The 461373-nt window shown below is 44.9% G+C and carries 374 protein-coding genes, 4 pseudogenes and 1 riboswitch (2 of these 379 only partly in view); of the genes and pseudogenes, 186 read left to right on the forward strand and 192 right to left on the reverse strand.

What is annotated here, in order from left to right; genetic code table 11:
- On the reverse strand, positions 1-628 hold the 5' portion of the coding sequence (gene phhA, locus C1S73_RS25005) for a phenylalanine 4-monooxygenase (protein WP_038869634.1). The gene continues 167 nt to the left of window position 1, outside the view; 628 of the gene's 795 nt are visible here — the first part of the coding sequence; the start codon lies at positions 626-628; its stop codon lies off the left edge, out of view.
- A 221-nt stretch (positions 629-849) separates the two neighbouring features.
- Here phhA and C1S73_RS25015 point away from each other — a divergent pair, with 221 nt between their 5' ends.
- Positions 850-2820, forward strand: coding sequence for an acetoacetate--CoA ligase (locus C1S73_RS25015; protein ID WP_038869632.1), 1971 nt, complete (start codon positions 850-852; stop codon positions 2818-2820).
- Between the two features lie 63 nt (positions 2821-2883).
- On the opposite strand, the gene C1S73_RS25020 is transcribed toward C1S73_RS25015, so the two are convergent.
- Positions 2884-3459, reverse strand: coding sequence for a class I SAM-dependent DNA methyltransferase (locus tag C1S73_RS25020; RefSeq protein WP_038869631.1), 576 nt, complete (start codon positions 3457-3459; stop codon positions 2884-2886).
- Between the two features lie 173 nt (positions 3460-3632).
- On the opposite strand from C1S73_RS25020, the gene C1S73_RS25025 reads away from it, so the two are divergent.
- Positions 3633-4511: a LysR family transcriptional regulator gene (locus C1S73_RS25025; protein WP_038869630.1), complete on the forward strand. Its 879-nt coding sequence runs from the start codon at positions 3633-3635 to the stop codon at positions 4509-4511.
- A gap of 175 nt (positions 4512-4686) precedes the next feature.
- A complete protein-coding gene (locus C1S73_RS25030; protein WP_038869629.1) occupies positions 4687-5580 on the forward strand; it encodes a cation diffusion facilitator family transporter in 894 nt (297 codons plus the stop codon).
- Between the two features lie 1627 nt (positions 5581-7207).
- Here the strand turns inward: C1S73_RS25030 and yddG are convergent.
- The gene (gene yddG / locus C1S73_RS25035) at positions 7208-8110 is read right to left on the reverse strand and encodes an aromatic amino acid DMT transporter YddG (RefSeq protein ID WP_038867475.1); all 903 of its coding nucleotides are present in this window, start codon (positions 8108-8110) and stop codon (positions 7208-7210) included.
- Positions 8111-8239: 129 nt separating this feature from the next.
- Between yddG and C1S73_RS27955 the strand changes: the two genes are divergently transcribed.
- From C1S73_RS27955 to C1S73_RS25050, 4 genes are all read left to right on the forward strand, one after another.
- Positions 8240-8386 carry a hypothetical protein gene (locus C1S73_RS27955; RefSeq protein ID WP_005453721.1) on the forward strand — a complete coding sequence of 49 codons (147 nt, stop codon included), beginning with the start codon at positions 8240-8242 and terminating at the stop codon, positions 8384-8386.
- Between the two features lie 12 nt (positions 8387-8398).
- Entirely contained in the window at positions 8399-9049 is a 651-nt protein-coding gene (gene elbB, locus C1S73_RS25040; RefSeq protein WP_038867473.1) for an isoprenoid biosynthesis glyoxalase ElbB, read from the forward strand.
- 334 nt (positions 9050-9383) lie between these two features.
- On the forward strand, positions 9384-10532 hold the full coding sequence (yiaY, locus tag C1S73_RS25045) for an L-threonine dehydrogenase (protein ID WP_005442614.1): 1149 nt from the start codon (positions 9384-9386) through the stop codon (positions 10530-10532).
- Between the two features lie 149 nt (positions 10533-10681).
- Entirely contained in the window at positions 10682-11758 is a 1077-nt protein-coding gene (locus tag C1S73_RS25050; RefSeq protein WP_038867471.1) for a PQQ-dependent sugar dehydrogenase, read from the forward strand.
- A 7-nt stretch (positions 11759-11765) separates the two neighbouring features.
- On the opposite strand, the gene C1S73_RS25055 is transcribed toward C1S73_RS25050, so the two are convergent.
- Entirely contained in the window at positions 11766-12782 is a 1017-nt protein-coding gene (locus C1S73_RS25055) for a S66 family peptidase (protein ID WP_038867469.1), read from the reverse strand.
- 124 nt (positions 12783-12906) lie between these two features.
- Between C1S73_RS25055 and C1S73_RS25060 the strand changes: the two genes are divergently transcribed.
- Entirely contained in the window at positions 12907-13521 is a 615-nt protein-coding gene (locus tag C1S73_RS25060; RefSeq protein ID WP_005388252.1) for an HAD family hydrolase, read from the forward strand.
- A gap of 109 nt (positions 13522-13630) precedes the next feature.
- Here the strand turns inward: C1S73_RS25060 and C1S73_RS25065 are convergent, their stop codons facing one another.
- The 4 genes from C1S73_RS25065 to C1S73_RS25080 form a co-directional block, all read right to left on the reverse strand.
- On the reverse strand, positions 13631-14110 hold the full coding sequence (locus C1S73_RS25065) for a Dps family protein (protein ID WP_005388254.1): 480 nt from the start codon (positions 14108-14110) through the stop codon (positions 13631-13633).
- Between the two features lie 292 nt (positions 14111-14402).
- Positions 14403-16403, reverse strand: coding sequence for a HAMP domain-containing methyl-accepting chemotaxis protein (locus C1S73_RS25070; RefSeq protein ID WP_038867467.1), 2001 nt, complete (start codon positions 16401-16403; stop codon positions 14403-14405).
- A 121-nt stretch (positions 16404-16524) separates the two neighbouring features.
- The gene (locus C1S73_RS25075; RefSeq protein ID WP_038867464.1) at positions 16525-16878 is read right to left on the reverse strand and encodes a hypothetical protein; all 354 of its coding nucleotides are present in this window, start codon (positions 16876-16878) and stop codon (positions 16525-16527) included.
- Positions 16879-17309: 431 nt separating this feature from the next.
- Positions 17310-36005 (reverse strand): tandem-95 repeat protein, encoded by an 18696-nt coding sequence (locus tag C1S73_RS25080; RefSeq protein ID WP_038867462.1) that lies wholly within the window; start codon positions 36003-36005, stop codon positions 17310-17312.
- Between the two features lie 200 nt (positions 36006-36205).
- Here C1S73_RS25080 and C1S73_RS25085 point away from each other — a divergent pair, with 200 nt between their 5' ends.
- From C1S73_RS25085 to C1S73_RS25115, 7 genes are all read left to right on the forward strand, one after another.
- Positions 36206-36559: a hypothetical protein gene (locus C1S73_RS25085; protein WP_009704724.1), complete on the forward strand. Its 354-nt coding sequence runs from the start codon at positions 36206-36208 to the stop codon at positions 36557-36559.
- Positions 36560-36571: 12 nt separating this feature from the next.
- Positions 36572-37921 carry an HlyD family type I secretion periplasmic adaptor subunit gene (locus C1S73_RS25090; protein WP_038867460.1) on the forward strand — a complete coding sequence of 450 codons (1350 nt, stop codon included), beginning with the start codon at positions 36572-36574 and terminating at the stop codon, positions 37919-37921.
- Between the two features lie 3 nt (positions 37922-37924).
- Entirely contained in the window at positions 37925-40156 is a 2232-nt protein-coding gene (locus C1S73_RS25095; protein WP_038867458.1) for an ATP-binding response regulator, read from the forward strand.
- Positions 40131-41555 carry a TolC family protein gene (locus tag C1S73_RS25100; RefSeq protein ID WP_038867457.1) on the forward strand — a complete coding sequence of 475 codons (1425 nt, stop codon included), beginning with the start codon at positions 40131-40133 and terminating at the stop codon, positions 41553-41555. The genes C1S73_RS25095 and C1S73_RS25100 overlap by 26 nt, the downstream gene beginning before the upstream one ends.
- Complete coding sequence (locus C1S73_RS25105; protein WP_038867454.1) at positions 41545-43131, forward strand: ATP-binding cassette domain-containing protein; 1587 nt, start codon at positions 41545-41547, stop codon at positions 43129-43131. Before C1S73_RS25100 ends, C1S73_RS25105 begins: the two co-directional genes overlap by 11 nt.
- Positions 43128-45266, forward strand: coding sequence for an ATP-binding cassette domain-containing protein (locus C1S73_RS25110; protein WP_038867451.1), 2139 nt, complete (start codon positions 43128-43130; stop codon positions 45264-45266). Before C1S73_RS25105 ends, C1S73_RS25110 begins: the two co-directional genes overlap by 4 nt.
- Positions 45267-45373: 107 nt before the next feature.
- Positions 45374-45730, forward strand: coding sequence for a hypothetical protein (locus C1S73_RS25115; RefSeq protein WP_038867489.1), 357 nt, complete (start codon positions 45374-45376; stop codon positions 45728-45730).
- A 56-nt stretch (positions 45731-45786) separates the two neighbouring features.
- Here C1S73_RS25115 and C1S73_RS25120 read toward each other — a convergent pair whose 3' ends face one another.
- From C1S73_RS25120 to C1S73_RS25150, 7 genes are all read right to left on the reverse strand, one after another.
- A complete protein-coding gene (locus C1S73_RS25120) occupies positions 45787-46677 on the reverse strand; it encodes a sigma-70 family RNA polymerase sigma factor (RefSeq protein ID WP_038867449.1) in 891 nt (296 codons plus the stop codon).
- A 291-nt stretch (positions 46678-46968) separates the two neighbouring features.
- A complete protein-coding gene (locus C1S73_RS25125; RefSeq protein WP_038867447.1) occupies positions 46969-48228 on the reverse strand; it encodes a hypothetical protein in 1260 nt (419 codons plus the stop codon).
- The gene (locus tag C1S73_RS25130; RefSeq protein WP_009704729.1) at positions 48221-48934 is read right to left on the reverse strand and encodes an ABC transporter ATP-binding protein; all 714 of its coding nucleotides are present in this window, start codon (positions 48932-48934) and stop codon (positions 48221-48223) included. The genes C1S73_RS25125 and C1S73_RS25130 overlap by 8 nt, the downstream gene beginning before the upstream one ends.
- On the reverse strand, positions 48934-50169 hold the full coding sequence (locus tag C1S73_RS25135) for an ABC transporter permease (RefSeq protein ID WP_038867444.1): 1236 nt from the start codon (positions 50167-50169) through the stop codon (positions 48934-48936). The genes C1S73_RS25130 and C1S73_RS25135 overlap by 1 nt, the downstream gene beginning before the upstream one ends.
- Complete coding sequence (locus C1S73_RS25140) at positions 50159-51388, reverse strand: ABC transporter permease (protein WP_038867442.1); 1230 nt, start codon at positions 51386-51388, stop codon at positions 50159-50161. The genes C1S73_RS25135 and C1S73_RS25140 overlap by 11 nt, the downstream gene beginning before the upstream one ends.
- 40 nt (positions 51389-51428) lie before the next feature.
- Positions 51429-52175, reverse strand: a complete 747-nt coding sequence (locus tag C1S73_RS25145; RefSeq protein ID WP_038867441.1) for an outer membrane lipoprotein-sorting protein — start codon at positions 52173-52175, stop codon at positions 51429-51431.
- Positions 52176-52291: 116 nt separating this feature from the next.
- Complete coding sequence (locus tag C1S73_RS25150; RefSeq protein WP_038867440.1) at positions 52292-53734, reverse strand: transporter substrate-binding domain-containing diguanylate cyclase; 1443 nt, start codon at positions 53732-53734, stop codon at positions 52292-52294.
- A gap of 363 nt (positions 53735-54097) precedes the next feature.
- Here C1S73_RS25150 and C1S73_RS25155 point away from each other — a divergent pair, with 363 nt between their 5' ends.
- Complete coding sequence (locus C1S73_RS25155; RefSeq protein WP_038867439.1) at positions 54098-55261, forward strand: threonine/serine exporter family protein; 1164 nt, start codon at positions 54098-54100, stop codon at positions 55259-55261.
- Here C1S73_RS25155 and C1S73_RS25160 read toward each other — a convergent pair.
- Positions 55233-55517 (reverse strand): alternative ribosome-rescue factor A, encoded by a 285-nt coding sequence (locus C1S73_RS25160; RefSeq protein WP_038867438.1) that lies wholly within the window; start codon positions 55515-55517, stop codon positions 55233-55235. The genes C1S73_RS25155 and C1S73_RS25160 overlap by 29 nt on opposite strands.
- Positions 55518-55885: 368 nt before the next feature.
- Between C1S73_RS25160 and C1S73_RS25165 the strand changes: the two genes are divergently transcribed.
- The 4 genes from C1S73_RS25165 (at position 55886) to C1S73_RS25180 (ending at position 57731) form a co-directional block, all read left to right on the forward strand.
- Positions 55886-56095 (forward strand): cold-shock protein, encoded by a 210-nt coding sequence (locus C1S73_RS25165; RefSeq protein WP_005433440.1) that lies wholly within the window; start codon positions 55886-55888, stop codon positions 56093-56095.
- Between the two features lie 73 nt (positions 56096-56168).
- Positions 56169-56714, forward strand: coding sequence for a YaeQ family protein (locus tag C1S73_RS25170; protein WP_038867436.1), 546 nt, complete (start codon positions 56169-56171; stop codon positions 56712-56714).
- On the forward strand, positions 56701-57243 hold the full coding sequence (locus C1S73_RS25175; protein WP_038867435.1) for a hypothetical protein: 543 nt from the start codon (positions 56701-56703) through the stop codon (positions 57241-57243). The genes C1S73_RS25170 and C1S73_RS25175 overlap by 14 nt, the downstream gene beginning before the upstream one ends.
- A gap of 128 nt (positions 57244-57371) precedes the next feature.
- Positions 57372-57731 (forward strand): glutaredoxin family protein, encoded by a 360-nt coding sequence (locus C1S73_RS25180; RefSeq protein WP_038867434.1) that lies wholly within the window; start codon positions 57372-57374, stop codon positions 57729-57731.
- A gap of 79 nt (positions 57732-57810) precedes the next feature.
- On the opposite strand, the gene C1S73_RS25185 is transcribed toward C1S73_RS25180, so the two are convergent.
- The gene (locus C1S73_RS25185; RefSeq protein WP_038867433.1) at positions 57811-58437 is read right to left on the reverse strand and encodes an OmpA family protein; all 627 of its coding nucleotides are present in this window, start codon (positions 58435-58437) and stop codon (positions 57811-57813) included.
- A 370-nt stretch (positions 58438-58807) separates the two neighbouring features.
- On the opposite strand from C1S73_RS25185, the gene C1S73_RS25190 reads away from it, so the two are divergent.
- Together C1S73_RS25190 and bamJ are read left to right on the forward strand one after the other, a co-directional pair.
- Positions 58808-59440 carry a thiol:disulfide interchange protein DsbA/DsbL gene (locus tag C1S73_RS25190; protein ID WP_038867431.1) on the forward strand — a complete coding sequence of 211 codons (633 nt, stop codon included), beginning with the start codon at positions 58808-58810 and terminating at the stop codon, positions 59438-59440.
- A gap of 14 nt (positions 59441-59454) precedes the next feature.
- Positions 59455-59928 (forward strand): BamJ family beta-barrel-assembly machinery protein, encoded by a 474-nt coding sequence (gene bamJ, locus C1S73_RS25195; RefSeq protein WP_038867429.1) that lies wholly within the window; start codon positions 59455-59457, stop codon positions 59926-59928.
- A 92-nt stretch (positions 59929-60020) separates the two neighbouring features.
- On the opposite strand, the gene C1S73_RS25200 is transcribed toward bamJ, so the two are convergent.
- Positions 60021-60623, reverse strand: coding sequence for a beta-phosphoglucomutase family hydrolase (locus C1S73_RS25200; RefSeq protein WP_038867426.1), 603 nt, complete (start codon positions 60621-60623; stop codon positions 60021-60023).
- 76 nt (positions 60624-60699) lie between these two features.
- Here C1S73_RS25200 and arfB point away from each other — a divergent pair, with 76 nt between their 5' ends.
- Both arfB and C1S73_RS25210 read left to right on the forward strand, forming a co-directional pair.
- Positions 60700-61113: an alternative ribosome rescue aminoacyl-tRNA hydrolase ArfB gene (arfB, locus tag C1S73_RS25205; RefSeq protein WP_038867424.1), complete on the forward strand. Its 414-nt coding sequence runs from the start codon at positions 60700-60702 to the stop codon at positions 61111-61113.
- 70 nt (positions 61114-61183) lie between these two features.
- The gene (locus C1S73_RS25210; protein WP_038867422.1) at positions 61184-62953 is read left to right on the forward strand and encodes a methyl-accepting chemotaxis protein; all 1770 of its coding nucleotides are present in this window, start codon (positions 61184-61186) and stop codon (positions 62951-62953) included.
- Between the two features lie 253 nt (positions 62954-63206).
- On the opposite strand, the gene vmeZ is transcribed toward C1S73_RS25210, so the two are convergent.
- Together vmeZ and vmeY are read right to left on the reverse strand one after the other, a co-directional pair.
- A complete protein-coding gene (vmeZ, locus tag C1S73_RS25215; protein ID WP_038867419.1) occupies positions 63207-66359 on the reverse strand; it encodes a multidrug efflux RND transporter permease subunit VmeZ in 3153 nt (1050 codons plus the stop codon).
- A gap of 8 nt (positions 66360-66367) precedes the next feature.
- A complete protein-coding gene (vmeY, locus tag C1S73_RS25220; protein WP_038867417.1) occupies positions 66368-67495 on the reverse strand; it encodes a multidrug efflux RND transporter periplasmic adaptor subunit VmeY in 1128 nt (375 codons plus the stop codon).
- Positions 67496-67842: 347 nt separating this feature from the next.
- Between vmeY and C1S73_RS25225 the strand changes: the two genes are divergently transcribed.
- Complete coding sequence (locus C1S73_RS25225; RefSeq protein WP_038867415.1) at positions 67843-68301, forward strand: dCMP deaminase family protein; 459 nt, start codon at positions 67843-67845, stop codon at positions 68299-68301.
- Between the two features lie 69 nt (positions 68302-68370).
- Here the strand turns inward: C1S73_RS25225 and pepT are convergent, their stop codons facing one another.
- Together pepT and C1S73_RS25235 are read right to left on the reverse strand one after the other, a co-directional pair.
- A complete protein-coding gene (gene pepT, locus C1S73_RS25230) occupies positions 68371-69600 on the reverse strand; it encodes a peptidase T (RefSeq protein WP_038867412.1) in 1230 nt (409 codons plus the stop codon).
- Positions 69601-69789: 189 nt separating this feature from the next.
- The gene (locus C1S73_RS25235; protein ID WP_038867411.1) at positions 69790-70650 is read right to left on the reverse strand and encodes a DUF6279 family lipoprotein; all 861 of its coding nucleotides are present in this window, start codon (positions 70648-70650) and stop codon (positions 69790-69792) included.
- Positions 70651-70913: 263 nt separating this feature from the next.
- Between C1S73_RS25235 and C1S73_RS25240 the strand changes: the two genes are divergently transcribed.
- Entirely contained in the window at positions 70914-71087 is a 174-nt protein-coding gene (locus tag C1S73_RS25240; RefSeq protein ID WP_038867409.1) for a hypothetical protein, read from the forward strand.
- A gap of 51 nt (positions 71088-71138) precedes the next feature.
- On the opposite strand, the gene C1S73_RS25245 is transcribed toward C1S73_RS25240, so the two are convergent.
- Positions 71139-71771 (reverse strand): response regulator, encoded by a 633-nt coding sequence (locus tag C1S73_RS25245; protein WP_227740525.1) that lies wholly within the window; start codon positions 71769-71771, stop codon positions 71139-71141.
- On the reverse strand, positions 71758-73494 hold the full coding sequence (gene narQ, locus C1S73_RS25250; RefSeq protein WP_038867405.1) for a nitrate/nitrite two-component system sensor histidine kinase NarQ: 1737 nt from the start codon (positions 73492-73494) through the stop codon (positions 71758-71760). The genes C1S73_RS25245 and narQ overlap by 14 nt, the downstream gene beginning before the upstream one ends.
- Before the next feature lie 246 nt (positions 73495-73740).
- Here narQ and napF point away from each other — a divergent pair, with 246 nt between their 5' ends.
- The 6 genes from napF (at position 73741) to C1S73_RS25280 (ending at position 78354) form a co-directional block, all read left to right on the forward strand.
- Entirely contained in the window at positions 73741-74226 is a 486-nt protein-coding gene (gene napF / locus C1S73_RS25255; protein WP_081634754.1) for a ferredoxin-type protein NapF, read from the forward strand.
- 42 nt (positions 74227-74268) lie between these two features.
- On the forward strand, positions 74269-74577 hold the full coding sequence (locus tag C1S73_RS25260; protein ID WP_038867403.1) for a chaperone NapD: 309 nt from the start codon (positions 74269-74271) through the stop codon (positions 74575-74577).
- Entirely contained in the window at positions 74574-77063 is a 2490-nt protein-coding gene (gene napA / locus C1S73_RS25265; protein ID WP_038867401.1) for a periplasmic nitrate reductase subunit alpha, read from the forward strand. The genes C1S73_RS25260 and napA overlap by 4 nt, the downstream gene beginning before the upstream one ends.
- A gap of 78 nt (positions 77064-77141) precedes the next feature.
- Positions 77142-77597 carry a nitrate reductase cytochrome c-type subunit gene (locus tag C1S73_RS25270; RefSeq protein ID WP_038867487.1) on the forward strand — a complete coding sequence of 152 codons (456 nt, stop codon included), beginning with the start codon at positions 77142-77144 and terminating at the stop codon, positions 77595-77597.
- 28 nt (positions 77598-77625) lie between these two features.
- On the forward strand, positions 77626-78204 hold the full coding sequence (locus C1S73_RS25275) for a NapC/NirT family cytochrome c (protein WP_038867399.1): 579 nt from the start codon (positions 77626-77628) through the stop codon (positions 78202-78204).
- A 15-nt stretch (positions 78205-78219) separates the two neighbouring features.
- Positions 78220-78354, forward strand: coding sequence for a TIGR02808 family protein (locus tag C1S73_RS25280; protein WP_009704753.1), 135 nt, complete (start codon positions 78220-78222; stop codon positions 78352-78354).
- A 266-nt stretch (positions 78355-78620) separates the two neighbouring features.
- Here the strand turns inward: C1S73_RS25280 and phaC are convergent, their stop codons facing one another.
- From phaC to C1S73_RS25300, 4 genes are all read right to left on the reverse strand, one after another.
- Positions 78621-80396, reverse strand: a complete 1776-nt coding sequence (phaC, locus tag C1S73_RS25285; protein ID WP_038867396.1) for a class I poly(R)-hydroxyalkanoic acid synthase — start codon at positions 80394-80396, stop codon at positions 78621-78623.
- Between the two features lie 66 nt (positions 80397-80462).
- A complete protein-coding gene (locus tag C1S73_RS25290; protein ID WP_038867394.1) occupies positions 80463-80810 on the reverse strand; it encodes a phasin family protein in 348 nt (115 codons plus the stop codon).
- A gap of 43 nt (positions 80811-80853) precedes the next feature.
- Entirely contained in the window at positions 80854-82062 is a 1209-nt protein-coding gene (locus C1S73_RS25295) for an acetyl-CoA C-acetyltransferase (RefSeq protein WP_038867390.1), read from the reverse strand.
- Between the two features lie 10 nt (positions 82063-82072).
- Entirely contained in the window at positions 82073-82813 is a 741-nt protein-coding gene (locus C1S73_RS25300; protein ID WP_038867388.1) for an SDR family oxidoreductase, read from the reverse strand.
- Positions 82814-83563: 750 nt separating this feature from the next.
- Between C1S73_RS25300 and C1S73_RS25305 the strand changes: the two genes are divergently transcribed.
- Together C1S73_RS25305 and C1S73_RS25310 are read left to right on the forward strand one after the other, a co-directional pair.
- Positions 83564-84184 (forward strand): LysE family translocator, encoded by a 621-nt coding sequence (locus tag C1S73_RS25305; RefSeq protein ID WP_038867386.1) that lies wholly within the window; start codon positions 83564-83566, stop codon positions 84182-84184.
- 11 nt (positions 84185-84195) lie between these two features.
- Entirely contained in the window at positions 84196-84462 is a 267-nt protein-coding gene (locus C1S73_RS25310) for a hypothetical protein (RefSeq protein WP_038867485.1), read from the forward strand.
- A 166-nt stretch (positions 84463-84628) separates the two neighbouring features.
- Here the strand turns inward: C1S73_RS25310 and secF are convergent, their stop codons facing one another.
- The 4 genes from secF to C1S73_RS25330 all read right to left on the reverse strand — a co-directional run bounded on the left by secF (position 84629) and on the right by C1S73_RS25330 (position 88832).
- Positions 84629-85531 (reverse strand): protein translocase subunit SecF, encoded by a 903-nt coding sequence (secF, locus tag C1S73_RS25315; RefSeq protein ID WP_038867383.1) that lies wholly within the window; start codon positions 85529-85531, stop codon positions 84629-84631.
- Positions 85532-85534: 3 nt separating this feature from the next.
- A complete protein-coding gene (gene secD, locus C1S73_RS25320; RefSeq protein ID WP_038867483.1) occupies positions 85535-87373 on the reverse strand; it encodes a protein translocase subunit SecD in 1839 nt (612 codons plus the stop codon).
- Between the two features lie 166 nt (positions 87374-87539).
- Positions 87540-88019, reverse strand: coding sequence for a hypothetical protein (locus C1S73_RS25325; protein WP_038867380.1), 480 nt, complete (start codon positions 88017-88019; stop codon positions 87540-87542).
- 144 nt (positions 88020-88163) lie between these two features.
- On the reverse strand, positions 88164-88832 hold the full coding sequence (locus C1S73_RS25330; protein ID WP_038867378.1) for an SH3 domain-containing protein: 669 nt from the start codon (positions 88830-88832) through the stop codon (positions 88164-88166).
- Positions 88833-88914: 82 nt separating this feature from the next.
- Between C1S73_RS25330 and C1S73_RS25335 the strand changes: the two genes are divergently transcribed.
- Entirely contained in the window at positions 88915-89457 is a 543-nt protein-coding gene (locus tag C1S73_RS25335; RefSeq protein ID WP_038867376.1) for a hypothetical protein, read from the forward strand.
- 478 nt (positions 89458-89935) lie between these two features.
- Here C1S73_RS25335 and C1S73_RS25345 read toward each other — a convergent pair whose 3' ends face one another.
- Both C1S73_RS25345 and C1S73_RS25350 read right to left on the reverse strand, forming a co-directional pair.
- Complete coding sequence (locus C1S73_RS25345; RefSeq protein WP_038867373.1) at positions 89936-90544, reverse strand: class I SAM-dependent methyltransferase; 609 nt, start codon at positions 90542-90544, stop codon at positions 89936-89938.
- Between the two features lie 42 nt (positions 90545-90586).
- Positions 90587-91048 carry an Lrp/AsnC family transcriptional regulator gene (locus tag C1S73_RS25350; RefSeq protein WP_038867482.1) on the reverse strand — a complete coding sequence of 154 codons (462 nt, stop codon included), beginning with the start codon at positions 91046-91048 and terminating at the stop codon, positions 90587-90589.
- Between the two features lie 148 nt (positions 91049-91196).
- Here C1S73_RS25350 and C1S73_RS25355 point away from each other — a divergent pair.
- Positions 91197-92124: pseudogene (locus tag C1S73_RS25355) on the forward strand (DMT family transporter).
- Between the two features lie 94 nt (positions 92125-92218).
- A complete protein-coding gene (locus C1S73_RS25360; RefSeq protein WP_038867372.1) occupies positions 92219-92881 on the forward strand; it encodes a flagellar brake protein in 663 nt (220 codons plus the stop codon).
- Between the two features lie 58 nt (positions 92882-92939).
- On the opposite strand, the gene luxQ is transcribed toward C1S73_RS25360, so the two are convergent.
- The 5 genes from luxQ to C1S73_RS25385 all read right to left on the reverse strand — a co-directional run bounded on the left by luxQ (position 92940) and on the right by C1S73_RS25385 (position 98261).
- Entirely contained in the window at positions 92940-95516 is a 2577-nt protein-coding gene (luxQ, locus tag C1S73_RS25365; RefSeq protein ID WP_038867370.1) for a quorum-sensing autoinducer 2 sensor kinase/phosphatase LuxQ, read from the reverse strand.
- The gene (locus tag C1S73_RS25370) at positions 95516-96613 is read right to left on the reverse strand and encodes an autoinducer 2-binding periplasmic protein LuxP (RefSeq protein WP_038867368.1); all 1098 of its coding nucleotides are present in this window, start codon (positions 96611-96613) and stop codon (positions 95516-95518) included. The genes luxQ and C1S73_RS25370 overlap by 1 nt, the downstream gene beginning before the upstream one ends.
- A 377-nt stretch (positions 96614-96990) precedes the next feature.
- The gene (locus C1S73_RS25375; RefSeq protein ID WP_038867367.1) at positions 96991-97302 is read right to left on the reverse strand and encodes a GIY-YIG nuclease family protein; all 312 of its coding nucleotides are present in this window, start codon (positions 97300-97302) and stop codon (positions 96991-96993) included.
- A complete protein-coding gene (locus C1S73_RS25380; RefSeq protein ID WP_038867365.1) occupies positions 97299-97952 on the reverse strand; it encodes a YceH family protein in 654 nt (217 codons plus the stop codon). Before C1S73_RS25380 ends, C1S73_RS25375 begins: the two co-directional genes overlap by 4 nt.
- A gap of 93 nt (positions 97953-98045) precedes the next feature.
- Positions 98046-98261 carry a hypothetical protein gene (locus C1S73_RS25385; RefSeq protein WP_042604483.1) on the reverse strand — a complete coding sequence of 72 codons (216 nt, stop codon included), beginning with the start codon at positions 98259-98261 and terminating at the stop codon, positions 98046-98048.
- Positions 98262-98489: 228 nt separating this feature from the next.
- Here C1S73_RS25385 and C1S73_RS25390 point away from each other — a divergent pair, with 228 nt between their 5' ends.
- Together C1S73_RS25390 and C1S73_RS25395 are read left to right on the forward strand one after the other, a co-directional pair.
- On the forward strand, positions 98490-98804 hold the full coding sequence (locus C1S73_RS25390; RefSeq protein ID WP_005373603.1) for a DUF496 family protein: 315 nt from the start codon (positions 98490-98492) through the stop codon (positions 98802-98804).
- A gap of 123 nt (positions 98805-98927) precedes the next feature.
- Positions 98928-100265 carry an MATE family efflux transporter gene (locus tag C1S73_RS25395; protein WP_038867363.1) on the forward strand — a complete coding sequence of 446 codons (1338 nt, stop codon included), beginning with the start codon at positions 98928-98930 and terminating at the stop codon, positions 100263-100265.
- Between the two features lie 91 nt (positions 100266-100356).
- Here the strand turns inward: C1S73_RS25395 and C1S73_RS25400 are convergent, their stop codons facing one another.
- Together C1S73_RS25400 and C1S73_RS25405 are read right to left on the reverse strand one after the other, a co-directional pair.
- The gene (locus C1S73_RS25400; RefSeq protein WP_038867360.1) at positions 100357-101349 is read right to left on the reverse strand and encodes a Gfo/Idh/MocA family protein; all 993 of its coding nucleotides are present in this window, start codon (positions 101347-101349) and stop codon (positions 100357-100359) included.
- Positions 101350-101400: 51 nt separating this feature from the next.
- Positions 101401-104037, reverse strand: a complete 2637-nt coding sequence (locus C1S73_RS25405; protein WP_038867358.1) for a hybrid sensor histidine kinase/response regulator — start codon at positions 104035-104037, stop codon at positions 101401-101403.
- Between the two features lie 631 nt (positions 104038-104668).
- Between C1S73_RS25405 and C1S73_RS25410 the strand changes: the two genes are divergently transcribed.
- Together C1S73_RS25410 and C1S73_RS25415 are read left to right on the forward strand one after the other, a co-directional pair.
- Positions 104669-106102, forward strand: coding sequence for a glyceraldehyde-3-phosphate dehydrogenase (locus C1S73_RS25410; protein ID WP_038867356.1), 1434 nt, complete (start codon positions 104669-104671; stop codon positions 106100-106102).
- A gap of 257 nt (positions 106103-106359) precedes the next feature.
- On the forward strand, positions 106360-106581 hold the full coding sequence (locus tag C1S73_RS25415; protein ID WP_038867478.1) for a hypothetical protein: 222 nt from the start codon (positions 106360-106362) through the stop codon (positions 106579-106581).
- A gap of 157 nt (positions 106582-106738) precedes the next feature.
- On the opposite strand, the gene C1S73_RS25420 is transcribed toward C1S73_RS25415, so the two are convergent.
- From C1S73_RS25420 to C1S73_RS25435, 4 genes are all read right to left on the reverse strand, one after another.
- Positions 106739-107353 (reverse strand): LysE family translocator, encoded by a 615-nt coding sequence (locus C1S73_RS25420; RefSeq protein ID WP_005433441.1) that lies wholly within the window; start codon positions 107351-107353, stop codon positions 106739-106741.
- A gap of 108 nt (positions 107354-107461) precedes the next feature.
- Positions 107462-108376 (reverse strand): LysR family transcriptional regulator, encoded by a 915-nt coding sequence (locus tag C1S73_RS25425; protein ID WP_038867354.1) that lies wholly within the window; start codon positions 108374-108376, stop codon positions 107462-107464.
- Positions 108366-108743 carry a nuclear transport factor 2 family protein gene (locus C1S73_RS25430; protein ID WP_038867352.1) on the reverse strand — a complete coding sequence of 126 codons (378 nt, stop codon included), beginning with the start codon at positions 108741-108743 and terminating at the stop codon, positions 108366-108368. The genes C1S73_RS25425 and C1S73_RS25430 overlap by 11 nt, the downstream gene beginning before the upstream one ends.
- The gene (locus C1S73_RS25435; protein WP_038867351.1) at positions 108740-109195 is read right to left on the reverse strand and encodes an Lrp/AsnC family transcriptional regulator; all 456 of its coding nucleotides are present in this window, start codon (positions 109193-109195) and stop codon (positions 108740-108742) included. The genes C1S73_RS25430 and C1S73_RS25435 overlap by 4 nt, the downstream gene beginning before the upstream one ends.
- A 176-nt stretch (positions 109196-109371) precedes the next feature.
- On the opposite strand from C1S73_RS25435, the gene yjeH reads away from it, so the two are divergent.
- Positions 109372-110634 (forward strand): L-methionine/branched-chain amino acid transporter, encoded by a 1263-nt coding sequence (gene yjeH / locus C1S73_RS25440; protein ID WP_038867348.1) that lies wholly within the window; start codon positions 109372-109374, stop codon positions 110632-110634.
- Between the two features lie 11 nt (positions 110635-110645).
- On the opposite strand, the gene pdxR is transcribed toward yjeH, so the two are convergent.
- The gene (gene pdxR, locus C1S73_RS25445; protein ID WP_038867346.1) at positions 110646-112079 is read right to left on the reverse strand and encodes a MocR-like pyridoxine biosynthesis transcription factor PdxR; all 1434 of its coding nucleotides are present in this window, start codon (positions 112077-112079) and stop codon (positions 110646-110648) included.
- Positions 112080-112159: 80 nt separating this feature from the next.
- Here pdxR and C1S73_RS25450 point away from each other — a divergent pair, with 80 nt between their 5' ends.
- Entirely contained in the window at positions 112160-112816 is a 657-nt protein-coding gene (locus tag C1S73_RS25450; protein WP_038867344.1) for a pyridoxamine 5'-phosphate oxidase family protein, read from the forward strand.
- On the opposite strand, the gene C1S73_RS25455 is transcribed toward C1S73_RS25450, so the two are convergent.
- Positions 112797-114119 carry an ATP-binding protein gene (locus C1S73_RS25455; RefSeq protein ID WP_038867341.1) on the reverse strand — a complete coding sequence of 441 codons (1323 nt, stop codon included), beginning with the start codon at positions 114117-114119 and terminating at the stop codon, positions 112797-112799. The two genes, C1S73_RS25450 and C1S73_RS25455, sit on opposite strands and share 20 nt — an antisense overlap.
- Positions 114120-114121: 2 nt before the next feature.
- Positions 114122-114814 (reverse strand): response regulator transcription factor, encoded by a 693-nt coding sequence (locus tag C1S73_RS25460; protein ID WP_038867340.1) that lies wholly within the window; start codon positions 114812-114814, stop codon positions 114122-114124.
- Between the two features lie 371 nt (positions 114815-115185).
- Here C1S73_RS25460 and C1S73_RS25465 point away from each other — a divergent pair.
- Positions 115186-116721: pseudogene (locus tag C1S73_RS25465) on the forward strand (hypothetical protein).
- A gap of 12 nt (positions 116722-116733) precedes the next feature.
- Entirely contained in the window at positions 116734-117423 is a 690-nt protein-coding gene (locus C1S73_RS25470; RefSeq protein WP_038867476.1) for a VV20781 family protein, read from the forward strand.
- Between the two features lie 70 nt (positions 117424-117493).
- On the opposite strand, the gene C1S73_RS25475 is transcribed toward C1S73_RS25470, so the two are convergent.
- Positions 117494-118495, reverse strand: coding sequence for an AraC family transcriptional regulator (locus C1S73_RS25475; RefSeq protein WP_038867338.1), 1002 nt, complete (start codon positions 118493-118495; stop codon positions 117494-117496).
- A gap of 107 nt (positions 118496-118602) precedes the next feature.
- On the opposite strand from C1S73_RS25475, the gene C1S73_RS25480 reads away from it, so the two are divergent.
- The 6 genes from C1S73_RS25480 to C1S73_RS25505 all read left to right on the forward strand — a co-directional run bounded on the left by C1S73_RS25480 (position 118603) and on the right by C1S73_RS25505 (position 126463).
- Positions 118603-118929, forward strand: coding sequence for an MFS transporter (locus C1S73_RS25480; RefSeq protein ID WP_005433326.1), 327 nt, complete (start codon positions 118603-118605; stop codon positions 118927-118929).
- A complete protein-coding gene (locus tag C1S73_RS25485; RefSeq protein WP_038867336.1) occupies positions 118929-120152 on the forward strand; it encodes an HlyD family secretion protein in 1224 nt (407 codons plus the stop codon). The genes C1S73_RS25480 and C1S73_RS25485 overlap by 1 nt, the downstream gene beginning before the upstream one ends.
- A gap of 101 nt (positions 120153-120253) precedes the next feature.
- Positions 120254-121576 (forward strand): ABC1 kinase family protein, encoded by a 1323-nt coding sequence (locus C1S73_RS25490; RefSeq protein ID WP_038867333.1) that lies wholly within the window; start codon positions 120254-120256, stop codon positions 121574-121576.
- Positions 121577-121650: 74 nt separating this feature from the next.
- Positions 121651-122997 (forward strand): magnesium transporter, encoded by a 1347-nt coding sequence (locus C1S73_RS25495; protein WP_038867331.1) that lies wholly within the window; start codon positions 121651-121653, stop codon positions 122995-122997.
- A gap of 940 nt (positions 122998-123937) precedes the next feature.
- A complete protein-coding gene (gene codB / locus C1S73_RS25500; RefSeq protein WP_038867329.1) occupies positions 123938-125176 on the forward strand; it encodes a cytosine permease in 1239 nt (412 codons plus the stop codon).
- A gap of 9 nt (positions 125177-125185) precedes the next feature.
- Positions 125186-126463 (forward strand): cytosine deaminase, encoded by a 1278-nt coding sequence (locus tag C1S73_RS25505; RefSeq protein ID WP_038867327.1) that lies wholly within the window; start codon positions 125186-125188, stop codon positions 126461-126463.
- Positions 126464-126514: 51 nt separating this feature from the next.
- Here C1S73_RS25505 and C1S73_RS25510 read toward each other — a convergent pair whose 3' ends face one another.
- Positions 126515-126697: a hypothetical protein gene (locus C1S73_RS25510; RefSeq protein WP_009704791.1), complete on the reverse strand. Its 183-nt coding sequence runs from the start codon at positions 126695-126697 to the stop codon at positions 126515-126517.
- Positions 126698-127232: 535 nt separating this feature from the next.
- Between C1S73_RS25510 and C1S73_RS25515 the strand changes: the two genes are divergently transcribed.
- From C1S73_RS25515 to C1S73_RS25560, 10 genes are all read left to right on the forward strand, one after another.
- Complete coding sequence (locus C1S73_RS25515; protein ID WP_038867326.1) at positions 127233-128003, forward strand: hypothetical protein; 771 nt, start codon at positions 127233-127235, stop codon at positions 128001-128003.
- A 106-nt stretch (positions 128004-128109) separates the two neighbouring features.
- On the forward strand, positions 128110-128763 hold the full coding sequence (locus tag C1S73_RS25520; protein ID WP_038867324.1) for an HD domain-containing protein: 654 nt from the start codon (positions 128110-128112) through the stop codon (positions 128761-128763).
- 1 nt (position 128764) lies between these two features.
- The gene (locus C1S73_RS25525) at positions 128765-129502 is read left to right on the forward strand and encodes a helix-turn-helix domain-containing protein (RefSeq protein ID WP_038867323.1); all 738 of its coding nucleotides are present in this window, start codon (positions 128765-128767) and stop codon (positions 129500-129502) included.
- Between the two features lie 10 nt (positions 129503-129512).
- The gene (locus tag C1S73_RS25530) at positions 129513-129872 is read left to right on the forward strand and encodes a hypothetical protein (RefSeq protein WP_038867321.1); all 360 of its coding nucleotides are present in this window, start codon (positions 129513-129515) and stop codon (positions 129870-129872) included.
- Between the two features lie 182 nt (positions 129873-130054).
- Complete coding sequence (locus tag C1S73_RS25535) at positions 130055-131911, forward strand: MFS transporter (protein WP_038867320.1); 1857 nt, start codon at positions 130055-130057, stop codon at positions 131909-131911.
- A 59-nt stretch (positions 131912-131970) separates the two neighbouring features.
- Positions 131971-132588, forward strand: a complete 618-nt coding sequence (locus tag C1S73_RS25540; protein ID WP_038867319.1) for a PGAP1-like alpha/beta domain-containing protein — start codon at positions 131971-131973, stop codon at positions 132586-132588.
- A 122-nt stretch (positions 132589-132710) separates the two neighbouring features.
- A riboswitch (FMN riboswitch) is annotated at positions 132711-132851 on the forward strand.
- Between the two features lie 174 nt (positions 132852-133025).
- Positions 133026-133682, forward strand: coding sequence for a 3,4-dihydroxy-2-butanone-4-phosphate synthase (gene ribB, locus C1S73_RS25545; protein WP_005433496.1), 657 nt, complete (start codon positions 133026-133028; stop codon positions 133680-133682).
- 110 nt (positions 133683-133792) lie between these two features.
- Entirely contained in the window at positions 133793-134338 is a 546-nt protein-coding gene (locus C1S73_RS25550; RefSeq protein WP_038867318.1) for a glutathione peroxidase, read from the forward strand.
- Positions 134339-134349: 11 nt separating this feature from the next.
- Complete coding sequence (locus C1S73_RS25555; RefSeq protein ID WP_038867317.1) at positions 134350-134796, forward strand: DUF3429 domain-containing protein; 447 nt, start codon at positions 134350-134352, stop codon at positions 134794-134796.
- 154 nt (positions 134797-134950) lie between these two features.
- Positions 134951-135196 (forward strand): hypothetical protein, encoded by a 246-nt coding sequence (locus C1S73_RS25560; RefSeq protein WP_005433479.1) that lies wholly within the window; start codon positions 134951-134953, stop codon positions 135194-135196.
- A 60-nt stretch (positions 135197-135256) separates the two neighbouring features.
- Here C1S73_RS25560 and C1S73_RS25565 read toward each other — a convergent pair whose 3' ends face one another.
- Positions 135257-135856 (reverse strand): thiol:disulfide interchange protein DsbA/DsbL, encoded by a 600-nt coding sequence (locus C1S73_RS25565; protein WP_038867316.1) that lies wholly within the window; start codon positions 135854-135856, stop codon positions 135257-135259.
- Between the two features lie 82 nt (positions 135857-135938).
- On the reverse strand, positions 135939-136316 hold the full coding sequence (locus tag C1S73_RS25570; protein WP_038867315.1) for a hypothetical protein: 378 nt from the start codon (positions 136314-136316) through the stop codon (positions 135939-135941).
- A gap of 193 nt (positions 136317-136509) precedes the next feature.
- Here C1S73_RS25570 and C1S73_RS25575 point away from each other — a divergent pair, with 193 nt between their 5' ends.
- Both C1S73_RS25575 and C1S73_RS25580 read left to right on the forward strand, forming a co-directional pair.
- Positions 136510-136815 carry an isoamylase early set domain-containing protein gene (locus C1S73_RS25575; RefSeq protein ID WP_038867314.1) on the forward strand — a complete coding sequence of 102 codons (306 nt, stop codon included), beginning with the start codon at positions 136510-136512 and terminating at the stop codon, positions 136813-136815.
- 224 nt (positions 136816-137039) lie between these two features.
- The gene (locus tag C1S73_RS25580) at positions 137040-137759 is read left to right on the forward strand and encodes an SDR family oxidoreductase (protein ID WP_005442483.1); all 720 of its coding nucleotides are present in this window, start codon (positions 137040-137042) and stop codon (positions 137757-137759) included.
- A gap of 81 nt (positions 137760-137840) precedes the next feature.
- Here the strand turns inward: C1S73_RS25580 and C1S73_RS25585 are convergent, their stop codons facing one another.
- Positions 137841-139643, reverse strand: coding sequence for a nucleotidyl transferase family protein (locus C1S73_RS25585; RefSeq protein ID WP_038867312.1), 1803 nt, complete (start codon positions 139641-139643; stop codon positions 137841-137843).
- 566 nt (positions 139644-140209) lie between these two features.
- Here C1S73_RS25585 and C1S73_RS25590 point away from each other — a divergent pair.
- The 7 genes from C1S73_RS25590 to C1S73_RS25620 all read left to right on the forward strand — a co-directional run bounded on the left by C1S73_RS25590 (position 140210) and on the right by C1S73_RS25620 (position 146851).
- Positions 140210-140923 (forward strand): response regulator, encoded by a 714-nt coding sequence (locus C1S73_RS25590; RefSeq protein ID WP_038867310.1) that lies wholly within the window; start codon positions 140210-140212, stop codon positions 140921-140923.
- Positions 140923-142209, forward strand: coding sequence for an ATP-binding protein (locus tag C1S73_RS25595; RefSeq protein WP_038867308.1), 1287 nt, complete (start codon positions 140923-140925; stop codon positions 142207-142209). Before C1S73_RS25590 ends, C1S73_RS25595 begins: the two co-directional genes overlap by 1 nt.
- Before the next feature lie 133 nt (positions 142210-142342).
- The gene (locus C1S73_RS25600; RefSeq protein ID WP_038867307.1) at positions 142343-142735 is read left to right on the forward strand and encodes a glycine zipper family protein; all 393 of its coding nucleotides are present in this window, start codon (positions 142343-142345) and stop codon (positions 142733-142735) included.
- A 170-nt stretch (positions 142736-142905) separates the two neighbouring features.
- Entirely contained in the window at positions 142906-143262 is a 357-nt protein-coding gene (locus C1S73_RS25605; protein WP_038867306.1) for a diacylglycerol kinase, read from the forward strand.
- A gap of 21 nt (positions 143263-143283) precedes the next feature.
- Positions 143284-144936: a phosphoethanolamine transferase gene (locus C1S73_RS25610; RefSeq protein ID WP_038867305.1), complete on the forward strand. Its 1653-nt coding sequence runs from the start codon at positions 143284-143286 to the stop codon at positions 144934-144936.
- Positions 144937-145054: 118 nt separating this feature from the next.
- Positions 145055-145771 carry a hypothetical protein gene (locus C1S73_RS25615; RefSeq protein WP_038867303.1) on the forward strand — a complete coding sequence of 239 codons (717 nt, stop codon included), beginning with the start codon at positions 145055-145057 and terminating at the stop codon, positions 145769-145771.
- Positions 145772-145918: 147 nt separating this feature from the next.
- Entirely contained in the window at positions 145919-146851 is a 933-nt protein-coding gene (locus C1S73_RS25620; protein ID WP_038867301.1) for a Gfo/Idh/MocA family protein, read from the forward strand.
- Here C1S73_RS25620 and C1S73_RS25625 read toward each other — a convergent pair.
- Positions 146852-147759, reverse strand: a pseudogene (locus C1S73_RS25625) (GlxA family transcriptional regulator). It abuts the gene before it with no gap.
- Between the two features lie 120 nt (positions 147760-147879).
- On the opposite strand from C1S73_RS25625, the gene C1S73_RS25630 reads away from it, so the two are divergent.
- From C1S73_RS25630 to C1S73_RS25650, 5 genes are all read left to right on the forward strand, one after another.
- Positions 147880-148398, forward strand: a complete 519-nt coding sequence (locus C1S73_RS25630; protein WP_038867299.1) for a cysteine hydrolase family protein — start codon at positions 147880-147882, stop codon at positions 148396-148398.
- Between the two features lie 106 nt (positions 148399-148504).
- Positions 148505-149227: a hypothetical protein gene (locus tag C1S73_RS25635; protein ID WP_038867297.1), complete on the forward strand. Its 723-nt coding sequence runs from the start codon at positions 148505-148507 to the stop codon at positions 149225-149227.
- Positions 149228-149399: 172 nt separating this feature from the next.
- Complete coding sequence (locus tag C1S73_RS25640; protein ID WP_005535284.1) at positions 149400-149552, forward strand: hypothetical protein; 153 nt, start codon at positions 149400-149402, stop codon at positions 149550-149552.
- 12 nt (positions 149553-149564) lie between these two features.
- Positions 149565-150779 (forward strand): MFS transporter, encoded by a 1215-nt coding sequence (locus C1S73_RS25645; protein ID WP_038867296.1) that lies wholly within the window; start codon positions 149565-149567, stop codon positions 150777-150779.
- A 193-nt stretch (positions 150780-150972) separates the two neighbouring features.
- Entirely contained in the window at positions 150973-151404 is a 432-nt protein-coding gene (locus C1S73_RS25650) for a YccF domain-containing protein (protein WP_009704819.1), read from the forward strand.
- Positions 151405-151517: 113 nt separating this feature from the next.
- Here C1S73_RS25650 and C1S73_RS25655 read toward each other — a convergent pair whose 3' ends face one another.
- The 3 genes from C1S73_RS25655 to C1S73_RS25665 form a co-directional block, all read right to left on the reverse strand.
- Entirely contained in the window at positions 151518-152168 is a 651-nt protein-coding gene (locus C1S73_RS25655; protein WP_038867293.1) for a hypothetical protein, read from the reverse strand.
- 87 nt (positions 152169-152255) lie between these two features.
- Positions 152256-152921, reverse strand: a complete 666-nt coding sequence (locus C1S73_RS25660; RefSeq protein ID WP_038867291.1) for a zona pellucida protein alpha — start codon at positions 152919-152921, stop codon at positions 152256-152258.
- Between the two features lie 179 nt (positions 152922-153100).
- Positions 153101-154042 (reverse strand): LysR family transcriptional regulator, encoded by a 942-nt coding sequence (locus tag C1S73_RS25665; protein WP_032802248.1) that lies wholly within the window; start codon positions 154040-154042, stop codon positions 153101-153103.
- 661 nt (positions 154043-154703) lie between these two features.
- Here C1S73_RS25665 and C1S73_RS25670 point away from each other — a divergent pair.
- Together C1S73_RS25670 and C1S73_RS25675 are read left to right on the forward strand one after the other, a co-directional pair.
- Positions 154704-155321, forward strand: coding sequence for an NAD(P)H-dependent oxidoreductase (locus tag C1S73_RS25670; RefSeq protein ID WP_009704823.1), 618 nt, complete (start codon positions 154704-154706; stop codon positions 155319-155321).
- Positions 155318-157276: a monovalent cation:proton antiporter-2 (CPA2) family protein gene (locus C1S73_RS25675; protein ID WP_038867288.1), complete on the forward strand. Its 1959-nt coding sequence runs from the start codon at positions 155318-155320 to the stop codon at positions 157274-157276. The genes C1S73_RS25670 and C1S73_RS25675 overlap by 4 nt, the downstream gene beginning before the upstream one ends.
- Positions 157277-157327: 51 nt before the next feature.
- Here the strand turns inward: C1S73_RS25675 and C1S73_RS25680 are convergent, their stop codons facing one another.
- Positions 157328-157621 carry a hypothetical protein gene (locus C1S73_RS25680; protein ID WP_005442525.1) on the reverse strand — a complete coding sequence of 98 codons (294 nt, stop codon included), beginning with the start codon at positions 157619-157621 and terminating at the stop codon, positions 157328-157330.
- Positions 157622-157773: 152 nt separating this feature from the next.
- Entirely contained in the window at positions 157774-158640 is an 867-nt protein-coding gene (locus C1S73_RS25685; RefSeq protein WP_038867285.1) for a LysR family transcriptional regulator, read from the reverse strand.
- A 117-nt stretch (positions 158641-158757) separates the two neighbouring features.
- Between C1S73_RS25685 and C1S73_RS25690 the strand changes: the two genes are divergently transcribed.
- A complete protein-coding gene (locus C1S73_RS25690) occupies positions 158758-159129 on the forward strand; it encodes a YybH family protein (protein ID WP_009704826.1) in 372 nt (123 codons plus the stop codon).
- A 76-nt stretch (positions 159130-159205) separates the two neighbouring features.
- Here C1S73_RS25690 and C1S73_RS25695 read toward each other — a convergent pair whose 3' ends face one another.
- On the reverse strand, positions 159206-160342 hold the full coding sequence (locus C1S73_RS25695) for a permease (RefSeq protein ID WP_038867283.1): 1137 nt from the start codon (positions 160340-160342) through the stop codon (positions 159206-159208).
- A gap of 251 nt (positions 160343-160593) precedes the next feature.
- Here C1S73_RS25695 and C1S73_RS25700 point away from each other — a divergent pair, with 251 nt between their 5' ends.
- The 3 genes from C1S73_RS25700 to C1S73_RS25710 all read left to right on the forward strand — a co-directional run bounded on the left by C1S73_RS25700 (position 160594) and on the right by C1S73_RS25710 (position 162053).
- Complete coding sequence (locus C1S73_RS25700; protein ID WP_005433559.1) at positions 160594-160887, forward strand: ArsR/SmtB family transcription factor; 294 nt, start codon at positions 160594-160596, stop codon at positions 160885-160887.
- Entirely contained in the window at positions 160874-161434 is a 561-nt protein-coding gene (gene sigZ / locus C1S73_RS25705) for an RNA polymerase sigma factor SigZ (protein WP_038867281.1), read from the forward strand. Before C1S73_RS25700 ends, sigZ begins: the two co-directional genes overlap by 14 nt.
- Positions 161435-161609: 175 nt before the next feature.
- Positions 161610-162053, forward strand: coding sequence for a GNAT family N-acetyltransferase (locus tag C1S73_RS25710; RefSeq protein ID WP_038867279.1), 444 nt, complete (start codon positions 161610-161612; stop codon positions 162051-162053).
- Between the two features lie 34 nt (positions 162054-162087).
- Here the strand turns inward: C1S73_RS25710 and C1S73_RS25715 are convergent, their stop codons facing one another.
- Positions 162088-162981 (reverse strand): LysR family transcriptional regulator, encoded by an 894-nt coding sequence (locus tag C1S73_RS25715; protein ID WP_038867278.1) that lies wholly within the window; start codon positions 162979-162981, stop codon positions 162088-162090.
- An 85-nt stretch (positions 162982-163066) separates the two neighbouring features.
- Here C1S73_RS25715 and C1S73_RS25720 point away from each other — a divergent pair, with 85 nt between their 5' ends.
- Both C1S73_RS25720 and C1S73_RS25725 read left to right on the forward strand, forming a co-directional pair.
- The gene (locus C1S73_RS25720; protein WP_038867275.1) at positions 163067-164182 is read left to right on the forward strand and encodes a linear amide C-N hydrolase; all 1116 of its coding nucleotides are present in this window, start codon (positions 163067-163069) and stop codon (positions 164180-164182) included.
- A gap of 261 nt (positions 164183-164443) precedes the next feature.
- The gene (locus C1S73_RS25725; RefSeq protein WP_038867273.1) at positions 164444-165433 is read left to right on the forward strand and encodes a zinc-binding dehydrogenase; all 990 of its coding nucleotides are present in this window, start codon (positions 164444-164446) and stop codon (positions 165431-165433) included.
- 66 nt (positions 165434-165499) lie between these two features.
- Here the strand turns inward: C1S73_RS25725 and C1S73_RS25730 are convergent, their stop codons facing one another.
- A complete protein-coding gene (locus C1S73_RS25730; RefSeq protein WP_038867271.1) occupies positions 165500-166849 on the reverse strand; it encodes an alpha-amylase family protein in 1350 nt (449 codons plus the stop codon).
- Between the two features lie 487 nt (positions 166850-167336).
- A complete protein-coding gene (gene ppiC, locus C1S73_RS25735) occupies positions 167337-167615 on the reverse strand; it encodes a peptidylprolyl isomerase PpiC (RefSeq protein WP_005433507.1) in 279 nt (92 codons plus the stop codon).
- A 268-nt stretch (positions 167616-167883) separates the two neighbouring features.
- Here ppiC and C1S73_RS25740 point away from each other — a divergent pair, with 268 nt between their 5' ends.
- Complete coding sequence (locus C1S73_RS25740; RefSeq protein ID WP_038867269.1) at positions 167884-168798, forward strand: chemotaxis protein; 915 nt, start codon at positions 167884-167886, stop codon at positions 168796-168798.
- A gap of 6 nt (positions 168799-168804) precedes the next feature.
- On the opposite strand, the gene C1S73_RS25745 is transcribed toward C1S73_RS25740, so the two are convergent.
- From C1S73_RS25745 to hutW, 5 genes are all read right to left on the reverse strand, one after another.
- Positions 168805-169215 carry a hypothetical protein gene (locus C1S73_RS25745; protein WP_038867267.1) on the reverse strand — a complete coding sequence of 137 codons (411 nt, stop codon included), beginning with the start codon at positions 169213-169215 and terminating at the stop codon, positions 168805-168807.
- A 141-nt stretch (positions 169216-169356) separates the two neighbouring features.
- On the reverse strand, positions 169357-169893 hold the full coding sequence (locus tag C1S73_RS25750) for an ATP:cob(I)alamin adenosyltransferase (RefSeq protein ID WP_038867265.1): 537 nt from the start codon (positions 169891-169893) through the stop codon (positions 169357-169359).
- A 104-nt stretch (positions 169894-169997) separates the two neighbouring features.
- Positions 169998-170528, reverse strand: a complete 531-nt coding sequence (gene hutZ / locus C1S73_RS25755) for a heme utilization protein HutZ (RefSeq protein ID WP_005441121.1) — start codon at positions 170526-170528, stop codon at positions 169998-170000.
- 106 nt (positions 170529-170634) lie between these two features.
- A complete protein-coding gene (gene hutX / locus C1S73_RS25760) occupies positions 170635-171138 on the reverse strand; it encodes a heme utilization cystosolic carrier protein HutX (protein ID WP_038867262.1) in 504 nt (167 codons plus the stop codon).
- Between the two features lie 22 nt (positions 171139-171160).
- The gene (gene hutW / locus C1S73_RS25765) at positions 171161-172531 is read right to left on the reverse strand and encodes a heme anaerobic degradation radical SAM methyltransferase ChuW/HutW (RefSeq protein WP_038867260.1); all 1371 of its coding nucleotides are present in this window, start codon (positions 172529-172531) and stop codon (positions 171161-171163) included.
- A 168-nt stretch (positions 172532-172699) separates the two neighbouring features.
- Here hutW and C1S73_RS25770 point away from each other — a divergent pair, with 168 nt between their 5' ends.
- Genes C1S73_RS25770 through C1S73_RS25795 form a run of 6 tightly spaced genes read left to right on the forward strand, consistent with a single transcriptional unit; the run spans position 172700 to position 177286 of the window.
- Positions 172700-173452 carry an energy transducer TonB gene (locus C1S73_RS25770; protein WP_038867259.1) on the forward strand — a complete coding sequence of 251 codons (753 nt, stop codon included), beginning with the start codon at positions 172700-172702 and terminating at the stop codon, positions 173450-173452.
- Positions 173452-174150 carry a MotA/TolQ/ExbB proton channel family protein gene (locus C1S73_RS25775; RefSeq protein WP_038867258.1) on the forward strand — a complete coding sequence of 233 codons (699 nt, stop codon included), beginning with the start codon at positions 173452-173454 and terminating at the stop codon, positions 174148-174150. The genes C1S73_RS25770 and C1S73_RS25775 overlap by 1 nt, the downstream gene beginning before the upstream one ends.
- Positions 174147-174560, forward strand: coding sequence for an ExbD/TolR family protein (locus C1S73_RS25780; RefSeq protein WP_038867257.1), 414 nt, complete (start codon positions 174147-174149; stop codon positions 174558-174560). Before C1S73_RS25775 ends, C1S73_RS25780 begins: the two co-directional genes overlap by 4 nt.
- A 27-nt stretch (positions 174561-174587) precedes the next feature.
- Positions 174588-175457: a heme/hemin ABC transporter substrate-binding protein gene (locus tag C1S73_RS25785; protein WP_038867255.1), complete on the forward strand. Its 870-nt coding sequence runs from the start codon at positions 174588-174590 to the stop codon at positions 175455-175457.
- Positions 175458-175466: 9 nt separating this feature from the next.
- Positions 175467-176504 carry a FecCD family ABC transporter permease gene (locus C1S73_RS25790; protein ID WP_038867253.1) on the forward strand — a complete coding sequence of 346 codons (1038 nt, stop codon included), beginning with the start codon at positions 175467-175469 and terminating at the stop codon, positions 176502-176504.
- Positions 176504-177286 (forward strand): heme ABC transporter ATP-binding protein, encoded by a 783-nt coding sequence (locus C1S73_RS25795; protein WP_038867251.1) that lies wholly within the window; start codon positions 176504-176506, stop codon positions 177284-177286. The genes C1S73_RS25790 and C1S73_RS25795 overlap by 1 nt, the downstream gene beginning before the upstream one ends.
- 87 nt (positions 177287-177373) lie before the next feature.
- Here C1S73_RS25795 and C1S73_RS25800 read toward each other — a convergent pair whose 3' ends face one another.
- Complete coding sequence (locus C1S73_RS25800) at positions 177374-177835, reverse strand: TetR/AcrR family transcriptional regulator (protein WP_038867249.1); 462 nt, start codon at positions 177833-177835, stop codon at positions 177374-177376.
- Between the two features lie 528 nt (positions 177836-178363).
- Between C1S73_RS25800 and C1S73_RS25805 the strand changes: the two genes are divergently transcribed.
- The gene (locus C1S73_RS25805) at positions 178364-178663 is read left to right on the forward strand and encodes a YfcZ/YiiS family protein (protein ID WP_038867248.1); all 300 of its coding nucleotides are present in this window, start codon (positions 178364-178366) and stop codon (positions 178661-178663) included.
- Between the two features lie 76 nt (positions 178664-178739).
- Here C1S73_RS25805 and C1S73_RS25810 read toward each other — a convergent pair whose 3' ends face one another.
- Complete coding sequence (locus C1S73_RS25810) at positions 178740-179012, reverse strand: YnjH family protein (RefSeq protein ID WP_038867247.1); 273 nt, start codon at positions 179010-179012, stop codon at positions 178740-178742.
- Positions 179013-179158: 146 nt separating this feature from the next.
- On the opposite strand from C1S73_RS25810, the gene C1S73_RS25815 reads away from it, so the two are divergent.
- A complete protein-coding gene (locus C1S73_RS25815; protein ID WP_038867245.1) occupies positions 179159-179758 on the forward strand; it encodes a hypothetical protein in 600 nt (199 codons plus the stop codon).
- A 104-nt stretch (positions 179759-179862) separates the two neighbouring features.
- Here the strand turns inward: C1S73_RS25815 and C1S73_RS25820 are convergent, their stop codons facing one another.
- Positions 179863-180969 (reverse strand): 1-acyl-sn-glycerol-3-phosphate acyltransferase, encoded by a 1107-nt coding sequence (locus C1S73_RS25820; RefSeq protein ID WP_038867244.1) that lies wholly within the window; start codon positions 180967-180969, stop codon positions 179863-179865.
- Between the two features lie 192 nt (positions 180970-181161).
- Between C1S73_RS25820 and C1S73_RS25825 the strand changes: the two genes are divergently transcribed.
- Positions 181162-181770 (forward strand): cupin domain-containing protein, encoded by a 609-nt coding sequence (locus tag C1S73_RS25825; RefSeq protein WP_038867243.1) that lies wholly within the window; start codon positions 181162-181164, stop codon positions 181768-181770.
- A 67-nt stretch (positions 181771-181837) separates the two neighbouring features.
- Here C1S73_RS25825 and C1S73_RS25830 read toward each other — a convergent pair whose 3' ends face one another.
- Together C1S73_RS25830 and C1S73_RS25835 are read right to left on the reverse strand one after the other, a co-directional pair.
- Positions 181838-182323, reverse strand: a complete 486-nt coding sequence (locus tag C1S73_RS25830; protein ID WP_038867242.1) for a hypothetical protein — start codon at positions 182321-182323, stop codon at positions 181838-181840.
- A gap of 14 nt (positions 182324-182337) precedes the next feature.
- Complete coding sequence (locus C1S73_RS25835; protein ID WP_102778990.1) at positions 182338-182862, reverse strand: nicotinate-nicotinamide nucleotide adenylyltransferase; 525 nt, start codon at positions 182860-182862, stop codon at positions 182338-182340.
- Positions 182863-183082: 220 nt separating this feature from the next.
- Here C1S73_RS25835 and nadE point away from each other — a divergent pair, with 220 nt between their 5' ends.
- Positions 183083-183913, forward strand: coding sequence for an ammonia-dependent NAD(+) synthetase (gene nadE, locus C1S73_RS25840; protein ID WP_038867235.1), 831 nt, complete (start codon positions 183083-183085; stop codon positions 183911-183913).
- A 110-nt stretch (positions 183914-184023) separates the two neighbouring features.
- On the opposite strand, the gene C1S73_RS25845 is transcribed toward nadE, so the two are convergent.
- Positions 184024-185841, reverse strand: a complete 1818-nt coding sequence (locus C1S73_RS25845) for a hybrid-cluster NAD(P)-dependent oxidoreductase (RefSeq protein ID WP_038867233.1) — start codon at positions 185839-185841, stop codon at positions 184024-184026.
- 272 nt (positions 185842-186113) lie between these two features.
- On the opposite strand from C1S73_RS25845, the gene C1S73_RS25850 reads away from it, so the two are divergent.
- Positions 186114-186278 (forward strand): YqaE/Pmp3 family membrane protein, encoded by a 165-nt coding sequence (locus tag C1S73_RS25850; protein ID WP_005453437.1) that lies wholly within the window; start codon positions 186114-186116, stop codon positions 186276-186278.
- Positions 186279-186433: 155 nt separating this feature from the next.
- A complete protein-coding gene (gene pyrC, locus C1S73_RS25860) occupies positions 186434-187462 on the forward strand; it encodes a dihydroorotase (protein WP_038867231.1) in 1029 nt (342 codons plus the stop codon).
- Between the two features lie 103 nt (positions 187463-187565).
- On the opposite strand, the gene C1S73_RS25865 is transcribed toward pyrC, so the two are convergent.
- Positions 187566-188474, reverse strand: a complete 909-nt coding sequence (locus C1S73_RS25865) for a DUF808 domain-containing protein (RefSeq protein WP_038867229.1) — start codon at positions 188472-188474, stop codon at positions 187566-187568.
- A gap of 173 nt (positions 188475-188647) precedes the next feature.
- Between C1S73_RS25865 and C1S73_RS25870 the strand changes: the two genes are divergently transcribed.
- Positions 188648-189565: a M14 family metallopeptidase gene (locus tag C1S73_RS25870; protein WP_038867227.1), complete on the forward strand. Its 918-nt coding sequence runs from the start codon at positions 188648-188650 to the stop codon at positions 189563-189565.
- Here the strand turns inward: C1S73_RS25870 and C1S73_RS25875 are convergent.
- On the reverse strand, positions 189560-190348 hold the full coding sequence (locus C1S73_RS25875; protein ID WP_038867225.1) for an AraC family transcriptional regulator: 789 nt from the start codon (positions 190346-190348) through the stop codon (positions 189560-189562). The genes C1S73_RS25870 and C1S73_RS25875 overlap by 6 nt on opposite strands.
- A 98-nt stretch (positions 190349-190446) precedes the next feature.
- On the opposite strand from C1S73_RS25875, the gene C1S73_RS25880 reads away from it, so the two are divergent.
- From C1S73_RS25880 to C1S73_RS25890, 3 genes are all read left to right on the forward strand, one after another.
- Entirely contained in the window at positions 190447-191352 is a 906-nt protein-coding gene (locus C1S73_RS25880) for a DMT family transporter (RefSeq protein ID WP_038867223.1), read from the forward strand.
- A 165-nt stretch (positions 191353-191517) separates the two neighbouring features.
- Complete coding sequence (locus tag C1S73_RS25885; protein ID WP_038867221.1) at positions 191518-192003, forward strand: acyl-CoA thioesterase; 486 nt, start codon at positions 191518-191520, stop codon at positions 192001-192003.
- A 159-nt stretch (positions 192004-192162) separates the two neighbouring features.
- Entirely contained in the window at positions 192163-192408 is a 246-nt protein-coding gene (locus C1S73_RS25890; protein ID WP_038867219.1) for a hypothetical protein, read from the forward strand.
- A gap of 374 nt (positions 192409-192782) precedes the next feature.
- Here the strand turns inward: C1S73_RS25890 and malG are convergent, their stop codons facing one another.
- The 3 genes from malG to malE all read right to left on the reverse strand — a co-directional run bounded on the left by malG (position 192783) and on the right by malE (position 196519).
- Entirely contained in the window at positions 192783-193673 is an 891-nt protein-coding gene (malG, locus tag C1S73_RS25895; protein ID WP_020194055.1) for a maltose ABC transporter permease MalG, read from the reverse strand.
- Positions 193674-193685: 12 nt separating this feature from the next.
- The gene (gene malF, locus C1S73_RS25900; RefSeq protein ID WP_038867214.1) at positions 193686-195260 is read right to left on the reverse strand and encodes a maltose ABC transporter permease MalF; all 1575 of its coding nucleotides are present in this window, start codon (positions 195258-195260) and stop codon (positions 193686-193688) included.
- Between the two features lie 80 nt (positions 195261-195340).
- Positions 195341-196519, reverse strand: a complete 1179-nt coding sequence (malE, locus tag C1S73_RS25905) for a maltose/maltodextrin ABC transporter substrate-binding protein MalE (protein WP_038867208.1) — start codon at positions 196517-196519, stop codon at positions 195341-195343.
- Between the two features lie 670 nt (positions 196520-197189).
- Between malE and malK the strand changes: the two genes are divergently transcribed.
- The 18 genes from malK (at position 197190) to katE2 (ending at position 216798) form a co-directional block, all read left to right on the forward strand.
- Positions 197190-198308, forward strand: a complete 1119-nt coding sequence (malK, locus tag C1S73_RS25915) for a maltose/maltodextrin ABC transporter ATP-binding protein MalK (RefSeq protein WP_038867207.1) — start codon at positions 197190-197192, stop codon at positions 198306-198308.
- A 396-nt stretch (positions 198309-198704) separates the two neighbouring features.
- On the forward strand, positions 198705-200105 hold the full coding sequence (locus C1S73_RS25920) for an undecaprenyl-phosphate glucose phosphotransferase (RefSeq protein ID WP_038867206.1): 1401 nt from the start codon (positions 198705-198707) through the stop codon (positions 200103-200105).
- Positions 200095-201321: an outer membrane beta-barrel protein gene (locus tag C1S73_RS25925; protein WP_038867204.1), complete on the forward strand. Its 1227-nt coding sequence runs from the start codon at positions 200095-200097 to the stop codon at positions 201319-201321. The genes C1S73_RS25920 and C1S73_RS25925 overlap by 11 nt, the downstream gene beginning before the upstream one ends.
- Before the next feature lie 12 nt (positions 201322-201333).
- A complete protein-coding gene (locus C1S73_RS25930) occupies positions 201334-201867 on the forward strand; it encodes a polysaccharide biosynthesis/export family protein (protein ID WP_038867203.1) in 534 nt (177 codons plus the stop codon).
- Positions 201868-204063 carry a GumC family protein gene (locus C1S73_RS25935; RefSeq protein ID WP_038867201.1) on the forward strand — a complete coding sequence of 732 codons (2196 nt, stop codon included), beginning with the start codon at positions 201868-201870 and terminating at the stop codon, positions 204061-204063.
- Positions 204041-204850: a putative capsular polysaccharide synthesis family protein gene (locus C1S73_RS25940; RefSeq protein ID WP_038867200.1), complete on the forward strand. Its 810-nt coding sequence runs from the start codon at positions 204041-204043 to the stop codon at positions 204848-204850. The genes C1S73_RS25935 and C1S73_RS25940 overlap by 23 nt, the downstream gene beginning before the upstream one ends.
- Before the next feature lie 2 nt (positions 204851-204852).
- Complete coding sequence (locus C1S73_RS25945; RefSeq protein ID WP_038867199.1) at positions 204853-205905, forward strand: glycosyltransferase; 1053 nt, start codon at positions 204853-204855, stop codon at positions 205903-205905.
- On the forward strand, positions 205871-207130 hold the full coding sequence (locus tag C1S73_RS25950) for an O-antigen ligase family protein (RefSeq protein WP_038867198.1): 1260 nt from the start codon (positions 205871-205873) through the stop codon (positions 207128-207130). Before C1S73_RS25945 ends, C1S73_RS25950 begins: the two co-directional genes overlap by 35 nt.
- Positions 207131-207175: 45 nt before the next feature.
- Positions 207176-208006 carry a putative capsular polysaccharide synthesis family protein gene (locus tag C1S73_RS25955; protein ID WP_038867197.1) on the forward strand — a complete coding sequence of 277 codons (831 nt, stop codon included), beginning with the start codon at positions 207176-207178 and terminating at the stop codon, positions 208004-208006.
- Positions 208006-209037: a glycosyltransferase gene (locus C1S73_RS25960; protein ID WP_038867196.1), complete on the forward strand. Its 1032-nt coding sequence runs from the start codon at positions 208006-208008 to the stop codon at positions 209035-209037. The genes C1S73_RS25955 and C1S73_RS25960 overlap by 1 nt, the downstream gene beginning before the upstream one ends.
- Before the next feature lie 8 nt (positions 209038-209045).
- Positions 209046-210353 carry an oligosaccharide flippase family protein gene (locus C1S73_RS25965; protein WP_038867194.1) on the forward strand — a complete coding sequence of 436 codons (1308 nt, stop codon included), beginning with the start codon at positions 209046-209048 and terminating at the stop codon, positions 210351-210353.
- Between the two features lie 2 nt (positions 210354-210355).
- The gene (locus C1S73_RS25970) at positions 210356-210745 is read left to right on the forward strand and encodes a VanZ family protein (RefSeq protein ID WP_038867193.1); all 390 of its coding nucleotides are present in this window, start codon (positions 210356-210358) and stop codon (positions 210743-210745) included.
- 98 nt (positions 210746-210843) lie between these two features.
- On the forward strand, positions 210844-212244 hold the full coding sequence (locus tag C1S73_RS25975; RefSeq protein WP_038867191.1) for a serine hydrolase domain-containing protein: 1401 nt from the start codon (positions 210844-210846) through the stop codon (positions 212242-212244).
- A 98-nt stretch (positions 212245-212342) separates the two neighbouring features.
- Positions 212343-212663, forward strand: a complete 321-nt coding sequence (gene yqfB, locus C1S73_RS25980) for a N(4)-acetylcytidine aminohydrolase (RefSeq protein WP_038867188.1) — start codon at positions 212343-212345, stop codon at positions 212661-212663.
- 50 nt (positions 212664-212713) lie between these two features.
- Complete coding sequence (locus tag C1S73_RS25985) at positions 212714-213301, forward strand: TetR/AcrR family transcriptional regulator (protein WP_038867186.1); 588 nt, start codon at positions 212714-212716, stop codon at positions 213299-213301.
- A gap of 102 nt (positions 213302-213403) precedes the next feature.
- Positions 213404-214435, forward strand: a complete 1032-nt coding sequence (locus C1S73_RS25990) for an NADP-dependent oxidoreductase (protein WP_038867184.1) — start codon at positions 213404-213406, stop codon at positions 214433-214435.
- A gap of 14 nt (positions 214436-214449) precedes the next feature.
- Positions 214450-215067 (forward strand): glutathione S-transferase family protein, encoded by a 618-nt coding sequence (locus tag C1S73_RS25995; RefSeq protein ID WP_038867181.1) that lies wholly within the window; start codon positions 214450-214452, stop codon positions 215065-215067.
- A 294-nt stretch (positions 215068-215361) separates the two neighbouring features.
- Positions 215362-216798 carry a catalase KatE2 gene (gene katE2, locus C1S73_RS26000; protein ID WP_038870422.1) on the forward strand — a complete coding sequence of 479 codons (1437 nt, stop codon included), beginning with the start codon at positions 215362-215364 and terminating at the stop codon, positions 216796-216798.
- Between the two features lie 195 nt (positions 216799-216993).
- On the opposite strand, the gene C1S73_RS26005 is transcribed toward katE2, so the two are convergent.
- Together C1S73_RS26005 and C1S73_RS26010 are read right to left on the reverse strand one after the other, a co-directional pair.
- On the reverse strand, positions 216994-217872 hold the full coding sequence (locus C1S73_RS26005) for an NAD(P)-dependent oxidoreductase (protein WP_038870421.1): 879 nt from the start codon (positions 217870-217872) through the stop codon (positions 216994-216996).
- Between the two features lie 116 nt (positions 217873-217988).
- Positions 217989-218357, reverse strand: a complete 369-nt coding sequence (locus tag C1S73_RS26010; protein WP_038870419.1) for a DoxX family protein — start codon at positions 218355-218357, stop codon at positions 217989-217991.
- Between the two features lie 101 nt (positions 218358-218458).
- Between C1S73_RS26010 and C1S73_RS26015 the strand changes: the two genes are divergently transcribed.
- Positions 218459-219346 (forward strand): LysR family transcriptional regulator, encoded by an 888-nt coding sequence (locus C1S73_RS26015; RefSeq protein ID WP_038870417.1) that lies wholly within the window; start codon positions 218459-218461, stop codon positions 219344-219346.
- Between the two features lie 325 nt (positions 219347-219671).
- Here C1S73_RS26015 and C1S73_RS26025 read toward each other — a convergent pair whose 3' ends face one another.
- A complete protein-coding gene (locus tag C1S73_RS26025; protein WP_038870415.1) occupies positions 219672-221543 on the reverse strand; it encodes a fructose-specific PTS transporter subunit EIIC in 1872 nt (623 codons plus the stop codon).
- A 233-nt stretch (positions 221544-221776) separates the two neighbouring features.
- Between C1S73_RS26025 and C1S73_RS26030 the strand changes: the two genes are divergently transcribed.
- Together C1S73_RS26030 and C1S73_RS26035 are read left to right on the forward strand one after the other, a co-directional pair.
- Positions 221777-222076: a PTS fructose transporter subunit IIB gene (locus tag C1S73_RS26030; RefSeq protein ID WP_005441202.1), complete on the forward strand. Its 300-nt coding sequence runs from the start codon at positions 221777-221779 to the stop codon at positions 222074-222076.
- 12 nt (positions 222077-222088) lie between these two features.
- Complete coding sequence (locus C1S73_RS26035; RefSeq protein ID WP_017819357.1) at positions 222089-222865, forward strand: PTS sugar transporter subunit IIA; 777 nt, start codon at positions 222089-222091, stop codon at positions 222863-222865.
- Between the two features lie 8 nt (positions 222866-222873).
- On the opposite strand, the gene C1S73_RS26040 is transcribed toward C1S73_RS26035, so the two are convergent.
- On the reverse strand, positions 222874-223716 hold the full coding sequence (locus C1S73_RS26040; protein ID WP_005451367.1) for a helix-turn-helix transcriptional regulator: 843 nt from the start codon (positions 223714-223716) through the stop codon (positions 222874-222876).
- Between the two features lie 382 nt (positions 223717-224098).
- Here C1S73_RS26040 and C1S73_RS26045 point away from each other — a divergent pair, with 382 nt between their 5' ends.
- The 3 genes from C1S73_RS26045 (at position 224099) to C1S73_RS26055 (ending at position 228437) form a co-directional block, all read left to right on the forward strand.
- Positions 224099-226006: a PTS fructose transporter subunit IIABC gene (locus C1S73_RS26045; RefSeq protein ID WP_038870412.1), complete on the forward strand. Its 1908-nt coding sequence runs from the start codon at positions 224099-224101 to the stop codon at positions 226004-226006.
- A gap of 76 nt (positions 226007-226082) precedes the next feature.
- Positions 226083-227315, forward strand: coding sequence for a mannose-6-phosphate isomerase, class I (manA, locus tag C1S73_RS26050; RefSeq protein ID WP_038870410.1), 1233 nt, complete (start codon positions 226083-226085; stop codon positions 227313-227315).
- A 186-nt stretch (positions 227316-227501) separates the two neighbouring features.
- Positions 227502-228437, forward strand: a complete 936-nt coding sequence (locus C1S73_RS26055) for an ADP-ribosylglycohydrolase family protein (protein ID WP_038870408.1) — start codon at positions 227502-227504, stop codon at positions 228435-228437.
- Between the two features lie 62 nt (positions 228438-228499).
- On the opposite strand, the gene C1S73_RS26060 is transcribed toward C1S73_RS26055, so the two are convergent.
- Complete coding sequence (locus C1S73_RS26060) at positions 228500-229411, reverse strand: DMT family transporter (protein WP_038870406.1); 912 nt, start codon at positions 229409-229411, stop codon at positions 228500-228502.
- 548 nt (positions 229412-229959) lie between these two features.
- Positions 229960-230616 carry a hypothetical protein gene (locus tag C1S73_RS26065; protein WP_038870404.1) on the reverse strand — a complete coding sequence of 219 codons (657 nt, stop codon included), beginning with the start codon at positions 230614-230616 and terminating at the stop codon, positions 229960-229962.
- Between the two features lie 286 nt (positions 230617-230902).
- Here C1S73_RS26065 and C1S73_RS26070 point away from each other — a divergent pair, with 286 nt between their 5' ends.
- Positions 230903-231808 carry a LysR family transcriptional regulator gene (locus tag C1S73_RS26070; RefSeq protein ID WP_038870402.1) on the forward strand — a complete coding sequence of 302 codons (906 nt, stop codon included), beginning with the start codon at positions 230903-230905 and terminating at the stop codon, positions 231806-231808.
- 47 nt (positions 231809-231855) lie between these two features.
- On the opposite strand, the gene C1S73_RS26075 is transcribed toward C1S73_RS26070, so the two are convergent.
- The 5 genes and pseudogenes from C1S73_RS26075 to norV form a co-directional block, all read right to left on the reverse strand.
- Positions 231856-232851, reverse strand: coding sequence for an HlyD family secretion protein (locus C1S73_RS26075; protein ID WP_038870400.1), 996 nt, complete (start codon positions 232849-232851; stop codon positions 231856-231858).
- A pseudogene (locus tag C1S73_RS26080) lies at positions 232851-233175 on the reverse strand (DUF3302 domain-containing protein). Before C1S73_RS26080 ends, C1S73_RS26075 begins: the two are co-directional and overlap by 1 nt.
- A gap of 663 nt (positions 233176-233838) precedes the next feature.
- Positions 233839-234177, reverse strand: a complete 339-nt coding sequence (locus C1S73_RS26085; RefSeq protein WP_038870398.1) for a TehB family protein — start codon at positions 234175-234177, stop codon at positions 233839-233841.
- A gap of 42 nt (positions 234178-234219) precedes the next feature.
- Positions 234220-235368: an NADH:flavorubredoxin reductase NorW gene (gene norW, locus C1S73_RS26090; RefSeq protein WP_038870396.1), complete on the reverse strand. Its 1149-nt coding sequence runs from the start codon at positions 235366-235368 to the stop codon at positions 234220-234222.
- 8 nt (positions 235369-235376) lie between these two features.
- On the reverse strand, positions 235377-236879 hold the full coding sequence (gene norV, locus C1S73_RS26095) for an anaerobic nitric oxide reductase flavorubredoxin (RefSeq protein ID WP_038870394.1): 1503 nt from the start codon (positions 236877-236879) through the stop codon (positions 235377-235379).
- 190 nt (positions 236880-237069) lie between these two features.
- Here norV and norR point away from each other — a divergent pair, with 190 nt between their 5' ends.
- From norR to C1S73_RS26110, 3 genes are all read left to right on the forward strand, one after another.
- Positions 237070-238602: a nitric oxide reductase transcriptional regulator NorR gene (norR, locus tag C1S73_RS26100; protein WP_038870393.1), complete on the forward strand. Its 1533-nt coding sequence runs from the start codon at positions 237070-237072 to the stop codon at positions 238600-238602.
- A 97-nt stretch (positions 238603-238699) separates the two neighbouring features.
- Entirely contained in the window at positions 238700-239347 is a 648-nt protein-coding gene (locus C1S73_RS26105) for an HAD family hydrolase (protein WP_038870391.1), read from the forward strand.
- Positions 239348-239503: 156 nt separating this feature from the next.
- On the forward strand, positions 239504-240037 hold the full coding sequence (locus tag C1S73_RS26110) for a cytochrome b (RefSeq protein ID WP_038870389.1): 534 nt from the start codon (positions 239504-239506) through the stop codon (positions 240035-240037).
- Positions 240038-240088: 51 nt separating this feature from the next.
- On the opposite strand, the gene C1S73_RS26115 is transcribed toward C1S73_RS26110, so the two are convergent.
- From C1S73_RS26115 to C1S73_RS26125, 3 genes are all read right to left on the reverse strand, one after another.
- Positions 240089-241396 (reverse strand): dicarboxylate/amino acid:cation symporter, encoded by a 1308-nt coding sequence (locus C1S73_RS26115; RefSeq protein WP_038870387.1) that lies wholly within the window; start codon positions 241394-241396, stop codon positions 240089-240091.
- A gap of 83 nt (positions 241397-241479) precedes the next feature.
- On the reverse strand, positions 241480-242709 hold the full coding sequence (locus C1S73_RS26120; protein ID WP_038870385.1) for an NAD(P)/FAD-dependent oxidoreductase: 1230 nt from the start codon (positions 242707-242709) through the stop codon (positions 241480-241482).
- Between the two features lie 218 nt (positions 242710-242927).
- Positions 242928-246551, reverse strand: a complete 3624-nt coding sequence (locus C1S73_RS26125) for an Ig-like domain-containing protein (protein WP_038870383.1) — start codon at positions 246549-246551, stop codon at positions 242928-242930.
- Between the two features lie 612 nt (positions 246552-247163).
- Here C1S73_RS26125 and azu point away from each other — a divergent pair.
- A complete protein-coding gene (gene azu, locus C1S73_RS26130; RefSeq protein ID WP_038870381.1) occupies positions 247164-247616 on the forward strand; it encodes an azurin in 453 nt (150 codons plus the stop codon).
- Between the two features lie 69 nt (positions 247617-247685).
- Here azu and C1S73_RS26135 read toward each other — a convergent pair whose 3' ends face one another.
- The 15 genes from C1S73_RS26135 to pstS form a co-directional block, all read right to left on the reverse strand.
- Entirely contained in the window at positions 247686-249752 is a 2067-nt protein-coding gene (locus tag C1S73_RS26135; RefSeq protein ID WP_038870437.1) for an EAL domain-containing protein, read from the reverse strand.
- A gap of 386 nt (positions 249753-250138) precedes the next feature.
- Positions 250139-252181 carry an EAL domain-containing protein gene (locus tag C1S73_RS26140; RefSeq protein WP_038870379.1) on the reverse strand — a complete coding sequence of 681 codons (2043 nt, stop codon included), beginning with the start codon at positions 252179-252181 and terminating at the stop codon, positions 250139-250141.
- Positions 252182-252452: 271 nt separating this feature from the next.
- Positions 252453-253301, reverse strand: a complete 849-nt coding sequence (locus C1S73_RS26145; protein ID WP_038870377.1) for a mechanosensitive ion channel family protein — start codon at positions 253299-253301, stop codon at positions 252453-252455.
- Positions 253302-253397: 96 nt separating this feature from the next.
- Positions 253398-254303, reverse strand: coding sequence for an OmpA family protein (locus tag C1S73_RS26150; protein ID WP_038870376.1), 906 nt, complete (start codon positions 254301-254303; stop codon positions 253398-253400).
- A gap of 9 nt (positions 254304-254312) precedes the next feature.
- On the reverse strand, positions 254313-257828 hold the full coding sequence (locus C1S73_RS26155) for a hypothetical protein (protein WP_038870375.1): 3516 nt from the start codon (positions 257826-257828) through the stop codon (positions 254313-254315).
- Between the two features lie 68 nt (positions 257829-257896).
- Positions 257897-269215: a hypothetical protein gene (locus tag C1S73_RS26160; protein WP_373863213.1), complete on the reverse strand. Its 11319-nt coding sequence runs from the start codon at positions 269213-269215 to the stop codon at positions 257897-257899.
- A gap of 142 nt (positions 269216-269357) precedes the next feature.
- Positions 269358-269849: a DM13 domain-containing protein gene (locus tag C1S73_RS26165; protein ID WP_038870374.1), complete on the reverse strand. Its 492-nt coding sequence runs from the start codon at positions 269847-269849 to the stop codon at positions 269358-269360.
- 359 nt (positions 269850-270208) lie between these two features.
- The gene (locus tag C1S73_RS26170; RefSeq protein ID WP_038870373.1) at positions 270209-271126 is read right to left on the reverse strand and encodes an OmpA family protein; all 918 of its coding nucleotides are present in this window, start codon (positions 271124-271126) and stop codon (positions 270209-270211) included.
- Between the two features lie 29 nt (positions 271127-271155).
- The gene (locus tag C1S73_RS26175) at positions 271156-274671 is read right to left on the reverse strand and encodes a TonB-dependent receptor (protein WP_038870372.1); all 3516 of its coding nucleotides are present in this window, start codon (positions 274669-274671) and stop codon (positions 271156-271158) included.
- A gap of 30 nt (positions 274672-274701) precedes the next feature.
- Positions 274702-285177 carry a DUF11 domain-containing protein gene (locus C1S73_RS26180; protein ID WP_050566716.1) on the reverse strand — a complete coding sequence of 3492 codons (10476 nt, stop codon included), beginning with the start codon at positions 285175-285177 and terminating at the stop codon, positions 274702-274704.
- Positions 285178-285617: 440 nt separating this feature from the next.
- Positions 285618-286343, reverse strand: a complete 726-nt coding sequence (locus C1S73_RS26185; RefSeq protein WP_038870371.1) for an SDR family NAD(P)-dependent oxidoreductase — start codon at positions 286341-286343, stop codon at positions 285618-285620.
- Positions 286344-286468: 125 nt separating this feature from the next.
- A complete protein-coding gene (gene pstB, locus C1S73_RS26190; protein WP_173399958.1) occupies positions 286469-287329 on the reverse strand; it encodes a phosphate ABC transporter ATP-binding protein PstB in 861 nt (286 codons plus the stop codon).
- On the reverse strand, positions 287326-288162 hold the full coding sequence (gene pstA, locus C1S73_RS26195) for a phosphate ABC transporter permease PstA (protein ID WP_038870370.1): 837 nt from the start codon (positions 288160-288162) through the stop codon (positions 287326-287328). The genes pstB (C1S73_RS26190) and pstA (C1S73_RS26195) overlap by 4 nt, the downstream gene beginning before the upstream one ends.
- Positions 288159-289088, reverse strand: coding sequence for a phosphate ABC transporter permease subunit PstC (gene pstC, locus C1S73_RS26200; RefSeq protein WP_038870369.1), 930 nt, complete (start codon positions 289086-289088; stop codon positions 288159-288161). Before pstC (C1S73_RS26200) ends, pstA (C1S73_RS26195) begins: the two co-directional genes overlap by 4 nt.
- Before the next feature lie 51 nt (positions 289089-289139).
- Positions 289140-290174 carry a phosphate ABC transporter substrate-binding protein PstS gene (gene pstS / locus C1S73_RS26205; protein WP_038870429.1) on the reverse strand — a complete coding sequence of 345 codons (1035 nt, stop codon included), beginning with the start codon at positions 290172-290174 and terminating at the stop codon, positions 289140-289142.
- Positions 290175-290544: 370 nt separating this feature from the next.
- Between pstS and C1S73_RS26210 the strand changes: the two genes are divergently transcribed.
- Both C1S73_RS26210 and C1S73_RS26215 read left to right on the forward strand, forming a co-directional pair.
- Complete coding sequence (locus tag C1S73_RS26210) at positions 290545-291939, forward strand: sensor histidine kinase (protein ID WP_038870368.1); 1395 nt, start codon at positions 290545-290547, stop codon at positions 291937-291939.
- Positions 291936-292565 carry a response regulator gene (locus tag C1S73_RS26215; RefSeq protein WP_038870366.1) on the forward strand — a complete coding sequence of 210 codons (630 nt, stop codon included), beginning with the start codon at positions 291936-291938 and terminating at the stop codon, positions 292563-292565. The genes C1S73_RS26210 and C1S73_RS26215 overlap by 4 nt, the downstream gene beginning before the upstream one ends.
- A gap of 88 nt (positions 292566-292653) precedes the next feature.
- Here C1S73_RS26215 and C1S73_RS26220 read toward each other — a convergent pair whose 3' ends face one another.
- The 9 genes from C1S73_RS26220 to C1S73_RS26260 form a co-directional block, all read right to left on the reverse strand.
- Positions 292654-293214 (reverse strand): sugar O-acetyltransferase, encoded by a 561-nt coding sequence (locus tag C1S73_RS26220; RefSeq protein WP_038870365.1) that lies wholly within the window; start codon positions 293212-293214, stop codon positions 292654-292656.
- Between the two features lie 135 nt (positions 293215-293349).
- Positions 293350-294690, reverse strand: coding sequence for an HlyD family type I secretion periplasmic adaptor subunit (locus C1S73_RS26225; protein ID WP_038870363.1), 1341 nt, complete (start codon positions 294688-294690; stop codon positions 293350-293352).
- Entirely contained in the window at positions 294665-296383 is a 1719-nt protein-coding gene (locus C1S73_RS26230; RefSeq protein WP_038870362.1) for a type I secretion system permease/ATPase, read from the reverse strand. Before C1S73_RS26230 ends, C1S73_RS26225 begins: the two co-directional genes overlap by 26 nt.
- 64 nt (positions 296384-296447) lie before the next feature.
- Entirely contained in the window at positions 296448-297032 is a 585-nt protein-coding gene (locus C1S73_RS26235; RefSeq protein WP_038870360.1) for a calcium-binding protein, read from the reverse strand.
- A gap of 201 nt (positions 297033-297233) precedes the next feature.
- Positions 297234-297890: a LuxR C-terminal-related transcriptional regulator gene (locus tag C1S73_RS26240; protein ID WP_038870359.1), complete on the reverse strand. Its 657-nt coding sequence runs from the start codon at positions 297888-297890 to the stop codon at positions 297234-297236.
- Between the two features lie 230 nt (positions 297891-298120).
- The gene (locus C1S73_RS26245) at positions 298121-298789 is read right to left on the reverse strand and encodes a LuxR C-terminal-related transcriptional regulator (RefSeq protein ID WP_038870357.1); all 669 of its coding nucleotides are present in this window, start codon (positions 298787-298789) and stop codon (positions 298121-298123) included.
- A gap of 178 nt (positions 298790-298967) precedes the next feature.
- Positions 298968-299168 (reverse strand): restriction endonuclease subunit S, encoded by a 201-nt coding sequence (locus C1S73_RS26250; protein WP_038870355.1) that lies wholly within the window; start codon positions 299166-299168, stop codon positions 298968-298970.
- A gap of 58 nt (positions 299169-299226) precedes the next feature.
- Positions 299227-301143 (reverse strand): methyl-accepting chemotaxis protein, encoded by a 1917-nt coding sequence (locus tag C1S73_RS26255; protein WP_038870353.1) that lies wholly within the window; start codon positions 301141-301143, stop codon positions 299227-299229.
- Between the two features lie 188 nt (positions 301144-301331).
- The gene (locus C1S73_RS26260) at positions 301332-302075 is read right to left on the reverse strand and encodes a Crp/Fnr family transcriptional regulator (RefSeq protein ID WP_080774284.1); all 744 of its coding nucleotides are present in this window, start codon (positions 302073-302075) and stop codon (positions 301332-301334) included.
- A gap of 111 nt (positions 302076-302186) precedes the next feature.
- Between C1S73_RS26260 and C1S73_RS26265 the strand changes: the two genes are divergently transcribed.
- The 8 genes from C1S73_RS26265 (at position 302187) to C1S73_RS26300 (ending at position 311458) form a co-directional block, all read left to right on the forward strand.
- Positions 302187-303563 carry a hypothetical protein gene (locus tag C1S73_RS26265; protein WP_038870352.1) on the forward strand — a complete coding sequence of 459 codons (1377 nt, stop codon included), beginning with the start codon at positions 302187-302189 and terminating at the stop codon, positions 303561-303563.
- A gap of 19 nt (positions 303564-303582) precedes the next feature.
- Positions 303583-304308, forward strand: coding sequence for a hypothetical protein (locus C1S73_RS26270; RefSeq protein WP_227740555.1), 726 nt, complete (start codon positions 303583-303585; stop codon positions 304306-304308).
- A 178-nt stretch (positions 304309-304486) separates the two neighbouring features.
- Complete coding sequence (locus tag C1S73_RS26275; RefSeq protein WP_038870350.1) at positions 304487-305443, forward strand: AAA family ATPase; 957 nt, start codon at positions 304487-304489, stop codon at positions 305441-305443.
- Positions 305444-305457: 14 nt separating this feature from the next.
- Complete coding sequence (locus C1S73_RS26280) at positions 305458-306384, forward strand: DUF58 domain-containing protein (RefSeq protein WP_038870349.1); 927 nt, start codon at positions 305458-305460, stop codon at positions 306382-306384.
- Positions 306385-306424: 40 nt separating this feature from the next.
- Positions 306425-306901 (forward strand): DUF4381 domain-containing protein, encoded by a 477-nt coding sequence (locus C1S73_RS26285; protein ID WP_038870347.1) that lies wholly within the window; start codon positions 306425-306427, stop codon positions 306899-306901.
- Positions 306894-307898, forward strand: a complete 1005-nt coding sequence (locus C1S73_RS26290; protein WP_038870345.1) for a vWA domain-containing protein — start codon at positions 306894-306896, stop codon at positions 307896-307898. The genes C1S73_RS26285 and C1S73_RS26290 overlap by 8 nt, the downstream gene beginning before the upstream one ends.
- Positions 307891-309804: a vWA domain-containing protein gene (locus C1S73_RS26295; RefSeq protein WP_102778993.1), complete on the forward strand. Its 1914-nt coding sequence runs from the start codon at positions 307891-307893 to the stop codon at positions 309802-309804. Before C1S73_RS26290 ends, C1S73_RS26295 begins: the two co-directional genes overlap by 8 nt.
- 4 nt (positions 309805-309808) lie before the next feature.
- Positions 309809-311458: a BatD family protein gene (locus C1S73_RS26300; protein WP_038873318.1), complete on the forward strand. Its 1650-nt coding sequence runs from the start codon at positions 309809-309811 to the stop codon at positions 311456-311458.
- Positions 311459-311522: 64 nt separating this feature from the next.
- Here the strand turns inward: C1S73_RS26300 and C1S73_RS26305 are convergent, their stop codons facing one another.
- From C1S73_RS26305 to C1S73_RS26325, 5 genes are all read right to left on the reverse strand, one after another.
- Positions 311523-313589, reverse strand: coding sequence for a sensor domain-containing diguanylate cyclase (locus C1S73_RS26305; RefSeq protein ID WP_038873316.1), 2067 nt, complete (start codon positions 313587-313589; stop codon positions 311523-311525).
- Between the two features lie 374 nt (positions 313590-313963).
- A complete protein-coding gene (gene pstB / locus C1S73_RS26310; RefSeq protein WP_038873314.1) occupies positions 313964-314713 on the reverse strand; it encodes a phosphate ABC transporter ATP-binding protein PstB in 750 nt (249 codons plus the stop codon).
- A gap of 60 nt (positions 314714-314773) precedes the next feature.
- A complete protein-coding gene (gene pstA, locus C1S73_RS26315; protein ID WP_038873313.1) occupies positions 314774-315637 on the reverse strand; it encodes a phosphate ABC transporter permease PstA in 864 nt (287 codons plus the stop codon).
- A 22-nt stretch (positions 315638-315659) separates the two neighbouring features.
- Entirely contained in the window at positions 315660-316592 is a 933-nt protein-coding gene (gene pstC / locus C1S73_RS26320; protein ID WP_038873310.1) for a phosphate ABC transporter permease subunit PstC, read from the reverse strand.
- Between the two features lie 98 nt (positions 316593-316690).
- Positions 316691-317512 (reverse strand): phosphate ABC transporter substrate-binding protein, encoded by an 822-nt coding sequence (locus tag C1S73_RS26325; RefSeq protein ID WP_038873307.1) that lies wholly within the window; start codon positions 317510-317512, stop codon positions 316691-316693.
- Between the two features lie 333 nt (positions 317513-317845).
- Between C1S73_RS26325 and C1S73_RS26330 the strand changes: the two genes are divergently transcribed.
- Complete coding sequence (locus tag C1S73_RS26330; protein WP_038873305.1) at positions 317846-319489, forward strand: methyl-accepting chemotaxis protein; 1644 nt, start codon at positions 317846-317848, stop codon at positions 319487-319489.
- Between the two features lie 81 nt (positions 319490-319570).
- Here the strand turns inward: C1S73_RS26330 and C1S73_RS26335 are convergent, their stop codons facing one another.
- The 9 genes from C1S73_RS26335 to C1S73_RS26370 form a co-directional block, all read right to left on the reverse strand.
- Entirely contained in the window at positions 319571-320227 is a 657-nt protein-coding gene (locus C1S73_RS26335; RefSeq protein ID WP_038873301.1) for a hypothetical protein, read from the reverse strand.
- Positions 320211-322622, reverse strand: coding sequence for a DUF2235 domain-containing protein (locus tag C1S73_RS26340; RefSeq protein ID WP_038873298.1), 2412 nt, complete (start codon positions 322620-322622; stop codon positions 320211-320213). Before C1S73_RS26340 ends, C1S73_RS26335 begins: the two co-directional genes overlap by 17 nt.
- Positions 322623-322810: 188 nt before the next feature.
- Entirely contained in the window at positions 322811-323383 is a 573-nt protein-coding gene (locus tag C1S73_RS26345) for an Lcl C-terminal domain-containing protein (RefSeq protein ID WP_038873295.1), read from the reverse strand.
- 1 nt (position 323384) lies between these two features.
- The gene (locus C1S73_RS26350; protein ID WP_038873293.1) at positions 323385-324836 is read right to left on the reverse strand and encodes an Lcl domain-containing protein; all 1452 of its coding nucleotides are present in this window, start codon (positions 324834-324836) and stop codon (positions 323385-323387) included.
- Between the two features lie 25 nt (positions 324837-324861).
- Positions 324862-327114, reverse strand: coding sequence for a proprotein convertase P-domain-containing protein (locus C1S73_RS26355; protein WP_038873290.1), 2253 nt, complete (start codon positions 327112-327114; stop codon positions 324862-324864).
- Between the two features lie 9 nt (positions 327115-327123).
- Positions 327124-329265: a TonB-dependent hemoglobin/transferrin/lactoferrin family receptor gene (locus tag C1S73_RS26360; protein WP_095760020.1), complete on the reverse strand. Its 2142-nt coding sequence runs from the start codon at positions 329263-329265 to the stop codon at positions 327124-327126.
- Positions 329266-331278: a prolyl oligopeptidase family serine peptidase gene (locus C1S73_RS26365; RefSeq protein ID WP_038868482.1), complete on the reverse strand. Its 2013-nt coding sequence runs from the start codon at positions 331276-331278 to the stop codon at positions 329266-329268.
- A 385-nt stretch (positions 331279-331663) separates the two neighbouring features.
- Entirely contained in the window at positions 331664-331837 is a 174-nt protein-coding gene (locus tag C1S73_RS27965; protein ID WP_167391669.1) for a hypothetical protein, read from the reverse strand.
- 172 nt (positions 331838-332009) lie between these two features.
- Positions 332010-333353 (reverse strand): DEAD/DEAH box helicase, encoded by a 1344-nt coding sequence (locus tag C1S73_RS26370; protein ID WP_038868480.1) that lies wholly within the window; start codon positions 333351-333353, stop codon positions 332010-332012.
- A gap of 422 nt (positions 333354-333775) precedes the next feature.
- On the opposite strand from C1S73_RS26370, the gene C1S73_RS26375 reads away from it, so the two are divergent.
- Positions 333776-334024: an Lpp/OprI family alanine-zipper lipoprotein gene (locus C1S73_RS26375; protein WP_038868479.1), complete on the forward strand. Its 249-nt coding sequence runs from the start codon at positions 333776-333778 to the stop codon at positions 334022-334024.
- Positions 334025-334050: 26 nt separating this feature from the next.
- Here the strand turns inward: C1S73_RS26375 and C1S73_RS26380 are convergent, their stop codons facing one another.
- From C1S73_RS26380 to C1S73_RS26395, 4 genes are read right to left on the reverse strand one after another with little or no spacing between them, the layout of a single operon-like run.
- Positions 334051-334977, reverse strand: coding sequence for a L,D-transpeptidase family protein (locus C1S73_RS26380; RefSeq protein WP_081634764.1), 927 nt, complete (start codon positions 334975-334977; stop codon positions 334051-334053).
- A gap of 6 nt (positions 334978-334983) precedes the next feature.
- On the reverse strand, positions 334984-336399 hold the full coding sequence (gene phrB, locus C1S73_RS26385) for a deoxyribodipyrimidine photo-lyase (protein ID WP_038868478.1): 1416 nt from the start codon (positions 336397-336399) through the stop codon (positions 334984-334986).
- A gap of 22 nt (positions 336400-336421) precedes the next feature.
- On the reverse strand, positions 336422-337225 hold the full coding sequence (locus C1S73_RS26390) for a MerR family transcriptional regulator (RefSeq protein WP_038868477.1): 804 nt from the start codon (positions 337223-337225) through the stop codon (positions 336422-336424).
- On the reverse strand, positions 337215-338165 hold the full coding sequence (locus tag C1S73_RS26395) for a YbgA family protein (protein WP_038868476.1): 951 nt from the start codon (positions 338163-338165) through the stop codon (positions 337215-337217). The genes C1S73_RS26390 and C1S73_RS26395 overlap by 11 nt, the downstream gene beginning before the upstream one ends.
- A gap of 395 nt (positions 338166-338560) precedes the next feature.
- On the opposite strand from C1S73_RS26395, the gene deoD reads away from it, so the two are divergent.
- The 4 genes from deoD to C1S73_RS26420 all read left to right on the forward strand — a co-directional run bounded on the left by deoD (position 338561) and on the right by C1S73_RS26420 (position 344033).
- Positions 338561-339271, forward strand: coding sequence for a purine-nucleoside phosphorylase (gene deoD, locus C1S73_RS26405; protein ID WP_005441106.1), 711 nt, complete (start codon positions 338561-338563; stop codon positions 339269-339271).
- A gap of 68 nt (positions 339272-339339) precedes the next feature.
- Positions 339340-340809 (forward strand): lactate dehydrogenase, encoded by a 1470-nt coding sequence (locus C1S73_RS26410; protein ID WP_038868474.1) that lies wholly within the window; start codon positions 339340-339342, stop codon positions 340807-340809.
- 172 nt (positions 340810-340981) lie between these two features.
- Positions 340982-342466 (forward strand): hypothetical protein, encoded by a 1485-nt coding sequence (locus C1S73_RS26415; protein WP_038868473.1) that lies wholly within the window; start codon positions 340982-340984, stop codon positions 342464-342466.
- Positions 342450-344033, forward strand: coding sequence for a GGDEF domain-containing protein (locus tag C1S73_RS26420; RefSeq protein ID WP_038868471.1), 1584 nt, complete (start codon positions 342450-342452; stop codon positions 344031-344033). The genes C1S73_RS26415 and C1S73_RS26420 overlap by 17 nt, the downstream gene beginning before the upstream one ends.
- A 63-nt stretch (positions 344034-344096) precedes the next feature.
- On the opposite strand, the gene C1S73_RS26425 is transcribed toward C1S73_RS26420, so the two are convergent.
- Entirely contained in the window at positions 344097-344987 is an 891-nt protein-coding gene (locus tag C1S73_RS26425) for a DMT family transporter (RefSeq protein WP_038868470.1), read from the reverse strand.
- 146 nt (positions 344988-345133) lie between these two features.
- Between C1S73_RS26425 and C1S73_RS26430 the strand changes: the two genes are divergently transcribed.
- From C1S73_RS26430 to C1S73_RS26450, 5 genes are all read left to right on the forward strand, one after another.
- Entirely contained in the window at positions 345134-345520 is a 387-nt protein-coding gene (locus C1S73_RS26430; protein ID WP_038868469.1) for a DUF3302 domain-containing protein, read from the forward strand.
- Positions 345520-346650, forward strand: a complete 1131-nt coding sequence (locus C1S73_RS26435; RefSeq protein ID WP_038868468.1) for an HlyD family secretion protein — start codon at positions 345520-345522, stop codon at positions 346648-346650. Before C1S73_RS26430 ends, C1S73_RS26435 begins: the two co-directional genes overlap by 1 nt.
- Positions 346651-346962: 312 nt before the next feature.
- Complete coding sequence (locus C1S73_RS26440; RefSeq protein WP_038868496.1) at positions 346963-347511, forward strand: ECF-type riboflavin transporter substrate-binding protein; 549 nt, start codon at positions 346963-346965, stop codon at positions 347509-347511.
- A 6-nt stretch (positions 347512-347517) separates the two neighbouring features.
- Entirely contained in the window at positions 347518-349299 is a 1782-nt protein-coding gene (locus tag C1S73_RS26445) for an ABC transporter ATP-binding protein (RefSeq protein WP_038868467.1), read from the forward strand.
- Positions 349296-350135 (forward strand): energy-coupling factor transporter transmembrane component T family protein, encoded by an 840-nt coding sequence (locus C1S73_RS26450; protein WP_038868466.1) that lies wholly within the window; start codon positions 349296-349298, stop codon positions 350133-350135. Before C1S73_RS26445 ends, C1S73_RS26450 begins: the two co-directional genes overlap by 4 nt.
- A 104-nt stretch (positions 350136-350239) precedes the next feature.
- On the opposite strand, the gene C1S73_RS26455 is transcribed toward C1S73_RS26450, so the two are convergent.
- Positions 350240-351421 (reverse strand): MFS transporter, encoded by a 1182-nt coding sequence (locus tag C1S73_RS26455; RefSeq protein ID WP_038868465.1) that lies wholly within the window; start codon positions 351419-351421, stop codon positions 350240-350242.
- 331 nt (positions 351422-351752) lie between these two features.
- Here C1S73_RS26455 and C1S73_RS26460 point away from each other — a divergent pair, with 331 nt between their 5' ends.
- The gene (locus C1S73_RS26460; protein WP_038868495.1) at positions 351753-352499 is read left to right on the forward strand and encodes a metalloregulator ArsR/SmtB family transcription factor; all 747 of its coding nucleotides are present in this window, start codon (positions 351753-351755) and stop codon (positions 352497-352499) included.
- An 836-nt stretch (positions 352500-353335) separates the two neighbouring features.
- A complete protein-coding gene (locus C1S73_RS26465; RefSeq protein ID WP_005439002.1) occupies positions 353336-353581 on the forward strand; it encodes a hypothetical protein in 246 nt (81 codons plus the stop codon).
- Positions 353582-353617: 36 nt separating this feature from the next.
- Here C1S73_RS26465 and C1S73_RS26470 read toward each other — a convergent pair whose 3' ends face one another.
- The 3 genes from C1S73_RS26470 to napG all read right to left on the reverse strand — a co-directional run bounded on the left by C1S73_RS26470 (position 353618) and on the right by napG (position 355698).
- A complete protein-coding gene (locus tag C1S73_RS26470) occupies positions 353618-353869 on the reverse strand; it encodes a hypothetical protein (RefSeq protein WP_038868494.1) in 252 nt (83 codons plus the stop codon).
- A gap of 204 nt (positions 353870-354073) precedes the next feature.
- Positions 354074-354928, reverse strand: a complete 855-nt coding sequence (gene napH, locus C1S73_RS26475) for a quinol dehydrogenase ferredoxin subunit NapH (RefSeq protein WP_038868464.1) — start codon at positions 354926-354928, stop codon at positions 354074-354076.
- Positions 354928-355698 carry a ferredoxin-type protein NapG gene (gene napG / locus C1S73_RS26480; protein WP_005439014.1) on the reverse strand — a complete coding sequence of 257 codons (771 nt, stop codon included), beginning with the start codon at positions 355696-355698 and terminating at the stop codon, positions 354928-354930. Before napG ends, napH begins: the two co-directional genes overlap by 1 nt.
- Before the next feature lie 405 nt (positions 355699-356103).
- Between napG and C1S73_RS26485 the strand changes: the two genes are divergently transcribed.
- Positions 356104-356604, forward strand: coding sequence for a GNAT family N-acetyltransferase (locus tag C1S73_RS26485; RefSeq protein ID WP_038868463.1), 501 nt, complete (start codon positions 356104-356106; stop codon positions 356602-356604).
- Positions 356605-356700: 96 nt separating this feature from the next.
- On the opposite strand, the gene C1S73_RS26490 is transcribed toward C1S73_RS26485, so the two are convergent.
- Together C1S73_RS26490 and C1S73_RS26495 are read right to left on the reverse strand one after the other, a co-directional pair.
- Complete coding sequence (locus C1S73_RS26490; protein ID WP_038868462.1) at positions 356701-357675, reverse strand: phosphotransferase; 975 nt, start codon at positions 357673-357675, stop codon at positions 356701-356703.
- Positions 357675-357950, reverse strand: coding sequence for a GNAT family N-acetyltransferase (locus tag C1S73_RS26495; RefSeq protein WP_038868460.1), 276 nt, complete (start codon positions 357948-357950; stop codon positions 357675-357677). The genes C1S73_RS26490 and C1S73_RS26495 overlap by 1 nt, the downstream gene beginning before the upstream one ends.
- A 150-nt stretch (positions 357951-358100) precedes the next feature.
- Between C1S73_RS26495 and C1S73_RS26500 the strand changes: the two genes are divergently transcribed.
- Complete coding sequence (locus C1S73_RS26500) at positions 358101-358838, forward strand: flagellar brake protein (protein WP_227740533.1); 738 nt, start codon at positions 358101-358103, stop codon at positions 358836-358838.
- 111 nt (positions 358839-358949) lie between these two features.
- Here the strand turns inward: C1S73_RS26500 and C1S73_RS26505 are convergent, their stop codons facing one another.
- From C1S73_RS26505 to C1S73_RS26515, 3 genes are all read right to left on the reverse strand, one after another.
- A complete protein-coding gene (locus tag C1S73_RS26505) occupies positions 358950-359936 on the reverse strand; it encodes a porin (protein ID WP_038868458.1) in 987 nt (328 codons plus the stop codon).
- A gap of 406 nt (positions 359937-360342) precedes the next feature.
- A complete protein-coding gene (locus tag C1S73_RS26510) occupies positions 360343-361971 on the reverse strand; it encodes a methyl-accepting chemotaxis protein (protein WP_038868457.1) in 1629 nt (542 codons plus the stop codon).
- 226 nt (positions 361972-362197) lie between these two features.
- Positions 362198-364558, reverse strand: coding sequence for a Lon protease family protein (locus C1S73_RS26515; RefSeq protein ID WP_038868456.1), 2361 nt, complete (start codon positions 364556-364558; stop codon positions 362198-362200).
- Positions 364559-364755: 197 nt separating this feature from the next.
- Between C1S73_RS26515 and C1S73_RS26520 the strand changes: the two genes are divergently transcribed.
- Together C1S73_RS26520 and C1S73_RS26525 are read left to right on the forward strand one after the other, a co-directional pair.
- On the forward strand, positions 364756-365253 hold the full coding sequence (locus C1S73_RS26520; protein ID WP_038868455.1) for a hypothetical protein: 498 nt from the start codon (positions 364756-364758) through the stop codon (positions 365251-365253).
- An 80-nt stretch (positions 365254-365333) separates the two neighbouring features.
- Complete coding sequence (locus tag C1S73_RS26525; protein WP_038868454.1) at positions 365334-366965, forward strand: ABC transporter ATP-binding protein; 1632 nt, start codon at positions 365334-365336, stop codon at positions 366963-366965.
- A 221-nt stretch (positions 366966-367186) separates the two neighbouring features.
- Here C1S73_RS26525 and C1S73_RS26530 read toward each other — a convergent pair whose 3' ends face one another.
- Together C1S73_RS26530 and C1S73_RS26535 are read right to left on the reverse strand one after the other, a co-directional pair.
- On the reverse strand, positions 367187-369226 hold the full coding sequence (locus tag C1S73_RS26530; protein ID WP_038868453.1) for a prolyl oligopeptidase family serine peptidase: 2040 nt from the start codon (positions 369224-369226) through the stop codon (positions 367187-367189).
- A gap of 137 nt (positions 369227-369363) precedes the next feature.
- Positions 369364-370263 carry a LysR family transcriptional regulator gene (locus C1S73_RS26535; RefSeq protein WP_038868452.1) on the reverse strand — a complete coding sequence of 300 codons (900 nt, stop codon included), beginning with the start codon at positions 370261-370263 and terminating at the stop codon, positions 369364-369366.
- Between the two features lie 156 nt (positions 370264-370419).
- On the opposite strand from C1S73_RS26535, the gene C1S73_RS26540 reads away from it, so the two are divergent.
- Both C1S73_RS26540 and lldD read left to right on the forward strand, forming a co-directional pair.
- Complete coding sequence (locus C1S73_RS26540; RefSeq protein WP_038868450.1) at positions 370420-372111, forward strand: L-lactate permease; 1692 nt, start codon at positions 370420-370422, stop codon at positions 372109-372111.
- Positions 372112-372401: 290 nt separating this feature from the next.
- Positions 372402-373541: an FMN-dependent L-lactate dehydrogenase LldD gene (gene lldD / locus C1S73_RS26545; protein WP_038868449.1), complete on the forward strand. Its 1140-nt coding sequence runs from the start codon at positions 372402-372404 to the stop codon at positions 373539-373541.
- Positions 373542-373615: 74 nt separating this feature from the next.
- On the opposite strand, the gene C1S73_RS26550 is transcribed toward lldD, so the two are convergent.
- Both C1S73_RS26550 and C1S73_RS26555 read right to left on the reverse strand, forming a co-directional pair.
- Positions 373616-374671: a glycosyltransferase family 9 protein gene (locus C1S73_RS26550; protein ID WP_038868448.1), complete on the reverse strand. Its 1056-nt coding sequence runs from the start codon at positions 374669-374671 to the stop codon at positions 373616-373618.
- A gap of 91 nt (positions 374672-374762) precedes the next feature.
- Positions 374763-375110, reverse strand: coding sequence for a helix-turn-helix domain-containing protein (locus C1S73_RS26555; protein ID WP_005439037.1), 348 nt, complete (start codon positions 375108-375110; stop codon positions 374763-374765).
- A 351-nt stretch (positions 375111-375461) separates the two neighbouring features.
- On the opposite strand from C1S73_RS26555, the gene C1S73_RS26560 reads away from it, so the two are divergent.
- Positions 375462-376559, forward strand: a complete 1098-nt coding sequence (locus C1S73_RS26560) for a mechanosensitive ion channel family protein (RefSeq protein ID WP_038868446.1) — start codon at positions 375462-375464, stop codon at positions 376557-376559.
- A gap of 72 nt (positions 376560-376631) precedes the next feature.
- Here C1S73_RS26560 and C1S73_RS26565 read toward each other — a convergent pair whose 3' ends face one another.
- Entirely contained in the window at positions 376632-377351 is a 720-nt protein-coding gene (locus tag C1S73_RS26565) for a carbonic anhydrase (protein ID WP_038868445.1), read from the reverse strand.
- Between the two features lie 575 nt (positions 377352-377926).
- Between C1S73_RS26565 and C1S73_RS26570 the strand changes: the two genes are divergently transcribed.
- On the forward strand, positions 377927-378907 hold the full coding sequence (locus C1S73_RS26570) for a hypothetical protein (RefSeq protein ID WP_038868444.1): 981 nt from the start codon (positions 377927-377929) through the stop codon (positions 378905-378907).
- 453 nt (positions 378908-379360) lie between these two features.
- On the opposite strand, the gene csm6 is transcribed toward C1S73_RS26570, so the two are convergent.
- From csm6 to C1S73_RS26675, 21 genes are all read right to left on the reverse strand, one after another.
- Positions 379361-380479 (reverse strand): CRISPR-associated ring nuclease Csm6, encoded by a 1119-nt coding sequence (csm6, locus tag C1S73_RS26575; RefSeq protein WP_038868443.1) that lies wholly within the window; start codon positions 380477-380479, stop codon positions 379361-379363.
- 81 nt (positions 380480-380560) lie between these two features.
- Positions 380561-383242 (reverse strand): DEAD/DEAH box helicase, encoded by a 2682-nt coding sequence (locus C1S73_RS26580; RefSeq protein ID WP_038868441.1) that lies wholly within the window; start codon positions 383240-383242, stop codon positions 380561-380563.
- On the reverse strand, positions 383235-390767 hold the full coding sequence (locus tag C1S73_RS26585; protein ID WP_038868440.1) for a sacsin N-terminal ATP-binding-like domain-containing protein: 7533 nt from the start codon (positions 390765-390767) through the stop codon (positions 383235-383237). The genes C1S73_RS26580 and C1S73_RS26585 overlap by 8 nt, the downstream gene beginning before the upstream one ends.
- A 396-nt stretch (positions 390768-391163) precedes the next feature.
- Positions 391164-392294 (reverse strand): PcfJ domain-containing protein, encoded by a 1131-nt coding sequence (locus C1S73_RS26590; RefSeq protein ID WP_158654993.1) that lies wholly within the window; start codon positions 392292-392294, stop codon positions 391164-391166.
- 121 nt (positions 392295-392415) lie between these two features.
- Positions 392416-396414 (reverse strand): DNA polymerase, encoded by a 3999-nt coding sequence (locus C1S73_RS26595; protein WP_081634762.1) that lies wholly within the window; start codon positions 396412-396414, stop codon positions 392416-392418.
- Between the two features lie 294 nt (positions 396415-396708).
- Positions 396709-397890, reverse strand: a complete 1182-nt coding sequence (locus tag C1S73_RS26600; RefSeq protein WP_038868437.1) for a restriction endonuclease subunit S — start codon at positions 397888-397890, stop codon at positions 396709-396711.
- Positions 397887-399425 carry a type I restriction-modification system subunit M gene (locus C1S73_RS26605; RefSeq protein ID WP_038868436.1) on the reverse strand — a complete coding sequence of 513 codons (1539 nt, stop codon included), beginning with the start codon at positions 399423-399425 and terminating at the stop codon, positions 397887-397889. Before C1S73_RS26605 ends, C1S73_RS26600 begins: the two co-directional genes overlap by 4 nt.
- 266 nt (positions 399426-399691) lie before the next feature.
- Complete coding sequence (locus C1S73_RS26610) at positions 399692-403051, reverse strand: DEAD/DEAH box helicase family protein (RefSeq protein WP_038868435.1); 3360 nt, start codon at positions 403049-403051, stop codon at positions 399692-399694.
- 273 nt (positions 403052-403324) lie between these two features.
- Complete coding sequence (locus C1S73_RS26615; RefSeq protein WP_038868433.1) at positions 403325-403747, reverse strand: hypothetical protein; 423 nt, start codon at positions 403745-403747, stop codon at positions 403325-403327.
- 12 nt (positions 403748-403759) lie between these two features.
- The gene (locus C1S73_RS26620) at positions 403760-404032 is read right to left on the reverse strand and encodes a hypothetical protein (protein WP_038868432.1); all 273 of its coding nucleotides are present in this window, start codon (positions 404030-404032) and stop codon (positions 403760-403762) included.
- A gap of 8 nt (positions 404033-404040) precedes the next feature.
- Positions 404041-404295, reverse strand: coding sequence for a hypothetical protein (locus C1S73_RS26625; RefSeq protein ID WP_038868430.1), 255 nt, complete (start codon positions 404293-404295; stop codon positions 404041-404043).
- 226 nt (positions 404296-404521) lie between these two features.
- On the reverse strand, positions 404522-405481 hold the full coding sequence (locus C1S73_RS26630) for a hypothetical protein (protein WP_038868428.1): 960 nt from the start codon (positions 405479-405481) through the stop codon (positions 404522-404524).
- A gap of 282 nt (positions 405482-405763) precedes the next feature.
- On the reverse strand, positions 405764-406795 hold the full coding sequence (gene tdh / locus C1S73_RS26635; protein WP_005383983.1) for an L-threonine 3-dehydrogenase: 1032 nt from the start codon (positions 406793-406795) through the stop codon (positions 405764-405766).
- Positions 406796-406998: 203 nt separating this feature from the next.
- Positions 406999-408192, reverse strand: coding sequence for a glycine C-acetyltransferase (locus C1S73_RS26640; protein WP_038868427.1), 1194 nt, complete (start codon positions 408190-408192; stop codon positions 406999-407001).
- Between the two features lie 212 nt (positions 408193-408404).
- Positions 408405-410732, reverse strand: a complete 2328-nt coding sequence (locus C1S73_RS26645; RefSeq protein WP_038868426.1) for a putative bifunctional diguanylate cyclase/phosphodiesterase — start codon at positions 410730-410732, stop codon at positions 408405-408407.
- Positions 410729-411661 carry a transporter substrate-binding domain-containing protein gene (locus C1S73_RS26650; RefSeq protein WP_038868423.1) on the reverse strand — a complete coding sequence of 311 codons (933 nt, stop codon included), beginning with the start codon at positions 411659-411661 and terminating at the stop codon, positions 410729-410731. The genes C1S73_RS26645 and C1S73_RS26650 overlap by 4 nt, the downstream gene beginning before the upstream one ends.
- A gap of 63 nt (positions 411662-411724) precedes the next feature.
- Positions 411725-413131: an aminotransferase class V-fold PLP-dependent enzyme gene (locus C1S73_RS26655; RefSeq protein ID WP_038868422.1), complete on the reverse strand. Its 1407-nt coding sequence runs from the start codon at positions 413129-413131 to the stop codon at positions 411725-411727.
- Positions 413132-413622: 491 nt separating this feature from the next.
- Positions 413623-415017: a sensor histidine kinase gene (locus C1S73_RS26660; protein ID WP_038868421.1), complete on the reverse strand. Its 1395-nt coding sequence runs from the start codon at positions 415015-415017 to the stop codon at positions 413623-413625.
- 43 nt (positions 415018-415060) lie between these two features.
- Complete coding sequence (locus tag C1S73_RS26665; protein ID WP_038868420.1) at positions 415061-415792, reverse strand: response regulator transcription factor; 732 nt, start codon at positions 415790-415792, stop codon at positions 415061-415063.
- A 146-nt stretch (positions 415793-415938) separates the two neighbouring features.
- The gene (locus tag C1S73_RS26670) at positions 415939-416634 is read right to left on the reverse strand and encodes a spondin domain-containing protein (RefSeq protein WP_038868418.1); all 696 of its coding nucleotides are present in this window, start codon (positions 416632-416634) and stop codon (positions 415939-415941) included.
- A gap of 9 nt (positions 416635-416643) precedes the next feature.
- Positions 416644-417327, reverse strand: a complete 684-nt coding sequence (locus C1S73_RS26675; RefSeq protein WP_038868416.1) for a spondin domain-containing protein — start codon at positions 417325-417327, stop codon at positions 416644-416646.
- A gap of 288 nt (positions 417328-417615) precedes the next feature.
- Between C1S73_RS26675 and C1S73_RS26680 the strand changes: the two genes are divergently transcribed.
- From C1S73_RS26680 to gloA2, 3 genes are all read left to right on the forward strand, one after another.
- Entirely contained in the window at positions 417616-418089 is a 474-nt protein-coding gene (locus C1S73_RS26680; protein WP_038868415.1) for a hypothetical protein, read from the forward strand.
- Between the two features lie 77 nt (positions 418090-418166).
- The gene (locus C1S73_RS26685) at positions 418167-419096 is read left to right on the forward strand and encodes a LysR family transcriptional regulator (protein WP_038868413.1); all 930 of its coding nucleotides are present in this window, start codon (positions 418167-418169) and stop codon (positions 419094-419096) included.
- A 30-nt stretch (positions 419097-419126) separates the two neighbouring features.
- Positions 419127-419510 (forward strand): SMU1112c/YaeR family gloxylase I-like metalloprotein, encoded by a 384-nt coding sequence (gloA2, locus tag C1S73_RS26690; protein ID WP_038868411.1) that lies wholly within the window; start codon positions 419127-419129, stop codon positions 419508-419510.
- Between the two features lie 51 nt (positions 419511-419561).
- Here gloA2 and C1S73_RS26695 read toward each other — a convergent pair whose 3' ends face one another.
- The 5 genes from C1S73_RS26695 to C1S73_RS26715 all read right to left on the reverse strand — a co-directional run bounded on the left by C1S73_RS26695 (position 419562) and on the right by C1S73_RS26715 (position 423456).
- A complete protein-coding gene (locus C1S73_RS26695; protein ID WP_038868410.1) occupies positions 419562-421001 on the reverse strand; it encodes a PepSY-associated TM helix domain-containing protein in 1440 nt (479 codons plus the stop codon).
- A 151-nt stretch (positions 421002-421152) separates the two neighbouring features.
- Positions 421153-421512 carry a hypothetical protein gene (locus C1S73_RS26700; RefSeq protein WP_063344780.1) on the reverse strand — a complete coding sequence of 120 codons (360 nt, stop codon included), beginning with the start codon at positions 421510-421512 and terminating at the stop codon, positions 421153-421155.
- Positions 421513-421685: 173 nt separating this feature from the next.
- The gene (locus C1S73_RS26705; RefSeq protein ID WP_005436021.1) at positions 421686-422075 is read right to left on the reverse strand and encodes a cytochrome b562; all 390 of its coding nucleotides are present in this window, start codon (positions 422073-422075) and stop codon (positions 421686-421688) included.
- 100 nt (positions 422076-422175) lie between these two features.
- On the reverse strand, positions 422176-422928 hold the full coding sequence (locus tag C1S73_RS26710) for a phosphatase (RefSeq protein WP_038868408.1): 753 nt from the start codon (positions 422926-422928) through the stop codon (positions 422176-422178).
- 87 nt (positions 422929-423015) lie between these two features.
- Positions 423016-423456, reverse strand: coding sequence for an SRPBCC family protein (locus C1S73_RS26715; RefSeq protein WP_038868406.1), 441 nt, complete (start codon positions 423454-423456; stop codon positions 423016-423018).
- 256 nt (positions 423457-423712) lie between these two features.
- Here C1S73_RS26715 and C1S73_RS26725 point away from each other — a divergent pair, with 256 nt between their 5' ends.
- A complete protein-coding gene (locus C1S73_RS26725) occupies positions 423713-423901 on the forward strand; it encodes a hypothetical protein (protein ID WP_038868404.1) in 189 nt (62 codons plus the stop codon).
- 3 nt (positions 423902-423904) lie between these two features.
- Positions 423905-424612: an EAL domain-containing protein gene (locus C1S73_RS26730; RefSeq protein WP_038868403.1), complete on the forward strand. Its 708-nt coding sequence runs from the start codon at positions 423905-423907 to the stop codon at positions 424610-424612.
- A gap of 2 nt (positions 424613-424614) precedes the next feature.
- Here C1S73_RS26730 and C1S73_RS26735 read toward each other — a convergent pair whose 3' ends face one another.
- From C1S73_RS26735 to C1S73_RS26765, 7 genes are all read right to left on the reverse strand, one after another.
- Entirely contained in the window at positions 424615-425586 is a 972-nt protein-coding gene (locus tag C1S73_RS26735) for a hypothetical protein (protein WP_038868402.1), read from the reverse strand.
- 18 nt (positions 425587-425604) lie between these two features.
- The gene (locus C1S73_RS26740) at positions 425605-426336 is read right to left on the reverse strand and encodes a fimbria/pilus periplasmic chaperone (RefSeq protein WP_038868401.1); all 732 of its coding nucleotides are present in this window, start codon (positions 426334-426336) and stop codon (positions 425605-425607) included.
- Positions 426302-427651 (reverse strand): fimbrial usher protein StbD, encoded by a 1350-nt coding sequence (stbD, locus tag C1S73_RS26745; RefSeq protein WP_038868400.1) that lies wholly within the window; start codon positions 427649-427651, stop codon positions 426302-426304. Before stbD ends, C1S73_RS26740 begins: the two co-directional genes overlap by 35 nt.
- A gap of 2 nt (positions 427652-427653) precedes the next feature.
- Positions 427654-430113: a fimbria/pilus outer membrane usher protein gene (locus C1S73_RS26750; RefSeq protein ID WP_038868399.1), complete on the reverse strand. Its 2460-nt coding sequence runs from the start codon at positions 430111-430113 to the stop codon at positions 427654-427656.
- Between the two features lie 26 nt (positions 430114-430139).
- Positions 430140-430880, reverse strand: a complete 741-nt coding sequence (locus C1S73_RS26755) for a fimbrial biogenesis chaperone (RefSeq protein ID WP_038868398.1) — start codon at positions 430878-430880, stop codon at positions 430140-430142.
- 58 nt (positions 430881-430938) lie between these two features.
- Positions 430939-431472 carry a fimbrial protein gene (locus tag C1S73_RS26760; RefSeq protein WP_038868397.1) on the reverse strand — a complete coding sequence of 178 codons (534 nt, stop codon included), beginning with the start codon at positions 431470-431472 and terminating at the stop codon, positions 430939-430941.
- Between the two features lie 483 nt (positions 431473-431955).
- A complete protein-coding gene (locus C1S73_RS26765) occupies positions 431956-432891 on the reverse strand; it encodes a DMT family transporter (RefSeq protein ID WP_038868396.1) in 936 nt (311 codons plus the stop codon).
- A gap of 143 nt (positions 432892-433034) precedes the next feature.
- On the opposite strand from C1S73_RS26765, the gene C1S73_RS26770 reads away from it, so the two are divergent.
- From C1S73_RS26770 to C1S73_RS26780, 3 genes are all read left to right on the forward strand, one after another.
- A complete protein-coding gene (locus tag C1S73_RS26770; protein ID WP_038868395.1) occupies positions 433035-433925 on the forward strand; it encodes a LysR substrate-binding domain-containing protein in 891 nt (296 codons plus the stop codon).
- A 127-nt stretch (positions 433926-434052) separates the two neighbouring features.
- Positions 434053-435093 (forward strand): S1 family peptidase, encoded by a 1041-nt coding sequence (locus C1S73_RS26775; protein ID WP_050566688.1) that lies wholly within the window; start codon positions 434053-434055, stop codon positions 435091-435093.
- 123 nt (positions 435094-435216) lie between these two features.
- Positions 435217-437442, forward strand: coding sequence for an EAL domain-containing protein (locus C1S73_RS26780; protein ID WP_038868394.1), 2226 nt, complete (start codon positions 435217-435219; stop codon positions 437440-437442).
- Between the two features lie 23 nt (positions 437443-437465).
- Here C1S73_RS26780 and fliJ read toward each other — a convergent pair whose 3' ends face one another.
- The 8 genes from fliJ to C1S73_RS26820 are packed head-to-tail and all read right to left on the reverse strand — an operon-like array spanning position 437466 to position 445496.
- The gene (gene fliJ / locus C1S73_RS26785) at positions 437466-437906 is read right to left on the reverse strand and encodes a flagellar export protein FliJ (RefSeq protein ID WP_038868393.1); all 441 of its coding nucleotides are present in this window, start codon (positions 437904-437906) and stop codon (positions 437466-437468) included.
- 8 nt (positions 437907-437914) lie between these two features.
- Complete coding sequence (gene fliI / locus C1S73_RS26790) at positions 437915-439267, reverse strand: flagellar protein export ATPase FliI (RefSeq protein WP_038868392.1); 1353 nt, start codon at positions 439265-439267, stop codon at positions 437915-437917.
- Entirely contained in the window at positions 439260-440015 is a 756-nt protein-coding gene (gene fliH / locus C1S73_RS26795) for a flagellar assembly protein FliH (RefSeq protein WP_038868391.1), read from the reverse strand. Before fliH ends, fliI begins: the two co-directional genes overlap by 8 nt.
- A 4-nt stretch (positions 440016-440019) precedes the next feature.
- A complete protein-coding gene (locus C1S73_RS26800; RefSeq protein WP_038868389.1) occupies positions 440020-441039 on the reverse strand; it encodes a flagellar motor switch protein FliG in 1020 nt (339 codons plus the stop codon).
- A complete protein-coding gene (fliF, locus tag C1S73_RS26805; RefSeq protein WP_038868387.1) occupies positions 441002-442753 on the reverse strand; it encodes a flagellar basal-body MS-ring/collar protein FliF in 1752 nt (583 codons plus the stop codon). Before fliF ends, C1S73_RS26800 begins: the two co-directional genes overlap by 38 nt.
- A 3-nt stretch (positions 442754-442756) precedes the next feature.
- A complete protein-coding gene (gene fliE, locus C1S73_RS26810) occupies positions 442757-443113 on the reverse strand; it encodes a flagellar hook-basal body complex protein FliE (RefSeq protein ID WP_038868386.1) in 357 nt (118 codons plus the stop codon).
- Positions 443114-443127: 14 nt separating this feature from the next.
- Positions 443128-444459 carry a sigma-54-dependent transcriptional regulator gene (locus C1S73_RS26815; RefSeq protein WP_038868489.1) on the reverse strand — a complete coding sequence of 444 codons (1332 nt, stop codon included), beginning with the start codon at positions 444457-444459 and terminating at the stop codon, positions 443128-443130.
- On the reverse strand, positions 444459-445496 hold the full coding sequence (locus C1S73_RS26820; protein WP_038868383.1) for a MotY family protein: 1038 nt from the start codon (positions 445494-445496) through the stop codon (positions 444459-444461). The genes C1S73_RS26815 and C1S73_RS26820 overlap by 1 nt, the downstream gene beginning before the upstream one ends.
- A 385-nt stretch (positions 445497-445881) precedes the next feature.
- Between C1S73_RS26820 and C1S73_RS26825 the strand changes: the two genes are divergently transcribed.
- The 9 genes from C1S73_RS26825 (at position 445882) to lafA (ending at position 454050) form a co-directional block, all read left to right on the forward strand.
- Positions 445882-446700, forward strand: coding sequence for a FliM/FliN family flagellar motor switch protein (locus C1S73_RS26825; protein WP_038868380.1), 819 nt, complete (start codon positions 445882-445884; stop codon positions 446698-446700).
- Positions 446697-447065, forward strand: coding sequence for a flagellar motor switch protein FliN (gene fliN / locus C1S73_RS26830; RefSeq protein ID WP_038868377.1), 369 nt, complete (start codon positions 446697-446699; stop codon positions 447063-447065). The genes C1S73_RS26825 and fliN overlap by 4 nt, the downstream gene beginning before the upstream one ends.
- Before the next feature lie 18 nt (positions 447066-447083).
- The gene (gene fliP / locus C1S73_RS26835) at positions 447084-447851 is read left to right on the forward strand and encodes a flagellar type III secretion system pore protein FliP (protein WP_038868375.1); all 768 of its coding nucleotides are present in this window, start codon (positions 447084-447086) and stop codon (positions 447849-447851) included.
- A gap of 11 nt (positions 447852-447862) precedes the next feature.
- Positions 447863-448132, forward strand: a complete 270-nt coding sequence (gene fliQ, locus C1S73_RS26840) for a flagellar biosynthesis protein FliQ (protein WP_038868373.1) — start codon at positions 447863-447865, stop codon at positions 448130-448132.
- The gene (gene fliR, locus C1S73_RS26845; protein ID WP_038868371.1) at positions 448132-448908 is read left to right on the forward strand and encodes a flagellar biosynthetic protein FliR; all 777 of its coding nucleotides are present in this window, start codon (positions 448132-448134) and stop codon (positions 448906-448908) included. The genes fliQ and fliR overlap by 1 nt, the downstream gene beginning before the upstream one ends.
- Positions 448905-450032 (forward strand): flagellar biosynthesis protein FlhB, encoded by a 1128-nt coding sequence (gene flhB, locus C1S73_RS26850; RefSeq protein WP_038868370.1) that lies wholly within the window; start codon positions 448905-448907, stop codon positions 450030-450032. Before fliR ends, flhB begins: the two co-directional genes overlap by 4 nt.
- A gap of 31 nt (positions 450033-450063) precedes the next feature.
- Positions 450064-452154: a flagellar biosynthesis protein FlhA gene (gene flhA / locus C1S73_RS26855; protein ID WP_038868367.1), complete on the forward strand. Its 2091-nt coding sequence runs from the start codon at positions 450064-450066 to the stop codon at positions 452152-452154.
- Positions 452155-452173: 19 nt separating this feature from the next.
- Positions 452174-452944 carry an EAL domain-containing protein gene (locus tag C1S73_RS26860; RefSeq protein WP_038868364.1) on the forward strand — a complete coding sequence of 257 codons (771 nt, stop codon included), beginning with the start codon at positions 452174-452176 and terminating at the stop codon, positions 452942-452944.
- 236 nt (positions 452945-453180) lie between these two features.
- Positions 453181-454050: a lateral flagellin LafA gene (gene lafA, locus C1S73_RS26865; protein ID WP_038868362.1), complete on the forward strand. Its 870-nt coding sequence runs from the start codon at positions 453181-453183 to the stop codon at positions 454048-454050.
- 109 nt (positions 454051-454159) lie between these two features.
- Here lafA and C1S73_RS26870 read toward each other — a convergent pair whose 3' ends face one another.
- Positions 454160-454450, reverse strand: coding sequence for a hypothetical protein (locus tag C1S73_RS26870; protein WP_038868358.1), 291 nt, complete (start codon positions 454448-454450; stop codon positions 454160-454162).
- A gap of 414 nt (positions 454451-454864) precedes the next feature.
- Between C1S73_RS26870 and fliD the strand changes: the two genes are divergently transcribed.
- The 9 genes from fliD to C1S73_RS26915 form a co-directional block, all read left to right on the forward strand.
- Positions 454865-456202: a flagellar filament capping protein FliD gene (gene fliD, locus C1S73_RS26875; protein ID WP_038868355.1), complete on the forward strand. Its 1338-nt coding sequence runs from the start codon at positions 454865-454867 to the stop codon at positions 456200-456202.
- A gap of 19 nt (positions 456203-456221) precedes the next feature.
- A complete protein-coding gene (gene fliS, locus C1S73_RS26880) occupies positions 456222-456608 on the forward strand; it encodes a flagellar export chaperone FliS (protein ID WP_038868353.1) in 387 nt (128 codons plus the stop codon).
- The gene (locus C1S73_RS26885; RefSeq protein WP_038868351.1) at positions 456592-456912 is read left to right on the forward strand and encodes a hypothetical protein; all 321 of its coding nucleotides are present in this window, start codon (positions 456592-456594) and stop codon (positions 456910-456912) included. Before fliS ends, C1S73_RS26885 begins: the two co-directional genes overlap by 17 nt.
- On the forward strand, positions 456909-458045 hold the full coding sequence (locus C1S73_RS26890) for a flagellar hook-length control protein FliK (RefSeq protein WP_038868349.1): 1137 nt from the start codon (positions 456909-456911) through the stop codon (positions 458043-458045). Before C1S73_RS26885 ends, C1S73_RS26890 begins: the two co-directional genes overlap by 4 nt.
- 22 nt (positions 458046-458067) lie before the next feature.
- Positions 458068-458577 (forward strand): flagellar basal body-associated FliL family protein, encoded by a 510-nt coding sequence (locus C1S73_RS26895; protein ID WP_038868346.1) that lies wholly within the window; start codon positions 458068-458070, stop codon positions 458575-458577.
- A gap of 12 nt (positions 458578-458589) precedes the next feature.
- Entirely contained in the window at positions 458590-459318 is a 729-nt protein-coding gene (locus tag C1S73_RS26900; protein ID WP_038868344.1) for a FliA/WhiG family RNA polymerase sigma factor, read from the forward strand.
- Positions 459319-459327: 9 nt separating this feature from the next.
- Positions 459328-460185, forward strand: a complete 858-nt coding sequence (motA, locus tag C1S73_RS26905) for a flagellar motor stator protein MotA (protein WP_038868342.1) — start codon at positions 459328-459330, stop codon at positions 460183-460185.
- The gene (locus C1S73_RS26910) at positions 460185-461177 is read left to right on the forward strand and encodes a flagellar motor protein MotB (RefSeq protein WP_038868340.1); all 993 of its coding nucleotides are present in this window, start codon (positions 460185-460187) and stop codon (positions 461175-461177) included. The genes motA and C1S73_RS26910 overlap by 1 nt, the downstream gene beginning before the upstream one ends.
- A 100-nt stretch (positions 461178-461277) precedes the next feature.
- Positions 461278-461373, forward strand: partial view of a hypothetical protein gene (locus C1S73_RS26915; protein ID WP_038868338.1) — the beginning only. Its footprint extends 192 nt past the window's final position; only the first 96 of its 288 coding nucleotides appear in the window; it begins with the start codon at positions 461278-461280; the stop codon falls past the right edge of the window.

Below are 461373 nucleotides of genomic sequence, written 5' to 3' on the forward strand. Positions count from 1 at the left end.
TTCTTAGCACAGTTTGCAGGTCAAACTCGTCTCTAATCGCGATGTCGCTTTCCAATGAATAGATGGTTTCTCCCGGAGATGAAAGGATACCGCCACCGTAGATTTTGGTTTTATTACCCTCTTGAACCAAGCCAAACTCGACTGTAAACCAATATAGACGCGCAAGGTACCCTCGCTGCTTTGGTGTCGCGGCTTGTCCAAGCTGTCCGTAGTGCTCGGTAAAGGCGGCAAAATCAGGGTTGGTGAGCATGGCACAATGACCAAAAATCTCATGGAAGAAATCTGGCTCTTGTAGGTAATCAAACTCTTCTCGCGTTCTCAAGAATGTCGCTACAGGGAAGCGTTTATTGCCAAGCAAATTGAAGAAACGATCAAAGTCGATCAATGCAGGTACTGGCTCCACTTGCCAGCCCGTTGTTTCCATCAAAACACGATTGATTTCGGGCAGTTGTGGCACGCGGTCATGAGGTAAATCGAGTAGCTTGAGTCCATGCAGATACGCGTTGCATGCACGGTCTTGAATCACGCTCATTTGTCTTGTTACCAAGTCGCGCCAAATGGCATTCTCTTCATGGCTCCATTCTACCCTTCCATCCTGATCGACGGGTTTTGAATGATACTGAGTCATTGCACATCTCCGTTAACAAATCCTTTACATTAAGCCTATCTACACTCTTTTGTCCTTCCAATCCCCTGACCATTTTCCACTCAAAATTCAGGTGTAACATTTTCTTTACATTAACACCTAACACATTGATATACATAAGGAGCTAGTTTCTCCAACGAGTTTGACTTTATTTCTGGTTCACCTCAGACTGAAAACGTTAAAACTTTGTTATAGAGGGAGCTATGCGCGAGAGCAACAAAGTCTGGCAGCCGACGGAAGAACGAATCGAGCAAGCCAATATCACGCAGTTTATCGAGCACATTAATCGGCAGGGGTTCGAGCTCAAAAACTACTCTGATTTGCACCAATGGTCTTTGGCGTATAACGAGCATTTCTGGAAAGAGGTTTGGAAATTTTGCGACCTAATTGGCACGCAAGGCGATACCGTAAAAGCACAAGGTGAAAGCCGTTGGCAATCACCAATGCAAAATCGAGATGCTGTGTGGTTCCCTCAAGCTCAAGTTAACTATGCGGAGAACCTGCTAAGTTTGGCAGAGCAGCAAGCCGATGAGCTGGCGATTTGGTTTGAAAACGAACGCGGCGACAAACATACTTACACATGGAAGCAGCTTTGTGATGAGGTCTCGAGCGTTCAGCAGTGGTTAGTCGAATGTGGCATTAAGCAAGGCGATGTGGTTGCAGGTTATTTACCACATATGCCACAAACCGTCATTGCAATGCTAGCCACCACCAGCTTAGGAGCAACTTGGACGTCTACCTCCCCTGATTTTGGGGTAGAAAGCGTTATTGAGCGCTTCGGGCAAGTGAAGCCAAAGGTTCTCTTTACCTGCGATGGTTATACCTTTAATGGAAAAACCTTCGAGATGTCGGAGAAGAACCATCACATCGCGGATCATCTTGATGGACTGAAACAAGTGTGCCAGATCGGTTACCTCAAACCGCATGTATTCGAATGCGATGTTTGTACTCACGATTGGCAAAACATCATTAATCAATATTCCCCTGCTCCGTTGCATTACACTCGCGTGGAATTCAATAGCCCGCTGTTTGTGCTTTATTCCTCCGGCACAACTGGCAAGCCTAAGTGCATCGTGCATTCTGTTGGTGGTACGATTCTCAATCACCTTAAAGAGCATCAACTTCATTCAGATATTCAGCCTAAAGATCGTGTCTTTTATTACACAACCTGTGGTTGGATGATGTGGAACTGGCACGTATCTGCTCTAGCGAGTGGCGCATGCTTGGTGATTTTTGACGGGAGCCCAGTTTACCCAGCACCTCACGTATTATGGGATTTAGCCCAGCGAGCAGAAGTAAGTCTCTTTGGTACTGCCGCCAAGTATCTAGAGGCGATAGAAAAAGCCGGATTGTCACCTATCAAAGATTACTCACTCCCAGCTTTGAGAACCCTGTGCTCCACGGGCTCAGTGCTTTATCCAGAGCAGTTTGACTACGTGTATCAACGAATCAAGCAAGATTTGCACTTGGCTTCTATTTCAGGCGGAACAGACATTTGTGGCTGCTTTGTATTAGGTAACCCTATCTCGCCTGTTTATCGTGGTGAATGTCAGTACGCTGGCTTGGGGATTGATGTTCAAGTGTTCGACTCACAAGGTCAAAGCGTCAATGAACAACGTGGTGAGCTAGTTTGTACCAACTCCATGCCCAACTTCCCTGTCGGCTTTTGGAACGATACAGGGGAACGCTACCACAACACTTACTGGGACAAGTTCGATGATATCTGGCATCACGGTGATGATGTCGAACGCAGCGCCAAAGGTGGGTTTGTTTTCTACGGTCGTAGCGATTCATTGTTGAATCCTGGCGGTGTGCGCATCGGCACAGCGGAGATTTATCAGCAGGTAAACGCCATTGACGGTATCGTCGATTCCATTGCCGTAGGTAAAGAGGTCGATCGCAATGAACAAATCTGGCTGTTTGTGCAGACCGCTTCGGGTGTCACTTTAGATGACAGGTTAGTAGCAGAGATTAAGTCGCGCCTCAAAACGTCCTGCTCGCCAAGACACGTGCCAAGCCAAACCTTCGCCATTAGCGACATTCCTAAAACACGCTCAGGGAAGTTGGTGGAACTTGCAGTCAAACAAGTCATAAATGGCAAGGAAGTCGAGAACTTAGGTGCGATTGCGAATCCAGACGTTTTAGAAGAAATTCGACAACTCACTTTTGTCTAGCGAATCGAAGGAAACAAAAAAGCGAGCTAAATAGCTCGCTTTTCTTATGTTCTTTATCGGAGATTAACGGCGACCTACGCCCATTAATACTGACATTGTGTGCCCGTCTGATGTGATTTCGAAGACCTTCTTCGTTTCTACCTCAGCAAAGCCTGCTTTGATAAGTGCATTCTCTGATTTCGCTAGAGTGAAGCCCTCTTTCGCTGAATTTGCAACCCAATCGAAGTGAACAAAATAGCCACCTTTATTGAGTAATGAATGCGAAATCTTTAATGCGGTTTCAAAATCATCAATGAATGCAAGCACAGAAGATGCCACTACAAGATCAAACTGATTACGAAACGCTGGATGTTGAGCAACCAAACCACGGGTTAACACATCCACTACCGGTTCAACGTTTACAAGTTCTTTCTTATCGAGCTCTTCGATCATAGCTTCGGACGCGTCCAATGCCACAATGTCTTTAGCGGATGGTGACAACAGCTGGCTTAACTGCCCAGTCCCACATCCAAAATCCAATACTTTAATGCCATCAAGCTGAGTAAGCTGTTGTAACTGTGCAAACACCGACTGAGCAAATTGTTCTGTTGCTGGGTTTGATTCCCAATTCTTTGCTAAGCCGTCCCAATCTTGTGCCATCGTGGCCTCCATGTTCACTTCTTGTAACCCCCATAGATTACCGCAAAAACGTTAAAACACCATAGACTTATCTGGCGAATCCGTGTTTTTTTTCGATAATCTTTCTTACCATTAGAAAGTCAATTCCAACGTACTGCGCGTTATTACCATTTCACTTTAGGTCTCGTCTAATCATGAACTTAGCTCAAGTTGAAGCTTTTTGTACCATTGCCGAGTGCGGTTCCGTCTCAGAGGCGGCACGCCAATTAGACTGCAATCGAACCAAACTCAGCATGTCGATTAAGGCGCTTGAAAAAGACTTAGATGTTGAGTTGTTCCTTCGCACGGGCAATCAACTCATGCTCTCTGAAGCAGGAAAGGCGATTTATAAAGATTGCGAAAACCTGCTTGTTACAGCTCAACGTATCAAGAAAACCTGCGCTCTAGTGTCTGATGGGTTCAACGCAGAAGTTTGGGTCGCACGTGATGACTCCCTTCCTGATGAATTATGGCAAGAGCTATCTCACACACTCAATAATCGCTTCCCCTCAACCACCTTCAACTTGATATTGGCTTCCAGTGGCGACCTTTCAAATTTAGTCAGTACACAACAAGTCGATTTTGCTTTTGGTGTAGACTACGAACGTGTTGACGACCCGCATATTGTCTACAATCCATTAGGCAAAATTCGAATGATGTCGGTCTGTGGCTTTGATCACCAACTGAGTAAAATGCGCCGCGTAACCGATGAAGACCTGCGTAACCAGATGCAAGCGTTGATGGTGTACTTGAATGAAAAAGACAACCCGGAACTCCACCCCTTTTCTACTCGATACATTGGTTTTTCCAGTTTTGACTACATGCTAAACACCATTTTGGAAGAAGACGCATGGGGTGTATTGCCAGAGCCTTTGATCCGACATTATTTGAGACATCAGAAACTTGCAGTGATCAAACACACCTATGGTTTGACGCAAGAGGACTACTGTATGTTTGTGCCAAACGGGCAAACAGAGCACCCTGCAATGAGTTGGCTGGCTGATAAATTAAGCGAGTATTTATTCGACTTCTAAACACATTTCACTGAGCGTCAAATATATTGACAGAAAGAAGTAAGCATAAGTCACTGAATAATAAGAAAACCACCAAAGAACCATCTCACATCGATTAAATGTCACGCAGTTTTAATTTGCTTAAATTTGCCCAGAAGAGAACAATGTAAGGGTGTAGAAATAAAAGGCATATTTTATGTGTGACAGGACAAGCAAAAACGAAAACCGAATCTTAACCTTCTCAGCCCTTTTAGCTTCTGGGTTTGCAGTCGGTGGGATGGTACTTGGCTTGCTTGTTGGGTCGATCGTCATCGTATTTGACGGTGTTTATTCTCTGGTTAGCCTGCTGTTAACTTTATTGTCACTGGCAGCTTCTTACTACATCAGCAAGCCATCAAAATCTATTTTTCCTTTCGGCAAGGCTGTACTTGAACCTATCGTTATCGCTATCAAAGCAGCGGTTATTCTAATTGTGGTTGCTTTCTCGTTGTTCTCAGCGGTAACCGCGCTGATGTCAGGCGGCCGAGAGGTTGATGCTTCTATTGCAACTATCTTCGGTGTCGTTAATGTGGTTGGTTGTGGTTACGCTTGGTGGTTTATGGCGAAGAAAAGCCGTCGCTTCTCGTCAGGTTTAATCGAAGCTGAGAAAAAACAATGGCAAATGGATACGCTTTTAAGTGTTGCTGTTACAGCAGGTTTTATCGCTGCTTGGTTAGTATCATTAACACCATACGCCCACTACGCCGTCTATGCAGACCCAATGATGATGCTATTGATGGGCTTCTATTTCCTTAAAGTACCATTTGAGATGCTAGTTGGTGCCCTACGCGAACTGTTAATGATGACACCAAGTAAAGAGTTGTGTCAGAGCGTTGGTAAAGACGTTTCAGACATCGAAAAAGTGACTGAGCACCAATTGAAACTGGCTGGCGTTACTAAAGTTGGTCAAGAGCTACGAGTAAATGTGGACGTGCATGTGGATGACGACACACTAGAGCTTGATACGCTAGAGCACACTCGTAAGCAGCTTACTAAGCGACTATCGAAGCACAGATTCAAGCTTCAATTACAATTGAACGTCGCGTATTAGAGCACCACCAGAAATCATTAGAACTCAAAAGAAAAGCTCCCAATCTCGGGAGCTTTTTTATTTCTTCGATTGATGCACTTACAACCCCCTCCAACTCCCCCTTTATCGACTTGAGTTGCTTCGCATTTGAATACAGCGATAAAGGAGGAGAGTTATTCTTTGCTAACTTAAGATCGCCACTCCTCTACTGACCCTGCGAATGCTAATAGTGCACAATGGACTAACCTCGGATGTAGAACGAGTCCCTCCCCTTTGAATCGGGGTGTTGAGAGCGTAGATGCCAAATACAAGGGGAGGTTAGGAGGGGTTGGTACATTGAACTGTGGCTTGTGAACTTGCCCCCACCAGCTCTCCCTTTTATTGACTGAAATTGCTTCGTGTTTGGATGCGGCGTTCAAGGAGAAGAGCTATTCTTTGCTAACTTAAGCTCGCCACTCCTCTACTGACCCTGCGAATACTAATAGTGCGCAATGGACTAACCTCAGATGTAGGACGCCTTTGACTCGGAGTGTTGAGAGCTTAGACGCCAAATACAAGGGGAGGTTAGGAGGGGTTGGTACATTGAACTGTGGCTTGTGAACTTGCCCCCACCAGCTCTCCCTTTTATTGACTGAAATTGCTTCGTGTTTGGATGCGGCGTTCAAGGAGAAGAGCTATTCTTTGCTAACTTAAGCTCGCCACTCTTATAGTGACCCTGCGAATGCTAATAGTGCGCAATGGACTAACCTCAGATGTAGGACGAGTCCCTCCCCTTTAACTCGGGGTGTTGAGAGCTCAGGTGCCAAATACAAGGGGAGGTTAGGAGGGGTTGGTACATTGAACTGTGGCTTGTGACCTTACACTCCCCACCAGCTCTCCCTTTTATTGACTGAAATTGCTTCGCGTTTGGACGCAGCGTTCATGGAGGAGAGCTATTCTTTGCTAACTTAAGCTCGCCGCTTTTCGACTGACCCTGCGAATGCTAACAATGAGCGATGGATTGATCTTGGATGCGAGACCAGTCCCTCTCCTTTGACTCGGGGTATTGAGAGCTTAAATGCACAATACAAGGGAAGGTTAGGAGGGGTTGGAACATTGAACTATGGCTTGTGAACTTGCCCCCACCAGCTCTCCCTTTTATTGACTGAAATTGCTTCGTGTTTGGATGCGGCGTTCAAGGAGAAGAGCTATTCTTTGCTAACTTAAGCTCGCCACTCCTCTACTGACCCTGTGAATGCTAATAGTGCACAATGGACTAACCTCGGATGTAGAACTAGTCCCTCCCCTTTGACTCGGGGTGTTGAGAGCTTAGATGCCAAATACAAGGGGAGGTTAGGAGGGGTTGGTACATTGAACTGAGGCTTGTGAACTTGCAACCCCCTCCAACTCCCCCTTTATCGACTTGAGTTGCTTCGCATTTGAATACAGCGATAAAGGAGGAGAGTTATTCTTTGCTAACTTAAGATCACCACTCCTCTACTGCTCCCGCGAATGCTCATAGTGCGCAATAGACTAACCTCAGATGTAGGGCGAGTCCCTCCCCTTTGACTCGGGGTGTTGAGAGCTTAAATGCACAATATAAGGGGAAGTTAGGAGGGGTTGGTGCTTTGAACTTTGACTTATGCACTCGCCCTCTTCTACAGAAAACTTACCCAGCCGCTTCGCGCTTCTCTTTGGTGACTAACCAACACATCCACGAACCAACCGTTACCATTACGACTCCTTGCCAAAAGCTGTGACTTAGAGTGACACCCAGAATAATAGAAGAAAACAGAGCAGAGAAAATCGGCGTAAAGTAAGACAAGGTTGCGAGAAACACCATATTGCCGCCAACAATCGCGATATTCCATAATCCGTAACCACCCGCCATTAAAGCTGCAGAAGCCACTAAGTACCCCATCGCTTCCCAACTGAATGCCATTGGCGGCTCATCAGTAAAGGCGTATTTGATCCACAAAGAGATGGCTGTCGCGATAAAGAACAAAGTAATCGCGTTGTGCTTCGATTGTTGTCTTTGAGTCAGATTGCAATACACAGCCCAGATGACTGCGCCTGCAAATGCCATGAAGTAAACAATCGGATTGCTGCTGATGTTCGCCAATAACTGCGTTGGTGATAAACCGCTATCACCACTGACCGTCCAAGCGACACCAATGAATGCCAACATAACTGCCGGGTACAGTAACCAGTTCGGCTTTTTGTTACTGCCCAATACCGCAAACAAAACGGTTAGTGCCGGCCATAGATAATTGACGATCGAAACTTCAATCGCCTGAGAACGAGAATTGGAGTAGCCCAACGCCAGCGCAAGGAAGATCTCGTAGCAGACAAACATCGCCCCACCGAGAACTAAATACTTGGGTGAGAAATACGACAGTTTTGGGATGCCAACCACAATCAACAGAAAAATGGAGCTCAGTGAATACAGCATGGCTGATCCGCCCACGGGCCCTAAACTTTCTGTCACCAATCTAGCGATGCCTAGCAAACAGCTCCAAGAGAGAATGGCGATACAACCATAAAGGGTGAAACGAAACTGATAGGATTGCATGTTATCTATGTGACCTACTGCTCATGAATGCCAAAGGAAACTGCAGCTTAACTCAAAAATGATCCGCTTCAACGTACTCTTTTCCCAAAATCCGTATAAAAACTACTCTATTAAGCGGTTGGAGTCGATATGAAACATTTTCTGCCTTCGAGTGTCATGCTGACACCTTTTGTTGTGCGCTACTATGAGGAAGACGACGAAAGTGAAAACGTTGAAACACATTCGGAAACGCATGGTCTAGATAGTGAAGAACAATCTAAGGAACGTTCAGAGTAAAGGAATCCAATCATGAAAAAAGTCGCAGTCATTTTAAGTGGTTCAGGCGTTTACGACGGCTCTGAGATCCACGAAGCCGTATTGGCGCTCTACGCCATCGAGAGAGCAGGTGCAACTTGGCACTGCTTTGCACCTAACATTGACCAACTCCACGTCATCAATCACCTAACCGGTGACGAAATGGATGAAACACGCAACGTCTTGATCGAATCAGCTCGTATCGCTCGCGGTAACATTGACGATGTCGCCAAATTTAACGTTGATGAATACGATGCCCTACTGCTTCCAGGTGGATTTGGTGCCGCGAAAAACTTAACCGACTTCGCCGTCTCAGGCGCAGAGTGTTCGATTAATACTCACGTCGCCCAAGCGTGTCGTGCGTTCGCTCAAGCGGGCAAACCTGCAGGGTATCTATGCATCGCACCAACTATTATCCCGATGATTTATGATCAAGGTGTAAAAGGCACCATTGGTAATGATGAAGCCACTGCAGCAGCATTCGGTCATATGGGGGGGGAGCACGTCAATTGTCAGGTGGATGAAATTCATTTTGATGAAAAACACAACGTGCTTTCAACACCAGCTTATATGTTAGCGGAGAATATCTCCCAAGCCGCGTCAGGCATTGAAAAACTAGTAGATAAGTTAGTTAAAATCGCCTAAATCGAAAACGTTTGCTTAAAACACACCATACGAACCCCCATTGATAGACTACATATTAATGGGGATTTTTTATACTTTAGTCGAATTGAGAGATAAACCGTACGAATCTTGTTATTTTTGCCAATCGTTTGCGTGATAAATGAGATATTTCAACTACGTTAAGTAGGTGTTGCACCATCTCACTGTGCAACAAGACTGACATCACACTTTCAGCCCTCAAGATACCCCTAAGGGGTTAAACTTGTCCTAGATCAATCTAAATCAAGAACGGGGTATGCAAGAGTAAATGACAGATTAAGAAAGATTATTAAAAATAACGACGGAGCAATCCAATATGACAAGTGCATTTTTTATCCCTACCGTAAACCTAATGGGCGCTGGTTGTCTGAAAGACGCAGCAGACAGCATCCAATCTCAAGGCTTTAAAAAAGGTTTGATTGTTACGGATAAGATTCTTAACCAAATCGGTGTAGTAAAGCAGGTTCAAGATCTACTAACAGAACGCGACGTAGCAACTGTTGTGTTCGATGGCACTCAACCAAACCCTACTATCAGCAACGTTAACGACGGCTTAGCACTTCTTACTGATAACGAATGTGACTTCGTTATCTCTCTAGGCGGTGGTTCACCACACGACTGTGCAAAAGGTATCGCGCTTGTTGCCTCTAACGGCGGCAAAATCGCAGATTACGAAGGCGTAGACCAATCTGCAAAACCAATGATGCCACTTATCGCAATCAACACGACTGCGGGTACAGCATCTGAAATGACGCGTTTCTGCATCATCACTGACGAAGAGCGTCACATCAAGATGGCTATCGTTGATAAGCATACAACACCGCTTATCTCTGTAAACGATCCAGAGCTAATGCTAGCTAAACCTGCTTCGCTAACTGCGGCAACAGGTATGGATGCCCTAACTCACGCGATTGAAGCTTACGTGTCTATCGCGGCAACACCAATCACTGATGCGGTAGCAATCAAAGCGATTGAGCTTATCCAAGCTTACCTACGCACAGCAGTGAAAAACGGTGAAGATCTAGAAGCTCGTGAACAAATGGCATACGCACAGTTCATGGCGGGTATGGCGTTCAACAACGCGTCTCTAGGTTACGTACACGCAATGGCACACCAGCTAGGTGGTTTCTACGACCTTCCACACGGTGTTTGTAACGCGATTCTTCTACCTCACGTACAGCGTTACAACGCACAAGTATGTCCTGAGCGTCTACGTGATGTAGCGAAAGCAATGGGCGTAAACGTAGAAGGCATGTCTGCTGAAGCAGGTGCAGCGGCAGCAATCGACGCTATCGTTACTCTAGCGAAAGATGTGGGTATCCCAGCAGGTATTAAAGAGCTTGGTGCGAAACTAGAAGACATCCCAACACTAGCAGACAATGCACTGAAAGACGCTTGTGGTTTCACTAACCCTAAACAAGCAACTCACGAAGAAATCTCTAAGATCTTCGAAGAAGCGATGTAATCTCGCTACATAAACAATTCTCTAGCCTTAATTCAATCCCCGATCTCGTATCGGGGATTTTTTACATTCTTATACAATCCATGCTCTGCAAAACGTTCTCTTTTAGTGTTAGCTTTTAAGCAATAATACGATTCATATTGGAAGGAACCATGAGAACGATTGCTGCTGCCCTACTCGCTTGTTTATCCTTTTCTGCCAACGCTGCCGAATACCGCGCTAACGAAGTGGCGAATGGATTTCAGATCCCTTGGGGGATCGAGTTCTTAGATAACCAACGCGTTATCGTCAATGAAAAGAACGGTACGGTTTCGTTGCTAGATATCACCACAGGCAAACCTCAAAAGCTGTTTAACGTCCCCGATGTGAACACCAGTGGACAAGCTGGCTTATTGGATGTCGCGCTCGCACCGAATGCCGATACGCAAAACCCGCAACTCTTCTTTACCTACAGCAAGCGCACGAGCAAAGGCAATACGGTGGCGTTAGCGACGGCGCAATTGCAAAACAATCAGCTTGTGGGCTGGAAAGATCTCTTTGTTGCTGATGCCATCACCGACACAGGGCGTCACTACGGCAGTCGACTTTCATTTGTTGACGACAAAGTTTACTTCTCAATCGGTGACCGTGGCGAACGTGATAATGGGCAAGACACTCAAACCCATGCTGGCAGTATTCTGCGCCTTAACCTTGATGGTTCGGTTCCACAAGACAACCCATTCAAACCTTCCGAAGCTCGTCCTGAGATATGGAGTTACGGGCACCGCAACCCACAAGGTATGTTTTACGACGAAGCAACAAAACAGCTGTGGTCGATTGAACATGGACCACGCGGCGGCGATGAAATTAACCTAATCAAGAAAGGCGCGAACTACGGCTGGGCTAAAGTCTCTCATGGTAAAGAATATTGGGGTCCGTTGGACGTCGGGGAAGCTAAGTCGTTACCGGGAATGGAAGATCCAAAGTTGGTATACATCCCTTCTATCGCACCAAGTAACATGATTTTGTACCGTGGCGATAAGTACCCTGAGTTGGACGGAAAAATCCTCGCCGGAGCATTGAAACTGGCGCACATCAACGTGGTTTCTATTGAGAATGGCAAGCTCACCGAATCAAAAAGATTGATGGAGAATCTTGGTGAGCGAGTAAGAGATATAACCATCAGCCCCGATGGTTATATCTACTTTTCTACCGACAGCGGCAAAATCTTTCGTCTCGAGGAGAAATAGCTTTCGCTTAAGAGCTAGTCAGACAAAGCTCGCTCTTTAAACTCACTGCCACCGTTTCATTGTCAAAATCGAGCGTCATGGTCGAGCCCAATGGAACGGTGAGCATTGGGTGAGTATGGCAGCTATCAAAGTCATACAAAATCGGCAGTGGTTGACCGTTAAGCACTTCTAGCAACACGTCTATAGGTGCTCGTCCTGTGCCTTTATCGTTGAACTTTTCATGCTTGCCGAGCACAACCGCACCAACTTTATCAAACACACCAGAGAGCTTGAGCAGCGCAAAAGAACGTTCGACCGTTTCAATACCTTGCAAACAATCTTCCACTAGCAAAATATCGCCTTGTTCGATGCTCGGCGTAAACTCACTTGCCCAGATGCCCGTCATGGTATTGAGGTTGCCGCCAATCAAACGTCCAGTGATCTTGCCTTCACCTTTGAAGTGCCACTGGTTTTGCAAGGTTTGCTTTGCGCGGTTTTGTTCGCCCCACTCTATCCATTCATCTGTCCACCCTTGAGGCATTGTGTATTGATGCGCCAAGCTATCTAACGTATTCACAATCGATTCGAACGAAGCGAAGGTCTCGTCCACCAGTGGCGGGAATTCACCCAGAGATGCCACCAAAGCTGGACCATAGAAAGTGACGATGCCGGTTTGTGCGTAAATGCCCATAAGCAAAGCTGTCACATCCGAATAGCCAACAATGATTTTAGGATCTTTCTTAAGCGCTTCGTAGTCGACGTAAGGCAGCAAAGAGTTACTGTTGTAACCGCCAATGGTCGACATAATACAGCGCACTTCAGGATCACGAATCAGCGCATTCAATTCTTCTACTCGCTCTTGAACCGAACCCGAGCGATATTGGTCAGTTTTGCCCGTTAAGCTGCCTGCTTTTAACTGGTAACCATGAGATTCCACGTACGCTTTAGCGCGCTCAAAACGCGCTGGTGCAAATACCGTGGCTGGGGAGGATGGCGAGAAAAAGCCGATGGTGTCGCCTTTTTGTAATGGTTTAGGAATAATCATGCGCGTCCTTGTTTTGTGATACATGGTTGATTTATTTTCGTACAATCTAAGCAGAAGAATCTAAACTTAACAATAACCTTTTGTTTTTTAAAACGATAGTTCGGTTAAGTTGTACGAGGTCATTATGATTCCATTCCCTTTACAGCTCGATAAAATTAAAGCCGTGGTGTTTGATTTAGACAACACCTTGGTGAGTTCTGATATGAACTTCGGCGAATTGCGACAACAGCTAGGTTGTCCGCAGAGTGAAGATCTATTGGATTTTGTCGACGCACTTGAGCATCCTCACCATAGAGAGCACGCTCATAACGTGATATTTGATTACGAGATTTCTGATGCTGAGCAGTCTGCTCCAATGATTGGCTGCCATGAGTTGCTCGCCCACTTGCATCAAAATGAAATCAAAACCGCTATCGTGACGCGCAACTGTCAAATCGCCACGCAGCGCAAACTAGAACACAACCAAATCTCAGTGGAACGAGTCATCACTCGTGAATGCTTCCCGCCCAAGCCAGACCCATTGTCTTTGCAGGTGTTGGCGAAAGAGTGGCGTTTGATGCCTGATGAAGTGCTTTATGTCGGCGATTACCTTTACGACTTACAGGCAGCGTATAACGCTCAGATGCCCTCTTGTCTTGTGCATCATGGTAATCAAGAAACTTTCAATGACTCAGCCTCGTTGGCGCTTAATGAACTCAGTGATTTATTGAGCCGTTTCGAATCCTTACCACGCAAATAAAGCACACACATAAAACACGCACACAAAAAAAAGGGGCACCAACGTGCCCCTTATGACTTATTCCCGATTGTTTCATGCGTTCCCAAAGATTGCTTGGGTGATGCGCTGCTTAGCCTTGTAGGTAAGCGTTAAGCATCCACATTAATTTTTCTTGCTCACGGATGTAGTCACCCATCAATGCTGCTGTACCTTCGTCATCTGCTTCACCCGCGTTTTGTAGAATCTCACGCTGTTTTAGAAGTAGAACGCTAAAGCCTTGAACCAGACCTTGTACACACTCCTCACCAGAAGTCGCGTTTTGATGTTCTTTAATTTCACTTGCTTCCAAGTAGTTGCTGAATGCGTGCGCTGGCGTATGACCCAAAGTTAGAATACGCTCTGCAAGCTCATCGATTTTTGTTTGTAGATCCGTGTAGATCTCTTCAAATTTTACGTGCAGTTCGAAGAATTGCGCACCTTTAATGTTCCAGTGGTAACCGCGAGAGTTCATGTACAACACTTGGTAATGCGCTAGCAGTTGATTTAGCTGTTGAGCTAGTTGTGCTGATTGTTCGCTGTCTAGACCAATTAGGCTTACTTGTTTGTTCATAATCTTGCTCCTAGAAGGATGATACCAATCGTAGTAACGAACGATTCTCTTACCGGGATTGGTATAAAGTTTAAAAATTCTTTTGCAGTATTTGCTGCCGATGGAGTCATATTACGACTCCGGCTCGGTGAAGAAAATTTGGTTTTAGCTATGATTTAAATAGCCAAATCCAATGAGCAAGTAGACGAATATCGGCGTATCATCCAACAAAAAGCCCCAACCCTTTTTGTGTAAAAAGGATTGGGGCTTTTTTACTATTTGGTTAACGAGCAAAAAAAGATGTAAACCTTATCTATGCCGTCTTGAAAGTCGCCATCTGTTGATTCAGCTCGGTAACTTGCTCTTTTACTTGCAATGATGTCTCTGATGCACGTTGGCTGTTATTCGAAACCTCATCCACTGATTGAGTAATACCGGACATCAATCCAGTGATCGAATTGGTCGCATGAGATTGCTGCTCTGCCGCTGCCGCAAGTTCTGCCATTTGTTCATTCAAAGAACCAATTTGTTCAGTCGTGACAAGCAAACGAGTTACCGCTTTTTCAATGTGCTCAGCGCCCTGCTCCGCCAGTGATTGACTGTGTTCAATCTCCTCAACCACCGAATTGGTCGAGCGTTGAATCGCATTAATGATGCCGTTGATTTCTGTCGTCGATTGAGTAGTGCGAGTTGCTAACATACGTACTTCGTCCGCCACAACCGCAAAGCCTCGTCCTTGGTCGCCCGCTCGCGCTGCTTCTATCGCGGCATTCAATGCCAGTAAGTTAGTTTGCTCTGCCAAGCCTTCAATCACTTCCGTAACTCGGCCAATGGCTTCGCTCTCTTTGCTTAACTGCGTCACTTGCGTGCTCGCGGTTTCAATGCTGCCGTGCAAGCTTTCCATGGTGACTTTGTTTTGCTCTAGTGCATCGCGACCTTGTTCAATCTCGCCTTTTGAATCAGAAAGCTTCTGCACCGATTGATTGGCTTGATCTAGGGTGTTACGCGCGGCTAAAGCGATTTCATCCAATTGGCTTCCCATTTCAACAATGCTGGTCTGTTGCTGTTCAACATTCGATGAGGTGACTTGCGCCGATTCCAACAAAGCCCCCATACTGGTATCCACTTGGTGCGCTTTTTCACTCACCCCTGCCACAATGCTCGCTAACGATTGGTTCATGCGGTTAATCGAATCGGTAAGGTCTGCCAATTCATCTTTCCCAACAACACTTAACGGAGGCTGAGAAACATCTCCTGAAGCGATCGTCTTTGCACGCTCCGATAAGTTTTGCACTCGGCGACCAATGGTGTTGCCCATGTATTTTGAAATCGCTACTGCGGCAAACAAAACCAATGCCGCTGCAATCAGCATGGTGGTGAGTACGTTTTTGATCGACTGATTAATGCCCTGTCCGCTTTGATCTGCACGACTTTGTTGAGCCAATACGATCGTCTCTAAGCTTTGGTCTAGTGCATCCGCTGCTGGTAACAGTTCGTTCGCCATCAGCAAGTTTGATTCGTTCCACTCTGGCGATTGACGCAATGCAATTACCTGCTCTGCCAAAGGAAAGTACAGTTGCTGCATTTCTTTAAACAGTGACCACAGTGATTGGTCGTTATCGGTAAGTCTGTCGAGTTTGCTGTCGATTTCCGCCACAGACTGATTATGGTACTTAATCAAGTCGTGGTATTTGTCTAGATGATCTTGCTGCCCGTACAACAGGAAATCTCGCAGAGCAGACAGTGCATTGGCGAGCGAGGTATAACTGTCGGCGTAGACTTTAAACAGACGCTTTCTGTCTCCACCAAATGGGTTTCCTGACTCTTCATTGATTAAGCTTTGAAGCTGATCAAGTGCCACTTCTGCAATGGGTGCCGCTTCGTTAATAAAGAGGTTATGCGCGGGTAAGTTCTCATCACTGTGACTGAGCTCAATCAACTTGTTTAGAGAGACTTTTACCGCATCCCATTGACTTTGAATCGCTTGAAAATCCTGTTCAGAGATCAAAGCCTGCAACGTTGGAAGCGACTCGTCTGTTGACGCCATGATATTGCGTACGTCCTCACTCAGACGTGCGCTCGCCTCTTCATCGCCACCTAGCAACATGTAGGCTCGAATAGAAGACAGCGACGCTTGAACGGACTGTTGGATACCGCGGCTGGTGTCGACGGTCGGTAAATCGGATTTAAGTAATGAAGAGGCGTATTGCTCTACGGTGGTGACGTTGCGATACGTGAATACCGCTGATGCCATAAAAAGTACGGCTAGCAGCACAAAACTGAGCTGCAACTTCCCTGATATCGTGAGGTTCATCCATAAACTCCTGAGAACGATGAGCCTTAAATATAACGATGTTTACAAAAATGTTAAATACAGGTATCAAAAGTTACTAAGAAAACCATGTAAACCACTATTTCAAGCCAAGAAATGGGACTTATTCGAAGTATGGTATGCGCTCACTACGTAAAATCAGATAATTAACGTAAGTCGTTTCTAAGCAGTCTTGCTCCCACAGCGAAAGAATCCGCTTGGTGGCAAAGTAGTAATCTTTATTACGCAGTAGCACGCCCACCGTACGACTGAGCTGCTCAAAGCGCTGTTGCTCATTAGCAGAGATGTAATTGTCTTTATTTTGAATGATGGGCGCCAATCCATCGGCAAACCAGTTGTTCAGAATTTCACGCATCTCAAGTTCCGACTCCGGCACATCGATACTCGACAACTCACGATGCTGTGGTGGTGGCACTATGTACTTCGATGCTTTTGGCGAACTGACATAACGGTACATGTCGCTCCTCCTTGTAAATGACTCTTATACCCAAGTGACTTCAAGATGCAGGATTCAGAGCGTTGTCATTGATTCGGGGTCAAGGAAAACAACGCAGCGTAATAGTCAGCTCTTTCCAAGTTGTTTGACACAGAAACCGAGTCAATGACACGCTCCCGAAGGGCGAGCTGTCTTGGTTTGTATACTTTGTTGTCGATTCTTGATTTAGACCCACTAGACCTTTAAATCGCCGCCGCGTCTACAAACCAAGCCATTCTCGCTGAACCTAACATCTCGAGGTTACTTGGGTATAAACTAACTAAGAATACTTTTTTCAATTTCCAAGTTTTTTCTACAGCTCATAGAAAGAAATCCGACAAAAAAGCCATGCAAAGTTGGCTCTGCATGGCTTTGGTTTGGGCAGCAATGACACTGCCCTCGTCTATGGTTGGTTACATTGAGCTTTGATCGAAATCGTTGCCTTGGTCAGTACCCGTTTGAGTATCCGAGTCGAAGCTGCCAGAGTCATCCGTGAAGTCAACACCTTGATCTTGACCACCTGCACTTGTCCAGTCGCTGCCGCCAGATTCCATACCCGCCATGTCTGGTTGCTGATCTTGAGCAGAACCTTGCATGGTGTATTGATCATCGACTTCAACTTCAACTGTGCCACTCGCACCTTCTACTGCGCTACCCAATTCGTCGTAACCTTGGAATTGGATTTCGCTCGTACCTTCGTAACCTTCAGGTAGGTCAACCGATACTGGTTGGTTCAGGTTGCCACTTAATGTGAAGCTGCCATCGCCATTATCCAGTGCGTTGCTTACCGATGCACCATCAGGTAGACCGGACATTTCTGCATAATCCACCGATTCGTTACCACTGACCTCATCTGGAACCGAGATAGAAATGGTATCGCCTGGTGCTGCAGTCACATCGGCTGCGCTCTCCTCTTCACTGTCTGCACCGTTTGCTGCTTGCTCTTCAGGTTGTTGCGCTTCGCCAACTTGCTGCTCTGCTGATGCTTGAGCAGTTTGGATTTGTGGCTCGTCGCTTTGCGCTGAATCGTCCGCAACTTGGATGCTCAGATTCTGAGTCGATACTTCACCGTTATCGTTGACCTGAACATCCATAGCCAAATTGCCATCGAAGTCATCGTTCGGCCAGTATGTCCACTCTTCATCACCTGATTTCGCGAAGAAACCTGCATCGTTTGCATCGGCGACATCCAACACTTCTGCTGAAGGGCTAATGCCAAGCTCATCAATCAACTGTGCTTCCGTTAGTGTTAGTGAACCATCATCAGCGAGTGCGTAGCCTTCGCTGGTAGTAGTTTCACCTTCACCTTGGATGTCGACATTAAAGAAGCTCTCAATGCGGTTTTCACCGTCAGTTGCAATAAAGCCAACTTGAACATCTCCGGTGTAGCCTTCTGCTGGTGTGAATTGGTAGTTACCTTGGTTATCGGTCTCTATCACACCTTGACCTTCCATTAGGCTCACTGACTCAATGCTCAAGCTGTCGCCTTCTGCATCGCTCAAGGTCGATAGCATGTCATCATTGGTGAACGACAAGGTGCCATCCGCTGCCATTTCTGTGGTAGAAATGCTGTCGATTTCTGGAGAAGCATTCTCTTGTGGTGCGTCTTCTTTCACGACCACACCTGTTTGCTCATCATGAAGCACACCGTCTTTATCAATCACGTAAGCGATATCCGCTTCACCAGTAAAGCCTGGTGCTGGATTGAATGTCCATGTGCCATCACCGTTATCGACAATCTCACCTTGGCTGCGATCAGCTAGGTGAACGAATTTCACTTCATCACCCGCGTCAGCGTCTACGTTTTCTGCCAATCCGATTAGGTCATCAGCGGTTAGGATAACTGCTTCACCCGCTAGGGTTTCGAAGTCACCTGAATCGATACCATCTTCGAACTCTTCTGGCTCATCACCATAATCCACCGTTGTTGCGGTCACGGTTACGAAGAACTCGCCATTAAAGTCAGCCGGAGGCGTCATTTGCAGGTCTGAGATATCCCACTCGTTCAAGTCGATGTATTGACCCGGCTCCGTAATGGTAATGGTGTTCACACCATCCGTAACTTCGAAGCCAACAGGGAAACCAGTCATCACTAGGTTACTTAGCGTTTCTGAATCGTCGATTAGACCGACATTCAAGCCTAGGTGACCTGTTTCGTCCTCACCGAAGACTAACGGACCATCATGGTCGGTTGTGATGACTGCGCCATCCGCAACAGGGCGAACAAACACTGGTACATCAAGTACCGTCTCAAACTCACCGTCACTTACCACAACTTGCAAGTCAGAAACACCTGCAAAATCGCCTGTCGGTGTGAATGTCCAAGTACCGTCACCGTTGTCTGTTACCTCACCACCATCTTCACCTTCTGCGGTGATAATGCGTGATACGACTAGGTTTTCAGTATCGATATCGCCGAACAAGTTCATCAGGTCGCCAGCGTCGAAGGTGAATGCGCCATCTTCGTCGGTTGCCATAAACGCATTACCCACATTGAATGGAGCATCATTGACTGGAATAACATCCACATTCAACGAGCCTTCAACCACTTCTTCACCATCCGTCGCGGTGTAGCCCAGTTCCACCAAACCATTGAAGTCTTGAGTGGTCACCAAGTGGTACATACCATCTGGTTGCTGGGTTAATGTCGCGTTTGCAGGAGCACGAACCGTGATGCTTTCTACGCTGATTTCGTCACCATCAAGATCCGTAACTTGATCAGCGATGTAAGCTGGGTCAATCACCATGACCACATCTTCTTCGCCTTGCATCTGGATGGTTGGCGCTTCTGGTGCATCGTTAACCGCTTCGACGTTTAGATTGCCTTCAACCGGCGTCACTAAATCACCATCGCTGACGCCGAACGACATTGGCACATCACCATTGAAGTTCTCAGCCGGACTGAATGACCAAGTGCCATCACCGTTGTCTAGCAAGTCACCGTATTGCTCATCAATCACTAGGTCGACAGCAGACAGTTCGTCGTAGGTGTTGTCGATGTCTGTCGCGTTAGCAAGCAACATGTCCTGCGTGATAAGAATGGTGGTATCTTCGGTGCCAGCAATATTCACTGGTGTTGATTGCGGCGCATCGTTAATTGGGTTCACCGTTAGATCAACGCCCACTTCCACGCTCGCACCATCGTTATCAATCAAGTCGAAACTTAGGTCGATATCGCCATTGAAGTTCGCATCTGGCGTAATCGTGAAGCTACCATCTTGGTTCTCAACAACGGTTGCATTGGCTACCGCGGTTAAGTTCACCGCTTCTAGATTATCGCTGTCGACGTCACCCGCTTGAGCCAGTAACTGCTCTTGACTCAATGTGATTGAACCGTCTTCATCGACGCTGTAAGCCAAGTCGCCAGATACCGGAGCATCGTTGACTGGCAATACATCGATGTTCGCGTTGGTTGTCGCAGTTGCACCGTCTTCATCAGCGACTACTACGTCTAGGCTTACGCCACCATTGAAGTTTTCATTTGGCGCGAAGCTGTAAGTACCATCGTCATTCGCCGTTAGAATACCGTCGCTACCACTGTAAGAGACGCTTTCTAGGCTCACGTCACCTTCCACATCGCTTGATTGCGCTAGCAGTTGCTCTTCCGTGAAGATAATGACTTCGTCTTCATTGACAGAGTAACTTGTCACACCTGCGATTGGTGGATCGTTCACCTCAAGAACGGTAATACCCGCAGTGGTTGAGTCTGTCGCCCCCTCTTCATCGACAACTACAACGTCTAGGCTCACCTCGCCATTGAAGTTCTCGTTTGGAGAGAAGGTGTACGTACCATCGCCATTGTCTTGGAAGACGCCATCGTTGCCACTGTAAGTCACACTACTGATGTCTACGTCGCCTTCAATATCCGACGAATTAGCCAGTAGTTGCTCGTCACTAATGGTGATCGAGTTGTCTTCATGTACGGTGTAAGACGTGCTGCCTGCAACTGGCGGATCGTTCTCTGGCGTCACACTCACATCAATGTTGGCAGAGGTTGTATCCGTACCGTCTGACACATCGAACGTAAAGTTCACATCGCCATTGAAGTTCTCATTCGGTGCGAAGCTGTACGTGCCATCGCCATTGTCAGTTAGGACACCATCGGCACCTGTGTAAGTCACGCCTTCAACTGTTAGGTTGTCACCTTCTACATCCGTCGCGCCTGTTAACAAGTCTGCGTCTGTGAAGGTAAGAAGACCGTCCTCACCCACGGTGAACGCTTGATCTTGTGGCTCTGGAGCGTCATTGACTGGTGTTACTGTTAAGTCGAGACCAGCCGCAACCACTTCTTCGCCATCCGTGACATCGTAACTAAACTCAATATCGCCGTAGAAGTTCTCGCTTGGAGTAATGGTGAAGCTGCCATCCTCGTTCATTTCAACCGTTGCATTTTCATCATTGGTGCTCAGGTTGATTGCACTTAGGTCATCACCATCGATATCAACAGCGTGTTCAAGTAACTGCTCTTGAGTCAGCGTAATGCTGTTGTCTTCGGCGGTTACCGCAGTGATATCACCCGTCACTTCTGGTGCATCATTGGTTGGCGAGATATGAATCGTCACATCTTGCGTCGCTGTCGCTGTTGTACCTGTATCCACATCCGTAGACGTAGCGTTCACAGTTAACGTCACATCGCCATTGAAGTCCGCAGAAGGGATAAACTCTAATCCTTCTAGCTCGCCTGGTTGTAGTGACCAAGTACCATCACCATTATCAACACCCGCTGATAGCGAGCTACCTTCTGGCACATCTTCAATCAAGATAGCGAGGTTTTCTGAACCATCGGTATCGGTTAACGCTGCATCGATATCAAGCGGCACTGGTGTATCTTCGGTACCAATAATTTGATAATCCGCGTCCGCTACCGTGATTTCGATGTTGTCGATACCAAATGATTCATCCCAAACGTCTTGATTCAAGGTTGAACCGAAGCCGAGTTGTAGTTCGCCATCCTCGACAGGAACCGTCAGATTGATTTGGTGAGCTTGGTCATTCCAGCCACTGAAGCCTTCACGTTGAGAGGCTCCGTGGATCACTTCACCCACTTCGTTACCGTCTGAGTCGTAAAGCGTTGTCGTGCCATCTTGAGTACGGAACGCTGAGTTCTCTAACGTCGTTAGCTGTTCGCCGCCGACAAAGATTTGGAACGACTCGCCATCCCAAGAATCGATTTCGTAGAAGCTAAACGAGATGTTCACTTCGTTGACATCGCTTGGGATCTCGTAGGTTTTGCTAACCGCTTCATCACCACCAGTGCCACCAATACGACCCAGCATGTCGCCCGTTTCGAAGCCTTGTGAACTTTCGGTGTTCGCGTTCCAACCGTTCGAGCCAGACTCGAAGTTATCAGACTCAATCACCAAGTCTGAAGCAATCGACAGCTCTGGCATATCGACCACAGATTGAACATCGATGTTCGCTTCTGCTGGTACGGTTGCGGTGCCATCGTTGACATCAAACGTCACGTTCACGTTGCCATCGAAGTTTTCATTCGGTGCGAAGGTGTACGTGCCGTCACCGTTATCAACCAAAGTACCGCTGTCAGAAGCAACGTTTTCAACCGTTAGGTTATCACCATCGATATCACCTGCATTTTGCAGCAATTGCTCTTCGGTGAAGGTGAAGCTGGTGTCTTCTTGCGTAACAAACTGTGGCTGACCAACCGTTGGTAGGTCGTTTACTGGGTTCACAGTCAGATCGGCAGTCGCTTGAATGGTTGCATCACCGTCCGTAATGTCGAAGCTCAGATCAATGTCGCCATTGAAGTTCGCATCCGGCGTGATAGTGAAGCTGCCATCGTCGTTCGCAACAACGGTCGCATTGCCATCAACTGTCAGGTTGGATGCGGTTAGGTCGTCGCCATCCACGTCGCCGGCTTGAGCAAGAAGTTGCTCTTGGCTGAGAGTGATAGAACCATCTTCATCCACGCTGTAAGCCAAATCACCTGATACTGGCGCATCGTTGACTGGCAATACATCAATGTTTGCATTGGTTGCTACCGTTGCGCCATCTTCATCGGTCACGACAACATCTAGGCTGACATCACCGTTGAAGTTTTCGTTTGGTGCGAAACTGAATGTGCCATCGCCGTTATCGGTAAAGATACCGTCGGAGCCACTGTAGCTGACGCTATCAATCGCGACGTCACCTTCAACGTCAGAAGCATTCGCCAACAGCTGCTCAGAGCTAATGGTGATGACTTCGTCTTCGTTCACTGAGTAGCTAGTTGCACCGGCAATTGGCGGATCATTCACCTCAAGAACAGTAATGCCAGCGGTGGTTGAGTCCGTCGCACCGTCTTCATCTACCACGACAACATCTAGGCTGACTTCACCATTGAAGTTCTCGTTTGGCGAGAAGGTGTAAGTACCATCACCATTGTCTTGGAACACGCCATCTGCGCCACTGTAGCTCACGCTATCAACCGAAACATCGCCTTCAATATCTGACGAGTTCGCTAGTAATTGCTCATCGCTGATGGTGATCGAGTTGTCTTCGTGTACGGTGTAAGACGTGCTACCTGCCACCGGTGGATCGTTCTCTGGCGTAACACTTACATCGATATTCGCGGTCACGGTATCCGTGCCGTCAGAAACATCGAAGGTAAAGTTCACATCGCCATTGAAGTTCTCGTTTGGCGCGAAGCTGTAAGTGCCGTCACCATTGTCGGTTAGGACACCATCTGCGCCTGTGTAGCTCACGCCTTCAACCGATAGGTCATCGCCATCGATATCTGTTGCGCCATCAAGCAGATCTTCATCAGTGAACAACAAGACGCCATCTTCACCAATGGTGAACGCTTGATCTTCTGGTTGTGGTAGGTCGTTAACTGGATTAACCGTTAGATCTGCTGTTGCGACCAAGGTGTCAGAACCATCACTGATATCAAACGTGATATCAATGTCACCATTGAAGTTCGCATCAGGCGTGATGGTGAAGCTGCCATCGTCGTTAGCAGTCACTGTCGCATTACCATCCACAAGCAAGTTTTCAGCAACAAGGTCATCGCCGTCCACATCGCTCGCTTGAGACAACAATTGCTCTTGGCTCAATGTAATGGTGTTATCTTCATCTACGTTGTAAGCCAAGTTACCCGATACTGGTGCGTCGTTGATTGGCAATACATCCACAGTGATATAGGTGTCGACTTCTGCGCCATCTTCATCACGAATAGTCACGTCCAGCGATACTTGACCATTGAAGTTCTCATTCGGTGCAAAGCTACAAGTGCCATCGCCATTTACTGAGAAGATGCCATCTGGACCGTCGTAGCTGATACTTACAAGCTCAACATCCCCTTCGACATCCGAAGCATTCAGAAGCACTTGTGATTCACTGAACGTTAGAACTTGGTCTTCATCGATGGTGTACGCAGTTGGACCTGCGATTGGCGGATCGTTCACCTCAAGTACCGTGATACCTGCGGTAGTTGAATCCGTCGCACCATCTTCATCGACCACGACAACATCTAGGCTCACTTCGCCATTGAAGTTCTCGTTTGGCGAGAAGGTGTACGTGCCATCACCGTTGATTTCCAGCACACCATCGTTACCGCTGTAGCTCACGCTATCAATCGATACATCACCTTCAATATCCGATGAGTTCGCTAGTAGCTGTTCATCACTGATGGTGATCGAGTTATCTTCATGCACTGTGTAAGACGTGCTGCCTGCCACCGGTGGATCGTTCTCTGGCGTCACACTCACATCGATATTCGCGGTCACGGTGTCCGTGCCATCGGAAACATCGAAGGTAAAGTTTACGTCGCCATTGAAATTTTCGTTCGGTGCGAAGCTATACGTGCCATCGCCATTGTCAGTTAGGACACCGTCCGCGCCAGTGTATGTGACACCTTCTACCGATAGGTCATCGCCATCGATATCGGTTGCACCATCAAGCAGGTCTTGATCAGTGAAGGTCAACACGCCATCTTCACCAATGGTGAACGCTTGATCTTCTGGCTGCGGCAAGTCATTAACTGGGTTAACCGTTAGGTCCGCCGTTGCAACGATAGTATCGCTGCCATCGTTGATATCGAACGTGATATCAATGTCGCCATTGAAGTTCGCGTCAGGCGTAATGGTAAAGCTACCATCGTCATTAGCCGTAACCGTCGCATCACCGTCAACCACTAGGTTAGAAGCGGTTAGTGCATCACCTTCTACATCCGTTGCTTGTGCCAACAATTGTTCTTGGCTTAGCGTGATTGAGTTGTCTTCGTCGACACTGTAAGCCAAGTCACCCGATACTGGAGCATCATTGATTGGCAGAACATCAATGTTTGCCGTCGTCGAAGCGGTCGCACCATCTTCGTCCACGACTACAACATCAAGATTCACTTCACCATTGAAATTTTGGTTTGGTGCAAAACTGAACGTACCATCACCATTGTCGGTAAAGATACCTTCGCTGCCACTGTAGCTCACGCTATCTAGTGCTACCTCACCTTCAATATCGGAAGAGTTTGCCAACAACTGTTCTGCACTGATGGTAATGACTTCATCTTCATCAATGGTGTAACTGGTTGTTCCTGCGATTGGTGGATCGTTCACCTCAAGAACGGTAATACCCGCTGTTGTTGTATCAACCGCGCCGTCCTCGTCAACCACGACAACATCTAGGCTAACATCGCCATTGAAGTTTTCGTTTGGTGAGAAGGTGTAAGTACCATCGCCATTAATTTCTAGCACACCGTCGTTACCGCTGTAGCTCACGCTGCTGATTGCAACATCACCTTCGATATCAGACGAATTAGCCAGTAGTTGCTCATCACTAATGGTGATCGAGTTGTCTTCATGCACTGTGTAAGACGTGCTGCCTGCCACCGGTGGATCGTTCTCTGGTGTGACTGTCACATCGATATTCGCGGTCACGGTATCCGTGCCATCAGAAACATCGAAGGTAAAGTTCACGTCGCCATTGAAGTTCTCGTTTGGAGCAAAGCTGTAGGTACCATCACCGTTATCGGTTAGGACACCGTCCGCACCAGTGTAAGTGACACCTTCAACCGATAGGTCATCGCCATCGATGTCCGTTGCACCATCCAATAGGTCTTGATCAGTGAAGGTCAACACGCCATCTTCACCAATGGTGAACGCTTGATCTTCTGGCTGCGGCAAGTCATTGACTGGGTTAACGGTTAGGTCCGCCGTTGCAACAATAGTGTCGCTGCCGTCGTTGATATCGAACGTGATATCAATGTCGCCATTGAAGTTCGCATCTGGCGTGATAGTGAAGCTACCATCGTCGTTTGCCGTAACCGTTGCATCGCCATCAACCACTAGATTAGAAGCGGTTAATGCGTCACCTTCTACATCCGATGCTTGAGCAAGTAGCTGCTCTTGGCTCAACGTGATTGAGTTGTCTTCGTCGACGCTGTACGCCAAGTTACCCGACACAGGGGCGTCATTGATTGGTAAGACATCGACCGTGAGGTAAGTATCGACCTCTGCGCCATCTTCATCACGAATGGTCACATCCAACTGCACTTGGCCGTTAAAGTTTTCATTCGGTGCAAAGCTACAAGTACCATCGCCGTTTACTGAGAAGATACCATCTGGACCGTCGTAGCTGATGCCTACTAGCTCAACATCGCCTTCAACATCCGAAGCATTCAGTAGCACTTGCGATTCACTAAACGTTAAAACTTGGTCTTCATCGATGGTGTACGCAGTTGGACCTGCGATTGGTGGATCGTTCACCTCAAGTACCGTTATACCTGCGGTGGTTGAATCCGTCGCGCCATCTTCGTCGACGACAACAACATCTAGGCTCACCTCGCCGCTGAAGTTCTCGTTTGGTGAGAAGGTATACGTACCATCACCGTTGATTTCTAACACACCGTCGTTGCCGCTATAACTGACGCTGTCGATCGCCACTTCACCTTCAATATCAGACGAGTTCGCTAATAGTTGTTCGTTGCTAATGGTGATCGAGTTGTCTTCATGCACTGTGTAAGCCGTGCTACCTGCAACTGGTGGGTCGTTCTCTGGCGTCACGCTCACATCGATATTTGCGGTCACAGTGTCCGTGCCATCGGAAACATCGAAAGTGAAGTTCACATCGCCATTGAAGTTCTCGTTTGGAGCGAAGCTATACGTGCCATCACCATTGTCAGTTAGGACACCGTCCGCGCCTGTGTAAGTGACGCCCTCAACAGATAGATCATCCCCTTCAATATCGGTAGCACCTGTTAGCAGGTCTGCATCGGTAAAGGTCAGTACACCATCTTCGCCAACAGTAAACGCTTGATCTTGTGGTTCTGGTGCATCATTGACAGGCGAAACCGTTAGCTCTAAGTTGGTTGAGACAACATCATCACCATCAGACACATCGAACGTAAAGGTAATATTACCATTAAAGTCCGCATCTGGCGTTAAGGTGTAAGTACCGTCGCCATTATCGGTGATGGTGATGTTTTCATCATCTGTTGCCAAATTCAGCGCTGTCAGTTGATCACCATCCTGATCACTAGCATTCGCAAGTAAATCTTCTTGCGAGATAAGGATAGAACCATCTTCTTCAACCAGTGCTGATACTGGCAATGCTTCTGGCGCATGTTCAATAACAGCGCCTGTGGCATTGATATAAATAGTTTGAGAAACCGTCTCAGCATCACCGTTAGACAACTCAGTGGCTGTAGCCGTTATGTTTACCTCTAGCTGTTGATTGAAGTCTTCTGGAAGCTGAATCTGTAACTCTTGATCAATAGCAGTGGTCGGCAGTGTTACAGAGCCATCAGGCCCAACCGTCACTTCGCCACTGTAGATCTGGCTATTTACTTCACCAACATCAATGGTGAAGTTGAAATCGGAATAATCAGCATCACCACCACCGTAAAGATCCTCAAAGCCGTAGACCAACTCACCGTCTTCGTTCACAGTAGTTCGGGTATGTTCAATGCCATCTTGGTTGAGCTCTGAGCTCGAACCACCATGGAAGATCGCATCTCCAAACTGGCTTTGAATCACCGTTTCTGAACCGTCAACACCAACAAACACCAGTTGTGGGTCGACGGTATCCATATTGGCCGGCGAACCATCCGTTGCACGGAATTCATATTGACCATCTGGCAGAGCGTCGAAGTTATTGTGGGCATGACCATTTGGAATTAAGAACAGATTGAAACTTTCCCCTTCCGAAATTTGGAAGCTAAATTGGTCTTGTCCCGGAACGAGGTCACCACCACCGCCAACTTGAGAAGCGTTTTCGTACACCACTTCAACGCCAGTGATATTGCCGTCTTCATCAACTTTGTAATAACCAGCCGCGTTTTGGTAACCCGCCGTCTCACCTTCAAACGTAACCGTGATTTCAGTATCGTTGAAACTGGTGATACCGTTATCTTGATCGTTAAGTACACCTTCGTTGTCGTAACTGATGACGGAGCCTTCTGGCACGCCATCAACGGTCACAGTCAGCGTTTCAGAAAGGTCTTGGTCTACGAGCGCAGCCGCAATATTCAGCTCAACAATGCCGCCTGGATCAACCAAAATAGCGTTATCATCGATCACAGCACCATCACCATCTGTAATGGCAAGATCAGGTGCATCCGCAACCGCTTCAATGTGGACATTGATGTCTTGTTCTACTTCATCCGTGCCGTCAGAAACCGTAAAGCTGAACTGTAAATCACCACTAAAGTGTTCTTCTGGAACAAAGCTAAACGTACCATCACCGTTGTCGGTGACCGTACCTTCATCACCTGAATAATTAATACTGGTAACGGTTAGGTCATCACCTTCAATATCGATAGCGCCATTGAGCAAGTCCCCCTGAGTAAACAGGATACTGCCATCTTCTTCGATGCTATACATGGCTGGTGCGACAATTGGGATATCGTTGACGGGATTAACCGTCAGCGTCATTTCGGTTGATGTGCTTAGCTCGCCGTCGTTCACTTCATAGGTAAACGCAATTTCACCGTTAAAGTTCTCAGATGGCGTCACGGTATAGGTACCGTCACCATTATCAACAATGCTTGCATTTGGATCGTTAGTCTCAAGCGCGGTCGCGTATAGATCATCACCGTCTTGGTCGCTTGCATTCTCAAGCAACATATCTTGTGTCACGAGGATAGAACCGTCCTCGTCCACATTTGCAATAGTTGGCGCTGCTTCTGGCGTGTCGTTGACAAATTCCACTTTCAAATCGATATTCGCCGCCACCACATCGGTGCCATCGCTCACATCAAACGTGAGGTCAACATTACCAAAGAACCCCTGCTCTGGCGTTAACGTGTAAGTGCCATCACCATTGTCTGTTACTTGAACCGTATCGCTCAAGCTCGTCACGTTCACAACAGATAAGTCATCGCCTTCGATGTCCGTCGCTTGAGCCAGCAACTCTGCTTCAGTAATCGTGATGGCTTCGCCGTCTTCTGTGGTGAAGGACAAATCAGGCACATCTGGCAGGTCGTTCACTGGGTTAACGGTGAGGTTTAGATCCGCAGCGACGGTTTCAATCGCGTCAGTTACGTCATAAGTAAATTCGATTTCACCAAAGAAGTTTTCGCTCGGTGTAATCGTGAAGCTACCATCAGCGTTCTCAACGATGGTTGCATTAGGATCGTTGGTCGACAGGTTCACCGCTTCAAGATTGTCACCATCCACGTCCGTCGCGTTCGCTAACAAGTCTTCTTGAGTGATGGTAATCGAGCCATCTTCGTCCACGACTGCATCAATAGGACCGCTGACTTCCGGTGCTTCATTGACGATCTCGACATCAATTGAGGCGGTACTTGGTGCACTTGCTTGACCATCACTGATATCGAAAGTCAGATTTACGTCACCATAGAAGTTCGCTGTCGGCTCGAAGGTAAAGGTGTTGTCGCCGTTGTCTGTCAACGTACCTTGTGACTGGTCAACAAGCAGTAGATTCTCGATATGCAAAATGTCGCCATCCACATCGGTCGCACCTGATAACAGGTCTTTTGCTTCGATGATGATGGTGCCGTTTTCTAGCATTTGAGTATGCAGCGGTGCACCAGGAACTGGCACATCGTTGACCGGAATAACGGTCAGATCTAGATGAGTATCGACTTCATCGGTGCCATCGAAGACTTTGTAATCGATGTCGACTTCACCATTGAAGTTTTCATTCGGCATAAAGGTGTAAGTGCCGTCGCCATTGTCGACAAGCTCACCGTTATCACCGCTGTAAGAGATATCAGAGATAGACAGCGCATCGCCTTCCACATCACTTGCATTGGCAAGCAGATCGTCCGCGCTAAACGTAATGCCCACATCCTCATCTGTCAACAACACAATCGGACCAGAAACGATTGGCGCATCGTTTACTGCTTCGAAGTTGATGTTGATGATGTTGTCGTCAGTGAGTTCACCATCTGTAACTTGGTAACCAAGCTCAATCTCACCGTAAAAGTTCTCAGCAGGTGTGACTGTCCATGTACCATCACCGTTGTCGGTTAACGTAGCGTGCTCCGCATTATCCCCCACCAGCTCTAGGTTTTGAATATCAAGAACATCGCTATCGATATCACTCGCTTGTGCTAAAAGCTGTTCTTCTGTGATAACCACAGAGGCAAACTGCGTAGAACCTTCGGTATCGATGGTCACATTTGGCAGATCAGCGGTCAGTTCGATTTCACTGTCACCTTCACGGATATTCAGTTCGACCGTTTCAGTGATTTCCGTGCCGTCCACACCAATAGATGTAAATACTGCTTCATCATGACAAGTTTGCGAAACCGTCATGTTTTGAACCACATAAGTACCGTTACCTTGAATCGTTCCTAACTCAAAGTAAGACACTGGCTCGTTCACCGTTAGAGTGTAATCCGTCTCATAGCTACCACGATCTTCTTTGTGGTAAGTCATTGAGTCGATCAAGTCACCCTCAGAGTTGAATGCTCGAATTTCGACTTCTGTAAAGTGGCGAGACTCTTCCATAAACCAGCCGCCTAGGCCATCTAGGTGGAAGCTGATTTCGTTGATGTCTTGACCTTCAACGGTTACAGTCAGTTTTTCGTCGCCACTCAAACCTTGGCGGTCAGTATCGCCAATACCATGCCCAATGTGCGTGTTACCATTCCAAGCACCAAGAGGGTCGTCGTTACTCTGAACGGTAACCGTCAAATCACCATCAGTGAATTGACGCGTATAAGGGTCAACTTCATCCCCCCAATCATCCACACTCGCGTTGTCATCAAACGTACCGATTTGTGTCGTATGAGTACCGTTGGCTAATGCCTCATCGTCTGGGATAAAGCGCACTTCCGTATCTGCAGGCACCTCTTGCCCGACTTCTAGCTGTATCCATTCATCATTTAGATTCGCTTCAATGATGCCGTTTTCAGGGGCTTGGTCGAGACGTAACGCAGGCTCTTCACGCAGAGAAACACCTACTGTTTGGTCTTCTTCCGCTTGAATAAAGATCTCGTCGCCCGCGTCTGGCGCATCGTTGACAGGGTTAACGGTCAGATCCAGCGTGGTCAGAACATCATTTTCGCCATCGCTGATGTTGTAAGTGAAGTCCAACTCACCGTTAAAGTTTTCCGTATGCGTAATAGTGAATGAACCATCGTCATTGGCTACGATCGTCGCATCTGGGTCATTGGTTTGTAGATTGCTGGCAACAAGGTCATCACCTTCAATGTCTGTCGCATTCGCAAGCAACTGTTCTTGTGTGATGGTGATGGCGTTATCTTCATCAACTTCCGCTTGAATGCCTGACGTTTCAGGTGCGTCGTTCACCGCGATAACATCGATGCCTGCGGTTGTCGTATCCGTTGCACCATCTTGGTCGATAACCGTAACGTCGAGCGAAATGTTACCGTCAAAGTTCTCATTTGGCGTAAAGGTATATGTGCCGTCGCCATTGTCCACGAAGCTACCGTCGTTACCAGAGTAGCTAACATTCGCCAAGGCTACGTCGCCTTCCACATCAGAAGAGTTGGCTAACAACTGCTCGTCACTAATGGTGATTTGACCGTCTTCTTGAACCGTGTAAGACGTAGAACCTGCCACCGGCGGATCGTTCACTGGTGTCACGCTGACATCAATGAATGCTGGTGTTGAACCTGTGCCGTCAGACACATCGAATGTGAACTGAACATCACCGTTGAAGTTCTCATTCGGCGCAAAGCTGTAAGTGCCATCGCCATTATCGGTAAGCACGCCATCCGCACCTGTGTAGAGAACGTTTTCGATAGACAGATCATCGCCATCAATATCCGATGCGCCTTCCAATAGGTCGGCATCCGTGAACAGCAAGGTGCCATCTTCTTCTACCGTGAACTGTTGATCTTGCGCTTGTGGCAAGTCATTCACAGGATTAACCGTAATATCCAGACCAACTTGTACCGAGCCACCATCGTTATCAATGATATCGAAGGTCAGATCTAGGTCGCCGTTGTAGTTTTCATCCGGTGTGATGGTGTAACTGCCATCATCGTTGTATTGAATTGTCGCGTTGTCATCTGTCGATAGATTGATGGCTTCAAGGTTCTCGCTATCAATATCGCCCGCTTTGGCAAGCAGCTGCTCTTGGCTTAGCGTGATTGAGCTGTCTTCGTTGATGGTGTAAGCCAAATCACCCGATACTGGTGGATCGTTGATTGGCAACACATCGACATTGATGTGCGTATCAACGGTTGCCCCATTCTCATCTTGAATGGTCACATCCAACTGAACTTGGCCATTGAAGTTCTCGTTTGGTGCAAAGCTGCAAGAACCATCACCATTGACGGTAAAGATACCATCCGAGCCTTCATAGCTGATGCCAACAAGCTCTACATCGCCCTCGATATCAGACGCGTTGGCAAGAATTTGTGACTCACTGAATGTCAGTACTGAATCTTCATCAATCGTGTAAGACGTTGGACCGGCAACTGGAGGGTCATTCACTTCAATGACCGTAATACCTGCTGTCGTTTCGTCAATCGCACCTTGCTCATCCGCCACAATCACATCAAGGCTGATATCACCGCTGAAGTTCTCATTCGGCATGAAGGTATAAGTGCCGTCACCGTTGTCTTGGAATACGCCATCCGTGCCTGAATAGGTCACGCTATCGATGGACACTGCGCCTTCCACATCCGAAGAGTTAGCCAGAAGCTGCTCGTCGGAAATCGTAATCGCATTATCTTCATCAACCGTGTAAGACGTTGAACCCGCAACCGGAGGATCGTTCACTGGAGTGACGCTCACGTCCACATTGGCAGGTACGGTCTCAGTGCCGTCAGAAACACCAAAGCTAAAGCTGACATCACCGTTGAAGTTTTCGTTTGGTGCAAAGGTGTAAGTACCATCACCGTGGTCAGTCAGCACACCATCGCTGCCTGTGTAGCTAATGCCATCAACCGTTAAGTTATCGCCATCGATGTCGGTCGCGCCAGCAAGCAAGTCTGCATCGGTAAACTGAAGCGTACCGTCTTCTTCAACACTGAACTGCTGGTCTTGAGGAATAGGAAGATCGTTAACCGGATTAACCGTTAGATCCGCCGTTGCTTGGATAGTGTCTGTGCCATCCGTAATGTTGAATTGGATATCAATGTCACCATTAAAGTCCGCATCTGGTGTAATCGTGAAGCTGCCATCGTCGTTCGCAGTAACGGTTGCGTTTCCATCCACCGTCAAATCACTAGCAGTCAGGTCATCGCCCTCAATGTCAGATGCTTGAGAAAGAAGCTGCTCTTGGCTGAGTGTAATCGCGCCGTCTTCATCAACGCTGTAAGCCAAATCACCCGATACTGGCACATCATTGATTGGCAATACATTCACATTGATGACGGTATCAACTTCAGCTCCATCTTCATCTCGAATGGTCACATCAAGTTGAACTTGCCCGTTAAAGTTCTCGTTTGGCGCGAAGCTGCACGTGCCATCATCGTTAACGCTGAAAATGCCATCCGGACCATCGTAACTAATGCCAACAAGCTCTACATCGCCTTCCACATCCGAGGCATTCAACAGCACTTGCGACTCACTGAAGGTCAGAACAGAATCTTCATCAATGGTGTAAGACGTTGGTCCTGCGACTGGTGGATCGTTCACTTCCAGCACCGTAATGCCAGCAGTGGTGGCATCCGTTACGCCTTCTTCATCAGCGACGACAACATCAAGCGTCACTTCACCATTAAAGTTTTCATTTGGAGAGAAGGTGTACGTACCGTCACCATTGATTTGCAACACACCATCGCTGCCAGAGTAGCTCACGCTATCAATCGAGACATCCCCTTCTAAATCCGAAGAGTTTGCCAACAGCTGCGCGTCAGAAATGGTAATAGAGTTGTCCTCGTGAACCGTGTAAGACGTTGAGCCAGTCACCGGAGGATCATTCACCGGCGTAACGCTCACATCCACATTCGCTGAAACCGTATCTGTGCCGTCGAAAACATCAAAGCTAAAGTTCACATCGCCATTGAAGTTCTCATTTGGCGCAAAGCTATATGTGCCATCGCCATTGTCAGTTAGAACGCCGTCGGTTCCTTCGTAGCTGATTCCCGTTACAGAAAGGTCATCGCCTTCAATGTCGGTAGCACCAGTAAGCAGATCCGCGTCAGTAAATTGCAGCGTGCCGTCCTCTTCCACACTGAATTGTTGGTCTTGAGGAACAGGCAGATCGTTGATTGGGTTAACGGTTAGGTCAGCGGTTGCTTGAACGGTATTCGTGCCATCTGAGATATCGAAGCTGATGTCGATATCACCATTGAAATCTGCGTCCGGTGTGATGGTGAAGCTGCCATCGTCATTTTGAGTCACCGTCGCATTGCCATCTACCGAAAGGTTAGACGCCGTTAGTGCATCGCCTTCCACGTCAGAAGCTTGCAACAACAACTGCTCTTGGCTCAAACGAATCGAGCCATCTTCATCCACCGAGTAAGCAAGATTGCCTGATACTGGCGCATCGTCGACTGGTGTGACGCTTACATCAATGTTGGCAGAAACCGTATCTGTACCGTCGGACACATCAAAGCTGAAGTTCACATCGCCGTTGAAGTTTTCATTTGGCGCAAAAGTGTATGTTCCATTGCCGTTGTCGGTCAGGATGCCGTCGCCACCATCGTAGCTCACACCTTCAACGGTTAGGTTATCGCCTTCAATATCCGTTGCGCCAGTAAGCAGGTCTGCATCGGTGAAGATCAGCGTGCCGTCCTCTTCCACCTCAAAGGTTTTATCTTCAGGCGCTGGTGCGTCATTGATTGGACGAACGGTTAAATCGATAGAACTTGAAACGGTTTCTTGACCATCACTGATATCAAACGTTAAGTCGAGTTCACCATTGAAATCAGCGTCCGGAACCACAGTGAACGTGCCGTCACCATTGTCTTGAACCGATGCATTCGCACCCACTTGGACGTTAGACGCAACAAGGTCGTCGCCATCAACATCACTTGCGTATTCGAGTAACTGTTCTTGCGTGAAGGTAATGGTGCCATCTTCATCCATGATGTAAGCCAGATCTTGTTCTACCTCTGGCGCGTCGTTTTCACCTTCGACTTTAATTTGGAACGTTTCGCTCGTGGTTTCTGAGTCGAAATCATCTTCTACTTGCGTTGTAGTCTCTTCGCTAGAGTCTTGAACATCCACCGCAAAGGTTTCTTCTGTGGTTTCGGAATCTAGGTTATCACCACCTTGTGAACCTTCAGAATCGGATGAAGAGGCACTTGGCGCAGCCGAAGTTTGTACAGCTTGTCCTTGTGCTTCATTGCCTTCTGCGTCCGAACCACCTTCGGAGCCAGAGGCATCACCGCCACCAACAGCTTGCGCACCCGCACCTGAAGCCGCACCGCCGCTGCCCGCAGCTTCTTCACCAGAACCACCGTCTGATGCCACGCTGTCTACCACGTTCGATTGAGCGGCATCCGAACCACCACTACTCTCTGGCGCGTCTTCTTGTACCGCACCACCGGACGCCGAGGCTTCTTCCTCAGTACCGGCACCACTTGGGTTGTCTTCCATCGCCTGATTGGCTTCGTCTGCTGCATCGGTATTTTCAGCACCCGTCGCTACGGTCGAAGCAATCGTATTCTGTTGATTTTGCTGATTCTGCTGCTGGGAGGGGGTACCCGCGTCATTGGTTTCCGTTTGTTCTACCGCGTCATTTAGGTCTTTGTTTTGGTTATTTTGATTGTTGTCACCTGCCATTACAGCCTCCGTTGCCATTAGCTAACTGATCGTGTTTAGAGGCAGTAAAGGACACCATTCTGGAAAACCAACTTTTTTATCCAACTTTTTTCATACTCCTGTTGCTTAACCAGAAAGAGGTAAAAAAAATTTGAAAACGCAATTTAAAGATCCTTAGTTATTGTCATTAAAGCAATTAGGGCGGTGGAACAATGATAAACATGACGAATCTGTTGCGCTCAGTCGACAACAGCCACAAAGGGCTGCAATTGCTATTGGGAGATTTTTACAAGGATTTCAGCAGCGCGGCGATCAACATCGAAATGCTGCATAAACAAAACCGTTTTGAAGAACTGAGTGGCTACTCAAAAAAGCTGAAAACCATTCTGGTATTGCTTTGTGATGATGATTTACCACCCAAGATGGCAAAGCTAGAGCATTTAAGTAAGCACCACTTTCCCGCACCTAATGAATTGATTGAGGACATCAAAACTGAGCTCAACAACGTGAACAAACAAATAAGCCAGCTGTTAGATATCGAGAACTCTATCGATGACAGCACTGATGATGAATAACCGGGGTGGATCATGAGTAACAAGCAGATCGAGCACCACCTCAGAAAAGCACTCGTTTCCAACAACGAGTCTTCGAAGGTGACCGCAGACGATACGATCGTGCTAGCCAGTGCGATGACCAGCGTACACAAAACATTGCTGGTTATCTTTTTGCTTTCAATGGTGGCGATCGCCGTAGCGTCTCAAGCTCGTATTGACATTGTGGTGTCAGTGCGCGGTGAGCTATTGCTGGAATCTGACGTAGAAAAAGTGCAACACCTTGAAGGCGGTATTCTCGAAGAAATGTTAGTGCGCAAAGGCGAAGTGGTTTACGAAGGTCAACCCATTGCGCGCATTCGCTCTTTGGATAGAAACACTCAACTCGATACGGTGAACACAGAAATCATTCAGCTTGAGTTAGACAAACTCCGTTATGAAAGTCTGCGCGATATGGTAGAGCCCGATTTCTCTGCCTACATCGAAAAATACCCAGAACTCGTTCAGGTAAATATGAATACCTGGCAGCAAGAGTTTTCCAAAAACCGCTCTAATGAAGAGTTGATCACTCACGACATCAACCACAAGAACTCGTTGATTGATTCTATGCTTAAGCGCCGCAAAAGCTCCGAGAACCAGCTTTCTTTGATTCGTAAGCAGCTCAATATCAAGAACACCTTGTACAAAGAAGAAATGGCGTCTTATGTCGATGTTCTGAATATGCAGGTTCAAGAGTCAAACATGGTGCGTGAGATTGAAAACCTCGATGAGTCGGTCATGAATGAGCGATTTCAACTGGACAAACTAGAGAAGCAGTACCGAGACTTGGTGGAAAACCGCAACTCCGAATACCAAGCACAAATTATTCAAGCGAAGAAAGACCTCAAGCTAAAACGCATTCTTCGTCCTCAACACTCAGACAAAGTGGATCGCCTCGTAGTCTACGCCCCTATTGACGGCGTGGTCGATAAAGTGCACTTCAACTTCCGCTCTGCCGTAATACCTCCGGGTGAAAGTATCGCGGACATTGCGCCGATCAATAACTCCCTTCATGGTGAAGCGAAGATTCCACGTAAAGACATGGGCTTTGTTGAAATCGGACAGGCAGTCAAAGTGAAGATGGACACCTACAACTTTGCCAAATACGGATTTTTGGAAGGTCGAATCGCCTCGATCAGCCGATCGTCCTATGAAGAAGAGGACGCTGAATTCTACCTCGCTGAAATACAGATCAGCCAAAACTATCTAGAGCGCGGAGGCACACAATTCAAGCTGTCCCCTTACATGGAATTCACCGCCGATGTGAAAACAGGGTCACGTCGGGTTATCGAATACGCAGCGAAGCCAGTTATGTCGGCTATCGAAGACGCGTTCGATGAGAGGTAATGGATGAGTAACAAGCCTTCCTACAATATTTCCGTTCCTGTTATGCGCCTAAGCATTGCTTTCAGCTTGGTGCTGGCTGCCCTCGCCTTTTATTTGTATTTGTCTTGGGAAAAAGTGGATTCAGTGGAGCAAGTGCAAAACGCGCCTCTATTGGTTCAAGCTCAACAACTCAACCAAACCATCGAGCTGGATATCCAAACGCTTCAACGCTGTTTATCGGCACGTTATTGCAGTACAACAGAGCTTGATTTTAAGGTTCTGAAAAATGAAATTGATCAGTTTAAGTCTCTCGCATCACTCAACAAAACCGAGTTTAGCTTGGTGGGCGCGACCGAATATACGCAGCTTGAACTGGCGATTAATCGCTTCTCGGACAGCTCAAAAACACGTGACGATGTGTTGGCACTGTATCTCTCGCTCACCAACAACTACCTACAAATGGACGACAACTATCGCACTATGTTTAACAACCATGCGAGCGACCTAATGATGGAGAAAAACGAGTTCTTTATTTGGTTGCTTATGGTCGTTGTTGTGTTGATTGGTATCGCCGTCCTATCGAATTTGGTGGCAATCCTAAAACTGAAAAAATCCAATTCGAATGAGCGCGACATTGACCAAGAATTCGATGGGCTTTATCAAGAGCTCAAACAACTGGATTTACAAAGGTTGGAAGAGTTGCTGAATGAAGTGAGCATCAATCCGAAGCAGCGTCAGATCTACTCTCACTTAAAACTGATTTTCAGCAAACTCGAAGAGCAAAAACGCAATAACGATCTCTACAAGCAGCTCTATGCTCTGATTGGTTACGAGATTCGTGGCATCACCAACACCATTAACGGCGGCGTGCAATATCTCGTTCAAGAGACCGATGAGAGCGGCGTGTTGATGGCGCAAGATATAACCTCGGCTGCCAATACCCTGTCTGAATTGGCAGAGAACTACAACCGACTCATTTCACAAGGGACCGAGAGCAAATCGAAAGAGTTTTCACTGCTTAATGTGTTGTCTGAATTGATGATTCACATCAGTTCCAAAGTGCAGCGAAATGAAGGTGAGCTAGACTGTTTTATCTCGGATAACTTGCCAAACCGTGTTGAAGGGCAATCCACCAGCTTATTCTGGGTGTTGTTCCTACAGCTATCGAATGCCATCCAACTCAAAGCCGACAAAAAACTGTTTGTCACCATTGAATCGGGCGCAGCGTCAGACATCGAAAACACCCGCTTAACCATCAATCTAAACTTCTTAACCACACTGGATGTGCCGCTTGCCAAGCTCAATACCCTACACTGGAGCGACCATAAACAGCACACTGCAACCAAAGACGATCTGGCGAAAAGCGTGTTGAAAGATTATGGCTATTACGAGAGCCATTGGTATCAATCGGGCAATCAGGAACGTTTTCAAATTCAGCTCGATTTGAAAGCCAAAAGCTTCCACACCGAGAAAACTCGCTTCGACAATAAACGTTTGTTGCTATGTGCCAACTCTCAGCTGCGCATTGATGTAATGAACAAAATGTTGGTCAACTTAGGATTAGAGATCACACCAATTCGCACCCCGAACGAGCTCTTCTCTGCTGCAAAAACCTTTGGCGAATACGATGCCATTATGCTGACCGACACGTTCGAGCCAAACAAACTGCCCTCACTGAGCAAAACGGTGAAATCGCAACTGCGCAATCACCCGAACACGAAGTTGCTGCTTTCGGTCACTAGCACTCAGCAAGCGCAAGAGAGCCATACCTTTGTCGACAAGATTCTGAACTCGCCTGCAATTCCGTATGAGTTCATCCCCAATCTGTTAGCAATCATGGAAGCGGAAGCCTCAGAAGATCAGATGGAGAACAGCTCATTCCTGATTGTTGAGGATGACCGTGTTCAACAGATTCTACTCAAACGTATTTTGAGCAAGCAAGAATACGAAGCCGATACCGTTGGCGATGGCGCAGACGCTGTTCAGCACTTCATGAATCAGCGCTCGGATATCATTTTTATGGACTGCATCATGCCGGGCATGGGCGGTATTGAAGCAACCAAACGCATTCGACAATACGAACAAGAAAGCGGACAGAACCCTTGCACCATTATAGGTGCGACAGCATTGACCAGCAGTAATGAACACCAAGCTTGTATCGAAGCTGGAATGGATTACGTGATCAGCAAACCTTATAAAAACGACGAAATCATCAAGGTGATCAACAAGTATGTGGCGGTACAGAAACTTAACTAGCTGCGTATTGGCAGCGCTTACATTGAGCAATGCTCCTTCGGCAATGGCGACCACCTTGCTTGAGGCGGTCAAACTCGGCTTGGAAAACAATTTATCTCTGCGCGCTAGTGACAAAGGCGTGGAAGAAAACGAATACAACATCGACATTAGCCGCTCTAAGTTCCTGCCCTCTTTAAACGGTGCTGCTGATACCACATGGAATGAAAACGAGACCATATTAACGGGAACACCGGATACGCGTTCAAGCTATAATTCAAACAGCTACAGCGTGTCTTTGTCCCAATCGGTGTTTAACCTTGGCGACATCTTCAAATACGGCACCGCAAAGCTGGATTTCAACATTGAAGAAATCAAGCACGAGAACAAAATCCAGGGCACCATTTCTGAAATCGCGACGCAATATTTCGAGTACCTGAAAAACAACGCGCAAATCAAAGCCACCAAAGTCGAGCTTAAATCGTCTGAAACGCGTGAACGCCAAATGCGCCGCAACGTGGAGCTTGGCAACACTGCGGCGAGCGAGTTGTATGAGGTGATTGCTCAGAAAGAAGGCATTGCCAACCGCTTAAGAACCTTAGAAAAAGACCGACGTGTGATTTTGAACGGTTTAGAGATTCAAGTTCAATACCCAGTCACCCCATCGCAGGACATCTACGAAAGCGTGCCCTTGGCGGAAATCAGCGAATCCGAACAACGCGCGATTCTTGAACAAGCTTTGAAGCTCAATAACGACTTATTAGTCGCGAAGAAAACCGTAGAACGCAGCCGAAGAGGCTTGAAAGAAAGCGGTTCAAACTTTGTGCCTACCGTATCGCTCTCTGCCAGTTACCGTTACGACGATGCAAACAACTATGACCGAACCGACCCAACCGCAACAGGAGACAGTAACTCCACCAGCGTCGGTTTGAACTTGAATGTGCCGATTTTCTCCGGCGGTTCGGATTACTACGGTTATCAAAAATCGTCGACTGCTATTGAGCGAACGGAGCTACTGTACCAAGATTCGTTGTTCACGACTCGCAATAGCGTTAACACCTCTGTGCTCAACATTAATGACTTCTCCCGCGCCATTAGCAGTTACGAGAACATCATCCGTGCAAACTACGCCTCGTACAAAGGCATTCAACGCGCTTACCAACTTGGTACGCGAACCATTACCGACTTACTGGCCGCGGAAAGTAAACTGTTTAGCGCGCTACGTGATTACGAGAGCGCGCGCTATGACTACATCATTGAATCAATCAATCTTGAGCAAATCAAAGGCATGCTGTCGGTGCAATCCATCGAAAGCATCATGCAATTGATGAGCGATATCGAAGGCAGAAGCAATCAAGACTTAGTTCCAAAACACCTTCTCTCCAAACCATCGATTAAGAAAGGAGGTCGCAATGCAAACTGAGCATTTTTCCCAAAAGATTAACTTTGCAGACAAGTGTTACCTGACTTTCTCGACGGTCATCTCGACGCTGTTTGGCTTAGTACTGCCCTTTTCGATACTGATTATTTTTGACCGAGTTTTACCTAACCAAGCCAAAGACACGCTGTTTCTTCTGTTTGCCATTATCTTGATCACCATCTTCCTCGACTATCACTTAAAGAATCAGGAAGAGAAGATTTCGTCTGTGATCATGAAGCAATTCGAAACCAACTTAACCAACAAGGTGTTTCAATCCATCTGTTTGGCTGAGATATCGAAGTTTCGTCGCCTAGAACCCGGTGAATACTTAGAGCGTATTGCCACCATTCCAGAGATTAAATCCTTCTTTGGCGGAGAATCTGTACGGGCACTGATCAACCTTGCCGTCAGCATACTGACCATTCTGATTATCGGTCTGATCAACATCTGGGCAGGGGTGACTATCTTGCTCGCCTCCATCGTTTTGGCGATGTTCGCACTCAGTCTTTCCAAGCAAAAAATCAACAGCCTAGAAAACAAATCCGACATCGAAGGCTTAACTACCTCTAAAATCATCGAGATCATCTCTAGCCCACTCGATATCAAAGCGCGCAATATGGAATATCGCGTTGAGAGCTTGATGACACAAATGGTGAAAGAGCGTGAAGTCGAGAACATCAAATACGAGCAAATCGAATCAAACTTCAGCCTTATCTTGTCGCTCATACAACAGCTCTCCATTGCTTGTGTGGTGGTAGTTTTGGCAACGGCAGTTATCAACATGCAATCGAGCCAAGGCATCATGGCAGCCATCATCATGCTTACCAACCGCTACTTCGCCCCATACCAGCAAGTGATGCGCACGGTGAGCCGCTGGGAGTTGAACAAACTTCATATTCAACGAATCGCCGAGTTGCTTGAGCTTGCGGCATCTGTAGAACAACAAAATGACACGACAGAAGTCGAGCGCATCTCGGTGAAGTATTCGGAAAAGCAACGCATCGAGTTTGAGCGTGGTCAGGCTTACTTGCTAACGGGGAAAAGCGGCGCAGGCAAAACCCACCTCGCCAATTGCATTACGCGGCAAAACACCGACAGCAAGCTCGATATCCAAATCAACGAGACACGACTGGATGACGTCAACTACAACGTCTGGCGTAATAGCGTGCTCATGGTCGACAAAACCAGTTCGTTCGTCGAAGGGACCATCATCGACAACCTGACTTGTTTCCGCCCGAGCTTAAACAACACCGCATTTGCGCTTTGCGAAACCATGAACATCAAAGCACAAATCGATGCCCTTCCCGCGGGTTTTTACACCGAGCTTAAAGGACATTTACGCAACCCATTCTCACGCCAAGTCGCTTATGCCTTGTTGTTAGTACGTGCCTTACTCGCGAACAAACGTGTGTTGATCTTCGACGACATCGACTGTGTTTATGATGACGACTTTGCTCGATTGGTTTTGACCAGTACCGCCTATCGTGCCAACGACAAAATCCTCATCATCGTCAGCAATAAGATGGACAAACTCAATCATCGCCTCAAACGCGTCAAACTTACCGGAGGTGACCAATGAGTATTTTGGTTGATTTTAATAATGTCCCTCAGCGCTTGTTGGACTTTGAGGCTCGCAGTTATGACGAGCGATACAATCAGTCGCCTTTGATTCGTGGTTTAGCTTACACCCTCATTGCACTTGAATGGGAAGGCACACCTTCTATCCTCAGCGACGCTTTTATCCCTAAGCCAAAAGACAGCGACAGTTTTATTGCCACGATTGAACGCCTTGGTTACCGTTGTGACGTCACCAAATTAAAAACATTGGAACACATCGAGGGGCACCCTCATCCTTGTTTTATCGAGATAGAAAACCTAACAGCGATTTTCTTGGGCACCAAAGACGGCAAACTGATCCTGTTTGATTACACCAATAACAACACCATTGAATACCCGCTCTGCAAAAAGCCATGTTTGTTGGTCTCGATCAGCGAATACTCCCGCTTATTCCGAGAGCCACCACCAGAATCTCAAGACCGCAGTAACTGGATTAAATACGCGTTTTATCGCTACAACAATGAACTCAAAAGCCTGATTATTCTTAGCTTTGTCATCAGTATCTTGGGCGCGCTCCAACCCTTCTTTATCATGAGTGTGTACAACTTCGCCTTGACGTCTAGCTCGCAAGCCACGCTCTATTGGCTCACGTTGTTTGCCGTGATTGTTGGATTCTCGGAATACTTTTTTAAGAAAATGCGGGTCAACATCATTGCCACGTCAGGTAAGGATTTGGCGGTGCACATTTCTCAAGCGGTTATATCCAAGCTGCTATGGCTCCCGTATGCGATGACATCCACCGCCGGTGTGTCCTCTCAGTTGGCGCGTTTAAAAGACATCGACACATTCCGCCGATTGGTAACGGCAGAGTCGACCTTGAGCTACTTCGATATGCCGTTTGTTATCGTGTTCATTGTCGCGATTGCCATCATGTCAGGAACCGCTGCGTTGGTCGTCATGGCGGGTTTGATTCTGATGTTGGTGTTCTGTGTTTATTCTCGTTACATCTACTCACAAGCCACGTCGAAGAGCTCTCGCGCCAACGCCATGGTTTCTTACCAATGGAATGAGATTCTTCGCGGCATCAAAACCATCCAAGGCTTGCCACTGCTGCGCGTTATTCAATCTCGCTTCAGCGCTTCACACATGCAAAGCACCAACGATGCAGAAAACGTTGCGGTAACCAACAGCAAGGTTCAAGCCGCAGGTGGTAGCTTGATTCAAGTGATAGGTACCGCAAGTATCGTGACCGCGGTTATCGGCGTGATGGATGGCACATCTGATGCCGGCGCCATGCTTGCAACCGTAATTTTAGTCTGGAAGGCGTTAGGTCCGATAATGGGTATCTACAACTCCATATCCAAATTCCAATCCATTAAGGCGTCTTCTGCGCAAATTAACAACCTTATGGCGATGAATGACGACAAGCTAACGTTGGAGAAAAGCCCCCCTATTCGCCTCTTCCAAGGCAGCATTGTCGGCAGCGGTGTAAGTCATCGCTACACTGGCGCAGCAACGGGCTTAACCAATCTCGGGTTTAAAATTGCCCCAGGCGCGAAGGTGGTGATTTGTGGGCCAACAGGTTGCGGTAAAACCACGCTAATTTCCATTCTTGCGGGTTTAGAAGATAGATACCAAGGCGCAGTGTCGGTAGACGGCTACAACATCAAACAGTTCAACAGTTATCGCTATCGAACCTCGATTAACTACATCCCGTTTAATTTGCATATTTTTGAAGGCTCTCTGGAGACTAACTTCATCTTGCATAATGGACTCATCCCTAAAGAAAAGATGCAAGAGATGGTGAGCTTTTTCGAACTCGATGCGTGGTTGCCAGAAGGATTGAACACTCAGCTAAGCGTAGATAAATGCAAGAATTTACCTAACGGTATTCAACAGAAATTGCGCCTCGCGCTGGGGCTTGGAAGTTGCGAACAATCGCTGATCATCATTGACGAACCCTTTAACGGTGCCGAGCAAGAGAACGCTCAATACTTCAACCGTTTGTTCACCGACAAACTGCTTAACAAAACAGTGATTTTCTCCACTAATGATCCTGGATTAATTGCCACATCAAATATGAGTTTAGTGTTGGAGCCGGATGGGAACTTGAAGTATTTTGGCTTAACAGACAAATACTTAAACAGCTTAAGTTAAGACTGTGGCGCTTATTCACAAATCCAGCATTACTTAATGAATGCAATTGACAAACATATAGACCAAAGAGATGATTCGCATGAACAAGACGTATGATAAGGGATGAAATGTACACATTCGTTGCTGACAAACTCGATGCCGTTTATTTATCAGCGATTCCAGACAGCCATGATTTTCAGGATTGTGATATTCCGGAGGAGGAACTCGAGATCCGAGAGATTATTGACGTTTGGTATGAAAGTGCTTTCTTGCCTGATTTCAATCTTCAACGTATTGAAATTGAAAACAAAGCGCAGCTCGTTGAAACCCAAAGTCATGTCATGAGCAAAGACACAGCCACCTTGGCTTTTTTGCTTAAAAATAGAGTTTATCGAGCAGCCCTTAAAAGAGTATTAAGTGTATGGACTCGAGAACAAACCGCTAAAACGCAATTACAACTGCTGTTGCTGTCCACTGAACAATGAAAAAAGCCAGCTAACTCGCTGGCCTACGTACCGTTCTTCTGAGATTAGCAATCTCACTACACCCACCCATCAAATTTCAAACGCTTCTGAATACGCTCAACCGCTTCTATTTGCATTTGGCGCACTCGTTCGTTCGAGATATTTAGCAAACCACCCACTTCAGAAAGAGTCTTAACGCTGTGTTCAAACAAACCGAAACGATGGATTAAGACTTGTTGTAACTTTATCGGCAATGTATTGACCACGTGCTCTAACGCTTGAGTAAAACACTCATCTTCACAGTCTTGCTCAGGGTCTGGCGTATATTTACTTTCACAATGGTCAAGAACGAATGGCGCATGTTGCAAATCAACCGTGGTAGAAACATCAATAAAGCCACTCAAAGCAACCAACTCATCAACTCGCTCGACTTTAACCCCAGAACAGTTAGATAGCTCTGCAATGGAGATGTCTTTACTCATGCTTTTACTCGCGTCGTGTTTTTTGGATGCTAAGCTGTTTATCTCTTTGCAAACATGAACAGGGAGTCGAACCGTACGGCCATTATTCATCAATGCCGCTTCGATATTTTCGCGAATCCACCAAACAGCATAGGTCGAAAAGCGGAAGCCTGGTTCTGGATCAAACTTATCGATGGCTTTGATCAAGCCGATGTTGCCCTCTTCAATTAGGTCAAGCAACGTGAAATTGTTACCAGTACGTTTTAAGTAGCTTTTTGCAATTTTCACCACCAAACGTAAGTTAGACTCAATCATGACCTCGCGCGCTTCTTTATCACCCGCACGATTAAGCTTGGCGTAATGCAGTTCATCTTCTCGAGAGAGTAAATCAATCCCCACGATGTCTTTTAGATAATGCGCGTAAGGATCTTTACCTGCAGAAAGCGTTTCTTTCATTGGCATCTCATCCGTGACACCTCGGGACCTAGCAAAACACTCGTTGTTCATTTCCCCGTCCTTATCAAGCCAACTTTATTTGTGTAACTCTTTGGCTACTTTCCTCCGTGGCTCAATTAATATGCCACCCAACGAATAACATTCGTTTTACGTTGAGTGTAGACAAGGCTTTTTAGCTTTACCAAGAAATTGCATTTAATTTCATATCAACCCTGCACTCAACTGTCAAAACGTGAGCGGGCTGGTATTTATGGAGCAGCATTCAGTATCGTATTTACATCAGAGTTGATAGAAGAGTTTCACTTACTAACAGTTAAATAAATTCACTTTTAAAACATATATTTAAAAACTGTATTTAATATTAGCAAACAACAAAGTCGCAGGTACTTCGCCAAACAAACTGCCACTGCTACCGTTAAAGTTTTGGACTACCGTGAGCAACTGCCAGTCATTAGCGAGAGAGTAGTTACTCGATATCCCAAGGAAATAGGAATGATCGTCGTAGTAACTGGTTGAGAGCGTGACGCGGTTTAAAGGCGTTAAGTCAAAGCTCACTTCGGCATACCATGTATTTCGTGTAAAGCTCAACGTTTTTGCATCGAGAGGAAGGTTCAAATACGCCAATGCGCTTGATGCATCTTGCGGCTCAGAGATAAATAACCACGCCGCACGCCCCATCCAGCTGCGTTTGCCGCCAAAGCTGTAATCCGATTCAATACTGGCAACTGTGGTTTTTCTGGTCGGTTCACCCTCAAATTCTGGATCAATGGGATCAAACCACGTGAGCTCTCCACGAAAACCCGCATCAAACACATCCGTTGCAAAACCAGCACCGAGTAAGTAATCCATCCGAGCTCGCCCTGCAATAAACTGATAATCCCATCCCGATTGATTGGCGAAATAACGCAGTGAGGCACTGTCTTGCCCTGACTGACGAGCTGGTGAAAACACCAAATCTACGCCGTCGGCAAAGCTCAGCTTTCTGCTCAGCATGACCGCATCCGTGCCTGCCCGCTCTTCATAGTCAAAATCGTAAATCGAATACGCATTGTAGATATCGTTTGGACTCCATATCGTATTCATCGACCAATTGATACGAAAGCGCCCTAGTTGCGCTCCCCAGTCATCTTGCTGCCAAGTGAGATATAGACGATCAAGCTGACTGTTAATGACCACATCATCTTCATGCCAGTTTTTGCTTAAATCCATGTAACCAGAATCCAACGCGACCAAATCGGCATAGCCAGGAAAGTCGGTAGAATCGCCCCAAAGTGCTCGATTTCGTAGCCCAACATTCACACGCCAGCTAGAGGAAAAACGGTATTCAAAGTTAAGTCGATTGTGTATCAAGTTATCGAACGTATTATCAGTGCCATCAGGAATACTGTAGGTTGCCATGTATTTGATGTAACCATCCAAATCCCATGACTTTTGAGGCTCTAACCCGGGAACAGCAGACAAGGCAGGACCAGCCTGAAAACTAAGCAATGAAAGACTTAACGCCTTAATAAACACTGCATTTACTTTTGTTCTGGGCAAGTAAGTATTCAATCGGATAGCTTTAGTGCAAGTCGCAGACAAATGGGAAACAGCTCTATGCATGCGACCTCTCTGCGCGATTATCAATATTGCTGAAATCACGCGCCAAACGACCGTCTTCAAACACGATAATTCGGTGAGCACGTTTTATCACTCGCGGATCGTGGGTCGAGAAGATAAACGTCGTTCCCTCTTGTTCGCTAAGTTGCTCCATAATGTCGAGCAGCTCCGCGGTGCTTTTGGCGTCTAGATTGGCAGTAGGTTCGTCCGCCATGACAAAACGAGGCTTCGGCGCTAAAGCACGAGCAACCGCAACACGTTGTTGCTGCCCACCAGACATTTTACCAGGCACCTTATTCATCTGTTCCGCCAATCCCACTTGTTCAAGTAAAGACGTCGCACGTTCACGACACTCTCGCTCGGTTTTGCCTTGCAGCTGCATGACGAATTCCACATTCTCTAGCGCGGTTAACACAGGTAACAAACTGTAGTCTTGGAAGATGAAGCCTATATTATCGCGCCGATAGGCAATCAGTTCTTTTTCTGACATCGATGAAATCATGCAACCGTCGATTTCCACCTTGCCAGAGCTTGGGGCATCAATACCGCCAATCATGTTCAGCAACGTCGTTTTACCCGAACCGGATGGTCCCATGATCGCAACAAATTCACCCTGCTTAATCTCTAAGTCTACCGACTGCACTGCGTGCACAGGGTAATCACCATCGGCGTTGTAAATCTTAGTTAGGTTTTCTAGTTTGATGGTCATTAGCTTTTCTCCGCCATGGCATCCACAGGTCGATGCTTCAAAATTTGTCGTGCGGGATACAGGGCTGCGATAAGGCTGGCAACAAAAATCGCGATAATGATCATTTGATATTCCGCTATTGATACCCGTGGATAAAGCAAGGTATCCACGCCATAAGCCCCTAGCCCTTCCGCCATACCAGCCAGCGACAATCCGGTAACACTTAGTACCTTAAGCATAATTGCACTCCCGAGTAACCCAAGCGCACAACCGCTTAATCCGAGGAACAAGGTTTCGAAAACGATCAACAAGCGTATCTTGTGTTTTTGCATCCCGACAGCCATTAACACACCGAACTCTCGCGTGCGTTCAAACACCGACATCAGCATAATATTGATGATGCCAAGGGTCATCGCCAGCACAAACACCACCAGCATCACTTGGTTAGAAATATCCATCGTGCTCATCATGGTTGAGAGCAAAGGTTGGATCTCCTGCCAAGGTCTCACACTGAGCAAGTCTTTACTTTCCGGCGGCAAAATAGAGTGAGTGAACGCCAGTAACTGCTTGAGCTCAGTGTAGTTATTAGAAGTAAGGAGTATCGCGATTTCGTGCGTGCCACTCAGCCCCGCTACCTTTTCAAGATCCGCTTTTCGGACGTAAACATTCCCGTCATCAAATCCTGTCGATGGTGTTTTGAATATACCTCGAACACGAAATGCCGCGCCTGCGACCTCCCCGTTCACATCAGACAAAGTGAGTACGACTTTGGAGCCAACGCGTAGCTTCAATCGTTCGGCTATCTTGCTCGAAACCAAAATCGAATTTCTGCCTTCTTCACTCAGCCACTCCCCGTCGACAATATGTTTCGAGAGTGGCGTGATGTTTTGCTCTTGCTCGATATTAACGCCGTTGATGCGAATACCACGTGTACTGCGCGCCGACGCTATCATGCCATCTGCTAGAAATCGCTCAGAGATGGCTTTCACTTCTCGGTTACTGGCCAACACTTTGCTTATCTTATCCGCATCGGGAATCACATCTTTTAGCTCAGGATTAACCAAGTAGGACTTTTGCTGGATCTGCAAATGACTGGTTTGCCAAGAGATGGCGTTCTTGATCATGCTATCGACCAAGCCATTCATGAACCCCATCATGGCAACCACGCCCATCAGGCCAAATACCATGGCTCCGAGCATAATTAAGGTTCTCAACTTGTTGCGCCACAAGTTACGCCAAGCCAACTTAACCAGCATGAGCACCTCCTTTTAGCCCTGCCGCAATGGGCATTCGAAACATGCGAGCCATTGGGTAAAGCAGACATAACAAAAGAATGAACAGCACGACGGCGATTTGATTGAGCAGTAAGTATGGGGCGAGCGAAACGGGCACAATAGGTTCAAAACCACTTTCGCGCATGAGCTTGGCAGCATCGCCGGTAATTTCGATTGGATTAAAGTAGAAATACCCCAACACAGGGGCACTCACGATAAGCCCAATAATGATGCCAATGACGGACATAAACAGAGACTCTATCGTGAGCAGAAGGACGAGCTTGGAGCGCAACATTCCGGTTGCCAGCATGACGGCGAACTCGCGCTGGCGTTCCAATGTCGTCATCAAGATTGTCGCGAACAAGCCAAAACCAACAATACCGTAGAGAATGTAAATCAAGAAAATACCGCCCGCTTTATCTAAGGCGATTTGCTGTGCCATTTCTGGCGACAACTCTTTCCAATCCTTCACGGCGACATTTTTGCCATACTCGGCTTTAAGTTGTTCAACGGTATCAGGTAAGTCTCTTAGACTCTCAGTATTCAAAAACCATGCGGTGACTTGGCCATCCAATGAATACAGGTTTTGCGCAGTATCGAGCGGCATGTACACCAACTGAGAATCAAGCTGCTGCAAAGGAAAATGAAGAATGCCCGAAATTTGATACAAACCTGCCGCGGTCTGTCCTCGATAACCGGCACCATATAGCACCAGTTCATCGCCAACCTTGAGTTGCAAATAATTCGCCAAACCACCACCAACTAGCACTGATTTTTGCCTTGATTGGATGTAGCTTCCCTCAATCAACTTGTCGCTGATATTGGAGTACCGGTCTTCAGCTTCAGGCTCAACGCCTAGTACCATCACGCCTTTTGAACGTTCGTCTTTTGCGGCTAAAGCAAAAGACTCTACCCGAGGCAATACCACATCAATATTAGGATTGCTTTTCGCCGCTGAAATGAAGGTGCTGGTTTGCGGCAATACATCATCAATACTTGAGGAATCACTAAACTTTGGGTTCTGTAACTGAATGAGCCCTGTGTAGAATTTGGCCGCGTTTTTAATATTGGCGCTATAACTGCCCTCTTGGAAAGCACGAGTAATGAGAGAAAGGAACAAAACCAAAGCCAATGCAGAAGCAGTCAATAACGTTCTGCGTTTTTGTCGCCATAAGTTTCGCCACGCCAGTTTCACCAACATTTGTCTATATCCTCACAAGGATCTTAACCATCAAATGAGTCTAATCACGTAAAGACTTCATTTGCTGCTGAGAGAAAAAACTGTCATCGATATCAAAATCAAACTGCGCTTGGTGAGTAATGAGTACGGTTTTGTTTTCTGGCTTATCAAGCGGCTGCATTTCCATTCTGGTCGCCAATTTTCTCCCGCCGAGCTCTTTCACATCATAAGTCGTCATCACGTTCACTCTCTCATCAAACTCATCGTAGAATTCCACTTTGCGCTGCAGATAGGTCGATTTGGAAATCCACAACGTTACTTTGCTCCAAACCACGGGAGCATCGGGCTTAGCAACCGCATCTATCACCCAAACCTTGTCGCCATCAAATGTATCCTCGCCTTTCAATTGATGCTGATAATCGACCACAACGGAAGACTGGTTGATCAAGTCATCGTTGGTGAAGTCTGAGCCCATCCACGACTGGCTCAACATAGATGGCGCAATTTTGATGACGCGTTCAATACTCGGCACCCAATTCCACATTTCGCGCTGGCGTTTCAACGAGGCACTTCCTTTGTCCTTGGCCGGTGCTGTCACTAATACGAGCGATAAATCCGTTCCTTTAGTCCAACTTTTCATTGTCATTGAACGTGTCCAATCAGGCCGAACAATCTCCATTGTTGATTCGCTGTAGCTCGAGTCGCCTCGCATTGCTTGATCTGACTTTTTAACAATGTCGGAGGCACTTTCAGCATGCAAAGAACATGAAGCAGTAACACACAGTAGAGATAATAAGGCTTTATACATGACATACCTCAATGTTAGAAAAACAATGATTTACTAAAAAAATAACAATGAAAACAGTAGGTTCAAATCAGTATAGCAAGCAAGATGGAGGGGGTAGCGAGAGGTGGTTCAAAGTTTTACTGAACCTTACGAAGTAACGGCTCAACGTTAGTTCTATTAATGATCTGAAAAACAGCGCGGTTCTTACCATTGGCCTTACCGCAATACATAAGTTGATCTGCGTCTTGTAAACTTAATTTTGCATCGAATGTTGGATAGAAAGCGCATCCTAGGCTGACACTAACGTGCATAGTTTTTCCATCTAGCAATATGGGAAAATCGTTTATCCGAGCACAAATTTCCCTAGCAAGCACTTCTGCTTCTTCCGCGGAGAGTGCTGCTGTCACCAAAGCGAATTCTTCACCACCAATACGAGCAAGCGTCATGCGCTCATCAATAACGGATTGAGCGGTATTCGCAACCGCGACGATCGCTTTGTCCCCAACTAGGTGACCAAACTGGTCGTTAATCGACTTAAAGTCATCGATATCAAACACCATCACAGTCAAGTTGCTGCGAATGGCGCTCAGCGTAGAAAGTTGCTCTATCAAATGACGGCGGTTGTAGAGCTTTGTCAAAGGATCAGTCAGGGTCAACTCGAATAATTGTTGGTTGGCGAGCGTTAACTGCCGAGTCCGTAGCTCGACAGTTCGTTTTAATGAAAAGATATGAAACATTGCAGCGATGATAAGAGCAAAAACGGCAACGGGGACAAGGTAAGTGGGGTATACGGTTTTCACATGTATCCAGCGGCTTAAGATGCGATCTTTATCCGTTTCTAGCACTCGTTCAAAGGCATGTGAAATTTTTGCAATGGACATAGGGCTGCCAACACCTGCTGCAATTCTTAAGTCTTTACTATAAAGATGCAACGCAGGAACGAATGTCAGGCCCTCCGGCACGGTTGCCATGTAAAAATTAGTGACTTGCATATCAGCTACGAATAGGAAAATTTTCTTCTCTGCCGCGGCACGCAGCATCGCATCATTATTTGCATAAAGGGTGAGTGTTGCTTTCGGGTATCTTTGCCGTACAAAGAACTCTTCGTAGCCACCTTTTACGATGCCCACTTCCATTGCCGAGTCGCCCTTAAGCACCGCATTGATTTCAAGGCCCAGTATGTCCTTGTTGATATACAGTTGGGTATCAATTGGCATGATCACCGAGCCAAAGTCTAAATAGGTATCCCTCTCTCGTGAATAAATCAACCCGGCATGAATATCAGCCTTGCCCTCTTTCACAGCTTGTAAAGATGCTTCCCAGTCTAAGAGTAGAAATTCTACGTGTAGATGATTTCGAGCTGCAAATTCTTTCCAAAAGTCGATAAGAATGCCTTGAGGTTCACCATCTGGCGTTAGGTAAGAAAAAGGTTTCCACGCTTTAGAATTGGCGACAACAAGTGTATCTTGCTGCGAATCATGGCTATAACAAGCAGCACTGTACAACACCGTCATCACCAGCGTTAAAAAGAGCAGCTTTGTGCTTTTCCAACCATAAGAACTATAACGTATGAGGTACATACAAACTTTCGCCAACCTTAGGTTCATCTCGTCTAAGACTTCAATCGAACCTAAGATATAGCAGAGACTTATCAAACTGGTAGAACACCTTATTGATATGAATCTAAATTAATACATATTTTCTCAAAAATGATACTTTTTAACTATTCGTTACTGCCAATTGATAAGCCCTTATGATGAATTTTATATCGAGAATAGTATGGTAGAACTCAAACGTTTGCTTAGAATTTTTATGCAGCAGCGAAAACACCTGACATAGCCCACAAAAAAACATAAAAAATGTAATGATTATTCGCTCGATAACTGTGGTTTTTGTTAACTTACGCGCAATTTTTTTTGTGACCCGAATTTTTCGCTTTCGCTATGCCTTCTCAATATAGAATTAACAAAATCGTCGAAATTGGCGATACATTGCACCGCAGTGGTTGCGCACCATACAAGGTAGAGAAGTACACTCAACACTATGCTCAAAAGCATGGCGTCGATGTGATGATCCAAGCGACACCGACTGCGATCAACTATCAATTTCCCGATGACAACAACGCTGTGGTTCTTAAGCGCCTAAAACCTGCCTCTATTAATCTAAGCTTGTTAGCGAACACCATTATTCGGATCAACCAACCGAGTAGCGACCCTGTTCCTGAACCTGCGGGCTATCCGCCTTGGGTCATTGCGCTTGCGAACATGGGCATACCGCCAGCGTATTTAATGTTAGTTGGTAGCACATTAGAAGCGGTTGGTTTTGCATTTTTACTCGGTTTTATGGTGTGGGGCTGTCAGCAGGTCTGTCGGGCTCGACGAGCAATAGCCGTCGAGTTCATCGCCGCCCTATTTACAGGCATCATCGTTGCCTATCTTTCCAGCACAGGTTTACCTATACCCGTTTGGGCATTGTGCATCGCGACTATTGTCTTATTTGTACCGGGACTATCTATCGCCAACTCACTTGAATGTTTAGCATTTAATGATTTGGTTTCCGGAACGAGTTTACTCGGACAATGTGCACTCACATTGATCAAACTGTTTGTCGGCATCACTATGGGTCTCAATATTGGCGAGGCGATTTGGGGGCAAGCCCAGTCCATCGCGTATACCAACGAGATCCCGATTTGGATGCACATCAGCGGCTTATTTTTAATCTCTGCTTGTTTGGGTGTGATTTTTAATGCCCGTCTGATCGATATTCTACTGGGCTTACCCGTTGCTATGCTCGGGATGTGGGGACCTTTCTACCTTGGATTTGAAAGTGGTTGGGTGGTAGGCACATGGGTAACAACCGTGTTGATCACGTTATACGGTACATGGATAGCGAAAAAGATGGAGTTAACGGGGTCCATTTACATTGTCCAAGGCATCATCATTTTGGTTCCGGGCAGTCGCGTGTTGGTTAGCGCAAGTCAATCTGTGTTTGAACAATCAATTCTACCAATACCAAGTATTGGTCTTTCTGCCCTGTTTATGTTCTCGGCCATCGTTGCTGGACAAATCACCGCTTACTCTATCTACTCGCCAAAAATTGAACGCTAGCCAACATCGATTCTTCAGCCATGAAAAAAGCCCTATTCAAAATCCACTGTAGTGAAAACTTTGAATAGGGCTCTTTGCCTCTATGTTTCGCTTTTCTGTTAAAACTGCCTTTCCCTTTCTTTGCTTTTACTACTCGAGTTTTGAATAGTTGGCTGGTTACTACTGCTTTTAGTGCGTTATCTTTGATTTCGCCTCGGCCGAATTCGGTATCTTGATGACATTCATTCAGCTGAGGAGTCGGTTTTTTCGTTGCCATAAGTCCTCCGCAATGGTCGAACCAGATTGGACAATAATTTTCGAAAATAGTCAAATTTGTAGAATTAAATTCATTTTATTCTTCAAAAACTTCACAACAACGTCATTTATTTGAAATTTCATCAAAAATACAGTGGTTAAAAAGTGACTAAATACAAATATTTGCCCTATAAGCACCAATATATGTTGACTCTGCCTGTATTTAACCTAGACTCTCTCACGGCTAGAAAGAAAGTTCTTTGTTTTCACATTTCGTTGGATTACTCGTAATTCCCCCGTCCTGTGGTACGCAATAGCAATTTATTTTTCCACGCTATAAGCGCCGTATTAGGCGAAGATTTACATAAATTAGATATTTAGGAAATAGACATGTCTAACAAAGCTACTGGTACAGTTAAGTGGTTCAACGAAACTAAAGGCTTCGGCTTCATCCAACAAGAAAACGGTCCTGACGTTTTCGCTCACTTCTCTGCAATCCAAGGTGACGGCTTCCGTACTCTTGTTGAAGGCCAGAAAGTAGAATTCGAAATCACTCAAGGTCAAAAAGGTCCACAAGCTGAGAAAATCACTCTAGTTTAATCCTTTAAGATTTTGATATGGTAGCCAGCTCTAAGCTGGCTATTTTTTTGCCCTTAATTTATTGATACCCCTTATGGCTTTAAAACCGACAATTTACAAGTTTCGTATCGCAATCTCCGATATGAACAACGACCACTACGACTCTAAGAACCTAACCATCGCCCTTCATCCTTCAGAGAAACCACAACGCATGCTCGCGCGTATTTTGGCTTTCTGTCTTAATGCAAAAGATGATTTAGAGTTCACGAAAGGTCTTTCAACAACTGAAGAACCGGATTTGTGGCGGGTGGAAGACGATCAGAGCATCACGCACTGGATCGAAATTGGTGAGCCAGAACCGGACCGCATCAAGAAAGCAACCCGCTTAGCAAAACGTGTAAAAGTGTATACCTACAACACAAAAGCATCCGTTTGGTGGGACAAGATGGCAGGCAAGTTTGGCATGCTTCCTGTTGATGTGGCAAGTTTGGATTACGACGCTATCGACTTGATTTCACAACACCTTGACCGCGGCACTAGCCTTTCTGTTATGATTACCGGCACCTCAATTTTCGTTGATATAAACGAACAACACGTCGAAGTGACGGTGAAGGAATTACAAAGTAATGACGCCTCTTAATGAACTGATCCAAGAAATGGGGTTCAAAAACATCCCTTTCGTTAACGAGCATAAAGCCGCGAGACGACGTTGGACCAAAGAACAAGCCCCATTGTTCATTAGAGTATGTGAAAACAAGCCTGAAACGGCGCCTGCCCTGCATTTACTTGGACTTTTGACCAAGTCTCATATTGAAGCCAGCGCACTGTACGAGCAGCATTCCACGTCTTCTCAACATATGCAGAAAGCGCTGAGTGATACCTTAGGCGATGAGCATGCAGACAAGTTTACTAATCAGTCCGCAGAAGACTTAATACTCATCACTCACCTATGGCTGTATACGCAAGGCTACTTAAACATGGATTTTAGTCTTGCTCATGATCATGCAGAACAAACTCAAGAAAGCCTTCAGCACGAACTCGTAATTAAACGTATGGATCTCGATGCTTTCCGTACCGACTTAATGCAGAGCTTCTACCTTGGTAAAGAAGCAACCCCAGCCAAATCGAATGGATTATTTGGTTGGTTAAGGCAACTCTTTTCCTCATAAAAAACATGGTTTTGTCAAAACCCGACACCTGCTAGACTACGCCCTACATACATGCAACGATTTCTTAACTATTGAGCTCATTGCATGCTCGTAAAGGACACTCATCCATTGAACATCAAGGGATCATTATGACGTTTATCCGTTGGATTTTGGGAAAAATCATTTTACTTCTCAATGCTGTATTCTCTCCTCGCGGCGTTAAGCGTAGCGAAGAAGCTCAAAAAAGTGTTGACGAAAAAGCCACACATTACGCGCTATACCAATTTGAAGCCTGTCCTTTTTGCGTAAAAGTTCGTCGAGCGATGAAACGCCAGTCAGTAAACATCGAATTGCGTGACGCAAAAAATGACTCAGTACATCGTGAAGCACTGGAGCAAGGTGGCGGTCGCGTTAAAGTACCGTGTCTTCGTATTGAAAAAGATGGCGAAACACAATGGCTTTACGAATCTTCAGACATCGTGACATACATTGAAAAAGAATTTGCCTAGTTCCCCCTAAGAACATTGGCGGATGTAGAAGAGGCACCTATTGGTGCCTCTTTTCTTTGATGCGAAAACATTATTCTGTTTACTGATCCACAATCAACATTAGTTCTACTCGACGGTTACAAGCTTTACCAGTTGACGTCGCGTTGCTGCATTGTGGAACGTATTCTCCAAAGCCACGAGAAAACACGCGCTGGCGCGGTAAACTCGTCGCCAACAATTGCTTCTCTACTTCACGAGCTCGCTTTTCTGACAAACTGTCGTTGAAACTTGCAGCACCTGTACTGTCCGCATGACCATCAATCACGACATCGACATCCGCTCTGCCTGATAAATAATGACCTAGGTTACGAATCCAATCTTGAGATTGCGAAGAGAGCTTCGCTGAGCCAGTTTGGAAATGAACCTGCTCTTTCAACCGAATCATAAGATGCTCGCCACTGATGGTTTCGTGGGCGATTTGATGTCTATTTAAAAACATCTCCAGTGACATCACGCCCTGTGACTTTTTTCCCATCGAGCTCGTCGCTTGTGTAGCCTGTCTCGGTGCAGAAACATAAGAAGTAGGTGTGTAACCCCACTCAGGATGTCTTAGCTCTGAATTTGTTCGAGGGGCGGTATCAAGAATGTTCCCCCCTGGGACCATGTTAGGATCCATGCTGGTGCATCCGGCCAACATACCACATGCAACTAAAAACCAATGCTTCATACTGTTACCAACGTAGAATGAATTCCTGCTCACTGTGTCGGCTCAAAATGTCCAAACTTTAGTGCTTTCGTTTTTCTAATCTATTTTCCAAGCACCTATCGTGCCAATATTTTCTTTTACTCGACAATTTATCGGTGTTCCCAAAGGTTTAACCGCCTATCCCATCATATGCACATCACTAAGTTGCGACCAAATTTTATGAGCTAACATCCGCTAACACGATTTAGGGCAACAAACCACGCGCCATAACTATGTTTTGACTAAACTTTCTTCGATTGTCTCACTTTAGTGTAACAAGCCGTTTTAATGGTTTTCGTTGATAACGTTAACCGATAAACTATCGATAACTTTACAATCTAGAGCGTCACCCATGTTTAAAACCATTTCTAAAGGCGTTGTCCTTTTTGCCGCAGTAGCGGCACTTGCGGCTTGTGATAACGGCAATTCTCAGCCACAACAAGGTAAACAATACGAAGTACTGCCAACATCATTGACGGAATATGACCTAGCCCCACTGACGGAAGTCTTCTCTCTCAACTGTGGTCACTGCCGTACAATGGAAACCTTTGTTCCTCAAATCGAATCACTCACTGAACAGAAAGTGCAAAAAATGCATGTGACGTTCAATGAAAGCGCGCAAATCAGTGCCATCATCTTCTACACAGCGGTTATGCAATTAGATGGCACACCAGACAAAGCATTCATGGAAGAATTGTTTGCAGCAGTCCAAATGGGGTCAGAAGCGACGACTGATGAGCGTCAAGCAGCAGTAGAGAAAGTATTTGAATCTCGTAATTTAATTAGCCCATACCAATTGGACGAAGCTCAACAAGCTGAGCTGTTTAAGTTCATTGCAAAGGCAGAAGAAATCACAACTCGTGGTCAGATTAACTCAGTACCTGCCTTTATCGTAAACGGCAAATACCAAGTGATCACTGGTGGTCATGAAACCGTTGAAGCAATGGCTGACACCATCAACTATCTGCTAAAACAACCAAAATAAGACAAGGAGCAATTGTGTCTAAATTTCTGTTTCCTCTTATCATTTTCATCCTAGCTGGCTTTTTTATTTACCGCACTTGGACAAACCATAAAGTCGCAGATGAAAACTTTGCAAAAGGCCAAGCGTTCTTGCTAGAAAACAGCAAAGCTGAAGGCGTCATTGCAACAGAAAGTGGCCTACAGTACTTAGTACTAGAAAAAGGCACTGGTGAAGTCCACCCAACAGCGAACAGCAAAGTAAAAGTACACTATCACGGTACACTTATCGACGGTACGGTATTCGATAGCTCAGTAAATCGTGGCGAGCCGATCTCATTTGGTCTTAACCAAGTGATCAAGGGTTGGCAAGAAGGTTTACAGTACATGGTTGTTGGCGAAAAAATCCGCCTGTTCGTGCCAAGTACACTAGGTTACGGGAAAAGTGGCTCAGGCCCAATCCCACCAGCGAGCGTCTTGATTTTCGACGTGGAGCTATTGGATATCCAATAACCTCTCCATAAACTAAAAAACGCTGCGATAATCGCGGCGTTTTTTCTATCCGATAAAGTTATACCCAAGTAATCTGAAAGTGATTAGCTGTATTAAGCTTTCGGGTAAAATACTAGTTTATCCCCTTCCACCATGACGCAATCCATGTCCGCGGCATGAGCGGCTTTTTTGCCAAGCTCGGTATCTTCAAATACCACACACTCTTTCGCGTTTAAGCCAAGCTGTTTTGCTGCCATCAGAAAAGTGTCTGGGAAAGGTTTGTGATTTTCTACGTCAGTATCCGTCACGACTGCGTTTAGCTTCTTCAAGATACCCGCTTTCGTCAGTAATCGCAGCGCACTGTCACGTTGACTGCCAGTCCCAACCGCGATCTTCTTTTCGCCAAAGTATTGGTCAAGAACCGTATTGGTGCAGGAAATGATTTCGCCATGCAGTTCCATCTCTGCAAAGGTTTCCATCTTGAAACGAGAGACAGTTTCAGGATCGAGAGACAAACCATGCTCACGGTTCACTTCACCTACAATTTTGAAGCTTGGCATTCCACCTAAGCTGTGTAACCAGTCTTGATGAAATGGGAAGTCAAATCGATCGGCTGTTGCTTGCCAAGCGGCCAAGTGCGCTGGCATGGTATCAATCAATGTGCCATCCATATCGAAAATCAGACCTTTGTAGGGGCTTAAATCTATCGTGTTCATGTCAATTCTTCTATTTATACATCTCTAGTGGTAATTTATCAGCCATTGCAACAAACCATATTGGCATTTAGTAAACATGCTCAAAATTTCGAACTCCGTCACAATTCAAGACTGGGAAATCCAATTATCCCCCATCCGCGCTCAAGGAAATGGTGGGCAAAACGTTAATAAGGTATCGTCCGCGATACATTTGCGCTTTGATGTACGTCATTCCACATTGCCGGATTTCTATAAAGAGCGGTTACTTGCGTTGTCAGATAGCCGGATCACCAAAGAGGGAGTGATCATCATCAAAGCACAACAATTTCGGACGCAAGAGCAGAACAAAGAAGACGCATTAAACCGATTACAAGCGTTAATCCAATCTGCTAGCCGGACGGATAAGAAGCGTATTAAAACCAAACCAACACGCGCTTCGCAACGTCGCAGACTTGATAGTAAAAACAAGCAAGCGACAAAAAAACAGCAACGCCAAAGAGTGCTGTACTAAAAACGTCAGAGCTAACCATTGGGAACCTTTTTGGGCTCCTTACTTTAGTCAACTATTCAGGACAAGCTTTATGACTATCAGGCACAAGCTCTACTCCCTAGGAGTGATCGCCATTTTGGGTATCGTCACCCTGTTGGCCACCTCGTCACACTTCGCTAACCAAAGCCAAGAGCTCAACCACGCGATTAAACTCGTCGGAGATTTGGAAATCCGATTGCTCAACCTTCGCCGTAACGAAAAGGACTTTTTATTACGCGGCAACAACAAATACCTTGGTAAGTTTGACGGAAACGTTGATAAGTTCCTTAGTACCGAACAAGAATTGGCAGGCATTCTTAACCGTTATGACCTCCCTTCTAGCCACCAATTCAAACAAGACCTATTATCTTATCAAGCTGGCTTTCAAAAACTTGTAGCGGCCTATGAACGTTTCGGATTGGATAACCAAAGTGGGTTGCTTGCACCGTTTCAGCAAGCGCTGTCTGAAGCCAAGATAACCGCTAATCACGAACAAGTGATCGCTTTGACTCAATTCGATGAACTCGTAGAAGCAGGCGAAGTTAATGAGAGCCTATTACAAGGCTTATATGTACCAGCATTGATTGAGAGTGCGCATCAGCTTTCCGCTCAGAAACGAACCATAGGCGTTGCTTACAATAAAGGTTTATTGGGCGAGACTCGTGCCCTCTCTCATACTGTGGAAGAACAATTTAAGACTTTCTCTTCAGCACTGACCAATGCGGCTCAAGAACGCGATACTCAGAATGCTATCGTGAAGCAAAGCATCACTGTGCTGGTTTTGGTGGTGATATTTGCCCTTATTATGCAGATATCTCGGTCTATTAACTTACGAGTCAGCAGCTTATTAGCCACGATAAAAAACATCAGTGAAAGCAACAATATGGGTTTACGTTCTGAGCTAAAAGGCAAAGATGAACTGGTAGACATTAGTCACCACTTAAATGATCTATTAGATAAACTAGAACACTTAATCCATGGCACCCAAGAAAAGTCCGCACAGTTATCTGCTAGCACAGACAATATGCACCGCGAACTTGAAGGTGTGATGGAGCAATTCCACGCACAAGCTGACCACACCTCTTCTATGGCAACCGCTGTACAGCAAATGGTGGCGACAATTGGAGAGATTTCAGAAAGCACATCCGTCGCTGTAGAGGGCGTCCATCAAGCCGCAAGCAACGCAGAACAAGGTCGTACTGTCGTCGAGACTACAGTAACGAATGTCGGCCAGTTAACGGGCATTCTGTCTAATAGCCAACAATCGATTGGTTCTTTGAACGAACACGTTGCGAAAATTGGTGGTGCAGTCAACATCATCCAAGACATTGCAGAACAAACTAATCTACTTGCTCTCAACGCAGCAATTGAAGCGGCGCGTGCTGGCGAACAAGGACGCGGTTTTGCGGTCGTTGCAGATGAGGTTCGTGCATTGGCAAGCCGCACACATCAATCGACAGAGGAGATTACTCGCGTGGTGTCAGACATTCAATCGCAAATGTCGATGGTGGTTTCAGATATTGATCAATGTAATGACCAAGGGCAACAAACCCTATCGGCATCAGGACAATTGGATTCAAGCTTACAACAAATCATTGCCGACATGAACGCGATTCAAGGCAACTCGGAGCGCATCGCATCAGCTATTGAAGAGCAAGGCATTGTGATGAACCAAGTCAGTGATTCGATCACCGAACTGAATGTAATTTCCGAAAATAACATGCAGTCAGCCCAAGAATGTTTGCACGAGGTGAACTCGGTTTCTGCACAAGCTCATGATATGGACGATGCCGTCGCTAAATTTAAGACACGCGACGTATAGACAGCAACAATCACTAAGCATTCTGTGAATACGCCAGTTTCGCTCTACCTTCATCCTAGTGAGAGTATAGGGATGTTTAAAGTGCTCAATAACTTCGACCTAGCGTCACAAGATTTGAGCCCATATGAAAACGTCGAAGGTTGGAGCAAGCGCCAAGAGCTTGGCAACTGATGCCTTTTCACTATCAACATCAACAAAAAGCCCGAGGCACTCACATGCATCGGGCTTTTTATTTTCAGAGTGAACTCAGCGTTTATTCATCATCAAGAGGAACAAGCTTGGTACTTCCGCCATGAATTTTCTCACGCTTTCTCTGTACCAATGCGTAGAAGCCTGGTATCAAGAAAGTACCTGCTAGCAGCACGCAGAGTAGCCCCCCTATCAACGAGATACCCAACGAGTTCTGACTCACGTGACCTGCACCCGCCGCAAAGATCAGCGGGAAGATACCCAAGATGAACGACCAAGAAGTCATGTTCACCGCACGGAAACGCAGTTTACCACCTTGAACAGCCGCACTATCGATATCCACATCTTTCTCTTCACGCTCTTGCTTGGCGAATTCCACAATAAGGATTGCATTCTTCGCCGCGAGCGCTATGAGTAGGACGAGACCTATCTGCGCGTACAAGTTGAGAGGTGTGCCTGTTAGGTTCAATGCGAGGAAGGACCCCAACGTCGCTACTGGCACTACTAGGATAATTGCAAGTGGAATCGTCCAACTTTCGTATTGCGCTACCATGAACAAATAAATGAAGATCAACGCCAACGCAAACGCATAAATCGCTTGGTTACCCGCTAGCACCTCTTGGTAGGCCATGCCCGTCCATTCGTAAGTGTAACCTTGTGGCAGAACTTCTGCCGCAACGCGTTCCATTGCAGCAATGGCATCACCACTTGAGTAACCCGGAGCTGGCTGACCTTGGATAATGGCACTGCGGTACATGTTGTATCGCCATGCTACATCCGGTTCAAACACTTGCTCATAACTCACTAGCGTACTCAACGGCACCATATCACCACCAGAAGAACGAACGTGGAAACGCTCTAAATCTTCCATGCTGCTACGGTGTTCACTGTCTGCCTGCATGGTTACGCGGAAGTTCTTACCGAACATGGTAAAGTCATTCACGTAAAGTGAACCAAGGTTACCTTGTAGAGTTTGGAAAATAGACGACAGTGGGATGCCTAACTGTTGGGCTTTTTCACGGTCAATGTCGACGTAGTAATGCGGAACGTTGGCACGGAACGTACTGAAAGTGTAAGCAATTTCAGGCGCTTGGTTAGCTGCCTGAATCATCTCGCCCATAACCATTGATAGGTCTGTACGGCTACGGCCTAGCGTATCTTCAAGTACGAATTCAAAACCAGATGCCGCACCCATACCCGGAACCGCAGGTGGTCCCATGGCAAAGACGATAGCTTGAGGAAGCTCCATTGCAGCTCGACCGTTAATACGGTTCGCAATCGCATTGGCAGAGTGCTCTCCATCTAAACCATTTCGCGTATCCCAATCATGCAGTTTGATAAACAGAGACGCACCGTTTGATGCTGCGGCACCTGTCATGAATGAGTAACCATTCGCAACGGTAACACCATCCACGCCCGGTTCCTGTTCCACCATCTTCATCAGATCATTTGTCACTTCCTCAGTACGAGAAAGCGAAGCGGAATCTGGAAGTTGCACGTTAACCAGCAAGATGCCCTTATCTTCTTGGGGTACAAACGCCGTTGACGTCGTTTTCGCAAAGAAGGTTACTGCAGCAACCGCAACAAAGAAGAAGGAGATCAGTAGGATCGACTTCTTCACTAAGAAGCCCGCAATTTGACCATAGCGCGCAGTCACTCGCTCAAGACCACGGTTAAACGCTTGGAACCAGTTTGCCGTGTTGCCACCACCCTGTTTCAATACCAACGAACATAACGCTGGAGACAGTGTTAGTGCGTTAATCGAGGAAATAACAACTGAAATACAGATGGTCAGTGCAAACTGACGATACATGATGCCAGTGATACCCGGAAGCATGGCAACTGGAAGGAATACTGCTAATAGAACCAAAGTCGACGTAACAATTGGACCCGTCACCTCTTTCATTGCGATCAAGGTTGCTTTACGCGGTGAAATACTCGGGTCTTTCGCCATCGTGGTATCCACGTTTTCGATAACCAGAATCGCATCATCTACAACGATACCGATAGCGAGAATCAAACCAAACAGCGTTACTGTGTTTATGGTGAAGCCTGTGGCCTGCATGATGGCAAAGGTACCAATAAGCGACACCGGAATGGCCACCACTGGAATTAAGGTTGCACGCGCACTCCCCAAGAACAGATAAGTCACTGCGATTACCAGCAAGATTGCTTCAATCAGCGTTTTGACAACGCCCTTAATCGATTCGGCAACAAATACGGTTGTATCGTAACTGGTTTCGTAAGCCATACCTTCAGGGAAGTTCGTACTTAGGCGATCCAGCAAATCCATGACCGCCTTACCACTTTCTAGTGCATTCGCATCCGATTGCAAAGACAGCGCCACGATAGAAGCGTCTTGACCACGGAACTTACCGTTACCGTCGTAGAACTTTTTACCAAGTTCAACACGAGCAACGTCTTTCAGGTACACCGTTGAACCGTCTGAATTAGCACGAAGAACCACGTCTTCGAACTCACTCACGCTTTCCAAACGACCTTTGGTCACTAGGTTAAACTGAACTTCTTGCGGATTATTGTAAGGCGCAGCGCCAACACGTCCCGCAGCAACTTGAACGTTTTGTTCAGCTAACGCCGCGTATACGTCGCTCGTGGTTAGGTTGAGGTTGGCCATCTTCTCTGGATCCAACCAAACACGCATTGCGTATTCACCGCCACCGATAACGTTAACTTCACTGATGCCTTTAACACGCGCTAACTGGTCTTTCACGTTCAGGTTGATGTAGTTGATAAGGAACTTGTCATCATACTTACCATCTGGCGAGTAGAAGTTCAGAACCATCAACAGGTCCGGAGAACGCTTTTTCACCGTGACACCAACCATACGCACTTCTTGAGGCAACTTGGACTCAATCTGTGACACTCGGTTTTGCACGTTAACCTGAGCCATGTCTGGGTCTGTGCCTACATCAAAGGTGACATTTAGGCTGTACGAACCGTCATTCGCGCTTTTCGAAGACATGTAAATCATGTTTTCTACGCCATTGACGGAGGTCTCTATGGGGTCGGCTATCGCCTGTTCAACCACTTCGGCACTCGCGCCAGTGTAAAACGCCGTCACGCTCACCGATGGCGGGCTGATTTTAGGATATTCAGCAACGGGTAGGATCGCTAAAGAGATGGCACCTGCCAACGTCAAAATGATCGAAATTACCAGTGCAAACTTTGGTCTTTGTATAAAGAAACGACTTAACATTCCGCCTCCTACTGCTTGTCTTCAGCAGGTGCTTGAATGCGCACTTCTACGCCGTTACGCACACGTTGCAGACCTTGTGTAATGACCGTATCGTCCTGTTCTAGACCTTCATTAATGATGATGCCCTGCTCGACTTGTGGACCAAGCTTCACATTGCGACGTTCAGCAACATTACCTTCTGCCGTCACCATAACGAAGTCACCTTCGAGGTCAGTTTGAACCGCACGACGTGGTACAACGATCACGTCTTTCGCGTTTTTATCACGCAAGTTCACTTTAATATGCTGACCAGGAAGTAATTTCTGTTCTGGGTTTGGCACCAAAGCACGCATAGCAATCGTACCCGTCTGAGTATTGATACGGTTACCCAAGAAATCCAACTGACCGAGATGCTCGAAGTACTCGCCGTTTTCAAGTTCAAGTTGAACCTCTACCCCACTCGACTCAGCACTCCCATCACCTTTGATACGATCCATTCCAAGCGTTAAACGCTCACGTTCGCTCACGCTGAATGAAGTATGTACTGGGTCTAAGCTAACCAGTGTCGTTAGGATGCCAGAAGATGGAGAAAGTAGATCACCCGTACTTACTTTACTGTCGCTGATGCGACCGCTAAATGGCGCTCGGATTTGCGTATAAGAAAGGTTAACTTCCGCCAGTTTAAGCTGTGCATTTGCGGCTTCCAATTCAGCACGAGCACCAAGTAACGTTGCCGTTAATGCATCAAACTCGGATTGCGAAATACTGCCACGAGGAAGCAAGTTTTTACCGCGTTGGTGATCAAGCTCCGCTTTTTTCAATGCTGCTTTCGCTTGAGCTAGTGCCGCTTTAGCACTCGCCACTTGAGCTTCGAAAGAAGAAGGCTCTATGGAGTACAACAGCGCCCCTTTTTCGACCATTTGACCTTCGTCAAAATGGCGAGCTTCGAGGTAGCCGGAGACTTGTGCCGTAATATTCGTATCTTCTACTGCTTCAATGCGGCCGATGTAAGATTTACTCGGCTGGTAGTCGATAATTGTGACATCCTGAGTCACAACAAGAGGAGCTTGGCTCCCCTTCTGGGCATTGTTTGCTTCTCCGCATCCCGCGAGGATAGCTGTTGCCGCCATTAATGCGACGAGTGGTTTCTTTTGCATGTATATACCGTCTTTATAGAACAGGATTCAATTGACAATACCCTAACCTTACAGGGAGCTTTGTCCGAAAACTTCAAGAGAAATAAGGGAATGTGTTTCAAAGTGTAAGCTGATGAAACGACTCGCAAACATAGTAATAATGGCGCTAAAAATGTTGCGATCATGTTCGTGGTTTAACATGAAAATCATTTTGGTAACTCACTTCATCATTGCCATTTTTTTACGCAATCATTGTTATATGAGTTAATAAAGTGAAAACTTCGTTGAGAGGAAGCATGATTTGACTATTTTTTTAAACAGAATGGGTTATCATGCAATTAATTCAAAGCTTTCGACCGAGGATGAGTATGATTTCTAAATGGGAGAAACGTTTTTACCAAATGGCTGAGTTAGTGGCGTCTTGGAGTAAAGACCCATCTACACAGGTCGGTGCGGTAATCACTAAACAGAACCGCATTGTTTCGGTAGGCTTCAACGGCTACCCACATGGCGTGTCTGACAGCGTTGATACAGATGAACGTGAGCTAAAGTACCTCAAAACACTACACGCAGAAGAGAATGCGATTCTGTTCTCTAAACGCGATTTAGACGGTTGTGATATTTGGGTAACCCACTTCCCTTGTCCAAACTGCGCAGCAAAGATCATCCAAACCGGGATCGCTCGAGTAAGCTGTCCAGAACAATCAGAAGACTTTTTGTCTCGATGGGGTGACAAGATTCAAGTGAGCCAAGATATGTTTGACCAAGCAGGCGTTGAAGTAAACTGGTTACCAATAAGCGACATTGAAGAAAAAGATGTTCGCTAATTCTGATTAAGACGCCAAAAAATAAGAAAGCCCAGACACTGTCTGGGCTTTTTGTATCTAGCGTGACACTTAGCTATGCTTCTTCGCGGTAAGTTCAGCAATTTTCACAATGACTTGTACTGATTTCTCCATCATTTCTACCGAGATAAATTCATGAATGCCATGGAAGTTATAACCGCCGGTAAAGATGTTCGGACAAGGTAAGCCCATAAATGATAGGCGCGCACCGTCTGTACCACCGCGTATCGGTTTAATAAGTGGCTCTACATCGCACTCTTCCATCGCTAATTTAGCGAGTTCGATAATGTGAGGGTAAGGCTCTACCATCTCTCGCATGTTGTAATAGCTGTCAGTTAACTTCAACTCAACCGAACCGTGTTTCAAGCCTGCGTTCATGTCATCGACTAGCTTCTGCATAAAGGCTTTACGGCTTTCAAGTCCTTCACGATCGAAATCACGGATGATGTAACCTAGCTCACTGCGGGCGACACCAAGTTCACCAGATTTAAGATGAAAGAAACCTTCGTAGCCTTCTGTCGTTTCTGGCGTTTGATCTTCTGGCATCTGCACTTGGAATTTCGCAGCCAAGTTCATCGCGTTAACCAGTTTACCTTTAGCAGTGCCTGGATGAACACTTACGCCATGGAAAATAACGTCTGCACTGGTTGCGTTGAAGTTTTCGTATTCCAATTCTCCTTGAGGGCCACCGTCGATAGTGTATGCCCATTGCGCGCCAAACTTTTCTACATCGAACAAATCAGCACCGCGACCAATCTCTTCATCGGGAGTAAAGCCGATACAAATATCACCGTGTGGGATTTCTGGGTTTTCGATCAACATGGCAACAGCAGATAGAATCTCTGCAATACCCGCTTTGTTGTCAGCGCCAAGCAACGTTGTGCCGTCAGTGGTAATTAGGTTGTGGCCATGAAGTTCATGCAGATCTGGATACTGCACCGGAGAAAGCACTTCATCACCTAGACCAAGAGCGATATCACCGCCTTGGTAATCTTCAATAAACTGGGGGTTTACATTTTTGCCTGAAGCATCAGGCGCGGTATCCATGTGAGCAATAAAACCGATAGCAGGCACAGCGTAATCAACATTCGACGGTAATTTTGCCATTAGGTAACCGTTATCACTTAAGGTTACGTTGCTCAATCCGAGTTCCTGCATCTCTTTCTTTAAATGCTGAGCAAAAACCAACTGACCGCCAGTACTTGGGCAGGCGCTCTCGTGGGGATTTGATTGAGTATCGAACGTGACGTAGCGAAGAAATCTTTCAACTAAATGCTTCATAATTATTCTCATTGTTTTGGTGAAGGCCCGCACAAGGGATACATGGGAGTGCGAGGATCCTATCCAACATGGTTCGACAAGCCATGTTACGCTCATGCCACAATAAGAATTTGCTTTGAATCAGTTTTTCATCAGAAAGTGCTGGTATGCCCTACCAGCACTCACACTAACAGGTTGTTTTATCGAGTATTAATTCAGTAGTTCTTCAGCGAGCTCACGCCATTCACGAATTTTGCCATGAAAATGTCGCCATTGTTTGTCACTCATCGATTGGGATATATCTAGAGTGAATTGATCCGTCAGTTCGATATTACGATCAATATTGTCCCTCAATTGATCACTATAATAACTTTCCGGCTCGAATAAGAGCTTCATGAATACCTGCTGGTAAACAACAGTGTTGGTTTTATTTTCGAAAAGGTACTCTAACTCCTGAATTATTGACGAGCGGTAATCTCGCCATAACGGACTATTTATAATCACCTTTTTAGAAAGTTGTTTCGCGCGCACTTTTTGCTGGTTAGATAATTTACCAAGCCACTCTTCCATCCACTCTTCTGTATTCTCTAAGACAATTTCTCGCAGCTCTTGTTCCGTTTTCCCTGCGTATTTTTCATCTCTTTCTTTGTAACGCTCTTTTACACTGTCGACAAACTCCGATTCTTGCTTAGTGTTTAACTGCATACTCAGCGAGAAGAGGTCCGGCGCGGCTTTCGAGACAAGACGTTGGTAGTGGTCTCGCATTTGATCTCGGTTCGCTTGCAATGACTCTAGCGTCACGTTGTCTTTATTCAGTGACTCTAATTGTTTTAAGTGATCGATATATAAAGGTAATTCTTCCTCTTTATGCCAATCGGCCAGTAATAAAATACGCTCTTCAAGCAACGACTCTTGCTCTCCATCAAGAGAAACGTAATCGTCTAAATATTCAATCACAACCCAGTCTATATTGCTGTATAAAAACTTTTTTGCACATCCGGCTAACAACACAATAGATATCAATACAAATCCATATCGAACCGCTTTATTGGATAAACTTTTAAATTTCATCACCGATCCATATTCCCTTTTTTATTGATTAAGTTCTATACTCACCCTAAATCACTTAGTATTGCGGCAAACTTTCGTCAGTATGGCAAAGTCTTTTTGCCACCCTCGTAGTATATAGAGTTTGAAATTAACTTTTTTATCACAACTATCCGCAAAAAAGTGAGTTAGTGCGCAATTATCGGCCAAAATATGAACGAGACGGCGTTCCTTAAATGGCATATAAATTGCATCAATAACAACAGGATAGTTTATGGAGGCGTAGCATGGCTGCTGCTGAGCAACTTGATACGATTGTAGAGTACGAAATTCGTTACTTTGAACAGGGGAAAATACACAGTATGAGAGTGGTCGCGGAAGATAAAAAAGCGGCACATCATTACTATTTAGAGTGCGGTAAATACAACAGCGATTTGTACTCTATTCGCCCAGACAAATAAAAAAACCGCCTAAATTTGGGCGGTTTTTGCATCTAAAGCACTCAGAGTAAGTTACTTAATTTCACCAAAGCGCTCTAGGTAAAGCACGGTTGCTGCAGTACGTGAAGGTACTTTCAGCTTTTTGAGTAGACTCTTCATGTGTACTTTTACCGTCGACTCAGAGATAAACAGGCGATCTGCGATCTGTTTATTACGGAAGCCACGTGCTACCTCTTGCAGGATCTGCGTCTCGCGATCGGTCAGCGAGTCAAACACATCCTCTTGTCCTGAACGCTCGTTCAAGTATTTCGCAACCGCTTGGCTGTAGGCCTTGTCACCTTCATGTGCTTGTTTTAGTAGCTCAACTAATTCATCTGGCTCGGTATCTTTTAGTAAGTATCCGTCTGCTCCGCTACGCACAATCGCTTCAATATCCGCAGGGCTATCAGAAACCGTCAGGATTACAATGCGAGCTTCACAACCATCGGCACGAAGTGCTTTAAGCGTGTCCAACCCGGACATGCCTTTCATATTAAGATCCAGAAGCACCAAATCCAGCTCAAGTTCGTGAGCTTTTGCGACCGCATCCGCACCACTACTGGCTTCTGCAATAACTTCAAAGTCTGACTCAAAACTTAGCAACTGATGAATACCACGTCTCATGAGTGGGTGATCATCCACCAGCATTACTTTACACACTGTCAATGTTTACTTCCTTACTATGTTGGAATTCTAGTCTCACGATACAACCATCGTTCTTTGCCGCCTCTACACTGAGGTCTGCGTGCAATCTTGCTGCACGTTCTTGCATGATGCTCATACCGTAATGATTTAATTTTTCGTCTTGTTGCTCAAAGCCTATACCATCATCAGCTACAGTCACTGTGACTTTCCCATCAGAATCAAGACATTGGATCTTAATATTCTTAGCTTGAGCGTGTTTTATCGCATTTATTGTCGCTTCTCTGATCAACTGTAGTAGATGCACCTGTTGATGCGCGTCTAATTCCGTTGATGAAAGCTTATTATTCAAAGAAATTTCCGCTGCTGTTTGTTCGTCTAACGTCGCCACCATTTCTTGAAGCGCTTGACCAAAACTGCCCTCTTTAATCGTAAGACGGAAGGTGGTCAAAAGCTCACGTAATTGGGTATAGGCAGCTGACAAGCCAGTATCGAGCTCAGCGATCACTTGATTCGTTTGAGAGATCGCTTTTTCATCTGGAATATTTTTCACACTGCGTTTGAGCAGCGATACTTGTATTTTTAGATAAGACAAAGCCTGAGCCAAAGAGTCATGTAACTCACGAGCAATAGTTGCACGCTCTTCCATCAATAACAGCTGCTCGGCTTGTCGTTGCGCACGGTTGTAATATACCGCACGTGATAAGATTTGAACAAAGTTGTCGATCAGTGTTTCATTCGGGCACGGTAAACCAGCTTTCCAATGTAAGTAACCGAGGTGCTCACCATCCAACGTTAATGTCTCACTGTGGCAATCGGTATCACAACCGTGTCGACACTCTTCTCCTTCGGTCAGTATCCAATTTGGCTCGCCAATTTGATCAATTTCGAGCTTAACTGCACGAATTCCTTCCAAACTTGCAATATGTTGTAAAATAGCCTGAAAATTTTCTTGATGGATACGAGAAGCCGTCAGCTCTTTAGACGAATCGTACAGCACTTGAAGCGATTGATTTGCGTGCTGTAGCTTACGAGTTTTTTCGTCAACCGCTTGCTCTAACCCTCGATATAACTTACCCAAATCCATCGCCATCCGATTGAATGTTCGGGTTAAAATTCCCATCTCATTGTCGCTTGAGATGTTAAGCGATACATCAAATGAGCGGTTTTTAATTTGCTCACTTGCCGCAACCAAAGCGCGTAACGGCCTTACCACTTCTAACCGAATAAAATGCACAACAAACATGCTTGCACACAGAATCCCGCCAAGCCCCAGCCCGCCAATCCATGCTAGGTTGATGAGTTTTTGCTCAGAATAGTTTTGCAGCTTAAAAACAAAGGCATCAATTTGTTGAACAAAACCAGCGACTAAAACCAAGTATTGAGTCCGATCTTGGCTCTTTAATACCGATTTAAGTTCGTGCCAACGCAGAATCAACCGGTAATAGTCTTTTGTGATGTCTTCGGGCACCGTCCAATGTTGAAGCGCTCTCATAGAATGTGAATAGATTGACGCTTCAAATAAATCAATGTGTGAAGAATAATCAACAGATTCACTTTGAATATCATGAGCTAACCGATAACTCTGCATTCGCATTGAACCAGCAACGTTGACTGCCTCCGCATCGTTCAAGCTTGATGCTAAAGTGAAAATAGCAAAGCCAGTAGTCGCTACAGAAAGAAGTAAAATCAACATCATGGCAGATGCAATTGTACGTGTTACTGACTTTTTCACATTTTTAAACAACTCTGAACTCCGCTCATTTGATAACCATGTTTGCCTTTCTACAACACGTATTATCTTTCAACTTTATCAATATGTGATCACCTGCGTCGGAATTTATTGATCCAAAACAATATTGCATTCGAATTACCCCCTAAGAGGTATTTATAGATATATGTCAAAAACTACAATTTCGTGTACTTAAATGACAGTTTATTAATGAAATTGTGGACTATGCTTAGTTTGGGTTTCAAATTTTGAGGTGACTAAGTGGTAGACCTTTCTCGAAGAAGACTTTTTGCTAGAAAAACGCAGTTGGATAATTCCTTACGTCTTCCTTGGATAGCGAAGCCAACGCAGTTTACAGACGACTGCACTCGTTGCGGTAAATGCGTCGAGGCATGTGAAACCAAAATTATAATCAAAAGCGACGGTGGATTTCCTGCGGTCAACTTTTCTATCGATGAATGCACTTTTTGTTATCAATGCGCCAATGTTTGTCCTGAACCCTTGTTCTTATCAGAAACAGAACAGCCATGGCAGGCAAAAGCGAGCATCACCGATAGTTGTTTAGCTAAGCAAAATGTCGAGTGCCGAAGCTGCGGGGACATGTGTGACCCAATGGCAATCCGGTTCAAATTGGAACTGGGCAAGGTGGCACAACCAAATTTAGACCTTGATGAGTGTAACGGCTGCGGCGCATGCGTTTCAGTGTGCCCTACTTCATCCATCAATGTGAGCAATATAACAGCCTGAACCGTCAGTGGTCGGTGAAAGGCAATAAAACGAGAGAGACATATGTCACTAAACGAAGTGCATATTTCAAGTCTGGTAGTGCATGTTCTGCCTGAACATTTAGCAGAGACGAAAACCCAGATCGAAACATATGAAAATGCGGAAATCTACGGCGACAGTCCTGAAGGCAAAATCATCGTTGTGCTTGAAACAGAGAACCAAGGTTTCATCACAGACACTATCGATGCGATTAATAATTTACCGAATGTCTTGAGCACGGTTTTGGTTTATCACCAAATCGAAACTGGGCTAGAAGAAACGGAAGAAAAAGACACTGGAACACAACATTCCCAAATTGAGGGTGAAGTATGAAAATGACAAGACGTGCGTTTGTGAAAGCAAACGCGGCTGCATCAGCTGCTGCTGTCGCAGGTATTACACTACCAGCTTCTGCAACTAACCTGATTGCAAGCTCTGATCAAACCAAAATCACATGGGACAAAGCGCCTTGTCGTTTCTGTGGTACAGGCTGTTCTGTTCTTGTTGGTACTCAAAACGGTAAAGTAGTAGCAACACAGGGTGACCCTGAAGCGCCGGTAAACAAAGGCCTGAACTGTATCAAAGGTTACTTCCTTTCAAAAATCATGTACGGCCAAGATCGTCTGACTACGCCAATGCTGCGTATGAAAGATGGTAAATACGATAAGAACGGTGATTTCGCACCGATCTCTTGGGACGCTGCTTTCGACATCATGGCAGAGAAATGGAAAGCATCTCTAGAGAAAAAAGGCCCAACCAGCGTGGGGATGTTCGGTTCTGGCCAATGGACAGTAATGGAAGGTTACGCTGCTGCAAAAATGATGAAAGCAGGTTTCCGCTCTAACAATATCGACCCTAACGCGCGTCACTGTATGGCATCTGCTGTAGTTGGCTTCATGCGTGCATTTGGTATCGATGAGCCAATGGGTTGTTACGATGACTTCGAGAACGCAGACGCATTCGTTCTTTGGGGTTCAAACATGGCAGAAATGCACCCTGTACTTTGGACTCGTATTACTGACCGTCGCCTAAGCCACCCTCACGTTAAAGTGAACGTGCTTTCTACTTACTACCACCGTTCATTTGAGTTGGCAGATCACGGCTACATTTTCAATCCTCAGTCTGACCTAGCGATTGCTAACTTCATCGCAAACTACATCATCGAAAATGATGCAGTGAACTGGGATTTTGTAAACAAGCATACTAACTTCACCCAAGCTGACACTGATATTGGTTACGGTCTACGTGACGACGACCCACTACAAAAGGCAGCGAAGAATCCGAACTCTGGCAAGCTAACTTCTATCTCATTCGAAGAATACAAAAAGTCTGTAGCACCATATACGGTTGAGAAAGCGTCAGAGATCTCTGGCGTTGAAAAAGAAAAACTGATTGAGCTTGCAAAGCAATACGCGGATCCAAACACAAAAGTGATGTCTCTATGGACGATGGGTATGAACCAACATACTCGCGGCGTATGGATGAACAACTTGGTTTACAACATCCACCTACTAACCGGCAAGATTGCGACTCCGGGTAACAGCCCATTCTCACTAACAGGTCAACCATCAGCGTGTGGTACGGCTCGTGAAGTTGGTACATTTGCTCACCGCTTACCAGCAGATATGGTCGTTGCTAACCCTAAACACCGTAAGATTGCAGAAAATATCTGGAAGCTACCGGAAGGCACTATCCCACCGAAACCGGGGTTCCACGCAGTACTGCAAGACCGTATGTTGCATGACGGCGTTCTAAACTGTTACTGGGTTCAATGTAACAACAACATGCAAGCTGGTCCGAACATCAACGCTGAGCGTCTTCCTGGTTACCGTAACCCAGAAAACTTCATCGTCGTATCTGACCCATACCCAACCGCAACCGCGCAAGCTGGAGACCTTATCCTTCCTACCGCGATGTGGATTGAGAAAGAAGGCGCATACGGTAATGCTGAGCGTCGTACTCAAGCATGGTACCAACAAGTTGGTACGATTGGTGATGCGAAGTCTGACCTATGGCAAGTAATGGAATTCTCGAAACGCTTCAAGATGGAAGAAGTGTGGCCAGAAGAGTTACTTGCTAAAGCACCGGAATACCGTGGCAAAACCATGTACGACATGCTGTTCAAGAATGGTCAAGTGGACAAGTTCCCTATCGAAGAAGCGCGTGAGATGAACGATGACGCTCACCACTTCGGTTACTACGTACAGAAAGGTCTGTTCGAAGAGTACGCGACGTTTGGTCGTGGTCACGGTCACGACTTAGCACCGTATGATGTTTACCACACAGTACGCGGTCTACGCTGGCCGGTTGTTGATGGCAAAGAAACACAATGGCGCTTTAAAGAAGGCTCTGACCCGTATGCGAAAGCAGGTTCAGGTTGGGACTTCTACGGCAATGCAGATGGCAAAGCGAAGATCATCTCTGCACCATACGAAGCGCCACCAGAAGTGCCTAACGAAGAGTTCGATATGTGGCTATGTACAGGCCGAGTTCTTGAACATTGGCATACAGGTACAATGACGCGCCGTGTTCCAGAGCTATACAAAGCGGTTCCAGATGCGGTGTGTTACATGCACCCTGACGACGCTAAAGCTCGCAACGTTCGCCGCGGGGAAGAAGTTCTGATGGCAAACAAACGTGGTGAAGTACGCGTTCGTGTAGAAACTCGCGGCCGTAACCGTCCGCCAAAAGGCTTGGTATTCGTACCGTTCTTTGATGCTCGTATTTTGATCAACAAGCTGATCCTTGATGCGACGGACCCATTGTCTAAACAGACAGACTTTAAAAAGTGTCCAGTCAAAATCACTAAGATTGCTTAACCGTCAAATAACGAATGCACAGGCCGCCAGCGCGGCGGCCTAGAAAAGAATTTTAGCCTTAAAGGCGGAGATGAAATGATGAAAAAATTACTTGTCGCACTTTTATCTGTAGGTGCTTTGTTGACAGGCGTTGCGCAAGCTGAATTGGACAACCCTGGCGGCACAGGCGGTCTAGACTCGCTACGCGGCACTGCACAGCTTGAAGACACACGTCCTGCGGATGACTTTAAAGATTTTCCAAAAGATCAAATCGTTGAAGACAGCTTTGTTTATCAGCCACCGCTGATCCCACATAGCATTCGTAACTACGAGGTGTCTTTGAACGCAAACAAATGTCTAGCATGTCACAGCTGGAAAAACGCTAAAGACGCAGGCGCTACCAAAATCAGTGTAACGCACTACGTTAACCGAGAAGACGCGGTATTGGCAGACATGTCTCCACGTCGCTACTTCTGTTTGCAATGTCACGTTCCACAAACCAGTGCTACTCCGCTAGTGGAAAACGAGTTTAAGGCAGTCGATTCGCTTCAGTAATTGAAACGCGAGTACTAAGAGGTTACTTATGAAAATACTTAAAGCGTTTTGGAAGAGGCTATCACGCCCAAGTAAAGCTGCCGCTGGTGTTGTTTTATTTCTTGGCTTTGCCGGTGGTCTTCTCTTTTGGGGGGCATTCAACACAGGTATGGAAGCAACCAACACAGAGGAATTCTGTTCTGGCTGTCACGCACCAATCGTTGCTGAAATCCAAGAGACAATCCACTATTCTAACCGCTCTGGCGTTCGAGCTATCTGTTCAGACTGTCACGTACCACATGAATGGACAGATAAGATCGTCCGTAAAGTTCAAGCGTCAAAAGAGTTGTTTGCTCACTACGTGACGAAGACCATCGATACACCAGAGAAATTCCAAGCCCGTCGCGAGCACTTAGCAGAACGTGAATGGGCACGAATGAAGAAGAACGACTCTCTTGAGTGTCGTAACTGTCATGAGTTCGATTTCATGGACTACTCACAACAGGGTAAACGTGCAGCAGAACAACACTCAACTGCGCTTGCTTCAGGCGAAAAAACGTGTGTAGATTGCCACAAAGGTATCGCACACAAACTGCCTGACATGCACGGTGTTGAAGGCTGGCAATAAGGAGAAACACAGACAATGAGCAATCTAGAATCCTTTATCTGGCATTTCCTTGGATATAGCGCAATGCCCGTGATTATTCTTTCCGGCTTTGTGGGGGTAGCAGCAGTCTCTCTATGGCTACTTTCACTAGGTAAGGATAAAGAGGTGTAATTTACCTCTAGTCAGTCAACATTTTTGCCTATTTTGTTGACGGAAAACGCCAAGCATTTACTTGGCGTTTTTTCTTTGTAGTTCTGACAATTCAATAGCACTGGCAAAGCTCGAAGAAGTTTTTTCTACCCACAACCGACTCAAACTCTGATTACCACGACTCACGCTTTATAGCTTCACTAAGCCTCCCAAGTTCCCTTAAGGTACGCCAGAAACAAAAAAGGCGACCCTATAGGCCGCCAAATAATACTGCTGTGAGGAGCAGTTTAGGACTCTTTAATAGGCAGAACTTGTCGAACGTATTGACCTGGTGCTTCATCAATAGCCGGATTTTGCTCAGAGCCAACTGGGAACGGTTCGACCTGCTCTTCTGGGTTGAACTGCATTAACCATTGATGCCAGTGTGTCCACCAAGAACCCTCCTGATGGTTAGCATTGTTAAACCATTCATCAGCAGAATCATCAAGGTTGTCGTTTAACCAGTAGCCATACTTATTTTTAGCAGGATGGTTAACGATCCCCGCGATATGACCAGACTCACCCAACACAAAGGTCTTATTGCCGCCAGTATTGAGTGCACCACGATAGGTTCCTTGCCACAATGCGATATGGTCTTCTTTGGTCGATACAAAGTAGCTCGGGATCTTAATCTTATTCAGATCGATCCAGACGCCACCGATCTTCACGCCCTTGTCTTGAACAAGCTTGTTCTCTAGATAGAGTTCACGCAATAAGAAGTTGTGGGAAGCAGCGCTCACATTGGTGCTGTCGCTGTTCCAGTACAGAAGATCGAAGTCTACAGGGCTGTTGCCTTTGAGGTAATTGTCCACATAGTAGTTCCAGTACAGACTGTTCTCGCGTAATAGGCTGAAGGTAACACTGAGTGAGCGGCCATCCATGTAACCTTTCGCGTTGTTTTGCGTCTCAATTGCACTGATGATGGTATCGTTGATGTACGCCCCTACTTCGCCCGGCTGAGAGAAGTCCAGTAGAGTGGTAAAGAAGCTTGCAGATTTAATGCGTTTCTTCATACGTTTCGCAGCATAGTACGCCACGGTACTGGCCAAGACCGTACCACCAATACAGTAACCAGCCGCATTTATCTGCTCTTGGCCCGTTACGTCTTCGATGGCCGTAACTGCTTTGGCGACGCCTTCCGTCACGTAGTCACCAAACTCAACTTGAGCTTGCTCTTTACCTGGGTTGCGCCACGACATCATAAACACGCTATGACCTTGCTCTAACAACCAACGAACCATTGAGTTCTTCGCGGTTAGATCAAGGATGTAGTATTTGTTGATAAACGGCGGGACGATAAGCAGTGGCGTTGCATTGATTTTTTCTGTCAAAGGACGGTATTGAATGAGCTCAAACAACTCATTTTGAAACACAACATCGCCTGCGGTTGTCGCCACATCATCACCAACACGGAAAGCATTGTTGTTTGTCATTCGTACTTTCAGAATGTCCGCGCTTGACTCTACGTCCTCTTTCAGCTTTTCCAAACCCGTTAGAAGGTTCTCACCATTTTGCTCTAACGTCAGTTTAAGCAGCTCTGGGTTAGTCGCGATAAAGTTTGAAGGAGAGAGTGCATTGATGGCTTGGCGAGAGAAGAAGGTAATACGTTCTTTCGTCTTCTCATCCAACCCTTCTATAGAATCCAGAGTGTCGAGATAAGTCTTACTAAACAATAGGTAGGATTGTTTGATGAAGCTGTACATCGCTTCGTTTTGCCAAGCTTCGTTAGAGAAACGCTTATCGCCCTTCTCTGCTTCGATGATTTGTGCCTGATTACCAGCTAACGCCACGTTCTGCCATATTTGCAGTTGTTGCTCCCACCACTCTGCTTGGAGTTTTAAAATCGCAGCTGGTTGATTGGCGGCTTGTTCGAACAGTTTAGCCGTATCTTCGAAGTTCACTTCTTGCATGGCCTTATTCAAAGGAGAATTCACGACTGCCTTGTTGACTTCGAAATCATGCCACCACTGATGATTGGTTTCTTGAAGCTTAACAAGATAGTCCGAAAAGAAGTGCTGAAACATAGTCTTACTCCTATATTCGGAAAGAAAAACGCCGCCCAAGAACTCGGGCGGCGAAAAGTGGACGTATTACGCAGGAGTAACAGTCTTTAGATTTTCCGAAGTCATTTGTTCAACGTCTTCTTTGAATTCTTTTGCGATAGATTGCAACTTGTTGCTGTCATCCATCATTTGTTGAGAAAGCTTTGTAAGCACGCTTAGTTGCTGGCTGTTAAACGCCGTTAAAGAAGTGACGTCTTTGATTTCTGACGCTGCTTTCATTTGGTTTAGGCCAACTTCGCTATATGTGCGGATTGCATTCAGTTGAAGCTCTGTAAGCACTTCTACATTCTTGGTCACTAGCTTGTTGAACTTCAAGTATGGTTCAAGGTTCTTTTCAGTTTGATCGCTAAAAGTTTTGAAGAAATCAGTGTACATGGTTTATCTCCTAGAGAAAGAATTAAAATATCCGTTTAAATAACTACTTAACTGCTTTTACAACCACAGCCGTGCCCATACCGCCGCCTACACAAAGTGAAGCAACACCGTACTGACCGTCTTGTTTGTGAAGTTCGTGTACTAACGTAACCAAAATGCGGTTACCTGATGCACCTAGAGGGTGGCCCAATGCGATTGCACCACCATTAAAGTTGGCTTTGTCTTGAATTGAGCTCACGGGAACTTGGTTGGTTTCTGCCAATTTATGAATCACACCCAAAGCTTGTGCAGCAAAGGCTTCATTCAACTCATAAACGTCAATATCGCTGGTTTTCAGGTCAGCTTTGTTCAACGCTTTGTTTACCGATTCAACCGGACCAAGACCCATAATTTTTGGATCCAGACCAGACTGCGCATAACTTACGATTTCAGCGATTGGCGTTAAGCCGAGTTCCTGAACTGCACTCTCAGAAGCAAGGATAATGGCACTAGCACCGTCATTAATGCCGGAAGCGTTGCCTGCTGTTACCGTACCTTCACGGTCAAAAGCTGGGCGCAGTTTACTCAAGCCTTCCAGTGTTGCGTTTGCTTTAGGGTATTCATCCGTATCAAACACGACGGTTTCACGACGTTGTTTAACTTCGACCGGCACAATTTCGTCTTTGAACTTACCCGCTTCAATCGCAGCGACAGCCTTTTGTTGGCTCGCTAGCGCATATTCGTCTTGCTGTTGGCGCGTCAAACCAACCTCTTTCGCAACATTTTCGGCGGTAACACCCATGTGGTATTGGTTGTAAACGTCCGTCAAACCGTCAGCAATGAGGAGATCTTTCAACTCCATGTTGCCCATCTTATTGCCATCACGTACAACGCTAGGCACGATGAATGGGATTTGTGACATTACCTCGACACCTGCAGCCACAACCACTTGTGCATCGCCACTGCGAATATGAGAAACGCCATCCATGACAGTTTTCATACCACTGCCGCAAACCATGTTCACGCCATAAGCTGGCACAGACTCGGGAATACCGGCAAACATCGCGGCTTGACGACCAACGCCCATACCTTGCCCTGCTGCGATAACGTTACCAACGATCACTTCATCAACTTTATCGCCCGTTAGTGATGCCGCCTCAAGCGCACCTTTAATTGCAACCGCCGCTAGATTGCCCGCTGACGTGTTTTTTAAGCTTCCGCCAAACGCGCCAATCGGTGTACGTTTCGCTGCAATAACAAATACTTTTTCCATCATCTTCTCCTTAGCTCATGTATAGGCCGCCGTTCACCGACAGTGTTTCACCGGTGATGTAAGCGCCGGCATCACTCACTAAGAAGCTTACGGATGATGCAATTTCTTCAGGCGTTGCTAAACGCTTCATTGGGATCTGGTTGGTGATAGACTCCAGCACTTCCGGTTTCATTTGTTCAACCATTGGTGTCCCTGTGTAACCCGGAGCAATAACGTTTACCGTTACGCCTGAGCGAGCCCCCTCATATGCCAATGCTTTAGAAAAACCAATCATGCCAGCCTTAGCCGCTGAATAGTTTGCTTGACCAAACTGGCCTTTCAGACCATTAACAGAAGAGATGTTAATAATACGACCACCGCCTTTTTCGCACATGGTTGCAAAAAGCGGCTGTGTCACGTTGAACAAGCTATTTAGGTTGGTATTAATGACGTCGTTCCAAGCCTGTGCAGTCATCTTTTTAAACACGCCATCGCGTGTGATTCCTGCATTATTGACGACGACATCAACGGTTCCTTCTTCCTCAAGTAAAAGTGCTAGTTTTTCAGCACATTGAGCGGTGTTAGTTACATCTAGTTCAAAAAGACGTACCTGATCTTTATTGAACCCTTTTTCATTAAACCATTCCAACGCACACTCATAGTTACCAGTAAAGTAAGTAGCAATTACTCGGTAACCATCATTAACTAATTGAGAGGAAATAGCAGAACCAATTCCGCCTTTTGATCCAGTGATCAAAGCGACTTTCTTCATTGAAGACTCCATTCTTAACGGCATTAAAAAGCGAATTAAGACACTGGCGAAATATTTCGCCAACTGACATATAAATTTATTCTTGTGGCAACAAATCCTCTGCTGCCTTTTATTTTAAGTTAACCTAGAAATATTACATTTCAAATAAAAAACTCATTCATTTGCATAAGATTGATTTAGATCTCACTAGCAATGAAATGTTATAGAAAGGTTAAATACGCTTAAGGGATTGATTTAAAAAGACTTAAACTATAGACAACTTAATCAACAATGATTAAAACCATCTTTATTTCAGTCACTTATACGAATTTTTATGTTTATTGCATTTACAAAGAGTGAAAGATCATCTTTGGTTTCTAAACTAATAATTCTTAATTAAATCATTGGAGTAATAGTTCCAATAGATGACCTTACAAATATTAAATATATCATTTATTTAGATATCACCTTGCATTAAAATTTTAATTATCATCAAACCTTTAATGACAATTAAATCAACGTAAAATAAATAAAAACCCAGAAATATTTTCCTTAATATAGGCTTATTTAAAAACCGACTTTTTATAAATGTCACCATTTGGTGCATGCAAGCACTAATATGTCGCAATCATTTAATTACTATTTTATTTTTATTAAATAGTTGAAAGGTAGATGGATGTCCAAGAAGGTAACGACTTTTATCTATGGCATCGAAGAGCACTTTGCACTATCTTTGTTGCCTGACTAGCTAATAATACAATAATCACTAATATGAATACCGCTTTGCTGACCATGTTTATCCCCACCTTTTTCTTTGTTTCTATCACGCCTGGTATGTGTATGACACTCGCGCTCACGCTAGGCATGAGCATCGGCTACCGAAGAACCCTGTGGATGATGGCAGGAGAATTAGTTGGGGTGGCACTGGTTTCTGTCTCAGCAGTACTTGGTATTGCCGCAATCATGCTCAACTACCCATGGCTGTTTACTGCGCTCAAACTGATTGGCGCTAGCTACCTGCTCTATCTGGGAATTGAAATGTGGCGTTCACGAGGTAAGCTCGCAATCAATGTTGATAGTATTGATGTACCGACTAGTGGTAACTGGGATTTGGTACTTCAAGGGTTTATTACAGCCATCGCAAACCCGAAGGGGTGGGCGTTCATGATTTCACTTCTCCCTCCGTTTATCGATCAAAGCGCAGCACTCACGCCTCAACTTGTTGTTCTCGTCTCTATTATTTTGTTATTTGAGTTCATCTGTATGTCTCTTTACGCTACTGGTGGCAAAGGACTTAAACGTTTACTAGGCCAATCAAAAAACGTGCGCTTGATGAACCGAATTGCAGGCACTTTGATGATGGGTGTCGGTGTTTGGTTGTTATTGAGCTAATTCAGCAAGCAATGACACACATCTTAGATAAGTTCAAACAGACCATTCGTGAGGCACTCGATTTTCAGGCTCGCGTGTGGGTAGTAAACGTCTATACGGGAGAGCACAAAGGCGAGTCTTATATGGTGAATGAGGACAGCTTTTCGGAACCATTACAGTGGATGAAGAAGAAAGGTTATCAAGATGCCATGCTCACCAAAGTTGAATCGATGACGCGTTCCCAAATCATAGAGTTCGATCTTGGTTCAGTGAAGCATCGCCTAATGCGCGTTAAGTAACACCTTCTTTTATTTTATTTTATTTCTCGTTTCTCGTTTCTCGTTTCTCGTTTCTCGTTTCTCGTTTCTCGTTTCTCGTTTCTCGTTTCTCGTTTCTCGTTTCTCTAGATAAAAAAGCGCCACTCAAGTTGAGTGGCGCAAGCACTTTTACCTTAAACACCAAACATTATGGTGCAGTGTCGATCTCTACTGGTAGGTAGTGTTTTGGTTCTAGCTTCAACCATTCCGGAAGCACCGTACCAATCGAGATAGATGACCACGTACCCGATAGTACGCCGATAAACATTGCTGTTGAGAAACCAGCAAGAGCTGAGCCCCCCATGATCCATAGTGCTCCAACAGTGATAAGCGTTGTACCAGACGTCACCATAGTACGGGAGAACGTCGCCAGTACCGCTTCATCGTTAATTTGTTCCGTTTTCCAACTTTGCTTAGCAACCAGTAACTCACGAATTCGGTCTGCAATGATAATCGAGTCATTCAACGAGTAACCGAGAATAGCGAGAATCGCTGCGAACACCGTTAAATTGAATTCCATTTGGGTAATAGCAAAGAAACCCAGAACGAGAATAACGTCGTGCGCGAGAGCGAACAATGAACCACTTGCTAAACGCCACTCAAAGCGGAAACACAAGTAACCAAGAATTGTCAGTACTGAAACCAGTAGCGCTAAACCACCTTGATCGAACAAATCCTGACCTACTTGAGCCCCTACGATACTGTTACTTACAACTTTCACTTCATGTGAGATCGGCTTAAGCGTCTCTGCCACACTTGGTAAAGTTTGACCCTCTGTTGGTGCTGAATAGCGAATCACCCAACGACCATCCTCACCCGAACGAGTTACTGATGTCGAGTCACCCAACTTAGGTTGCAGTGCATTCAATAAATCGTGGTTCGTTAGTTGTTTATCGACTTTCACTTCGGTAACCATACCACCAGTGAAATCAAGACCTAAGTTTAGTCCCTTCATACCAAGGGCGACCAGCGCAATGACCGTTAGAACAACAGAGACAAACGTTGTGAAGTAACGAATCTTACGGATATTTTGTTTTAGCATTTCAACCATGATTTAAACCCTTACATCACGACGGCCATCACGGCCCCAAATTAAATTAATCATTGCACGAGAAGCGAATACGCCAGTAAACATACTGGTCATCAGACCCAAGCCTAGTGTTAAAGCAAAGCCCTGAATTGGACCGTTACCGATCGCGTATAGAATCACTGCTGTGATCATGGTGGTGATGTTGGCATCAAGGATGGTTGCAAATGCACTATCAAAACCGAGGTCAATCGCTTGAGCGAAGCTGCGACCCTCTCGCATTTTGTCCTTAATACGTTCAAAGATAATTACGTTGGTATCCACTGCCATACCTACGGTCAATACCAAACCGGCAATACCAGGCAATGTAAGTACCGCACCTGGAAGCAGCGCGATTAAGCCAAGCAAGCAAAGCATGTTTGCACAAAGTGCTACGTTTGCAACCCAACCTAAACGACGGTACCAAAGCGCCATAAAGGTGAGCGTTAAGCCCATACCTAGCGCAAGCGCAGCAAAGCCGTTTTGAATGTTTTCTGCACCAAGAGAAGCACCAATTGTGCGCTCTTCAACAATCGTTACTGGGGCAGTTAGAGAGCCTGCACGCAGAAGCAAAGCTAGTTGTTGCGCTTCATCCATGCTGCCAGCACCTGTGATGCGGAATTGGCTACCAAGTTGAGATTGAATCGTTGCAACACTGATGACGCGTTCACTGCGCTCTGTCATGCCGCGTTCATTTGTCTTGTACTCACGGTACACGGTCGCCATAGGCTTACCAATGTGAGTCGCGGAGAAGTCACTCATCTTCTTACCACCCGCGTGGTCTAGAGAGATGTTTACTTCTGACATGCCCATTTTATCCACACCAGCGCGTGCGTTTACAATGTGCTCACCAGTAAGGACAGGACGTTTAGCAAGAATAACGGTACGGCCGTCGTTGTCTTTTAGAACAAGATCTTGGCTGCTTCGTGCTTGGCTTGCATCTTTCACTTCATAGAAAGCAAGACTCGCTGTTGCACCGATAACGTTTTTCGCTTGGGCAGGATCTTGAACACCAGGAAGTTCGATACGAATACTCTCTTTACCTTGACGTTGAACCATCGCCTCGGTAATACCGAGTTCTTCTATACGACCGCGCATGATCTTCAAGTTTTGTTGCAACGTAGTCGTTTGGAACTCTTGGATGTTTTGTTCACTTGGTTGAAGTTCAAAGCCTCGGTCTGTGCTTGTCATCGTCCAGCCAGGGTAGTTTTGGCGAAGGAATTGGCTTGCTGCTTTCAAGCCTTCCTCGTTTTCACTGTTTACCGCAATGTGGTTGCCCGCTTCGGCGCGAACCTGAACACCACGAACACGCTCTTCACGAAGGCTTGCTTTGATCTCGTCTACTAATGCGTCACGTTGTTCTTCGAATGCTTTATTTACATCTACGTTCAGTAGGAATTGCACACCACCACGTAAATCCAAACCTAGCTTGATTGGGCTAAAGCCCATTTCATTTAGCCACTCTGGTGCAACCGATACGTAAGAGAACGTAATGCTGTCGTCTTTGTTTAATTGTTCGTTTAACAGAGCACGCGCTTTACTTTGTGCATCTTCGCCATCGAAAACGATTGTGGTTTGGCCGTCTTTCTCAATGATCTTCGACGCAGGAATGTGATGCGACTTTAATAGCTGATCCAATTGAACCACTGACATCGCACTGTTGTTTTGGTCAGCAAACGTAACCTGAATAGACGGCTGCTCGCCAAACCAAGTTGGGATTGCGCTCAAAGTTAAGATGATAACGGTCGTAATTAATACGACATATTTCCATGCTGAGTAATGGTTCAGCACTTTTCTGGTTTTTTGTGGTTTCGGTGTTTTCTTCATGTAAACATCATCCATTCACTAATCAGTGAATATTCAAATAGTTAAATTCAAGACACGACAAAACGATTACCCAACTAAAAGCAGGTATGGAATGCACAGAACGATCACTCGCCCTGTAAAAATGTTGTCGTGTTAAGAATGCACAAGATGTGCAGAGTGATGGTGTTTAAGCTGAAAACTGACTATTGAGAGCGACGTACATGGCATTGGTGTCTTTCCAACCAGCAATGCGATGGTCACTAACAAAATAGTGAAAGGTAGATTGGTTTTGACGCCAACTGATGTCCATTAGGCTATAAGCATAACCAGCATCGGCGTAAAAAGGACTGGTTAGATCGCCAACGAAATCAACATGTTCGTCGTCGATATTCTCACGTAGGTGCGATGTCCAACGCTGAGAGTTAAAAATAGCGAATGAATCTTGGCTGGCATGTCCCTCTGAAACAGGAGACTGAGTAGACTCTTCTGTCAGCTCGGAGATATCAACCGGAGAGTTCGTTGCGGAGTTAGCAACCGTAAAAGGTTGTAACTTAGAGAAGTGAGGTAAGTGCGATTTATGTTCTAACTGCGCAGCAGACGCTTGCATTGGCGATAGCACCATTGCAAGTAGCAGCAAAAACAGTTTTCTAACGTAAATCCAAGGCATGATAGCTCACTTAAAACAAAACGAGCCGAGTTCTTCAACTCAGCTCGCAGATAGTATTCCTATTGCTTATAGTTAACAACTAAAAAGTTATAAATCTCTGTTTCCAACCTTGGAAAACAACATCCACCAGCGTTCAACAGACATTCATCGATAAAATATTTCACCTTTATCGACATCTAAATAGATTTTGTTTTCTTGTTCTAGCCCGCCGCAATATATGAAATACACATTGCGCTTTTTATACGTCACAGAGCGAACCCATCCACCAAGCTCTTCGAAGTCACTAGGCGCACACGTTTCGTCATCAAGCAATTGCTGCGTTTTATTACGGAATATATCTAAGTGTACTTTCAAATCATCGGACTTTTGTAAGTAGTTGTCCAATATTTCCAAGCGCTCTTGTTCTTTAATCACCGGTTGTGAATCCGATAGCCCTTTCGCATCGACCCATTCTGCCGTTTCTTCCCCGCCCTCTTCATAAACAATGTAATCCGAGAGGCGAAACCAACCATCAGCTTTCTCCAGCACCGATACTTTCTCACCCTTATATAGGGCATCAACAATCAATGATTGGTTATCGGGTTTGTTATACACGTTGATGCGGCGTTCTGTGACATAGTATTCGGTGACCTCTGGAGCAGGCACTTCTAAATCCATGATAGGTTTTGGTTCCTCTTTTGGACCCACCTCTTTTTCAGGCTTAAACGGCGCTTCAGCGACAGGCTCGTCTTTTTGCATAAAGAAGAAGTAGTACCCTGCCCCAGCGCCTCCAAGCAGCAATAAAATGACCAGTGCAATCAGTGCTTTCTTCATGTCCTATTCCTTTTCTTCTTTGTATCAACGGCGCCCATACAGCATCTATACTGATAGCAGATGCATAACTTACGTGACAACAATGATGAACAAGCTCAAATGGATATTGCTCCTAGTTCCACTTCCAGCATTCGCCAATATTCAATGTGACCACGCTTCGTGGAATGACAATCTTACCCAATTCAGTCGTTTAGAGTCCAATTACAATGAACATGCTCGCTTGTTTAATGAGAGCCTAAAAGAATACAACGATAGTCAGATGTACTCACAAACATTTTCAACGGATGAGTTAAGCAAACTTTGGCGTACGCCTTCCAATAAAAACCGCTTGAAAAAGCAATTGTTGGAGTCAGAGGAACAACGAGAGGATTTCATCGAAATGTCACGCGCTATAAACGCCCTGATGCATCGCTCTCAAACCATCGCTGAAAATTGGAAACGCATTGTCTTTTATTGCCAGAAGGAAGGCGCTAAGTCGAACGAGATCACGGCGAACTGGTATCTGACCAATACATTAGAAATGCAAAATGACTTCCGAATTTTGGCAGGAAAGTACCTCACACTTGCCAATCAATATGGCATGGAAATCGACGCTATTAATTATGCACGAAACAGCTCTGAATGATTCTGTTCATATTGGGATTGTTCCCCCTTTCAAATTGAGCAATTAATAATCAAACAGGTCAATTTATAGAGACATCTGTCACAATAACGCTTTACTTACGACCAGTTTTTGGGTAATTTACCCATTAACAAAATTTAATATAAAGTCACATTTGGCTGGAGATGATGCTACAAAAATGGTTATCAATCGATTAAGTAACAGGGATTGTCCTAATGCTACCAAAGCCAAGTTTTTGTCAGTAGTTAGGCACGTTAAACAGTTCGGTTCAATCAGTGACTTGGACCTTTGTAAAATCTTCGGAGAGACAATTTGGAGCGATGGGAGGGAGTACCATTCAGCCGCGTTCTCATTTAAGGTTGATAGACACACAGGTAACTGTGAGATCTCAAAATACAAATACCAATAAGGCTTAAAAGAATCACCAAGCGGAGTCAGGCAACTGACTCCGTTTTTTATTGCTCGCTAAACGAAAGGCGATTTAATGTTTTGGCATCACAATAGTGAAATCGTGCTCGGAATACCCTTCAACCAAATAACTGTCCTTACATAACAGTCGGCAATAACGCAGTATTCCCTCTTTGTTGTGCGATTCAAGCATCTGCATACTCGGTAACTTTGCCTCATCCAATAAGTTAAACGCACAGGCTATCTTCGCCGCCCGATACATCTTCTCAATCATCTCGACAGTATGATTTGGATTAGCTGATTGATAATTCAAAGAGCCAGAAGCCAAGACATAGTCCGCACTCGGCAGCACAAGTTTGGAAAAGTCTCCTCGTATGTAATCCGCGTGTGTTTTGAAGACTCTTTGCCTAGCCACAGAAATGAACTGCTTCTGCTGGTCAATTCCGATATAGCCAGATAAGCAGATATCTTTTTGCTCTAAATATTCAAGTAAATCAGCATAACCACACCCGATATCTAGAAGGCTCGTACCATTGAGCGGTAAATCATGACACAAGGCTTCAAAGCGACTTACTTGGCTAAACTTGTCCTGCCAACCTAATGTTTTTGCCTTGTCGTCACCAAATTGCTTATATCGTTTACGGTGATAATGAGCGATACGCAGCCTATCTAACCACTTCATGTGTACTTACCTTTCGAAATCATTTTATGATTTAGTATCAACTTAAGTCTGAGTATAAATAGGAAGATTACCATTACCCTTCACTTGTCGAATGGCTAAGTGCGTGTGGATGTCTTTTACATTTTCCAATCGCTGTAATTTTCGAGTAAACGACTCATAACCCATCAGATCTTTGCTTACTACTTCGAGCAGATAGTCGTATGCCCCAGAAACAACATGACAAGAGATGACCTCTTCCATATCACCGATGGCTTGTTCAAAGTCATCAATAGAGGTTGCTTGGTGATTATTCAAACTGACCTCAACAAACACCGTCATCGCGATGCCCGCTTTATCACGTGAAATCATTGCCCTATAACCGCTAATGACCCCCTCCTGCTCTAGCCGTTTGATCCTTCTTGCACAAGGTGAAGCAGAGAGTCCGACTTTATCTGCAAGCTCACTCGTCGTCATCGTCGCGTCTTGTTGAATCAAATGAAGTAATTGGCGATCTATTTTATCCATTTCATCATCCATGCCAAATTTCACTAACAAAAGCTTTCATTTAGATTAAAATCATCAATATCGAGCGATATAGCGCTATAGTTTGCCACCATTAATCGTCACTTTCATCCGATAATTAACACATTATTCACAAAGTATTGGACACATGATGGCTTTAGGATACGCCGCGATGCTCACCACCCTTTTTCTTTGGGCTGGTTTTTTTCTGTCCCTCAAAGGCGGGACGATTTCTAATCTTGAGCCAGCAGACATTGCTCTCACCCGATTTCTCGTCCCGGCCTTAGTCTTATTTCCATTCGTCATCAAATCGATGGATCACGTGCGCGCGGTCCCCCACAAATACCTCCTCGGTATCCTTCTTGGCAGTGGCTTGCCTTACTTGTTGATTGTTGGCACTGCAATGCAGTTTGCCCCTGTCGCGCATGGCAGTGCTCTCGTCCCAGGAACCTTGCCTTTATTTGTATCTGCTATCGCGGTAATTTGCTTTCAACAACCACTCAGCCGGCATCGAATTATTGGTCTGTCGGCGGTGTTGTTTGGTATAGCTGTTTTTTTTATTGTCCAACTTGGGAAGTGAATACAATTGGCCCCAACTTAAAGGGCATTTTTTGTTTTTGCTGGGTAGTTTGATGTGGGCCACGTTTACTATCAGTGCTCGTGTAGCAAATTTGAGTGCACAGGTTTGCGCTGGGTTTGTATCGATCATCTCGTTTGCGATGCTTATCGTCGCCATCGGTTTTGGTTGGACAGACAGTTACCTCGCCATCACTCCCTTAAACAAATGGCCATGGAGTGAACTCTTTGGACATATCTTGCTGCAAGGTGTTGGCGCTGGGTTAGTTGCCTCTTTCACCTTCCTCTATGCCGTAAAAAACATTGGGGCAGAAGCGAGTGCAGCCTTTGGTTCCTTAACCCCAGTGCTCGCAACCTTGCTGGCGATACCGGTTTTCAATGAAAGACCAGATATCTTAACTTGGTGCGCACTCTTTTTGGTTACGTGTGGCAGCATCGTGGCAAGCAATGTTTTAATGAAACAAGACCCTGGCCAAAAATATCAGCCCCCCGTTCACAGATAAGAATAAAATTGCACGACTTTTGTCTCCGACTATTGAAAGCCAAAACGGCGTTTTGATAACCTGTTGGGCATAATAAATTACAACGTCAGATGTTATGCCTTCAACTCACAGCAAAGACGAATTACATCGATTTTTAAAAACAGGAATGCGCCTCTGGGTTAACTTCGAGTTCAGCTCGGAAGAAAAATACACTTACGCTGCGACTTATATTGGATTGAAAGAAAACGCTTATATCATTCTCGATATTCCAACACGACTACTGGAAGAACAAGCACTCCGTAAGCTCAACAATGTCGATGTGGTCATCCGAGGCGTTTCAGATACGGATTTGGGACACGTGATTGCTTTTAAAACCAGCGTTCTGATGAATGTTCTACGTCCATCTCCATTGTTATTTATTCGTATTCCCGCCACTTTCGCGACCAAGCCCGTGCGAGAACATGAACGCTACAAGCTACAGCTGGGTTGCGCTATCGACCATATGAACAATAAATACGAAGGCTGCTTGATTGATTTCTCGTTATCCGGTTGCGGGATCTCAACCATGATAGAACCAGAGTTCTTAGTGGGTGATAGGATCACGATAGACTCACCTCTAAGTGGTTATATTGATGATGATAATCGCTGCTCCGTTGCAAACATTAAGAAACTTGCCAAGGGTTGGATTATTGGAGTGCAATTTGCGGAGCCTTTGAATATGACGGAAGAACTCAAAACAGAGTTGCTTGAACAATCCTTTTCTGCAGCGACAATATAACGAATCAGTAGTGTCAACGATAAGAGAGGCCACTACGCCCCTCCGTTTCGGTTTTTAATTACGTTCTTTCTACTAAGAATCGCTGCTTGAAATCGACAAATGCCTCGTGCAATGCGTTCTCTTTGATCGGTTTGAGCAGCACATAGTTCGCCCCTGCTGCCATAAATGCGTCACTGGTTTCTTTTGCAGTATCTGCAGTACAAGCGTAAATAGGCGTGCCCAGCCGTAAATTCTGGCGTATCTCGTGCGTCGTTTCGATACCACCAAGGTGCGGCAGTTGATTATCCATCAATATCAGATCGTAATTATTGTCAGACAGATATTCCATTGCCTCTAAACCGTCTTTCGACCAATCCACCTGCATTTTGTATTTCTTACAAAATGCTTGAAGGATAAAGGCATTGGTATGATTGTCTTCCACCAGCAAGACTTTTAAGCTTTCATCAAACAAGGCTTCTGGTTTCACACGCTGACTGGCATCCAAAGGACGAAGTACACGCGCTCGGTCTTTCACAGGTAGCGTGACGACAAATGTGGTGCCATGTCCTTTACTACTACGAACTTGAACGTCACCTTCTAGCATGTCGACAAGGTTCTTCACGATGGTCAAACCTAGGCCACTGCCGCCGTATTCGCGAGTGGTTGTTGCCTCTTCTTGCACGAAAGGTTCGAACATTTGGTCAAGCTTATCCGATTCAATACCAATCCCTGTATCGATGATCTCAACAACCAAGACACTGTTCTCTGCGCCATAAAATTGCTCTAACTCTGCTTTTAGATGAACGCTTCCGGATGGCGTGAACTTCACCGCATTGCTGACTAAGTTAAACAAAATCTGATTGAGTCGAACTTGATCAGTAAAGATTTCGACATCTTGATCGAGCTTGTTCTCAATGATGAGTTCAACGCTCTTGTTATTACAAATTGGACGATAGATGTTGTCTAGCGTGCGAATGGTGTCATTAAACGAAAACGGGTGCTTTTGAATATTGAACTTACCTTGCTCAATCTTGGAAAAGTCTAAGATATCATTCAAAACTGCCAATAAATGCTCACCACTATGGCAAAGCACATCGATTTGATTCTTCTGTTCTTCGGTTTCCACCGTATCTTTTAATAACTGTGCGACACCCAAAATACCGTTAATTGGCGTTCGAATTTCATGGCTCATCTTTGCGAGAAAATCAGCACGAGCTTGCGCGGACTTTTCTGCCTCACGCCGTGCAATGTTACTCTGCTTTTCGGCTTCGATGAGGGTCGTGATATCTTGACCCTGAACGATAATACCGCTGATATCACCATCAACACGAATTGGCGATAAATTCCAACGGTATATCTTGTTGCCAATAGGTACGTTAACCCCTGTCAATGTCGCTCCTTGAGCAGCCATTTTCAGGTGTGGGGTCAGTTTCTCTTTGAAACCTTGGAAGACCGGATGCATGGTTTCATGATCGTCATCTATCACCAACTCTTTGCGTGCTGCTGGGTTCATCTGAATCAAGATACTTTCTTCCGACCAAACCATGATTGGCGATAACGCAAAATTAAACAGATCTCGGAAAGACTTCTTCTGCGCTTCTAGCTCTTCAAAGGTGCTTTCCAGCGTTGATCCTATATGATCAAACTCTTCAATATTTGAACCGTTAAATCGTTCAAACCCTTTTTCCTCACGCGCGGAACGCGTGTAAGACATCAATGATTCCAGTTGAGCCGAGACTTTACTCTCAATCCATTCCTTGGTCAGCAACGCAATCATAATCATGCCAACAATCGAAGCCAGCATGGCTAAAAGGTGCTGGATTTGCAGCGTCACGACACTGTGATTATCTTGCACCGTGAGCAAACACAATTCTGTCGTCACCGCATTAACTTCAATCGGAGTTTCTATGACGAGCAGCTTATCGAGTTTCTTTTGTGATCCTTTACGCTGCAATACGTCTGCAACACTGTATGCTTCATCCCCTATGAGAGAGTTTGCTAGCGGGACATTGTTGGCAACCATTACGACATTATCCACGTTACTCTCGCTTTTGAGTTTTTCCATTAGTGCGAAATTGTTATCTAACACAACAACATTAAAGGAGAAACCCAAGACCTCTCCGGTCGGCGGGGCTATTACAGGTACACGGCGAAGCAACATATGTCGAGAACCAATCGAGGTCATCACATTAACGTAATACCAGTTATTACTGAACGTGACGCGATTGGCGAGACTATCAAGGATAAGATCGTTCACGCCATAAAAGTGTGCGTTGCCATCATCCCAAATGATGCCTCTATGGTCAGTCAGAAAACGAAATTCTGGTGTATGAGCAGGATCGCTTTGGTCAATACTGAGGAAGAAGTAATTCAACGCATCTGTATTTCTGTCAACGTAAAAATTACGAATCACTTCACTTTTTGTATTGCTATCGTGATGGATTTGAATCGCCGCGAAATGGCTATCGAAAATGTTGTGTATCAGAGCAGAAGTTTGTTGCTTGGTCCTGTCTACTTCTTGCCAAATGATCTGTTTAGAGAAGTAATAGCTCTGAATAAAAATCCCGAGAATGATCGGGGCGAGAACAAGAATGATGATCTTTGTAATGAGCGTCGCAAGAGAGCGACGCTTTTTGGCGTTTGAACGTATTGTCATCAATTATCTGAGTATCTAAATGCACGCTTCTTAAGCGCTTCGATTCTTTCCGGTGAATCCGCTTTCGTGACAATTTCAAAATCACCGGAATACACGGTAGGTACTGGCTTTCCTTCCAAGTCCCACTTAATGGCTTCTGCCATCGCAATCCCGGTGTCGTCATTCATACGCATGACAGTAATGTCGAGATCGCCTTTTTGGATGGCGTCTAACTCGGCAGAGCCCCCACCCCATCCGTTAATCATAATGTCTTCTCTTCCCAATTCAGAAAGTGCATCAACCGCACCCAACGCCACATCAGTAGAGCAAGCATAAATAAAATCAACATCTGGGTATTTGGCTAAACTCGCTTTCGCAGCATCATAACCAGACTGCTTTGTTGCTTTTGTATAGTAGGCTGATTGTAGCTCAAAGTTATTATCACGGTTAACTTGGTGAATAAAAGTATCACCTCTTACGTCACTAATGTAACCCTCAGAAAAATAAAGCACGCTGTAATAAGTGTGTTTTGGGAAGTACTTTCCGAATTCCGTTGCTAATTCTCGACTGCCTTCTGCATGGTCAAACCCAACATATAAAAACGGCTGATGTTTGTCCCACTCTCGTACTGGCGTAGTGATATTTTGTAAAATCAGCTTGGTATTTGTTGAATCCAATACATGTTCAACAAATTTACGATGTCTGGTGGTATCCAGAGTGAAGATTAAGTAATCAGATTTACTTTTTAATGCTTCCATTAAAGACAAACTCTGTTGCTTTATATCGGCATTCGGACGCGTAAACACTTGGTTAATTTGATAGTTAATATTCAACTTATCTAAACGCTTTTCAAAAGCAGCAATGTTTCGTACCCAGTAATCTGACACTTGTTGACCCGGATATACGACGGATATTTTAAGTGGACGTGTTCTGGTTTTAGAGAATGGCACAGGACGTTCGCGAACGGCTTCTGCTAAGGCATTGGTCAGCTTTCTTTGCTCAGGAAACTCATCAAGAAAATCTTGGTATGCCCAATAGCCATTAAGCACTTGTGTCGCATGTGAAATCGGTGAAAAACCGATCATAGAAATCAGAGAAAGTAGTACCGCTTTTTTCATGTGTTGCTCTTATAGTTTTTTATGGAGCATGTCGCTGCTCTATTTTATTACCTAGCCGAGTCATCCTTTACCCTATTTGCACATATCCATAAAAGCCCGCTTGTATACCCAAGTAACTTCAGATGCTTGGGTCTCTATAAATGTTTCTATTAAGCCTTGCGGGGCATTACCGTATTATGTGTTACTACCGACGGAAATGATACCCACCCCCGTCAAAAATAAACCGCCATTTGAAGGCGGTTTGTCTTTTTGAAAAAGAAGTGTTTGCTTGAGGTATCAAACCTTGGATTAGCAGCACAGTTTTGCATTTTCTGACTCATTCAACATCGCGTTTGAATGGCGTTATTTTTGCTCTTGTTTTTCCGTGCACGTTTGACTTACCGCATTTGAAAAGAAAGCGTTTGATTGTCATCGACGTTGATCTCCGCGACTTCTTCTACCAATTGCTCTTTCTTTGTTTTTGTCAGTTGTTTGATGAAATATTCCGCTTTCATCGCAACACTTTTACTTTCAAAACAAGATGACCACTCCAAAGTCAGTGGCCCCTTCCCTTTCAGTGCTTTCGCACCTTTTCCCGTTTGATGCTGTTTAAAGCGTCGCTGTACATCATTCGTCACACCACAATACAGTGCATCGCGGTTGTTTCGGATCAGATACACACTCCAGCTTTGCTCGGCAATGTCACTCATGAAAGCAGCGACGCGACCTGTTCTTTTAGTGCTTCTAATTCTTCACGAAGTTGCACTACTTCTTGTTCTAGCTGAGCAACGCGCTCGGCACCGGCAGAAGAAGGAGCAGATGACGCTACGGCCAGTTCGCTCATGTCAACTTCACCACAGAATAGGTGCATGTAACGAGACTCACGTTTACCTGCCTCACGAGGAAGTTTTACAACAAGCGGGCCTCTTTCTTCACCAGCTAAAAGCTCAAGTGCGTTTTCAACTTCTTTAACATCATTGAAAGTAGCAAGGCGGTTTGTTCGCGTACGGATCTCACCCGGCGTTTGAGCACCGCGTAACAGCATGCAACACACGATGCCTTTCTCTTGTACGCTAAGCTGTAAATCGCCGAACTCTGTATTACAGAATCGATGCTGATACTTACTCACTCGGCTGTTAAAACTGCTTTCATCACTTACAAGTCGACGCTCAATGAGCGCATCCACTGCATCTAAAACGTCAGCTTCAGATAAAGACATAACCGGCTCGCGGTTACTTTTTTGATTGCACGCATTTGTTAGCGCGTTAAGGCTGAGAGGGTATTGGTCGGGGGTAGTCACTTCTTTTTCGATCAAGCAACCAATTACTCGTGCTTCAATTGCCGTTAGCTCAACTTTCATAATGCATTTCCTTATTATTTTTGCATTTGAATTTGGGTATCAGGCTAAAGCATAGCGCATGGACCTGACACCCTTTGCGATTCGGGGTAGGTCTTAATGCTCTGATAAGATCGACACTTTGGTCATCTTTCCATTCTCATCAACCATCATTATCTTCGAACGGTTGAGTTCGACTTCTGTGATTTCGAGTTGTGTTCTTGCTGTAACGTAAGCCGCTTTAAGTTTATCTGCCAATGAGTCGGTGGTTGATTCCATTTCTTGGCTTTCGACTTGCTCCGCAGTATTACCAGAGTTCATTTCGAGCTTCATCATATTGTCTTTAATAAAGCTGATAATATAGCGTCAAAACTCCTATGACAACGAGTTGGGGCATTTTCAGTGAACGATAATCCAAGCTTTTCAGTAACGAGTGTTAACAACACATCAGAATTGGTGGATAAATGTTCAACCCTACGCCACGTTTGATCTAAAGACTGTTATGCCACGAGATGTTGTGCTTTAATCGAGTCAGATATTCACAAATTAGGAAAGGGAACCATGAGTAGCGTATTTGAAATCGTGAACCAAGCTCGTCGTAAAAACAAACTAAAACGTGAGCTGCTTGATAACGAGAAAAAAGTTCGTGATAACCGTAAGCGTGTAGACCTTCTAGAGAACCTACTAGACTACATCAAACCTGAAATGACTCACGACGAAATCGTAGCGATCATCAAAAACATGAAAGCTGATTACGAAGACCGCGTTGACGATCACATCATCAAGAGTGCAGAAATCTCTAAAGCACGTCGTGACATCAGCCGTCGTATCCGCGAACTGACTGAAGAAGACAAGCAAACTAGCGGCAAAAAATAAGTCGAATTAGTTTCAGAATTCAACCCCGAGCAGGGGTAACTTGCTCGGGGTTTCTTTTTGTCTCTTTGTTGTACACTGTGTACAATAAAATCAACTTCAGTTCCAAAAACATTCAACGTTCCTATGCCTTTAACTTCTTCTACCGCACAACCGACGCTAGCAAAACAACTGTTTACTATGACATGGCCAATGCTCTTTGGTGTGTTGTCGTTGATGAGCTTTCAGCTAGTCGACAGCGCCTTCATAGGCCAACTAGGTGTGCTGCCTCTCGCTGCACAGGGCTTTACTCTACCACTTCAAATGGTGGTTATTGGCATTCAGGTTGGCCTCGGCATTGCTACCACCGCTGTAATTTCAAAAGCATTAGGCGCAAACGATACCCGCTATGCAAAGCAATTAGGCGGTCTGGTTTTAATGATCGGATCGGTGGGCGTAGCAGTATTCGGCTTGCTCATTTGGTTGTTGCGCTACCCTATTCTCTCACTGTTGAGCGCACCTGATACCGTAATGCCAATTATCGACAGTTACTGGCCTTGGTGGCTGTTGAGTTCTTGGGTAGGTGCGGTGCTGTATTTCTACTACAGTATCTGCCGCGCAAATGGCAACACCATGCTACCTGGCACCATGATGATGGTCACCAGCGGCGTGAACTTAGTGCTCGATCCGTTGTTTATCTTCACGTTTGATTTGGGGATTAACGGCGCAGCAATTGCCACCGTCATCGCCTTTGGTTTCGGTATATTGGTCGTCGCTCCTCGTGTTCAAAAAAACCATTGGGCAACCTTCCAGTGGCAGGATTTGAATGTGGTTAAGAGCATCACGTCCATCGGTAATATCATGGGCCCAGCGATGATCAGCCAGCTTCTACCACCTCTATCATCTATGTTAGCGACCAAGCTGCTTGCTGGCTTTGGTACGGCGGCAGTTGCATCTTGGGCTTTGGGCTCGCGCTATGAATTTTTTGCGATTGTATCGGTATTGGCGTTAACCATGTCAATGCCGCCGATGGTCGGACGCTTATTAGGAGCGAAAAACTACACCGACATTCGTGCATTAGTGTCTATTGCCGTTAAGTTCATCCTTGGTTTCCAGTTGTTGATTGCGCTAGTAACCTTTACCGCAGCTAACCCACTCGCCTTACTTATGACAAGTGATACTCAAGTAGAACAAGTCTTGCACATGCACTTGATGATTGTCCCAATCAGTTTAGGTTCACTTGGGGTGTGCATGTTGATGGTGTCGATTTGTAACGCACTGGGGAAATCTTATACCGCACTAACCATCTCAGCCCTGCGCCTGTTTTTGTTCTTCCTACCGTGCCTATGGGTAGGCGCTCAGGTGGGAGGCATTCAAGGTCTACTGATTGGCGCTTGTATTGGTAACCTTATGGCTGGAATCGCGGCTTATATTACGTACCAAAAAACCATTAATAAGCTCTCAGCTCAACAAGTCTCAATGTAACGACGCTTTCGAGTAACGCTGAAAAACAAAGCCCTCACTTCAACGGCGAGGGCTTTGTTGTTTTAAAAACGAGAAGTTGAACGAACTAACCTCAACTAAGTAAAGACATTTTATCAGCAGGGAAAACCACACCAGTTTGCCTTCTTACTTCGGTCAGTACTTTTGCAACGGTCAATGAACGCTGCTTCATTTGATCATCAATCACACCCAGTTTAAGCTGTTTAGCAAAGGCTTGAGCTTCATAGAACATGTGGTTCTCTTCTTGCGGCAGCGTTAGGACTTCTTTATCTTCACCGCGCGGAATGCGTTCAACACCACGACCTGTCGCAATCATATCGACAATCACACTACCCCGCTCACCTTGAAATTCACTTGGAATGAGTGAATCACTCACCTTAGAGTGTAGTAGGTTCACATTAAAGCCATCGTACGCCAGTGTTACGCTACCACAACCATCTACGCCTGATGATAAGATGTGAGCACTTGCTTGAACACTATTCGGCTCACCAAACAGTTCAATAGCAGAACCAACACAGTAATAACCAATGTCCATGATTGAGCCATTAGAGAACTCTGGGTTGAAGGTATTTGGGTTTTCACCGTTTAGGTATTTCTGGTAACGAGAGGAGTATTGGCAGTAGCTAATCGTTGCATGACGAATAGGGGCAATCGTCGGTAAGCTGTCTTTCAACACTTGGAAGTTTGGTGTGTATGGCGACATGAAGGCCTCGAACAGCACCACGCCATTTGCTTCTGCAGCCTTAAACATGGCTTGTGCCAAAGGATAGTTAGACGCCATGGGCTTTTCACAAATCACATGCTTACCGGCTTTAAGCATTTGCATTGCTTGAGGCGCGTGAAATGAGTTAGGGCTAGCAATGTAGACCGCATCGATATCTGAGTCTTTACTTAAGGATTCTAAACTATCGTAATAAGACGCTGCGCTATAAGGTTCACCAAACGAACGTGCCTTATCAATATCACGTGAATACACCGCTTGTAGGCAAAATTCTTTACTTTGAATGGCCGCTTCAACAAATTGTTGGGAGATCCAGTTAGTTCCAATAACAGCAAGTTTGAACATGTTACTTCCTTTTCATTATCGTTCGGTAGCCATAGGGCCCATCAGAGCGATTTAAGCAAGCTTTAGTTCATTAAACAACTCAAATAGTTGGTTCGATTTGTAAGGTTTCGGTAAGTATGCATCCATACCCGCCGCAAAGCAGTTCTGAATGTCTTCCTCTAGTACGCTCGCGGTCAAAGCAATAATGGTGATCTTATCGCTGCCCACTTCTTTTTCCCAACGGCGTATCTCTTTTGTGGCGGTTAAGCCATCCATCACCGGCATCATGCAATCCATCAGAATCGCATCAAATTGCTCTCCTTTTGTAATGGCTTCTAATGCTTCTTGTCCATTACTGGCAATTAAATAATCGTAGCCCGCTTTATCAAGAAAGAAACTGGCAATCTTTTGGTTCATCAAATTGTCTTCTGCAATCAAAATCCGGCGATGAGTTCGAGATTGGTTAATGTTATGAATGACAGCTGACGCCGTGACATCGTAACTTTTATTATTCTGTTCGACTTGAGCAAGCTCATCAATGGCATGTCTGAAGCGATTACCAAGGAAGGGTTGAGTCAACACCGCATGAATGCGCTCTGAGTTGGTATAGGTCGTAGTGAGATGATGCTGACAAACAATGATTCGACTCACATCGACATATTTCTCTAGTTCATCGATGGCCGAGTCCAACGTACTTTTACCATCATGGCAGTAAAAAATGACTTCGGCTTCTCTTGAAGAAAAGGTCAAATCATCAATGCACTTAACCTCTGAAAGTTGTATTCCTGCTAAACGGCATTCTTTAACGATTTGGCCGGTGTAAGGGTATTGGTCTGTGATGAGTATGCCCGTTCGAATTAATTCTGAACGCCAACCAACAATTGGTAGCACTTCTACCTCGATTGAGAATTCGAAATGGGTTCCTATCCCTTTAGATGATGTCGCGGTTAATTTGCCGCCCATCATGGCAACCAATTGACGACAAATCGCTAAGCCTAATCCAGTACCACCAAACTGACGTGAGATGCCTTCATCTTCTTGGGTAAAAGGTTCGAAGATGGTATTCAGTTTGTCTCGCTCAATGCCTATCCCTGTATCTGTCACTCTAAACGTTAAGAAAACGCTCTTTTGCGTCGTCGATTCTTGGTAATCAACATCGACAGAAATGTGCCCTTCATGAGTAAACTTCACCGCATTCGAGACTAGGTTCATGATGATCTGTTTGATGCGGTGATCGTCGACCATAATGCGTGGAGGAATACGTTCATCCAGGTTAATGTTTAGTTCCAGTTGCTTGGACGTTGCTTTAGATTGAAACAAAATCATTGACTGATAAACGACCTCGCGAATGTCAGTCTCGATTAAGGAAAGCTGTAAGTGACCAGATTCAATTTTCGATAAATCGAGAATGTCGTTTAGAAGAGTCAGCAACGTATGAGACGAAGTATCGATATCGGTTAAGATTTCTTTCTGATGAACTGAAAGGTCACTTTGGGACAGAATCTCCGTCATCCCAATAATGCCATTCAATGGGGTTCGTATTTCATGGGACATGCTGGCAAGGAAAACTGACTTTGCTCTGTTAGCCGAGATAGCTGACTCTTTGGTTTTTAGAATCTCTTCTGTCTGTCGGTTTTGCTCTTCCATCATACGATTGACTTGCTGCGCGAAAATGGTGAACTCATCATTACCATCAACGGCCACTTTCTCCCCTTTAACGTGTTCATGGATGAGCGTATTGAGAGAGTGAATGATAGAGTCCAGTTTGCTGTGCACGCGATACCAAGTACCAAACCCCAGCCAACACAATAAGACGATGATGACCATGACTCCCGACGTCATCAGCGTGATGCTTTGTTTTTGCGAACTGACTTGTACTAACAATGCACTCTCGACTTGTTGAGTGAACCCTGCCGTCATTACTTGTAAGCGTTGTACGCGGTGGTCAAGGTCTCTAAGGTAAGTTACATAGTCCGATTGCGATAACTCACCTGCCATCAAACGCCCACGAGCTTCAATGCTAGAAAGATAGCGCGGCGATGTGTACAGGCCCAGTAGTTTCTCAACTTGCTCATTTGAAGCCCCCAGCTTTATGAACCCTTCCAAACTTTGCTGCTGCCGCTCAATTGATTGGAAAAACATGCCTTGATTGGGCTTACTCTCCGGCTCTAACACCAAGCGATAGGTTAGCCACGCCTCTTTTTGCGTCCAATAAGAAAGCTGTGCGAGGTAAGCAATGAAGTCTTGCATCCAATGTGCTTCGTCACTGTCAAATAGATGGTAATGCTGAACCAATGCCTCAGACATCTCCTGTAAGAGTCGAAATGACCAATCTCCTGCATCCACACTGTCCTTTATGTCGCCGGAGATCACATCTAGCATAGCTTGCTTTAAATCATTGGAATATTCCACTGTGTGACTGTTTTGCATGAACTTGTCGTAAATCGCGAGGGCTTTGTCTCGTTGAACTTTGACTTCGATCGGAAGAGGTTGCTCTTCTCCATATTGATGACGTTCTTTCTCCATCCCATACACAAAGTGGGATGCTTCAGAAATCAACTTCAAGCCTTGAATATTACTGACGGTTTGGTTGAGTCTGGCGACTCGTTGAGAGTTAATAGAAAATTGGTGAACGGCGAACACAGAAATAACCACCGCAGGTAACAGTGCGAGTAGAGCTAAACGTAATTTTATAGAAAGTTTTATCATCCGTTCGCCCGAGTTAAGAAAAGGCCCTCGAATTAATACTAGACTACTTTCATAGATTGAATATGAACTTATGGGAAGGGTTTTATTGGCGCTTTTGCTTCGCTTATCTGCTCAAATAGGCAAAAACAACACTTAGCGCCCTTTGTTGCACCAAGGTTGACCGAACAAAAAGTGTGACTGCTTGCAAAATTTTGCAGCATCATTTTTAAACAGATTTGGTTAAATCGACATAGACCATTGGTGAACCCTAGACGGTCATTAAAAAGTTGATAAGACGTTTACCATTTTCGTGTTAAAGAATACAAACATCACAAATTCCAAATGGTAACTATCATTGTTGCAACCTTTCTATTTGAGATGAACCTTTATAGTCACGAATTAAGTTTTATATTTGTAAAAAGTCAATCCCCATAAAACCCTGCCTTAGTCACATTAATCAACTAATCAAAAGACGATTTGCCACACTTTAAGCTGGATTTATTTTTCCTAGCAGAATAAGACCTCAGCCCGTACAATCCGCACACATAATTATTACAACCCAATTACATAACACCCTCACTTCACGCTCTACCGTTGAGGTAACAGCTGAAAGTAAGGTCAGCCCCCAAAACGTGAAAGGTCCGAAACAACAATGAGTCCAGAGAAATATCTCCAAGACTGGCAAACAAGCCAAACGATTGCTGAATCTATTTCCCCTCTTATTGGTAAGCTATATCGTCAAAAAGGAATTGAAGTAGTTCTTTTTGGTAAGACACTTATCAACGCCACCACCATCGACATTCTCAAAACTCACCGCATTGCAAGACGTTACACTGGAAGTCCTCTATCTCTTGAACAAACCATGCCGATCATTCAAGCGTTGTGCGAAATGAGCATCTCATCTTGCCGTGTTGATGTTGGCCAGCTTGCTGGTATGTACTGGAAAGATCACGAAGACACCTCTGCCCTAAACGACTTCTTGCACACAGCTTTGCACGGTGCCCGTGATGCTGATTCTTCTTTAGCGGCTCGTGATGTGGTTCTTTATGGTTTCGGTCGCATTGGTCGCCTATTGACTCGCCTCTTGATTGAAAAGAGCGGCCCAGGTTACCCACTTCGTTTGCGTGCGATTGTGGTTCGTGGCGGTAAAAAAGGCGACCTTGAAAAACGTGCGAGCCTATTGCGCCGTGACTCTGTACACGGTCAATTCAATGGCAGCATCGTTATCGATGAAGAGCGCAAAGCCCTCATCATCAACGGCAACTACATTCAAATCATATACGCAAACAACCCAAGTGAAGTGGACTATTCTGTTTACGGTATCAACAACGCACTTGTTGTTGATAACACAGGTGTTTGGCGTGATGCAGAGGGACTAAGCCAACACCTAGCATGTGGCGGGGCAGAAAAGGTGCTGCTTACTGCGCCAGGTAAAGGTGAAATCAAGAACGTCGTATTTGGTGTGAATGAATCTGTGATTCAAGAAGATGACACCATCATCTCTGCGGCGAGTTGTACAACCAACGCCATTACACCGGTCCTTAAAGCGTTAAATGACAAGTATGGTGTTCTTTCGGGTCATATTGAAACGGTACACTCTTATACCAACGACCAAAACCTCATCGACAACTTCCACTCTGGCGATCGTCGTGGTCGCAGTGCCTCTTTGAACATGGTTCTCACTTCAACAGGTGCTGCGAAAGCCGTCGCAAAAGCACTGCCTGAACTAGCTGGTAAGTTATCTGGAAACTCGATTCGCGTCCCTACTCCAAATGTATCAATGGCTGTTGCAAACCTAAACTTAGGTGAAGGTGTAGACCGTGATTCACTGAACGACTACCTACGTGAAATGGCGTTAAACTCAGAGCTTTCTGCTCAAATAGATTACACAGATTCGACAGAAATCGTATCAAGCGACCTAGTTGGATCTCGTCACGCAGGAGTGGTGGACGGACAAGCGACCATCGCACAAGACAAGCGTTGTGTATTGTACATCTGGTACGACAACGAATTCGGTTACAGCTGCCAAGTTGTGCACTGTATGGAACAAATGATGGGTGTTCGTTACCAAACATTCCCTCGATAAGGTGAAACCTTGCTCCACAACGTTAACCACAATAGGTAACGAGCTGCACCTCAGCATTTGTTTTTAATAATAAGCGCCCCGCGCATTACTAATAGCTCTTCCCCGTTTATACGCCTGGTGACCTCAGGCGTTTTTTCGTTTTTAAGACTCTTTGACATTCCTCAGACATTAATTAACCAACTTGAACGCTATATTCATGTTTCGTTCATGTTCAGAGCACTAATATGAACCCATAGATTGAAAGAGAGGTCATGATTATGAATCGAATTATCGTTACTGCACTAGCACTGATTACTGGCTTTTTTACTTTGGTATTTAGCCTAATCATGGCGATTCCTTTGACCATCGCAGCCCTGATCACTGGTAAACGTATTGAAAAGCGCGTGAAGCAAATGCAGCAAGAAATGCATGAAGAATATGCATTCAATACGGGCAAATCCGACGCGATTGAAGGCGAGTTTGAAGAAGTTCGTCGCTAGCGTTTCTGAAGGTTCCACACTCCCCTATGTTCCTGAGCAACCTTCTTTGCTGACATCCTATCTCGTTAAGAGTTAGGATGTTTTTTTGTCTGCCATATACAAGAAAGGCTACCATCGCGGTAGCCTTTCTGCTTTTCAAACAATGCGTTCAGCTTAATTAAATCGTCACAACCACTCGCACAGCTAATAGCATCAAAACGATGCCAGATAGTCGGTCAATCAATACTGCCTTTGAGCGAATACGGTCAACAACGCGCGAGTTAGACAACACCAAGGTAATAAAGGTGTACCACAAACCATCGACAACAAATGGCGTCGCGACGATGATCATTTGGTTGCTTAGATCGTTACCAAGTGCAACAAATTGGCTGAACAATGCAATAAAGAACAGTGCGATTTTCGGGCTTAGAATCGAAATAAGAAAACCTTCTCGCGCCGATTGTAAAACCGTCGTCTCTTCACCAGATTCTAGCTTCGCTGCTACACCACCTTTTGAGCGTAAAGCATTGAAACCGAGATACGCCAAGTAAGCAGCACCTGCCAAACTGATCGTCTTAAATAGCAATGGGCTTTGTTGAAGTACCACTGCCAAACCTATCAAGGTAATGAACGCATAAATACCAATACCAAACGCGTGCGCCCATGCGGTAGCCAAACCATTCACGCGGCCACCAGCTAACGAGTGCTTAGCAACAATCGCTAAACTTGGACCTGGCGACATTGCCCCTAATAAACACACGGTAAAAAGTGATAACCAAACTGTTAGTGTCATAAGAATCTCCCCTCTTTGACGCTAATCTATCAACGGAACAGGTATAATTAGAAATCAAAGTTTTTCATACTAACCATGATTTCAAATCATAACTAAATAATGCATTTATTATCGAATGGAATATTCTGAAATCTGCATGACCGAACGAATCTCTTCCCGCACCCATCTATGCGCCGGATCCGTATCGTATTTCGGATGCCACATTAACCAATACTGATGAATAGGCGTTTCGAGAGGCAGTGCTTTATGGGCTAAGTCCCAATGCTTCGCAAGATTGGCCGCAATATGCTCTGGAACCACCATCAGATGTTCACTAGAAACTAAGCGATTGATGGCAGCAGAGAAGAAAGGCACTTTGAACCTAATATGACGCGTATGGCCTAGTTCTCTTAATGCTAAATCGGTGTACGAATCTTTGTCCCCACCACCCGTAACTTTAATGTGGGAGTAAGAAATTAAATCTTCAACATTGATACTGTCTTGCTTTGCTAACGGGTGAGAAGCTTTCATCAAACAAACTGATGAGTCTTCACCAATCTTCACACTGGATACACCCTGAGGCTTCTCTGGATACATGGAAGACGCGATATGAATACCAGTCTCATGAAGCTTATCTAGAAAGTCTGGCTGCCACAGTCGGTACGCCATATCTAACTGAGGAGCAAAGCCACTCAGATGAGAGGCAATGTCAGGGAGGACGTATTGGGCGACATAATCACTCGATGCAAATACTAACTCCGCTTTCCAATCCTCAGGTTCAAAAGGCTTGTCATCGAGAAGGTGATCGAATTCCGCTAACAAGTCATCTAACTTCTCTTTTAGAAGCAATGCTCTTGGTGTTGGAATCAGTTGGTTACCCTGTCGAACCAATAAAGGGTCACCGCACAATTCACGTAACTGCGCTAATTGACGGCTTACCGCCGATTGGGTGATGTGCAAACGCTCAGCAGTTCTGCTCACATGACACTCTTCAAGTAGGACATGTAAAGAGCGCAGTAGATTCAGGTTGATGTTATTCAGCATGCTCAACCCATTGAGCACGCCAATCTGCCGCGGCGTAATCTTCCGGCCAGTATTCCACTTGTTTGCAAATCAGGCCATCACGGACAGTATGAAAAGTAATTACCCTATCCGAACGTACACCATCGCTAACGATCACATCGGTAACGACTTGATCAGCATCAGCCACGATGCGTTCGATAGTAAAGGTCCATTTCCCGTCCGCAGGATAAGCTGAATTGAGCTCTGCAAAGTTTTTTCTACCTCGAATCACTTCTTTAGTTAATGGCCAAATCACGGCGCAGTCAGCTGACAAACACTCTGCCGCCGCATAGAAGTCATTGCTTGCCATTACGTTCCAAAAATTGAGGACGATGTCTTTTTCGTTCATTTTACAAACTTACTCCCTGTGGTATTGAAAAACTCCGTTAACACGGTATGTGTCATCACGTTACGAAGCTCTGGATAGCTTTGGATATAATCTCGAATCTCGTTGAGACGCGCGATATTAGGCACTTCGACAAACAGCATCATATCGGTTTCACCACTAATAGCGTGACACCATTTAACACCATCGATTTTATACAGGTCATTAGCGTAATTGTCGCAATGATGGCTAGAAGCGGAGGTATCAAATTTGAGTGCCATGTAAGCACAAATCATCGACTCTTTAGATATCGCAATATCGGCATGATAGCCAAGGATGACTTGGTCATTTTCAAGCTTTTTGATCCGAGCTGTCACAGCTGAACGTGACAGGCTAACTTGCTCTGAGATTTCAGTAATAGAGAGACGGGCGTTCTGCCGTAATAGGTCTATGATCTGATGATCAAATTTGTCCATAACATCACCAAGCTTTCCTTAATTTTGCCATTCTACTCAATTACAACTTATTGAAAACCGACAATTTGCGGTTTATCGGCAAAACAACCGTCATTTTGACGGTCGACAACATCATTTTGCTGTGCAGAATTTAGATATGCTTGTGGCACGCATTACCAAGACGTTCAGAGGTCGTTATGGAACAACTCAAAAAAGACATTACGCTGATATCCGGAATCGGTCAGCTTTCAACTACCTTAATGGGCACGGGTCTATTTATGATCCCAGCGATTGCCGCTGGCATTGCAGGTCACTTCTCGCTTTGGGCTTGGATTATCTTATTCATCGCTATTTGCCCTATCGCACTTACCTTTGCTCAATTAGGCAAACGCTACCCAAGTGCTGGCGGCACTGCATTTTTCGTTCGCAAAGCCTTCAACAGTAAGCTAGAGAGCAGCGTGGCGTGGTTGTTCGTTAGCGTTATTCCTGTTGGTGTGCCTGCTGCTGTCGCACTTGCAGCAGGCTTTTTACAACAACTGTTACCAGAGTCCATTAGTAATCACCTTTTCGCTCAAATTCTCACGGTTGCTCTGTTAATGGTGGTCAACTTGATCGGCACTAAATCATCAGGTCGCTTACAAACCATTATTGCACTGAGTATTTTTGCTCTGGTCGGTGCATTTCTGTGGAAAGGCGATGTTGGTTCTGTCGATTTAACCATGCCTGTCATTACGATGGATTCAACGTGGTCGATTGCAGCGGCTTTGGGCGTGATGTTCTGGTGTTTTGTTGGAATAGAAGCTTTTGCTCATATGGGCGAAGAGTTTAAAAACCCACAACGGGACTTCCCGATTGCCATCATCGTTGGTTGTTTTGTTGCAGGAATCACTTACTGGGCATGTTCTGTCGTCATTCTAAAGTTTGGGGCTTATGGCAATGCCCAATTCGATAGTGCATCGATCCCTTGGCTGAGCGCCCACCTATTTGGTGAAAACGCTAAATGGATAATCAGCGTGGTTGGCTTTTCTGCATGCTTTGCCAGCGTAAACCTTTATACGCAAAGCCTTTCTCGAATGGTATGGGCGCAAGCAAGAGAACACAAGCCAACCAGCGCTATCGCGAGAGTGTCAGTTCGAGGCGTTCCAGCAAATGCCACTCTCGTTGTTGGTGTTATTTTGCTAGTTTCGTGCGTTATTGGGTCACTATCTGGTTTAGATCTGGAGTTTTTCCTCAAACTCGCGAATGGTATTTTTGTTCTGGTCTATCTATTGGCAATGCTTGCTGCTTACAAGTTGCTACAAGGTTGGGGAAAGATCCTCGCGGGCATTTCTCTTGTACTGTGTACAGCAGTATTCATTTGTTTGGGTTGGTCTATGCTCTACGCCGTTACTATTTTTGCCGTGCTCTCTTTACCGTGGAGGCAATGGCGAAAAAAGCACACTAGACGGGTAACTGAATAAGACCCTTCTCCTTATTCAAACAACTGAGAGAGTTGCTCAACCAACGCATCAATATCTACTAACGCGACATTGCCATAGCCTAGTACAGCGCCTTGCCAATCTCGCGTTTTAAAACCTGAATGCTCATAAAAACTCATCGGACGCAGCACAATACCTTTTAACTGAGCGCGCTGCGTCCATTCATGTTCATCAATTCCCCGCTGCCACTTTAAAGTAATGTGGAGACCAGCAGCCTGACTGATCACTGCAACTCTATTGCCAAAGTGCTTTTCAACCGCCAAACACATTTGTTCATGCTTAATTTTGTACAGTCGGCGCATTTTTCGGATATGACGCAATAACCCACCTTCAGTGATAAAATCTGCCAACGCTTCTTGTGCGTGCGTAGGTGAATCACCACTTAACGCATCTTTAACCACCAAACATTGTTCCACTAAACGTTCAGGAACCACAAGGTAGCCAAGCCGCAATCCGTTAAACATCACTTTACTGAAAGAACCCACATACAACACGCGATCATCTCGCCCCATTTGAGCCGCTAGCCCTTGTAGGCTGGTATAGGGGCGATGAGCAAACTGGAATTCGCTGTCATAATCGTCCTCGATGATCCAACGTGATTGCTCAACTGTCCAGTTGATGATCTTTCCTCTTTGCTCGGTATTGAGTGTGGTGCCCATCGGATATTGATTACTTGGGGTGATATACAGCGCATCGGCATCACTTGTGGTCACCGCTTCCACATCAAAACCTAGTTTCTCTCGTACGAACAAAGGCTCAAATTGATACTGCTGAAATTGAATCAACTTACGCATTTGTGCGTAGCCCGGTTGCTCCATCAGAACCTTATCACCTTGCTTGAGAACAACCATCGTCGCAATCGACAACGCCTGCTGCGCCCCAGAGGTAATAATGATGCGCTCTGGGGAGCAATTCACAGAGCGGCTTGATGCAAGGTAGTCAGCTAAAGCACAGCGTAATGTCCAACTGCCCTGGATATCTTGATTGCCGAGCAAACAGGAACGGGAGAGATGGCGAGCAAGTAACTTTTGCCATTGCGCCATCGGAAACGCTTCCAAATCAGGCACACCCGGTGCAAATGCGCGGTTGATGTCAAAGTTGCTTTTCGGTGAAGAGTCCGTCTTGATTGAACTAGGCTCAGGTAAATACTGCTCCGGCAGTTCTACGGCAACATAAAAGCCTGAACCTTTTTGACTATTCAAATACCCTTCCGCCACTAGCTGCTCGTAGGCAGAAATCACGGTATTCCTGCTGAGATGAAGCTCTTGTGATAGTTTTCGTGTAGAGGGTAGCTTGCCATTCTTCGCCCACAATCCTTGAACAATCTTCTCGCGGATAGCAAAAAACAACGCTTGCTGACGCGTTCCATCACTTTCTTTTAAATGCAGGTCACCGATATCAATCAAAGACAAACTGGATCCATCCATTAGTTAAAACTGGCTCTCTTTAAGCTACCAGTTAAACGCTACATTGCAATCAAAGATTGAGGAGCAAATAAGGAGAGAAAATGTTATCCAATACTAATAGAACGGAAATTAAGAAAGGCGTACATAAAGCCGTCTCTGATGTTAGCAAACTACACGCCATCATAGATGAAAGCCTGATCGCTCATATTGCAATAACAAACGAGTCTGGCCCTGTAGTCATCCCCATGTTGGCATGGCGTGTCGATGATTACGTGTATATCCATGGTGCCAACAACAGTCGATTGTTACGCTCACTCAAACAAGGAGTGCAAACGTGCCTTACCTTTACTTTGTTTGATGGTTGGGTATTGGCTCGCAGTGCGTTTCACCATAGCGCGCATTATCGTAGTGCCGTGGTCTTTGGGCAATTTGAGATGGTGGAGAATAACCAAGAGAAAGACAGGTTACTGAATCACTTTATCGAACAGATCGCTCCGGGGAGAACCGAAGAAGTTCGTTTGAGTAATGAGAAAGAACTCAAAGCCACCATGCTACTGCGTATTCCACTGACCGAAGCATCGGTAAAAATAAGCAATTTTGGCGTCAACGACGATTCAGAAGACATGGATATTCCCGTTTGGGCTGGCGTATTACCGTACCGAACGGTTGTAGGCCCACTTGAACCGTGTAACGATTTATATGAGGGTATTCAATCGCCCGATTACCGCCAAGCCTACCCTAATCGCTGGTCGGAATAAGCACGGTAAATCGCGCGCCACCTAAATGACTTTCTCCAACAGAAAGATCCCAGTGGAGCAGCCTCGCGGCGCTGGTTGTTATCGCGAGGCCCAACCCGAATCCTTTGATATCAGCGTTACGGCTTTTATCCAATCGAGAAAACGGCAAAAATATTTCCTCTCTTTTCTCTTCTGGTATACCAGGTCCATCATCTTCAATATCAACTATCCAAAAATGCTCAACCTGTCTCAACGTCACAGTCACTTTACCGTCACCATATCGCTTGGCGTTTTGCAGTAAGTTATCAATAACCAAATTTCCTAGCGTCGGTTGCAAACCAATCATAGGGTCTTCTTTTGCTTCTTCAGCCAACAACAGCACTGCCCCTAAATTATGATAGTGCAGTCGATGTTTTAACCATTGAGGTAAGTGCACCAACTCATACGTTTCGTTCATCAAATGATTATTCGAATTCAATCGAGATAACATCACAATATCGGAGGTGAGATGGTTGACTACGTCGACATACCGTTCAATATCATCATGCAATTCAGCTTGCTGCGCCCCCTCACAACGTCGTGCTAGATCGGTCGCGAGCTGAATACGGCTTAATGGTGTACGCACTTCATGAGGAATAGCTTGAGTGAAAATCACACTCTGTCGAACCTGTCTTTCAATGTCTTCCGCCATGGTATTAAAACCACAAGCCAATTCGCGTATTGGAGCGGAGAAATCCTTAAGCTCAACGCGCTTACTCAGTTCTCCCGCGCCAAACTGTTGTTGAGTCGCAGTTAAATGACGAATCTGATTTTCCAACTTTCGAACCGGAATATAAACCATCACGCCTAAGCTAAGTATCACGGTGATGATCAATGTTACGACGAAGATGATCTCTGAATCCTCGTCCCAATCTATATCGGGACTGAAAAAATCACCTTTCTCTTTAAAGACTAAGCTTTCTGATGTGTTGGGCAGAGGAAAAACGGCGGCGTACAACGTATCATCAACCAAATAAACGGGAATACCTTGTAAGTGATACAACAATTCGCAATGGTGGCACGGTGCTGAGCCATCCCAATCATGAAGCAAAGTCAGGTCGAAGATAAAGAAATCTTGTTTTCCGTTTTCGGTGAGGTTTTTGTAAAGCGAGTCTTCTGTCCCACGTTGCTCTATGTACTGATCAACAAAGTAAGCACCGTCTTCGAGAAATATCCCCACTTCCGTTTTACGCATGAACTCTTCACCCATAAAAATGAACAAAGTGATCGTCAGAGCTAACCCAGAAATGATACCTACGTATAAACGAGTAAACGTCGAGAACATCGTTATTTACCCGTCAGCATGTAACCTCGGTTACGGACAGTTTTAATGGTAGCAGTATGAATATGGGCTTTGGAAAACTTCTTTCTTAAGGAAGAGATTCGCATATCAATCGAACGATCAGTAATGCAATACTCGATGCCTCTTGCTAATCGACAACAAGATTCCCGCGAGACAGGTTTATCAACGTTAAGCATTAACAGTTCGAGTATTTCAAACTCAGAGTCAGTTAAGTCTATATCTTGTTCCAAATAGAAAGCTTTAGAACGGCGAGTACACAAGTCAATTCCGTAACGGCTTAATTCCACGGTTTCAACCATGTCCACTTGACGACGATACCGACGCAGAGCAGCTTCAATGCGAGCGAGAAGGATATTGCCTTTAATCGGCTTGGTTAAGTAATCGTCAGCACCGAATTTGAGCAGGCTAACTTCACTCATTTCATCATCAGTTGCCGTCAACACAATAATAACGCCCTGATAAAAATCGCGCGCTTCTTGGCAAATCATCGCGCCGTCTTTACCGGGAAGCATAAGATCGAGTAAGACTAAATCAGGTTTAAACGCTTTGATGCTGTCTAACGCATTCAAGCCATCATCAACAATAGTGACAAGATAGCCTTCTGCTTCTAGATACATCTTGGTTAGTCGAGCGATCTCAGAGTCATCCTCTACGAGCAAGATTTTATTGCTAACCATGATTTATTCACTCCATCTATAAAACAGAAGAAGTATATCGTCCGATTTGTAGGGTGCAACCCACTCTATTGACACTTTTTCCTACAAGAAATGCCTTACAAACACTTACAAACCATACATTTATAAAAACACGCACAGCTAATAAAACCAGAAATGGAATTACCAACCACACAATTATGATTAAAAAGATTTTTAAGCTAAAACTTAATGCAAATTTAACATATAAATCCATTATTATTTTAGATTAGTCGAATTAAAAACCTTACAAGAATTCATTCTCAACAGTTATGACTTCATTTGCCCATATAGACAGAAATTCCTGTTACTCATAGATTCTCGGGCGAACCTTCAGTCAGTGAGTAATACAAAAAATGAAATTCGCTCAATTATCCCCTTTGGCAATATTGTGCGCGGTAAGCCTTACGGCTTGCGGTGGTAGTGACTCCAGCTCGAAAACATCGACAACGACTACGCCACCAGCCCCAGTATTGAGCACCGTTATCATCCCTAATGTCGTTTCTACAGCGTTTCCTACTGAGTTGAAGGTAGCTGCTGATGCTGGCTTCACCCACTATGTAAAAATCTCGCTTTCTGAAGCCAACAATGATGATGCATTTCATATTGTTGCGGTTGACGATGGTGTGAACAATGAAAAAATCTTTCGTGCCGCAAAAATTATCCAGCACCTACTCACAACCCAACCGAATTCTAAATACGGTACCGACAAATCTCGCATCGCTAAGACACTAGCAGCACGTGACGCGACATTGATGTTGACTAAAAACGACGATCAAAATGATGAGATGCTGACAAAAATTTTCGTCAGTGAGCTTATTCGTCAAGGCAAGTTGAACCACGCAATTGCTGATTCAGGTCTAACGCACACTTTTGATACCAGTTCTTTAGAAAAGTTTGTGGAAGACATGATGGCACTTAGCGAAGAGGACTTAGATTCACTTGTCGATTCGATTGCAACAACCTTAATGAACAGCGCAGACACACCAAACTGGTTGATGAACAGTCAATCTTTAATGTATCGCGAATTGACCGTTGAAGGCGATTGCCATTACATGAGCAACTTTGCCGATTACTGCGCTAATCTGGGTGAGCATGCTGACCGAGACGCTGCTTTTGAAGAGATTCTACATTTGGTTCAAGCGCAAGGCATTGCGCCTAACGCATCGACTTCGTCACTGCAAAACGGCATTCAAGCACATGCACTGAGTATCTATTCCGATATGCAAGCTGGCAAGCCCACCGTGTGGCGTCCTACACAAAGAGACTGGGAAGATTGGGAGTCGGACGACTTCGACCCGGAGCGTGTTAAGCAAACCGGCCCTTCTTAATCTCATGAATATTTTGCTGCTGCTTTTGAAGCTTACATGGGTGTAGCAAAAGCAAACGGGCAAGGCCTAGACGGCTACCAAGCTTTAACGCGTGAGGAAATGCAAAGCCAAGACCCGCAAGCGGTTGATTGGATTAGCGGCTTATTCCACGGATATTTGCAATACACCGCGAACATCGACTCTGCTGGCGTCAAACTCTACACGGAGAAGACGAATCCAGGCACAGTGCCTACCTTCCGTATGGCACCAAACAAAGACGGTTTGGTAGAAGCATACACCTACAAATCTCAGTGGCTCACAAAGATAAAGATCGTTGGCGACCAAGCAATCAATGTCATCGGTAACGATCAAGACAACACCTTCGAAGGCAACAACAAAGATAACAGTATTTACGGTGAAGGAGGCATCAACACCTACATCGTGCCACACAAACTGGCGGAATGTATCGTTATCAAAGCGAAGAATGTAACTGTTGAGTGTCCTAGCACAGGCTCTGATGAGTTGTACGACATTCAGAACATCCAATTCACCGACCAAACTTTAGACGTAACGAAGCTATAAACAATGAAAAACATGAAGAAACTTACTCTACTTGCTCCCCTATTCCTTGTTGGCTGTGGTGGCCTTGCCGTCATGGATCGTACTGATGCAGTAAAAGCGCAACCAGAAATGTTGGTAAAAACCGACGGCGATTTTTGGGGATTCGGAGCCGATGGTCGATTTGATTTTGCCGGTAAGTACAAAGGTAAATACTCGCGCAGTGCTTCGAACTCAAGCTGGTTCAATCGCATCTCGTTCAAAGAAGGCGCAATGGGTGCAGAAGTGACTCGCGTAGACAGCGGCGAAACCTGGTTACTGAGCTGCACAGGTGGCGGTATGTCAGTGAACTACATGGGTGTTGATTTTGGTGGAAACGACCCTTACACGTGCCAAATCACCCAAGACGGTGTCAAAGTCGGTGAGTTTGCAATGAAGCCAAAATCGGCACTGATCGATATCAGTCTAGAAAAGAAAGAGACTGGCAGCGTTCGCGTTGGCAACACGCACTTCAACGTAGAAACCGTGCACACAAGCCCTGATTCAATGATGGCGGTAGATATTCCATTGGGTTACAGCTTCAAGCAAGGCACACAAGAAATTGCTGCGGTACAAACCAACGGTACAATCGCAGTGCAAATGCTTCCCGAGCTTAGCGATCAACAAAAAGACGTGGTGGCTATTGGTGCCGTTGCGAGCGCACTGAGCTGGCGTTCCGAAGAATAAGCGCTTAACAACATAGAAGAACCAAAGCCCTCAACCTAGAGGGCTTTTTGTTAATACATGATTTGTCACGCTATTTTTCTAGGCGCGCCGCGTACTGCTTTGGAGTCAAACCACGATGTTTTTTGAACATGCGATTGAAACTCGCCACATTGGTATAACCAAGGCGTACAGAAATATCATCAATACTCACGCGTTTGCTCAATAACCCTGCCGCAACATTACTCAATACATAGCCTGATACCGTCGAGAAGTTGAGCCCTAATTTGTGCAAACGGCGTTGAAACTGCTGATCAGATAAACCAAGCAGAGAAGATACTCGCTCTAACGTTGGTAACCCGTAATGACTGCTGTAGTGCACCACTTCATATATCACTTTCAGTTCATCTTCTGGATCGGGCATATTGAGCAAATCATCCAAGTCGGAAAAGCTCATCGCTAAACGGTTGTCTTCACGATGAGTTACCTGCCGAGAAGCAAGACGGTCATCACCGTTAATCCATATTTCTGTCTTGGGTTGGCTCCAATCGATATCGCACCCGAAATAATCTTTATACAAATCATGATTCTTCCTTGAACCAGAAACCAATACGCGAAGCGGTTTATAATCTTTACCTAGAAATTCTCGAAGAATTTTAATCATAAAAATGGCGCTACGAATACTATCGTGAACCTTTATATTGGTATCAATAAAGGGATTGTCGTACGTCCACTTAATGATCTTGCCCGATTGTGCTCCAGCAAAGAACGCCCCAGACTGAAGGTTACTCACGCCATAGTTCACACGTCGAATCGTGCTGGCTAGATCATTACCAGAAAACAACCAACGTCCAACAGGTCCAAGTTTTTGCAAATCGATATCTCGGCTGACATTCAATATTACGTCTGGATCACCACTCATCCTTTCAATCCGTTGATACCATTCACTGACCGCTTTCAACGGAATCAAGGTCATAGGGTTATGGAAGACTGAAGACGGAATCCCAAGCTCATCAGACGTCAAATTGTATTTAGATAACGCAAGGTTATGCATGTTTAAAATGCCCATCGCGCGAATGAATCGAACTGTTTTCATAACCAATCACATCAAAATTCATCTTGTAGTGATTGAATGTGTCACAAAGACTCATCCATTTCAATTCCTGCTCAAAATAAGCCGACAGTTTGATAGAGGAGTGTTTAATGAGTTTACTGAGTGTCCCATTTGTCGGAACAGGCGCAGATACTGCGTTACATGTTGTCGCTGCCGTCGTTTTAATCGCGAGTGTTGCAGGCGCGTGTTACGGCTTTTGGAAAATCCATGAGTTGCCTATTAATAAGGCGCACAGCAAGGACCATCATCAGATAGGGCTTATCACTGCCCTCACCTGGATAGGATTTGTCTGGCACTGGGTATGGGTGCTAGCCGTGATCTTTGCATTCGTTGATATGGAAAAAGCCATCATCAATCTGCGTGATACATGGAAAAGTAAACCGCAAACAGAAACACAGCCACAAGAGGAGGCATAATGTTAGAAGGTTTAGCGGTATGGGCACTCTTCATCTATCTGCTCCGTTTAGTCGGTATGCCTTGGAACAAAGCGACCAAATCGTTCGCTTACCTTGGCGGTTTGGGTTGGCTGATGTTCGTATGGGTGGGCTTGATTAACTTCACTCCGATGGATTTGTCCGGCGGTTCAGTGGTGCAATCTCCTCATGTTCAATTGCGCCCAGATTCAACTAACGTGAAGGGCAAAGTTGACCACATATACATCAAGCCAAATCAACAAGTTGAGAAAGGTCAGCTCATTTACGAACTCGACCCAACGCAATATGAAATCGCACTGAATCAAGCACGTGTATCGGCGGACTCTGCCAAAGTGGCTCTGGCAACAGCGAAAGGTGACATCGCCATAGAAGAAGCGAACCATGAAGCGCTTGTTCAAGATTTAGAAACATCAAAGAGTCAGTTGGAAGCAGCGAAAGTTGACCACAAATTGCAGAAAAAGATGCTCGATCGTTATGTTGAGCAAAACCGAGTGGTGCAAAACACCATCACGGAAAGCGACATTGATAAACAATCGAGCACTGTCGATATGGCTCGCCATAACGTGTTGACGCTTGAATCTCAAATAAAGAAGAAACAAGTCGATATCTCACGAGCAAAGTTGGCGATTCATAAAGCAGAGTTAGCGGTTGAGACTAAGCAAGCAGAATTACGCCAAGCCAATGAGCAAATTGCAAAAGCACAATGGGACTTAAACAGCACCAAAGTGCACGCACCAAGCGATGGCTTTGTGACAAACTTTATCCTCCGTGAGGGTCAGCGTGTATCGGCGATGCCACGTATCAATATGTACACCAACGAGAAGTACGTACTGATGCGAGTAAATCACCAAGCGATTCGTAACGTCAAACCGGGTCAACCTGCGGAATTCTCCTCTTCGGTTTATCCTGGTAAGATCTTCTCAGCAACCGTTGAAGGTATTGTTGAGGCAACAGGTGAATCACAAGGTAACTTAATGGGTTTCGATGACTCTGTTCGCGTGACAACTGGTAAAAACTTGCAGAACAAACACCACTTTGTTCGTCTTAAGATTGATGAGCCAGAAGGCTACGACATCCCTGTGGGCTCTGTTGGCCTCGCATGGGTCAGCGGTGAAAAACCGATAGGCTTCATGGCTTTCTTAGATGTGATTCGCGGGATCATCATCCGAATGAAGTCTCAACTGTACTTCTTCTACTCTATCTAAACTCACAAACCGCCAGTTCCGCTGGCGGTTTTCTTTTCATTTGTATCCAAGCACGTACTTTTCCCGTATAACAATTGGTTAGTAAACAACGGAGAAGATTCATGTCGGCAAAGGAAAGAAGCCTACCCACCCATCGCATCTCAAGATTCAGCAAGTTCGCTTCACTTGCTACCCGTGTCGCAGGCAATGTGATTGCAGAAGGCACGAAGCAGATCGCCAAAGGCAACAAACCAAAAGCGAAAGACCTATTGCTGACGCCGCAGAACATCGCGCGTTTAACCGACCAACTAGCGCACTTACGTGGTGCTGCAATGAAGCTCGGTCAAATGCTGTCAATGGATGCTGGTGATGTTTTAGAACCTGAACTCGCCGATATTCTCTCCCGTCTTCGCTCCAACGCAGACCCAATGCCAGCAAAGCAACTGAACGGCGTCATGGAAGGTTCGCTTGGTGCTAACTGGAAAGCCGAGTTCCTCTCCTTTAACTTTAAGCCTATTGCCAGCGCCTCAATAGGACAAGTGCATCAGGCTTATAGCGATGCAGGTGATAATCTAGCCGTCAAAGTGCAATATCCAGGCATAAGAAAAAGTATCGATAGCGACGTCGATAATGTCGGCACACTACTCAAAGTCGTTGGGTTGATTCCGGAGTCCGTCGACTACAAAGGACTGCTCGAAGAAGCGAAAAAGCAACTGCATGATGAAGCCGATTACGTACGAGAAGCGCAATTTGCCATTCGTTATCATGACGCTTTGAAAGAGCACCCTCATTTTGTTGTGCCAAAGATCCATACTGAAAGTTGCTCCGATTCCGTTCTCGCGATGGAATTCATTGATGGTAGTCCGATTGAGCAAATCGAACATTATGATCAGAGTACGCGAGATTTTGTCATGCATAGCCTACTCGAATTACTGTTCAGAGAACTGTTCGAATTCAAGATGGTACAAACCGACCCAAACTTTGCTAACTACTTATATATCGAAAACACTCGTCAAATCGGCTTGCTAGACTTTGGGGCGACTCGCGAATACAGCGAACGATTTAGTACTGGCTACCGCCAAGCCTTTGCATCTGTCGTGAATAATGACGAACAAGGCTTGAATGACGCGCTTGAACAGATTGGCTTCTTCAGCCAAACCATCCTGCCAGCACAGCGCCAAGCAATTCTCGACTTAGTTAAAATGGCGTGTGAACCCATGTTGGTTGATGAGCCCTATGATTTCAAAGCCAGTGGCCTAGCTCAGAAACTCCGAGAAGCCGGCACCATTCTAAGCATGGAGCAAGAGTACTGGCACACCCCACCAGCGGATGCACTATTCCTGCACAGAAAAATCGGTGGTATGTACTTGCTCGCCGCTCGTATTGGCGCAAAAGTAAACATTCGCCAACTGGTCTCACCTTACCTACAGATTATTGACGAATAGGCTATTGTTTTTCTGCTACTTTCGAGTACCTTGATCCGCTGCCTATAAGAATAATCTGACTGTCGGGGTGCTCGTTGAGTAAGTTTCAAGACCTTTCCACTCTAATTGAACAAATTGTCCAAGCAGAAGAAGCGGAGCAAATCACCGCTCTCAATGATTCTATCGAATGCGGCCTCGAACCCGGTGCGGTTGCGCTGATTCTCGAAGCCTTTCCGATCGATGATCGTGTGAGATTGTGGCGCGCATTGCCTATGGAGTTGCACATCGATGTACTAACCGAAATGCGTGCAGAAGTACGTCTTTCGATCATCGAAGCACTTTCTGAAGTTGAGCTAAAGCTTACCTTAGCCAAGCTAGATAACTTATCTCTGATCGAATGGGCGGATTCTCTGCCTGAAGAGTTTATCAATGAAGCGTTAGAGTTGATTGAGAAAGATGAACTCGACCTCTACGATCAAGCCAACGAATACGAAGACGAAGAACTTGGCCGCTGGGCTGAGCGTAAGATCATCACTCTCCCTTTTAATATCACGGTTGGCAAAGCTCGACGCCTAATGGAGCGTTACAGTTACGACACACCGCAGCAGGTGTATCTCATCAACCGTAAGAAACAATTTCGTGGCGCGGTGAACTACTATGAAATCTTGCGTAGTGAGGAAGACGTTCGCCTTAAAACCTTAGCGATAGAAACCGTCACAGTACTCGACAGTAAAATGGAATTATCTGAGGCCGTAGAAGCGTTGGAGCATAGCCCCCTGCCAGCGTTGCCAGTAACGGATACCGACCAAACCTTAATAGGTGAAGTGGATTGGCAATTCGCATTAAGCACACAGCGTGAAATATACGAAGCGCGTTTAATGGCTGGTACGGGTATGGATGAAGGCGATGACTTATTTGCTCCGGTATTAAAAAGCTCTCAAAAGCGTGGGGTTTGGCTGGGCATCAACTTGCTAACCGCTATTTTAGCCTCTGTCACTATCGGGTTGTTTGAAGATGTTATTTCACAAGTGGTTGCTCTCGCCGTTCTCATGCCAATCGTTGCCTCTATGGGTGGTATCGCGGGCAGTCAGACACTTACTCTTATGATTCGCGCTATGGCGTTAAACCAGATCACTCCGGGTAACCGTTTTGCACTCTTGAAAAACGAGCTTGGTATTGGTTCTTTGAACGGCCTACTTTGGGCGCTGATCATCGGTGGGCTGGCGGGTTTATGGTTCCAATCAACCGTACTGGGCGGCACCATCGCATTAGCTATCATCGTAAATATCATAACAGCAGCCCTATTTGGTGTTTTGATCCCTATTGTTCTGGATAAATTGAAACTCGATCCTGCTTTAGCTGGTTCCGTCATTTTGACTACCGTGACAGATGTGGTCGGCTTCTTCGCTTTTTTAGGAACAGCAAGCCTAGTAATGTTGTAAAAACGATTGCTCTAGTTAATTAATTCATCATTAGCATTATAATTACAAATTGCAAAACGAAATTGCATTTTGCAATAAGCGAGGGATTTTAGGCAACCTATGTCACAGAAACCGCGATTTTTAGGCGGTTATAAAGTTGGCACACTAACTGCATTAGTATGACTGACCCTTCTTAAGCCGAGGGTCACCTAGCCAACTGACGTTGTTAGTGAACTTAATTTTGTTCACAAGTATATAAGCCAATCGCACTCTTTGCGGTTGGCTATTTTTTTATCTGTACTTTGTACGTTCATCTTCACTTCCGCCCCAGCCATTCAGAACTCAACTATCTCTCATAGAAAATACTTTCTAGGCGGGCATAAATGCTCATCAACCCAGTTCGTTTCCATTACTTTCTATCTTCTTTTGTATCAGAAAATCGCTATTTCACCATTCCACTATTGACCAACGCGTAACCAACAAAAAAAATACAACCGATTACATGAAGAAAAATACAAACAAAAACCACTTAAAACAATCAACTCAGCAACATTTGAACGCTAAGGCATCATAATTACATTCAGCTTCCATAATTTAAGTTTGATTTATGAACAAAGTAGAACACCCACTAAAAGAAAACGGTTGCTTTTGATGCCAAAAAACCAACATTTCATACATTCATAAGCAAACATACAAAATCAACTTAAATACCACCACAAACCAAATGATAACGATTTCATTACATATTTACCCACCGTAGATTGTAGAAACTGGATTTTTTTCATTCCACAAATAAATTATAACCTCATGTTTATAAAGGACTTAAAATCATAAAAGCGTAAAGTAAACGTTTAAATGACAAAAAACTCATTGACTATGAGATTTACATCACGATAATACGCGCCGTTTGCCCAGAAATTGGGATCGATAATTAGTTTTAATTTTCTTTGCGGAGGTAAAAATGGCTGCAGACAATAACTACAGTCTAGGACCAGTTCCTAACAGTGCCAGAAAGGGCGTTGCTTCATTAACCATGGTTATGTTGGGACTCACTTTCTTCTCCGCAAGTATGTGGACGGGCGGTTCGCTCGGTACTGGCCTTTCTTTTGACGATTTCTTCCTCGCTGTTCTCATCGGTAACCTCATCCTCGGTATTTACACTTCCTTCCTCGGTTACATCGGCGCTTCTACTGGTCTCTCTACTCACCTCCTTGCTCGTTTCTCTTTTGGCTCTAAAGGCTCTTGGCTTCCTTCCGCACTTCTTGGCGGCACACAAGTTGGTTGGTTTGGTGTTGGCGTAGCGATGTTTGCGATTCCAGTGAACAAGGCAACAGGCATCGATACAAACACGCTTATCATCATTTCTGGTCTACTCATGACCGCAACGGTTTACTTTGGTATCTCTGCACTTATGGTGTTATCGGCGATTGCAGTTCCAGCAATTGCCCTACTGGGCGGTTACTCGGTAGTGGAAGCAGTAAATAGCGTTGGTGGCGTAGCAGAACTTCAAAAAGTACAACCTTCGCAACCAATCGATTTCTCTGTCGCTCTTGCTATGGTAGTGGGCTCATTTGTCAGTGCGGGTACGTTAACCGCAGACTTCGTTCGATTCGGCAAAAAGCCAAAAGGCGCAGTGATGGTCACCATGGTGGCGTTCTTTATCGGTAACTCACTGATGTTCATCTTCGGCGCAGCTGGTGCAGCGGTAACAGGTCAATCGGACATTTCAGAAGTGATGATCGCGCAAGGTCTTCTTATTCCAGCTATCATCGTTCTTGGCTTGAATATTTGGACAACCAACGACAACGCGCTTTACGCATCTGGCCTGGGCTTCTCCAACATCACTGGTTTGCCAAGTAAATACATCTCAATGGCGAACGGTTTAGTAGGTACATTGTGTGCACTATGGTTGTACAATAACTTTGTAGGCTGGTTAACCTTCCTATCGGTTGCAATTCCACCAATTGGTGGCGTAATCATTGCGGATTTCTTCATGAACCGTAAACGTTACACAAATTTCGCAGCGGCAGAGTTCCAAACGGTTAACTGGGCTGGCATTATCGCTGTGGCGATTGGTGTTGCAGCAGGTCACTTCCTTCCGGGTATCGTGCCTGTGAATGCGGTACTAGGCGGCACAATCAGCTACCTGATTCTAAATCCTATTCTTAATAAAAAGACACTGGCACAGCAGCCAGCGTAAGGAACCATCATGACAACACTATTGATCAAGAACGCAACGCTAAAGGGACAGGAAGGTCTCCAGCAAATTTTGATTGAGGATGGTCAATTCAAGCGTATTGAAGACAATAATGTAGAGCTAAATTACACAGGTGAAGTGCTTGATGCAGAGGGCGGCATGGCTGTCGCTCCATTCTGTGAGCCTCACATTCACCTAGACACAACGCAAACCGCCGGTGAGCCAAGCTGGAACATTTCAGGTACGCTTTTCGAAGGCATTGAGCGTTGGGCTGAGCGCAAAGAGATGTTGTCGATTGAAGATGTGAAATCACGCGCGAAGCAAACGCTTAAGTGGCAAATTGCAAACGGCGTACAGCACGTTCGTACTCACGTTGACGTTTCTGACCCTACCCTAATTGCCCTAAAAGCGATGGTAGAAGTTCGTGAAGAAATGAAAGAGTGGGTAGACATTCAAATCGTTGCGTTTCCGCAAGAAGGTATTTTGTCTTACCCGAACGGCAAAGAACTGTTAGAAGAAGCGGTTCAGTTGGGTGCTGACGTTATTGGTGCGATTCCTCACTTTGAATTCACTCGTGAGTACGGTATTGAATCTCTACACTACGTTTTCGAACTGGCACAGAAATACGACCGTTTGATCGACGTACACTGTGATGAGATCGATGACGAGCAATCACGCTTTGTTGAAACGCTTGCTGCGCTAGCGCACAAGTTCAACATGGGTCACAAGGTAACTGCAAGCCATACAACGGCTATGGGCTCTTACAACGGTGCTTACGCATCTCGCCTGTTCCGTCTGCTACGCATGTCTGGCATCAACTTCGTTGCAAACCCATTGGTGAACATCCACCTTCAAGGCCGCTTCGATGATTACCCGAAACGTCGTGGTGTGACTCGTGTGAAAGAAATGCTGAATGCAAACATCAACGTGTGTTTTGGTCACGATGATGTCTTCGATCCTTGGTACCCACTAGGCACTGCAAACATGCTACAAGTGCTGCATATGGGTCTGCACGTGTGTCAGGTGATGGGTTACGACCAAATCAATAACTCACTGGATCTGATCAGCACGAATTCAGCACGTACACTGAACATTCAAGACAAGCACGGCATTGAAACAGGTAAGCCAGGTAGTTTACTGATTCTTCCTGCAGAAAATGGTTTTGACGCAGTACGTCGTCAGGTGCCAGTTCGTTACTCTGTTCGTCACGGTAAAGTGATTGCAGAAACACAGCTTGCGACAACACACATTCACCTTGGTGAGCAAGAGCAAGTGACTTACAAACGCTAATCACTGAGCTTTTAAACAAAAAAAGGGTCTGATTGAATCAGACCCTTTTTTTTATTTCTTCACGCGCTGTGTTAGGTGTCTACGGCAACTAATGACATTCCTTAGCAACGAAGGTGTATTCCCTAAATAAACAACCTTGCCATCTTCATCAACAATGGCAGGTACAACCTTTAAGCCTTTCATATCTGCGCCGTATTCCACCAACTTACGTTCTAGCTCATATAAATCCTGCATATCTCGGACTCAATTTATAATTATCAATTTTCGCGTGAATGCTATCCCTCTAAAGAGATATCAATACTGATCTGGATCATGAAAGATAGATCCTAATTATGGTGGGCTCAAACTTGAGACACTTCATGGTTTGAATGTGTTTTTGAATGTGAAATTTTGTGAATTGCATTCAAATTAAATTTCATAATATAGACAATTTGCGTAATAAATATTTGCACTCCTTCGTAACAAACACTAAAGTTAGGGAGTTAGTTGAGCTTTATACTAAAATGCTGCAAATCGCCCAAACACAGATTTAACACTAACAACGTCAAAATTAGTGCTTATAAAATAAAGAATAAAATAAAACCTAGGGTCAACAGCAATGTTGACCCTTTTCTTTGTCTCCATCAAATCTAGCCAAACAGAAAAATTTTGAGCCTTATAGCAAACAAAACTTTTGCGTGATAACTGTCGGTTATCAGCGAGATAAGTAGATTCCTAATCAAACAGCGTTCAATAATAGCTTCGAACCAAACATCTCGGAGTAAAATACATGAACATTTTCAACAAAACTACATTGGTCGCAGCGCTATCTCTTCCCCTACTTGCAGGATGCGTGACTCCGGGAGAAGATGATCCAAACGCATTAACAAAACAAGGCGCTGCAGGTGGTGCACTTTTAGGTCTGACGATGGGCGCTTTGACGGGGGATGCTGAGCTTGCCGTGAAAGGCGCAGTTGCGGGTGGTGTCGCCGGTGGTGTCGCCGGTGCGGGCGCGGATATTCACAATAACCGTGACAACATTCGCCACGACAGCCGCAATGACGCGATTAGTGGTATTAACGGTGGTCAGAACACAGCAGCAACCAATGCCCCGCAACAGTGGCAAGAGATCGATAACTTTGTAGGTGATTGGAACGTAAATATCCAGAACCACAATCGCAACTTCAAAGGTTTAGAAGGTCTGTCGGCACACGGCTCGCTAGCAAAAACAACAGAAGCAAATGTTAAGGTGACCAACTCGCAAGGTGTTGACCTTAATGCCGCGTTCACGTTCGATCCACAAGCAGGCTACCAATTGACGCTGACCAATGAAGCAAAAGATGTATCGGTTGCTTTTGCTGGTGAACAACAATCACAAAACCATCGCTACAACTTCTACCCGATGAACATTAACGACGTCATTTACCAAGGTATTCCGACGGGTGATGTGCGTGTCGAGCTAGGTTTTGCAGGTCCAAACGTTTGGACCATCGATAGCTACGCTTACATCGACGGAGCAGAACAAAAAATACAAACGTTCCGATTCACTCGCACCCTGTAAAACAACAAGGCTTTCTTCGCAACATCTCAATAACAACGTCTCATTTGGCAATTTAATAAAGGCTTAGGCATACTCTGTCTAAGCCTTTATTTTTTAGAAGAAATCCATGTCTCAACTCAACCTAGCAGAGCTCAGCCAATTTGAGCCCCAGTTCCTACAGTTTATGCAGCAAGAGATGCAAACTGATGCCGCTCACGACCTCAGTCACGTACAACGCGTAGTCAAAACCGCTCGTCAGCTAGCAGAACAAGAAGGCGCAGATTTAGCCGTTGTATTACCTGCTGCGTATCTGCACGATTGCTTTACTTATCCAAAAGATCACCCGAACCGCAAACAAAGCTCAACGATTGCGGCGACCAAAGCGATTTCGTTTCTAGAAAGCATCGACTACCCTGCTCAGTACCATGACGCTATCGCCCACGCGATCGAATCTCACAGCTTTAGCGCCAACATTACACCAAATACGTTGGAAGCTCAGGTCGTCCAAGACGCAGACCGCTTAGACGCGCTTGGTGCAATTGGTGTGACACGCTGTATTCAAGTGAGCACGTTATTTGATGCTGCCTTATATAACGAACAGGACATGTTTGCAGAGCATCGAGAATTGGAAGATAAACGATTCACCATCGATCATTTCCAAACCAAATTGTTTAAAATAGTCGAGACGATGAACACCAAAGCAGCATATGAAGAAGGTTTGAAGCGTAAAGCGTTTATGCAGTCTTACCTAGAGCAGTTGCGCCAAGAAGTAGAAGGTTAATATGTCGGAAAGTCACGACCTAATTAAAGAGCTCAAACGCCAACTCAAGCAATCTGGCTTACACTATATCGATGTCGCGCAGCACTTGGAACTGAGCGAAGGCTCGGTAAAACGCTTATTGGCAGAAGGCAGTCAAATCAGCCTCGACCGCTTGGAGCGTATCTGTCAGCTGGTTGGGTTAGAAATGGCAGAGCTATTTAAACTGGCAGCAGCGCACAACAAAGGGTTGGAGTCGCTCACGCTAGAACAAGAAAAACAGCTGGTTGAAGATAAAGGCTTATTGTTGGTTGCGGTTTGTGTGGTCAATGGTTATCGCTTCGAACAAATCATCAAGCAATACACCTTTGATGAGTTAGAGCTGATACAAAAGCTCGCCCAACTCGACCGTCTCAATATCATCGACTTGCTGCCAGGTAACAAGATTCGTCTGTGTATCTCCCCGACTTTCAAGTGGCACACAGGTGGCCCTATTCAGCGTTTCTTCCAGCAACAAGTTCAAGAAGCTTTCTTCCAGAGCTATTTCTCTGCTGAGGATGAAAAGCTAGTGATGGCAACGGGCTTAATGAGCTTGCCAACCAACAAGAAGATGCAGCAAAAGCTACAAAAGGTCATTGATGAGTTTTATCAGATCTGTCAGAACGACGATTCACTGGATATGGACGAGAAGCACGGAACCTCTCTGGTGATTGCGATGCGTCGTTGGACATTCCCGCTGTTTAACCCTTGGGAACGCAAATAGGTACTACCTGATGCTCGATAAACTCAAAAGCCTATCGGTCAAGACGAGACCTATTCTCCCTTTATTCATGCTCATCGCGTTTGGTGGTTTTGCGGTATTCATTGCCACACTCCTGCAACTTTCTGATGTGGTTAAGGAGTCTTATCTTATTCCGAGTGGCGTAACGGCGTTGTGGGCGCTTGCCGCTTGGGTGATGATCTCAAGCTTTCAGCATGTTCCTGAACTTACGCCGAGCCTCGGTTTTTTCAAACGAATGAAAGCTCGCTTGGTGCGCCTGTTCTTTTATTTGGTGACATTAGGCTTTATTGGACTCTCTGGTTTTATTCTGTTTGTCACATTGAGAATGCTCAGTGTCTGGTTTCGACACTAAGCTCATTTCGTAACGTATGAAAGCACCAACCAGTGCGATATCACAAATTAATGAAACCAAAAGTATCGCAAAGTGTTACTTTTGGTTTCTCATAACGTAACTCTTTTCTTCACACTGGCTTCCCAAAGCCAAGCCTTTAAAGTGCTCCCATCTCAACGCGATTTTGCAATTACGGAGCCAGCATGTTTCTCACTAAACGATTCTTCCCCTATTTCGTGACTCAGTGCCTTGGTGCACTGAACGACAATATCTACAAGAATGTTCTCTTGTTGATGGTAACCTACAGCCAAATTGACTCACTACCGATGTCGGTCGACCTCTTTGTTAACCTTGCGGCTGGCTTATTTATTCTTCCCTTCTTTCTGTTTTCAGCCCACGCTGGTGCGATTGCCGACAACATGGACAAAGCCAAGTTAATCCGCCGCTTAAAACTTATTGAATTAGTGATCATGAGTTGCGCTGCGACGTCTATCATGACGCAGAGTGCCATTCTAATGCTGGTTCTACTCTTCATGACTGGTACTCAATCGGCTTACTTCGGCCCTGTGAAGTACGCTCTACTTCCTCAAGCGCTAAAATCTGATGAGCTTGTGAAAGGCAATGCTTGGGTTGAGATTGGGACTTTCCTTTCTATCCTGATTGGCACATTAAGCGCAGGTCTGTTGCTTGCGATTCCAAATGGTATGCTTATCGCCTCTTGCATTGTGATTACGCTGTCATTACTGGGCTTTTTAAGCAGCGCAAACATCCCTTCTTTGCCAAGTAAGAAAAATGACAAAGTAAAATTCGAACCTATTACTGGTTTGAAGAAAACACTCAAACTGGCACAAAAACAACGCGGTATTTGGATGTCAATTCTAGCGATCAGTTGGTTCTGGTTTATGGGTGCGACTTATCTGACTCAATTCCCCAATTTTGCTCGTGAACACCTATTTGCAGACAGCACTGTGGTTTCTCTGTTGTTGGCTCTTTTCTCAGTTGGTATCGCGACAGGCTCATGGTTATGTGAAAAGCTGTCTTTCAATCAAGTTGAACTGGGTATTCTGCCGTTTGGCATTTTGGGCTTAACGATTTTCAGTGCCGACCTACTATGGGCAGTACCTGCAATCGAATCTTTCCCAAGTCAGTATTACGATGTACAAAGCTTTGTTGCCCAATCTTCACATATTCGAGTAATGACCGACTTGTTCTTGGTTGGTGTAAGCGGAGGCGTATTTATTGTTCCCCTTTATGCGTTTATCCAATCGCGTTCAGAAGAAGGCGAATGTGCTCAATCTATTGCGGCAAACAACATCATGAACGCACTGTTTATGGTCGCTTCCGCTGCAGTTTCTATCTTGGTGTTAAGTGTTTTAGAGTTCTCTATTGTTGAGCTATTTGCCATTTTGGCAGTCGGTAACTTCATCGTGGCTATCTACGTTTACCGTCAAGTACCTGAGTTTACTCAGCGCTTTATTAGCTACTTGCTGAGCCACTGTCTGTATCGAGTTTCGGTAACCGGTCGTCAGCATATTCCAGAACAAGGCGCTGCGCTGATTGTGGCAAACCATGTGAGCTATGTAGACGCTTTGATTCTAATGGGTACATCAACCCGCCCAGTTCGATTTGTGATGGACAAGTCAATCAGTGAACTGCCTGTTCTTAAATATGTTTTTCGTCATGCCGGTGTTATCCCAATCTGCTCGCCACGCAAATGCGCAGAGACTTACAAAAGAGCTTTCGAACAGATTGAGCAGGCGCTTAATAACGATGAAGTAGTTTGTATCTTCCCAGAGGGTCGCTTGACCTCAAATGGCGAACTGGGCGAGTTCCGACCGGGTGTTGAGAAGATTTTAAAGCGTACACCTGTACCTGTGATTCCGATGGCGCTAAAAGGCTTATGGGGCTCTTTCTTCAGCCACAAAAATGGACACGCGTTAACGAAGCGCCCTACTCGCTTCTGGTCTCGTATCGAAGTCAATATTGGTGAGCTATTGCAACCAACCACGTTAGATCGCCATTTGTTACAAAAAGAAGTGCAAGATTTGCTAATTCGCTGACAGTAGTCTCGTGGAGAATCTAGTAGGATAAAATCAACGTCATAAATCTAGGCGGTATTATGAAAATCATCATCTTACATGGTCTTTATATGCATGGGCTGGTCATGCAGCCTCTTAGCCAAAAGCTGAGAAAACTGGGCTACGAGACCCAAGTGTTGAGTTACAACACGGTTTCAATTAACGAAGAGTCGCTGTTTGATTCGATCGACAATGCGCTCAACCCACTCACTGCAAATGTGTTGGTGGGTCATAGCCTAGGTGGTTTGATGATTAAACGATACCTCGCGAACAGAAAGCCATCGACAAGTCTGGTGTCCCACGTTATCGCAATTGGCTCACCACTGAAAGGCGCATCTATCGTCACTCGCATTCAAGATTTGGGATTCGGTGCGATGCTTGGTAACTCACCGTATCACGGCCTTAACAAGCACGAAGATGTTTGGACTTTCCCACAAAAACTCGGCAGCATCGCAGGCACTATGGGCATTGGCGCAAGGCCAATTCTCATGCACAAAGACAACACAATGTCTGATGGCACAGTGACCGTAGATGAAACACGTTTAGAAGGCATGCAAGATCATATAGAGACGAAACAGACTCACACTAGTCTTATCTACAACACCTATGTACCTGCTCAGATTGATCACTTTATCAAAACTGATCACTTCAGCAGATAGCGCACTTTTCCATCAAGTAGTTGCAATCTACTTTTCAAGCCAAGGCGTTCGCAGTACTATCTCTACTCCGACCACTCATTTGAGTGTCGGAGTTTTTTACTTCTAACCATATTGGTTGGATTCAATGTTCTCAGGGCGGGGCGAAATTCCCCACCGGCGGTATACTCTTTTGAGTGAGCCCGCGAGCGCTCGATTCGTCGAGGTCAGCAGATCTGGTGAGATGCCAGAGCCGACGGTTATAGTCCGGATGAAAGAGAATAAGAAAACATCAGCGGTTTCCTCAACGTTCTGTGTTGATGAACACTGGTGCACTTCTTTTTGGATCGCATTTTTTATTGCGTGGGTTTGTGTCATCTTACAGTTGGTGACTCAGTGCATGCATAGAATGTGACGATCCCTCATACCGCCCTGATTCTGGTGATATTTAGGAGTTAACCATGAATCAGTCATCACTACTTGCCGAATTTGGCGACCCAATTACTCGCGTTGAAAACGCACTTATCGCATTAAAAGAAGGCCGTGGCGTGCTTCTTCTCGACGATGAAGATCGTGAAAACGAAGGCGACATCATTTATTCCGTAGAGCACCTGACTAATGAGCAAATGGCTCTGATGATCCGCGAATGCAGCGGCATTGTGTGCCTATGCCTGACAGACGCTCAAGCAGACAAATTGGAACTGCCACCAATGGTTGTGAACAACAACAGCGCAAACCAAACGGCTTTCACGGTTTCTATTGAAGCGAAGCAAGGCGTAACAACTGGCGTTTCTGCCGCTGACCGTGTAACAACCATCAAAACAGCAGCAAACCCAAATGCAAAACCAGATGACTTAGCTCGTCCTGGTCATGTATTCCCTTTGCGTGCTCGCCCTGGTGGCGTCATGACTCGTCGTGGCCACACAGAAGGCACTATCGATCTGATGCAAATGGCCGGTCTACAGCCTGCAGGTGTGCTATGTGAGGTGACAAACCCAGATGGTACCATGGCAAAAGCACCAGAGATCGTCGCGTTTGGTCGTTTACACAACATGCCAGTGCTGACCATAGAAGACATGGTTGCTTACCGTAATCAATTTGATTTGAAGCTAGCGTAATCAACACGTATTTGCCCTAGTCCAAAAGCCGCTGAACTCAGCGGCTTTTTTGATCGATTTGATTCCTTTGCGAGTAGTTATACTTAGTAAAAACAAAAGGAATCAACATCATGAAGGGAATCACTCGCAGCGCACTTACCGCAACACTACTCTCCACCAGCTCTTTGGCTTTTGCATCGAGCTGTCCAGATATCTTGCAAGGAAAGCAAAGACTTTTAAATTCAACGGAAGAAATAGAGCTGTGTGACGCCTTCAAAGGCAAAACGCTACTGGTAGTGAACACCGCGAGCCAGTGCGGCTTTACCCCTCAATTCGAGCAATTAGAGCAGTTGCATCAGACTTACAAAGATCAAAACTTTGCCGTTGTGGGCTTTCCTAGTAACGACTTTCGTCAAGACCGTGGCAGTGAAGAAAAAACCGCTAAAATTTGCTATCTCGACTACGGTGTTACCTTCCCTATGATGGCGCGAACCTCTGTTCTTGGCGAGGATGCAAACCCAGTATTCGCCGAGATCAGTACTCAAGCGGGCATTACTCCGAAGTGGAACTTCTACAAGTTTTTGATCAACAAAGAAGGTAAAGTCGTTGCGACCTTCCCAAGTTCAACCTCTCCAACAAGTACTACGCTTACTAACATGATTGAACAGCAACTTTAAGGAAGGCTGCCATGACGACCACACGTAAGACAATGCTGCAATTGGGTTATTTAGGACTGCTGCCCTTTCTGTTCAGCTTGGTTCTCATCGTTACAGAAAGGACTTTGTTTAACTTATCAGGGGAGCAGTTTTTTATTGCTTACAGTGCGGTGATTTTGAGTTTTCTTTCCGGGGTACTTTGGGGAAACGCCATTGATCATTTCTACCATCGATTGAGTCGAAATGCCTTAGTGCTAAGTAACTTATTCGTATTGCTTGCTTGGGGAGCGCTGCTACAAGGCAACAAGCATTATGTCATCGCGACTCTGTTATTGGCTGCTGGCTACATTGCCGTTTGGTACGCAGAAAAGCTGATTCGAAGAGTAGAAAAAGAGGCAGAGCCAAAAGGGTATCAGATGATGCGAGGCAAGCTCACGACAGGTGTGGTACTTATGCATGGGTTGGTTTTAATTGCTTAAACTGGTCTGTCCACCTACCAGATCACAAAACTCATCAAGTTATATAAAACAATGTTCATTTCGTGAAGTGTGCGTAATTTTGAACACCGTTTTGTTTTAATTATGAATGGATGGTCATATAAGTATCTCAAAAGCATTCACAAAGGATATGAATATGTTTTTTCGTAAACTTCTTTTTAGTACCGCAGTGATCAATGCAACAGCAGGTTGCGTGTCTTATCAAGCACAACAGGCTGCGGTCAATACGGTGAATACCACCGGAGTGGTTCTTAACAACGTAGTGAAAACCACCATCGCTCAGCCTTGTAACGTTGCCGTCACTGTTGCTAGCTTGTTTTATCCAAATGCGATCTTTATGACTGATATGCCAACCGCAGCTTGTACGGCTGTGCTTCGCTAACGCAAAATGAACATAAAAAATGGCGACCTCGATGGTCGCCATTTTTATTTTTCTCAAAAACTATAGTGTCAGTAGGTAATTAACTAACTCGTTGTATTCATCATAAGTACGAATCTCATTAGGGATAACGATGTACTTATCGTTGACCAATACACCTGGAACACCCGTTAATGTGCTTTGTTTGAACTGCTTATCAAAGCCCTTCTGCATTGAGTTAACGGCAAAGCTGTTGTAAGCCGCATCAAACTTCTTCGCATCGACGCCGTTATCAACGAAAATCTGCTTGAGTTCAGCTTCATCTTTTGGCGCTTGGCGCTTTTGATGAATTTGAGCAAACATCGCCGGTACCATCGTCTTCTCTACGCCCAAAGACACCATTGTTGCGTATGACTTAGCCATTGGAACGGCCATATCGCTGCCCATAAAAGCAACATGAACTTTCTCAAAACTTGCATCTTTCGGTAATGCTGGCTTCATGTTGTCAATCACTGCTTCAAACTTGTAACAATGGGGGCAATAAAAAGAGAAGAATTCCGTTACTGTCGGTTTGCTGGCCTTGTCTACATCTAAGACCTTGTAGTGCTTACCTTCTTCAAATTGTGCTGCGTGGGCAGTAAATGCCAATAAAAGGGTGCTGCATAGCGCGAGTAGCTTTTTCATGTTTGATTCCTTTAGGCACACCTGTGCCATTCTCATTAATAAATAAAACGCCAGTTGGGCTGGTCAATGATTGAGGCGGGAATCAAACAATTGGAGGACGGTAAGGCTTATAAATAACGAGCACCGCTTTCGGTGTGAGCGCTTTGTCGATCAAAGCAAGACGATGAGGGAGTTGTATCTGTTCATCTTGCAAAAGGTTCGTGGGAATTTTAACGAGGCATGAAGAGGTACAACTGGTATGTGGTTGCTGTCCTTTCTCTAAGACATGCACATCTTGATGAGACTCAACACAATCCGTTCGTTCAGTACCTAATGGATGATGAAAGTCATCAGAAGCCGTTTGTAACGTATGATGTTCAATCGGTGCCGTAGCCGCACGTACACTTGACGCAAAACCAGTTAGCAGCATGGCCAACAAGCAAAGCATTGTCATCATTAATGTACGATTAAAACTCAACATACAACTTCTTTAAAATATGGTGAATACTCATCATACAGAATCCACTCTTTCATACAAGTTATCCGATGAGTAACACCCTCATAAACCAGAAGATTCTTACTTTCGTTACCGACTACGATTCCAATAAAACTTGAAATCACTATGAAACCTGAGTAATAGTTAGATCAGTTTTTGTACAAACAAGGAAAGATTAATGCTTAAAAAGAGATTCTTTAAAACAAAAGATGAAGTCGAAGTCACGTTCGAGCTAGACAAAAATCAGTGGGAGTCGATTCAAATTGCAGGCGATTTCAACAACTGGCAACCAGAACCAATGAAGCTCGTGAAGAAAAGTGGCCAATTTAAATTTAAAACGCGCTTGCCGAAGGAACAAAATATCCAGTTCCGTTATCTATTTGACGAAGCTGAATGGGAAAACGATCCGCAAGCAGACGCATACGTGCCTAATGGCTTTGGTAGCGACAATAGCGTCGTTTGTACCCAAGAGCAGCCAGCTTAATCACTAAATACACAAACTAAGGTGCACTAGTGCGCCTTTTTTATTGCCTAATTTTCATAAAGTTATCAACAATTGTTGTTATATGGCAACAGTGTTTTACCTAAAGCGATATATATCAACAAACACCATTTCCTTAATATATCCACATCGCAGCGAAACAGGTGTTCTTGACTAAAAGCTGCTCTCAAACGAAAGCAATTCTTAAAAAATTAAGGAAACAAAAGATGAAAAAACTGATTGTAATCACAGGTGCAAGTTCTGGTATTGGTGAAGCTATCGCACGCCGTCTAAGCGATGAAGGTCACCCACTTCTTCTTCTTGCTCGTCGTGTAGAGCGCTTAGAAGCACTAAACCTGCCAAACACGCTATGTGAAAAAGTAGACGTTACTGAAAAAGCTTCATTTGAAGCGGCAATTGCTAAAGCAGAAGAGAAATTTGGCCCTGCTGACGCACTAGTAAACAACGCAGGCGTGATGCTACTTGGTCAAATTGACACACAAGATGCATCAGAGTGGAAACGTATGTTCGACGTGAACGTACTTGGTTTGCTAAACGGCATGCAGTCTGTGCTAGCACCAATGAAAGCGCGTAACAGCGGTACTATCATCAACATCAGCTCAATCGCAGGTAAAAAGACGTTCCCAGATCATGCGGCTTACTGTGGTACTAAATTCGCAGTTCACGCTATCTCTGAAAACGTTCGTGAAGAGGTGGCTGCATCAAACGTTCGCGTAACAACAATCGCACCAGGCGCTGTAGAAACTGAACTCCTTTCTCACACTACATCGCAAGAAATCAAAGATGGCTACGGTGCGTGGAAAGAAGACATGGGCGGCGTGCTAGCTGCTGATGACATCGCACGTGCAGTTGTGTTTGCTTACCAACAACCACAAAACGTTTGTATCCGTGAAATTGCACTAGCACCAACTAAGCAACAACCTTAATCTCTGCGATTCTAAGACAAAGAAATTCAAAAAGCGGCTTCAAAGCCGCTTTTTTTTTGTTTCGAAGCGTTGGAAAACAAATCAATAATTAGCCTTCAAAAACTCATATGTCGGAGTCGGCACTAGTGGCTTAATTGAGCCAAAATCTCTTTCTTGTAGTAATTTACGAACTGTAGAAGCGCTTATGACTCGCCCACCTGTTGAAATACGTTCAATAATATCCACTTCAATATTGTATTCAGGCAACAGCTCTTGCATTTTCTGGTTGTACTGCTTGGTTACTTTACAAGTTGGCTCATCACCCAGGAAAATCTTGCTAATATTTAATTTCTTAGCAATAAACTCACAAAAGAACCAAGCTTCCATAGAAGCATCAGCCACAACTTCACTTTTTGCATCTTTATCAAAGTAATCTGGATAAGTAAGTTCAGTACAAATAAACTTCCCGCCAGGGAGTACCGTTACATTTTCTAAATGTCGAGAGCTATCATGAACAAGTTGTAAGCGGTCTTTAAACTTAAAGAAAGACAAGTCCTCTTCAATAACAAAAATAAATAGCTTATCAACTTTTTTAGAAGCATAATCAATCAAATGCATGTGACCATTTGTGATAGGATTACAATTTACAGCAATGCTACCGACATTAACCCCATCATCTGGCATATATTGCTCTAGCAAAGATAAATAACTTTTCATTTCACAAGACTCTAATGTTCGAGCCACATGTTTAAATAAAAAGTACTTAAAATTATCCAATATTTTATAGAAATCGCTTTCATTCTGATTAGCTGTGAGAGCACAAACTGATTGAACCGTTGGTAGGCTTATTAATTTTGAGAGAATCCTATTCCCAACTTCGTTCGCCATCATTTCATTCCCTAAAGGAGAGAAATGGCAATTTACTTTATCTAAATCAAGAAAGAATTTGTTACCTCTATCTATCTCGTTTAAATCAATTGATTCAATACTAGTGTTATTTAGATCGCTAAATTCTATAAAATCAAAGAATACAACAATGTCGCCAGGTTTAATCTCGGTTTGAACAAGATTGTTAACAGCCAATAAAAGGTTCATCCCATGACTTCCGTGATTTTCTACGATCACATCACCATATTGGTTGTTAAAGTATGCCTGTAATTGACTTGCAATTGTATCACTATCTTTTACACCAAAACTGCAGGTTGTTGAAGAACCAAATAACAAAACTCTTTTGACTGCGTTTTCTGGTTGCCCTGTTGTTGTTCTTTGTCCATTTTTTACAGAAACAAAACCATTATCAAAATCGGAAAGTACGACTTTCGTTGCTTTTATTATTGGTGAACCGCATTCGAATAGTTTTGATATATTTTCACGCTCATCAATAGTATATAAGCTTTTTACATATTCAGGAGCATTATTTCCCTGACACCAATCTTTTCTATCTTGGATATATAACTTGGAGTTTTTTAACAACTCTATTTCAGTGCTAGACTTGTTACCTAACCTTCGTCCTTTATTCTCTATACATATTAAAGAAGGAATTCCACCTTTAGATCTTACATAGTTTTCAATAAACTCAACCTTATAAGAATCTGGCATCGCTCTATTCATTACGTTTATCGAAGATACTATGTCACTCCGATAATTATCTGATTTTTCTTCTAGATTATTGGATTCAATCAATTGATTATTAATTAGAAAGAGATTCTTCAGGACAAAGTACCAATCTGGATTTTCATCATGATTATATAAAAACTCGGCTTCTTTAATAGCTTTATTTAGATTACCATTTTTAATATATATATTCAGCAATCTTCTTTTTATATAGTTCAATCTTTTTTTATTAGCGAAATTGATTTCAATCTTATATAAAAACAACCTAAACTTAATTCTATTAAAAATCACAAAACACCTTAAACGCAATAGCTCTACAGAAAGTAGAGCATTGTCAATTGACAAAAATTAACTTTATAAAATATTTAAAATTTAATCACACCGTGAATAGTTCTCAAACAATAGTTATGTAAGGGTTTGTAATGGCGAGTAATAACACGATTACAATTATTCACATCGCTAAATTCAGTGGGGAAAATCAATCAAACCGAAGTTTATTTAACTTATTTTTATCATTTAGATTAACCTAACATTACAAATAAACCTTATGTAACATTTCCTTAAAAAACTCCTCGCAATACCTGAATGGAGCATCAACGCCAACAAGATGAAATTCTTGCAAAACAAACGCAAGAACAAGAGGTTGAAGTGATGAACCAAGACCCCGCACCTCAAGCTAGTTAAAGGTTGCACACCGATAGCAAAAAACTCCGAGTAATCTCGTAGCTTTTTTTGTTTTGTCTTGTTAATTTCAATCAATCTCGTCTATAAATCCCCTCTGACTCTTTACGTTTATTGAAATCCCTGACAAATTTGTTTAAGTTTCAGGGATAATTCCTACAAGATGCATCACTGCTATGAACGTACTAGACACTAAGCAATCCCTTATTATCGTGGAAGATGACCCTAAATTGCAGGCTATGCTGAGCGAATACTTTGCAGAGCAGGGCTTTGAAGTCAGTTGTTTCGACAATGGGACCGACGCACCCGAGGCAATTCTTGAAAGCCAGCCAGATCTCGTTCTTTTAGATTTGATGTTACCTGGGCAAGATGGATTGAGTGTTTGCCGCCAGATCCGCGAATGCTACAAAGGCAAAGTGCTGATGCTTACCGCAAGTGATGATGATTTTGACCATGTTGCTGCGCTTGAAATTGGTGCCGATGATTTCGTAACTAAGCCGATTAAACCGCGTGTCCTGCTTGCTCGTATTCGTATGTTGTTACGCCGCAAGGAAACCACAGCTTCAGACTCCGATACCTGCCTTGAAATCGGTGTGTTATGCCTAAACCGATTACGCAAAGCTTGTAATCTAAATCATGAGCCGATTGCACTCACCGATGGTGAATTCGATTTACTTTGGGTACTCGCTAGCCATCCTGAACAAACCCTTTCTCGCGAGTGGCTTACCAAAACGTTGCGTGGAATCGAATACGATGGCACTGACCGTACGATTGACAACCGAATTGTAACGTTAAGGAAAAAGCTTAGCGATAGCACAACTCCCCCACAAAAAATCATTACTGTCCGTGGTAAAGGCTACCTCTTTATGCCTGATGCTTGGAACGCGTAATGAAACGAATTTATCTGGAAAGTTTTTTAGGTCTGATCATTCTTTTCGTCGCCAGTTTGGTTGGATATGAAGTCATTGTTTATCAATTAAATACGGACTATGACTACTTACTTGAAGAACACGAGGCACAAGCTTTCCATGAATTGATCTACCCTATTTACCAAGATAAAGGAGAAGATTACACTATTCAGCAGCTAGAGAAGTTTGCGACATCAAGCCACATGTTGCTGATAGCGCAAGAGATGACGAGCCTCCCTCCTGAAGTTGAGAAAGTTTTTGATGAAGATCCTTTCGTTAATACGGCCTTCGATAATGAGAGAGATTTATGGTTTCGCTTTGAACCTGGATCCCCAATTTTTAAACTGAGCGAAAACCCCAACAGCCCTATCATTCAAGCCATTAACTTTGATGACAACATTGTTTGGCTTTTCTTTCTAGCTGGTTTCGCGCTTTACTGTGTCTTATTGATTTGGTTCCTAAGCCGCCGTGTTCGAGCACTTGAGAAGGTCACTGTAGATTTTGCCTCTGGTGATTTTAATGCTCGAGCTGATACGTCTAGTGCCAAATCCGTGGGTACTCTGAACAAAAGCTTTAACCATATGGCAGAGAAAGTGTCTCGCCTGATCACGACCAACAAGATGCTTACCAATGCTGTCGCGCATGAACTACGTACACCGATTTTTCGGCTACAATGGCAAGCGGATCTCTTAGCTGACTCGACACTTAACAAACAACAAGAGAAATACATAAAGAGCATCGTAGAAGACATTGATGAAATGGAAAATATGGTCGAAGAGCTACTCTACTATGCAAAAATGGAGCGACCAAATGCCGAGATTCAAACTTCCTCTGTCACCTTATCAAGCTTTGCTAAATCGTTTTTACCCAAGTGGCAACGTGACACCCAACTTTCAATCTCGATTGACGACACAAGTTCTCAGCAGACGGTCATTGATGCTGACCCAAAACTGCTAAAACGCGCCTTAGATAACCTACTTCGCAATGCAATGCGTTATGCACAAACCCAAATCGTGCTAGAGATTATGGAGACACCAGAGAAATCTTGTATTCGTGTGCATGACGATGGCTGTGGTGTGGAAGAGAAAGATTGGCCTCATCTGTTTGATGCGTTTTACAGTGCTGATAAATCACGTAACAAAAGCACCAGCGGCTTCGGTTTGGGGCTTGCGATCGTCAAACAGATCGTTGAATTGCAGAATGGCGAAGTCTATGTCTCACACAGCCCGTACGGCGGTGCGTGTTTTACAATCTGCTTTCCCAAGTAAATTCATAAACTTATCAATACTCTCTTAAACGCCATTACAAAAGGCGACACTTCAATACAATTGGCCGACAGAGCACCACAATAAAACAGTGTACATTTAATCCATAAATTCACAGCAATAATGGATCAACGCAATGTATAAACCTCTTCTTCTCGTCACCCTTTCTTCCACACTTGCTGCTTGTGCTTACAACCAAGAACCTGTTGTCGATATGACCAATGTTGACCAAGCCCAATACGAACAAGATTTTACTTACTGCCAAGGTTACGCAGAAAAAGTAGATAAAGGTGAAGCCGCTAAAACGGAAGCACAAAATGGAGCCGTTACTGGAGCATTAGTCGGTGCCGTTGCTGGCGCATTAGAAGATGGCATTGACGGGGCTGCTGTGGGTGCGGTTGCGGGCACAGCTGTCGGAGCCGGCGCCGGTTCTGTTGGTGGTGCTAGTGATTCAACCAAAACTCAAGCATTGGTTCTTCGTAAATGCCTAGCGAACAAAGGCTACACAGTATACGACCTTGAATCATAAAGTATAAATTCTCATCAATTGCATAAATAATTGAGTTTATAGCTGTGAATTTCACAAATGTTTCACGATCACTATTCTACTCTCCAACCGTAATTAGATGCCTTTTCTTTAAGGGGCTTGATCCCTCATTGCCCTCTCTTTTTTTGGCTTAGTCGTATAAGGCCCTCATTTTGAAACCAGGTAAAACAGGCATTCGCCGAATATTGGACGCAACCGGCTATTCACTTCAAGGATTGAAAGCAGCATGGACTCATGAAGCCGCTTTCAGACAGGAACTAGTACTCACTCTCGTACTTTCTATCTGCGCATTCTTGCTTCCTGTCACCACCTTAGAACGCATCATGATGATCAGCAGCCTTCTGTTGGTCGTGATTGTTGAATTGATTAATTCCGCCATCGAAGCGGTTGTCGATCGTGTCAGCGATGACTGGCATGAACTCAGTGGAAGAGCCAAAGACATTGGCTCCGCAGCAGTTTTTGTTGCGCTTTTTCTCGCCCTTTTTGTTTGGGCGTCGATTTTACTTTAGACCAACCGAAGAATGTCACTTATGAAGACAATTGAATCCCCAGCTAAAGGTATCTCTTATATTACCTTCACGCTTTTGCTTGCATTGTATTTCGCTCTCGTAGTGAATATTCCTATCTACAAAGAGCTCGTTCATATTTTTTCAGGATTGGACCAAGTTAAAATAGGTTTCATCATAACGATTCCTATCTTCTTCTTTGCTGCGCTGAACTTCTTATTTAACCTGTTCAGTTGGCCCTGGATCGGCAAGCCATTCTTCATTTTCCTGCTTATCACGTCGGGCATGGTGAGTTACGCAAGCTACAACTACGGCACCCTGTTTGACACAGATATGATCACCAATATCGTAGAGACAGACACCAGTGAAGCCAGCTCTTACCTGAGTACCTATTCGGTCATTTGGACTGTCATCATGGGTGTCATCCCCGCTTTACTTGTTTTCAAACTGAAGTTCAAACCACTCAAAGATCAATGGCTTCGCTTTGCGCTAACCAAAGTAGTATCTATGCTGGCATCGCTGGTTGTTATCGCAATCATCGCAGGCCTTTATTATCAAGACTATGCGTCGGTTGGTCGCAACAATAGTTACCTAAAAAAAGTCATCATCCCGACTCAATACGTGTACGCGATCTCTAGCTATGTAAAAGAAAACTACTTAACGACGCCAGAGCCCTATCGTGAGATTGGTACGGATGCGAAACAATCCCACCTTGCACTAGAGCAAGCAAAAGAGAAGCCGACGCTGCTTGTCTTTGTATTAGGTGAAACGGCACGAACTCAGAATTATCAAATCAACGGCTATGAACGACAGACCAACCCATACACCAGCAAGTTAGACGTCATCTCGTTCCAAGACGTTTCTTCTTGTGGTACCGCAACGGCGGTCTCTGTGCCTTGTATGTTCTCTCAATTACCACGCCATGATTTCGACCGCAGCAAAGCAGACAACCAAGATAACGCGTTGGACATCATGCAGCGCGCTGGCATTGATTTGATGTGGAAAGACAACGACGGTGGCGACAAGGGCGTTGCTCATAAGATCAATAAGATGGATGTCGCACGCGGCAAACAAAACACGCTTTGTAACGGCAATACCTGTTACGACATGGCGCTGCTAGACAATTTGGACGACCAAATCGCGAGCATGAAAGGTAACCGAGTTGTTGCGCTTCACCTGATTGGCAGCCATGGTCCGACTTACTTTCAGCGCTACCCGAAAGACAAAGCGTTTTTCCAACCGGACTGCCCTCGCGCAGATATTGAAAACTGCAGCGTGGAGCAAATTGTGAACTCTTACGACAACACGATCCGCTACACAGACTTCGTTTTGGATCAAACCATTGCGAAACTGAAAACGTTGGAAGATAAATACAATACGGCGATGATCTACGTCTCTGACCACGGCGAATCTCTGGGCGAAAACGGGTTGTTCTTACATGGCATGCCTTATGGTTTAGCACCGGATTTCCAAAAGCGTGTTCCTATGATGCTTTGGATGTCACCGGGCTTTAAACAAGCCAAACATGTCAACACCGATTGTTTAGCACGAGAAGCACAACAAACCGCAACGCACTCACACGATAATGTCTTCCATTCATTGTTGGGCATTATGGATGTGGAAACCAATGCGTACGACGGCGCTCTAGATATCTTTAAGACCTGTCGTCAAAGCTAAAACATCGTATTCATAACCAAAAGGAGAGGGATATTTACCCTCTCCTACTTCGAACCATAAGCACTCAAATCAACATCTATGGCTAGGTGGAAAATTTCATGCAATACAAGGTTCTATAATGAAAATACAAACACTCATCGCAATCTCAATCACAACCGCCGTTCTTTCAGGTTGTGGTACTGATAATCAACCATCACTCATCCCAGGCCCAATTCAAGCCGTTCATGTTCAAACCGTTAATCTTGTCGACTTTGGGAAAAACCAATATTCAGATGTGCAGTTAAAAGCTTACGAGAATGGAAAAGAGCAGCTCATGTACTCTGACATCATTCAATATGGTGCTTCCTCATCAAGCCTTTTGATTGCTCAACAGAAAAGCCACACCATTCCTTATACCTTCAAACTTTTTGATACCAACTCACAAAATGAGTTAGCCCAAAAGAAACTCACTTTAAACTCGGGTGACCACAAGATTGTGTTCGCTTTCGGTGACGTAGATAAGGGCTATTATGAACTGTCGGTTCAAAACAAACCTAATATTTCTAGTGCCCCCTCAGGCAAAGTTCCAATCTATATTTTAGATTCAAGCGACGTGACAAAGGCGTACCAAACAAGCGTCACGGTCGAAGGGCAAACGATCGATAACCTTCCAAGTAAGGCGCTTTCTAGCGCCTTGAATGTGCCTAAAAACCAGCAAGAGATGACGGCAACATTTACTCACAATGGCATCAGTAAGACTTGTAAATTTAGCACCAAAGATACACCTCAAATGGTTATTCTTGGTCCTTATAACCGATGCTATGGCTTGAGCTTCATAACATCGTTTGCGGATTAATACGTTACCTGCATATTAAGAAGTTACCTGCGTATTACGGTACGCAGGATTCATTCATTAATACAAAATTATCGAAAACCTGCTCATAAACGAGGAGCCAAATTCAAGTTATAATATTGGTCTTGCTAACAAACAAAGTAGAACCAAATGAAAATTGGCATCATTGGCTTGGGCGACATTGCTCAAAAAGCTTACCTTCCTGTTATCACTCAGCTTCCAAATGTTGAGTTGGTATTTTGTACCCGCAATGCAAACACACTCAATTCACTCGCTCAACAGTATCGAATCGCAGAAACCTGCCAAGACTATCAACAATTGGTTAGTATAGGCGTAGATGCAGTCATGATTCACGCCGCTACTAGCGTTCACCCTCAAATCGCGTCTTTCTTTTTAGAACAAGGCATCCCGACATTCGTTGATAAGCCTTTGGCAGACAGCGCTGCTGAAGTAGAAAACCTATATGAACTGGCAGAACGCGTGAAACAGCCTCTGTATGTTGGCTTCAATCGCCGTCATATTCCGCTCTACAATCAACATATGCCGAGCGTACAACAAGGCGAACTTTCAGGCTTGAAATCTCTGCGTTGGGAGAAGAACCGTCATCAATTACCAGGGGATATCCGCACCTTCATTTTTGATGATTTTATCCACCCTCTTGATAGTGTGAACATCACGGCCAGAGCAGATCTACAAGACGCTTACATTACGCACCAAATGGAAGGCGACCAACTGGCTCGTTTAGATGTCCAATGGCAGCATGGTGGGACACTGTTTCACGCATCAATGAACCGCCATTTTGGTATCACAACGGAGCGAGTCCAAGCTTGCTATTCAAATAAAGCGATTGAATTTGATTCATTTGTTGAAGGGAAAATGTGGCAAGACAATCAAGAGCAAAAGCTCAGCTTAAAAGATTGGACGCCAATGCTGACCAGTAAAGGCTTCCACTCTATGCTGTTGGATTGGTTTGAAGTCATCCAGTCAGGCAACATCGCTTCTGAAATCGTAGCGCGCAATATCGCTAGCCACCAACTTGCCGAAGCGATTTGTCAGCACATTGAACAGTCAGTACGTCGATAATTAAGCACTGAAACGAGCGCGGAACGCTTTGGGAGCCAATCCCATGGTTTTGATGAACACTTTGCGAAATGCGCTCGCGTCTTGATACCCAACTTGATAAGCGATGACTTCAAAAGCTAAGTTACTCGACTCCAATAAATCACACGCCTTTTGCACACGAAGATGCTGCAAATACTGATTCAAGTTCAAACCTGTCGCTTTTTGGAAACGTCTCTGAAGCGTGCGCTCAGTTAAACAACTGATCTCCGATAGCGCTTGGTTTGAAATCACATGTGAGAAATGCTCAGCCATGTAGTGCTGGGCACTAAGAACGGCACTATCACCATGTTGAAAGTTAGGTGTGAATTGCTGATAAAAACGTTGCTCTCTGGCACCAGTATCGACCACCAGCATCTTTCCCAACAAACGCATCACTGCTGGTGTACTTAGCTGAGAAACCAGCTCCAACCCCAAATCAAGCCAAGACATCATGCCACCAGCGGTAATGATGCTGCCATCGTTGATAAGGATGGATTCAGGCTTAAGCGTCACCGGAATAACCCTGCCAGCCCCCAGTGTGTTGTGCACGCTTTGTTATTCAACAAATCAGCGTGAGCGAGAACAAACGCGCCTGCACATGCAGACGCCACAACCGCACCAGCTTTGTGCTGATCAAACAACCAAGACGTTAACGCCTGACTTGGCGAAAGGTAATATTGCTGCGCACCGCTTGGCGGTAGTATGACGACCGTGAACTCATCGGCTCGAATAACGCCTTCTTTCCAATCAATGATGTCCGCATGAAAACGGCATTCGACATCCAGCTCAATCGAAGCGCGGTTTGCCATCTCAAACAGCTCCTGCAAACCATAGACTGACGCTTTTGAAGCCCCCGGATAGTTCACAATAGCAATGTTTATCTTGTTCATTCCAAATGTCGTTTTTGACCTATTTTTTGTCATTTTAGACACTAAGCAAAATAAAAGAAAGCACGCATAATAGCTCCCATACCAAAGCAACACATTCACTGAAAACAAAAGGAAAACATCATGAGCCAAGCAGCACTTCTTGTTATCGATCTACAAAACGACTACTTCCCTAACGGTAAGTTTCCTCTATGGAATACAGAAGCAACACTAAACAACATCAAGAGCGCCATTGCTAAAGCGAATGAGAAAAATATTCCTGTCATTCATATTCAGCACATCGCCGACCCAGCAATGGGCATTGCGCCTTTCTTTAATGAAGGTTCTGAAGGCGCTGACATTCACCCTGAGATTTTAGCGCTAGCGCCAAAGGCCGATGTGGTCATCAAACACTTTGCGGACGGCTTTGAACAAACAAACCTTGAAGAAGTACTCCAAAAACACGGGGTAACAGAGCTATTAGTAACTGGCATGATGACGCAAAACTGTGTCACTCATACTGCGATTTCTAAAGCGGCAGAAAAATACGAGGTATCAATTCTTATGGACTGCTGTACAACGGTCGATGAAATGATCCACAACATCGCACTGCACGCTGTATCAACTCGCGTCCCACTAGTAACGGCAGAACAAAAACTGTAAGCCAGCGAGCATCCACTATACTGTCTTAATTAGAATGACCCGATGCGCCACGCGTCGGATTCTGTTGGTTGGCACTGACTCTCATTAACTCTATAGGGACAGCACAATGAAGTGGATGTCAGTTTTATCAATTATCACCTTATCGAGCGCACTCTCCGGCTGTGGAGGGAGCGACTCCTCAGATCCAGAGGTTGCGGTAAGAGCGCTCAACTTTCAGACCGTTAACTTCGTCAACCAAAACCCGAGCGGTGTTTCAGATATCGGTGTTCAAGCCAATTATGGCAGCCTGCAAGAAGATATTTATTCCAATCTGCCACTTTATGGCGCGACAGAAACAGGCTTGCTGTTGATTCAAGAAAACGCCAGTACTTTTGATATCACGTTTGATTTGATTGAAACCAATAGCCAGCAAACCTTAGTCAGTGAGACACGTTCAATTGCTGTCTCTAATCCTCAAGTAATCTTTGCTTTTGGTGACGCTAACACAGGATTTTATGACCTCGTCTTCCAAGACAAGCCCGACACGAGCAGTACAACCAATACTCAAGTCTCCGTATTCGTTATGGATGCTAGCCAACTCCAAGGCGGTATCAACAGTGATGTTTGGGTGGATGGGTCCCAACGGATCTTTAATCTGAGCAAAAGAACCCTGTCGAGCCAGATCATTGTGGGTGCGAATACCGCAAATGTTCCGATTGAAATCAGAGAAACAGGCACTACAACGGTGATAGACACGTGCAATGTTTCTACCGAAACCAGAGCCATCATGGTGATATTTGATCCATTGGGAAACTGTCGAGTGCTGTCTGTTTTAGACCCTGTTTTTTAAGCCAATTGTTGGTATTTTGGACACTCAATAAGGTATGCATAAAACGCATACCTCACTTCACTTTTTATCATTTGTGTCATCACAGACTTATCTCTACACTTCGCGCTCTTTTTTCTACTTGAGCGCACAATGCATGCTTTTTTCTCAAACCATTTTCGCTCAGGTGCTGAGAATGTCCGTCATGTTGGGCCTGTCATTAATCATCGTCCATAACTCACCTAAGTTATTGGAAATATTGGCAGAGCAAGCCATCAACAGCGGTTGTCATCAAACCACTGGCGACGGCGAACACCAGGATCACTCTCATCACCACCATCACCATTAATAAGAGCAAATTATGAGTATTTTCCGATTTCCAATTCTTGTTTGGCTTGGAATAGGGATTTTGATTATCTGTCTAGGGATCAGACAATCGTTCGGCATTTTCATGATGCCAATTTCAGACCACTTCCAAACGGGCCGCGAGTTCTTTAGCTTTGCTATTGCCCTACAAAACCTGTTGTTTGGTGTGTTCCAACCATTTGTTGGTATGGCGTCAGACCGCTGGGGCGCAAAGCGTATTATCATTTTAGGTGCCATTTCTTACGCTTTGGGTCTTTACCTGACTTCTATCGCAGTTGAGCCAACCATGATGTATTTGTCGCTGGGTGTGCTAGTTGGCTTCGGCTTAAGTGCGACCAGTTACGTGATCGTGCTAGGCGCTGTGGCGAAAGTGGTTCCTGCCCAACACGCTGCAAAAGCATTTGGTTTGACAACTGCTGCGGGCTCATTCGGCATGTTTGCGATGATCCCCGGTGCACAAGCGCTATTAAGTGACTTTGGTTGGCAAGGCGCGCTTCAGGTGTTTGCCGTATTGTGTAGCTTTATGGTGATGTTTGCGTTGTTCATGAGAACGGCAAAACCACAAACCAACAACGCCGCAAGTGCTCAAGAAGATACACAAACTTTGAAAGAAGCGTTAAAAGAAGCTTTCGCACACAAAGGTTACTGGTTGATCCACGCTGGTTTCTTCGTGTGTGGCTTCCATGTCATGTTTATCGCCACTCATTTACCAAGTTATTTGGCAGATAAAGATTTACCGGCTTCAACAGCGGCGATGGCACTGGCGTATGTCGGCATCTTCAACATCTTTGGCTCTTACTTCTGGGGTGTGATGGCCGATCGCTTTAACAAGCGTCACGTGATGTCAGCACTGTACTTAATGCGCACGGTGGTGATTGGTGCTTTTGTGACTTTACCTGTCACCGAACACACCGCAGCCATCTTTGGTGGTGCTATCGGCTTCTGTTGGTTAGGCACGGTGCCACTGACTTCCGGCTTAGTACGCCAGATTTTTGGTGCTCGTTACCTTTCTACCTTGTACGGCTTGGTGTTCTTCACTCACCAAGTAGGCAGCTTCTTAGGTGCTTGGGTTGGTGGCCGCATTTACGATTACTACGGCTCTTACGATCCAATCTGGTGGTCAACAGTCGTGTTGGCATTTATCGCGGCTCTTATTCACCTGCCGATCAATGACAAACCGGTACCACGTTTGAACTTGGCGACCGCGTAATCTAAGAAGGCTCTTAACGTTATCGTTGGGAGCCTTTTCTCTTTTCTCCCTGCAACAAGCTTTCTGTATTCCCTCAATCGAATAGGCATTCTCATCAATGATTGCTTATTTAAAATAAAGTGCGTCCATTCATCCTCTGTTAAGATTCGTGTGACATACTTAACACAACGCTATAAATCAAAAAGGGTTTTAAATGAGAACACTCGGCAACATCATCTGGTTTGTATTCGGTGGCGTATTCATGGGTTTGCTATGGTGGTTCTTCGGACTACTGGCTTTCATCAGCATCATCGGCATTCCATGGGGACGTGCTTGTTTCGTGATGGGTAACTTCTCGTTCTTCCCATTCGGCAAAGAAGCGGTTTCACGAGATGAACTGACCAATGAAATGGACATCGGTACTAGCCCGCTTGGCGTGATTGGTAACGTGATTTGGTTTGTATTTGCAGGTATTTGGTTGGCAATCGGTCATATACTTTCTGCCGTAGCATGCTTTGTAACCATCATTGGTATTCCGTTCGCACTTCAACACCTGAAACTGGCGGTTATCTCTCTGGCTCCGATTGGTAAAACAGTCGTAACAACAGAAGAAGCGGCAATGGCTCGCTACAACATCAACCGTTAATTTTGTCGCCCTCTGAGCATCCTGCTTAGAGGGTTATTCCTGTCAAAAGTAAGCCCATAATTGCCACTGCATACTCAAGAATAATGGATTGAAAGTTCATACTCCCACCTTAGTTAAAAGTTAAAATTAATACCTAGTTCTACGCTGTTCTCTTCACTTATTTTGGTCGAGCCCGGTGAAACTCGATGCTCACCAAATGTGTACTTCACATAAGGCTCTACCCATTTAGGTTTTAAAGTAATACGCACTTCGTGATTGGTTCGATGACCACCCTCAGTGAGTTTTTTATCGTAGTTATAAGAATAACCAAGCCGGATAAAATCAATCGGTGTATAGCTTGCACCAACGGTGTTTTTCCACTCCCTTTCTATCTTTTCCAATGATGGGAATGACTTACCAATTGAGCTGATTCTCCACTCATGAGAACTATTGGCGAAAATCATCCAATCATCCCCTAACGCGGTGCCGGTAAACACGCCCGCATCATAAACATCGAATAAATCTGCGCGACCATAGCTCACAAATGCTTCGGTGTAGAATTGCCCGAGCATAACGCCATATCCCGTCCCCAATTCTAAATACCCCGTAGAATCAACCTCAGCAGAAATGTTCCACTCTTCTGTCGCTTGTAAATACCCTGAGGCAGTCACAATCCATTCATCATCTGTATTGGACACATCTAAACCAAACTCTGGCATTTTGTGGTCAGCAGAAAAACACGGCACGGCAAAGAGCGCGCAAAGCAGCGTCAGAGATTTATTCATTGGGATACCTATCAGAAAGACTCGAAAAGAAAAAAGGAGCCACTTAAATCAAGCGGCTCCTTGCTACTTACCCTTATGCGATTTGGTTTACGAGCGCTCAACGCGGTCGCGAATCGCTCTTTTTATTTCCTGACGTTGCTCTTGTGATAGGGATTGAACCTTTTGTTTCAATTCTGCGCGCTGTTCCGGCGTTAAGCTCTTCGCCGATGCCTCCATTGCAGGTTCAGGCGTCGCCTCAATAGGGTTTTCAGGCGTGATCTCAATTGGATTCACTGGACTGTCCGCAATTGGATGTTCTGGAATCGGCTCTATCGGGTTAGAAGGCGAACCAGCGATAGGATGTTCTGGTGTTGGTTCAATTGGATGAACAGGGTTTAGTTTCGCTTCTTCTACAATAAGGCGACCATCTTCAACGCTTAAATGTACGAAGCCATCATCACTAACAAAGATAAGTTCGTTATTACGGACTTCAATGTGACCCACTACTTTGCCTGATGAATCTTTAACCACCTCGCCATCAGTGTAGTAAAGCTCACCACCGACGTTAAATACGGTGTTTCCTTCTTCGCCACGGATTGCAACTGTCGTAACCTCACCGTTATCACCCTGGATAGCCATGCCATCAAAATGCTCGCCATCAAAGGTTTGAACAGAAGCAACACCTACTGGTTCATTTGAGGAATCTGAACCTGATGAAGAACAGCCAGCTAGAAATGTCGCCGCGATGATTGCACTCAGTAATTTAACTTTCATGATTTACTCTCTTAATTTGTCGAAATTCAGGGATGCCTCTTGCAAGAAAAGTGGACTCCCTGCCCGATGAAGAGAAGTATATTGAGCAGTGTTTTATTACTCTAATCGCTAAAAAGAAACCCGCACTTAACGGCGGGTTATTAATAAACAAAGGTAGAGAGCTTGATAACCAAGGGTTATTATTGCTGTTGCGAGCGCTCTAGGTGTTTGGTTATGACATCCGTGATGATGCTGCGCAGCCAATGAACCATTTCATTACGGCGATTCTTATGGTGATAGTAAGCGTGCAAGCAAGGCTCAATCACGATACCGTCGAACTCGATATCCAATCTTCTTAATTGAGAGATCTTATCGACGTTGACCGTTTTTGAAGCGGGAAAGACCATGTCCGAGTTAGCCACCACGTCGATAATGGCCGACGGCAATTCAGAGCGAAACGCGATTTTTGGCTCCACGCCTTTGATTTTCATTATCTTCTCAGAAAACGACACGCTGGAATTCCAATCGGCCGCAATCACGGTCGCAAACTCTAAATCCCTGCAATCCGAGATTTGTAGTCGGTCACCGGGAAACGGATGATCTTTTCGCACGTATGCACAGAAGGTGTCTTTGACGATCATTTTCGTCAGTAGCTCTTTTGGGGCGTGGTTGATTTCGTAGTTCACACCAAGCGTAACATCATCTTTGATGATCTCATCCATGGTGGAACGAGACCAATTCAACAAGTGGATCTGGACGTTTGGCGCTGCTTGTCGAATCGCCTGACAGATTTCACTGGCGTAAGAACTCAATATAAATGGTGCTAGCGCTATCTTGATGGTTCCGTTCATTTCTAATGGGTTAAATGCTTTAGAACCATTGAGCGTGATAGAGATTTCATCCAGTAACGGCGCGAGATTTTCCGCTAAATCATTCGCATACTCCGTCGCTCGCAACCCGTGATGGGTTTTCACAAACAGCTCATCTTCAAAATGATCACGCAGCCGCTGCAATGCTTTACTCACGGCAGGCTGAGATACAAACAAGCGTTCTGCCGCTCGGCGCATATTGCGCTCTTGGTGCAAAATGATGAATGTTCGGAGCAAATTCAGGTCGAGGTTTGAGAAGAGATCTTTGGCCATATTCCACGTCGATAATAACTTGAGGTTATTATTCAGCATAAGAACAGATTTGCGTACTTTCCAATCTCAAAGCATGAATTCTTTGCGCTCGCTACGCTTCTATGACGGAAAAATAACAATGGCTGCGATCAAGTTGGCGTTTATAAAATTCCAAATGCGCCGTTCCGATGAACACCCTATTCTCAGTAAACGTTAATCTGAGGCATTCTTCGCTTATCACATTCCTCAAACTTATCATTTCACATCGCTTTGAAATAAGTCGTTCGTTCATCCTAGTATCAAATCGGATGCGGGCTTCTAGATAACTTCTCTAATGCAGGTGTGGGGATATCCAGTGTTGGTTTTTATGCGTTGATTCTCAAAAAGTAGAGTAAAAAACCTAGTACATTAAACGAGATAACCCACACCAAATTTGTAGATTGAGAACTTCTGTTAAGTGCATCCATCTTTGTTCAATAAAGGTCAGCTCTAACCTTTACTGAGGCAGATAAAAAGCAGTGCCCTGTGAAGATTTTCTATATTTCATTGAAAGTGATTTTAACTTTCCAATGTTCAATCACTAAAGTAGATAGGATAAGGTTTATGGGTTACAGTTTCTTACAACAATCAAAGTCTTTCATTCTTATACCAAAAATGGTTTAGACGCATAGCAAGGATTCCTATGATAAATAAAAAAGTATTGATTCTCTTTGCGCATCCTTCCCAGCATCGCTCAGAGGTGAATGCTCCCCTTTTTAAAGCAGCTAATACGATTGAAGGTGTCACTTGTGTCGATCTCTATGCCGAGTACCCTCACTTCAATATCAATATTGACCGAGAACAACAGCGTTTACGTGACCACGATGTGGTGATTTTTCAATTCCCGCTGTACTGGTATTCCACACCAGCCATTCTAAAAGAGTGGCAAGATCTAGTTTTAGAATACGGATTTGCTTATGGCTCAGAAGGTACAGAGCTTCATGGCAAAACCATGCTTTGTGTCTTATCCGCAGGTGGTAAAGAAGAGGCCTATAAAGCCGAAGGCTACAACCATTTCACCATCCGTGAGCTATTAGCTCCTATCGAGCAAATGTCGGCGCTGACAGGGATGAATTACATCGCTCCACTTGCGTTGTTTGGTTCCCGTACCGCCCAAGAAGAAGATCGAATTCCACAGCATGTTGAACGCTACAAAACGCTGCTCAATGCGCTCGTCAATGACACACTTGATCTTGAAGCAGCGGCATCGCTCATCAAACTCAACAGTGCATTACCACAACTGATTAAGGAAGCATCATGACAGGGATATTCTTACAAGCCTTTGTTTACCTTATTGCCGCTGTCGTCGCCGTTCCTTTAGCAAAACGTCTAGGCTTAGGCTCGGTATTAGGTTACTTGATTGCGGGTGTGGTTATTGGCCCTATTATTGGCCTCGTAGGTGAAGAAACCACGACAATTCAACACTTTGCTGAATTTGGTGTGGTTATGATGTTGTTCCTCGTTGGTTTGGAACTTGAGCCTAAGATGCTGTGGGCAATGCGTAACCGCTTAATGGGCTTAGGTGGCTTACAAGTTGGTGGTACTGCCGCACTGATCATGGCGATTGCCCTGTACTTTGATCAATCTTGGACCATAGCATTAGCGATCGGTTTGATCTTCGCGCTTTCCTCCACTGCGATTGTTCTGCAAACCTTTAGCGAGAAAGGACTGACCAAAACAGAAGGTGGTCAGAACGCGTTCTCAGTGCTGCTTTTCCAAGATATCGCAGTAATTCCAATGTTGGCATTTATTCCGCTGTTGGCACTGCCAGAGTTGGTAGAACAAGCGCAATCGGCAGCGCAAGCAGCTGCAGAACACCATGAAGAACTTAGCCTAGTGGCTGGACTTCCTGGCTGGGCTTACGGTCTAGTGATTACGGCTTCTATTGCTATCGTCGTTGTTGGCGGGCATTTCCTAAGTCGCCCACTATTCCGCTACGTAGCAAGCTCTGGTCTACGTGAAATCTTTACTGCAACGGCATTAATGCTGGTGATCGGCATTGCGGCTTTGATGAGCCTAGTGGGTCTGTCTCCGGCTCTGGGTACGTTTTTAGCTGGTGTGGTTCTGGCGAACAGTGAATTCCGCCATGAGTTGGAATCAAACATTGAACCGTTTAAAGGCTTGCTGCTTGGCTTGTTCTTTATCACGGTAGGTGCTGGCATCGACTTCTCAGTTCTGTTCAGCGACTTTGGTTTGATCATCGGTCTAACGCTTGGCGTGATGATTCTGAAAGCAGCGATTCTATTCGCACTTGCGTTCATCTTCCGTATCAAAGGCAGTAACCGTTGGTTGTTTACTTTGAGCTTGGCGCAAGCGGGTGAATTCGGCTTTGTGCTATTGAGCTTCTCGGTACAAAACCACGTAATCCCATTCGAGCTTTCACAAACGCTGGCATTGGTTGTTGCGATCTCTATGTTCCTAACGCCTGGTCTATTCATTCTATTTGATAAGGTGATTATTCCTCGCTTTGAAAGTGAATCGAATGAGCGTGAAAGTGACACGATTGAAGAACAAGGTACCGTCATCATTGCAGGTATTGGTCGCTTTGGTCAGATCGTAAACCGCTTATTGGTATCTAATGGCGTGGAAACGGTTGTACTCGACCACCAAGCAAGCCAGATTGATAACATGCGCCAAATCGGTACTCGCGCTTACTTTGGTGATGCGACTCGACCAGACATGCTACACACGGCAGGTATTGAGCATGCCTCTGCACTTGTCGTTGCGATAGATAATCAAGAATCGAGCGTTGAGTTGGTTAAGTACGTAAAACACACCTATCCAAACGTGACAGTGATTGCGCGTGCATTTGACCGTGGACATGGCTACCTACTACGTCAAGCGGGCGCAGATATCATCGAATCAGAAACTTACCATTCTGCATTAGAGATTGGTGGTCACGCGATGAAAGCCATTGGTATTCATCCGTTCTTCACCGAGCAGCAGAAATCGACTTATCGCCGCGTTGAAGATCGCAAATCCAACATGCTTTATGAAGCGTGGGTCGATGACTCAGAGGGTGAACGTTACGACAACAACTTCCGTCAGCTATTTATTCATCTAGAAGAAAAAATGGCAGAAGAGATGCAAAAGGATCGTCACGATAAGCTCTCCCGTTCTGAACGTGGTTGGACACCGCCACCGAAAGGGTATGCCGACGACTTCAACGAAGAAAATGTACAAGAGCTTCATCCACCAAAAGAAGACGCTCAATAAACGCGAAAACCTCCCACTGGGAGGTTTTTTTATTGCCGGTGAAAAGCAGAGCTACATAAGATCGCTCATCAATGTCTCATACTCTTCATTCGCTTCATCCACTAAATGCGACAGTTCTAATGCATCGGTTTTCGCTAAGTTGAACTGCCACGGAACGGTGTCTTCTTTTCCGCAAATACGCGTTTGAGCGCCACTACTTTCAAAAGAAAGATCATCAAACTCGGTAGTGTGGTGTTCATGAAGCTCGACAATTTCAACTTCCAATTTACCGACGGGATTGACTTCAACATGGGCGTGTAAATCTGGGCTATTCGATAAACAATACTCTCGATGAACTGCAATCATGGCTGCCTCCTTGGTCTGCCAACTGACAACTCATAAAACAGTGTAGACGAGGCATTTTGAACGTGGGGTGAAATAATAATGAAGATTGATCCTGAATAAAAATTAATCAATTTTAATTCCAAACCGACTCTGAGTGTTCGCCCCGATAACCGTCAGTTTTTACATAAAATGACTTCGTCAATGCGCGATTCAATCGCTTTTATTGCTATTGTCACTGCCATCGGTACATGAGCTTGGTAGGGATGCAATACATAAATTGGGTTCACCTTTGACGCTTTCGCACCGGGTACAGGTTCAAGAAGCGAGTTCGACTCCAACATAAAGTCAGGCAAAATACCAACGCCTAACCCCATTTCTAACAGACTGGCCACATCAAAGACGGTATTCGCTCGGTGCTTCACTGGATATTGAATTTGATGTTCTGGCTCCTTGGAAGCAAACGCATGGATAACAGGTTCAAGCTGCCAATGTTGAGCAATATAAGGCGCACTTTCAAAATCAGAATGCGCACCTTTCGCACGACACAAAACGTCACAAAACTGTCCTACTTTGCGCTGTTTAATGTTTGAATCGCCAGAAGCACCCACCCGTACCGCAAGATCGATATCCTGTTGAACAATATCCACATGCTTATCATCACTGATCAAATTTAACTGCACATCAGAGTAATCAGCAAAAGCACTCGTTAAAGCAGGCAGCACTATTGAGCGCATTAATGCATGTGGCGCAGTGACGGTAAGCCTTCCCGTTGGCACTTGCTTTAACTCTGTGGCTTCTAACCACGCGGCCTCCGCTTGTTTTGTCATTTGCGCGCACTGCTCGTAAAAGCGTTCACCCGTCGAGGTCAAAGTTTGCTTTCTGGTCGTACGTTTGAGTAAGCAAGTATCCAACTCTTGCTCTAGTTGCTTCAAAGCAGAGCTCAATACTGACTTAGAAAGCTCTAACTTATCTGCAGCTTTGGAGATTGAACCACACTCGACAATATGAACGAACAGAGACATCAAACGCAGCTTATTCATCGCCCTTCCTTATTGTTCTTTTTTACAGAACATTCAATTCTTATTACTTTGTTTTTCTATCTCAATTCTAACCCTATGATTGCTACATAAACAAACACCAATCACAGGATATTCAGGATGACTCAATCAGTTTTAGAACGCGCTCAAGCAGGCATCTCAGCATGGCAAATCGCTTTCAATAATCAAGACGCTGCGGGCTGTGCAGCACAATACGCAGAAGATGCAGTTATGATTGCAAAACCATTTGGCACCTTTGAGGGACGTGAAGCGATCCAAGCATTCTGGCAAAACATCATGGACCAAGGTTTTAACAGCGTGGACTACACCAACACCAAGTGGGAAAAAGACAGTGAAAATGGCTACATTCTTACTTCAGATTGGACGATGAACAAGGCGTTTGGTGTCGTGCACAAAGAGTTATGGGAAATTCAAGAAGATGGTTTGTCTCGCCTAACTTACGATGAGTTTGAAGTGCTTGGTGAGCGATAAGCTTTAAGTCTTTCAGAATTAAAAAATCCCCAAGCCGAAACTTGGGGATTTTTGTTTTTCAGTTTACTTAATTAAATTAAGCAAAGATGAAGGTGTATAGGTAACCTGCGCCCATTGCCATCGTTAAGATAACGAATAGGAAGGCTGCAATCATTTGGTTCTTAAAGATTGATTTCAACAAAATCACTTCTGTAAGACTTGCGCCTGCGCTACCAATGATAAGTGCCATTACTGAACCCAGTGCCATACCTTTTTGTACTAGCGCCGCACTTAGTGGAATAACTGCCTCTGCACGGATGTACAATGGAATACCAATAATTGCTGCTACTGGAATCGCGTACCACTTCGCTTCACCTGCGTACTCCGCAATAAGATCCGTTGGGATGAAGCCGTAAATAAATGAACCAATCGCAATACCCATCATTAGGTAAGGGAATACTTGTTTAAAGTCTTTCCAAGTTGAGTGCCAAATACGTACCCAGCGGCTAGGCTCTTTTTCTTCCACGATTGTCGCTGTTGCACTACCGTCTGATGAGCAGCAAGACACTTCTACTTTAGGCTCCGCTTTTGGCGCGCTATCACCACAACAAGATGTTTTCGCTACCACAGGCGCTGGCTCACTACAGCATGATGTTTTTGCTGCAACTGGTGCGGGTTCGCCACAAGCGCTGGTACCACAGCTTGATGCCGGTTTCGTTTGTTCTTTTTTCTTGCTTGAATCACCGCAAGATGTACCACATGAAGAGGTGCCTGCTGCTTCGTACGCTTCTGGTTTTACGTAACGTTCAAAGCCTAGCTTTTCAAGTACATAGCCTGCAACCACAGACACTGTCATCGCAATAGCAAAGTAGAATACCGCTACTTTCCAACCAAAGGTCACTACAAACAAACCAATGATTACAGGGTTAAGTAGTGGACTAGCAAATAGGAACACCATCATAGGTCCAAAACCTGCTCTTGCACGCAATAGACCTTTCAAGAAAGGAATGGTCGAACACGAACAGAAAGGCGTAATCGAACCTAATAGCGCAGCAATGAAGTAACCTTTACCCTTTTTCGAGCTCAGGATAGATTGGATTTTTTCTGGCGTTAGAAAATCTTGCAACACACCCACGATGTAGCTAATTGCTAGGAATAGGATGATAAGTTCGGTTGCTAGAAACGCAAACATATCAAGCGCTTCCTTAGCCATGGTCATGATTTCTGGATTCATATTGATTCTCCTACTGATATCACATCAGTAACTGTAAATTTCCTAATGAAGCTGAACTCTTCATTTCTATTTTTCTCGAATTATAGAATTAAAAATCAACGCGTCAACCATTATATTTCGATAAATATCGAAATATAATTTAAAGTCTTAATAATCAATGAATTAACTAGGGAATTTTTCTTGTTTGCTATTCACCCACACTTTCACTATCATCGAAATGTATTTATCGTCTGTCATTCCAAGAGGTCAGTATGGAACTCGAAGCTGTAGCAAAAGCGCTCAAAGAGCTAGGACACCCTACCCGTTTATGTATTTATAAAGAGGTGGTCAAAGCAGGCTATGAAGGAATCGCGGTTGGTGGCGTACAAGATAAACTTGGTATTCCAGCCTCTACCCTTTCTCATCACATTTCGAGCCTAGCCTCAGCCGGCTTAATTAGTCAGCGTCGTGAAGGTCGTACTTTGTATTGTGTTGCTGAGTATGAATGCTTAGATACGGTTATTGGTTTCTTGCGTGACGAGTGTTGCATCAATGAAAACTGCTAACCTCGAATCGATTTGGAGCGAATACGAACACGCTATTCATGCGTTTTTGCGCTCTAAAGTCAGCAATGAAGATGATGTAGACGACTTAAAACAAGAGATCTTACTTAAGACTTATCAAAACCTTGCGGATATTCGTGATGTATCTAGCGTCAAATCTTGGCTCTTCCAAATCGCGAATAACGCCATCATCGATTTCTACCGTAAACGTGCTCGAAATCAACGTGACAATGACCTTGTTGCTGACGATCTTTGGTTTGAAGAGCAAGAATCAAACCTGAAACAAGAACTGTCAAAGTGCATTGCACCGTTTGTGCAAGCATTACCAGATGAGCAATCGCAACTGCTCTCTTCTATTGAGCTTGAAGGCATGAGCCAGAAGAAGTTGGCCGAAGAGCAAGGCATCAGCTATTCAACTCTCAAATCGCGCGTACAGAGAGGACGTGTCGAATTGAAAAAGCTATTTGAAGAATGTTGCAGTTTCTCGTTCGACAGACAAGGTCGTATGACAGATTGCAACCAAAACGATGCTTCTTGCGATAAATGTTAACCCCTCGCTGAATGCCCACCTCACAATGAATACCGATAGCTTGGCGGCTCGTCATCGAGTCGCCTATCTATGAACTCAATCACAGCTTTATCTCTTCATCCGCTCTCTCATTTGCTATCTTGCTGAATAGTAAGCTTTACTTCTTCTGCTTTAAGGAAGAAGGAAACTCATTTTTATGATCTCATTAAGAGAACTCACCAAAGAAAACTATCTAAATTGTATTCGCCTCAATCTTCACCCAGAACAAGAAGAAAACCTTGCCTCCAACGCGATTACGATTGCTCAGTCACGCTTTGAAACCGACTACCGATTGAAAGTGATTTATGAGCAAGAGACGGTGATCGGTTTGCTTGCGTTTTGCCATGAAGACGAGCCGCTTGATTACTCCATTTACTGGCTGTTCCGCTTTATGATCGACAAAGATCACCAGAACAAAGGCTATGGAAAGCAAGTACTTAGTTTGCTCGTTGAAGAAGTGAAACAACTTGGCGGGAAAACCTTACTCACGATGCATAAACCCTCCAATCAGCAGGCAGGTCAGCTATATCGTGCTTTCGGATTTCAAGAGAATGGCGCACTCGATGATGGTGACATCTCACTACGATTAGTGCTTTCTTAATCCAGTACGAATCCAAAATGGAGAATTCTGGCTTTTACACCTGTTTATCAAACCATTCGGTCACCAACGCCACCAGCTTTTGATGTACGGGGCTTAACGTATTGCCTCGCTTTAGTAGCACATAGCCAGCACGACCTTCGTTTGCCATAAAATCGATGTTTAACGGGACAAACTCGCCTTTCTCATCATGAGCTTGCACTAAATGATGAGGAAGCAAGGCAAAGCCATCATTTTTCAATAATCGCATCAACACATCGATGTTACTGATTCGAGAAATGTTTGGTGACATCACCTGTTGATTACCAAGTGCACTGGTGCTGAAATTCTCTGCAATGTATTGATGATGTGACGCAAGATCCTGCAGAGTCACCACGGGTTTCTGCGCTATTGGGCTTTTCTGATGCGCATAGAAGGTAAACCTTGGATAGCCCAAGTTAATAAAAGACATCCCTTCGGTTGGGAACGCTTTGCCGCTGTTAAGTACCACCGCAAAATCCGCTTGTTTCGCCATAAGCATTTCTAACGCTTCATCTCGGCTGCGATGTAACCAATGAATCGCTGTACTCTTGTATTGCTTACGCAAAGACAGATCGATGTCCGCGATGGCATCACACGGTACCGACATGTCGTGACAAATCGTTATCTCCGGAACATCCCCTTGAGAGTAGCTGTCGCAAGAAAGCTCTAAAGACTGCATTTGGTAAAGAATATGCTTGGCTTGGGTAAGTAACGTCGTTCCTACTTCCGTCAAGACTGGTGTTCTTCCTTTGCGTTCAAACAAGATCACATCCCAATCAATTTCGAGATCGCTGACTTGGTGATGCAGCGTCGCTCTGTCTTTCCCGATTACCCTTGCGGCTTGGCTAAATGATCCATGCTCTGCGACAGCGACAAATGCAGTAAGTTGGTCAAAACTGGCTCTGGGCATTGGAAGGTCCTCAAACAATAAACCTGTTTATCTTAGCTCAATCTAAACTGTCTTGTTGCAAAATCTGCAACATAACTGAGATTACATGGTGAATATTAAACGTAATAATGACCTCGTATTGAAACGTTACGAGGGCAATTCAATGAAAGGTTTTAGCAAAAAAGTACTTCTAGCAGCATCAGTTGCAATGGCAGTTGGCAGCATCTCTACCGCAGCAAATGCGTGTTCACGTTTGGTTTGGGAGACTCAAGATCACGGTGTATTTGTCTCTCGTACTATGGATTGGATGGAAGCCAATCAACCAACCATTGATGTTCGTCACGCAGGCCAAACCTACCGCGGCTACGATAAAGACGATGCGCTTACGTGGACATCGAAATACGCTTCTATCGGTGTGAGCATTTACGGCGTGGGCATTATTGATGGCTTTAACGAGAAAGGCTTTGCGGCGAATGCCCTGTTCTTGGATGAAGAAAACCCAGGGGCACCACAAGCTGGCAAACAACAAATCGAAAACTCGCGCTTTGTCGCCTATTTGATTGATAGCTTTGCATCCGTTGATGAAGCATTAAAGAATCTAGATTCAATCCAAATCCAACAGTTCAGCCACAATGGCATAGAAATGAAGGGACATTATTCATTAGAAGACGCAAGTGGTGACTCTGCTGTGTTGGAATACATCGACGGCGCTTGGCAAGTGCATCATGGCAAACAATATGACGTGATGACTAACAGCCCAGAGTACGCGCAACACTTGAAAAACTGGCAAGAAGCGCAACCCAAAGCGAAGAGTGATGTGAATGGTGAGTTCCCTATCCCGGGTAACATTAATTCTGCTCAACGCTTTATCTGGAACAGCTACATGAAGGACCAGCTTAAAGAGCCTAGCAGCTACACCAATGGCATTGCGAAACTCGACAGTGTGACCTACAAAATCCCATTGGATGCGGCAAACCGCCCAGTAAATGGCGAAATGCGTGGCTATGCAACCATCTATGGTTTGGTGTACAACCTAGACCAAAAAGTGATGAACGTGCGTTACCAGTATGACGACAGTTACACGCAGTACTCAGTGGACTTTAACAAGTTGAATGACGGACATAACTACACCATCAAAGCCGATTTACCGGATCTGTTTGGTGACATTTCATCTCGCTTAGAAAAAGGCGATGGTGTCATGGGTCAACACTTAGTGAAATAGCTTAAACAGCAGAACTTGAAAGGTGTTTGGACAAACATCTACCAAAGGCGCCGACATGTTCGGCGCTTTTCTTATACTCACAGCACATAAATAAGATAATAACTCAATTTGGATTACATAAGTTTATGAATATGAGAACAAATGATAATTTTTGAAAGCATTGCCTTAAGGCTAATATACGTGGAACAAAATGAAGATTTCCAACTATTCTAACGTTATTAAGCCATATAACTCGGTGCTTTATGCCCTTAGAGGAAAAGAATGAAAGCGATCACTTACCAAAAAGATCAAGATACCTTTACCTATACCGACATCGACACTCCAGCGCTTGCGAGTGGATTAGATGTGTTAGTGAAAGTTCATGCTATTGGGCTCAACCCTGTCGATGCAAAGGTCAACCTTTGGCACGAGATGGTCGATGGCATGGACGATACTTTCGTTGGTGGCCTCGATGTTTCGGGGGAAATCGTTGCCATCGGTGACAAGGTATCGGGTTGGCAGGTAGGTGATCGCGTTCTCTATCATGGCAACATGCGTCGAATGAGCGGTGGTTTCGCCGAATACGCGATTCACGACTCACGCACGTTGGTTGCTCACCCAAATGTTGAACCAGAAATCGCTGCCGCAACACCTTGTGCTGGCTGGACGGCTTATCGAGCTCTTGTCGACAAGCTAAACATCTCAACTCGTAAAAGCATCTTTATTGCTGGAGGATCGGGAGGCGTTGGCTGTTTTGCTATTCAGCTGGCACGCTTCTTTGGCGTAAAAACCATCATCACAACCAGTTCAGCGCTCAACCATGAATTTGTTCGATCGTTAGGCGCAACACATGTCATTGACTACAAACTAGAAGATGTTCGAGAACACGTCATGTCTATCACTGAAGGCTTAGGCGTAGAAGTATCTTTGGATTGCGTTGGTGGCGACAACGACATCTTGTGTGCCTCTGTGCTGGGGTTTGAAGGCGAAATGGTAGAGCTAGTAAGAACAACCCGAGCAACCGAATACCCAGGCGCTTTCCTGCAAGGGCTTGCTTTCCATCAGTTAAGCTTAGGATCTGGCCATGTTCACGGTGAAAAAGGTTTTGCTTCTATCGTTAACGCTGGGGTGGAATTCTCCCACATGCTAGAACGTGGTGAAGTCATGGTGCCTAAATTGGAAGTCGTCGCATTAAAAGACGTCGCTCAAGCTCTAGTGTCTATTCGTCAGCAACGAACGGTCGGAAAGATCGTCGCTAAACTCGTCGACTAAATCCCAAGCGACAAATAAGGAAAAAAGAAGCGCAAACTCCAAAGCTGTTTGCGCTTCTAAGGGGTATTACTTTTCTACAAGCAGCATTGCTGATTTCGCCGCCACTTTAATCTCTTCACCGCTAGGCACTTCTTCTCCGGTCATCATATCAACCAGAGCCTTGTTCGCTGTCAGTTGTAGTGATTGCGCTCGCGCAGATTTGTTGAGTACCAAGATGCCCTTCTCGCCGCGCTGAAGTACCAACATATCGTCGTTACCTTCCAGTACCGTCATTGGTTCGCCATGAACAAGATTATGGAATGCCACCATCTTTGCCATACGCGCGTCCTTCCACGCATTTTGCCATCTTGGTTTGCCATCCACGCCCTTGATACCACTGGTATCCAAATCTGTGTAGATAAGCGGAACACCACCATCGCGTCCCAGAATGTAGGCATACGCTAGCCATTCGTTCTCTTCATCCATGACTAAATCCAAGAACACATCATTGTTTGGAATATCATGAGTAATCGCGAAAGTAATAGCTCGACGGTTAGATAAAGCCTGACCAAAACAGTACGGGTCGATCAAAGATTTAAAACTGCCTTTCTTCGAAAATGCCTTAAAAATGGTTGAGAACAACGGGAAGTCGTAGGCCCCCAAACGCGTTTCTTTTAAGTACGGTTCAAGGAACAATTCATATTCTTCTTCTGTCGCGCCACCATCTGTGATGATTTCACCAAAGATATGAACGTCTTGAGTAATGTCATCAGTCCACACTTGCTTTAAATGCTCAAGAGTCATGTGCTTTGCGGCATCAATACGGAAACCTTTCACGCCTAAAGCCTTAAGCGCTTTCAGGTAAGTACGTTGCTGCTCAACAACATGCTTGCACACACGTAAAGTCGGCAACCCAGGATCGGCTGGACCGCCCGAGATTCGACCATTTTGAACTTCCCACTTGTCTTTCCAATCTTTAATGCCAAAAGCTTCAACGAAGTCATTCTCATCAAACAACGGTTCTGACAAGTCACCGAATAGAATCAGATCTTGATACTTGCTAGCATTTTGCTGGTAATCGTCCATCACGGCTTGGCGTGGATATTGTAAATCCGAGCGTAAATGGGCTTCGTTCGCCATGTGATTAAAGACGACATCGGCGTAAACCAATACGCCCACACGGTCGAGTGCTTCAACCATGTTTTTAAAATCTGTGGTATTACCGAGCGCATTGTCGATAACACGATAATCTTGAGGTTGGTAACGCTGCCACCAGCGTTCGTCTTGTGCGCTTTTCATCGGCGGAGAAACCAATACCGAGCCATAACCTAGCTCGCTGATCTCCGCTGCGCGTTGGGCAATGTCAGCATACTTCCAATCAAAAGCGTGCAAGATAACATTTGCACCTGTTGATTGTGTTTCCTGTAAGCCACTCATGTTTCTCTCCTCGTCGCGTTCGCTCACCCATTGTTACTCGTATTCTTCGTGAGCGAATCCAATAGCCAAAATTATAAGAACTATTAGCGAACCTCCCTCACCCCTTTTGCGTTTCTGCTAGGCGGAAAAACAAGGCGTAGCTCATCCCCAGTCAAGGTTTAAACGTCCGTTTAAAAGTATTCAAACGCCCAAGCCAAAACAAAGATCGCAAGGATACCGATTTAAACACCTGTTTTATAAGCATTTTGCAGATAAACCATTCTGATCGCGCCTACTCTCACTATTACGCCTTTTCTCAGTAAGAATGTGAATATGGGGCAATAATTCGATATGTAACAAATATTTAAGAAAGCGAAACTGCTGCTCACGTCACAGTTGGTGCGGTTTATAAATTGATAGAAAAGGAGAGGAAGACTCGAAATGATGACGGCAGGTGCGCGAATAAAGAAGGCTAGATACAAAAATAGCGCGATAAACGCGCTATTTTTTAAGTGCGGTATAACACCTTCACAACGTGCCAACCAAATTTGGTTTTGACTAGGTGTGGAGTAAGAACCTCACCAGAAAAACAAACTTTGTCGAACTGTGGCACCATTTGACCGCGGCGAAACTCACCTAGGTCGCCACCACGTTTACCAGATGGGCAAGTCGAGTATTTCTTTGCCAATGTCTGGAATTTAGCACCTTTTTTAAGCTGCTGGATGATGTCTTCAGCCTGTTCTTTATGCTTTACAAGAATGTGTAAAGCGGCTGCTGTATTTGCCATGTGTCTGTCTCTCTCTGTTCGGGTGGCGCAAGTTTACCGAATCGCTTCAATATCGCAATAATTTCTCTAATGCCGTCCTTATCTTCATCTTTTGATATTCAGTGCTATCTAACAATCTGATGAAAACTTGGCCGCTCACCGATTCAATTTCAACTTTAATTTGCGCTATTTCCTAAAAAGCTCACTTTTCCACGCTCTACGGTTGAAGCGGTCGCCTTATAAGATTAGATTAGTTACATAAATCAGTGATATTGATAAGGTTATTTTCATGGCAAAAGTCGCGAGTAAAGCGAACCAGTCTCAAGGTATGTTGGTGTTTAAACTCACCCTGCAACAGAACTTCGCAATTGGCACACTTAAAGTCCGTGAAATTGTACCTTACATGCCGACCACCAAAATTCCCTATTCGCACCATCATGTAATTGGCACTGTGACAATTCGTGATTTGACGGTGCCAGTCATCGATATGGCGGCAGCAATTGGATTCCGTCCTATCCAAGAGGAAGAATACAAGAATTGCTATTTGATCGTAACCGATTGCCTACGTACTGTGGTGGCATTTATGGTGCGAAGTATCGAGAAAATCATTGAATGTGATTGGAAATCTATCGAAACACCGCCATCAAGTGCGGGTCATAATATCTTTGTAACGGGTATTACTCGCTATGAAGAGAAGATCGTACAAATGTTAGATGTGGAGCTTTTGCTTTCTAAGATCTACCCGCAATACGAGAATACCAAGATTCCAATGCTTACAGACATCGAGCGCGAGCGTTTGAAAGCCTTGAATATCCTTTTGGTGGACGACTCTTCTATCGCTCGTAAGCAATTGAGCGACGCGCTAGATCGCATCAACATCCCGTATCAAATCTGTAAAAACGGCTCAGACGCACTTGACTTGATGAAGCGAGATGCAGAAGCGAACCGCCCAATTGACCTTTTAGTGAGTGACATTGAAATGCCAGGGCTGGATGGTTATGAACTTGCGTTTGAAGTTCAAAATGATTCTGCGCTGAATAACTCTTACCGCATTCTTCACACGTCTCTATCAAGCGAGATTTGTGTTGATCGAGCTCACCAAGTTGGCGCTCACGAGGCATTAGAGAAATTCAACGCTGGGGAATTGATTGAAGCGATGCTGCGCGGTGCAAAAGAGCTGGAAGCAAAAGCGATAGCTTCTTAATCATATCTAATAAGTTTGCTTGATCTGGTATACATCAATAACTTTTTCGGCAGTGAACAAACTCGTGATACTCGCTACCGAACATGAAAACAGTGCAACAAAGACGAACATTTTGATGTGACTATTGAGCAATAGCCCTCCGCCGAAGAAATACAGTCCTACCGCGATAACCGCTAGCATAATCAATGCGGGGCGACACAACAATTCCATTGCAAGGGAGAAAAAGTAAACCTCCTCCCTTTTCGCAATCGAATACCAGTTGTAGAAAACAATAGAAGCTGTAGCCCCCACCGCTAACGCTATAGCAATCATGACACTAGAAACACCCTGCCCTGCAAACAACACAAACCCCACTCTGATAGACAATACCGCGCAAAACAGCCAGACCAATAAAGGCCCCCCAACAACTAAACCCATCGTTTCTTTCCTCTGAATCAATTTTAATCGTTATTCAAACAAAGGCAGAAAGATGGGTAAAGGTAATCAAAGCACTCGAATGAGAACTCTGCGACGGCTAGCTTAAAGTCATTAAATTCAGACTATTAGGTGATATTTTGCCTATTTACTTGGCATTGTGTAGCTGCGAGACACAAACTCAGTTTCTTCGACTTGATAAATGTGGTTGATGTAAGACGCAAGACTATAGAGCACATTCGCAAGCAGGTTTGAATAACGGAACAAAATCGAGTCCGGTTGCTTCTTGCCTGAATGCTCAACCGCAACCAATGCACGAACCACCTTCTTCGCTTGGCAGCGGCATAGATGTAGTTGACTGGACGTTGGGTGGCCGCCAGGAAGCACAAACCCTTTAAAGCCGCCGTCGATACGAGCCTTGATTGCATCGTAATCGGCTTTTAGCTCATCGACTTCCGCTTCTGTAATCGCGAGTTTTCCGCGGATAGAGCCATTCACATGGTATACGTTTGGCTGCATTCGAGTCAGTATGTCGCGGCTAAAGTCATCGAGTTCCATCGATAGAACCAACCCAATTCGGCTACACAACTCATCAGCAGTGATTTCAAAGTCACATACTGGGCTGTCTTCATAGATGAATGGGTAACAAATCTCGCCAAGTTCCTTGCTTACTGGTCTCATGCTCTTTCTCTGTGCTTTGGTTCTAATAAAAAAGGGAGTCAGTATAACCTAACTCCCTTTCGGCAATCACATCCGTTTAAACGATCATAAGTTAGAAAATCGGCTTATGCGTTTTCGATTTTCTTGTGACCTTCTTGAAGGTGAACGAAATCAACCAGATCATCACCCGAAACTTGGTAAGCTTGACCAAAGCCTTTCACGAATAGACCTTGTTCTGCTTTTAGGTTGAACAGAACGAAGTCTTCTAGTTGGCTCAGGCCATCGATGATTTCACCAAAACGATCTTTCATTTGACCAACCACTTGTTGCCACATTTCAGTATCACGCTCAACAACCGTTGCGACAGCATCAAACGTTAGACGCTTACGGGCGAACAACTGCTTCGACGAATCTTCGTCTTCAATCATCATCAAAGATACGTTTGGATTCTCTAGTAGGTTGCGTGCGTGACGAGCAATCTGAGAAATAAGAACGAAGTAACCTTCCTGGTTTTGAACGTATGGTGCGTAACTTACGTTTGGACGGCCTTCCGCATCAACGGTTGCCAATTGAATGGTACGACGCTCCTGACGAAATTCCTTGATTTCTGGTCCTAGACGACCTTGTAAACGCTCTTGTTTAACTTGCTGATCCATTTTGATACCTAACTTTACTTGTTTGTTGTTCCGAGTTTTAACTCGGTTATTCTTTAATAAATGACACTGCGCTAACGAATTAGTGCAGTGTCATGCTCATTCGAGACTACTTGTTGAACTCTGCTTGCATTGCACGGAATGCTGTTACTTGATCTTCGATTAGCTCACGCTTCTCGTTGCGGCCTAGGTAAATCTTAAAGATGTTGCTGCCACACTCAGAGAAGAAACCAAAGTAATGGCTCTCACGCCCCATAAACGGTTTACTTACTAGCGCGATGTTTTTCACGTTATCCAGTTTTAGGTGACCATGAAGCTCACCTTCTTTACCCATAAGGTTGTAGTAACCACGAGCAACTTTCCCTTTCGGGAACGGCGCTTTTACTTCAAAGATAGAACCAAAAGAATGAACGATAGTTGTTACTGGGCCAAAACCAACAAGACCTTCTAAAATGCTTTGCGCTTGCTCACCGGGTGCTACTGCAACCATCTCTTGAGGAAGTGCTGCTACCACGTCAAACTCTGATACACCAAGGCGCTCAGCCATTGCTGCTGGGAGTAGTTGCGGCTCTTGTTCTAGTAGGGCTTCGACCTGTTGCTTAATTGATTCCATTGTTTTTTCCATTTCTTTCAGATTAATTGTTAGATACTTTTGGTACGTTTTCGTTCATTTCAGAAGTCAGTACTTGAATACATGCCTGAGCCAGAGACACTGCCCAGAAGCTACCTGCTAACGTCAGTACTAAACTGCGCTCTTGTAGCTCAACTAAGCCCTTGTCATGCCAAACTTTAAATAGTGGCATCAGGAAATTAAAGGTGTCTTCGCCCATAAATGCTGGCAGCTTGCTCGCCTGAACAATGCCTCGATCAAAGCCGGATTTCAGCGCTGCGAATAGCGGCTCAAGTGGGCTTTGCTTCATCATCATTGCGATGGTGCTCTGCCCTTCATTTACAGCTTTAACGTAAGTGTCTAGCGTGCGGTGCTGCATCATGCCGTAACCACCGATGTTACCGCCTGCGCCACAACCGACAGGCAGTACTTCTGCATAGGTCTTCGCTAAGCTGTTGTATAAGCTACGTTCACGGTTATCAATTGCCCAGTGGTTCACACTAAGCTGCTTCATATGGTGCTCTGCCATAAACTTAGCACCAAGCTCGTACATGCCCGCTTTTTCCGGTGTCGTTGCTGGTGGCGGCATTTTGCCTTTTTCAACTAAATTGAGCATTGGCGCTGTACCACCAACCACTAACTGATAAAGGTCCAAGCCATGAGCGCCTGTAGACAAAAAGTCCTTAAGATCTTGCTCTAAAACTTCTTTCGTTTGATAAGGCAGGCCGTAAAGCAAATCGATGATGACAGGGATCTTGTCTTCTTTCGCCAACTCACTTACTCGCTGAAGTACATCTTCACGGTCATCTAGACGTTTAGCACTACGACGAACTTTGGTATTAAAGCTCTGGACGCCAAATGAGAAACGGTTAAATCCACCGTCTAGCGCACCTTGATATAACTCGTCTGAGAATCGGTTGATACGACCTTCAAGTGTAATTTCGCAGTCAGCTGCGAGAGGGAAATAGTCGTGGATGGCCTGACCTAGAATACGAACTTGGTCTGCAGATAAGTCAGTAGGCGTACCACCGCCGATGTAAACCGCATGGAAGATGCCACTTTGCGTCCACGGCATCACCGCTTTCTCTTTTAGCTCTTTCATCAGAGCATCAAAGTATTCATCGACTAACTTACGGCTGGCAGCATTTTGGAAGAAGTTACAGAAAGTACAACGCACACGACAAAATGGAACGTGAATGTACAAGCAACGCTTATTGTTCTTTACCGTCGTTTCAGACGTAATCCTTGAAAGAATATCTCCTTGTCGTGGCGGCGGCACTGGCATGCTACTACCACCTGCATGCGCAGAGTGCTTTTTCACAAAAGCAAAGCGCAATGGATCCGGGCTATCACTCCCAAGGATTGATTCGTCAAATTTATAAATATCGACGCTCATATTTACTCACTTAAAGCCCACCACACAAAGGATTGAGGCTCATTTCAAAAAAACTGCAAAGATCATAATTTGCGCGTAATGATAATGCAATTGATAATTGATCTTATTTCCTTTGTAAGTGATAATCAGTCCCAACTTGATAATTATTAGCAACACCGAGATTTACCCGTGAACCTACAAAGATATGTCATTGCCGGAGGCGCCTCACTTGCGATTCACGCAGCGCTTCTTTTTGTCTCTCAAGAGACAAAAGTTTTTGCGATGCCTGCAGGAAATCCGGCAAGCACAGTAAGCCTGAATTTGGTCTCGGCTCCTAAACCTGTTAAAGCGCAACCGGCTCCTCAAGAGGAAGTCGAGAAGAAGCAAACTGAAACCAAGAAGCAACCGGAACCTAAGCCAGAACCAGTTAAAAAGCCGATCGAAAAACCCGTCGTTAAAAAAGAAGCTGTAAAGAAAAAACCACAGGTAAAAAAGAAACCTGAACCAATCAAGCCACCTAAAAAGCCACAACCAACGAAACCAGTGGCTAAAAAAGATCCGGAACCAAAAGAAAAAGTAGAGAAGAAAGTCGCAAAAGAACCAGTACAAGAGCAAAAAGCCGCACCAACAAATGAATCAAAAGGTGCGACTTCAGAGCCAGTACTAGTCGATAAGCCAACTTTTGTCTCCCAACCAGTTCAGCCTCGCTACCCTCGTTCAGCTCGTAAGCGTGGCATTCAAGGTGTTGCACTGTACGAAATTTGGCTTGATGCAAATGGCAATCAAGTTAAACAAGTTCTTATTGAATCTTCCGGTGCAGAAATGCTCGATGCTTCAGCGCTACGTGCGATAAAGCAATGGGAATTCTCACCACATATTTCTGGCGGGCAACAAGTTGCTCACCGCGTTCAAATCCCAGTTCGTTTTAAGTTGGATGGATAATGGAACAGCTACAACATTTACAAACCCAATTTGGTCTTATGACTTGGCCTTTAATTATTTGTTCTGCTTTAACAGTCATGATCATTGCGGAAAGACTTTTCCAAGTATTTGTTAGTCTTGGAGTAGGCAAAAGAGCAATTCGTCAAAAGCTCAAAACCCTAGACCCAACAAACAGCAAAGATATCGAAGCACTTGCAGACGATCTTTCTGGCAAGCGACCTCTTCTTTATCGTGGTGTCGCGATGTTACTTGCTCACCATTCTTTCTCTAAGTCACTTCGTGAAGACGCGGCAGGAATCTGGTTGCAAGAAAAGCGTCATCAATTACATTCCGGTCTGCGTCTTTTGACACTCATTGGTGTGATCAGTCCTCTAATCGGGCTGTTAGGTACCGTTCTTGGCCTGATCGATATGTTTAAAGGCATTGCGTCTTCTACAGGTAACATCACGCCAAACGATCTGGCTGATGGCCTAGGTCTGGCAATGCGCACGACCGCAGCGGGTTTGATCATTGCATTGCCCGCAATTTCAGGCGCACAACTGATTGGTCTTTGGGCTGATCGCGTTATCGCTAAGCTTGAGCACACACTGAACTATGTAAACCTCTGGTTAGAAGGCATTTCTTTGCAACACGTTTCTCCAGAAAACAACAAAGAAGTCGCAACGGTTGCTGATCATGTTGAGGCGAGAAGCTCATGATTAAAGCACCTCAAGACAATAACAGCCATGGTTTAACTCCGGACCTAACCCCGCTACTGGATATTATCTTTATTGTAATGGTGTTCTTGATGTTGACTGCGGCAGTCAAGCTCGACTCTCTGGATGTCAGTTTACCAAGTACAGATTCTCAGGCCGTTGCCGAAGTTGATAAACAATCCATTACGGTCAACATCCTCAAAGAAGAACCTTTTTGGGCTATCAATGGGAAAACGTATATCGACTGGGAAAACTTTACTCTTGCCTTACTCGAAGAGAGCAAATCAACCGACAAACCTATTGTGATTGGCGCAGAAAAAACCGCTGATATTCAATCCCTCGTTAAGCTTCTAGGCTTTTTACAAGAAAACGGAATTCAGGCGACTCAGTTGTTAACTGAAGAGTCGCAATAAAAAGAACATAAGACAGAGAATAAACTCATGAACAAAACACTATTGCCAGTTCGTACCGCCTTAACCGTAGCAGTGACTATGCTTGCAAGTGCGAACCTATTTGCTAACGAAGCCCTTTCAACGGAACGAGTTGTCAGTGCAGGTAGTGCGGTAACTGAACTCCTCATCGCCCTTGATGCAAAAGAAAGCCTAGTCGCAGTTGACGTGACGAGTCAGCTTCCTAAAGAAATGGAGTTACCTAAAGTAGGTTATCACCGTCGTCTATCCGCAGAAGGCTTATTAGCTCTAAGCCCAACAAAAGTGATTGGTTCTGATGAAATGGGCCCGAATACAACGCTTGACCAGTTAAAATCAGCAGGTGTCGACGTTGAGGTCGTAAACACAGAAGCAAACGTTGATGGTTTGATTCATCGTATCGACCAAATTGCTGGCATCATGCATCGTGAAACTGAAGCCACAACACTAAAGAAAGAAGTTGAAGCACAAGTTCAAGCCCTAGAAGGCAACCAACCAGAAAAAGCCGAGAAAAAGAAAGTCCTTTTCTTGCTGATTCATGAAGGTCGTGCTGCAAACGTTGCAGGTTCAGAAACGACACCAGATGCCATTATTACTCTCGCCGGCGGTGAGAACCCAGCAGCAAGTAAACTGTCTTCATACAAGCCGCTATCAACAGAAGCTATGGTTGAAATGCAACCAGACGTTATCTTAGTGAGTGGCCGTAGTTACCAGACTATGGGTGGCGCTGATGCAATTTTAAAAGCGATGCCACTACTTGCTGCAACGCCAGCAGGTATGACTAAGAACATCGTTACGATTGATGGTCACGCATTAGTCGGTGGTTTGGGTCTAAAAAGCCTATCTGAAGCAAAACGCCTAAACGAGTTACTATACCCGTAGAGAGATTCAATGCTGTTAAGACGTATCCCTTTATCTACTATTCTACTTGCTTTATCCGGTATATTAGCCTTTATAGCTGTAGCTTCAATCACAGTAGGTCCCATGAATATCAGCTTCGCAGACAGCCTACGAAGCCTGAGCGGAGCAGGGTCTGACCTTGCTCCTCACATCCAACTAGTCATTAACGAAATACGCTTACCACGCACTATCCTATGCATGTTCATTGGTGCCATCCTTGCGATTTGTGGTGTGGTTATGCAAGGACTTTTCAGAAACCCTCTTGCTGAACCAGGCATCATTGGTGTTTCTGCAGGAGCCGCTCTTGGCGGGGCTTTCGCTATTGTAGTCTTTGCGGATTTTAGCCAAAACTACCCTCAGCTAATGAACTTAGCCGCGCTGCCTTTCTTTGCTTTTCTTGGTGGTGCAATTACAACCGTATTGGTTTATTGGCTCGGAACGAACAAATTTGGCACTTCCGTGACCATTATGCTCTTGGCTGGTGTTGCAATCAGTGCCCTTTCTGGTGCCGCTATTGGTTTTATGAACTTTATCGCCGATGACCAAATGCTTCGCGACCTTACGCTTTGGTCGATGGGATCTTTAGCAGGAGCAAACTGGTCTGGTATTGGTCTAGCAGCAGTGACGCTCGTGATTCTTCTTTTTTGGTTCCAGAAAAAAGCAATGTCACTTAACGCGCTGCTATTAGGTGAATCCGAAGCAAGGCACTTGGGTGTACCCGTACAAAAGCTTAAGCGTCAGTTGATATTACTTTCTGCTGTCGGCGTTGGTATTACGGTGAGTATTTGTGGTGCCATCGGCTTTATCGGCCTCGTCATTCCTCATTTAGGAAGAATGTTAGCTGGGCCTGACCATAGAACCTTACTACCAATCTCAGCACTAATGGGAGCCTTGCTATTAACCGCTGCGGACATGTTCGCACGAGTTGTTGTTACTCCAGCTGAACTGCCGGTAGGTATCGTAACTGCACTTATTGGTGCGCCGTTCTTTATCTACTTATTGTTCCAACAAAAAGGGAAGATCCTGTAATGAATCCAACGGTTATGTCAGGCAGAAATATCTCCATGAGGTATGGCAGCCGAATCGTACTTGATGACATCAGTATTGATATTCGAGCAGGAGAAGTTACCGCCTTACTTGGACCAAATGGCGCTGGTAAAAGCACGTTGTTAAAACTCCTATGCGGCGAGATCCCTTCTCAACATGACATTGAGTACTTTGGCAAACAAAAAAACGATTGGGAGCCCGCTGAAAGCGCAAAACACATTGCGATGTTACCACAACACAGCACGTTAACTTTTCCGTTCTTAGCTCGAGAAGTTGTAGAGTTAGGCGCAATTCCGTTGTCGATAACTAACAAAGAAACCACACAATTAGCTTTGCAGTACATGGAGCAGACTGACGTATCTCACCTTGCAGATAGCCTCTACCCTGCTCTTTCTGGTGGTGAAAAGCAGCGCTTACATCTTGCGCGAGTATTAACTCAGCTTCATCAAGCTGGCGACAAAAAAATACTGATGCTAGATGAGCCGACTTCAGCACTCGATCTTGCCCACCAGCACAACACGCTCAAGATCGCACGTGAAGCAGCCAAAGCAAACAATGCGGCCGTTGTGGTTGTATTACATGATTTAAATCTGGCGTCACAGTACGCTGATAGATTGGTTTTACTTCATGATGGCAAACTGGTTTGTGATGACAACCCGTGGAACGCTTTGACACCAGAACGCATTGAGCAAGTCTATGGCTATCGTTCTATCGTCACTAAGCACCCGACCTTGGATTTCCCACAAGTCCATGCAGCGGCTTAAATAGCAGTCTTAACGAACAGATTGTCCGGTTCAATATATTAAATAAGAAAAAGCCCCGCATAATGCGGGGCTTTCTTTATTCTGGTTTTATTTGCTCATCTGAATCAACGAACGACCAATTAACCACTCTAACTCTTTGTCACTACCAGCACCGAATTGGCTCTCAGCCATTTTGTACAAACGGTCAATACCGTTTGCTGCAAATTCATGTGCACTTTCTGAAGTGACGATATGGTGGAACAATAGACGCAAGATCGCTAAGAATTCAGTATCTTCTAGAGCTTTAATCCAGCTCTTCGAAAACGCTTCTAGACCTTTATCAAATTCTAGATGCTCTACGAACATTTTGAAAATACGACCGTCTAACGCGGCGGTAAAATCCGTTTTCTTAGGGAAATGGTGGCTAATACCTGTACGCGATACACCTGTCTGTTGACTTAACGTGGTGTAAGACATTTTGTCATAACCAAGTCTTAGAAGCTGATCAACAACGGCATCCATGATTTTCTGGATAGTGATTTCGGTATCTTCTTTACTACGCTTTGGCATATTTTAAGCTCTTCTCTTTGTAAATCCATCTAACTCACAATTAAATGAGGGCCAGAATGAAAATCATCCTCAGCATTATGTACTGTACGCCCCTAACATCAAATTAGAGGGTCAATCATAACTAAAATGCACTGCGTAACGTGCAATTTACAGTGATATTTCTGTCAATACATGTGACTCAAAATATGGCGAAAAGTCCACTCCATCAAAACCTTGCACCAAATCATTCATCGAAACTATTCTCAGGCTAAGAATGATAATTATGTAAAAATAATTAATCCGGAAATAGTCTTATAAATTGAACCCCAGTTCAACTCACCTGACAAAAATCTCACGAATATCTAGGTTAATTGATTTTAAATATTGATACATATCACATTAATTTTATTAAGGAAGTTCTAATGAATTTAATTAACCCCTTGTTAACAACATAACATACCGTGCCTTTTTTATCCAAAATCATTCATTTTTGTAGATAGAGATCAAATACCTGATAGAATACCCACAGTATTTACAAGAGGATTCGTTATGAGTGTCGAATTAGAAGAAAGCCAAGTTTGTGAAGCTTGCGGTTGCGCTGGTGAAATGGGTTTTATCATCAAAGAAGGCGACGATGTTGCTGACGTAACGATTTTCGCAGAAACTAAAGCAGCACTAGAAGCTGAGTTGGCGAAATACATCGAAATGGCGACAACAGTGTGTGCCGGCGTTGAATACAACGTTTCTGAACTCACTGAAGAATCAAAAGAGCTCACCGCTCGCTTCAAGTTTGAAGTTAGCGCTGAAAAGCTAATCTTTGAACTGAAAACTCGCTCTCTATCGCGTTAAAAATCAAAGTTATAAGAGTAAAAAAGCGAGCACTCTGCTCGCTTTTGTGTTTTTAGCGCTCTTGTAATAAGTGACATTACTTTTCTTGCTTAAATACCACCCACTTTAACGCGCCATTCGTTTCAAAGTCATTTTCATCAGTACAGACCAATAAAACACCGTCAACATTCAATACCGCTCCAGTCGTGTAGGCTTTATCATCGTAGTAACAAACCCGCTGCCCTAATTTACCGTCTGCCACAACCAGTGCTTTGGCCTCAGGCGTACTGTAAGATTTCGCCATCACCGAGCCAGAAAGTAATACGCTGACAATACTTATGGTGATGCAAGCTATCGGTTTTTTATCCATGGCTCTCCCCTTTATCTTGGTAACATACTAACAAGAAGCCATTTTTGGTTCTTGGCAGCATCTCATATTCTTTATATCTCTCGCTCTAGAAGCCCTACTCGCTTTACGTTATTCTTTTCTCGTGAATTTTTGTTGAAGTAGCGATAATGCGTGTATTCCCTCTCTTTCTTACCTTAATGGCCATAAGTACGAACCCTGCTGCATACGAGCTCGATTACTACTCCAAATTTGGCCATACAGACAACTACGGCAATGTTGACCTACGCAACAAACCTTATTCTCAGTTGCCCGACGGGTTCATCGTTAAAGGTAATTTGAATATCTCGCAAACCCCGATTACCAAACTTCCTAGAGGGCTTGACGTAGGGGGTAGCTTGGAGGCCACCAACAGCTCGCTTAAAACCATTAGGTCAGGGACTAAGATCAAAGGGTATGCAAATCTATTGGGCAGCAAAATCGAACGTTGGCCACGAGGAGTGAAGCTTGGGGGTTACCTAAATTTGACAGATACCCCTTTGCAAAGCTTACCGACTCGACTGCGAGTGAAGGGGGACTTGAGTGTGATTAGAACGCCGCTAACTCAATTACCTGAAGGCCTTGTCGTAGAGGGGAATTTGTATATCAGTGGTTCAAAACTCACCGAATTCCCAGAGACCATGACAGTCAATGGCAACATTTTCTTAGGTGGGAATCGTATATCAAAGTGGCCAACGAACTTGACCTTAGGTGGCGCCGTTGCACCTTAGAACAGAATGAGAAGAACGAGCGAAAAATCAAATAACACATCGGCTAAAGATCCTACCCGTTCCTCACAATGTTAACGCTGAGCAATCATATCTCTAAAGCCCGGCTATTCTTGGTTATTGACTGGATTTGCATAGCTTGCGACTAAATAGCTATGTGCGCCAGCTGGCAGTTGCTCAAGCTTTTCTGCTAACTGAGACTTAACCAATTCGGTGATCGTGTCATCTTCTCGACCCGCTGCAAGCAAGTTCATCGGGAACACTCGGTAATTGTTATGGATTTGACGATCAATTTCATTTGCAAGTTCTTCAGGTGTTTCGAACTCTTGATCAACCACATCACCAAACGCAACATGAACTTTGCCTTTGTAGCCTACGATACCTTGGATAATACTCTCGATATCTTCAAACTCACCCTTCTCGTAGCTACCGTTTTCTGCTTTCTCGTACAGCTCTTTTGCCTTAGCAAGGTCACATGGGTCATTCTGATAAGAAATAGAAACTGGAACGATTTTCAGCGAGCGAGTGTATTCGCCAAAGCTGATTTTTTGCTTGCGCCCTTCTACGTGGAACATCTTAAGGATTGCAGGATCGGTAAAATCATTCCCATCCTTTGCTCGCCCCTCTTTTTGGGCAATCCAAATTGAGTTACCCGTATCAAGAGAGTGCTTGATATAGCCAGATAATTGACCCAGCGTTTTCATCATCTCTCTCGGGCCTTTTGCCGAACGTTTTACAATGAAACTCTTGTTAAGCTTCATGAGTTCTGTCGCACAAGGCTTCTTAAGCAAGTTGTCACCAATAGCAATGCGCACAGTCCGATGATCGGTCTGATGCAAACCGTAATTAACAAGCGCAGGATCCATAGCGATATCGCGGTGGTTAGACACAAATAAATAAGAAGTTTCTTTATCTAGCTTGTCCAAGCCGGAAAAGGTCACACCATCCGTCGTCGTATTCAACGTATCTTGAAGATACTTCTTAACTTCAAGTTGAATCGCTTCTACGGAGTTCAGCTTGCTCCACTTCGCTTTTAAGTAGACGCGGATAATCGGGCTCATGAGTGTTTTGAACCAGTTCGCTTTATTTGCGAAACGGTGCTCTAAAATCGCGCTGATAAACTCATCGTCTTGGATAAGGCGGTCCAGCGCAGCTGGAATCTCTTCGTCATTGTATGGACGAATTTCAATATAAGGATCGGTATTGGCTGTCATTATTCAATTCATTTCAAAAAAAGCTGGCACATTTTACGCATTGTTTTGCCAAGTAGCAGCATTTCAATCCATACTTTTAACATGGTCATACCAGTCGTTTTACAATTTCTATTCGCAAAAAATTCTGTTATTCGGTTGGCATTCTAAGGGTTTAACGTTAACCTTAGCGCCCCAAGAACTCTGGTATTCACAATGAACTACGCAATTGAATTTCACGACGCAAATTACCCTTTTCTCAATGTTGCTGCGCGTAAGAAAGCGCTAAAACACACGCTACTGTTAGTAGTCGAGGGTTTGGCGATCATAAAATTGGGTAAACAAGAGTATGCCATCGAACCAGGTCAGTATTTTTGGATTCCTCAGGGATGTTTGAGCTCCCTCACCTTTTTACCAAATACTCGCACTACTCGTTGTGATTTTTCTGTGCGTTTGAACGATGAGTTTGCTCAACAAGCCGGCTTTGTAAAACCTTCCGCTCTATTAAAAGCGCTAATGGATAAACTGGTAACCACCGAACCACGCAGTGAAAAACAACTGGATTTGTTGACAGTCGCCAAATATGAGACGTTGGAATTGAAGCCAAAACTGACGGGCTCACACCTCACAAGCTTGATCAATCAATGGAAACCTGGTTGCGAATCACCAATTTCAATCGAGTTGTGTTTGGTGCTAACACTAAGAGAAGCTCGTAAAATGAAACTGTCTGGCAAAAAGCAAATGGACATCGTCGAGCGTTTGTTTGCAGGTAATAAAGAAGAATACGAACAGTTGTGCTTTTTAGTGTTTGGGGAAGCACTATAACCAACTACCAACTTAGAATCAAAAAGGGCGTACATGATGTACGCCCTTTTTGATTAAGAAGTGTTATTTAGAACGGGACTTCTATCTGCATCATCCAGTCAGCATCGTAGTATTCGTGCCAACGATAATCGAAGCGCATTCTTGGTTCACCATCACTTTTGTCCCCAAAACCGATACTGAACATTAACCCATGACTCTTCAGCCATTCTTCGGTTGTCATTTTGCTTTCATCGTCTCTCAACTCTTCTGGCATCCAGACACCCAAGCCAAAATAGTTACTTTCCAAGCTTTGAGTCAGCAATGGCGTGTCTTCCGACTTAATCGCCCACTCATCCCAGTAGTTTTCTGTGGGCTCATCAAGCGGTCTTTCTTCCGCCTCATACCAATTGAGCGTATCCACACTGAGCACACCGACGCTATCAAAAATGTCTTCACAAATGGGCATGGTGTTATCAGCGAATACAACAGAACGATCAGACAAATAGTTACACGCGAAGCTGGCTTGTGTAACAACAAGCAACGTGCATGCACTAAATACCACTATTCTGACCATGAAAATCTGACCTCTTAGTTACCAGATAACGTTTCTTTGTATAAGCGTTCGCTTTGTAAAATGTCACGGACTGTTGATGTTGTAAATGCACTGATGTCTTTATCAGCGAGTAAAGCATCTCGTATGTCTGTGCTTCTGATTTTAACTTTCTCAGGGCACGCCATCACAGTCCAACGTTCCGTAATTTCTTCTGCTTTGTAAAATTTAGCAAATTTGAAGAAATTGTCAGGACCAATGACAAAAGTTATATCGGCTTGCGTGTGGATTTCTTGAATTTTTTCTAATAACGCAAAAGTCGTCACACTTTGTCCTGGTTGGTACAAACTTTGCTCTAAGTCTGAACGTTGAACGTTGGAAAGCCCCATGTCTTTAATAAAGGCATCGACCAACTTGCACCGGATTGGATAGTCCAACATATTTTTGCCCCAAGCATGTGCAATACTAGGCTCCAGAAGCACGAGGTCGAAGTGACTTAAGGACTCGATCACGCTTTTATGCCCTAAGCTTGGTGGGTTAAATGCGCTACCAAAAACGGCGATTTTTTTTCATATCCGGTGATTACCTGGTTGAAGAGAGTTTTCTAATCCGATGAATTCGGTATGATACTACTAATCTTTAGAGTTTTTTGACACTAATGCGACGTTTATGAACATCAATTGAACGCTTTCCCGCCAATTGTGAACAATAAACGTAGGCCTAAGTATGAACACATTCCGACTAATTTTGTGTCTGATGTATTTGCAGGAAAAGGAACCCGAAATGGAACAATCCATCCGCGATGAAATGCGAGTTCTCCCATCAATCGACCCGCATTTCGAAATCGAGCGCCGTGTCGCTTTTATCAAGCGTAAATTGCAAGAAGCAGGCTGTAAGTCTCTTGTTCTTGGCATCAGCGGTGGCGTTGACTCAACGACATGTGGTCGTTTGGCTCAACTGGCTGTGGACCAACTGAACGAAGAAGCTGGCGACAATAGCTACCAGTTTATCGCCGTTCGTTTACCTTACGGTGAGCAAAAGGATGAAGACGAAGCACAACTTGCTCTTGCCTTTATCCAACCAACTCATTCTGTATCTGTAAACATAAAAGCGGGCGTAGATGGTCTTCACTCTGCATCTCATGTTGCATTGGAAGGTACTGGCCTTCTGCCAACTGACGCTGCAAAAGTCGACTTTGTAAAAGGTAACGTAAAAGCACGTGCCCGCATGGCTGCTCAATATGAAATCGCAGGTTACGTAGGCGGCCTAGTTTTAGGCACTGACCACTCGGCTGAGAACATTACCGGTTTTTACACTAAGTTTGGTGATGGCGCTTGTGATATGGCACCACTATTCGGCTTGAGCAAACGTCAAGTACGCGAAGTCGCGGCAACGCTGAGTGCACCGGAACAACTAGTAAAGAAAGTACCGACTGCAGATTTAGAAGAACTTGATCCTCAAAAAGCAGATGAAGACGCACTGAATCTCTCTTACGAACAGATTGACGACTTCTTAGAAGGCAAACCTGTTTCGGAACAAGTGAGTGACCGTCTGGTGTCAATTTACAAGGCCACGCAGCACAAACGTCAGCCGATCCCAACGATCTACGACTAAATTGCAATTTTATTTCTGAGCGACTCGTTTCTGAAACCGCTCTGAGATAGATAAAAACGCCGCTACGTTAGCGGCGTTTTTTTACTGATTGCGATCCGTCTTTATGGCAATTAGTCTGTGATTGTCACGTCCGTCTGCGGAATAGCGCAACATGCGAGCACTGTACCCATCGCACACTCCTCAGCACTTATCGCAGGGACATCCGGATGATCGACCTGCCCTGATTCCATTTGAACCTTACAAGCACCACACAAGCCCGCTCGACAGCTGTTGCTAATGCTTTTGCCTGCATTTTCAACTTGTTCAAGCAATGTCTGCTGGTTGTTTCCCATCAACTTAAAGCCGTTGAATTCAATCTCAACACTTTTCTCTGGCTTGGCTGTGATAGCCGCAACGCCGAATGCTTCTTGATGATAGTTATCTTCCGGTAGCCCTTTCTTGAATAGGAGGTTTTTCGCCTTTTGCATAAAACCATCAGGACCACAAACAAACACCTGTCGCTGCTCAACGTCTTTGATCTGCTTGATATGAGACAGGCTAATGCGTCCTTTCAGGCCAAACCAATCCACTGCTGGCTGAGTTAAGCAAATCTTCACATCCAACCCCGGATGCTGACGTTTTAGTTCATCGAGCTCCTCTTTGCATGGAATATCAATCTCACTGCTGCACTGATGGTAGAACACCACATCATCGAGTTGGTTGTGATCAGCCAAGTAACGAACCATCGACAGCATAGGTGTTACGCCGCTACCAGCAGACAACAAGAGTAGAGGTTGAACTGAATGCTCTTTTAGGTGGAATTGGCCATCTGGCGTTTCAGCTTCAAGCACATCACCCACTTGTAAGTTGTCAAGAAGTGCATTAGAAACGCGACCACCAGAAACACGCTTGACCGAAATTGCGTAGCGCCCCGGGCGAGAAGGGCTCGAAGACAACGTATAACGACGCCCTACTTTCTTACCTTCTATATCCACTTCGATAGGTAAATGCTGACCCGGTAAGTACGTTGGTAACTGACCTTTACTTGGCTCAAGCCATAAGGTTACGAAGTCGCGCGCAATCTCTTCTCGTTCAACACAAGTGAGCGTCATTCGATGAGGAGAGTTATCCGGATAGAACTCTGGCTCTTTGTATTCCAGCACTTCGACTTTGTCACCAGAACGAATAATGCCTTCATTAAGAGCAACAAGGTTTTGGCCAAAGAATACACCGCCACGCTCATTCGCGCGGAACTCTTGCAGTGTTTTGAGTGGCTCTTTGCTTTCTCGGAATGTACCGCGTTGAGTGTTAACGGTGGTTAGGATGCAACGCTCACAAGGTTTTACAGATTCAAATTCGACTTCACCAATACGAATACGTTTCCATGAGTCTTCTTCAAATGGCTTGGTGTCAGATACCACTAGGTTGGTTCGGAATTGATCCATTGAGTGCTGCTCAGAGCTTCTGCGATTTAACTCTTCCAGTGACGCTTCACTGATAACAAGCACTGGATAACCATCGGCAAAGCTAACGTTGTGACCCAACTTCTCTCTTACACGATTGGATTGCTCACCAGTAAAAAGTAACTCAACACGAAGACCTAACACTTTACTAAACCAATCATCCGCTTCGTCAGTGGTGGTGTATGCAGTAAAACTGTCTTTCCAAACCGTTGCAAGTGCTTCCTGCATTTTGAAATCTTGATAGCGAATCTTTAGTGGCTCTTCACCAAGGCTAGTAAACACCACACCATCGGGCAATAACGCTGACTTAATGGTCACCATTTGCGGGAACTTTCGAGCGGTCACCATTGAGCCATCTGATGTCGCAATCATAAATCGACGATCAAAACTCAATCCTTGTTTTTCTACCCAAGCGGAAGATAAGGCGACACCTCCGACTGATTTGACTGGAAAAACATTAATTTGGGACAAAAATGACTGCGACATGGCTTTCTTCCTAACGATACTTTTTAATTATTGGACTATCATATCCTCATACGTTTGATGACCCAAGTGCCTATAAAACATCAATTTGTTTAAGGTATCTTCAGTGCGCGGCAATCAACATCGTTGGAATACCGACTTATGCGTCTCATTTTATGAACAGAGTCCCATAAATTTGCATATTCCTGACGAAACAGGATTGCCAAAAAGTGATATAGCGCACATAATTCGCCAACTTTTTGACACCTTTAAATAACCTATCCGGAGCATAGACCATGGATACTAATAAACTGATTCTAATTCTACTTTGTATCTTCCTTCCACCAGTGGCGGTTTACATGGAAAAAGGTCTAGAGAAAGACTTCTTCATCAACCTTATCCTGACGTTCTTCTTCTTCCTACCAGGTACGATTCACGCACTTTGGTTGACGATGAAGTAACCACCTGAGCTCCTATCGTAAAGAAATGTGAAAAATGGGATGAAATGAAAGTGCAATTCCTCTATCATCCTGTCGCCTAAGCGCAAGCGTTTGCTCTTGAGGTAAATGCAGCGTTTAGGCTCCAATCACAACTTTATTAATGGTGGGAGCAATTAATGACAACACTGACTATTACTCGTCCTGACGACTGGCACGTTCACTTACGCGATGGTGACGTTTTAAAAGATACCGTTCGTGATATTAGCCGTTACAACGGCCGCGCACTGATCATGCCAAACACCGTCCCACCTGTTACCAATACTGACATGGCGCTAGCCTACCGTGATCGTATCCTTGCTGAACAACACGGTGAGCAATTTGAACCTCTTATGGCGCTTTACCTGACAGACAACACAACACCTGATGAAATCCGTAAAGCAAAAGCAAGCGGTCACATCGTTGCTGCTAAGCTATACCCAGCAGGTGCAACAACAAACTCAGACTCAGGTGTAACAGACGCGAAAAATATCTACCATGTATTCGAAGCGATGGAAGAAGTTGGCATGCTTCTTTTGGTTCACGGAGAAGTAACACACAATCACGTTGATATCTTCGACCGTGAGAAGGAATTCCTTGATACGGTTCTTGCTCCTATCGTCAACGACTTCCCTAACCTAAAGATCGTTCTTGAGCACATCACTACAGCTGACGCAGCGCACTTCGTCAACAAGGCTTCAGATAACGTTGCAGCAACTATCACCGCTCACCACCTGCTGTTCAACCGTAACCACATGCTAGTCGGCGGCATTAAGCCACACTTCTACTGTCTGCCAATTCTTAAGCGCAATACCCACCAACAAGCTCTTATCGAAGCAGCAACAAGCGGCAGCAAGAAATTCTTCCTAGGTACAGATTCAGCACCACACGCAAAAGGCGCAAAAGAGTCGGCTTGTGGTTGTGCTGGGTCTTATACTGCACACGCAGCGCTAGAGCTTTACGCTGAAGTCTTTGAGAACGAAGGCAAGCTAGAAAACCTAGAAGCATTCGCAAGCTTGAATGGCCCTGATTTTTACGGCATTGCTCGTAACACAGATACAGTCACGCTAGAAAAAGCAGCGTGGGATGTACCAGAAACGATGCCATTCGGCAGCGACATCGTTGTGCCAATCCGCGCAAATGAAAAAATTGAGTGGGAAGTGAAGTAATCACCCTCAAGAAATGAAAAAGGGTCATGCCCCATATTCGATATGGAAAGGCATGACCCTTTTCTTTGGGCTTCAATATAGCCTCAACAAACTGAATTCGCGCTTATTTACCGCGAACCTTTTCAACAACCGTCCAAGCAGCAACCACAATCAAGCCAGCAATAACACCAATCACACCGTTAAGCAGTGTCGGTACGATCGCCGTTGCAATCGTGTGACCACGGAAGTCCATAATGATAGGTTCAATCAGATGATGAATTGCAGGGACGTTATGAACAACAATACCACCGCCAACCAAGAACATCGCAGCAGTGCCAACAATCGCAAGCATCTTCATCAGTTTCGGGGCGAACGCCACTAGCGCACCACCGAGTTTGGCTTTCAGACCTTCGCCATTTGATTTACGCTCTAGATAGAAGCCCAAATCATCGAGCTTAACAATGCCAGCCACTAAACCGTAGACACCAATGGTCATCAAGATCGCAATCAGGCTTACTACCAAAATCTGCGTCACGAAACTTGTTCCTGTGACCGTACCTAACGCAATCACGATGATTTCAGCAGACAAAATAAAGTCAGTACGGATCGCGCCCGCCACTTTTCTCTTCTCATACTCTTCCACGGATTCACCCGTATCAGAGGACTCTTCCGCGTTATCTTCATGCTGATGAGCGTGAGGGAACAGTTTCTCTAAGATCTTCTCTGCGCCTTCAAAACAGAGAAACAAACCACCAATCAAGAGTAACGGCATGATCAACCAAGGAATAAACGCACTAATGAGCAACGCCGCAGGAACCAGTATTAGCTTGTTTTTAAATGAACCTTTCGCGACCGCCCATACCACTGGAATTTCTCGTTCGGCAGCAACGCCCGATACTTGCTGCGCGTTTAGCGCCAAATCGTCGCCCAATACACCAGCGGTCTTTTTCGCCGCTACCTTTGACATCAATGCGACATCATCCAATACAGCTGCAATGTCATCCAACAGTGTTAGTAAACTTGCTCCAGCCATTTATTTATCTCTTTTATGGAATTGAATAGGTAACAAAATGTAACACCATTAAATTACTCAGCAAAGTTATGATTCTGCAAAGAATAAAGTCACAAATTGTGTTTTGTGTTGATGTGGCTTTGAGACAGGACTAGTCTTGTCTTACCTTTCAAGCACACAAAAGAAAAGTATAGATGAAAAGCGGATACACTTACCCAATCGGTACCCCAGGTCAGCCATGGGGCGAAGCAGAACGCAAAGCTTGGTGTGAGCAACGTGACGTAAAACGTAGCTACCAAGAAGAAGTCGTGACCAAAATTGATGCCCTTCGCGAGCGTTTTGATGTTGAGCAATACGGCGCACTTTCTTACGATGAAGCACGCTTCCCTCTGTTTTGTATCAAGACTCATAACTGGGACGCAGCAAAGCCTGTTGTTTTGGTCACTGGCGGCGTACACGGCTACGAAACAAGTGGTGTGCACGGCGCACTGAAGTTTGTTGATACGCAAGCAGAACGCTACGCAGAACACTTCAACATTGTCGTTGCGCCATGTGTTAGCCCTTGGGGTTACGAAGTGATTAACCGCTGGAACCCAAATGCGATCGATCCAAACCGCTCTTTCTATGCAGATAGCCCTGCGGAAGAGTCAGCAAACTTGATGAAGCTTGTTGCGACCTTGGGTGATGTTCTAATGCACATCGACCTGCACGAGACCACCGATTCTGATGAAACTGAGTTCCGCCCTGCACTTGCGGCGCGTGATGGCCTTGAATACATCGAAGGCATGATCCCAGACGGTTTCTACACGGTCGGTGATACAGAAAACCCGCAACCTGAGTTCCAAAAAGCAGTCATCGAGTCAGTAGCGAAAGTAACGCACATTGCACCTGCTGACGATAAAGGCGAAATCATTGGCTCGCCAGTGGTGCAATTTGGCGTCATTAATTACCCAATGGTGAAACTGGGTTTGTGTGGCGGCGTAACCAACTGCACTTACGGCACCACAACCGAAGTTTACCCAGACAGCCCGAAAGTGACTGATGAAGAGTGTAACGATGCTCAAGTTGCCGCCGTTGTGGGTGGGCTAGATTACGTTTTAACTCAGCTATAAAACGCGATTTTTGTACTGCTCCGGTGTGATGCCGGAGTATTTCTTGAACATTGCAATGAAAGGACTGGCTTGGTTGTAGCCCAGTGTCAACGCCACCTCTTTTACAGTCTGCCCCTTTCTCAGCAACTCCATCGAATGCAGGTAACGCACTCGCAATCGCCACTCGGTAAAGCTCATGCCAAGTTCACTTTGGCAATGACGAGCTAACGTTCGTTCAGTGGTATGCACCTTTTCCGCCCACTCCCCCAAACTAATTTCATCCGTTGGCGCTTCTTCAACGGCTTTAAGAATGGGTTCCAGATATTTGTTATCTGTGGTTGGCAAGAAGTGATGCTCAACCTCTTGCTTCGCTAACTGATCAAGCAGTACCTGTACGATGCGTTTGTCTTCTTCACTCTTTGCCACGTTAATGTCGCGCTGACGAAAGTCTTCCACAATTGCAGACACTATTGGCGTTACCTTGATCAGACTGGTTTTAGACGGGAAGTGCTGCGTTAGCTCTGGTGCGATATTTAAAGAGCAGTATTCCAATGGCTTACGGTTATAGCTGGTATGACGAATTCCAGCCGGCACCCAAATAGCCAGATGTGGTGGGGCTAAAAAGCGTGTGTCTTCTGCATCCATTTCAAGAATACCGCCACTTATCAACTGCACTTGTCCCCAAGGGTGACTATGAATCCGAGTTTCAGTATTCGACAGAAAGGCTTCAAAATTCATAAACACATCTGATGGTGCTTGCTCAATTGATAATGAAGGATGAAGATTCCTCGTGCTCTTTTTCAAAATTGTCTTCCTATCGCTTACTATGTCTTTCCAGAGATACTTTCCATTATAAAGACCTGTCAGACTAGCGCCATTAATTATTGTGCGATGAGGTTCTCATGGTTTATTTGCTTCCGTTTTTTACTGTCATGATTTGGGGTGGGAATTCCATCGTAAATAAAATGGCAGCAAGTGCCATCGAACCTAGTGCAATGAGTTTCTACCGTTGGTTTGTCGCTATGGTGCTTCTGACGCCATTTTGCCTACCTGCCGTAATCCGCCAACGTCATGTCATTCGTCCTTACATGACGAAGCTAGCTTGCCTTGCTCTGCTCGGAATGGTGTTAAACCAATCGTTAGGCTACTACGCAGGCTTGACTACCACGGCTTCCAATATGGCGCTAATCACATCTTTGGTGCCACTTATAAGCGTATTTTTGAGCGTACCTTTACTTGGTAAATCTATCTCGATGTTGAGCGTCGCAGGTGGTGTCATTTCTCTAGCTGGCTTAGCGTTTATGCTCGGACATGGTGATATTACTTACTTCCTACATCAAGATATGACACAAGGTGACAGCTTGATGCTTCTTGCTGCCCTTTGTTACGCGATTTACTGCGTGTTACTTAAGCGTTGGAAAATGCCATTCAACAGTATGACTCTGGTTTACATGCAGGGCTTTTTCACGCTAATAATGCTTACCCCACTTTGGCTTAGCAGCGACCAGTTACTTCCAAGCCAAAGCGCCCTACCCTTAATTGCTTACGCAGGTATTGCGGCGTCTATCTTTGCCCCATTGATGTGGGTGAAAGCCATCGATTTGATTGGCGCGGATTCTAGTGCCATGTTCATGAACCTGATGCCTGTGGTCTCGGTAGCTTTGGCTTCGACTATGCTCGGCGAAGAAATCCATGTGTACCACATTATTGGCGGCGTGCTGGTTATCTCTGGCGTTATCTTGTCGCAGGTTAAGATTCGAAAGAAGGTGCAATCGCCAAGCCCAGATTTACCGCCTGCGACATCGTAATTCAATCCCTCAAGCCACGGTATCTTCCGTGGCTTTTTGTACTCCGCACCTTTTACTGCTCAGGCTGACAGAAAAGTTAATATTTTGTTGCGTCTCCTATTCCAGAATGAATTCCTTGCTGATACATTGAGTCTAATAACAACGACAACAATAAAGGAATGACAGATGAGCAGTGGTCAAAGAGATATTACCCTTCGTTTTCTTGCTGAACCCGGAGACGTAAACTTCGGTGGTAAAGTGCACGGTGGCGCCGTAATGAAATGGATCGACTTGGCCGCTTACGCGTGCAGCGCGGCTTGGAGTGGCAAGTACTGCATCACAGCGTATGCGGGTGGTATTCGATTTGTCGCGCCGATTCATGTCGGTAACTTAGTCGAAGTCAGTGCCAAAGTTATCTACACAGGACGCAGTTCAATGCACATTGCTATCGATGTACAAGCCTGCGATCCCAAAGAGTTAAAAAACCGTCTTACGACACATTGCATCGTTATCATGGTTGCAGTTGATGAAGACGGAAAACCAACCGATGTACCAAAGTGGATTCCTGAGTCGGATGAAGACAAAGCACTAGAACAATCGGCTATTCGCTTGATGAATATGCGTAAGCAAATTGGCGAAGAGATGGAAGCGCACGTTAAGTATCTCAAATAACTCACGTCGCTCAACAAAAGTAAACGTTTGCCCCCTTGCTGTGTGAAGCAATATCATGGTTGTGTCATTCGCTTCACACAAGCGTCAAATTGTCATAAATCTTTCACTTTGATTTGCTTAAATCCAAGCACAATTTTGCTATTGGATAGAGTTTGGATCTTGAGATTGAAAGAGACCACATTAAGCGAAGACACACTCACTAATTTGAAAGCCGTTGAATACCAGTGGGTAAGAACGATGTATGTCGAAGGATATAACGAAACAGAGATTAACCATTACATTCAAGCTTGCTTTGGTGGTGATTCTACTTTTGCTGATTTATTTCGTCGCGTTGCGCTGCAACAAGAGAGCTTATATACCTTGCTTCAGTACGTAGGTTGCGCTCCTTCAAGCCGAGAGCTTTAATCTCTCCCAACTCCCTGATCGCCCTTTCGAAAATACCCACAGATTATTTATGTGAAGTGATACGCATGGCATTCCGGCTCAACTGTGTAATCCATTGCAAAGCCGCTAATCTCTACCTGCATTAAGAAAATAAACCTCGTGAACGACGGGCATAAAAAAACCTGAGTCAAGACTCAGGTTATGGTTACAAGAAACTGTTAGTGATTAAAGCGTAAGGAACTAAGCTAACAGCCAGCTATGCGTAACGCCAATTAAAGCGAGATATTACTGATCGGCGGCCAAACCAAAAGTGTAATATCGATTGCTAAATATAAGGGCGACCTAATGGTCGCCCTTTTCTAGTTATTCTTTTGTATCTTAGTGACCAACCAAGATTAACCTTTCACACCACCAGCCGTTAGACCACCAACAAGCCAGCGTTGCGCCAGTAAGAATACCGCTGTGATTGGTACAGCTGAAAGCACTGCTGCTGCTGCAAAGTCGCCCCATAAGTAGTTCTGAGGGTACAAGTACTGCTGCATACCAACCGCAAGAGTGTACGAGTTTACATCAGATAGCAGTAGTGATGCTACCGGAACTTCGCCTATCACCATGATAAATGACAAGATAAACACTACCGCAAGAATTGGCACTGACAGTGGAAGTAGTACCAGACGGAATGCCTGCCAAGGCGTTGCACCATCGAGCGCTGCTGCTTCTTCTAATGAAGAATCGATGCTTTCAAAGTAGCCTTTGATTGTCCATACGTGAAGAGCGATACCGCCTAAGTAAGCGAAGATCAAACCACCATGCGTGTTCAAGCCTAGGAACGGGATGTACTGACCTAGTTTGTCAAACAATGCGTATAGTGCAACCAATGCCAATACTGCTGGGAACATTTGGAAGATCATCATCGCTTTCAGGATAGTGTTCTTACCTTTGAACTTCATACGAGCAAACGCGTACGCTGAAGTGGTCGACAGAGCCACAATCAAGATAGCTGAAATACCACCAACTTTTACTGAGTTCCACAGCCAAGTCATGACTGGGAATGGCGGCGGTGTAACCGACCCATCTGCGTTTGTGACTGATATGCCTAGCGCTAATTTCCAGTGGTCTAGCGTCGGGTTGTCTGGGATAAGGCTACCTGTTGCAAAGTTACCTTCACGGAATGAGATCGCGATGATCATCAGTAGAGGGAAGATAATCAGCGCTAAGAACGCCCACATTGCGATATGCGTAGCCCAAACACGATATTTTAATGACTTGCCTTGTACCATTGCCATTGTTCTGTCTCCTTAATCCTGAGCTACTTTAGTAACACGTAGGTTCAATAGTGCTAGCGCGCCAACCAATAGGAAGATAAGCGTTGCAACCGCACTTGCTAGACCGAAGTCTTGACCGCCAGCGCCTTCAAATGCAATGCGGTACGTGTAGCTTACAAGTAAGTCCGTGTAACCTGCCGGCTCCGATGTGCCAATCATGTTAGGACCACCACCCGTTAATAGCTGGATAAGTACAAAGTTGTTGAAGTTAAACGCGAAGCTAGCGATCAGCAATGGCGTTAGTGGCTTAAGCATCATCGGTAGCGTGATGCGAGTAAAGTTGGTGATGAAGTTTGCGCCATCAATAGCTGATGCTTCATAGAGGTCTTCAGGAATGGCTTTTAGTAGACCCATGCAAAGAATCATCATGTAAGGGAAACCTAACCATGTGTTAACCACTAGGATCATGGTTTTCGCCATGAATGGATCAGAGAACCACGCAGGGCTAATACCAAACAACCCTTCTAACAACATGTTGATCTCACCAAAGCTCTGGTTGAAGAGACCTTTAAAGATCAAGATAGAGATAAACGCTGGTACCGCATACGGAAGAATAAGCAGTAATCGGTATGCAGAGCGGCCTTTCAAGGCTTCCCACTGAACGACACTTGCAAGTACTAGACCGATAACCAGTGTACAAACAACGGTCAACGCAGAGAAAACAATCGTCCAGATAAAGATGCTGATGAACGGCTCTTTGATACCATCATCTTTCCAAACACGTTCAAAGTTGTGCGTACCGATGTTTACTACGAAACCTGGAGAAACCGTGTTACCAACAAACTGACCATTTTCGTCTACTGGTTGGTAGTAACCCACATCCATATTTGGACGTAGTGTCTCTTGGGTACGATTGTTGTATAGCGTCTCACCATCGTCTTGCAGCGTGTAAAGCGGAACAACAGCCGCAAACTTACGAAGACCGCTCATACGGATGTCATCGCCGTTTGGCAGGTGTAGATCAACACCACTCAAAGCGCTACGGTTTTTAACGATCGTTTTAATCGGTTCTTTATCGCCCGTCGCTTCTGTGATTGGCGCTAAATCTAAGTCTGTCGCAGAGAAGCCTTGCAATTCAAAGGTTGGTGTTGCTAAAAGCGCCTCACCTTTCTTCACTACAATTTGATGACCCTGCTCAGTTTTGTACAGAGTGAACGGGTAGCTATCACCACTTTGGTACGTTCTGTCCATTAAAACGGTCTGCGCACGGTCAAAAGAGAGTTGGTTTTTTGCGCTGTAGTTAGTGAATGCGAGACCTATGGTATAAGCCAAAGGGAAAAGGATGAATAAGATCATCCCCGCAATACCTGGGTAGATATAACGATGAGCGTAGGTCTTTTTACTACCAAAAATAAATAGCGCTAAACCGGTAAGAATGAGCGTAAGGAGTGCAAACGCAATCTCACCACGAGAATACATAAGGATTGTTGCGTAGCCATTGATAATGCCGACTGTGCCTAATAGTGCCCACTTGATAAACACTTTTTTGCTGCTCGGAAGGCTGGCTTCTGGTGCTGTCATAGCATTTGTACCTTGAACTGACTGCATAGGGAACCTGCTAGCGAATATAGGATAAAAGTAGAAAAGTAAGGAGAGGTTGCCCCCTCCTTAAAAAGGGTATTACTGAATTATTTAGTCATTTGTTTTTCTGCATCTGCTAGAGCAGCATCTACAGTTTGACGACCGTCAACAACGTTGATGATAGCGTTCTTAGCAGCACCCCAGAATGCGTTCATTTGTGGGATGTTTGGCATGATTTCGCCGTTCATCGCATTGTCCATTGTTGCAGCGATACGAGTATCTGAATCTAGCTCTTTTTGGAATGAGTTTAGAGCAACCGCGCCTAGTGGCTTATCGTTGTTAACCATACGTAGACCGTCGTTAGTTAGTAGGTAGTTCTCGATGAACTCTACTGCTAGGTCTTTGTTAGGTGATGCAGTGCTGATACCAGCAGTTAAAACACCAACGAATGGCTTAGAAGATTGACCTTGGAATTTAGGTAGTGTTGTTACGCCGTAGTTCACACCAGACTTCTCGATGTTGCCCCATGACCATGGGCCATTGATAGTCATTGCCGCAGTGCCTTGGTTGAACGCAGACTCAGATACTGAGTAATCCATATCTGCAGAGATAACACCTTTGTCTACAAGACCTTTCACGAAGTTCATTGCGTCTTTCACGCCTTCGCTCGCAATACCAGCATCTTTAACATCGTAGCCAGTTGAAGTGTACTTGAATGCGTAACCGCCATCAGCCGCCATTAGTGGCCATGTGAAGTACGGTTCTTTTAGGTTCCACATGATTGCAGACTTGCCATCTTTCTTAAGTTTCGCATCTAATGCTGCAACCTCTTCCCATGTTTTAGGTGGGTTTGGAACAAGGTCTTTGTTGTAGATAAGAGATAGAGACTCAACCGCTACAGGGTAGCCGATCAGTTTGCCGTCGTAACGAACTGCATCCCATGCGAAATCAACGATGCCTTCTTGAACCTCTTGAGAAGGTTTGATTTCAGCAAGTAGACCAGCTTCTGCATAACCACCGAAACGGTCGTGAGCCCAGAATACGATATCAGGACCATCACCTGTCGCTGCAGTTTGAGGAAACTTGTCTTGTAGGCCGTCTGGGTGAGCCACTGTTACTTTGATACCAGTGTCTTCTTCAAACTTCTTACCAACCTCTGCAAGGCCGTTGTAGCCTTTATCACCGTTGATCCAGATAGTAAGTTGTCCTTCTTCGATGGCAGCGTTTGCACCGAAAGAGCCCAGAGCAACAAGAGTACCTAGTGCTGCAGCGCTTAATTTTTTCATGTTCGTATCCTTTTTATATTTTTGATGTAGGGCTAGTCCATTGAGGTTCAGCCGTATTTCGACATATATCATCTGAAATAATCCTATATGTCTCATCCTCCTAATCCCTACGCCCTTGCAATTATGACGTATTTTCGTGATCTGAATCGCCAAGGGTTAGAGACTCAAATCACAAAATGAATACTTCCTGTGATCGGTTTCAACTTTAGGTCACGCAATAATGTGATTTCCGCCCAACTCTCCCTCTACTCCTCCTTTTTGCCTCCTCCCCGCCTACTCCCCCTACAATTATTTCCACTAGGAGGATGTAGCAATGAGCACAATCTTAGAAACTGCAGTCATCCAAGAGTGGATGGTAAGAACCCTTTCCCAGCAGTACCTACCCTATAGGTTAAAAGATTTGCTGGTTTTGCATTGCCATACGAGCGGAATTGTCATTATTGGTGTTGTTTGTGGTAATTATTTCACGGGGGAGACAACACGAATAATGTGGGGGAGAGAAACTCGTATTTGGCTATGGTGGGTAACGCTCCTGTTCAGGACATTTTGGAGCGTTACCCTGTTTTTCTTACCAATCCCAATAACTTACCGATTCCTACTGTTACTGCTCGCTAGAAAATTCATATAATGATGAGCGGTGAAAAATAAAAATTGATCGAGGACGAGCTACATGGCGAGTGTCACGTTAAAAAATGTTTGTAAAGCGTATGGCGACGTACTGATTTCTAAAAACGTAGATCTAGAAATCCACGAAGGCGAATTCGTGGTTTTCGTTGGTCCATCAGGTTGTGGTAAATCTACCCTTCTACGTTGTATTGCCGGTCTTGAAGACATTACATCAGGTGATTTGTATATTGGTGACGAGCGCATGAACGACGTAGAACCATCCAAACGTGGTGTTGGTATGGTATTCCAGTCTTACGCTCTTTACCCACACCTAAATCTATACGACAACATGTCGTTTGGTCTTAAGCTGGCAAAAGCAGACAAAGCGGAAATCGATAAGCGTGTTGAGCACGCAGCGGAAATTCTTCAGCTGGGTCACTTGTTGGAGCGTCAACCAAAAGCACTATCTGGTGGTCAACGTCAACGTGTCGCCATCGGCCGTACGCTTGTTTCTCAGCCAAACGTATTCCTTCTTGATGAGCCACTATCAAACCTAGACGCCGCGCTTCGTGTAAACATGCGTGCGCAAATCACTAAGCTACAACGCCAACTAGGCTGTACCATGATCTACGTAACACACGATCAGGTAGAAGCAATGACAATGGCAGATAAAATCGTGGTTCTTGATGGCGGTTACGTTTCTCAGGTTGGTAAACCTCTGGAGCTTTACCACTACCCACAAAACCGCTTTGTCGCTGGCTTCATCGGCTCACCAAAAATGAACTTCATGAGTGTATTCATTGAAGAAGCCGAAGCAGAGCGCGTAAAAGTACAACTTTCTAATGGTGTGTCGTTCTGGATTCCAGTCGATGGCACAACAGTTAACCGTGGTGACCGTATGTCACTAGGTATTCGTCCAGAGCACCTCATTGAAGCAACAGAAGCTGACGCAGCAATTCACGGCGAAGTGATGATTGTTGAAAAACTTGGTAATGAGACTCAAGTTTACTTGAACCTTGAAGGTGCTGACGCAGATGTTATCTATCGCCAGCCAGACACGTTACCAGTTGATACGGGTGACAAGCTTGAAATCGGTATCCCAGCGCATCGATGCCACTTGTTCCACAGTGATGGTCGCGCGTGTCGTCGCCTACATAAAGAAAATGGCGTAGACGTAGAATAAAATCTCTTTCACCTTTGCTTGCTAACAATCCCTCTCATTCGAGAGGGATTTTTTTATTTCAAAACTATCGTATTAATTTCTCACCTTAAAAATTAATCCAATAGACAATGTTCATCGTCAAACATTAGTTACCTTATCTTACTCCCTGATTAGTACTTTTACCCACCAACCCCCAGTAAGTATTACGTTTTTCCTAACCTGTAAATATTAGCCTAAGGTCTAAATTTCATTCTTATTTCCACTTACCCAAACAATGCAAATTTTTAAACTTGTTTCGGATATATAAGGGCTCTAGCCCAATCTATTACACAAGCCTTAACAATATAAAGCGTTAACGACACGGATATTGAGAACGACACTCAATGGCGGTAGCGTGTCTAAAGGGAAACTTAAGTTATGAAACACAAAGGACTTATTCGTTCGCATGAGGTGGAGTTTGCTTTTCTATACCGCCTGATTGATCTCGTTGTCATTGTGTCATTTATGCTGCTACTCGTAATGAATGACGTTAACACCTCTATTGAGAAAGACTACGTAATCTTATCATTCGTCGGTAGCATCTCATTTCTGATCATGGCTGAAAGCGGCAAGTTATATCGCTCATGGCGTACAAGCTCGTTCAAAGAGCAAATCTCTATCACGTGCATATCTTGGCTCGTTACCTGTACCTTCCTCTTTATGGTTTTGTACTTCTCTCAAGTTCATCAACTATTTGATAAAAACCTATTAGTCGTTTGGTTCCTGCTTACACCCATCCTCCTTTTATCTTGGCGAAGCGTGTTTCGCGTCGCTTTAGCCTACATGCGTAAACTAGGCTACAACACCAGAACAGCAATCATCATTGGACAAACCCAACATGGTTTAACTTTGGCGAATGAACTAGAAAACCACTCTGAACATGGTGTGCTGTTCGATGGCTTCTACGACGAACGCTCAAAGGACCGATTACCTACGTCAGACTACCCAATCAAAGGCAACGTAAGTTTAGCGCTGGAACGAGCCAAACGTGGTGAGGTCGATTACGTCTATATCGCAATGCCAATGCATGCAAACGAGCGTATCGCGCTATTCCTCAATCAGTTTTCTGATACGACAGCTAATACTTATCTCATCCCTGATTTCTTCACTTATAACCTGTTGCACTCACGTTGGGATCAAATCGGCCAAGTACAAACTCTAAGCGTTTTTGATACCCCCTTCGCAGGGATTTCATCTTGGATTAAACGCCTAGAAGATATTGTTCTCTCTAGCATTATATTGCTTCTAATTTCTCCAGTACTGCTCGCCATTTCAGTCGGGATTAAGCTGACTTCAAAAGGCCCAATCATCTTTAAACAGTTCCGTTACGGGTTGGATGGTCGAAAGATTGCAGTTTGGAAGTTCCGTTCAATGACAACGATGGAACAAGGCAACGATGTAAAACAAGCCACTAAAAACGACCCTCGTATTACGCCTTTCGGTGGATTCCTTCGTAGAACTTCACTCGACGAACTTCCTCAATTTATCAATGTTCTTCAAGGTACGATGTCAATTGTCGGACCTCGTCCACACGCGGTGTCACACAACGAAGAGTATCGCCAGATTGTCGATCGCTACATGCTGAGACATAAGGTAAAGCCTGGTATTACCGGCTGGGCTCAAATTAATGGTTATCGAGGTGAAACAGACACTCTAGATAAAATGGAAAAGCGCGTTGAATTCGATTTGGACTACATCCACCACTGGTCAGTATGGATGGATCTCAAAATCATTTTCTTAACCATTTTCAAAGGGTTTACAGGTTCCAATGCGTATTAAATTAATCCCAATAAAGAAAGCTCCTGTCATCGCAGCTGTTACCCTCATCTCGGCAGGGACATCGGCTGAACCGATGGCCTACAAAACAGACTCCGGCATTGAGCTTATTCCTACCGTTGGTTTGTTTTACGAAGGTAATGACAACATCAACAAAGCCGATAGTGGTGAGAACATAGAATCAGTCAACATATGGGGCGTAGAACCTGCTTTGCTGGCCAAAATAGAGCGTAATCAATACCGAGCAAACCTACTCTATAAGCTGAGTGCTGGGTTTTCTTCTGATGATCAGAATGACTACGATGACCACTCCTTTCAGTTTACTAATTTCTTTGAATTCAATCGTCGCAATCATCTTGTTATCGATTATCAATTTCGAGCTCAACATGAAGAAAAAGGTGAGGACTTCACTGAGGGTCAAGGCTCCTTACTGATTGATCCTGTTGAATTTCATCGCAATGACCTGAGAACAAACTATGTATTTGGTTCTGAGGGTTCAAAAGGAAGGTTCGAAGCTGGCATTGGATATCGAGACAAAACTTACCAAAACTACCGTGAAGGCTTACCCGGAAAGCGAAGCTCAAAGACGAAGTACAACGACTTTCGTTCACCAAATGCCCATTTAGAATTTTATCTACGTGCAACACCGCGAACTTATTGGCTAGTAGGCACTCAACAAGCGAACACAGACTACCTGTCAGACAACCCTTCCTCACCTTCAAAAGACAACTATTCCGGCTTCTACTACACCGGAGCTCAGTGGGAAGTAACAGGTAAAACTAAGGGCATAGCCCGCTTGGGCTATCAGGTTAAGAGCTTCGACAGCGATGAGCGAGAAACCTTTGACGGATTGAGTTGGGACATTGGTTTGGAGTGGCTCCCACAAGAGCAAACCCTATTTACGGTCAAAACCAACCAAGCGGCAGTTAGCCCTGACCAAGACGGCGATTACAACCTTCAAACACGCTACATATTAGATATAAAACACGATTGGAACAGTTACCTAACAACACGATTAGGGGCTTTGTACCAACAAGATGACTATACCGGTATCACTCGAAATGAAGATCGCTACGCCCTCTCTGCGGGACTCGATTACCACATAAAGCGGTGGGTTTTACTTCAAGCTGACTGGCGATATCAGGACAAGAATTCCAATTGGCAGAATTATAGCTTTGATCAAAACATTTGGGCTCTTAACGCTCGATTTTCTTTATAACAAGGAACGTTAATGAAACTTTTAACCACTTTGTTGAGTTTCGTACTCACCTTGTTCAGTGCTCCGACGTTTTCGGCTGCTAACGAACAGGATTACCAATTAGATACTGGCGACACGATTTCAGTCCAAGTGTATGGCGAAGAAGACCTCACCATTAAAAATATCCTTATCACGTCAGATGGCTACTTTGATTACCCATACCTTGGGCGTATTAAAGCAATCAACAAAACACCAAAACAACTGAAGTATGAAATCGAGACTGGGTTAAAGGGAGATTACCTCATTAATCCAAAGGTGATGGTCACCATCAACAGTTTCCGATTGTTTTATGTCAACGGTGAAGTGAGAAAACCTGGGGGCTTTGAATATCAACCAGGATTGACCATCGAAAAAGCGATAGCTCTCGCAGGTGGGTTAACGGATAGAGCCTCCCGTAAAGGCATCAACCTTACTCAACACAATACGGGTAAAACCGTGGAAAGTGTCAGCATGCAACGTTCTGTTGAACCTGGTGACATTGTATTTATCGATCAGAGCTTCTTCTAAATGACAGGCAATTCAATGAACGGAACTCAAGCAAATCATATCCCTTCGAATCACGTTGAGCTAATTCGGTTCGGGCACCACTTCAGAACCCTGAAAAAGAACTGGTTAAGTATTCTTGCTTTTACCATTATCTTTTCTCTCACCTGCACTTGGTATATCTATTCAAAGAAGTCGGTATACCAAGCAACGGCAACCCTACTCATCCAAGAAGAGCAAAAAAGCGCCCTCTCGATCGAAGAAGTGTATGGGGTTGATACCACAAAGAAAGAGTACTTCCAAACTCAAATCGCGATACTGAAATCCAACCACATCGCCGATAAAGTCATCACTCAACTCAACCTAACTAAGCACCCAGAATTCACCAGTGCTAGCGGTATCAAGCAGAAAATTGATGAAATAAAAGCGATTCCTTTTGTACAGGATTTACTGCACGTCGCACCAAACCCCAAGGAAACATCCCAACACAGCAAACCGTACTATCAAGCGCTACAAACTTTTAAAAGAAAGCTTGAGATTGAGCCTGTTCGCAATACCCAATTGGTGAAGATTCGTTTTCGCTCCACCGACCCTCAACTTGCAACCACCGTTGCAAACGCTGTCGGTCAGGCTTACATAGATGCAAATTTCGAAGCTAAACTGGTTGTCACGCAAAATGCGGCAACATGGTTAACCAATAACTCGCAGAAGTTAGAAGAACGCCTTAGAACCTCAGAGCAGGCTCTGCAAGAATTCTTGATGCAAGAAGGGCTAATCGACATTAATGGCATCGATGACATCTATGCTAACGAACTGGAAGAACTCAACCGAAAACTCAACACTGCTGTCAACAACCGAATAGAAGCACAAACATTAATTGAGCTCCTTAAGCGAAAGTCCTCACAGGATTTGGATAGCTTGTTATCTATTGATGAGTTTGCCAACCAAGCGCAAATACGCGATTTAAAACTATCTGAAGCACAAGCGGCGAAAAGCGTATCGGAATTATCACAACGCTACGGCCCGAAACATGATCGTATGATTCAAGCTCAGGCGCAGCTGACATCTATCCAAGCAAGAACGCAGCGACTGATACGTGAAATTTCTTTTAGTAAGCAGCAAGACTTGCTCGCAGCAAAGTCACAAGAAGATCTTTTACGAGCTGAATTGGATCGTAAAAAGTCAGACTTCCAAATGCTTGGATCTCAAAAAGCACGTTACGAGCAACTCAAGCGAGAAGTGGAATCCAACAAAGATCTTTACGAAGCGTTTTTGAATCGTGAAAAAGAAACGAACGCGACAAGCGATTACAAAAATGTCACTGCGCGATTTACTGACCCAGCTATTGTGCCACTCTTCCCTATCGCCCCACAGCGCATGAAGTTGGTTCTAATCGCTACTTTCTTCGGGTTTGCAATTGCTTGCGCGCTTGTGATTCTTTTAGAAACACTTCGCGAAGTCATTCGAACTTCATCTGATGTTCAAGATAAACTTGGCGTCACGTGCCTTGGTACCATTCCAAAGGTCAAAAAACGTAACCTCAGACAAGGAGGCGTTACCTACTCGGCTTATTTAGACCAAGATGAAAAACTGTTTAGTGAAGCTTGCCGCTCGGTAAGAACATCCTTGTTGTTAAGGCTTACGAATACCAATCAGAAAGTACTGCCTTTCACCTCTGCAATACCAGAAGAGGGTAAGACATCCACCAGCATCAATATGGCCGTATCCTTTTCAACGATGGAGAGAGTACTGCTTATTGATTGTGACTTGCGCAGACCATCACTAGCAAAACGATTCAATATTCCAGAGTCAAATCCTGGCCTCACAAACATCCTGACTATGGACGCCCCTTTGAGAGATTGCATTGTACGAAATGAAGAAGCGAATTTAGATGTACTGCCGGCAGGGATCATTCCACCTAACCCACAGGAGTTACTGGCATCAGACCGCTTCGATAAATTGTTGAGCCATCTAAAGGACAAATACGATCGCATCATTATTGATACGCCACCATTGCTGTCTGTTAGTGACGCCTTAATCCTAGGTCAACAAGCTAACGGTCTGATCACGGTTATCCGTTCAGAATCCACTAAAGCATCACTGGTTAACATAGCGTTATCCAAACAAATTCAACACTCGATACCATCTCTTGGTGTTCTTATCACTCAGGCGAAATCTAAGGAAGGAGAAGCGCTTTATGTCCAAAAATACGCCTACTAATCATTCTATGCAGTGGTATCAGATTCTTAAAAGCCAAGAAAAACCGATCCTTATTTATCAGATGGGTAAAGTAGGTTCGAGCGCACTAGAAAAATCCATTCCAAACTCGCTTCATTTACATGATTTGATGTCAATTGAAGCAGGAAAGCAGATTTCACCCGTGCGGGCACAACTCCATAAGCCCGTCACTAACCTTGTTAAACGCACATTAAAACGAGCTGTCATGTGCAATATGCTCAAACGTAAGGAACAAGTCCGTATTATTTCCTTAGTTCGTGAACCTGTTGGACGAAACGTCTCGATGTTTTTTCAGTCGTTACCGTTTTGGATGGCAGACAAGTACCTCAAAGATGACAGCGCGGTACGCTCTGAGCGTCCTCAGTTACTTCATGAAGCATTCGAAGAGCATGTTAATCACCAATATCCTCTTGAGTGGTTCGATAATGAAATCAAAGCACTGACAGGCATTGATGTTTTTGTTCAACCATTTGATCACCAACTTGGTTACCAGACTTATCAAAATCGTAATTTTTCACTCATGGTGGTTCGCATCGACAAGCTGGATCAATCGCAACAAGCGATCAGCGAGTTTTTGCAACAAGATGTAGAAGTTGTGCATGAAAATCAGGCCGACAATAAATGGTATTCACCGTTGATTAAAGAGTTTAAAAGCTCATACCAACCCAAACCTGAATTCGTCGAAGAAATGCTGTCCTCCAAGTTAACACAACATTTCTTTACCGCACCAGAAATCGAAACGTTGAAGAAAAAATACTTAACGGCTTAACCATGACAACAAAAATACTACACATTATCAATGACCTATCTAAGAATGGTGGTGCACAAAAGTTTCTCGTCGATCTCGTCATGGAACACGGGCCAGAGTATGAAATCAAAGTCCTAGTATTATGCGATGACAACGACTATTTGGATCAACTTTCCGCACAAGGAGTCGTTTGCTTCAACTGGCAAGCACTCTCCCTTAAAGAAAGGTGGTCGGTATTGCGTTGGCCAGATTTAGTGCACGGCCATCTTTACCCCTCAATCTACCTTGCTTTATTGGCGTTTGGAAAAAAACGTATTCAAACCGAACACTGCTCTTACAATCGTCGTCGCGACTACCCACTATTTAAATTCTTAGAATACATCCTTTATAGAGGCCATGACCTGACTGTCAGCATCAGTGAAAAAGTGCAAGAAGAGTTGGTTAAGTTTATGCCTCATTATCAACACAAATATCGTGTGGTTCACAACGGAGTAGACCTTGAACGCTTCCCGATGAAGGTGAAAACTGAGAACCAACTTGCTCAGAAAAGCGTGATTAACATCGGTATGGTTGGCCGACTGCATGAACATAAGGATCATGAAACGCTTATCCGTTCTGTTGCACTATTGCCTCACAATTATGAGCTACACCTTGCTGGCGATGGAGCAAAGCGACATGAATTAGAGTCGTTGTGCCAACAACTCAATATTGTAGAGCGTGTTCATTTTCATGGCGTAGTTTCTGATATCCCCGCCTTTCTTTCTAATATGGACGTTTATGTCCAGTCATCACATGTTGAAGGCTTTGGTCTTGCTGCGGTCGAAGCGATGGCGGCAGGTTTGCCTGTACTTTCTTCTGATGTACCCGGGCTGGATGAGGTCATGGGTAACAAGGAATATTTGTTCACTGTCGGTGCGTCAGAGCAGTTAGCAGAAAAGATCGCTCAACTATGCAACACGACCGGACTCTACGACCACGCCAGTGAATATTCCGTGAATCGTGCCAAGCTATACACAATCGATAAATTCCGAGATGGTTACTATGGTCTTTACCAGCAACTCTGCACCAGCAAGTAACCGTGTATCGCTGCTTGCTGCGATTACCCTAGCTCTATTCTTCGTGCCGATAAAGGTTGGATTAGGAGGGGTTACTTTAGCACCATCAGATATTGCGAGCTTGCTGTCGCTGGGATTTGCTGCACTGGTTGTCCTTGAAGGAAAAGCGCATAAGTTGTTCCACCCTGAAATTGGATTCTTGCTGTTGTTTACCGGCTACGTGTTTGTTAATGGCATGCTGAATCGCGTACCTATCTTCTCCTTAATCACAGAGACCGTTCAATGGGTTGCAATACTCAGTTTATTGGGGGTGTTATACGCCTATGGTGTATTTAGCGATGAACGAGTGATGGTGTACTTCACCTATTGCTTGCTGATCATTTGCGCTCTCGTCGCAGCGTGGCACTTTGCGCAAGGTTACCACAGCGGTTTTAAACTTCTTGGCGTCAGTAAATACGCTTTTGGTGTTCTTTGCTCCCTTCTCTATTTATATCGAGCACGAATCAAAGCTTTTCCTGTTTTAATGCTGCTTGCGTTTGCTCTACTGCTCATGTCGCAAGAAAGGAAAGCACTGCTAGGTTTCTGTTTGTTAGTCTTCATCGACCAGCTTTTTGTTAAACGATTAATCCGTCAAACCCTCAACGAAACGTATGCATGGATGGTGTTACTCGTTAGCACTTTGATTATCTTAGCGACGATATCCGCCGCACTCTATTTTGGGTTTGAACAATTGGCGGATAAGCTTGAAATAACCCAAGAGGACATTCTGTTCGCCAACCAAAGTGAGGCTCGCTGGGTTTCCAATTTACACCGTAAATTACTGTTGGCAAACGGCCTCGACATCTTACTTGAGCATCCTATTTTGGGCGTCGGAGCAAAGATGCTGCCTCATTATATGATTCATTATTTCAACTACGACGAGTTGGCTATTTATACCCACAATTTCATTCTCGACACTTCAATAGAGTATGGCTTACTCGGCATTGTCTTACTATTTGGTGGTTACTTCCACTTTATGAGGCAATGCTTCAAGACATTGAAAGTAAACAGAAAAAGCTTATTGCTTTCTATTTACGCTCTGGTGATGGTTTTTTTCGTCGCGGTGAATACCACCATCATTTTAATACTTTTACTACCCGTCATGATCAGCAAAAAACGGCATTATAGTCGTCAGATAGAACCTCTTAAACAACCTGATCATAACGATCAAACTGAATTACCGATTCCGCCTATAACCAACAACTAATCACACCGCGGAACAACGAATTTAAAGTTATCAAGGATAGGATAAATGAAATATTCAATCTCTCGACAATTTGAAAAAAACCGAGAACTTCAAGCAGACAATTTTGTGTTGGTTTATCAAATGGGCAAAGTAGGTTCGTCCTCAATTGAACACACGTTAGGTGAACGAAAAATCCCGAGTTACCATATTCATACTTTTGATGATCATGAAGAATTCCACATGTATCACAACAAAAAGGACGTAAGTAAGTTCTTTGATTTTAAGAACCGCACCATGTACCGCCTAGTACTCAACAAGCGTAAGCGCATTCTACAAAAGCGTGAACATATTAAGATCGTTACGCTAGTTCGAGATCCTATCGCGACAGTATTTTCTCGTTTTTTCCAAGACTTACACCTCCAATTTATTGAAGGGAAGAAAAATGATGCCATCCATCGAGATATGGATGTTACGTATAAGCACATCGAACATTGTTTCGATAACTACATCAATCTTAACTACTTTGCTAACTGGTTTGATAACGAACTGAAGCGCAATTTCAATATTGATGTTTTACGTCAAGATATTGATAACACGAAACCGTTCTATACATTCGACAATGAGAAAGCGAGTGTCATTCTGATCAAATGTGAGCAACTTAGCTCTCTAGACCAAGAAATCGGTGAGTTTCTTCAGCTTGACAAATTCGTGCTTAAAAACAGCAACGAAGCAAAAAACAAATGGTACTCCAATATCCACCAATACTTTAAAGAACGTTACGATTTCTCAAAGCTTTTCTATATGTATGACCTCCCTTTATACCGCCACGTTTACTCTGAGCAAGAGCGCGAAGCATTCAAAAATAAATGGAAGCAAACACCAGGGACAAAGTCATAATGAAAAAAGTACTACATATTACCGAAGCGTTCGGTGGTGGTGTTCAAACAGCGCTATACAGTTATGTACATTCCTCCCGCGCCGAGCCTTACGAACACTCCTTACTTGCTCGTGCACGCTCAAACGACATGACTAATGAATCCAGTAATCACGTATTCAAGCAAACAAAGTGGGTTGAAGGTGGCTTATGGCAGTTTATGAAAGACGCCAATGCGCTTATTGCTGAATTAAAGCCAGACATTGTTCATTTGCATTCAAGCAAAGCCGGCTTCCTCGGGCGATTCTTGAAACTTGGTCGTTCTCGTCTCGTCTACACGCCACATTGCTATGCATTTGAACGTGAAGATATTTCAAATTTTTCCCGCAACCTCTACAAAACGTTAGAAAAAATATCACTCAATAAGATCGATGTTGTAGCAGGTTGCAGTCAAAGAGAATGCGACCTCGCAGTAAGTATCGGAGCTAAACGTGCGGAACTACTGAATAACTACGTCACTTATAACAGTGAAACACGCGCTAGAAGCCCACAAAAAGACAAGCTAAAACTTGTTGTGCTCGGTCGTGTTGCACCTCAAAAAGACCCTCAGTTTTTGATTGAAACTCTCGCCTCCCTAGAACCAAACCACCTAAACCGAGAGTTCGACATCACTTGGATTGGTGGTGGTGATATTGAGCTCGAAGATCAACTACGTGAGATAGGGATAACGGTCACTGGAATGATTCCACGAAATGAAGTGGTCAACTTGCTAAAAAGTTCAGATATGTATCTGCATACCGCTGCTTGGGAAGGCATGCCTTTGACCATTTTGGAAGCGGCAAAATTACACCTACCTATGGTCATTCGATCAATCGGTGCTACTAAAGATCTTAATTATCCATTCTTAGCACAAACCCCTCAAGACATGGCGAAGCAGCTGACACACTGCATTAATCATTACCATGACATTGACTTCAACCAGTACACGGTCGGTTTAAATGAAGCGTTCAGTGAAGAGAAGCAACGCTTAGCGCTAAACAGTATCTACAGCTAAGGTTTTTTATGCTTCAATCGATTAATCAAAAACTTCAAAACTTGCCAAGTGACAAAAAGCAATTTTTCTCACTTGGTGCTGCAACGGCGATAGTGAAAGCCCTCGCCGCTTTCTTCGCTTTCTTGTTGACCCTCGTGGTTTCAAGATATTCAAACACGACCACATCGGGTCAGTTTTTTTATCTGTTTAACCTTGTCTCATTAGTCGCAATCATTGCTCAGCTCGGTTTTAATATTTCGTTAGTAAAATTCAACGCAATCGCATTTAAAAATCAAAACCGTCACGAGCAGAGTAACAATTACCGAATCGCACTTGCCCGCAGCTTGCTCTTTTGTGTCGCCGTTTGTTCTTTGCTATATCTAGCCTTTACAACATTTCCTGAACAACTCAATACGACTCAAGCCTCGAATTTCTCTTTAGCGCTTGCCATTATTGCGATTCCTCTTCTCGTTATTGGCCAAACCAACAGTCGCGTCCTACAAGCATCAAGAAAAGTCATTACTTCTCTGATTGCATTGCAGCTTGGCGTAAGCTTTCTAATGGTGGCTTTGATTATCTTTGCCAAAGACGTTTATCCAATCAGTACCGACGTGCTAATGGTGTTGTTTTTAGTCGCTACCACCGTAGTCGCTATCCATTCAACATTAAAATGGCTTCGCTCAGGTGAATACCAACACGGAAGTACCAAACATAATCCGGAACTTACCTATTCAGCAAATCAAGTTTGGGTTGGCAGTATTTTCACTAACCTCGTTCAGTGGGGAAGCCTCGTCATTGCGGGCTTTTTTATTTCGACGTCAGATCTCGGTTTACTTGCAGCAGCACAAAGAACCTCATTGTTGATTGGCTTTGTTCTTGTCACCATCAACTTTGTTGTTGCGCCTATGTTTGCCTCACTCTACAAAGAGGGCAAAATGGACCGACTACGCAATCTAAGCCGCCTTGCATGTCGAGCAAACATTGGGGCTGCGATTCTCCCCGTCATCATTTGTGTGTTATTCCCTGAATTCATCATGCAACTGTTTGGTAAAGAGTTTATTGCTGCTGCACCTCTATTATTGGCCTTATCTCTGGGGCAATTGATTAATGTCGCGACGGGTTCCGTTGGTTTCTTACTGTTAATGAGCGGCCATGAAAAGACCATGAAATACATCACCATTGTCTCTGGTGTTATTTCCATTGCGCTACTGATTTTACTTTCAAACGGTTACGGCGTTCTGGGGGCTGCATGGGCTATGGCGATAGGGTTAGCCATTCAAAACTTGGCGGCTCTTTATTTTGTTAAACGTCATCTAGGCTTCTTTCCTGTGGGGTAAATATGACCAATACAATTGCTCGACTAAGTTTCGCTGCGGTACTGTTGTTGACGGTGTCTTTATCACTTTGGAAAAGCTCAGATATAGACCACAGCGTTTATCAAGAACTGGAGAGCTATGTGGGCGGCTCCAGTACATTACACTTTACGTTCAGTCTTTTAATCGGATTTCTCGCCGTATTTAATTTCCCTAAATGGGTAAGCGCAACAAAAGCGGACATGTTTGGCATCCGCCTTCTTATATTATTGCTTTGCATTGTATCGTTAGAAGAGCTCAGCCAGTTGTTTATCGCCACTCGTTCATTCGGTTTTGAAGATCTTAGTACTAACTGGATAGGTATTATCTTGGGCTATTTCTGTGCCAAGTTTATAAAGCTCTTTGCTAATCATTAGCTTTTTAGGCCTATTCATCACTCTAAAATGACAAACTTCACGCCTGTCCTCCACAGGCGTTATACTCTCTCTATCCTTTCTCCATTCTGTACAGCGCCTTGATTTTAAAAAGAACACTTTCTCGAATTGCATTCAAATCCGCTATTGCCTTAGTTGCTGCGCTCTTGTGCCTAACACAAGTACAAGCACAGGAAGACAAACTCACCGTCATCAACAGTTATATCGACGATCTCTTCACATACAACAAAGCCATGGGCAGCTTCACTATTTTGGATAAAGGTAACGTGGTGTTGGACAAACAAACTGGTTACTCAAACCGTAAAGTTGGTTTATTAGCCAGCCGTGGTTATGTTCCTGCAGACAGCTCAAGCCCATACAAAGTGGCATCTATCTCCAAAACCATGACGGCTACCATGGTGATGCAGTTAATTGAAGCAAATAAGCTTAGTTTGAACACCAAACTGAACGACTTCTTTCCTGAGATTAGCAACGCTGAGAACATCAGCATCAGAGATTTGCTCCAACACCGCTCTGGGTTGGTGAACTTTATTGATGAACCCGACTTTCTGAGTTACTACACAAAGCCTCAAACGCAAGCACAAATGATTGCGAGATTGGCAGCGCTACCCTCTAACTTTCCACCAGGCAGTCAATATGAATACTCAAACGCAAATTACCTTTTGCTAGGCTATATCATTGAAAAAGTGACGGGAAAGAGCTTTGACGAGGTACTCCGCGCTCAAATCACGCAACCATTGAACTTAACGCACACTCAGTATTGCCTTGATCTCAAGGCGTGCGATATTCACATTACGTCTTTCTATTACTGGAACAACGCATGGGTGGCAATAACACCGCACTGGTCGCCAACCGTAACAGGTGCAGCGGCGAGCGTTACGTCAACAACACTCGATGTTTCTCGGTTTATTCGGGCACTGTTCCAAGGTGAGTTGCTCCCGAAAGAAGCAGTGCAAATGATGTTGAAGGAGTATTTTGGTATTTACAGCCCTGAATACTCGCAACTGGAACGCTATGGGCACAATGGCCTCTTGGAAGGTTATCGCTCGTCAATGCTGTACTTCCCCAAACAAGATGTTGCGATAGTCATCTCAATCAACGGACTTCATGAAACTTATGACGACATTGTGAGAAATATTATCGGTTTATACTTTGACGAGAAGGTTGAACAGCCAGATTATGACCGCCCAAACATGACAATGAATGAAGGGCAACTTAAGGCCTTCACTGGAACATACAAAGCCTTGGATTACAAAAAGGTAGTAGAGGTGTTCATTGATGATGGAGCATTAAAAGCTCAGATGGTAGGTCAACCTTCATTTACTTTTATTCCAATGACGGAAAACGAGTTCGAGAACAAAGCTTTCGGCATCATTTTAACCTTCAGCCCTGTCAAAAATGAACAGGGAAAGACCAATAACGTTAAAGCGAAAAGTGGCAATCATACTGAGACCTACTACCGGTTGCGCTCCTCGAAATAGAGACTCATCGCAGGTTTCCTCGGTTAGCACTTTTTTGGATATTTTTCTTAGAGGGCGAGATATACTCTCGCCCTATTACATTAATATGAGCATCGGTTATGCCTTCACATCCAACTAAAATCACCTTCTTTGAATTCCTAACACCACTTATCACTGCGGGTAAAAAGACAATCACGATTCGTGATGAATCAGAAAGCCACTACGTGCCAAACACTGAAGTGGAAGTGTTCACCCTAGAAACAGACCGCAAGGTGTGTGACATCAAAATCCTATCAGTGGCACCACTGAAGTTTGATGACATCAACGAGTTCCACGCAGAACAAGAAGCGATTGAACTGCCAAAACTGAAAGAGCTTATTCGCGAGATCTATCCGAATATCGATGAGCTGTATGTGATTGAATACGAACTGATCAAGTAAGAACCACAATTTACTAGACGACTGGTCTAATCGCTTTTATAGTATTGCTCATGAACGCAAAAACGAACGATACACGCCAACACATTCTCGATGTCGGCTACCAATTGGTAGTGACCAAAGGTTTTACGAGCGTTGGGCTCTCAGAACTTTTAAAGGCAGCGGATGTGCCGAAAGGCTCTTTCTACCATTACTTTAAGTCGAAAGAGCAATTTGGTGAGGCATTGATTGAAGATTACTTCTCTCGCTACCTTAAGATGATCACAGCCCACTTTACTGAAAGTGAAGGCTCTGGTTGCGACCGCCTTTTGAGCTATTTCGAACGCTGGATGGCGATTGAAAATGGCCAATGTAACGCCAACAAATGCTTGGTCGTGAAATTGAGTGCTGAAGTCTCTGATCTTTCAGAAGCAATGCGCGTAAAACTGGCTTCGGGTGCGACTCAAGTGGTGAAAGCCATCGAAGATTGTGTCCAAGCGGGCATTGAAGACGGCTCAATCCAAGTTGAGTCAGCAGAACAAACCGCCCTCTTGATTTACCATCAATGGATTGGCGCAAGCTTACTCAACAAACTGTATCAGGATCGTTCCGGTTTAATGCGTAGCTTTGAGAGCACTCAAAGTATGCTAAAAGGCAAATAACGAACCACACTTAATCCGCCTTATCTTTACCCAAAAAGTACGGCGGATTTTTTAGGAATCAAAACTAGACGACTGGTCTAATAATTAATATAGGAACTTACCATGACCCAAACGCTCAACCGTCAAATCGTATTGGCTAACCGTCCAAAAGGTTCACCTGTCCCAGAGAACTTCCGTTTAGAACAAACTGCCATCCCTAGTCCGAGTGAAGGTGAAGTGCTTTTACGTAGCGTGTACCTGTCTCTTGACCCATATATGCGCGGCCGTATGAATGAAGGCAAATCCTACGCTGATCCTGTAGAGCTAAACGATGTGATGGTTGGCGGAACCGTTTGTCAGGTGGTGGAATCGAAGAACTCTGACTTCCACACTGGCGAATGGGTGGTAGCTTACACAGGCTGGCAAGATTACGCGCTATCTAACGGCGAAGGTCTGTTTAAATTAGGCAGCGAGCCGACACATCCGTCTTATGCCCTCGGTGTGCTTGGTATGCCTGGCTTTACCGCTTATGTGGGTTTATTGGAAATTGGTCAGCCTAAAGCTGGCGATACCCTAGTTGTCGCAGCTGCAACTGGTGCGGTTGGTTCTATGGTTGGTCAAATCGGTAAGCTAAAAGGTTGTCGTGTAATCGGTGTCGCAGGCGGCGCAGAGAAGTGTCAGTACGCAAAAGAGACCCTAGGCTTTGATGAATGCCTTGATCACACCGCAGATGACTTTGCAGAGCAACTAGCAGCAACATGCGACAAAGGTATTGATGTCTACTTTGAAAACGTAGGCGGTAAAGTCTTTGATGCCGTGTTACCTCTGCTAAATGTCGGCGCTCGCGTGCCACTTTGTGGTTTGATTTCTCAATACAACGCGACAGCATTACCAGAAGGTCCAGATCGTATGTCGATGCTGATGGGCAACATTCTGGTTAAACGCATCAAGATGCAAGGCTTCATCATTTTTGACCACTACGAGCAAAGCTACACAAACTTTGTCAAAGATGTAAGCCAATGGCTAGCAGAAGGCAAAATCCACTATCGCGAACATCTAGTAGAAGGTTTAGAAAACGCGCCAGAGGCATTCATCGGTCTACTGGAAGGTAAAAACTTCGGCAAACTTGTTATTCAAACTAATCAACCTATATAAGAAAGGATTCCTCTATGATTAAACTGCATCACCTAAACCAGTCTCGCTCAAAACGCATCATTTGGTTGTTAGAAGAATTGGGTGTGGATTATGAGATCGTGCCTTACCTTCGTGACAGCGTCACCTTCCTTGCACCACCTGAGCTCAAGAGCATTCACCCACTCGGCAAGTCACCTGTATTGGAAGATGGCGACGAGATCGTTACAGAGTCTGGTGCTATCACTGAATACTTAATTGAAAAGTATGCAGATGGACGTTTTGCACCAGAGCGTGGCAGCAAAGCTTACACACAGTACATTCAATGGCTGCATTTTGCAGAGAGCTCAGCCATGGTTCCCCTGCTGCTCAAGATGTTTGTAGCTAAAGATGGCGCACAGACCAATTTCCTTGCGGACTACGCCGATGCGGAAACCATGAAAGTCATGAGCTACGTTGATCAAAGCCTAGAAGGGAAAACCTACTTTGTAGAAGAGCGGCTAACAGGCGCGGATTTCATGATGTCTTTTGTCGTCGATATCCTAAACAAGTTTGGCGTCATTGAGCGCTTCCCAAACATCCAACGTTATGGCGCACAGCTCGCGACTCACCCTGCGTTTACTAAAGCAGAAGAACTTGAAGTGAAATTCGGTTAATCGAGTTGAGGCCTTCTCAAACCGTTGAGAATTTCTGTCTATTTCAAGGATCTTTGAAATAGACAGAAATCATTCACACTAAACATGCCTGAATACCATTTATAATCCACACGACAAATAATGTTAATTGACACAAAGCCATTAATTAACAACCACTTAAAGCATAGGTGACACCTATCACACTGATTGCTAATAACAGTTTTTTTCTTCTCAATTACAGCGTTATTCTCCTCGCATAACTTTCGGATTCATCCAAAAGACAAGATTTATTATCACTATTGCAAGGAAATTCAAATGAGCAAGAAATTGACTACAGCAGCAGGTTGCCCTGTCGCACATAACCAAAACGTTATGACTGCAGGTCCTCGTGGCCCTCAACTATTACAAGACGTTTGGTTCCTTGAAAAATTGGCACACTTTGACCGCGAAGTGATCCCTGAGCGTCGTATGCACGCAAAAGGTTCTGGTGCTTACGGTACGTTCACAGTAACGCACGACATCACAAAATACACTCGCGCTAAAATCTTCTCTGACATCGGCAAAAAAACAGAACTATTCACTCGCTTCACTACTGTAGCTGGTGAGCGCGGTGCAGCAGACGCAGAACGCGATATCCGTGGTTTCGCACTAAAATTCTACACTGAAGAAGGTAACTGGGACTTGGTTGGTAACAACACACCAGTATTCTTCCTACGTGACCCACTAAAATTCCCAGACCTAAACCACGCAGTAAAACGCGACCCTCGCACTAACATGCGTAGCTCTACAAACAACTGGGATTTCTGGACATCACTACCAGAAGCATTCCACCAAGTGACTATCGTAATGAGTGACCGTGGTATCCCAGCTTCTTACCGTCATATGCATGGTTTTGGTAGCCACACATTCAGCTTCATCAACGCAGAAAACGAGCGTTACTGGGTGAAATTCCACTTCAAAACTCAGCAAGGCATCAAAAACCTAACTGACCAAGAAGCAGAAGTAATCGTAGGTAAAGACCGCGAAAGCCATCACCGTGACCTTTACGAAGCGATTGAGCGTCAAGACTTCCCTAAATGGAAGATGTACGTACAGATCATGCCTGAGCTAGAAGCGGATGAAGTCAACTTCAACCCATTCGACCTAACACGTGTATGGTCTCAAAAAGATTACCCGCTGATCCCAGTTGGTGAGTTCGAACTGAACCGTAACCCAGAAAACTTCTACGCAGAAGTTGAGCAATCAGCGTTCAACCCAGCAGCAGTAGTACCTGGTATCGGCTTCTCTCCAGATAAGATGCTACAAGGTCGTTTATTCGCTTACGGCGATGCTCAACGTTACCGTCTAGGTGTGAACCATCATCAAATCCCAGTGAACGCACCTCGTTGCCCTGTTCACAGCTACCACCGCGATGGCGCAATGCGCGTTGATGGCAACTTTGGTTCAACACTAGGTTACGAGCCAAACTACAAACAAGAATGGGCAGAGCAACCAGATTACTCTGAGCCACCTCTACGCATCAACGGCAACGCTGATCACTACGATCACCGTATAGACGAAGACTACTTCAGCCAAGCGGGTGACCTATTCCGTCTGATGAGTGAAGAGCAACGTCAAACTCTGTTCGACAACACAGCTCGCGCAATGGACGGTGTGCCAGAGTTCATCCAACAGCGCCACGTTCAACACGCATACCAAGCGGACGAAGCGTACGGCAAAGGTCTTGAGATTGCGCTAGGCTTAAACAAGTAAGCGAACGCGGTAATCATCACACTGTGTGATTAAAAGACATAAAAAAGGAGGTGCCCAACAGCACCTCCTGATTTCAAATCACTAATCCTTAATCACTAGCCACAACCAATGCTCAAGGAGATTCATTATGATTAACTTAGATTTCTTTAAGCTCTTTGATACCAAAGAACTGTTTATCTATTACTGATTCATCAACTACTGATTTTTAGCTACCGCTTTGATCAGTACTGATGTATCCATGCGACCTAAACCATCACGTTGAAGGTCTGCATACTGCTCATCCACTTTCTTAGTCAGTGGAAGTTCTAGACCCACTCGCTCTGCTTCTTGTAGACAGAAACCCAAGTCTTTGCGCATCCAATCAATAGCGAAGCCAAAATCGAACTTGTCTTCCGCCATGGTATTTGCGCGGTTTTCCATCTGCCAAGAACCTGCAGCGCCATGCTTCAACGTTTCTACAACTTGAGCGATGTCCAAGCCTGATTTTTGTGCCAGCAGCAAAGCTTCACTCAGACCTTGCAAGACACCACCAATACAGATTTGGTTTACCATCTTACAACGTTGACCCTGACCGTTTTCACCCAGTAGCGTCATCTGCTTCGCGTACACATCCATCGCTGGAGACACACGATCAAAAATGTTTTGTTCACCACCACACATGATGGTTAGAACACCATTTTCTGCGCCCGCTTGACCACCAGAAACTGGCGCATCAATGAAGTGATTGCCGTATTTAACACACGCTTCAGCCAGCTCAACCGCTAGGTCTGCAGAAGTCGTCGTGTGGTCCACTAACACTGCATCCGCTTTCAAGCCAACCAGAATGCCTTCTTCACCGTAAACAACGCTACGAACATCATCATCATTACCCACACAGGTAAAAACGATGTCACAGCCTTCTGCCGCTTCTCGTGGTGTTTCACAAGCCACACCTTGGTATTCTTCAGCCCACTTGTCGGCTTTCGCTTTTGTGCGGTTGTATACTTTGGTTTCATAGCCCGCTTTACTTAGGTAACCAGCCATTGGGTATCCCATCACACCCAGACCAATAAATGCTACTCTTAGTTTTTCCATTGCAAGCCTCCTTGAATTCGAAATAAGTGACGTTTTGAAACTATTACTATTTAAAACAGTTAATATTTGAAACATGTTACTAAAGATTTCAGAACATTACTTGCAATAATTTCGTCTTAAATAAGCGCAACAAACTCAATCAAAGGCGAAGCCACCAAAAGTGATAATAAAAGCGTCACAATAGACGGAATCGCATCTTTCCAAGTATCAAAACGAAAATGGAAAAACATCGCACTAACTGAGGTGAAAACAATAAAACTTGCACCTATCGCACTTAACAAGTTGTTCGCCGATAACAAGCCAATTAACATCAAAATTGCACCCGTCACCTCAACCAGTCCAACCAAAAACATAGCGGCACGGTTCAATCCATATTTATGGAAGAAAGCGAGCTGAGGCTCAAAAATCGGCTTCACCCAACCAATGATTTTGATAGAACTGGCAAACAAGAAAAACGCGATTAACAACCCTTGAATAAACACCATAATTTTAACTCCCAAACAAATGATGGAAGTATTAAAGCATTCCACTTAAAACTTAAGGAGAGTAGTATTTAGCTACTTATCATTCCAAATAGGAATGCGTCATGGATAAATTTGATTGTTTGAAAGTCTTTTCTCGTGTAGCTCAGTTAGGTTCATTTACTGCCGCGGCTAACGAACTCAATACCACTCAGAGTGCGGTGAGCAAGAAGATCGCTTGGCTTGAGAATGAAGTCGGTATCACCTTGTTTCATCGTCATGCTCGCGCTATCAGCTTAACTTCTGGTGGAAAACAATATCTCGAGCTGGCGCAGACACTCACAGAACAAATGGATTCCTTCGAGTCGCAGCTTAGACGAGAGCAAGCGTCGGTCTCTGGCGAGCTCAAGCTTTCAGTGCCGAGTGCGTTTAGCGTTCGCTTGTTATCTGCGCCACTGAATGAGTTTCTCAACCAACATCCGGAGCTCAGTGTTGATGTGTCGGTTTCAGACAAGTTTGTCGATTTAGTTGAAGGCAATGTTGATATCGCGATTCGTGCCGCCTACCTAAAAGACTCGGGTTTAAAAGCGCGTTGGTTGATGGATAACGAATTGGTTTACTTCGCGTCTCCCAGTTACCTCGACAAGAACAAATCTATTCATACCGCTAACGATTTGAGCAAACATCTTTGTTTAACCTACTCACTCTCTAATCCATCTAACTTGTGGCGTTTCAGCGATGGTGATGAAGCAATTAAAGTCAAAGTGAAAGAACAGGTTCGAAGTGATAGTCCTGAGATGTTGGTGCAAATGGCGAAGCTTGGGCAAGGCATCGCTGCAATGCCAAAATGGATGGTAGAACAAGAGCTTAACAATGGTGAGTTAATTCAAGTATTAACGCAATATCAATCAGTTAAGCTACCAATGTACATGGTTTACAAAGATAGTGAGTACCAACCTCAGCGCATTCGCACTTTTATTGATTTCTTGGTTAAGCACTTTTCTCAGGGCTAAAAAAAGCTCCATCAAAAATGATGGAGCTAACTAGCAGATAGCCTTAGTGGGATTATCCCCAAGTGACTTCAATATGCAGTATTCAGAGCTTGGTCACTGACTCGAGTTCGAGGAAAACATCGCAGCGTAATAGTGATCTATTTCCAAGGTGTTTGACAAAGAAATCGCTTCAGTGACAAGCTCCCGAAGGGCGAGTTGATTTGGTTTGCATACTTTGTTAACGATTTTTGATTTAGCACCACTAGAACTTCAAATCGTTGCCTCGTCTGAAAACCAAATCATTCTCGCTGAACCATGCATATCGAGGTTACTTGGGGATATGTACTTAAGGGATTCTTTTCGCCTGCAACAGTGCTGCGGCATTGAGCATCGCGTCTTTAGTGCTGACATCCAGCACCTTCATTTTTCTAAATCGCTCCGGCTCTTTGATGGCTACATCGTGAGCGAAGATAACAAACCTCGCCTTGGCGATATCTTTGTCAGTGATTCGGTTAATGATGCCGTTCGCCCCTTGTGTTTCAACCTTGATCTTAATGCCTAACGCACAGGCGGCTTTCTCTAATGACTTCGCCGCTAAGAAGGTATGCGCCACACCTGATGGACAAGATGTCACGGCAAGAATGTCTGCCTCACCCTCACCTTGCACAGACGTATAAGCTTGAGATTGACCAACCGGACTGTCGTCTTCTGTTACCGTCTTCTTAAGCGCAATGACAATCAATGCTGTGGTAAACGAGCCTGCGATTGTGCCAACTATGTAGCCAATCTTGCCGTCCACAACTGGCAGCACAATCCAGCCGCCCCACGGTGCATGGTTAATGACATGGAACATAAACCCAATCACGTTACCGACGATACCACCAGCAACAATCGCAGGCAGTACGCGAGCTGGGTCACCGGCAGCAAACGGAATCGCCCCTTCACTGATGCCAATCATGCCCATGATGCCCGCGGCTTTACCCGCCTCACGTTCATCACGTTTAAATTTACTTGGCGATAGGAAAGTCGCTAACGCCATGCCCAGAGGCGGAGTACAGATCGCAATACCGACACCACCCATTAGCCACGGCTGAGTATTCACTTGAGTCTGAGCAAACAAAGTCGCCACTTTGTTGATAGGGCCACCCATGTCAAACGCAGTCATTGCGCCTAGTACGGTGCCCAACATCACTTTGCCAGAGCCCGCCATACCTGTGAGCACATCGTTCATGGTCGTCATTGCGCTGGCGATAGGTGAACCAATCACCCACATCACTGCGCCACAGGTGACAAACGTACCAACTAGGGGGTAGATAAAGATCGAGCCAAGCGAACTCATGCTGTCCGGCAACTGAATCTTCTTTAGTAACCAAACCACAAAGCCGGCGAAAAAACCGACCACAATCGCGCCCAAGAAGCCGGTGTTGTAGTGACTAACCGCAATCCATGAGCCAATCATACCCGGAGCCAGACCCGGCTTATCCGCAATCGAATAGGCAATGTAACCACCCAATACCGCGGTAAACAGCGTCAAGCCTGCTATCCCCATCTCAGCGATATCTGCCAGAATCCCCTCTTCCGGAACACCTCCATGACCTGAAATCATCACAGACAGAGACAGCAATACGCCGCCCGCGACAATAAACGGAATCATATGAGAGGTGCCAAACAGTAAGTGTTCTTTCATTCTGCCGAGCTTTTGCGCCCAAGGGCTGAGTGGCTCAGATGCAAACTCTAAAGGATCGATACCAGAGTCATTCGTGTTCGATTGAATATCAGTAAGTAGCTCGCGCGCTTCCTCCACCGACTCCGCCGCTTTTAACTTGTTAACGAAACCATCTTCAATGATTTTGGTGGAAATTTGTGCCAAGACTTCGATGTGGTGATGGTCATCCCCATCCGGAGAAGCCAGCATAAAAAATACGTCAGACAGTTCGCCGTCATCGGCACCGTAATCAATCCCTTTTCGGCTGATGCCCACTGCGACTGCGGGTTTAGCGACCGCATTACTTTTGGCGTGAGGAATGGCAATACCCTCGTCAAAGCCGGTATTGCCAATCTCTTCTCGTTTCCAAATGTCCGCCAAGAACTGACTTTTGCTAGTGAGCTTGCCCGCCGCGTCCAACAATTCGACGAGCTCTTTGAGCGCTTCATCTTTGGTTTGAGCCTGCAAATCCAAGCAAATGGTTTCCGGCTCAATAAGGTTTAATATGTCCATTGTTTGTACCTTGCAATGTTCACGCTCGAGAGTCATGAGTTATTTGTTCCATCTATGACTGTGTACAGAGTAACCAACACTCGTCCTTTCCAATACAGGACAAAAAGTGCATTAACTGGATTAATGTAACATGAGATTTAAACTGTGATAGAGCTCTTGCGATTATCTGCTTTAAATCCATCCTTCCGACGGTCACTATGCTAAAATCCACAAAAAAATAAAGTGGATAGAACATGAAGATCGTAGCGGTGACAGCGTGCCCTACAGGCATCGCTCATACTTATATGGCGGCAGATGCACTAATGAAAGCTGCGCCTAAGCATAACGTACAAATTAAGGTTGAGACGCAAGGCGCGATGGGTATTGAGAATCAGCTCACTCCCCACGATATTGCACAAGCGGATCGTGTCTTAATTGTGTCCGATATTGAGATTGAACAACCAGCTCGCTTTGAAGGCACCAACAAAGTCCAAATCCCTATTGAAGACGTGTTACTTAATGTCGATAAAGTGTTCCTTGTACACTGTCGATGATACGCTGTGCTGATGAACGAATACCAGATCACCTTTTTTGTCGACGATATCAATGCCAGTGCTCACGTAGCGCAGCCCCTTAATCGCGTCGCCAAAAAGTTCAAAAGCACATTACACATCATCAACATAACCCAAAATCGCGTTGCTGAGCTCACTAAATCAATCGCGGTTTTACAAGTTGGCTTGCAGCAAGGCGACTTGTGTCAAATCACGGCTATTGGTATTGATGCCGAGCTTGCCTGTTTCGTTATCAAAGATATGATTGCTGAGAACTTTACCGTTGTGGGTTCTCACATCAACTACGAGTTCTCAAGCCAACTTGCTGAGCGTCTTCCGCAAATCTGCCCGCCTTGTGAAATTAAATGGCATTACGCCAAAGCGCACACTGAACTCACCAAATTTGAGTGCCTGAAAGGGCTAGCGCAACTTATTCATCCGATTCACCCAGACGAACTCATTCTCGCCTTTATCAAACGCGAAGAACGATCCTCAACCGCAGTAACACCGGGCATTGCTCTACCACATGTCATGTTCGAAGGTGTGGACCACATCTCTGTTGCGGTTATCGCTAACGAGATTCCGATGGATTGGGCATCAAAAATGGGTGAAGTGCATCTTGCTATCGCATTAGTAATGCCAGCGAAACCGACTCGCGAACACATCATTGCGGCAACCAACTTAACCCGTAACCTGCTGACCGACCAAATGGCTGAGCGTTTACTGCTAACAAAAAGCAGCGTCGACTTGCAGGCGCTTCTGATGTATGCCATGTCGAGACTGCTTGCTTAGAGTCTGTTCTAGATTGAACCGCGATATTCCGTCGGCGTTCTGCCCGTGCGGTTCTTAAAGACTCGGCAGAAGTAGTTCACATCTTTGAATCCACAGCGCACCGATACCTCATTCAACTTAAAGTTGTATTTCTTGAGCATAAACTTCGCGCGATCTACTCGAACCCACGTAATGTAATCGGCTAACGTCATGTGACCTTGCTGACGGAACAAACGCGACAAATGGTTAGAAGAGATGCTGAACCTCGACGCAATACTGTCGCGCGTGATTGGGCGGTGAAAGTTCTCTTGGATGTAGATACAAATGCCCTGATACAGATCTTGCACTCGGCTGTGCGCCTGCGTCTCAATAGGCGCATCTAACATCGATTTAGCGTATTGCAACAAGGCTTGTAGCAACAGCTCATCCATTGGCTTTTTATTGCACTCACGAGCCAATGAACTCAGCGCTTCCAAGATATTATCAATGGCAAATCCAGAACGAGTTTGAATACTGTGCTTTTGGATATCGTAAAAGCTCGCTTCCCCTTTACGTTTGGATACGAGACTCAAACCCAATTGACGGCGACCGAAGAGAATACTTAATACCGAGCAATCTGTATCCCAGTCAGGTTTATTCCAACAGTTAGGCGGAATAAATATCGCATCACCGGTTTTCGCCACGATATGCGTCACTTTGCGATCATGACTTTCCATTTCATTAATATATTCACCAGACAAGACCAATTCTAATCGAGGGAAGTTAACCTGATAGCTAAATTCAGGTGGTGTATGAAAATCACCAGCAAACCATATATTATGGAATGGTTCTCGCTCGTTTAATACTGATGAAATCAAATCATGAAAAATCATTTTACGTACTCTTAAACACGCATCCATGATGCTATACCTATAGATATACACCCTACTGGATTTTTGTGCTATTGAGCAAAATCACACTTCCACTTTAACGTTACAAAAATCCAGTTAACGCATCAATTATCCAGTCTATAAAATCATCAACAAAGCCTTCAAACCCATATATATTGGAGCAATAACACATTTCACTTATGGTTCATCGACTTCCACATAATGTCACAGATATGCAGTAAGTTTATCCAGCAGACGATCTACATCACACTCTGGTCGGGCGGTTACAATCATCCAGTAAATGCATTTTTTCTTCACTACTGTCTCCGCTTGGTTAATTTCAAAATACCCCTGAAATAAAAATTATATTTATAGGGGTTCGACAATGATCACCAAAATAATAAATGAAGACTTGATTAAGCTTGATCTTCAAGCGACTTCAAAAGAAGACGTATTTAAAGAACTGGTTGCAGTTCTACACGCCCAAGGTCGTATTTCAGACCAAGAGCAATTTCTTGCAGATATAAAAGCACGTGAAGAGTTAGGTAATACCGGATTTGAGGATGGCGTTGCTATCCCACACGCGAAAAGTGCCGCGGTTCTTGAACCAGCGGTTGTGATCGGCGTAAGCAAATCAGGTATCGAATACGGCGCTGAAGACGGTTTGCCTTCAAAACTGTTCTTCATGATCGCTTCTCCAGACGGTGGCGATAACCACCATATCGAAGTTCTTGCAGAGCTGTCTTCAAAACTGATTGAAGATGGTTTCATTGATGCATTCTTAGGTACAGCAAACAGCCAAGACGCACTGGCACTCCTACTTGCTAAAGAAGAGCCGCAAGCAGTGACAGACGCACCAGCAAACCAAGGCTTCATCATTGGTGTTACCGGTTGTCCTGCGGGCGTTGCACACACTTACCTAGCGGCAGAAGCGCTAGAGAAAGGTGCAGCAGCGATGGGTTACGAAATCAAGGTTGAAACGAACGGTTCAATCGGTGTGAAAAACAGCCCAACCGCAGAAGAAATCGAACGTGCAGACGCAATCATCGTGGCATGTGACAAACAAGTCGACATGAACCGCTTTGCGGGCAAACGCGTGGTTAAAACCAACGTAAAAGCCCCTATCCGCGATGCTCAAGGTCTGATTAACGAAGCGTTAAGCGCTCCAGAATACCAAGCAGAAGCAAGCAGCAATGCACAAGCGTCTGTGGCAAACAAAGCCTCTCAGGCTCGCTCTGACCTCTACCGCTACTTGATGAATGGCGTATCACACATGATCCCATTCGTTGTAACAGGTGGTCTGTTGATTGCACTTGCTCTTGCAGTCGGTGGTCAGCCAAGTGAAGCGGGTATGGCAATTCCTGAAGGCAGCATGTGGAACCAAATCCTCAACGTAGGTGTGGTTGCCTTTACGCTGATGATCCCAATCCTAGCGGGTTACATTGCTTACGCGATTGCTGACCGTCCCGCTCTGGCTCCTGGCTTGATCGGTGGTTGGATTGCAAACAACGGTTCTTTCTACGGCGCAGACGCTGGTACAGGCTTTATCGGTGCCATCATCGCTGGTCTGCTTGTGGGTTACTTCGTGAAGTGGATTACGTCGATTAACTACCACAAATTCATTCAACCTTTAGTGCCAATCATGATTGCGCCAATCACAGGTTCGTTGTTCATCGCTGGTCTTTTCATCTTCGTTATCGGTGCACCTATCGCAAGTCTAATGGACGGTCTGACTGCGCTACTAACAAGCATGAGTACAGGTAACGTCGTTCTACTAGGCATCGTACTTGGTGGTATGGCTGGCTTCGATATGGGTGGTCCATTCAACAAGGTCGCATTCCTATTCTCTGTGGGCATGATTGCGAGCGGTCAAACTCAATTTATGGGTGCGATGGCGTGTGCAATCCCAGTTGCACCTCTCGGCATGGCACTGGCAACGGCGCTTGGTCGTAAGTTCGACCTGTTCGAAGAATCAGAAACCGAAGCGGGCAAAGCAGCTGGTGCAATGGGTCTGGTTGGTATCTCTGAGGGTGCGATTCCGTTCGCAGCGCAAGATCCAATGTCAGTGATTCCTGCAAACGTACTTGGCTCAATGGTAGCGGCAGTAATGGCGTTCTCATTCGGCATTACCAACAGTGTTGCTCACGGCGGTCCAGTTGTGGCTCTACTTGGCGCGATGAACCACCCAGTACTTGCTCTGATTTGTATGGCAGCTGGCGCAGTAGTTACCGCAGTAACGTGTGTAACTCTGAAGAAAGTTCGCAAAGCGAAAATGATGCAAGCAGCCGCTTAATACCCCTACCCCCAAATGGCTCCTATGGCTTGGGCAATGTCGCCCAAGCCATGATTTTCTCTCATGGTGACACTCTATGTCTGATTTAACGATGTCCGATACACAAACGATTCAAACTCAAGCTAAGCATCCGATGTTTTTCCTGATGAACAACGTGATTCAAAACTACGCTTGGGGCAGTACTACTTCTGTTAACCAACTGTTTGGCATTGAAAACCCAACGGGCGAACCACAAGCAGAAGTATGGATGGGCGCGCATCCAAACGGTTGCTCATTGGTGATGGTAAACGGTGAAGAGACCAAACTGTCTTCACTGATTGCTCAAGACATGAATGCCTTTCTGAGTGAAGAAGTCACAAACCGTTTTGGTGAACTTCCATACCTGTTTAAAGTGCTTGCCGCTGAGAAAGCATTGTCGATTCAGGTTCACCCAAACAAACAGCAAGCAGAACTAGGCTTTGCACTGGAAGAAAAACAAGGCATTCCCCTAACCGCTGCAAACCGTAACTACAAAGATCCAAACCACAAACCTGAGTTGGTTTACGCGCTAACCGAATACCAAGCGATGAATGGCTTCCGCCCAACAAGTGAAATCATCAGCTTCTTCTCTGAGCTGGCAATTCCTGAGCTACAAGGCCTAGTGGATGACCTTATCGCAAACCAGACGCCAACAGGCTTGGCGACCTTCTTCTCGGGTCTACTATCACTAGAAGGTGAACAGAAAGAGATGGCGTTGACGGTGCTATTGGCTCAAGCTCGCATCACCGACTTACCTCTGTTCAACCTTATTCTTGAGCTAGAGAAGCAATACCCTGGCGATATTGGTTTGTTTGCACCACTGATGCTTAATGTCATTACCCTACAACCGGGCGATGCCATGTTCTTAGATGCAGAAACGCCACACGCTTACTTGAAAGGTACAGGTCTTGAGATCATGGCGAACTCAGACAACGTACTGCGCGCGGGTCTGACACCAAAATACATGGACGTGAAAGAGCTTGTTGCGTGTACACGCTTCAACGAAAAGCCGTTCGACAGCCTATTGCTTGCACCAACTGAAATCGACGACATGTTGGAATACCCTATTCCCGTGGACGATTTCAAATTCGCCATCGTTAAGCAAGCTCACCAGCGTACTCTTGAAGTTCAAACCGCTGAGATCCTTATGCCTCTGGATACCAAACTTGTGCTGACTCACGCAAACGGCGAAACATGCGAAGTTGAAAAAGGACAATCAGTTTTCATTCCGGCTTACGCAAAACAGGTCACTTTGGATTGTGAAGGTCGCGTCGCACGCGCTTACAGTTAATCGTTATTGTTAATAGTACGCCACTAAAACCAACGCCTCGCCACTCGCGGGGCGTTTTGCTTTTAACCCCAATAAATCAATGGTTAATTAAGCACTATAGTCTTGATCCAAAACAGAAAAATTTCCCTACAAAACCAAGAAACTGTGTAAGACTTATTGAGTAGCCCTGTTGATAAAGGTGGCAAGATGACTCATAGAAACGCTCGCTCTCTTCATGCCATTATCGGCGCACTCGTCGGTGATGCAGCATCTCTCGGATTTCATTGGCTTTACGATCAAGAACTCATCAGGCAGTTTGGTTCTCCGCATCCGGAATTTCATCAACCTAACCGAACTGAATACCATGACAAAGGTTATTTTGCCCACGGTAGTAAGCAGGTTGGTGACCTCACCCACTATGGCGCACAGCTTGTTGCCATGTTAGACGCCTTGGTTCAAACCGGACACTACGACGAAGCGCGTTACATTCGCTCCTTTCGAGAGTGGTTTGATTTTGGCGGTAAATGGCAGGGCTACACGGACAAACCGACTAAGCAAACACTACTCAACATTCATGCATTAGAAGAGAAAGAACTGCGCGTAACTTTGTGCGGGGCTGACGACACGCAAAACCCTGCACTATCTAAGCTTCCGCCGTTGGTGGCTTTTCATTCCGATGATGACAAACTCGCTAAACTGGTCGATTCCGCAGTGCGGGTTACCAATAACAACGACACCGCAGTTATGTATGCCCAAGCTATCGCAGTGATGATTCAGATGGCGTTGCAAGGCGCTGCGCCCAAAGCGTGTGTGATGGCAGCTCAGACGGTTTCTCCAAAGATTGCTAACGATATTCAACGTGCAGAAGCGATGAGCGGCAGAACCGCCACCAGCGTTGCGGAGTCCGTTGGGATGCATTGCGGTTTAGACGCTTCATTTGTGGTGATTTGTCATTTGTTGATGAACTCAGAAAGCTACGAAACCACCATGCGTGAGAACATTTACTGTGGCGGAGATTCAAGTGGACGAGCTATTCCGCTCGGTGCCATTCTTGGGGCAAGTTACTACGACACACCAATGTCGATTCCAAATCACTGGATGGATAAAACCGCACTACCTCGCCGTTTACTGCAGTGTTTATAAAAGAAGGGGATGTTGCGGATTCAGGGCAAAAAAAGAGGCCCATGAGAGCCTCTTGCTATGCGTTACTCGGCGGGTACTGCCACTGAGCGGAACTTGAAAAGCTTCTTAGGAGCTTTGGTTAACAAAATGCCAAACATAAGAGGTAGCATTAAAATAATCGACTGCTCTGAAAGCATTTCTCCATTAATAAACGCGGATAGGAATAACGCGACCAAAGGGAAAATCAGAAAACAAATCGAAGCTTGAAACGGTGTCGAAACCTGACCAAGTTTAAAGTAAGCCACAATACCGCCGACACTTGCCACAAAGCCAAGATAAACCACCGCTAGAACTGAGTCGTAAGTAAACGCCAATACATCAATTTGCTCAAAGACTGCTGATAAAGCAAATAGTAGAAGAGAAGCAATAAAACAAGGTAGTGCATTATAAGTCAGCACCTGAATGTCCTTACAGTATTTTTGAACTAGCACATACATCACTGCATGCATCGCCACCGCGAGAGCTAATGACATCGTACCCAGTAAGTAATCTTCCCCACCCAGTTGCATCTCGTTGCCCAAAATCAGACAAAGACTTACCACTGCCGTCAACAAACCAAACACTTGGTGACGCGCTAAACGCAGCCCTAAAAACAGGCCAGACATTAGCATCACCGCAACCGGCATGTTGGCAAAAATAATCGATGCAAGACCCGATGAGATGTATTGCTCTCCGTAAATCATCAGAGTAAACGGCATCGCAAAGTAGAAAACAGCCACGATAAAAATCCAATGACGTTTACCCTTTGGGAACATCAAAGGTTGTTTGAATGCTTTTGCCATCACAAACAGCAAAGGCGCAGCAAGGAAAAAACGCATACCTGTGGCAAGAACAGGGGGAATAGAGTGCAATGCGACTTCCATTGCGAACCAAGTGGTTCCCCAGATCAAACACACGGACAGAAAGAGTACAGCAGTAAAAGATTTTGAATTCATGACGACGACTTACTTAAAACATTTAATATTCACTGGCTTGTTTCACCAGATTGACGTGCCACATTTTAAAAATTTCCATCTAGAAATGTTTTACCATTTACAAACACTATTTAAATAGATATGGAAATTTATTCTACAAAAACATTAATTAGAGAAAATTTATTCCACAAAAAAGACACATGGCAATGTCATTGTTTTATTTGTGGTTTTAGAAAGCTATAAAGTGTGCGATCCAAGTTGAGCGCAGTAAATCGTTCTAAATGGAGTTTATCCTTCATAAATCACATGTACTAACCACTCCATCACCTTAACGGCGTAGTAGTGTGATGGCTGGCAATATATATTAAACCAATAGCATATATAATTCTTTAGCAATCCTTAACGCTCTGACTGAGCTTCGCCCTAGCCTGAGCCAATGCAGGCTAGGATATTTTTTTAGGGTTCGCACAGACAAGTAAAGCTGTCAGAGAGTCTCAGCAAAGTTAAAAATGCACCTGTCATTAACTGGTGCATAAAGCGAAAGGTTGAATACTGACTAATCTAAAAGACTATAGAGATTCAAAGCCAACACTAGCTTCCGTATAGCCTTTTCTTTCTGAGTTGTAGTCGATAGCAACATTCAAGTGACCTGATAGTTCACCTTCTGCGGCATAAACTGGGCAAGTTGCAACATGCGAAAGGTACGTTGCCTCTGTCGGCTTCATAAAGTAGTAAATTTGCTGCAACTCACACTCACCTACGCTCTTACCAGATGACTGAAGACTTGCTCTTTGCTGATGAAAGTTAGGAGCAGCATCTAAAAGGTAGCTTGGTGTTAGCGTGTAGATATGAGTCTGGTAGATATCGGTAAACTCGTGGCCCGCTTTGTACATTTGGCTGCCCATATCGTAAACGACGTTTAAGTGCCAATAAGCAATTTCGGATTCATCCGTAACTTGCGCATCAGGTTTTGAGTACATACAAGTAATCTGGCTATGTGGGGTTTCCATATCTTGATCAGCCATGTGGCCTCTCTTGATAGACTGGATACCACAACGATGCAGCGTAAAACCAGAAGACGCCATACGATCATGGATTTGATGAGCAGATTCAAACTTTGTATGTACTCCCTCAGGCGTGCTACTGGTGATATCAACTGAGTTGTTGGCATGAGCTTGTAGGCTAATACCAGCGATGAAGACGACTGCAACTTTTATATTTTTCATAGTAATGTTCTATTCTCCTCATTAGATTCGAGAGGGAAACTAACTCACCAAACAAATATGAAACAACTTTAATATAAAAATTTGTGATATTAGATCCATATATCAGGACTAAAATTACCACAAAATCATATAAAACCCTTTTTATTCATATAATTAACAGCAAATCAACTCAGTAAAAGCCTGTTTTATTCTCCCTTCTAGAACGAACGCTTGCCAAATGTGCTTAAACTTTATTTTACTTTCATAGTCTGCTTACAATGAAAGATAACCAACTGAGAGAGCATGTATGGACCTTAACTTGTTAAAAACGTTTGATGCGGTCATGAAGTCAAAAAGCGTCAACGATGCCGCTACCGCGTTAAACATCACTGCGCCCGCCGTGAGTCACGCACTCAACAAGTTAAGAGATCAATACCAAGATCCCCTCTTTGTTCGTCAAGGCAGAGGTATCGTGCCGACGAATTTCGCGATTGAGTTACACGCAGAAATCAAAGAGCCTTTGAGCCTATTGATCAACGGTTCGAAATCTCGTCAAGAATTCACGCCAGAAACCAGCCAACGCACGTTTCGAATCTCTAGCCATAAAGATATCGATTTAATGCTCGTGCCAGCCTTGGCGAAATACAAATCTCAGCATGCGCCATTGGTGTCTATTGAAGCGGATGTGGAACACTTGAACGAACAAGACCGCCAAGACGATTTAAGACGCCGACGCGTGGATGTGATTCTTGCTACCGTGCCTTTGACGGATCATGGTTATCACAATGAATTGCTGTTTGAACAGGAACTTATGGTGACAGTAAGCCAAGATCATCCTCGTATTCAAAACACGCTAACGTACGACGACTTCATGCGTGAGTCTCATGTAACTTGGCGAACGCAGCGGCTCAACACCAACGCTTTAGACTCTTTGATCATCGAAGATACGCTTCCCCCGAGACAAGTGGCTTATTCCACCGGCTCGACCATGACAGCACTACAGTTAGTGTCTCAAACCGATTGGATATGCGTTACCTCGCGTTGGTTCTCTGACAACTTGGCAAGCAAGCTCGGATTGAACGCTTTCCCTTTGCCCTTTGAAGCCAATAAGGTACCTATTTACATGACGTGGCACCAATCACAAAAGAACGACAAAGGGCATGAATGGCTAAGGAATGCTATTAAACAAGCGGTCACTCAATCCATTGAGTAACAGACGAGCAATAGAGGGCAAAACCTGCAGCTTTGCCCTTGATGTCATTAGCCTTCGAATAACCAGTTTTGCCAACTCTGCATTCTCAGAATCACTTTACGTACGATGCTGAACATTTCCCATTTAGGTGAGTACACCGCGACGTGTGCATCTGTGCCGGAGGGCAATGGCATGTCTTTGACTAAGTCTGGATTATCCAATTCCACTTTCACTAAGATTCGGCCACCAGCAGGAATTTGCTCTGGGTACTTCATGTTGCCTGAAGGTGATATCGCGCCTTGAGCAAAAATGTCATTTACTTGTGTCACATGGGCCTTGTAAGCATGGCCGGGAATGGTATTGAAGGTCACTTCTGCCGGATACCCGACTTTCACATATCGTGCTGGTGCTTGTTTAAATGCAGCAAACAGCTGTTTGTCTTCTTTGTGAACGAAGGTCAGGTTGCCTTGAAACGGCACAATACGACTCTTCATACCCGGACGCAGCGCCACTTGCGTGACATACCCATCCGTTGGTGCGGTAACGGTGGTTTTGCTCAGATTAAACTGTGCAACTTCGAGCTCTGATTGGTATTTGCTTTGATTGGCTTTTTGCTCAAGCAATTGGTTCTCAATGTTGTCGATTTTCTCTTGAGAAGAGTAACCTTTGCTGCCCAGCTTTTTGTATCTCGCTAATTCAGATTGGTAAAAATCAATCGCTGATTCCGTGCGTTTGATGTCACTTTGAATACGGTTCACTTTGTCTTTAAATGGCGTGTCGTCAATTTGGTAAAGTGGGTCACCCGCTTTCACTTGCTGGTTTCCTTGCACATACACTTGGGTAACCATGCCTTCTACTTGAGAAGTGATTGGCGTCGTCACGCTATACAAACGCGCCATACGAGAAACCGGTTGATACATCGCCATGTAGAGAAAAATCCAACCAACGATGAACATGCCAATGACCGACGCCGTGGTGAGTGTCCACTTGGTTTTAGGCACACGAAATACTCGAAACACGATAACGCACAGCGCTACGTAACTTAGGATGATGAGTGTTTCCATTATTCTTCCCCTTTCGCTTGCTCAAGTTGATTGATGCGGGCTAACAGCTGCTCGTAATCTTGTTGAGATATCGAAGGCTTAGCACCTAACCAGTTTTTCTTCTCTCCGTCGTACATGGTTGCCCAGATCCAAAGGAACGGCCAAATCACATGAAGGAAGAACAAGCTCACCCATCCCGCAACATGAATCGCATCGGCATGAGGGTGGTTACGTTTTTTTCGCAATTTCGTAAGGAATATCGTGTAGGGCAATCAATCCAAAAATCAGAATCAACAGCACCACAAATAAGATCGCCAGAGAGGCGTAGTCCAGGGTTAAATTCATTGTGGAAGCTCCTAGTTTAAGACGTTCTAGACGTTTAAGACGCACTAAACACTGCTAAAACGTAACTGAGTGATGACTTTCCTTAAGCTTGTCGCTCCGTCGCAATGAAGAAATAGTAGGATGAGGCTTACATCAGGACTATTGATTCCTGTTTAAATGACAGTTTAGTGATATTTAATTGTCCATAAAATCATCAAGTTAGACCTCTATACCCATTCAAGTTCTGAATGGTTTCAGAATAAGCAGAACAGGATCGAATCTCGCTTTCTACAAGCAGAAAAAAAGCGATACCAATATTGATATCGCTTTGGATAAGGTTGCAAGACCAGTAAATATTCCGAAAAAATCGATTGGACCCCTCCATCTCTCTAAACGGGTATTAATAACCCGGCACAAGCAACAAACCTAAAATCACTTTTATTCTTTGACTGTTCAAAATGGAATTGAAATTATGTTATAACATAACACTTATTCAATTGACTGACAGTTATTGCTTAGTGATAAGAGTCACAGAACAAACCCGTGAAGAATTTAAAGTGCCCCAAAGCATACATATAAAAAGAGCAGAGACGAATCTCTGCCCTTTTACCTACGCTTAATAATTAAGCTTGATAGAAAACACTTCTTCCCGACAAATTAGCGCTGTATTAACTTCTGTATGCGTTATTTCTTCGCGTGGAACATCGCTTGCCCACTCTTGTCTTTATTCGACCAGAAATTGATGTTGAACTGAGCATCATCGCTCATCTCAATACGATGCCAGTACTGCGGTGGGCTGGTAGCAAACTGGCCTGCATTAATCACCACCACTACTTCTGCTTCTGTGGCGTGTTCATCAGCAAAGCCGTAGTAAGTCACTTGCCCTTCCATGACACACAACTGTCCAAACACACCCTCAGCGGTATTGTGATGAGTCAGTAGCGCTGGTGGCACATTGTCTTTAGTGAAGAAAGGCGTTGAACGTTGAACAGTCCAGTCTTTAGGAATTCGTAGATGCGACATAATGATACCCTCTCTAATTACAATTCTTTTCGTTTAAATCGGTTAAGCCTGACCGGCTTGAGACAACTCTCGAAGTAATGGAAATGCTTGCGTAACTTGTTCTCCCGTCACGACGAAGCCCATGAGTCGGCTATTTTCATCTTCTGCTTTCGCGGCAATGCCAGTTTGAGAAATCTGCACGATCCAGTTCGTCACCGAACTAAAATCGCCTGCCAATTGAATTGGGTAGCTCGGTGTTTTCACCTTTACCATCATAGGCGGTAGTTTCAGCTCTGCTTCTTGCCCTAGTAGCTGTTTGCCCAAAGCATTGGCACTTAGCACGATCGGTTGGAGATAAGGCATCATTCGACCTTGGATCTCGGCACAATCGCCCAATGCAAATATATTGGCAACTGATGTCTGTAATCGGGCATCTACCTCGATGCCTCTGTTCACGTTCACCCCACAAGCCTTCGCTAACCAAGTGTTAGCACGTAAACCCGCAGCTGAAATCACTACATCGGCTTCGACTTCTTCACCTTTGCTCAAACTCGCCACCAGCGAATCATCTGAGTGATTGATCGCAACAACCCCAGTCTCCAACGCAAGTTGAATACCTTGCTGCTTAAGTTGGTTTTCGAGCGGCAATGCGACGAATTCAGGAATCAGGTTACCGAGCACACGGGCATTTGGCTCAACCACCGTAACCGCTTTACCACCGGTTGCGAGATCCATGGCGATCTCCACGCCGATCAAACCACCACCCATCACTAGAATTCGTTTCGCACGGCTGATTTGCTCTTCTGCTAATTGATATTCTTGTAGCGAGTTTAGCGTTATCACCTCAGGTGCTGCATCACCAGATATTGGCGGCACAAAGGCTTTCGCGCCTGTCGCAAACACCAGTTTGGAGTAAGGATAGGTTTGGCCGTTGACTACCACTTGCTGAGCTTGCACGTCGACATGCTCAATCATGGTATGGGCGAACAGTTCGATGTTGTGTTCCTGTGCGAACGCCTCACCACTTTTGACCACTAAGTCTTGGGCGGTTTGCTTGTTGCTGAATACATGACTCAAATCAGGCTTGTTGTATTCAGCGCCATCATCGGCAGTAAACACTTGCAATGGAATATCTGCGTCCATGCGACGCACAGTTTTCACCAATTGGTAAGCGGCAAAGCCACTGCCAATAATTACAATAGGTGCTTGCATATTCCCTCCTAACCGTTGTATTCAACGAAAACGTCTTTACCTAAATGGCATTCTGGGCACAAGAAGTAATCTGGCACTTCCGACCAAGCTGTACCCGGTTCAACACCTTGGTTAGGCTCGCCTTGAGCTGGGTCGTATACCCAATTACAAACGGTGCAAACCATGCATTGACAATCTGCAGGATGCGCCTCTGTACTAGGGTTGCTAGGAGCAGCATCTACTACCGCTTGTGTTGTCGCTGGCGCAGCGGGTTGTGATTGAACTTGTGGTGCGGACGCAGTAATCGCCGGAGCAAGAACAGGACTAGTCAGGTCATGCTTTGCCCACAATTTTGCGATGTTCTTACCATGTTCGCGGCACTCACGCATCGCTTTACCATCTGGTCGCCATTTGGTTTTCAAACTGACTGCAGTTTCAAAGCCTGCATCAGTTAATCGAGCATGGATACGATCCACCGCGCCACCATTCCACCCGTAGCTACCGAATGCAGCGGCTTTTTTAGCTTTAAAACGTAGACCAGTAATTTCTTCTAGCATGCCAGCGATCTTAGGCATCATGACGTTATTCATAGTGGACGAACCAACCAAGATGCCTTTTGAGCGGAACACATTAGCTAGGATTTCATTTTTGTCATGTTTAGAGACATTGAAGACTTTAACCGCCACGCCAGGGTCAACATCGTGAATGCCCTGCGCAATGGCATCTGCCATCATTCGAGTGTTATTTGACATGGAATCGTAGAAAATCGTAATGCGATCTTCTTGATAATTGTCTGCCCACGCTAAGTATTGCTCGATAATTTGAACGGGATTATCACGCCATACAATACCGTGTGAAGTTGCAATCATGTCGACAGGCAAGTTGAAGCTCAGCACTTCTTTGATTTTGGCTGTTACCAAGCTGCTAAATGGCGTTAGGATATTTGAGTAGTAACGCAAACACTGTTCCATCAACTCATTTTGATCCACTTCATCATTGAATAAGCGTTCATCGCAGTAATGCTGACCAAATGCATCATTACTGAATAACACCGCATCGCCAGTTAGATATGTCATCATGCTGTCTGGCCAATGCAGCATCGGCGCTTCCACGAACACCAATTGCTTACCGTTACCAATATCGATGCTATCGCCCGTTTTTACGGTTTTGAAGTTCCACTCAGGATGGTGGTGATGACCCACAATCGAATCAATCGCCGCTTCTGTACAGTAAATTGGCGTGTTCGGAATCTTCTCCATTAATGCCGACAATGCACCTGAGTGATCTTCTTCTGCATGGTTTACCACGATAAAGTCGATAGTCTTAAGGTCGATTTCCATCTCTAAATTTTGGATGAATTGTTGACTGAATCGATGATCGACCGTATCAATCAATACGGTTTTCTCTTCACGAATTAGATAACTGTTGTAGCTGGTACCTTTTGTCATTTTGTATTCTGTACCGTGGAAGTCTTGAACTTCCCAATCGCGTTGACCTACCCAGTGGATGTTGTTTTTTACGTGAATTGTCATAATTACTACCTTGAATGACGGGATAAACAAAAATAATTTCTTCTTGTATTGCACTGGGCGTGCCAACTTTTAATTCCATTATATTTCAACAATTTAATTAAAACTCAACTTTGACAACTGTCATTTAGACACAGTTGAAAATTGTCATTAAGACACTACAATAGTCATATTGACACAATCGGTATTGGCTATGACTTCTTTAATCGCGCAATGGCTACACATCACGCAAGACCTTAACTCGGCGCTCACTCAACAGGCTCGCTTCGATACGTTATTAACCACGATTCGAGACGTATTGAAGTGTGACTCTTCTGCCCTTCTTTTGTATGAAGACCAGCACTTTAAACCTTTAGCGATCAATGGATTGGCGAAAGAGGTCCTTGGACGCCGTTTCTCTATTGAGCAACATCCAAGATTAGAAGCCATTGCCCGAGCAGGCGATATCGTGCGCTTTCCCTCCGACAGCGACTTACCTGATCCATACGATGGCTTGATTCCAAACCACGATGACAAACTGCATGTCCATTCCTGCATTGGTTTACCTCTGCTGATCGACGATCAACTGATTGGTGCCATTACGATTGACGCCTTCGACCCCAACCAATTTGATGGGCTACGCAACCAAGAGTTACGTTTTGTCAGCGCATTGGCAGCAGGTGGCTTACACACTGCGCTCCTGCTAGAACAACTAGAGACACAAGCGAACCTGCCACGCGACTCTTACGCCGAGAAACGCACCTTAAGTAATGAAATCATTGGTAACTCTCAGGGCATGAAAAATCTTCAAGAACAGATTGATGCAGTCGCCGATACTGAATTGTCTGTGCTAGTGATGGGAGAAACGGGCGTGGGTAAAGAGTTGGTTGCGAGCGCTATTCACCATCGCTCTAGTCGCTCTAGCAATACTTTGGTTTACCTCAACTGTGCGGCGCTGCCGGAATCAGTCGCGGAAAGCGAGTTGTTCGGCCATATCAAAGGCGCATTCACAGGCGCAATTAGTAATCGTAAGGGTAAGTTCGAACAAGCCGACGGCGGCACACTATTTTTAGATGAAGTCGGCGAACTGTCGTTAGAGCTGCAAGCCAAGTTACTTCGAGCCCTACAATACGGCGACATTCAACGTGTGGGTGATGACCGCCATATTCGAGTCAATACACGCATCGTCGCCGCCACCAACCGTATATTGCATGAAGAAGTAACCGCTGGGCGCTTCCGAGCCGACTTGTATCACCGTCTAAGCGTCTTCCCTCTTCATGTTCCGCCTCTTCGTGAACGTGAAGACGATGTGGTGTTATTAGCGGGCTTTTTTGCCGAACGCTTGAGAAGCAAATTGGGATTAAACAGCATTCGTTTGTCTCCCACTTTGGTGCTGGCACTCAAAGACTATTCATGGCCAGGCAATGTGCGGGAACTTGAACATGTCATTAAACGTGCTGGTGTTTTGGCAAAAGCGCGTACTCACGCCATGGACATTGAGTTAGTTGAGCAAGATTTTGATATTAGAACGCCGAATCAGAACATCAAGAACGTTGAAGAAACGGAACAAAACTCTCGGCTTGAGCTACCAGAGAGCGGATTGAAGCCTGCCACAGACTCATTCCAAAAAGCAATGATTGTTCGAGCACTGGAAGAGAACCAAGGCAACTGGGCAGCAACGGCACGTCAGCTTGAATTAGATAACGGCAATTTACACCGATTAGCGAAACGCCTAGGGATAAAATAGGGATTGGGTAAAAAGCGTGTGAGATGGTGGAATTACGCAGGAAAATCGATCTTGCTTGTGTCAAAATGCGCCATCTCAATCGACAAGTCATAAAGTAATGAATTATCAAGCTGCTATTTTTGACATGGATGGTTTGCTCCTCGATACGGAACGTGTCTGCATGCGCATTTTCCAAGAAGCGTGTGAAGCACAAAACCTCCCATTCTATAAAGACGTTTACCTTTCAATCATTGGTCGCAATGCAGCAGGCATTGAAGTGATTTTCCGCAAAGCTTATGGGGATGATCTTGACCGATTGCACACAGAGTGGCGTGACCGATACGATGCAGTGGTAAAACATCAAGCGATACCAGTGAAAGATGGCGTAGTTGAATTGCTAGAGTGGTTGAAGGAAAAAGGCATTCCTACCGCAGTGGCAACATCAACAGCGAAAGAAGTAGCACAGAAGAAGTTGGAACTGGCGGGCCTAAGCAAGTATTTCGACAACTTAACGACAGGCTGTGAAGTGTCACACGGCAAACCAGATCCAGAGATCTACCTGCTTGCGGCAAGTCGTCTAAACGTAGATCCAACCAAATGTATCGCGTTTGAAGATTCCAACAATGGCGTACGTTCTGCAGTAGCGGCGCACATGGTTACTTTCCAAATCCCAGATCTTGTTGAACCTTGCGAAGAAGTTCGTGCCTTTGGCCATGCGATTGTTCCTTCCTTGAATCACGCATTAGCTGATTTAAAACAGGAATAACCCGTTTCCTCTCATCTAACTGACTAAAAACGCTCCATCTTTTGGGGCGTTTTTTGTGGATAATATTTACCCAACTTTACACATGACTGTGTAGTTATATTCACAACATTAATAGATAATCACTCGCATAACCATACATAAAACGAGGATTATATTATGCTCAACAAAAAGCCATTAACTTGGCAAACTATCGCTTTGCACTGGGTAACTGGACTTGCTTTTATCGGGGTGTTCGCTCTAGGGCTTTACATGGTCGATTTGCCACGCAGCCCAGAAAAGTTTGAGTGGTATGGCATCCACAAATCACTAGGCGCTATCATTTTAGTTGTCGCTCTTATCCGTCTAGTGTGGCGCTTAAAAGAAGGCGCTCTGCCACCCGCTTCAGAAATGCCTGCATGGCAAGATAAAGCGGCCAAAGCAGTACACGGTATACTTCTGCTCGCTACTTTGGCAATGCCTATCTCTGGCATCGCAATGAGCGCTGGTGGTGGCCGAGCGGTCGATATCTTCGGTTGGGTTATTATCGCTGAAGGTCCAGAAACCCCTTGGCTTCAAGAACTCGGCTCAACCATTCATCACTCTGCAGTGGAAATTCTGATTGCTGTGTTTGTTCTTCACGTTGCTGGCGCTATCAAACACCAAGTGGTCGACAAAGATGGCACCATTTCTCGAATGCTTGGTCGCTCGTAGAATCGATATAGATACAAAAAACGCACTCTCAATTGGGAGTGCGTTTTATTTTTAGCTCATCAACATCTCTGAAGAATCGAGCGATTGAGGTTCTACCGTCTGCTTCTTCTGCCAGCGGTCGATCACAAGCGTCGCAATCAAATCCCCTTCCACATTAACAGCGGTGCGGAACGTATCCAACGGTCTTTCTATCACCAATAAAATCGCAATCGCTTCCAGCGGAATACCCGCCGCTAGCAACACTAACTGCATCCCCGACATGGAGCCCGAAGGCATGCCCGGCGCACCAACTGAAGAAACCATTGCCATGATGAAGATCATCACCAATCCAGTGGTACTCAAATCCACACCAAACAACTGAGCTAGAAAAATCGCAGCGACACCTTCAAATAACGCGGTGCCATCCATGTTCATTACAGAGCCGAGTGGCAACACCATGCTGCTGACTTCTGGCGCGACATCTAAATTGTCTTCCGCACTTTGCTTTGCCAAAGGCAGCGCTGCCGCACTTGATGACGTTGCAAACGCCATGGCCAATGGTGCTGAAATCGCTTTAAACAGCGCAGCTGGAGAGATACCCGTCATTACCTTGGCGATGGTTGGTAACACGACTAACCCGTGCACCATAGTGAGGGAAAACACCAGTAACGCAAACAACGCGAGTTGCTGAATCAGATTCCCACTTGAAGTCAGCGTGATATCAAACACGATCGCAAAAATAGCAATCGGAGACAGTTTAACGATGCCTCGAATCATGGTGTTGACGCTTTTGTTCAGCCCCGAAATCACCGCTAGCAACGGATGACCTGACGGAACAGAAAGCAAAATCGCAACGCCTGCCATAAAGGAGAAAACCACGATCGCCAGTAAGTTGCCATTCGCCAGTGCAGCAAACGGATTCACCATCGCCATCTTAACGAGATTAGTGAGTATGGCGGCACCACCAGCGCCTTGCTCGTCAATCAAATGGACATCACTACCCACAGAAATGCTTTGGCTAAGTGGCTCCCATGCAGGTAAGGCTAACGACGCCCCAAGCCCTAAACTAATGGCAATTAAGGTGGTGAAACTGTAGAAGAGCAGTGTTCGTCCACCCAGCGCTTTAAGGCGAACGGTTGAACCAATATTGGTGATGCCTTCGACAAGAGAAAACAGCACCATCAAGCCCACCACCATTTTCAGTAAGCCGAGGTAGACCGTTTTGCCCAACATTAGAATTTGGTAGTAATCACTCGACAGTAAAAGCGATTTGTCTGCCAACCCATGGTCGACTAAAAGAAGGATGGCTTGAGCCCCACCCCACGCAAGTAGGGCAGAAATAAGAAGTTGAACGGGCAAAGAGAGTTGCAAATGACGCATAAAAAACACCTAGCGCCACAAATCCTGATGATTTGGGCGCTCGATAAAAATGAAAAAATGGAAGTGAAGAGTCACGGCTTGGATTAAGACCAAGAGCCTTTGTAATATGGGTTCAATAAACCTTTTACGCGTTTAAGCACTACCAAAGCCGACACTCGGAACCAACCGAAAATAACGCGCTGATGCAGCCTAAAGATCGTGTCGTACAAGCGGCGAACGTAGCGTCCACGCAATACGACTTTATCATTCATCAATGCGCCAACCGCGTAGTCATGTCCAAGAGCCACCACCATTCCGCCGTCTTTGAATACAAACGGTTTTAACTCTTTGCCTTTCACCAAGCGTTTAAATTGCTTCGCCAAATGCGCCGCTGCTTGGTTGGCAACTTGAGCTCGTGGTGGCACGATGCTTCCATCTTCTTGTGGGCATTCAGCGCTATCACCAATGACGAACACGTTTTCATCAAGAGTGGTTTGCAGTGTTGGCAACACTTTAAGTTGGTTAATGCGGTTGCTTTCAAGACCATCAAGATTCGCTAACCAATCCGGGCATCGAATCCCTGCCGCCCAAATTTGTAGATCCGCAGGAATGACTTCATTTTCCGTCACAATACGGTCTGCTTCTGCACGCTGAACTTTAGTGTTTAAGCGAACGTTAACACCTTGCTTTTGTAGCTTCTTCAATACTTTTGTAGACATGCACTCAGCACTTGCAGGTAACACACGATCTGCCGCTTCGATGAGTGTAATCGAAAGCTGAGTATCATCTTGATAGCGGTTTAATTGCTTGCTGACTTTCGCCCATTCGGCCGCCAACTCAACACCAGTTGCGCCAGCACCCACGATAGAAACACGATGTGAACCACCGTTCGCTAGCATTTGTTTCATCTGTTCCCAAGCTTTTTCTGCTTGAGAAGCCGAATCTAAGAACAAACAATGATCGCTTACGCCCGGAATTTTGAAATCGTTACTGATCGCGCCAACGGCAATCACGAGGTAATCGTATTTCAATGTTTGCTCTGGAGAGAACTCAGCGCTCACCGTAATGGTTTTATTTGCTCGGTCTAAGCCTGACATACGAGCTTGAACATATTGGTAACCGTGACAAGCAGCATGAAGACGAAACGCAACCGAATCGAGCTCATTATCAAACGTGCCCGCCGCAATCTCATGCAGTCTTGGTTTCCATAAGTGATGAGAAGATGGCTCAACCAAAGTAACGGTATGGTCAGATTTGCCAGCAAAACTGCTCGCTAAACGCGTGACCATTTCTAGACCCGCAGCACCACCACCGACAACAACAAAATTCGACATACTCCCCTCCCGGAAACCATCCATCGAAAGATAAAAATCAAAAACGCAGCAAATACGTTTGGAATGACGGGCATTATATTGAGTTGCAAATAAATGATAATAAGCAGAAAAAGAAAATAACTATTACGGATTTGTAAAAATCCAAACCTAATGCGAAAAACAAAAAAGCCATCACTTTTCAGTGATGGCTTTGCTTCATCGATGTTGCTTTATCTTAATTAGCGAGGATCAAGACCTAGCTTTTGTAGTACCAGTTTGAAGTTCTCGCGGCGCTCTTTCACGTTGTGAACATCACCTGTCGAACACGTCAGATCCGGACAGCCACGGTTAACGATGCCTGAAACGTCATCGATAAATTGAGAACCTTGCAGGCCACTGTCCACGTACTTCTTCAGCTCGTTGTGGTAGTTCCAATCAGCGTACTGACCGCCTTCATCGTTGTATGCCTGAACTGACGTTACCCAGTAGAACAGACCTGCGATCCACTTGATCTCTTTGTTCTCTTCCGAGCTACAAATCAGACCTGGGTTAGAACAGAAGTCCAGCTCAGCATAAAGTGGGTTCGCCGGTGGCGCTTCTACCGTTACGCCGTCAATTGTCTTACCAATGGTTGATGGGTCAACGTGCGAACGACCTAGGTAGTGGTTAAGCGTACCGAAGTTCTGACGACCTGTGGTTTGGATAACACCACGCCCCCACCAGCCACAGCCTTCAACGCTTTCTTGGCTACTGCCGTCCCAAATGAACTTACCTGCTTTCTGACCAACGTAAGTCTTACATTCGTCACGCTCCCACACTTGCTTAGACGTATCTACGCTTTCTGGAACATCGTTACAGTGACCGTTGTTTGTCCAACGACCTGCTGCACCGTTCACCAATAGACCACGCTCTTCAAGTACTGCATCAGGTGCTGCAAAGACTGGAGCTGGAGCGCCATACCATTTCGCATGAGTCAGAGCACTGACTTCCATCTTGTCATCACGAGGACAAGAGTAAGCATGGTCCAAACCAGAAACTGGGTTTACGCCGTAATCTGCGTATTTCTGACCCAATTGACCACAGCTTGCTGTCATTGGGTAATCCGCTGGCGCGCCATATTTCACTTCCGACCAGTTGTTTTCATCACACGCGTTGTAGCGAATGGTCTCTTGCATACTTTGCGCAAGGAACGCAGCAATCGCGACTTTCGCGTATTTGATGTTGGTTGCGTCATCAACTTCATCGTTCATTAGCCAGAACTTGTTGCCCGCTACACCAATGTTGTGCATTGCGTTCAAGCCATCTAGGAAATCGTTCCACTTGTAAACCGTGGACGGAACCCACTGAGATTGTGGCGTTTCGTATAGGAAGGCTTCGTTATCCATCACGCTTTCAGCATTTGCTAATTCTTGGTTTAGCGCTTCAATACGAGTCAATGAACCTTTCTCTAACTCTTCACCTACGTAGTACAGTGGCACTTTCGCCGTTTGGTAAAGCTCAATTTTGCTGGTTAGAGCTTGAGAGTCTTGATCAAACATCAATGCAAATACGTTGCTGTACGCCGCTTTACGGATTTGCTGCTCAGTTTGCGTGTTGCCCATGAAGTAGTTTGCAGTTTGCTCTGTCGACATGTTCGCTAGCATTGCAGGCGTATCAACGTAATCGGTCACCTGTTTTACGTATTCAAGTGCGTGATGCCACTGCTCACTAGTTAGCGCAGCACTCGCGTTTGATTTAGTAAACGCTACAAAGTCAGCTTTGTTCGCAGCATCTGCTTTGTAAAGCTCGAAGCTATCAAGTAGATCTGCCGTGAAAACGGACGCTTCATCCCATACAGACTGACGACCAGAGTGGGTATCGTAAGCAAACTCACCAATGCTTAGTGACCAACCAAATGTCGCTTGTGGCGCAAGGGTTGTGAAGATCAAGTTGTAAGCATGTGCCCAGCCTTTCACGTCATCGCTCAGTGCGTTGACCGCATCAATATCAATACGGCTACCCGTGATATCAATGGCATTCGTCAGTGCTTGTTTAACCGCAACGGCAACAAATGACGCACCTTTGTCTTGCGTAGCCAGATCCAGAACATCCGATTTAATTACGATAGATGCTGTACCCGCGTTCTCTGCTTGTTCGATAGCCGACACAAACGAACGTGTAAGCTGTTCTAGGTCTGTTAGCGCATCACTGCTGCTTGCTGCAATAGTGAGCGTGCTTGGCGCTTGAGTAGATGGGCTCGCCACTACGAATGTATTTGGCCAACCTGCGACTTCTAGACGCACTGGGTCCATTGGGTTACGCAATGATAGCGCTGGCGCTGTTCCCGGCTCAGTACCATCACAGTTTAGATGTAATGACCATGAGCTATCGCTGCCAGGAACAGATTGCGTCCAATACACCGCTGAGTAAGCAATGTTCTTGTGAACCATAATGTCACCGCCTGTCGCGTGATCACCACGGGTCCAGTCTGGGTACACATTAAAGTCAGCACACAGTCCACCTGTTGGCGGAGGTGTCGGTGTTTCTACTTTTTCAACTGTGATGTTTACACGTGCTGTCGATGTTAGCTTTTCAGCATCTGTTGCGACCGCTTCTAACGTTACTGCACCGACTTCTGACGCCGTCCAGTTACAAGAGAACTGGTTTGTGGTTGCTGCGTTGAAATCACAGATTTGCTTGTTGTTTGCTTTCACGATAACGCGAGACAAATCGTCATCAGCATCCGTTGCACGAACAGAAATCGAAACCGCTTCGCCTTTTTCAAACGTCGAACCGTTTGAAGGCGAAGAGAAACTCACTTCTGGTTTAACAAAGCTCGGAGCAGCTTCAATAGCAACTGCGATACTGCGTTGTTCAACCATTTGGTTGTTCTGATCGAGAACCACCACTTTAAGTGTCGCATTGCCCACTTCATTTGGTGTCCAAGATTGAGAATACGTCGTTTGACCTGCAGCGATGTTACGTTGACCTAACTTACGGTCATTCGCCCAGAACTCCAATTTAGAGATCAATTCACCCTCAACACGCGCTTTGATCGTCGTTGCCTGACCCACCATCAATGTTTGACCTTGTGTAGGCGCGACGAACGTCAGCTCATGCACTTCTGGTGTCACAGGTGGTTCAACTGGCTTCTCTTTTACTGAAATGCTGATCGCTTGTTGCTGTGTAAGACCTGAGGTGTCTTCCACTACAGCTTTGATCGTGTGCGCGCCCGCGCCAGCAGAAGTCCAACTCGCTTGGAATGGAGCTTGCGTTACACGAGCCACTTGTTTGTTGTCTACAAAGAAAGTCACGGCTTTGACGTTGGTATTAGTCGCCGTTACGTTTGCTAGCATGGACACCGCTTGACCTTCTTCAAACTCGGCACCGTTCACTGGCGATGCTAATTGAAGAGAAATTTCTGGCTCGCCTACTTCACCTTCATCGTCAGCAATCAGACGAATGGTATTTTGAAGAAGAGTCAGATCCAATACTCCGCTCACACCTAAAGTTAGCTCAATACGTTCACCTGCCGGAAGTTGAGATTTCACCCAGCTACCGCTATCAAAAGCTAGCGCAAGCGTGTTCTTGAACAGGTTACCCTGTGCGTCGCTGGTGAACTTCATACCCGGGTAACTAATGCCAGTCGCAGACCAAGATGGTGTCGACATAGATAGGTTCGAATCAAACGTCACTTTCGCATCACGCAGTTCAACTGGCTTTGAGCCGTCGTTCGTTAGGATCACTTTGTAAGTGTTCCACCACTGGCTTTCTGAGCCGACGATAGTTGCGTCAGTGATCACTTCTGCGTGTGCAGCAGGCAACCCCATACCGATCGCCAGTGCTAAAACACTTGGCATAATCGATAGCGTATTCTTTCTCATAATTAAGGACTTATACAAACAACAATAAAAAGGAACAGCATTATAGAGGGGGACTTTTTTCGCGCCGCAGCGGACAGATGTAACCAAATGTAACTCAACTTACAGGTGTAAAAGTGCCAAAAATAAAGCGTCTTTTTACGTCAATTTGACGACATTTCGCGCGCAATCGATAAGCAAACATAAATCTGGGACTCTAGTTCAATTTTCTGAAAGTGTGCGCGAGATAAAACAAATCAATTTATCCGTTTCTACAAATAGTGTGATTTGTGTTTTTTACGCCTTTATGCAACTTAAAATCAATAAGTTACAGAATAAATACACTTGAAATACTTAGTTACATGTTAGCGAAAAAAACGCCAAAGCTAGAGCGATATGAGAGCACAAAAGAAGCGCATGAAGCGGTTATAAAGATCGTCTTCACACTTCTTAACTGAAGCGCTAAAAATAAGGTATATGAATGATCATCCAGTGAAAACGATAAGTATAACTTTGCAACAAAACGTCAATATCCGGATTGAAGCACGGTTTCAGATTGAATATTCGATGATAATGAGATGCATTGGATCGGTTTGAATCCAAGTCAGCCCAAAAATAAAATATGGAGAGTGTTATATGTCTTTACGTTTAGTAGCAGCAACCTTTGCACTAGTTGGAATGAGCTTTGGCGCACAAGCAAACGCAGAGTGTGAAGTGTCTATCGATGCTAACGATATGATGCAGTTTTCGACCAAAACGTTGAGTGTTCCAGCAACGTGTAAAGAAGTAAAACTGACGCTGAACCACACAGGTAAGATGCCAGCGCAGTCAATGGGTCACAACGTGGTCATTGCAGACACGGCGAACCTACAAGCAGTAGGTACAGAAGGCATGTCAGCAGGTCTTGAAAACAACTACGTGAAACCTAACGACGACCGTGTTTACGCATTTACTAAAGTGATCGGCGGCGGTGAAAGCACCTCTATCACGTTCAGCACAGAGAAAATGACTCCGGGAGGTGATTACTCGTTCTTCTGTTCTTTCCCTGGTCACTGGGCAATTATGCAGGGTAAGTTTGAGTTCAAATAAGCGTTCACGCTCGAACTCAAGCCTCTGAAAAAGAAAAGGGAAGCCAAGATAAGTGGCTTCCCTTCTTAATTAGGAAGAATAATGGTCGTAATCGCTGTGCTCTTCTAAAGTTGGAAAATTCAGGGCAAGCACGTCTTCAAAAGGCATCGGCTTATAAAAGTAGAAACCTTGAATCAAATGAATATTTTGTTCTGCCATAAACTCCAACTCTGCTTCGGTTTCTATCCCTTCAGCAACGGTTTCTGCCCCCGTAATTTTGACCAACTTGGCCGTTAGCCTAAACAGTTCACGTCCATTTTTATTGTTGAGATTCAAAACTAAAGAGCGGTCAATTTTAACTTTATCGAATTCGTACTTAGATAAGTACCCAATTGAAGAGTACCCAGAACCAAAATCATCTAACGCAATCTTCACTCCAGCCTCACGGAGAGAAGTCAAGACTCGGTGGGTACTGTGTTCATCTTGAATCAGCATGTCTTCCGTGATTTCGAATTCCACTTGAGAGTAAGACAAAGCACTTTGGTTAATCATACTCAGCACTTTTTCCGTAAAATCGGGGACAAGACAGGTCTCTGGTGACATATTGATTGAAACCTTAAAGTTAGGCGAGTCTGCTAAAGGAGCGCTCTCTTTTAGAGCCGTTTCAACCACCCACAAATCCAACTCACTCATTAACCCCACTTTGGCAAAGTCATCTAAGAAAGTAGGAGGCGAGATCTCACCCGATTCAGAACGGTGCCTAATCAACACTTCAAGAGAACGAATCTCACCTGTCCGCGTGTTTACTTGAGGTTGGTAATACAAGATAAACTCACCGTTATTTTTTAGGTCAGTAATTCGCTTTTGTGCCGCAAATTTACTCGTAATCTCGGGGAAAAACGCCCCTGCCGATTTACCACTTTCAACACCTTCATAATTAAAGAAATCATCAGAAAGTGACTTAGCAAACGATGCATTAGCATTCCCGATATTATCCATCTGTTTAAAGAAAGGGTAATAGATTATGACACCGACTAAGATGATGATCAGCTGTAGCACCGCGCCTGTCCACGTAGAGCCCGTGCCAACATATCCACTCATCAAAGGTGGCGTCATCCAACTCATGATTTCCGTCATTGGTGCCACCAAGCCAAGCGCCGTTGCCACATAAGCAATGACAAGACCAACAACAGGTGCAATCAAGAACGGTACGATCAACAAAGGGTTAAACATAATTGGCAACCCAAAGATAATCGGCTCATTAATGTTGAAAAAACTTAAAATTAAAGCTGCGGTTGCCAACGCTTTGTAGCTGCGGTTTTTAGTGAGAAATAACATACAAAGCACCAAAGAAATGGTGTTTCCTGCGCCACCCAAGCCCGCATAAAAATCGAAGAAGTTGGTCGTCAGTATTGGCAATGGCGTTCCGAGCAACTCATGGTTTTCTATCGCTACACGTGTCGCTTCATACAACTCCGCTTTATATGGTGCAAAAATAATGTGCCCATTAATACCAATGGACCAAAATAGATTACGTACCAGCTCGTAAATAACACCATCGAAAAGAGAGTATGGGTCCAGACTTGGCAATAAAAAGCCAGCAATATCAGCGGCACAGAAAACGCGTCCTAGCACATAGCCTAATAAGGTATAACCAACAACCAACACCGTTGTTGCCATGATCAAGTTGTAAGACTGGTCGACAATATTAGGCAGCTCCGACCGCATAAACCATTTGCGGTTTTGCATTGCACGAACAGACCATCCCACCAAAATAGGAATGATGATTGCCAGTGGGTAATTGCTCGGTACAACCGTTCCTTCTTGCAGCAGCCCCCACTCATTACACACGATGAAATAGATCATCAACGAAGGCGTAATAACATTAACCCGTGAGACTTTTAACAGAGAAGAAAGAAACTGCGAGAAGTAAACCAATAACAAGATTGGGAACAGTTTCCAGATGATAGAACTCGCGGCTCCAACCGTGGTACCCACTTGCTCGTAACCCGCCATCATAAAAAAATTGCTCAACAAAGTGCTGAATGCGGAAATCAATGACACAGGGAGCAACATGACCAGTACATTACATAAGCCATTTATGTACGAGTTGGAGGAAATTAAAGTAAAAAGCCGATTTACGTATCGATTGTTCATTTGGCTAATTTTATCCATTAGTAAACGACTCGATGAGCCGCTCAGGAAGTTCGCCGCAATTAAGGTCCGTTTAATTTGTATCGCAATGAGGGAGAGTTTCGACAGACAGTCGATGACGGTATCATTCGAGTAACAAAGCGTTGATCGTTCAACGTTGCGAATAGTCACTCAACAAAGGTAGCCATGGCCAACTTGTTGTTATCTACCAAACCAAAAGAGCGCGGACTAGGACGACCGACACTCTCTTCGTTTAGATACAACCCGCTGTTTCTTAGGTCGCGTGGTTTGTATTTTTGCATGCTAATTAAGCAAGGAGGCGCACATTATCGCCAACAAGCCCCTCTTTCCACTCGACTTTTTAATTGTGACGATAAAAAACAGCACTGTTATTGCTCGCTTAAAATATCCGTAAGAGGTAGTGGACGAGTAAAGAAGTAACCTTGCGCTTTATCGACACCACAGCCTTTAACAAAATCGTACTCTTGTTGGGTTTCCACCCCTTCTGCGACCACTTCGCAATGCGTAATATGGCCCAGTTTCGCTACCAATTCATATAAGTCTCTGCCTTTTTGATCATTGGCATCCAGCAGTAGCGAACGATCCAGCTTGATCTTATCAAACGGGTACTTCAGTAAGTGCGGGAACGACGCATAGCCGGTGCCAAAGTCATCCATAGCGATACGAATGCCCTGAGCTTGCAGCGCTTCCATAGTTTTAATTAAGAACACCTTATTACTAAGAATCGCCTCTTCTGTGATTTCAATTTCCAACCACTGCGGCGAGATACCATAATGAGTTAGTCGCGATAGTAAGTGCGGGACAAATTCTTCTTGCTCGATCGTAGCGACTGCAATGTTGATGGCAATTCGACGATCTTTTGATAACGTCATTTTCTGCATGTCTGCCAGAACTTTCTCAATCACGAGCTTGTCCAGTAATGGCATTGAGTTAAGCATTTGGAAGTCACTCACAAATGTCGGAGGGTGCAGTTTCCCTTCTTTATCAATGTATCTAAGCAAGGCTTCATAAGAGAAGATATTGACGTCACTGGTCGACTGGAGCTTTTGATAAAACATCACCAACTCCCCTTCCCTCAAAATCGAAGTCAGTCGCTTTTGTGCTGTCGATTTACTAATGCTTGAGTTATTCGAATCACGAACGTTGTTAAGCAAGGTTTTGAACAGCGAACTCTCAATGCCTGTGTAAGCCGTATTCGCACGAAACTGCGCGGAATACTTGCCGGCGTAAGCCAAATAAAATGGCCGATAGATAAAGACACCAAGGACGATGATCAATAATTGCAATAATGAGCCTTCAATCTGATTCCCCATCGCGACATAACCACTGAACAAAGGCGGCGTCATCCAGTTAACAATATTTTCAACCGGAGGAACAAGCCCTGATGCAATTGACCCGTAAGTGATGAGAAAGCTCAATAGCGGTACCAGCACAAAAGGCACAATCAACAATGGGTTGAAAATAATCGGCAACCCAAACAGCAAGACTTCATTGATGTTGAAGATCACCAGCGGGGTTGCTGCTAACGCAAGCATCTGGTGGTTACGTTCTTTGGCAAACAGCAACACGCACAACAATAGGCTGATGCAATTACCAGAACCACCCATCGACATAAACGCGTCGTAAAAACCTTGGCTAATTACATTTAGAGGAGCGTCACCGGCTTGCCACGCGAAAACATTTGCTTCTGTAGCGGCGTAGATTTGCTGCTTAATGGCAAACAACAAGTTATGCCCATTGATGCCGATTGAGCCTAAGAGGCCTAGTACCGTTTGGTAAATAATCCCGCCTTTTAGCGTGAGAGGGTCCACACCCAGTCCGCGAATCATCCCACCAAATAGAGCCATAATGAATGCGGTTAGTCGCGATACTGCCAAAGCAATCAACACAAACAGAAAGAAGTGAACGACATGCTTGAGCAGACGAGACGAGAAATCCAGCACTTGTGGCTCTAGCAAGCGTATTTTGAAAACGCAGCAATAGACATACGTCATCATCGCACTAAACAATGCCAGTAGTGGGTTGTTTGGCAGCATATAAGTCGCAGACAAACTGCCGTTTTCTATCGAGATCAAGTAGAACATGATCAACGAGTAAATAATGAAAACGGCACTCGACACATTGGTTTTATGTGACAGGTAATAACCCGCCACTACACAAAATGCGCTTGGGTACAGATTGATGAGGATATCTGACAGATGAAATAACATCTGTGATAATTCTACCCATCCTGAGAGACGGAACGCGTGGCCTAAAAAAACGGCAAGTGCATTTGATAGATTCAGGGGTAACAACAAGAGTGCAATAGAGGCCAAATCTGTTAGGTAGGATTTGGACCCTGCACGCCATTGCCCTGTGAGCGCCGATAAACGTTGAAAAGGCGCAAAAGTAAAATTTAAGCCAGTTTGCATGAAGCATCTTATAATAAAACGGGGGGCAACTGCTGTGTAAACAGTCGTGAGTGCAAGCGCAGCTAAAGAAATCGACTATCTGTGTAGTCTTAGTGGGTGTTTTATTTGTAAATCCATCAACAAACGAAGTTACGTTGCGGGCGTAATTTATCGATTATATGCGCTTCGATCCATTAAGATTATTTATCGTGACGATAAGAAATATACAAATATAACCCTCAGTGTTGACTAGTGAGGGTTAATATTTGCTAGATGATTATTGAGCGAGAACTTAATGCTCAGGATTCATTGGAAATCGCTGCTCATAAAGCTCCATAAAGTCTTTACGAATCAGATGCTCTAAGTGGTTTGCTTTATCTGTCGGGCAGAAAATCATGATATGCAGAATTTGCTCACCATTAATGTTACTTGAGATGTGGATGTGCGGCTCAGCGCCCGGTAGATCAACACCAGCGTGCTTCTCAATCATCGTGTTGTAACGGTGAGCGACGTCGGCGAAGTAACTGCAATGCTCATCAATCTTATCGGTCAACAAAGGCAAAAGTGGGTAGAGATTGACGAAATCTTTCACCACAACAGAAAAGTCATGGTACACGTAACGCTTCATGAAATTGAGGTTCTTCACTGGGTAGGTGAAAAACATACTGTTAGGCAGCGTCGCAGTTTTCCCCGTGAAGTGGTATTGACCATGATGCAGATCGATTTCTTGAATCACTGTCGCCATCATGTTGTGTTCAATGACCTCACCACATAGCTTTCCGACTTCAATCCAGTCACCAATGCGAAACGAACGAGAACTTGCACGCTGGATTGACCCCGTAAAACACAAGATGATCTCTTTGGATGCCACCACAATCGCGACAGCAATCGCCGTAACACTTAGAGCGAACTCGCTGATTTCTGATTGCCACAAGATGAACAACAGAATCAAGGTGATAGCAAATGTGCCGTTTTTGGTTCTCGACATCCAACTGCGTTGTTCTTCTGTAATAAAGGCATCGTCGCCACGGATTCGAGACAGAATCAAACGACGTAAAAGAATAATGAACAACAGAATTAATGCGGAAAATAAAATTTTATGAGTGAGAAGAAAATCGACGACTAACTGCACTTTCTCCATTACCCGACTCCCTGTTTGGTTTAGAAGGTTGACCTTTCATGCTAGCTATCACTAAGAAAACAGATAGAGAGCTTGCGAAAGGACAACCTTACCAAATTATTCAGTCGGTTGTCCCAATTCGCTTTCTTTAAATACGATAAACGCTCGGCGGTTTAAAGCATTGGCTTCCGGAGATTCTTCATTGATCACAGGTTGAAGTTCACCAAAGGCTTTTACTTCCCAAACAAACTGTGATGGGTCAAGTTTCGTCTTCAGGTATTCCACTACAGCCTGAGCACGACGCTCTGCAAGTGCTTCATTGTATGAACGAGCACCGACTTGGTCAGTATGACCAGCGACCATAATGCTACCCTCTAAACCTTGCAGTTTTGCGATGAAGTCATCTAATTGTGAAAGGTCTTCCGGATTTAATTTCGACTTATCGAAATCGAAGTGCGGTGTCATCGCCATGTAAACCTTACGCTCTGCTTTTGGCGGCTCACAGAAAGGCATTTCTTCATATTTCTTCGCCTCTTCAAACATTACGTAAGCGCGACGGTTTTCTGCCCGCGCTTGATCAGATTTACCCAGCGCCAGTGGCTGCGACTCACCAAAGTGTTTCACTTCCCAATCATATTGCTCTGAGTCGAGTTGTTGCTGTAGATACGCTTCTACCGATTCAGCGCGGCGCATAGACAGCTTCTCATTGTATTCGTCAGAACCTTTAAAATCGGTATGACCGACAATCGTAATGCGTCCACTCAAGCCTCGAATATCACGGATGAACGCGTCTAGGCTTGCAGCATCAGCTTCACGAATGATGGATTTGTCGAAATCGAAATGTTCAGCAACAGCGATATGAATTTCACGCTGCGGTGCTAAACACTCACTGATTAAAAATTTGGAGACATTTAAATCTGCAAATTTATCTCGGTTCTCTTGGCTAACATAAGCATCTGCTGCACAGCCACCTAATAATGCTGCGGCCATAATTCCGCTAACTAAACGCATCGTCGTTTTCATGTGACCCTCTTATAACTTACCAACTAGGTTAATGAACACGCCTGATGCATCGTAATCATCATCATTCGCTAGGTTACCGTCAAAGCTTGAGAAGTTGTAACCCACCCCAACTTTAAAGTTATCGCTTAAGTGTTTGTTCACCGAAACCAATGCACCCTGCTCTAGCTCATCATATGTGCTGTCGGTCTTCCAATGGTACTCACCCGTTACATCCCAATCTTTCATGACGCGGTAAGAGGCACTCAAGCCATAGAGAGAAATTTTACTGTCGACTGGAATGTCTTCGCCTGATTGACGAGTAAAAATTTCACTCTTATTTTTGAATGCGTATTTCGCACCTAAATCCCAGTTTGCATCCAACGAGTAGATACCTTCGATTTCGATGATGTGGCTTTCTTCATCTTTGTAATCAACATCTCGATTAAGTTGGTCGAAATCCACCAAGTAGGTGTAACGCGATAACACGTTCAAGCGATCGTTGTAGATAGGGCGATATGCTAAACCTGCTGTCGACTCAATGAAGCGTGCTAACACTTTATCGCTTGATTTACTCTCTGAGCGTGAGTAGTTGAATTTACCAAATAAGGTGTACTCTTCCGTTAGATGATGTGTGTAACGGTTAGTCGTCACCCACTGGTCGACACGTTTTTTATCTGGATCTGCGGAATCATCGGTCTTGTCGACACGGTACTCGACTTTGTTCTTGAACAATACGTCATCTACATCAATGGATGTACTCACACTCACCGCTTGGCGCTCTGTGGTGATCTTCTGGTCGTCTTCAATTTCCCCTTTTTGGTAGCCAATGCCCATGTCGATGTCATCGTTCATGTCATAGCCAAAACCGAATGAGTCGATACGCCCTTTACCGTTGTTTTCATCAACAAATTGGTTTTCTTGGTAGAAGTCGACCGTTGAAGTCAGATCTGCACGTTGACCGACAATCACATTGTTTTTGCCTTCGTAAGTATCATCTACGTAAGTTAAGTATGTGCTGTAATCTTCGGTTACGTCGTAAGTCACACTCGCTTCAGCAGCATCACCGCGATCACCAGTGGTGTATTCTGCGCCAACCACGAAGTCTTCTAAAATACGGGTTTCACCACCCAGAGTAACGCTGTCGTTCTCATCGTATTCATCAGTCTTACCGACGGTTTTTTGGCCTTTAACATAAACATTATTGTCGCTGTCCCAAATGTAATCGGCACGAAGACCCGCTAAGGTGCCTTGGCCTTTTTCATTTTCGTTATTCAGTTCATCAACTTGCTTACCTGCTGCGGAGATCTTAATGTTTTTGGTAACTTTAACCTGTGCTTCCAGTTCCGCTTGTTGGGTATCTGTTCTTAGATCGCCATCGGATTCGCGCTCTTCAATCGAGGTAAAGCGTGTTTTCACAGCAACACGATCGGTCGCTTGGAAGCGAATTTCAGTGCCGTAAGATTCTTGTTCTAAATCGTCATCTTGGTTTGCGTAACTGTATCCCGCATCTTTAGATTTATACCAACCCTTAACATCGTTACCCACCGCAGAGAAGATATTCGGCGCAATATCATAAAGGTTCATCACGCCTTTCACCTGATAGATGTCACCTTCTCTATCTTCACCGACAGTACCAATCGGCTCAAAAGTTAAACCGCCGTCTAATGAGACAAAGTTTGAATCGGTTTGACGGCCTTTACTATGGCCAAATTCCGCCTTCAAATACGTACCTTCAGAAGCGCGTAATGTCAGATCTGTTCCGTACGCTTCATAATCTTGGTTGTCTTTTTCTTCGGTTTGATAATTGGCGCCAACACCAATGTAATCATTCACCCATCCTTTAACACGACCACCAGCAGTCAATGCATCCAAAGCATCACTGCCCTGAGGTACATATTCATAGTCCACCGCTAGATAGTTGTCATAACCAGACGATGGTTGGTCGTTGATGACGGTGCCGAAGTTATCTGAAATGATGTTGTTCAGCGGTCTGGTCAGAATAATACGACCTTGATAAGGATCGATTTCATAGTCTCGTCCCGATTGCAGTGGCATTTCCTGGACCGTGATGCTGCTGTCAGGATCAACAACTTTCACCATCACCTTGTCGCTGCCTGGAACCACTTCACCATGACGCAAGAAGTACAGCGAACCACCGGTCCCTAGGAATTCATCGTGAGCGAAGAGTGAGTCAGATTCAGCCGCAAAGCCGACAATGTTTAGGCGATCTTCACCAAACTTGGTGGTTGAGCGAGTACGGTAATCACCTTTGAAGCCATACAAGCTACGGTTGTAGTCGTTGTTGTCGGTGCCAGTAATACCAGTGTTGTAGTTACCCCACAAAACATTGGATTTATCGTACTCAACGTTGAGGTAAACTTTACCTTTGGTATTCACCACTTTGTAGATGTTGGAGCTGTCACCATAATTGCCGTAATACATCTCATCGTCGTCTTCCAGAATGTCGAACACACTGGATGAGTCAGAGGCAAACGGGTGCTTAAACATGTCTCGCACGTCGCTTTCTTTGGTATCAAAGTGGGTAGTGATTCTGAGTTTGTCACCAAACTTACCTTGGCCAAAGTACGCTAGGCGGCCTTGATTGTAGATATCATCTTGGTATTGGTCATCGACTGCCAATGCAGCGGAGTTGCCCGTCACCTTATTTTTACCGATATAGAAATCGGCAAGACCGGCTTGTACCCAGTATTCATCTGGAATACGTACATACAATTGGTAGCGACGCTCTTCTCCATTGTCGAATACTACGCGCGTCGGGAACAAGTACGCATCCGCGGGTAGATATTGCTCTGCGTACAACTCACCTTCTTCAACATCAAATTCGTCTTCGCCGATAATGACCTTATCAACGCCTTTTAGTCCCGTACCGATGAAACGAGCCAGCCCCGCTGAGGTCGGAATGTTATGGCGCATCAACTGTGCTTTACCAAGTTTACGGCTTTGTTCTTCTTCGCCGTCGTTCTTGTCGATGTCGACTTCAGAATCTGGCTCAACTAGGTTAATCACGCCGACCGTCGTCACGTCCATATTGCCGTCTTTATCGAACGCCTTTAAGCGAAACAACAACTGTTCATTCGATTCGAATTGGTAATCTTGCTCGGTTTGACCATCCCAAACTATATTGAAGTCGTTGGCGAACTGTTGCCCTTCCACGATCGCAAGTGGTGCGACTAAACCCCGGTCACCCCCGCGATAAACTTCCAACTGATAATGGTCTACGTAATAGCTGAAGTTGGTGGTAATCGCGAAACTCATTTCTTGTAATGGCTTACCGTCACGAACTTCAATGTCACTGCTGATACTTAGATCCAACACAGGGTCAAAACGCATAATGTCACGGCTTGCCCAGATCGCACCTTGTTCTAAATAAATACGCGAATTATCGATTTGCTCATGCGCTTTAACTTCAATACCCAGTGAGTCACTGTCAAGTTTCTCCAATTGACTGGTGTCTTTCGCGAACGAAAGTATCGGCAACCCAGCCGCGATACACATTGTCAGTTTTGATGGTCTCAATCTAATCATAAATAATCCTGCTTAACCGCTTAAGTGGTCGGCTGGGCGCACCCAGCCTGCATCTGTGCTGCTAACGGTTAATCATCCCCACTGCTTTTGATGCTGAAGTTAAATTTCGTCAGTTTGTTTGGTGTGATTCGGCGCACTTTCGGGTTTTCACTGATTACCTTCATGCCTGTTGGTAGCGAGTCAGTGTCGACTTTGACCAAGAACTGCTTACCTTTTTTATTCAACACCCACTGATCTGGTACATGGTATCGACCATACTGGTCTGTCTCGATGATGATGCCTTCGACAGTCAATAAGCGAACCCCTGGAATACCGTCTTCGTAGATCCCTTTGTTCTCTACGACGATCTCCCAAAGGTAATCGTCACCATCTCGGTAGAGGTTTCGTATCACATCGATATTTTCTGCCGACAATCCTTTCTTCTTATCTCCTTTGTGCTTAGTCGTAGCGTTACCTTGCATGTCAAATTCGATGTAAGTGCCATTATCGGTCGTCACCTTGAATGGGAAGCCTTGGCGGGTCCGCGTCTTAAATTGGAAAGCCACTTTGTTGCTACCTTCAATGGTTCGGTTGCGAGATAAGCCATACAATTCATCGACTTCATAGCCTTTATCTACACCCGACATCACAACGTCTTGCCCTTTCAATTTAACGTTCGCGTCTCTCAACTGAGTCTCTACTCCATCTTGAGTAATGAACGTGGAATTCGGAATGTAATCCCCCTCTGCAAGGTCAACATCGATGTAGATATCATCGGCAGTGGCATCAGCTTGGAAGCCATCACCGTTGTGATCTTCAAACACCTTACCGATGATGGATGCAGTATCGAACACCTTGTCTGGCATAACTTCGACCGTTGCACTGGCAAGGTTCGACTTCACAACGTAGTTGGTCGTGGTGTTTTGTGCGGAGAAGCTTTCTGCCGGTGGCGCTTCTGCCCATGCGGTGTTGGTGTAAACGCCAAAGGTAGCACCAACACTCACACGCATTAGGTAACGAATTCGAATTGCGTCTGCAGTTTGCGAGTCACCGTTGCCATAGATATTCATATCTCCAACTTCGAAGAACAACTGATTGGTCTTAGTTGGCTCTACGGTAATTTGGATGTCGTCTGCGGTATCGAACACACCATCTGGTCCACTGTTCACCATCTCGGTAGAGTCAGGGATGTAAGCGAAGCCTCCTGGGTAGCGGTCAACCAAGCGAACCCCTGTGAATGGGTTGTCGTTTTCGTTGGTGATCGTCACTTCATATTCCACAACTTCACCGACGCTCGCTTCTGACTTGCTAGCAACCTTAGTCACTTTCAACATGCCTTCGTTGTACGCTTGCTTCTTGACCTTAATGGTCACATTGGCGGAAGCGGTTTCACCTGTCGATGCTGCGGCAGTGAATACGTTTGTGAAGTTGTCATCGATACCTCGGTTGATTTCACCCTTCACCACGATTTCGTATTCATTACCTTGATACGCCTTCATGGCATGGTTTGAATCGACATTGCTATCTGAATCAACAGAAACCACAACACCAGACTTGAGCTCGGTGATGGTCGCTTTCCATGTGGTGAACAATGGATTGCCGTTGTTACCAATGAGCTTATCGATTTCATCCAACAAGTTGACGCTTTCTGCATCGGCAGAACCTCGGTTGGTCGCGGTCATTGTGAAGGTAATTTCATCGTCGTCGTTGGTGTATTCCGCTTTATCCGCCACCTTGGTCACCGACAAAATGATCGGCAGTGGTTTGATGGTTGCGAAATCATCAGCAAGGACATCACTTTCTGACTTGTCATAGGCATACGCGTGGTTGGTGATTTCTCCCATCGCATCCGCGTTGACGACACCCGTGATTTCAATGTCCAACTGATCGTTTGGCGCAATAATCACACGGCTATTCACATCCAGGTTGTCGCCCTGAATTTGTGGCAACACGATGGTGCGGTCGTCATTATATGAGCTTGTCATACTCCAACTGGTAAACGCTGGCGCTTCGGTGTCGTGAATCGTATTCACCTTCAACTCAGAGATAAGATCTTTTAGCACTATCTCTTCGGTAAACGAGCCAGATTCATTACTTAACACCACGTGGTAAGTGACGTTTTCACCCGGGCGGTAATACTCGTCATCCACGGTTTTCTCAAGTTTGACTGACTCTGGCATCGCTAAGAGCGTCGCTGTTGCGTCTTGAGTATCCCCCCGGAACGTGGCGCTTGCCGTGTTTTCAATCTCACCAATGGCGTATTGGTTTACGAGACCAGTAATCACAAACTCCACCTCATCATTTGCCGCAATGCTCAGCGTCGAATCAATGTCAGCATTCACACTTGGAATATTGGTGATGTCTGTTTCTGGGTTACCTTTGTTGATATCAATACGCCATGAATCAAACGCTTTCACGGTCGTCCCATCAAGTCGAACAACGTCAATATTGCTGATAGCATCTTTCACATCAACATCCGTTGCTGGCACAGTGCCTTCATTCTTCACCTTAACGCGGAATGTCGCTTCCGTGCCGGGAACATAGTATTCCGTGTCTGCGGTTTTCTCGATTGAGATACCTTGAGATTGAGGCTGGATGGTCGCACTTGATTGTTGCGTGGTGCCATTCAGATCCGCAGTGGCAATATTGGTAATTTCGCTCGCTGCCAATGGATTGGTTTTCACCGTAATGGTGAACTCGACAATATCATGTGGGGCAATATCAATAACTGAGCGAATATCTTGGTTATCGACTGGCATTGGCGTGATAGTCGTACGACTGTCACTTTTAGTGGTTTCGATAGTCCAACTCTCAAACGCACGTTCATTTACACCGTAGATGTTGATCGCTTTAATGCCTGACAGAATGTCGTCTAGCTCAATATCATTATCAAAGCCATCGGTCCCGTTGTATACACGAACATGGAATACCGCTTCTTCACCCGGGATATAAATTGGCGATTCAGCCGTTTTCTCAATCCAAACTTCTTCAGGTAACGTCTCAAGCGTAGCCGTTGCATCGGTAGTCGCACCACCGAACTCAGCCGTCGCGGTGTTAACGATATTGGCCACTGCACTGCTGTTGACTGTACCTGTAATAGCAAATTCCACCGTGTCACCAGGTGCAATATCAAGGTTGGTAGAAATCTCACCGTTTGGTCCCGGAACCGTATCTATGTTGGTACGTGGGTCCCCTTTAGTGGTCACGATCGTCCAATCGTTAAACGCAGGTTCTATCGCTCCACCAGAGGTTTCAACTTCAAGTGAAGAAATGATGTCCTCGACTTTTACATCTGCCGCAAAGCCGGAACCATTATTGGTCACTTTGACGCGGAATGTGGAGAACTCACCCGGTTGGTAGTAACGCTCATCGGTGGTTTTCTCCAGAACGATATCACCCGGACGTGGTTTCAACGTTGCTGTTTCCGTCACGTCTTTACTGTTGTGATTCAACGTTGCGGTGTTAACAATGTCGCCCGTTGCTTCCGGGTTCACTAAGCCAATAACGTAAAGAGTGATGGTGTCGTTCGGTGCGAGGTCGATGTTGTAATCAATATCCTTGTCAACCACAAGTGAGTTCGCATCGACGGTAGTCAGTGAACTGCCCGTAACATATTGAACCGCCCATTGTAGGAAAGCTTGGTTGGCCGAACCATCAATGGTATTCACGGTGAGCGCACCAATTTCATCTTTCAGGTTGATGTCATTCGCGTAGCTGTTACCTTCGTTGACAATTTTCAGGATGTAACCTGCCGCTTGGTTAGGGCTATAAAACTCCACCATTGGCTCTTTCGTAAAGGTTAAATCTGGGATCGTCGCTGTGCTGGTTGCTTCTGCAGTTTTAGTCGAACCATTGTAGGTCACTTCAACTTGGTTGGTGACATCGCCCACTACTTCTGGGTCAAGCTCCCCTTCTGCAGTAATGGTCACGACATCATTTGGACTGATGTCCAAGCTGCCATCTAAAAACTCACCCGTGGACGATGGGAACTTAGTCTCACCCGTCTGTGAAGACGCATTGAAGAAGATGGTGCCAGACTCAAACGCTTTTACTGTCGCGCCCGTAATACTGGTCGAAGTAATGTCGTTGACTAGATCCTTAATGGAAACATCACTTGCCCAGTTGGCTGTGGTGTTTTCAATTGTGATGGTATAAGTAAGCTTGTCACCTGATTCGTATTGGCTCTTATCAACCGTTTTATCGACCGTGAGATCAGCCGTTGCCGCCACATAAGTCGCATCCGCAGTTTGAGAGCCGCTTGAATCGCTCACTTCCACTACGTTAGTGATATCACCAACAAGGTCCGCTTTTACAACACCTTCAACATGAAGTTTCACTGTGTGGTCTGGGTGAATGTTGTAGCGAATCTGATAACCATTGTCGCCAGTCACCTCAGAGCCTGCAATGGGCTGAGTCAATGTTGGATCAGTACCGTCAACACTCACTGACGTCGCTGACCAAGAATCAAATGCACGAACTGGTAAGGTCGCACCCGCTTTTTCAGCACGAATCGTCTTCCAAAGGTCAGAAATCAGGACATCGGTCGCATAACCTGTACCTGTGTTTTTCACCTCGATATCGTAGCCAATGGTATCGCCTGGATGGTAAATCGCGGGGGTAATTGAAGTGACTTTCGAAACGGTAAGTGTTCCCGGTTCAGGGATGATAACTTTTTCTTTCAGGTTGTAGGTGAAGTAATTGGTTCCTGAATTTAGTTTGCCTTGTAGTTGGTTAGTAAACTCACCAACTGCATCATCGCGAGCATGACCAATGACTTCGATTAGGATTTCAGTATAAGTATCATCGGCCGCTTTACCACCCATCTGAACCGTCACATCAATATCCGTGTTTGGAGCTACAGAGTTAAGGTTACTAATGTCTGTGTAAGCCGGATTACCATCAGTGATAATTTGAGCACTTACCGTCCAATCCTTTAAAGCAACTTGCTCTGTACCATCAGCGACTTCAACTTTGTAATTGCTAATAATGTCACGAATGTCAATCAACTCGTTATTTGCAGTCTCGTTGCGAACACGCATTTGATACCGAACTTCTGAACCTGGAGTATAAGTTGGTGTGTCCGTTGATTTTTGAGCAATCAGGCTCGACGTACCAGGATCTAGAACGACGGCATTACTATCAACGCCGTTGACTTTGGCCACATTGGTAATGGTCCCAGTGGCGTCCGCCGCTACTGTGCCGTCAATCTCAAACACAACGGTGTCGCCTGGCATCAAGTCGAACGCTGCATTCAGTGGTACAGTTCCTTGGTAGTTACCCGTAATTGAGAATCGGTCTGCATCAGGCGCACTCACGATTGCCACACTGTAGTCTTGGAATGCTGCCTTACCATCAGATGTATCAATGGTGTTTAGTTCATCAACGATAGTCGCGCCATTGGTAATGCTGTCACCCACGTTGGTCACGCTAACTTGATATTGAACTTGACCGTTCGGGTTGTAGTGACAATCTGTGCCAGTCGTTGATGGGAAAGTACATGTACCACTGTCTGCGGTTGTACTCAGAACTGACTTCTCGAAGTTCAGTACAGGCACAACTGGTGGAATTACGTCCGTGGTATCACTTTGGTTCCCAGCCTTACCCGTGTTGCCATCGATATCACCAAGTGCATCCGGGCGAACTTTTCCTTTAACCGTAAACTCAATGACTTCTTCCGGAGCGATATCGACTAGTAGGTCAAGATCATCAGTCGCATCATAAGACTCGATGTAAGTGTCTTGGGTTCCCGTTGTACCTGTTGAAGTGAAAGTATGAGATATATCCGTATCTGAGAACGCTGATTTCGTCGTCCCACCGATCACTTCAACGCGAACGTTAGAGACAATATCTTGGATCACGGTTTGGTCACGCCACACGGGCTCGGTGTTGATCACCGTGAATTTGTAGATGACCTCATCTTCAGGTTTGTAGGTGTCACCGGATACATAAGATTTGCCATCGATTGAGACAATTTCTTTGCTCACCGACAGATTACTGCCCTCAGGCGTAACTTTCGCGGAATTGAAGTTACTGCCGTTGTATTTCGGTGTCGCAACAATCTGGTCGAGCGCATCTTGGCGGATCTGTGACTCCATGACAAAGTCAATCCAACCACCCGGCGCGATCGAAAGTACTGAAATATCGATATCTGCATTCGCACCACCAGTGTAGCCATCAATCAGAGTAGTCGCTTCACCGGATGTGGTAGCGGTGACTGTCCAACCATATTGATCAAATGCAGGTAGCGTTTGTGAGTCAGATTCACCAACTGCATTCTGAGCAACACGTACTTTGACATTTGAGAACAACTCTTTCAGTGATTTGTTGTACTCCAAACCTTGACCATTGTTCTCAATACGCAAGTGGTAAACGATCTTTTCGCCGTCTGTCGTATGGTTGTATGTGGTCTTGTGTGCTGCCAATGATGTATCAGTGTACGCTTTATGCGACTTAACAATGTTCACCGGCAGCATGTTCACCGGTTCTGACGGTAAGTTATGGCTCTTGTCGACCACTGCAACGTTAAGAATTTGACCTATCGCTTTCTCACTGATCTTCGCTTTGATCGTGAAAGTAACAAAGGTTCCGCCTGTTGCAAACTCATTAGCTGCTAGGTTGAACTTAGTATCGATATCACTGTTGTTACTGACAGAGCCCGCATCACTAATACCACTCGAATCAACACTGGTAACAACGGTCCATGAATCAAATGCACGTCCTTTACCACTACCATCGAAGTAGTCGGTCTGGATCTTGCTGATTTCATCCTTGATTGGCATCTCATTAATGTGAACATTATTTAAGTTCTTCAGCGAGATTTCATACTCGATATAACCACCCGGCGTATAACCACCACTTAACTCGGTAGTGCCATCCTGATCGTAGATTTTGGTGACATGTTTTGAGAAGTCGTACTTCTCTGCAGAGGCTTTGGTCTCCGCACTCACTGTATCGCCATCAACAGTAAGTAAGTTCAAGATCTCTCCTACGGCGTTGTTGTTCACCTTAGCCGTCACAACATACTCAATGATTGTGCCTTTAGGGATAGAGGCATGAGTATCGATGTCTGCGTTATCAGCAATCTTGCCATCCAGATCGAGAATAGCCGAGGAGCTACCACTGACGATCCTTGGAACGACCGTCCAACCCGAGTCAAACGCTTTACCGCTTGTGCCATCGACAAGATCGACCATGATATTAGACAGTCGGTCGATAACAGGAATGTTGTATGCGTTACCCTTACCATCGTTTTCGATTGTTAAACGGTAAACTAGAGGTTGCCCCGGCTCGTAGCTTGATTGATCAACCGTCTTACTGAACGCCAGATGATAGCTGTTCGGGATCACCGTGATGCCACCAATAGTGATTGTACCGGTCGCGTCTTCACGCACCACACCCACGACTTCAAAGGTAACGGAATCTTTGCCAGCCACATCGATCGTTGTGTTGATGTCTTTATTATCCGCAACAGTACCATCCAATGTGCCGTCGGTTGTGCCGTCGCCACCATTTGAATCATCTTTCGAAACATCGACGGTGAAACCTTTATCAAATGGCGTCGCTAAAGAGCCATCCAACAACTGAGTCGTCACACCAGTAATGTTTTCGCTTACAGCGTGGTCATTGACATAACCAGTTTGAGAAGAAACCGTTACTTGATAAGTTAAGGTATCACCTGGCGAATAGAAGCGAGACTCAACCCCATTAACCAGTAGCTTCCTCACCACATCGCCGCCATTGTAAGCTCGCTCCATCTCATGATGAGAAAGATGTGATTCTTCAGTAACTTGGCCAAAGTCACGGTATACGTAGGCGTCATTCTCAATTTTGTCGTTTAAGTTCCCCATTGAATCCTGAGAACCAATAACATTGTCTTTAACACGAGCTTTAATTCGGAAAGTACGCAATTCGCCCGCAGCAAGTGTCATCGTGTTCGATGCATCACCAGGTGGGTAGATAAAATCTTCGGTAGTTTGAGATTGAAAACCGCCGCCGTCATCGAAATCAAACTGCCAGTATTCAAACGGAGATTGGTTTGGGTAGTTTTCATATTGGTTGTCTTTGTCATTTGCCAAAACAGAACGAATATCTGTCAGTAAATCAACGACCTTAAGACCGCTTTCGACATTCGCGCCATTGTTCAAAACACGAATTTCATAAGTGACGTCATCGCCAGGAACAAAGCGAACTTTATCCGCTGTTTTCAGAATAGAAACGTTAAGAGAGTCCCCTGATGTACCACCAATCTCGGCAGAAGAGGATTGGTTTAAGTTCGTCGATGGATCGTAAATCTCTGCAGTATTAGCGATCTCATCTTCTATGTAATCGTCTTTAACTTTGCCTCTCACATTGTAAACAACGTAACCTTCGACACCGTTAATTTTAGGATCGATATCGATACGACTATCGATATTTCCGTTATTTGGATACCCCGACTTTTCACCAGCATAACTGCCCGTTTTAAAAGGTGAATTATTGGAATCTGTAGACGCCGTTATTTCCCATTCAGAGAACGCATTCAAGCCCTTAATATCATCTGTGACACGAACTTCGTTTGCATAACCAGGCCCAGTATTGACGATGGTAATCTTGAAGTTAACCCATTGGCCTGGAACAAACGAATCATCAGGTGTTGTTTTCGCAACAATCACTTTTGGATCATGAGGGTAAACAATAACCGTATCCGATGCAGATGATTGAACTGTTGAATCCGGTGTTTTGATTTCTGCTGTATTGTCAAATCGCGAGTATATAATCTCACTTTCATTTGAGCGGTCGATTTGTGCCACGATGGTGTAAACCACTTCAACATTCGGCGGGATTTGTGCCGTTGTATCTAGATCCGTATTTGGCGCAAAAGTACCGACGTCGGTGTACGCTGGATTGCCATCCAATTGAGGATCATCTGAGATAATCTCCGCACTGATCGTCCACGATTTGAACACTTGTTTTGATGTCGTATCTGGTTCCAATATCTTCGCGGAGATCGAAGATAAGGTGTCTTTTACAGCAACATTTGTCGCATAACCGTTTTCTTTATCGTTCTTTAAGCTGATTTGGTAAGTGACTTCGGTATCAAGCTTAGAATACGCAGTCTGTTCACCATGAAACCCGCTGTCAGTATTCGTCTTCACACGTTTGTTTAGCGCAATCGCAAAGTCGCGAGGATCAGAGCCTCGATCGGCATAGACAGAGCCATCAACAGTTACTTCGTTTGAGATATGGCCATTTGCTAAAGGGTTAGTCTGAGCAACAATGGTGTACTCAATATAGGAGTGAGGTTGAAGCGTAGCAATGACATTCAAATTGTCAGGGTGTTTCACTTCTCCAGTGATACCAGTATTTGAAGCGGTCGCTGGTGTGCCATCGTCTTTAAACGCTTCGGCAGTGATCGTCCAATCCGAATAAGCATTGATTTCTTTGCCATTGATATCGGTTGTTTTCACTGAGTTAAGGTCGTCTAGTACCTGAACTTGGTTTGCAAAACCATCACCGTCGTTCGTCACGGTAATGGTGTAAGTCAGAGTCTGGCCAGAAGAATAAAAACGGCTATCTACGTCTTTACTCGCACGTAAGTTATCATCTGGAGTTTGAACACCCGAGCCTTCTTCGGTTACGTTATCATTAGAGCAACTTGGGTCGTCATCAAGAATGAGGCCTGTACTGGTATCATTCGTTTTGGCGGTAAGTTTGTACTTAATGGTTTTACCCGGTGCGATGTCCGGTGTCAGCGAGAGTGGACTTGATGTCCAAGCTCCATAACTAAAAGAGCCAGGATCAGAACCAATCGAGTCTTCACCAGAAATCACTTCAACTTTCCATTTTTCGAAAGCCTGCCCATCACCAGCGCCACCCGCTTGCTCGGTAACAACACACGTCAAGTTATCTTGAACTAACAGGTTATTGGCAAAGTATTTTGATGAGCCATTTGTAACGGTAATTTCGTACTCAATTTCACCACCTGGTACATATTCGGATGCAGAAGTGGTTTTAGAAATAGAGATATCAGAATCCGTCACACTCAGCACTTTTTCTGCGTCAACCGTATCGGAAATACTGGAGCTCTCGACTAGCGAACCAGACTCATCTGTCACCGAAGCAGTAAAGCCTTGCAAAGTACCAATCGTAATCGGTGTGAGTGTTGCTTTAATTTGGTAAGTAATCGACTCACCCGGATAAATAGAAACGGTATCGTCAAAGTCGACATCCGTTTGTGAGCTGCCTTGGTAATCAGAAAGTGAATTACTGCCAATGCTTGAAACTGTAATATCCCATGTGGTGAAGGGATTTCCATCCACATCAGTGTTATCGTATGAAGGGGATAAATTGTTAGCTAAACCATTGCGGCTTACTAAGTCTTTAATATTCTGTTTTACATGGTAATTATGAGCAATCGCACCGCCGTTATTACTCACCTTCAATTCAAAATCAACTTCACCGTTAATTAGGTATGGCGATGTCGAGTTTAACGTGTGCTCAAGTTCAATATCAGGATCAGCTGGCGGTGTCGATAGTGGGTTACTGTCGACCGTACCAGCACGAGTCGTGGAGCTTGCTTGGGTATCAATATCGGATACTAGGTCCGCAGCAACCGTCGCTTTGATGGTGTAAGTAATGTAGCCACCAACAGAGATCTCCGCATCGGTGACCGATAAATCCCCTGTTGTCGCAAAGTTACCGGCATCGCTCCCCGATGAAGCGACGGCACTAATGGTAACACTGCTAAATGCATCCCCCGTTGAACCGTCTAACTTCTGCCCCGTTAAAGATGCAAATTCTTGCTCAATATCTAATCCTTTAACCGCATAAGCACCGTTATTGGTTGCCGTCAAAGAGTAAGTCAATGTGCCGCCAACCTCATATTCCTCGGGATTAACATATTCTTCCAGAAGATAATCGTATTCAGCTGGGGGGAAAGTAATCGTGTCCGTGTTTGTAAAAGTCGTTTCTGTGCCGGAAACCGTCCCTTTTACTTCTGTGTTGCCGAGAACGATATCTTCAGCGGCATCATCAGCAACTGTTGCTTCAATTTGATAAGTAATGCGCCCTAGCGGTAATAAGTTAGCGCCGGTCACGTTCAAATTACTATTGCTGGAGGAATAACTACCTGCATTCGTTCCTAAGGTGTGAGTATCGGTAATCTTGACACTGCTGAACGCCCTACTCGATCCAGACATTACATCCCAAATGGCATTCGTCACTGACACATCACTGATCGTGCTGATCGTCGTATTTCGAACTTCAATCGAGTATGTAATGACCTGTCCATTTTCATAAGGCAGACCGAATGTTGGACTAAAAGATATTTCAATTTCCCCTGCTGCTAATGCTTTGAAAGGAAGCAAAAACATAAGCAAAAACAAGGCTAGATAACGTTGAACAATTGGCACAATACTTTTCCGACTCATATAAAATATTAATTATTCAGATATTTATGACTAAGCTAGCAATAGCGTCAAAAACTAGGCGCCGAGATATTGTCGACAGAAGAATTTACATTGTCACGTTTCTGTCATTTTTTATTCGGCATTGGTTAAAACTACTTGGCTATCAGCTCTGGTTCAGATTTGCGACAGATTCAAGCTGCGCAGAGGTAATAAATTCACCAAATGTTTCACACCAAATAATAACGGTCGTGTAGTTGTCTAAAGGCAAATCTTGAGGAAGAGTGACCATAAAACGGTCAAATGTTTTCACGTCACCCACATTAATCATTTGCGGCTTCAATCGATTGAAGTCAGCTTCCGTTTCAACAAATTTAGGAGAGAGGTACACTTTATAATCTGGGCCCGGAGCAAGCTCACCTTCAAAAGCCAAGGTGTCTTCCGTTAGCCAGATATCTCCTTGCCCCCAATGCAAAAAGTCACTGTCGATGCGATCTCGTTCAAAGACTCCACGATAGAGCAGCCCCTCAGAAGAATGAGAGATCACTGAGACATCAGGAGAAGTGGGTTGTATAAGAATAGGCAGCGCGTAAATACCGGCGGCAAAACCAGCCAAAACACATAAAGTGTGGCTTACAAGCAACAAAATCCATTTCATAGTTATATACCTAGCTTTAGCTAATACGACGTCATCGATAAATTTAGTCTATAAAGTTCGCTAAATCAGGGTATTAACCAAAACTCAGAGATTTCCTATATATTTTTCAGGTGAAGGTCACAAATCTGATTATTATATTGCGCCTCGTGATGCTTAAATTGAATATTCATCATTTAAACAAACGCAACTAATGGAAATATAAATGAAAAAAATTGGTGTTATGGAAGAGTGGTTTTCTTTCGGTGAACGTAGATTTACCTGCATTTGAAAAAGCAGAGGGATAACCAGAAATGGAGTTGAATACGGAAGAAAGGTAAAAAGCCAGCCTTAGTACTTTCATCCTCGGCTGGCTTTATTGATTATTGTTTAGGTTGGATGGTTGGTTGCTCTATCGAACCTTCTTTGAATACGATGAAGGCTCGGCGGTTAAGGGCATTGGCCTCTTTGGAGCGCTTATTAATTGCCGGTTGCAGCTCACCAAACGATTTCACTTCCCATAAGAATTGCGATGGGTCGATTTTGGTTTTCAGATACTTCACCACTTCAGATGCCCGACGCTGTGCTAACTTCTCGTTGTATGACAGCGAACCAATTTGGTCAGTATGACCCGCAACAAGAATACTGCCCTGCAAACCTTGCAACTTATCAGTGAAGCTGTCTAATTTGGCTAAATCTTCCGGCTTCAGCTGTGACTTGTCGAAATCGAAGTGCGGTGTCATCGCCATGTAGATTTTGCGTTCCGGTTTTGGTGGCTCACAAAATGGCATTTCTTCATATTTTTTCGCTTCCTCGAACACCACAAAAGCACGGCGGTTTTCAGCACGATCCTGATCGGTTTTACCCAGCGCTAATGGTTGCGTTTCACCAAAATACTTCACTTCCCAGTCATAATGGTCTGGATTAAGTTTTTCTTTAAGGAAGCTCTCCACTGATTGAGCGCGACGCAGTGACAAGGCTTCGTTGTATTCCAGTGAGCCTTTGTAATCGGTATGACCAACAATGGTAATTCGACCGCTTAAGCCTTCGATTTCATGCACGAAGGCATTCAAACTCGTCGCATCTACGTCTCGAATGTTGTACTTATCAAAAGCAAAGTGCTCTGCCACAGCAATGTGAATTTCTCGCTCTGGCGCTAAACATTCGCTGATTAAGAATTTCGATACGTCCAAGTCGGTAAACTTGTCTCGGTTCTCTTGGCTTACGTAAGTATCGGTGGCGCAACCAGCGATAAGCAGCGTGCCCACTACCCCACCAAGAAGACGAAGGGTTGTTTTCATAAATTCCTCTCACTCATTCACGGATGGGGTTATAACTTACCAACCAAGTTGATGACTACGCCTTGTGCGTCGTAGTCATCATCGTTGGTTAAGTCGCTATCAAAGGCAGAGAAGTTGTAACCAATACCGACTTTGAAGTTGTTACCAATGTGCTTATTCACTGACACCAAGGCACCATGTTCCAACTCATCATTTAAGGTATCCGTTTTCCAGTGGTATTCACCGGTGACGTCCCACTCTTTCATCACTCGATAAGAAGCACTTAAGCCATACAGGTCAATGTCGCTTTTGACGATTTCGTTCTTACCGGATTCACGCGCAAAGACTTCTTCTTTGTCTTTATGTGCGTATTTCGCGCCGACATCCCAGTTTTCATCGATGCTGTAAATCGCTTCAACTTCGATGATTTGGCTGGTTTCATCTTGGTAATCCACATCACGGTCTAGTTGGTCATAATCCACAATGTAGGTATAACGGCTCAATAAGTTCAGACGGTCGTTGTAGATTGGACGGTATGCTAAGCCACCTGTTGCCTCGACAAAGCGCGCCATGGTCTCACCTGTGGTTTGACTCTCAGTAATCGAGTAGTTGTATTTACCAAACAAGGTGTGCTCTTCCGTTAATCGATGTGTGTAACTGTTGGTCGTCACGATCTGCTCCAGCTCTCGCTGTGCGACATCAGGATCGTCTTCGTTCTTGTCGACACGGTATTCCAGTTTGTGACTCAAGTTGATGTCATCCAAATCGATTGACGCATTCAAGCTGACAGATTGTCGTTCAGTGATTTGGTTTTCATCGTCTTCGATTTCACCTTGTTGATAACCAATGCCCATTTCGACATCGTCCGTCACGTCGTAACCAAATCCGTAGGAGTCGATACGGCCGTGGCCATCGTTTTCATCAACAAATTGGTTCTCTTGGTAGAAATCCACGCTTGAAGTCAGGTCAGCACGTTGGCCGACAATCACGTTGTTTTCACCTTCGTAGTTGTCATCTACGTAAGTGACATAAGTAGAGTGGTCGTCAGAGACATCATACGTCACCGTCGCTTCGGCAATTTCACCACGATCACCAGTGGTGTACTCACCGCCCAGTGATAAGTCTTCCAACACGCGGAACTCAGCCCCCACAGAAACGCTGTCATTATCGTCGTAGTCATCCGATTGATTCATGGTGGTTTGGCCTTTGACATACACGCTGTTATCGCTATCCCACATGTAATCCAAACGTAAACCCGCCAAGGTTGCATTACTTTGTTCATCGGCTTGGTTGAGCTCATCCACCTGTTGGCCTGCTGCAGATAGCTTGATGTTCTGAGTCAATTTGAACTGGGTTTCTAGCTCAATGGTCTCAGAATCTGTTTTCAGATTGCCATCCATGTCACGCTCTTCGTTGGCAGAAAAACGCGATAGCACAGCAATACGGTCAGTGGCTTGCAGACGTAATTCCGCCCCATACGCTTCTTGTTCAAGGTCGTCGCTGCTGCTTGCATAGCTGTAACCGGCATCTTTGTCTTTGTACCAAAGTTTGACGTCGTTACCGACCGCACCGAAGATGCTTGGTGCCAAGTCATACAAGTTCGCAACGGCTGTCACTTGAATGCTGTCACCTTCGCGGTCTTCTAGACTGTCACCAATCGGCGTAAACGTTAAACCACCATTGTACGAGACAAAGTTCGACTCGGTTTGTCGACCTTCACTGTGAGCGAATTCCGCTTTAATGAACGTTCCTTCCGTCGCACGAAGCGTTAAATCAGAGCCGTAAACTTGGTAGTTTTGATTGTCTTTCTCTTCCATCGCGTAGGTGACGCCAAGACCGATGTAGTCATTCACCCAGCCTTTCACACGGCCGCCGTAAGACATCGCATCCAGTGAGTCAGAGCCTTGAGGTACGTATTCGTAGTCCACAACCAGATAGTTTTCGTAATCGTCGTTGCCTTCAATCACGCTGCCGAAACTGTCAGACATGATGTTGTCTAGTGGCTTCGTCAGGATAATTCGACCTTGGTATGGGTCGAATTCATAGTCACGCCCCGGCTCTAGTGGCACTTCGTTTTGCGTGAGGTTATTTTCATCGACAACCTTAACGTAAACCTTGTCACTGCCTGGTACGGCTTCTCCATGACGCAAGAAGTAAAGCGAGCCACCTGTGCCCAAAAATTCATCGTGTGCGTACAGAGAATCCGCTTCTGCTGCAAAACCAACGATGTTCAATCGGTCTTCACCGTATTGAGTGGTATCGCGAGTGCGGTAGTCCGCTTTAAAGCCATATAAGCTGCGGTTGTAATCGCTGGTTTCTGTGCCTGTGACACCCGTGTTGTAGTTACCCCACAAGTACTGAGACTTGTCGTATTCTACATTTAGGTAGACTTTGCCCTTGGTATTGACCACTTTCTCGATGTTCGAGCTGTCGCCATAGTTGCCGTAGTACAACTCGTCATCGTCTTCCAGAATATCAAACACGTCTGAATCTTCCGATGCAAACGGATGCTTAAACATGTCTTTCAGTTCACTTTCTTTGGTGTCAAAGTGGGTAGTAATACGCAGCTTGTCACCAAACTTACCTTGGCCAAAGTACGCCAAACGACCTTGGTTGTAGATGTCGTTTTGGTATTGATCATCAACGCCAAGCGCTGCACTGTTGCCTGATACGTTGTTCTTACCGATGTACAAATCCGCCAAACCAGTTTGAGCATAGTAAGTGTCTGGGATACGCACGTAGAGTTGGTAACGGCGCTCATCGCCATTATCAAACACGACTTTGGTTGGAAATACGTACGCGTCGGTAGGTAGGTACTGCTCAGCGTATAAGTTGCCATCTTCAACGTCGAATTCGTCTTCACCAATGATGACTTTATCAACGCCTTTAAGGCCGGTACCAATAAACTTCGCCAGACCTGCGTCAGTCGGAATGTTGTGACGCATCAACTTAGCTTGGCCATAGCTGCGGCCTTTGCCTTCTTCGTCCTCGTTGTCGTTTCGGTCGATGTCCACTTCTGCATCCGGACGAATGAGATCCGTCACACCAACCGTAGTGACATCCATATTGCCATCTTTGTCCCATGCTTTTAGTCGGAACAACAGCTGGCCGCCAACATCAAACTGGTAGTCTACATCTGTAGCACCGTCCCAGTTGATGTCAAAATCGTTGGCCAACTTATCCCCTTCCAGCACGGCAATCGGCTCGGACAAACCAAAGTCGCCCACGCGATAAACTTCAAGTTGGTATTTTTTGATGTAGTAGCTGTAGTTAGTGGTAATGGTAAAACCAACGCTATCGCGCAACGTACCCTCTTCCACCTCCAGCTCATCACTGACGCTCACATCCAGCACTGGATCAAATCGCGTGATATCACGACTCGCCCAAATTGCGCCTTGGTCTAAATAAATACGCGATGCGTCGTCTTCTTGTTTTGGTGTTTCGACCGTGATGTCAGTGGTCTCTGACTCGAGTTTTTCTAGCTTGCTGGTATCGGCTGCCATGCCCATCATCGGCATGGTAGAAATAATACAGGTAGCTAAACGAGACTTGCTAAATACTTTCATACAAATTCCAGATACTGCTCCAATAACTCACTACTCTTGCTCGGTGTCTTTCGCTTTGCGATGAACACTGAAGTTAAACTTCGTGAGCTTATTCGGGGTAATTCGCAACACTTTCGGGTTTTCGCTCACCACTTCCATCGAAGTCGGTAACGAGTCAGTGTCTAACTTCACTAGGAAGTTTTTCCCTTTCTTATTCAGCACCCATTGGTCGGGCACGTGGTAGCGTCCGTACTGGTCTGTATGAATGACGATGCCTTCCACCGTCATCAACTTGACACCTGGTATCCCGTCTTCATAAACCCCTTTGTTCTCAATCACGATTTCCCACAAGTAGGCATCGCCATCTCGATAGAGGTTTCTTGTGACGTTAAGATTCTCGGCACTTAGGCCGTTCTTTTTGTCTGATTCATGAGCAAACTTGATTTGGCCTTGCGCATCAAATTCGATGCGTGAGCCACCGTCCGATGTGACGGTAAAATCAAAACTCTCACGAGTACGTGTTTTGAATTGAATAGCGACAGATTTTGTTTCAGAGATGGTGCGGTTTATCGAGTGGCCCCAAAGGTCACCCAATTCAACACCTTCTTGCACGGCTGAAATCACTTGACCATTGTCTTGCTCATCCTCAACCGGCAGCTCTTTCCCATCGCGGACGACGATTGTAGAGCCAGCGATGTAGTCCTGTGTAGGCAAGTTGGCAATCAATTCCACATCAAATGCCGTCGCGTCTGCTTGGAAACCGTCTTTGTTGTGGTCTTCAAACACCTTACCGATGATGGATGAGGTATCGAATACCTTATCTGGCTCTACGGTTACTTTGGCACTGTCTTCGTTCGATACCGCAAGGCCATCGACTTTCGATACCGCGGTGTTGATGTAGTCACCAAACGTCGCACCAACGGAAACTCGCAGTAGGTAACGAATACGCAGCTTCTCGCCCGGATCGAAGTTCAATGAGGTAAACAGCAACTTGCCTGTGTCTGATGGTTCAATCGTCAACACTCGGTCGTCTTCATTACCAAACTCACCATCTGGGCCACTCAACACCACTTCCGATGTATCAAAAATGTACTTGAAGCCGCCAGGGTAACGGTCTTCCACGGTAACGTTTTTGAAGTACGATTCGTTGTTGTTTTCTACAATGACTTCGTATTCGACGGCATCGCCCACTTGCGCGGTGTCTTGCAACGCCGCTTTTGTTAGCAGAAGTTCACCACTGTTATCTGGGATCTTCTTGATGTGCGTGGTCACGCTGTCACTGGTTTGTGTACCGTCGGTTTCTGTCGCGGTAAAAGTGTTAGTGATGTCGTCATCCAAACCTTTACCTAGCGTGCCCACAACTTCAAAGGCGAACGCATTACGTTTTTTCGACTTCAGGTTCACCGTTAAGTCCAAATCTTCGCTTGCTGGGAAGGTATGGCGGTCAATCACACTGCCGCTATCGTCTACTTCAACACCTTCAATGGTCCAGTCGGTGAAGACTTTGTTGCCCGCTTCATTTTGCAACTCACTGATTTCATCGGTTAGACGAACATTAGCTGCGTTACCATCACCTTGGTTCGTCACGGCTAAGTAGTAAGTCACGGAATCATCATCCGGTGTGTATTCCGGCTTATCAGAACGCTTCTCAACCACAAGTTCAGCAGGAACAGGTGGTAAATCCAACGCTGCGACTTGGTCTGCAGAACCTTGCACTGAGGTTGACGACGGCATCATGCCTTTTGAGCGCGCCATTGCAGCCGGATTCCACGTCAGATCTAAGTAGTAACCGAGTACATCAATGTTAGTCAGCATGTCTTCATTGACGGTCAACGTGAAGGTGTAATCAATCTTACCGCCCGGTGCGATATCAACGATGGTGAATAGATCTTTATCGTCTTCATAATCGCCCGGCTGAGTTTCAGCACCCTGCCAATCCGCCGTTAACGTCCAATCATCAAAGGCTTTGTCACGAGAACCATCGATGTAATCACCCATGGATTCACTGAACTGGGTATAGATAGCAACGTTCTTCGCAATACCGCGTCCAATGTTTTCAATCACTAGGTGATATTCCACTTTTTCACCCGGCACGTAATGTGGTGCGTCGGTATACAGCTCAGCTTGTACAACCGCACTCACACTCTGAACGGGAGGGCTTACCACATCACCACCATCGACTTGCGCGGTGTTTACAATGGCCCCAGTCGCTGAATCCACAACCGTGCCTTTCGCGCGGAATACCACCTTACCTTTTGGTGCAATATCCACGCTGTATTCTGTTGGGCTGACTGATTCGACATTGCTGCCTATGGTTTGAGATTCAACCTCAAGCGATGTTGAACCATCGACAAACGCAGGGCCTGTCGTACCATCGTAATAACCAACTTGGATAGACGACATGTCATCCACCACGCTCAAATCGGTGATGTAGTTATTCGAGGTGTTCTCGATGGTGATCAAGAACTCCAATTCTTCACCGGGTTCGTATTCGGTTTGAACGTTTGTTTTGGTGGCAACAAAATCGGGATCCATCGGCAGCATAATCGCTGTTGAATCTTGAGAAACACCGTTGTAAGTGACGGTTGCAGTGTTGCTGATCTCACCAATCGCTGTGGTACGGATCAGCGCTTTCACACGGAAGGTCACGGTACTCTCAGGCGCAATATCCATGGTTGCATTAATATCGTCGCTCAGCTCAAACGTTTTTGGTGCCACAACCGTGCGTTCATCCGATGATTCGTACGTCACTTCCCACAACATAAACGCCGATTCTTTATTACCACTGGTGGTGTCAACATCGATGTCGCTGATGATGTCTTTCAGTTCAACACCAGAAGCAAACGCCAATGACGTGTTACTCACCGTAATGTCGTAGTTGATCAGCTTCGTCACTTCATAGGTTGGCGTGTCTACCGATTTGTCGATGGATACCGTCGCGAGGATCGGTGTACTGATCGCACTTTTTTCTGTTGTATTCCCTTCAAACATTGTACTCGCGGTATTGGTGATGTCACCCGTCGCATTAGTTACCGTTGTCGCTTGAATGGTATAAACGATCGTATCTTCAGGAGCGATATCCAGCGTCTCTTTCAGATCTTCACCTGTTGTTGGTGCTGGAACTGGCGTTTCACCCGTTGTTGAAACCGCTGAAATCTGAATTGAACTTGGGTCAAACGCTTTTCCTGTGGTACCGCCAGCAAGTGTCGTTTCAATCGACTTCAGTGTATCTTCAATCTCGACGGCTTCCGCCCAACCTAAGCCGTTGTTCTTAACGGTCACGGTATAAGTCAGCGTATCACCCGGAAGGTATTCAAGCTTGTCGACTTCTTTCGCCAATGTGACTTGTGCGTCTTCAGGCAAATACGTCGCTTCCGCTGTGTAGTCTGTGCCATCACTGTCCACTTTAACTAGGTTAGTGATGTTGCCTTTGGCCTTGTCGTTAACGGTATTCGTCACAACGAAAGAGTAACTATCGCCAGGGTGGATACTGTAAGTCGCGCTATAACCCTGATCGGTATCGATCACGTTTTTACGAGCGTTCAGCAAAGGATCGCCACTACCACCGAGTACTTCATCACTGATCACCCATTTACCCGTAAAGGCTTGTGCTTTGTCGGTACTGTTCGCCACATCGGTCATAATGATATCGATGCGATCCACCAGCACTTGGTCTACCAAGTAACCTTCACCGACGTTAGTTAACGTGATTTTGTACGCAACAGGCTGACCCGGTTGGTATTTCGCATCCGGCTCTGCAATCGGCGTAGTCTCTTTGGTCAGTTCCAATTGGCCCGGTTTTGGTGTGATATAGCCTTGCTCAAGTCGAGCAATCTTAGAATCATCAAGGCCGTGTTTTAGGTATGCAGTGTTGGTGAATCGGCCAATCGCATCATCACGAACCTTGCCTTCCACGTGAATACGTAGAACGGTGTACTTATCTCCGCCGCCAGTGCCTGCGTCATCACGACCAGCCATTTTGATCGCTTCTGATGGCAAATCGATATCTGGATTCACGGCACCAACATAAGCATCCAGAGCAGTGAAGTCATTTGCCGTTGGATCACTTGGAGCAGAGTTAAACAGCACTTCGTAATCAAGCGTCCACTCTTTAAGTGCCGTCTGCATTGAGCCATCAACCGTTTCGACTTCAAAACTACTAATAATGTCACGCAGTGAGAATAAGCCGGTGTCTACATCATCATTGGTAATATCGATGTAGTAGTTGATGGTGCCACCCGGAATATATTCTGGAGTATCGGTCCACTTATCGATCAGGATTTTTGAACGCCCCGCCTCAAGCACAATGTCATTCGTGTCATTGCCATTCACTTGTGCCGTATTGGTAATCGAACCTGTTGCTGAAGCAGAAACGGTCCCCTTCACGTCAAATACGATGTGTTCGCCTGGGCGAAGGTCTACTGTGGCATTCAAAGGTACGTTGCCGTTGTAGTTACCTTGAACGTCGTAGGTTCCCGCAGGCTCAACAGCAATACCTGTGTTCCATTCAGTGAAGGCATCTACCCCATCTTCCGTTTTAATGTTGTTGATAGCATCAATAACACGAACGTCATTAGCAATGCTGTCACCCGTGTTTTCTAGGGTGACTTGATATTCCACATCACCGCGAGGAGCATAAGTACAGCCACTGCCATCACTAGAAGGAACCGAACAACTCGCGGAATCGCCGTCGGTATACTCTAAGGTCTTGAAGTAGTTGATTTCTGAAGGTTTAGGTGGAATTGGCTCGGACGAATCCGACTTACCATCAGCGGTCACTCGGTTCGCTTCAATCTCACCCAGTGCGTCGTCTCTTACTGTACCTGTCAGGTTAAAGGTCAGCGCTTCTCCAGCTGCAATATCCACTTCGATATCGAGATTACCGGCTACGCTGTAACCCGGAACATAGGTATCAATGTTCGCGTCGATACCATTACTCACCGTATGACTGATATCACCAGAGGCATACGCCGGTTTGGTTGTACCGCCAATAACTTCAACGCCAATATCGGTCACCGTATCTTGAATACGCACATCGTTTGCCCACCCATTTTCTGGGTTAGTAACGACGAATTCGTACTCCACTTCGTCACCAGGGATGTAAGTATCTCCCGAGGTGAAAGGTGTACCATTAATAGACACGACGCGTTTTTCCACATTGATGTTGTTCGCCAAAGGCAGCAATGTAGCCGTGCGGTTTTTGCCATCGTAGTTCGCGGTGTTTTGAATATCACCCAGTGCATCTTCGCGGATAGTGCCATGGACGGTGAACGTCAATGATTCCTGAGGGGCGATAACAATATCATTATCAATATCGATATTATTGCCATCGACAAAATCTACCGCTTCGGTAATTGAGTCCGTTGCCGCGTCTTTGACTAGGCTTACTTCCCAGCCAGCAACAAAAGGTTCACCAACCGGATCGTTACCCGCCGTCGAATTATCTTCCGCAATACGGGTTTGAATCGCAGAGATGGTGTCTTTTAGATGAGAGCCATACTCGGTGCCATAGCCGTTGTTTTTCAGCTGAATACGGTAGTAAACCTCACTCTCACCCGATGCTTGCGAGTAAGTAGTTTTTTCTGTACTGAATCCAGCGTCAGAGAAGGCTTTCTTATTGAAGCTGATTTCTGGGTCGGCCATAGAGGACGGAGGAGAAATCGCAATAAGTTCGTTACCATCGTCTTCATCAATAAACGCACGGTTACTAAAAGAACCCACCGCTTTCGGACTGATCTTCGCAAGAATCACGTAGCGAACATAAGGCGTAGTTAAGAAACCACCGAAGTCTTTGGCTGCAATATCAAAGTGGGTATTGATAGGATCTGTAATAGGTGTGCCTGTGACAATGGCACCATCTACATCTGGATCAGAGATACCAGAACGATCGGTGTCTGTCGTAATGGTCCACTCAACAAATGCAGGGCCTCGAGTACCGTCATAGTAATCTGTCTTAATTTCATCAATATCATCGCGAATACTAATGTCGTCAACGTGTGCTTCTGCAACGTTTTCGATCAGAATTTCATACTCAACGTAGCCACCTGGCATGTAGTGAGTTGCACCAGTTAGCTTGTTCCCATCCACATCGTAGTAAGCAAGGATGTTCTTCTCGTAATCGATCTGACGAACAGTTTGTCTGATTTCATGCGAGATATTATCGCCATCAACGGTGAGCAGGTTGACAATGTCGCCATTGGCTTTGTCATTGACAGTCGCAACCACTTCATATTCCAAGGTTGCCCCCATTGGAATATCAGCCAATACGTCTAGGTTAATGTCGCTAGAGGTATAAACATTGCCAGCACCTGCGCCTGCGTCGACGTACTCTTTATTATCACCGGTCGCCTTTGAAATTATATCCCAAGCAACGTATGCATCACCTGTACCGCCATCAACGAGATCTACCGTGATATCCTCAAGATTATCGACAATAGGAATGTCATCAGCATTGGCTTTACCATCATTCTCGATGATCAAACGATACGTGACGGTTTTACCCGGCTCGTAAACCGTTTCATCAGTGATTTTGTCAAAATTCAGGTGATAATCATTCGGAATAACAATGGTGTCACGATAGCTGATATCACCCACCGCATCGGGACGAATCATCCCTTTCACGGTGTACGTGACATCTTCTCCTTCATCGATATCAATCGTGGTCACAATGTCATTGTTGTCAGCGACCTTACCGTCTTTAGTACCATCTGTAGTGCCCGCATTCGCAAGATCACTTTTCTCTACACTTACGCTGAACTGATTAGTCTTTGTCGTCGGATCATAGAACGGGTTGCCCGTTGAGCCATCTTGCAATTGAACTGAAATACCATTAATCAATTCATTCACATCAACGTTATTACGGTAGCCTTTACCATCTTGTGAGGTGTACTTGAAGGTGTAGATCAGCTCATCACCTGGAGAGTAACGGTTGATGTTAGTGGTACGGAAAACATCACCATTGTTGTAAACCTGATGGTTTTCAGCAACGGCACGTTTGAAATACTCACAATCGGTCGTACAACCAGAATCTCGCATATCGAGCAGTAAAGCTTCATTTCGAATAACATTTAGATTGCCAGCTTCCACGCCATTAGAGACCGCATTATCTTTGACTAGAGCTTTGATCTTTATCGTCTTCAACTCAGTAGGAGCAAGAGATAAAGGAACTCTTACATCATTAGTCGATTCACTTCCATAACCGCTGCCAGTATCAACTAACCAGTGTTCAAAGGCTTGTTGAGTTGCAACATCTTCGACATAACCATCTTTGTCATTAGCAAGCGTTGTAAAAACCTTAGAGAGTTCATCTCTAAGCTCCACCTCTGCCACATTTTCTTCATCACTGTTCTTAACCAAAATCGTATATTCAAGGTACTCACCAGGCGTATAACGAACGACATCTGTCGTCTTTGTAATTGAGACATTGATATCAAACGCGCTGTCTTTATTGTCGATTTGAGCAGAAGAACTGTGGTCGCGGTCCGTCAATGGGTCATAAACATCAACACGGTTTGAAACTTGGTCGTGTGGATAATCATTTTTGACGATACCAGACACTTCATAATGCACCCACCCTCCCGGAGTGATATCAACGTCAGTATCGATGTTTTCGTTGTCTGAAACGTCACCGTAGCGTGAGCCTGGCTCATCGGTGTTTGTTGAACCTGTTATAGACCAGCTCGAGAAGAAGTTCAGCGCTTCGATGTCATCCTTAACGGTTGCATCATTGGCGTAACCCACTCCACGGTTGTAGATGTAGATATCAAACGTTGCACGCTCACCAACAATAAAATCGGTGTTTTGAGCGGTTTTCGCCACAACAAGATTTGGCTCGTTTGGATGCGTCGTGACTGAATCCGCTAGATTGATGTTATCTTCTGCGTCAGTCGACTTGACGGTTGCTGTGTTAGAGAACGATCCCCACAGGATCTCAGAATCAACACTGCGATCAAGAGTACCAACAATGGTATATTTGATGGTTACACCCGGTGGGATTTGAGCAATAACATCAAGATCGTTGTTATCAGAAAAGTCTCCTGCGTCAGCGGCTACTTTTAACCAAGGCGAATCTGCCTCAATGTCTGCTGAAATAGTCCACGAGGTGAAGACTTTCTTCATCGCACCAACAGGCTCCAGCAGTTCTGCCTCAATGGTGCTGATGTCATCTTTAATTTCGATATTAGAAGCAAAACCATTGCCTTCAGGGTTAGTCACACTGATGGTATAAGTCACTTCATTAGTCGTGTTGGTGTACCAGCTTTCTTCATCATTCCCATCTACGCGCTTATCCAGCACTAGGTAGTAATCACGAGGGTAAGAGCCTCGATCCGAATAAAGCTTGCCATCCACTTCAACTTCGTTTCGGATTTCATCATCCGCAATTGGGTTAACTACTGCAGCAATCGAATAAATAATGGTTTCTTTAGGGGCAACTGTCGCATTTACATCTAAGATGTTCTTATTGCTCTGATTACCAGCAATTTCGCCCGTAAAGCCCGGCTTACTGTTTGTGGAAACATTGCCATCCTCATCATAAGAGGTCGCCGTTACCACCCAACTTACGTAAGCTTTGGTTGATGTACCGTTGATAGAAATGGTGGTTACAGAAGCCAGATCATCATAAACAGGAACGTCGATCGCGTAGCCTTCACCGCTGTTTTCTACCGTGATGGTGTAGTTTAGGGTGCTACCTGACGAGTAGTAGCGAGAGTCTACTTCTTTTTGCACTTTTAAGTTTGAGTTCGGCATTTGCACACCAGACCCAATTTCGCCCAGGTTGTCCCCCAAACAAAGTCCCGCATCTGTGCCATCATCAACAATCTGACCGACACTGTCGTCCGCAACTCTTGCCGTCAACTTGTAACGAACATAACCTTCCGGAGCCAAATCGACTTTTAGGTCAATGTCGTCGGTGGTCCAAGCGCCATAGTTAAAAGAGCCGTAGTTAGAGCCTTCGCCACGGCTATCCGCGACTTCAAGTTTCCATTCAGAAAAAGCAGATCCAGACGAACCATCAACTTGCTCAGTGACGTTACACGCAAACTTATCTAGCACGATGACATCATTGGCAAAGTATTTCGAATCCGCGTTCGAGATTTCGATGTCGTAAACCACTTCATTCTCACCAGAAACGCCTGGCACATACGTCGTGTCTTTAGTTCGCTTGTTTCGTTTAATTTGGCTCGATGATGAATCGAGAACATCTTCCGTGTTTAGCGTATTTGCAAGCACGCCAGCTGAATCAGCGCCGCCTTCATCGTTAAGAACTTTCGCCTCCAACTGAGGGATCTTACCGATAGAAACGGGACTTGCATGCACCACAATGGAATAAACGATCTCTTCGCCAGGGTAGATAGACACTTTATCATTGAGTGATTTATCCGTTTCTGTACCAGACGCATGTAGCTCAGAGAGGCTGTTCAAGCCAATCGACACTACTTCATTGGTCCAAGTCGAGTAAGGGTTACCCGTTGTGTCGTCGGCGTTTTTGTCGTTGCTGATGTCGTTACCTAGATCCGACTTCAACGAGTCCATCAACTGCTGAACGGTATAGTTGTGAGCGATACCTGCTCCTGAAGCGTTACGCACTATGATGGTGTATGAGAAATCTTCGCTAACGAGATAATCGTCCGTTTTGTTTAGCGAGTGCGAGAGTGTGACATCAGCGTCTTTAGGCGGCGTTGTGATACCACCAGCTGATTGGTTGTCGTCACGTGTTTTTGCTTCAGCGCTGTCATTGATGATGTCGCCGACCAACGTTGAATCGATTTGACCTCGAATGGTATAAGTGACCGAACCACCAACTGCGATAGATACATCCTTCGCATCCAAGTTGCCGCTTGTTGAGAACGTCCCCGCATTACTCCCTGAACCCGAAGTAGAAGAACTGTTTGAGACAGACGTAAAGGCTGAAATCATTGCACCATTGATGTCTTCGGCCTCAATATCTGCCACAAGGTCGGTAACAGTCATACCTTGGATTTTTGCAGAGCCTGTATTTGATACTTTTAGGGTGTAAACCAGAGCTTGCCCTGTGCCATATTTATCAACCGACGCAGAAAGATCGATGCTGTGTTCATACACCACTCTCTGGTGGGTAGTTGTGTTTGAGTCTTCTCGTGAAAGCGCACCAGAGCGAACATTGGCAACGTTGCCAATATCGCCAGCTGCCTGCTCAGAAACGGTTGCTTTGATGGTGTAAGAAACCGTGCCGTTATTGCGAATTCGAACATCAGTGGCAGTTAGGTTGCCATTTCTGTCGTAGTCACCAGCAGAAGATAAAAAAGAAGCGGACGCGGAGAGCTCTGCGCTTTCAAATGCATTCACTGAACCGCCGGAATCACCGGAAGTCATGATATTCATGATCTCATCATTGACCTCTAACCCGGAAAGTGTGGAACCAGAGGTGTTGGTTAAGGTCAATGTATATTCAATCTGACTGCCGTTATCGTATTGGCCACTTACCGGTGACAACTGGACATCAAGCCCAGCTATATCCGCTTTCGCAGGCATAGCAATCAATACCATTAGGAACGACAAAAACGTACCACCTAGGGTGCGAATCAAACGACTAAAATCTTTCGACATGTTTACTTCTACTATCCAAATCAGCTAGTTAAGGAGAATTAAGATCAATCAAGGCGAATTAATCAGTAGAAAAGTTTAGCGAAGCAAATGTGATTACAGTCGGCATCTTTTGAGCGAAGAGTTTTTTAAATGCCTATTACGACCATGAAGAAAAACAATATGTAAGGCAGGATTTAAGGGGAGTAGCATTCAAAGCATTGATATATCGCTACAACTCGCCAAATCAGAACCAATGATTTTATAACTCTTTAGTTGATAAAAACTTATAAAATCGGTCAATAAGGAATCAATTTAAATCAGAAAGGGAAATTTTTGTTGACATGAAAGACTAGGAACGCGCTATTGCAGAACATTCCTAGTCGATAGAGATGGGGCTTTTCTTAATCTAGAAAACTGTCTTGGTAAATCATTTTTTTACTCATTCCACCATCAACGACCAAGTTATGGCCATTAACGAAATCATTCTCCGAGTGCGTTAAAAAAAGACACGCATTAACAATATCTTTGGCTTTCCCTACTCGACCTGATGGATGCTGCTGATGGTCAAAGCTATCAAGCTCACCATACCCTTCAACCTGAATCCAACCGGGGCTAACCGCGTTGACGGTAATTGGCGTATCTGACAACGAAATGGCCATCGATTGTGTCATAGAGACCACACCACCTTTAGATGCGCCGTAAGCATCCCAACCTGATTCATTTTGATTCCAGCGCGTAGAGGCAATGTTGATGATTCGTCCATAAGGCTGAGCATGATTCAATGCGATAAATCGTCGGGAACAAGCAAACGCGCCTTTGAGGTTGACATCAATCACACGTGAAAACTCTTCAAAAGTCAGCTGTTGAATGGGTTTGTTAAAGTTGGCGATCGCACCATTGTTGATGAGAACATCGACTTTGCCGTACTTTCTTTGGATCTCATCAAAAGCTTGTTCAATCTGCTCTGGTCGCCCTAAATCAACGAGGTGAAAATCCATATCTGGATTCTTATTGGGCGCAATGTCTAGCACGATAACTTTTGCTTGTTGCTCAAGGTAGGCAAGAGCAAGGTGTTGACCGATACCTTGGCTACCGCCAGTAATCACGACCACTTTATCTTTATACATACAGAGTTCTTAATTGTTTTTAATAACCCCAATTTTAGAGCCCAAACGCATAAAAAAATAGGCACGATTCTCGCAAAATCATGCCTAAAGAGTGCTGAGTCAACAGCCGCTATTGTTGTTATTCGTTATCCAAAATCACCAGAGATGTATCGCTTAGTACGATCATTATCTGGGCGGTGGAAAATTTTATCGGTCGTGCCATATTCTTCTAACTTACCGAGGTACATAAAACCGGTGTAATCAGAGATACGCATCGCTTGCTGCATGTTATGCGTAACGATAACAATGGTGTATTTCTCACGCAGTTCAGTAATCAAGGTTTCAATCGCTGCAGTCGCAATTGGGTCAAGCGCAGAAGTGGGTTCATCCATCAAGATTACTTCCGGCTCTAGAGCGATCGTACGAGCGATACATAAACGCTGCTGCTGACCACCCGACAAGCCATTTGCGTCTGCATCCAGCTTGTCTTTCACCTCTTCCCACAAATGCGCACGTTTTAATGCAGACTCAACACGATCTTTGATTTCTGCTTTGCTAAACGTACCTTGGATTTTGAGACCAAACGCCATGTTATCGTAAATCGACATTGGGAATGGTGTCGGTTTTTGGAAAACCATACCGACTTTAGAGCGCAACTCGTTAACATCGGTGTTGTTAAAGATGCTTTCGCCATCCAACAGGATTTCACCTTCTGCATACTGATGACCATACAAATCGTAAATTCGGTTCAAGGTACGAAGAAGCGTGGATTTACCACAACCAGATGGGCCAATAAGTGCCGTCACTCGGTTTTTGTAAATCGGCATGGATACCGATTTCAGAGCTGCATCTGCGCCTTTGTTGTAGTAAAAATTTAAATTTTGAATATCCATACGATGAGTCAGATTTGCTGTCACATCGTTGGTATTAATGCTGTCTACCAAAGTGCTCATAGTAGGTCCGTTCATGTTGTTTGTAGTGACTGGGTTTAAAGTTGCCGTGTTCATGCTCTTCTCGCTTTAAATAGCTGCGGCAACGAAGTCGCCAGTACGTTAACAATCAAAATAAAGGTCGTGATAATCAGTGCACCAGCCCATGCTAGCTCCTGCCACGATGTGTATGGACTCATCGCAAACTGGTAAATCGTTACTGGCAAGTTTGCCATCGGTTGGCTCATGTCCGTGGTCATAAAACTGCTGTTTAGCGAGGTAAACAACAAGGGTGCTGTTTCACCCGAGATACGTGCGATAGACAATAGAATCGCGGTAATAATACCCGGTGCCGCAGCTCGGTAGCTCAGTTGAGTTATCACGCGCCATTTAGGGGCACCTACGCCACTGCCCGCTTCTTTGAGTGTTGGTGGAACAAGACGAAGCATCTCTTCTGTTGAAGCAACAATCACTGGCAATGCAAGTACCGCGAGTGCAATTGCCCCCGCCCAACCCGAGTAACCACCAGTTGGAACCACAATCAAAGCGTAAACAAACAGACCGACGAGAATCGATGGTGCGCTCATTAGCATGCCGTTAAGGAAGCGCAAAGACTCAGCGACCTTGTTATCTTTATCTGCCTCAGCAAGCCAAGTACCAGCCAGAACACCAATCGGTGCTGCGATTAAAATGCCCAAACCAGTCAGCATCAAGCTACCAATTAGTGCGTTTTTCAAACCACCTTGGCTGCCAGGACCTGGCGTCAGTTCAGTGAAGGTAGCCAAACTCAAACCCTTCACACCTTCACCGACAAGCGTGTACAAAATACTGGCAAGAACAAAGACACCGAATGCAGCTGACAAAGAACAAAACGCTAAGAAACTAAAGTTCTTTAATTTTCTAGTATTCATGATGACTTCCTTAGTAAACGTCGAGCAAAGCCCATCACGAAGAAAGTGATAATAAAGAGCACGACGCCAAGCCCAATAAGTGAAGCGATATGAATTGGGTCTGTCGCTTCGTTAAATTGCTGAGCAATCGTCGATGAAATTGAGCTCGCTGGCATAAAGAATGAGAACTCAATACGACTCGCACCACCGATAACAAAAGCCACCGCCATTGTTTCGCCAAGTGCTCGCCCTAGGCCAAGGATGCCAGCACTCACCGTTGCATTTTTCACTTTTGGGATAAGAACTTTGGTGATCACCTCAAATGGTGTCGCACCTGTTCCATACGCCGCTTCACGAAGAACATCAGGAACCGATTTAAGTGCGTCACGCGTCAATGACGTCATGATTGGCAGAATCATAAATGAAAGGATAATGCCCGCCGCTAACAAACCGATGCCAATCGGTGGCCCATTAAACCAGCGACCGATCAAAGGAATATCAACTAAATGCATGCCTGCCCACATTTGGAACCCTTCAGAGAACCATGGAACAAAGACAAACAATCCCCACATACCATAGATAATGCTTGGTACGGCAGCGAGTAGCTCAATAGCCTTACTCACTGGCTGACTTAACCATTTAGGTGCTAGTTCAGCGAGGAACACTGCCGTACCTAACGCGATAGGTGCAGCAATAACAATAGCGATGAAAGAAGTAACAAGTGTGCCGTAAATTGCCGAGGCAGCACCAAATTGACCATTAATAGGATCCCAAATATCTCTAAATACAAAGCCAGGGCCAAATTCTTTAAAAGCAGGCCATCCACCTTCAATTAGTGATAATAAAATACCAGTTAGAGTCACAAAAATTAATAAAGCACTCGCGAAACTCAATTTATTAAAAACCGAATCACCATTTACTTTATTTTTAATAGCTAATGTAGTCATAATATTTTATTCAGTTGTCTGAAGAATATATTCCCCAGACAACTTAATTAATTATTGAATAATCGCTTGGCCGTCTGATTTCAAACCATTTTTCCAAGTTTCGTTAACCATGTTAACTACCTTGCTTGGCATTGGGATGTAATCTAGCTCTTCCGCAAGCTCACCTTGCTCATAGCTCCACTCAAAGAACTTCACGATTTCTTTTGCTTTGTTCGCATCCGACTGGTCTGTGTGCATTAGGATGAATGTAGCAGCCGTCATTGGCCAAGAATCAGCACCTGACTGGTCGTTCAGTAGCAGGTGGTAACCTGGTGCATTTTCCCAATCAGCGTTAGCTGCAGCTGATTGGAAAGTGTCCATGCTTGGATTTAGGAACTTGCCTTCTTTAGATTGCATTTGTGTGTAAGCAAGGTCGTTTTGCTTAGCAAATGCGTATTCCACATAACCGATCGCTCCGCGAGTTCGGTTTACGAAGTTTGCGACACCTGCGTTACCGTTCCCGCCAATTGTTGTTGCTTTCTTTGGCCATGTGATGTCTTTACCAACACCAATAGATTCATGCCATTCAGGGCTTACGCGGTCTAGGTAATCAGTAAAGTTGTAAGTCGTACCAGAACCGTCCGAACGGTGCACTACGTAGATAGGTTGATTTGGTAACTCCACGCCTTCGTTTAGCGCTGCAATCGCCGGGTCATTCCAATTCTTGATGTTGCCTAGGTAGATGTCAGCAAGCACTTTACCTGTTAGCTTGACTTCACCAGCATCGATGCCAGGGATGTTTACTACAGGAACAATTGCACCCATCACCATTGGGAACTGAATCATGCCCTCTTTGTTCAACTCTTCAATGGTCAACGGCGCATCTGTCGCACCAAAGTCTACTGTGTTTGCTGTGATCTGACGGATACCACCGCCAGAACCAATCGCTTGGTAGTTAATCTGAACGCCCGTTTCCTTTTGGTATTGCTCAGCCCACTTCGCATAAATTGGATGAGGGAATGTCGCACCAGCACCATTGATCGTTGTTTTGGCAGCAACGCCAAATGATGCTGCAACCAGAACTGAAGACACTAGAGCTGATTTCATGAATTTCACAATATATCTCCGATATAATTTAGCGATGAAGTTGGGCTAATAAAAAAGCAACATTTAATTAGCCCAGATTAGTTTTAGTGTTCAAGTAAAACTAGGTATTGAAATAAATCCAACAATCAATCGGTGCTCACCAATCGACGGGTGCAGATTAGAAATTCAATATGACAGTTTTATTAAACACCGAGACTAAACCACACAATGTGAATAACAATTATCTCGGCAGAATTAATTATGATAAGAAAACTTCACAAGACTTTTATAAAGTAAGTGAAGATGTAAAAGGATATGTATGCAATGCGCCATAATAAGATTGCAAATATTAAATATTGATGAAGGATAAGGACTCATTTAGACTCAGATGATGGACATGTTACTCATCTTCAAGATCTACCTCTTCTATGGCTTAGCTTTCTTCGCCATCTTTTTTGCCATTCTTTTTCGAGATTTACGCAAAAGCCGTATCGCTATCGCTTCTGCATTACCTATTCTTGCCATGTTCGGTTTCATCCATGGCTTTCACGAATGGTCTGAACTTTATCTAGTTATGTATGAGCATGAGTTCGCGCTTACCAAGGGGATAGAGACTTTTAAGGTATTCAAACTCTGGTTCTCATTTATTGCGCTTGGCGCTTTCGCATGGAAAATGCTGGATCTGACGGGTTGGAAGTACGTAAAAGCCATCAAATATGGCGCACTCACCGTCCTTACCTTATTTGTTATCAGCTTAATTGTTCGGTTCGGAAGTAATGAATACGCGATTTACATTCACAACACAGCAAACCAAGTTCGTTGGATATTCGGCTTAGGATCTGGTGCGATATCAGGTGTAGCCATGATGAGTTATGCCAACATCCTCGAGAAAGAAGGACACGGTGCATCTTTACCATTCCAGTTAACAGGCCTCTCGTTATTTGCATATGGAATCTGTGCAGGCGTACTTACCTCAGATTTGGGACTGTGGGTTTTAGTGGTTCGCACGATCTGTGCGATCTGCATCCTTTGTACATTGTGGATTGCTCTCAGAGTTTTTGACGATGAAAAGAACAAGCAACTAGAAAGTAATATTCAGCAGTCACAACAAGACGCAAAATTAAAAGAACTCGGTGAGCTAACATCTGCGGTCGCTCACGAGATCAAAACCCCGCTCTCAAGTGCAACGATGAGTTGCGATTTGTTGGAAAAACACTTACCAGACAACGAGGCAAGTCATCGCCACCTAACACGAATTCGCCAAGGTCTTGAACGAGCCGCAGAGATCAGCCATGAAGTCCTAAATTACGCTCATCATAAACCCATAAAGCGTAAAGCAGTTTGTCTCAATACTGTACTGAAGAATGCACTGTCACTGAATCAGTACCGCTTAGAAGGCTTCCTAGTGAGTCAGTCACTAGACGAATCTTTACAGGTATTGGGCGATGAGGGGCAATTAGAAGAAGTGGTGACCAACATTATCGGCAACGCTATCGATGCCAGCCAAGAACATAAACAACTGTATATTGAAACCTATCAAGATAAGCTAGTCGCGATACTCTCGATCTCAGATTGGGGGACAGGTATGCCACAAGATAAGATCGCTAAAGCAAAAACCCCTTTCTACACAACCAAGCCACGTGGCGAAGGCACTGGCATGGGATTGGCTATCAGTAATCAAATTATCTTACAACACGGCGGCGAGCTACACTTGAGGAACTCGAAAAAGAGTGATCATATTACAGGCTTAACGGTAGAAATCCGCTTACCAAGGAATATTGAATGACATTAAAACTCTTACTTGCAGAAGATGATGTAGAATTGCGAGAAGTCCTCGTAGAGGCACTAACCTTGGAGTCTTTTGACGTCATCGCATGCGACAATGCGGAAGATGCACTGGATATCGCATCCGAGCAGTATTTTGATTTAGCATTGTTTGATGTTGTCATGACTGGGATGACAGGTATTGAGGCCTTATCGACCTTAAGACGTTTACACCCTAATATAGGAATCATCATCACGACAGCATTTGCAACCGTTGATGTTGCTGTCGATGCCATGAAGAAAGGCGCGGATGAATTTCTTACTAAACCATTCAACCTTGCTGCATTGTCCGTCACGCTAAAACGAGTACATGCAGAACGCTCTCCGAAATCCCCACTTGATGAACGTAAACATGATCAAATCTTCAGCGCTCTCTCAAACCCAATTCGACGCTCGGTGATTAAACAACTCAAAATCCACCGAAAGATGAAGTTTATGGATCTATGCCGAGTCGTGGGCATAGAAGATCATACCAAGTTCAACTTCCACCTCAAACAACTCGTTATTAGTGGGTTGGTGATCAAAGAAGATGGTCGAATTTACTCGCTCACGGAACAGGGGCAGCAAGTCCATTCCAGTATGCTTTAATGCGCCAATTCAAAACGATAAAGCCGACAATATGTCGGCTTTCTAATTTCACATGTATTACTTGTCGGGGCTGTATATTTTACTTCGCTTATTTTTGTTCAATTGAACGAATGACTTTACACGGATTGCCAGCAGCAACCACATTTGGTGGCACATCTTTTGTCACCACACTTCCCGCACCAATTACAGAATTTTCACCGATCGTTACGCCAGGGCACACGATAACACCACCGCCCAGCCATACGTTGTCACCAATCGTAATTGGCGTACCAAACTCAACACCTTCTTCGACACGACCTTTCACACCCAAAGGGTGGCCTGCTGTGTATATTTGTACATTGGGTGCAAATAACACATTGTCACCAATATGTACTTCTGCGACGTCTAAAACAACACAGTTGAAGTTCGCGTAAAAGTTTCTTCCTAACTTGATGTTAGAACCATAATCACATCGGAATGGCGGCTCTAAAAATGCACCTTCAGCGTCTGGAATAAGCGTATCAATTGCGCTTCGCCATTCGTCCGTATCTGGAATGCTGTTGTTGAGTTTTTGTAGCATTTTTCTGCACTCAATACGTGCCTGGTAAAGCTCCTTATCCCAAGCATCATATGGCTCACCAGCCAGCATCTTTTGTTTTTCTGTCTTCACCGAACACACCATCTCACCAAAATAAAAACGAATCAAAACACATCACAACACCGCAAAATGTGACCCGTCTAATGAATTATTTATTTACGCAATTTACGTTGGCACAATGACGTTAATTCAAACAAAAACCATCCATTAATCTTCTCGAAATGCACGATTCATACTTTCAGTTAATGGTTTAACAAGATAACTCAATGGTGTCCTAGGTTCTGAGAGAATCAACACTTCAGCATTCATACCTGACGTTAACCTATGCTTGGTCACATCCTCTTGAGAAAGTGCAATACGAGCAAGATAGAAGTCGTCTTCATTTTGTTCAGACAACTTATCCGCAGAAATCGTCAAGACGGTTCCATCTAAAGGTGCAAGTGTTCTAGCATTCAATGCTGTCAAACGGATCTGAGCATGCTGCCCTGGCGTAATTAAATCGATATCTTGCGGACTGACTCTCGCTTCCACCAGCAACTTATCGTCCTGAGGTACAAGCTCTAATAAGGTCTCTCCAGATCCAATGACGCCCTTTTCGGTAAAGACTTGCATATTAACCACTCTCCCTGAAATAGGGGCAACAATAGCAGTGCGCGCAACCACATCTTTTGCTGAGCGATATTCTTCTCGAATCGTTACCATCTCAGTTTTGGTGTTTCTTAGCTCCTCAACAATCTCATTAAGTCGCTCTAGCCTAAGTTCTTCTATCTTGGCTTGATTCTCATCCAATCGCTTACTGACCGTCAGTGATTGCCTATCTAATTGGCTTAGTGTGCTTCTCACCTCTGCTGCCAAGCGCTTTAACTGCAACAAAGCCGATTTTCCAGAAAAGCCTTTTTGCACCAAAGCTTGGTTACTTGTGATTTCTTCCTCGATAAACTTGAGTCTTTCTCTTTCAATAACTTTTGTCTGCTTTAAGTTTTCAAGCTCTAGGTTCGCCCCCGAGATACTTTGATTAATGATACTTAATTTACTGTCGAAAAATCGCTTTCTGGCTTCAAAAATTTTGTTTTGAACTGACTTTGCCTCAGTCACGACATCGGTGCTTTGTATCGTTTCAAGATCTTGAGACCAATTGATATCAGGCAGTTCATCTAACTCTGCATTCAAACGATTTTCCTTTGCTAAGGTGTGAATGTATTGACCACCGAGCGCATCCAATTTGGCGGTTGCTTGACGTTCAGACAACTGTATTAGTAACTGGCCTTTTTCCACAAGATCACCTTCTTGTACATACAGCTTATCGATAATTCCGCCTTCTAAATGCTGAATTTCTTGCCGTTTGCTCAAGACAGAAAGGTCGCCATAAGCTATGGCTGCGCTCTCCAATTTTGCTGTCGCCGCCCAATAACCCAACCCGCCCAAAAATAAAGTCAGCGTTAAAATAGCAAGAAAGATTGGCCCTTTTAAATGAAGCTCTGCATCTGGTTTGAAGCGAAAGACTTTTTCGGAAGCCATTTCATTAACGGTTGGCAGTTGATTGCTCATTTCGCACCCTCGGTATGTCTGTTTTTTCTTCTCCCATCAAACGCTTCAGCACTTCGTCTTTTGCTCCATAAAGCTTAATTCGGCCTTCCGCTAAATAGAGTAGACGGTCCATTTGTCTCAACGTGCTCGGGTTGTGAGCAATAACAATGACGGTTGAACCTTGTGATTTCAAATGCGCAATCAAGCGTTGGTAAGCGGCTTCACCTTCGCCATCCAAGTTTGCATTCGCTTCATCAAATACCACAACGGATGGCTCTCCATATGCAGCCCTAGCTAATGCGATACGTTGTCGTTCACCGCCTGAAAGCCCACGCCCGTTCTCACCAATCACAAAATCATATCCCTTGTTCTTTTTCAGAATCAATTCGTGGCAACCTGCAAGCTGAGCAGCTTGAATAACTTTTGCAGGATCTTCATCTTTAAAACGTGCAATATTATCTCGAATAGTACCAGGGAAGAGTTCAACCTCTTGTGCTAAATAACCAAAGTGGGCACCGCGATCTTCTGAGGCCCAAGTCGAGACCTCCATCCCATCTAACGTTACCTTGCCGGCTAACGGCTTGATGTTACCCAGTAAAAGCCTAGCAAAAGTCGATTTCCCTGTACCTGAAGGGCCAATAACACCAACAGATACACCAGGAGGAATAGATAAACTAATACCTGATAAAACAGGTTCACTCGCTCCGGGGTGGCGATAAGCCATTCCTGTCAACTCAAAGAGCCCTTTTGGCCTTGGTAAAGGCATATCAGATTCTTCTTTCGTAACCACTCGATCAATCTCAAATAAACGCTGATAAGCATTTCTTGCTGACATGGCGCTTCGCCAAGTACCGATAGCTTGCTCCATCGGAGACAGCGCCCTGCTCATTAATATTGAACTGGCTATCATGGCACCCGCGGTGATTTCGTGTTGGATAACCAATAATGCTCCACCACCCAGCAAGCAAATTTGTAACGCACCGCGAACGAATTTGGAAAAGTTGGCCAAGTAAATCGACTTACCTGTAACTCGCTGTTCCAATCGATTCGATTCATTAACGTTTGAATACCACTTTTCTAAAAACGCATTCATCATCCCCATCGCCATAATTGAGTTCGCATTTTGGGTGGCGATCTCGGCATGATTTATATGCGATATAGCCCGAACTTCACTCTCTTGCATCGTCTTTCTGGTCACTAATTCATTGACCACTCCTAAGCTAAAGAGCACAACAGAACCGCCCAGAGCAATATGTCCCAACATAGGATGGAGCAAATACACGAAGAGAATAAAGACTGGAGTCCAAGGGGCGTCAAGCAAAGGATAAGGGGCCTGGCTACTTAGAAAGCTTTTGATGTTTTGGATATCTCTTAATACTTGTGACGTGTAGCTTTTCCCTGAATGAGCTTGATATTGAATACTTCGTTTCAGCATAAATACCGAAAGTTTCGCATCCATCCAATACCCAAATGTCTTGCTCATTTGAGCTCGAGCAATGTCAATCAGAGACATCGTCAATAAAGCCGCAATGACAATAACCGTCAGAAGGAGCAGTGTATCAATGGAATAAGAAGAGATGACTCGGTTGTACACTTGTAACATGTACAACGGAATAGATAGGACTAATAAGTTTATAAATAGACTAAAACCAATCAGCAAGCCTGTGAGCGTGCATAGTTTTTGTCTGACTTCTTTGAAAACCGTTTTTTGCACGATTACTACCACATATTTGCAAGCGTAGGCGCTAGAAATACTAGCGCCTAAAATAGACTCAATTCTAAATAATGAACAAGTCGCTACCGTATGAGTTGATGTCTTCTTGTGTAACACCAATAAGTTTAACGGTGAGATCGACGCCGTCTGTAAAGACAGCATTACCTTTCGCATCATAGGTAAAAGTAAGATCAGAATATGACGTTACAGAATCACTGATGATGTGAAGGGAGTCCTCACCAATGGTAAAATCAACCACTTTTGCCTCGCCGTGACCACCAAACTTGTCCGTAAAGACGAACTTGTCTGCACCGCTACCACCAATAACAACGTTGTCACCAGAACCAGCAACCAAAACATCATCACCGACGCCACCGTTTAGCTTGTTATCTCCCAATAAACCGAGCAATAAATCACTACCTGTACCGCCACCAAGGTAGTCGTTGCCTGTACCAGCCATTAGAATATCGTCACCAGCACCACCGGTTAGACGGTCATTACCAGCGCCGCCTACAACGAAATCGTCACCACCGCCACCAACGAATGAATCGTTGCCACCAAAGCCGACGAAGATGTCATTGCCGCCATCAAAATCAGCGACTTGGTTATTTTCACCCGAATCACCGAAATATGTGTCATTTGTGCTCATTTTATGTCCCTCTTGGCTTTATATTTGAATAGACCTTCACGTCTGGATTAACTTCCTTCAGACATGAGAAGTCTAATAAACATAAACATAGGAACAAGTTTGAATATGGATTGATATTTCAAACTATCAATATTTTTAACACTACAAAAAGTGGTACTTTTAGATATAAACAACATCTAAAACAAAAAGTTAAAAGTAGTACTAAAGGTTTCTCTTCGCCCAACTTGTCGCTTGGGTGCGGTTTTTAACCTCAATTTTTCTGAATATGTTGTAAAGGTGAGATTTAATCGTATGCTCACTAATAAACAGTGAATCTGCTATTTCCATATTAGAACCACCGTCTTTCAACATCTGAAGAACTTGTACCTCTCTTCGAGTAAGTTCAACTTCTATCGCTGGCTCAATAACATAGTTTGACTCCTTACCTTTGTAATAAGTCAAAAGTTGTTCAAGTAGTCGTCTTGATAGCCAATTATCACCATCAATAATCGCTTTAAGTCCTTGACAAAGTTTCGCCATCGAATCGCTTGGACCGAATATACCTTTAACATGTGGCCATGACGCTAATTCTTCTGTATCAAGCTCATGCCCTAGGTTTAACATAATTGTTCCTAGCACTTTTTCATTATCTTTCAGATAAACCAAAGTATCAGATGGTGTTTCTACAGAGAAATCAACTAACAGGAAATACTCTTCAGGAATCAATTCGTGGTAGCTTGGATTTTTACTATCGATGATGGTTATTTTGGTTTCTGTATTTTTAGAAAGCATCTCCTTAAAATTTTCACTCTGCAGACTTTGTTGAGTGATCATTAGGATCTCGGGCCTTTCCTTATACTGTTCCATAATGTTTCTCATACTTTCACTAACTTAATATTCTGAATTTAATAGTTATTGCTGAGCACCTAAACTCATATCTAAGTGCTAGACGATAGAGTAGAGTTATTTGATACTTTTTTAAATTGCAATTTGGTTAAAATCATAAACAAAAAAAGTGTTTCTCATAAAAGAAACACTCCTTACATATTAAAAATGAATGATAGATCTACATCGCAATTTAGAAGAAATAAACGCTAACTTAGCTGAATTTATACTGCTATTGATAAACCAGACATATTTTCTTTAGCCCAAATTAATGCTTGAACTCTATTTTTCACGTCAATCTTCTTAAAAATATTGTGGAGATGGGTTTTCACAGTATTTTCACTCACAAATAGTTGCTCAGCAATCTGTTGATTCGAAGCCCCCATTGATAAGAAGGTAATAATTTGCTGTTCTCTTTTCGTCAAAATTGCGGACATGCTCTTATTAACTGGTCTGCTGTGTCGACGTAAGTGCGTAATATACTGTTGTGAAAACTTACGGCTAAACCACATATCGCCCTGTAAAACTTTGCCAATTCCAACTTGAAGATTATTAATATCATCCGATGTATAGAAAATTCCGGCAAGATTCTGCCAAACGAACAGCTCTTCTGTTGAAATGGTTTTATCGCAATTGATCAGCACTTCAATCGTGTCTTTTAGCTCAGTTTTCTTGAATTCTACATAACGAGCAAAGATTTCATCTGAAACCACACTGTAATCGATTAAGGTTGCCGAAGCTGAGCCGTGGCAATTTAAGGGCTCACTGAGCTTCTCTGGGGTAATCAAAACAACGTTAATACTGAGTTTGGTTTCGAGAACATCTTTAAGCAAAGACGACTGCAAACTGTCCTCAGTAATTAATATGACGTTCCTTGTACTTTTACACTCCATCTCTTTTGCAGCCCTTTAGTTATTTTGATTTAAATAAGCAATAGATTTAGATAGAGCAGCAGTATTGTCAAGTATGAAAAAAAGTAGTAACAAAGAATAACTTATTGATTAAAAGCTAGTTAAAGAAGGTGAGTTAATGGGTAGGTATGAAAAAGGGAGTTCGTAAACTCCCCCTTTATTAGTGCACTGGTGTTGAATTTTTCTGATTGAACTTACCAAAGTATTGCTCAAGAACCTCTGGCGTCAGCTTTCCTTCAGCTTCTAGCTTCTTCAGTTCAGCAGCGATTTGCTTTTGCTCTTCTAAAGAAGGAAGCTTTACTTCCGGCTCTTGAGCAGCTTCTTGTGAAATCTGTTCTAGTTCTTTTTCGAAGTCATTCATAGTACTTACCTAAATATATAGTCGTTAAACTTGTAAATTAGGCCTATTCTATCCAACTCTAGAGTTTGAAGCTACCAACCATCTTATCCAAACGAGAGGATAACTCTTGTAGGTCTTGGCTTGCACTTGCCAACTCTTCAGCTGTAGCCGTGGTCATTTCATTAATCGCATTGATTTCTTCAATGTTCTGATTGATGGTATGTACAACCGTTGATTGCTCTTCGGTTGCCGTCGCTACTTGTGTGTTTCGGTCAGAGATATCGGCAATACGCTCAGAGATGTTCATTAACACTTCAACCGCTTCATCAGTTGAGGCAACGCCTTCGAATGTTACCGCTTTACCCGCTTCCATTGCAGTCACTGCATCTTGAGCGTCACTTTGAAGCTGGTTGATCATCTTCTGAATCTCTTCGGTAGAGACAGCAGTGCGTGAAGCAAGGTTTCGAACCTCGTCAGCGACGACAGCAAAACCACGACCTTGCTCCCCTGCTCGTGCAGCTTCAATTGCCGCATTCAGCGCAAGTAAATTGGTTTGCTCAGAGATATCACGAATCACATCCAAAATAGATCCAATGTCCTTGGTAGTGGTTGCTAATTGCGTCACTACCATGCTGGTCGTTTCAACGTCATCGGCAAGGCGACTGATCACTTCTTTCGCTTGAGTAACCACTTGGCGACCTGTCTGTGTGTTATCAGATGCTTGGTTTGCTGTATCCGCAGCGGTTGCAGCGTTAGAGGCAATCTCACTGATGGTCGCACCCATCTGGTTAATCGCCGTTACCACTTGAATTGTTTGGTCACGCTGCTCTTGGCTATTATCGTGCGTTGATGTGGCTTTGCTGGATACACTGTCTGCAGCTTGGCTTAATGCGCCGCTGGTTAACGACACTTCTTTCATAGTCGCGTGAATCTTTTCAATAAAGCCATTAAAGCCTTTTGATAGCTGAGCAATCTCGTCGTTACCTTTGATTTCGATACGCTGAGCCAAATCGCCTTCCCCTTCACCAAGGTCAGTGAATCGGTCTGCAATTTGGCGAATTGGGTTAGTAATGCTGTTTGCCAGCAAAATACCCATTGCGATGAAGATTAGCGCCACGATTGCTGTCGTAAACAACATTTTCTCTGCTGTTGCATCAAGGTCAGCAAATACCTCATTCACTGGCACGACACCAACCACAAACCAATCCATTGATGGCACATACAGGCTAGATACAAACATATCTTGGCCCTCAAATTCGGTAGTAACGAGATTGAAATGACCTTTGTTAAGCAGCTGAGAAGCGTCTCTTCCAAACAGTTGGCCAATTGAGGTTTTATTTTTGCCTTGCTGGCGATGGATCTGGATGTCACCTTTACTATTCGTTAGGAAAACATAGCCTGATTTCTCAATCTTGAAGCCATTCAGGAGCGACACCATATCATCCATCGATTTTGACAAACCAGACATCGAGATGCCATTCACATCTTGATAATTAGCAAACATTTTCACGTCACCATTGGACTCTTGGAACACGCTCACTGACGTGTCTTGGCCCGAAGAGGTGAACCCAAAAAACCACCCATCCTGTGAGCGATTGAGTTGACGTAGAAAGCCGTTCTGGTTCCAGTAGTATGCGGTTTGGCGGTTTGCTACAGACGCATCGTTTAACTCATATTGAGATTTCACATTATTGAGTTGCTGAACGAGTTGCGCTTCAACTATGGGGTTACGGTCGGTCGTAGATAGGGCTTCAACCACAAATTCGTTGGTTGCTAACTGTTTTGCCGCTTGTTGCATTTGGACAACTTCACGGTCAATTTCGGTATTGATTTGCTGCAACATCGCAGGCAATTCAATGTCAATCAAACGGTGACTAAGCACCTCTCGGGCGTGGCGCTGCGCCATGACACCGACAATAATAGTCGAGGCTAAAACAGCAAAAGTAATACCGAGTACCACCTTTTGTTTGATACTCAGAGAAGTAAGTTTCAACATATTTGGACCTTTAAAAGAATCACTCGTTATCTGCATTCTGAACAGGGTAAACTTGGTGCATGAGTATTTGCTATGCACGGCTCGGAATCTATATCGGCCCAGCCCTACAAAACTAGAGAAAAATCTCACAAAAATCTGCAAAAATGATGTAACAGAAACGCTTTCTTCTTTAACGAATCTTTTCTAATCTAATCTGCCAATCCCTGTGCAATAAACGCGTTTAACCTATCTTGATTGATGATGTCTATTCGTCGATAGCCAATTTGAATAATGCCCTCTTTAGACAGACATTGCAGAGAACGGCTTAGTGTCTGACGAGTACATCGAGATAAATGGGCGAGTTTGTTTTGGGTATATAAGATAGGACTTGGCTCTCCATGGGGTGCGTTTAATCGACTCACCAAATACAATAACTTTGCCACCCGGTATTCATTCTTTAAAAGGACAGATTCGGTTGTCCACTCCATAAGTAATCGGAAACGGAAACTGATTTCGTGAATCGCAATCTGATATAAAACAGGATAACGCGAGGCGATCTCTCTCATTTTCTTGACTGGTATAGCAATGATCACAGCGTCAGAAGACGAATAGAAATCATGGTTGGTGGGTTCATTCTCAAAACAACCTACCCATGTCAACCAACTGCCCGGCCCCAGTATCGCAATGCAAGCTTCGTCACCACCTTCACTGCAACTCGCTAACTCAATATGACCGGATATAACAAGCCGCATTGTGTCAACGGATTTATGAGCTGAATGTAGCAACGTCGGCATCTTATAAGTCTCAATTTTTGCCGACAAAATCATTTCTTCAATCGCACTTTTCTCTAAGCGTTGAAGCGTTGGGTCTTTATTTAAGATCTGACAAAGCAAAGCATCTTGTTCCAACTGACCAAGTGGAAACTCAACATGAGAATGTAAGTTTTTAGACATTGTTCTCATCCTATCTTCGATATGTTGTTAATTAATTGTTACGAAAGACTAACAATTATCCGATAAGAAAAGCCAGTAAAAGCAACAAGGCTGTGAGAAGAGGATTCAATAATGCTAATGCCATGCTTAAAAACACACCGAAGATTACTCAGTCACGTCTCGATATTAGGCGTTCTATTAACCTGCGCAACATGGAGTACTGCATCTGTCGCCGATGATCATTTTGAGGGAATTCCAGGAGAAAGAACGTGCTTTTTTCGCTACGGCCCGGTCTCAGCCGATCCATACATCAACGTTGCCTACCCTGATGCTGCCGTAAAATATTGGGGGTCCGCTTTCACCGTGCCAGAAGGTGCAACACTGAGATTAGAAGGCCAATTTCCCCACTCCCGCTATATGTCATTAATCAGCTACGACGATCGAGGAAGACCAGTTCAATCCTTACCTGACTATATGATTAAACCGAGCCAAAGCAGCGTAAATCCCTTTAGAAACGGGAGTCAACGAGACAGTGTATTTAGAAGCTATCAAGTTAGAATTCTCGATTCGGAGCCAACAAAAGACTACACCGCAGGCCAAACTCGTGAAGGTGTTGAATCTGATGAACTGCACACACCAAAATCATCCGCCAATCAGCAAGTACTGATTTATCGTATCTATGCAAAAGATGAAAACAGTGATGGCACCGCAAACGCTGCTCTGCCAGAGCCCGTCGTGACACTTGCGTCAGGTAAAGAGCTAAGAGGCCCAGAAGCGTGTGACGCCCTGAACAGCTCTCAACCATTAGCAGCGAAGTTGAACGCTTTAGGGATACCAGTAGAAAAGTACCGAAAACTGGTGACTCAGCCCAACAAACCTGCCGGTTTCCCTGCTACGAATCCAGCGACTTGGCACATCCAGTTAGATCGCCAAAGTTTGCTAGGAATTTATACAGGAAACATAAACCCAGAGGCAAGGCGTAGTTCTGGTGGCTTTTATCCTAATCTAGACAACAACTATATTCGAACTGTCGTCAACCGCAAGCATGGTCCGGTGTTTGTGCTACGCGCTAAAGCCCCTATCACTCCTAAAACTTTCTACGGTGAAAAAACCATGGGCAACGGTGAACTTCGCTATTGGTCCGTTTGTTCCAACAAAGGATTTGCCGTTACCAAAGTCAATGACTGCCTTTATGATGAACGAATTCCTGTCGACAAAGACGGTTACTATACCATTGCCGTAAGTCGCAAATCAGACAGACCTCGCAATGCTTTTACTCAATGTGGTATTGGTTGGCTGCCAATGGCCGATGATGGCGATGGCATTATCGATAAAGACGCGTCAATCGTTCAAATTCGCCACATGCTTGCCTCTCCGACATTTTCTCACGCCATACAAAATATTCAGCAGGACAAAGATATAGCCCCTGTGATGAGAGAGTATTACCCGAGAACCTCCTATACCACCACAAACAACTTCGAACTCATGTTCCCATGTAACGAAGACTAACCCCAAGCTCTCATTAAGAATGGCAGGTTCTATCCTGCCATTGATTCACATTTATTCTTATCCAGAGGTCGCTATGTTATTAAAACTCGTGCTGTTTCTGTTGTTAATGCTCTTAATTACTAGTGTTTACGCATCACCTACAACCCCTAAAACGATCGAAGATCTCGACGATCCTACCGCTCTTAGCTCATTTATAGGTTTACGAACTGGCACCAATGGATATGGAGCAATTGGACAAATCGGGTTTAATAGCCCCGACAGTGTGTTGGGACACAACAGTTTTCTTCAATTCAAGGACGATTTTGAAACCGTGCATTTACGTCATTTCTCTATCTACAAACCTAGTGGTACTGGGTTATTTCTTGACGCCCAACGCAATAATACGGGCTCTATTGCGGTCAATCGCGCTTCACTCGGGGCCATACAGATTATTCCCGTTTTAGAGAATTTGAGAGTGAATCCAGCATTTCTGTACGGTGAAACTTGGACAGAAAATGAAGCAGCAAAAAACTCTGTGTTCCCAAACACATCAATCTTGACCTTATATACGTTTATACGCTGGCAAGTCACTAGCGATTGGTTCGTTAACTTAGTGCCTCAATATACCTATAGTATAAAAGGGCGAAAGATCCGTTTGTTTGAACTTGTCACACAGGTCGGGCACAACATCACCAAAGATTCGAGTGTGGCGATGAATACGGATGAAGATGACAACTTTTGGCTCACACTAAAACATGCCTTTTGAGAACATAGATAACAAAATATGCGTTGCTGATTGATAGTTTCTCGCCAACAGCTTGTAAACCATAGCAAGATCCCAATATTGGAAAGATAAATTACATGGGCGTACTGGAACTTTTCCCTACGAATGAGTGACCAATACACAAAATAAGAATCAAATGGATACCCAAAGAGTCCACAAAATGCACAAAACGAACTTCGAAACGCTTCAAAGCTATTTAGAGTCCCAGATCATTGGTCAACATGATCTGGTAAAACAGTTACTGATCGCTCTACTTGCCGATGGGCACATCTTGGTTGAAGGTCCTCCAGGTCTTGCAAAAACACGAGCTGTAAAATCCCTGTCTGATTGTGTCGAGGGCGATTTCCACCGCATTCAATTTACGCCCGACCTACTGCCTGCCGACTTAACGGGTACAGATATATTCCGTCCTGAAACGGGCGAATTTACCTTTCAGTCTGGTCCGATTTTCAATTCTTTGATCCTTGCCGATGAAATCAACCGTGCGCCGGCCAAAGTTCAAGCAGCAATGCTCGAAGCCATGGCAGAAAAGCAAGTAACGGCTGGTCGCAACACGTATGCGCTACCCGAACTTTTCTTGGTAATGGCGACGCAAAACCCAATAGAACAAGAAGGAACCTATCCGCTGCCAGAAGCGCAGCTCGACCGTTTCTTGTTGCACCTTGATGTGGATTATCCAGATGCGGAACACGAGTTGGCTATCTTGCGCATCAACCGTGGTGAGGCAAAAGGCGAAGCGACGATTGAACGTCCAAGCTTGAGCCAAGAAGACATCTTCACCGCACGCAAAGAAGTACTCAACATCCACATGGCAGATGCGATTGAGCAATACATCGTTCGTCTTGTGATGGCGACTCGACAGCCAAGCGATTACGACTCAGAGCTTGCGAAATGGCTATCTATGGGTGTAAGCCCGCGTGCAACGATCGCCCTTGACCGTTGTGCTCGTGCTCATGCGTGGCTAGCCGGTCGCGATTTTGTCTCACCAGAAGATGTTCAAGCCATGGCTTATCCTGTGCTACGTCACCGCTTACTTCTGAGCTACCACGCTCAAGCAGAAGGCATCACAGCTAATCACGTTATCGACAAGTTGCTCAACCTTGTGGGTAGCGCGTAAAGAGGTAGGTGGACATGTCTGCATCATATGCATTGCCACCTCATGCGAATGGGGTGACATTAACCCTTGAAGAGCTGCTTCAATATCGCACTCAATCGGTTCGTTGGTTGCCACCAGCACAGAGTATTTGGTCGCAAATGAGTGGTAACCATACCAGCCGTCAAAAAGGGCGCGGTATGGACTTTATGGAAGTGCGTCAATATCAAGCGGGCGATGATATTCGCAGCATCGATTGGCGCGTAACGGCCCGAACGGGAAAAGCGCACACCAAGTTGTTTGCTGAAGACAAAGAACAAGCGGTGATCTTATACATCGACTTGAGCCCAAGCATGCACTTTGGTTCGCAATATGTATTGAAGTCAGTTCAACTGGCGCACTTCGCTAGCGTATTGATTTGGCTGACGTTAGCCAAGAAAGACCGCATCGGCGCGGTGATTGATGATGGTTCCCAGTGTATTGAGTTCCGCCCTTCTTCTCTTCAAAAACAAGGGCTGAGAATTCTTGACGCGATAGTGAATACTCACAACCAATTGCTTACGAATCAACACGCTGACAGTACACGCACGTTGCCTTACATGGCCGCAATTGAAACGCTGCACAACCTGACGCCGAAAGGCAGTGAACTCATCCTGCTGAGCGACTTTGCTCAAGTGGAAGAGAAAGAATTGCTTCAACTGCGTCGACTAAAGCAACACAACAGCGTTCGCGCAGTCCAGTTCTATGACCCTTTAGAGCGAGGTGAAACCAAATTTCGAGGTCAAGCGAAAGCGTCTGACGGTCATCGAAGTCAATGGTTCAACTTTGGTTCAAAAGGACAACGAAAGGCATTGGAATCATACTTCGATAAGCATCAGCAAGCCATCAAACAACAATGCCACTCGATGGCGATTCCATTTAATAGTCTGTCCAGTGGGTTTCCCCTGATTCAGCAATTAAGCTAACCACAGTAACAACATATAAAACATTCAAGCAGTAGTAATAATGACAACGAATAACCAAAGCCTAAACCTTGAACCTTTAATCCTACCGAATGCACCAGATTGGTTCCCACTTGCTTGGGGATGGTGGGCTGTTCTGAGCGGGATAATTCTTTCCATCGTAATTGTCGTGTTGTACTTAAGATGGCGTTCAAAACGTCTTGTCGCTAAAAAGACCGCTTTGAAATTGTTGAGCAACCCGCTCACACCACATACTCCGTCTTCTGCATTAGAGGTTCTCCGCCAAGCGGCTTTGAGTTACTTCCCTCGGGAAGAGATCGCACCATTAACAGGCTCTGCTTGGTATGAGTTTCTTGATAGCTACACCAAAGAAACTCGATTCGTAGACAAACAACAACAGTGGCAAGCCGCGCTTTACCAAAAATCTGGTCAAGAACAGCATCAAGATTTGATTGATGATTGTGCTTTCTGGATTGACAGCGCTTTGCCTCCGAAGAAAAAGGCAAAAACTCGTGACTGAGGCAAATCTCGTATCGAGCCTCTCTCAATGGTTTAACATTGAGTTGGTCTGGTGGTGGGCTCTTCTTTTGCTGCCCCTACCTTGGCTGATTTATAAGTTCTTCCCTGAAGAGACTCAGCAAGCTGAAATCAAACTGGCCTACTTGCCTGACAACAAACACAGCACCAAGCCAAAACAGTTAGCCCAGAAGGCACTGTCTATTTCTATCTGGGCTTTATTGGTTATCGCTTGTGCTCGTCCGGTTTGGTATGGCGACCCGGTTGAGTTCCAACCGAAGTACCGTGACATGATGCTAGTCGTCGATTTGTCAGGCTCAATGCAAAAAGAAGACATGAACGACAATGGCGAGTACATTGACCGTCTCACAGCAGTGAAGAAAGTCCTGTCTGAATTTGTTCAAAAGCGCGACGGGGACCGTTTGGGCGTCGTTCTGTTTGGCGATCATGCTTACCTACAAACACCGCTAACGGCGGACCGTAAAACCGTGATGCAACAAATCAATCAAACTGTGATTGGCTTGGTTGGACAACGCACAGCGATTGGTGATGGAATCGGCTTAGGTACCAAAACCTTTGTTGATAGCGACGCACCACAACGTGTGATGATTTTACTTAGTGATGGCAGCAATACAGCAGGCGTATTAGATCCACTTGAAGCCGCAGACATTGCAAAAAAATACAACGCCACTATTTACACTGTTGGGGTCGGCGCGGGCGAGATGATGGTGAAAGACTTCTTCATGTCTCGTAAAGTGAACACCGCTTCTGACCTCGATGAGCAAACACTTACTAAGATTGCCGAAATGACAGGTGGCCAGTATTTCCGTGCCCGTGATGCGCAAGAACTTGAAAAAATCTATGACACAATTAACCAGTTAGAACCCGTCTCTAGCGACACTCAGACTTGGCGACCTCAATCTGAATGGTTCCCTTACCCACTGAGCGCAGCACTCGTTCTTTCCGTGTTTCTGTTTGTTCTAAGGAGAAAACATGGCTGAGTTTATATTCTTATATCCATATTGGCTGTTGGGTTTGCTCGTCATTCCTATCGTCTTAGCCCTAAATAACCAGTACAAAACCAAGAAGTCGTCCTTGATAGCGCCGCACTTGGCAAAAATGCTCGGTCATTCCATCAAGACCAAACATTACTTTGCTATCTGGGGACTCGCTTGGGCGACCGCCTGCATCGCTTTGGCAGGGCCGAGCTGGCAATCGAATACTCGCCTAAGTTTCGAACTGAGCCAGAACCGAGTATTAGTCTTGGATATGTCACGCTCTATGTACGCAACGGACGTGAAGCCAAATCGACTATCGCAAACACGCTATAAAGCGTTAGATTTATTACCGAAGTGGAGAGAAGGTGCGACAGGTTTAGTCGCTTACGCAGGTGACGCCTATACCTTAAGCCCACTCACAACCGATTCGAGTACACTTGCTGGCATTATTGAGAATCTATCGCCAGAACTGATGCCTTACCAAGGTTCGAATTTACCATCCGCGATAGAAACCGCTCTTGGTCAATTTACACAAGCCGGTGTCAATCAAGGTGACATCGTCGTGTTGGCAGATGATTTGGATGACTCCGAACTATCACGTTCACTAGCGTTGTTAAATGGTAAAGATGTCAGAGTGTCAGTGCTTGCTATCGGAACATCAAATGGTGCACCAATTGCTCTTCCGGATGGTTCTTTGATGAAGAACCGACAAGGCAATACGGTTGTGGCGAAAACGAATCTGAAAAATTTACAGACGCTGGCGAAGCAAACTGGCGGATTATTCGTTCCGATTCAACATAATAACCGTGATGTAGAGAACATTGCCGCGTTTACCAATAATGCTGGTAACAACCTTGCCGCGAAACAAAGCGAGGATGTAAAAACAGATTCGCGCTTAAATAGCGGTTTCTGGTTGCTTCCACTGCTGTTGATTCCTGCTGTCCTTCTCTTTCGTAGAGGTATGGTTTGGGTGCTGGTTGCGACCGTACTACCAATGACTTGGACACCAAAAGCAGAAGCGAGCGCGTTCCTAAATCAAAACCAGCAAGGCGAGCAGCTTTATCAACAAGGTGAGTACGAAAAGGCACAAAACACCTTTACCGACCCAAACTGGAAAGGTGCTGCTAGCTATCAAGCCGGTGATTATGAAAGTGCCATTGAGGCTTTCTCAAACAACTCGACTTTAGATGGACGTTATAACCTCGCCAATGCGCTTGCTCAAAACGGTCAACTTGATGATGCAGCAAACCTCTACAAACAATTGGTAGAGGAGAAGCCCGATTTTGAGGCGGCGAAAAAGAACCTGTCGGTTGTAGAGGAGAAACTGAAGCAGCAACAGCAACAGCAGCAACAGCAACAGCAACAGCAACAGCAACAGCAACAGCAACAGCAACAGCAACAGCAACAGCAACAGCAACAGCAACAGCAACAGCAACAGCAACAGCAACAGCAACAGCAACAGCAACAGCAACAGCAACAGCAACAGCAACAGCAACAGCAACAGCAACAGCAACAGCAACAGCAACAGCAACAGCAACAGCAACAGCAACAGCAACAGCAACAGCAACAGCAACAGCAACAGCAACAGCAACAGCAACAAAAGTCTCAGAATGATGCTAAACAAGAGCAAGGGCAGCAGTCACAAAACCAGCAAGAACCTGAAAATAAACAAGAAAATCAGAAAGCTGAGCGACAAAAAGCCAAGCAAGAAGAAGAGAAACAGGGCGAGCAAAAAGGCGAACCTATGCAGGCTCAAGCTCAGCCAGAAAAAACGCATCAGGACGATCCTGAGTTCCGCCGTTTAGAAGCAGTAGAAAGTGCGCGTGACCCAAGCTTTTTGATTCGAGCACAAATGCAGTTGCAAGCTCAACAAAAACGACCTCCACAACAAACAAATAAGGAATGGTAACTCCATGATGAAAAAAGGCGCAAAACTGGTCTTTGTTCTGGTGGCCAGCCTATTAACATGCTTTTCGGTTTTTGCCCAAAGCCTTCAAGCCAGTGTGAATAAAACCCAAGTCGCAAAGAATGAAGTCATCAATCTCCGCATTATGGCAGACACTGAGTTAAGTTCTGATGCCATAAATTTTGATACGCTAAAGAAAGATTTCTTCTTGGGGCAGCCTCGTTACGGCCGTTCAAGCAATAACATTAACGGCCATAAAACAGTCCGAACGGAATGGAGCATTTCGATCGCGCCGATGAAACAAGGCGTTGTGACCATACCAAGCTTCACAGCTGAAGGGATGAAGACTGAGCCAATTAAGCTGCGCGTCACAGAAAGCCAAGCAGAGCCAAACCTGGATGATTTATTCAGTTTTGACATGAGCGTGGATAACCACACTTTGTACCCACAACAGTCAGCAACGTTACGTATGCAGTTGGCCATCAAAGTAGATCCACGTCGTTTGGATAACCCACAAATCGTTCCGCCTAGCATTGATGGAATGAAGATTGAACCTGCTAGTGACATGAAACAAGGTCAGCGAATCATTGATGGCTTAGAAGTTACTGTCGTTGAACAAGCATTCCGTATTACCGCAGAAAAACCAGGAAGCTTTTCGTTAAACGGCCCTCAATTAACTGGCTCTTACATTTATGGTGACAGTTTAACGGGTTCGACAAAGATCATGCCGATCAAAACCAACGTTCAGCAAATGCCTATCACAGTCAAACCGATCCCGAAAGACTTTGAAGGCAACTGGCTACCAGCTTCAGCATTAGAAATGACTCAAAGCTGGGAAGATGAGCAAGGTAATCCTCTGTCTGCAAACGCGGTGAATAGCGTTAAACAAGGTTCATCTATTACCCGTACGATTCGTGTGAGAGCGCGAGGCACACAAGCAGAATACTTGCCACGTATTGGCATAATTTACCCAAGTACACTGCGTGTTTACCCAGAGCAACCTCAGTTCGAAACAGCTCGAGATGGCACCGTCACCATGACAATGAAGCAAGTGCTGATCCCAACGGAAGCTGGTGACCTTACCTTACCCAGTTACAAGCTAAATTGGTGGGATAGCAATCGTGATCAAGCAAGAGAATCAAAAATCGCTGAATTAAATCTTAAAGTCGAGAAAAGTGATACTGGACTGATAACCCTGCCAGAAAGTGTACTGCCAACACAACCAACACAAACGGCATCTCCAACCGCTCCACAAGGTGGCGTTGATACGATTTGGCAAACATTAACATTCGTCTTTGCGGTACTTTGGTTGGTTTCTTCCGCTATTGCCATTGGCTTATGGAGAAAACGCAAAACGCCACAATCAACAGAAGTGATGGTGAGTACTCATAACGCCTCCATTCGAGATATAGAGGATGTCATAAAGCAAGGTGACAGTATCAAGATTGAAAAAGCAGTTAACGACTACTTAAACACTCACTACGCTGATATCGAATCAGAGGCGGTGCAAGCAGTAAGAACTGAATTGAATGTAATGAATCAATCTCGATTTAGCTCCACTCAGCAACCATGGAAAAGTGATACTTTGCTGGCAATACTCAAACAACTCGGCAAAGACAAAACAACCAAAACCAGCCACCAGCTTGAGAAGCTTTAACGAACAATTAAGTGTTAGATAAAAATGGCAACTTATCTTCAAGCTGCCATTTTTGTTTTTAGTGCTAAGCAACACTCTGCTTCTCTATTTCAACCGCCCGAACACAGTTGCGACCACTGTTTTTAGCTCGGTATAAAGCCTTATCGGAGAGTTGATACAAATGATCGAAGTTAAAGTCTTTACCTTGTGTCAAGTAACAAGAATAACCAACAGAAACAGTAAGTAACTCACCTTCTGGATTATGGCAATGCTTAATCCCCTCCTCCTCAATACAACGACGGATGCATTCGGCTCTCAACCTGACCTCTTCTTGGTGTGACCCAATCATCAACAAAACAAACTCTTCCCCGCCAATTCGACAAAAGACTTCATCTTCATCTTTAGTATGGTGTTCAAGGATGTTACCAATTCGCATTAACGCGATATCACCTTCTAGATGTCCATAGTGGTTGTTGAACAAGCCGAAGTGGTCAATATCAATTAAGATCAATCCAAATGACATGACTTCATCATGCTCTACCGAGCAGTACTTCTGCATGACGTGCTCTAACATTCGTCGATTACCAAGGCGAGTCAAAGGATCGAGTTTAGACAATACTTCCAATTGTCGATTGGCTTCTTCCAGCTCTTTAGTCCGATTTTGTACTTCTAGCTCTAGGTTTTCATTAAGTTCGCGAATCGCCTCTTGTGCTTGTGTACGTTGCAGCACTTCAGCAAGGCTTGATGCAAACATCCGAATCACTTCACGAAGCTGGGAGGTAAGCGGCGCACGAGTTAATAGATTATCAACGGCGATAAAAGCAATAGGCCCACTGCTATTGGAAGTCAGCACTGTCATGGCCGCCCAGCCGAAGCCAACAATATTGCAATCGTGATAGATGGGAACCGACTCCTCAAACGCAACCTCATTCAGCATAGATCGGGCTAAATTAATCAAAGAGAAGTCCTGTGTCTCCCCAAAAAAATAAGATTCATCCACCACATTGCCTTGGATGTCGGTCCCCCACGTACCTTGCATATAAGAGCAATTTTCATCGGTCAAGAACACTGCCATACGGTCGATGCCCAAGTTTTTAATGGCAAAGGTCACTGCGGATTTGCACACATCACTGACCGTAGTACATCGAGAAAGCTCCACCATACTTGAGTGCAACATGCGCACATTTTGTTCTTGACGCTTACGGATATAAATTTGCGAGAAAAGTGAGCCAAAAGATTCCAGCATCTGCTTTTGATAAGCCGTCACGGGCTTACGATGAATAAAGTTATCCAGTGCGAACCAACCAAAAGGCTCATTACCATCTCGTAGGATTAACATCGCATTCCAGCCCTGCCCTACGACTTTACCGGCGGTATAAATCGGTGCATCTTCGACAATGACGAGATTACGCTCTGTACTCGACAGTGCTGCGATGTACTCTTCACTCAACTGGTGAAGATCATATTGAGTGTGAAACTCATCAATCGTGATGCCATCCTCATTAGTGCCATAGGTCCCACTAAAACTACGCTTTTTCATGTCCAACAGCATTAAAGTAGAACGGTCAAAACCTAAACGTTCACGCAAGGCTTCAACCGCTTTTAAATAGAGATCTTTAAGAGAGTCAGGATTAGAGATGTCCAACGCCACTTGCTGTACGAGCTTCATGTTTTCAATGAAGCGTTCTCGCTGGCTAAGTTCATCGACGTATTGGGCCTCTCGGACATCACGATGCTTCATTTCTTGCGATGCGCTTTTTTCTGCGCGAATACACTGCCAGCGAGCCGCGGCAAGTTGCATTGCATCGTAACTTTCTTCGTAGATATTGTGGGCGGAGCGAGCTTGGACGTTTTGAATCAGTAGGTAGGTACGTTTGATCGGCGTGTTATCGAGCATCATGATGTAACTTTCGCCGCCAAGGTCTTGGGTGTGGTTCCAATTACAGGTATTGATGGCCAGCGGAATAATACTTTCTGAAGTATCAAATTGGCTCGCCCAATCCCAGAATGCTTCAGGGTACTGACGGATTGGAGTCAAATCACCACGAGAAAACCTCACCGCCCCTGATGGATTGGTGAGCGGATCGTCAAAGATCGCTATCGCACTAGGGGAAAAGCGTTGTTCTAGATGCTCGAATATGGCTTCCGCCAATAATCTATGGTCTCTGGTAGAAGAGACCGTTCTTGTAAAACTTTTTAAACTCACCTGGCCAACCTAATCTACTTTTTTATTCTCGATAAAAAACTACTTAGGCCATGATATGCAATCAATGGAATCCAAGTTGAGCTGTTAAGTCTTTCGCAAAAATTTTGTACTTAATTTCACAATCGAGAACCTTTCAACATTTTTAGACAGGTGTTTCATCCGAATTACATACTGCAAAATTAGGCGCAAAAGTGAATCAACATGAACATTATTGGTATTGAGAAAATTCCACATACCCTAAACGAAAAAGGCCCCTCATCAAGAGGGGCAAGAGTACCATCGCTTATAGTTATTCATGTATATGCTGATAAATACGTTAATTAACCAAAGTCGCCGTTTACATAGCCTTGAGTACGGTCGTCTTTCGGGTCACTGAAGATCACTTGTGTGTCATCGTGCTCGACCAACTCACCCATTAGGAAGAACGCAGTGCGGTCAGAAATACGACGCGCCTGTTGCATTGAGTGAGTCACGATAACGATGGTGTAGTTCTTCTTCAGCTCTTCCATCAATTCTTCGATTTTGTGTGTTGCAATTGGGTCAAGTGCCGATGTTGGTTCATCCATTAGGATCACATCAGGTTCCATCGCGATTGTACGAGCGATACATAGACGTTGCTGCTGACCACCAGATAATCCAAATGCATGTGACTTAAGACGGTCTTTCACTTCGTCCCAAAGTGCTGCACCACGAAGTGAGCTCTCAACCACTTCATCAATGTGTTTTTTATCTTTAATGCCTTGAGCACGAAGACCGTATGCCACGTTCTCGTAAATGCTCATTGGGAATGGGTTTGGCTTTTGGAATACCATCCCCACTTTGATGCGAAGATCAGCGACATCGATGTTGCCGTAAATGTCTTCACCATCCATGGACAGTTTGCCAGTGATCTTAACGCCTTCGATAAGATCGTTCATGCGGTTCAAACAACGTAATAGTGTAGATTTACCACAACCAGAAGGACCGATTAGTGCGGTTACTTGACGTACTGGAATAGGCAGGTTGATTGATTTCAGTGCTTGGTTATCACCGTAAAACAGGTCTAGGTTTTCAATATCGAACTTGTTCATTTTCTTAATCTCTTAAATCTTGAATTCGTGTCTTTTAACGTGCGTTCTTAATTTGTGTTGTTAGTAAGTTGCTGTGTTAAAACGTCGTGCAATCAGTTTTGTAACCATGTTGATCAGTAGAACAACAACAATCAGAACTGTCGCGGTACCGTAAGCCTGATTCCATTCCTCAATGGTAAACAGTTCGGTAGTCAGTTTGTATAGGTGAACGGTTAGTGTACGGCCTGAATCCAATAAAGAATCCGGAATACGAGCAACCATACCTGCTGTCAGGAAAACTGGAGCAGATTCACCAATGACACGACCAATACTTAGAATGACCGAGGTTAAGATACCTGGCATTGCGCTCGGCAGAATCAAGCGCCAGATAGTGTAAATTTTCGATGCGCCAAGACCATAAGAGCCTTCGCGGTACGTTTGCGGTACTGCCATCAATGCTTCTTCCGTGGTACGGATGATCACTGGCAGGATAAGAATACTTAGCGTTAGAGCACCCGATAGAATCGAGAAGCCAAGGCCAAGAATCGCTACGAAGAAAGTCATACCAAATAGACCGAAGATGATCGACGGAATACCCGCCAATGACTCGGTACAGAATCGGATGATTTTCACTAAACGGCTACCTACTTTTGCATATTCGGTTAAGTAAATTGCCGTCATGATACCGAGTGGCGCTGCCACTGCGATAGATGCGATAACCATGTAGATAGTCGACACAATCATCGGGAAGATGCCGTGCTCGTCCCCTGTGCGCGTATAGTCATCAGTAATGAAGTTCCAATCTACGTGTTGTAGACCGTTAGATAGGATGTACCAGATAATCCAGAACAAAAAGCCTACCGTTAATGCTGCCGAGACCCAGACAAATGCGCTTAATACATTATCTTTGAACTGGCGTGCCTGTTTTAATTTTGCGCGATCCATAATAGTCACCTTTAACGAGCGATTACTTCGCTTTTTCTCGGTTTAGGTAAAGTAGTACAGCGTTCAACGACATGATGAAGACCAGTAGTACCACACCTGTAGCGTATAGAGCGTTCGCGTGAACACCACTTGCGTAAGACATTTCAATAGCGATGTTTGCGGTTAGCGTACGAGCCGAATCAAGGATGCCTTCTGGCATTGCCGGCGCGTTACCCATAACCATGATGATCGCCATAGTCTCACCCAACGCACGACCAATACCCAGAATCACACCTGTCATGATGCCTGAGCGAGCCGCTGGAACGAGCAATTTAAATATGGTGTAGATTTTAGAAGCGCCAAGAGCCAAAGAGCCTTCTTTGTAAGTGCGAGGGACTGCACGAATAGACGTTTCAGAAACCGTGATGACAGTAGGAAGAATCATCACACCCAGTACAATGATACCTGCCAAAATAGTATTACCCGCTGGTACATCAAATACGTTTTGGATAAGCGGCACGATAATAACCAAGCCGAAGAAGCCGTAAACCACCGAAGGAATACCGGCAAGGAGCTCAACCGCTGGGCGGATAACATCAGCCAAACGTTTCGGTGCAATTTCTGCGATAAAGACCGCAGTCAACACGCCGATTGGCACACCAACTAATACTGCACCAGCTGTCGAAACGATAGAAGCAACAATCATAGTTGCGACACCGTAAAGTGCTGGTGGCAGCCAGTTTTGGCCGAGTACGATGCCTGATACGCCAACTTCTTGGAAGGCTGGAATACTTTCTCGAACGATGAAGTATGCGATTACTGCTAATGAAACGATGCCGATAACAGCACTCGTTAAAAACAAGCCGTGGAAGATACGCTCTCTCCAGTCAACGCGGCGTTTCTCGCGTAGGCCTGGCTTGCTGATCGCTTTAGCGTCAGTAGTCATAAGCTTTTCACTATTTGTTGCGATGGTCATAAAAATCTCACGGTTCTAGGCAATGCCCTTGAACACAATGGATAGAAAAGGCTCAGCCCGAAATGGTGGGCTGAGCAAACTTTAGAGTCCCGATGGGATTAGTTAACTGAGATGTAACCTTTTTGGTCAACTAGCGCTTGCGCTTCATCAGTTAGCATCCAGTCTAGGAATTTTTGAGTTTCAGCTGATGGCTTGCCTTCTTTGTAAAGAACAAGGAACGGACGAGCAACTTTGTAAGAACCGTTTTTCACGTTGTCTACTGAAGCTTGAATACCGTCAATTGGAAGTGCACTTACAGAGCCATCAACTGTACCAAGAGAGATGTAGCCGATAGCGTATGGGTTAGAAGCAACCATCGTCTTCAGTGCGCCGTTACCGTTAGCAACTTGAGCACGTTGAGAGATTGCCGATACTTTCTTACCAGAAATTTTCATTTTTAGAGACATGATGTCTTCGAACGCGCCACGAGTACCAGAAGCTGTGTCGCGAGTGATTGCTACGATTGGCTTGTCTGCACCGCCAACGTCTTTCCAGTTTGTTACTTCACCTTTGTAGATTGCAGTAACTTGGTCCGCAGTAAGACCCGATAGTTTGTTTTGTGGGTTTACAACAACTGCGATACCGTCAAGAGCAACTGTCTCTTCTTTTAGAGCCGGCTCTTTTTCAGAATCTTTTAGGTTACGAGAAGACATACCTAGGTCAGCAGAACCGTTTTTCGCTGCTTTAACACCCGCAGATGAACCAGGGCCTTGAACTTCAACAAATACGTTCGGGTTTGTCTTCATGTATGTTTCAGAGAAAACTTCCATCAGTGGAGTTACGCTGCTAGAACCCACTGCAGAGATAGTTTCTTTAGCAGAAACAGGAGTCACTGCCATTGCGCCTAGAAGTGCGATTGCACCGATTACTGTCTTTTTCATCACAATTTCCTTTAAGTGGCCTTATTGCCGTTGTGTTTCACTTGAACGATGCTCACTTTAGAATCCAAATATGACAGTTGTGTTTCACTTAGTTGAAAGCTCTATGACACGTTGTCATTTCTGCTTAATAAAACAGCAATCAAACTTTATTTCCTTTCGAGCTCAAAATATATTGCTTCTATTTGGTTATAACAAAATGCCAACTACATCGCTTTTAATATATTTCATAACAAATAAACATCGTTAAATGATTGATATATCAAGCCTAATAATTAGAATCGGGTTGCTTTATTTACAAAAATGATAATAGTTCCAATCTTTAGAGGGTCAATCATGCGTCAATTACTGAGTACGCTGTCTATTAAGTCACAGGTTTTCGTACCCGTATTATTCACTGTCATACTTCTCGTCATTGGGTTGAGTATCGGCATCGGAAAGTTAGAGCAGGCATTCGGCAAGGTCACGGTCTCAACCAATAGCCTTATCGTGCATAAAGAAGAACTCAGCTCTATCGTCGACAACACTTATGCCATGCGCATTAAGGCAATCTACAGCCTGTTCAGAGCAGAAGATGTCCAAACACTGAACCAAGAGTTACAACATCGTCAGGCAACCAACCGTGAGTTTTTAAGCTCCATCGACCAAATTGAAGGCATCCAAGCAGAAGTCAACGCCATGCGCGATGCGATGAACCACTATGTGGATTTCACTCGAATCACCATGACGCCGCTACTGAACACTAAACATTCATCCAACAACGTGTCCTTAGATTTCGAGAGAGAATATGAAACAGCAATGGGTCAATACCGCTTAGCAGGTGAAGCAATGATTGGCGCCATTGACAACTTGTCTAAGAAGCTCAATCAAATCGTGACAGACGAAGTCACAGAAAATGGTGCACTGCACTCAGATACCATCACTTACAGCACCATTTCTCTTGTTATTATTTTGTCTATCGCCTCTTTGATCAGTTGGTTGTTAGCAAGCTACATCGTAGCGCCTATTCGTAACCTACAAGAAACCATGCGCGAAGTAGCAAAAGGCAACTTATTAGTAGAAGCTGAAGAAACAGGTAAAAATGAGGTGTCGCAACTGGCACAAGACGTAAACCAAACCATCCACCAACTCCGCGGTACCGTCGACTCACTGGTTCGAATCAGTGAAGACGTCGCCTCGGCTTCGACTGAACTGGCAACAGTAATGACACAAAGCAGTGCCAACTCAGACCAAGAGAAACAAGAAGTAGAACAAGTAGCTTCTGCAATTAACCAGCTTGAATCTACTGCTGCGGAAGTTTCAACCAATGCACAGCAAGCCGACAGCGCATCTAACGAAGCCACAAAACTAACGTCACAGAGCCTAAGCATGTTTGAAGAAAGCACACGTGCGAGTGCGAAAATGGCCGACCAACTGAACGAAGCCGCAAACGTGGTCACGTCACTAAAAGATCAGTCCGAACAGATTGGTAAAGTGATTGAAGTTATTGAGAGCATCTCTGAGCAAACCAACCTACTTGCATTGAATGCGGCGATTGAAGCGGCACGAGCAGGGGAAAGTGGTCGAGGCTTTGCTGTGGTTGCTGACGAAGTACGTATGTTGGCAGCAAGAACTCAAGAATCGACCAAAGAAATTCAAACCATTATTGAAGAACTTCAGCAACAGTCTGGTCACGCAAACGAAAGCATGCATTCAAGTTTAGCCATGTTAGAAGACAACCAATCGCTTGCTACCGAAGTAAGTCGTTCGCTTAGCGACATCAATAATGCAATTTCCGATTTGAATGCTATCAACACACAAGTAGCGACCGCTTCAGAGGAACAAAAACAAGTAACCTCAGATATCAACAATAACTTGAGCACCATCTATGAGTTGGTGAGCCAGAACGTAACCGGTATTACTCAATCCGCAGCTGCCGCGCAAGAACTGTCTGGGTTAGCGGAGAACCAAAAGCATCAGCTTAAGCAGTTCCAAATCTAAGCCTTACAATGCCTTGTGATCCCAGCACGGTGAGTGAAAAGGTTAGATAATAAAAAGCTCCGCACTGGCGGAGCTTTTTATTTAATATGATTCACTGAATGGCTTATCGGATTCTTCACCGTATCCATCATAGAGAATAACAGCGGTTCCTTTTCCGGTCTTACTCCAAGGAGGTGGCACAACCCAGCCATGAGGATCGGCATTTTCTTTAATACTACAGTCATACCCTCGCTTAGGGTTGCAGAGCTTGACATAGGCTAATACAACCCGCTTACCGTCAACATATACTTCCATTGCTCCACGGCCTAACTCATCCTCATTGAAATAGTTATCCATTATCTCAATTTTCTTGGCGGCAAGATCGCTGTCTATCGTATCTTTAATATAAAACCATTTGTCTTTAATATAGTTTTCTTCAAAGTTTCCCCAAGCAGGCTTCCAACGCTGACGCCATTTTTCTTCCCATTCGCCGCCAGTATCCCAACCTTGTGACCATTCCCCTTCAATGCCATTTGGTACACTTAATTGAATACCAGATCGCGCACAACAACCAGATACAGCCCCCGCTATAAATCCCGAACCTTTGCCGCGAACATCCGTGACAAGCATTTTCGAAATCCAATGCGGTTTTCCTAATGTTCCCGCACCGCCAGAAGTCGCCACAATGTCCGGCTGAGCTATAGAGCAAGCTGACAGAAACAACATAAGCCCTGTGATTATTTTACCCTTCATTTTCATACACCACTCGTTTTAATTCGTTTCCTTCTCTGGTCACAGCATTGACTAATTTTTCATAAGCAGAATCATAACCAACGTTAATTAACGCATCATGAGGTCGGTGTATCCACATTGAACCATATTGATGAATTTCACTATACCAATGGGACCGTGTCACTTCCCCTAGAGGCTGCGCAAGTAACTTCTGGTTTAACTCGACCAATTTGGAATCAATCCCCTTTAAAGCGGTAAAATCTTGAGGAAGGATGTAATTACGCTCCAGCCAAGAAATTCCTATCTGTTCGCCTTGTTGTTTCATTCGTTCGAGTGCAAGCGCTGATAGCCCGTTACTGACTGGCTGTAGCTCATAGTAATACAGCATATCGCGGTCTAACTTCACCTCACCGTATAAACCTTTCTGTTTACAGATTACGGACCATCGCTCTTGTTCTTGCTTGCGAATTGCGATTCGTTTTTGTGTACCAAGATCAGAGCGAGCATTGTCATAAGGTCGCACTTGGCCAGCGATTGATTCAGTATTTATGAGCTGACGGTTAAATGTCGAAGACAGAGGCATACCGTAACGGTCAGGTAAACCTTGCTTGTCATACTGCTCTTTCGATGGGTAACCACCACCAATATCAGAATGGCTACCCGCAAATTCTTCTTCGAAGAAATGTGCAGGGTTGACGCCATTTTGTTTAACTGAAGTCAAAGGAAAGTTTTTGCGAAACTCATGTTGTGCCGTGATTTGAAATACCCGCTCGGCACAATTCATATCGAGATCCAGTTCAAAGTTCCCCTCATCCTCATTACCCGCCATATAGAACGAACCAACCGTATCAAATAGGCCTAAGAATCGTACTGTACTTGTACGAACTTCGTCAGGGTAATACCCCTGATTATTATCATATTGCTCAATAGATGCTTTACCGAGCAAGTTGGGGTGAACGCTGCCAAACATCTCACCGTCTCTTGGTTTGGCTACGTCTGGTAATCCATCTTTAAGTGCATTAACAAAGTGACGTGCCAACGCTGCGCCACGGCTAAACCCAAAGACATCAAATTCAATATGAGTGATGCTCTCGAATTCTCCATTTAGTTCTAACGTATCCGTGATTCTTGCATACTCATCAGCCCACTTTTGCCATTTATAGAACGCGCCTGTTCTTGAACTGGTGTAATCTGCAATGAGATTCGGTAAAGAAATCTCCCACAATAATGAATCACTGACATTGTTAACGTCTACACCAAAGGCTTGCGCAGCATTTGATTCATCATCACCATCATCAATCGTTTTTGGGGTTTGCCACGCACCATCAACTGTCCCCACACCGGATATGTAGATTTTTTCGTGTTCTTCATCTATCGGATACGCCTCAAATAATCGTGCCACATTGGTCCGCGATTTCACGCCGCGCTGTTCTTTGTACGCATCGTTTAAGTTGTTCTGTCCCGTACCATCAAAGAACACACCAATGCGCAGCACCTTCTCAATCGCTTGCTTAACGTTCATTACCGGAGTATTCACTAACGATTTTGATTGCGGGTAAATGTGTTTAACGGTCGGGGACAACTTCGGATCATTATGTTCTTTACTGACGCTACCAAACGGGCACGCTTTCCCCACCTCGACGGTCGTTATTGAACCTTCCTCTGTCGGTTGCCTTACTGCATCAACCAGCAAGCACGGGTCGATCAGTGTGGCGTTCTTGTCTAACCATGATTGATTAACTTCACCTAAACCGTCAGTGGTTAATCTTGCGCGAGTGTAGTAGATATATTGCGTTGGAGGCGCAGCCCCTTCGATAGATACCGGAACAGTGATCGATGTATAAACCTTATCGCTCACGTAGTCGTCGCTGATAATGTCATATGTCGAGCGGGTGACACGCCAAGCCCAGCGCCCCTCCCCTAAAATATCCATTTCATAGACTAGCTTCCCATCCACAAAGTAATACAAATAACCATGTGTTGGATAACCTAACTGTCCATCCACATCTACGGCTGGGATGAACGGTACAAATTCGGCATTAATATGTTTTTCGTCAGTTTCTTGTGGGTTGATCTTGAACGGCTCACTCATACCAACCATCGAAAAAAGTTCGTGAACTAGAGATTTTTCCTCCTGCTCATTACAGGAACAAACTAAATTGACGTGCCGATATGGCTCATTGATTTCTTCTTTACTCCAAGCAGTAATTTCTTCTTCGTTACTGGTTTTGCTAAGCGAAAACACGCCCGTTTGTAATTGTTCCAAATCTACTTTGGGTGCATGTATCTTAATGCGACACTCAAACTCAGCGTCCTTGCTTTCGTCGTCGCTCATAAGTGGCATCGGCGTCAGTGCTGTTGTGTCTTGCACTGGCGCATAGCCTCCACCTAACTTATTAGGCTTAGGTACATTGTATTTCAAAGCAACTTCCTATCCTTTAGGGTAAAAGGTCAGTCTAGCAACGCACCCAATATGAAGCTCTAGGCATAATAACGGTTTACATATCCTTTCTATCTGAATTAGAAAAAATGAGAACATCAGCACATACAAAAAGCTCCGCACTGGCGGAGCTTTTTAATATCTGGATTAGAGAAAATCCAACGGTGTGATTATTCTTCGTCAGTGACCAGCAGAACAGAGAAAGTGTTCGTTGGCTCTAGTGGGTTCCAGTTGTAAATCTCACCATTCACTGAATCAAACACAATAACGTTTGAACCATCACCGTTCGGAGTATTACTCCATATGTAACCTGCGTAGTCACCCACCTCTAGCGTGTAGCCACTTGCGAATGCAGTGCCGTTCATCGCAGGGCTGTGGCAAGCACGCTCCGTCAACGCGACCAACTCCTTAATGTTTGGTAAGCGCCAATTCTTTTTGCCCGCAAAGTCATGTAAAGCATGATTACCTGATTCATTGCGGATTTGCTCAGCGGTTGATAGCGCTAACTGCCATGACATCTTAGTCGCAGCGCCATCACAGGCTTCATTTGCCGCATTCCACGTTGAGCCAACAGGGCAACGCATCCACGTTAGGCCCGTTTTTAAATCCGTGACCGTCCCAACATCAGAGTAAGTGTAACGAGAGTTAGGCGCTGTTTTTCCAAAATCCGTTGAACATTCTTGTGCCGCCATGGCTGCTTGAGAAGCCAAGACAAGAGATAGCGCGGTGATTAGTTTCTTCATCTTATTGGCCCTTTACTGCTACTAGACGGATTGGAAATTGGTATGAGTCATCGGCGTCTGCACTTGTGTTGCTTGAGCGAATATCGACGAGTGAAATAGTGCCTCTATCTACGCCCCGAGAGATAATAGCAGGGAAATAAACCTCTGCATCAACGAGCTGTGGTGATGTATTCACAAACGTAAAGTCGCTATGCCAAAACGCACCATACTCTAAATAAGGACTGCCTATCGTTTGCTGTGGGAAGTATTTAACATTAAATCCATACACGTTGTGTGGCGCATATTCCTCGTTCGGAGCGAACAGTGTTTGTTCACCAAAATCTAATAAGTCATACGTTTCACGGTAAGTAGGCAAGCGCCAACCATTGATTCCACATAACGATTGTTTGTTTATGTACTCAACATATTGGCTAGTGGTACAAACTTCATCACCAGCGTCTTTACAACCTGCAAGCTCTACATCTTTGCTAAATGGCTTAAATGTTTCAGATTCAAACGCAAATAGGCGGTCTTTAAATTGAACCGAGCTCGCATCCGCACTCTTGTTTTCCCAAACAAGACCAGTACGCTCGTCCATAGTACAAGCCCACTCAGTCGCATCTGCAGCTAAAGCAGCACCTTGTGCATCTAGCTTAACGAACTTAAAGCCAGCGCCTGTCGACGTTTGCTTGTCCTCTTTGTCGAAGCCGTATTCCGCATCTTGACCAGGGTAAGCAGCTTGAACCTCAGCAACGTCTGCTGCGCCATCAGCAAAATGAAGAACGGCACCCGTATCGTTGCTGCCAACCGTTTGTTCAGCAACCGCTGCAATTTCTTCAGCAAATGCACTCACTTCCGCTTCAGACAGAAGATCAGAGGCCAACGATTTACCTTGGAAGCTAAGGCTTTGAGCAAGCAACGCTACGCCTTTGGTCATTTGTTGTGGTTGCATCGCAGCTAATAGCGCAACCGTGTTTTGCTCTAGCTTGTCTAGCTCGCCGGCTTCTGCGTTAGACATTACCGTACCAGACAAAGAAACGCCGGCATCGGTGAGTTGCGCTTTCACAATCTCTTCAGCTTGAGCAACGGTTTTACCGTCAACCACAAGACCTGCGAGCAGCGTTGTTACACCATTGACCGTGTTACCCGTTGCTAAATTTTGACCCGGAGCCGCAAGACGCAACGTTTGGTTTGAACCTTGATCAACTTGAGCAAGAATGGTGCTGGTTAGTACGTTTTTATCGCTTGAAGTCAGGCTAAATTTACCAGCATTATCCGTTTTAGCACTCGGTTCAGTAGTATCACAAACGTAGTTTTGGTTTAAATCGATGCACACTGGCGTATCAAGAAGTGTACCTGCAGAAACGATGGTGCCAGCTACATCATAGGTCGGTGCCGACGTGTCACCACCAGAACCACCGCCACAGCCAGCTAGGGCTAGTGACATAGCAACGAAAGAATATTGAAACTTCATAGATTTTATCTTCTTTTGATTTTAATTAACGAGAGCGAATCACTCTCACCATTGAAAGCAGGAAAAGTCCTAACAAGGTCCAAGGCGAGCCACTGCCACCTGAACCACCACCACTGCTTTCTTTAGTGGTATCAGCATTACACTGATACTGAGCAAAGTGACTCACACCCCACTCTTTCAACACCCCAGAGTTCCCTGACACACGGTCAGACACTTCGAGACGCCAAGTACCCCAACTCGGTTGACCGACAAGTGCTTGTAACTCATCGTCATACTGAGCTGTGAAGTAACCTTTAAATCCATTGGTATTGCTTGATTGATGACTAAGTAGCACGACCGATTTGCCTTGTGGAGACACAAGCGTCACTTGCAGATCCTGCAGTGAGTCATGTTCGATGTTCAGGTAAACCGCAAACGAATCATCAATCGTGAGTGACTTGTCCGATAGCGTCTGAGAGAACAGTCTGTCGCCCTGCTCTGGCAAAGCGGAATTCACTGATTGAGGCTGGATATCAAGCTCTGGCGTACCATTAACCAGCATCACCTTTTCACTCCACTGGTGAGTCTTTAAGCCTTCTGCAAATTGGTAATCCAATGAAATAGAAGAATCGAACTGCGTGCCACACGTCAGACCGCTTGGTAACGCCACCTTCATTGAGGTCGAATCAGAAAGCGTTTCATCAAAGTCGAAAACGGATGCGTTGTTTAGCTGCCATTGCCCTTTGATGCTCGCTTCGCGGCCAGTTTGGCTCAGGCTCACACCAACGTCTTGACCTTGTGCGATGTATCGAGCGTCATAGCGAACGCGAAGAGGCGCTTTAAGTAAGTTGTGTTTGTTGAAGCTGTCCGTCAGGAATTGGGCGTAATCTTTATTTGGGAACAAGGTGTTTGCGGCATACACGGTCGATTCCGCAAGATCATGCATTTTCACGCCACGACCAATGCCATACATGCCTTCAAGAACAATGGCGTCAAACTCACGGAACACGTTATCGGTATCATCACCGTATCGCTCAACCGATGCTTTAAGTGCTTGGAACAGTGGCGTTGACCATAGCTCGTCGCCTAGTTCACCGCCCACACTAACGTGCGCTGGATACTCTGAGCCCTCGAAGTAACGCGCTCTTTGGTTCCATAAGCTACGAGTTGTTTTGCGTGTTCCGAACACACCGTCCCAGTTGAACACCGTATCTAACTCGAATTCTTGACCACGACGCGAAGCATCCAAATATTGAGTGCGGTAGCTCGCGCTGCCCGCCCAGTAATCAGCAAAACCTTCTGCGATAGCACCAGTGTGACCGTACGCCCAATCCGGTACGATTTGGTAATGAATGCCATGCCCAAGTTCGTGTATCACTACATCAGCATCGACTGCATCCGGAGAAACACCACCGACACCCAGCATGAGTGCTTTCGGACCGTAATAGTAAGTGGAGTTATCTTTTGACAAACCGCGGGCATCAAAACGAAGCGGTTCGTCAAACAAGTCGTAAGTTAGGCTTGTCAGATATTGGATCGAACTATCAAGGTGATAAAAAGCCATCAGCTGCGGGAACGCATTGTCACCAAATTCGGTGCTTTGCATCTCATCAACACTGTCAAATGCTTGAACCCCTTCTGCGCTGAGAAAGTCCAACGTATCGAGTACAGGCGCTTCACCAGGTGCTGGGGCTGCAAATAAGCCCGTCGCATCCACTTGCTTTAATCTTGGGTTAGAAAGATAGAACTTACCGCCGGACTTTAAAACCTCAATCGACTTGGTTACGTACTCGATCGGCTGAGGGTAATCGGACAATGCTGACCACGTCGATTCTGGTGCCGCTTGTTGTTGCATGGTGCGAAGATCTGGGTTGAACAACGAAACCTCAACATCAACCAGACTTCCAGAGCTCAAAGCAGGTGGCTCTTGTGCTTGCAGTTGGCGAGGTGATTCCAATTCCATTGCAACCGTTGGTTTGCCGTTACGAATGATCGTATCTTCAAGGCTCTTAAACACTCGCACAACGTGATGATTTTTATCGGTTGTTACTACGAGGGTGCGCTGTGCTTGATATTCACCGTTTACCCAAACATCAAAATTGTAATGCTCACCAAGCTGAGACTGGGTTTTGTAACGGAACTTAAACTCGCCCGCTTCTGAGTAGTGGCTGTCTAGATAAGTTTTCGCTTGCGCTTCATTCATTACCGCAGAATCCGTTTCGGGATAATCCCACTCAGCAGACTCCACCGCAGGGGTACATGCAATAAGCAGTGAAAACGCCAATGGTTTTAGCTTCATGATTTCGTCCTAGAATTCGTATTTTGCATTTAGCGTGAAGTAGCGCCCAGGCTCAGTTGAGTAACGCTTACTTTCCTCAGCGATACCCGCTACGTCTTGGTATCGGATGTACTCTTTGTCGAACAAGTTGACGATGTTTGCGCTAACACGAAGGTCTTTGGAAACGTGGTAAGTTGCGCCAATATCAAACGTATTCCACGCACTTGTCTGCGCGCACTCTGTCGCTAGGCCAAGCGTGGTCTGGCATTTAGGAACGCGATCCATGGCCGCGGCCCAGTTCCAAGCCACATAAGCGTTGAAGTCTTGGTTGGCGTATTTCAGTTGAGCGTTACCTTCGAATGGCGTAATGCTTCGAACGTACTCGCCTTCCGCGTCTTTGCCATCTACGTAGCCAAACTTAGTGCTGATGTCCCATTGTTTGGTGAGCGCGTAACCCGCAGAAAGCTCTGCGCCATAAGTCTCTACGCCATCAAGGTTTTGGTACTGTTTGATGTAATTACCAGTGCTTGAATCAAAGCCAGTGGTCACAACATCGATGAAGTTTTCAAACTTGTTATAGAACACAGACGCATAGACATACGCACGACCGTTATCGAACTTGTTACCGATTTCAAATGAGTCCGAAGTCTCAGCTTCTAGGTCTAAGTTAGGTGCGATAACAAAAGGCGTTAGCGGTACGAAATCATGGTTCACGAAGCCATATGCTTTGTCGTATTCCGGAGCACGGTAACCGTGGTTGTACGACACATAAACGATGTTGTTGGCAAACATTTCACGAGAAACCGACAGGCTTGGAGACACCTCTGAGCTATCCATGTCTTTTAATGGGAAGCCGCCTACTTCGCCCTCACCGTCCGGCGTTAAACGGTGCGAATCAAAGCGCAGGCCGCCTGTGATGGTCCATTTATCCAGTTCCACCATGTCTCGAACGTACAAACCAATGTTATAAGCACGAGCAGGAGCGAAAGGTTGTTTGGTCGAAGGCGTTACGCCGTTCCAATCAATCTTGGAATCGCTATCTGTGCGTTCATAATAGTCAGTAGCAAGCTCAACACCGTAAGCCAATTGGTGCTCAGCATTTGCTGCATAAATCGTATTGGTGAAGTCGCCACGAAAACCAATTGTCTCGTCGATGAAGGTTTTGTGTTCCAGCTCGCGACGTTTGGTGACCAAACCATTATGATCCACTTGGCGCATTAAACGGTTGGTGTCTTCCACGACTTCGGTGTGACGCCAGTAAACTTTGGTATCCAACTCTTCGAACCAAGTTGGATTAATCGGGGTTACCTCTGCACCAATGTAAGCACTGTACTCTTCGGAAGTTTCATCTTCAGCAAAGTCTTCAATGTGCCAGATTCCATCAGGTTGAATGGACGGTGAACCCTCCAAACGCTCTTGATTCTGGGTGTAGAGTTCCGCTTTGGCTTTCAACATCACCTCTTCATTGAAAAAGTGGTTGATCGTATAAGCACCGCTGTAACCGTCTAGATCGCGGTTATACAAATCTTCATCAAAGTTACGCGTCTCTTGCCCTTGCCAATATGAAACGTTGAACAAACTCTCTGTATCACCGGAACGGAAAGCTAGGTTGCTCGTACCTTTGTACTTGTTGCTGATATCGGTGTAAGTACCAGAAACATCGGTGTAGAAGTCTTTGTCTTTTAAGAAATCACCCGGCTGACTGGATTCTAAAATCACCACACCGCCGATCGCGCCAGAGCCATGCACCGAAGAGCTTGCACCTTTAATGATTTGCAGCGATTCAAAATTGGATAAATCAAAAGTATCTCGCCCAACTGCATCATTAATGTCGTTCGCACCGAAGCCATCCGCAGAACGAATGCCATCACGAACGATCATAATGCGGTTACCTGTCATACCACGGATGGTAATGTTTTGCGGACGTCCTGCACCGCCCGTCACGCTTACACCAGGTTCGCTACGCAGCACATCATAAAGCTCGGTTTCGCCTCGCTCTTCGATTTGCTCGTTTGTGATAACCGCGACACTACCTGCCACTTTTGACAATGGCTGATCGATTTTATTGGCGGTTACGACCACCTCTTCCATTGAGAAAACCTTAGATTCGGCGTGCACTTGACTGGCAGCAAGTACCGAAAGTACTGCCGCTGACACTGGGGTAAGCTTCATTTACTGCTCCGCTTTAGATGTTTTAATTAGTGATAGTAGAAATGCGTATTCCTTCGCTTGTTGCTCTCTTGCCTGCCTTGGATCCATGCGGTGGCCAGAGTGAAAATCCGTTTGCAACAAATAAGGGCCTGTCGATTCACTGGTCGACGAAATTTGAGCGAGATACTTCGCGCCTTCCCAATAAGGCACACGTTGGTCGTTTAATCCGACTTGAACCAACATGGGTGGGTAAGCGTCTTTGTGGATATTGAGAATAGGATCATAAGCTTGGATCGCTTTGAGCTGCTCTGGGAGTGTCGGATTCCCCCATTCCCCATATTGTTGTGCGGTAAGTGGTAACGTCGTATCGGACATGCTAGCAACGACATCGACAAACGGAACCTTCATCACCGCGCCAGCAAACAAGTCCGGAGCTTGGTTGATCGAACCGGCAACTAAAGTACCACCAGCACTCGATCCAATCGCGTAGACATCACGCTCACCACCATCAAAGTGTTTAAGTGCTTGCGCAGCTGCCGTGAAATCATTGATAGAGTTAACTTTAAGAACGCCTCGGCCTTGCTCGTGCCAGTCGGCACCAAAGTAACCGCCGCCACGAACATGTGCTATCGCGTAGATAACACCCTGATCCAGTAAGCTCACGGTTTGAGGCATGAAGTAAGGTTTCATGGTAAACCCGTAAGCGCCATAGCCGTACAGCACAACAGGAGCGTTGTCGCTGAGCTTATCTTTGCGATAAGCAAGAGAAACCGGCACTTCCACACCATGACTTTTTACCATAATGCGTTGAGAAACATAATCTTGGCTGGAGAAGCCGTGATAAACATCTTGCGAGAGATTTGTCTTTGTCAGTGCTTTAACATCAAACTCTTCCCACAACGGCGGTGTCGTCATCGACATACTACGAATGCGGATTTTGTTAGAGCGGTAATCACCAAGAGTGCTCAACCAAGCTACACGCCCTTCCGACTCTAACGGCAGAGATTTCTTCGCCTTGCCATCGTAAGAGTAAACCAAGATTGTCGTTTGATTGTCTTGCTTGGTTAATGCCACAAGTCCCGCTTCATACAAATAGAATTGCTCTACGCTATTTTCCGAGCGTAAGAAAGACTTCCAATTAGATTCAGCAGTGTCCGCATGTTTCTCGGGCATCGTAGCTTCAAACAAACCAAACTGACCATTAAGATTGCTGTTGATAAAGACTCTGTCTTGAGCAACATCCGCATAATACTCCACACCGGATTCCGGCTTACGTAGCGAGGCCGTTAGCTCTCCAGAATCAAGGTTTAGGATCTTTTGTTCGGTGGTCGATTCATTGTTACTTTGTACCAGTGAGAAACGCGCGTCGGCTGAGGGATAGAAGGACATGAGCCAATCGGTCTTGTCCTCTTGCCAAAGTACTTTCTGCTCGTTGGTTTGAGTATTAATTCGAACGATTTGGTAAGGACGTTGAGTTTTCGCTTCTTTTGAGACGGCGAAAGCAAACTTGCCATTTGGTGAGAGCAGAACCCCATTATCAATGTTGCTGATAAGTTCACGTGCAGCACCACTCTTTAGATCAACTAACACAGCACGATACTGCTCGCTGCCATCAATATCTTCTGTAAACAACAAAGAATCGCCTTGAATACGCCATTGACCAATTTGGAAATACTGACGTTCTTCTTGGCGAGAAGAGAAATCGTAAACCACTTTCTCTTGCGCGTTGTTATCAGCTCGCGAAAGCAAAACAAAGTTGCCTTGTCGACGAGTGAGACTCCATTCTTGACCGTTTTTAATCACCCAAGGCTTCTCGCCTTTTTCTGCTGCCATGGCTTCCCATTGGCTCAAGAGATTTTGGGTAATCTCGTCATAGCGTTTCTGAAATTGTTCTGTTTTTTGGTTCTGTTGCTTGAGGTAAGAGAGAACTCGCTCATCTTGCCTGGAATCATCTCTCAGCCAATCAAAGTTATCCGAGGCAACACTGGGCATAGAGGTGACTAAAAGCCCCAAAAACACATGAGTAAATTTCATATAAATGGCACAACTATTTATAGGATTAATATTATTTCGCGTATTCTGCCTTTAAATAAAAATGAGATCAATTATCATTTACATATTTTCGTGATATTTTTATCGGCTTATATTATGGCAAACGTTTAAATGGCGGATGAATACACTGGTATATTGATCATTGAGTAGGTGAGTCATCTGTTGCTATGAAATGAGGACTTATTGAAATGAAAGCGCCACCTAAAAAGGTGACGAGTGTCGTTTATGCAGCCAATTATTGTGCATACTTACGCAGGTATGATGTTAAAAAATGTGGTTAATCACGACCCAAATCAAGGTAACAGAACCGATAAAATACAGTGAGGATACAACAACAGATTTAAGCAGTTCCCCCATTTGTGATTCTTCAGTAATCATGAGAGCCTCCGGGCGTGATCATCAGCGTACAGCTTACCAAGGCTATACAAAGAAACGAGAACATCTCAACCCAAACACCCTTCTTCTTCCAACCTAAAGCCTTGCATTGTTGGTCTGTTAGGCTCATGTCGACTTCTTCTAACCATTGCTCTTCTTGGTACATATTCTTGTCTCCTGTTTCTGTATACCTATGCTAAGCAAAGATGACGTTCAGAAATATCAAAGACTATTTAACCCTCGTTTAGAATCACTAAACAGTAAATATCAGACACAAAAAATCCGAGCTCAATGGCTCGGATTTCTCATAAAATATCGATTAAGCAATGCGACGAAGATTAATCTTCAGCACTTGGCTCAGCAGGTTTTTTCTTCGGGATAAACACATTGTCACCCACTGCCACGTTTTGATAGAAACCTTTATCACGCTGAGCGGGTTTCTTCGCCACTTTCTTCGCTTGAGGGCGAGCCTTCTTCGGTGCTGCTTTATTACCACGGAAATCAGGTTTACGCGGCTTCAAACCTTTAAATTTGCCCTTTAGGTCTTCAAATACCGAGAATTGCAAATCTTGTTGTAGGTAGAGCTCAACACGTTTGAAGCTGTCCCAGTCTTTAGGGCCAACCAGTGAAATCGCATCACCTTTGTTACCAGCACGGCCTGTACGACCAACACGGTGCACGTATTCTTCTGTATGTTTCGGCATATCAAAGTTGATAACGTGCGTAACTGTTGAGATATCAAGACCACGTGACGCTACATCTGTCGTAACGAGGATCTTAAAGACTGCGCGTTCAAACTGACTCATGATGGTATTACGCTGAGTCTGGTTCAAATTACCACTCAATGCGACTGCTTTTAGCTTTTTCTCGTTAAGCTTAGTAGTCAAACGTTCAGTATCGTCACGAGTCGCTGTAAAGATGATCACTTGACGATATTCAGCTTCTTCTAACACACGCTCAAGAATCGCTTCTTTGTGGTCAAGGTGATCACACAAATAGAATTTCTGAGTAATGTCTTTGTGCTCTTCGTTTGAAACACCTACAGCAATGCGTTTTGGTGCATTCAACATCTCTGATGCAATACCGTTCACTTCTGCGTGGTCCAATGTTGCAGAGAACATCAACGTCTGACGACGGCGGTGTTTAGCTGCGTTGTGGATGCGGCGAAGCTCTGGTGCAAAGCCAAGATCGAGCATACGGTCTGCTTCATCAAGAATCAGCGTTTCCAATCCATCTAGGTACAATGAACGGTGTTCTAGATGGTCAGCCAAACGTCCTGGTGTAGCAACGATAAACTTAGGGTAACGACGCAATGCTTTTACTTGGTCGTTAAAGTTCTCACCACCTAAGATCAAAGTAGCATCGTAAGACAAGCCAACTAACATTGAGCGTAGCTCGCCATATACCTGTTTCGCTAACTCACGCGTTGGCGCAAGAATGACCGCACGTGGGTCTTTCGCAGAAAACGACTTCGTCTTTAATGACTTGTGAAGCATTGGTAATACAAACGCCAAAGTCTTGCCAGAGCCCGTTTTCGAAGATGCCAATAGATCCTTGCCTGCAATCGCAACAGGAATCGCCTGCTGCTGAATATCAGTCGCTTTTTTGAAATCGTAGTGTTTTAGGTTCTTCAACAATCGGTTGTCTAGGCCTAGATCTTTAAATTGCAAAGTATTCTCCAATAAATAGTCATCGTTTGAGCGCTTTTTCGGTGTCGTTTCCGCTCTAACGCAGCAAAAAATAAAAGCTCGGTATAATACCGCAAATCATAGGAGTATAGATAGAGATCACACAAACTAAATGTACAAGAAATAATAAAGTTTCATGTTAGAAACTTTCATTTGCGTCAATATCGTCTAAATTATTGATATCAGGAACGTGGCGAGAGAGCTGCTGTACTACCTGATACAGGCGTTAAAGGTGAGTAAACGCTCACTTATGTAAATTAAAGGTTAGCGTCCGTATCAGGTACTCTATGAAATCCTTGGATTTTTTTGACTTTTGCTACATCATGTACTGATAGAATGTATTCACATTTACCACTACGACTATATGACACAAAACGTATAGCGTAGGAATTTAACTATAGGCAAGGAGTTCTAATATGAACAAAACGTTGATCGCAGCTGCAGCAACTTCAGTACTTCTACTAGCAGGTTGTGCTTCTTCTGACGAAGCAGCAACAGCTACTAAACTAGACGAACTAAGCAACCAAGTTAGCCAACTAAGCCAAGACGTACAGTCTCTACAGTCTGACGTTCAAAAGTCTAGCGACGCGGCTATGGCAGCTCAAGAAGAAGCTGCACGTGCTAACGAGCGTATCGACAACATCGCTCAGTCTTACACTAAGTAAGATTTGATTCCGCGCTTTAACACCCGTTAAGGCGCGGTAATTTCTACAGGAACACCATTTTGCGCAGCAATCGCTGCTTTTGCCTTCGCATTCGTCATACCAAATTCATCTAACCACCAGTCCAATTCTTTTGGCACAACTAAGTGATCTTTCTCGCCATTGCTGCGAGTTAACGGCTCGTGCGCTTCAACAAACACACTGCGGTCTGGTTCTAAAGCTACTTTGACTGGTTGATTAATGATTTGAACTTTTTCGCCACGACGCACTTTATCAAACAACCATTCGATGTCGTTTGGGTCCATGCGAATACAACCCGCGCTAACACGCATGCCAATGCCAAAGTCTTTGTTAGTACCGTGGATTAAATATTCACCATGGCCATAAGCTAGGCGAAGGGCGAACATACCAAGTGGGTTATCCGGACCAGCAGGAACAACAGCTGGCAAATCAATACCTTTCGCTTTGTACTCAGCACGTATAGAAGATGGCGGCGTCCAAGTTGGATTTGGTCGTTTCTGGCTGATGCTCGTTGTCATCTCTGGCGTGTCTCGACCAATACGGCCAATACCTACCGGGAATACATGAACCACATTTTCTTTAGCCGGAAAGTAGTAAAGACGCAGCTCCGCCAAGTTAATAACGATGCCTTTGTGGGGAACGTCTGGGAGAATAAGCTGAGTAGGAATAGTCAGAACGTGCCCTTCTTTTGGTAGAAAAGGGTCCACGCCTTTGTTGGCTGCCATTAACGCCAGCATGCCAACATCGTACTGCTTAGCAATGTTTGCCATGGTTTCGCCTTGTTCAACCACATGGTTTTCCATGCGGCCTATGACACGAGCGCCGTCTTCTGGCAGTTGATACATTTTGGCGAATGACAATCCACTCACTAAAGACAACGATATCGACAACAGGGTGCGCTTTGCGATACTCATAGGACGCTTCTTGCTTGGCATCTCTCTCTATTCCTTGGCGTTTTTAAAGAGCCGTAAGGTTATCTCTCTTTCTACCTTGTGATCAACCATCGGCTTGTGATAATCCAGTAAATTAAAGCCGCTCCATAACCAAGGGCTATGAATGAATTTATTCGGTACCTCTTTTATTTCCGGTACCCAATGGCGAACAAAGATCCCATCGGAATCAAACTTTTCGCCTTGGCTTGTCGGGTTAAATATACGGAAATAAGGTTGGCCGTCACACCCCGTTGACGCTGACCATTGCCAGCCACCATTGTTTGCCGCGAAATCACCATCCACCAGCTTACTCATGAAGTACGCTTCCCCCCAGCGCCAGTCGATATGCAAATCCTTGGTCAGAAAGCTCGCGACAATCATGCGCAGACGATTGTGCATCCAACCAGTCGTGTTCAGTTGGCGCATAGCAGCATCAACAATAGGGTACCCTGTTGTGCCTGTTTTCCAGCGTTCGAAAGCTTGCTCATCATAAGACCATTGGATCTTCTCTTCCCATGGAATGAAGCCCTTTCCTCTAACAAGCTTTGGTTCAAACACCAATAGGTGTTGGTAAAACTCTCGCCAGATGATTTCACTTAACCAAGTGGCCTTCCCTTCAGTGAGATCAGGAATTGGGTTTTCTGCATAAAGCCTTGCGATACATTGTCTTGGTGACAGCGCGCCAATTGCGAGATAGGGAGATAACTGACTCGTGCCATCAACCGCAGGCAGATCTCGCTCAGATTGATATGCATTGCTGCGCTCACGGGCGAACTCTCTCAGTTGCTGGACAATGTCTGTGGTTGAGGCATGCCAACGTTCACTGGACTCGCGCGGATAAGAAAAAGGCACATCAGCATGATAGCGATAGGTTTCAACCTCTTGGAGCACGTCTTTAGGCAGCTCGGCTTGCGGTTGTGGCTTGAACACCATTGGCAGTTGGAATTTCAACAACCAAGCACGTTTAAATGGTGTGAAGACTTTGAAATACTGCCCCTGCTTGTTTAACACCGTGGTTGGTGCATGAACACATTTGTCGTGGAAAGCTTCAAACGTAACTTCGCTTTCAGCCAGAACTCTCGCTACGTCTCTATCTAAAGCTTGCTCATTGACCTCATAATGAATATTCGCCATGACACTTTTCACGCTCAACGATAATGCCCAGCTCTTGATGACCTCAGTCACGTCGGTAAATTCAGGCACCTCTTTATACAGAAGCGGGATATTAAGATCAGAAAGCTCTTCTTCGAGATGCATTAAACGTCTCGCAATAAGGTCTGCCTGCATTGGTGCCATATGGTGCTTTTTCCATTGCTCTGGCGTTGCAACATAGCAAGCGACCACAGGGTGCCCAGTATCAAGGGCGGCCTTCAATGCAGTGTGATCTAACGTTCTAAGGTCTCGTCGAAACCAAACCAGAATCATGTCGTCTCCTTACGAGGGTAAGCTAGTTAGCAAAATGCAACTTCTCAATAACTTCAGAGAACTGAACTTGCTCAGGGCATTGCGTTTTCAGCGTGGATAACGCTTCTACTTGCTTAATTGGCAAAGCCTTGTTTGAGAAGAAATGAAGCTTTTGGTACAGAGCCACTACATCATGATCGATAAGACCCGAAACATCTTCGACTTTGTCTATCAAACTAATATGGAAGCCTTGCTCGCATAATCTTGCCGCTTGTACCCAGCTTTCAAATTCTCGAGCTTGCTCGAAACTAATAAGCAGACATTTGCCTTTCGAAGAGGCTTTGTTTTCAGACTCAACAACCATGGCAAGGCGTGTAATTAAGCAAGTTTGAAAGAGACCCGACTGAAGTGAGCGTAGTGAGACCTTCACGAGTTCAAGAGCTTCCACCACCGGCGTGATCAGCTGATCGATGACAATAGTTAATGGATACTCTTTCAAAACGTTGGTTAGAAGCTTCTCCGTTTTACCACGGTTTAGTTCGGCAAGAGCTTTGAGCAAAGATTCCACTTCTTCTAAAGGCTGCACACTAACAGCAATATCAGCTTTTTCTTCTTGTCCAAGCAGACCTTTTACTTTGCCAATGGCAACCCCTTTCGACAACCAACCTTGTATCTCTTTAATCGTATCTAGGTCTTGTTGGCGGTATAGACGATGACCTTTTTCGGTTCGTTGAGGTTGGATCAAGTTGTAGCGTCTTTGCCAAGCTCTGAGTGTAACGGGCTTAACACCCGTTAACTCAGATACATCTCGAATGGCGTAGAGTTTTTCTTCTTGGCTACAATCCATAACGTAATCTCATCTCCTGCGGGTATGGTTCTAGATATTTTTGCTGTTGCAAATACTCATCTGGGTATGTGTTGAGATAATGCTTAATAAGCGTTAAAGGGGCAAGTAATGGTAACAATCCTGTGCGGTAATCACTGATGACTGTCGCGAGTTCTTCTCTTTCTTTACCAGTTAATGAACGCTTGAAGTAACCTTGTAGGTGCATCAGAACATTGGTGTTGTTCTTGCGACTCGCTCGGTTTTGCAGCGCTTTCATTAAGCCCAAACGATACTCGTTAAAGAAGTCGTCAATCTCATAGCTCGCGACATCTGCCACCAACCTACCCAGAGAGCGGTAGGATTCTGGGTGGTGCGCCATCAACGTCAGTTTGTAACGAGAGTGAAAAGCGATGATTTTACCGCGTGTTGGTTCTCCACCCATGGATTCATAGAAGTCGTTCAAACAGTAAATGCGCGTAATGAAGTTTTCTTTTAATACTGGGTCGTTAAGGCGGCCGTCTTCTTCTACCGGTAACCACGGCATTTTTTCCATCAAGGTACGGGTGTACAAGCCAATCCCCTCTTTTGCAGCGTTGTTTTTACTGTAAACCTTGACTCGCTCCATACCACAGGTTGGCGACTTCGCGCAGACGATGTACCCACACAACTGCTCACTTTGCAATTCATTCACTTTATTTTCTGAATAAGTGAGCATGTTGTCGGTGTGGTCATTGTCTGGATTTTTCGTCTCAACCAATGCAATTCGCTCTTCGTTACTGACTAAGCGGATAGTAGGACGAGGCACAGACATACCGACGCCAACTTCTGGACAAACCGGCACGAAACTAAAGTACCCGTCGAGTTCTTTTGTTACGAAGTTACTTATTTTATGTCCTGAGTCGAAACGTACACGTTCACCTAATACACAAGAGCTGATACCGACTTTGATTGAAGATTCCATGATGGCACATCCTATACAAAATGTTTTGTTGTATAACTTATAGCAAGTGAATTTGAATTGTACAAGAAAATAAATTGTACAATTTATTCGTTTTACTGAGCTATCTAGGAATTCGATCAGTGAGATCTCAGAAAATATTGTGCTTCGAAACGGTTTTTTGTGCACACAATCAACAAATCGCTCAAAAGCAAATCGATTGCCTTTTTGCTTTCAACAGATTTAGTTATCAACAGAATATTTAAACACTAGAACAGACCGTTTTGTGACTTAACTCTCAAGCCACCTTTACACGTCCCGATATTATTGCCTCAACGAAAACGAACAAGTTCAACAGAATTGGTAATAGCGTTCTATAATAGAGTCATTTTACCAGAACCAAACTTTGGAGAGCACTTATGGCAACCCCACATATCAACGCACAACCAGGTGATTTCGCTGAAACAGTTCTAATGCCAGGCGACCCGTTGCGCGCTAAATACATTGCAGAAACGTTTCTAGAAGATGTGAAACAAGTTTGTGATGTTCGCAACATGTTCGGCTTCACTGGCACTTACAAAGGTAAGAAAGTTTCTGTAATGGGCCACGGTATGGGTATCCCATCTTGCTGTATCTACGTACACGAACTCATCGCTGAATACGGCGTGAAAAACGTTATCCGTGTAGGTAGCTGTGGTGCAGTACGTGACGACGTGAAACTAATGGACGTTGTTATCGGTATGGGTGCATCTACAGACTCAAAAGTTAACCGTATCCGTTTCAACAACCACGACTTCGCTGCAATCGCTGACTACGGTCTTCTAGAAGAAGCGGTTAACCAAGCGCGTGCTCAAGAAGTACCAGTTAAAGTTGGCAACGTATTCTCTGCAGACCTGTTCTACACACCAGAGGCAGACCTGTTCGAGAAGATGGAAAAACTAGGCATCCTAGGTGTAGACATGGAAGCGGCTGGTATCTACGGCGTTGCTGCTGACCTAGGCGCGAAAGCTCTAACTATCCTAACAGTTTCTGACCACATCATCCGTGGCGAAAAACTAAGCTCTGAAGAGCGTCAAAAGTCGTTCAACGACATGATGAAAGTTGCTCTAGAAACAGCAATCAACATCTAAGAAACACCTAAGTAGTAAATAGCAGCCGGGGCCTGACCGGCTGCAAGAATTATCCCGAGGGGGCGATTGTGTCTAACGGCGAACTGCCAAGGGACGCAGATGGGTTACAACTCAACTTTTGTAAAACATTGGCGTGTGACAACTTTGGATTGAGTGATGCAAAGCGATACGTTTTGCAACATGCTAACCCTAAACGTCCGGCGATGGTATGCCGTGAGTGTGGAGCTTTCCCCCCCTTACTTAATAATCGCGATGTAGTGAACGAGCTTCATCGTCTGCGTCACGTCCACAGTGACGGATTACCGGCTTGTCGCAACGATGACTGCGATAACTTTGGGCTTTCTGTCCATACTCATAAACACCTCTATCACGCTTTCGGTTACAGTGGCGATCGCCAACGTTACCGCTGCAAAGTGTGTCAAAGTACCTTTGTCGATAAATGGTCTGGTGCCAATAAAAAGCTTCAGTTCCAAGAGAACTTGATGGGCTTGTTGTTTACCGGTTATTCCGTTCGCGAGATCTGCCGTAAACTCAGCATTAATCCAAAAACCTTTTACGATCATGTTGATCATATTGCTAGCCGCTGCCGCCGCAAACTGGCAACGATCGATGCTCGCTGGGTAAACCATGCTGAGCACTATGAGTTGGCGTCGAACTATGTTTCCCTGCAACCACATAGCAACAACGGCGTATACTGGATCGCTTCTGGTGAAGCACACTCTGGCTATATTCTATGTCAGCATGTGAACTATTCTTCTAATGATGAGCCGGTCGCAGCACTGGATCATAACCCTTACGATGAAGTGTCACGTTTTGTATCACAGGAATACACCGCAGAAGCAAGTGAAGCACCCAGCGAGCCTTCGAAGAAACTTCGCGAGCGTATCGACCAGAAGTATCAAACCATTTTGGCGCGTGGTAACGTAGAGGACCCACTGGGCAACCTTTCTGTTTTCCATTACCCGTCAAAAGGCGCTTTGATTCGCCCGCCTTATACCTCTTACGCTCACTACCTACATGTGTTGGATATGTGCTGCCCAGAGAAACGGGTTTCTATTTACATGCCTCAAGATCCCCTGCTCCGCTCTGCCGCGTTGAGCGTTTGTTTATCTCGTATTCAAGAGAAAAACGTTGACTTGATGTACGTTGAAGAAGATGCAAACTGGGATATGACTGCGCCATTTGGCAAAGTAGACATTGCTTACATGAGTTGGTGGCGAGATCGTTGGGCGATTTCACGTCAATACGAAGCAAACAAAGGCATTTGTTACTTAGCTGGCGACAATAATGAACCTGAGTCATGGTTCAATGTTGCGACAACACGCCACATTCAATTCTATCAAAATCGTTTTCAGCTTCTGTTTGAGAGCTTCATCAACGAGCCACGTCGCAAATTACGACCTGCTGGCATATTACCTCTTTTAGATATATTCAGAGCTTGGCATAATTTGTGCTATCAAGATAAGCAAGGGCTTACCGCCGCTCAGAGGCTGAAAGTAACGGACGCACCTCTGACGATCAAACAACTGCTGTCGTGACTATTTAACACTTTACTCATTTAAATGTGGTAAATAGATGCTGACCACGGTATATATTACGGTACCCAATACCTTATTGGTGTAGCATTCTTCCTACACCTGAAATGATAGTCGCATCTAACCACATAATATTTAGGTGTAAATTCCAGTTCGATAGTCATGGATGTGAACGTTGGATAAAAGCCAAATTCAGCTAGAAGCAGAGCTAAACGCCCTCGATGGCCAGATAAAATCTGATCCGGAACGCGCATTTCGAATCGCCGAACAATGCAGAATTCGTGCAGAGCAAATCCTATTTGTTGATGGCGAAATTCGAGCATTGATCATCATGGCGCATGCCTGTTGGTGTAGCATGGACTACCGACACGGGCTCAAACTCGTCAAAGACGCCTACAGCCTTCAAATTCAACTCGACACCGACGATCATTTACCTGAAATCCTTCACCTCTTCGCCTTGCAATACTGGGGACAAGCTAAATACTACTCCGCCCAACAGTACTGGATAAATGCATTAGAACAATCCGCATTGGTTGATGACATTGAAATCCAAATCGAGGCCCTTATCGGACTTGGTAACGTTTGGCGCATCACCAACGAACACAAACTAGCCGCATCCACACACGAATTAGCCGTCAAAGTGGCAAACAACGTCCGTATTGCATGGTTAGAAGGCAAAGCTCGAATCCTACTCGCATGGGATTATTACCTGCTGAATAACTTCGTTGAAATGCTGACGGTGCTTGATGGTGCTACCGAGGTACTTCGTGATCATGACGACAACACATGGCAAGCTGAAATTTGGGATTTTAAGGGATTGGCATTACTGGGATTAGAACGTCTCGATGCAGCAGAAGAGGCGACTCAGAAAGCGCATCAACTCGCGATTGAACAAGACCTAACTTGGATGAAAGCGCACTCCTTCATCAGCCGAGCCCGACTCGAATTGCTGCGCAAGAATACAGAAAACGCCGCCTCCTTACTGCAATCTGCAGAGCAGTCTGCCCTGAGCTTTGATAATGGTGAACTGCTCAGCCAAATCTGCTTTCAGCAATCGCGCGTCGCAGAAGAACAAGGCGATTATGAAGGCGCTTTCCAAGCCTTCCAAAAATATCGCAAACATGCGCTTAAAATGCTCAAGGAGCAGACGCATCGAGTAAGTATGGATAAAGCGCGAGGATCTAAACGTCAGTTAGAGCAACGCGCGAGAAAGCTCATTAACCGTATTCGTGCCCAGCATGAATACGATCCAGAAAAACAGTTCTCCAACGTTGTATCCGAAACCTATTGGTGGGAGCAACTGGTTCTATTCAAAACAGAGCTTAAGCAATCAAACCACGCGATCATTATGATCCGCCATACTGAGCCAGCTTTCCTTGATGTGTGTACTGAGCTCGTTCACTCATTAACGACATCCAGTGACTTGATCTCTCGTTTGAGCAGCGATCGCTTAGCCATGTTGATCGCAGAGAAAGATCAAGCGGCAGAAGACTTGTACCGCACGGTTTGTGCCATGTTAGACATCTACCCTTGGAAACGACGTGGCTTAGCCGGAGCTAAACCGACCCTCTATCTGCAAGATATCCTGACCTTCCCGTTCACATTGGAGCAATTGGAAGAAAGCCACATTGAGGTAATGAAGAATGGAACAACTGCTTAGTAAAGTGACCGATGCAGGCATGGACCCTTCTTCTGTTACTGGCGAAGAAGCGCTGATCCTTTGGGAACATATCCGCTTTCATATCGCGTCAACAAATCGTGAAAAAGCCCATTGCCACATCATCAGCGCAGAATATCGCAGCAAAATCAAACAGCTGAGTACCAGCATTGAAGAGCTTAGACAAGCTTTAGACTTACTCAAATTGCCTGAGGATGTCGAAGACATTCTATCCGTCAAAGCGAGCCTGAGCGATCGTCTGGTTGAAAAGGGCGATTACAACGCAGCGTTAACGGAATACATAGCTTCCACCAACATTGCGGTGGAATACGGTTATATCGACGAATACGTACTTGCCATTATTGGCATGGGCAACTTGTGTGACGCTTATGGTGACCATAACAAGGCGCTACGCTACTACCAAAAGATTGATGCTATAGACCATGCTATTGGCAGTCGTTCGCTTAGGTTGCGTTACAAGCTTTACATGTTAGCTTGCTATATCAGTATACAGCGCATTGGTTCAGCAACTGACTTACTTAGCGAATGTGAAGAGTTGAGTATTTTGGTGAGTGACAAAAACCTCACCAGCCAAATTCATTTATACCGTGCTAAGTTATTGCGTCTACAAAACGAGTGCAACCAAGCCCTGATTGCGATTTCACATATTCAATACTCGACAGGTAAGCAGCACACTCAATGGCTATCGACCATGGTGAAAATCGAAACGGCTTACTGCTTGAACGAAATCGGACACCAATCTCTGGCAAACCTGCTTTTATCCTCGACAGGCAAGCGCATTAATGAGTATTCCTCTCCACTGATCGCCAATCGCTTTTACAATGCAATGAGTCAAGTGTGCTCTTCTCAAGGCCAATTTAAAGAAGCACTCAACTACGAGAAAAAAGCATTCCGTGTTGAATCCGACCTCATCAAACATATCCCAATCGGTGAGCTAGGTGCAGCCCAATTACGTCGCCTCACTCGCTTTGAGTTGCAGCTTAAGTTGATTCTTTCTGAGATTGAAAACAAAGAGCTGAAAGAAACCACTAAACAGCACAAAAATACCGTAGCGCAACTACAGCAGGATGTATTTACCGACCCACTCACTTCGCTGCACAACCGCCGTTGGTTAGAAGTGAAGCTGAAAGACTTGTTGTTGCATGACACGTCATTTGCATTGATGGTGATTGATATTGACCATTTCAAATCAATTAACGATGAACTGAGTCATTTAGTCGGTGATAAAGCAATTCAGAACGTATCAAAAGAGCTGTCTGGCTACTTTAAATTCCGAGGGTCATCTTGCGTTCGCTTTGGCGGTGAAGAATTTTTGGTGATTCTGGAAAATACAGAACTTGCCCGTGCAGAGATGCACGCCGAAAACTATCGCGAACGTATCTATCAGTTTGGTTGGCATGAAATATTGGGTGAGCGTGGCTTGACCGTTTCCATCGGTATCACACTTCATCGTGAAGGCGAGAACACACAACGTACCTTCTATCGCGCTGATAAAGCCCTCTACCGAGCCAAGGCCAACGGCCGGAACCAAGTGTGTACGGAGCTTTAAAGCAATCAATAAAAAGCGCCCCAGCATCAACTGGGGCGTTTTCTTTGGATTCAATCAACAATATTACAGGAAGAAAAGCGAAATACCGCCCAATGCCATCAAGGTTCCCATGACACTTTTCACACCCACCTTTTCCCCGCGCACAGCATAGATCACCAAGATAAACAACGGACTGGTTGCAATGAGAGTTTGTGCAATCGCTGGATTGGCGTATTTCAATGCAACTTGCTGTAACCATAACGCTAGGAAAGTCCCAACGAAAATCGCCAGCAATAGCCAACCCATGGCTTTATTCCCCATTGTTGTGATGTGCCGTTTAATCCCTTTAAATGGTGCAGGTTCGACAACCTTAATCACAAGGCACACGGCAAGCACACCAATGCTCAATCGAATCAATGCGCCTAAGAGCGGCGGCAAATCACCCGCGACGAGGGCATAGTGAGAAATCACCACACCTGAAGCTTGGCAGACACTGGCCAATAAACCAAAACCAATGCCACTCCAATTTGTCGCCTCACCGGAAGAAGAAGGCTGGAACACAACAAAAGTCACCGCTGCGGTGGTAACCACCACACCCAGCCAACTCTGCAAGGTTAACTCCGAACCTAAAAAAACCAACGCAAGCACACCAGACAACGGCGGAGCTAGAGATTCCAACAGTAAGGTTTTGTTTGGCCCAATGCGCTTGAGCGCGGCGAAATAGGCAGAATCACCAATCGCAATACCAATCACCCCAGACACCGCCAACACCGCCAGATGCAGAGGCTCGATCTGGGTAGGTAAACCTTGCGGCAGTAATGGCATCACCACCAGCATCATCATTGATGCAATGATGCCTTTCACAATGTTCAGCTGCATCGCCGAAAAGCGGTGGCTAAATTGGCTATATATCCAAGTGGCCAAAGCCCATACTATCGCAGCGCCAATGGCCGCGATCTCACCAGAATATTGCACTGCTTACTCCTTCGTATTGCATGCCGTATCTCTCAATAACAGCGAATCAAATTATAAATAACTTGATTCACTTATTGTTCTATCAAATACTTAAACAGTTAATTTACGTAAGTTTTTCTATTTGGCAACAAGCACAGGGAAGTAAGATGTTTCTAGACTATTTTGCACTTGGGTTACTCATTTTCGTTGCTTTGGTTATCTTCTACGGAATCATTGTGATTCACGATATTCCTTATGAAATAGCGAAAGAGCGCGAGCATCCTCACCAAGATGCGATTCATTATGCAGGCTGGGTTAGCCTTTTCACATTACATGCACTTTGGCCGTTTCTGTGGATTTGGGCAACCTTGTGGCGTAAAGAACGTGGCTGGGGCTTTAAGCAGCTCGAACAAGAAACACATGATATACATCATCGACTTGAAGAGCTAATTGATGAAGTCAACGAATTGAAAAAAGAAGTCTCAACGCTGAAAGGTAAACAACCTGTATCAAGCGTTTCAGTTCAAAAAGAACAAGGTAAGGAGGAACAATAATGGATTTACTACTGGTTCTGACTTACGCAGCGCTATGTATCGCGATTTTTAAAATCTTCAATATCCCATTGAATAAGTGGACAGTACCAACGGCTGTACTCGGCGGCGTAGTGTTGGTCGGTACACTTATCTTACTGATGAACTACAACCACCCATTCACACAGATTGGTAACCAAGTATTCTCAACCACACCGGTGGTATCAGGTGTCCGTGGTCGAGTGATTGAAGTACCTGTTCAAGCAAACCAACCGTTGCAAAAAGGCGATGTTCTTTTCCGTATCGACCCGATTCCGTTCCAAGCAGAGGTCGATAAGCTACGCGCGAAAGTGAAAGAAGCAAGCCAAGGTGCATTGGGGTTAGAGTCGGGCGTTCAAGAAGCAGAAGCTGCGGTCATCAAAGCCCTTGCAGAGCGTGATAAAGCGCAACGCGAATTCGACCGTTATCAACGTGGTTTTGATCGTGGCGCGTTCACTGAGCAACAACTGGATACTCGTCGACAAGCGTTTAAAGCCGCCCAAGCAGCACTAGAGGTGTCGCAATCTAAACGAGAACAAGCACAAATCGCACTTGACTCGGAAGTTGGTGGAGAGAATACGCAAGTTGCCTCATTGCTAGCAGAACTTCGCCAGGCTGAATTCAATCTTGATCAGACCGTTGTTAGAGCCCCAACCGAAGGCTATGTAACGCAGCTTGCTTTGCGCCCGGGAGTGATGGCGGTGCCTTTACCGCTAGCACCGGTGATGACTTTTGTGCATACCGAGCAAAAACTGTACACAGCCGCTTTCCGCCAAAACTCTTTGCAACGTTTAGAACCCGGATTTGAAGCGGAATTCATGTTCCGTGCACTACCTGGTAGTGTGTTCAAAGGCAAAGTGATTGAAGTACTGCCGGCGATCGGTGAAAGCCAATTCCAAGCTCGTGGTGCGCTACTTGGTACAGAGGCCCTCCGTACAAGCGGACGTGTATTTGTAACGCTTCAAATCACTGACGATCTAACTGAATATCATCTACCACTAGGTACAGCCGTAGAAGTCGCAGTTTACTCGGACAGTTTCACCCACGTTTCTATCATGCGTAAAGTACTTATCCGAATGAAGAGCTGGCAAAACTACCTATACCTAGATCATTAATTTAACTAACAAAAATCGTACTAAAAAGTGTAATCAGGGGCTGACAGTTAGCCCCTGGTTGCATTCTAGCCATCCAGACAGATAGCATTCCCACTTTTATCAATATTCTGTATAATGCGCGCCTTATTTTTGATGCTTGCTGTAAAACTAAGCCAGTCAAAAGGATGCGTGAATCCAATCACACATTTCTTGAAGAAAGATAGAGCAAACAATAAGCAGCTTGGTTGTTTCCAAACTTTGTTACACAATCAGCGCTATAAAAACAAAGCAAGTGAACGTTCTTTAAAATCGACAATTGAACTGAGGTTATCTATGAATCTTTCTGCTAAAACCGTAGTGGTTATTGCAATCGGTGCTGCGCTATACGGCATCGGCGGTTTGCCAATGTTTGGCATTCCTGTGTTTGCAAACACGACGCTGAAACCAGCAATGGCGGTATTGGCATTGTTCTCAGTGTTATTCGGCCCTCTTGTAGGCTTCTTGGTTGGCTTCATTGGCCACTGGGTTACTGACCTATTTGCAGGCTGGGGCGTATGGCTAACTTGGGTACTTGGTTCAGGTATTGTCGGTTTGATCATCGGTCTTTTCCCTTCTCTAACACGTAATCGCTTAGAGACAGGGGACTTCAATATGAAAGATTTCGCGTTGTTCGTGGTGCTTGCTCTATTGGGTAACGTATTTGGTTACGGCTGCTCAGCCTTCCTAGACACCATCTTGTATGCAGAACCGTTCACTAAGGTATTTACACAGCTGTCGATCATCGCACTGGGTAACACCATTCTTATTGCTATTGTTGGCTTCTTCATTCTTAAGTCTGTCGCAAAACGTAACAAGCAAAGCCGCAACTTAACAGAGGCTTAATGTCGAATGACAATCGAATTTTCTAACTTCTCTTTTAGATATGAGTCGCTGGACAAACCGACGCTAAAAAATATCAATCTAAGGATAGAGAAAGGAGAGAAAATCGTCATTATCGGTCCAAGTGGTAGTGGTAAATCTACCCTTGGCCAATGTCTTAACGGACTGATCCCACATGCGATTAAAGGGGAAACCAGTGGCCAGCTGACCATCAATGGTCAAGACACTGCCCCTTTTGATATGCACCAATTCACCGAAAAAGTTGGTACCGTACTGCAAGATACGGACAGCCAATTTGTTGGTTTGAGCATTGGTGAAGACATCGCATTCGCGTTGGAAAACCAATTGATGTCTAACATCGACATGTACCCATTGGTCAAAGCGACGGCCAAAATGGTCGATTTGGAACAGATGTTAGATCGCTCCCCTCACGATTTATCAGGCGGTCAGAAACAACGCGTTTCTTTGGCGGGTATTTTAGTCGATGACGTCGACATCTTGTTGTTTGACGAACCACTTGCTGCCCTTGATCCAAAGACGGGTAAGAAGACCATCGAGATTATCGATGATCTGCACCGCGAAACGGGCAAAACCATCATCATTATCGAGCACCGTCTTGAGGATGTGCTGCATCGCTCTGTTGACCGCATTATTCTGATGGAAAGTGGTGAAATCATCGCAGATACCAAACCAGATGAGATCTTAGCGTCCCCGCTTCTTGAAGAATACGGTATCCGTGAGCCTCTTTATCTTTCTGCTTTGAAAGAAGCAGGCTGCGCGATTGAAGGCGATGCAAAGCCATCGAGCTTAAGCACATTGCCATTGGCGCAATACCAATCCACCGTCAGCGCATGGTTTGAAGCCTCACAAGTAGCAGAGGTTGCAACCCCAACCGATACGCTTCTAGAAGTTCGTGATCTTACTTACTCATACGATGGCGAAAAGAACGCGCTTGAAGGGGTCAGTTTTGATGTCAAACGCGGTGAGTTTTTATCGGTATTGGGTAAAAACGGCTCTGGGAAATCCACCATCACTAAGCTTGTGATGGGCGTGATTGAACCAGACCAAGGTTCGATGATCTTGAACGGCCAAGACTTAAATGAGCTAACGATTTTCGAGCGTAGCCAAAAGGTTGGCGTGGTAATGCAAAACCCAAATCATATGATTTCGCATCACATGATTTTCGACGAAGTGGCTTTTGGCTTGCGTAACCGTGGCGTTGAAGAGAAACAAGTCGAAGCGAAGGTATTGGAAGTCCTTGAGCTGTGTGGTTTGAGCAAGTACCGCCATTGGCCAATTGAGGCATTAAGCTACGGTCAGAAGAAGCGTGTGACGATTGCATCGATTCTTGCCCTAGAGCCTGAGCTTTTGATTCTGGACGAGCCTACTGCTGGACAAGATTACCGTAACTACACATCAATGCTGAGCTTTATCGAGAAGCTTAATCGTGAACTTGGCATTACGGTGATGATCATCTCGCACGACATGCACTTGGTCTTGGAATACACAACTCGTTCCATCGTGATTGCTGATAGCAAGTTGATTGCCGACGCACCAATGATCGAAGTGTTTAGTTCCCCAGCACTGTTAGACCAAGCGAACTTGGCGACAACTAGCTTGTATGAACTGGCGACTGAGTTAGGCATTGAGAACACGAACGACTTTATGCAGCACTTTATTGACGTTGAAAAAGCGCGTCGAGAACGTGAAAACAACGCCGATATCCAAGCTTCAAAAGCTCAAGATTCACAAAATAATGATGCTAAAAACATTGAGAAAGTAGTGGCATGAAAGACAACAAGATGAAGTTTGGTATCAACTACATCGATACCCAATCGCCACTGCACAAACTCAATGGCATCACCAAGTTTTTGATGTTCATTGCATGGGTAACGGTGGTACTTACGACCTTTGATTTGCGCATCATTACTCTACTGATCGTTGTAGGTCTTGGTTTGCTAAAAATGACCAAGGTACCTTTCCATGTGTACAAGCCTTTACTGATCGGTACAGGCAGTGTTTTGTTGATTAATGCGCTGTTTATGTTTGCATTAGCGCCGCAACAAGGCAGTGAATACATGGGCTCAACAACTGTATTGTTGTCGTTACCGGGTAATTACTCACTCACCCAAGAGACCTTGTTCTATCTGGTCACCGTGACACTGAAGTACTTCAGTATGTTCCCAATTGCCTTGGTGTTTGTATTTACCACGCATCCTACTGAGTTTGCAGCAAGTTTGAACCGCATGGGTGTGCCTTACAAAATCGCTTATGCCGTCAGTTTGACCTTGCGTTACTTGCCAGAAGTGAAGAAAGACTTCGTGAACATCATGCACGCTCAACAAGCTCGTGGTGTTGAACTGAGTAAGAAAGCGCCGTTGTTTACCCGTATGAAGAACGTTTCTAAGATCTTAGGTCCGCTGATTTTCTCTAGCCTAGATCGCGCTGACCAAATCTCTAACGCGATGACATTGCGTGGTTTTGGTCGTCATTCTTCCCGTACTTGGTACAGCCTAAAGCCGCTGACCAAAGCCGATATGGTGTGTATGGCAGGCATCGTCGTGATTGTCACCGCTGCGATTAGCAAACGCGTTATAGACACTCAACTGTTTTGGTATCCGTTCTAAACGAACCAGTATCACGTTGAAAACCGAATACAAAAATGGGATGCCTCTGCATCCCATTTTTATAACCAGTTTTCGCGTTAAGTTATTGAGTAGTAAGTACTAACTTAGTTCCATCTCAACACACGTGTTTCGTTACCCTCTCCCGGCTTAGCTGGGATATTTAAGGACAGTAACAAGCTCACTGCGGCCATAGCGGCACCAATGTAAAACACGCTTGAAGGCGAAACCAACCAAATCACACCAAAGGTTACCGGAATCACGACCGCTGCAATGTGGTTGATGGTAAACGCCACACCAGCCGTTGATGCCATGTCCGCCGGATCGGCTATCTTCTGGAAGTAAGTTTTGATTGCGAGTGCCAGCGCAAAGAACAAATGGTCAATCACGTACAATGCTGCCGCCCACTCCGCAGTTTGCACTAAACCGTAACCAACGAAGACAAAAATCAGTCCCACATATTCAAACATCAATGCTTTGCGCTCACCAACGGCTCCGATAAAGCGACCAATACGTTTAGCAAACAGGAAGTTGAACAAGTAGTTGATTAAGAAAAGCAGTGTGATGTCCGCAGCCGAATAGCCAAACTTCTCCACCATCAAGAAACCAGCGAAGACCGTGAAGATTTGACGGCGAGCACCACTCATAAAGGTCAATGCATAATAAAGCCAGTAACGCTTACGCAGCACCAACTTTTTGTTTTGTGGAACTTCCGTTTTGAATTCAGGGAACGCAAACGCCATCACCAGAATCAATACAAAACCGATACCGCCCGCCAGCAAGTAAACCGTTTTGAATTCTAATTTGAGCTGCTCAAGCAGAATCCAAATCGCACCATAAGTAATCAAAGACGCTAGTGCACCAACCGATATAAACTTGCCTAACATTTCTGGTGCTTCTTCTTTGGTTAGCCATTGCAAAGAAAGGGATTGCTTTAACGTTTCAAAGTAATGAAAACCAGTCGACATCAACAAGGTTGTAAAAAGAAGTCCAAACAAAGATGGGAAGTAACCTGTGATTGCCGTGCCCAGTGTCAGCATGGCGAGCGAGACCAACATAAAACGTTGCTCGCGGATAAACAGCAAAACAAAGACAACAGTGAAAGCAAGAAAACCGGGAATCTCACGCACACTTTGCAGTAAGCCGATATCTGCTCCATCAAAGTTGGCTTTTTCGATAACGAAGTTGTTCAGTAGCGCCATCCAAGTGGAGAAGGCAATAGGAACAATAATGGAAATCAGCAGAAGAAAGTTCTGTGGCGTTCTCCAGCTTTTATGTGGCGTATTCATGATGAGTCCTTAGAATATGAAGCCGCCATCATACCGCTAAATGTAACAAAATCGCAATATCCTTATAAGTTGTTCACTTACCAACTTTCATAACATTATCCTAAACTTAGCGACAAATTCCATTAAAAACACTCACTACCAAGATTGCGATCTTGCTATTTTTAAACATTTTTTTACATCCTCTTCCTTTGAAACAAACCCGTTTTCGTCGGCAACAATTGAAGCTTATGCCTGGAGATAAAAGGTTGTGAGCTTCTTGTTGAACGCGTGCAGAGTTATACTATTGCCATTCGTCTTTCTTTTCGGCATCAGCCACACTTTTTGTCTCGATATTATGAAAAAACAAGTCCTGTTTCTTTGCACTGGTAATTCCGCACGATCTCAACTTGCTGAAGCGATATTTAACCATATGGCGGGCACGCTCTTTCATGCTGATAGTGCAGGTGTTCACCCTAACGAAGTAGACCCAAGGGTGTTTGAAGTATTAGATGCACATTCAATCTCTGGCGAGTCACTGCATTCGAAGGATTATGCCGACGTTGCGAACAAGTCTTATGACTTTGTGGTTACATTGTGCGATAACGCCAAAGATGAATGCGTGATCTTCGAACAAAACATCGACCAATTACATTGGAACCTAGTCGATCCAAAACCACTCGAAGGCACAGAACCGTTCCAAAATACGGCCAAAGAATTGATCGAGCGCATCAGTCTATTTCTACTAGTAAACAGTGAAGAAAACCGTACACAAGTGGATCCAAGTAGTTTCTTTAAACTGATGAGCGATCCGTTGCGACTCAAAATATTGATGCTGCTAGAAGATGAACAAGACTTAACCGTCACCGATCTCAAAAACGCTTTGAACGAAAGCCAGCCAAAAGTCTCTCGTCACTTAGCATTGCTACGAGACACGACATTCTTAAAAGATACACGCCATGGCTTATGGATCCATTATCGTCTTTCCCCTTCGCTTCCTATGTGGATTAAGCATCTACTCCAAATAGTGCGTGTCGGTAATCCAGGCATCATTAATATTGAAAAGAACCGCTTGAAAGCCGCACAACAAAGTGAGCAATAACCTTTTTCACTCAGCTTAAGACATACTGATGCCTCGATGAAAAACCGCTGCATAAATGATTTGGAGCGGTATCACTTTGTCAGCGACAAGTCAGTATCAAAACTTGGTGTTAACCCAACCCACCCTTACAAATAAGACGCTGATAATATTGGTAAAAATCACCTTCAATTCGTCATGTTGGGTACAACCCAATATCATAAATACCCCATGAACAAGTGAAATGCCTTCGTGGTGAGCATCGTTAAAATACCCTTTATTCAAGATGCCTTTTGCAACCGTAACCAACACGATATTGTTGAACTCGATTTGCTACTTATTGTCCCGACTCCAGCTAGTAGCAGTTTGTGACTCCACATAAGCCTTTCCCACCCACTCCTAGGGTGGGCTTTTTTTTTCAAAAAATGCAGTGTGTAGGCATTCCAGACCTATATCTTTTAAAGGTGATAACTTCGGCTAGTATTCATTGAGATATCATCTGAACATCAGCCAATAAACGGCTCAATCAATATTTCATCTTTGATAATCGAGAATACCCATGCGAAACGCTAAAATCGCGAAGACCATTTTGTGGGTTGTGGTCGGCAGTTCGATGCTTTGGCGTCAGCTAGTCAGCATGGACTACCTGCTCCATTAAACAAGCAGACCGCACGCCTATTGATAATGAGGTAAAGCCTCATCGAAAGCCCTTTTCTCACGGAAGAGAGAGGGCTTTCAACTTTCTGTTCCTATCTAAACGTCTATAGTCATCTGAATGATGAACAATCTTGGGAATGCCTTAATCCTTTTTAGTACCGATGCTAAATTAAGCACCGAATTGAGAGATTAGGATTCATGAGATGAAATACGCATTTTCAGTGATGTTATTGTCACTGCTTCCTGTGGTCGCAAACGCTGGCCCTATCGACCCGAAATGTAGCCCTAAGAAGCTGGCTAACGGTGTAACAAAGGTAGTAGGTAACCGTTGTACGCTTGACGAGACGATCGCGGATACCACGAAAGAAGCGCTAGGCGTCGACCATCGCGTTAACCCCAAGAAGCGACTAGAAAGAAAAGGCCTTATCAAAGACGAAAAGTCGGACTAAGCGCCACCTTCCATTCCTTTCTAAAATGGCCAGTGTTTATCGACACTGGCCATTTGGTTTTAGCTCAACCGAAGCCCCCTCGCCTTTAATGGTCGTAGGCCCAATATCAAAGCGGCATGCTTCACCACTAAGGTAAACGGTATTCAATAGATTGTGCTCTTGATAAGTGACTCTGACTTGAGACTCCATCGGAGCAACAACGATGATGTCGACTTCACGTCCAGTGGGTTGAGCTTGGTTTACACAACCAGTGCTAAGTAAAACAAGAGGAACTAAGAGGCTTTTCATAACAATAGAGTCTTTCATTCACGTCATAACAGTCAAAAAAAACCACCCAGATACAAGGGTGGTTATTAAAAAGGAATACGCTATTTCTATAACAGTGATGAATCTTAATTAAGCTCAATAATATTTTGATGGCATCGAAAAATTAAACAAAACTAGACTGCCTACTAGCTAAACTCGCTCTTTGCTCTCTTACTCTTTGTTTTGTTACTCAATGTTCTTCACATTCAGTCGATTCTGGAACTCAAACACCTTTTCAGGACAAACATCTAAACAACGCCCGCAACTCATGCAAGTTTGATCCATCACGCGACGGTCGCCTTCTTTTAACGGTTGACGCAAAATCTCCGGCTCGGGGCAAACATAAAAACAATCCATGCACTTAGTACAGTCTTCTCGGCGCACGGCAGTGACTCGCATTAAACTCTTGCTACCAATCACGCTGTACGTTGCTCCCAGTGGACACAAGTGTCCGCACCAACCATGTTCTACGAGCAATAAATCGAGAACAAACACCAGCAAAATAAGTACCCAACCTGCTCCCATGCCAAACACTATGCCTCGATGCAATGCCGCCACTGGGTCTAACCAAGTCCAAAGCACTGAGCCCGAAATCGCGCTGCCAAGCATCAATGCAGGAATTAACCAATAGCGAATATTTGGCGACCAACGATAACTCGCTTTGAGATTGAGTTTTCTGCGCAGCCACGCAGCAAAATCCGTCACGATATTGAGTGGGCATACCCAAGCACAAAAAGCGCGCGGAGCAAGAATCGCGTAAAACACCAACACAATCGCTACGCCTAGGAAAGCGTTAAACTCTGGAATATGACCTGTGGCGAGAGACTGTAATACAATCAGAGGATCGCTTAATGGCACCGTATTAAGCAGCATACTGGAAGACAAATTGCCTTGCAGAATGCCCCATGTTGGCCCTGCCATAAACAGAACAATGATGGTCAGTTGGCATAATCGACGTAGAATGAGAAAACGATGCGCACGCCACCAGCCCAGTTTTTCGATGGCTTCTTTGCCAGCATCTTGCGCTAAGTTCTTGGCCATTATTGACCTCCTTTGAGCGACTCAAGCGCACCACTTGGCACTGGATTATCTGCTGGTAAGACATTTTCAAGCGGCTTGTCGATTTCTTGCCAGCCAAAATTGTAGTGGCTACCAACCTTACCTTTCGCTAGATCCGTTGGCACCACTTTGATCGCAGCCACATCAAGCACACAAGCTTGTTCGCATTTGCCACAACCCGTACACACATCAGAATTGACGGTCGGGATCAGTTTCGCGTGATAGCCCGTTCTATCATTACGAATGTTCTCCAGCGTTATCGCTTCATCAATTAGCGGGCAGACACGGTAACAAACGTCGCAACGCAAACCTTGCCAGTTCAGACAGGTCTCGTGGTCGATCAGCACAGCCGTCCCCATTCTCGCATCGTCTATATCGGTAAGATCATGATCCAACGCACCGCTAGGACAAGCCACGACACAAGGGATGTCTTCACACATTTCGCAAGGAATATCGCGCGCAGTGAAGTACGGTGAACCAGTTGCAACTGGGGATAGCAGACTCGCAAGCTTCAAAGTGTCATAAGGGCACGCCTGAACACACAGCCCACAACGAATACAGGCAGACTCAAAATCACCTTCTGGCAAAGCGCCAGGCGGACGAATAGGCACACCTTTAGTTTCGCGTGCTTGGCTCTGCAAAGACTGCAAACCAAGAACACACGCTGCCGCACCCACACCAGCGGCGGTGCGGGCAGTGTCACGCAAAAATCGACGTCGACTTTGCGAGACTTTTGACTGAGAGGATTTCATTATTATTTTCCTCAAACACGCTCTAATTGCTCTTAAATAAGTTAAGCATAAATAGCGCTAAAAAGGCGTGCTCCCCATACCCCATAAGAGGTAACTCAAGTGTCTCTTGATTAAAATCAACTCGTTGCAGATACCGACTTCACACTTTAGTGAAAATGGCTTTATTTCGTTATTTCAAAGTTCACCATTATTCTCCATAAAATGAGAGTTACTCAGTATAAAAATTCAACACAAAATCACTCTCATTGGTATTTTCAATGATAATCCACTATGAAAACTTAAAATTAGAAATACGTAACATACTCAATTAAAAGTAGTTTGGCACCTAAAGCTAAAAAAATACTATTCAAACCGCATTTCTCTGGTTAGATTGAAATTAATTCCAATAAACCAAAGGAGAGAAGCATGGAAATCATCGTACGTCCAACCACTGTTGAAGACGCTGCTGCACTAGTCGAAATCTATTCACAACCGAAAGCACAACGTGAAACCCTGCAACTCCCTAAGCCATCTCTCGCGATGTGGGTCGACCGACTATCCAACATGCCCACAGGTGTTTACAGTTATGTCGCAGAAATCGATGGTAAGGTGGTCGGAAACATTGGCTTTCATCACTCCCAACGCCCAAGAACATCACACACGGCCTCGTTTGGAATCGGTGTGCACGATGAGTTTCACGGTTTAGGAGTCGGCAACGCGTTGATCAGCACCGTAACGGATCTCGCCGACAACTGGCTCAATGTTCGACGTATTCAAATCGAAGTAAACACCGATAACGAAGCTGCCATTGGCTTATACAAGAAACACGGTTTTGAAATAGAAGGTGAATTGGTCGATGCCTCTTTTAGAGACGGTGAGTTTATTAATACTTACAGCCTAGCCCGTATCAATAAACCGAAAAACTAACGTCTATTGACCTAAAAACTGCCTTTATATACCCAAGTAACCTCGAGATACTTGGGTATATCTACCTTCGGGTCGATTTTGCTTTCTTCGCAGTTTCTACCCCAAAGAGTCCAGGACACGTTTGGTGAGCGCTTCGGTATAAGGGTTAATCTTCCAATGATCTGGACTCCACCCTTTTACAAAGCGTTGGAAATCCGCCCAAGCCACGGCAAATAAAGGTCGCCACTCTTGTTCGACCTCAGATGGTTCTAACTCGGTTTGATAATGTTTCAGTGCTGTATTTAACGCAACAAAATAGGTATCAAGCACCCAAGGTTCCATTTCAGCACATTTATCAGGATCGACAGCACTGCTCATAAATAGCGCGACATCTTTCATCGCGCAACCATGACCGACGTATTGAAAATCGACCGCGGCAACCGCCGAGTTTTGCGAATTGAAGCAGAAGTTTGCTAGCTTCGCATCGCCATGAATCAAGGTTTGAAATCGCGCTTGTTTTAGAGTTTGGTCGATTAACCCTGCCCTCTTTTTCAACCGAGCATCTTGAAGGACTGCCAATTCATCAGGTCGAGTATCTAAGTGCCAATACGTTCCCGTTTTCCATAAAGCATCATGATGAACGCCAATGTATCGCGCATGAAAGTTAGCAAGCCATTCTAAACACGCTTTTAGTTGGGCTTTTCCTGCACTTTTCATTACGTTTGGGTACCCCGCCAGAGTAAGATCTTCCATCACGATCAACCATTCCGTTTCATTCTGAAAGCATTTAAGCCCTTGAGGAATACGGCAACGCTCATCAACTGTTTGACTGAAGTATTGATACCAACTCACTTCAACTTGGTAAGAATGCAGCTTACGTTTATGGGAGCGGTCGGTATTCCAGCCTCGCGGATGCTCAGACGGTTTTGGTAATTGAACATGCTTTACAATAATGGAGCGCTGCGAAAAGGTCAGTCTGACCAACTCTCCGTATCCGCCCCATAAAGACTGGATCACATCGACACCTTGAAGCAAACCAAGTTCCAGTTCATCTCCGATGCTTTGATAATGTGGGTTATTCATTGATTCCATCAAGCGAGTAAATGCGACCATTCTGGGTGTGTTGCCATGTATTTAATCACGTATGGGCAAATGGGCACAATAGTGTAACCAAGCGCTTCAATCTCAGGTAGAACCGACGCCATCATGACGCTTCCATAACCTTTGCCGCGAGCTTCTTCCGGAATAAGCGTCGAAGTAATATGCATCTCCCCATTCTCGAGTTTATAAGCCACTTTCGCTTTATGGTCTTGGTCTAAATCGACCCAGAAAATCTGGTTTGTTGTGTCATGTGTCACTTTCTGCATTATCTACCTCCCACTTTTGGCCTCTGTTTTATTGAATCAATCTATATGACTGCATAGAATGATATCAACGCAATAATCTAGTCAATTCCTACTAATTATCATAGCGCGGAACACCTTCTCGAATCAGGTACGACAATAAGAATGAGAAATATGATGGCGAGCGCCACGGACAGTCGAGCGTCTCTACAGAACAAAAACGCCCCAGAACGTCAGGCAAGCACATTAAATAGCACCGATGCAATGGCAATGGTGGAACACGGCAGTGAAGTCACATTGAACGTGACGACACCTGTTGGAACGAAGTTCATCACCACGAGCACCTTCATGGGTTGCCATTCAAATAATACCGCGTTGATAGAAATTCCAAACATTTCAGATGAAGATTTGAAGTTCTATTTCCAAGAAGGTTTTTGGATTAACGTAAAAGCGTATTCGCATCGCGGCGAAGGTGCGGTTATCCCTTTCCGAGCACAATTACAGCACCGCTTGGGTGATCCATACCCGTTACTGGTGCTGAGTTTGCCAAATACCATGCAAGTGTATCAACTAAGAAAAGAAGTGCGTTACGAAGTAAATTTACGTTCTCGACTTCAGTTTGAACAGTACCGAGCTGAGTGTGAAATACGCGACCTATCAAAGAGTGGTTGCCGTTTTGTAACTTCACCAATGAGTCGAACACTTCAAGTCGGAGATCAGATTACGTTAGATATCACCATGCCAGGAAATGGACGTCTGCTTGCACCATTAAAAGGGAAAATTTGTAATCTGCAAAAATCGGTGCATTACGCGCGTTACGGCGTGGAATTTGATGACTTTGGCAAAGCAAACGCTAAGAACTTATTAAGCCACCTAAAATTTGATGGCACCAAGCTAAAGCTGAAAGGCTAACGCAAAGCTTTTGTTCTGAATTTTAACGTTACAATGGAAAAACCCCTTACCATCTGGCAAGGGGTTCTAAACAACTAAAAATAAGGCAGTATATTTTCAGTCATATTCGACTTAGAAATCGTAGCGTAGGCCTAGTGCTAGCTCGTCTTTCTCTTCAGTACCTTTGCTGTCCATTAGGTCGAAGTTGTATGACGCGTAGCCACGGAAGTTAGGCTTGAAGTAGTAAGTTACGTCAACCGCTAGGTTATCGACGCTGTCGTCGTTATCTTGCTCTGCTTTGTTGTACGTAGAAGTGAACACTGTTTGGCCCATTGTGTAAGCTACTGCTAGTTCATAACCTTTGTAGTCAACATCACCAGAAGCAGGAGCCACATTAGCATCTTGATCTAGGTTATCACCACCAGTGTAAAGACCAGAAACGTAGAAGTTACCAACAGTGTAAGCAGCCGCTAGCATGAACTCGTCACCTTCGTTCTGATCTGCGTAGCCAGCACCAACTTCGAAACCAGTGTCAGCAAATGCGTAGATTGCTGATAGAGAGAAGCCATCTTCATCGTTATCACCAAAGCCATTCGCTTCTTCAGTACGGTCAGCAAAACGGTAGCTTGCACGCAATGCTAGTTGCTCGAACTGACCAGCGTAAGAAACCATGTTGTCTGTACGATCAGCCACTGCTAGTTTGTATGCTGCAGTATTGCCGTGGTAAGCCATGATATCTGTAAAATCAGTGATTACACCTAGTGCACCATCGTTTTTACCGTAAGTGATTTCACCGTACTTGCCACCAAGACCTGCGTAAGCGTAGCGAGTTTCAAGATCACTGCTCTCATCGACAGCGCCTTTTTCAGAAGTTTCGAATTCACCTTCCCAAAAACCAACACCGTATAGGCTGTCGTTGATTTCCTGTTTGCCTAGGAAGTTAAGACGGATACGAGAAGCATCTTCTGCTTTGCCATCCATCATAGAAAGACGCGCTTCAGCACGGCCGCCCATGTTTAGTGAAGTACCGTCTTGGTTGTATAGTTCTGAAGCGACAACTTGAGATCCAGATGCTAACAGTGCCACTGCTACAGCTACAGCTAATGTTTTCAATTTCATTTTAATTTTCCATATCTTTGTTTTTAGTTGTTTCCTCACCAGAAAACAGGACATTTCTGTACCAACGAGAAAACGGACGGCATAGTAGCAGCCTCGACTTATAGCGCAACAAGTTGAATAGACAGGATATATAGAAGAAAACACCATGCGAGATGGCAATATGAATACAGCAAAACCATCAAGTTAGCGGATAGATAGGAAAATGTGTGTGTGTCAAAAAAATTTTGACGCAAAAAACACGCTCAAAAGATTTATAAATGTGACATCAATCACACACGATCTCATGTAAACATATGATTTATATGATGTTAGTTTTATCAATATTGAGTTAAAGGTAAAAAAATCCCCAAGCCAACGCTCAGGGATTCTTTTCGATCAGTCGATGTTTATCACTTACCGCTTTTTATTAAAGCTTGAAGAAGCTCAACTGTTCTTTTTGCTTTTCAGCGAGGTGAGAAAGCTCTGTACTTGCGCTCGCGCTTTGGCTGATGCCTGCAACGTTTTGGTTCACAAGCTCAGACATGTTTACCACGTTGCGGTTGATGTCTTGAGTCACCTGAGACTGCTCTTCTGCCGCTGTTGCCACTTGCGTATTTGAATCGTTGATGTTGGCAACAGATTCTGTAATACCAATCAACGCATCATTCGCTTGCTGCGTTAGTTCATTGTTGCGGTTCAGCATTTCTAAGCTCACCTGCATACTGTCATTGGCAAGGCCAGACTGTGCTTGAAGCTCTTCAATGATAGAAGAGATTTCTTGCGTTGAATCTTGAGTGCGCGCTGCCAGCATACGAACTTCGTCTGCTACAACAGCAAAACCACGACCAGATTCACCTGCACGTGCTGCTTCAATCGCCGCATTCAGTGCTAGAAGGTTAGTTTGCTCAGATACGCCACGAATCACTTCAATAACGTCGTTGATTTGAACCGATTGCTCTTTCAGACGAAGAACCACTTGCGCCGCATCGTTAAGTGCTTGAGACATTTGCTCGCTTGCTTGTGCACTCTCTTGGAAGATCGCTAGGCCAGATTGCGCTAGACCATCCGCTTCACGAGCTGTCGCATCTGCTGATGTAGCATTATCGCTAACGTTGTTTGCCGTGCTTGCAAGCTCATTAACAGCGGATGCAACTTGTTCGATTTCCGCCAGTTCTTGCTGCGCATTGGCTTCAGCTTGCGTCATTACCGCCGCAAGTTCAGTTGAAGCAGACGCGACTTCTTCGCTAATACGCATCAATTGATCAACCGTATCATGAAGCTGTTTCGCTGTTTGGTTAACGTCTTTGCTTAGCTGAGCGATCTCGTTGTCACCATCAATGTCTGCACGTACTGACAGATCACCACCCGCGAGTTTACGCATCACTTCTTGTAGTTTTTGGATTGGCGTAACAATCATGCCTGACAAGAACCACGCGCCTAGCAAGGAGAAGGCAAAAACAGCAATCACTGACATCATTGCGTTGTTTTGTACGCGAACGTGTTCACGAGCACTTGCTTCTGTCGCTTGTGTTGCAATTTGGTTTACGCGTTGAGACAGCGCATTGATCGTTGCAACCATTTCATTACCGACACGACGGTAACCAGAAATAAAGTTTGTGTATTCGCCATCAGAGACCAAGCCACGATCATGACGATTGAAGAACTCAACCGCACGAGTTGAATAGTCGATGTATGTATCGATGCTTTGGCGTACTTTTTCCGCTTCTGATGCAAAAGTGCCACGCGCATCAATCTTGTCGATATCCATATCAATGGCTTTCGCGCCTGCTTTAAGATCAGCAAGGAAGGCATCACGACGAGACGCATCATAAATCGCGTAAACCGCGCTAATACGTAGTGGGTAAACTTGGTCGTCAATTTGAGCCAGTGTGTCTTTATAGAACACGAGCGATTCGGAGTTAGAAGCAACCAATTCTTGCTCTGCTTCTAGATTGTTTTGCGTGATCCACAATGCAATAAACAAAGTGATCGCGGTGAATAGAACTGGAACCAAAATTTGCGTTCGAACCGACAAATTTTTCAGGGATAGCTGCATGAGTGACCTCAGGTATTTGCGTGTGGCTTCCTTGCGATGGGATTATTCCCAGACGAATAGACAAGGGGGCAAATACTAGAGGTAGATCACATTTTTGTCCAGAGCGAAAAGTCATCAATTTCATAACGTTAGTGACAATATCCCGTCAACTGCGACGGGATATTGTCGTTATGACAAATTATGAAAACTTGTACGCTTTTTTATCAGCTTTTACGCCAATGAGTGCTTATTTTCTAAGCGCATTCAACTTAGCTTGTGCCAACCCGAAGATGGTGTCGATAGGGTAAGTTCCCTCGTCGGTCGCTTCACCAGCATCTTTGCCAGTAAACAGCTCAACCGCTTCGGTTACGTGGTCGATAGCCCAGATATGGAAATCTCCCTTCTCTACCGCTTTGACAATGTCAGGGCGAAGCATCAGGTTATGTACGTTTGAACGCGGGATGATCACCCCTTGTCCAGCATGACGACCTTTGATTTCACACACATCGTAGAAGCCTTCTATCTTCTCGTTTACACCACCAATAGGCTGCGCTTCACCGAATTGGTTCATCGAACCGGTAATCGCAATGTCCTGACGGTTCGGCTGTTTCGAGAACGCAGACACGACTGCACAGAACTCAGCCATACTTGCACTGTCACCATCTACACCACCGTACGATTGCTCAAAGGTAATCGTGGTTGTCAGTGGAACGCGTGCTGTCTTACCAAACACAGAAGATAAGTAAGCCGACAGAATCATCACGCCTTTCGAGTGAATACTACCGCCAAGATCAACACTTCTCTCGATATCAATCACTTCACCATCACCGTAACACGTGGTTGCCGTAATGCGGTTTGGCGCGCCAAACATGTGATCACTGGTGCTCAATACCGACAGTGCGTTGACCTGACCAACTGCAGAACCTTCGGTACGAATCAAGGTCGTGCCATTAACGAAGGTTTCCATCACGCTATCTTGCAAACGGCTGACTCGCATTTCTTGATTGCTCAAAGCCTCTTCCACGTGTCCGATACGGATCATGTTGGAATTCGCCTGACGAGCCACGTAGTTAGACTCACGCAATAGATTAGCGATGTTGGCAGAATGCAACGAAAGCTTGGTTTGGTCTCCAGACAACCGCGAACTGTATTCGATGATGCGTGCGATGGCTTTCTTATCGCAGTGCAGCATGTTGTTGTCGTTCACCACACTAGAAATAAAACGTGCGTATTGCAGTTCTGAGTCAGGTGTACGCTTCATCTCATCTTCAAAGTCTGCTGTTACTCTAAACAACTCACCAAACTCCGGATCATAATGCTGGAGCAACTGGTAAGTGCGGTAATCACCAAACAGGATTATCTTTATATCAAGAGGGATCGGTTCTGGATCGAGAGACACCGCACCAGTTAGCGTGACCTCTTTCTCTAACGAGGTAAAACTTAACTGACGTGAACGCAACGCTCGTTTGAGACCATCCCAGACGTAAGGCTGCTCTAGTACTTTTTGTGCATCCATCAAAAGAACGCCACCGTTGGCTTTATGTAGACTGCCCGCTCGAATTAACGAGAAATCAGTAAATACTGTGCCTTTGAAAGTTGCGGTTTCAATCGAGCCAAACAGAGAGTGATAGTTCGGGTTTTCTTCCACCACAATTGGAAATTCACACTTGCTGCGATTGACCAACACATTCACTTTGTAACGACGTGGTAACTTCTTATCTAAAGAAGCTGTGGCAATCTCACCTTGCTCTCCACTCTGCTCCAAGAAAATATCAGCATTTTCAACGATGTCTTTTTGCAGATCAGTGAGATACGTTTTGATCTCAGAGTACTCCGCATAATCCACTTTCAACTGTTTGATGAAGTGGGTAATTACATCCAGCGTGACATCATCATTGAGCTTTTTGATCTTTTCACTGAACGACTCTTCCCACTCGGTCAGCTCACGAATCATGTTACGTAGGCTGACCTCTAGTTCATCAATGCTACTGGAGAAGTATTCTTGCTCTTTCTTACTCAGAGCATCAAACGTCTCTTCGGTATGCAACTCTTCGCCATCCATCGCGACAAACTGGTAATCACCTTGAGTCGTTATCGTTAAGCTAATGCCTTTTTCTTTTGCTTCTTTACTGATGCTGTCCAATTCAAGCTGTTGCTTGTTCGCCAATTGGTTTTTTAGGCGATCGGCACGGCTATAGTACATCTCGTTATCGAATGCTAAAGGCAGTGCGTTCAGCAACTTCCCCATCAACTTTTCAATATCAGCTTTCAGTTTGTTACCGATACCGCAAGGTAACTTGAGGACTTTGGGAACACGTGTGTCTTCAAAGTTCGCCACGTAGCACCAATCAAACAGTGCCGCTTCATCATGTTGATGACGATTTAAATAGCGCAGAATCATGGTGCGCTTGCCCAGACCATTCTGACCAATAGCGTAGATGTTGTACCCTTTCTCCTTGATTGACATCGCGAACTCGACCGCCTTTTGAGCGCGCTCTTGTCCAACGATTTCATCAATCGGAGGCAATTCCTTGGTCGACTTACATGGCATATTCTCTAGATCCGCTACAGAATACAGCTGTTTAGGTTCCAATCTTTGTACTGCCATACTCGCCTCCTTTTTCTTATTGTCGTTACCTCAGTGTAGAGATTATTTGTTTAAAATTAAGTGATTTATCTTCCACACCAGTTCGTTTGGACATTTTACGAGCAGTCACTCAGCAACAAAATGAAAACAAGTCGCACTTGCAATTGATAATAATTTTCATTTAATATCTCTTCAAATCGAATTTTGCGGAGATGAACATGAATATTGAGCAATGCTGGATGCGCTATTTGAAAGCAGAGCAATTGATGGAGCAAGGACATTGGCCTGAAGCTCACCGTCTATATGAAGACGTGCTCAATCATCTACCTAACCATATTCAATCCGCACTAGACAATGAACAAACCAAACCGTGTCAGTTCGTTTGTTTGATAAGTGGTTTGCGTGATGCAAGCGTCGCGCAATCAGAGATTCTAAACAAACTGGGCTTGCATCAAGAAGCGTTCGCTGCACTCAATCAATCCTATGCTCTATTTCAGTTCTTACAGCTCGAAAGCCATGATCTGATTGGCCGTGTAAGCCAATTGCTTAGTAAACAAAGTGAAGACTTGTTAGCGCACATGGCCGCATTTTGCTCTGCACAGCGCAATGCGCAATGGATGATTGAGTTAGACCATGTCACACGAGCTCATGAGCAGTTCTTGTATCTACAAGCGATGAGTTCTGCAGAAGCGGGAGCGTCTCAGCTATATAACTAAACCGTACCGCATAATTAAAGCCTCACTGTATGAACAGCAAGTAAGGCAATACATAACAACTCGATACACAAGGAAACGTGATGTCCGCACAAACCATTCTTTCGGTGAAAAACCTGTCTGTCAGCTTTACGACAAACGATGGTATCGTCGATGCAGTAAAGAATGTGAGCTTCGACTTACAAGCAGGAGAAACACTGTCTATCGTTGGTGAATCAGGCTCAGGCAAATCTGTCTCAACCAATGCGTTGATGAGGTTGCTGCCAGATAATGCCATTTTGCATAATGGCGCTTCTATCGTCTTTGAAGGCGAATCAATCCTAGAGAAAACCGAACGCCAAATGCAAAGCATCCGTGGCGATCGCATTGGTATGATTTTCCAAGAACCAATGACGTCTCTAAACCCATACATGCGCGTCGGTATTCAAGTGGCGGAAGCCATTATGTGTCATCGTCCAGTGAGTAAGAAACAAGCGAAAGACAAGGTGCTTGAGTTGTTTGACTTGGTGCATTTGCCAAATCCTCAACAAGCTTACACTAAGTATCCGCACGAATTCTCTGGTGGTCAGTTGCAACGCATCATGATTGCCATGGCTTTAATCAACGAGCCAGACATTCTGATTGCCGATGAGCCAACCACGGCGCTAGACGTTACCGTTCAGGCAGAAGTGCTTTATCTGATCAAAGAGATCCAAGCCAAGATGGGCATGGCGATTTTGTTCATCACTCACGACTTAGGCGTAGTGAAACACTTTGCTGACCGAGTATTGGTGATGTGTAAAGGTGAAGTGGTCGAAAAAGGCATCACAGAAGCACTCTTCTCTGAACCACAGCATGATTACACCAAGATGCTGATTAACTCGATTCCTAAAGGCAGCAAAGACCCGATTGAAGAAAACGCCGCTGAACTTCTTAAAGCCGATGATATCCGAGTTAAATTCCTTGTTAAGCCGCACTTCATCGCCAGCAAGAACGAGTATTTTGAGGCAGTTAAAGGCATCTCATTAGAGTTAAAACAAGGCGAAACGCTTGGTATTGTTGGTGAATCTGGTTCCGGTAAATCAACACTAGGACGAGCTTTGATTGGTTTGTTGCCATCAAGTGGCAAGATTCAATTCAAAGGTCAGGATCTTTCCCTACTTACTGCCAAACAGCGTTTTGAGTTAAAGAAAGATGTACAGATGGTGTTCCAAGACCCTTACGGTTCGCTTTCTCCTCGCATGACGGTCGGTGATATCATCACTGAAGGTCTCACAGTGCATCAACCTCAAATGGGCAAAGCAGAACGAATGCAAAAAGCACGTGATGTTCTGCGAGAGGTGCGCTTAGATCCAGCATCTATTAACCGCTACCCGCATGAGTTTTCTGGTGGTCAGCGTCAACGTATCGCGATTGCACGTGCGTTAATTCTTGAGCCTTCTTTCATTTTGCTTGATGAGCCAACCTCTGCTCTCGACCGTTCTGTTCAGTTGACCGTCATTGATCTTCTGAAAGATCTGCAGAAGAAACACAACATCGGCTTCTTGTTTATTAGCCACGATCTCTCTGTAGTCAAAGCACTGTCGGACCGTGTTTTGGTGATGCAAAAGGGTGAAGTCATGGAGCAAGGAACGGCAGAAGAAATTTTCCACAACCCGCAAAGTGATTACACAAGAAAACTGATTGATGCCTCATTTGATCTTGAAAACAATGAAAATCAAGATGATGCAGCCTAGATTCATCACAATTTCATATTCATAAACTAGGATTAAAGTATGGCGAATTTTTCGCCATAACTACGAAAAATGGTATAGCTGCCATTCGGTTTGGCCGCCGAGACTGGTTGGTTCAAAGTTAGGCTTAGTCACCCTAGCAATCACATTGAGTTCCCCCAACCATGAAAAATGCCGCGATGGATGTCGCGGCATTTTTTATTATGTTGAGTCTGCGCTTGGTATTAAATATCGAGCGTTTCGATACCCATGTTATGTAATGCAAACGCGTAAACATCGGTAGTCAGGTCGATTTGTTTGCTCAGCGGCATCCCCGCGCCATGGCCCGCATTCACATCGATACGAATCAGCACCGGATTGTCTCCCTGATGCTTATCTTGCAACTCAGAGATAAATTTGTATGAGTGAGCGGGAACGACTCGGTCATCATGATCCGCGGTCGTTACGAGCGTTGCTGGGTATGCCACGCCCTCTTTCACATTATGCACAGGCGAATAGTCTAGGATGTATTTAAACATCGCTTCACTTTGCTCAGAGGTACCAAAATCATACTTCCAACCTTCACCAGAGGTAAAGGTGTGGTAGCGAAGCATGTCTAATACGCCAACCGCAGGTATCGCCACTTTAAACAGCTCTGGACGCTGAGTCATACACGCACCAACCAACAAGCCGCCATTCGAACCACCACGAATAGCAAGGCGCTCTGAGCTCGTATAGTCGTGCTCAATCAAGTATTCCGCCGCAGCAATAAAGTCATCAAACACGTTTTGCTTTTGTTGCTGAGTACCCGCATTGTGCCAAGCTTTACCATATTCGCCGCCGCCACGCATATTTGCCACCGCGTAAATACCACCAAGTTCTAACCAGTTCGCGACATTACCTGAGAACATCGGCGTCAAACTGATATTGAAACCACCATAGCCATACAGCATGGTTGGCGCTGTACCATCTAGCTTTGTGCCTTTCTTATACGAGATAATCATCGGCACTTTCGTCCCGTCTTTCGAGGTGTAGAACACTTGCTGAGACTCGTATTCTTTACGATCGAACGAGGCTTTCGATTCTTGGTAGAGTGCAGATTCACCGCTTTCTACATCAAAAGAGAAAATGGTTGGAGGGATCACGTAGTTAGTAAAGGTGTAGTAAAGCGTCTTATCTTCTGCTTTGCCCTGTAAGCCATATACGGTGCCTTGATCAGGCAGAGTAACCTCACGCACTAACTCGCCTTGGTAAGTAAACTGCTGAACCTTAGAGAGAACATCAACCATGTAAGTCGCAAACAAGTAGCCACCACCTTTGCTGATATCCAGTGGTTGTTCCTGCTCGGCAATGATCTCTGTCCATTGCTGGGTTTGAGTGTTGTAGCCAACCACTTTGCCGTTAGGCGCATCTAGGTTGGTATAGAAGATTAAGGTGTCATCTTGGTTATCAATCAGATGTGTATCACCATCGGTTGTATCTCGAAGCGTGATTACGTCTTGCTCTTCTGAAGCGAGATCCACATAAAATAGCCTGTTACCCGACGTAGATTCCGCACCTGTGATAATCAAGAAACAATCGTCTTTGGTTGTCACTCCTGATACATAGCGGTGCTTTTGTGAGTCCGATGCCCCAAATACAACTTTATCTTCTGTCTGCGGCGTGCCTAACGCATGGTAGTAAAGCTTGTGCTGCTCAGTACGAGCCGAAAGCTCACTACCCTTTGGTTTGTCATAGCTCGCATAGTAAAAGCCCTTGTTACCAAGCCAAGAAATTGTCGTGAACTTAGCGTCGACAATTTCAGGCTCAAGCTGTTCTTTCGTTTCCACATCAATGACGAAGATCTTGCGCCAATCACTGCCACCCTCAGAAATGGAATACGCGACAAGAGAATCATCTTTAGAGAACTTCACTTCACCAAGTGATGTTGTTCCTTCTTCTGAAAAGGTATTCGGGTCTAGGAAGATTTCCGCTTCTTCATCCCCCTTTTGGCGGTATAAAACGCTCTGGTTCTGCAAGCCATCGTTTTTGTAGAAGTAAGTGTATTCACCATGAACAAAAGGTTGAGAGTACTTTTCGTAATTCTGACTGCTCGCAACTAAATCGCGAATTTGTTGGCGAAAAGGAATCTGACCTAGGTAATCAAAGGTCACTGAGTTTTGTCCTGAAACCCACTCTGCGGTTTCTTGGCTAAGGTCATCCTCTAACCAGCGATATGGGTCTGCAATATCGTGACCAAAATAAGTGTCGACGACAGAATCTTTACGAGTTTTTGGGTAATGCATAACGTCCGTGTTACTCCGTTTGAAGTTAAGTGTTTTGTTTTATTATTTTGTTGAGATTTATTCTCAATACCTACCTTAGGGCTCAGGTATAGAATTTCAACCAATAGATTGAAACATTTCTTGTATTTATGAACTAATTAAAAGTAATGCGAAATAGTGAGGTATCGCTCTCGAATGTGCTCAATCAAGAGTTTTACTTTGTTCGGAGGTTGACGAGTAAATGGATAAACTGCGTAGATACCCAGCTTTTTACCGACTAATTCAGGGAAAATATCCACCAGCTCACCACTGCGAATGTCGTGATAAACCAAGCAACGTGGTACGTAGGCGATACCATGCCCACCTAGGGCAGCTTTTCTTAGTGCAGTAGCGTTATCCGTAGAAAAGCTACCCGACACTTTGACGATGTAGTCCCCTTGTTTACCTTTGAACTGCCAATCGGTAGCACCGGTAGTTTGATAGGCGTATTGCAAACAGTTGTGTGCGGTTAGGTCGATAGGCTCAATCGGTTTGCCATTCTTCGCGATGTAAGAGGGCGAGGCACAAACCACCCATTGTGAGTCCAAAATATGTCGCGCAATCAGGCTAGAATCTTCGAGATAACCAGTGCGAATCACTAAGTCATATCCACACTCCACCAAATCCACAAAACGATTATCCAATGACATGTCGACCGTTAAGCCTGGGTGCATATTACAAAACTCAGCGACCGCGTCCGCTAAAATCAAATCACCCGAGATAGTCGGTACCGACATTTTGATATGGCCACTAACATTCTCACCAAAGCCTGAAACTGCATCCATAGCCTCTTGAGTGGCTTGCTTCACATTTTTAGCACTGTGTAACAAAACCTTTCCCGCTTCGGTCAGGGTCAATTTACGTGTTGTTCGATATAATAGCTGAGCACCAATTTCTTCTTCTAGCCGAGCAATCCTCTTACTAACTACTGAATTTGTAAGGTTATTTTCTTCCGCCACCTTACTAAAGCTACCCATTTCTATCACCTGAGAGAACAGGATTAGGTCATCTGCACGCATCGATTATGTCACTTTTGGAATAAATTAATTTCATTATTTCCCTATATCTATAAAAAATAAAGGGGTAAATTCACGCCAAATTAACAAAACCATTACAACAAAAATCATCTCTACAGCATAAAGCCGTTCGAGAAGTCAGCGTACGAGGATGTACCAATGAGTGAAACCCTACTTGCCCTTGTGGCGTTTTCGCCAATTGTTGTCGCCGCCATATTATTGGTTGGTCTCAACTGGCCTGCGAAAAAAGCCATGCCCGTTGCGTTCGGAATAACCGTCGCTATCGCCCTAATGTTTTGGGATATGTCAGCTACTCGCGTACTGGCGTCTGTCTTCCAAGGATTAGGTATTACTGTCTCTGTTCTATGGATCGTGTTTGGTGCCATCTTCTTACTCAACACTTTAAAACACACCGGCGCGATCACCACTATCCGTAACGGATTCACCGATATTTCAGCCGATCGTCGCGTACAAGCCATCATTATTGCTTGGTGTTTTGGCTCCTTTATTGAAGGCGCATCAGGCTTCGGTACACCTGCTGCTATCGCCGCTCCTCTATTGGTAGCCATTGGCTTCCCCGCACTTGCAGCAGTACTGATGGGCATGATGATCCAATCTACGCCAGTATCCTTCGGTGCGGTTGGCACACCAATCATTGTCGGCGTGAACAAAGGCTTAGATACGCACAATATCGGTGAAGCACTGGTTGCTCATGGCTCAACATGGGACGCGTACCTACAGCAAATCACAGCAAGTGTGGCAATGATTCACGCAACGGTTGGCACTATGATTCCAGTGCTAATGGCGATGATGCTGACGCGCTTCTTCGGTAAGAATAAGAGCTGGAGCGAAGGTCTAGACATCCTACCTTTCGCGCTGTTCGCAGGTGTTGCCTTTACCGTGCCTTACGCACTAACAGGCGTATTCCTAGGTGCTGAGTTTCCGTCATTAATCGGTGGTCTAGTTGGTCTGGCTATTGTAGTTACTGCAGCGAAGAAAGGTTTCCTCGTTCCAAAAACCAAATGGGACTTCGAAAGCGAAGATAAGTGGCCAGCAGAATGGCTAGGTTCTCTAAAGATCAATCTTGATGACAACCCAGGTAAACCAATGAGCCTAACCAAGGCTTGGGCACCTTACGTGATGCTAGCAGTTATCCTAGTAGCAAGCCGCGTAAGCCCTGAATTCAAAGGTCTGCTTAAAAGTGTAAGCCTATCGTTTGGTAATATTCTTGGCGAAACAGGTATCAGCACGGCAATTCAACCTTTATACCTTCCGGGTGGCATCTTAGTCTTCGTTGCGTTACTTGCGGTCCTTCTGCAAGGTGGCGGCGCTAAGTCACTAGGCAAAGCGTTTGGCGAATCAAGCAAGACACTAGTCGGTGCAGGTTTCGTTCTCGTGTTCACCATCCCTATGGTTCGTATCTTTATTAACTCAGGTGTCAACGGCGCCGAGCTAGCAAGTATGCCTGTAACCACGGCAAACTTTGCAGCAGACCTCGTTGGCTCAGCATTCCCGGCGTTGAGTGCTACTGTTGGTGCCCTTGGTGCATTCATCGCCGGATCTAATACCGTGTCGAACATGATGTTCAGCCAGTTCCAGTTCGAAGTAGCGCAGACACTGACTATCTCAAGTGCCATTGTGGTTGCTCTTCAAGCGGTTGGCGCTGCTGCCGGTAACATGATTGCCATCCACAACGTTGTGGCAGCCTCTGCAACGGTTGGCCTGCTAGGACGAGAAGGTGCAACGCTGCGTAAGACTGTTATCCCAACGTTCTACTACTTGGTGGTCACAGGCATCATCGGTCTGATTCTGATTTACGGATTCCAACTTACAGACGCCTTAATGAAGTAACACTTACGCAGGGTCTCCCCCGCCCTGCACTTTCTCTGGCACAGCGGTCAGCACTACTACCCCGACACTTTTGGTGTGGCTTGCTGCATCAATCCCCCGACCGATGTGCCAGTCTTTTTCAGTGCAGATAATTGATTGTTCCGTGTATGGAATGTCTCACAGCTCAATCACTTATCTATACTCTATTCTGATGTCGACTGCCGAAAGGATGGCAGCCAGTGAAACACTGACAGAGCAGGTGCTCATTGACTCAGGACGCAATCTTAGAATAACAGCCAGGACACACGAATATGATTATCTCTGCTTCTACAGATTATCGCGCTGCCGCGAAAGCCAAGCTGCCTCCATTCCTTTTTCATTACATTGATGGCGGTTCATACGATGAGCGCACGCTAAAGCGCAACACTGATGACCTAGGTGACGTTGCATTGCGTCAACGTGTTCTGCGCGATATGAGCGATCTAAGCCTAGAAACGGAAATCTTCGGCGAGAAGTTGGCAATGCCAATCGCGCTAGCGCCTGTTGGTCTGACCGGCATGTACGCGCGACGTGGTGAGGTTCAAGCAGCAAAAGCGGCAGAAAAGAAAGGTATTCCTTTTACCATGTCGACCGTATCCGTTTGTCCAATTGAAGAGGTGGCACCTGCGATTGAACGTCCAATGTGGTTCCAATTGTATGTTCTAAAAGACCGTGGCTTTATGAAGAACGTACTTGAGCGCGCGAAAGCCGCTGGTGTAACAACGCTGGTCTTCACCGTGGATATGCCCGTGCCGGGGGCTCGTTACCGTGACATGCACTCTGGTATGAGTGGCCCTAATGCCGCGATACGCCGAGTATTCCAAGCCATGCGTCACCCAAGTTGGGCGTTGGATGTCGGTGTATTAGGTAAACCTCACGACTTAGGCAATATCTCTACTTACCGTGGTGAGCCAACCAAGTTGGAAGACTACATTGGCTGGCTAGGCGCAAACTTCGATCCTTCTATCTCTTGGAAAGACCTAGAGTGGATTCGAGACTTTTGGGATGGCCCGATGGTCATCAAAGGTATTTTGGATGAAGAAGATGCAAAAGACGCAGTTCGCTTCGGAGCAGACGGTATCGTTGTCTCGAATCACGGCGGTCGCCAGCTTGATGGTGTCCTTTCAACAGCAAAAGCGCTGCCAAGCATTGCTGATGCCGTAAAAGGCGACCTAAAGATTTTCGTCGATTCAGGTATTCGTACCGGTTTGGATGTAGTGCGTATGCTAGCACTCGGTGCAGACTGTACGCTTCTGGGTCGTTCTTTTGTTTACGCTCTCGCAGCCCAAGGCGGTGCCGGCGTTGAGAACTTGCTCGACCTTTACGACAAGGAAATGCGCGTAGCAATGACGCTTACAGGAGCGAAAACCATCTCTGACCTGTCGCGTGATTCTTTGGTGAAGATTCCTTAGGCAAATCGCCCTAAACCATGTTCATACAAAAAGTGACAGCACAATTGGCTGTCACTTTTTCATTTCATCCGGCGTTACGCCATTCTTAACACAGGCTCGAACTCGGCTTGTTCCTCCGAAAGAAACAATCGAATCGCATGGCATTTCTCACCCATTAACCCAAATCGTTGTGGGCACGTTTCCGTATAAAAACCAAAGCAAGTTGCACCTGCGGCATCCGCTAAATGCAATGGTCCAGTATCACAACAAAGAAAGCCATCAAGATAGCGCAACGTCGCACCCAATTGACGCAGATCTTTGCACGCCAAAGTTCGGGAGCCTTTTAATAGCGGTTGCTGAATATCCGGGCTTAGCACTTCCACCCAATTAACGCTCTGTCCTTGCTTGCGTTCAAATTCAGCCAGAATGGTTAACCAAGCATGATCACTGAGTTTTTTCTTGCCTCGCGCACCACGGAAGAAAGCAAATATTGGCTTGCCTTCTTCGCGTAATTTACGTGCTTGCTGAATACCAGAGGAAAGCTCTTTTGAATCAAACACAATATGATGATCTAAGGTGTTATCAAGTTCATGTCCCATCGCTTCAAGGATAGAAAGTGGCTTGTAGGCACCGTGACGAAAAGGCGAATCGGCGACCGAGGAGTGAGTAAATACTTGCTCTGTTTTAACTTTCTTAAAAGCGATCTTGTTCTTCGCCGGAATCAAAGCGGAAAGAAAAGTGTCACACGCGCCCGCCGTTGGTGCGAACAACAAGTCATATTTCTCTCGTTTTAACAGACGGATGGTCGCAAGTGCTTTATCTGGCGATTTGAATGACAAGTTGGAGTAATGAATCTGATTGATGCCAAGATTCTTGAAGACTTCACCTTGCCAAGGCGAATTCAACAATAGATCAACTGTCGCATTTGGGTATAAGCGCAGAACCTGATGAACAAACGGAAGCAGGAAGTACATATTTCCGATACGACTGTTGTTTCTCACGATCAAAATACGTTTCACCTGATCGTGGGGCATTGGGTCGTGAACAGTGAGAGAGTCGTCATTCAACCAACCTGCAAGTTTAGGCTCAAGTTGGTGCGTCAAACGACGACGTTGTTTATCGAAATTACGGAGAAAAGTCTTCACAGCCATTCCTTTCATTCAAAGGGACATCATGGCTGCTAGTTTTATCAGTAGAGATGTGAATAAATTGTCTACGACAAAAAATACACGGATGGATCGGTTAGTTCACCGTGTGTTCGTATTCGATCACAACTTGGTTGCCTTCAATGAAGACATTACGGATTTCACCATCTACGGTGATACGGTTTTGTAGGTACACGGAGCCCGAAGAAGAAATATCGCGTTTGCTCATAGATGGAATCACTTGACCAGGACGAACGTGCAATTGTTCGCAAAGTTGCTTCACGAAGCCAAGTGTTAGCGGAGCATTCCCACGTAACAAAGCAGAGAACTCATGCAAGCTTAAACCTAGGCGCTTTGCCATCTCCATTTGGGTGAGGTGCATTTTTGCTTTTTGCGACATCCAAATGTCGTAGAGCGCATTTCTATCTAGCTCTGTGAATTCCATGGTCTATCTCCGTATGTCAAAGTGACACTAAAGTCTCATATTTGAGCTTGATAAATGTTAGCGATGAGTCAAAGAACCTACAATTGATGGTTCGAATGATAGCGGTTCTCTTTCAAACTTCGAGTTTCATCACACCCGAATAAAAGGAATAACACATTAATCACATTTAGCATTAGGATTCATACCCTTGTAATTATATATAAGTCATTAATGCAACTCTAAACAGCGAACGGACTTCTCCCTCTTTCTTATCGACGAAAACACATCATGCAACATGCATCATTTGTTCTAGGGCGAACATGTAAACTCTGCTACCTTTCACTCATTGTTATATAAAAAGAAAATTCAACTATGCCGCAGTGGTTTACCGAACTTCAAAATTACGTCATGGCCAACCACCAAGACTGGAGCAGCAGTGTATTATTCATTACTGTTGCCAGTTTTTTCGCTTGGATCGCTTGGCGCGTTTTATATTCTCGCCTAGCAATCCTGTTTGAGAAAACCCCATTTCATTGGGACGATTTATTACTGGAAGCACTTAAGACGCCAATCAGTACGTTAATATGGTGCTGGCCAGCAACCGTCTCGCTTGGCATTGTGCTACAAAGTGAGTTAGGAAATGAATTCAACTGGTTAAGTACGCTGAAACTTATTCTGGTTATTAGTATTCTCGTTTGGATTGTGATGCGTCTTATCACCAATGTAGAAGACTACGTTCTTGAACAGAAAACGCGTGACGAGACAACCGTACAAGCCGTGGCTAAAGTCGCTCGCCTGTTCTTTATCATCATCGGTGTATTGACCGTTATGCAGGCGTTCGGTCTTAGCCTATCGGGTTTACTGACTTTCGGTGGTGTCGGCGGTTTGATTGTCGGTTTGGCAGCCAAAGATCTCCTATCAAACTTCTTTGGCGGTTTGATGATTTACTTCGACCGTCCATTTAAGGTTGGGGATTGGATCCGCTCTCCCGACCGTCAAATAGAAGGAACGGTAGAACGTATCGGCTGGCGTATGACCAGCATTCGCACTTTTGATAAGCGCCCGTTATACGTACCAAACTCTGTATTCAGTAACATTGTGGTAGAAAACCCATCACGCATGCTAAACCGTCGAATCTTCGAGACGATTGGCTTACGTTACGACGATGCCGCTAAAGTACCCGCAATCATTGATGCGGTTCGCGATATGCTCAAAAACCACAAAGACATCGATACGCGCCAAACGTTGATCGTAAACTTTGATGCGTTTGATCCATCTTCACTCAATTTTTTCATCTATACCTTCACCAAAACAGTGAACTGGGTTCGCTACCATGAAGTGAAGCAAGATGTTCTCCTGCAAGTCATGACGATAATTAAAGAGCACGAAGCAGATATTGCGTTCCCAACACAAACACTCAAGCTCGACCCAATTCAAATGGCCAAAGCACAAGAAGACCACCACTTATAAAGTCAAAGTCTAAAAATCACAAAAGCCCGCTCTTTTAAAAGCGGGCTTTTTTCTAGTTGGTCATATTAACCGTTATTGTTGCGCGAGGATCGTACGTGCATTCAACGGTTGAATTGGACGGTTGTTTTGCCCCATCGCTTTCGCAAACTCTTTCACCTGTTCTGGGGAGATGGTTTGTGTCTCTTTGATCACCAACCAACGCACACCTTCAGAACACGGTGGCGTGGTTAGAGAACCATTGAAGCGGTAGTAGTCTTTATCACTTGGGATTAGGGCATCAGCATCAAATGGGACTTGGATGGCTACATCCTGATCTTTAGTTGGGATGTTAGCGAGCAGCTTAGCGAGATCTGGGTTCGCGTCACCCAGTTTAAAGAACACCGCCACAACAGCCAGATGGCCTGCTTTATCGGCATGCACAAAGTGTGCTTCTAGTGGGTATTCTTTACCATCTACATGGTTTTCAGATGGCGTATGGAAGTGGAATTGTTTTAACGTAAACTCTTTACCATCAATAGTGAGCGTGTTTTTGCCTTCTAAACTGGTCTGTAAAGTGTGGCCGTTATTCAGCAGTGAAATCGCCTTACCTTCGTAATCAAAATCCAGTTTTTCTAGCTTGGCTTCAGTCGCTGATTCAATATTAATCGGACTTTGGTTTTGACCTTTCGCACATTCAGAAGCGAACTCCCCCCAATTTGCAGGGCCGTGCTCACCCTCATACCCCCAGTTTGCCGCGTTTGCTGAGCCTGCAAATACCAATGCTAAACCAAGTGCTGTCAGTGACTTTCTCATTTTCATTTCCTTTTTTTTGATTATTGATTAATGAACCGTTTTTATATACCTACGTTCATCGCATGCAGTATTAGCAAAGGAATGACAGAATTGGATTAGCTAGCACGGTGCAATCTATGTTTACCTGCTAATTTTGGAAATGATCTCTACATTTTATGTAATTGATAAGTCGACGATTAGAGAGCGTAAAGGTACGGCTACGTACAAAAATATCACAGCAGAAGATCACCCTAACCTACGTTTAGAGTACGTAAGAATATAAAATTACAACAGCGATTAAACCATTAAAACACCACTAGATATATAAATAACAAGATTATATTCATGTGCTATTTCTTTTATTATCTTAATATCTCCATTGAGATATAAATAATTAAAATAAATCAAAAGAGACACATAAAATATTATTATTAGTGCTTTAACCTATCAAAAACAAACCTGATCACATAGTAAAACTTAAAATACAATTTCATTTTGAGCGTTTTATTAGTAAATATCACCTTTTATACAGTCACCTACTGATATATCGACAATCATTGGTATTCTCTTATTTATTTCTTATTGGAATGCCTACCATGCGATATCAATCAGCACCTGTTAATACTGAAGAAACGCAAGAAACAACAATAGAAAGAGCTGCGCGACAGCAGCAAGAACGCAGAGCTGAATTAACTTATTCATCAAGCGACTATAAGCGCTGGAATGATAATCGAGATAAAGTAGTCGCGGACCGTAAAGTAGAAGAGCAGAACAACCATATTCACGTAGGCGAAGAACGTGAGTTTCCCGATGCAATTCTGTCACCGATGCCGACATCAAGAAAGGAAATGATCGATGCGACCGGAACACGAGTACTGCCGTCAGACTTGCTAGGCTCTAGCTTTAATAACCAATGCGTCAGCGCAGAGATCGTTGCTCACCAGATGACATCTCTCAGCCCAGCGACAAAGAAAGAAGTAGAAGAAAGTGGTGAGCTTGTTTTCAGTGGCATGCAATATAAACACGCACATGGAACAGTAGGCACTATCGAAGTCATTGATACCTTCGCAGGGCAACAGCCCGACAAAAAAACATCACAGATGGCCTACTGGGTCGCGCAAGGCAAGTATCTCGATATACCTAAACACCCTGACCCTCATCGCGATCATTTGTATGTTTTCACACCAAACTTCAGCGGCTGCTCTTTTGTTGTTGATGATTGGAGTGATGATCTAATTAGGGTTTATCACGTGGAAGGCAGCAAAGAAGATAAGCAATACAATGACTTGAAGGACCATCGCTACGGTTTAATCAATTATATGAGTTTTCGCGACTACGGTTTCTACCAAAAAGGGAACACCACCATCAAGAGTGTGAATGGCTTTGCGTTTATGCGCTACAACATTCAAGCTCGTCATTGGGAAATCCATTATCAAAAGCAAGAGCATGCACCTGCACTTGGGCGGCCAACGACTTCGGCTAAAACATTATTCTCCTCAGAAAAGCACACTGTAAAAGTCATGGTTTCGAAGGAATCTCGTGTGGTTGAAACGGGAACCATCGCGATAAACCGCTAAGGCTGAATTAATAGAAAATAAGCAGTAGCGAGTTTCAAACCAACTCGATAAAACAAAAACGCCCCAAGGTTAACTTGGGGCGTTTTTATTAATTTGATATCAAGAGGTTTTAGGTTGCTTTATCGCGACCTTATTCCCAATCAAGAATAACCTTGCCTGAGATGCCGCTGCGCATAATTACTAAACTTTAACCTATGAGAAAAAACCTCATCCAGCCTATTCATACGAAAAACTGAGCTAGGGATGTAAGCACAATCTTCGACTGTTAACTTACGGTACCTTTAATCTATATCCCAAACTTCTTTATGCCTAGGGCAATCTAAGGATGCAGGGCAACCTAGACAATTGGTGGATACATGCTCAACGCATTCTTTGATGATGCGTCCAATCTCTTCTTTTGAAGTTACTGTCTCTAAAATAGGTTCAAACAATGCTGTCTACCTTAACTACTGTTTAATCGACAAAAGTAACTTGTAAGTTCTCTTTCACGTGATATGTGCTGCCACCTTTTGCACCATCCGAATAGACTTTGATCTGTTCAAAAACTTCTTCAGGTAAAGCAGCAAACAGTTTTTTATGAAGGCCACTTAAGTTAGTTTGAATAAAACTTGTTGATATAGGTTTCAATCTATCCAATTCTCTAGTTGACCATGCAATATAGTCTTCTAGCCCGAACGTCGTATAAACACGAACGTCCCCACCAAGACTATCGAAAATCTCTAAATAGCGGATTGAATGTGACGTGCTTTTTATAAAGGCACTACCAACTTTCATCTTTCTATTTGGTTGTTCTAATATAAAAACATACATTGCCAACAACTTCGCACTCAGCTTTATATCAACCCCGAGAACATGAATTGAGCGAGACTTCATTGATACCTTAAGGTCTATCGCTTGAGTAGCTGCATTCATCCGTGCAACCGTCTTGGAGAAACTTGACTCCTTAACAACAGGTATCAAGTTTTTCTCCAGTTGCTTTCTCATGCGAACAAAAGGTATCTCAGCTAGAGTCACATTCGCAACTTTCGCGTTGAGCATAACACCTTCTTGCTTACCGACAATAAACTCGTCTGATGGGGTTGGATAATAAAAGTCTGGAACAAACTCAAATTCATCATCAACAAAAACATGACTCAAGACATCCTGCTCTCGCCCATATAGGGACATCGCGTAGCCCATATAAAAAGCCATCGTCTTACGACCACCAGCTATGGACGCATGAATAGCAACATGCGGGTCATCTGTTAACTCTGCAATCTTACGGGTAATAAAGTCCGCCATTACAGATTGGTCACTTTCACCTTTTGCATCCTCTAAAGCATGACCTTGGTCATCAGAGATGACCCAAATATGATCCGAGCTAAACTCGATGGTTGGCAAGTGATAATCTTTGATCAGCTTGTGCCAATGACCTTGTATAAATAACCCTTGCTCAAGCGTTTCCTTTGAACTTCTAGTAGTAATGACATATACCTCTGAAGGTATAGGTTTACCTTGTTTATGAAGAGCAAATACCGTCTCAGTTAAGACTTGAGGGCTTGCTCCAGTCACCGCAATCAGAATATTTTTCACAACGACCTCTTAGCTTCGACCCAAATATTAAGCCAGAATCACTACCGAACTTTTTCGTAATGACCAGATATAGAATAATAGTTAGTTACTTGCTTTGTAGAATACCGTTAATGGTTCAGAATTAGGCAGCCTAAATGGTAAGCCAATTGATGACACATTCTCCATTAGATAATCATTAGCAGTTTGAATAACAGACACTAAATCCTCTGGTGTGCGTTTAGAGTCAACATCATTGGAAATTTTAAGATACTCGTTTAAATACCCGATAAGGTCTTCGTCCTTGACCAATTCACAATCGCCATTATCATCGAGCACCAGTCCAACAATACTCACTTTTACTGATGCATCGGTTCCCGTAACCTGATCTTGAACCTTAAACACGACAAGATCTTTCTCTATACTGTTAAGAAACGCGTAACTTCCAGGGATTTGCTCTCCTTGATTAACCGCTTTTGAAAACATGGGATGCCCAAAGCCTATGATGTCAGCTTCTGAATCAAGCTGTTTAGCTTTGCGGTCAAAATGCAATTTCTCATACGAGCGTCTGGTTCCAAATTGCCCCAACCATGCTTGAGGTGTCAAAAACGATAAACCACCATTTTCATCATACTTACAACGTCTTTGATTAAATGAAAGCATCTGAGTAAAAAACGGTTTTAAATCTCCAAGATCTAAACGCGGTACAGCCTCAAGATCTTGATAGTCAAATTTTTCTGCTCGACCAATCAAGTCTTTCACTTTTTGTACTACAGACTCGCCACCGAATGTTTTTGTTTTATGGTCAAACCAAGCAGAGAGAGATTCAGAGTTTTTACGATTGGCTGCTTCTGTAAACAACTCATTAAACAATGTGCTATCCGCCATACCTAATATCAACTCCATTAGGTTTTCTGGCTCATCCATCGCACCGCCAACCGAACGCATGATTAAATCGATCTTCGTATTCAGCAAATCCCAGATTCTTGACTCGACGGTATCAGGATTTCGAAGAGTGATTACTTCTACGTTTTTGACTTGCCCATATCGATTCAACCTCCCCACACGTTGATGAAGTCGCATCGGGTTCCAAGGCAAGTCGACATGAATCATTGAAAAACAATTTTGTTGTAAATCAATCCCTTCACCACCAGCCTCTGTAGAAATTATAAATCGTACTTTGCCTTCATTAAAACGCTTCGCGGCATTGTATCTATCGGTGACATAATCAACACATACTCCTGAGCCATTCTCTACATTCAGAAGACGATTTTCACCATTAATAAAAGTAACGCAGCCTTCACCATACTTTTTATTCAAAGCACCCATTAATAGCGCTTGCGTAGCTTTATACTCAGTAAAAAAGACGACAGTTCTATCTTTGAACTCCGTTTCTAGGATATCTAATATTGTTAAAATTCTTGTTTCAGAGCCAACTTTCTGACAAGCAGACAACAACTCCATAATTCTAGGGAGCTCATCATCCATCAATTGGACCCGCGTTGTCGTTTCAATAAATTCCAGTTCTAATTGCGCTAATTCATCACTGTATATCTCGCTTTCAGACTGCGATTCTGACTCCTCACGCTTTTCTAATAAAGCAGCCTGTTGAACTTCAATATCCTGAAGACGTTGCTTACCTAGTTTATGTTTCTCTATCCGTCCTTTTAGAGCTCTCTCGATAGCTGCAATTGAACTAGAAGCGAGCTTCTGCATTGCGGTAAGAACCAACATAACCGCTCTTTGATCCCTTGAATTCAAAGAGGATGCATACGCTTGACCCGATACAATAAACTTGGTTAAGAGGTCATAGAAATGTTGCTCTTGTTCACTGTAACTGTAAGTTCTTGAGGACACAGACAGAGGTTTAAATAACCTCTCACCATTCATATCCGTAACAAATTGTTTATTGTTTCGAATCAACACATCTTTCACAAATGGGCGCATTTCTCGCTCATCCATTTGCTTAACGTTGAACAAATCCGGTCTCAGCAACTGCAATAAGGAGAAGAATCCGTGTTCTTTTCCTCGATGCGGCGTCGCTGTAAAAAATAACTTCGATTCAAACTTATCATTTTCAATCAACGTCTGTATAAAGCGAAAGCCTAACGTTCCACCCTTATCTTCCGTTGAATTTAGATGGTGCGCCTCATCAACAATGAGCATATCCCACGGCTCAGCATTTAACATCCGCTCTAAACGCCCATTCTTGTCGTTCCTTAGCGTAGGTAGAGAAGCGACAACCATATTGTTTGAGTCCCAGTAATTGACGCGCGAGGTATCATTTTCTGGTGCATACATACTCAAACGAATATCAAACATATCAAGCATTCTTTGGTGCCACTGCTCAACCAAAGGTGCTGGCGTCAAAATCAGAAGACGCTTGACTCTTTTCCTCTCGATAAGGGGCCATAAAATCAAGCCCGCCTCTATCGTTTTACCTAAACCAACATCATCAGCAATCAGTTGATTTGTTGGCCATTGCCTTAGAACTCGATGGCATACCCATAGCTGATGAGGAAGTAAATTAATGTTCGATTTAGAAAAAACACTCCAATTTTCATTAACACTTTTTAGAGAGTGCGCTAATGTTTTTAACGCAAGTTCAGAGGCAGCGACACTCTGTCCAGAAACAAGATCGGACTTAAGATCAGCGACCGCCTCAAGCTCACTTTTCAAACACTCCTCAAAACCATGTTCAAATCGGACAAGAGATGTCTCAGCTTTTTCGAATTCGACAGTACCGACACCGAATTTTGGGTGAATAACGCGTATAATGTTATCCATATACTTCCTCAAACTGCTCATCTAGAGCAAAATTAAAACAACGTTCAAACGCTTGCTTATCAGCCAACAAGACTCTAAATGGGATGTCAAAGTCCTTAAGAAGAGGGTGGGTTTCACTATTTAATGCCGAAACGAAATAGTCGTAAGCTCGCTCTGAATTCTCTGGCTCTGCATCAAAGCTTAAACCTGCTCCCATTTTTTTGAGTAACTTTCGTAATCGAGCAGGCAAAACAAATGCGTACTTTTGGATATCTTCACAATACTCACGCTCCAAAACTTGGTGTCTTTGCAACTCTCGTAAAATGAAATTAATCCCAATACCGAGCGTTCCTTTTAACTCAGATACTTGGATGCCAGAGCCTGATAACTTGTTTGAACTATTTGGTTTTAACAAATCATCAAGATTTTCAATCAAGGAAGCGTTCATGAAGAGAGCGACATAGTCCTTGAGCTTAGTAGCAAAGCGATACAAAGGAAGAACTTGAATCCAAACTCTATAACGCTCATCAACGCGTGCTGTTTGAAGATATTCTTCCATTAATTCTTTCCATACTTCAGGGCTAGGACCATTGGCAACGGCTATTTTATCCCACCACCCCTTGTCCTCGAACCAAGAAACAACATTCCGATTAGCTACATCGTTATTGAAACCTAATGTTTGGCAACTCCCTAAATAGAACAACTTCAACCAACCTTTACGAGCCTCTAACGTTTCAAGCTCGAAGTCCTCTGTCATTGCCTTCCAAGGCATTGGTTGAGCATAGAGCTGTTTGTCATAATCAATTAAGCTTTGATTACGACATTGATTCCACCAGTTCGTGATGTTTTCGAGGATCTGCTCATCATTGGTCACATTTGGAATAAACTCTTTTTGCGCTTGTCGTACGTGCCTTGCTTTATCTTCCTCTGTATCAATCCAAATGCTAATGAAAGCCGAAGCCTTTGAAGAACTCCAACGCCATTTTTCTGTTAACACGCTCGGATCAAAACGTCCCTTTGTAAGAAACGCGGGGTGATCCGTTTGTAGCTTTCTGAGAAGCGATAATGCTAAATGGCCGCCTTCAACAAGGAAGCTACACAACCCTTCTTGTCTTCCTTCCTTGTTAGATTCTTCAGGTCTAATTTGCTTAGCCCATGAATGAATGTCATAGCTTAAATCACAACGAATGAAGCTAACCAAGTCCATTGATGCTTGGTCATATTTTTCACTTAACTTCGCGCTGTCTGGTGCAAACTTGGATAGCAAGTCTCTCTCAGGGCTCCCCTCAACAATCAGCTTGCTTGCAGTCACGTATACACCGGTTTTGTTGAGAAACTTCAATTCAGAAAAACGCTCTTCCAACACCTTTTTCTCAGTCACTGTCATTTCAAAATTCGACATTAACTTTTCAAAGTTTTTACCAAATAAGCGGCCATAGAAACTTGCTCTGTCGTGGTTTACTTCATTGTGAGGAAAGTCCTGCCCAATCAAATCGATCAATTCGAGCTTAGTTAACGCACCATTATTCGGTCTAAAATCGATACTCTTCAAAAACTCAAAGGTATCATGCCCGACGAGCTGTTGGTCTTTATATAGCCGTTGAAGTATCGGGTGATTTCCCAAGGTATTAAATGCCTTGGTCAAAGGTTTATTCGCTCCAGTATCAACGTTTTTAAGTTGAACAAGAGCATCTTCCTTTACACCAAGATTTCGAGGAAGAGCCGCACATTTCTGGTAAAACGCAAGCAGGCCACCTTCCACTGTGAACATTTGTTTAATCAGTTCAGCTTTAGAGTTCGTCTCTCCAAGCCTTGCTGGCCAATGGGCTGTTATTACATCCCAAAGTGACGCCCAAAACTTGATAAACGTGCTGCTTTGTCCCAGGCCAATTTCTTCAGCAAATTCATTCCAATTATTCGAAGAAGCTGCAAACATTTTGACCAACACAGCTGATAACGCTTTGCCGAGTGAACTGGAAAGATCGATATTATCTCCGTTATCTACAGCAAGCTGAGAACGACCAATATCAACCGCAAATGGCGCGTTGATGCAGAAACCCAATTTCAGGTCTTCGTCAATCGGGTTTAACACCCAAAAGCTACTTAGGTTTTTTCGATTCGAAAGAGAAACAACACCGTTAGAATCCAAAGCAAAAAGGAACTGACCGGACTCGGTATTGATAACAAGCACTCTATTACTTCGAAGGATAACGTTCGACTCTTCAGAAGTATTTGTTGGCAGTTTCACTTCACCGACAAGTACTTCAGGGATATGATGGAGAGCCTGTCCCGACCACCCAAACCGCTGCTCATCAATATTGATTTCTCGAATTTGTCGTGAAAAAACCGTGAGAATGCCAGCGTTACTTTTGAAACGTCCCAAAACCAACGTCAAATCTTCCCGCTTCTTATTACATTTAGGCAACTGGATTAATGTCGGTTTACGATTTCCAATCTTATGCTCTTCAACATTTTGATTAAGTTCTGCCATTATCTGCTTGTCTGGAATACTCGGCAAAACCCCAGCATGGATTTCTGCACAGATATCACCACTCACCACTCGAGGTGTATCAGTCAAAAGCAACGCACTTTTAAAGCCCAACCCAAATTTTCCCGTTTTTCCATCTGACTTATCCGAAACGTTGAGGCTCACCATTTTCTCTAAATCACAGTCAAATTGGTTTTTACCTGCGACATATGAACTTTTGCAGTAGTTAACCTCTCTCCCCCAATGGTAGAAGTTAAGAGTCCCATCACTGCCAGAAACCACATCAAATCGAGTCAGGGCATCGGTTGAGTCGCCCTGCATTTCAATAAGTTCACACAAAGCATCATCAGCATTTTGAAACAGCTCAAATGGCACGCTGAAAGGCGAATATTGGAAATGTTTGCTCATCTCTTTTCGAACAGATGCGAGAATTAAAGACTGAACTTTGTCATTTGACTCAATTAATTTCTTAATTTGGTTGAGTACGTTATTTAGCGCTGTTCTATCTTGCTTTGATGGTTCAGAAAGTTCTAATGCACGCTCCTCGCGTTTGTAACTAGCACGTAGCTCACATACACCCTCTTCTCTAACTTGCAGGCGAACAAGCAAATTAACAATATTATTAAGAACAATCTTCCTCGTAACTTGGATATCTGTCTGCTCCGAAGCACCAAATCGCTTCAAAAATTCACTTTCAAATCGAATACACTCTGCGCCAAACACATCAGTAAAAATCGTTTCTACAGCTTTGGCAAGCATACGGAGAAGTTGGTCTTTTGATACATTCTTTGTATCAACTCGACGAAGCTCTATCCTTTTCGTCTTGGACTTGTTCGCTTGGTGAACAAGTAATGAATCTGGTGTTTTTTGTAGTTTAACTTGAATTCTTTCGCCGAAAATCGACGTCATGTACGTCGCATTTTCTGCACAAATTGCCAGTTCAAAATCAACACTTTTATATAACGAGCTATACGGATAGTGAGAAAACTCACCTCTACGTCCCTTTCCGGAGTTCCACTTTTCCTCATACCCTTGCTTTATCGACTCCAGCGTTGACTGTCTTAGATAATTGTTAACCAATTTCTCGACGTCACCAGATTTAGCAAACAGTGCCATAAATGTCGCTATGGCATCAGGGGGAAGCATCCCTTCCCAGTCATCGAAGTAATCACTAAGTACTGGTGCATTATCGCCCGCTAACTCAATGATTTTTGATGTATTATCATTGGTGAGAGCAGATTTACTGCAATAACTCTCAATGACTGCGTATTCTTGTGGCGAAATTAAGTTATCAGCAACTACCTGAGAGACATGCGATACCAGTGTATTGCCCGATACATAACTTCCGTTCTCATTGCGAAATCTCAGTTTAGGAAGATAATCAACGCCTCCCTCGGTGTTACACAACGCTTCTAAAAATGCTTTCCGAAGTTCCTTTGACTGACCGTGAATATCATCATCAGCAATACGCTCCAGCGCCCACCATAATGATTGTGGTTCTGTTTCCTTACATAGCATCACTTGCTTGTTTTCATTCACTGAAAGATATTGGCTTTGGTAGAGCTCAACCAGTAAGCCCCAGCCTGCAGATAGCTGCATCAATGGCGGGATGCATGAAATCTGTTCTAGCACCTGAGCAGAAATGTTGGAAAAATTACCAACTACATAACTTTGATGTTGCGCGGCTTCTGCCAAAATGCACGAGCAAACTGAGCTGTTACTTTTTGCGACCCACTCTCTCAAGAAACCACGTGCTTGATCGTGCTCAAACATGTTTCCATCGAGTTGAGAGAACATGTAAATGTTTGACTCTTTTAACTCGCAGAACTTTGCAGACTCAGGCAGCTCATTGGCAGAGAAAGATAAAATAGCTTCCGGTGAAACCTCGGTTCCTGACGCTAATCGCAGCCACTTGGTATTATTTATCTTGCCTTCCAACTCATGCTCAATTCCTTCATTCGCAATACGAATAGCGCAGAGCTGGTCCAAAACAAATGCGGAATACTGAGCTGGACTTGATTGGGTAAGCGCAATCTCGATCAGCTCTTTAGGTAGACCATGATTCACCCATTTATGCTGGCAAGCGGCGACTTCAGCAATGGCTGAATGTTGAATAAGGTGAACATCCCATTCACTTGGAACTGTTGCACTTCCTTCCATCAGGCATTTGGTCGTAATCGCGACTCTAGTGTTATGAGCTGTCCTATGGACAGGCAATGCTTTCCATAGCCTTTCATCTCCTTGACTACCAATATCTGCGAGCAGTTGCTCTACTTCCCAGTCATCAAAGTTATTAAAATTGCATTCAGGCAGTATTGTTCTGTATTCAGAGATAATATCTTTATAGAACTGCTCTTTAACGCCAATAAAATGTTCGTACTGGTTTGTCAAAGCAATAGAAAACTCTTCATCTAACTCACACCATCCAGGGAAACCTTCTGGCTGACACATACGCCAAATTTTCATCCATACTGGGTTAGTTGCCCTGTTTGGCTTCCAAAGCGTTTGTCTCAAGTCGTCTTCTTTGCTGCCGTGAATCAAATACCGGAAACCTCTTTTCTCCTCATCTGTAGAGAGCTCGGCAGAGAATACTTTAGTGAGCGCTAGTCTTGCCGAATTTGAACCAAGATTTGGGTACGTGGAAAGCAGTCGTAGGCACGCGGCTTCAGAACAAGCGGTAAGCCCTTCATATAGGCCACCAATTTCAAAATCCTTGCTTATAAAACAAAGCTCCAAGCCAGGCACGACTGCAACTAGCTCTTTCCCCAACCCTTTACCAAAGTTCCGCTCCCCTCCACGAAGAAACAGCTGGTATTTTTCTTTTAACACTATGAGTTCATTTAAGGAGCGATATTTTGTGCTCTGCTGCGAACCAAGAACTTCCACTTTTAGAAGCTTTAAATGGCCACTCTTCTGATAAAAATCGCTTTTTTGGATTACCTCACTTGCATTTACACAATCAATAACAAATGTAATGAGACGCTCACAGGCAGACGATTCATCAGAGGATAAACGTTCACCCTGTTTTTTGATGTAGCTATCTACTAGGGTTAAAAGTGCGAAGAGCTCTTCTTCAGTGACATTGTCATGAATTGGCTTATTGTGAGTAGACAGAAATTTAGGTAGCAGTAGCTTTGCAGGAATGATCTTGCAGACAAGTTCCCAAATAGATTGATCATTTTTATCAATTGGTAGTACGACGGTTTTAGGTGCGCTAACAAGCTCAAAAACTTGCGTGTTAAGAGCCTTGTTCAATGAAAGTTCAGCAAGCTTATGAGTAGACAATACCTCTCGGAACTGTGGAATAATCAGGTTATCAAAATCTTCCGTCGTGCACTGCTCCTTAGCTAGTTGAAGGAACTGAAGCAGATATTCAATATTGATTGATCTGTAAAATGCGTTGACAACACCACTTCCTAACGCTTCTTCCAGGAGCGTAATATTCCAACTATCACGTTGATTCTGCTCAGTTAAAAATTCATTACCCGTGGCTTCATACAGTGACTTTTTATCCAATAACTTACTCAAACCAGGCAACGTTGACCAAATTCGAGAGTAATCACTATTCTCTGGACGAGGGATCGGTAAGCATTGGGCATTCTTATCAAGTAAAGACCAAGCAGCACCCTTGTCATCGATATTGATTATCCAATTGGCGCTCTTGGATACTTCTTTTCTATATCTTTCTATGAGGAGATCGTACAAAGCCTTGGCCAAAACAGTTTTTATTTGATGTGGCAGCCTTAACTTCTGACAAAACTCATTTAGAGCCGGTAAAACGAGGTTGAATGTCCCCTCACTGGCTAGAATGATGTTCCAAACCTCACGCAGCTTTTTCTCATCATTTTTTACATGCTCTAGGGAGGTAGAAAACCCAAGATTGTCGTGGCCATGCAACCCCTTACGCCCAGCATCAACAAAGAAGTAGCCGTGTAAATAGAGATTGTAGTCGTACTCCCCCTCGATAGGCACAGCAACAAGTTCCTTGGTTTGGCTTAAGGGAAGGAAAACAGCCCAGTTGGCTTTGAGGTACGCTTGCCCCTTTGTTTTAAAACGCGAAAATGTTACAGATGCATGCTGTTCAGCTTTGTCGAGAGCCTCAACAGGCAAGTTCGCTTTCTTGTCGAACTGATAACTCTTAGGCCACCCCATATCTTCGTCTTTTAATTGATTTAAACGCTCATCAAAGATGACTCGCTCGCATCCTGCATAGTCCAGAGCACAACGCTCTTCGTTTGAATTTGAATAGATTTTCCCTGAGAAGGCTGCAAAAGAGTCTCCATTATTTAATCGCGGTTCACCGCAAAAAGAGCTTCGAGACGAATCTTCATGTAACTGTATGGAGGTCACTTCATCAAACACACCCTTGTCAGACTCGCAGAAAAAGCCGATGTCTTTGAGATTCTTGAGTTGAGGCAAAATCTCAGAAGTTTTCTCTGATAAGTGAGCCTGATTAAAGAAACTAGGGAGTTTTTCATCACCACTAAAGTTGTTGATGATAATGTAGTTATTGTGTGCTTTAGCTAGCGCTTTTGTGCGCAACGGGACCCAAACAACAAACCAAGGCTTATCGGTACTTAAAAACCCTTTTAACTTTGTTGCGATCTGGCATTTGTCATTTTCACCGAATTCATTCCATGCATCACGATACTTATCCCATGGATTGAAAACATCTGACGCCCAATGCTCAATTCGCCATTGATCGGACATAAAGAAGAATGCCTCACCCATATGAAACAAACTTTTCATTCCCAAACCAAACTTTCCAACTGACGCCTTAGATGTAGCTTTCGAGCTCTGCGCTATCGATAAAATGGCATCACGGTGTTCCTCTGCCAGTGGTGCATCATTGATAAAAAACAGCGCTGGCGCATTGAGTAGTTCATTTTCTGCATTGCAGAAACCTTTACTCCAACCAATAGTTAATTCGTTCGCACCCGCATCGTCAGCATTTTGAATGATCTCTTTAAGGACAGGAAAGCCATCCTCGTATCGGTCTGTTAAGTTGTCTTTGATTTGGTTAATCACACCAATAGCGTCTATTGAAGCACCCGCCATTTTAGAACCTTTTTTGAAATTGAATCGAAAGATGAATTGATGATGGAGATCCTAAATGCAATCTCACAAGACTAGGTCAGTGCAACTATACACATTATCACCTATTGGACTTACCACATTACGCCAAAAGCAAAACTATCGAACATTAGAAAAATTTTTCGAGGACCTATGCTCTAAGTTATTTATTCTTTTGCTATTTGTACGTTAATAAAAGTTAGATTTCGGATATGGACTAGGTCTATTGACTACTGTTTATCAAGAGCAGCACACTGACTATTACGCATCCAAAGGAATTAAACTGGTTGCATTATAGGGTGCTGCAAAAAGAAAAAGTTGATCACGGTTATCGTATGCATGATGGAATAAGAAAATTGGCGTTAATTGTGTAAGTTCTCATTAACAATACATCTGCTTACAAACATCGAACCACTCATGAACAACTCTTCGTGTTTCTTCACTTGGTACGGCGTTCTTGTATCCGGCTATCTGTTGAATCTCGTAGGGGAACGCTTTTTTCGCGTTTATGCTTATGCCAATAGTCATACGCTCTGGGGACTCCATACGAAATGCGGCATAATGCCCGGCTGCGATTCGGTTGTGGTATACCGCAATACAGTGAAGTTGCACTTTAGCTTCTGCACATAAGTCTTCAAAATCGACGATTTGTGAAATGCCATATGTTTCCGCTAAGCATTTAGGGTATGGAACCTCAGTTTTCTCTGGATTCATAGCTTCAAAACGAATGTCTATCTGCCGAGCAACCCAGACGTCATGCAACGCAACTAAGTCCTCTACGCTGTTCATCCTCTCGACATGATGAACAGGATCGTCAATACCAATTGCGTTCCCTAGGCGCAAGGTGTCACTCATGTAAGACATCATGTTTCTATAAACACTCTGACGTTGTTCTGCTATTGAGCGCCCTAGGTTCGTTCCAGTAAGAAATGGGTGGCTATGGTCTAGTAAGAGCGCATTATAATTAACCACTTTGTAGTGGCTAAAAACCTTGAACCGACGAAAGTTGGGATCCAACTGTTTATGTACATGCTTTAGCTCACTTGAATGCTCAAAATCAAGCTGTAGCTTGTCGATGAACTTCAATGCCGCTTTAGATGAATCTAAGCCTAGATGAGCTACAATTTCTCGTTGCCCTTGCTTAGCAAGTTCAAACGCGGCTTCGTTATCAACACTGAACTTGGCACATATCAATGCCAATAATATCGGGCGGCTCTCTAATAACTGCGCAGCTTCAAAGCAGTTTGCCGCTAACCAAAGCATTTGATACTGGTGTTCGGCAAAAGCACTAGAGGCTGTTAGATAGTGTTGGGGAATACTTTCAAGCCAAGTTTCGTACTGGTTGTCCCCAGACAGTAAGTTCAGGCTTATTCCAAGCCCTCCATCAAGCAGTACCTTTTTCCCATCAGAGAATACTCGGTAACCATGCAGGTTTTTCTGCCAATGTTCTAACTCAATATCATAATTGAATCCTAACATGGTCGTTGGTAGCGTAATCGTTGCGTCAGTCACTATAAAACCAAAGTGAAGTGTAAGAACAAACCTCATCTTAACTGTAGAGAGTGATACAGAGAGGTTTGTAAGCTTACGATTTAGAGCCTGGATATAGAATGAACCAGGCTCAAATCATTACTCAGAAAGGAAGGTCATCAATGCCTTGTCGTTGGTAAGGATTGCTAGTGTTCATTTCTTGAACCTGCTCTCCCCAAGATTTACCACAGCTTTTCACGTCTATCTGAGGCTCCAACATTGGGAATTGTTTCTTCATCGCTCGATGCATCGCTGCTTTTACTTGTGCGGTGTAATGATTCGTTTGATTTTCAGGCACCTCAAAAACAATCGCATCGTAATGAGGAACAAGGAGCTTGAATTGCTCGCCATGTAACTCGCGTGCTAGTTCCACAATAGATAACTTAAAAACAGCCGCTGCCGAAGCTTGTATCGGGAAGTTTTTAAACCAGTTTTGCTCCCAGTTGAGAATTGATGGGCTCTTTGTGGTGAGTCGATTAACACTACGTCGTAAGCCAGTACAGGAAGTCACATACCCTTGATCAATGCCTTGAGTAACAAGTTCATTTTGGTACTTTTTCACATCAGGGTAACAAGCAAAGAAACGGTTAATGTAAGTTTCCGCTATCACCTTAGTCACCCCAAGTTGAGTGGCGATTGTTGATGCACTCATACCATATATTAGCCCTAGCAAAACGACTTTCGCTTGCTCGCGAGAGACTGCTAACGCTGTTCCGAATCTCTCATACACATCACCGGTATTAAAATCAGTGATAAGCTGTTGGTCAGCACTTAACGCTGCCAGTACACCGATTTCCATCTGTTTATAGTCACACTCAACAATGCTATTACCATGACCCGCTTTCAAAATATGACGACTCTCTTTGGGGAGATTCATCAAGTTAGGAGCGCGCGAGGTACAACGAGATGTCGATGTACCTACTATTTGGTAATGCGGCTTTACATTTCTAGACAAAGCTAAAAGTTTTTGCACAATACGGGCTGCACGCTCTGTTTTTTCAATACAGTGAAGATGCTCGAAGCTACAGTCATTACTACGCAGAGGCTTTGCCCCATGCCTTTCTAGTTGGCGAATGAGTAACTCAGCCTCGTTCAGCGTAAACTTATCTGTTAGATAGTTGATTAGGCTTAGCTTATCAATATCAAAAATTTTAAGGGCACTTAACTTCTGAACGTGTTGGTTTCTCGATCGCTCAAGCTTCGCTAACTCTTCTTTCAAATCGGACTCACTGAGGTTAAAACCTTGCTCGCTAAGAGCATGTAGCGCTGTTATAAACTTATGCTCTACATTGTTGTAATGTGACCACACATCCGTATCGTGAAGCGTTTTAAAATAACGTCGAACGAGGTCAAAAATTGCATTTTGATTTCTTTGAAAACTCCCTTCCGCAATACTATCTTCGAACAGTTGCTCCAAGGGCGATTTTACTTTTTCAACCCCATATCGAGAGTGTTCAACACCTAGCAGCGCCAATTTTTCAATTACTTTTAAGTCATAAACTTCGTGATATTTAGACAACATTTGACGGGTGATTTTATTCGTCCTCAAACTCTCGTAAAGATCGTAAATATAAAGAGTCTGATTGTCCCATGGTGCGTCACCGACCAACCAATGCGCGTTATCTGTACTGTCAACAACAACACCTGCCAAGTGCGATGACGATCTAGAAAATGACGGAATATGGCTAAATACCCCGCCACTCTCTTTGTGCTGCTGTAATGCTTGAAACGCAAAATGACCAATATTAGTTACTTCATTGCAATGTTTACATTTCGCTCGCGTTCTTCCTGTTTGATTAATGTCGTTAAACGCACCATCTTTCCCACAGTGAGGGCAAATTCCCGCAAAACCATTATGTTTGGAACAACAGCTTCCGCAATCATTACAGATATAGAACTTTTTGTATGAACGGATCTCATAAGGAGTACATGATTTTTGGTCATCACGACTATCAATATACTTTTGGCACCCTATGCAGTAAGAAATTTTTACGGACTCACCATAAGAGCCACAACGTTCAGAACCACAATGCCAATAAGTTGTTCCTACAGCCAAGTGACCGATTGAACCTTTGGCATGTTCTGCTATTTGCAATGGGTTGTCACACTGTCGACATATCAGCTTTTCAAGAATTTCATTCCAGCGATTAATTGCGGATAACATACGCACAAACGCATCATGTTGATGCAGGTGTTCTGCTGTGATCCCAAACAACTGGTGAACCAGTGTATAAAACGGTAACCCTGTGAACGTAAGAGCTCTCGGTAAACTTACATATTGTCGTTGATATGTTTTTCCTTTGAATGGATCGATATTCTCCATTCCATCAAATACACATTTGGTACAGTCGTTTCGACGGCACAAGGCTTTGGGCTCTTTTTCTCCAGTAACTACTCCTTTGTCATCCTTTATATTCGCAAACCACAGCTTCCCTTCACACACGCTCCTTTTGCTGAATCTGTCTGCAGAGATTCCCTGCCCCTCTTTCAACCATTGGCAGACTGCGAGAATCGAAAGTTCAATTCTAGTTCGAGACTTGGCATGGTGCTCAAACAACCCTTTTTGAAAGTCATCAAACAAAGCAGTAATGTGTTGAACTGATGCCCCTCCTTGTCTGAGTTTTTGTTCAAACAAGGCGATAAGAAGCTGTGATTCAAAGTAGTTATTTTCGACGGCGCTTACTCGTAACAGAGATAGCGCTTCTAATGAACTTACTTCCCCATGAACTTGCAAATATTCATTCAAACGTGACTCAGTTACGTATTTTGCGTAGAGGGGTAAGTGTTCAAGAGGCAGCGCGTTACACAGTACTTCTTGCCCTTCCTCGAAGGTATCCAAGAACTCAGAGTAATTTTGACTAATCGCTTCACGAACAGAGTCATCTAGATACTTTACGGCTAGATCAGCACGCCAAGCGCTAAGAAAGCACCGAGACGCCTCACTCTGAAAATTCATCATAAGCGTTCGAATTGCTAATTTGAGTTGAGGCGCAAGATCAGTACTGTCAGACAACTTACAAAGTAACATCGCCTTTACGTTATCTATATTTTTGAAGTGCGCATTAACCGAGTCTTGTAAATGTTCTTTTTTCAACGTTCGATTGAGATAAGCAATATCGCCTTTGCTAACTTCAGCCTCATTAGACTCAATACGAGCAAATACCTGCTGTAGAATCGATTCTGGTTCGCTGATTTCAGGTATAGAGAGGTAATCTAGTAGCTGGGTCAAACTGACATGGTTCGGAAAATCCGCGATCAGTGCTATTGGCAAATATTGAGCGACAACTTTCGATTTTTGATGATCCACAACAGAAAATAGATTCTCGAACTCTTCCTTGTTAGGGTTAAATGCTGTCGCAGCACAGAGTTGTACGAATGTTTGCACTGGGAAAGAATTTGCTAAAACAGGAGCAGCTATGACAGCCTTTGCTGCCAATGCCTTAATTTCAGGCGTTAGAATACTTTTCTGAATACATACGGCAACTTGAGCTGGTACGTCATCAAAATTATCAAACAATGTCTTTGCTGCACGGATTCGAATCGCAGAGGGTAACAATTTGTCCCACTGCGTCTTTATAAACTTCTCTTCAAATAATTCTGGTGTACGAATCTGACCACTGTTGAGTTGAGCGAGTAAGGCTGGAGCATCTAGCTTTAAAGTGGTGCAATGAGATAAAACCTGTGAAATCTGACGCTCATTGTCCAACTCTGAAGCAATCAACTGACCAAGCTTTTGCCAAACAGCACGCTCCACCATCTTGATAAGGCTAGTGTTGCGTTTCACAAATTGAACAAACTGAGTATTGAGTGACGGTGAACAGACTTCACTCATCACGTACTGTTTAAAATCTGCTTCAGAAATAACCGCAAACGCATCATTGCGCTCGGAAACTAGCTTCGATTGGGTAAAGCAGATGATGTATCTGCCGGGATTTAAATCTTTCGTCGTTGGTGCATGGTAATAGATTCGGCTAAAACCATTTTCAACAGTAAAGTTAAAGCCAGAATTATTTTTAGTGCGCTGAAACGCGACCGAGGTTGTTACATGGAACTTGTCATTCCAATCAAGAAAATGAGGACCCGACAGGATATTTTTCATCATTTGTTCTGCTAATTTGCAGGTCGCTTAAATGAAAGCTAATTGAGTCTTTCAGTGGAGCGTAAACCTACACGATGGATAAATAGTTTTTTTTGCTTCATTGCTTAGCCATTATGGCTACCAACCACTCTCTATCCTTGAGGCATCGATTAAAACATATGTAATTTTAATCGCAAACAACATTCCATTCTATATAGTTATTAAGTCACTGAATATAGAAAAAGAGCTTTTGACTAAATTTTGTGAGGTTTAAGGCAGTGAAACCCTCATGCAGGTGATGCATGAGGGCTAAATTGTTTACAGCTGACCGGAAAAGGCTTTTTGGGAAAGAGATGAAAACATCTCTGGCGCTTGAACTTGTTTCAGCGCCACCTTTTTAGTGAACCTTTGGATTGCAACAAATTTCTCTTGAATGTCTAAAGGTGGAAGAATGATTTTTAGTTCATTAATTTGCTTTGCCGTTAGTTGCGGAATCGCCGCCCCATTACCAAGGGCTTTCAGCTCTCTATTAAAACCTCTAGACATCATTAGAGAATGGAGGAACTTAGGCAGAATTTGATCTCCAGCCCTCACTATCATCAATTGAGCATTGATAAAGCCAGTATTGTAACCACATGAAAACAATGCACATTGGGCTAGAGTTCCCCGCAATGTAATCACCATATCATCTGGTAACAACTTGCCTCTTCCAAGAGCGCCAAATTTCTCTTCAGTAATATATTGCTGAAAAGCTAAATCCAGTTCTCCATTGACAATGTTTTTCGTGGATAAGAAAAGTACACCATCGTCAACTAGGTCATCACCACTTGGATAGTTTTTCGAACGATCTCCGTTTATACACTGGCATATATCACCTAGGTTTCTCACCTCCCATCCCTTCGGATTGGTCACCGGATCACCAAACATATCTAAAAACACGCTACGCAAGAACTCATCAGCTAGAGCTATCGCTTGTTTTCGTTTTTGGCGAATCGCATCGGCTTTATCCAAAATCGCCGCGATGCGTTTTTGTTCTTCTAGTGGTGGGAGTGGGATTTTAAAAGATTTTAAGTCCGTCGCCGAAAGATTCGGTTGTGCCGCACCATTTTCAAATGTATCAATTTCCCTTGCACATAAAACACTACCTAAATAATGTTTCAAATAGCTCAATGCAACTTTATGATTCGCTCGAATGATAACAAGAGATGAAGCTACAGCACCTTTAATATCGTTTTCAACAACAGCAAATTTTCCCAGTGACCCCCTTAAACAAAATAAAATATCACCTTTCTCTACTTTGCCACTACGCAAAGAATCATATTTGTCTTGCGTAATGTAGTTTAATTCTGAGTCTATTAATCTATGTTCTAGACTTAAGCTACCTGCATTTATAAATGCGACACCACTTTCAACAAATGAGCCTTTTGATGGGTAATTTTTTCCTCTATCGCCATTAATGAAAGTTGCCACTTCCCCTAAAGTTACAAAAGGCCAACTCATAGCATCCCCTCCAGCTCATTTAGATCGTTCAGGATCTCATTTTCCAGTGCTTTGAGTTTGCCCAGAATCACTTTCGGGTCTTCGTAGCTTTCTTCCTGATAGACCACTTCTTTGTAACGGTTGATCGAGAGGTCGTATTTTTGCGCTTTGATGTCTTCTGCTGAAACCATAAAGGCTTTTTGGGTTTTATCGCCAAACTCTGCCGTTAGTGCGTCTTGGTTGTTGGCTTGGTAGAGCTCGCTGTAACGCTTCCATTTTGCTAGTGCGTCTGGAATGTCGTTTTCTTTGATTGGGTTGCGTTTGTCATCTAGTGAGTAACCATCTGCCGCCATATCATAAAATAAGACATTGTCCGTACTGCCGCCTTTGGTGAAGATAAGGATCCCCGTCGATACTCCTGCATACGGTTTGAACACGCCGCTTGGCAGTGAGATCATCGCTTCAAGTTGGTTGTTTTCGATAAGGTCTTGACGTAAATCTTTGTGTGCTTTTGAACTACCAAAAAGTACGCCATCTGGCACGATAGTCGCACTGCGACCACCGAGCTTCAACATGCGTAAGATTAACGCTACAAACAGCAGCTCGGTCTTCTTGGTTTTCACCATAGACAAGACTTTCGGGTTCACCGATTGCTCGTCTAAACTGCCTTTAAAGGGAGGGTTGGCAAGGATCTTGTCGAAAAAGTCGTGTTCTTGGTCTTTTTCAACAAAGTTCTTGTTTAAGCTGTCTTGATAAGTGATGTTGGCACTGCTCACTCCATGCAAAAGCATGTTCATTGCCGACACACGCAGCATGGTGCTATCGAAGTCAAAACCCCAGAACATATTGTTGTTAATGTGGTCTTGGTACTCATGCAGCAAATCACCCGTGTACACTGGGTTGCCGTCCTCATCGTGGTAGATGCTTTCTTTACTCGTATGCGTGCGTGTTAGGTATTCCATCGTACGAGACAAGAAACCCGCCGTACCACAAGCTGGGTCACAGATAACATCCGTTGGTTGTACATCGAGCATTTCTACCATCATGTCGATGATATGGCGAGGCGTACGGAACTGACCGTTAATACCTGCAGACGCGAGCTTACTGAGTAGGTATTCGTAAATATCACCTTTTACATCACTTTGACCAAGTGGCAGTTTATCTACCATATCCACTGCTGATCGAAGCACCGATTCGCTGCGAATTTCGACATCGGCATCTTCCATAAACTGCGCGATATCAGAGCCGCTGAGCTCTACTTGAGAAAAGTGTGGGAACACGTTATTGCGCAAATGTGGTAACAGCTCAGCCCCGGACATATGGACAAAGTTTTGCCAACGAAGTTGTTGCCCTTCCGGCGTCTCTGGGAATTGGCGCTTAAATGGCTGACCAGTACGTTTTGACTTTTTCTCTGCGGCAGTTTCCTGCATGTCTAACATACGAGAGAACATCAAGTAGCTGATTTGCTCAATCACAACAAGTGGGTTAGTGACGCCACCTGTCCAGAATTTTTCCCATAAGCTGTCGATGTCATTACGTAGTTGACCAGTTAACATAGTGTTCTCTTTGTTTGTGATTGATGCTGCTATTGACGAAGGAACTTGCTGCGTTTTCGCAAAGTACTCGTGTTCGTAATAGGGTTAAACGTGAATTATCGGATTCTACACCGACAAAAGGAGATCGTAACCTTACAATCTCCATAATTTGTTCGAAGTTCGGGCAGTTAAGCTACCCAAACGAACGGAGGTTAATTTAGGTTGCTGAACAATGTAAATACCGCGGCGCTACTACCGCCTGCAACTAATGCGAAATTGCTGACGCATTAGTGAGGCAGCAAGAAAGGCTCAATCAGCGCTTCTAACTTATCTGCGGCGGCATCATTGAAGATATCCAGCCCTTCCCCATTCGTTAGTTTGTCGAACTGCCCTTCGTACAGGTTCGCCATTTTGATGCGTCCGTGTCGGCAAATAAACCCTTTGAGCTGGTTTAAGAACTGCACTTGAATGTAGGACAACTGGTGAGTCTGCATAAACTCGGTAAATCGTTCATTAACTAGCTCGGCATCGAGCCCAACTAACTGAATGAGTGTTTCGCTTAGTTGCTCTGGTGTATTGCCATAGAAGGCATTCAACGCATTCACATCAACACCAGGGTGCTGTGTAAGAATGGTCGAAGTGAGCGACTTTAACTCTTCTTCAGTCACAGGTTGATTCTGATGAATCTTTTGTAACACTGGGTTGTTCGCGAGCATGGTTTCAAGAATATCTTTAATGCGTTTGCGATACACCATCGCCTCACTCTCATCACCAATGATCACAACGCGATCGTTTTCAATCACATCACCGTCCCCCGCGCGTGTTGTTGGCGTGGCATCATAAACGGAGGTTTCTCTCTTCTTGAACTTCATGATACCGCGCAAGTTTTTACGCGTCGTTTCAAGCTGCTCTATAGACAATGAATCCCAGTATTGTTGGGTTTGAACTTTTGCAATCTCATCACCTTGTTTACGAACATCAGTAATGTTGACCGCTAGGTTTTGCAATCGTGAAATCAAATCAGCTTTGAGGTTTTCAATATCGCTACTGCCGGTTAAGTTAGCCTTTTCAACTTGCGACATCAATCTGTCGAGCATTGAGGCGTCTTTGTCTTTTAATGTGCGCGAGCCCATTAACGGTGCCATCTTGGTTTCGAGTATGTGTCGAGTCGAACCGTTCATTTCAAGGATCATGTCGGTTTCTTGTAGCTGTTTGACCGTGCGAAGCTCGCGACGAACGGCAATGGCGCCATCAGGCAAGTCACAGATGTCTGCTTTCATCTGGGCACAAGCGAGCTCAAAAGTGGCCACATCCGCTTTTTTCATCGCTTCATCAGCCAGCTCAAGACGCGCTTCAAAGACCGTTTGCAGCAATGAACGGCTTTGCCCCGTATCGGCTTCGACGTATTTTTCTTCAAAATAGGCAAAGTTGCCATAATGGTCGAAAATCAAGAACTCTTCTTTGTCTTGCCCCGGGCCAAACAAATCTGGACACAGACGCGTACCACGACCAATCATCTGCCAGAATTTTACCCATGACTTAACCGGGCGAGCAAACACAAGGTTGACTACCTCTGGCACATCAATGCCGGTGTCCATCATGTCGACGGAAATAGCAATACGGAAATCGTTGTTTGGGTTCTTAAACTCGTCGATACGGGCTTCTGGACGATCCACTTTGTTATGGATGACCTTACAAACTTTGCTACCATATTGTGGATACAACTCTTCACAGAACAGCTTCTCAAGCTGCTCGGCATGCGCTTGATTCTGGGCAAAAATGATGGTTTTACCCACTAGCGAGTTGGTCGCATCTTTTATCCCATTTTCAATCAGGTTTTCGAGTATCGCACTGTCAGTTTCGACACTGAAAATCTTCTTGCCAATATCTTTGCCTTGGATGGTAGTCTTTTGCGCTTCTTCTTCGCCTAAGTCTTCCTCAAGTTGCGCCTGTTGCTCTGGCGTTAACTTACTGTAGTGAATCCCATCACGAAGGAACTCCGTGGTGAACTCTTTCACTCGAAACGGATTCAAATAACGTGGCTCATGGGAGATGGCTTCAGCTAAGTCAAAGTTGAATGTCGGGTCGCCATTTTCACAACCAAACAGGTCATAAGTGTTACGTGCAATGAACTTAACTGGCGTGGCCGTAAGACCGACTTGAATGGCATCAAAATAATCAAAGATGTCACGGTAGCGATTGTAGATACTGCGATGTGATTCATCGGCAATAATTAAGTCGAAGAAGCCAACATCTAACTGTGAGAATCGGTTCATCATGCCAGGATACGTGGAGACAAAGACACGTGCAGAGGTGTCGATTTGGTTTTTCTCACCAATCACGCAACGCGGCTCTGTTGGGAGGTAATCTTTAAATGCACCATCGGCTTGTCGACGAAGCTCTTTTCGGTCACATAAAAATAGGACACGTTTCACCCAGCGTGAACGCAGCAATAGCTCCACCAGCGCAATGGATACACGCGTTTTCCCCGTACCTGTTGCCTGAACAATCAAGGCTTTTCGACGTTGATTCTGTAACTGACTGGTTACGGCCTTAATCGCTTCTATTTGGTATGGACGACCTGCGATGTCCACATTTGGGTTGAGTACTTCTAGGTTTGGCTCTTTGTACTGGTATTGGTACTGCAAGAACTGCAGACTTTCTTTCGAGTAAAATCCGAAAATCTGGCGGTAGGTATTGTACTGCTTGGTGTCCCAAATACAGATTTCATAACCATTGGTGTAAAACACAATAGGTACGGCGCAATCGAACTGTTTAGCTAAACCCTCTGCATAGTAACGCGCTTGCTCACGACCCTTTTGTAGATGCTCACGCGCACGCTTGGCTTCGACAACTGCAAGTGGGGTGCCATCATCGTTCCACAGAACGTAATCTGCATAACCAATACCCGTGGCTGTAGGTTGGTGTTTCACTTCTACTTCAATACCAACGCTTTCTTTGTCATTGATGTCCCATCCAGCTTGTGCAAGTTGAGTATCAATCAGTAACTGGCGGGTTTTGTCTTCATCCCATTCCAAGCTATTTGCTGTTTGTTGACTGCGAGCTTTCGCTTGTTTTAGCTGTTCTTGAGTACGCTCTGCTTTTGATTCTGCAGCTTCTCGAGCTTGGCGCTCACGCTCTAGCTCTTTCAACAAGGCTTCTTGTTGCTTCTCGTTCTCTTCAACAACTTTTTCTAATTGTTTTTGCGATAAGTTTGAGTTTAACGCCGACTCTGGATACTTAAGCTCCTGAAGATCAGATACTTGGAAACCATAGTAGTTGATTGCCATGTATTGAGATAACGAGTGTGCAGTGCCAAGTGCCGCGTATGCTTTACGTACGTTGCCATCTCCGCCGTGGGCAGTCTCGTTCCCCTCAATTCTTAAAAAATGGAGTTGATCTCGTAAGCGAGATTCGGTTACCTCAACAAAAGCGTCATTTTTCAACAACTCCATAAAGGTTGCTTGCGGTAAACGTGGTAAACCATCAATAGAGTAGATCTCTTTAGTCACCTCTTCGGCAAAACCGCGAAGACGCGTTATCGCACTTCCAGGATCAAGGTGGAGTATTTGCTCAGCTAGATGACCTAGATTGGCCAATTTTTCATTGTGTTCACGAATTAGCTCAAAGTTCAGAGATGTCGACATAAGAGAATACCTGTTGATAGAACCGCGTACCTTATACCAAAATTTTGTGAGTGATTCGATGATCTATACGACTTTATATGCCTATGAATTACTATCGTAATGACAAATTGTTTCATACCGTCACAATCGACACATCACAGGTACATTAATGCTCTACGTATTGTCATGTAAATCAGCAATTGAAAACTACATTTAGAACAAACGCCCCTTAAAGGAGCGTTCATTAGTGGACTGACGATATAGTGACTGGATTAAGCACAGGATGTTCGGTTATTAATTAAGTACGATTCCGCTTTTAAGCTTGCCAACACATAAACGATTATAAAAAACACCAGAAGTATTGGTGTACGTCATGATATTGCTATTAATAGCAATCGTCGCAATCTCTGCACCACCATTATATGATTGAATAAACAACAAGTTGTGTTTGCTACCACCTTGTCTTACGTTAAAAAACTGACCAGAGTATAACCCCGTCGTCATTTTGTACCCTTCGTTGTCTTTGGTAATGGAGTAGTTCATTGGACCAAAGTAATTGTCTTCCCAAGGTACGTAATCTTGGGGGTTACCTACAGGGTCGTAGCCAACAGCTGTGCATTTAATTGAAACAAATTGCCCTTCACTAACAACCATGTTGGCTGATGTAGTAAAAGCGATGAGGGACAGCACAAGGGCTGCAAATAATTTCTTTTTCATTTAATCGTCTCTTTAATAACCGGAGAGTGCGCGATCCTGAGACCCGTCTCGCATTGCCGAACGACATTGCATTTGTTCACCGCGAGTTAGATTACGTCGCTTTAGCTCTTCCATTGCCGCTTCCTCTCCACCTTCCCATTGCAGTTCCAACTCTAAGCTAGTGTAACGACCTAATGTGTAGCAGATATCATAGGTTTGGTACTCGCTTGCTTTACGCATTGGTGCAATCAGGGAGCAACCCGAGGTCATCGAAATAAGAAGAGCAATTACAATCAGTTTGTTCATTGAGTTCCTTACTGATTCTTGATGTTGTTGTAAATCAAGCTTTCAGTCAGGTCACTAGAATAAGCACCTTCATCATTGCCATTGATGTTATTGATCACCGTGTCTGTGGTGTAGTCATAAGAGCCATCAGATGTTGCACCATTTTCCGCCGATGCATTCGTGTACGGGTTGCCATAATCAATAGTGACTTCACCGTTGTTAATAATGACCTCTGCAAAAGCACAGGAAGAGCTCAAAGCAACAAGGAGTAGTGTTTTTTTCATTTAGTAAATCTCAAATAAAGCCAGTGGGAACAGAACACTGTAGCTTTCGATTGATGCCTAACATTAACCATCAATCGAAAACGCTCACCGACAAACTACTGAGTTAGAAGGTTGAAGACTTAGAACGCCCCCATAGCCTGGAAGGAGGCGAATCATAATGAGAATAAAGACTGACAATCGACTTATATTTTCTATAACCCAAATATAAACAACATTAAGTCCTTGTTTATGCAGCTTCCAATCGAGAAATAATTGCTTCCAAAGGCAGGTCTTTCTCTTTAATCATTGCAACCACTTCCGCAATGTCTTGGTCACGGTTCATCGCTAGAGCCTGGTTGATATCATCAATAAGCTGCAGTGCCTCTACTTTGGACAATTGACGTAACAACGAAATACGGTTGTTTGGAGACATAGCCATCAACTCGGAGGCTGAACCACCTTTTTGCTGGTTCTTATTGTTGTTCATATTGACCTCCGGTTGTGGCTGTTCTCCCACAAAACTATTTTCCTTTTTAGGATCTGGTTTGGCAGTACCTTCCAACTTAATGACGTTGTTAGTTAAGGATTCTTTTGTTGCTTTAGATTGAGAATCATTGTTTTGATATTTTGTTTTGCTCTCTAACAATTCTGCGTAATAAGCCAACGTCGGCATCATAAAATCTAAATGCGTTAAGATTTTTGATTCGATCGTCTTCATCTCTTTTGATTTGATGTACACACCCTGCTTACGAGCTTGAAGCGCCAGTGATACTGCATGTTTGATAGCGGATAGACGATATTCGCCCACTTCATTGAGAGATTTGGTTGCCAATACTTGTTCTTCTTCTTTCGACTTCATCGTGTCGATGCGGGCACGCAATGACTTCACACAGGTTTGGATTAGTCGGTCTTGTGACAATTTAATTGGATTTGGCAATTGCATCTGTGGCGTGATGTGTTGTTTACCTTCGCCTTCTAGCTTACTTGCTTTCACTTCTCGTTTTACTTCGGCCATAAAGTTGTTTATCGATTTGCAATCCGACGGCGTCGAACCTGTGAAGATAGGCTTTGCTACCCCATCAATTAATACTTTGAGATGGTTAGTCTGCGTTCTTTCGTAGGAAAATGGGGTATCCGCGCCTAAGTAGTCAGACAGAAATTTAATCGCGCGTTTTTGATATTTGCTGAACGTTGCTTGTTTACACATAAAAAATACCTCTCAATGAATCGTTTCGTTGGAAGGCATAATATGAGATTGAGAGTAATGGTGAGATTCGTAAGCTTGCGATTTTTACTTTTTCAAAGACACATTACCAAATACAACCAAGATTCAAGGAGGGATTAGTGACTATCAAAAAGGAAGGAATGACTACTATGGCAATAAGTTATAAGCACTAGCTCTTTGTATGCAAATAAAAACGCCCCAAGGTTCACTCGGGGCGTTTTATTAATTAGTTCTCAGGAAGATTTTGGCGGCTTTATCGCGACCTTATTCCCAATCAAGAATAACCTTGCCTGACATACCGCTGCGCATTACGTCGAAGCCTTCTTGGAAATCATCAATCTTGTAGTGGTGCGTGATGATTGGTGATAGGTCCAGACCAGATTGGATCAATGAAGCCATCTTGTACCAAGTTTCGAACATTTCACGGCCGTAGATACCTTTGATCACCAAGCCTTTGAAGATAACTTGGTTCCAGTCGATACCCATGTCTGATGGTGGAATACCTAGCAGTGCAATTCGACCACCGTGGTTCATTGTGGTTAGCATTGAGTTGAATGCGGCTGGGTTACCAGACATTTCTAGACCTACGTCGAAGCCTTCTGTCATGCCTAGCTCAGCCATTACGTCTTCTAGCTTCTCTTCTGCAACGTTTACTGCGCGCGTTACGCCCATTTTACGAGCAAGTTCTAGACGGTATTCGTTCACGTCTGTGATCACTACGTGACGAGCACCAACGTGTTTTGCTACTGCCGCTGCCATGATACCGATTGGGCCTGCACCTGTGATAAGCACGTCTTCGCCTACTAGGTCGAAAGAAAGCGCGGTGTGTACTGCGTTACCAAACGGGTCAAAGATAGACGCTAGATCGTCAGAGATACCTTCAGGGATCTTAAACGCGTTGAACGCTGGGATCACTAGGTATTCTGCGAATGCACCTTCACGGTTAACGCCCACACCAATTGTGTTACGACATAGGTGAGTACGGCCGCCACGACAGTTACGACAGTGACCACACGTGATGTGACCTTCGCCAGATACGCGGTCACCGATTTCAAAGCCACGAACTTCCTGACCAATTGCAACCACTTCACCCACGTATTCGTGACCGACAACCATAGGCACTGGAATTGTCTTTTGTGACCATTCGTCCCAGTTGTAGATGTGTACGTCTGTACCACAAATAGCGGTTTTCTTAATTTTGATCAGAATGTCGTTATGGCCAACTTCAGGTTTATCAACCTCAGTCATCCAGATGCCTTCTTCAGGCTTTAGCTTTGATAATGCTTTAATTTTCATAGTATTCACCAAACATTGCCCCGCTCTATGCGTGACAAAAAATTCTTTCATCTAGTGCGTCTAAAGAAGAAATAAAGGCTTTGCCCATGAGCCGACTCTGAAGAGTTGGGAAAGCCTTTTTATCTTTAAACGTAAGCTCTTTCTCCTTCCTATCTAATCCCTCCCCTCTGTTTTAGGGGGAGGCTAGGAAGAGGAAACGAAACTTAGATGATGCCCATGTCCTTACCAACTTGGATGAATGCGTCGATTGCACGGTCTAGTTGCTCACGAGAGTGCGCCGCTGACATTTGAGTACGGATACGCGCTTGACCTTTTGGTACAACAGGGAATGAGAAGCCGATTACGTAAATGCCTTTCTCCAGAGCGCGCTCTGCGAATTCTGCTGCTACTTTTGCGTCACCAAGCATGATTGGAATGATTGCGTGGTCAGCACCACCCATTGTGAAACCTGCGTCTTCCATACGAGTACGGAAGTGTGCTGCGTTTTCCCATAGACGGTCACGTAGGTCACCGCTCTCTTCTAGTAGGTCTAGAACGCGGATAGAAGCGCTTACGATTGCTGGTGCAACAGAGTTAGAGAATAGGTATGGACGAGAACGCTGACGTAGCCAGTCAATCACTTCTGCTTTACCAGACGTGTAACCGCCTGAAGCGCCGCCCATTGCTTTACCTAGCGTACCAGTGATGATGTCGATACGGTCAACCACGTTGTGGTGCTCGTGCGTACCTGCACCTGTTTTACCCATGAAGCCAACAGCGTGAGAGTCATCAACCATCGTCAATGCGCCGTACTTCTCTGCTAGGTCACAGATAGCTGGTAGGTTTGCCACTACACCGTCCATTGAGAACACGCCGTCCGTTACGATAAGAATGTGGCGAGCGCCTGCTTCTTTCGCAGCGATCAGTTGTTGTTCTAACTCTTCCATGTTGTTGTTCGAGTAGCGAAAACGCATCGCTTTACATAGACGAACACCGTCGATGATTGACGCGTGATTTAGAGCATCAGAAATGATTGCGTCTTCTTTACCTAGGATAGTTTCAAATAGGCCCGCGTTTGCGTCGAAGCATGATGTGTAAAGAATCGTGTCTTCTTTACCTAGGAACTTAGAAAGCTTCTGCTCAAGCTCTTTGTGGATGTCTTGAGTACCACAGATGAAACGTACTGAAGCCATACCAAAGCCGTGGTCATCCATGCCTGCTTTACCTGCCTCGATAAGCGCTGGGTGGTTAGCTAGGCCAAGGTAGTTGTTCGCACAGAAGTTAAGTACTTCTTCACCGCTAGAGATTTTAACCGCCGCTTGCTGTTGAGACGTGATGATACGCTCTGCTTTGTAAAGGCCTTCCGCCTTTACTTCTTCAATTTGCTGTTCAATCTGTTGGTAAAATGCAGAAGACATTCGCAATTCCTTCCTGTTTATAGTGTCGAGTTTTTACTCGATTAGAATTAGGTTGAGCCTTTATGTGACGGGCATCACAGGCAATTACTTATCAATTAAGTGTAGTGTAATTCAAGGAAGGAAAAACGATTATCCCTCAAAGTGGAAAAGCATTAATGAATCCGAGGCACGAATCCAGTTAATGCTTTTCTATGAGGTTGTAATGCAAGGGATTATAGCCAAGTCGGCTTAGCTAAAAGTGCTTCGAAGTCCTTAGCGGGTAATGGTCGGCTATAGTGGAAACCTTGTCCGAACTCACAGTTTAGGTTTTTCAGGTAATCCACATGGCGTTGTTCTTCGATGCCTTCTGCAACGATCTTAAGGTTGAGCGCTTTCGCCATCGCAATAATCACGTTAACAAGCTCACGGTCGGATTCGTTCTCAAACATGTTCTGCAAGAAACTGCGATCGATCTTGAGGCGATCAAACGGGAACTTCTGCAAGTAACTTAATGCGGAATAACCGGTACCAAAATCATCAATGGTGAGCTTCGCGCCCAGAGTTCGTAAGTTATCTAGCATCTCCATCAGGTCGCTGCTGTGGTTAAACAACAAGCTCTCTGTCACCTCTACATCGAACAATTCTGGAGACAACCCCGACTCTTCTATGTGCTGCTTGATCTGTTCGAAAAGTCGATCACAGTATCTAAACTGCACACTTGAGAAGTTTACCGACACAAACAGAGGTGTAACGTCCTGCCATTTTGCCGCTTGTTGGCACGCTTGACGAATGGCAAACTCACCCAGTTGATGAATCAAACCATTCTTCTCAGCAATCGAGATAAACTCTTCTGGATTCACAAAACCAAACTTCTCGTCATTCCAACGCATCAGGGCTTCTGCTCCAACAATCGCCCCGCTGTCGAGATCAATGATTGGTTGATAATAAAGCTCTAACAAATCGTGAGAAATAGCATGACGTAAGCGACTTTCCAAGTCTAAGAAACGCTGCAAATCTTGGTTCATGTTGTGGTCATAGAAGCAGAATGCATTACGGCCGTCTTGCTTCACACGGTACATCGCCATATCAGCACAAGCGAGTAGCTGCTCTGAATTATCGCCATCTTCTGGATAAACAGACATACCTACGCTAGCGGACAAGAAGAATTCATGATTTTGCCAAACAAACGGCTCGTTAAACACAGACAATACAGTTGCGGCAAAGCGCTTAGCACTGTCGGCATTGTCTAAGTCTGGAATCACCAATAGGAACTCATCGCCGCCAATTCGTGCCAACAAATCGGTTTTCCGCACCGCCTGATGAAGCCGCTCAGCACTCAGTTTGAGGATCTCATCACCAACAAAGTGTCCCATCGAATCATTGATTTGTTTGAAATGGTCAAGGTCGATGAACATCACCAGTACACTAGAGCCTGTGCGTTCAGCGCGTGACAGCTCTAAACCAAGGCGTTCAGAACCATAAACTCGATTTGGTAAACCGGTTAATGCATCGTGCTTGGCTTGGTAAGCCAACTCCATTTCTGACGATTTACGACGCTCTATCTCACTGGTTAAACGTTGGTTTTGCTGAGATAAGAAGTCTTTGCGCTTCTTCTCTTCTTCCAGTTTGATCTTCAGCTCAACACGTGTGTTATTAAGGTTGAACGCATACAACAAGCCAAACACAATCAAAATTGCGAGGATACTTAATCCGGAAATAAATATTCGAGACGTGTAGATATCGCGTTCGCTAAGTGACTCAAACCAAGCCATCAATTTAAAGTGATGGTGCTCGATTGGCACTTCGAAATAGATCTTCTCTTTTAGCTCTTGAGCCAGTGCTTCAGGCTCAGTGATGTTTTCCTGTTCCAACTTACGGCTGATAGAATCCCATACTTCCATTTCCACATTATTGATCTTCAGCACCATGCGACTGTAACTGTCTTCATGCTCCTGATTAGTCAATTGGGAAATGACTACCTTCTCGTTGATATCCGCAATCAAATAGCCGACAGGTTTGCCTGAGAACATGACTTGCTTTATCACCTGGATAAGTACTTTGCCATCTTCACGCACCGCTCTGACTTCTTCACTGTGGTCGTGATCATTCAATAAACGCGAAGTATCAACACGATGATCGGACTTTTGACCTGTTGTGATAATGGTCGAGCCATCAAGACCTATCAAAGTTAACTGGTTGTAGATCAATTGATTATTGACGATTTTGGTTTCAGATTTCTCTTGCAGTTTACGTTTTAGATTAATCAAACTTGCGCCTAAACCATACTCCATCGACATGCCTGAAGCGAGGTTGGCAAAGAAGGTTTGTACCGTTTTATCGGTCGATAAATGGTCTATATCTTCACTGGCAATCGTAAATAAATTATCAAGGGTACCTGCATAACTTTTCACCTTTAGATCGAGTTCTCGATGCTGTGATTCTTTTAGTTTATGTTGACCTAAACTGGTGACCGTAATAATCATCGCCAAATAGAGCGACACCAATATCGCACTGACTGTGATGATCTTCTGACTTGATATTTTTTTTACAGACTTTCTCATATATCTTTCTTACTATCTTCTAAAAAGTAGTCATTATAAAAATAGTAAATAGACGGGTAGTATTTCTCGACCAAGGCTTGGTACGTCCCATCTTGCTTAATTGAATTTAAGTATTGGTTAAACGCGGTTTTTAATTCAGGAGAGTCCTTACGGAAGGCAACCGCCATTTTTTGGTTTTCTGATACTGGGCCAATGACTTTGATTTCCCCCGGCCACTTTTCAAGTGCAATCAATGTATCTGCAACATCAAGCAACGTACTTTCCGCATCGTTTTTCATTATGGCAGGCACCATTTCGTTCAATCGGCGCTGACCATCCGGCAAAATCACTTTTGCGCCGGTGTCATAGAGGTTATACAAGTTCGGGTCGAGACAAGAATGCTCCATCGCTAAGACTTCACGGCCTTTAATGAGTGACTTCACCATTGAAATATCGTCATCAATAGAACCTGTTGGCTTAATCGGAGTTAATGAAGAGTCAGTGCGTGCTACTAGCCAGACTGCGGATGGGAAATAGTCCTCCGAGAAATCAACAATTTGTGCTCGCCAATCAAGAATCGTGACGCCGTTAGCGATCAAATCGCCTTCAATCGCCATCTTTTCACCAACCATCAATTGCGCATCTTTGTATTCAACTTGCTGCCCAGTCAGTTTACCAACCACATTGTTCCATTGGGCTGGGACGTATTGGTAACGTACGCCAAGCGATTTAGCAAATCCCTTGATGATATCGACATCCAACCCCGTCAATGTTTGCATTTCACCTTGATCGATGTAGGAAACAAAGTTGGCATAAGGCACACCAATATGGCGTAACACGCCACTGTCCTTAATGTCTTGCAGATCGCCAGCAAAGGTCTGAATCGGTAGCAGCGTGACCATCCCTATCGCAAGAGTGGTCATGGTTTGCTTAATTGTTTTCACTGACATGATGAATATCCTTCTCTTTCACAAAGCGCCCAATTAAGGGCGCTTTGATACTTAACAACAGCGTTAGAACGAGTAGTACAGGTCTGCAATCGCTTCGATTAACCCTTCTACATCTCTCTCATCGTGGAACAAGTGAGTAGAGATACGCAGTGCATGCGTTTCAAACGAATCGTCTTTGTACAACTTGAAGCTTGTCGTACGAATGATGTAACCATAGTCCTCGCGAAGACGATCACGGAACAATGTTAGTCGTTCCTCATCCGTCACATCATCAAACGGGTTAAAGGTCGTCAGACCGCTGGTTAGTCCTTCCACGTTTGGTGAGTACATCTTCGCATAAGGTAACGCTTCACTAAGCAGCGTTTTACATTGGTCACTCAATTCTAAAATGCGTGCTTCAATTCGGTCACGACCAATTTCATCCCACATTTTACAACTATCAGCAAGTGCTTGTTTTGACGGATAGTTATCGTTACCAATGTATTGCATTTGTAGCTGTTTGCCTAGGTAATCAGCATGAGAAAGCGATGAGTTGATCAACCACAATGGATTTTCACGATCGCTCCAGTACTCATTTAAACGGTTACCGTTATCACGTACATACAAGATACCTGTCGCGCCTGGACCACACTGCCACTTATGGCCAGATCCTGCATAGAAATCACAATCCATATCGTGAAAATCTAGGTCGAACATACCAACAGTGTGCGCGCCGTCAACTAACGTTGGGATGCGGTGTTGCTTTGCTAAAGAACAGATAGCTTTAGCAGGGAGAGTCGTACCGGTTTTGTAGGTAATATGAGAGAACACAATAAGGCGCACATTGTGGTGGGTTTCAATCGCATCGCGGAAGGCTTGAATGTAATCTTCTTCCGTGACATTTTCTGTACCAGTGAAAACCGGAAGCTGAATTTCTACCACGTCCACACCAAAGCGATGTTTTGCCACGTTCATTGGTGACGTTGCAGCAACGTGTTCATGGTGAGTCGTTAGAATGACATCACCTGGCTCAAAATGCAGGCCATTGATGATAGAACATAAGCCATCGGTGGTGTTGCGGCTTAGAATGATTTCATCTGGGTTAGCACCAAAGCCCGGCGCAACTTGCGTCACCATTTCAGAAACATGAGGCCAAGCACCAAACTTGTCTTTCATGTCCCACGGGTACTTAGCAACGATTTTATTGTTGTCTTCGTACCCTTCTAAAACATGTTTTGGCATCGAACCTGTCGTGCCGATATTCATGTAAGTCGTTCGTTTATCCAATACGAACTGCTTTTGTACTTTACGCCAGAAGCGTTTGTCGCTTTTTCTACCTAGTCCGTTGTTGCTCCAATCAATTTTCGGTTCTTTTGCTTGAACTGTACCGGAAAATGCGGAAGCACTGACGCCAGCCACAACTGCACCAGTTGCACCTTTTAAGAAATTGCGGCGGCTGCGATTAGTCTGAATAGATTCCTTGTCGCTCATCTTTTCGATCCTTGTCGGAAGTTTAGCCATATTATTAATTATGAATCCGTAACTATCTGTTACTAAACCATTATTACCTCATCACCCGATAGTTTAGATCTTTCAGCTGCCATTAAGTGACTTTAGTTCCACTTTTTCATTTCATATGATGATATAAGCAACAATTTAACCCCTTTACAATAAACAACTATGAGCATAATAAAATATTCATTGAAACACTTATCACAAACATAAAAGATGGCGCATTTTATAATCTTTGAATCGCGCAAAAATAAACGTTGTAATATTTTCATCACAATTTGGGCGTCAAGGTTAATATTTAAATTGAATACGTTAAATCTGTAACAAATTCAGGTTCATTCATTACAATTATTAAAGTGCCATCCAAATAACAAATCCATTGAATCATTGTCCGAGAAATAAATAAGGCCACTATGCACGCCAAAAGATAGCAGGATAAAGAAGGTCGATGAAAGTAAGGCGCTTTTAAGCTAAGCGCCCGAAGACGGAAGTGATACGGATCGTAAGGTAAATCGCTGTTGGTACTGAGAAGGGGTAACACTGGTTTCTAGGTAACTATGGTGCAGCATCAAAATAGACTGCACAATCTTCGTGCCGATGCCCAAAGAGCCACCTTCAGCATTCTTTTCGATATGGTTAATGAAGGTAAAATGAATTCGAGTCTTATCTTCACTCAAATGTGCTTGGCAATGCACTGCTGAACCAATTGGGCTGTGACGGAGTGCATTCTCCAATAAGTTAAGCACTAAACGCTCTAGCAACCCTTTATCGCCGACAGTTTTAATCTTATCTTCCACTTCAACTTTGAGTTCTACCGTTTTTCGTGAAAACTGGCTTTGCATTGTCTCAGCACATTCGACCATTAAAGCGCTAAGCTCGACAGGGCAATATTCATAATTCGGCATTGGCGCTTCTTTTCTTGCCGCATCAAGTAACGAATGCAATTGGGTAGAAAGCTTCTCACAATTTCGGAAAGCGACGTCAATCAAAGGATCGGATTCCGGATGTTGCAAGCGCCACGTTTCCAAATAGCCAAGCACGCTCGATAACGGCGTTTTTAAATCATGGCTAAGCTGCAACAAGCTTTGACGACGATGAGACGATTGATACTCCAACTGTAAAAACTGCTGCTGAATGTGCTTCGCCATCATCTGATAGGAGTGCGCAATCGGTACTAGCTCTGGCACTTGGTGAGTAAAATCAGGTTGTAGGCGGAAGTCATGCTCAGCTTGTTGTTCAAGTTGATTGGTTACGCGCTCAATGGGATTCAGTAAGCTGCGTTTTACCAGCACATACGCACCCAATGCAAAACCCAAAATCGACACCAACACTAATCCTGCCAGCGCGATGTAAGGGGTATCGACTTGAGCATTGGCAATGGCGTCATGTCGGGTACTGCCAATCACCACGTAGAGATAACCGACCGTAGAGCCTAATTCCTCTATCGCCGCGACAGAAAAGACTTTGTGCTCACCACGATTGCGAGGGTCTTCACCCAAAATAGGAAAGGGTTGGTCATTTAAGAATTGCTTAATGGGATTGAGATCCACCGCTCCCATGATCTCCGCCCCTTCCGGTGCAGCATGGGTGGTGATATTGCCTTGGCTATCGAGGAAGTAGATTTCAAAGTCAGGGCCGATCAGCATGAGCGTGTGAAAAATCGACTTGAGCGCTTTAGGGTTGTAATCCGTCCCGATCATTAGCGGATTATCGTCACGCATGTGGCTAGCTAGCTCTTTATGCAGGCTTTGCTTGGTGCGTAACTCAATGGTTTCTTTTTGCCAATTGTAAGTCAGTGCAATCACCACCGCCGCGAGGCAAAACCACAAGCTAGTAAATACCACTAAGCGAGATTTGAAGCTCATCCTATCGCCTCCTTAAACAGCACTGATGACTGAAAGAGAAAAGTTATTGTCGTGGCTGAAACTTGTACCCCACGCCCCAGACCGTTTGAATAAAGTGATGCTCAGAGTCAGACAAAGACAACTTACTGCGTAGGCGATTTACGGTGCTACACACAGTGTGGTGATAACCAGAATGACTGGTGTTCCATACGTGATCGAGCAATTCATCTTTGCTGTAGACTCTACCTGGACGAGTCGCGAGAAACTGTAATAGCGTAAACTCAGTTGCAGTTAGGGTGACATCTTTGTCATTGAGCGAGACTTGATGCAATTCAGGGACAATTCTTAAAGGACCAAAATCCATGCAGTCTTCGAGATTGTTTCTTTCAGATTGTACTTCAACGGTTTGACTCACCCGTCGTAATACGTTTCGTACTCGCGCTTGGAATTCTAAGACGCTAAATGGCTTAGTGATGTAGTCATCAACGCCCGCTTCTAAACCGTCAACCTTGTCCATTTCACCGTCTCTGGCTGTCAGCATGAGCACTGGGCTCCAATCTTGTTGCTGACGCAAATAATGGCAGATATCGAGACCATCACCATCTGGTAAACCTCGGTCAAGGATCAATAAATCAAAGGGTTGTTGCTGATATTGCGCTTTCGCATCGGCGACATTTGTGGCTCGCGACACTTGATGTCCTTGAAACTTGAGATGCATCTGAACCAGTTCTGCCAAATCATCGTCATCTTCCACCAACAAGATGTTCGCGACTAAATTGATTGCCTGTTGTTCCATGGTCCTTTCCTTGCCTTCGAGTATCCTCACTTTGCACATGACCGGAACAAATTAGAAATTCTTTCAAAAAAGGTTCCGATGACGCCATGAGGGATAAAGCGCTCGGCTACAAGCGCTTTGGAAAGGAGACGTCATCGGAGCCAGTGTTACTCGACTCGAGTGATGGTGACTTTCGCACCTGGGTTCAAGAAACGATGGTTCGCAGAGAGTGCTGAGTTTGCTAATCCATCATCTTGGCTAACAACACCCGCATGGAATGCAACAACGTCACTGCTGTCATTACGAGCGGCATTGAAGCCCTCACCGCCACCTGCTGGGCCCGGAATGGTTGCGGCAAGTTCATCGTTCAGTTCCGTACCAGAATCCCAAACGTTCATGCTCATTTCATAGCTTTCACCCACTGCGAGCGATTTGAGCGATAGCCCCGTTTCGCCAACAAAGGCATCGTTGGTATTCACGAACATAGACGCCACAGACAAGTAACCGTAACGACTAGGGTCAACCGTGATGGTGACTTCGTCCGATGCACCCGGCAACACCAATCCATTACCCGAAATGCCTTGGTAAACACTGTCATTGCTGTTCATCAACTCAATCAGCTCGGCGTTACTGCCGCCTTCGGCAAGATGTTCAAGTTCAACGGATGCCGCTTGGCCAATTTCAAACAGTTGGTAGTCACCATTGTGAGTAAGTACCGCGAGCGGAGACATAGGTTGATTCGCAGTCAAGTTCGCCACGTTGACGGTGTAACGGTACGATTTCACTACGTCATTATCATCATCGCTTGGACAACCGGCGAGCAAGCCGACTGAAGCTGCTACTAGTAAGATTCTGACTTTCATACATCCCCCTTACTTCACAACGATTGTGATGGTTGCGACTGGGTTTAACCAACGATGGCTGCTGCTGTCTAGGTCACTGATGCCGCCGGTTGGGTCGCTATCACCAAGGTTACCCGGATGCACGTGAACTTTGTCGTTAGTTACCGTTGCTTCAACGCCTGTGCCGCCAGTACCAAAGGTAATGAAAGGTGGGTTTGGCATGCTAGACGCAAGTTCATCGTTCGCTTCTGTACCGGCATCGTAGCTTCTTAGCGTTGCTCGGTATGTACCCGCTTCCGTTGGAATCTTCCAGCTATCTAGACCGACGAAACCGTCATTGGTTGGCAGCAGCATCGCGCTCAAAGAAAGATAACCGTGGTCGCCACTGTCCAAGGTGAAGGTGGTTGCAACACCCGGATTCAAAATGCCACCAACAGGATTCTCAACCACCGCACCACCAGCGTTACCAATCACACTAGCAAGACCAGAGATATCACCGCCTTCTGCCATTGCTTCTAGTTCTGGCGTTGCTGCTTGACCCGTTCTGAACATTTGAAGATCAGAACCATGTGCGGCAACAATAAGAGGCGTAAAGTAGATGCCTTTGGTTGCGTTTGTCACGGTGATTTCCAATTCCGCTGCATTCACTGATGCAGAGCCTAGTGCCATAGCGACTGAAGTCATGACGAGTCCGAGTTGGGTACGTTTTTTCATTGTGATTCCATCCTTTAATGAGGGTTGAACTACCCAAGCCCATGTGTACGGCTTTACTTCTTTGTTCGTGACTTGAGTAGGTTAAGCATTACGTTTCGAACGTTTTGCGTTCTTGCCTCTAAGAATGACGAGCAAATCTATCAGCAACTTCATCGAATTCTCATAAAATTCTCACAAGTTCTGTTCGAATTCTGTCAGCAGCACTTTTTTACTCTTAATCAGGTATTTACACGTCGCACTTTCCCCTCCTACAATGCGGTATTCTCTGTTTAAATCACGATTCTCACCATGATTCATAACGTTCTGTCTGCCTATTATGGCGAAATCTACGGCATCGCTTTTTTCAACCACTACTTGAGCCATTACGCCCAAAGTGAACAACAAACGCTGTGGCAAACCTTGATTGAAGTGGAAGAACTCACCGCAGAAAAGCTCAAACCTGTACTGCTGACAAATGGCATGGATATCGAAAGTCGATACCAAGAGATGCTAGATAAAGGCTTGGCAGATGCAACCAAGTGGATTGGTTTACCATGGCAAGAGTTGGTGGCGACTCTTCTGAAGTGGGTAGAACCTTATGAGGTCAAATATCGAGAGTGGCATGAAGAAGTGAACGCTTCACAACAGTATTCAATCGCTGAGCGAGAAGCTATCGAATTGATTGCAGACCACGAAACGGCCATTTATCACTGTTGGCAGCAATACCATACTGGTGAATCTGGCTTGCCTGCACTCAATGTATTTTTGGCAAAATATCGTTAAAGCGAGACGGTGACACTTGAACCTCGTGAAACCGTACCAGACAATATCGTTATTCCGCTGCACAGAACTGAACAATTATGGTTAATCCAAAACTCATTGCCCTACTTCCTGATCTTGCTTCGTTTATCTTGGTGGTAAACGAAGGCAGTTTTACCGCTGCTGCTAAACAACTCGGCGTAACGCCATCGGCTTTAAGTAAGTTGATCACACGGTTGGAACAAGCCCTCTCGGTCAAACTGTTTGAGCGCACGACTCGTAAGTTGATCATCACTCAAGCTGGGCAAAAGGTTTACGACCAAAGCATCGCAATGGTGAATGCCGCGCAGCAAGCCGTTGAGCTATCTGCGGAAGATCATGCTGAGCCAACAGGCGCACTCACAGTGGCAGCCCCTGAAGCATTTCTTAATTCGGTGCTTCAACCGTTTGTATTGCCATTCCTAGAACGTTATCCAAATATTCAGCTTAAGCTGCGTGCAGCAGATGGTGAGATCGATCTTTTTCGCCAAGGTATCGACGTAGCATTTAAGCTCACCGACAAACCCGATGAGAATCTGGTACTCAAAGAGATCAGCAAGACCAATCTTGTTTTATGTGCCTCTCCAGATTACCTCACCAAGCACGGTATGCCTGAGCACCCAACCGAGCTTGAGCAGCACGACTGTATTTACCTCGCCGAGAACGACAAAGACAACATCTGGTCATTCTTTAAAGAGGAAGCGTTTCATTCGATTGCAGTAAGTGGACGCTACGCTGTCAACCATTCTCAAATGCGCTTGAACGGGGTTAAGTCTGGCTTGGGAATTGGGATCTTCCATGACTTCGTGATCAAAGACGCGTTAGAGCAAGGAGAGGTGGTGGAGGTGCTGCCGGATTGGATGATCAAGAGTAACTACCACGGCGCAATCGCGATGCAGTATGCGCAAACCAAATACATGCCTGCTCGTCTGCGCGTGTTTATCGACTTCGTTAAGGAGTATTTAGTCTCCGAGGACACTAACCATGCTTGAGGATACGAGCCATGTTTGAAGAGGCTAACCATGTTTAATGCCATTCATCACGTCGCGATCATTTGCAGCGATTACCCAAGGTCAAAACGCTTTTATACTGAAGTGTTGGGGTTAAAAGTCATTGCTGAAAACTATCGTGAAGCCAGAAACTCATACAAGCTTGACCTCGCTTTACCTGACGGCAGCCAAGTGGAACTATTTAGCTTTCCAGGCGCACCAGAGAGACCGAGCTTTCCCGAAGCACAAGGGCTACGACATCTCGCGTTTTTGGTTGATGGTGTTGAACAGGTGAAAGCCTACCTAGAATCGAATGACGTTGAAGTTGAGCCAATTCGTATTGACGAGTTCACAGGCAAAACCTTTACCTTCTTCCAAGACCCAGATGGCTTGCCGCTGGAGATTTATCAGAAATAAAAAGAGCCAGCACGTCGCTGGCTCTTTTACTATTCCATTCTTTATCTGTTACTAATTCAACGCCGTTTTCAGCTTCTCGACGCGGTTAAACAACAACCAATCCAGTGCGAGAACCGTAACAATCGCCAAACCGCCCATCGGAAACGCCAGACACAATATCACCAACGTTACTAAGCCAAGCTTCCAAATACCGTCTTGCTGAAACTTAGGTGGCGCGCCCAATGCGGTGCTGCGACTTGGTCTACGAATCCACCACATCACAACCCCAGTGATTGAGATTAAAATGAACGCCAGACAGAACACCACGTTGAGTACTTTGTTAAGTACACTGACATCACCTTGGTGCAATGACACACCTGCCGCCATGAACTTGGCAAACAAACTGTAATCTTGCCACGTTACATCCACCAACAAGCGACCGGAATATTGGTCAAAGTGACTGGTGCGATCTTGCCTCGGGTCGGAAATATCGCCGCCCATAGAGTTAGCTGCAACGGTATAAACGCCCGTCTCAGAACGTGGCAAAAACAGCTTATAGCCAGTAAAGCCCATCATTTCAGCCTTGAGGATGATATCATCAATAGAGAGCGCATCATGGCTGCCTGCATATGCCACCTCTTCCTTCATATTGGCATGATCATGAGCAGGCTTATCTTTCGATTCTGGCACAGCAGCAAGCTCTAAGTTCCATGGCATTTCTTCTGAAGCACCGTGGTTAAGATCTTTGTGTGTCAGTGTGGATTCCGGTTTCTCACCCCATGTGTAATAGGTTGGGAAGGTATTCCAAGCTTGCACCATTTTCGCGCCCCAGATCCCTGCCCACGACAAACCTGAAATCAAAAAGAACAACAAAACAATCGACAGCACACCACCTAAATTCGCATGCAGGTCACGCATCAAAATTCGAGGGCCATTGTTAAGGCGAATTTTCAAAAAACCGGCGCGGCTGGCGTTGTCTCTCGGTAACCAAAGGTACAAACCAGACACCAACAGCAAAATCCCCAGACTTGCGGCGATTTCAATTAAACGGTCGCCTAGGTCGCCGATGAGCAACGTGCCGTGAATGCTGTTCATCAGTTCATAGATACTATCACTACGGTTAATGGTGCCTTGTACGTCTCCTGTGTAAGGATTTACTGCAACAATCAGCGAGCTGCCTTCCTGGTTTTGAATCGAGAATCGGTTGGCGATATCGGCCGTTTTTGCAGGTAAAAATTGAGTGACATTAAAATCGGGATACGCCTGCTTTACGGTTTCTAATTGTGCAGAGACAGGAACCATTTGCTCTTGTGGTGAAACTTGTAATGTCGCTTCGTATCGAGCCAGTTCGATTTCATCATCAAACAACATCACCAATCCCGTGAGGGAAAGCATGAGCATAAATGGAATGACGAACAAACCTGCGTAGAAGTGCCATCTCCACGTCATAAAGTAGATGGATTTTGCGCGCGAGGCTTCCTTGAGTTGAGGCTTTGCCGAGTTTCTCAACATGTGTATTTTCCTTTTTTCATTGTTGAACACCCAAATTCAGCCAAACGCATCCTGCACATACGCATTCGTATGCGGCGCTATTTGACTTAGATTCGGGAGTTCCACTGCTCGAAGTGGCAGTGTTATGTGACTTTACTTGTTATTGTTTTCGTTATGAGAAAAGGGAAACTGGCGGCGCTCGAGGAACTGGTGTTTCAAATCGCACACTTAGAGCCAAATAAGCGTAGCTGTCAGAAATCACCAAGCTCAGTCTTGAGAGAATTGGTGTCGTTGGAAGTGTATCGTGATGAAAAGTCGAGAAGTGGCTAAACGGACAAGGCTTACCTTTGTGGCTGACAGAATTGTCGCCCTCTTCTATCTGCACCAACTCAAAACCGTTAAGCGTACATAGCGTCGCCCACACGCCCATGCTGTTACCATGAGCATTGATAACAGGCATCAGCGTCACTAGCACCCAACTGAGAGCACTAGCAAATAACATCGAGCGGTAAAAAGGAATTAATCTACGCATAACGGTAACTTAACAAATTTCACATAGCGTAACCAATTCTGAGTGGTAGCTCAAAAACAGGATCAATAAGTGGCTGCTACCTCACAGGTTTTCTTGAATACCTCGATTGACAGGCACAAAAAAGCCCGCCGAAGTGGCAGGCTGATGGTCATTTCTTCAAGTTGGATAAACGGTTAGCTAAACAGTTTGCTCCAGATACTTGGGTTGCGTTTGTCGTGGTACTCTTCACGAAGGCTATCGATTTCACGCAGTTGGTCTTTCGCTTCTTCTAGCTTACCCGCATCAAGATCCGCTTCAATCTTATCTAGCGTTACCGTCAGCTTGTTAAAGCCTTCTAAGTAGATATCGAACTTCTCTGGTGGGTAATTGCCACGCTTAGATTGTTCAACGATCGCTTGCAAGCTATCAATCGCAGATTTCATGGTTTCAACATCAGACGCTTCTGCCGCCTGTTTGAATTCCATCTTCATCTGCTTCATGTTTTGTTTTAAGTCGACGGCTTCTGCCATTGCGTACGTTGAGCCTAACGCAATGACACACCCCAACACTAAAGGACGTAACATCTTCACTTCTCCATTGAATGCCGAATTCTGAGCCGGCTTTTTAATGCGAGCAGTGTAAAGCAATCCCTTAACACTTGCATAACCAAAAATGTAATCAAGTTTATGCGTTGCGAATCTCGTCATACTCTGCAATTGGCATACGGCCACGCAGTTCTAAGAAGGCTAAGAATTGTTGTGCTGAGTGCGTAATAACTTTACCACTATCGATGCCGACTCTATCCATTAACTCACCCACCAAGCTCAGGTTACCCACATCGTGGCAGAAGTGCGCATCACTACCTGTGGTGAAGAAGACACCGAGCTCTTTACCGATTTGGGCAATCTCTTGGCAACGGTCTACGCTGCCAACACGGCTGTTACCTTTCAATGTGGTGTTATTGATTTCAATCGCGACATTGTGCTCTTTAGCGCACTTCAGTACAGCTTCAAAATCGAAGTCAAAGTTGGGGTTACCTAAATGGCCTAGCGCGTCAACGCGACCGTTTTTGATGATGTTCAACAGAGCTTCAGTGTGCGTAGCACTATCTGCTGGGCGGAACACTGGCTCATGAAAGCTAGCAATCACCCAATCCAAGTTGCGATCAACGCTATCTGGAATATCGATGTCACCCTCGGTGTTCATGATGTTAGATTCAACACCGCGAATAATGGCAACGCCTTCAAGAAAGCGAGGCAGAATTTTCTGGTTAGAGAAGAACCAGTAATGAGGCGCACCCGGCATTGATTCCGCGTGGTCGGTCGTGCAAAACATATCCAGCCCGTTCTCTTTTGCCGATTTAGCGTTTTCAATCAACGTACTGTAAGCGTGACCGCTAGCGTACGTATGCGTGTGGGTATCAACCTTAAATTCCATCATCAACTCTCTTGGCGCACAAACTAGCGGCTATTGTATACCCACATGTCAGTGATCGTCAGCCCAATATTGGGACGAAATCTAATCTTATTCCTCACAGATCGTTTTAATCAGCGGCAATGCTTTCTCCCAACCATGATTGAACATCGACACAAAATCACTATGGGTAGAAATGGTGATACTGAGCAACAAGCGATCTTGCAGCACATCGATCTGGTAGATCTCTCGTGATCCGATCCACTTAGAAGCCAAGTCAGCGTCTAGTTGCTGCCTATTGTCTGGGTTGAAGATGGCAACATGATGAAACTCAAGTTTATGCAGTGGCAAAACAGTGTCCACTACTGCCCGAGTCCCCCCCATGTCTGGATCGTAAAAAGTAATATCCCCTCCCTCTTCCCAGTCGCCATCAAATTGAGATTGCGGTGAAAAAGCTTGTGCCCATCGTTTGTACAATTCGATATCCGTCAGCACGCTCCATACGCGCTGCGGCGTGGCTGCAATCTCGACGTGATAATTTAAAGTCAGCATGTTCTCTCCCTTAGCTACTTTCTTGACGCTAGTTCATCCTGATTAAAAATCAAACAATTCGGTTGTAACCAGAAGAAGAATTGCGAAGCCCGACATCAATGGGGCAAGTTCGCATGCAAAGGAGCCACGAAGGTGACATTTAGCAGTCGCTGCATAATAAATACAACTCTGCCAACTCAATATTTGGTGCTTTTCATTAAACTTCGCCATATGGATCGAGATAGAAACAAAGCGAAGCACTAACAACGGATAAAACATGAACGGCTTAAAAAACGGTGAATTTCAATATATAAAACAATGCATTAATGAAATGAAGCCGGAACAATTACGCGAAATAAAAGGCGTAATTGAATTTAGAAGGAAAGCGTTAATCGATGAGAAACCGCTTATCTCTGACGAAGAGATGGAGTTTATCACCATCATGTTCAAGAAAATGGAAAAATAAAACATGTGTTTTCTAATTGAAGATTACTTAAACAAAAGTAACGGTATAAGTCTTATCGATATCAATTATAAATTACAAGAAATCGTTGATATTAAAGGTAATAACTTGGGCTTCGAAGTTCTAATTGATCCCAGTACTCTATCTAAACAAACAGCGAAAGAGGTATACTCTAGGGAAATCAAATATCCTCATATGAGTCGTGCGTTAGTTGCAAGGCTAGATCGTTACATCAATCGTTACTCTGATGATTTTAAAGGAAAACATCTGTTCATTAACCTAGAGCGCAGTAATCTTTGCGACAAATATCTGCTGTGCGATATCGTCATTCTCAAGAAGAGCTTAGAGGAGCTAAAAGCTAACTTAGTTGTAGAAATTACAGAAAGAGATTCATGTAAAAGCTGTTCTGAGATAAGAAAAGGATTTGAGTTTCTACAAAAACAGAAGGTTATGTTAGCAGCTGACGACTACGACTTAGATTCTGATTTTCGGGAAAAAGAGCTTTTATCCGGCTTTTATCAGTTTCTCAAAGTGGAACACTCTAATGAAGCAGACCATTACAGTAAGGTGATTGAGCTAAGTAAAAAAACGCGCACAAAATTAATAATTGAGCGCGTCGAAACTCAGGTAGAGCAAATGCAGATTATCGAGAATAGTATCCAAGCTTGGGGACTACAAGGCTTCTTGTACAAAACGCTTGCCGTGAGCTTATAAGCCTAAACCGGACAAGATTTTGACTGGGAGGAGCAAAACTGACGCAAGTTACAAAGGTTGCAGGCGTTAGAATCACACTCTTGTAAACAATGAAGCTTTTTCTTGATCTTTGGAATCAAAATAGGGTTGGAAATGGAACGAATGATATCGAATTTAACCAAATACAAACCCACCTTCTGGCTATTATCTGTAGGCGGGTAATACTTGACCTCTTTTGCATTAAATACTTTCTTTGCAAACTCAAGAATCGGATATCCAGCAATAAATATATAGACGTAATCCTTTGTCTTATAAAGAGAAAGCAAGTAATAACAAATCGCTTGAGTTACTAATTCAAAGAAGTGAGTAGAGTTCATTGCGTGTCCTAACTTAACCAGACAACTTTGCTTTAACTCATTTTCAGGGATACTAATGAATGAAGGTAGATTATTCAGCTTCTCTAAGTTCAAAATTCCAGCCCAATGGCCAACAATATCGTCTTGTTTATTCTGCAATAAAATACATTTGTACTTAATATCCGTTTTCATCGCGTACAAGTCCCCAACAAAACCTTCAATGGCAGAAACATTGCTATAAAAATCTTTAAAAACCTCAAGGTGTGCGTAATAGGTTTGGGAACGAATTTCACTTCGGATAGACTCTGGCACTTTAAAGTAAGAGAGTGCTGTTAAAGAAAAATCAAACGCTTTTATTAAACTCGCCAACACTGAGGAATGTCGCGCAGGCTTCTTGTGTTCGTCTTCATCTAAATTAAGAATTATCTCAACCAAGTCAGCATCTAAACATCGTGCAATATAAAACTGCTTATACAACGGAGGGATCACTTTGCCGTTTAACCATCGACTTAAGGTGATGACATCTAGCCCTTTAAACTCCTCATAATGGGCTTGCTGCAATAGTGCGATAAGTTCTTTCCTCGTGATTGATTTTTCTTTTAACCAAATAGCTAACTCCCTTTCAAAGTTGTAACTCACAAATCCACCACTTAAATGCTAATTAACTAAGGTACTTTTATAGTTTGTTGTATTTCCGTCATCTCCAATGATGTCGAACTGTATTTGTTGTGTATTTAGGCGTTGACCTAGCGGTAAGGTGACGCTCGAAAAAGGTGCAATAGTGATTCTTTCATGGGTATCGTCACCCACTTTTATCGATAAAAAATTTGCAAACCAAGGCAGCGGATTCACCACCTTCAAACCTTCTCCTGCGCGCACAAAACGCAGTTGTGAATACGCATTTTTTCCTGGGGCTTCGATACCTTTTGGACGAACAAGCACCTTTAAACGAAGTCTCAAAGGCAACATAATCTGCTGAGCATTGGCAGTGATTGCCTCTTCGGATACCTGCGTCACTTGAAAGATATTTAACCAAAGTAAGTTTTCACGATCCTCAAAATCTAAATCAGCTCGATTCAGTAACAAACGTACTGATCGCACTTCTCCCCGCGCCATTTTAAAAATAGGAGGGATAACGAATAATGGTGTCTCCTCATCCGATGGAGAAACAGTGAGGTCACCTTTGTCCGACCATAATTGAAGAAGTACGTTATCCTCACCAGAATTCGCGAGGGTAAAGTCACTTTCTAAGTCATTGGCATTGATGACAATACGAGTTCGATCTATATCGACAGCAGCATGAACAGAAGACATCGAAAAAACCAAAACAATACTGAGAAGTAACCAAGTGAACTTATTGAAAGCTGACAATGATTTGCGCTTGGGCATACACAGTTCCTGCTGTAACAGTTTCACCACTGAGTTTTTCTAGAGAAGCCGTAAAGTGACCTCGGTAGGATTCAGAAGATGCATTGGATGATTCCAATTGTGTGACCTCTTTAAAGCCATACCATCCGCCAGCATTACCCGTTCCAGTCGTACGACTAGGCAACAGATTCATTGGAGACCCAGAGTTATCGTATATTCTGATCCCGACCCCCTGAGCTACGCCTGGATTGCCGTATTCATTGCTTAACAAATACGTTAAACCGCCCGCAGATGTTTTTAGCCCAAGTTGCTCAGCTTTACTGACTGCGTTGGCAGAGTTCACCAATAAGCCGATCGCAATCGGACGTGTCGCTGTCAGGCTGGTACTTGTGTTAGATGTGGTGCCAGATGCAGCATTAAGTTCACACAGTAAACCGATGCTAAACGCCAACCTTGATGATTCACCACTATTTAGCGCATCGACAGTCATCGTAGGGAAGAGTACGTGCGGTGTGTAATCTGAAACTTGACAAAACGCACCACGAATAAACGTAAGCTGATTCGCCCACCCCCATGCCCCCGGATAATCTCCATACCATCCACTGTAACAACCGCCACCATGGTCACAGCCGACAGTCAAGCCAGAACTTCGACCGCCACCTTTAAATGCAATATAACCATGTACACCGTTACGAGTGGGAGAAAAACGACCATAGTTCAACCCGTAATTACCCGCCCCGCTGGTTACTTTGATGACTTCTACGCTGACATCACTGAACACTCCTGCGTGTACATAGATGTAATTGCTGTCTTGAAACATGCCATCAGGGTTAAGCTTTCTCGCTTTCCAATAGCGGGAATAGTACTCACCTGTTGCAAGATTAGTCAGACGAAAGGCGGCATAACGATAGTCAGAATAGTATGCTCCTGAAATGCTCGGAACTTCATTTCGTCCAGCATAGTTGTCGTCTCCGTTTGTTGAGTAATACTCCCAAAGATCGTTTTTATCGGTTAAGTCGCAGCGAAATAAAACCTGCTTATCGCCATAAGGCGTTCGGTTTGCTGAGCCTAAAAACGAAGCCGTTGAAGTCGCAATAACGCTGCCATCCGGCTGAAAAAGACTGCCACTGTTGATATTAATTACCCCAGGTAAACCATAGTTTCCAAAGTACCCATCTGCAGCACCAGTAAAGTTATTGTTTACATAATAACCAGCATTGATTGCCTCGCTTGATAAATAACCTTGGTTCGTTGTGTTCAACTTTGTACAGGTAGCAAAAGCAGACATGCTCACAAACCAGATAGATAGGCAAAGGCTCCATATTGAATATTTCATAATTACCTCATCATGCAGGTTTGTTCGGTTAAGAGAAGTACTCGGTCCGATTTCGGCGGGGTATAGTTGATGCTGCATTCATTCCCTGCCCCCCAACGTAAAATCACTTCATTATTGGTCTCTTTTAGTCGGGCGTACACCTGACCAGCTTGCCCAACCATGCCGATCTTTATCCCTTGCTGATCAAAAGCATCTGCGCCCATTGGAGGAATCCCCCCTTTATCGAGCACGGTATTGATCAGCACTGCTTTTCCCTTCAACGTTTCAAACTTCACTTTTACGACGGCACCAGAATACGGCACGACTTTCCGACTACCGGTTTTAATTTCCGCACCAGTACTTAACCCATTATTTTTCAAGGACACATCGGTATAACGATAAGGAATCAACGAAGGCAATAACGCGTAGCCAGAGTCATCGATTCTTGCACCTTGTCCATTCATTACATTGGCACCTTTCGCACCTTTCGCTTCAATTAAAGCAAATGAATCATTGGTATAAGGACCTAGGGTGACACCGCCATCGTGCACAAGCATCGTTCCTGAAATACCCGCTGAAACACGGTTGTAATCATCGCCATTTGCAGAAGAAAGCGAAACGCCACCATAAGGAGTTCTAGTGTACAAACTTCCTCCGTAAGTGTTGCTATTCCCTTCTCGCCCCCCGTAGGCAGAATAAGAAACTGGCGCATCTTTACCGAGCGTCCCCGATACATTGGCCGTCGCTGATTCACTCGATTTACTATGGGTATAGTTAAACCCAAACGTCGACCAACGGTCATAGAAGTCGAACGGAAGTGACACACTCAATGCTACGGTATTTTCATAATCACCTTCGCCAAACTCTTCGTGATAAAACTGACGTCCTACGCTGATATTGTAAGACACATTTCTCCAATGATTATTGTAGGTAGCTTGGTAATCGATACTCTCTTCACCATCGTAATAATCCACTAGAGAACCACTAACGTTAACCGTACCGTATTTCTCCAATGATTGGCTCAAAGACAAAGTAAGACGGTTTCTTTGATTGAGTGTTTGAGACTGATATTCATCGCTATTGTTTTTTCGCTGTTTTCTCAAGCCCAAAACGTCTTCCAACTCTTTGTAGTTTTCTGAAGAATAACGGTAGGCGAGCAATGAAAAGTTGGTGCCAGTATCAAACGAGCGGCCATAGTTCATCTCGACTTGCCACCCACGTTGGTATTCTTCTTCCTCATACACACGCGCAAATGAATAGATGCTGTTCATGCCAAATGCACCGATTGGCGTCGCAACGACACCACCAGCCAGATACGCTTGATAATCTTTCCCCATACGCAAACCATAGTTAAGCGTGATCCGGTTGTTTACACCTTGCTGGATAGAGCCTTCAGCAAACCAATTGCTAACGTCTTCATACCCTCTAACATCACCGAGAACCGTGTTATAGATGATTTGTCCAGGGCGTACGGAGAGAGGCACCGAGGAGTAAGGTACGTTGAAAGAACTTACGCTACCGTCAGCTTCTTGAATGACCACCTCTAACTCACCATCACTTTTGGTATCGTTCAAATCACTGATAACAAAAGGGCCGGGTGGTACGTCGGTTTCTTTTATGATTTTGCCTTGCTGTTTAATCACTACATGAGCATAAGTGGCAGCGACACCACGAACTTCCGGTGCATAACCCAACTGGCTTTGCGGCCACATGCGCTGATCCGTTGATAACTTAATACCGCTGTATGACAAGCTGCCAAAAATGGAGCCATTGGTATACGACTCGCCAAGCAACAATGAACTGTGGATTGAAGAAATAGGACGCTGAACGTACGTATTCAACGAGGTATATTCTGTCTCATTGTCCAAATAGCGAAAGTAACCATCGTGACGAAATTGCCACAAGCCCAGATTCATCCCAACTTTTAAGTTGCTGTAAAGGTAATCACTGTCTTCTGCGTGTTTGTACTCATTGTGGTAGTAATTTGTGTTGTGACGCACAAACAAAGCCGTCATACCCTCATCCCATTTTTCAGGGTCAATGTAACCACGAGGTTTACTTTCCATCGCCGCTTGTGGGATATCCAAATTCATTTGAAAGCTTGATTCGTTATACTTCCACTTCACCATTGGTGCAACGTCAGACAAAAGCTGACAACCAAGATTTGCTTTCGCTTTGTCATCTAGCTTAAGCCCGATCAATTTGAGTTGTTGGGCAGAAAAACAAGGCTCCTTGCGCTCAGTTCTTTTATTCATGCGAGCAGCAACAACGCTCCCTTGGAGAACCATTTCACCATTGACATACAAATCAACTAAGTGCCCATCATCAAACGAGTACCCATTTAGTGTATCGCCAGATAACATGTGCTTTTGAATATCTACATCACCGTGGAATAGTGAAGGATCAAAAGCGAGCTCTTCCGCTACAGTAGACATTGCAGCAACAAGCGAAAAAATAAAATACGAACGTTTGCCGAACAACATATTACTCACCAAAGCTAACTTAACATTTAAAACTGAATGGAATAACGCTTAGGTATTAATGCCCCTTGGTCACTGATTGTTGTTATTAAAAAATCGGCTTTATCACCTTTTTTAATTTTTAAATTTTTGAACGTAAAATCTTGATATGAATTTGGTAATATCATTTTAGCTTCAGATAACCACTTTTCTCCTAGATGTTCTATAAAAACATTTCCAGACAAAGATACATGCAGCGGCTGCTTATTAATAAGCCTAACTTTTGCGATTCCATTTTGATAATTTATGAGCTGAACTTGAAAGTCTTTTTTCCAATTTCTATTGTAATTAATTACTTTTTTTGGCCTGTAGAACAACTTCACTTTGTGCTTTACTGTTACCACAATTTTATTGCTGCTTGCTGCCACTTCAGCGATGGCGGCATTAGACGGAATTTGTAAGAAGTTAAAGTAAAAAACTGACTCTTGATCTTGGGGAAGTGTTTTTTCTATCCCTTTGATTATCCTTAGCGTTTGACCCCGTTGTGGCTCAATTTTCGCCAATGGTGGCAACACAACAAATGGCACATCATTTTGTGTCGCTTTGGACCCATCTTCGTTCTCAAACCAAGATTGAACCATAAAGACATTTTTGCTTTTGTTCTTTAGGTAAACGTTAACGAAGGGTTCACCTTCAGGGTAAATAATTCGGCTTCCCGTCATGACAATATTGGCATGGGCAGCGAAGCCGAAAATTAACGTGATAAAGACAACAAAAAATCGCAAAAACATTATCACCTCGTTATTTCGCTTGGTTAGAGAGAGGGGTAATCCTCTCTCCCAACACTGATTATTGGTAAGAAACCGCGTATTGAAGTGACGCGTTCACCGTACCTGCCGTCGCAGCACCTGTTGCGTAATACTGTGCTTTGTACGTCGCACTGTTTGCTTGTTCACCGGAGGCAAGTGCGAGGTCATTGCTACCTTTAAAGCCGCCTTTAAGGTCAATCGTAGAGCCAGTTGTGTCTAAAATTTGCAGTTCTACATTCGTCGCACTGCCCGTATTCCCGAGGTTACCGTTGCCTGTTACTTGGTTGCCGACAAACACCGTTGAAATGTTTGGCACACCTGCAGCGTTACCAGTACAGCCAGAGATCGAGACCTCAAATTCCGTTGCACCAGCAGTGTCACCACTGCTTGCTAGCGCTGACTTTGGCACGGTTTCCAAAAGCACAACTGGAGAAGCATTTTCACCATTAACTGAAACTGTACATGTTTCATCTGTTACCTCACCTTGGAAAGTGATGGTATTGGCAGACGCAGCAAGTACAGAAGAAGTAAATAAACATGAACCTACGATCACAACCAATTTATTGATCTTCATAATAAATACTTTCCTTAATCCTATTTTTTGAAAAGAAAACAAACCGAATTAACACTAGATATTTTTGTTAACTGAATTCATGCATTGTTTTTGAACTCACGGACAATTTTCCAGTTTTTAACACATGGTAATTAGCACTTTTTTAAACATTAATTATAAAATGCTAACTCGTTGCATTTTATATGTCGATATTATCTGGCGTAACCGATAAGACATGATGTAAAACTATCAGCATTTAATTAAAGAAAAAACAATCTCAGCTTCAGTTCAGACGTTTCCTACGTTATAAATGGAAAGTGTACGACCCTTAAAGCCCCGGTAAACTCACGATTAAAATCTAACTATATGACAGAAAAAGACTTATCTATTTATCTTCATAAAATAAAAAATGACTTATTTTCCTACAAGAAAGGTAAACAAGTCATCATATTTAATCGAAACCAAAACAATTAAATAAAAACGGCAGACTGACGCTGCCATTTTTTAATGTGATTTTGATAACTCTGTCCTTCGCCCTGAAGGTATCGATCGTGCAGAGAACCGAACCCAACATGTGTTTAATATCGTTGCCAGCACAATAAGGCTTATTCCGAATATTTGTCTGTGGCTCATTTGGTCATCGAAAAACATCCATTGCCACACTGCGGTAAACAGTAGATTGGTGAAAATAAGCGGTGCAAGTTGAGAGCCACTGCTAGCTAACTGATACGCTTTCGAACGAAATACCTGTGTATTGATGATCAAAAGAGACATCAAAAAGACAAACAATGTATTCGGTGTTTCAAACGCGTGGAGTGAAAGCGAGTGCAATAACACATTGGCATCATTGAAGAGCATCAGAGGCAATATGAGTAAAGCAGCACAACCGAACGTCCAAAAGTTGATTTCTAATGGCGACAGGTCACTTTTACTGGCTTTATAGAGTGTCAGCTGCGAACCCGAGTTAAACAAACCACCCGCCAAGCCCAATAACAGGTCGACTCGCCATATAAACTCACCATCAGAGCCTGCCAACAGAATGACACCAGTAAATGCCATAACAAGTGCCATTATGGTCGATATTCGTATCTGACCGCGCATAAATAGCTTCTCGACGATTGGCATAAACAGTGGTCCAGTAGCGAAAAGGACCGCGCCTTCAACAAGAGTTAGCGTTTGTAACGAGGCAATAAAACAAAGCTGACACAGCCCAATACAAAAAGCGCGAAGTAAAATGGGTTTAAACGTACTGGCTGTCGGTAACGTCAATCTTTTGAACCTTAGCATCACTAACAGAATGAGCGCTGGAGTAAAGAAGCGTAAAAAACTGAACATGGTGACCGAAAAATCATTGCTAAGCTGCTTTGCTAACAAGCCAGTAACAGATAAGCTTAATGTAGACATCAACATGAAGACGATGGGTTTGTTTTCTACGTTCATTGGATACTCCTTAATTCATGGAGTATTTTAGGCAAAGGCGTTCATCAGAAATAGCGAGTTATTTTAAACGCCAATGTAAGAAAAACTTACAGATTATTTTTCCAAACCTAAGCCTCACCATGACTCCAAAGGTAAAGAGCAGTATGCGAAAACTCATTCCGTTAAAATCCATCTATGCCTTTGTTGCTGTGGCAGAGACTGGCAGCATGACAGAGGCGGCTCAACTGCTCTCTGTTAGCCATTCCGCTGTTAGCCAAGCCATTAAATCTCTAGAAAACCAAGTCAACAAACCTTTATTTGATCGTGTTGGTCGCCAAGTTCGCCTCAATAATGAAGGCAAAAAATACTACCGAAAAGTAGCTCCGGCACTTGAACAAATCGTTGATGCCACCGAAGCCTTAATCCACGACCAAAATTCCAAACGGATAACACTTAATATGGTCAACTCACTTGCGTTGCACTGGTGGATCCCACGCATGACGAGCTTGCAAGATTTCGCTCCTCAGTTAGATGTCCGCCTATCCAATCTGATTGGGCAGTTCCGTTTAGAGCAGGAGGGCATTGACGCCGCAGTGGTGCATGGCAGCCCTCAAGAGTGGCAAGATTACTATTGTGAAAAGTTGAGCGAAGATGAGTTAGTGTTGGTGTGCAGCCCCGAGTTACTAGCGCAACCTGATAATCGAGACATTCAACAACTGCTATCAACTTACCCCATTATTGAAGTCACTAACGATCGCAGAAAGCACGACTGGCAAGTTTGGGAAGAAGAGACAGGATTACTGCGGCCTACCAACAAAAAACCAATGACCTTCAATATGTCGATTCAAGCTGTGCAAGCCACAACTCGACGGCTGGGCTTATTGGTAACACATCGCTTGTTTGTGAAAGACGACATCAAATATGGACAATTAGTGGAATTGGGTGAGCCAATCACCAACCCCTATCAACAATTTTACTTTGTATGCCCACCCCATAAGCTCAAACAAGAGGCATTTCATTTGTTGAGATCTTGGTTGAGGCAAGAGTTCAGCTAATTCGAGCGCAGCCCGTCGTTTCGTCATCTATAGGCGTTATGAAATTTATTCGTTTCTGTAGTGAATAGATTAATGCCGGAATTGGTATAAAGTAAAAGAAGTACTTTTGAACTCCAAGGATGGCTTTATGAGGTTGTATCATGTCTTAATAAGTGGCGTTTTACTCATTGTGCCAATGACAAGCTCCGCAGGACAAACAGTCAGTGCAAATGACTCGGATTTAAAAACGTTTATTATTGGCGGCCAACAAGCCACTGCCAATCAACTTCCTTTCTTTGCTCGCCTGATATTACACCGTACTGGCTCGAGTCAGTTTGCCAACATCTGTGGTGGTACCATCGTCAATGATAGATACATCATGACCGCCGCACACTGTGTCGAATCCGATGTGTTTACCGATGGTTGGACAATCGATGATCTTCGAGTTTTAGTCAAAAACCCAACCATGAATGATGTGTTTGTTGAAGAATTCAAAGACGTACGCGCTATCACGATTCATCCCGATTACAACGCGAGTAACTTGTGGATCAATGACATCGCGATATTGGAACTAACCCGCCCTATCACAGACAACGTCCAATCCATCACATTGCCACAGGATTTTGGTGACTACAGTAACCGGTCAGTGTTCCAAATCTTTGGCCTTGGTCAAACCTCTACCAACGATGCGACAGGACCGAATTACCTGCGCTGGGCAGAAATCCAACCTCTTACAGATTCACAATGTTCTTCACTGGTTTCAGGTTTTAACTCTCAAGAAAGTTTGTGTGCGAACGGCTTCCCAAACCAAGCTTACACGGGGATATGTAGTGGTGATTCAGGCGGCCCGTTAACGTATCAAGATGGTAGCGGTAATTATCAACAAATCGGTATCGTCAGTTACGGCTCATCGGTTTGTGAGTCCCCTGCCATTCCAAGCGTGTTTACTGAAGTGCTCAATTACACCCCTTGGATAGAAGCCCAAACCAGTGCTGGGGCGAAGACAAATTACGACGCTGCTTTAGCGGCAAGGGAAGATTATCACAGTCAAGGCGACTCTGGGTTTGACCCAGAAGACACCACAAGCAATGACTTCGGTAATAATGGCAGTGATGGTGGCTCTGTCGGTTTTGGCCTACTGACGCTTGGCAGCTTATTCGTATGGTTACGTCGCCGCCAGCCCTTGTAGCACGTAGCTTCACCCACAGTTACACTTTGTAGAATAAAAACTCTAAAAGTACGTATATTCCAGTTCATTTGATGCCGATAATCCTGTTATTATCCGCTACCCAACTATTTTCAGATCAAACTAATGAATAATGCCGCATCGAGTCGCCATATGAGTGCGATGCTGTTCCTGACTCTCGGCGTCACGTTGTCCATCTTTGCTGGGTTTGCCCTCTCGCAAATGTTTGTTATCCAGAAAGATGCGTTTCAGCTTATCTCTGTGGTCAGCTCCGTGATGATCGTCAGCTGCTTGCGCTATCAATGGCGTGCACTGCCTGCCATTATTCTGAGTTTATTGGCTTACTATATCGGAACGGGGCGTAGTCTAGAACACGCCTTACTCTACGCTCTCACCGTCCCTCTATTGCCTTTTGTTTTTTCGAGTTTGTTCCACTACCTCAATAACCGCTCACTTCATCAACCAGCCGCACAACGGATCAGCTTATTTTTTGTCATCGTAGGCTGCTTGTTCCCGTTCGCAAATACCATAAAAATGATGCTGGTGAATACCTTCGTTGACGGGCGCTTTTTGAGTGCTGACTTTTTGTTTTATGCCACACTTGGCAATTACTTGACCCAATTACTCGTCACCCCAATTTTGTATGTAATGGTCAGCCTTATTACCGATACAGACACTCAATCTTATCTCGCACTCGATAAAAGGCTTAGGGTGTCCAACTCTCGCTGCCGGGAGTATTTAGCTTGGTTGGCAAGCTGCGTCATTTTATTTGTTGCCGCCGCTCTTTCTTCATCCTCATTTATGCTCAACTCGTTAAGCTTCTTTGCGGTTTTACTGGTCGTAATTGGATTAGCCAAACACGGATTAATTCGACCGCTGTTTGTGGGATCTCCATTTATTCTGTTGGTGATTCATGACGGCATCAGTCACTATAATGCCGACCGAATTTATGCTGACCAGTTTTATGGCCTGCTTGTCATCATTGCGGTATTGACCACGCTCGCGTATTTGTTGGGCGGTTACTCAGTGAAGCTCTTCGAGATGACTCAACGACAAATCCGCTCAGAAAGGATTGACCCGTACACCGGCCTGTCAAACATCGCTCAATTAAAAGAAGACATCAGCCATCAGTCTTATTCATTGCTGATTTATCTCGACCTGACACCAACGTTGTCGATGCTGACGGACTTAGGTCATGAGGGGAAATCACAACTCATCATGCAATTAAGCGAGTTTTTATATTCGCGAAATGAAAGCATCAATCGTTGCTATCGTCCGCCTTTTTCCACAGGGTTGCTAAGTTTCACTCACTATTCCGATGTTGCAGAACAAGAGCTTCAAGAAGTCGTGGAATATTTAGAAAGCTTCCAGTTTTACTGGCGTGGAACGTCTGTCGCCTTGGTCTCACCAACCGTTTATTGCTCGGTCGTTAACCAAGGGCAAGATATTGAAAAAGTCGTATCAATTCTGTGCGATCAACCACCACAGAGCGACAGCAGCATTCATTGGGTCAACGTGCAATCTTTTGAAATGGACCGTGTCGACAAGTTGAACCACATTCAGCAAGTGTTTAAACGAGAACAGTTCGAACTGTTCTGCCAACCATACATGCGACTTTCAGGCCCTGAAGAGAGTAAACAAAGTTTTGAAGTGCTGCTTCGCCTAAAAGAGCAAGATGGAAAAGTACTGCCACCTTCCGCATTTTTTCCTTTGATCAATCAATTCGGATTGGAAATCAAACTCGATCATTGGGTGATTCTGAATACCTTCCGTATGCTGAGCGACAAAGTCAAAAACTGGGATACGATTGGGCATTGTGCTATTAACCTTACGGCTAAAACACTAAGCGCGGAAAACCTTGCTTCTCGTATCATTGAGAGTGCACACAGCTTCGATATTCCCTTAGATAAGATTTGTTTTGAGATCACCGAATCGTCAGCATTGATCAATGAACAACAAGCTATAGAGACCTTGAATCTTTTACGTAAACTCGGTTGTAAAATCGCAATTGATGACTTTGGCACCGGTTACGCAAGCTTTGCTTACTTGCGTCGTCTACCGCTGGATATCTTGAAGATCGAGGGGGCATTCGTTCGTGAAATCACAGAGAGCGAGACCGATCGTTTGATCGTCAGTTCGATTGCGACTGTCGCTAAAGAGATGCACTTAGAAACCGTCGCTGAATTTGTCGAAACTCCCGCACACAGCCTGATTCTACGAGACTTAGGCATCGACTTCGCACAAGGGTATGGTGTCGCGAAGCCCTTACCTATGAATGCTTATTTGAATACATTGTTTGAAATCGAAGAACAGAGACAACATCTTACAAGGTCAGAAACGGTCACATTATGACGTTCCACGCTATCAGATTTCGTCTATAAGATTTTGCGCTTTAAGCGAGAGTTAATGATGTCTTCAACCAGCTTTTGCTCTTTCTTCAATTTTTCGTAGTTCTGCTTGTTGCGCCAGCGTTCGAGGACTTTGTCTAACCCTTGAACTCGAGCATGTTTGTATTCAAGATGCTTTTGTACCGAAGCACACTCAGCCTGCATTACCGCTTGTTCTTGCTCATGGTGACGCAACATCTTTTGTAGCATCTGGTCGACACGATTTAAGTTCATCAAGGTGGCACTATTGAGCACTGGCGTTGTCAACGCCGATTGTCCCGCATGAACTTTAAGAGCGGAAAGCTGTTCTAACTGAACGGCAAGATGAGAGTGACGCTGACGCATCACATTTAATTGATCCCCTACTCTATCCCGTTGCTTTTCTTCCATTTGGCGCAACTTGCCGACGGCTTTTAGCTTTGATTCCATTTGCTACCTCATTGCTGCTCACTTTGGAACATTTGTGCCAATGCGGTCAAACTGGTTGGGTAATCAATAGACTCATTTGCCGACTGCTGTAAGTACGCTCTAAGATGCGGATACATAGAAACCGACTGATCCAGTTCCGGATCTTGTCCTGGTTGATATCCGCCAAGTGGCAAGAGTTCTTTAACTTGAAGGTAATTGGAGTACATTTGACGGAAGTTGTTCGCTATCGTGCTGTGCGCTTCATGGGTGCAGGCGTTCATGCAGCGGCTTATCGATGCGTTAATGTCGATCGCTGGATAGTGCCCTTGTTCTGCGAGTTGACGTGAAAGCACCACATGCCCATCAAGAATCGCACGTGCGGAATCCATCACAGGATCTTGTTGGTCATCCCCTTCCGCCAATACCGTATAAATCGCCGTCAAACTACCATGTGGATTTTCACTGTTACCTGCACGTTCCAACAGCTGTGGTAACACGCTGAACACTGAAGGCGGATAACCACGTGACGCTGGCGGCTCCCCTAAAGACAGCGCTATCTCACGCTGCGCCATTGCATAACGTGTTAAAGAATCCATCAGTAACAACACGTCTTTACCTTGGTCACGGAAATACTCCGCCACACGGTGACAAAGCAGAGTCGCGCGCAAACGCATCAAAGGGGATTCATCGGCTGGCGCGGCGATAATGACCGCTTTCTGACGGGCCTCTGGTGTTAAGTTACGTTCGATGAACTCTCGAACCTCTCGACCACGTTCGCCAATTAAGCCGACAACAATAACATCAGCTTCGGTATTTTGAGTGATCATCCCCATCAAGACACTTTTACCGACACCACTGCCCGCCATTAAACCAATACGCTGCCCTTTGCCAACGGTTAATAAACCATTAATGGCACGAACACCAACATCCAGCGGAGTATCGACAGGGCGTCGCTTAAGTGGGTTAATCGGTTTTGGTTCAAGTGAAACACGATCTCCCCCTTTAAGCGGCGCGCCATCATCGAAAGGTTCACCTAGACCATTCACTACTCGACCAAGCCATTGTGAGCTGAGTTGAACGGTGCTATCGCCATCCAGCGGGATCACTTTTGCTCCTGCAAACAAACCACCTAGACGACGAATCGGCATCAGGTAAGCAACGGTATGATCAAAGCCGACGACTTGCGCTTCAATCATGTCGCCTTCTGCGGTTTCCACTAAGCAGCGTTGTTCAAGCTTGAATCGACAACCCACGGCTTGCAGCATTAAGCCGTTAACTTTGATTAGTCGCCCTGTCACTCGTGCGACCGGAATCGAATCGAGCGATGCGAGTGCATCACTCAAGCGTTCGTTCAACAGCTCGTGGCTGGAAGTACTACTCATATGCAACATCAACCTTTGGCAATACGGCTTCATCCAGCAAGTGTTGTTTCACGTTATCCATACAAGCTTGTAAGCGAGAGTCACAACTCGCATCGGCTTCTGCATCCTCAGTCACTAACTGACACCCACCAACGGGTAACTCCGCGTTTGCAACAAGCTTCCAAGCGGTTGGTAAGTCAGCATTGATTTGCATGATTCGCTCTAGGTCTTGTGGATTCAGATGTACAATCACGCTTTCTGCTTTGCCCGGCATAGCGGATAAGGTTTCATCCACCAAAGCCAAAATCTGTTGTGGCATCAGAGTCAGCTCAGCACGAATCACTTGCTGTGCAACCTTCTGTACCAATTCACAGATCATATGGCGTTGCTGTTGTTCTCTCTCGCTTTGCCAACGCGATAATGCTTGGAACAACTCATGAACGGGTTTTGCCGCTTCCACAAAGCCTTGCTTGCCAGATTGCTCTCCAGACACAAATCCTTTTTGAAAGCCTTCTTTTTGGCCATCGAGCAGACCTTGTTGCTTGCCTTGCTCAATACCTTGGCGAATGCCCTCGTCATGCCCTTGCTGCAAACCTTGCTGAAACCCCGCTTCCAGCTGTTGTTGAACGTCGGCTTGAGTATCTTGCCAGCCTTGGTTCTCCATCGCGAAATCGTCTTCGATGTTCACAGGTTGCGCCAAAGGAGGAAAACGATGTAAGCGGTATCCACTTGGTGGTAATCGCATGGTGTTATTTGCTTTTTCTGCCATGGTCTTACTCCACTGTTGGCTCTTCGTAGAGCAGCAGCTGAATTTCACCTGCTTCATCCAACTCGCGCACCATCTGCATAATATCCTGACGCGCGCGCTGTACTCGGCTCAACACGACGGCTCCACGCAGTTCCATATCGTCTTCTAACGCTTTCACCATACGTTGCGGCATAGAACGCTTGATCGCCTGTTGCAGTAGGATATCGGCACCTTTCAATGCCACCGCCCACAGTTCCAATGGGATCTGTTGCACCAACGCATCCATGGTTTCTTCGCGCTGACGGCCCAGCACCATGAAATCAAACATATTCTCTTCGATTTCGTTTACCACATTCTCGTCATGCAACTTAAGCATTTCCATCAAGGACGCGCGGTCGCCTTCAAATCGGTTAATGATGTCAGCAGCTTGTTTCACGCCCGACAACGGGGTGCTTTGACTTGCAGACACTTTCTCGATACAACGTTCCACCAATTCGTGCAAATCGTTCGCAACCTGATGGTCAATATCTTGCAACTGAGCAATACGGAACACGATTTCATCATGGTAGTCCTGCGGCAGGTGCTTCAAAACAGCCGACGAACTGTCTGCTGGTAAATACGCCAAGAAAATCGCCTGCATTTGCGGATGTTCATTAACAATGAATCGCGCTAATGTCTCGGCCTCTACCCATTGTAAGCGCTGCATGTTGTTACGAATTTCATCGCCATACAGGTTGTTCAGCAAACCTTTTGCCAAATCGTTACCTAAAGCTTTGCGTAAAGTGTTCGACAAGTATTCTTTCGATGCGCCACGAATGCCGCTGTGCTCGCGAAAATCTTCAAAAAAATGCTGAATCACACCGCGAGCAGAATCACTTTTGATGCCATTTAACTTTGCCATCGCACGTGTCACTCGCTGGGTCTCATCACGGCTGAAGTGCTGCAACACTTTTGCTGCGGCATCCTCACCCATGCCCAGCAGCACGAGCGCGGTTTGTTCTACATAACTAAGCGTCTGCTTTGACGTTGACTGAGCTGTGTTCATTGATGTTTACCCATTGTTTCAGAATTTCGGCTACACGCTCAGGCTCTTCATTAGCAATAAGCTGTAGGTGTTTCAATTGGATTTCTAATGGAGAGCCGGCTGGCGGTAACATGTCGCTGTTGACGTCCAAACCAGAGGAGACGGCAATCCCTTTCTCGGACAGTCGGCGATTCAATACTTCTTCACGTTCACGCTCTTCACGCGTTTGCAGATTGTCGTATTGCGGCTCTTCCTGTGGTTCAGCAAACTCCAGTTCCTGTGACGGTTTATCAGCTCCAGTTAAGTGCATGATCAAAGGACGAAGCACAAAAAAGATCATCGCTAATCCCAACATCCCGCCAATCACATAACGCAAGGGTTGCTGTACGGTTGGGTCTTGCCACCAAGGCAGTGCTGGCGGCGCATCAATCTCGATTGGTGTGAAGTTGAAGCTCATCAAACTCAAACTGTCGCCACGAGTCGCAGAAATGCCGACAGCGTCCATGATCATTGTTGAGATTTGGGACTTGTCCGCTTCGCTCCATGCCACACCATCTGGTGATGCTTGTGAATTCAAGAGGACTGACACACTTAGCTTGTCAATTTGCCCCTGCTGATATTGAGTACGACGAACACTGCTGCCAACCGCATATTGACGATTGATCTCTGAGCGCGCGTTAGTGTTTTGGCTATCGTTAGTTGGCGTTTCACCCGTAACCGGAGGTTGATTGCTTAGTGAGCCAGGGATGCCCAAAGCAATTTGATCAATTGAGTTGTTTTGAATGGTATGTTCATTGCGAACCACTGGCGCATTATCGAGGATCTCTTGCGTCTCTTCGACTTGACTAAAGTCCATATCGGCTGCAACTTGCACGCGGAAGTTACTTGGGCCAACAATCGGCGTTAGCATGTCTGAAGCACGCTGGATGATTTGCTTCTCGACACTCTTTTGGTATTCAAGGTATTTAGCGTTAACTTTACCCGCTTCTGCAGAGGCAACATCTGCACTCAATAGTCGGCCATATTGGTCAATCACCGAGACAAATTCTGCCTTCATTGCCGTCACACTACCCACCACCAAATTGATGATGGCTTCCACTTGTTCTGGCTTGAGATCTTCACCTGGTTTCAGTTCTAACATCACTGATGCAGAAGGGTTTTCTGTATTCTGGCGGACAAACAAGGTTTGACGAGGAATCGCTAAGTGCACACGCGCATTCGCGACTGCATTAAGCGACATGATAGTGCGTACTAACTCACCTTCTAAACCATGACGATAACGCGCCGTTTCCATAAACTGACTGGTGCCAAGAGAGCTGTCTTCTTTTAGCGAATCTAAACCCGTAGGCAATTTCGCTTTAACACCTTTTGATGCCAACAACATGCGGATACGAGCGACTTCACCTTCTGGCACTAATACTTGCCCATTTTGCTCTTGCATGCGGTAGCTGATGCCTTCGCTTTCCAGTACCGACACAATCTCACCGATATCAAAGCGCTCTTGCTGGCTGTAAAGCGGACGGAAACTTTGGGAAGAGCTCCATAACGCAACCACGATAATCGCAGCAACAATCGCGGCTAAAACCGCAGACAACACCAGATTGCGTTGGCTGCTAGACCACAACTGTTTGATTTTATTTGTGACATCATTCATCCCATTATTCGATGAAAGCGTCTGTGTCGTGCCGGAATGCATCGCAGAATTTCCGGCCACTTGAGTGGTAAGTTCTGACATGGATTACACCGGCATCTTCATTATATCTTCAAACGACATCACTACTTTGTTGCGCACTTGCATCAAAGCATTGAAAGAGAGACTCGCCTTCTGACTGGCGACCATTGCTCCTACTAAATCATCACTTTTACCCGTCTCAACGGCTGTCATTTTTTGACTGGCGACCGATTGGTGTTGGTTAACCGTGTCCAAAACGCTGGTCATTGCTTGCGAGAAAGACAATGGTGCATTCAAAGATTGCTGATCCAAAGGGTTAGCACTCACTACAAATTCTGGCGGCTGAACATGCGTTCGCATCGCCTCCATTTTCGACAGCATTAATTGCTCTGCTGAGACCGCATTGGTAGGTTGACTTGCCATCTACATTTCTCCTTTTAGGCAGCCGAGCCAAGCGCCGACTGTAAATCAATACCGTGTTCGCGCATTGCTGCAAGCTTGTAACGTAACGCTCGGGTAGACACACCCAAGGCATTTGCGGTTTTGGTTCGGTTTCCACCAAACTGACGTAATTTATCGAGGATGAACTGGAACTCAGCTTGCTTCTTCGCTTCAACATGACCAAAACTTGAGGTTGGCTCTGTGCGAGGGACTGGCGTCAGCAATTCAATTGGTAGCATCAGATCATGCGCAGTGATGTAATCACCGTGACGCATGACCAAAGCGCGTTGAATGACGTTTTCGAGTTCACGAATATTGCCCGGCCAGTGATATTGGCTTAGGGCAGCAATCGCATCTTGAGAAAGGTGACAGCGACTGCCATCTTGATATTTCCCAATAAAGAATTGGCTGATCGGTAAAATATCTTCTTTGCGTTCACGAAGCGGTGGCCAGTGCAGTGGCAAAACATCTAAGCGGTAGTAGAGATCTTCGCGGAACGTGCCTTTCTGCACTTCTTCACGCAAGTCTTTGTTGGTCGCAGCAATCACTCGAATATCGAGTTGAATGGCTTTGTGGCTACCAACGCGTTCCACTTCACGCTCTTGTAATACACGTAACAACTTCGCCTGTACCGCAGGTGACATCTCACCAATCTCATCTAATAAAATGGTGCCACCGTTGGCTTCTTCAAACTTACCGCTTTGAGAATTGGTCGCCCCTGTAAACGCCCCTTTAACGTGGCCAAACAGCACGGCTTCCAGCATGGATTCCGGAATCGCAGCACAGTTCACCGCAATAAAATTCCCATCAAGGCGAGAAGATTGCTCATGGACATAACGAGCCAGCACTTCTTTACCCGTTCCCGACTCGCCAGTGATCAATACACTAGCGTTGGTGCAAGCTGCACGATGAGCCAGTTGTAAAACTTGTTTACTGCGCCATGACTCTGCAACAATGTTCGCTAAAGGTTTACCCAGAGCCTCAACACGCTTGAGCAAATTGAGTAACTGATTGGTCTCAAAAGGACGAAGCAAGTAATCAGTCGCACCGGACTTCATAGTCTCTGCGGCCAAAATACCTTGGTCTTGATCTACAATCGCAATCACGACACCCGAATTACGCTGTTTCTGATGACAAGCAACAAACTCGCGTACACACATATCCGGCAAGGTTGAGCTCACCAAGGTGATACTCGCTCGCTCTTCCAGCAATGCACTTCGCCCAGTACGACTGTGCCTAGCGGTATACCCTGCGCTCCCCAGTACATCCAGTACCGGTTGAGCAAGACGTTCATTTGGCTCAACCAACAAAATATCCGTTTTCGTCATCATTGAACCTTTACCTTCTCTTGTTGGGATTGTTGTTTTACTTCTGAGTTGTTGTTAGCAAACTCGTTTTTGGTAATCACACGCTCGTTATCTCGAACTAAGCGCAACGTCACGCGGCGGTTCTTAGCCTGCCCTGCTTGGGTGTTATTGCTTGCAATTGGGTAGCGAGCTCCGTGCGCACGAACTTCAATCAAGTGAGGAGCAATGCCATTTGCAATGAGCTCATCTGCGACCTGTTGAGCTCGTTGGCGTGAAATCTTCAGATTAATTAATTGAGCACCAACATTGTCGGTATAACCGTCAACTAAGATTTTAGTGACGCGCTCATCAACAACAACATAACTATTCAAAGCAGCTAATGTGTTTTTTTGAGATGAGTTCAGTGCCTGTTGGCCAAACTGAAAAGGAAGAATCAGATCTCGAGCTTGAGAAAACGACAGCTTAGGTAACTGTTCTCGACATTGATTGAAAGACGCTAGTGCATGTTGGATTTGAATGGTTGGCAACGTGACACTATCTATGGCGGAAGGATTGCTTCCACTTAGTGACAGTGTAACCCAATTACCTGATGCCATTTCAAGAATGAGCGAATCTGCACCAGTTAAGAACTCAAATCGGTGAGTAGGCTGCGCAAACGTATGCGATGCCTTTTCCTTCCTATAAAGCTCTTTATGCCACGGAGCACTCTGACTTCCTAACACAGCCTTTTCCCATTTATTGTCGTTATCTTGAACATCAGCAATAAAGAGAACTCGGTTGTTTGGCTCTGCACGGAAATAAAACTTCCCCTGCGGAACAGTTGAATGCACTAAGTTGCATTCAAATTTATCACCCTTATATGACCAAGTGGAAATATCCATAGGTATTGTGACACTCCCACCAGCCAATGTGAAATTAGTTGACGATAGTCCAAACAAAAAAACTATTTTTAAAAATATAATTAAGCACCTTCCGCCTTGGTATATCTTACATACTTCTGACTTAGATGATTTAATTAAAAATGCCATTGAATTAGAAGATTCGGCATAGGTAATCATATTAATTCCCTATTCTGAAATATAAAAATGGTCATTAAATGTTCAAAAAAGCTTAGAAAAACGCTTTAAAAATTGAGCTTAATACCATGAAAACAAAGAGTTAAAAAACTCAAATTCTAAAACTTATTCTACAACCAACGACTGCTCTTGGTTGAGATAACAACGAATTAGCTCACTACTTGTTATAATTATTAATAACTGATTTATTAGTTCAAACTACCGTTTTTTAATTTTTATTAAAAGTGCCTATGCTTCGATTCAAATCAACATATGAACTAAAGTCACAATCTTTAAAGTTGAAGCTAAAAGAATCTAAAAAAATCTGTGTATGCTGTTCGCAATTAAGTTAAAACAGTTTTGTTTGTTAAGGCACGGTAAAATATAAATGGAAAGTAGAGTTAATGAGTCTATTTCTGACATCAAATTGCTTGATGTAGAACTGCTAGGCAAGCCAATTCATATCATTCGTGAAAAGCTCGAAGTTTTAATTTCAGAATCTTGTACTAGCCTGACCAACGAGTTACAAAATTGGCTCAACTCCAACAAAATTGAGGCGACCTTAACTTCGGTAGAGCTACATCGCTTCTCACCAACCTTGTTGGATAAAGACCAAACATCGAGCTATCTGCATCAAGAGGGTGGCATGGTCTTTATCCACAGTGATGCCCATACCTTAGTCAAGCTCGCCGACCGCTTTTATGGCGCAAGCAACGACCGCGCCTCGACCACGTTGACGGCCAGTGATCTTCGCCTTCAAGAACGCATCAGCCGTATCATTACCAACTGGCTTGCTCCCCAAGAGATGTGGCAAACCTGCGAGTACGAAACGCCGCGCGGAATTGGTTTGCATGCGGAGCTTGCGATCACATTCGAAGACTACCAAGGTGCCATTCATCTCAAACTCGATAGCACATTAATCCAAACCTTAATTGAGCAGCTTGAGCTTCATACCGATGCTGATCTCTATCAACCGTTTTGTCGTTCATTGGAAACGACGCCTGTTCGCCTCAATGTCGTACTGAGCAAAAAGACCATGGCGCTCAGTGACGTAGCGGGCTTACAGCCTAACGATATTCTGCCTATCGAGCTGCTCAATACCGTACCAGTCAGCATCGGTAATCAACCTCTTTTCACTGGTCGTGTTGCAGAACAAGACGGTCAGCTTGTATTGATTTTTAACCCAGATAAGGAATCGCAGCGATGAGCGAAGCGCAAGAGAACCAAGCATTCGACGCCGATGAATTAAATTTTGACGACTTTCAGTTAGAGGACTTTGAAACGGAGCAAGCCTTCAAACCGGAGCCTGCCGCTGAGCGCGATTTAAGCTTTTTCAAAAGCATTCCCGTCACTGTGACCTTGGAAGTCGCTAGCAAAGAAATCCCATTGGGGGATTTGATGAAAGCGGGCGAAGGAACCGTGATCGAATTGGATAAACTCAATGGCGAGCCTTTAGATGTAAAAGTAAACGGGTCTCTGATGGGACAAGCGGAAGTCGTGGTCATTAACGACAAATATGGTCTTCGCCTTATTGATGTACACGACTCAGCGTTGAGCGGTGTTGGACGCTAAATTCCGGTGGGTTGCGTAATGAATTGTCTGAGTGTTTGGCAGCGTCGTTTGCCGTTACTAGTATTGGGGTTGGTTGGCGCGCTGTTGTTTGCCTTCCCAGCCATGGCGGCAGATAACGGCTTGACCATTTTGTCGGTGTCCGATGGGGACACGCAACAAGAATACAGCGTTAAGCTCCAGATTCTGTTGCTCATGACCGCACTCAGTTTCTTACCAGCCTTTGTTTTGATGGCCACCAGCTTCACGCGAATCATTGTTGTTTTGGCGATCTTACGCCAAGCCTTGGGCCTGCAACAAAGCCCACCGAACCGCGTGCTGATTGGCATTGCATTGACACTCACTCTGCTCATCATGCGTCCGGTTTGGACTGACATCTACGATAATGCCTTCCAACCTTACGACAACGGTGAAATTACCTTGATACAGGCGTTCTCCGTTGCAGAAAAACCGGTCAGAAACTTCATGCTGGCGCAAACGCATCAAAGTTCGTTAGAGCAGATGCTACGCATTGCCAATGAACCCATCGACCAAAACGTCGAGGATATTTCTTTCGCCGTTGTACTCCCTGCGTTTGTCATCAGTGAACTGAAAACCGCCTTCCAAATTGGCTTCATGCTGTTCATTCCGTTTTTGATCATTGACCTTGTGGTCGCCAGTGTATTGATGGCAATGGGTATGATGATGCTTTCACCTCTGATCATTTCATTGCCATTCAAGTTGGTGATATTTGTTCTTGTCGATGGTTGGGCAATGACGGTTGGCACGCTTTCCGCCAGTTTCGGTTAGCAGGAGGCAATATGACACCTGAGTTAACCGTTACACTGTTTTCTGACGCAGTATGGCTGATCATTTTAATGGTAGCAGTCTTAGTCGTTCCGGGATTGATCGTCGGTCTTGGCATTGCGGTATTTCAAGCCGCAACCCAAATCAACGAACAAACCTTAAGTTTTTTGCCACGTCTACTGGTCACCCTGTTGATGGTGATTTTTGCAGGGCATTGGATGCTACGAAAAATCATGGAGCTGTTTGATTTCTTGTTCCATAACATTCCGGGAATGATCGGCTAATGGCGATCACGTTTGCAGAACTGTCTGTGATTCTCGGTCAACTTTGGTGGCCGTTTTTTCGCATCGGTGCGGTCTTTATTTCCATGCCATTCTTTGGCGATGCGTTGATTCCAGTTTGGGTCCGTAGCTTACTCGCCTTCTCTATCGTGGTGATCACCGCACCACTGATGCCACCCATGCCAGCAGTCGAACTGTTTTCTATGACTTCCTTGTTCCTTGCATTCGAACAAGCGATATGGGGGCTGATGTTTGGCCTTATTCTGCACATGCTATTCAATGTTTTTACCATGCTTGGTCAAATCGTTTCTTTGCAAATGGGATTAGGCATGGCAATGATGAATGACCCGGTCAACGGCCTTTCGGTGGCGATTCTTGGTCGCATGTTCTTAATCTTCTCGACCTTATTATTTCTCGCTCTGGAGGGGCACCTGTTGGTTATCGACATCGTCATACAAAGCTTTGTCGTATGGCCCGTTGGCTCTGGGTTAACCGCACTCTCGCTGAAAGGCGTGGTCAGTATTTTCGGCTGGATGTTCGCTTCTTCACTTGCTTTGGCTCTACCTGCCATTGTATCCATGCTGCTTGCAAACATTAGCTTTGGTGTGATGAATCGCGCCGCGCCTTCATTAAACGTTTACGCTCTGGGCTTCCCTATGACTATGCTGCTAGGTTTGTTCAGCGTCTTGATATCCGTTTCTGGTGTCCCTAGTCGTTACACCGCATTAGTGCATGACACCATTCGCCACTTGAATAACTTTATGTTGGGGGGCGCATGAGCGATCAGTCATCACAAGACAAAACCGAAAAAGCCTCCCCCCAGAAAGTCAAAAAAGCTCGCCAGGAAGGACAAATTCCTCGTGCAAAAGAATTCACCACCGCCGTGATTTTCTTAGCGGTCGCCTTGTACTTTTACTCTCAGCTCAGCAGTATTTGGGAAAGCATGACAGGTATATTCCGTTACAACATGGCCTTAACCCGTGCTGATTTAGACAATCCAAAACAAATGGTAGAGCAACTTGGGCAGAGTTTGGCGGTCATCATTGAAATGCTATTGCCCCTCTTCACAGTCATCATTATCGTGACATTTGGCAGCGGCATGATCTTGGGCGGTTGGATGTTCCGACCAGCCAATGTGTTACCAAAGCTCTCCAAACTCAATCCTATTTCGGGCATCAAACGTATTTTCTCAACCCGCTCAGTTGTAGAACTGGTGAAATCGACATTCAAGGTCGCGGTCATCTTTGGCATTCTCTATGGCTACTTAGATAATCACCTCCAGCCTTTACTTGGTATGCAAAATTTGCCGCTTAGCCAAGGCTTTTCAATGGTCATGTCGATACTGTTTGAAGGCTTATTATTGATGGGGTTTGCCTTACTTCTGTTTGGTGTGATTGATATTCCCTACCAACGTTGGGAGCACCTAAAAGAACTGCGCATGACGAAGCAGGAGCTCAAAGAAGAGTTCAAAAATAACGAAGGCCGCCCAGAGGTCAAACAGCGTATTCGTCAGATTCAACAACAGTTCGCGCGACGTAAAATCGACAAGATGGTGCCCACTGCAGATGTGGTCATCACCAACCCAACCCACTACGCAGTCGCATTGAAATACGAACCTTCACTTTCAGACGCCCCATTTGTGGTCGCAAAAGGCGTCGATGAAACGGCCATGCACATCCAACGCATCGCACGCGAGAACAAAGTCGAGATCATCAACTCGCCGCCACTGACTCGTTCGATTTATCACACAACCGCGATTGAGCAAGCTATTCCGAGCCAGCTCTTTATCGCCGTTGCACACATTCTTACGTATGTTTTGCAATTGAAAGCCTTTCGTAAAGGCGACGGACAAGCGCCGACGCCTTTGCCTCATTTTTCAATTCCAAAGCATTTGCAGCACTGATTAACCCGCGTTTACCCAAGGAAACGAAAGTATGCTTAACCGGTTAAAACAACTTCAATCCTCCACCAAAGGCTACATTGGTATTCCAATCGTCTTGTTGATGGTGTTGGCAATGGTCATATTGCCGCTACCGCCACTACTGCTGGATGCGCTGTTTACCTTCAATATTGTCTTAGCGATCTTGGTATTGCTGGTCAGCACCACGGCGAAGCGACCGCTCGACTTTTCGATTTTTCCAACCATTCTTTTGGTCGCCACGCTACTTCGCCTTACGTTAAACGTCGCATCTACCCGTATCGTCTTGTTAGAAGGCCATAACGGCAGCGATGCCGCAGGTAAAGTCATCCAAGCCTTTGGTGAAGTGGTGATCGGCGGAAACTACGTAGTCGGTATGGTGGTGTTCATCATTTTGATGATCATAAACTTTGTCGTGATCACCAAAGGTGGTGAGCGTATTTCCGAAGTATCAGCACGTTTTACCTTGGATGCTCTTCCGGGTAAACAGATGGCCATCGATGCCGATTTAAACGCTGGCTTGATTGACCAAGAAACCGCCCGTCAACGTCGTAAAGAAGTGGCAAACGAAGCCGACTTCCACGGTTCTATGGATGGTGCGTCTAAATTTGTTCGTGGTGATGCGGTCGCAGGTTTGCTGATCTTGTTCATCAACATCATTGGTGGTATCAGCATTGGTGTGTTCGAACACGGTTTACCAGCATCAGAAGCCTTTAAGACTTATGCACTGCTAACCATCGGTGACGGCTTAGTTGCACAGATCCCATCGCTATTACTGGCAACCGCAGCCGCCATTATCGTTACTCGCATTAACGACAGCGATAACGGCATGTCGGAAACCATGCACAAGCAGCTTCTAGCAACACCTGCTACTCTGTTCACCGTTGCGGTAATCATGACCGTGATTGGTTTAGTTCCGGGAATGCCTCACCTCGCCTTCTTCACCTTTGCTGCCGTATTGGCGTTTGCAGGCTGGCGACAAAGCAAACAACCGGTTCAAGACCCACAAATAGAACAAGTCGAAGCCCTTTCTCAAGCGATGCAGGAAGAAGAAGCCGCACTGACTTGGGATGATATTCCACACGTCCATACCCTATCTTTGGCGCTCGGTTACCGTTTGGTGCACTTGGTAAACAAAGAGCAAGGCGCCCCTTTGGCACAGCGTATTCGCGGTGTACGCCGCAACCTGTCTGAGCAAGTGGGTTTTCTGCTGCCAGAAGTTCGTATCCGCGACAACCTCAGCCTAAAACCAAACCAGTACACCATCGCGCTAAATGGCGAAGTAATTGAGCAAGGCTTGATTGAGCCAGAACGTTTAATGGCGATCGCCGTGGGGGAAACCTACGGTGAAGTCGACGGTATTTTGGGCAGCGACCCTGCCTACCAACTGCCTGCAGTTTGGATTGAACATCAAGATAAAGCCAAAGCACTGAATATGGGTTATCAGGTCGTTGACGATGGTACTGTCATCGCCACGCACATCAGCAAAATCATGAAAACCAATTTGGCTGAATTGTTTACCCATGACGATGTTGAAGCTATGACTCAACGACTCACGGCACAAGCACCTAAATTAGCCGAGGCCTTAGCCGCTGCACTGACCCCAGCACAACAGCTTAAGGTTTACCGTCAGCTTCTGCTTGATCAAGTGCCTCTAAAGGACATTCGTACCATTGCTAACACCATGTTGGAGTCTTCTGAGAACACTAAAGACCCAATTTTACTTGCGGCAGATGTACGCTGCGCACTAAAACGTACCTTGGTGAACTTGGTCGCAGGACAAAAGAACGAGCTCAATGTCTATGCGCTTTCAGACGAGTTAGAGCAAATGTTGATGACCTCTCTGCAACAAGCACAAGCTGCGGGCACCGTGATGCTAGACAGTTTCCCGATAGAACCGAACATTCTTGGTCAGTTCCAACAAAACTTGCCTTTAATTCGTCAACAACTCAAGCAACAGGGCTTACCACCAATCTTATTAGTGATGCCTCAGTTACGCCCATTGTTGGCTCGTTATGCTCGTACCTTTACTCAAGGACTCGCGGTATTGTCCTACAATGAAATCCCAGAAAATAAACAGATCAACGTGGTAGGAAATCTTGGTTAATCTCATATCAACGAAAGCGATGTACGATTATTTATGTGGCCTTGCGCTGCAACACATTGTCACGGACGACGACCAACTGGTGTTTAATGCACTAAAGCACAACGACATTCAACACGCCTGTCAGGCCATCCGTGAAACTAAAACTGGCGAGGTGGAATACCAACACCTCACGTTGCGCTTTGGCCTACGCGGCGAGCAGAGTGTCTATCAGTTTCAGTTATCAGAGCAAATGCAATATTGCTTAGATCTGTACAGCTTCTACTTAGCTCTAAGACAGACTCAATTCCAACTCGAAACCTTTCACCCTGATTTAATCAGCAATGTGGTGGTTCCCATCCGCATTGATGCCCTGCTCTGGCAGCCTGGTGCGCACTTCTTGAATCAGATGATTCAGTTCCATAATGCGGCCTTTCAACATGTTATCCCTTCCCTTCAAGCCGATGAGACCCTATGTCTGCACGATAGAGTGACTCCTTTGGTAGAACAATTGAAAGAGAACGCCTTTGCCTTGTGGTTTGAAGTCTCGACACATCAAACACACTTCGAGCGCATCACCGAATTTGACCCTGATATGATCAAACTATCCGTGACGATGGAAAACAAACAAGAGCAACATGCATTTCTACCCATTGCGCGATTTTTAAGGGGTAACCACATTTCTTGGATTGCCGGGAGAGTCGCAAGTCAAAGTGAACTCAACCGCTATCGATTACTTGGTGCGAGTTATTACTTCGGCTATTTCAGTGATATTCCCACCTCATTGTCGTTTAAATCGTTTGATGATGAATAAACCACCCAAAAGCAAAAGGGCGAATTCCGAGACAAGAATTCGCCCTTTTTTCTGTCTAATTAACCTTAAACAGTCAATATTCTGGAATGTAAGTCACTAAAAACCATCAAACTAGCGCTTTTCGATAAAATTTTTAAATTTCCAATTAATCATTAAAACGAATCGACCGCCTCTAGTTAGTGAGCAAGGGAGAATCCCGAAGCCTGAAAGAATAGTGAAAAACTAAGGAGACCAAGATGGCTTTATCTATGCATACTAACTTCGCATCGCTTGTAACTCAGAACACGCTGAACAATACAAGTAACCTACTTAACACGTCTATGGAACGTTTGAGCACGGGTTACCGTATCAACTCAGCAGCAGACGATGCAGCAGGTCTACAAATTGCTACCCGTCTTGAGTCTCAAACTCGCGGCATGAGCGTTGCAATGCGTAACTCGCAAGACGGCATTTCAATGATGCAAACTGCGGAAGGCGCGATGGATGAAATGACAAACATCGTATACCGCATGAACGACCTAGCAACACAGGCTTCGAACGGTTCTGTATCGGCAAACGACCGCACGGCACTAAACGAGGAATACCAGCAGCTAGGTGAAGAGCTCGCGAACATCATGGACTCAACGAGTTTTGGTGGTAACAAGCTTCTACAAGATGCTGGTACATTTGGTGCAGCAGCTGTTAACTTCCAAATTGGTACTCAAGCAGGCGAACAACTTGAAGTTGACGTATCAACGCAAGTGCAAGCAATCAACGCTTCAATCGGCACATCTGGTGCACTAGCAGTTGGCGACCTAACATCTGAAGCAAATGCTCAAACTGCAATGACAGCACTGACTGGCGCGACCGGTGATGCAGGTCTTCTAGGTCAAATCGGTACTGCACGTTCAGCATTGGGTGCGAACATCAACCGTCTTGAGCACACAATGACTAACCTAGGCAACATGGTTGAAAATACGTCAGCTGCGAAAGGCCGTATCACTGACGCTGATTTTGCCGTTGAGTCTTCAAACATGACGAAGAACCAAATGCTAATGCAAGCAGGCACAACGGTTCTTTCTCAAACGAACCAATTGCCAGGTATGGCAATGTCGCTACTTCGTTAATCAACGATTAAGCTCAGTAGCTCCCAATAAGGCTGTTGATTTAATCCGTCCGAAAGTCAAACCTCCCAGTATTTGGGAGGTTTTTTTTGTTCTTGATGATGCCAAACACTTAGCGACGAATATAGATACCGCTAGCATCACGGGTTTGGTTCGCAGTTGGGACACGAAAACCCGCTTTGAGCATGGTGTTATGTAGCACCTTATTAAACAGCTCCAATTCAGCCGATTCAACACCACGGTCACGTTGGTAGCTTTTTAACTCAGGGAAACGAGAAACCGCTTCAATACGGATGCTTGCCAGCTCCTCGGCATTAATGTTCTGTTTACTGCGCAGTTTGGTTCCAATAAATGCCTCGTAAGCACGTGCACACTTCATCAGTCGTAAAACAAATTCATTCATTACTGTCGTTCTTTTAATTTTTAATTGGGGGAAATAGCCAGACGTAAGCAACCACAAAAATTGCAGGGGCATAAGATAACAAAACTTCACCTTCCGACAGGGTCAGAAAAATCCGAATCCTTTAGCAGTAAACACCGAAATCTGCTCACTATGCGTACATCAGCATAGCCAGTCATTTCTCTCCTATTTAATTAAATCATTTGCTTATTCTGGTCGCCTTTTCTCTTTGGGAAACCCCGGGAATTACCAAGGGGAAAGCGGAACCATCAAGGTGGAAAAAGCGCTTCCTCTCAAATAGAAAAACCACTGCAAGATGCTGTTATATATACAAATAAATAACAGGCACGCATCTTGCGACTGTTCATTTATTACTGGCACAAGACGCCAAATACAGATGAGAGAGGGAGCGACCTCATGAGTTCATTAGATCCAATCACCATGGCAACCCAGTTCGCCACGTTAGATGTTCAGCCATTTCAACAACGCTACCAGTTTCAAGCGGATAAATACCAAGCTCAACTGACAGCACTAGGAAAAGTAGAAAGCGCGCTGCGTGATTTCCGTACAGCCGTCAATGAGATGAACAGCAGCACCAGTAGCATCATCAAGAACACGGCGACGCTCTCTCAAGATGGGTACTTCTCGGCTAACGCCGATGCCAACGCCATGTCGGGCAACTACCAAATTTTCGTTGAGCAAGTCGCGACCTCACATCAGCTCTCTACAGGCATGCCAGCAAATTTGGATGCCACAACAGAAATACCGACCACAGGCACATTGGAATTCACCATTGATGGCGAAACCATGACGTTGGATCTATCAACTGTTGATACCGATGGGGATGGCAAAGCAACCGTGACTGATTTGGTCAGTGCTATCAATAACAATGCTGACAATCCCGGTGTCAACGCCACATTAGTGCGCTCAAACGGTCAAACGCATTTCATGTTGTCGAGCACTGAAACAGGCATTGCGAACACCATCAATGTAAACGCCTCTGGCACGGGGCAAGCTTGGTTTGAAGATGCCTTTACCAACACAACTGAAATCAGTAAACCACAAGATGCCGTGATTTGGCTCGGCGCGGAAGGCACTGGACTTCAGTTGACTAACGCAAGTAACACCTTTGAAGGCGTGATTGATGGCGTCGACATCACGGTCACGAAAGCACAAACCTCAGGTGAAGCGGCAGTAGGGCTGGGGATTGGCGCTGACAGCGAAGGCACAAAAGAACAACTCAATAAGTTTGTTGAAGCCTACAACTCTCTGGTTTCGACGCTTGATGAATACACTCAAATCGGCGGTGAAGACAAAGCTCGTGGCGTGCTCGCCAGTGACCCAACACTACGCTCAATTGAAAGCCAGTTGACTAATTTGGTGCGCGGAGAACATGGCGGAATGCGACTGAATGAAATAGGCATCACCCTTGACCGCAGCGGCAAAATGAAAGTGGACCAAGATAAGTTTACCGAAGCACAGAAGAACAACAGTGCTGGATTAGAGGCGATGTTTAATGGCGACGGAGCCTTATTGGATTCGCTCGATGATATGGCGGAACCTTTCCTAAAATTCTCATCTGGCACCTTTAATTCACGTAAAGACGCCCTGCAAGCCAACTTAGACCGCATCGAGGACAAGCAAACTACGCTAGAGCGTAAATACGAGATGTCGTACAACCGCTACCTCTCCCAATTTACCCAAATGAACACCTTAATGACGCAAATGAACCAAACCATGTCGATGTTTGGTTAAGCCTTTAGGAGAAATAATTATGCTCATGGATTCTGGTTACGACTCATACCAACAAGTCGATCTGGATGCGCAAGCCGCATCCGCCAACTCACACCAACTGGTGGTGATGTTAATTGATGGTCTGCTTGATGAAGTTGAACGTGTTCGAGGCCATCTCGCAGCCAATCGTCTGGCAGAAAAAGGCACAGGCATCAACAAATGCATGAACATCTTAATTGGTTTAAGCAGTGCCCTAGATGAAGAAAATGGCGGCGAAATTGCAGAGAACCTACGCCAACTGTATGACTTCTGCCAAGTTGAGCTGTATTACACCAGCGTGCAAAACGACGCAACCCGTTTAGACAATGTCGAGCGAGTAATGGGCAACATTCGAGAAGGATGGATGAATTTTGGACAGCAAGCATAAAGTGTCGCCAGAGCGATTTCGCCACTTATCAAAACTGATCCAAATCGCCACAAAAACGGCCGACTGGCCAGCACTGAAACGCTACGACCTACAGTTGCGTGAACTGCTGATCAGTCATAAGCCGTATCTTAAAGATCCAAAACTCGCTCCTGAAATTCAGCGGGCAAAAGCGGTTCATGCGTGCGCTTTCACCGATCTAGAAAAAGCCACCAGCGAATTAAAACAAGAGATGAGCAAGGTGAATGATCAACAAGAACGAGCGATGGCTTATCAGCTCGCGATGACGATGGAGCTCACGCAATGATGGTAACCAATTCAATGCCTGCAAGTGCGCCTTCTCAGTCGTCAGCAGGGAAAATCTCACAAGCGCGTTCAGAGCAAGGCTTTTCGCACCTCGGTTCAACCACGGTAAACCAACAGCACCAAACCAACGCACCTCTTGTTGTTGCAGGGTTCCGTTTAAATGCGCAAGCCTCACCGACGGAAGTTACCCAGCCAAAAGCTGAAACATCGGAACTCAACGCTGAAGTGACCCAACCAAAAGCTGAAACAATGGACCTCAACGCTGAAGTTACCCAGCCAAAAGCTGAAACACTGGAACTCAACGCTGAAGTGACCTCAGCTGAAGCATTGCTGATTGCGGTTCCTGCCACCATGGATCTCGCCACTCAAGCGCAAGCCCTAATCCAAGGAATGAGCAAAACCGCGGTTAAGCAAGGCGAAACAAATCAACTTGCGCAAGTATCGGCAGGTAATGCGTCTCAAAGCACAAATGTCGGAAACCAAGTAAACCCAATGCTTAACACCACTGTGCAGGAGAACCAAAGCCCCCCTAAAGCCAGTGCAACGAGCGTATTAAAGGTATCAGCTTCGGACTTGCAAACTCTACTTAATCAACCAGCTCAAGGGCAAGTGCTAGCGGCCAACTCACAAGCGCAAACAGCTACAGCGCCGCATTCGAACCCAAGCTCACCACTGGCAGCTACTCAAGCTCAAGGCGCGGAGTGGGCGGCCGTACGTGTTGATACCAACTCTAGTAAATGGGGTGAGCAAATGATGCAGGTTTTACACGATCGTGTGACCTTACAAGCGCAGCAAAACTTGCAAGAAGCCAAAATCCGCTTAGACCCACCAGATCTCGGTAAATTGGATTTATTGGTTCGTGTCGAAGGGGATCGTTTGAGCGTGCAAATTAACGCCAACACAGCCGCTACGCGTGAAGCATTAATGCAAGTGTCCGAGCGTTTACGTGCTGAGCTTCAAGAGCAGAACTTTGTTCATGTAGATGTCAATGTCGGTTCGGATCAAGGTCAAGACCGTCATGACCATGAGAGCCCACAAGAAGACACCACTATTTTTGCTGCTCGTGAATCCGGCACTTTTCAATCAAATACAACAACAAACTATTCAGAGCATTGGCTGAACACTCAAGCCTAATTAATCATCGAGGAAAAAGGTTATGACCAAACAACAAATGATCGCCCTGTTTATCGCCATGATCATCACCAGTGCCCTCGTTTCGGCCGCCACGGTGGTTGGCGGTATTTGGTACATAAATAAAAGTTCAGAATCCGCCTCATCGGAATCAGGCGTCAGCGCTTTTTTGGAAGATTCTCCACTCGCGTTCTTAACAGCAGAAGAACCTACCAGCAACGGACCGAGTTTTCACCCATTGGACAAAGTGGTACTGACTATCAAAGGTAAAAAGCAGACGCACTTTGTGATGCTGGAACTGGCCGTAGAAACACGTCGTCCAGAGCGCATTAAGAACATCGATAACTACATGCCAATGGTACAAAACTCATTGCTCAAGCTGTTCAGCGATAAAACCTTTGATGAACTACAGCAGGCGGGGTCTATCGATATTCTGCAAAACGAAGTCAAAGAGACCTTACTCTTAGCGTTTGCGAAAACTGACATCGTGCGTGATATCGATGATGTTCTATTGACCAAATACGTTGTGCAATAACGGAGCACGACTATGTTGGATATGAACTTACAGGAAAGTTATACCGCGACGGAGGAAGTGAATACACCGTCTCGCCAGATTGACGAAAACGCACTGCTGCAACGCCATCAAATCATGGTGAAACGCGTCGTAAACCAACTCCGCGTTCATGCTACTTCGCATTGCAGCATTGAAGACATGCAGCAAATTGGCCTAATTGCGCTCGTCGAAGCAGGACGTCGTTATGGGGATGTGGATGACACACACTTCCCCGCTTTTGCCGTTTGTCGGGTTCGTGGCGCTATTTTAGACGAGCTTCGCCGCTTAGATTGGCGCTCACGTAAGACCCGTCAACAAGCACACGAACTAAACGACGTCACACGTGACCTAACCCGTGAACTTGGCAGAATGCCTACCGATGCCGAGATCATTAAAGCACTCGGCACTGATGAGCAAGACTTCTACAACCGCCAAAATGCAGCGCTGGCGGGCGAAATGCAGAGCCTTGATCAATTAATGGAAACAGGGGGAGACAGCCACTTCGGCGGTCAATACGACGGGATGGAACATGAACATATTCGTCGTAGCTTAGATTGCGCACTTAGCAAAATGTCGAAGCGCGACCAGTTGCTACTGACTCTGTTTTATCAACACGAACTCAACCTACATGAAATCGCGCTCGTGCTCGATCTGACGCCACCTCGCATCTGTCAGTTGCACAAACAAGCGCTTAAACAACTCAATCAATTAATGTCCTCTTAGGAGTCAAAGATGCAAAAGTTTTTTGGAGCCATTACCGTCCTGTTGTGTGTCTTTGGTGGATACATGTGGGCAGGAGGTAAACTTGGTGCGATTTGGCAACCGGCCGAGTTTCTGATCATCATCGGAGCCACAGCTGGCTCTCTGATCATCGGTAACCCGCCTCAAGTGTTAAAAGAAATGCGTCAGCAAGTGCGTGCAACGATTTCTGGCCCGCGTCAGGAATACGAGTACTACATGGAGCTGATGGCACTACTGAATAACCTGCTAGAAACCGCACGCAGTCGTGGTTTTAAATTCCTAGATTCACACATTGAATCACCGGAACAAAGTTCGATCTTCCTCGCGTACCCAAAAGTGAGCAACGATCATCGCCTTATTTCGTTCATTACCGACAATTTACGTTTAATGGCAATGGGACAAATGTCGCCTCATGAATTAGAGGGACTGTTAGAACAAGAAATCGAAGCCATTCAAACCGAGATGTTACTGCCTTCACGCTCAATGCAGCGCACTGCAGAAGCACTTCCCGGATTCGGTATTCTTGCAGCAGTCGGTGGCATCATCATCACCATGCAAGCCATTGATGGTTCCATTGCGCTGATTGGTTATCACGTTGCCGCTGCCCTCGTTGGTACGTTCATTGGTATTTTTGGTTGTTACTGTTGTTTAGATCCACTCAGTAATGCCATGGCTCAGCGAGTCAGACGAAACATGACGGCTTTTGAATGCGTGCGCGCCACCTTGGTTGCTTACGTCGCGAAGAAGCCAACATTACTCGCCATCGACGCTGGCCGTAAACACATTCAGTTAGACATCAAACCAACTTTCAACCAAATGGAGAAGTGGCTAGCTGAACAGGAGGGATAATGCAAAAACAAGAACATGTGGTGTTCAAACGCGCGAAAGCACATAACCATGATGAGTTTCATGGTGGCGCGTGGAAAGTCGCGTTTGCCGACTTCATGATCGCGTTGATGGCGCTGTTTCTTGTCCTTTGGGTCATGCAAGTGGTCGACAAGGAAGAGCGCAAAGCCATTGTCGCGCACCTTCATAGTTCGAGCGTTTTTGATAAGAGCTACGGTAACCCTTTCGATACCTCACAAAGTATCTCTCCTATCGACTTGGCACAGGACTCTTCTGTGCCAAGCAAACACAACTCAAACCACGTCGTCAGTTCCTTCTTCCAAGGTGATGGCGATGGCCCAGAGATTGACTCGCTTATCCCAGGCAATTTCGACACCCAAGAGCAACTTGCTCTACTGGCTAAAGTAATTGATGAAGTCGTAGGTCAAATCAGCGCGCAAGGTAACGTGAATGTCACCATTACACCGCAAGGGTTGCGTATTGTGCTGCAAGATGATTACAAACAGCATATGTTCAGCCGAGGTGGCGCCGAGTTGACGCCTTTCTTTGAAGACTTATTACTTGCTTTAGCTCCAGTGTTTGAGCGCATCAGTAACCCAGTCATCATCAGTGGGCACACCGATTCTACTCCGTTTAAAAAACGCTTTGGAAAGCAATCTAACTGGGCGCTTTCGGCTTCACGAGCGGATGTCGCGAGAAACACCTTAGTCGAGGGTGGCATGCCGGATGAGCGTGTGATGCAAGTGACAGGCATGTCGGATCGCGCGTTACTTAATCCTGACGAACCCGATTCGAGTGAAAACCGTCGTATAGAGTTATTTATTCTGACCACGCCAGCCGCGCAAGTGCTAGAGACCTTCTTCGGTAATCAAGAAGACAGTGAACTACAGAAAGCCAAGCAAAAAGCAGAATTTAACCAACCCGTGATCAGACAAGAAGTGATTCGCTATTCGGTGGACTCAGAAACGCCAAAAGCGAAAATTCAAGACCTCTAAAATCAAAAAAGGTCACAACAAATACATGGTGTGACCTTTCATCTCGATTGCTGTTTGCATTGCTAATAATTGTTGCTATCACTGTTTAGTTGAGTTCGATATGCCTGTACGCGCGCCCAATAAAACCCAAAAAGATTCGCTCAAAAAAGCCTTTCTTTGGCTGATCATTTTTGATTATCTGTTGCTGGCATTCTTT

This window comes from Vibrio jasicida 090810c (genome assembly GCF_002887615.1).
GTDB classification, from domain to species: Bacteria; Pseudomonadota; Gammaproteobacteria; order Enterobacterales; family Vibrionaceae; genus Vibrio; species Vibrio jasicida.

What these genes read in the sequence shown, in the direction of transcription:
- C1S73_RS25015 (WP_038869632.1), top strand. Translation starts at nt 850, where the DNA reads ATGCGCGAGAGCAACAAAGTCTGGCAGCCGACGGAAGAACGAATCGAG.
- C1S73_RS25020 (WP_038869631.1), bottom strand. Translation starts at nt 3,459, where the DNA reads ATGGCACAAGATTGGGACGGCTTAGCAAAGAATTGGGAATCAAACCCA.
- C1S73_RS25025 (WP_038869630.1), top strand. Translation starts at nt 3,633, where the DNA reads ATGAACTTAGCTCAAGTTGAAGCTTTTTGTACCATTGCCGAGTGCGGT.
- C1S73_RS25030 (WP_038869629.1), top strand. Translation starts at nt 4,687, where the DNA reads ATGTGTGACAGGACAAGCAAAAACGAAAACCGAATCTTAACCTTCTCA.
- yddG (WP_038867475.1), bottom strand. Translation starts at nt 8,110, where the DNA reads ATGCAATCCTATCAGTTTCGTTTCACCCTTTATGGTTGTATCGCCATT.
- C1S73_RS27955 (WP_005453721.1), top strand. Translation starts at nt 8,240, where the DNA reads ATGAAACATTTTCTGCCTTCGAGTGTCATGCTGACACCTTTTGTTGTG.
- elbB (WP_038867473.1), top strand. Translation starts at nt 8,399, where the DNA reads ATGAAAAAAGTCGCAGTCATTTTAAGTGGTTCAGGCGTTTACGACGGC.
- yiaY (WP_005442614.1), top strand. Translation starts at nt 9,384, where the DNA reads ATGACAAGTGCATTTTTTATCCCTACCGTAAACCTAATGGGCGCTGGT.
- C1S73_RS25050 (WP_038867471.1), top strand. Translation starts at nt 10,682, where the DNA reads ATGAGAACGATTGCTGCTGCCCTACTCGCTTGTTTATCCTTTTCTGCC.
- C1S73_RS25055 (WP_038867469.1), bottom strand. Translation starts at nt 12,782, where the DNA reads ATGATTATTCCTAAACCATTACAAAAAGGCGACACCATCGGCTTTTTC.
- C1S73_RS25060 (WP_005388252.1), top strand. Translation starts at nt 12,907, where the DNA reads ATGATTCCATTCCCTTTACAGCTCGATAAAATTAAAGCCGTGGTGTTT.
- C1S73_RS25065 (WP_005388254.1), bottom strand. Translation starts at nt 14,110, where the DNA reads ATGAACAAACAAGTAAGCCTAATTGGTCTAGACAGCGAACAATCAGCA.
- C1S73_RS25070 (WP_038867467.1), bottom strand. Translation starts at nt 16,403, where the DNA reads ATGAACCTCACGATATCAGGGAAGTTGCAGCTCAGTTTTGTGCTGCTA.
- C1S73_RS25075 (WP_038867464.1), bottom strand. Translation starts at nt 16,878, where the DNA reads ATGTACCGTTATGTCAGTTCGCCAAAAGCATCGAAGTACATAGTGCCA.
- C1S73_RS25080 (WP_038867462.1), bottom strand. Translation starts at nt 36,005, where the DNA reads ATGGCAGGTGACAACAATCAAAATAACCAAAACAAAGACCTAAATGAC.
- C1S73_RS25085 (WP_009704724.1), top strand. Translation starts at nt 36,206, where the DNA reads ATGACGAATCTGTTGCGCTCAGTCGACAACAGCCACAAAGGGCTGCAA.
- C1S73_RS25090 (WP_038867460.1), top strand. Translation starts at nt 36,572, where the DNA reads ATGAGTAACAAGCAGATCGAGCACCACCTCAGAAAAGCACTCGTTTCC.
- C1S73_RS25095 (WP_038867458.1), top strand. Translation starts at nt 37,925, where the DNA reads ATGAGTAACAAGCCTTCCTACAATATTTCCGTTCCTGTTATGCGCCTA.
- C1S73_RS25100 (WP_038867457.1), top strand. Translation starts at nt 40,131, where the DNA reads ATGTGGCGGTACAGAAACTTAACTAGCTGCGTATTGGCAGCGCTTACA.
- C1S73_RS25105 (WP_038867454.1), top strand. Translation starts at nt 41,545, where the DNA reads ATGCAAACTGAGCATTTTTCCCAAAAGATTAACTTTGCAGACAAGTGT.
- C1S73_RS25110 (WP_038867451.1), top strand. Translation starts at nt 43,128, where the DNA reads ATGAGTATTTTGGTTGATTTTAATAATGTCCCTCAGCGCTTGTTGGAC.
- C1S73_RS25115 (WP_038867489.1), top strand. Translation starts at nt 45,374, where the DNA reads ATGTACACATTCGTTGCTGACAAACTCGATGCCGTTTATTTATCAGCG.
- C1S73_RS25120 (WP_038867449.1), bottom strand. Translation starts at nt 46,677, where the DNA reads ATGAACAACGAGTGTTTTGCTAGGTCCCGAGGTGTCACGGATGAGATG.
- C1S73_RS25125 (WP_038867447.1), bottom strand. Translation starts at nt 48,228, where the DNA reads ATGCATAGAGCTGTTTCCCATTTGTCTGCGACTTGCACTAAAGCTATC.
- C1S73_RS25130 (WP_009704729.1), bottom strand. Translation starts at nt 48,934, where the DNA reads ATGACCATCAAACTAGAAAACCTAACTAAGATTTACAACGCCGATGGT.
- C1S73_RS25135 (WP_038867444.1), bottom strand. Translation starts at nt 50,169, where the DNA reads ATGCTGGTTAAGTTGGCTTGGCGTAACTTGTGGCGCAACAAGTTGAGA.
- C1S73_RS25140 (WP_038867442.1), bottom strand. Translation starts at nt 51,388, where the DNA reads ATGTTGGTGAAACTGGCGTGGCGAAACTTATGGCGACAAAAACGCAGA.
- C1S73_RS25145 (WP_038867441.1), bottom strand. Translation starts at nt 52,175, where the DNA reads ATGTATAAAGCCTTATTATCTCTACTGTGTGTTACTGCTTCATGTTCT.
- C1S73_RS25150 (WP_038867440.1), bottom strand. Translation starts at nt 53,734, where the DNA reads ATGTACCTCATACGTTATAGTTCTTATGGTTGGAAAAGCACAAAGCTG.
- C1S73_RS25155 (WP_038867439.1), top strand. Translation starts at nt 54,098, where the DNA reads ATGCCTTCTCAATATAGAATTAACAAAATCGTCGAAATTGGCGATACA.
- C1S73_RS25160 (WP_038867438.1), bottom strand. Translation starts at nt 55,517, where the DNA reads ATGGCAACGAAAAAACCGACTCCTCAGCTGAATGAATGTCATCAAGAT.
- C1S73_RS25165 (WP_005433440.1), top strand. Translation starts at nt 55,886, where the DNA reads ATGTCTAACAAAGCTACTGGTACAGTTAAGTGGTTCAACGAAACTAAA.
- C1S73_RS25170 (WP_038867436.1), top strand. Translation starts at nt 56,169, where the DNA reads ATGGCTTTAAAACCGACAATTTACAAGTTTCGTATCGCAATCTCCGAT.
- C1S73_RS25175 (WP_038867435.1), top strand. Translation starts at nt 56,701, where the DNA reads ATGACGCCTCTTAATGAACTGATCCAAGAAATGGGGTTCAAAAACATC.
- C1S73_RS25180 (WP_038867434.1), top strand. Translation starts at nt 57,372, where the DNA reads ATGACGTTTATCCGTTGGATTTTGGGAAAAATCATTTTACTTCTCAAT.
- C1S73_RS25185 (WP_038867433.1), bottom strand. Translation starts at nt 58,437, where the DNA reads ATGAAGCATTGGTTTTTAGTTGCATGTGGTATGTTGGCCGGATGCACC.
- C1S73_RS25190 (WP_038867431.1), top strand. Translation starts at nt 58,808, where the DNA reads ATGTTTAAAACCATTTCTAAAGGCGTTGTCCTTTTTGCCGCAGTAGCG.
- C1S73_RS25200 (WP_038867426.1), bottom strand. Translation starts at nt 60,623, where the DNA reads ATGAACACGATAGATTTAAGCCCCTACAAAGGTCTGATTTTCGATATG.
- arfB (WP_038867424.1), top strand. Translation starts at nt 60,700, where the DNA reads ATGCTCAAAATTTCGAACTCCGTCACAATTCAAGACTGGGAAATCCAA.
- C1S73_RS25210 (WP_038867422.1), top strand. Translation starts at nt 61,184, where the DNA reads ATGACTATCAGGCACAAGCTCTACTCCCTAGGAGTGATCGCCATTTTG.
- vmeZ (WP_038867419.1), bottom strand. Translation starts at nt 66,359, where the DNA reads ATGTTAAGTCGTTTCTTTATACAAAGACCAAAGTTTGCACTGGTAATT.
- vmeY (WP_038867417.1), bottom strand. Translation starts at nt 67,495, where the DNA reads ATGCAAAAGAAACCACTCGTCGCATTAATGGCGGCAACAGCTATCCTC.
- C1S73_RS25225 (WP_038867415.1), top strand. Translation starts at nt 67,843, where the DNA reads ATGATTTCTAAATGGGAGAAACGTTTTTACCAAATGGCTGAGTTAGTG.
- pepT (WP_038867412.1), bottom strand. Translation starts at nt 69,600, where the DNA reads ATGAAGCATTTAGTTGAAAGATTTCTTCGCTACGTCACGTTCGATACT.
- C1S73_RS25235 (WP_038867411.1), bottom strand. Translation starts at nt 70,650, where the DNA reads ATGAAATTTAAAAGTTTATCCAATAAAGCGGTTCGATATGGATTTGTA.
- C1S73_RS25240 (WP_038867409.1), top strand. Translation starts at nt 70,914, where the DNA reads ATGGCTGCTGCTGAGCAACTTGATACGATTGTAGAGTACGAAATTCGT.
- C1S73_RS25260 (WP_038867403.1), top strand. Translation starts at nt 74,269, where the DNA reads ATGTCACTAAACGAAGTGCATATTTCAAGTCTGGTAGTGCATGTTCTG.
- napA (WP_038867401.1), top strand. Translation starts at nt 74,574, where the DNA reads ATGAAAATGACAAGACGTGCGTTTGTGAAAGCAAACGCGGCTGCATCA.
- C1S73_RS25270 (WP_038867487.1), top strand. Translation starts at nt 77,142, where the DNA reads ATGAAAAAATTACTTGTCGCACTTTTATCTGTAGGTGCTTTGTTGACA.
- C1S73_RS25275 (WP_038867399.1), top strand. Translation starts at nt 77,626, where the DNA reads ATGAAAATACTTAAAGCGTTTTGGAAGAGGCTATCACGCCCAAGTAAA.
- C1S73_RS25280 (WP_009704753.1), top strand. Translation starts at nt 78,220, where the DNA reads ATGAGCAATCTAGAATCCTTTATCTGGCATTTCCTTGGATATAGCGCA.
- phaC (WP_038867396.1), bottom strand. Translation starts at nt 80,396, where the DNA reads ATGTTTCAGCACTTCTTTTCGGACTATCTTGTTAAGCTTCAAGAAACC.
- C1S73_RS25290 (WP_038867394.1), bottom strand. Translation starts at nt 80,810, where the DNA reads ATGTACACTGATTTCTTCAAAACTTTTAGCGATCAAACTGAAAAGAAC.
- C1S73_RS25295 (WP_038867390.1), bottom strand. Translation starts at nt 82,062, where the DNA reads ATGGAAAAAGTATTTGTTATTGCAGCGAAACGTACACCGATTGGCGCG.
- C1S73_RS25300 (WP_038867388.1), bottom strand. Translation starts at nt 82,813, where the DNA reads ATGAAGAAAGTCGCTTTGATCACTGGATCAAAAGGCGGAATTGGTTCT.
- C1S73_RS25305 (WP_038867386.1), top strand. Translation starts at nt 83,564, where the DNA reads ATGAATACCGCTTTGCTGACCATGTTTATCCCCACCTTTTTCTTTGTT.
- C1S73_RS25310 (WP_038867485.1), top strand. Translation starts at nt 84,196, where the DNA reads ATGACACACATCTTAGATAAGTTCAAACAGACCATTCGTGAGGCACTC.
- secF (WP_038867383.1), bottom strand. Translation starts at nt 85,531, where the DNA reads ATGGTTGAAATGCTAAAACAAAATATCCGTAAGATTCGTTACTTCACA.
- secD (WP_038867483.1), bottom strand. Translation starts at nt 87,373, where the DNA reads ATGAAGAAAACACCGAAACCACAAAAAACCAGAAAAGTGCTGAACCAT.
- C1S73_RS25325 (WP_038867380.1), bottom strand. Translation starts at nt 88,019, where the DNA reads ATGCCTTGGATTTACGTTAGAAAACTGTTTTTGCTGCTACTTGCAATG.
- C1S73_RS25330 (WP_038867378.1), bottom strand. Translation starts at nt 88,832, where the DNA reads ATGAAGAAAGCACTGATTGCACTGGTCATTTTATTGCTGCTTGGAGGC.
- C1S73_RS25335 (WP_038867376.1), top strand. Translation starts at nt 88,915, where the DNA reads ATGATGAACAAGCTCAAATGGATATTGCTCCTAGTTCCACTTCCAGCA.
- C1S73_RS25345 (WP_038867373.1), bottom strand. Translation starts at nt 90,544, where the DNA reads ATGAAGTGGTTAGATAGGCTGCGTATCGCTCATTATCACCGTAAACGA.
- C1S73_RS25350 (WP_038867482.1), bottom strand. Translation starts at nt 91,048, where the DNA reads ATGGATAAAATAGATCGCCAATTACTTCATTTGATTCAACAAGACGCG.
- C1S73_RS25360 (WP_038867372.1), top strand. Translation starts at nt 92,219, where the DNA reads ATGCCTTCAACTCACAGCAAAGACGAATTACATCGATTTTTAAAAACA.
- luxQ (WP_038867370.1), bottom strand. Translation starts at nt 95,516, where the DNA reads ATGACAATACGTTCAAACGCCAAAAAGCGTCGCTCTCTTGCGACGCTC.
- C1S73_RS25370 (WP_038867368.1), bottom strand. Translation starts at nt 96,613, where the DNA reads ATGAAAAAAGCGGTACTACTTTCTCTGATTTCTATGATCGGTTTTTCA.
- C1S73_RS25375 (WP_038867367.1), bottom strand. Translation starts at nt 97,302, where the DNA reads ATGAGTGACATTGCCGAGCAAAGCTGGAGTGTGTATCTGATCCGAAAC.
- C1S73_RS25380 (WP_038867365.1), bottom strand. Translation starts at nt 97,952, where the DNA reads ATGAAAGTTGAGCTAACGGCAATTGAAGCACGAGTAATTGGTTGCTTG.
- C1S73_RS25385 (WP_042604483.1), bottom strand. Translation starts at nt 98,261, where the DNA reads ATGAAGCTCGAAATGAACTCTGGTAATACTGCGGAGCAAGTCGAAAGC.
- C1S73_RS25390 (WP_005373603.1), top strand. Translation starts at nt 98,490, where the DNA reads ATGAGTAGCGTATTTGAAATCGTGAACCAAGCTCGTCGTAAAAACAAA.
- C1S73_RS25395 (WP_038867363.1), top strand. Translation starts at nt 98,928, where the DNA reads ATGCCTTTAACTTCTTCTACCGCACAACCGACGCTAGCAAAACAACTG.
- C1S73_RS25400 (WP_038867360.1), bottom strand. Translation starts at nt 101,349, where the DNA reads ATGTTCAAACTTGCTGTTATTGGAACTAACTGGATCTCCCAACAATTT.
- C1S73_RS25405 (WP_038867358.1), bottom strand. Translation starts at nt 104,037, where the DNA reads ATGATAAAACTTTCTATAAAATTACGTTTAGCTCTACTCGCACTGTTA.
- C1S73_RS25410 (WP_038867356.1), top strand. Translation starts at nt 104,669, where the DNA reads ATGAGTCCAGAGAAATATCTCCAAGACTGGCAAACAAGCCAAACGATT.
- C1S73_RS25415 (WP_038867478.1), top strand. Translation starts at nt 106,360, where the DNA reads ATGAATCGAATTATCGTTACTGCACTAGCACTGATTACTGGCTTTTTT.
- C1S73_RS25420 (WP_005433441.1), bottom strand. Translation starts at nt 107,353, where the DNA reads ATGACACTAACAGTTTGGTTATCACTTTTTACCGTGTGTTTATTAGGG.
- C1S73_RS25425 (WP_038867354.1), bottom strand. Translation starts at nt 108,376, where the DNA reads ATGCTGAATAACATCAACCTGAATCTACTGCGCTCTTTACATGTCCTA.
- C1S73_RS25430 (WP_038867352.1), bottom strand. Translation starts at nt 108,743, where the DNA reads ATGAACGAAAAAGACATCGTCCTCAATTTTTGGAACGTAATGGCAAGC.
- C1S73_RS25435 (WP_038867351.1), bottom strand. Translation starts at nt 109,195, where the DNA reads ATGGACAAATTTGATCATCAGATCATAGACCTATTACGGCAGAACGCC.
- yjeH (WP_038867348.1), top strand. Translation starts at nt 109,372, where the DNA reads ATGGAACAACTCAAAAAAGACATTACGCTGATATCCGGAATCGGTCAG.
- pdxR (WP_038867346.1), bottom strand. Translation starts at nt 112,079, where the DNA reads ATGGATGGATCCAGTTTGTCTTTGATTGATATCGGTGACCTGCATTTA.
- C1S73_RS25450 (WP_038867344.1), top strand. Translation starts at nt 112,160, where the DNA reads ATGTTATCCAATACTAATAGAACGGAAATTAAGAAAGGCGTACATAAA.
- C1S73_RS25455 (WP_038867341.1), bottom strand. Translation starts at nt 114,119, where the DNA reads ATGTTCTCGACGTTTACTCGTTTATACGTAGGTATCATTTCTGGGTTA.
- C1S73_RS25460 (WP_038867340.1), bottom strand. Translation starts at nt 114,814, where the DNA reads ATGGTTAGCAATAAAATCTTGCTCGTAGAGGATGACTCTGAGATCGCT.
- C1S73_RS25470 (WP_038867476.1), top strand. Translation starts at nt 116,734, where the DNA reads ATGAAGAAACTTACTCTACTTGCTCCCCTATTCCTTGTTGGCTGTGGT.
- C1S73_RS25475 (WP_038867338.1), bottom strand. Translation starts at nt 118,495, where the DNA reads ATGAAAACAGTTCGATTCATTCGCGCGATGGGCATTTTAAACATGCAT.
- C1S73_RS25480 (WP_005433326.1), top strand. Translation starts at nt 118,603, where the DNA reads ATGAGTTTACTGAGTGTCCCATTTGTCGGAACAGGCGCAGATACTGCG.
- C1S73_RS25485 (WP_038867336.1), top strand. Translation starts at nt 118,929, where the DNA reads ATGTTAGAAGGTTTAGCGGTATGGGCACTCTTCATCTATCTGCTCCGT.
- C1S73_RS25490 (WP_038867333.1), top strand. Translation starts at nt 120,254, where the DNA reads ATGTCGGCAAAGGAAAGAAGCCTACCCACCCATCGCATCTCAAGATTC.
- codB (WP_038867329.1), top strand. Translation starts at nt 123,938, where the DNA reads ATGGCTGCAGACAATAACTACAGTCTAGGACCAGTTCCTAACAGTGCC.
- C1S73_RS25505 (WP_038867327.1), top strand. Translation starts at nt 125,186, where the DNA reads ATGACAACACTATTGATCAAGAACGCAACGCTAAAGGGACAGGAAGGT.
- C1S73_RS25510 (WP_009704791.1), bottom strand. Translation starts at nt 126,697, where the DNA reads ATGCAGGATTTATATGAGCTAGAACGTAAGTTGGTGGAATACGGCGCA.
- C1S73_RS25515 (WP_038867326.1), top strand. Translation starts at nt 127,233, where the DNA reads ATGAACATTTTCAACAAAACTACATTGGTCGCAGCGCTATCTCTTCCC.
- C1S73_RS25520 (WP_038867324.1), top strand. Translation starts at nt 128,110, where the DNA reads ATGTCTCAACTCAACCTAGCAGAGCTCAGCCAATTTGAGCCCCAGTTC.
- C1S73_RS25525 (WP_038867323.1), top strand. Translation starts at nt 128,765, where the DNA reads ATGTCGGAAAGTCACGACCTAATTAAAGAGCTCAAACGCCAACTCAAG.
- C1S73_RS25530 (WP_038867321.1), top strand. Translation starts at nt 129,513, where the DNA reads ATGCTCGATAAACTCAAAAGCCTATCGGTCAAGACGAGACCTATTCTC.
- C1S73_RS25535 (WP_038867320.1), top strand. Translation starts at nt 130,055, where the DNA reads ATGTTTCTCACTAAACGATTCTTCCCCTATTTCGTGACTCAGTGCCTT.
- C1S73_RS25540 (WP_038867319.1), top strand. Translation starts at nt 131,971, where the DNA reads ATGAAAATCATCATCTTACATGGTCTTTATATGCATGGGCTGGTCATG.
- ribB (WP_005433496.1), top strand. Translation starts at nt 133,026, where the DNA reads ATGAATCAGTCATCACTACTTGCCGAATTTGGCGACCCAATTACTCGC.
- C1S73_RS25550 (WP_038867318.1), top strand. Translation starts at nt 133,793, where the DNA reads ATGAAGGGAATCACTCGCAGCGCACTTACCGCAACACTACTCTCCACC.
- C1S73_RS25555 (WP_038867317.1), top strand. Translation starts at nt 134,350, where the DNA reads ATGACGACCACACGTAAGACAATGCTGCAATTGGGTTATTTAGGACTG.
- C1S73_RS25560 (WP_005433479.1), top strand. Translation starts at nt 134,951, where the DNA reads ATGTTTTTTCGTAAACTTCTTTTTAGTACCGCAGTGATCAATGCAACA.
- C1S73_RS25565 (WP_038867316.1), bottom strand. Translation starts at nt 135,856, where the DNA reads ATGAAAAAGCTACTCGCGCTATGCAGCACCCTTTTATTGGCATTTACT.
- C1S73_RS25570 (WP_038867315.1), bottom strand. Translation starts at nt 136,316, where the DNA reads ATGTTGAGTTTTAATCGTACATTAATGATGACAATGCTTTGCTTGTTG.
- C1S73_RS25575 (WP_038867314.1), top strand. Translation starts at nt 136,510, where the DNA reads ATGCTTAAAAAGAGATTCTTTAAAACAAAAGATGAAGTCGAAGTCACG.
- C1S73_RS25580 (WP_005442483.1), top strand. Translation starts at nt 137,040, where the DNA reads ATGAAAAAACTGATTGTAATCACAGGTGCAAGTTCTGGTATTGGTGAA.
- C1S73_RS25590 (WP_038867310.1), top strand. Translation starts at nt 140,210, where the DNA reads ATGAACGTACTAGACACTAAGCAATCCCTTATTATCGTGGAAGATGAC.
- C1S73_RS25595 (WP_038867308.1), top strand. Translation starts at nt 140,923, where the DNA reads ATGAAACGAATTTATCTGGAAAGTTTTTTAGGTCTGATCATTCTTTTC.
- C1S73_RS25600 (WP_038867307.1), top strand. Translation starts at nt 142,343, where the DNA reads ATGTATAAACCTCTTCTTCTCGTCACCCTTTCTTCCACACTTGCTGCT.
- C1S73_RS25610 (WP_038867305.1), top strand. Translation starts at nt 143,284, where the DNA reads ATGAAGACAATTGAATCCCCAGCTAAAGGTATCTCTTATATTACCTTC.
- C1S73_RS25615 (WP_038867303.1), top strand. Translation starts at nt 145,055, where the DNA reads ATGAAAATACAAACACTCATCGCAATCTCAATCACAACCGCCGTTCTT.
- C1S73_RS25620 (WP_038867301.1), top strand. Translation starts at nt 145,919, where the DNA reads ATGAAAATTGGCATCATTGGCTTGGGCGACATTGCTCAAAAAGCTTAC.
- C1S73_RS25630 (WP_038867299.1), top strand. Translation starts at nt 147,880, where the DNA reads ATGAGCCAAGCAGCACTTCTTGTTATCGATCTACAAAACGACTACTTC.
- C1S73_RS25635 (WP_038867297.1), top strand. Translation starts at nt 148,505, where the DNA reads ATGAAGTGGATGTCAGTTTTATCAATTATCACCTTATCGAGCGCACTC.
- C1S73_RS25640 (WP_005535284.1), top strand. Translation starts at nt 149,400, where the DNA reads ATGTCCGTCATGTTGGGCCTGTCATTAATCATCGTCCATAACTCACCT.
- C1S73_RS25645 (WP_038867296.1), top strand. Translation starts at nt 149,565, where the DNA reads ATGAGTATTTTCCGATTTCCAATTCTTGTTTGGCTTGGAATAGGGATT.
- C1S73_RS25650 (WP_009704819.1), top strand. Translation starts at nt 150,973, where the DNA reads ATGAGAACACTCGGCAACATCATCTGGTTTGTATTCGGTGGCGTATTC.
- C1S73_RS25655 (WP_038867293.1), bottom strand. Translation starts at nt 152,168, where the DNA reads ATGAATAAATCTCTGACGCTGCTTTGCGCGCTCTTTGCCGTGCCGTGT.
- C1S73_RS25660 (WP_038867291.1), bottom strand. Translation starts at nt 152,921, where the DNA reads ATGAAAGTTAAATTACTGAGTGCAATCATCGCGGCGACATTTCTAGCT.
- C1S73_RS25665 (WP_032802248.1), bottom strand. Translation starts at nt 154,042, where the DNA reads ATGGCCAAAGATCTCTTCTCAAACCTCGACCTGAATTTGCTCCGAACA.
- C1S73_RS25670 (WP_009704823.1), top strand. Translation starts at nt 154,704, where the DNA reads ATGATAAATAAAAAAGTATTGATTCTCTTTGCGCATCCTTCCCAGCAT.
- C1S73_RS25675 (WP_038867288.1), top strand. Translation starts at nt 155,318, where the DNA reads ATGACAGGGATATTCTTACAAGCCTTTGTTTACCTTATTGCCGCTGTC.
- C1S73_RS25680 (WP_005442525.1), bottom strand. Translation starts at nt 157,621, where the DNA reads ATGATTGCAGTTCATCGAGAGTATTGTTTATCGAATAGCCCAGATTTA.
- C1S73_RS25685 (WP_038867285.1), bottom strand. Translation starts at nt 158,640, where the DNA reads ATGAATAAGCTGCGTTTGATGTCTCTGTTCGTTCATATTGTCGAGTGT.
- C1S73_RS25690 (WP_009704826.1), top strand. Translation starts at nt 158,758, where the DNA reads ATGACTCAATCAGTTTTAGAACGCGCTCAAGCAGGCATCTCAGCATGG.
- C1S73_RS25695 (WP_038867283.1), bottom strand. Translation starts at nt 160,342, where the DNA reads ATGAATCCAGAAATCATGACCATGGCTAAGGAAGCGCTTGATATGTTT.
- C1S73_RS25700 (WP_005433559.1), top strand. Translation starts at nt 160,594, where the DNA reads ATGGAACTCGAAGCTGTAGCAAAAGCGCTCAAAGAGCTAGGACACCCT.
- sigZ (WP_038867281.1), top strand. Translation starts at nt 160,874, where the DNA reads ATGAAAACTGCTAACCTCGAATCGATTTGGAGCGAATACGAACACGCT.
- C1S73_RS25710 (WP_038867279.1), top strand. Translation starts at nt 161,610, where the DNA reads ATGATCTCATTAAGAGAACTCACCAAAGAAAACTATCTAAATTGTATT.
- C1S73_RS25715 (WP_038867278.1), bottom strand. Translation starts at nt 162,981, where the DNA reads ATGCCCAGAGCCAGTTTTGACCAACTTACTGCATTTGTCGCTGTCGCA.
- C1S73_RS25720 (WP_038867275.1), top strand. Translation starts at nt 163,067, where the DNA reads ATGGTGAATATTAAACGTAATAATGACCTCGTATTGAAACGTTACGAG.
- C1S73_RS25725 (WP_038867273.1), top strand. Translation starts at nt 164,444, where the DNA reads ATGAAAGCGATCACTTACCAAAAAGATCAAGATACCTTTACCTATACC.
- C1S73_RS25730 (WP_038867271.1), bottom strand. Translation starts at nt 166,849, where the DNA reads ATGAGTGGCTTACAGGAAACACAATCAACAGGTGCAAATGTTATCTTG.
- ppiC (WP_005433507.1), bottom strand. Translation starts at nt 167,615, where the DNA reads ATGGCAAATACAGCAGCCGCTTTACACATTCTTGTAAAGCATAAAGAA.
- C1S73_RS25740 (WP_038867269.1), top strand. Translation starts at nt 167,884, where the DNA reads ATGGCAAAAGTCGCGAGTAAAGCGAACCAGTCTCAAGGTATGTTGGTG.
- C1S73_RS25745 (WP_038867267.1), bottom strand. Translation starts at nt 169,215, where the DNA reads ATGGGTTTAGTTGTTGGGGGGCCTTTATTGGTCTGGCTGTTTTGCGCG.
- C1S73_RS25750 (WP_038867265.1), bottom strand. Translation starts at nt 169,893, where the DNA reads ATGAGACCAGTAAGCAAGGAACTTGGCGAGATTTGTTACCCATTCATC.
- hutZ (WP_005441121.1), bottom strand. Translation starts at nt 170,528, where the DNA reads ATGGATCAGCAAGTTAAACAAGAGCGTTTACAAGGTCGTCTAGGACCA.
- hutX (WP_038867262.1), bottom strand. Translation starts at nt 171,138, where the DNA reads ATGGAATCAATTAAGCAACAGGTCGAAGCCCTACTAGAACAAGAGCCG.
- hutW (WP_038867260.1), bottom strand. Translation starts at nt 172,531, where the DNA reads ATGAGCGTCGATATTTATAAATTTGACGAATCAATCCTTGGGAGTGAT.
- C1S73_RS25775 (WP_038867258.1), top strand. Translation starts at nt 173,452, where the DNA reads ATGGAACAGCTACAACATTTACAAACCCAATTTGGTCTTATGACTTGG.
- C1S73_RS25780 (WP_038867257.1), top strand. Translation starts at nt 174,147, where the DNA reads ATGATTAAAGCACCTCAAGACAATAACAGCCATGGTTTAACTCCGGAC.
- C1S73_RS25785 (WP_038867255.1), top strand. Translation starts at nt 174,588, where the DNA reads ATGAACAAAACACTATTGCCAGTTCGTACCGCCTTAACCGTAGCAGTG.
- C1S73_RS25790 (WP_038867253.1), top strand. Translation starts at nt 175,467, where the DNA reads ATGCTGTTAAGACGTATCCCTTTATCTACTATTCTACTTGCTTTATCC.
- C1S73_RS25795 (WP_038867251.1), top strand. Translation starts at nt 176,504, where the DNA reads ATGAATCCAACGGTTATGTCAGGCAGAAATATCTCCATGAGGTATGGC.
- C1S73_RS25800 (WP_038867249.1), bottom strand. Translation starts at nt 177,835, where the DNA reads ATGCCAAAGCGTAGTAAAGAAGATACCGAAATCACTATCCAGAAAATC.
- C1S73_RS25805 (WP_038867248.1), top strand. Translation starts at nt 178,364, where the DNA reads ATGAGTGTCGAATTAGAAGAAAGCCAAGTTTGTGAAGCTTGCGGTTGC.
- C1S73_RS25810 (WP_038867247.1), bottom strand. Translation starts at nt 179,012, where the DNA reads ATGGATAAAAAACCGATAGCTTGCATCACCATAAGTATTGTCAGCGTA.
- C1S73_RS25815 (WP_038867245.1), top strand. Translation starts at nt 179,159, where the DNA reads ATGCGTGTATTCCCTCTCTTTCTTACCTTAATGGCCATAAGTACGAAC.
- C1S73_RS25820 (WP_038867244.1), bottom strand. Translation starts at nt 180,969, where the DNA reads ATGACAGCCAATACCGATCCTTATATTGAAATTCGTCCATACAATGAC.
- C1S73_RS25825 (WP_038867243.1), top strand. Translation starts at nt 181,162, where the DNA reads ATGAACTACGCAATTGAATTTCACGACGCAAATTACCCTTTTCTCAAT.
- C1S73_RS25830 (WP_038867242.1), bottom strand. Translation starts at nt 182,323, where the DNA reads ATGGTCAGAATAGTGGTATTTAGTGCATGCACGTTGCTTGTTGTTACA.
- nadE (WP_038867235.1), top strand. Translation starts at nt 183,083, where the DNA reads ATGGAACAATCCATCCGCGATGAAATGCGAGTTCTCCCATCAATCGAC.
- C1S73_RS25845 (WP_038867233.1), bottom strand. Translation starts at nt 185,841, where the DNA reads ATGTCGCAGTCATTTTTGTCCCAAATTAATGTTTTTCCAGTCAAATCA.
- C1S73_RS25850 (WP_005453437.1), top strand. Translation starts at nt 186,114, where the DNA reads ATGGATACTAATAAACTGATTCTAATTCTACTTTGTATCTTCCTTCCA.
- pyrC (WP_038867231.1), top strand. Translation starts at nt 186,434, where the DNA reads ATGACAACACTGACTATTACTCGTCCTGACGACTGGCACGTTCACTTA.
- C1S73_RS25865 (WP_038867229.1), bottom strand. Translation starts at nt 188,474, where the DNA reads ATGGCTGGAGCAAGTTTACTAACACTGTTGGATGACATTGCAGCTGTA.
- C1S73_RS25870 (WP_038867227.1), top strand. Translation starts at nt 188,648, where the DNA reads ATGAAAAGCGGATACACTTACCCAATCGGTACCCCAGGTCAGCCATGG.
- C1S73_RS25880 (WP_038867223.1), top strand. Translation starts at nt 190,447, where the DNA reads ATGGTTTATTTGCTTCCGTTTTTTACTGTCATGATTTGGGGTGGGAAT.
- C1S73_RS25885 (WP_038867221.1), top strand. Translation starts at nt 191,518, where the DNA reads ATGAGCAGTGGTCAAAGAGATATTACCCTTCGTTTTCTTGCTGAACCC.
- malG (WP_020194055.1), bottom strand. Translation starts at nt 193,673, where the DNA reads ATGGCAATGGTACAAGGCAAGTCATTAAAATATCGTGTTTGGGCTACG.
- malF (WP_038867214.1), bottom strand. Translation starts at nt 195,260, where the DNA reads ATGCAGTCAGTTCAAGGTACAAATGCTATGACAGCACCAGAAGCCAGC.
- malE (WP_038867208.1), bottom strand. Translation starts at nt 196,519, where the DNA reads ATGAAAAAATTAAGCGCTGCAGCACTAGGTACTCTTGTTGCTCTGGGC.
- malK (WP_038867207.1), top strand. Translation starts at nt 197,190, where the DNA reads ATGGCGAGTGTCACGTTAAAAAATGTTTGTAAAGCGTATGGCGACGTA.
- C1S73_RS25920 (WP_038867206.1), top strand. Translation starts at nt 198,705, where the DNA reads ATGAAACACAAAGGACTTATTCGTTCGCATGAGGTGGAGTTTGCTTTT.
- C1S73_RS25925 (WP_038867204.1), top strand. Translation starts at nt 200,095, where the DNA reads ATGCGTATTAAATTAATCCCAATAAAGAAAGCTCCTGTCATCGCAGCT.
- C1S73_RS25930 (WP_038867203.1), top strand. Translation starts at nt 201,334, where the DNA reads ATGAAACTTTTAACCACTTTGTTGAGTTTCGTACTCACCTTGTTCAGT.
- C1S73_RS25935 (WP_038867201.1), top strand. Translation starts at nt 201,868, where the DNA reads ATGACAGGCAATTCAATGAACGGAACTCAAGCAAATCATATCCCTTCG.
- C1S73_RS25940 (WP_038867200.1), top strand. Translation starts at nt 204,041, where the DNA reads ATGTCCAAAAATACGCCTACTAATCATTCTATGCAGTGGTATCAGATT.
- C1S73_RS25945 (WP_038867199.1), top strand. Translation starts at nt 204,853, where the DNA reads ATGACAACAAAAATACTACACATTATCAATGACCTATCTAAGAATGGT.
- C1S73_RS25950 (WP_038867198.1), top strand. Translation starts at nt 205,871, where the DNA reads ATGGTCTTTACCAGCAACTCTGCACCAGCAAGTAACCGTGTATCGCTG.
- C1S73_RS25955 (WP_038867197.1), top strand. Translation starts at nt 207,176, where the DNA reads ATGAAATATTCAATCTCTCGACAATTTGAAAAAAACCGAGAACTTCAA.
- C1S73_RS25960 (WP_038867196.1), top strand. Translation starts at nt 208,006, where the DNA reads ATGAAAAAAGTACTACATATTACCGAAGCGTTCGGTGGTGGTGTTCAA.
- C1S73_RS25965 (WP_038867194.1), top strand. Translation starts at nt 209,046, where the DNA reads ATGCTTCAATCGATTAATCAAAAACTTCAAAACTTGCCAAGTGACAAA.
- C1S73_RS25970 (WP_038867193.1), top strand. Translation starts at nt 210,356, where the DNA reads ATGACCAATACAATTGCTCGACTAAGTTTCGCTGCGGTACTGTTGTTG.
- yqfB (WP_038867188.1), top strand. Translation starts at nt 212,343, where the DNA reads ATGCCTTCACATCCAACTAAAATCACCTTCTTTGAATTCCTAACACCA.
- C1S73_RS25985 (WP_038867186.1), top strand. Translation starts at nt 212,714, where the DNA reads ATGAACGCAAAAACGAACGATACACGCCAACACATTCTCGATGTCGGC.
- C1S73_RS25990 (WP_038867184.1), top strand. Translation starts at nt 213,404, where the DNA reads ATGACCCAAACGCTCAACCGTCAAATCGTATTGGCTAACCGTCCAAAA.
- C1S73_RS25995 (WP_038867181.1), top strand. Translation starts at nt 214,450, where the DNA reads ATGATTAAACTGCATCACCTAAACCAGTCTCGCTCAAAACGCATCATT.
- katE2 (WP_038870422.1), top strand. Translation starts at nt 215,362, where the DNA reads ATGAGCAAGAAATTGACTACAGCAGCAGGTTGCCCTGTCGCACATAAC.
- C1S73_RS26005 (WP_038870421.1), bottom strand. Translation starts at nt 217,872, where the DNA reads ATGGAAAAACTAAGAGTAGCATTTATTGGTCTGGGTGTGATGGGATAC.
- C1S73_RS26010 (WP_038870419.1), bottom strand. Translation starts at nt 218,357, where the DNA reads ATGGTGTTTATTCAAGGGTTGTTAATCGCGTTTTTCTTGTTTGCCAGT.
- C1S73_RS26015 (WP_038870417.1), top strand. Translation starts at nt 218,459, where the DNA reads ATGGATAAATTTGATTGTTTGAAAGTCTTTTCTCGTGTAGCTCAGTTA.
- C1S73_RS26025 (WP_038870415.1), bottom strand. Translation starts at nt 221,543, where the DNA reads ATGGACATATTAAACCTTATTGAGCCGGAAACCATTTGCTTGGATTTG.
- C1S73_RS26030 (WP_005441202.1), top strand. Translation starts at nt 221,777, where the DNA reads ATGAAGATCGTAGCGGTGACAGCGTGCCCTACAGGCATCGCTCATACT.
- C1S73_RS26035 (WP_017819357.1), top strand. Translation starts at nt 222,089, where the DNA reads ATGAACGAATACCAGATCACCTTTTTTGTCGACGATATCAATGCCAGT.
- C1S73_RS26040 (WP_005451367.1), bottom strand. Translation starts at nt 223,716, where the DNA reads ATGATTTTTCATGATTTGATTTCATCAGTATTAAACGAGCGAGAACCA.
- C1S73_RS26045 (WP_038870412.1), top strand. Translation starts at nt 224,099, where the DNA reads ATGATCACCAAAATAATAAATGAAGACTTGATTAAGCTTGATCTTCAA.
- manA (WP_038870410.1), top strand. Translation starts at nt 226,083, where the DNA reads ATGTCTGATTTAACGATGTCCGATACACAAACGATTCAAACTCAAGCT.
- C1S73_RS26055 (WP_038870408.1), top strand. Translation starts at nt 227,502, where the DNA reads ATGACTCATAGAAACGCTCGCTCTCTTCATGCCATTATCGGCGCACTC.
- C1S73_RS26060 (WP_038870406.1), bottom strand. Translation starts at nt 229,411, where the DNA reads ATGAATTCAAAATCTTTTACTGCTGTACTCTTTCTGTCCGTGTGTTTG.
- C1S73_RS26065 (WP_038870404.1), bottom strand. Translation starts at nt 230,616, where the DNA reads ATGAAAAATATAAAAGTTGCAGTCGTCTTCATCGCTGGTATTAGCCTA.
- C1S73_RS26070 (WP_038870402.1), top strand. Translation starts at nt 230,903, where the DNA reads ATGGACCTTAACTTGTTAAAAACGTTTGATGCGGTCATGAAGTCAAAA.
- C1S73_RS26075 (WP_038870400.1), bottom strand. Translation starts at nt 232,851, where the DNA reads ATGGAAACACTCATCATCCTAAGTTACGTAGCGCTGTGCGTTATCGTG.
- C1S73_RS26085 (WP_038870398.1), bottom strand. Translation starts at nt 234,177, where the DNA reads ATGTCGCATCTACGAATTCCTAAAGACTGGACTGTTCAACGTTCAACG.
- norW (WP_038870396.1), bottom strand. Translation starts at nt 235,368, where the DNA reads ATGCAAGCACCTATTGTAATTATTGGCAGTGGCTTTGCCGCTTACCAA.
- norV (WP_038870394.1), bottom strand. Translation starts at nt 236,879, where the DNA reads ATGACAATTCACGTAAAAAACAACATCCACTGGGTAGGTCAACGCGAT.
- norR (WP_038870393.1), top strand. Translation starts at nt 237,070, where the DNA reads ATGACTTCTTTAATCGCGCAATGGCTACACATCACGCAAGACCTTAAC.
- C1S73_RS26105 (WP_038870391.1), top strand. Translation starts at nt 238,700, where the DNA reads ATGAATTATCAAGCTGCTATTTTTGACATGGATGGTTTGCTCCTCGAT.
- C1S73_RS26110 (WP_038870389.1), top strand. Translation starts at nt 239,504, where the DNA reads ATGCTCAACAAAAAGCCATTAACTTGGCAAACTATCGCTTTGCACTGG.
- C1S73_RS26115 (WP_038870387.1), bottom strand. Translation starts at nt 241,396, where the DNA reads ATGCGTCATTTGCAACTCTCTTTGCCCGTTCAACTTCTTATTTCTGCC.
- C1S73_RS26120 (WP_038870385.1), bottom strand. Translation starts at nt 242,709, where the DNA reads ATGTCGAATTTTGTTGTTGTCGGTGGTGGTGCTGCGGGTCTAGAAATG.
- C1S73_RS26125 (WP_038870383.1), bottom strand. Translation starts at nt 246,551, where the DNA reads ATGAGAAAGAATACGCTATCGATTATGCCAAGTGTTTTAGCACTGGCG.
- azu (WP_038870381.1), top strand. Translation starts at nt 247,164, where the DNA reads ATGTCTTTACGTTTAGTAGCAGCAACCTTTGCACTAGTTGGAATGAGC.
- C1S73_RS26135 (WP_038870437.1), bottom strand. Translation starts at nt 249,752, where the DNA reads ATGAACAATCGATACGTAAATCGGCTTTTTACTTTAATTTCCTCCAAC.
- C1S73_RS26140 (WP_038870379.1), bottom strand. Translation starts at nt 252,181, where the DNA reads ATGCAAACTGGCTTAAATTTTACTTTTGCGCCTTTTCAACGTTTATCG.
- C1S73_RS26145 (WP_038870377.1), bottom strand. Translation starts at nt 253,301, where the DNA reads ATGGAGAAAGTGCAGTTAGTCGTCGATTTTCTTCTCACTCATAAAATT.
- C1S73_RS26150 (WP_038870376.1), bottom strand. Translation starts at nt 254,303, where the DNA reads ATGAAAACGACGATGCGTTTAGTTAGCGGAATTATGGCCGCAGCATTA.
- C1S73_RS26155 (WP_038870375.1), bottom strand. Translation starts at nt 257,828, where the DNA reads ATGATTAGATTGAGACCATCAAAACTGACAATGTGTATCGCGGCTGGG.
- C1S73_RS26160 (WP_373863213.1), bottom strand. Translation starts at nt 269,215, where the DNA reads ATGAGTCGGAAAAGTATTGTGCCAATTGTTCAACGTTATCTAGCCTTG.
- C1S73_RS26165 (WP_038870374.1), bottom strand. Translation starts at nt 269,849, where the DNA reads ATGAAATGGATTTTGTTGCTTGTAAGCCACACTTTATGTGTTTTGGCT.
- C1S73_RS26170 (WP_038870373.1), bottom strand. Translation starts at nt 271,126, where the DNA reads ATGAAAACAACCCTTCGTCTTCTTGGTGGGGTAGTGGGCACGCTGCTT.
- C1S73_RS26175 (WP_038870372.1), bottom strand. Translation starts at nt 274,671, where the DNA reads ATGAAAGTATTTAGCAAGTCTCGTTTAGCTACCTGTATTATTTCTACC.
- C1S73_RS26180 (WP_050566716.1), bottom strand. Translation starts at nt 285,177, where the DNA reads ATGGTATTGATTGCTATGCCTGCGAAAGCGGATATAGCTGGGCTTGAT.
- C1S73_RS26185 (WP_038870371.1), bottom strand. Translation starts at nt 286,343, where the DNA reads ATGTATAAAGATAAAGTGGTCGTGATTACTGGCGGTAGCCAAGGTATC.
- pstB (WP_173399958.1), bottom strand. Translation starts at nt 287,329, where the DNA reads ATGAACACGGCAACTTTAAACCCAGTCACTACAAACAACATGAACGGA.
- pstA (WP_038870370.1), bottom strand. Translation starts at nt 288,162, where the DNA reads ATGAATACTAGAAAATTAAAGAACTTTAGTTTCTTAGCGTTTTGTTCT.
- pstC (WP_038870369.1), bottom strand. Translation starts at nt 289,088, where the DNA reads ATGACTACATTAGCTATTAAAAATAAAGTAAATGGTGATTCGGTTTTT.
- pstS (WP_038870429.1), bottom strand. Translation starts at nt 290,174, where the DNA reads ATGAAATCAGCTCTAGTGTCTTCAGTTCTGGTTGCAGCATCATTTGGC.
- C1S73_RS26210 (WP_038870368.1), top strand. Translation starts at nt 290,545, where the DNA reads ATGGACATGTTACTCATCTTCAAGATCTACCTCTTCTATGGCTTAGCT.
- C1S73_RS26215 (WP_038870366.1), top strand. Translation starts at nt 291,936, where the DNA reads ATGACATTAAAACTCTTACTTGCAGAAGATGATGTAGAATTGCGAGAA.
- C1S73_RS26225 (WP_038870363.1), bottom strand. Translation starts at nt 294,690, where the DNA reads ATGAGCAATCAACTGCCAACCGTTAATGAAATGGCTTCCGAAAAAGTC.
- C1S73_RS26235 (WP_038870360.1), bottom strand. Translation starts at nt 297,032, where the DNA reads ATGAGCACAAATGACACATATTTCGGTGATTCGGGTGAAAATAACCAA.
- C1S73_RS26240 (WP_038870359.1), bottom strand. Translation starts at nt 297,890, where the DNA reads ATGAGAAACATTATGGAACAGTATAAGGAAAGGCCCGAGATCCTAATG.
- C1S73_RS26245 (WP_038870357.1), bottom strand. Translation starts at nt 298,789, where the DNA reads ATGGAGTGTAAAAGTACAAGGAACGTCATATTAATTACTGAGGACAGT.
- C1S73_RS26250 (WP_038870355.1), bottom strand. Translation starts at nt 299,168, where the DNA reads ATGAATGACTTCGAAAAAGAACTAGAACAGATTTCACAAGAAGCTGCT.
- C1S73_RS26255 (WP_038870353.1), bottom strand. Translation starts at nt 301,143, where the DNA reads ATGTTGAAACTTACTTCTCTGAGTATCAAACAAAAGGTGGTACTCGGT.
- C1S73_RS26260 (WP_080774284.1), bottom strand. Translation starts at nt 302,075, where the DNA reads ATGTCTAAAAACTTACATTCTCATGTTGAGTTTCCACTTGGTCAGTTG.
- C1S73_RS26265 (WP_038870352.1), top strand. Translation starts at nt 302,187, where the DNA reads ATGCTAATGCCATGCTTAAAAACACACCGAAGATTACTCAGTCACGTC.
- C1S73_RS26270 (WP_227740555.1), top strand. Translation starts at nt 303,583, where the DNA reads ATGGCAGGTTCTATCCTGCCATTGATTCACATTTATTCTTATCCAGAG.
- C1S73_RS26275 (WP_038870350.1), top strand. Translation starts at nt 304,487, where the DNA reads ATGCACAAAACGAACTTCGAAACGCTTCAAAGCTATTTAGAGTCCCAG.
- C1S73_RS26280 (WP_038870349.1), top strand. Translation starts at nt 305,458, where the DNA reads ATGTCTGCATCATATGCATTGCCACCTCATGCGAATGGGGTGACATTA.
- C1S73_RS26285 (WP_038870347.1), top strand. Translation starts at nt 306,425, where the DNA reads ATGACAACGAATAACCAAAGCCTAAACCTTGAACCTTTAATCCTACCG.
- C1S73_RS26295 (WP_102778993.1), top strand. Translation starts at nt 307,891, where the DNA reads ATGGCTGAGTTTATATTCTTATATCCATATTGGCTGTTGGGTTTGCTC.
- C1S73_RS26300 (WP_038873318.1), top strand. Translation starts at nt 309,809, where the DNA reads ATGATGAAAAAAGGCGCAAAACTGGTCTTTGTTCTGGTGGCCAGCCTA.
- pstB (WP_038873314.1), bottom strand. Translation starts at nt 314,713, where the DNA reads ATGAACAAGTTCGATATTGAAAACCTAGACCTGTTTTACGGTGATAAC.
- pstA (WP_038873313.1), bottom strand. Translation starts at nt 315,637, where the DNA reads ATGGATCGCGCAAAATTAAAACAGGCACGCCAGTTCAAAGATAATGTA.
- pstC (WP_038873310.1), bottom strand. Translation starts at nt 316,592, where the DNA reads ATGACCATCGCAACAAATAGTGAAAAGCTTATGACTACTGACGCTAAA.
- C1S73_RS26325 (WP_038873307.1), bottom strand. Translation starts at nt 317,512, where the DNA reads ATGAAAAAGACAGTAATCGGTGCAATCGCACTTCTAGGCGCAATGGCA.
- C1S73_RS26330 (WP_038873305.1), top strand. Translation starts at nt 317,846, where the DNA reads ATGCGTCAATTACTGAGTACGCTGTCTATTAAGTCACAGGTTTTCGTA.
- C1S73_RS26335 (WP_038873301.1), bottom strand. Translation starts at nt 320,227, where the DNA reads ATGAAAATGAAGGGTAAAATAATCACAGGGCTTATGTTGTTTCTGTCA.
- C1S73_RS26345 (WP_038873295.1), bottom strand. Translation starts at nt 323,383, where the DNA reads ATGAAGAAACTAATCACCGCGCTATCTCTTGTCTTGGCTTCTCAAGCA.
- C1S73_RS26350 (WP_038873293.1), bottom strand. Translation starts at nt 324,836, where the DNA reads ATGAAGTTTCAATATTCTTTCGTTGCTATGTCACTAGCCCTAGCTGGC.
- C1S73_RS26355 (WP_038873290.1), bottom strand. Translation starts at nt 327,114, where the DNA reads ATGAAGCTAAAACCATTGGCGTTTTCACTGCTTATTGCATGTACCCCT.
- C1S73_RS26360 (WP_095760020.1), bottom strand. Translation starts at nt 329,265, where the DNA reads ATGAAGCTTACCCCAGTGTCAGCGGCAGTACTTTCGGTACTTGCTGCC.
- C1S73_RS26365 (WP_038868482.1), bottom strand. Translation starts at nt 331,278, where the DNA reads ATGAAATTTACTCATGTGTTTTTGGGGCTTTTAGTCACCTCTATGCCC.
- C1S73_RS27965 (WP_167391669.1), bottom strand. Translation starts at nt 331,837, where the DNA reads ATGTACCAAGAAGAGCAATGGTTAGAAGAAGTCGACATGAGCCTAACA.
- C1S73_RS26375 (WP_038868479.1), top strand. Translation starts at nt 333,776, where the DNA reads ATGAACAAAACGTTGATCGCAGCTGCAGCAACTTCAGTACTTCTACTA.
- C1S73_RS26380 (WP_081634764.1), bottom strand. Translation starts at nt 334,977, where the DNA reads ATGCCAAGCAAGAAGCGTCCTATGAGTATCGCAAAGCGCACCCTGTTG.
- phrB (WP_038868478.1), bottom strand. Translation starts at nt 336,399, where the DNA reads ATGATTCTGGTTTGGTTTCGACGAGACCTTAGAACGTTAGATCACACT.
- C1S73_RS26390 (WP_038868477.1), bottom strand. Translation starts at nt 337,225, where the DNA reads ATGGATTGTAGCCAAGAAGAAAAACTCTACGCCATTCGAGATGTATCT.
- C1S73_RS26395 (WP_038868476.1), bottom strand. Translation starts at nt 338,165, where the DNA reads ATGGAATCTTCAATCAAAGTCGGTATCAGCTCTTGTGTATTAGGTGAA.
- deoD (WP_005441106.1), top strand. Translation starts at nt 338,561, where the DNA reads ATGGCAACCCCACATATCAACGCACAACCAGGTGATTTCGCTGAAACA.
- C1S73_RS26420 (WP_038868471.1), top strand. Translation starts at nt 342,450, where the DNA reads ATGGAACAACTGCTTAGTAAAGTGACCGATGCAGGCATGGACCCTTCT.
- C1S73_RS26430 (WP_038868469.1), top strand. Translation starts at nt 345,134, where the DNA reads ATGTTTCTAGACTATTTTGCACTTGGGTTACTCATTTTCGTTGCTTTG.
- C1S73_RS26435 (WP_038868468.1), top strand. Translation starts at nt 345,520, where the DNA reads ATGGATTTACTACTGGTTCTGACTTACGCAGCGCTATGTATCGCGATT.
- C1S73_RS26440 (WP_038868496.1), top strand. Translation starts at nt 346,963, where the DNA reads ATGAATCTTTCTGCTAAAACCGTAGTGGTTATTGCAATCGGTGCTGCG.
- C1S73_RS26445 (WP_038868467.1), top strand. Translation starts at nt 347,518, where the DNA reads ATGACAATCGAATTTTCTAACTTCTCTTTTAGATATGAGTCGCTGGAC.
- C1S73_RS26450 (WP_038868466.1), top strand. Translation starts at nt 349,296, where the DNA reads ATGAAAGACAACAAGATGAAGTTTGGTATCAACTACATCGATACCCAA.
- C1S73_RS26455 (WP_038868465.1), bottom strand. Translation starts at nt 351,421, where the DNA reads ATGAATACGCCACATAAAAGCTGGAGAACGCCACAGAACTTTCTTCTG.
- C1S73_RS26465 (WP_005439002.1), top strand. Translation starts at nt 353,336, where the DNA reads ATGAAATACGCATTTTCAGTGATGTTATTGTCACTGCTTCCTGTGGTC.
- C1S73_RS26470 (WP_038868494.1), bottom strand. Translation starts at nt 353,869, where the DNA reads ATGAAAAGCCTCTTAGTTCCTCTTGTTTTACTTAGCACTGGTTGTGTA.
- napH (WP_038868464.1), bottom strand. Translation starts at nt 354,928, where the DNA reads ATGGCCAAGAACTTAGCGCAAGATGCTGGCAAAGAAGCCATCGAAAAA.
- napG (WP_005439014.1), bottom strand. Translation starts at nt 355,698, where the DNA reads ATGAAATCCTCTCAGTCAAAAGTCTCGCAAAGTCGACGTCGATTTTTG.
- C1S73_RS26485 (WP_038868463.1), top strand. Translation starts at nt 356,104, where the DNA reads ATGGAAATCATCGTACGTCCAACCACTGTTGAAGACGCTGCTGCACTA.
- C1S73_RS26490 (WP_038868462.1), bottom strand. Translation starts at nt 357,675, where the DNA reads ATGGAATCAATGAATAACCCACATTATCAAAGCATCGGAGATGAACTG.
- C1S73_RS26495 (WP_038868460.1), bottom strand. Translation starts at nt 357,950, where the DNA reads ATGCAGAAAGTGACACATGACACAACAAACCAGATTTTCTGGGTCGAT.
- C1S73_RS26500 (WP_227740533.1), top strand. Translation starts at nt 358,101, where the DNA reads ATGATGGCGAGCGCCACGGACAGTCGAGCGTCTCTACAGAACAAAAAC.
- C1S73_RS26505 (WP_038868458.1), bottom strand. Translation starts at nt 359,936, where the DNA reads ATGAAATTGAAAACATTAGCTGTAGCTGTAGCAGTGGCACTGTTAGCA.
- C1S73_RS26510 (WP_038868457.1), bottom strand. Translation starts at nt 361,971, where the DNA reads ATGCAGCTATCCCTGAAAAATTTGTCGGTTCGAACGCAAATTTTGGTT.
- C1S73_RS26515 (WP_038868456.1), bottom strand. Translation starts at nt 364,558, where the DNA reads ATGGCAGTACAAAGATTGGAACCTAAACAGCTGTATTCTGTAGCGGAT.
- C1S73_RS26520 (WP_038868455.1), top strand. Translation starts at nt 364,756, where the DNA reads ATGAATATTGAGCAATGCTGGATGCGCTATTTGAAAGCAGAGCAATTG.
- C1S73_RS26525 (WP_038868454.1), top strand. Translation starts at nt 365,334, where the DNA reads ATGTCCGCACAAACCATTCTTTCGGTGAAAAACCTGTCTGTCAGCTTT.
- C1S73_RS26530 (WP_038868453.1), bottom strand. Translation starts at nt 369,226, where the DNA reads ATGCATTACCCAAAAACTCGTAAAGATTCTGTCGTCGACACTTATTTT.
- C1S73_RS26535 (WP_038868452.1), bottom strand. Translation starts at nt 370,263, where the DNA reads ATGCGTGCAGATGACCTAATCCTGTTCTCTCAGGTGATAGAAATGGGT.
- C1S73_RS26540 (WP_038868450.1), top strand. Translation starts at nt 370,420, where the DNA reads ATGAGTGAAACCCTACTTGCCCTTGTGGCGTTTTCGCCAATTGTTGTC.
- lldD (WP_038868449.1), top strand. Translation starts at nt 372,402, where the DNA reads ATGATTATCTCTGCTTCTACAGATTATCGCGCTGCCGCGAAAGCCAAG.
- C1S73_RS26550 (WP_038868448.1), bottom strand. Translation starts at nt 374,671, where the DNA reads ATGGCTGTGAAGACTTTTCTCCGTAATTTCGATAAACAACGTCGTCGT.
- C1S73_RS26555 (WP_005439037.1), bottom strand. Translation starts at nt 375,110, where the DNA reads ATGGAATTCACAGAGCTAGATAGAAATGCGCTCTACGACATTTGGATG.
- C1S73_RS26560 (WP_038868446.1), top strand. Translation starts at nt 375,462, where the DNA reads ATGCCGCAGTGGTTTACCGAACTTCAAAATTACGTCATGGCCAACCAC.
- C1S73_RS26565 (WP_038868445.1), bottom strand. Translation starts at nt 377,351, where the DNA reads ATGAGAAAGTCACTGACAGCACTTGGTTTAGCATTGGTATTTGCAGGC.
- C1S73_RS26570 (WP_038868444.1), top strand. Translation starts at nt 377,927, where the DNA reads ATGCGATATCAATCAGCACCTGTTAATACTGAAGAAACGCAAGAAACA.
- C1S73_RS26580 (WP_038868441.1), bottom strand. Translation starts at nt 383,242, where the DNA reads ATGGATAACATTATACGCGTTATTCACCCAAAATTCGGTGTCGGTACT.
- C1S73_RS26585 (WP_038868440.1), bottom strand. Translation starts at nt 390,767, where the DNA reads ATGGCGGGTGCTTCAATAGACGCTATTGGTGTGATTAACCAAATCAAA.
- C1S73_RS26595 (WP_081634762.1), bottom strand. Translation starts at nt 396,414, where the DNA reads ATGATGAAAAATATCCTGTCGGGTCCTCATTTTCTTGATTGGAATGAC.
- C1S73_RS26600 (WP_038868437.1), bottom strand. Translation starts at nt 397,890, where the DNA reads ATGAGTTGGCCTTTTGTAACTTTAGGGGAAGTGGCAACTTTCATTAAT.
- C1S73_RS26605 (WP_038868436.1), bottom strand. Translation starts at nt 399,425, where the DNA reads ATGTTAACTGGTCAACTACGTAATGACATCGACAGCTTATGGGAAAAA.
- C1S73_RS26610 (WP_038868435.1), bottom strand. Translation starts at nt 403,051, where the DNA reads ATGTCGACATCTCTGAACTTTGAGCTAATTCGTGAACACAATGAAAAA.
- C1S73_RS26615 (WP_038868433.1), bottom strand. Translation starts at nt 403,747, where the DNA reads ATGAAAAAGAAATTATTTGCAGCCCTTGTGCTGTCCCTCATCGCTTTT.
- C1S73_RS26620 (WP_038868432.1), bottom strand. Translation starts at nt 404,032, where the DNA reads ATGAACAAACTGATTGTAATTGCTCTTCTTATTTCGATGACCTCGGGT.
- C1S73_RS26625 (WP_038868430.1), bottom strand. Translation starts at nt 404,295, where the DNA reads ATGAAAAAAACACTACTCCTTGTTGCTTTGAGCTCTTCCTGTGCTTTT.
- C1S73_RS26630 (WP_038868428.1), bottom strand. Translation starts at nt 405,481, where the DNA reads ATGTGTAAACAAGCAACGTTCAGCAAATATCAAAAACGCGCGATTAAA.
- tdh (WP_005383983.1), bottom strand. Translation starts at nt 406,795, where the DNA reads ATGAAAATTAAAGCATTATCAAAGCTAAAGCCTGAAGAAGGCATCTGG.
- C1S73_RS26640 (WP_038868427.1), bottom strand. Translation starts at nt 408,192, where the DNA reads ATGTCTTCTGCATTTTACCAACAGATTGAACAGCAAATTGAAGAAGTA.
- C1S73_RS26645 (WP_038868426.1), bottom strand. Translation starts at nt 410,732, where the DNA reads ATGAGAAAGTCTGTAAAAAAAATATCAAGTCAGAAGATCATCACAGTC.
- C1S73_RS26650 (WP_038868423.1), bottom strand. Translation starts at nt 411,661, where the DNA reads ATGTCAGTGAAAACAATTAAGCAAACCATGACCACTCTTGCGATAGGG.
- C1S73_RS26655 (WP_038868422.1), bottom strand. Translation starts at nt 413,131, where the DNA reads ATGAGCGACAAGGAATCTATTCAGACTAATCGCAGCCGCCGCAATTTC.
- C1S73_RS26660 (WP_038868421.1), bottom strand. Translation starts at nt 415,017, where the DNA reads ATGAGCTTCAAATCTCGCTTAGTGGTATTTACTAGCTTGTGGTTTTGC.
- C1S73_RS26665 (WP_038868420.1), bottom strand. Translation starts at nt 415,792, where the DNA reads ATGGAACAACAGGCAATCAATTTAGTCGCGAACATCTTGTTGGTGGAA.
- C1S73_RS26670 (WP_038868418.1), bottom strand. Translation starts at nt 416,634, where the DNA reads ATGAAAGTCAGAATCTTACTAGTAGCAGCTTCAGTCGGCTTGCTCGCC.
- C1S73_RS26675 (WP_038868416.1), bottom strand. Translation starts at nt 417,327, where the DNA reads ATGAAAAAACGTACCCAACTCGGACTCGTCATGACTTCAGTCGCTATG.
- C1S73_RS26680 (WP_038868415.1), top strand. Translation starts at nt 417,616, where the DNA reads ATGATTCATAACGTTCTGTCTGCCTATTATGGCGAAATCTACGGCATC.
- C1S73_RS26685 (WP_038868413.1), top strand. Translation starts at nt 418,167, where the DNA reads ATGGTTAATCCAAAACTCATTGCCCTACTTCCTGATCTTGCTTCGTTT.
- gloA2 (WP_038868411.1), top strand. Translation starts at nt 419,127, where the DNA reads ATGTTTAATGCCATTCATCACGTCGCGATCATTTGCAGCGATTACCCA.
- C1S73_RS26695 (WP_038868410.1), bottom strand. Translation starts at nt 421,001, where the DNA reads ATGTTGAGAAACTCGGCAAAGCCTCAACTCAAGGAAGCCTCGCGCGCA.
- C1S73_RS26700 (WP_063344780.1), bottom strand. Translation starts at nt 421,512, where the DNA reads ATGCGTAGATTAATTCCTTTTTACCGCTCGATGTTATTTGCTAGTGCT.
- C1S73_RS26705 (WP_005436021.1), bottom strand. Translation starts at nt 422,075, where the DNA reads ATGTTACGTCCTTTAGTGTTGGGGTGTGTCATTGCGTTAGGCTCAACG.
- C1S73_RS26710 (WP_038868408.1), bottom strand. Translation starts at nt 422,928, where the DNA reads ATGGAATTTAAGGTTGATACCCACACGCATACGTACGCTAGCGGTCAC.
- C1S73_RS26715 (WP_038868406.1), bottom strand. Translation starts at nt 423,456, where the DNA reads ATGCTGACTTTAAATTATCACGTCGAGATTGCAGCCACGCCGCAGCGC.
- C1S73_RS26725 (WP_038868404.1), top strand. Translation starts at nt 423,713, where the DNA reads ATGAACGGCTTAAAAAACGGTGAATTTCAATATATAAAACAATGCATT.
- C1S73_RS26730 (WP_038868403.1), top strand. Translation starts at nt 423,905, where the DNA reads ATGTGTTTTCTAATTGAAGATTACTTAAACAAAAGTAACGGTATAAGT.
- C1S73_RS26740 (WP_038868401.1), bottom strand. Translation starts at nt 426,336, where the DNA reads ATGCCCAAGCGCAAATCATTGTCAGCTTTCAATAAGTTCACTTGGTTA.
- stbD (WP_038868400.1), bottom strand. Translation starts at nt 427,651, where the DNA reads ATGAAATATTCAATATGGAGCCTTTGCCTATCTATCTGGTTTGTGAGC.
- C1S73_RS26750 (WP_038868399.1), bottom strand. Translation starts at nt 430,113, where the DNA reads ATGTTGTTCGGCAAACGTTCGTATTTTATTTTTTCGCTTGTTGCTGCA.
- C1S73_RS26755 (WP_038868398.1), bottom strand. Translation starts at nt 430,880, where the DNA reads ATGTTTTTGCGATTTTTTGTTGTCTTTATCACGTTAATTTTCGGCTTC.
- C1S73_RS26760 (WP_038868397.1), bottom strand. Translation starts at nt 431,472, where the DNA reads ATGAAGATCAATAAATTGGTTGTGATCGTAGGTTCATGTTTATTTACT.
- C1S73_RS26765 (WP_038868396.1), bottom strand. Translation starts at nt 432,891, where the DNA reads ATGAACGTAGAAAACAAACCCATCGTCTTCATGTTGATGTCTACATTA.
- C1S73_RS26770 (WP_038868395.1), top strand. Translation starts at nt 433,035, where the DNA reads ATGCGAAAACTCATTCCGTTAAAATCCATCTATGCCTTTGTTGCTGTG.
- C1S73_RS26775 (WP_050566688.1), top strand. Translation starts at nt 434,053, where the DNA reads ATGAGGTTGTATCATGTCTTAATAAGTGGCGTTTTACTCATTGTGCCA.
- C1S73_RS26780 (WP_038868394.1), top strand. Translation starts at nt 435,217, where the DNA reads ATGAATAATGCCGCATCGAGTCGCCATATGAGTGCGATGCTGTTCCTG.
- fliJ (WP_038868393.1), bottom strand. Translation starts at nt 437,906, where the DNA reads ATGGAATCAAAGCTAAAAGCCGTCGGCAAGTTGCGCCAAATGGAAGAA.
- fliI (WP_038868392.1), bottom strand. Translation starts at nt 439,267, where the DNA reads ATGAGTAGTACTTCCAGCCACGAGCTGTTGAACGAACGCTTGAGTGAT.
- fliH (WP_038868391.1), bottom strand. Translation starts at nt 440,015, where the DNA reads ATGGCAGAAAAAGCAAATAACACCATGCGATTACCACCAAGTGGATAC.
- C1S73_RS26800 (WP_038868389.1), bottom strand. Translation starts at nt 441,039, where the DNA reads ATGAACACAGCTCAGTCAACGTCAAAGCAGACGCTTAGTTATGTAGAA.
- fliF (WP_038868387.1), bottom strand. Translation starts at nt 442,753, where the DNA reads ATGTCAGAACTTACCACTCAAGTGGCCGGAAATTCTGCGATGCATTCC.
- fliE (WP_038868386.1), bottom strand. Translation starts at nt 443,113, where the DNA reads ATGGCAAGTCAACCTACCAATGCGGTCTCAGCAGAGCAATTAATGCTG.
- C1S73_RS26815 (WP_038868489.1), bottom strand. Translation starts at nt 444,459, where the DNA reads ATGACGAAAACGGATATTTTGTTGGTTGAGCCAAATGAACGTCTTGCT.
- C1S73_RS26820 (WP_038868383.1), bottom strand. Translation starts at nt 445,496, where the DNA reads ATGATTACCTATGCCGAATCTTCTAATTCAATGGCATTTTTAATTAAA.
- C1S73_RS26825 (WP_038868380.1), top strand. Translation starts at nt 445,882, where the DNA reads ATGGAAAGTAGAGTTAATGAGTCTATTTCTGACATCAAATTGCTTGAT.
- fliN (WP_038868377.1), top strand. Translation starts at nt 446,697, where the DNA reads ATGAGCGAAGCGCAAGAGAACCAAGCATTCGACGCCGATGAATTAAAT.
- fliP (WP_038868375.1), top strand. Translation starts at nt 447,084, where the DNA reads ATGAATTGTCTGAGTGTTTGGCAGCGTCGTTTGCCGTTACTAGTATTG.
- fliQ (WP_038868373.1), top strand. Translation starts at nt 447,863, where the DNA reads ATGACACCTGAGTTAACCGTTACACTGTTTTCTGACGCAGTATGGCTG.
- fliR (WP_038868371.1), top strand. Translation starts at nt 448,132, where the DNA reads ATGGCGATCACGTTTGCAGAACTGTCTGTGATTCTCGGTCAACTTTGG.
- flhB (WP_038868370.1), top strand. Translation starts at nt 448,905, where the DNA reads ATGAGCGATCAGTCATCACAAGACAAAACCGAAAAAGCCTCCCCCCAG.
- flhA (WP_038868367.1), top strand. Translation starts at nt 450,064, where the DNA reads ATGCTTAACCGGTTAAAACAACTTCAATCCTCCACCAAAGGCTACATT.
- C1S73_RS26860 (WP_038868364.1), top strand. Translation starts at nt 452,174, where the DNA reads ATGTACGATTATTTATGTGGCCTTGCGCTGCAACACATTGTCACGGAC.
- lafA (WP_038868362.1), top strand. Translation starts at nt 453,181, where the DNA reads ATGGCTTTATCTATGCATACTAACTTCGCATCGCTTGTAACTCAGAAC.
- C1S73_RS26870 (WP_038868358.1), bottom strand. Translation starts at nt 454,450, where the DNA reads ATGAATGAATTTGTTTTACGACTGATGAAGTGTGCACGTGCTTACGAG.
- fliD (WP_038868355.1), top strand. Translation starts at nt 454,865, where the DNA reads ATGAGTTCATTAGATCCAATCACCATGGCAACCCAGTTCGCCACGTTA.
- fliS (WP_038868353.1), top strand. Translation starts at nt 456,222, where the DNA reads ATGCTCATGGATTCTGGTTACGACTCATACCAACAAGTCGATCTGGAT.
- C1S73_RS26890 (WP_038868349.1), top strand. Translation starts at nt 456,909, where the DNA reads ATGATGGTAACCAATTCAATGCCTGCAAGTGCGCCTTCTCAGTCGTCA.
- C1S73_RS26895 (WP_038868346.1), top strand. Translation starts at nt 458,068, where the DNA reads ATGACCAAACAACAAATGATCGCCCTGTTTATCGCCATGATCATCACC.
- C1S73_RS26900 (WP_038868344.1), top strand. Translation starts at nt 458,590, where the DNA reads ATGTTGGATATGAACTTACAGGAAAGTTATACCGCGACGGAGGAAGTG.
- motA (WP_038868342.1), top strand. Translation starts at nt 459,328, where the DNA reads ATGCAAAAGTTTTTTGGAGCCATTACCGTCCTGTTGTGTGTCTTTGGT.
- C1S73_RS26910 (WP_038868340.1), top strand. Translation starts at nt 460,185, where the DNA reads ATGCAAAAACAAGAACATGTGGTGTTCAAACGCGCGAAAGCACATAAC.